This is a genomic window from Pantoea sp. RSPAM1 (assembly GCF_038816185.1).
Classification (GTDB): Bacteria; Pseudomonadota; Gammaproteobacteria; order Enterobacterales; family Enterobacteriaceae; genus Pantoea; species Pantoea ananatis.
Genome location: NZ_CP046137.1, coordinates 458,089 through 917,163, shown reverse-complemented (window position 1 = coordinate 917,163; position 459,075 = coordinate 458,089). Strand labels below are relative to the sequence as shown.

Here is a 459,075-nt window from a genome sequence, read left to right as displayed (position 1 = left end):
GCAAAACAGACCGTCATCAGTAATGACAGCCACAGTTTGCCATTGGCCAGCGCGCTGATTTCGCTCGCCAGATCGACCGGCTTCTCATTCTTATTACCCGGCAGGCTGGTGATTAAGGCAATAAAGGCCAGTACGCCGATAGCCGAAACGCCCCAGAATGTCGCACGCCAGCCAAACAGCTGACCAAACCAGGTTCCCAACGGCACACCTAATACATTGGCCAGCGTCAGGCCGGTAAACATCAACGCCACGGCAGAAGCCTGACGATCGGCGGAAACCAGACTGGCCGCGACCACCGATCCAATCCCAAAGAAAGCCCCGTGACAGAGGGCGGTAATCACCCGTGCCAGCATCAGCAAGTTATAGCTGTAGGCCAGAGCACACAGCAGATTGCCGATGATAAAAATGACCATCAACAGAATCAGCGTTTTTTTACGGGGCAACTTCGCCGTTAACAGCGCCATGATCGGTGCACCGATTGCTACGCCTAATGCATAGCCGCTAATTAACCAACCTGCGGACGGAATGGACACGCGCAAATCGTTTGCGACCTCCGGCAACAGGCCCATGATCACAAACTCAGTGGTTCCGATAGCGAACGCACTCAGCGCCAGTGCCAGCAATGCAACAGGCATAACACTCTCCCAAAAATGATAATTACAACGAGACGGATGACGCATGCATCCTTATAAACGAGCTATAATTCATGATCTATATCACACTACGTATTACAGCATAGCTACCTGTCATCTGATACTCACATAACAACAACAATCTATTGCGTGTATGGCAATAATCGACACACACATCAACCAGGCTTATTAAACATACAGTTAGCGAGGATGCCGCCGCGTAACGCACCGGACGATGATAAAGGTTGCCAGCGAAGTAGCCGTTTTTTTGCTAATACCGATTTTAGTTATCAATAAAGTATTAGCGTTGCCGATATAGCTCTTATGAATCGCCAGATGAAATGCAGTCCAACTGACGCGGAGAGAGAAAATGCAACGGCTTATCGTTTTAATGGTAATCGGTCTTACAGGCTGCTCAGTCGGCCACTATGAATACAGCAGAGAAGCAGAGAAGCGCGTGGATATGACCGTAACAGGCATTCCCACCGTGCTGGGGCTGGGCACGCTGGGCACAACTATTCCCCTTACCCCTGACTACAGCCTCACGGCCGCCCACGTCGCAAAATATTCGCTTTACCGCGTGAAAGCCTGGCATCCTGAGTGCGATCTTGCGGTCGTGTACCACAAGAACAGCGAAGCCAACCTGCCACCGCCCTTCCGTAACAGTCATATTGGCGACAAAGTGAATCTTTACGGCTACAGCTTCATCTCTGCAATGCCCGTGAGCTCTACCGGGACAAACCTGGTGAACACCACGCTGGCAAATGACTGGAACAAAGCGAACTGCGTTGTCGTGGCCGCCAATGCGGGCGTGGTTAAGGGCATGTCTGGGGGCGCGGTTTATAATGCATCTGACGACACGCTGGCAGGCGTGATTGTGGGTTACAGCCAGCGCATCAACGACAACCAGAGCGGAAAAACGCTGTATAAAGATGTGGCACTTTATGTGCCCTACTCACGCTTTCAGACCTGGCTGGATAATGCTGTGAAATCTTAAGACTTCTTGTCCGGCAGTCCGGGGTGTGTGCCCATCTGCTGTTGCGGTGGGTTAAGCCACTTGTCTTCGCGCGTGGCTTCGTAGTCGCGATTTAGCGGATAGGTAATGCGGTTCTCCGCTTTGCTGACCTCACCGATCACCAGAAAGCGCGCGTCGGCGTCGCTGTTATTGATAAAGGTGTGACAAATGCCGGTACCGGCCGGAAACGCCACGGCCTCGCCCGGTGACAGCGGATACAACTCGCCATTGATCCACGCATGTGGATAACCTTCCAGCACGTAGATAAACTCCTCTTCCGCACTTTCCGCATGGGGATAAGACATGCGGCGTCCGGGCGGCAACCTTTCATGATGAATGCCCAGCCGGGTTAATCCCGACAGTTTCGCCAGTGGTGTACCAATGGACATCCGTTCATTGCTGTCAGAATACTGTGCGTTATCATCGCCTTCCAGCGCTTGCCAGTGAAGAATACAATCAGGACGTGGCTTCATAATGGTGGCTCCAGGTTGAGATGTTCAGCCTGGCAGAGGGGACGGGATGATTCAAGCGGACATGCCCTGGCGGGTTGCGGAGCAGAAATAAAAAAGGCCGGAATCATCCGGCCTTTACCTGCATCAGCGCGTTACTTTGTGCCGGGACGCAATGCCGGGAACAGAATGACGTCGCGGATGGTGTGGCTGTTGGTAAACAGCATAACCATACGATCAATACCAATGCCTAAGCCTGCCGTTGGCGGTAAACCATGTTCCAGGGCGGTGACATAATCCTCGTCGTAGAACATCGCTTCATCATCGCCCGCATCTTTCGCATTCACCTGCTGCAGGAAACGCTCAGCCTGATCCTGCGCATCGTTAAGCTCAGAGAAACCGTTGCCGATTTCACGTCCGCCAATAAAGAACTCAAAGCGATCGGTGATCTCAGGATTCTCGTCGTTGCGACGGGCCAGCGGCGACACTTCAGCCGGATACTCAGTAATGAAGGTTGGCTGAATCAGATGTGCTTCAGCAGTTTCTTCAAAAATTTCGGTCACGACGCGCCCTAAGCCCCAGCTTTTCTCGACTTTGATGCCAATGGTCTGAGCAATCGCCACCGCTTTGTCGAAATCATCAAGATCGGCCAGATCGGTTTCCGGACGGTACTTCTTGATCGCCTCACGCATAGTGAGTTTTTCAAACGGCTTACCAAAATCGAATTCCTGCTCACCGTAAGGCACAACCGTGCTGCCCAGGATATCCTGCGCCAGCGTACGGAACAGGCTTTCGGTCAGTTCAATCAGGTCTTTGTAGTCCGCATAAGCCATGTAGAGTTCCATCATGGTGAACTCTGGGTTGTGACGAGGCGAAATCCCCTCGTTGCGGAAGTTACGGTTGATCTCGAACACGCGATCGAAACCGCCCACCACCAGACGTTTCAGATACAGCTCCGGCGCAATACGCAGATACATATCGATATCCAGCGCGTTGTGATGCGTGATAAACGGACGCGCTGAAGCGCCGCCCGGGATCACCTGCATCATTGGCGTTTCCACTTCCATAAAGTCGCGTCCAACCATGAACTGACGAATGCCGGCCATGATCTGTGAACGGATTTTGAAGGTGTTGCGTGATTCATCATTGGCGATCAGATCAAGATAGCGCTGACGATAGCGCGTTTCCTGATCGGCCAGACCGTGAAATTTGTCTGGTAGCGGGCGCAGGGCTTTCGTTAACAAGCGCAGCTCTGAGCAGTGAATCGACAATTCGCCGGTTTTGGTTTTGAACAGCTTACCGCGTGCGCCGAGGATATCGCCCAGGTCCCATTTTTTAAATTGCTCGTTGTAGATACCTTCAGCCAGGTCGTCACGTGCCACGTACAGCTGAATGCGGCCGCCCACGTCCTGCAGGGTAATGAAAGACGCCTTGCCCATGATACGGCGCGTCATCATGCGGCCCGCCACGCTGACCTCGATCCCTAAATCTTCCAGCTCTTCGTTGCTCTTGTCGTCATAGCGGGCATGCAGCCGATCGGAGGTGGTATCACGACGAAAATCGTTAGGAAACGCCACGCCGTTTTCACGCAGCACGCCTAGTTTCTCGCGACGCGTTTTCAGTTCGTTATTTAACTCAAGTGCGACGTCAGCGCTCTGCGGTTGTTGTTCAGACATGTCGGTTCCTTATAGCCCTGCTTTTAAACTTGCTTCAATGAAACGGTCCAGATCGCCATCCAGAACCGCCTGCGTGTTGCGCGTTTCCACGCCGGTACGCAGATCTTTAATACGTGAGTCGTCCAGAACATAAGAACGGATCTGGCTGCCCCAGCCAATGTCAGACTTATTGTCTTCCAGCGCCTGCTTCTCGGCATTTTTTTTCTGCATCTCAAGCTCGTACAGCTTCGCCTTCATCTGCTTCATCGCCTGATCTTTGTTTTTGTGCTGAGAGCGGTCGTTTTGACACTGGGTGACCGTACCGGTTGGAACGTGGGTAATACGCACCGCCGATTCCGTACGGTTAACGTGCTGACCGCCCGCGCCGGAGGCACGGTAAACGTCAATACGCAGGTCTGCCGGGTTGATGTCGATATCAATATCATCATCCACTTCCGGATAGATAAAGGCGGAGCTGAACGACGTATGGCGGCGACCACCGGAGTCAAACGGACTCTTACGTACCAGACGATGAACGCCTGTTTCAGTGCGTAACCAGCCAAACGCATAATCGCCCGATACGCGAATGGTGACAGATTTAATGCCCGCCACTTCGCCTTCTGACTCTTCAATGATCTCGGTTTTGAAGCCTTTGGCTTCGGCCCAACGCAGATACATGCGCATCAGCATGCTGGCCCAGTCCTGCGCTTCTGTTCCACCAGAACCGGCCTGCAGATCAATGTAACAGTCGGCGCTGTCGTACTCGCCAGAGAACATGCGGCGAAACTCTAGCTCGCCCAGTTTGCCTTCCAGCGCGTCCAGCTCGGCGACCGCTTCGTTGAAGGTTTCTTCGTCATCGGCTTCTACCGCCAGATCAAGCAGCCCCTGCACATCTTCCAGCCCCTGGCTCATCTGATCGAACGTATCCACGATGGCTTCCAGGGAGGAGCGTTCTTTGCCCAGTGCCTGAGCGCGTTCAGGCTCGTTCCAGACGTCGGGCTGTTCCAGCTCGGCGTTTACTTCCTCAAGGCGTTCTTTCTTAGCATCGTAGTCAAAGATACCCCCGAAGAACGTCGCTGCGTTCGCTGAGATCCTGAATACGGTATTTGACCGGGTTAATTTCAAACATGTGTTTAGCGTCTTTTTTACGTTCGATGGAATAAGAAATTTAACCTGCGAGTTTACCCGAAACCGACGGCGGTTTGTAGCGTTGAGAAAATGCGCAGAGGTTAATCTTTCGTTGAGCCAGCTGGACTGGCTCTGCCGACGCGGACGTGACAAGGTTAAACGGGCAACGGCGGGAATGTGAGGCTCCGCCGTCACCGCTGGCTAACTGAGCGGCCAGAGATGTTCAATGATCAGCTGGACGGAGCGATTGCCGCGATACTCATTGATATCAAGCCGATAGGCCAGTTCGACCTGGCGCACGCTGCTGTCAGGCCACAACGTGGTATCCACGTTGAACGCGATACCGTCGATCAGCGGTCCGCCTTCCAGAGGTTCAACCATGACCTTCAGGTGACGTTCACCAACGAGGCGCTGCTGCAGTAGCCTGAACCGGCCGTCGAACGCGGGCTCAGGAAAAGACTGGCCCCATGGGCCGGCATCACGCAGCACTTCCGCCGTCTGAAGAGAAAATTCAGCGGGCTGCAGGGCACCGTCCGACCAGATGACGCCCTGCAACGCTTCGCCGGCCAGCCATTCGCCCACCAGGTCCGCAAAACGCTGACGAAACTCGTCGTAGCGGGCCTCTTCCAGCGACAGTCCGGCGGCCATCGCGTGACCACCAAACTTCTGCATCAGGCCAGGATGCAACGTATCAAGACGCTCCAGCGCATCGCGCAGGTGCAGACCGGCAATCGATCGTCCCGATCCCTTCAGCATGCCATCCCCGGCCGGTGCGAAGGCGATAACCGGGCGATGAAAACGCTCTTTCAGGCGGGAAGCCAGAATCCCGACCACGCCCTGATGCCACTCAGGATGATAAAAGGCCAGCCCCAGCGGCAAATCGGTTTGCTCGCTCTCCAGCTTTTGGCATAACGCCAGTGCCTCACTCTGCATCCCCTGCTCAATCTCTTTGCGCATCTGGTTAAGCGCATCCAGTTCACTGGCTAACATGCGTGACTGGCTGAGATCGTCTGTCAGTAACAGCGCCACGCCGACAGACATATCGTCCAGACGACCGGCAGCGTTAAGCCGAGGGCCCAGGGCAAACCCCAGGTCGCTGGCGGCCAACTGTCGGGCATCGCGGTTGGCGATTTCCAGCAAAGCCTTGATGCCCGGACGGCACTTTCCGGCCCGAATACGACTCAGGCCCTGCCACACTAAAATGCGGTTGTTGGCATCCAGCGGCACCACATCAGCCACCGTGCCCAACGCCACCAGATCGAGCAGGTCGGCCAGATTGGGTTCCGACCGGGTGACGCCAAACCAGCCCTGAGTGCGTAAGTGGGCGCGCAGGGCCATCATCAGATAGAAAGCGACGCCCACGCCCGCCAGCGAACGAGAGGGGAAATGACAGTCAGGTAGGTTGGGATTAACGATAGCATCGGCGTCAGGCAGCGTTTCGCCCGGTAAGTGGTGGTCGGTTACCAACACCGCAACGCCGTGCTGATGCGCAAGCGCCACACCCGCATGGGACGAAATGCCGTTATCGACGGTCAGAATCATCTCTGCACCGCGCGCGCGGGCCTGCTCAACCACTTCCGGACTCAGGCCGTAGCCATCTTCGAAACGATTGGGCACCAGGTACTGCACGTTGCTGCATCCCATGTTGCGCAGCGCCAGCACCGTCAGAGCGGTACTGGTGGCACCGTCGGCATCAAAATCCCCGACGACCATAATGCAGCGGCCATCCAGCAGCGCCTGATGAAGCAGGTTAACGGCCTTGTCTATGCCGCTCAGTGCACTGAAAGGGAGCAGGTTTTTCGCGCCCCTTTCGAGCTCGGCGGCGTGGGTGACGCCACGTTGCAGATAAAGCCGACGCAGGAGCGGCGGTAAATCTGCCGGTAGCCCCGGCAAATCGGCTACCGCTTCACGGCGACGTAACTCGACTTCGTGCTTTACCACGCCTTAACCACCACGCTTTTGATTATCCAGTACCTGCTTAAGCTCCTGTGGACTTTGATAGCCGGGGATCATCATGCCACTATCGGTCAGAATTGCCGGCGTGCCCTGGATACCGAACAGTACGCCAAGCTGGTACTGATTGCCGATATCAATCGTGCAGGAGGCTGGCGCATCCATCTTCGGCACATCGCCTTTCATCGCCTCATCAAAGGCTTTATTGCGATCGGCGCTGCACCACACGGCCTTCATGGCGCTGGCAACTTTACCGTTCATGCCTTCACGTGGGAAAGCCAGATAGCGAACGGTGATGCCCAGCGCGTTGTAGTCAGCCATTTGTTCGTGCAGTTTGTGGCAGTAACCACAGGTGATATCCGTAAACACTGTCACCACATGCTGCTCTTTAGGCGCTTTGTACACGATCATTTCCGGAACCAGCGCCTCAACTTTTTTATCCAGTAGCGCGTTCGTCACGTTGACCGGCTGAGCACCGCTGACATCGTAAAGCGGTCCCTGGATCATGTGTTTACCATCATCGGTAACGTAGAGCACGCCGCTTTCGGTGAGCACGGTTTTAAAACCCGGCAGCGGTGCAGGCTGGATCTCAGCCTGGTGCAAACCCAGTTTCTTCAGGGAAAGCTGAATGGCGCTGTCATCAGCGTGGGTCAAACCGGAAAAAGCGCTGGCCAGCAGCGCCAGCATGGCAACATGTTTGTTCATTGTTTTCCTTATTCTCCGCCAGCTATGCGCGCGGATGATGCTGTTGATGTAACAGTCGCAGACGTTCCGTGGCGACATGCGTATAAATCTGCGTCGTTGAGAGGTCGCTGTGCCCCAGTAACATCTGTACGACACGTAGGTCAGCCCCATGGTTCAGCAAATGCGTGGCGAAAGCATGGCGCAACACGTGGGGAGAAAGCTTTTCGCTATCAATGCCCGCCAGCGTGGCGTAATGCTTGATACGATGCCAGAAGGTTTGCCGCGTCATCTGCTGGGCACGGTTACTGGGGAAAAACACGTCCAGCGTCTGCCCGTTGAGCAACCACGGCCGCCCGTGCTCCATATAGTATTCCAGCCAGTGAACCGCCTCTTCACCTAATGGCACCAGCCGCTCTTTATTGCCTTTACCGATCACGCGCACTACGCCCTGGCGCAGGCTGACGTCATTCAGGGTCAGTCCCACCAGTTCCGAAACCCGTAAGCCGGTGGCATATAACAATTCCAGCATGGCTTTATCGCGCAGTTCAAGCGGCACGTTGACATCAGGTGCCTGCAGCAGGCGATCCACCTGCGCCTCGCTCAGATCTTTTGGCAACCGCTGGGGCAGCTTGGGCGCGGCCAGTAGCGCGCTGGGATCGTCAGTGCGCATCTTTTCGCGGTACAAATACTGAAACAGACGGCGCATGGCGCTGAGCAGGCGTGCAGAGCTGGAGGCTTTATAGCCGCCTTCCAGTCTCTCCGCGAGAAACTGTTGCAGATCGGGCGCGCTCAGAGTTGTCAGCGTTAAGCCGTGATGCGCCAGCCAGCCGGTGAGAGTGTGCAGATCCTGCCGATAGGAGGACAGGGTATTTTGCGCCAGATTGCGCTCGATCCACAGCGCATCAAGAAACTGTTCTGTCAGTTCACTATCTTGCACGTTTTCCCCACCGTTCAGTATGAAATCGTGCTCATTATGCCTGATTCAACCCTGCTTCTGATACAATTACGCCAAAGTCAGGATTAACAGAGCACTATCTGCATGAAAATTGGTCTTTTTTACGGTTCCAGTACCTGTTACACCGAAATCGTAGCGGAGAAAATTCGGGATTTTATTGGCGACGAGCTGGTGACGTTGCACAACGTGAAAGATGACGATCCGCGTCTGATGGAAGACTATGATCTGTTGATTTTGGGGATTCCCACCTGGGACTTTGGCGAGCTGCAAGAGGACTGGGAGGCTATCTGGCCCCAGTTGCCGACGCTCAATTTGCGTAACAAGATCGTGGCGCTGTACGGCATGGGCGACCAGATTGGCTACGGTGAGTGGTTTCTGGATGCTTTAGGCATGCTGCATGAACTGCTCCAGCCAATGGGGGTGCAGTTTGTGGGTTACTGGCCGCTGGACGGCTATGACTTTACCAGCCCCAAACCGCTGAGTGCCGACGGCAAGCAATTTGTCGGACTGGCGCTGGATGACGTCAATCAGTTTGAAGCCACGGATGAGCGCGTTGAGCAGTGGTGCGAGCAGATTCTGACGGAAACCGCCGAGCGGCTTTAAGCCGCGCGCTAAAACGCAATCCTGTCATTCTGGCAGAGGACGCGCCGTCGATACGCCTGGATTTAGATAGTCTGACCTGGAGAAGCGTGTTCTGGAATCGGCACGCTTTCTCGTAACGCGCTGTTTCGGGCAGGCTATTTAGCGCCTTACGGCTTCGCTGAAACAGCATGACCGCAAGGCACGCCACGCCTCTGGCTGCATGTTGTCCTGCATCAGCCAGAGGCGTAAGGTCTTGCCCTTGCGGTTTCGTGCAACCAGCAACACCGCGCCGGGCAACCAGTACAACGGCTGCTGCGTTTGCCAGTCTTCTCCCTGCCAGTGCCAGTCACGATTGCTGTCGCGCCGTAACCATCCATGCCGTTGACGCAAGCGGCGATCCTGTTTCCATCCTTCCCACAGCACCACCACGACCAGCCCGGGCTTTATCATCCACTCTGCCGCAGGCAGTTCCATGATGCCAACGCCTGCTATCGTTACTGACAGCGTCAGTGCGAGAATCAGGCGTGCGCGCAAAGAGGGATGAAGTTTACATTGCCACCGGACCGCGTTCACGATTACGCTGCTGAATCAGCTTCACCATGCGTTTCAGCTCCGGATCGGCAGGCTCGCCGTGGTTCATCATCCAGTTGAAAAGATCGGGATCGTCACTTTTCAGCAGTGCGATAAACACCTGCTTATCGGTATCATTTAACGTGTCATATTCGTACTTAAAGAACGGCATAATAGCGACATCCAGTTCCAGCATGCCACGACGGCAGGCCCATTGAACGCGCGATTTATTATGAATATCCATGCATTCGTTTCCACATTTCACATCGTGGCAGCTAGTGTACCCTGGATTACTGCTGGCTGCAGGTTCACAAACCGGCCCTGTGCAACGCGCCGCAGACTCAGGCTTTTTTTTACACATCGGCACGCGTTTTGTGCGCCTCTTTAGTAAACAGGTTGCATTGCCAGTGTGCTCTTTTACCATTGAAGACATTGTTTCGGATGAACCTTCAGACTCAGGATTTATCGATGCCAACATTTACGCTTCCCCCACGCCAACCTGCGGCCTCATCACGTCTGCCGCTCACGTTAATGTCTCTGGATGCCTGGGCACTGGTTGCCGTGGTCGGCCCTGACAGCACGTCCTATTTACAAGGCCAGTTGACCCTGGATGTGGCGGCCCTGGATGCCTCTCATCACCTGCCTGCCGCCCACTGTGACGCCAAGGGCAAGATGTGGAGCAACCTGCGCCTGTTTCATCGCGCTGAGGGTTATGCCTATTTGGTGCGGCGTGAGTTGCGAGACACTCAGCTGCCGGAGTTAAAAAAATACGCCGTATTTTCCAAAGTCACCCTGACCGCGGATGACGATGTCGCACTGCTGGGCGTGGCGGGTTTCCAGGCCCGTGCGGCGCTGGCCAATGTTTTTGACACGCTGCCCGACAGCAGCACCCCGGTGGTACAGCAGGGCGACACCACGCTGCTGTGGTTTGCCCATCCAGCAGAACGCTTTCTGCTGGTCACGTCGCCCGCCCAGGCCGATGCCCTGAAGCAGACGCTGGCAGACGATGCGCAGTTTAATGACAGCACCCAATGGCTGGCTCTGGACATCGAAGCCGGAATGCCGGTTATTGACGCAGCCACCAGCGCGCAGTTTATTCCCCAGGCCGCAAACATGCAGGCGCTGGACGCGATTAGCTTTAAAAAGGGCTGCTATACCGGCCAGGAAATGGTGGCCAGAGCCAAATACCGGGGCGCGAATAAACGGGCGCTCTACTGGCTGTCAGGACAAGCCAGTCACCTGCCCGCCGCCAACGACTCCCTGGAGCTGCAGATGGGCGAGCGCTGGCGTCGCACGGGCACCGTTCTTGCTGCGGTGCAACTGGACGACGGTGTCGTCTGGGTGCAGGTGGTCATGAACAACGATCTGGAGCCGGATAGCGTATTACGGGTTGAAGGCGATGAAGGCGGTAAGCTGATGATTCAGCCCTTGCCTTACTCGCTGGAAGAAAGCTGAGTTCAGGGGCGGGACCCTGCCCCGCCCTGTGACGTTACATAACGTAGAAGTAGATGGCGCAGAAATGGCAAACACAACCGCCTAAAACAAACGCGTGCCAGATAGCATGGTTAAACGGCACCCGACGCGCGACGTAAAAAATCACGCCCAGGGAATAGACAATGCCCCCCAACGCCAGCAGCCAGATGCCACCCGCCGACAGTTTCATCGCCAGCTGAAAGACCACAATCAGCGACAGCCATCCCATGCAGAGATAGGTCACCAGCGACAGCACCTTAAAGCGTTCGGCAATCGTCAGCTTAAAAATAATGCCCAACAGTGCCAGGCCCCATATTACCGCCATCAGCCCATAGGCGAGAGGCGACTGCAGACCGACCATCAGAAACGGCGTGTAGGTGCCAGCAATTAACAGGTAGATTGCGCAGTGATCCACTTTTTTCAGCACGCGTTTCGCACGTGGGTGGCTGACGGCGTGGTAGAGCGTTGAAGCCAGAAACAGCAGAATCATACTGCCGCCATAGAGGCTGGAGCTGACAATGGCGGTCAGCCCGGCATTCATGACCGCTGCCTTATCGAGCAGCAGCACTAACCCAACAATGCCGAACAGACAACCCAGTCCATGACTAATACTGTTGGCAACTTCTTCGGCCAGTGGATAACCCTGCATCGGCAAACTTTTGTGACTCATAACATTCCTGCCTGAAAGTGATAGCAACTGCAGATTTACCGTCCAACAGATTACCCAGAAAAACTTTCAGTGTACAAGTGTAAGCTTAAAACAATTATTGCAGTCACCTCCCCTTCGAATTCTGTTAAAATACGGGCCAGTTAATTGCCGGGTGAGCTTTTCCATGTTCTCGCATCACGATCTTGCTACCCTGAACGATCTTGAAATGCAGGTTTATCAGTACATTATCAAACATCGTGACAGCGTCAGTTACATGACCATTCGCGAGCTGGCTGAACGGGCTGCGGTATCGACCACGACGGTATTACGCTTCTGTCGCAAGATGCAGTGTGAAGGATGGTCAGAATTCCGTATCCGACTGCGTCTGGCCAGGGAACAGACCGCGCCTGCGCTGCCAGTCTCCGGCATCGCAGATATGCTGAGTTTTTTTAAAAGCATCAATAATGATGAGTTTGAGCAGGTCATCCATCGGGCTGTGGGAATGATTAATCAGGCTGAGCGGGTGTTTTTTATTGGTGTCGGCACATCGGGCAGTCTGGGGAAATACGGGGCACGTTTTTTTTCAAACGTGGGCAAATTCAGCCACGCGATCGACGATCCTTATTATCCGGTCAGTCCGAGTTTGTATGAAAATGCCTTGGCCATTATTCTTTCTGTCTCCGGCGAAACGGAAGAGGTGCTGCGCATTGCCAGTCAGTTCAATCTGAATCAGTGTAAAATCATCGCCATTACGAATAGTGAAACCTGCTCGCTGGCAAAAATGAGCGACTTTACGGTGTCCTATCACGTCCCGGTGATACGCATGCCCGACCAGAGCGATATTACGACCCAGGTGCCTGTCATGTATATTATCGAGTCACTGGGTCGGCAACTGGGTAAATAAAACAAAGCGTTTTTTAGCTGTAACAAATCCCGTTTTCGCGGCGGTGTTATAGCGTGACATTATTAAGTGCTTTGCTACACTCACCCCAATTTAATCCTCAGGGGAGAGTGCATAATGAGCTTACCAAAAACATTTCTGTGGGGCGGCGCGGTCGCGGCTCATCAGGTAGAGGGCGGCTGGGATCAGGGCGGTAAGGGCATCAGTATTGCTGATGTACTGACCGGCGGCGCTCATGGCGTGGACCGCGTCATCACCGACGGCGTCCAGCCTGGAAAATTCTATCCGAATCATCAGGCTGTTGAATTTTATTCTCATTACAAACAGGATATCGCGCTGTTTGCTGAGATGGGATTTAAATGTTTCCGTACCTCAATTGCCTGGACCCGTATTTTCCCTAATGGCGATGAACCGCAACCCAATGAAGCCGGCCTGCAATTCTATGACGATCTGTTTGATGAATTGCTTAAATACGGTATTGAGCCGGTTATTACCCTCTCCCATTTTGAAATGCCCTATCACCTGGTAAAAGAATACGGTGGCTGGCACAATCGTAAGGTTGTCGATTTCTTTGTGCGCTTCAGTGAAGTTGTTCTGAAGCGTTATAAGAATAAAGTGAAATACTGGATGACCTTTAACGAAATTAACAATCAGCGTAACTGGCAATATCCGCTGTTTGGTTACTGCTGCTCAGGCGTCATTTTCACGGAACATGAAAAACCTGAACAGGCGATGTATCAGGTCATGCATCACCAGTTTGTTGCCAGCGCCAAAGTCGTGAAGCTGGGCCACGAGATTAACCCCGAGTTTAAGATTGGCTGCATGATCGCCATGGTGCCTGTCTATCCCTTCTCCTGCCATCCGGATGACGTCATGCTCGCTCAGGAAGCGATGCATCAACGTTATGTCTTTAGCGACGTGCAGATGCGTGGTTACTACCCGGCTTACGCCCTCAAAGAGTGGGCGCGCAAAGGCTATCATATCGACATGGAGCCTGAAGACGCTGAAACCCTGCGCAATGGCTGTGCCGATTATGTGGGCTTCAGTTATTACATGAGTACAGCCGTTCAGACCCGCGCCACTGGCGTTGATGATCCTATTACCGGCTTCGAAGGCACGGTGAAAAATCCGCACGTTAAAGCCTCAGACTGGGGCTGGCAGATCGATCCTGTTGGTCTGCGGTATGTTCTTAATGATGTGTATGAACGCTATCAGAAACCCCTGTTTATTGTTGAAAACGGTTTTGGCGCCATCGACCAACCGAATGCGCAGGGCGTGATAGAGGATGATTACCGCATTGATTATCTGGCCGCGCATATTGAAGAGATGAAAAAAGCCGTCATTCATGATGGGGTGGATCTCATGGGCTACACGCCCTGGGGCTGTATTGACTGCGTGTCTTTCACTACCGGTCAGTACAACAAGCGTTACGGTTTTATTCACGTGAATAAAAACGATGACGGCAGCGGAGACTTCTCGCGTTCCAGGAAAAAGAGTTTTGCCTGGTATCAACAGGTCATCGCCAGCAATGGTGAAAAGCTTTAAGTCGGTTGCCGCAGCGCCCTGCTGCGGCAGCATTCTAGCGCCCGCCGGCAGCATCGATAATGCTGCCAGTAATGTAAGAAGCGGCATCGCTGGCTAACCAGACAACGGCTTCTGCGATTTCTTCGGCATAGCCGCCGCGCCCCATTGGTATACCGCTGGCCAGCCGGTCGACTCTACCCGGCTCGCCTCCGTCTGCATGCATCTCGGTGTAGATCATCCCCGGACGCACGCCATTGACCCGAATTCCCTGCTGGCCGACTTCCAGCGACAGGCCTTTGGTCATCGTGTCCATTGCACCTTTTGATGCCGCATAGTCGACATACTCGTTTGGCGACCCCGTGCGCGCAGCTGCAGACGAGACATTGACGATGCTGCCGCCCTGACCGCCATGATGGGTGCCCATGCGCCGGACGGCTTCACGACAGCAAAGAAATGCGCCGAGCACATTCGTGGCAAAAACCTGCTGAATACGTGAGGCATCCAGTTGCTCAAGGCGACATTGTTGGAACAGAATGCCGGCGTTATTCACCAGCAGCGTGAGCGGCAGATCTTCCTGATCCAGCCGTTGAAACAGCGACATCACCTGTGTTTCATCGCTGATATCGGCCTGAACGCTAAAGGCCTCACCGCCGTTACGTACGATCTCATCTACAACCTGATGGGCTTCACTGGCACGTGAACGGAAATTGACCGCCACCCGGTAGCCTCGGGATGCCAGTAAGCGGGACGTCGCGCGACCAATGCCGCGACTGCCGCCGGTAACGAGTGCGAGCTGCATACAAACCTCCATAAAAAAGGGCCGAAAATCGGCCCTCATAACTAAACGCGTTAAGCTGACTTACGCATAATCGCTCATTGGGACACACGAACAGAACAGGTTACGATCGCCAAAGACATCGTCCAGGCGCTTCACCGTTGGCCAGTATTTATTGTGGCTGCCTGCAGGGAACACGGCCAGTTCACGGCTGTAGGAATGAGACCATTCTCCGATGACTTCCATTTGTGTATGAGGCGCGTTAACCAGCGGGTTATCCTCAAGTGACCACTCACCCGTTTCCACCCGGCCGATTTCCATGCGAATCGCCAGCATGGCATCAATAAAGCGGTCCAGTTCAATTTTGCCTTCTGATTCTGTCGGTTCGACCATGAGTGTTCCGGCGACCGGGAACGACATGGTGGGCGCATGGAAACCGTAGTCGATGAGGCGTTTCGCGATATCCAGTTCGCTGATACCGGTTTGCTCTTTTAACGGACGAATATCAAGAATACATTCGTGCGCTACGCGGCCGTCGCGCCCTGCATACAGGATGGGATAGGCCGATTTTAGCCGGCTGGCAATATAGTTAGCGTTAAGGATCGCGACCGAACTGGCCTGCTTCAGCCCTTCTGCCCCCATCATACGGATATACATCCAACTGATAGGCAAAATAGATGCGCTGCCAAATGGCGCAGCGGAGACAGCGCCCTGCTGCGTCAGCATGCCGTCAATTTGTACCACGCTGTGGCCCGGCACAAACGGGGCCAGATGGGCTTTCACGCCGATCGGTCCCATTCCCGGCCCACCCCCGCCGTGCGGGATGCAGAAGGTTTTATGCAGGTTAAGGTGCGAAACGTCTGCGCCGATGTAGCCCGGTGTGGTAATGCCTACCTGCGCGTTCATGTTGGCGCCGTCAAGATAAACCTGACCGCCGAACTGATGCACAATCTGGCACACCTCGCGAATAGTTTCCTCGTAAACGCCGTGGGTGGACGGATAGGTCACCATAATGCATGACAGCTTATCGCCAGCCTGAGCCGCTTTTTCACGCAGGTCGCCCAGATCGATATTGCCCTGCTTGTCACAGGCGACCACCACGACATCCATGCCCGCCATCTGAGCCGAAGCCGGATTGGTACCGTGCGCCGAGCTGGGGATCAGGCAGAGATGCCGTTCACCTTCGCCGCGGCTTTCGTGATAACGGCGAATCGCTAACAGACCGGCATATTCACCCTGCGCACCCGAGTTAGGCTGCATGCAGAGTGCATCGTAACCGGTCAGTTGAACCAGCCACTGTGAAAGCTGACCAATCATTTGCAGGTAACCGCCAGCCTGTTCAGCCGGGCAGAACGGGTGCAGTTCGGCAAATTCCGGCCAGGTGATGGGGATCATCTCGGCGGCGGCATTGAGTTTCATGGTGCAGGAACCCAACGGAATCATGGCCTGATTCAGCGCCAGATCTTTTTTCTCCAGGCTGTGCATATAGCGCATCATCTCAGTTTCGCTGTGATGACGGTTAAACACCGGATGCGTCAGAATCTCGCTTTCACGCAGCTGCGCGGCCGGAATGGACGGGTTGTCAGCCGTGACCAGGCTGTCGAGCCGATCGATATCCTGACCGTGCTCATCCCCCAGCAAAATAGCGAACAGCGTAGCGATGTCTTCTCGGCGCGTGGTTTCATCCAGCGTGATACCAACGGCATTGAGAATGTCGCTACGCAGGTTCACACCAAAGCTCAGCGCACGGTTGAGTACGCTCGCTTTATCCGCAACCTCTACCGTCAGTGTGTCAAACCAATGGCTATGACGCAGTTTAAGCCCGCCACGCTGCAGTCCGGCAGCCAGAATATCGGTAAAGCGGTGGATACGCGACGCAATACGTTTCAGCCCGACCGGCCCATGGAACACGGCATACAGCCCGGCGATATTGGCCAGCAGCACCTGAGAAGTACAGATATTGGAGTTCGCTTTTTCGCGACGAATATGCTGCTCACGGGTTTGCATCGCCATGCGCAAGGCGGTGTTGCCGGCGGCATCGCGGGAAACGCCGATAATGCGGCCAGGCATTGAACGCTTATGTTCGTCGCGGCTGGCGAAGAAGGCAGCATGCGGGCCACCATAACCCATTGGCACACCAAAGCGTTGGGCCGAACCGAACACGATATCCGCGCCTTGTTGGCCCGGAGATGCCAGCAGCACCAGCGCCATAAAGTCGGCAGCGACGCTGACAACCACCTTGCGCGCTTTCAGCTCGCTAATCAGGTGGGTGTGATCGTGTACTTCTCCCGTGGTGCCCACCTGCTGTAGCAGCACACCAAACAGGTTGTCGTGATCCCGTGCTTTGGCCGGGCTGTCGATAATCAGCTCAAAGCCAAAGGTTTCGGCGCGGGTACGCACGACGTCCAGCGTTTGCGGATGAATATCGTCAGCGATAAAGAACCGGGTCGCGTTTTTCAGTTTGCTGATGCGTTTTGACATCGCCATTGCTTCTGCGGCGGCGGTCGCTTCATCCAGCAGAGAAGCGGAGGCAATATCCATGCCGGTCAAATCGATCGTAACCTGCTGGAAGTTAAGCAGGGCTTCAAGCCGTCCCTGAGACACTTCTGGCTGATACGGCGTATACGCCGTGTACCAGCCGGGGTTTTCCAGCATATTTCGCAAAATCACCGGCGGCGTAATCACCGCGCTGTATCCCATGCCGATCCAGGATTTATAAATCAGGTTTTGCCCGGCAATGGCCTTCAACTCAGCCAGCGCCTGTTGTTCAGTCGCGGCATCGCCCACCGCTGGCGGGCCTGGCAACTGAATGTCGGCGGGAACGATAGAACCAATCAACGACGCCAGAGAGCTGGCACCGATCGCCTCCAGCATGACGGCCTGTTGTTCTGGCGACGGACCAATATGGCGCTCAATGAAAGCACCGTTGTGTTCAAGCTGGCTGAGAGTCTGAGTCATGAGCTGTAAATCCTGAATCGGGCTGGGGAACAGAGAATGCAAGTCTGATATCTGCGGCCTCAGTTTGAGGCCGCGCGACGATTACTCGTCAATGGAGGCTTTATAAGCATCCGCATCCAGCAGCGAGTCGATTTCTGACTCATCGCTGGCCTTAATCTGGAATAACCAGCCGCCGTCATAAGGCTCGCTGTTAACCTGTTCAGGGGAATCGTTAAGGGCGTCGTTGACGGCGACGATTTCACCGCTGACTGGCGCATAAATGTCTGAAGCGGCTTTGACCGATTCCGCAACCGCGCACTCTTCTCCGGCAGAGAAAGTGGCTCCGACCTCAGGCAGATCAACAAACACCATATCGCCCAGCAACTCCTGCGCATGTTCGGTGATACCAACGGTATAGGTACCGTCTGCGTTTTTGCGCAGCCATTCGTGACTGTCGCGGTACTTCAACTCCACTGGCACATTGCTCATCGCCCTTTCTCCTGTAATTATGTTTTACTGCGCAACCGGTTTTCCGGCGCGAACGAAAATTGGTTTAGTGACTTTCACAGGCATTTCACGGTTACGGATCTCAACAATCGCGTTTTCCCCAATCCCTGCCGGCACGCGGGCCAGTGCAATGCTGTAACCCAACGTCGGTGAGAATGAACCGCTGGTGATCACCCCCTGCTGCAACTGACCCTGCTGATCGGTAAAACGCACCGGCAACCCGTTACGCAGAACGCCTTTTTCCATGAGGATCAGCCCAACCAGTTTTTCAGTGCCCTTTTCTCGCTGGCTTTCCAGCGCTTCACGTCCGATAAAGTGGCGGTCGCCAGGTTCCCAGCTAATGGTCCAGCCCATATTGGCCGCCAGCGGCGATACGCTCTCGTCCATTTCCTGACCGTAAAGATTCATACCCGCTTCCAGACGCAAGGTGTCGCGTGCGCCCAGCCCGGCGGGTTTGACGCCCGCACTCAACAGACGCTGCCAGAATCCGACGGCATCGGCGGCAGGCAGCGCAATTTCATAGCCCGCTTCGCCGGTATAACCGGTTGTGGCAATGAACAGTTCACCGGCCTGCACGCCGAAGAACGGCTTCATGCCCTGTACAGCCTGACGCTGTGCGTCACTAAATAAGGTTTGGGCTTTTTGCTGTGCCTGCGGGCCCTGTACAGCAATGAGTGCGAGATCGTCACGTTCTGTTAACGCGACGCCGTAATCCTGTGCATGCTCGCCGATCCAGGCCAGATCCTTTTCACGCGTCGCGGAATTGACCACCAGACGAAAAAACGTCTCGTCCATAAAATAAACAATTAAATCGTCAATTACGCCAGCGGAAGCATTCAGCATGCCGGTATACAGGGCTTTGCCAGGCTGAGTCAGTTTGGCGACATCGTTTGCCAGCAGGAAGCGCAAAAACTCGCGCGTGCGCTCACCTTTTAAATCCACAATGGTCATGTGCGAAACATCGAACATGCCCGCGTCGCTGCGCACGGCATGATGCTCATCCATCTGAGAGCCATAGTGCAACGGCATCATCCAACCGTGGAAATCCACCATCCGCGCGCCATTTGCCAGGTGCTGTTCAAACAAAGGTGTGTGCTGAGTCATAACTATCCTGTGCAGAAACGAGTGAGTTTGAAACCACGCGCCATGTAGCCGACGCAAACGTTCTCTTTGCCTTGACGTTACCACTGAATCCGGCGATTAACCATAAGTAAAGCGAGGTCGAAAGACGTTGCACAGCCTAACCAGGCCGCAGGTTAATCAGGATAAAAAACTGTAATTTTGTGATTAACCACGCAATAAATACGCCATAGTAATTTATTCACAGCAAATTTATGCGCACAGCCCAGCAGGATGTTAAAAAAATAGCGGGCAGGAAATAGTCGTGGATAAAAAAAAGTAATGCGAAACTTCACGCAAAATTAGAATAAATCAAACGATGCGCAGTCAGAGTGCAGCCCTGCATTGTAACGGTGCAGCGGAGGGTGAGCATAAAAAAAGCCAGCAATTATGCTGGCTTTAGCGGGTAAGCGGCGTTACCGCAGCCATGCTGGCATATCATTCAGGCCCATGGCCTGACGCAGCATTAACGGCTTCACGCCCGGCAGGTTATCAGCCAGTTTCAGGCCAAGGTCGCGAAACAGTTTTTTGGCTGGATGATTGCCTGCAAACAGTTCTCGAAAACCCTGCATTCCGGCAAGCATCATAGCTGCGCTGTGTTTGCGACTGCGCTCATAGCGGCGCAGATAAAGGTGCTCACCGATATCTTTGCCCTGCTGGTGCAGGCGGCGGATTTCGCCAATCAGCTCAGCAGCATCCATGAAACCCAGGTTGACGCCCTGTCCTGCCAGCGGATGAATGGTATGTGCCGCATCGCCCACCAGCGCCAGCCGGTGAGCAGCAAAGTTACGTGCATAGCGTGCCGTCAGCGGGAAACACTTGCGCTCACCTTCCAGCTGGCACAGCCCCAGGCGCATATCGAACGCGACCGACAGTTGTTGATTAAACAGCGCCTCCGGCATGGTTTCGAGACGGCTGGCTTCCTGAGGAGAAAGAGACCAGACGATAGAACAAAGATGGGGATCCTGCATCGGCAGGAAAGCCAGAATGCCATCGCCGTGAAAAACTTGGCGCGCTACGCCGTCGTGTGGCAGCTCCGTGCGAATATTCCCGACCAGCGCATGATGGTCGTAATCCCAGAACGTCAGGGGAATATCGGCTTTGTTACGCAACCAGGAGTTGGCTCCGTCCGCCGCCACCATGAGCCGCGCACTCATCATGCTGCCATCCTGCAGCGTAATAAAGGCTTCATTATCGCCAAAGGCCACCTGCTGCAGTTGGGAAGCAGGCAGCAGCGTAACATCACTGCACTGGCTGGCGCGCTGCCATAAGGCGCTGTGGATCACAGGGTTTTCGATGATGTGCCCAAGATGCGTCAGGCCCTGCTGCTCGCCGTCAAATGCGATCGTCCCGAAGCTGTCGCGATCCCAGACTTCCATTGCCTGATAAGGGCTGGCACGGAGCGACAGAATCGTTGACCAGACGTCCAGCTTCTGCAAAAGACGTTCACTGGCCGCGTTAATTGCGGATACGCGTACGGACGGTGATGCGCCTGCATCAAATTGCGGCCCGGCGGACTGCTCCAGCACGGCAATGCGTAATCCGCTCCCTTGCAGACCGCAGGCGACTGCCAGCCCCACCATACCGCCACCGGCGACCACTACATCGTAAGTTTGCATCAGTGCCTCTCAGTTAACGCTTAACCCAGCCGAGCGTTCGCTCGGCCAGAAGATTTCTCAGCCATGGCAGGTGATCCATTGCCAGCAGGCCAAGGTTGCGCCCGACGACCAGCGGCACATGACGGTTGGCAAACATGCGCACCAGACCGTCAGTGATGCCCACGGTAATGGCCCGATCCTGCTGGCGACGTTGGCGGTAATGTTGCAGGACCGCATAGCTGCCCGGATCCTGCTGCTGTCGGTGCGCGGTTGCCAGGGTTTCTGCAAGCGACATCACATCACGCAGGCCAAGATTGAACCCCTGACCGGCAATAGGATGCAGCGTCTGTGCCGCGTTACCAACCGTCACAACGCGATGAGAAACCACCGGGTCGGCCTGCTGCAGCGCTAACGGATAAACGTCACGCTTACCGGTATGGATAAATTTGCCCAGTCGCCAGCCAAATGCGCGCTGAAGCTGGCTGAGAAACGCCTCGTCACTCCAGCTTTCAACCTGCGGGCGCTGATCCAGCGGATGGCACCACACCAGCGAGAGGCGATTATCTGACATTGGCAACAGCGCCAACGGGCCAAACTCGGTAAAGCGTTCAAAAGCCCGGCCCTGATGGGGAAGCTCACTGGTGACGTTGGCAATAAGCGCTAACTGCTGATAGGGCTCGGTGTGCCACTGCATGCCGCAGGCGGCCGCAACGGCTGAACGGGTACCATCAGCGGCTACCAGCACGTCGCCTTCCAGCTGTTCATCATTATCAAGCGTGACCCGCACGCTTTCCAGGGATCGGGCCACCTGAGTGACGCGCGCGGGACAGCGCAGTGTGACGCCGGGTGCCTGTTTTAACTGTGTGAACAGGCATTGCCCTACGTCGAATAATTCAACTACCTGCCCCAGCGCGGGAATCGCATAATCGCTGGCGGCGAGTGACACGAAACCGGCATGGCCGCGATCGGATACGTGAATAGTGGTAATCGGTGTGGCACAGGGGGAGATCCGCTGCCAGAGATTGATATCAGCAAGCTGCTGGCAGGTTCCGGCAGACAGAGCAATCGCCCGGCCGTCATAGCCCGGATGCGCACGGCTGCCAGGCTCGCTGCTTTCAATCAGCGTCACGGGCAGTTTACCCTGTGTCAGGTGCGCGATGGCCAGCGCCAGGGTGGCGCCGGTCATTCCTCCACCGGCGATAAGAATGGTCATAACGCGCGTGCCGCCGCCATCAGCGCTTCAATTGCATCAGGATCTTTCACCACGCTGTCGGTGAGGTTCTCAATACCGGTTTCGGTAATCACAATGTCATCCTCGATGCGGATGCCGATACCGCGGTATTCCACAGGTACGTCAGCATCGGGCGCGATATACAACCCCGGTTCGACGGTGATAACCATGCCCGGCTCCAGGATACGATCGCGGCTTGGTGTGCCGTAGTGCCCCACATCGTGGACATCCAGACCCAGCCAGTGGCCCAGACCATGCATAAAGAATTTACGGTGGGCATCTTCAGCGATCAGCGTCTCAACCTCGCCCTGCATTATCCCAAACTCAACCAGTCCTGTGACCATAATGCGCACGACGTCATCATTAACCTCGCGGATGCTAACGCCGGGACGGAATCGGGACAGTGCCGTTTCAAGTGATTTGAGTACGATGTTGTACACCGCCCGCTGCGGCTGAGTGAATTTACCGTTAACCGGGAACGTCCGGGTAATGTCACCCGCATAGCCCTGCCATTCACATCCGGCATCAATAAGCACCAGATCACCGTCCTGCATCTCACACTCGTTTTCGGTGTAGTGCAGAATGCAGCCGTTTTCGCCGGAACCCACAATCGTGTTGTAAGACGGGAATCGCGCACCGTGGCGGTTAAATTCGTGATGAATTTCCCCTTCCAGATGATATTCGTACAGGCCCGGACGACAGACCTGCATTGCGCGCGTATGCGCCAGCGCACTGATCTCACCCGCACGGCGCAGGATGGCGATTTCTTCCGGACTTTTGAACAGGCGCATCTCATGCACCCAGGGACGCCAGTCTGTCAGGCTGGCAGGCGCGCTCAGATTCTGGCGAAAACCCTGCCGCAGTTTATCCAGCGCACCGAACACCAGTTTATCAGCTTCAGCATACTGGCCCTGCGCGTGGTACACCTCATCCAGGCCGTTCAGCAGCAGGTGGAGTTGTTCACCAATATCGTTCCAGGGCAGGGCACGATCTACGCCGAGCTTAGCGGGCGCCGCATCCTGTCCCAGACGGCGGCCAAACCAGATTTCTGCAGTCAGGTCGCGAACACGATTAAACAGCACACTGTGATTGTGGTTCTCATCACTTTTTATCAGCACCAGTAACGCCTGAGGCTCGTTGAACCCCGTGAAGTACCAGAAGTCGCTGTTCTGACGAAACGGATATTCGCTATCGTTACTGCGCGTTACTTCAGGCGCGGCAAAAATTAACGCTGCGCTGCCCGGAACCATTTTCGCCAGCAGCGCCTGACGGCGCTGTTGAAAATTTTCCAGTGAAATCATGTCTGCACTCCCTGTTAAACTCAGATAGCTGGCTTAGTGTAGCGTTGGCTTTTGTACTTCTGGCGCAGTCGGTTGCGGACGCGTGAAAGTGTCGTGGCAAAGTAGTGCTGCAACACGAACGTACTCAATCACCTCTTCCAGCGACTGCTCTAATTCTTCCTGATCTTCGTCTTCGTCGTAGCCCAACTGAGCAATCGTGCGCAGATCGTCAATGGCCTCGCCCGTTTCACCGGTGACCTTATCCAGTTTAGGCTGGGTTACGCCCAGACCAAGTAAAAAATGGTTTACCCAGCCCGCCAGAGCATCCGCGCGATCAAACACCGTAATGTCATCATCGTCGGGCAGCATCAGTTGAAAAAGGAAGCCATCGTCCTCTAGCGTAGTCGCAATGCTTTCATGCAAAGACTGCAGTGGCAGGGACAGCGTCTGCGAAAAAGCCATGCCTTCGTTCGCAAGATCGTGGACCAGCGTTTTCCAGCTGTTATCCGCATTACCGCCACATAAGATGCCGCTGAGTAAGCCGTGCATTTCCGCAGGCGTCATGCCCACGCCATGCTGTGAGAGCGCCGCCGCCAGCGCGTTGTAATCGGGGGTTGCGTTCTGTGAAGACATCATTTTTCATCGTCGTTGGCTGTAAGAGTTCGTGGTATGCTACCACTAGCTGCCTCAAGGTTTCCAGAAAAGGGGTTGTATCTTATTTCTCAGGTCTATATAGTTGCCCGCCTCCCAGGCCATTGAAGGCTAAGGGGAATGGCGAGCCAGGTAATCAGTCAGGAAGGTGGCATGTCTGCACAACCGGTAGATTTACAAATTTTTGGTCGTTCTTTGAGAGTGAATTGTCCGCCTGAACAGCAAGATGCGCTGAACGCGGCAGCAGAAGATCTCAATCAACGGTTGCAAGATTTAAAAGTTCGCACTAGAGTCACCAATACAGAGCAACTGGTGTTCATTGCCGCGTTAAACATTTGCCATGAACTGGCACAAGAGAAAGGTAAGACGCGTGACTATGCTGCTAACATGGAACAACGAATCCGTATGTTACAGCAGACCATTGAGCAGGCTTTAGTTGAGCAAGGTCGCATAACCGATCGCCAGGATGCGAAGTTCGAATAACACTTCATGGTCAGTGTGCTACACTAACGGTGAAGTCAATTTTCTCTGAGATGTTTGCAAGTGGGCCAGTCCCCTGAGCCGATATTTCATACCAACAGAATGTGACGCTCCGCAACCTGTGAGCATGCTCGGTCCGTCCGAGAAGCCTGATGGTTGCGACGGCATGTTCACCTTGAACCAAGGGTTCAAGGGTTACAGCCTACGGCGGCATCTCGGAGATCTCCCTTCTGGTCGTACTGCATTACCTCCCACCAGGCATGATATACTGCGTCGCTCAAGCGACTTTGTCTGGGGGACACCATGTCAGCACCCTCTTTAGTACTGCGTCAGGACATCCGTCAGCACGTTCGCCACTTACGTCGCGCTCTGAGCGCTGAGCAGCAGCATGCGGCAGCCGAACAACTCGCCCAACATGCGATCAACTTTGCACCACTGGCCGATGCCAACAACGTGGCACTGTTTTTGTCTGTTGATGGCGAAATCAATACACGACCGCTTATCGCCAGGCTGTGGCAGCAAAACAAACGGGTTTACCTGCCGGTTCTGCACCCCTTCGCAGCGGGCCACTTGCTTTTTCTGCGCTATACGCCAGAAACACAGTTAATCCAAAATAAACTGCGCATTCCCGAACCTCCACTGGATATTCGTCATCTGATCACGCTGGATGAACTGGACGTAATGATGGTACCGCTGGTGGCGTTCGATCGCGCCGGACAGCGTTTAGGCATGGGGGGCGGCTTCTACGATCGCACCTTACAGAACTGGAAACAGCACGGGTTCTTACCGGTGGGCATTGCTCATGACTGTCAGCGGGTTGACGCGCTGCCTACAGCGGCGTGGGACATTCCTTTGCCGGCCGTGCTGACGCCATCAAAACTGTGGCTGTGGGATGAATAAACCCGGGCATGCTTGTGTGCCCGGGTGGGTGACAGCGTGGGATCAGTAAAGCAGGCGAGCGCGAATCGTTCCCGGAATCGCCTTCATCAGCTGCAGAGCTTTCTCTGCCAGTTCGTGCTCAGCATCAATGTCGATGACCACATAACCCATCATCGGAGAGGTTTGCAGGTACTGAGCGGCAATGTTGATGCCTTGTTCAGCGAAAATCTGGTTGATCGCGGTGAGTACGCCCGGACGGTTTTCGTGAATATGCAGCAGACGACTGGCGCTAATGCCGTGCATCGGCAACGAAACTTCCGGGAAATTGACGGCAGACAGCGTTGAACCGTTATCCGAATATTTCGCCAGCTTGCCCGCGACTTCAATCCCGATATTCTCCTGCGCTTCTTCCGTCGATCCCCCTATGTGCGGCGTCAGGATAACGTTGTCGAATTCGCTCAGTGGGGAAACAAACGGATCGCTGTTGGTCGCCGGCTCTACAGGGAACACATCAATCGCAGCGCCACCAACCTGCTTGCTGGCCAGCGCTTCGCACAGTGCAGGAATATCTACCACGGTGCCGCGTGAGGCGTTTATCAGCAGGCCGCCAGGCTTCATCTGTGCCAGCTCATTGGCAGAAATCATATTTTGCGTAGAGGCGGTTTCCGGAACATGCAGGCTGACAACGTCACTCATATTGAGCAACTGCGTCAGGCTACGAACCTGTGATGCGTTGCCCAACGGCAGCTTGTTTTCGATGTCATAGAAGTAAACGTGCATGCCCAGACTTTCGGCCAGCACGCCCAGTTGCATACCGATATGGCCATAGCCAATGATACCCAGCTTTTTACCGCGCGCTTCAAAAGAGCCTTTGGCGATTTTATTCCAGATACCACGGTGCGCTTTGGCGTTCGCTTCCGGAACGCCACGCAGCATCAGCAGCATCTCACCAATAACCAGCTCGGCCACAGAGCGCGTATTTGAGAACGGTGCGTTAAAAACCGGGATACCGCGTTTCGCTGCGGCATTTAAATCAACCTGATTCGTTCCGATACAGAAACAGCCCACCGCTACCAGTTTTTCTGCAGCGGCAAAAATCTCTTCGGTCAGTTGGGAACGGGAACGGATACCGATAAAATGCGCATCGCGAGCGGAAGCTTTTAACGCCTCGGCATCCAGTGCGCCTTTGTGGAATTCAATATTGGTGTAACCTGCAGCACGAAGATTTTCCAGCGCGCTCTGATGGACACCTTCCACCAGCAGGAACTTAATTTTGTCTTTTTCCAGTGATACCTTTGCCATTTCCCAACCCTATTCAGAATTCAACGAGGACTGAACGCAGTCAGCCGTCTGTCAAAATATCAAAAAATTCGCCTGCGGCAATACAAACGATTGCCTGACGGCCAGCATGGCAGGGCTCAGAGGGCGTACTTTGCCAGACAAAATCGTGGGTTGACCGTATCGAGAAGAACGAACCCGCTGCCGATGACGGTTATGTGACATAAGTCACCAAATTTCAGCCTGGTGAGAAAAGTTTTTTTAAATCAAAAAAAGCGGGCGCCCTGTTGTGCGCCCGGTGCTTTATTTTTTGAGGGTTTTGACACCGTCAGGTCCGCCAATCAAGGCGACATCTGCGCCACGCGTGGCGAACAGCCCCACGGTGACGACGCCAGGCAGAGCATTAATCGTTTTTTCCAGCTCAATGGGATTGAGAATACGCAGGTTGTGCACATCAAGAATGATATTACCGTTGTCGGTCACCACATTCTGACGATATTCCGGCAAACCGCCCAGCTTCACCAGTTCACGTGCAACATAGCTTCGCGCCATCGGGATAACTTCAACCGGCAACGGGAAGCGTCCAAGCACGTCCACTTCTTTTGATGCGTCGGCGATACAGATAAACTTTTTGGCGACCGCCGCGACGATTTTCTCACGAGTTAAGGCAGCACCGCCCCCTTTGATCATCTGCATTTGTGGGTTAATTTCATCGGCACCGTCGACATAAATGGCCAGGTCATCAATCTCGTTCAAATCAAACACCTGAATGCCCAGGCTTTTTAGCTTTTGCGTTGACGCTTCGGAACTGGATACGGCCCCCTCAATCTGATGTTTAATGCTGCCGAGCGCATCGATAAAGTGAGCGGCCGTAGAACCCGTACCGACGCCGACGACAGTACCGGGCTGCACATAATCCAGTGCGGCCCAACCAACAGCTTTTTTCAGTTCATCCTGGGTCATGATATGTTTAGAACCTGTGCGATAAGGAAATGCGCGTAGTATAAAGCAAGGCTTGCTGAAAATGCTCGGATGCATTGGGCGGATTTAATGCTTTGGAAGCCAGCCCACAAAAATATCGCTGACATTTCCGTTGGAATATTTGTGGCATCGTAACGTCCATCCTGAAGGAGAGAGAAAAATAATGAAACGCCCGGATTACAGAACGCTTCAGGCGCTGGACGCAGTGATACGTGAACGCGGATTTGAACGTGCCGCACAAAAACTTTGCATTACGCAGTCTGCCGTCTCGCAACGCATTAAACAGTTGGAAAATCTGTTTGGTCAGCCGTTATTGGTGCGTACGGTACCGCCTCGTCCCACTGAACAGGGGCAAAAGCTGCTCGCCCTTCTGCACCAGGTTGAGTTACTGGAGGAAGAGTGGCTGGGCGATGAGAACAGCGGCACAACGCCGCTACTGCTGTCGCTGGCGGTCAACGCCGACAGTCTGGCAACGTGGCTGTTACCGGCATTAAAAGACGTCCTGGCCGATTCGCCTGTGCGCCTGAACCTTCAGGTTGAGGATGAAACCCGCACTCAAGAGCGCCTGAGACGAGGCGAAGTGGTTGGCGCAGTCAGTATTCAACCGCAGCCGCTTCCCAGCTGCCTGGTGGATCAACTGGGTGCGCTGGATTATTTGTTTGTGGCGTCAAAGGATTTTGCAGCGCGCTTTTTCCCTAACGGCGTAACGCGTTCCGCCCTGCTTAAAGCGCCAGCCGTGGCATTTGATCACCTGGATGATATGCATCAGGCCTTTTTGCAGCAGAATTTTGATTTATCACCGGGTAGCGTTCCCTGCCACATCGTCAACTCGTCCGAAGCGTTTGTGCAGATGGCCCGGCAGGGCTCGACCTGCTGTATGATCCCTCACCTGCAGATTGAACGCGAACTGGCGAGTGGCGAGCTGATCGATCTCACGCCGGGGCTGTATCAACGTCGGATGCTGTACTGGCACCGTTTTGCACCTGAAAGCCGCCTGATGCGTCGGGTAACGGATGCGCTGATTGCGCATGGCCACCGGGTGCTACGTCAGGATGCGGCGGAATAATCGCCCTTTGCCGCAGCAAAATTTGGGCGTTGCGGTGAAAAGGTGTACTGGTCAAAGCGGCACGGCGTTAATGGCCGTCAGGGGCATTTTTCAGAAGGCGATACGCAGCGCTGAGCAGAGGGAATCAACCAGGATTTATCCGCAAAGATGCGAGTAAAAGGCGCAGCCGGCACAGGGATGTGCCGGCTGCGCCGGCCCGTCAGGTTGATGAGCGATGTAAAGGAACCGCGTCAGCGGCGCGAGGACCGCCTGGCAAAAATTGCCCCTGATGACTTAACCACAATACCAATAACGGCTTACTGTGCCGTATTTGGTTTCATCTCAAAAACCACATCCACCTGGTCATCAAAGTTAATGCTTTGCTGATCGTAGGTTTCCTGCGCTGAGGTATCTGCCGCCGCCGCCGGTGCTTTGAACATGCGGTTCATTGGCATCGGCTGATAGTTAGCCACCTGATAACGAATGCTGTAGATCGGCCCCAGTTTGGCATTAAAGCCTTCGGCCAGTTCTGAGGCCTGCTGGGTCGCATTTTTGATGGCGGCTTTAAGCGCCTGCTGCTTGTAGCGCTCAGGATTAGCGACGCCCAGTTCAACACTACGCACTTCATTCAGACCGGACTTCAGCGCACCATCGAGCAGATCGTTAAGCTTATCCAGCTGACGTACGGTGACCTGAACCTGACGCACCGCACGGTAGCCTTTGAGCTGTGATTTACCGTCTTTGGTGTAATCATATTCTGGCTGCGTCGTCAGGTTCGCGGCTTCGATATCCTTTTTCTCAATACCGTTTTTTTGCAGGAAATCAAAATATTGCGCTACGCGGCTATCGACCTGCTTTTTTGCCTCTGCGGCATCTTTCGATGAGACATTCACCACAATTGACAGCGTCGCGATATCCGGACGGGCATCTACAGTTGCCTTACCTGACGTAACAACATGGGGTCCGTTCGGCAATTCGTCAGCCTGCACGCTCAAAGGCAATGCCCCTGCACTCATCATCGCGACAAGCGCCAATGCTTTCAGTTTCATGAAAGTCCTCCTTGAAAAGGTCAGTTCGATGGCTCCCAGTACATGAAGCCCACAAGCGCATCACATTACGCGTTGTTTGGAGTGAAGATTATGGCAAAAGTTCGGCATACTGGCCTCAATAAACCGTTTTCGTATAGCTTTTACCTAAAATCCTGTGATGACCTGCCGGGCGAGCTGAAACGCAATAAACCACATGACCGCACCGACCAGCAGGTTAATGATGCGTTGTGCGCGCGCCGTTTGCAGTAAAGGCGCAAGCCAGGCCGCCAGCAGCGCCAGACCGAAAAACCACAGCACCGAGGCGCTGATGGTTCCTAACGCAAACCACTGTCGCGCAACCGTTCCGGGTAACTGTCCGCCCAGGCTTCCCAGCACAACAAAAGTATCAAGATAAACATGCGGATTCAGCCAGGTCACCGCCAACATCGTCGCGATAATTCGTCCTCTGCTCTGCGTTAAGTGGCTACCCGACGCCAGTTCAATGTTACGGCTAAATGCCGTGCGTAAGGCTCCCCACCCGAACCAGAGCAGAAAGGCAACCCCGGCACAAGTCATCAGCATCAGCAGTAAGGGAGACTGGTTCAGGAGCGCACTGCCGCCAAAAATGCCCGCACAGATTAATGCGACATCGCTTAACGCACAAAGCGCCGCAGTCATCAAATGATACTGGCGCTTCACCCCCTGGTTCAGCACGAAGGCGTTTTGCGGGCCTAACGGCAGGATAAGCGCCGCCCCAAGAGCAAGCCCTTGAAAGTAAATGGTTAACACTGGGTGATATTCCTTACATCGGTGAGATGCAGGGATTATAAAGAGCGAGTCAGATTAGCGGAAATTGAAAAAATTAATCTGCTATTAACAAAATTAATGGGCGACCGCTGCCGCCCACTAACATTACTGCGCTGCCGTCGTCTCGCTTTCTGGCTGTTGAACCTGGTGCAGGTGCACATCCATTTGTGGATAAGGGATGCCAATGCCTTTGCTGTCCAGCGCACGTTTAAAGTTTTTCAGTAAGTCCCAGTAAACGTCCTGCAGATCGCTGCTGTTACTCCAGCAACGCACCACGAAGTTAAGCGATGACGCCCCTAATTCATTCAGGCCAATCTGGATGCCACGTTCTTTAAGTACGCGCTGATCGGCCTCAACGACGCCGCGCAACAGGGCAATCACCTCATCCACATCGGCTTCGTAGGCAACCCCGATAATGAATTCATTTCGACGCACTGGCTCGCGCGAGAAGTTGATGATATTGCCACTGATAATCTTGCCATTTGGCACCACAACGATTTTGCCATCGGCAGATTTCAGGGTGGTCGAGAAAATTTGCACATTGAGCACGGTGCCCATTACGCCGCCCAAATCGACAAACTCACCGGTGCGGAAAGGACGGAAGGTAACCAGGAGGACGCCAGCCGCCAGATTGGAGAGCGAGCCTTGCAGGGCTAAACCTACTGCCAGACCGGCGGCACCCAGCACGGCGATCACTGATGCCGTCTGCACGCCGACACGGCCCAGCGCAGCAATGACCGTGAAGGCGATAACGCCATAGCGCACCAGGGCGGAAAGGAAATCGGCTACGGTGGCGTCAATATGACGCGCGAGCAACAGGCGATTAACCGTGTTAGAAATCACCCTGGCGATGATCATGCCGACAATGATAATGGCGATTGCCGCGACGATATTGACGGCATAACTCAGAATCAGCGCCTGGTTGTGTACCAGCCAGCCACCGGCACTGTTAATGCCATTAACAACATTCAAGTCTTCCATTTGTAAGCCCTGTCGATGAATCCCCTGTGGGGAAAAACAAAAACTGCCAGATGTAATCCGACACCCAGGGATTAAGGGTAATCAATTATTTAGCCAGACGCCAAACTGAGTGATGCGGGAAGGCGGTTTTGCACATTTACGCATCAGCACGCCAGGATCAGCGCAGGATGTTTGTTCAGGGCACATGGCTGAGTATATTAATCAGCCTGCCAAACGGATCACGGACATAAAAACGACGCACGCCCCATGCTTCTTTCACCAGGCCATACTCCACCTTAAGGCCCGCAGCGACGACGCGCTGGTACACCTCATCGAGATTATCAACCTCAATGGATAAATCCGGAACAGCTGTGCCGGCGCCGCCTTCCCGCGCAATACTGACCTGCGGCACCATCGTGTTATCCGCGGCCCAGGTCATGATCCATCCGTGATCCATCGCCAGTGTCAGATCAAGAATACCCCCGTAAAAGCGTTCTGCTTCTTCCGTATTTCCGGCCTGAATATTGGCCACAATGCGTTTGACGGCCATACGATTGCCCTCACCTGTTAAGCCACACACAGGATACAGCGCGCGCTGCAGTTAGGTTGTGACAGCACGTCAGAATGTGTCGCCCGACAAAAAGAAACGAAACTGAGCGTGAGCGGAAAGGATAAAAAAAAAAGTCCCGATCGGACGATCGGGACTGAGTTGTTCGTCTGGCGTTCTCTCGAACTCAGACGACAGCAGCGTGATGCTTACAGAACGTCAACGGCGTTGAGTTCTTTGAACGCCTGCTCCAGACGCACCACCATGGATGCCTGAGCAGAGCGCAGCCATACACGTGGGTCATAGTATTTCTTGTTAGGCTTGTCTGCGCCTTCCGGGTTACCCAGCTGCGCCTGAAGATAGCCTTCATTCTTTTTGTAGTACTGCAGGATGCCGTCCCAGGTTGCCCATTGGGTATCGGTATCGATATTCATCTTGATCACGCCGTAGCTGATAGATTCTTCGATTTCTGCAGCAGATGAACCTGAACCACCGTGGAAGACGAAATCCAGCGCGTTGTGCGGCAGACCGTGTTTTTCACAGACAAATTTCTGTGAATCACGCAGAATGGTTGGGGTCAGTTTAACGTTGCCTGGCTTGTAAACGCCGTGCACGTTACCGAAAGAGGCCGCAATGGTGAAGCGCGGACTGATCGCATTCAGTTTTTCGTACGCGTAGTTTACGTCTTCTGGCTGAGTGTAAAGCGCTGAAGCATCCATATGGCTGTTATCTACGCCATCTTCTTCACCACCGGTGCAGCCCAGCTCGATTTCCAGGGTCATGTCGATTTTCGCCATGCGCGCCAGGTATTTGCTGCTGATTTCAATGTTTTCTTCCAGTGACTCTTCAGACAGGTCGATCATGTGAGAAGAGAACAGAGGCTTACCGGTTTTCTTGAAGTGCTCTTCGCCCGCGTCCAGCAGACCGTCGATCCACGGCAGCAGTTTCTTGGCGCAGTGGTCGGTATGCAGGATAACCGGCACGCCGTACTGCTCAGCCATCAGATGCACGTGGTGCGCGCCAGAGATGGCACCGAAAATCGCTGCGCCCTGTGGCTTGTCTGTTTTAAAACCTTTACCGGCGATGAACGCAGCACCACCGTTGGAGAACTGTACGATAACCGGCGCTTTTACTTTTGCCGCGGCTTCCAGTACAGCGTTAATGGAGTCGGTGCCGACGCAGTTGACCGCAGGCAGAGCGAATTTGTTCTCTTTCGCTACTTTGAAGATCTTCTGAACGTCATCACCAGTGACAACGCCGGGTTTTACGAAATCAAAAATTTTAGACATGATTGTGTCCTGTTTCGTGACCGGTTATCCCCGATACGGGGACAGCGATTTAAACGCCCGGTTTCGGGCGAGTTTTCAGGCGATGCCGTAGGGCACCGCCCCCAAAGGATTACTGCTTCGCACGCTCTTCCAGCATAGCTACGGCTGGCAGTTTTTTGCCTTCCACGAACTCCAGGAAGGCACCGCCGCCGGTAGATATGTAGGAGATTTTGTCTTCGATACCGAACAGGTCGATAGCGGCCAGCGTATCACCGCCGCCCGCCACTGAGAAGGCTTCGCTGTCTGCAATGGCGTTAGCCACAATCTCGGTGCCTTTGCGGAAGTTCGGGAATTCAAACACGCCCACCGGGCCGTTCCACAGAATGGTTTTGGCGTTCTTCAGAATGGTCGCCATGGCCTGAGCGGTTTCATCACCGAAGTCCATAATCTCTTCGTTATCTGCGACTTCCGAAACCTTTTTCACGGTTGCCGGGGCAGTTTCAGAGAATTCCGTGCCAACACGTGAATCGGTTGGAACAGGAATGCCGTACTGATCGCGCAGGCCTTTGGCCGCGTCAACGAAGTCTGGCTCAAACAGCGATTTGCCCACGTTGTTGTCGATAGCGACAAAGGTGTTAGCAATGCCGCCGCCGACAATCACGGTATCGGCAATCTTCACCAGCGACTGCAGCACGTCAAATTTGGTTGAAACCTTAGAACCACCGACCACAGCCACCAGCGGGCGCTCAGGGTTCTTCATCACTTTACCCAGCGCTTCCAGCTCAGCCGACAGCAGCGGGCCAGCACAGGCGACAGGGGCAAATTTGCCAACGCCGTGCGTGGATGCCTGGGCGCGGTGCGCGGTTCCAAAAGCATCCATAACAAAGACGTCGCACAGCGCAGCGTATTTCTTAGACAGCGCTTCGTCGTCTTTCTTTTCGCCTTTATTAAAGCGAACGTTTTCCAGCACCACCAGTTCGCCTGCGCCGATATCGACGCCGTCGAGGTAGTCTTTCGCCAGGGTAACCTGAGTACCGTTCAGTTTCTCTTTCAGGTAGTTCACTACTGGCAGCAGTGAGAATTCTTCGTTGTATTCACCTTCGGTCGGACGACCCAGGTGAGAGGTAACCATCACTTTGGCACCCTGTTTCAACGCCGCTTCGATAGTTGGCAGTGAAGCACGAATACGTGCATCTGACGTCACTTTCCCTTCTTTCACTGGTACGTTGAGATCGGCGCGAATTAAAACGCGTTTGCCAGCAAGATCCAGATCGGTCATCTTAATTACGGACATGGTGAACCCTCTCGTTGATTCTCATAAGTTTTGCCAGACGCAAACCGCGTCTTACCTGAAACCGCTTGCGGCCATCGCTAACGTTGTGTCGAGCATTCGGTTAGCAAAGCCCCATTCGTTATCACACCAGACCAGGGTTTTGATCAGGTGCTGACCGCTGACCCGCGTTTGTGTACCGTCCACAATGGCACTGTGCGGATCATGGTTGAAATCTACTGAGACTAACGGCAATTCTGTGTAGTCAACTATACCACGAAATGCCCCTTCTGCCGCGCTTTGCAACAAGGCGTTAACCTCACAGGCCCGAACGGACTGGCGGACGGAAACGCTGAGATCAATGGCCGTCACGTTGATCGTCGGTACGCGAACCGCGATGGCTTCGAAGCGATCGTTAAATTTCGGAAAAATACGCGCAATGCCTGCCGCCAAACGGGTATCCACCGGGATAATAGACTGACTGGCCGCACGCGTACGGCGCAGATCGCTGTGATAGGCGTCAATCACCTGCTGATCGTGCATCGCCGAATGGATTGTCGTTACCGTACCCGACTCGATACCAAACGCATCATCCAGCAGCTTGATCACCGGAATAATGCAGTTGGTGGTACAGGATGCATTAGAGACAATACAGTCCGTTTGTTTCAGTTCCTGCTCGTTAACGCCGTACACCACGGTTGCATCAAGATCGTTACCCCCTGGATGGGAAAACAGCACTTTCTTTGCCCCAGCACGCAGGTGGGCTTCGCCGTCATGACGGGAACCGTAAACGCCAGTGCAGTCCAGCACCACATCCACGTTAAGCTCGCCCCAGGGCAGCGCTTCCAGTCCGGCACGATGCAGAATACGGATGATATCGTCTCCGACCCACAGCTGATCCCGCTCCTGACGGACATCCAGCGCGAAACGCCCATGACTGGTATCGTACTTTAGCAGGTGCGCCATGCCCGCAGCTTCAGCCAGTTCGTTAACTGCCACCACTGTGATTTCCGCGCGGCGCCCCGTTTCATACAGTGCACGCAACACGTTGCGCCCAATGCGACCAAAGCCGTTTATCGCTACCCGAATGGTCATCTTTCTCCTGCCAAACCAGACTGAAAAAAAGGTGCAGATAGCCTGAGCGTTTCACTGCATTTTGTACAGGAGATTCTTAGCCCGATCGCAGGCAAAGCGGCCTCACTGAAACGGTTCAGCTAGGATAATAGAAGGAAGGAATAACGGGAATGATTGCGATCAAGCGGACTGCGTATTTTTGGATCTACATCACAAAATTACGCAAAAAATCGCTATTACTACAGGAATAATTTTGTCGATAAGGGGGCAAACTGCGCCCCCTTTTATCTGGGTTTCGGCGAGCCTTCACTCGCCTGCGCCCTTCTGTCAGGCCAGCAACGCTTTTGCTTTCGCTACCACGTTGTCTACCGTGAAGCCGAAGACTTCAAACAGCTTCTCAGCAGGCGCTGACTCACCGAAGGTGGTCATGCCGACAATAGCGCCGTTCAGGCCGGTATATTTGAACCAATAGTCTGCAATACCCGCTTCAATAGCAACGCGAGCGGCAACGGCCTTCGGCAGCACAGATTCACGATACTCTGCAGACTGCTTGTCGAACGCATCCGTTGATGGCATAGAAACCACGCGAACCTTACGGCCTTCATCGGTCAGTTTCTGATACGCAGACACAGCCAGTTCAACTTCTGAACCGGTGGCGATCAGAATCAGCTCTGGCGTGCCCGCGCTGTCTTTCAGCACATAACCGCCGCGGGCCACGTTTGCCAGCTGCTCAGGCGTACGGTCCTGCTGCGCCAGATTCTGACGTGAGAAGATCAGGGCGCTTGGACCGTCTTTACGCTCAATGGCATATTTCCATGCCACGGCTGATTCCACCTGGTCACACGGACGCCACAGGCTCATGTTTGGTGTGGTACGCAGGCTCGCCATCTGCTCTACCGGCTGGTGCGTCGGGCCATCTTCACCCAGACCGATTGAATCGTGGGTATACACCATGATCTGACGGATCTTCATCAGCGCAGCCATACGCGCAGCGTTGCGCGCATATTCTACGAACATCAGGAAGGTCGCAGTGTAAGGCAGAAAACCGCCGTGCAGGGCCAGACCGTTAGCAATGGCGGTCATACCGAATTCACGCACGCCGTAATGAATATAGTTACCGGCAGCGTCTTCATTGATGGGCTTAGAGCCAGACCAGATGGTGAGGTTACTGGGTGCCAGATCAGCAGAACCGCCCAGATATTCCGGCAGGATTTTACCAAAGGCTTCGATCGCATTCTGCGAGGCTTTACGGCTGGCGATTTTCGCCGGGTTAGCCTGAAGCTGCTCGATAAACTTCTGCGATTCCTGCTGCCAGTTAGCCGGCAGTTCGTTGCTCATGCGACGTTTGAATTCGGCAGCCAGCTCAGGGAAGGCGCTGGCATAGGCCGCGAATTTCGTGTTCCACGCATCCTCTTTCGCCTTGCCTGCTTCTTTAGCATCCCACTCAGCATAAATGTCTGAAGGAATAACGAAAGGCGGATAGTCCCAGCCTAGCTGTTTGCGGGTGAGCGCAATCTCGTCATCGCCCAGCGGTGCGCCGTGTGAGTCGTGGGTACCCGCTTTATTCGGTGAACCAAAACCGATCACAGTTTTGCACATCAGCAGTGATGGCTTGTCGCTCACCGCTTTCGCTTCTTCAATGGCTTTCGCGATGGCGTCGGCATCGTGACCGTCAACGCCGCGCACCACATGCCAGCCGTAAGCTTCGAAACGCTTCGCGGTGTCATCGGTGAACCAGCCGTCAACATGACCATCGATGGAGATACCATTGTCATCATAGAATGCCACCAGCTTGCCCAGCTTCAGCGTACCCGCCAGCGAGCACACTTCGTGTGAGATGCCTTCCATCATGCAGCCGTCGCCCATAAAGACCCAGGTATTATGGTCTACGATCTCATGGCCCGGACGGTTGAACTGTGCTGCCAGCGTCCGCTCCGCAATGGCAAACCCTACGGCGTTAGCGATGCCCTGCCCCAGCGGACCGGTCGTGGTTTCCACGCCCGCGGTGTAGCCATATTCAGGGTGCCCCGGCGTTTTAGAATGCAACTGACGGAAGTTTTCCAGCTCGCGAATCGGTAAATCGTAGCCGGTAAGGTGCAGCAGGCTGTAAATCAGCATCGAACCGTGACCATTGGACAGAACAAAACGGTCGCGATCGGCCCAATGTGGGTTGGTTGGGTTATGATTGAGATAGCCGCGCCACAAGACTTCGGCGATATCCGCCATGCCCATAGGGGCACCCGGATGTCCCGATTTAGCTTTTTGCACTGCGTCCATACTTAACGCGCGAATGGCGTTGGCAAGATCTTTACGAGAGGGCATCTTCTACTCCAGTTCGGATTAATGATTTGCGCCTTAACCTGTTGTAATTAATCAGCTATCGGGCAAAGCACGGGGAAAAGTTTCACCACAATGTACATGAAAAACGGGGCAAAAGTAATGTCGTAAAACGCTAAATGTTCCCGCTTCGTCTGGCTTTTCCAGTAATGTCTGCTAGCAAAAAGGCTTATCGCGAACTATAACCTGTTGGTTCAACCACCTTGTACGGATTCAGGTGTTTGTTTTTTATCTTGTTACTTATGGGACGACACAATGAAAATTCATAAAACGGCACTGGCTCTGGGCCTGGTTGCGCTGCTTAGCGGCTGTGAGGGTGTAAATAGTAATGGTCTGCTGCAATCGGGCGCACAGGCATTTCAGGCTTACACGTTGAGCGATGCTCAGGTTAAGCAGCTTAGCGATCAGTCCTGCGCCCAAATGGACAAAGAAAACCAGGTCGCGCCAGCTGACAGCGCGTACCAGCAACGGCTGAATAAAATCGCTGCGGCGCTGGGCGACAACATCAATGGTATTCCGGCTAACTACAAGGTTTACCAGACCAAAGACGTTAACGCCTGGGCAATGGCCAACGGCTGCATCCGCGTTTACAGCGGACTGATGGATATGATGACCGACAATGAAGTCGAGGCGGTACTGGGTCATGAAATGGGCCACGTTGCGCTGGGTCATACGCGCAAAGCGATGCAGGTCGCCTTCACCACCACGGCAGCACGCACCGCGGCGGCATCGGCTGGCGGTATTATCGGTTCGCTGTCACAGTCGCAGTTGGGTGATATGGGTGAAAAATTAGTGAATGCCCAGTTCTCGCAGACGCAGGAGACTCAGGCTGATGACTACTCATACAATCTGCTGAAAAAGCGCGGTATTGATCCGGTCGGGCTGGCAACCAGCTTTGAAAAACTGGCAAAACTGGAACAGGGCCGTCAAAGCTCAATGTTTGACTCCCATCCGGACTCCGAAGCGCGTGCGCAGCATATTCGCGATCGCATCGCTGCAGACGGCAAGTAAGTCTGAATCAGAGGGATAACCCTGAGGTTATCCCTCTGTCGCATCAGCCTTTATTCGCGGCCTGTACGTGCAACATGTCCAGCGCCAGCGTAGCGGCGGCAAGTGCCGTCAGATCAGCGTGATCGTAACCCGGCGCGACTTCCACCAGATCCATCCCCACGATATTCATGCCCTGTAAACCACGAATCAGTTTGGTGGCTTTATCGGTGGTTAAACCGCCGATGACCGGCGTACCGGTGCCAGGCGCATGCGCAGGATCCAGACAGTCGATATCAAATGTCAGATAAACCGGCAGGTCGCCCACGGTGCGCTTAATTTCCACCAGAAGATCGTCCACGCTGCGGTCGTTAACCTGAGCAGCATCCAGCACGTTAAAGCCCAGGCTTTTGTCGAATTCGGTACGAATACCGATCTGCACCGAGTGCTGAGGATCGATGAGCCCCTCTTTCGGTGCGGTAAAGAACATGGTGCCATGGTCAAACGTTGGACCATTAGAGTAGGTATCGGTATGGGCATCAAAGTGCACCAGCGCCATTTTACCAAAGTGCTTCGCATGAGCGCGCAGCAGGGGAAGCGTGACGTAGTGATCGCCACCAAAGGTCATCATGCGTTTGCCGTTCGCCAGCAGTTTCTCTGCATGGGCCTGCAGCTTGTCAGAGAGATCCTGTGAATCACCAAAGGCGTAAACCAGATCGCCGCAGTCCACCACGTTCAGGCGCTGACGCAGGTCAAACTCCCACGGCCAGCGGCAGCCTTCCCAGGCGAGATTGGTCGAAATTTGACGGATAGCGCCAGGGCCAAGACGGCTGCCCGGACGGCCAGAGGTTGCCGCATCAAACGGAACGCCCGTGATCACCCACTCTGCGTCACTGTCATAAGGCTGGAAATTAACCGGGAAACGCATAAAACCAAAGGCGTTCGAAACCAGGGAATTGTCGTACTGATTACCGAGGGTGTTGTACATAGATCGTCCTCTGTCTGTGCCTTAAACGGGCCAGGCCCGCGCACCTTTCAGGTTGAGATAAAAAAAATCCCCTCCGCGTCGTTAGGCCCGACGAGGAAGGGATAGGTTGCTGCCGATTATCAACAATGTCCCGCTCGGCTGCAAGCGCTTCGCAGGGCGTTATTCGTCTTCTAAATACGTATAGCCGTACAGCCCACTTTCAAATTCTTGCAGGAATTGCTCACGCAGTTCGTCATCCAGTTCAGAGGTCTGAATCTGCTTACGGAACAGCGTCATCAGTTCGTTCGGATCGAGCTGAACATACTGCAGCATGTCGGCCACGGTATCGCCCTCATCCGACAGCTGAACCTCCACCTCGCCATCCTGGAAAGCAAACACGTCAACCGCTTCGGTGTCACCAAACAGGTTATGCATGTTGCCGAGGATTTCCTGATAGGCGCCGACCATAAAGAAGCCGAGCATCGGTGGGTTGTCCACGTCGTACTCCGGCATCGGCATGGTTGTGGCAATACCGTCACCATCAACATAGTGATCGATGGTACCGTCAGAGTCACAGGTGATGTCCAGCAGAACGGCACGACGTTCCGGCTTTTTATTCAGGCCTTCCAGCGGCAGTACAGGGAACAGCTGATCGATGCCCCATGCATCCGGCATGGACTGGAACAGCGAGAAGTTAACGTAGATCTTGTCCGCCATGCGCTCCTGCAACTCGTCGATGATCGGACGGTGCGCACGGTTGCTGGGATCAAGATGCTGCTGAATGTAGTGACAGATGCTCAGGTAAAGCTGTTCTGCCCAGGCGCGCTGCTTCAGGCTATAGGTGCCGGATGAGTAGCCTGTATGGATATCAAACAGGTCCATCTGGCTGTCGTGCAGCCATTCACGCAGCGAACGACGCGTGTCCGGCTCGTGCATCTCCTGCCAGGTTTCCCACATGCTCAGGATAGGACGCGGGGCATCCTCAATCTCTGGCGCTTCTGGCTTACTGAATTCGTTACGCTCAACACCGATGATGTTAGATACCAGCACCGTGTGGTGAGCCGTGACTGCGCGGCCGGATTCGGTAATCACCGTTGGGTGCTCAAGTCCATGCTCGTCACAAGCTGCGCCAATTCCCCAGATCACATTATTGGCATATTCATTCAGCCCGTAATTGACCGAACAGTCGGACTGCGAACGGGTACCTTCATAGTCCACGCCCAGGCCGCCGCCGACGTCAAAGCACTTAATGTTGACGCCGAGTTTTGCCAGTTCCACATAGAAGCGCGCAGACTCACGCACCCCGGTCGCGATATCGCGAATGTTAGACATCTGCGATCCCAAATGGAAATGCAGCAGCTGCAGGCTGTCGATCCGGCCCGCTTCACGCATGATTTCAACCAGCTTGAGCACCTGCGTTGCTGACAGGCCAAATTTAGATTTTTCGCCGCCGCTCGACTGCCACTTACCAGAACCCTGCGAAGCAAGTCGTGCACGAATGCCAAGACGCGGCACAACATTCAGACGCTCGGCTTCTTCCAGCACCATGCGCACTTCGGTCATCTTCTCCAGAACCAGGTAGACCTTGTGCCCCATTTTTTCGCCAATCAATGCCAGACGAATATATTCACGATCTTTATAACCGTTACAGACAATAACCGAACGGGTCTGACCGGCATGGGCCAGTACCGCCATCAGTTCGGCTTTTGAACCGGCTTCCAGACCCAGCGGTTCGCCAGAATTGATCAGGGATTCGATGACGCGCTTATGCTGGTTCACCTTGATGGGGTACACCAGGAAGTAATCACCGGTGTAACCGTAAGACTCACGTGCGCGTTTAAAAGCAGCGTTTATTGAGCGCAGGCGATGCTGAAGAATCTGAGGGAAACAGAACAACGCGGGCAGTCGTTGGCCCTGGGCCTCACGTTCCTTAACCAGCTTAGCCAGATCGACACGCACATCCGGACGGTCCGGATCGGGACAGACGCTAATATGACCCAGTTCATTGACGTCATAGTAGTTATTGCCCCACCAGGCAATGTTGTAGGTCCTCAGCATCAGGCTGGCGTCCTGATCGTTCATCGCCACCTCCTGCATTGAGCGGAGTGCACCTTGTTCGCCAGCTGACGAACCCTTGATATTCTTCATGCCGTCAGACATCGCGAACCTCAATTTTCCGTTGAAAGATAATAATGTAAACCGACTTGAAGGTCGGGAGTCTGGAAATTCGTTGCCACATATTACGTCATGCTCTGTCTGCGTTGCGAACCTGCACGATGCATCACGGTAGTGTTAAGTGTAAAACACTCAGCCGCGTCAGGTACAAAAGGGCCGCGAATAATTCACGACGCTCGCCGCCTGGACGATATAAACCGCTATCGCGTCAGAGGTTAACCAGCGCTTGTGTCGGGATAATTACCGAAGCCAATAAAATGTCGACAGAAGAGAAATAAGGACGGGAAACAGGATAACGCCAGCGCCGTGCCAGCACGCGAAAAGGCCGGGAGAGAGAAGATAAGGCTCATTACTCGTATCACCTCCGCACATGTCCTGGACATGTGGAAAACCACCAGGGTGAAAGCCAGACAGCTGTCTGACGGGCGCGACGCGGTAAGTGCGTCATCCTTTTTTCTGCTGGAACGCAGCGGCGTTTTATACATTTTGCGACTAAAAAAAGCAAAGAGATTATTTGCTTAATGCACGCGCTGTCGGCAGGATTTTCCACTGCTGCACGTAAAGTTAACAGTGCAACATCAAAAAGGGCTGGTAATTCGCTCACCGCGTAACCTAAAATAGACGTCCAGATGGTTTTCCATCTAAACAGGTTAATATCCAGGCGGAGTTGGCCTGCGTGCTGACACTACCTGACTGCTCACGGCTTTGCCTTAAGGGGCGTTAAGTCAGCTAATACTCACTTGCGCTATGCAGTCGAATTCAAACCATTGGTAAGGTAAAGAACATAATGGCTAAACATCTTTTTACATCCGAGTCCGTATCCGAAGGACATCCTGATAAAATCGCCGACCAGATTTCTGATGCCGTGCTTGATGCGATCCTGGAACAGGATCCCAAAGCGCGCGTGGCCTGCGAAACGTACGTTAAAACCGGTATGGTTCTGGTTGGCGGTGAGATCACCACCAGCGCCTGGGTTGATATCGAAGAAATCACTCGTAACACCGTACGTGAAATCGGCTATGTTCATTCCGATATGGGCTTTGATGCCAACTCCTGCGCAGTATTAAGCGCAATTGGCAAACAGTCTCAGGATATCAACCAGGGCGTTGACCGCAGCGATCCGCTGGAACAGGGTGCGGGCGATCAGGGTTTGATGTTTGGCTATGCGACAAACGAAACGGATGTTCTGATGCCAGCCCCGGTGACCTATGCCCACCGTCTGGTTCAGCGTCAGGCCGAAGTGCGTAAGAACGGCACGCTGCCATGGCTGCGTCCGGATGCCAAAAGCCAGGTGACCTTCCAGTACGACGACGGCAAAATCGTCGGTATTGATGCGGTCGTTCTGTCAACTCAGCACAGCGAAGCGATCTCACAAAAAGATCTGCAGGAAGCGGTGATGGAAGAGATCATCAAGCCCGTCCTGCCTGCCGAGTGGCTGAGCGCATCCACCAAATATCACATCAACCCAACGGGCCGTTTTGTTATCGGTGGCCCAATGGGTGACTGTGGCCTGACCGGCCGCAAAATCATTGTTGATACCTACGGCGGTATGGCACGTCACGGCGGTGGCGCTTTCTCAGGCAAAGACCCGTCAAAAGTTGACCGTTCAGCCGCCTATGCCGCCCGCTATGTTGCAAAAAACATCGTAGCAGCGGGTCTGGCCGATCGTTGTGAGATCCAGGTTTCCTACGCCATCGGTGTTGCCGAACCGACCTCCATCATGGTCGAGACCTTTGGCACTGAGAAAGTGTCAACTGAACAGCTGACCTTACTGGTGCGCGAGTTCTTCGATCTGCGTCCTTACGGTCTGATTCAGATGCTGGACCTGCTGCACCCAATCTATAAAGAAACGGCGGCTTACGGCCACTTTGGTCGCGAACATTTCCCTTGGGAAAAAACTGACAAAGCTGCACAGCTGCGTGAGGCTGCGGGCCTGTAAGCCCGAAAACGGCCTAAAAAGCCCTGCCTGGCGGCGGGGCTTTTTTTTACTTTTTATTTCTCTCGGGCCTTCAGTTTCCCCCGCCTGCACATTTTTTTAACTCAGCTACACTTTCTCTCAGCCTGTGCTCGACTAATGTGTTAACGCTTACAATTTGAAACGCTATAGATATCGGCTATTTAGGAATTTATCGCCGTAGTTATTCTTCCTAAAATGCGTTATTTTCAGCGTCATCTGATAGGCGTTAAACAGGGCATTGTCAGAAACTTCGAGGGTGCTATACCTCACTGGTTACTTGACCTTTCTGGGTTATAAATGCTGGATTTCAGGGTTTCAGCAAGTGTAAGCGATTACATCAATGTGATCAGGCTCACTTTTTGCCCAGATAAGGTTTTTTAACATCGATAACAACAATGATGGATAATTTGGAGGCAACCATGCCTGGCAATTCACATAAAAGCAGAACCTCAAATAAGGCTATGACCTTATTTGTCTGCTTTCTGGCAGCCCTTGCAGGCCTGCTGTTTGGGTTGGATATCGGCGTTATTGCCGGTGCCCTGCCCTTTATCGCAAAGGACTTTAACGTTACCGCACACCAGCAGGAGTGGATTGTCAGCTCCATGATGTTTGGTGCAGCCATTGGTGCTATTGGTAGCGGCTGGATGTCATCGCGTCTGGGGCGTAAAAAAAGCCTGATGGCCGGTGCGATTCTGTTTGTTATCGGCTCGCTCTGGTCAGCCATGGCACCGAACCCGGAGATGTTAATTTGCGCGCGTGTCCTGTTAGGACTTGCGGTCGGCGTCGCCTCCTATACGGCACCGCTCTACCTTTCTGAAATTGCCCCTGAAAAAATCCGCGGCAGCATGATCTCGCTTTATCAGTTGATGATTACCATCGGTATTTTGGGCGCGTATCTTTCCGATACGGCGTTCAGCTTCACGGGTAACTGGCGCTGGATGCTGGGCGTGATTACCATTCCTGCTCTGCTGCTGCTGATCGGCGTCTTCTTCCTGCCAAACAGTCCACGCTGGCTGGCGGCAAAAGGCAACTTCCGCGATGCGCAACGCGTACTGGATCGCCTGCGTGATACCAGTGAGCAGGCGAAGCGCGAGCTGGATGAGATCCGTGAAAGCCTGAAGATCAAACAGTCAGGCTGGGGATTGTTTACCAGCAACAGCCACTTCCGTCGCGCGGTGTTTTTGGGCATTCTGCTGCAGGTGATGCAGCAGTTTACCGGCATGAACGTCATCATGTATTACGCACCGAAAATTTTTGAGATTGCGGGTTTCGCGAACACCACCCAGCAGATGTGGGGAACGGTCATTGTCGGCCTGGTTAACGTGCTGGCGACCTTTATCGCTATCGGTCTGGTAGACCGCTGGGGCCGCAAGCCGACCCTGATTCTTGGCTTCCTGGTGATGGCTGCCGGTATGGGCGTTCTTGGCACCATGCTGCACCTGGGCATTCATTCACAAGGCGCCCAGTACTTTGCCATTGGCATGCTGCTGATGTTTATCGTGGGCTTTGCTATGTCAGCCGGTCCGTTGATTTGGGTTCTGTGTTCTGAAATTCAGCCACTGAAAGGGCGCGATTTCGGTATCACCGTTTCAACCACCACGAACTGGATCGCCAACATGATTGTCGGCGCAACCTTCCTGACTATGCTGAATACGTTGGGTAATGCCCCGACCTTCTGGGTTTACGGCCTGCTCAACGTCTTCTTCATCGTCCTGACGGTGATGTTGATTCCTGAAACCAAAAACGTTTCGCTGGAGCACATTGAACGTAACCTGATGGCAGGTAAAAAGCTGCGCGATATCGGTCAGTAAACCCGCCTCAACGTGTCTCGTAAAGCCAGTCAGTGAAAGCTGACTGGCTTTTTTCTTACTGCTTTATCCACAACTGACAGCCAAAAATATCCTGCCGTTTCAACGCCCACACCGTGCCGTTACTGGCCTGCACTTCCCCGCTATGCTTTTCTTTCGTTAAAGTCGAAAAAATATACGCCGATAGATTACCTGACGTTTTCATTTTAAAAATCTTTTTTCAGACTTCGCGTTGACCAGGAAATAGCATGAACAATACCAGCCCTAAAAAGACGATGAGCACCCGTGCTCAAATGCTGCTGGCCGGCGGAATGACGATCGTCGTGGGGTTTACTGCGACCATCGGATTACTCAGTTGGCAGTCCTCGAAAGAACAAAAGTCCCTTGCCGCTAACTACCTGCAGCAAATTGCTGCTGGTCACGCTGGGCAAATTCAGCAGGAACTGACGCACGCACTGGATGCCGCACAAAATCTGGGGCAAAGCCTTGCTGCCCTGCCTGCTGCAGGGGTAAACGACCGCAAAGTTGCCGACAAGTTGATGGAATATGCATTAATTAAAAACCCTGACTTTGTGTCAATGACCGTGGTATTTGAACCTGATGCCTTTGATGGACGTGACAGTGCCTTTGCCGGGCCGCAGGGAACGCCACCGGGTGGTCGCTATGCCTGGTATGTTGACCGGGACAAAGAGGGGCACTACAAAATGAATCCGGCGCTGGACTTTCTGCAACCGGGTGCCGGTAATTACTATTTGCTGCCGAAAGAAACGCTAAAGGACACGCTGATTGAGCCTTACAGCTTCGCTTATGATGGCGCAAAACCAGAGTGGTTAACCTCGGTCGCCACCCCTGTTAGGGTCAACGACAAACTGAAGCTGGTTGTCAGTTCCGATATCCTGCTTTCCGCCATCCAGAAAAAAGTAAACCAGATCAAACCCTGGCACGGAACCGGCTACGCGCTGCTGCTCTCGAACAGCGGTAACGTGATTTCCTCCCCCGATGCGAATGAAGCTGGCAAAAAATGGCAGGGGAACGCCAACAGCTACCGTACGGCAGTAACAGAACAGTACGATCCTGTTCTGAAAGAAAAAGCCATTTATACCTGGTATCCCGTAAGCGTGGGCAACAGCACTAAACCCTGGTATGTGGGAATTGTCGCGCCAGTCAGTCAGGTGATGGCGGCGGCTGACCAGCAGCTTTACTGGGCCATTGCGCTGATGATTATCAGCATCCTGTCCGTTGGGGCGGTACTGGGGCTGTTATTCAACCGTAAGGTAATGCGTCCGCTGGGCGGCGAACCCGCAGAGGCGGCGCGCATTGCGCTGGCCGTTGCCAAGGGGCAGTTAAACAACGGCATTAAGGTTGCTTCGGGCGACGGCAGCAGCCTGTTTTATGCACTGAATACCATGCAGTCACAGCTTCAGAGTATCGTGGGACAAATCAAAGACGCCAGCGCCTCGGTTCAACAAGGGGCAGGCGAGATTGCCGGTGCGAACCTGAACCTCGCCTCACGCACCGAGGAACAGGCCGCGGCACTGGAAGAGACGGCCGCCAGTATGGAGCAGATTAGCGCCGCCATCCGTATGAATGCAGATAATGCGCAACAGGCAACGGGCCTGACTGAAAATGCGACGCGCATCGCCAGCCGGGGAGAAAATTTGGTGGATCAGGTCGTTACGACCATGGCCCAGATTGATGAAAGCTCGAAGAAAATCGGTGATATTACCTCGCTGATTAACAGCATTGCGTTCCAGACCAACATTCTGGCACTCAACGCCGCCATCGAAGCTGCACGCGCCGGAGAACAGGGACGCGGCTTTGCGGTCGTAGCCGCCGAAGTCCGCAATCTGGCTCAGCGAACGACCAGCGCCGTGAAAGATATCTCCGCTCTGATTGAGGAATCAGCCGTTCGGGTCGAAAATGGCGTCGTGTTGGTCAACGATGCGGGCAAAACCATGCATGAAATGACCCATGCCGTTTCATCCGTCCAGCACATTATCGGTGAAATCGTTGCCGCATCAGACGAGCAGGCTCGCGGCATTGCGCAGGTAACCATTGCGGTCAATGAAATGGACGGGACCACTCAGCAAAATGCCGCGCTGGTTCAGCAAATGTCAGCCGCATCCACCTCGTTGGAGGATCAGGCCAGGCAGTTGGCACATACTGTCGAGCAGTTCCATTAAAAGCACGGTCATGCCGGTCAGTCAGGTGCGGCAGGCATGACCCTTTTTCAGAATGCGCATTGCTGTTGAGTTCCATGCCGCTGCCGCTTATGCTGAGCGCCATGAAAACATCCCGTCTTCCCATTGCCCTGCAACAAGCCGTTATGCGCGCCCTGCGTAGTGGGCTCGAACGGGCAAATGAAAAGCTCGAACAACATTATCCTGAACCCAGGCTGGTTTATCAGCAGCGGGGTACGGCTGCCGGAACGGCCTGGCTGGAAAAATGGGAAATTCGCCTGAATCCTGTCCTGCTGATGGAAAATCAGCAGGCCTTTATTGATGAGGTCGTTCCCCATGAGCTGGCCCATTTGCTGGTGTGGAAAACCTTCGGCCGCGTTGCACCGCATGGCAAAGAGTGGAAATGGATGATGGAGACTGTGCTGGGGGTGCCGGCGCGGCGCACCCATCAGTTTGAGGTTGAGTCGGTGCGCAGCCGCACCTTTGCTTATCGCTGCCAGTGTCAACAGCACCAGCTTACCGTGAGGCGCCATAATCGTGTTGTTCGCGGCGAAAGCGAGTACCGCTGCGTTCACTGCGGTAGCTTACTAAAAGCCGAGGTTTTTCCCCTTTCCTGAGTGGATTCTCATTCCGCCTGAGCAGGCATTCTGCTACCCTGCCGCCTTTTTAAGGACCAGGGGTAAAACTGGAACATGTCTCGCAAACTTCTCATCACGACTGCACTGCTACTCGTGTCTTTTAACAGCCAGGCCCTAAACCTCAACAACTATCATCAGAATAATTTTCAACAGGCAAAAGCCTACGCCGCAGAGATTAATGACGATGCGCCCGGCAGCTTTTACTGTGGCTGTAAAATTACCTGGCACGGCAAAAAGGGTGAGCCTGACCTGAACAGCTGTGGCTACCAGCCGCGCAAAAATGCCCATCGCGCCGCACGTATCGAGTGGGAACACGTGATGCCTGCCTGGGAGTTCGGCCATCAACGTCAGTGCTGGCAAAACGGCGGCCGCAAAAATTGCAGTAAAGATGCCGACTATCGCCGTATCGAAACCGACCTGCATAATCTGCAGCCGGCAATCGGTGAAGTGAATGGCGATCGCGGTAACTATGCCTACAGTCAGTGGAACGGTACGGATAAACAGTACGGTCAGTGCAGCATGCAGATTGATTTTAAAAACAAGCAGGCGCAGCCGCCCGAACGGGCCCGTGGCGCGATCGCCCGGACTTACTTCTACATGCGCGACCAGTATCATCTGCGTCTGTCACGTCAGCAAACGCAGTTATTTACGGCCTGGAATACGCGCTATCCGGTCAGCAAATGGGAATGCGAGCGCGACCAGCGCATCGCTCGCGTACAGGGGAATCATAATCCTTATGTGCTTGAGGCTTGCACGCGTTAAAATCCCTGCCCTAAACTAACTGTTTCACAGCCCCGCCGCGTCAACCTCGCGGCGTTTAGCTCTCAGGGACATTATGCGCATACCTCGCATTTATCACTCACAGCCTGTTCATGTTGGCAGTGAAATCACGCTTGATGAAGACGCGTCCGGCCATGTTGGTCGCGTGCTGCGTATGACCAGCGGACAGCATGTTGAACTCTTTGATGGCAGTAATCTGACTTTCGCTGCAGAAATCACGCATGTTGATAAAAAACGTGTAAAAGTATCCATCACGGCAAGTCAGGAAGACGATCGCGAGTCGCCCCTGCATCTGCATCTCGGTCAGGTCATGTCTCGCGGCGAAAAAATGGAATTTACCATCCAGAAATCAATCGAACTGGGCGTTAATGTTATTACGCCGCTGTTTTCTGAACGCTGTGGTGTCAAACTGGATGCCGAACGCCTGGCAAAAAAAATTCAGCAGTGGCAAAAGATTGCTGTTTCCGCCTGCGAGCAGTGTGGTCGTAACCGGGTACCCGAAATCCGTCCGGCCATGGTACTGGAAGCCTGGTGCAGTGAAGCGGAAAGTGGGTTAAAACTGAACCTGCACCCGCGCGCCAGCCACAGCATTAACACATTGCCTCAGCCGGTTGAGCGCGTTCGCCTGCTGATTGGTCCGGAAGGCGGGCTTTCAGCTGACGAAATTGCCATGACAGCGCAGCACGGTTTTACCGATATTCTGCTTGGCCCACGTGTTTTACGTACCGAAACAACGGCCCTGACGGCCATTACGGCACTTCAGGTGAGGTTTGGTGACCTGGGTTAAGCGATACTTTTAGCGCCACTGGAACGCCTGTAATCAACATCGCGTTCTGACTGCTCAGCCCCTTTTTGCCCGAACGGAACGAGACGGTAACCGCCGCCTCCTTCAGGAGATAATAATGATCAAGCTTGGCATCGTGATGGACCCAATCTCATCCATCAACATTAAAAAAGACTCCAGCTTTGCAATGCTGCTGGAAGCACAGCGCCGGGGTTACGAAATCCACTACATGGAGATGAAAGATCTCTCCCTGCGCGGTGGTGTGGCTTACGCCCGCACTCGCCTGCTTAGCGTGGAACAGAATGCCGAAAGTTGGTATCAGTTTGGCAGTGAGCAGCAGATTAAACTGGCCGATCTTAACGTCGTATTGATGCGTAAAGACCCGCCGTTTGACACCGAGTTTATCTACTGTACTTACATCCTGGAACGGGCTGAAGAGCAGGGCACGCTGATCGTCAACAAGCCGCAAAGCCTGCGCGACTGTAACGAAAAACTGTACACCGCCTGGTTTGCTGAATTCACGCCGGACACCCTGGTCACGCGTTCTAAGCAACAGCTACGGGCATTCTGGCAGGAGCATGGCGACGTCATCATGAAACCGCTGGACGGCATGGGCGGCGCCTCTATTTTCCGTGTGAAGCAGGACGATCCCAATTTCGGCGTTATCGCTGAAACCCTGACCGAACATGAGAGCCGTTACTGCATGGCGCAAAATTACCTGCCGGCGATCAAAGACGGTGATAAGCGCGTGCTGGTGGTGGATGGCGAACCGGTGCCTTATTGTCTGGCGCGTATTCCCCAGGGGGGAGAAACCCGCGGAAACCTGGCGGCTGGCGGACGCGGTGAAGCGCGCCCTCTGAGCGAAAGTGACTGGGAAATCGCCCGCCGCGTCGGTCCAACACTGAAGGCCAAAGGCCTGATTTTTGTGGGCCTCGACATTATTGGTGATAGACTGACTGAAGTTAACGTGACCAGCCCAACATGCATTCGTGAAATTGAGGCCGCCTTCCCTGTCTCCATCACCGGTATGCTGATGGACGCCATTGAGAAGCGCCTGAGCTGAGCATAACGCTGGAGCCATGCTCCGTGATCAACCCAACACCGGTGCAGCAATCACGCACCGGTTATCTTTGGTAAACCATGTGAGAATGAATTTACAGCATCACTTTTTAATTGCCATGCCATCGTTGCAAGATCCCTTTTTTAAACGTTCTGTCGTCTACGTTTGTGAGCATAACGAAGAAGGGGCAATGGGGCTGATTATCAATAAGCCGATGGAAAACCTGACGGTTGAAGGCATTCTGAAAAAGCTCAAGATCGCCGAAGATAACCGCGATCCGGCTATCAATCTTGATAAGCCGGTGTTCAGCGGTGGTCCGCTGGCGGAAGATCGGGGCTTTATCCTGCACTCGGCACAGCGCACCTTTACTTCCAGCATTCGGGTGTCAGACAACACCGTGATTACCACCTCACGTGACGTGCTGGAAGCGATCGGTACAGCCTCACAGCCCGATCATGTGCTGGTCGCGCTGGGTTATTGTGCCTGGGAAAAAGACCAGCTTGAAAATGAGCTGATGGAGAACGCCTGGCTGACCACACCGGCTAACAGCAATATTTTGTTCCAGACGCCCATCGCCGAGCGCTGGCGAGAAGCCGCGCGCAGTATGGGCATTGATATTCACAACATGGCCAGCGATGCAGGTCACGCCTGATGAATACACAAACGTTGTTAGGTTTTGACTTCGGCACCAAAAGCATCGGCGTTGCGGTTGGTCAGCAGCTGACGGGCAGCGCCCGTCCGTTAAGCGCGATTAAGGCGCAGGAGGGAACGCCAGACTGGCAGCAGATTGAAAAGCTGCTTAAAGAGTGGCAGCCCGACTTTGTTGTGGTGGGTTTGCCACTGAACATGGACGGCACCGAGCAGCCTTTAACAGCCCGCGCCCGTAAGTTTGCGAATCGCCTCCATGGCCGTTTTGGAATTCGCGTTGAGCTACAGGATGAGCGCCTCAGCACCGTTGAAGCGCGCGCCGGTTTGTTTGAACGGGGTGGCTATCGTGCCCTGAATAAAGGATCAGTCGATTCCCAGTCAGCGGCGATTATCCTGCAGGACTGGTTTGAAACCCATTAATGAATCACCCCTTCGGCCTGACGGGCTAACCGACTCTGCTCAAAGGTTTGCATTCCGGCCTGCGCGCCGGTTTGCAAAATAGCGGGAATCTGATGCATTTTGCCTTCCCGAATCAGATTGACCACCGCGCTGGTGGCAATCAGCACCTCAAACAGCCCCACGCGTGTCTCATCTGTGGCTGAAACCAGCTGCTGCGCAATAACGGCTTTCAGACTGCCTGCCAGCTGTGTGCGTATCAGCGCCTTTTCATCGGCAGGGAACACATCCACCAGCCGATCCACCGCCTGGACCGCGCCGCGCGTATGCAACGTCGCCAGCACCAGATGTCCGGTTTCTGCCGCGGTTAATGCCTGACGAATGGTATCGCTGTCGCGTAATTCTCCCAGCATAATCACATCGGGATCTTCGCGTAAGGCCGCTTTCAGGCCCAGACTAAACGAGCGGCAATGCAGCCCCACTTCGCGCTGTTGAATCAGGGACTGCTGGCTGTGATGAATAAACTCAATGGGATCTTCCAGCGTGAGAATATGACGGGCCTGCTGCCGGTTAATGGCATCGACCATGGCGGCGAGCGTGGTGGATTTACCGCTGCCGGTCGCACCGGTAATCAAAATCAGCCCGTCCTGTTTGTTCAGCAAGGTGGGCACGACCTGCGGAAGGCGTAAATCCGCAAGCGAAGGACAGCGGCTGGCTATAATACGCAGCGCCAGAGACAGCCCGTTGCGCTGCATAAACAGGTTCGCGCGCAGGCGCTGCCCGTTAACCAGTGTTAAGGCGAAATCCAACTGCCCTTCTCGCTTCAGCACCTGCTGCTGTTCGCTGTCCAGCCATGATGAGGTAAATTGCGCCATCCAGTCGGATGGCAGGATGGGCTGGCCGGGCAGCGTTTCAAGCCCGCCCTGACGGCGCCAGTACGGCGAATGTCCGTTACAAAGGTGCAGATCGGCGGCGTTATGCTTTACACTAAGCTCCACTAATTCATCCAAATCCATTTTGATCTCCAGACTATGACTTCAATCCAGCACAACTTACAGCAAGTCCGTCAGCGAATCGCTGCTGCTGCAACCCGTTGCGGCCGGTCGCCAGAAGAAATTACGCTACTTGCAGTGAGCAAAACAAAGCCTGCGAGCGCGGTCAAAGAAGCCGCAGCGGCGGGACAGATCGATTTTGGTGAGAATTACGTTCAGGAAGGGGTTGAAAAGATTCAGTCACTGACCTCACATCCTGCCTTGACCTGGCACTTCATTGGCCCGCTGCAGTCCAATAAAAGCCGTCTGGTCGCTGAACACTTTGCCTGGTGTCATACGGTCGATCGTCTGAAGATCGCACAGCGTCTTAACGATCAGCGGCCTGAACATCTGCCGCCGCTCAATGTCTTAATCCAGGTAAATATCAGTGATGAAAACAGCAAATCTGGCATCATGCTGGAGGCGGTTGCCGGACTGGCTCAGGACATCCTGACGATGCCGCGTTTGCGTTTGCGCGGGCTGATGGCGATTCCGGCACCCGAAGAAGATTATCAGCGACAGCTGGCGGTATGCCAGCAAATGGCTGATGCTTTTGACCAGCTTAAACAGCAGGTTAGCGGCGTTGATACGCTTTCCCTTGGGATGAGCGATGACATGGAGGCGGCTATTGCCGCTGGCAGTACGATGGTGCGCATTGGCACCGCCATTTTTGGCGCCCGAGATTACACACAACCTTCACAACAATAATTGAGGAACTTCATGTTAACAATGACGTTTTTAGTAAAAACGCTAATCGATCTCTACGTCATGGTGCTGCTGCTGCGCATCTGGATGCAGTGGTCACGTTGTGATTTTTATAACCCGCTTGCGCAGTTTGTCGTGAAGATTACTCAGCCGATTGTCAAACCCCTGCGTCGTATCCTTCCGGCTCTGGGTCCGATTGATACGGCCTCCCTGCTGTTGGCCTTTGTGCTGACAACGCTTAAATATCCCCTTCTGCTGCTGATTCAGGTCGGCGTATTCTCTGTCGATCCCACAAATTTGCTGGTTGGCCTGCTGTCGCTGTTGAAATCTGCGGGTTATCTGGTGTTCTGGGTCATTATCATTCGCTCCCTGATGAGCTGGATCAGTCAGGGCCGCGGCCCGATGGACTATGTGCTGATTCAGTTGACCGAGCCGTTAATGGCGCCGATTCGTCGTATTCTTCCAGCCATGGGCGGCATCGACTTCTCAGCCATGATCGTGATTCTGGTGCTGTATGCCCTGAATTTCCTTGGCATGGATCTGTTCCCGGGTCTCTGGTATTTGCTGTAAATGAATCAAACTGGAACTGTTATGCAAAAAGTTGTTCTTGCCACCGGCAATCCCGGCAAAGTCCGTGAGCTGGCGGATCTGCTCGCTGACTTTGGTCTGGATGTCGTGGCGCAAACCGAACTTGGCGTGGAATCCGCCGAGGAAACCGGCCTGACCTTTATTGAAAATGCCATCCTGAAAGCGCGCCATGCCGCGCAGGTTACCGGCCTGCCTGCTATCGCAGATGACTCTGGCCTGGCCGTGAATGCGCTGGGTGGCGCGCCCGGGATCTACTCAGCCCGCTATGCGGGTGAAGATGCCAGCGACCAGCAGAATCTGGAAAAGCTGCTTCAGGCTCTGGAAAACACGCCCGACGGACAACGTCAGGCGCAGTTTCACTGCGTGCTGGTCTATTTACGCCATGCTTCTGATCCCACGCCGCTGGTCTTCCACGGTGCCTGGGAAGGGGAAATTACCCGAACGGCATCCGGTGAAGGTGGCTTTGGTTACGATCCGGTGTTCTGGGTTCCGGCACTGGGTAAAACTGCCGCCGAACTGACTAAGGCAGAGAAAGGAAAAGTCTCCCATCGTGGTAAAGCATTGACGCTGTTACTGGAAGCGATGCGTAATGCCTGATTTACCGCCTCTGAGTTTGTACATCCACATTCCCTGGTGTGTACAGAAATGCCCCTACTGCGATTTTAATTCTCACGCATTAAAGGATGAGGTGCCGCACGTTGAGTATGTGCAGCACCTTCTGCGCGATCTTGAACACGACCTGCCGCTGATTCAGGGTCGTGAGGTTCGCACGATCTTTATCGGCGGCGGGACGCCAAGCCTGTTAAGCAGCAGCGCCATGCAGATGTTGATGGATGGCGTACGCGAGCGGCTGACGCTGACAGCCGATGCTGAAGTCACCATGGAAGCCAATCCTGGCACGGTGGAAGCGGATCGCTTCAGCGCCTATCAACGCGCCGGTATTAACCGAATCTCGATTGGTGTCCAGAGCTTCAGCCCGCAGAAACTGGAACGTCTCGGCCGTATCCACGGCCCGGAAGAAGCGAAGCGTGCCGCAGCACTGGCACAAGGTTTAGGGCTGCGCAGCTTCAACCTTGACCTGATGCACGGCCTGCCCGATCAGTCGCTGGCTGAGGCGCTGGATGATTTGCGCCAGGCGATTGCGCTCAACCCACCGCATCTCTCCTGGTATCAGCTAACGATTGAGCCCAATACGCTGTTTGGCTCTCGCCCGCCAACCCTGCCGGATGATGATGCGTTATGGGATATTTTTGAGCAGGGCCACCAGTTGCTGACTGCGGCAGGTTATGAGCAATACGAAACCTCGGCCTATGCTAAACCGGGCTACCGCTGTGAACACAACCTGAACTACTGGCGCTTTGGCGATTATCTGGGCATTGGTTGTGGTGCGCATGGCAAACTGACTCAGTCAGATGGCCGTATTGTCCGTACCGTAAAAGTGCGCCATCCGCGTGGCTTTATGAAGGGCAATTATCTCGATAAGCAGTACGACGTTGCAGACGAGGATAAGCCTTTTGAGTTCTTCATGAACCGTTTTCGTCTGCTGGAGGCCGCGCCGCGTGCAGACTTTAGCCGCTATACCGGGCTGCATGAAACGCTGATTCGCCCGCAGCTCGACGAGGCCATTGCCGCAGGTTACATCACTGAATCGCCGGAACACTGGCAGATAACAGAGAAAGGGAAACTGTTTCTGAACTCGTTGCTGGAGCTGTTTTTAGCGGAAGCCTAGTGCCTAACCGGCCCGGAAGCATCACTCAGGCAACCGGGCCGTTTACGCGAACATCAGCCGCGTTCGGTATTCTGTCTCAGTTGTAACAGCTTCGTATTAATAATGGCGATGTTGACCTCACAGGGCATGCCATCATCCAGATAGACGGTTTCATTGATCTCCAGCGCCGCCTCATTCGCATTAAAATTTAATAGCCTGAGCTGCTCACCATCGGTCACGTTGATGGCATTCAGTTGCTGATCGCGACGCTGAATTTTCTTGCCGGTGATCTGTTCAATGTACGAATATTTTGAGATCTCCAGTCGTGCAAACTCCATGCTGCTAAACAGGCTGACAGGCAGGTGGATATATTCCAGCGCAACGGGGATGTCATCAAAACACATCAGACGAACAATTTTGTAAATCGGGTCACTGTTCTTGATGCGCAAAGCCTGCGCCATATCCGGCCCGGGCACTTTAATGATGCTGGCAGTCAGCACCTTTCTGACCGCTTTATGCCCTTTTTTGTGTGCCTGATAATCAAACGGGGAAAGCGCATGAAACCGGCCTGAGTGATTACTCTTGCCGATGGACCCCACGAACAGCCCGGAGCCTTTCACCCGATAAATACGCTGTTGCTCAATAAGAATGCGGGTGGCTTCCCGCACCGTCGCCCGGGTAATACCAATGTTCTTAGCAATCGCGATTTCCGTGTCCAGCTTATCGCCCGGCAGCAGTCCATCCTGCATGATCTTTGTCAGGATATAGTCGACAACCTCTTTTTGCTTCTCTGTAATGCCATCGAACATCAGCATATTCCCGAATAATGTGCCCGTGCCTGCGGTGCCCTACAGTCAATCCTGCAGGCCTGGTTTTCGTCACGACGTGCCCGTGAGCAACGATCCAGATGTGATCCAGCTAACGATTTTGCACTCAAACCCCACGCGCCCCGCCAGAAATGATTCTTGCATATTGTATCTGTACAGGTCGAGGTGCATCATCAAGATGACTAGACAGCTTAAACATGTCTATACGTACAAGCCGGTTTTTGCAACAGCAAATTGTCAGAACTGACGAGTACGGCTTAAATTAATATCTTATTTTAGAGTAAGTTAATGTCACTTTCGTTTATCCCTCTGCCGTGAGTGGTTTTGTCAGATGAAATAAAAAAGGCAAGACCGCAGGGATAAACAGAGAAAGATGACTGTACAGCTTGATGAATTCTGGAAGCCAGCTGGCTGACTTTTTTGCCTAACCTTTTATCCAGGACATTGTATGCCGAATCTGACCCAATGGCTGAATGCTGAAAAAATTCAATACATTGAGCGCGTATCCGACTGGAAAGCCGCGATTCAGGTCGCGGGCGATCCTCTTCTTAGTGAGGGGGCGATTTCACAGGATTACATTGACACCATCATTCGCCTCAAACAGGAAACCGGTCCCTACTTCGTTATTGCGCCGCGCATTGCCATGCCACATGCCCGCCCTGAGCAGGGCGCAAAAAAGCTGGGATTATCTGTGGTCAAGCTGGCTAACCCGGTCACCTTTGATGCAGGTGAGAATGATCCTGTCGATATCCTTTTTATGTTCTCCGCCCCTGACAGCAACAGCCACATTGAGATGATCTCCCAGTTGGCTGAGGTGCTTACCGATGACGACGTGATGGAACGCGTTTATCAGGCACAAAGCCAACACGCACTCTGTGCCGTGTTGTTAGCAGACAGCATACCCCGTTAACTCGTTAAAATTAAAAGAGGTTTTTATGAAAATTATGGCAGTTTGTGGTTCAGGCCTGGGAAGCAGCTTCATGATGGAAATGAACATCAAAAAAGTGCTTAAAGCGATGGATATGACGGCAGACGTTGAACACGCCGATCTCGGTTCGGTCACGCCAGACGTGGCGGATGTGTTCGTGATGGCGAAAGACATCGCCTACAGCGCTAACCTGCCACCGGAAAAAGTCATCATTATCAATAACATTATCGACCTGAAGGAAGTTGAGCAGAAAATTCGCGACTACTTCAATAAATAACCCTGTCACCCACTTAAAAAAGAACACTTACCGCTGAGGTTATTATGTTTATACAAAACCTTTTACTGGTAGTTGTCGACGTGCTGAAAGTCCCCTCTATTCTGGTCGGGCTGGTCGCCATGTTCGGTCTGATAGCGCAACGTAAACCGCTGCCGGATGTGATAAAGGGTACGGTAAAAACCATCCTGGGTTTTTTAGTGCTGGCAGGCGGTGCCACGGTGTTAGTGGGATCGCTGACGCCGCTGGGGGATATTTTCAAACACGCGTTCAACGTTCAGGGCATTATTCCCAATAACGAGGCGATGGTTTCTATCGCCCTGGCGAAGTATGGTGCGCCCACGACGCTGATTATGGCCTTCGGCATGGTGGCCAATATTACCGTCGCTCGCTTTACGCGTCTGAAATATATCTACCTCTCTGGTCATGTCACTTTTTATATGGCCTGCATGATCGCGATTATTCTTTCGGTGGCGGGTTTCGAGGGCGTGCAGCTTATCTATACCGGCTCGCTGACGCTGGGCATGTTAATGGCCTTTTTCCCGGCGCTGGCGCAGCCCTACATGCGTAAAATTATTGGGCACGATCAGGTCGCGCTGGCGCACACCGGTACAGTTGGCTATGTCCTGTCGGGCTGGATAGGTTCTCTGGTGGGCAAAGGTTCTAAATCCACCGAAGAGATGAACATGCCAAAAAACCTGAGTTTTTTGCGTGACAGCACCATCTCGATTTCCCTGACGATGATGGTCATCTATTTTATTTTGTCCATTTCGGCAGGCAGAGAATACGTAGAGAGTCAGTTCAGCCACGGGCAAAACTATCTGGTGTACTCCTTTGTGCAGGCCATTACCTTCGCTGCCGGTGTTTTTATCATCCTTCAGGGCGTGCGTTTGATTTTGGCCGAAATTGTGCCGGCGTTTACCGGGTTTTCAGAGAAGTTGGTGCCAAGCGCGCGCCCTGCACTCGACTGCCCTATTGTATTCCCCTATGCGCCTAACGCCGTTCTGGTCGGTTTTATTTCCAGCTTTATCGGCGGCCTGGTCGGGCTGTTTATTCTGGGACAGCTGCACTGGATATTAATTCTGCCTGGCGTGGTACCGCACTTTTTCTGCGGCGCAACCGCAGGCGTTTTTGGTAATGCTACCGGCGGGAAACGCGGGGCCATGTTAGGTGCCTTTGCCCACGGTATTCTGATTACCTTCCTCCCGGTCGCCTTATTGCCTGTCCTGGGCGCCATCGGTCTGACGAATACCACCTTCTCTGACACCGATTTTGGCGTCACGGGGATTTTGTTGGGGAATATGGCCAGATTCCTTGATAAAGGGACGATTACCATGGTGATAACCGGAATTTTTGCCCTGCTGGTGATCTATAACTATGTCGCCCGTAACAAAACGGTCGTCACAGAGGCCAACAACGATTGACAGGCATCAGGGGCTGACGCCAGCCCCTTTTTTCAACCACGAGCTAAAGCAGAAAAAACGCCAGCAGCCCGCGGCGGCGTGACGTTCAGGATGAAAGGCAGACGACCAGGCGCCGCAGGCCGTCTCAAAAGCACTATTTCAGCGAACCAACCAGGGCTTTACGGTCATTCTCAAGCGTAATTACCCGGTTACAAACCGCTTTGCCAAACTGCTGGAAATCGGCTTCCTGATTGTTCCACTCGCTCTGAATGGCGTTTTGCAGGCCGCCAAGATTGCCCATCAAGCCCTGCAAACCGCTAGCGCCACCGTTGGACATCGCCTTACTGCCCATCTCATTGATGCTGTCCTGCAGAATACCGCCCATCGCCTGATTAACCAGCTGTTGACCATCGGCACGTACCTGATCGATCGCCTGATGATGGAAGGTTAAACCATCGCTGCGATGCTCGATAATTCGGTTCATCTGGGTTTTTAACTGCGTATTCAGCGTAGCCAGTCGGCTGTGTAACCGGCTGGATTCGCCAACCTGCTGAGTAATGATGTTATCCAGCGCGGCACGCCCTTTTTCCAGACGGGATGTTGCGCCGTTATCGATCCAGGGAAGATCGCGGCGTAAGGCATTTTGATAATCAATCGCCTTCTGACGGTTAGCAGCGTTCAGGGTCATCTTCTGACCGTTGAACTGCACATCCCCCAACGTCGATATCTGCAGATTGCCATTTGCGCCCACCACCTGCACGCTTTGTGGCGTAATCACAACATCATCCTGCGGTTTGACACTGCACTCCCAGGCGGCCTGGGCCTGCGTTGCCGCCAGTAAAAGGCCGGCGACCAGCGCGTTACGAATCATACAATCTCCCTGTCTGGGTGTGAAAGCGACACTGCTGGTAACTTAGTCCCACCAGACGTCAAAGAGTTCGGTAACTTTCACATCCTGCAGCTTGCGGTCTTCCAGCCACTTGCGCACGAGTTCACGATGCTCATCGGTGCATTTACCGGTTTGCTGTAGGCAAATCAGCCCTTCCCACGCCAGATAACCGCTGCCGTCGTAAGCCAGACCATTAGGATCGATCGCTTCGTTGATGAACTGGTTCAGGGTTTCATCGATGTCACTTTCAGACGTGCCTTCAGGAAAACGCCAGGCCACGGAAAAGCCCAGTTCCTGGAATTCATCGATATGTAATTTTTTACGTAAACGGCGGCTGCGTTGTGTGGCCATTATTTCACCCTCTCAAACATTAAGTCCCATACGCCGTGGCCTAAACGCTGCCCGCGCTGCTCAAATTTTGTCAATGGACGCGTTTCAGGACGCGGCACATAGGTACTGTCTTCAGACAGGTTGCGATAACCTGCGATGCTGCTCATGACCTCAAGCATATGTTCTGCATAAGCTTCCCAGTCAGTTGCCATATGGAATACGCCACCCAGCTTGAGCTTACGCATCACCAACTCGGCAAAAGGCACCTGCACGATACGGCGTTTATTGTGACGGGCTTTGTGCCACGGATCGGGAAAGAACAGCTGAACCATGCGCAGTGAGTTATCAGGGATCATTTTTTCCAGCACTTCAACCGCATCATGGCACATCACGCGCAGATTGCTGACGTCGGCTTCTTTCGCCGAGGCCAGGCAGGCGCCTACGCCTGGCGCGTGCACTTCAATTCCCAGGAAGTTTTGGTGGGGAGTGTTTTGCGCCATGGTCACCAGCGAGGCCCCCATGCCAAAGCCGATCTCCAGCGTTACCGGGGCTTCGCGGCCAAACAGCGCGGGCAAATCTACGGGATCAGGCTGATATTCAACACCCATCTCTGGCCAGTAGTTATCCAGCGCCAACTGCTGGCCTTTGGTTAAGCGGCCCTGGCGGCGCACAAAACTGCGAATCCGACGCAACGGGCGTCCATTCTCATCAAATTCCGGGGTGATGACATCATTAATCATGTTGAAGCCTGCTGGTTTGCCTGTTCTGGGAAACGGGCATTATGCAAAGTTCAAAAGCAGAAGCAAGCCTTTGCCACGTTCTGCTTTATTACTGCGAGCCCTGAAGCGCAATTTCCTGCCTGAGTGTAGAGTAAACCGCAAAAATTTCCTTGTTATGATGCCAGCCTGCAGGCAAAGACGGCCAACGCTATCGGAAACTTATAAAGACATTGTCTGCCGCCGCTGCTGGCTCAGCTTGCGGTACTGCTGAGGAGACATGCCAACATACCTGGCAAACGTGCTGTAAAAACGGCTGCTGGAGCGGAAACCGGCCGTCAGCGCCACATCCAGAACGGTGATATCGGTATCGCTCAGGAGCGCCCTGACATGATTGATCCGCATGGCCGTGATGTACTGTTTTAGCGTCAGCTGCATCACGCGCTGAAAAATGCCCATCGCATAATTCGCATTGAGTTTAACGTGTTCGGCCACATCATTGATGGTTAAAGCCTGATCGTAGTTATCTGCGATAAACTCCAACATCTGGCTGACATAAAACTGAGCATGGCGCGAAACGCTGTTCTTGTGCGTGCGCGACGTTTTGTTCACCAGCACCGGCTGCCATCCCGACAAACTAAAGCGCTTAAGCATCAGACCAATTTCATCAACGGCAAGCTGACGAATCTGTTCGTCGGGACTGTTCAGCTCCTGCTGCCAGCGCTGCACTTCAAACGCGCTGAGCTGCTGCTTCGCCACAGATTTAATCACCATGCCGTGGGTGACATGATTGATTAACTCCCTGTCGAGCGGCCAGGACAAAAACAGATGCATCGGCAGGTTCAGAATAGCCATGTTCTGGCAGCGTCCGGGACGGGTGAGTTGATGTGGCGTACAGGCCCAAAACAGGGTGATGTAACCCTGCCTGATCTGAACGACCTCGTTATTAATGAGGTATTCCACGTCACCGTCAAAGGGCACATTCACCTCAACCTGGCCGTGCCAGTGGCTGGTGGTCATGGCCAGCGGCGGACGCAGTTCGATATCCATGCGCTGATATTCAGAATAGAGCGACAGCGGGCTGCGGGTTTGCTGTTCATCGCTGCTGCACATATGCGGGTCGGGCGGAAGTGGTTCGACAGGCTGCATAGTCATCATTCCCTCTCCTGAATTATCAGAACCCTGCCATATCTGAACGGCTCAGGCCAGTCTCAGAGGCGAGAAATGCGCGGTCAGCATGACGTTTTCGCCTGTCATCACACCAGATACTCTTCTTTCCGTGCAAATTTGTCCCAAAAACTCAGATCTGCTCGCCGCCAGCATCAGATCTGAGTTTTCGGGAATGCTCGTTCCGTAAGGCGGAAGTTTCTCGATGAATGGCGTGACATTCTGGCGTTATCCAACCTTGCAATGGAGCGTCCTGATGTCTGCACCCAAAATTACCTTTATTGGCGCGGGTTCCACTATTTTCGTCAAAAATATCCTTGGCGATGTCTTTCACCGCGATACGCTGAAATCCGCCCATATCGCGTTGATGGATATTGATGCGACCCGGCTTGAAGAGTCCTTTACCGTGGTCAGTAAGCTGATGAGTTCGGCTGGTGCGGCCGGAAGAATCACCTGCCACACCGACCAGAAAGCGGCATTAGCGGATGCCGACTTTGTTGTGGTCGCGTTTCAGATAGGCGGCTATGAACCCTGTACCCTCACTGATTTTGCGGTGTGTAAGCGTTACGGTCTTGAGCAGACCATCGCCGACACGCTTGGCCCGGGCGGCATCATGCGCGCGCTGCGCACCATCCCGCACCTCTGGCAGATTTGTGAAGACATGACGGCGGTATGTCCTGATGCCACCATGCTTAATTACGTTAACCCCATGGCGATGAACACCTGGGCGATGTACGCGCGTTATCCGCATATCAAACAGGTCGGCCTGTGCCATTCCGTTCAGGGAACGGCGGAAGAGCTGGCTTACGATCTCAATCTTAACCCGGCCGATTTACGTTACCGCTCTGCCGGCATCAACCACATGGCCTTTTACCTGGAGCTGGAGCGAAAAACTGCAGACGGGGCTTATGTGAATCTCTACCCGGAACTGCTTGCCGCTTTTGACGCCGGGCAGGTACCGAAACCCAACATGCATGGCAATACGCGCTGTCCCAACATTGTGCGCTATGAGATGTTCAAAAAACTGGGCTATTTCGTTACCGAGTCTTCAGAACACTTTGCAGAATATACGCCCTGGTTTATCAAGCCGGGACGAGAGGATCTGATTGCCCGCTATCAGATCCCGCTGGATGAATATCCCAAACGCTGCGTCGAGCAGCTGGATAACTGGCGTACCGAGCTTGAACATTACAAGCGCGCTGAGCGTATTGAAAGCAAACCCTCGCGCGAGTATGCCAGCGCCATTATGAATGCTATCTGGACGGGTGAACCGGCCGTGATTTATGGCAACGTACGTAACGATGCATTAATCGACAATCTGCCGCAGGGATGCTGTGTTGAGGTCGCCTGCCTGGTGGACGCCAACGGGATTCAGCCTACGAAGGTGGGAACCCTGCCCTCACATCTGGCAGCCATGATGCAAACCAATATTAACGTGCAGACGCTGCTGACCGAAGCCATCCTGACCGAAAACCCTGACCGGGTTTATCACGCGGCCATGCTGGATCCCCATACGGCGGCGGTGCTGGGCATTGAGGAGATTTATGCGCTGGTGGATGAGCTGATCGCCGAACACGGTGACTGGCTGCCCGCCTGGCTGCACAAATAATGCCTGTGTCTCTGGACGTGCTGTCCGGCTTCGGCTCTATTCCTTAACAGAAGGCGGGCGCTGGCAACAGCGTCCCGGAACCCGATGAGCATTTCAATAACGACAAAACTCAGCTATGGATTCGGCGCATTTGGGAAAGATTTTGCTATTGGCATTGTTTATATGTACCTGATGTATTACTACACCGACGTGGTGGGTTTGTCGGTTGGCCTCGTCGGTACGCTGTTTTTAGTGGCCAGGATCTGGGATGCGATAAACGATCCGATCATGGGCTGGATCGTAAATGCCACGCGATCGCGCTGGGGGAAATTCAAACCCTGGATTTTTGCAGGCACGCTGGCAAACTCACTGGTGCTGTTTCTGTTGTTTAGCGCCCATCTGTTTGACGGCACCACGCAGGTTGTTTATGTCTGTGTAACCTATATCTTGTGGGGCATGACCTACACCATTATGGATATTCCGTTCTGGTCGCTGGTGCCTACCATCACGCTGGACAAGCGCGAACGTGAACAGCTGGTTCCCTGGCCACGCTTTTTCGCCAGCCTTGCCGGGTTTGTTACCGCAGGCCTGGCCCTGCCTTTTGTCAGTTATGTTGGCGGCGACAATCGTGGATTAGGCTTCCAGATGTTTACCCTGGTGTTAATCGCCTTTTTTATCGTCTCCATGTTAGTCACGCTGCGAAACGTGCATGAAGTCTATTCGTCTACCCGCGACGAAACCTCAGGCAGTGACCGCCTGGGGCTGAAAGCCATTGTTGCCCTCATTTACCGTAACGATCAGCTTTCCTGCCTGCTGGGAATGGCGCTGGCTTACAACATCGCGGCTAACATCATTACCGGCTTTGCCATTTACTATTTCACCTACGTCATCGGCGATGCCGGGCTGTTTCCCTACTACCTCTCTTATGCAGGCGCGGCAAACCTCGTCACGTTAATCCTGTTCCCGAAACTGGTAAACATCCTGTCGCGCCGCATTCTGTGGGCGGGCGCGTCCGCACTGCCGATACTGAGCTGTGGCGTGCTGTTGGCTATGGCACTGGCAGGCAATCACTCAACGCTGCTGATTGTGGTGGCCGGCATCCTGTTAAACACCGGTACCGCGCTTTTCTGGGTGCTCCAGGTCATCATGGTGGCGGACACCGTTGATTACGGCGAATACAAGCTGCACGTGCGCTGCGAGAGCATCGCCTATTCAGTGCAGACGATGGTGGTGAAAGGTGGCTCCGCCTTTGCCGCTTTCTTTATCGCCGTGGTGCTGGGCATGATTGGCTATCTGCCCAATATCGTGCAGTCGCAGGAAACCCTTGTCGGCATGCAATTTATTATGATTGCGCTGCCGGCTGTGTTTTTTATGCTGACGCTGCTGCTCTATTTCCGGTTCTATAAGCTGAACGGCGATATGCTGAGGAAAATACAGATCCATCTGCTGGATAAATACCGTAAGCCGCCAGAGCCAGAAATCCTCCCGATCAGGATGCAAGACAAGATCAACGTCTGAACAGTGAAAGCCCCTTGCGGGCTTCTGTGAAAGCTGTCGCGGGCCAGATCATCGTCTGGCCTGCTACTGTCTCCCCACCGCTCCTGATATTGTCAGGTCCGGCACGACGTTGCCGCACGGGACAGACAGGCCAGTATGAAACAGGCCTTTTCAATCTTCCGGTTTACTCTCACTGGCGCTTATGCTGGAATTCCTGCCCGAATATCGCGTAATCACGGAAATATCCTCTTTATGATGCAAGCCCCGCAGTTCGCGCAACAGGTGCTGGACTGGTATCAGCGCTTTGGCCGCAAAACCCTGCCGTGGCAGCTGGAAAAAACACCCTACAAGGTGTGGCTGTCAGAAGTCATGTTGCAGCAAACTCAGGTTGCCACGGTTATTCCCTATTTTGAGCGCTTCATGGCGCGGTTTCCTGACGTCAGCGATCTGGCCGCCGCGCCCCTGGATGAGGTGCTGCATCTCTGGACCGGTCTGGGCTATTACGCCCGTGCGCGCAACCTGCATAAAGCGGCAAAACAGGTGGTGGACCTTCATGGCGGTGAGTTTCCCCGCCACTATGATGAGGTCGCCGCTTTACCCGGCGTTGGCCGATCCACCGCTGGCGCGATTTTATCTCTGTCGCTGGGTCTGCATTTCCCTATTCTTGATGGCAACGTTAAACGGGTTTTAGCGCGTTGCTACGCGGTAGGCGGCTGGCCGGGTAAGAAGGATGTGGAAAAGCGGCTCTGGCAAATCAGCGAAGCGGTCACGCCTGCTCAAGGCGTTAGCCAGTTTAATCAGGCGATGATGGATCTGGGCGCCATGGTATGCACGCGATCCAAACCAAAATGCGACATCTGCCCGCTCAACAACGGATGCGAAGCAAGGGCTAACAACAGCTGGGCCAGCTATCCGGGTAAAAAGCCGAAGCAGACGTTGCCGGAACGCAGCGGCTGGTTTTTGATGATGCAACATGGCGACAAAGTGTGGCTGGAGCAGCGCCCGCCGGTGGGCCTGTGGGGCGGTTTATTCTGCTTCCCGCAGTTCACCAGTGAAGAGGCGATGAACGACTGGCTGCGTGCGCGCGGCATTCACGCTAAACCCCAGCAGCTTACGGCATTTCGTCATACCTTTAGCCACTTCCATCTGGATATTGTTCCAATGTGGCTGTCATGGCCTTCTGCCGGGGCATTAATGGATGAAGCTGGCGGTCTCTGGTATAACTTAACGCTGCCGCCGTCTGTGGGATTAGCCGCACCTGTAGAGCGTCTTTTGCACGAACTGCGCCATCCCCAGCAGTTGCCTTTAGGCAGCAGTGAGATTAACGAGGAAGAATAATGAGCCGCACTATTTTTTGTACTTTTTTACAACGTGATGCTGAAGGGCAAGATTTTCAACTCTACCCTGGCGATCTGGGAAAACGCATTTACAATGAAATCTCGAAAGAAGCCTGGCAGCAATGGATGGCTAAGCAGACGATGCTGATCAACGAGAAAAAACTCAACATGATGAACCCTGAAGATCGCAAAGTGCTGGAAAAGGAAATGATCAACTTCCTGTTCGAAGGCAAAGACGTTCACATTGAAGGCTATACGCCACCCGAAGCATAACTTTTTTTGGCCTCACTACTGGGGCCGTTTTCCAGGTCAGGCACGTATTTTAGATGAATAAAAAGCTGATAGCCCTGCTGGTGATTGCACCCCTTTTAGTTTCCTGTTCCGGCAAAAAGAATCCGACCTATTCAGAAGAGTGGGTGAAGGATACCAACGGATTTGACATCCTGATGGGGCAGTTCGCCCATAACATTGAGAACATCTGGGGTATCAATGAGGTTCTGATTGCCGGACCGAAAGACTACGTCAAATACACCGACAACTATTACACCCGCAGCCATATCAACTTTGAAAGCGGTAACATCACGATTGAGACCATTTCCGGTACCGATCCCGCTGCCAGCCTGCGTCAGGCGATCGTGACCACGTTACTGATCGGCGACGATCCGGGCAATGTCGATCTCTATTCTGACGCCAACGATATTCAAATCAGTAAAGAACCGCTGCTTTACGGACAGGTGCTGGATAACACCGGACAAGCTATCCGCTGGCAGGGACGTGCTCAGGCCTTTGCCGACTATTTAATTGCGAATAAATTGCAGCGTCGTAATTCCGGCCTGCATGTGATCTACTCCGTCACCATTCCAATGGTGCCGAACCATCTGGATAAACGTGCACACAAATATCTGCCGATGGTGCGCAAGGCTGCTGAGCAATATGGTGTTGATGCGTCTCTGATCCTCGCGATTATGCAGACCGAATCCAGTTTTAACCCCTACGCCGTCAGCCATGCTGATGCGCTGGGTTTAATGCAGGTGGTGCAGCACACCGCGGGAGTCGATGTATTCCGCATGAAGGGTAAATGGGGCAAACCAAGTCGCAGCTACCTGTTGGATCCCGAAAACAATATTGATGCCGGTACCGCTTATCTGTCACTGCTGCAGCGCAACTACCTTGCAGGCATTCAGGATCCGCTTTCACGTCGCTACGCGGTTATTACCGCCTATAACGGCGGTGCAGGCAGCGTGCTGCGCGTGTTCTCCAGCGATAAGGATCGTGCGGTCACGATTATCAACAGCATGTCACCTGCCCAGGTTTATCAGACGCTGTCTAAACAGCATCCGTCTGCGGAATCGCGGCGTTATTTGTATAAGGTGAGCTCGGCGCAGCGGAGTTACCATCGGTATTGAGGGGGAAGGGTTTCCCCTGATAGTGGATTGCTGGCGCGGAGAGGTTTTTGCGCACAGGGCGCAGGGGTTCTGTCCTCTGGCTCAGAGAAGGTTCCGTCAGTCAGGCGGTGGGGTTCTGTCCTCTGCTCTGAGAGGGTTCCGCCCGCCAGGCACTCGGCAGTTTCAGCCTGCCCGTGCAGGCGGACGTGTTAAGGGGCTTACGCCAGCCCCTTAACAATCCCGGCGCCCGGCAGCCGTCGCTGTTCCTTCGTCACTCACTGCGGCCTGACGGGCCGGCCGGATGCGCCTTCCCTGGCGCAGCCGTCCTCTGCGCGGCATCCCTGCCGCTCCACCCTGGCCTTCATTCTTTCCTCAGCGCTCCGGATGCCTCCTGCAAACCCTCGCCTGTATGATCTTTAATTTTCTTGTAAAACCTGTATCGCCTGTGATTTATGTTCAAAAGCGCAAAATAAAAATGTTATTTAATATCAATGATATAAATCATCCCTTTTCCCCTGTTTTCAAAGCGATGCAGGAAGTGGCTTTAACACAGATATCGAAGCGGGGGAGTTGGGCGGCCTTCCCACTCGCTGAGCGGATGAGAGATTTCCGGATGAGCCGACAGGACGTCGGCGAGAGCCGGGCCGCGCCAGGGATGGCGCGTCCTGGCGGTCCGGCAGAAATCCTGAAGCAGCGAAGGGGCCGCGGCGACTGGCGGCCCCTTGTCGGTCGCCCGCACGGGGCGGACTGAAACTCCCTGCCGCCTGGCGAGCGAAACCTTCCCGGAGCGTTATGACTGGAAGCCGCTCAGGCTGCAAAGCCGGGAGCCCGGGGTAAGGGGCCGCGGCGACTGGCGGCCCCTTGTCGGTCGCCCGCAGGGGCAAACTGAAACTCCCTGCCGCCTGGCGAGCGAAACCTTCTCAGCGCCTGATGACAGGCCATCCGCCGAAATCCTGGTGATAAGCCGCCGCCCAGGCATAACTCAAACTCATTGCAACATCATATTCGCCACCAGATACTTACGTCCGTCAGCGCCTTCCTCGGTGTAAACCCCTTGCAGCTCGGGTGAAAAACCCGGCAGTTGATTGATGCCTGCTTCCAGCGCCAGGAAATAGCGCTGTACCGCCCCGCCCCATGTTTCGCCCGGAACCACACAAAGGACGCCCGGTGGATAAGGCAGAGCGCCTTCCGCCGCGATGCGACCTTCTGCCGTTGCAATAGGTACCAGTTCGACTTCGCCACGAATGTAAGCCTGATGCGCATCCTGTGGGTTCACCTTAACCTGCGGCAGCCCCTGCTCGCGGAACATCATGCGCTGCAGGTCTTTTACGTTATAGCTTACGTACAGGTCGTGCATCTCCTGACACAGACGGCGCAAGGTATAACCCGCATAGCGTTTAGCGTTTTTGCGGTACAGCGTCGGCAACACTTCGGCCAGCAGCGTATCGTCTTTGACATGCTGCTCGAACTGCGCCAGCATCGCCACCAGCATCGCCATTTTTTCCGGGCTTTCGGCTGGGGTCAGCAGGAACAGAATGGAATTGAGATCGCATTTTTCCGGCACGATGCCGTTCTCACGCAGGTAATTCGCCAGAATGGTCGCCGGGATGCCAAACTCAGCATATTCACCGCTGGCTGCGTCAATACCTGGCGTGGTCAGCAACAGCTTGCAGGGATCGACACGGTACTGATCGCGATCGTATCCGGCGAAACCGTGCCATTTCGCGTTGGGTTCAAAGCTGAAATACTGCAGATCGCGAGCGATCGCTTCCGTTGGTGCATCCTGCCAGCGCTGGCCGTTTACCCTTTCCGGCACGAAAGGCAGGATCATGTCACAACGATCAAAGATCGCTTTACGTGCCTCGATCCCCAGCATCACGCACTCATCCCACATGCGGCGTCCCGCCTCGCCCTGATGCATTTTGGCGTTAATATCCAGCGCGGCAAACAGCGGATAGAACGGGCTGGTTGAAGCGTGCAGCATAAACGCGTTATTCAGGCGCTTATGTGGGCAGAAACGCTTTTGCCCACGAATATGGTTATCTTTCTTGTGGATCTGTGAGGTCTGCGAAAAGCCCGCCAGCTGCTTGTGCACTGACTGGGTAACAAAAATGCCGGGATCGTTTTCGTTCAACTCCAGCGTCAGCGGAGAACAGCCTTCCATCAGCGGAATAAACTGCTCATAGCCCAGCCAGGCCGAGTCAAACAGAATGTAGTCACACAGATGCCCAATGCGATCCACCACCTGCCGCGCGTTGTATACCGTGCCGTCGTAGGTGCCCAACTGGATAATCGCCAGCCGGAAGGGGCGCGCCTCGTTAGCCCTTTCAGGCGCCACTTTCTTGATCTGTTCGCGCAGGTAGCCATCATCGAAACAGTGCGCATCAATGCCGCCGATGAAGCCAAACGGATTACGGGCCGCTTCAAGGTAAACCGGCGTCGCGCCCGCCTGAATCAGCGCACCATGGTGGTTGGACTTGTGATTATTGCGGTCAAACAGCACTAAATCACCGCGCGTCAGCAACGCATTGGTGACCACTTTGTTCGCGCTTGACGTGCCATTTAACACAAAGTAGGTTTTATCCGCGTTAAACACTCTGGCGGCAAACTTTTGCGCATGCTTGGCCGACCCCTCGTGAATCAGCAGGTCGCCCAGCTTGACGTCAGCGTTACACATGTCCGAACGAAAAACGTTCTCGCCGTAGAAATCAAAAAATTGCTTACCTGCTGGATGCTTTTTGAAAAATGCGCCGCCCTGATGGCCCGGACAGGCAAAGGTGCTGTTCTGCATATCAACATAGCGGGTCAGCGTTTCAAAAAACGGGGGCAGCAGCGCGGCTTCATAAGCCTGAGCCGCCGCTTCCAGCGCTACCCAGTCCTGCGGCTCGCCATTCAGTTCGCCGGTCACGCCGGGCAGGTGCATCACCTCTTCTTCAAAGGCATTAGCAACGAACACCGGTAAATTAAAACCCGTGTGGCGTAACAACGCCAGCACGCCACTGCGCGTATCAGCCAGCGAGACGACAACAGCCGCCACATCGGTAAAATCAGTATTATCCAGCGTGACCACGTCGCGCGCAGTATTCAGGGTCAGGTTAGGCGCAACAGCAGCGCTGGCAGCAATTTTCAGTGGTGTCATAACACAAATCCCTAACAGTCAGGGAGTGGGTGCCTGAGGCACGGCAATGGGGAAATTTCCCCGGCGAATAATGTCTGACGCGATAAACCGATAGACATCAGTAAAGAGTAGTCCTTACTCATGTCCAACAGCAGCGGCCCGGTTGGCCTCACCGCATAGTGAACGATGTGTGTGTAACTGACATGACGAAGAACAGATCCCGCGCGAAATCAGGCGAGTGGGGACACGTGCAGTTGCACATTGAACCGGACATGGCAGCGTCCTCTGTTATCGGGCGGTGGCGAAAAAAAAGTGGCCGTCATAATGTCATTTTTTATCCGCAGGAACAACCCGACAACTTTAAATATCAGGTCAATAAATGCAAAATATAAAACCATTAAATATCAAAAACTTATAAAGAAAAACTTATAAATAACCGCTTAAGTTTCTGTTATTTATGCGCAATTATGCATTTTTAACACGCTGGCAGCCGCTCCATTAATGCCACTGAAATCGCCACTGAAATGCCTCAGGTTTGCGGCAAGCCTCTCACTTGTCGGGCCAGTGACCTACCCTAACCGGCGCATCGGGCGTAAACTTTCCTGATTATTATTACGCCTAACGGAGGATACATGTTTAAGGCAATGGTCATTGATAAGGACGAACAAGGTTACCGCTCTCAGCTAAAAGACCTCTCCGAAACACAATTACCCGATGAAGACGTCACTCTCGACGTGAGCTATTCCACCCTCAACTACAAAGACGCGCTGGCCATCTGCAATAAAGGGCCGATTGTGCGCCAGTTTCCAATGGTGCCGGGCATTGACTTCGTGGGACGGGTCACAGCAAGTCGCCATCCCGACTGGAAACAAGGCGATGCGGCGCTGCTCACCGGCTGGGGCGTTGGGGAAAAACACTGGGGCGGCCTGGCTCAGAAAGCCAGCGTGCCTGGCGACTGGCTGGTAGCCGTGCCTGAAACGCTAACCCCGTTGAATACCATGGCCATCGGAACGGCGGGCTTTACCGCCATGCTGTGCGTGCTGGCACTCGAAAAACAAGGTATTACGCCTGCCAGCGGCCCGGTTTTAGTGACCGGGGCAAGCGGAGGCGTTGGCAGCTTCAGCGTCTCTCTGCTGGCAAAACTGGGCTATAATGTCATCGCCTCCAGCGGGCGAGCCAGCGATGAAACCTATTTGAAAACAACCCTGGGTGCAGCCGAAGTGATAGATCGCGACGAGCTGGCTCAACCGGGCAAACCCCTCGGGAAAGAGCGCTGGGCCGCCGCCATCGACAGCGTCGGTAGCCATACGCTAAGCAACGTGCTGGCCGGCACCCAGCGTGACGGCGTGGTCGCGGCCTGTGGTATGGCACAAGGCCTGGATCTGCCCGGTAGCGTCGCGCCCTTCATTCTGCGCGGTGTAACACTGGCTGGCGTAGACAGCGTGATGTGCCCTAAACCACTGCGCCAGCAGGCCTGGCAGAGGCTGGGACAGCTTCTGGATGACGCGTTACTGAATCAGATAACAACGGTCATTCCATTGCGTGACGTGCACCAGGGCGCACAGGATCTGCTGGATGGCAACGTTCGGGGCCGTCTGGTGGTTGACTGCGCTTAACGTTCGCCTTCCACCTGGGGCGATGAAGGCGGGCGCATCAGTCATTCGCTTAGTGCCTGAACTGCCCCGCTCGCCCCTTCCCTTACCACTTCTGGTTTGCCGGGAAAGTGCTGCCAGCGGGCGATAACTTCACCTGCTGGCAATGCCCGGCTCATCCAGACTGAGCCTGCGGGCAGGCTATCTTTCCCGTCTGCAGGCCCGCATTACTGTTGACAGGCCTGGCTCACGGGCTTACCTGAGCGTCCTGAGGCATCTAAGAGAGGGCTTCCTGACCTGCCGCCATCTGTTTTTTCAGGGTTTCCCATTCACGTCTGGTAGCCTTACCCCGGCACGTTCGCTATCGGCTCCGGAGCCGCTAATTGGATGTTTTATCAGAATAAACGCAGGGGCACACCGGTACCGTTTCGGCCAGCAATGCGGTAAGGTTTGCGCTGCTGTCTGCCACGGGTGAGGATTCGCGTCAGGGTTAGCAACGTATAAAGAAAACAGAAAACCCATGCGAAAAGCCCGGCCGGCATGCTTGCGGCCCCTGCTGGCCTGAGCGTTGATTAATGATAAAGAGAGGGAAAGATGCAAAAACCCGTGGTCGTCATTCACTATTGTACCCAATGTAACTGGCTGCTGCGCTCCGCGTGGATGGCACAGGAACTGTTACAGACCTTCGCACAGGATCTGGCCAGCGTGACGTTACGTCCCGGCACCGGCGGCGTTTTTGAAATCACCCTGGATGAACACTTGCTTTGGGAGCGCAAGCGCGATGGCGGATTCCCGGATGCTCAGGCACTCAAGCAGCGGGTAAGGGATATTTGTTTTCCGGAGCGTTCGCTAGGGCATATCGATAAAAACCGATCGGACGACAGCTGATCGTTCACGTCAGTTTAACTGCGGCTGATATCCTCTGCCGCAGTCATCAGAGCAGCGACGATTTTTTGCCGGGTTTCATCGGTAATGTCCTGCTGCGCCAGACGCGTGTTCAGGGCAGTTTTGAAATGATCGATCGCCTGCTCAATTTCAGGAATGCTGCGGTTGTTGACCAGCACTGCCAAAGACGATAACCGGTCGATGAGAGCTGATAGCGGCTGTGCATCGTGCTTTAGCATGGCCTGCCCCGTTTCGGTGAGCACGTAAGCCTTACGTGCAGCCTGAGGGTCACTGATGTGAATAGCCCCCATCTCCTCGAGCCATGTCAGATTCGGGTAAATGATGCCTGGACTGGGCGAATACTCGCCCTTTGACAGGTCTTCAATGCATTTAATCAGCTCATAGCCATGTGTGGCGCGCTGCGAGATAAAATGCAGCATCAACAGACGGATCTCGCTGGCATCCAGCATTTTCTCACGGCGCTTGCGCCGTCCACTGCAGGGCGCATCGCGGTTATCTTGCCCTGAACGTGCCGAATCCATTTTCATTATCTGCCTGAGTCAGTGGAAAGAGCCTGATGGTAGTGGGCCATCAGGCGAAATTCAATCAACGGCAGGTCACTTAAATTCAGTTAACGAACGGCAGCGGGTTTTTGATGCCAGTAGGCCACGGCGCGCACCAGGTCAGCATCAACCCCGCGCTGTGTGGTGAAATAGTCACACAGCTGTTTTACGAACTGCCCTTCTCCGGTCAGCCAGATAAAAGCGTCGTGCTGCGGAATCGCGATCCTGTCCAGCGCGGCCGTTAAATGTGGTAAATCCGCCAGCGTCATCTTGCCGTTGCCAAGCCAGTTAACAGAGGCATTGCCGGTATCGCCCAGGTAGGCTTGCCCGGTCACCTCATCAGCACAGGCAAACAGATGCAGCGCCTGAGCCTCCACACTACTGCTACGCCGCCTGAAAGCAGGCAACCCGGTTTCGTCACAGACGTAAAGCTGAAAAGCATAATCCGTTGGCACCAGCAGAGAGCCACGCGGTCCACCAATGATCAATCTGTCACCCTGCTGTGCCTGGGATGCCCAGTCGCTGGCAACACCGCTGTCGTGGATATAAAAATCCAGCGTCAGCGATGACGCACCATCAAACGCCAGCGGCGTATAGTCGCGCGCGACAGGGCGCAATCCGCCTTGCCACTGGATACCGTCATCGTTGATCGTCGGCAGTGCCAGCGGCGCGCCGTCAGCAGGGGGAAAGAAGACCTTAATGTGATCGTCAAAACCGGGAGAATTAAACCCCTTCAGATCGTCGCCCGTGAAGACAATGCGCCAAAACGTCTCGGCAATTCGGGTTTTCTCGGCGACGTGGATAGCGCGGAAGCGCAGTTCGTTACGCACCCTTTCAGGTAAGCGGCGGGGATAAGATGTAGGCACGAGGACTCTCCGTAAACGCGGCTGCATGCAGAGAAGCTGTTTTCGCGCCGCTTAATTAAATAGAAATCATTCTCATATAAACCCGCCAAGAATAGCTATGATATATCTTAAGAACAATGACTAAAAATGCGATACGTTGTGAAAAAAAGGCGACAAAAAGGAAGGAAGCACAAAAAACGAAAAAGGCGCTCAGGCGCCTTTTAAGGGGATAGCGGTAATAACGTGGTTACCGCGCCGGGTTTTGTCCACTGCCTTGCGGCAGGGTGCTGTCACCGAGTATCTCGCTATGCGTCCCCTGCGATCCAGGATGTAACCCTGTGGGCACATTGGCGGGATCGGTCAGTTGCGCGGCAGCCAGGGTCGGGGCCGCACACAGCGCGATAGCCAGCAGCATCGCTGATATCTGAGAGATTTTAATCATGTGTTTTAGCCTGATAAGGCGTAGAAAGCAGGTGAATATTCCAGCCCCGAGAAATAAAAGCCGTGGTAATGGCTCCTCTTTGAGCTTCAGGAAGAATTTTACGCCTGTATAGCTAATCCGCTTATAAAATCGTGCGCTTTATCACATTATGGCGCACGTTATGTGCATTCAGCCCTGAGTCACCGGGATGAAAAATACACCTTCGATTGTGTCCTGCGTGCTTCGGGCCAGGTCCAGACACAGTAAATCCATTCCCGGCCGACAGGCTACGCCCAGCCTGGGCAAATGCAGATAATAAATGTCTGCGATGAAGCGCGTGAGCTGGTCCGGCGACCCGCTCCACGCGAGGCTGGCGTAGAGGCCAGGCGCAATGGTGCGAATCGGCAGGGCGGAATGTGCATCAGTCGTTTGCTGTGCCTCTACGCCGCGAAACAGGCTAATATGCTGCTGCTCGACAGAGCCGTTTCCCGGCCCGTACTGGAACCCCAGCCAGCCCTGCGCAGCCCTGTGACTGGCGCGAATAACCTGGCGCACCTGCTCAGCAACGCGATGATGGCGGTCGCTTATATAGTCGCCATAGCGGCACTCCCACTCCAGTGTCTCACCCTGCAGCTGAAGGGCTTCTTCACGCATGACCAGCACCGCCTCTTTAACTGGCGCGCGCTGCGCAATGCGGCCGTGAAAATGGCGCACAGGTAAGACTCTGTGGCGACGGAAGGCGCCCGGCGTCATCATAAAGTGGTTTTTAAAGACCCGGTTGAAGTTTTGCTGATTTTCGAAGCCGAAGCGCACCGCAATATCAATCAACGGCATCCGGGTCAGGCGAAGCGCCATCGCGGCGAGAGTCAGGCGTCGTTTTCGCGTATAGGCCGCCAGGGTTTGCCCGGTCATCTCTTTAAACAGACGCTGCATATGCCATTTGGAGTAGCCAGACTTGAGGGTAATCTGGTCGATATTGATGTCGTTGGTGAGATTGGCCTCAATCCAGTCGACTAAATCATTAATATGCTGTTTTTTTATGGTTTGACTTAGCATTGAAGTATGAGCAGAAAACAGAAGGGAAATCCGTCATAAAAGAGTAACAAAAAGCCTTAGGGATTGTAATAAATCACCGGGTAAACGAGAGGGTGGGAAGGCAAAAAGCGCATTAATTGCCTGGGTTACTATTTAAAAAGCCAGCCCGAAGGCTGGCTGAGTAGACTGGCAGAGTGCAGCCTGGCGTAAAACGCGCGTGCTGCGGTTAAGAAACGTACGGAGAAGACATCCTCAGTGGCTTCGCATTCCGGCGGCGGTCATCATCATTCTGAACAGCGTGGCCACCACACCGAGCGCCAGCACACTTGCCCCATAGATGACCACCAGCCACAGCACACGTTTCCACCACGGCGACCGGGTTTCATTTTGACGTTCTTTGCTGTCGACCTGGGTTTGCATATCAATGGTATCCTTCGTCCGCTTTGATTTTTCCGCGGAACACGTAGTAGCTCCAGAAGGTGTAGCCCAGGATCATTGGGATAATCAGCAGGCTACCCACCAGCATAAAGGCCTGGCTCTGAGGCGGTGACGCCGCCTGCCAGATCGATACCGATGGCGGAATAATATTCGGCCAGATACTGATACCCAGACCTGAGAAGCCCAGGAAAATCAGCGCTAACGTGAGAAGGAAAGGCGAATAATGCGCCTCACGCTTGATCGCCCTTCTCAGCCCCCAGGCACTCAGCACGACCAGGACTGGCACCGGCAGAAACAAGAACAGATTCGGCATGCTGAACCAGCGGTGCGAAATATTCTCATGCGTAAACGGCGTCCAGATGCTGATCACGCCAATAATCACCAGCAGGGCGATAAGCAACGGCGTTGCCAGAGCGGACATCTTGCGATGCAGCTCATGCTCAGTTTTCATAATGAGCCAGGTACAGCCCAGCAGTGCATAGGCCACCACCAGTCCCACGCCGCAGAACAGCGGGAACGGCGCCAGCCAGTCCAGTGTTGACCCGGCGAAGCTACGACCTGATACCGGAATGCCATCCAGCATGGCACCCACCGCAACCCCCTGGCTGAAGGTTGCCAGCAGCGAACCGGCGATAAACGACTTGTCCCAGAACGCCCGGTGATGCTCCACGGCCTTGAAGCGGAACTCAAATGCCACGCCGCGAAATATCAGCCCAATCAGCATCGCGGTAAGCGGAATGGAAAGCGCATCCGCTATCACCGCATAGGCCAGTGGGAAAGCGCCATACAGGCCCGCACCGCCGAGCACCAGCCAGGTCTCATTACCATCCCAGACCGGCGCAACGGTATTCACCATCATGTCGCGCTCGCCTGCATTCTTGTTAAAGGGAAACAGCAGGCCGATGCCCAGGTCGAAACCGTCCATCACGATATACATCAGAACAGCAAAAACAATAATCGCGAACCAGATAACAGAGTAATCAACCATCTCAACGCTCCTCATTCTTGTGAGTGGCAGCAGAGAGCGGACGTGCTGGCGTTTTAATCTGGCCGGGACCACCCGTTTCAACAATATCGCCTTCGCCCGTGACCGGACCTTGCTTAATCAACCGCATCATATAGTGATAACCCACACCGAATACGGAGGAGTAAACCAGGATAAAGGCGAGCAGGCTGATACTCATGTGCATTTCACCATGCGGTGACACCGCATCAATAGTGCGCTGCACGCCATAAACCACCCAAGGCTGACGGCCAATCTCGGTGGTGAACCACCCCGCCAAAATGGCAATCAGGCCGGAAGGGCCCATCAGCAAGGCAAACCACAGGAAGGGACGCGACTGATACAGGCGACCTTTATAGCGCAGCCACAAGCTGACCACGCCCAGCGTAATCATCAGCAGCCCCAGCGCCACCATCACACGGAATGACCAGAAGATGATGGTTGAGTTTGGACGATCTTCCTTCGGAAAAGATTTCAGCGCCGGCACCTGTTTATCCAGGCTGTGCGTCAGGATAATGCTGCCCAGGTAAGGAATCTCCAGCGCATATTTGGTGCGCTCCGCCTCCATATCCGGCAGCCCAAACAGAATGAGTGGTGTTGCCTCACCCGGCGGATTTTCCCAGTGGCCTTCAATCGCCGCAATTTTTGCCGGCTGGTGCTCCAGGGTATTAAGCCCGTGCGCATCCCCAATCATTGCCTGAACCGGTGCAACAATCAGGGCCATCCATAGCGCCATCGAAAACATCTTACGAATGGCAGGATTGTCGTTGCCTTTAAGTAAATGCCAGGCGGCGGAGGAGCCGACAAAGAAGGCGCTGGCCAGGAAGGCCGCTACAGACATATGCAGCAGGCGATAAGGGAAAGAGGGGTTAAAGACAATTTTAAACCAGTCTTCCGGTACAACAACGCCGTTCTGAATAAGGTAGCCCTGCGGGGTTTGCATCCAGCTGTTTGACGAGAGGATCCAGAATGTCGAAATCAACGTGCCGAGCGCCACCATGCAGGTCGCAAAATAGTGCAGGCCCGGACCGACGCGGTTCCAGCCAAATAACATGACGCCCAGAAAACCGGCTTCCAGGAAGAACGCCGTCAAGACTTCATAGGTCAGCAAGGGGCCGGTGATACTGCCCGCGAACTGGGAAAAGCCACTCCAGTTGGTGCCAAACTGATACGCCATCACCAGACCGGACACCACGCCCATGCCGAAGTTGACAGCAAAGATTTTTGACCAGAAATGATAGAGATCGCGATAGGTTTGATTACGCGTTTTGAGCCACATTCCCTCCAGCACAGCCAGAAAACTGGCCAGGCCGATCGTGATGGCTGGAAAGATAATATGAAAGGAAACAGTAAATGCGAACTGGATCCTGGCGAGATGAAAGGCATCTAATCCAAACATTGCTTACCTCTTTGCCACATAGAACACCGTATAGTTACTTATAATTAACAACTTATGTACAAAGAACGTCATTCCATTGCACAGAAAATTTCCATGGCGAATGTAAAACGCTTCGCCTTGATGAAACAGAGACAATTGGATAAGTTAAAACTATAACAGTATTTTTTGATTTAGATCATTTTTTTGTTGAAAGATCTTTTATTTAAAAAACAACGAGGAAAGGTTAATTACAGCGTAGCTTTGTGACATTATTGTTATTAAATTAGGGGATAAAAAAGTGAGTTCCTGTCCAGACAGGCTTAGTACGAAAAAAATCGCAACCCGCTGTTTTTAGCTGTTATTCAGTACAACTCCGCGCCCCGACCTCGGGCTAAAATGCACATCCCACACTGAAATTATGTGTTTTTTTATATCGTTAGCAGGTTATTTATCTTATCTACCCCTTCTGAGTTTATTTTTCAGATTGGGACATATTTAATGAACTGTAAAAAAGCCTTTATCCGCCGCAGGCGGCCTGGATTAGTTTGCTATTTATGTTAAAAAAATAACGAACATGTAAATGAGCCGGTGTTCATTAACTGGCAGTGCCATTATTTACGGGTGCAGCCTTGTCAAAATAACCGCAGTGGTAAAAATGATGTTAAAAGCGACGGGATATCCTCTCCAGGCTGCAGAGGAGGCCGACCGTTTATCTCCGCTAGCGTTGCGCATTCGCTAGCGGGCATCGTCGGGCCAGGGAACGTCGCTTCGCCGCGGCAGGGGCTCACCCGTCAGGATCAACAGGCTATTCTGCGGCAGTGTGCTTATCGCGGTGAGACAGGATGCGCTCAAGATTCTCTTCTAACCAGTCTGCCAGCCCTACGACCTGCTCTCCGACTTCACGCCCCAGCGGCGTCAGGCGGTATTCCACATGCGGCGGCACGACATCATAGGCTATACGTTGCACAAAGCCGTCCTCTTCCAGATAGCGCAGGCTCTGGGCCAGCATACGTTCACTTACGCCCCCCACCGCACGACGGAGTTCGCTAAATCGCAGCGTGTCATCTTTAAGCGCGAGCAGGATCAGCACGCTCCAGCGACTGGTGATACGCTTTAACAGGTCGCGTGATGGACAGTTAACATTGAGCAACTCGCCCCGGCTAAATTTTTCGCTCAGTTTTTCAGACATTTAACGCTTTCACTCCATGCTAACAATTCTGTAAGTACTTACTAAAAGTTAGTTTATCGCTTAGGCTGCCTTTTACCAACTGTCATCTTAAGGAGTAACCTCATGATCGCTGTTACGGGTGCCACTGGCCAACTGGGCCGTTTAGTCATTGATGCATTAAGCAAAAAAGTTGCGGCAGACAAGATTGTTGCCACCGTACGTACGCCTGCTAAAGCGGCGGATATCGCCGCATTGGGCGTTAACGTGCGTGAGGCGGATTACAATAAACCTGAGACGTTAGCGGACGCCTTTGCAGGGGTCGAAAAATTGCTGCTCATTTCAGGAAGCGAAGTCGGCCAGCGTGAACCTCAACACAGAGCCGTTATTGAGGCCGCCAGGTCCGCAGGCGTGACGTTTATTGCCTATACCAGCCTGCTGCATGCGGATACCTCTCCGCTTTCGCTCGGGATCGAGCACCGCGCAACCGAAGCCATGCTGGCGGCATCAGGTGTGCCTTATGCCTTGCTGCGCAACGGCTGGTACACGGAAAACTATGCAGCGAGCATCGCACCTGCTCTGGCACATCATGCGTTCATTGGTGCGGCGGGCGAAGGGCGAATTTCGTCTGCTGCACGTCAGGACTATGCCGATGCGGCGGCTGAAGTGATGGTGCGTGACGATCAGGCAGGGAAGGTCTACGAACTGGCAGGCGATCACAGCTACACCCTTGCCGAATTTGCCGCTGAGATTGCCGCGCAAAGCGGTGAGCAGGTTGATTACGTTAACCTGCCGCAGGCAGACTTTGCGGCGGCGCTGAAAGGCGCAGGCTTACCGGCACCGTTAGCGGACTTACTGGCGGACTCTGATGTCGGCGCGTCTCAGGGCGGTCTGTTCGATGATTCCCGTGCGCTGAGCCAGCTTATTGGTCGTCCAACCACGCCTTACCAGGACGTGATTCGGGCCACGCTGGCACAAGGATAAGATCAGCCGAATGGCAGGCGTTTTGCCCTGCGATCCCGCCGTTGTTTACCGGAGAAGAGTCGCCGGCAGGCAACGGCGGATTTCTCCCCCGTCGAATTGACTCTGCCAGGCGCAGGTCCTCTTCTCTCTTCTTTCTTCTCTCTTCTCGCCCTGCCCTTCTCCCCATTGCGCACGCCATTGTTCGGTACACGCCGAAGCGTCGCATTCTACCGCGCGTAAACTGCCCGCATGCTTACTCACGGAGATCTAAAATGATTGCTGTTCTTTTTGAAGCAGAAGCCGTACCCGCCGCGCAACAACGCTATCTTGCGCTGGCGGCTGAGTTGTCGTCCGGGCTGGCTGAATTACCGGGGTTTATCCAGATTGAAAGATTTCAGAGCCTGAGCACGCCCGGAAAGATCTTATCGCTCTCCTGGTGGGAAGATGAGAGTGCGGTAAAAAACTGGCGAGAAAACAGAGAACACCAGTCAGCGCAGGAAGAAGGTAAAAGCCATATTTTTTCACATTACCGGATACGCGTTGCTCAGGTAATGCGGGACTATTCAGGGCCAGAGGGACGCCATCATGTTTGATATTCATGTCGTATTCAGCAACACGCCAGGTGCGCTTGCCGCCTTTGGCACGCTTCTCAGCCAGCATGGCATTGGTCTGGAAGGTGGCAGTGTATTTTCTACGTCCCAGGAGAGCCACGCCCATTTCCTTGTTGAAGATGGCCCCAAAGCCCAACAGGTATTGTCGCAGGCCGGTTTTGACGTCAGGGAGATAAAAAAGCCACTCATCAGAAAGCTGGCACAGGCGCGGCCGGGGGAGCTGGGCGAAATTGCGCGGATTATTGCGCAAAACGGCATTAATATATACGTTCAGTACAGCGATCACAGTAACCGCCTCATCCTGCTCACAGATGACGACTTGCGGGCTGGCGACCTGACCCGTCAATGGACATGCGCGACAGAATGAAACGGATCCCTTCCCGCCATCATCAGGATAATCAGCCCTCGCTGGAGATCAGCATGTCTGTGGTCGCCTCGGCGATGGCAGATGCCTCCAGAATGCACATGCTTTGTGCATTGATGGATGGCCGGGCATGGACCGCCACCGAGTTGAGCGTGGTGGCCGATATCGCCCCGTCAACCGCCAGTGGCCATTTGAATAAGCTGCTTGAGACGGGCCTGCTCGTCTGTGTGGTGCAGGGAAGGCATCGTTATTACAGCCTGGCCGGTCGCGAGGTTGCCAGCCTGCTGGAAAATCTGATGGGCGTTTCGGTAGCGCCCGGCGCCCCGCTTAAAACCACGACGCCAAACCGTTTGAGGCGAGCCCGAACCTGCTACGATCATCTGGCCGGCGAGATTGCCGTAGCCATCTATGATTTTCTGCAACTGGAAGGCTGGATATGTGAAGACGGCACGGCGCTGACGCCACGTGGCACAGCTCATTTCGCAAATGCAGGGATTGCGCTTGCGCCTCGCTCCCGGCGAAAAGCCTGCTGTCCCTGCCTGGACTGGAGTGAAAGACGCTTCCATGCCGGAGGCGAAGTGGGTGCCGCCTTGTTACGCTTTCTGTTGCAAAAACACTGGCTGGTTCAGGCGCCAGGATACCGGGAACTGGTTGTGACAGACAGCGGCAAACAGGCCCTTCAGCGCCTGTTCAACATCAGCCTGAGCTGACGCACGCTTCACGTCGCCCGTCAGTGCTACGGGTGACGAAGCACGTAAGGCTTATTGCTCAGCGTTCGGGTTCTTTGTCCAGCCGCATCAGCAAGGTATCGTGATAAACGCCGTCGACATAAAGCGCGGCCACATCCGTGCCATAAATCTGAAATCCTGCCGAGCGGTAAAGCCGGACGGCCGCCGTATTGGTGGTACTCACGGCGAGCTTCATGCAGCGGCATTCACCGGCTTCGGCTATCGCGGCCGTGAGTAACGCTTTTGCCAGCCCGCTTCCGCGCCATTCCGGACACAGATACATCCCCCAGATCGTGGCGAAATGGCGCTGTTTTAGCGCGGCATTAAAGCGCACACCGACGATGCCGCCCAACCGGCCCCGATCGTCTGCTCCTGCCAGCACGCAGTTTTCACGTAGCCTTGCCGCAAAAAACGCGTCAGGCTGATGACGCTCAGTGTCATAGTCTGCGCCAAAGGCAGCGGGATGACGCTTAAGCCCGTCGAGCCTGATAGTCCGAAATGCCGCCACATCCCGGTCAGTGAGACGCTGTAAAGTATAAGGTTTCACGCTAAATTGTCCTGCGCGGTCTTGTTCACGCCATTGTGCTGTATCGTGACATTTTTGTGTATTATCCTCTTCACCTGCGTCATAAACATCGCCCTCCGGTCAGGTTAAAATTTATTTCGTTGTGACCTAAGAGATTCATCTGAAATGCATTTAAGGCTAAACCTGCCATATTTAGTTGAATTGACTGTGTTTTATTCAATCCATACGATTAATAGACAATTTTTATTACGTTCATAGACAATCTGCATTGTTGTTCCTGCCTGCGAGAGGTCTATAATTCCTTCTTTGTGCAACCCCGTTCGCTCAGGAGGCCGTTATTAATACTTATCGCCAGCAACTCAATGCATTCGAAGAGAATCGTGCCGGGGCGGAAGTTGAGTATCAATACGATCCCCATGAACTAAAGCTGGACCGCATGCAAGATTCTGAACCCGAGCCGGAGCTGATTGAAGGCTTACCGGCTCCGGATGCACTGACGCCTGCCGATCGCTACCTTGAGCTGTTCGAAGCCGTCCAGATGTCTGGTATTTTCGAGGACAGTAAAACTTTCCCCGACTGCTCGCCTAAGTACGATCCTCTGGATGTGCTGATGCGCTATCGTCGTCAAAAGCGCAGCAAGGAGTTCGACCTGTCGCGTTTTGTTGCTGAGCACTTTTATATGCCGGGCATCAATGAAAGCTTTTACGTCTCGAATCCCGACAAGACGCTCAACGAGCATATCGACGATCTGTGGCCGGTGCTGACCAAAATGCCGCAGCAGCATATGCCGCACTCATCGCTGCTGCCGTTGCCCAAACCCTATGTCGTACCGGGCGGTCGCTTCGGTGAAACCTACTACTGGGACTCTTACTTCACCATGCTTGGTTTGGCGGAGTCGGGCCGCGACGACCTGCTGCGCCATATGGCGGACAACTTCGCGTGGCTGATTGATAACTACGGCCATGTCCCAAACGGCAACCGTACCTATTACCTCAGCCGCTCACAGCCGCCGGTGTTCGCCCTGATGGTTGAGCTGTTCGAAGAAGATGGTGTGCAGGGCTCTCAGCGCTATCTGGAGCAACTGATGAAAGAATATCAGTTCTGGATGGATGGCGCGGGCTCGCTGATGCCAAACCAGGCTTACCGCCATGTGGTCAGAATGCCTGACGGCTCGCTGCTGAACCGCTACTGGGACGACCGCGATACGCCGCGCGACGAATCCTGGATTGAAGATGTGGAAACGGCGCGTCATTCAAAACGCCCGGCAAGCGAAGTTTACCGCGATCTGCGCGCAGGGGCGGCATCGGGCTGGGATTACTCGTCACGCTGGCTGCGTAACCCAAAACGCCTGGCCAGTATTCGCACGACACAATTTATCCCTATCGATCTCAATGCGCTGTTGTACAAGCTTGAGTTGATGATAGCCACGCTCTCGCATGCCAAAGGTGAAGAGCTGACTGCGCTGGCCTGGCAGAAAAAGGCCGAGGCGCGTAAGCGGGCGATTACCCGTTACCTGTGGGACAGCACGGCAGGGGTCTTTCGCGATTATGACTGGCGCCGTGCGCGTTTCGGTGCCTTTACCGCCGCCGCCGTCGTGCCGCTGTTTGTCGGGCTGGCAACGCCCTACCAGGCCCACCTGCAGGCTATTGCCCTGCGCCACCTGCTGCTCAGTAACGGCGGCCTGCTGACCTCAATGGTGGAAAGCGGTGAACAGTGGGATAAACCGAACGGTTGGGCGCCCATGCAGTGGATGGCCGTTGTGGGCTTAAACAACTACGGGGAAGAGTCGCTGGCGAACGAGATTGCCGTTAACTGGCTGACCACGGTAAACAATTTCTACCAGCTGCACCATAAGCTGGTAGAGAAGTACGATATCAGCGGCGATCGTGCCCGCCCGGGCGGCGGTGGCGAATATCCGTTACAGGACGGCTTTGGCTGGACAAACGGCGTTACGCGTCGCCTGATGGCGATGTACGGTCATTTGATGGCTGACTAACCGCCGCAGAAGCGCGTAAAAAAGCCGGGAACATTTCCCGGCTTTTTGCTGCCTGCGGCACTGCAAACGCATCATTTTTTCGCTTCAACGCCCGGCTGCGCGGAGCGCTGCAGGAACTGTTGCGTCACCTCAGGCAGATGCTGGAACAGCCATTCAGCCATCGCAATCTCCTGATTGCGAATTTCGCTCAGTACCCTCACACCTTCGCTGTCAGCGACCTGTTCTGCTGCCGCAATCAGGCTGGTATAGCTGGCGATCTCTGCATTCTCGAACACATAGCCGCTCATTGCCCCTTTCACGACTTCATCAGAGGTGAACATCCCGCCGATCGCCTGCCCCATGGCCGCCATTTTTCCCAACACGTCTTTCATGATGGAGTGGTCAATGCCGTGACGATCCAGCAGCTGCTCAAGCAGCTGAAGCTGATGTTGGGTTTCTTCCAGATGCTGTGCCAGGCGTTGTTCCAGTGCCGGATAGTGCTCAAGGCGGCCCGACATTTTGCTCAGCATGCTCTCGGCCTGCTTCTCCATGGCATGCGCATCGCGTAGCCAGTCATGATAGTTTTCAATCGCCGTGGTCATTTTGTTGCTCCTTCAACCGTACTGATTGCCTGAGCAAGCGTGGTGAGTTTGACATCGGTTTGTTTCTCTTCCTCAAGCGTCAGTGCCAGCAGCTTCGCCGCTTTGGTGTAACCTGGCTTAAGTGCCAGCGCCTGCAGAGTACCGTAAGTCGCGATTTCATAATGCTCAACTTTTTGTGCCGCTGCGATCAATCCCTGATCGCGTACCTCTCCCTTTTCTACCGACTCGATAATCTCCTGCGCTTCTTCCGCCAGTCCTTCCAGCGCGTGACATTTCATACGCTTGATTTTTACCTCGGGCGTAACCTCAACGAATTCATCCAGACGCTCAATTTGCCCGCGTGTCTCTTCAAGGTGCTGATTAAACGCAGCAACCAGGTGTTCATCACTGGCAGCGCGCGCCATTTTTGGCAGAGCCCGTGCAATCTGTTTTTCTGCACAGTAAATATCTGCCAGGTCGTGAATGAAAAGATCATTTAACGTTTTAACAGTCATGAAAAGCGCCTCATTAATTAAACAGCAGTACCGGAGTTTCAGCGCCGCTTCAGTCAATCGCCCGTCATATAACCTTAGTGGAGTTGGCGGGAATAATGTTTAACTTTTTAAAACCTGACAACATAAGTGGCATTAAAAATGCACTTTCTCTTTCATTACCAGTGAGTTATCTTTTTTAATTTAAATTCATTAAAAATGAGGTTCTGTTTAAATTCAGCTAAATCTATACAAATATTCCCATTCGCGTACAACTTAGCATCCCAAAAAATAATTTCCATTCCACCCATTGGATTGAGATTCCATTTTTTTTATTTTTTTCATGTCAGCGAAGCGTTGATAAAAAGACACCGGAAAGGGGGAACTTTCCGGCAAGATTCGTGCGACCTTACATCAGTGGTGGGTTTTCTCAACAGGTCAGACGGGAAGACAGAGGCGTACTGTAAGTATTTCCTTTTTTTAAACCGCCAAAGATATCAGCAAGCCATTATGAGTAGATGATTAACTACGACGACTTACTTTACCTCCTTTGCGGCCAGCTTCGATCGCTCGCTGCGGGTCATTCTTAAAGTTCCCACCGCTGTTCTGTCCGCCTTTACGCCCGGCCTCTGCTGCGCGCTCTTTATCTGCGGCGAAATTACCCGCGCCACCACGATATTGCGTCATTTTGTATTCTCCTCAAATTTCATAATTCAACTGGCACAGTTAAAGCTGCATTACCTTAAAGGCTTCAGAATTAAATGTAGCCATAAAAATCACCTTATCAAGCATAAACTTTGAGCGCTGGCGTGGGTTACCACACAAAACCTTTTTGCGGCTCATCCCTTAATTCTTTAGTAACGAAACTATCTAAACAAAAAACTTAATGATGATGCCGATCATGTCAGCCCTGTGACAGCCGCTCTTTCCGCCACCTATTAATCGATCAATCCATTAAAAAGTCCACCCCGTTTTTCTTTATAAGCGAAGCGGAAAATCGGATCAGCATCACGGTAAGTCGTCAATCTGATCAATAAATGATCTTTTTAACCATGCCTGATAAAGCAAATTTAACAACATCACACTTCCATCATCTGAAAATAAGCGAAGCGGTAAATTCGTTAATTATCGATGTGTTTGTTAAAAGCAGATCATTAAATAATCAAAAAAGCATCAATGAGTAAAATGGTCATGAAAAATAAAAGAGAAGAAGGTAAAAAAGGTGTTTTAAATAAGCGAAGCGTAGAGAAATAAAAAAAACGCCCTGACGGGCGTTGCTTTCAGATTATTCTGTTCCGTTACTGTTGTAAAAACGTCAGTAAATCCTGATTGAGTTGGTCCTGATGCGTGACGGTAAAACCATGTGGGCCATTGTCGTAGATCTTAAGTTCCGAACCCGGTATCAGCGCATGTGCCAGCTTGCCCGTGGCCTCAAAAGGCACTATCTGGTCATGACTGCCGTGAATAATTAAGGCTGGCACATCCACTTTCCCCAGATCTGCGCGGAAATCTGTTTCGGCAAACGCGGTAACACAGTCCAGCGTTGCTTTAAGCGATGCCAGTAAAGCGATGTTTAAGGTCTGCGTGAGCACGCCGTCTGAAACCTGCTGACCGGCATTGGTGCCATAAAACGGCGCAGCAAACTCGTTGATAAACTGCGCGCGATCTTTCAACAACCCCTGTTTAATGCCGTCAAAGACCGATTTCTCGACACCTTCGGGATGATCGTCAGTCTGGCCGAAAATCGGCGTTACCGCCCCCAGCAGCACCAGCTTTTTAACCTTATCTGTCCCGTATTTGCCGATGTAACGTGACACATCCCCGCCGCCCATTGAGAAGCCAATCAGGGTCACGTCTCTGAGTTGCAGATGTTCAATCAAGCAATGAATGTCGTCGGCAAAGGTGTCGTAATCGTAACCGTCCCAGGGCTGATCGGAACGCCCAAAGCCACGTCGGTCAAAGGCGATGGCGCGGTAGCCGCGTTCTGCAAGAAAATTGAGCTGACTGTCCCACATGTCCGCATCCAACGGCCAGCCATGACTAAACAATACTGGCTGACCTTTACCCCAGTCTTTGTAATAGAGATTATATCCATCTTTGCTTTTAAACAGACTCATGCGTGCCTCGCTCCAGGTGGAAGTCATTACGCCTCGGGCCTCCGCCGCTCATGTTGCCGCGACAGCGCTGGCAGAATGGCGATACCAGACAAGCCTGGCAGAGGGCGAAAAATATTCCAGTCGCGGGAAGCGTCCTTATTAGCCTTCCCCGTGTGACAGGGCGACGCCACATTTGCCATTTTTTTTGATGCTGTACATAGCCTCATCGGCCCGGGCGAGCGCGCTGTCAAAGTTCTCAAGGCTGTTAACCTGAACCACACCAATCGACGCGCCAATAGACGCCGTACCGTTGGCCAGTTCGAAAGGCTGGAGGGCAGCTTTAAGACAGGCTTGTGTGAGTTTATCTGTGAGCGGATGGGACAAGGCGAAAGGGATCAACAAAACAAATTCATCTCCGCCCAGTCGGCCAATAATGACATTAGACGGACAGGCGGCGATAAAGCGCTGGCTGAGCTGAATCAGAACCTCGTCGCCGCTGCGATGCCCTAGCGTATCGTTGACGTGTTTGAAATTATCTAAATCAATAAAGGCAATGCAAAACACAGCTTCCGTTTTCATATCGCGAAAATGGGTGAGTAATGCATGACGGTTAGTTAACTGCGTAAGCGGATCGTGCATCGCCAGCGTCGCCAGCTGCTCTTCGTACTGTTTCTCTTTGGTCATATCAATATGGGTGCCCGTTACTTTGATGGGCCTTCCCTGCTCGTCCCATTCGCTGACCCGACCGCGATCCAGTACCCAGGTGATCTTGCCCGTTTTGCCCACCATGCGGTGCAACGCCTCATAGAAAGGTGCCTTTCCGTTAATATGATCGTAGAAAGCCTTCAATACGTCGCTGGCATCGTCCGGATGCAGGCAGGATTTCCATACGTCGAAATGCGCACCGACTTCTTTGGGCTGAAAACCCAGCATCGATCCCCAGCGTCGGTTAAAAATGACCAGTTTGCCGCTGGGAATATCCAGCTGCCACAGGCACAGTCCTGTTCCGTCCAGTGCGGCGCTTAATTTATTACGGGCATCGTGCGCAATACGCTTTAATCGCGCATTGTGCTTTTTTAAATTCGCGATTTGCTGCCGCAGAGCTTCTTCAGACATAGCGATTACTGGAAAGGGAAATGACTATTTTGCCAGTGCCAGACGTTGTGTAAAGCAGCCTACTCAAAAGAAGACGAGACGCGGATAAAATCCGCACAAACAGGATTTCCCACGCTTAACGGCCACCGGGCCAGCACACGACAAAATCTAAAGGGGAAAAAGACAGTGTGTTTCCTCTGCTGTTACCCGCCTGAATTTCCTGTTAACAGGATGATGAAAATTCAACCTGATGTCAGCCTGTACGTTTTCTTCTATAGAAAACTCAGGTTTCTTAAAGAACGGAGGAGCTGTTACAAGTTCATTCATCTAACCCAATGAATTTTAATGAAAAATAAACATGACAAATGTAACGATGACATTTTTCTGCAAACTCACAATCACACTTAAATATCTTTCGGGTGTTAATTAAAGACGTCAGCACGACATCAAGGAGATAAATTATGGCCCGGTTAATGACCCTTTCTTTTCACGGCAGCCAGTGTGAAAACCCGTCACAGCAGGATGTACACCTTACCGAAGCATGCTTTTCTGGCGACATGTTTTTTACCCAACTGGGTGGCAGCCACTGCCCTGTAAAAGATTACGCCTCAGACAGCGCGGCTCCCGATCGTTTCTGTGTCAGTAATGCTGTTCTGGATAATCATTTCCACAGTAGCAAAACCCAGACTGCGATATTCATCTGACAATCACTGTCTATGACTTTTCCGGAAATATTTATTACCTGTAATAAGGCACGCTTTATGTAATTAAAGACGTTAGCACCTTTCGGATGCATACATACAGAGGATTAATATCATGAAAAAGATGATTGTTAGCTCAATGATTGTAGCCGTATTAGTGTTTACTGGCGGAGCCGCTGCCGCTGAATCTTTTAAAGACAGCCACACGTTAAATAACGAAGTCGTATCCGCGCAGGCGGCTCAGGCGATGAATGATATTCAGCTTTCTCGCAACGCGTTATTTAACGGTCAGACGCAACAGGCAAAAGCGCTGGCCACCCAGGCAGAAACCTACCTGAAAGATAATAGCGTGGACTGGACCAAATATATCCGCTACGACAAGAAAGCCCCCATGAATGGCGATAACTATATTCGTATCGGTTCCGACGTCTCCGTTTCAGAAGATTATCAGTTTTCGAAACAGAAAAATGATGCCATCGATCAGGCCAACCAGCATATCAAAGCGGGTGATAAACAGGGCGCGCTTGATGCACTGAAACTGGCAGGCGTTGCCGTTACCGAAACGCAGGAACTGATGCCGTTGCAGCAGACTGAAAACGATGTTTCCAGCGCACTCGCGATGATGAAACAGGACAAATACTATCAGGCAGGTATGTTGCTTAAATCCGCTGAAGAAGGGGTAATTTATGATACGCAAACCTATTCTGAGCTTCCTGTGAGCCCAACGATGCACCACACCCAAACGGGCGCTCATGCGCAGACAGATAATAAAGGCTAATCATCGCAGTTAATAAAAACGACGTTATTTAACTGCTCTGTCGCTTTCATTATTTCGAATGAAAGCGACACTTTTTATACCTATCCATCAGCAACTTTCTTTATATTTTTCTCAGCAGTAGCGTTTTGAATCCCTTCATCTCAGCAAAGCCAAATTGCTCTCTTTACTACGCTGTTTAGTCCAGTGTTTACGAAACGGGTAAATGTCACGTTACCGTTCATAACCTATGGTTATGTTATCTCCACGGCATTGTATCCTACCTATAGATAACTCAGGTAATTATCCACAGCTAATCTTAAGGACAGGTTCTATAAAAAAAGGATGGGCGGTTATAAACTGCCACTTTTCTTTGCCGATAAACGAAATGTAATGGCTTTCATCACAAAATAATAAGATCACTTATCGGGGAAAAACATGAAAATCACAACCGGCCGTAAAATCGCCTTCGCGTTCGGCATCATCGTTATTGTTTCGCTGATTGGCAGCAGCTTGTCGATCGCCAATTTTCTTAAACTGCGTCAGGCTAACACCTGGAACATCCACAGTTATCAGGTCATGAGCGTCAGCGACAGTATGCTGACCGATATGGTGAATATGGAGACGGGCGTGCGTGGGTTTGTTGTTTCAGGCAATGACAATTTCCTGGCACCGTTTAACGCCGGTAAAACCGCTTTCGATCAGAAGTACAATCAGCTGCGCAGTATGACGGCGGATAATGCCGAGCAGCAGCAAAGGCTAACCTCGCTGCTTGAACTGCATAACCGTGTTCAGGCTGTGGACGATCAACTTATCGCCTTGCGCCGGGATGTAAACAGCGGCAAACAACCGCTGGAAACGCTGACGCATTTCTTTCAGGAGGGCCGCGATAAGGCATTTATGGATCGCTATCGCGCCCTTGCCGCAGAATTCAACAACGTGGAAGCCACGCTGTTAGTTAAACGCTCTGAAGAGGTGAACAGCCTGGCCTTTGCGACCAAAATGACGCTGAGCCTGGCCGGTATCATTACGATTCTGCTTTCTGTTATTCTGGGAACGATTATTACGCGCAGTATTATCCGCGCACTGGGCGGCGAACCAAAAGCGGCGGCTGATATTGCCGGAATGATTGCGCAGGGCAACCTGACCGTGGACATTGCTGTTCCGCTTAAAGGCCAGGGCAGCCTGATGGCGTCGCTTGAAGCCATGCGTCAGCAGTTGGTCACCATCGTCAGCGGCATTCAGTCGTCTGCGGAGCTGATCAACAATTCAGCCAACGAAATAGCACAGGGCAATATCGATCTGGCTCAGCGCACAGAAGAGCAGGCAGCCGCGCTTGAACAAACGGCTGCCAGCATGGAAGAACTTACCGCCACCGTTCGTCAGAATACTGACAACGCACGTCACGCGAATACTCAGGCCGACACCACATCACATGTGGCGATCCAGGGCGGGGATGTCGTGAAACAGGTGGTGGAAACCATGCGCTCTATTTCAGAAAGCTCGGGCAAAGTTGCCGAAATCATTTCAGTTATTGAAGGCATTGCATTCCAGACCAATATCCTGGCACTTAACGCCGCCGTTGAAGCCGCAAGAGCGGGCGAAGGTGGACGCGGATTTGCGGTCGTCGCCGGTGAGGTGCGTTCGCTGGCCTTACGCAGTTCCACCGCTGCCAAAGAGATCAAAGATTTGATCACACAGTCGGTCGAGCATGTGGCGAAAGGCTCAGGACTGGCAAGAGAAGCCGGTAATACGATGGAGGAGATCGTGAAATCGGTGCAGGGCGTAACGACCATTATGGGCGAAATCACCATCGCGTCGGATGAGCAGAGCAATGGTATCGGTCAGGTCAGCATTGCCGTTAGCCAGATGGATCAGGTTACCCAGCAGAACGCCGCGCTCGTTCAGCAGGTTTCCTCCGCCGCGCAGGGCATGCTGGAACAAACTGTGATGCTGCGCAACGCAGTGTCTATTTTCCGCACCGAAAGAAGCGGCACTCTCGCGGCGCCGTCTTTCCAATAACCGACGCACTTTTCTTCCGATAACCACGTTTTATCGCCTCACCCGGGCCAGCGCCTCGCTGGCCCGGCCCTGTTACAGCATGATATATCACTGCACGCGGTCCACGCGCATTCCCAATAAAAAGCATTTCACAAAGCGCCGTTGATCACTAAAGTGAGCATAACCTCACTCACTACTGGCGCTATTATGTTTACGAAAACGTATCAGGTTGACGAAAAGCACATCGATTTTCAGGGCGTGGTGGACGGACTCTACTATCCGTTTTATATGGAATGGACACGTCACGCTTTTATGAAAGAGCACCTTGGTGTCGATCTTGAAGAAGAGTTTACCGCGGGTCGTATTCATATGCTGCTGGAGTACACCCTGCGCTTTAAAAAGAGCCTGAAGAAAGGCGATGAGATGCAGGTGACCTGTAAACTGGCGGCCAATGAAAAACGCAACCGCGTTAACTTCATTCAACAAATTCTGGTGGATAATGTCGTTTATGCCGAGGCGGTTTTCACCGGCACCTGTCTGGAAAACGGACGCCCTGCCATCCCTGAGTTTTTGCGCAGTGCAATACCGGATAACCCGTCATAACGCGGTTTCAGGCCGCTTCATTGCAGCACCATCCGCCCCCCGACTCCGGCGGTGCTGAGAGCGGAACCCTCGCTGAAGGGCACGTGCCTTGTTGACGCCACCGCATGCCCTTTGTGAATCGCGTGATGCACCTCTCCAGAGTTTAGTTGTGTCCGAAATGTGACCTAAATATGACACGCGCGATGCCGATAACGTTAGTGGACCCGAGCCGATCGACCTCCCTGTAAACAGGTCGCTGTCTCTCCACTACGTGGTCAACCCCTCTTTGACCTTTATACGGCTATAAATGGAGAGTGCTATGTTTTCCTCTATGCGTTTTAACGCGGGCAAAACCCCGCTGAATGTGTCCGACGATCGGAGTAACGTACAGGCGATTAAAGCCTGTAGCGGCTGGATTGAATTTACGCCCGAGGGCATCATTCTTACGGCCAACCCGGTCTTCCTGGCGGTTACGGGCTACCAGCTCAGTGAAATTACCGGCCAGCATCATCGTATGTTCTGTAAGCCAGACTTTGTGCGCTCTCGTGAGTATGCCGAATTCTGGGCAACCCTGGCATCGGGCCAGTCTTTCAGCGGCATCTTTGAACGCTACAGAAAAAATAAAAGTTTGCTCTACTTAAGCGCCAACTATTTCCCCGTGAAAGACAAACACGGCACCGTGAAGAAAATCATCAAAATCGCCAATGACATCACTGACCGGCACGAAGAGCTGACGCATAAAGAAGCGATTATTACTGCATTGAACAACACCATGGCGATGATCGAGTTTACTCCGCAGGGCGAGATCCTCAACGCCAATAAAAACTTTCTGACGCTAATGGAATACGATCTTGCGGCGATTCAGGGTAAACACCACCGCATGTTCTGTTTTGATACCTTTTACAAAGAACATCCTGATTTTTGGCAGAAAATACAACATGGACGCGCGTTTACCGGGCGTTTTGAAAGGGTAACGGCGTCAGGAAAACGTGTCTGGCTTGAGGCCAACTACAACCCGGTTAAGGATGCCGCGGGGCATATTTATAAAGTGATTAAGCTGGCTTCCGATATCACCCAACGTGTCGTCACGGCGCAGGAGGTTGCAGATATCGCCATGAATACCTCTGAAAAAACGTCGCATCTCATCGCGAATACCAATGAAGTTCTGAGCGAAACGGTGCGAAATGCGGAATCCATGGCCTCTCAGGTAACAGTCGCTGCGCAGATCAGTGACAAACTGAATTATTCGGCCAAAGACATCAAAGAGATTGTCTCCACGATTCACAACATTGCCGGACAAACCAATATTCTGGCGCTGAACGCCGCCATTGAGGCCGCTCGCGCGGGCGAAGCGGGACGTGGGTTTGCGGTAGTCGCGGAAGAAGTCAGACGTCTCGCCGCTTCCACCTCTCAGGCGACGCAGAAAATCAGCAAGGTGGTTGAAGAAAATGCCAGTCTTATCGGCGATATGCATCAGCAGCTTGATGGCATCAACAGTTTTCTCACGACGGAAAACGACAAGATGACTCATCTCTCAGACAGCATTCAGGAAATTTTTAGCGGTGTGAACGAATGCGTTACGGTGATCCATAGACTGAATGTGTGACGGCACAGGGGATGTTGCAGGCTGACATTGGCGACACCGCCTGGGATATCATCGTCACGGCAGCGCCCCACCCGCTGGCGCGTGATTGTTTGGCTCGTCAGCCCCTGCCTCACTCCGGCCTGTACGCGCCTTTGTTTTTAATTTCGCCGTCTGCACGTCAGCCCGGCAGAGGCCGGTACTGGCGATTGCGCTATCGCCGGTATCTTTTGCTGTCCGTCTGAGAAAGGGGTGCGGACGCCATTACCTTGCGCTTCGCCTCCTCAAGTATGCCTTTGTCTTACGCAGAGCGCCTTTGCTTAAGCCGATGATAAAAACGCAGTTGGATTGCCCGAAGTAAAATCAATCCAGCTGAACGAACACCTGTCAATCGAGTCATCCCCCGATTCATTTTGATAACAAAAACGTCCCCAATGTTTTTTGCCATCATTCAACAAGTTATGATTAACAATCCCGCCGGTATGCTGACAATGTTGAATGGCTTCCGTCCTGAAGCAGGCCGTCCGCTGCCCCTGTCGTTTTTTCAGTCGGAACAGCAAACATGGCGAGGGAACCCTCTAAATTACTGCTATCCGCGTATTTTACGCTACCTTATAACCTTCGAGCTGGACTCCCGGCAAGAAAGTCCGCGTGCTTGACCCGCACTGGATCGCTTTACCTGCCACTGTGATAAACATCACTTTTTTTAATCTATTTCTAAACATGAATTCATCAGTGCCGATAATCTAAGACGACCCGCGCCGGACGCTTTACTTTTCACAGGCAGAAAATTCCCCGACACAGGCCCAAATCGTTTGTCCCTTTTATCTGAAAAAGATGGAGAGCGTTATGTTTGCCCTGACACGTTTTATTCCTGGTAGAACTTCATTAGGGTTAGCGGATGACCAGACCAACACGCAGGCAATCAAAGCCAACATCGGCTGGATTGAATTTACGCCTGACGGCAGCATCATTACGGCAAACGCGCCCTTTCTTGAACTGACGGGTTACACGCTCAACGAGATTGCGGGTCAGCACCATAGATTGTTCTGCGATGATAACCTCGTGCGCTCCAGCGACTACGCGCATTTCTGGCAAACCCTGGGTGCCGGTCACTCCTTCAGCGGTATTTTTGAGCGCTTTCGCAAAAATCACAGCCGGCTGTATTTAAGCGCGTCCTATTTCCCCGTGAAGGATCGCCACGGCACGGTAAGAAAAGTCATCAAAATCGCCCACGACATTACGCATAAACATGAAGCGTTAAAGCATAAAGAAGCCATTATCACCGCTTTAAATAACTCTATGGCCATGATCGAGTTCACCCCGCAGGGTGAGGTTGTTGATGCCAATGACAACTTTCTGAAATTAATGGGCTACCCGCTTGATGGCCTTAAGGGCAAACATCATCGTGTATTTTGCTATGATGAATTTTATAAAGAGCACCCTGATTTTTGGCAAAAGATCCAGCAAGGCCGGGCTTTCACTGGACGTTTTGAGCGGGTCACCGCCTCAGGCAAACGCGTCTGGCTGGAAGCCAGCTACAACCCGATAAAAGATGATGCTGAGCACGTTTATAAGGTCATCAAACTGGCATCTGATATTACCGAACGTGTTGAGAATGCTAAACGGGTTGCTGACATTGCCGTCACGACGTCGGAAGAGACGTCTCAGATCACCTTTAATGCGAATGATGTACTGGGTGAAACCATCCGCAATGCAGAATCGATGTCGTCACAGGTCAGTGCGGCAGCAGAAATTGGCGATAAGCTCAATCATTCCTCGATGGATATTAAAGAAATCGTCTCGACGATCAACGCCATCGCCGGGCAAACCAATATTCTGGCGTTAAACGCTGCGATTGAGGCAGCGCGGGCAGGCGAAGCGGGACGTGGATTTGCCGTGGTGGCCGAAGAGGTCCGGCGACTGGCGGCCTCGACATCGCAGGCGACGCTTAAAATCACCAGAGTGGTGGAAGAAAATACGACTCTTATTGAAAACATGACCCGGCAGCTTGAAGAAATTAAACGCTTTCTTACCGCCGAGAATGACAAAATCAGCAACCTCTCGCGCAGTTTTCAGGAGATTAATCGTGGGGTGAATGAATTCGTGACGGTTATTCATCGGCTCAATGTATAGGTGTGGAAACGTCATGCCAGCGGTGAATACGCTGGCGACTTCTTACCCTGGCTAACAGGACAAATGCGATTCGCCCCGCCCCGCCGGGTTGGTTGCATCCCTCAGGCTGAATGCACCCAACCCAGCAGAGAACGCAGGCGCACGGTTCCTCTTCTGGACATTACAACTCTCCCTTCATCTTTTAGTCACAGACATTCGCCAGGATGGCCGATTGAGATGCGCGTCCCCTTGATTAACCAGCACGATGATGCCGGGATCAGTGCTCCCGCGCAGGTGTGTTATCGCCCCTTCATCATTACATCAGGATTTTGCTGGCCTGTGACATCCCGGCCAGACAGAGAAGACGTCCTCTCTCCATGCCCGTGCAAGATCGCACAGGCGAGGAACCCATTAATAATTTTGCCGCAATCTGCTCATTACTGAGGTGAGACGATGACAACACGGAGAATGCTGTTGAAAGGTACGATTGCCACGCTGGGCGGCATGGCCGCCTGCCGCGCTATCGGTGCGGAACACCGCCCTAACGATGTGGGCCGTAAGTTTGCCGCGGACGGCCGGGTTCTGCCGTTTAAGGGAAACACGATCATTTGCCATCTGCCGCAGCAAGGCGAAGGCTCGGAACCCTTCGATGCCCTGCTTGATGTCTATCGTGAGTTACCCGGTGAAAGCTGGTCAAGGAAGGTCACCGCATTGCCGCCCTCCAGCTATCACATGACCGTTTTCGGCGGTGCAAATGATAAGGCAAGACGCTATCCCCTGTGGCCCGCCGGTCTGCCGTTGGATATGCCGATGAACGAGTGCGATGAAATTCTGGCTGAACGTCTGCGGGCATTTAAGCTGGGCGAGGATGCCGCGCCTTACCGCATGCGCGTTAATCCGGACGCGCCCCCTGCGCGTGAAACCCCGTTAACGCTGCGCCTGCTAACGGCCGATGCAGATACGGAAAAGCGCCTGCGGCATTTACGCGATCGCCTGTCAGAGGTCACCGGCATTCACGAGCCAGACCACGATCGCTACCAGTTTCATATTACGCTGGGATATCAGGTTGCGCCGTTAACCGACGACGAAGATGCCGCCTGGCGACATTCACTGGCAAACTGGAAAACCATGATTGCCCAACGCGCGCCGGTTATCACGCTCGGCAATCCCGAGTACTGCCTGCTGAATGATATGTTTGCTTTTAAGCGCCAGTTTTATCTGTCGTGAATGTGTTCTGCGGGAAATGCGCGAGGCCCTTTCTTCGCGCTTCCCTTGTTAATCCTGGTTTACGAATAAATTTTCCCTTTTTCATCGTGGCTGAATCGTTTACAGATTTTTGACTACTGCCGATAAAAAGATGACTTAACACCATTAAAAAGCATTTTAAATGTGAGCAACATCCCACTTACACGCTTAATCCTTCCTCATTTTCCAGCAGGTGAGGAAAATCACGTTTCCGTTACATCCGAATCAGTAAATTCCTCTGATGATTGAAAAAACGATTCAGCTAAAGGGGTAAATGATGAAGACAAAACTCGCACTGACGGTAGTAGCCGTGATGATTTCTGGTTCTGCGGCTGCCAAAACCTGGGTGCTGACGAGTGCTGAACAAGGCACGGACAAAGGAAACTGGCAGGTTAACAGCAACGAGCTGAAATTCCCTGGTAAGCCGTTCAGCATTGAGCAGAAAGTGTTGCACGGCGGTAAGCAGGAAGGCAGTAAGATCCTGGAGATTCGCAGTCAGGACGGCCTGACCATCACGCTCGTTCCCATCCGGGGAATGAACCTGCTCCGCGTGGAAGGCTTTGGCACGCGACTGGGCTGGGACTCACCGGTTAAAGAGGTGGTGAATCCCGCTTTTATCAATCTTGAAAGTCGCAATGGCCTGGGCTGGCTGGAAGGGTTCAACGAGATGATGGTGCGCTGCGGCTATGAATGGACCGGCCATCCTGTTAACGACAAAGGCCGCATCTATACGCTGCACGGCAAAGCTGGAAACACGCCGGTCTCACAGCTTGAAGTCGAGGTGGCGGATGCGGCCCCGCACGAAATCCGCATCCGTGGTTTGATCAAAGAGAGCACCTTTAAGAAAGCCGATCTCCAGACGTGGACCGAATTACGCTATGTGCCGGGCAGCAATCAGTTCAGCCTGCATGACGTGCTGACCAACCATTCCGATTACCCACACGATTACGAGATTATCTATCACAGCAACTTCAGTACGCCAATTCTGGAAGAAGGCGCACGGTTTCTCGCCCCGATGTCGCAAATCAGTCCGTTTAATGACTATGCCAAAGCCGGTTTGAAAAACTGGCAAACTTATCAGGGCCCGACAAAAGACTTCGACGAAATGGTGTTTAACATCAAGCCGCTGTCTGACAAGGATCATCAGACCCTCGCCGCCGTGGTGAATAAAGCCGGAAACAAAGGTGCCGCTATCCAGTTTGATACCCAACAGCTGCCGCTGCTGACCCTGTGGAAAAATACCGATACGCTGAAACAAGGCTATGTCACCGGGATTGAGCCCGGCACCAACTATGCCTATCCGGTAACCATTGAACGTGAACAGAAGCGTGTGAAACAGCTGGCACCAGGCGCGAGCGCAACCTTCGATCTGACCTATACCTTGCTGCATAACAGCGAGCAGGTGAATGCGGTGGAAAAACGCATCCAGGCGATTCAGGGCGATACGAAGATAGAAGAAAATGCTACGCCGATAGCGACAGAGTAACGCTGCGTCATTGCCTCGGCAGCCCTTATAAGCTGGCCGCCGGGGCGCAGGTTTTACTGTGAAGGTCGACCGTGATACAGACCTGATAAGCCAAAGATCCGCACCTTAACACGTGAAAAAACGCTAGGCCGAAAACCGACAAGGACGATCAAGCTCGTCCAGTTTCTTTTCCACCAGCCACTGAAACGCTTTGCCATCCGGGCGGGAATAAAGTGCTTTTCTCACCGGCACCAGCGCCACCCACTTCTGAGCAATCGTCATTTTTTTGACGTCGGACAGCGGCAGCCCATGACTTTCGCTAATCGCCCGATTAACGGCCTGTTCGGCAGTGATGCCCGTCCAGTTACGGTTACGCTTCAGCGCCTCGCCAAACCACAGCAGGCGAAAACTCTGGTGACGTTCGATAAGCCCTTTCATCGCACTGACGCGCTGCCAGAACGTTTTACTGAGGGTATCAATGACATCCTCAGGAAAGAAAGAATCCATGGTGGTTCTCCTTTGCAGATGAATGTTCAGGTCAGTATGTGCCCCGCTCTCTGTTATATCGGCACACGACCGTCAGAGTGACAGTGACGGGTAGCAGGAATGATAAGCGTGTCACAGGTAAAAAACGCGCCTGTTTACAGCCTTTTACGTCCTTTACACTACCTAACGAGAGATGTCATGGTGTGACCACGGCGCGGTAAAGCCCCCTGGTCAGCGAGCTGTCAGCCATTGAAGGCAGCGCCATAACCCAGAGGCGGTTCGCATACTTTTACTGCGGGTGCTTCAGCAATTCACCCGGCGGTTTTATCGGAAACGACGCGCTTGCCTGGAGCGTCGCCAACATCATTATTAAAAAGGCAGGCACAAAACAGGTATTCGCCTTTCTGGTATGGTCGAGCGCATTTTCGCCGCTACCGCTTTTTGGCCTGGACTGGCTGATTAACGGCAGCAACGGCTTTACAGAGATTTTTAGCCACATGGACAACCGCGCGTTGCTGTCTGTTTTGTTCCAGGTCTATCCCAATACACTTTTCGGCTACTGGATATGGAATTCGTTACTCAGGCAGTATCCGGTTTCCACAGTCGCACCGCTTTCACTACTGGTGCCGGTCTTCGGGATTTTAGGCTCCATGATGATATTCGGCGAGCATATCTCACCGCAAAAATACTTGCTTTGCTGTTGATTATTATCGGGTTAACGGTGGGATTATATGGTCAGCGACTCGTCCAGCGCGTTCAGTCGCTGCCGCGCAAATGCTAAAAATACCTCCAGCGCGGCGCTACGGGGCCGGCCGGAAGGCACCTGCAGTTGCAGATTGCGCTGGCTTAGCTGATCGATGCTGACGGATCGCAAAACCAGTCCGTGCGCTTCGGCTTCCTGTATCACGCTGAACGCACTGCAAATGGTGACGGCTAATGGCGTATGCAGCAGGAACTGGAAAAGGGTTGAGAAATTGTCGCAGGTCACGACCGGTTCAATCAGATTGCCGCTCATATGGCTTGCCAGCTCGAACAGCTGTCGTACCGTGGTGTTTTGCTGCGGCAGTGCCAGCGGATAGTGGCTGATATCGCTGAGCGTTACCTGCGGCGCGCTGGCCAGTGGATGCCCCTGATGCATGACTAACAGCACCGGTGCAGGCCAGGAACCGAGGATCTCAACCCCGTGCTCAGCGTGCAGGCTGAACTGCAGCGCCAGGTCGCAGTCGCCATTACGTATCAGTTCTGATACGCCCTGTGGGCTGGCGACCTTGATCTCAAAAAGGATGCCGGGATTATTCTCCCGAAATGCGGCGATCATGCGGGGCAGCAAGGTGAAGGCCAGGCCATCGGTACAGACCAACCGAATCAGGGTGCGGCGTACTGCTTTTAGTCCTTTGATTTCCGCCAGCGCGTATTCCATATCCAGCATATTTTTGCGCACGTGATGGGCAAAAATTTCCCCGGCTTCATTCAGCACCATGCCACGCGCGTGGCGATCAAACAGCGGCACGCCCACCTGCGCCTCCAGCCGCTGAATTTGACGACTGATCGCCGATACCGCAATAAACAGCTGCTCGCTTGCCGCACTGAGCGAGCCGGCATTGGCGACGGCAAGAAAATAGCGGATTTCATTACTGATCATGCGCGCGCCTCATGCTGGTGCATGCCTCGAAAACGGGCAGGCAACTTTGCTTTAAAAGCAAATCTTACTCGATAAATTGATAATTGTGGCAAAGCAGCGTTTCGGAAATGATGGGAAAACCCTAATTCGAATAAAAGACGAGCAAACATGACAGCCCAGCAAGCGGTAGACCAGGCCACCGCCTGGTTCGACAGTGGGGAATTTCAGCGGGTTCTGGCGCGCCGTGTTTCGCAGCGAACCGAGAGCCAGCGCCAGGATCGCGACAGTGAATTACACCACTATTTACACGACGAAATCGGCCCACAGCTAAGTGCGTTGGGTTTCACCCTCCACTTCATTGAGAACGCCGAAGCGGCCCATCGTCCTTTTCTGGTGGCGGTGCGCATTGAAGATCCTGCGCTGCCTACGCTGCTGAGTTATGGCCATGGCGATGTGGTGTTTGGCGATGATGAAAACTGGCGTGAAGGATTAATACCCTGGCAGCTCGTTGAAGAGGGCGATCGCTGGTATGCCCGCGGCAGCGCAGATAACAAAGGTCAGCACTGCGTGAATCTGGCCGCGCTGGAACAGGTGTTTCAGGCGCGCGGCGGACGTCTGGGCTTTAACTGCAAGCTGCTGTTTGAGATGGGCGAAGAGATCAGCTCACCCGGCCTGGCGCAGCTGTGCCGGCAGCACGGCGAACTGCTGAAAGCCGATCTGTTTATCGCCTCGGATGGCCCGCGCCTGAATGCGGTGCAACCTACCCTGTTTCTGGGATCGCGCGGTGCCGTGAATTTCCGCCTGACGGTGACGGCCCGTGACAACGCCTATCATTCTGGCAACTGGGGGGGTTTGCTGAGCAATCCTGGCACACAACTGGCTAACGCCATCGCCGCGCTGGTTAACGCACAGGGTGTACTTCAGGTTGAAGCACTGAAGCCTGACTCACTGACGCCGCAGGTACGTGACATTCTCAGCCAGATCAACGTTGGCGGGATGCCGGGCGATCCGGCGATCGATCTGAACTGGGGCGAACCGGCATTGACCCCAACGGAACGTCTGTACGGCTGGAACACGCTGGAGGTGCTGTCCTTTCTCACCGGCAATCCTGCCCGCCCGATGAACGCCATTCCAGGTGAGGCAACGGCGGTCTGTCAGCTGCGCTTTGTGGTGGGCACCGACTGGGAAAAGCTGGCGCAGCACGTCAGCGAACATCTGACGCAGCACGGCTTTGGCTATGTGAAGGTCGAGTTCCTGCGCGGATCGCCCGCCACCCGGCTTGATCCCACCGATCCGCTGGTCGACTGGGTGCTGACCAGCATCGCCGAAAGCAGCGGTAAGAAACCAGCGCTGCTGCCCAACCTGGGCGGATCGCTGCCCAACGAGGTGTTTTCCGACATCCTCGGCCTGCCGACACTGTGGGTGCCGCACTCTTATCCTGCCTGCGGCCAACACGGCGTGAATGAACATATGCTGAAGTCGATTGCGCGTGAGGGCCTGCAGATCATGACCCGACTGTTATGGGAGTTAGGCGAGCAAGGCCGCGAACTGGTGGCGAAGCACCGTCATCATGCCGGAGGTGCCGCATGAGCACGCTCAACACGGCTGCACCGCTGCACGCGAATAAACCCAGCCTGCATAAAACCCTTTTCGCCACCTGCATCGGTAATGCGCTGGAGTGGTTTGATATTGCGGTTTACGGCTTTTTTGCCAGCTATATCGCCCATGCGTTCTTCCCGACCAGCGATCCGTCCGTTTCTATGCTGCTGACCTTCGGCAGTTTCGGTGTCTCCTTTCTGATCCGTCCGCTGGGCGCGATTGTGTTGGGTAACTATGCCGACCGCCACGGGCGTAAAAAAGCGCTACTGCTCTCCATCAATCTGATGATGCTGGGCGGTGCCATTATTACCTTTATGCCGGGCTACGACAGTATTGGGCTGATTGCACCTGTACTTATCCTGCTGGCGCGGCTGGTTCAGGGTTTTTCTGCCGGCGGCGAATTTGGTAGCTCGACGGCGTTTCTGGTGGAGCATTTTCCCGAGCGCAAAGCCTTTATCGCCAGCTGGCAATTCGCCACGCAAGGGGCAAGTACCCTGATGGCATCGGTCTTTGGCCTGGGATTAACGAAAATCCTGACGGAAAGCGAGATCCAGGACTGGGGCTGGCGTATTCCGTTCGCCTTTGGTCTGCTGATTGGCCCGCTGGGGATCTATATTCGTCGCCATGCGCATGAACCTGCCAGCTTTGCCAGCCATCAACCTGATGTCGCCCCGCTCAAACGCCTGTTTGGCCGCCAGAAAGAGCTGATGTTGCTGGCGATTGGCCTGATGGTGATCTCCACGGCGGTTAACTACATGCTCAACTATGTACCGACCTACGCCACCCGCAATCTCCACCTGCCCGGCTCCGTTGCCTTTACCGCCACCTTGCTGGCGGGGGTAATTCTGACCGTGGTGACGCCGATTATGGGCCTGTGGGCAGAGCGCGTGGGCCGGGTTCCGCTGATGTGGGGATCGCTGATTTTACTGATTGTCACCATCTACCCTGCCTTTAAGCTGGTGGTGAATCACACCACGCCCACCACGCTGATCGTGCTGGTCTGCTGGATGGCGTTGCTCAAGTCGATTTACTTCTCCACGGTACCCTCGGTCATGGCCGATCTGTTTCCTATGGGCACGCGCGCCAGCGGCATGGAGATCAGCTATAACATCGCGGTGACGGTATTTGGCGGATTTGCGCCGCTGATCTGCACGCTGTTGATCACCGCCACCGGTACCAGCCTGGCTCCCGGCTATTACCTGATGGCGATGTCGGTGCTGAGTGGGCTGGCGCTGCTGCGAAGCCAGAAGCGGGTGACGTGAGAGGACAGGTGCACGTGAACGGTGCATCTTTTGGTTTTATTGACCTGCTCCCAGAAGATTAGTACATCCTGAAGTCAGCAACGTCCGCTCATGGCGCAGAGCGGAGCATACAACTTAAGTTGCCTGATAAGCCGGGCAGGAATGCCCCGCTTATCATTTGTCGTCCTACCGGAACGACACGCCGAGACTGACCAGACCGAAGTAACCGCACGCCTCGCCGCCGTGCAGTGATTCAGACCAGCCGCCCTGCACGCCCAGCGTCACGTTCTGACGGATGCGTGCATTCACGCCTCCGTTCAGGCCCACGCTGGTGCCCGACAGGTTACTCCGGAATGATGCCTCTGAGCCCGCCACGCCCGGCGCGGATGCTTTAAATCCACTGTGTCCGGCGTACGACTGTGTCACCGACGGCGTCACCCACCAGGCCAGCGTGGCCTTCGCGTCCTGTGGCGTGCCCAGCTTCAGACCGGCGCGCACCGACTGCCGGCGGCTGTCAGACCAGCTCAGCGAGGCCGCCTCGTCCTGGCCGTCGTTAAGGCTCAGGCCCTGCACCTGGTACTGCAGCTGCGGCTCCAGTGCAAGAGCAGGACTGAGGGAGAAAGCCTGCCCCACTTCTGCCGACGCCAGCCAGCTCGTGCCACGGGTTGACAGGCGCGTGTCGTCATTTGAGGCTGCCTTCAGGTTGTGGCGGCTCGCCTGCAGCAGGCCGTCAATGTGCAGACCGGCATGGCTGCGGTCCGACACGTAAGCGCCGCCGGTGTAGACCGTGCCGTGGTCCGTGCCTGCGTCCACACTGCCGCCGTCGCGCCACTCGTCGCTGCGCATCATGCACATAATCGATGGACCCGCTCTGGTTTACCGCCTCTGGTGTTGCCAGCAGAGCCGGATTGCACACTGGCAGGCACCGTTTTCCCCTACGGCGAAAATTCAGTTTCAGCAGGCAGTAAATACGGTGAACCCTTTTATGGTTCCAGGCGTTGCCCTGCCTGCGAAGGACCTGAAAAAAGTTTTTAAATCCGTATCACAGATAGCGTTCAGCCGTCACGATAAGCGCCATAATAATCGGCTCATCACGTCGCGTATCCGGGTGATAACGAAATATCGTCCTGCTCAGCGACAATGTCCTTAATGCCTGACATGAGCTCATGGCAAATTGCACGGTCAGATGGCACAGTTTACGCTTTATCGCTGGTTTTAAAGTTTTTTTAATAAGGTCTTTCAGGGCGCGTCACTCGAGACTCAGGTCCACAAACATCTGTTTCGGATGACGGTTTCGTCCTCAGGATTCTTCATCTATAAGATATCAGAGGTTTCCATGCCGCCGAACTTCGCTTTCAAGTTGTTATAGCTGGCTTCGGAAATACCGGCTTCGCGGCAGACATCTTTAACGGTTCGTCCGGCTTCAACCGACTTAATCACGGCGATGATCTGATGTTCAGTAAAACGGGCTTTACGCATGACGATCTCCTTAATTGGTAGATTGATTATGCCGGATGATCTCTAATGTGAATGGCACGATTATGCGGGATATTTGCATTGGACTCAGGGTCCAATGCTTTAGCAAATAATGTAATCAACATTTTTATCCTTTAACTTAGAATACATTTCCATTATTCTGGAAATAAAGAAATGATGACTTATGGATTTAAATTCAGCTGCAAACGCGTTACGCGAACTGGGACACACGACACGCCTTGGCATTTATCGTGAGCTGGTTAAAGCTGGCGAGGATGGCTTGCCAGTCGGTGAAGTGCAAAAACGCCTAGACATTCCGGCTTCTACACTAAGCCATCATCTGTCCGGGCTAATATCTGCCGGACTCGTCAGCCAGGAGCGGTGTAGTCGTACTCTTTACTGCAGGCCTTGTTATGAGCAGTTGGAGAAATTGATGGCCTTTCTGACAGAAGAATGTTGTGCAGGGGGCAGTTGCAACCTTTCCGCCGTGACAACTCATCAAAAGGCTTAATTGTGATCAAATTGGATAATACTCTGAAAAACATTGATCCAGCATTACTGGAGGCACCGCTTACAGAAGAGAAGCTGAGAGCACCAAAAGTAGCGCATCCGCCCCGCATCCTGATGCTCTATGGTTCGCTGCGTGAACGCTCTTACAGTAGGCTTACAACTGAGGAAGCAGCAAGGTTATTAACTGTAATGGGGGCCGAGGTGAAAATTTTTAACCCATCCGGTCTGCCACTGCCTGACGATGCTCCGGAGACGCACCCAAAAGTTGCAGAGTTACGCGATATGGTTATGTGGTCAGAAGGCATGGTCTGGTGCTCACCTGAGCGTCATGGCGCCATGACCGGCATCATGAAGGCACAAATTGACTGGATCCCACTTACATCAGGGGCCGTCCGACCTTCTCAAGGCAAAACACTTGCCGTCATGCAGGTTTGTGGTGGTTCACAATCGTTTAATGCCGTCAACCAGATGCGCATCCTGGGTCGCTGGATGCGCATGTTTACCATCCCGAACCAGTCATCTGTAGCAAAAGCTTGGGCTGAATTTGATGAAGACGGCCGTATGAAGCCTTCGCCTTATTATGACCGCATCGTGGATGTAATGGAGGAAATGATGAAGTTTACACTGCTGACGCGCGGTCGTAGTGATTACCTGACGGATCGTTACAGCGAAAGAAAAGAGAGTGCCGTGCAGCTTTCTGAGCGGGTCAACCAGCGCAGCATTTAAAAAAGCCGGCACGTGCCGGCTTTGATTCCTGCATATCCCGCTTAAAGCTAGAGACAGAAGCGTTAACGACTTATTCGTTTTCCGTGCTCATCGATAACTTTTTCATTGTCTTCTTTGGAAAACGCTCCCTGTTGCGGCCCTGGCAGAATGTCCAGTTCCGCTTAAGACGGCCGACAAAGCTTTGTGCTGAGCGGCGTTACCACTATCGGGCGGTCGGCATTTAAACGGTGCTGCTGGAACCGTATAGAAATTAGAACTGATACCGTTACCGGACAACTTGTTAAAACAATCACAGATTAGGAACAGGTAAAATGACCAGAATCAGCATAAGAAAAATGAACGATGAAGACTGGAGTGCAGTCATGGAAATTTATGCGGAGGGTATTGCAACAGGCAATGCCACCTTCCAGATAGAAACCCCGGAGTGGCAGGAGTGGGACAGTGGTCATCTGAGAGAATGTCGTTATGTTGCCTGTATTGACAACAGCTTAGCTGGATGGGCAGCGTTATCCCCCTATTCCCGAAGGAATGCTTATCGCGGCGTTGCAGAGCTGAGCATTTATGTGGGTTCCAGCTATCAGGGTATCGGAGTGGGCAAAGCGCTGTTGACAGAGCTCGTGAGAGGGTCAGAAAAAGCGGGATTCTGGACGCTGCTGGCGGGCATATTTCCGGAAAACAAGGCAAGCATTGGATTGCATCTCAGTCAGGGATTCAGAAAGGTTGGATACCGGGAGAAAATGGGTGAAATGCAGGGTGTATGGCGTGATGTCCTAATAATGGAACGAAGAAGCCGTTCAATTAATTATTGAATATACCTCCGGCAAGCGGAGGCATTGAGTGTTTTACCTACTCCACGGACACTGATTTACTGTCCTGCATGATTAGCTGACTACAGAAGACTGCTGCCAGACCGCCTATAAGCGGACCGAACCAGTATAGCCACTGGTTATCCCAGTACCCCATGGCTAAGGCAGGGCCGAAGCTTCTGGCGGGATTCATGCTTGCACCGGTCAATGGGCCTCCAATGAAAGCATCGAGAAATACAGCGAGACTGATGATGGCGGCATTGCGGGTCGTCAAAATGCTCATGATTAAAAAGAACGTCATGACCCCTTCTATAAAAAATGCGTTATAAAGGGACACGTCGGAGTGTACTCGGGTTACACCTGCCAGCAATGCGTGGCCAAACACTGCTTTAAGACATATTGCTGCGGCACTTGCCCCTAACAATTGCGCAATGATGTAGTTCATTGCCGAACGCAAAGAACACGCTCTGATAAGATAAAAAATAAGGGTAACTACCGGATTCATATGTGCGCCGCTACTGGCCGAGAAAAGATTTATGCAAAAGTAAACGGCCAGACCAAAACTGAGCGCAATACCGAAATTGCCAATTACCGCACTGATTTCATTGACGGAAATAGAACCGACGCCAATCGTCACCAGCATGAATGTACCGAGAAATTCCGAAATCACATCACGGGTTTTACAATTGCATAAAGTCTTCATGATTTACTCCTGAAGGATGCGGTGAACTGGCGTAGGCATGCCGGGACTAAACGCGTTATGTTCCCGAATGATGACCTGCGAGCCTGTGAGTGAGGCTGTGTGTTTAACTGCTGCTTCCACGAGCGAGTAGATTTCAGATGGTTGCCCCTCAGCACGGGCATTGATGAGCGCAACACAAGATTCCGCAGGATCGCTGCAGAGCTCATCGAACTGAAATTCAGTATGTATGTCGACCAGACTTGCTTTGGTAAGTGTTGCGCCGTTACCCAGCGCTATTTTAATATGACCAACTACCCGGCCTTTGAGTAATGGGGCTGTTCTGAGGTACTCAAGGCAATTACTGATCCATTCATCGGGAGCAATAAGCTTTTTCTCGGCTGTGAGGTCAAGACTTATGTCCACCCAGGCCATATCGGCTTCAGCGGCGCCATAAGTTTCATAATCAATATCCAGCGAGGTCAGATTATCTGCGGACAAATGTGGTGAGATAATAAGCGCATCTGCTATTTCAGCGATGCCTTCGCCTGTCTGAGAGGAATAGATCAGAACCGGCTTATCGGGATACTGCTGATGTAACGACGAGATAAATGTAGCCCGATCGTTTTCTGGAATGCTGTCTGATTTTGAGAGGCCAATAATCTGTGCATCTTCTATCTGCTTTGTAAACAGATAGCTCAGACGCGTTCCAAACAGTCGTTGCATGTCAGCGTAACGACTGCCGTCCAGTATCACAGGGAATGGTAGTACTTCCAGTTGCTCCCCATAGAATTTTTTAAGAGGCCTGATGACGGTAGAAACTAAATCAGTGCAACTGCCCACAGCTTCGGCAATAATGACATCCGGTTGCTTTTCTGTGATCAAGCCTTGAACCGCTTCCATCAGATCTTCAAACCTACAGCAGAAACATCCGTTACCAACCTGCCGGGTCACAATTCCCTTACCTTCACCCATACCGGTATCAATCAGCAAACTGCCTTGATCATTAGCAATGTAAACTGCAGAAAGCCCCTTACTTTCAAGATGTGAAATTAGTCTAAGAGACGTTGTGGTTTTACCCGCCCCAAGAAAACCACTCAACAGCAGAATTTTTACTTTTTTCATTGTAGCCACCTTATTTCGTAATACTGCTCACAAGGTAATAACCCAGCTTATGTTCAATGAAAGATGAAGCCTCTGGCTCTTTTTCTTGCAGTTCAAAATACTGCATTCTGTATTCTTCACTGTTTTCGAGCATTTCCGCATAACGAAGATTTTTGTCTTCTGTATGGTTTTCCACGATGAAAGAGGTAAATCCATTCTGCTCAAGAGAAGACAGATTTTCACTCAGCAGCATACTTCCTGCACGGCATCCGCTCATGAGATTGATGTTTTCACGAATGTTTTGAGGAACAGCTTCGAACGCAATGAAATCTGTATAAATGAAAATACCGCCAGGTGACAGGACGCGATGAACCTCCTGCAGAACCTTATTTCTGTCCGGCACCAAATTAAGTACGCACTCGCTATAAATGAAATCAAACGCGTTATCCATGAATGGAAGATCCTGAGCATCCGCAACGAAAAATGCCATTTTCTCGGAGAAAGAAGCGTCCATTTCAGCTTTTCTCTTGCGGGCCAGCTTGATCATATTGTCACTAAAGTCGATACCGATAATTTTCTCCGGCTTACTTAGAACTTTTGCAGCGTCGAAAAGGGTCGTTCCCATCCCGCAGCCAATGTCCAGAAGTCTGGTCGGCTGACGTGCTGCAATGTAGCGGAGGATACTTTCTGTGGGTGCACCGGGGGAGAACTTGTCCGTTCCCTGAGAATATCCTGATCCCCCAAGAGCAGCCTGATTATAAAACTCTCTGATGGGATTAGGTGTCGGCGCTTTTGCCGGGGCACAGCAGTTACTGGTTGTCATATTGAGAGCCTCTGGTTACACAAACAAAAAATACGCCTGTGAGCAGCCACATTGCAGCGGTCACATAAAAAATGGATTCGTAGGACACACGTTCGACGAGGAATGCGTTTAGCATTGGGCCAATTACCATGCCAAAACTGCTGGCAGAACCAAGAAAACCCATGGTCCTGCCCATGCCATTTTTCTTACCGGTTTCTACCGAAAGAGCAGATACGCCAGCCATGCAAAGTGCCACACTGACAGCGGTCATGCAGACAAAGAAGCAGAGACCTGCCCAGGCTGCATATCCGCTAATAATTGGAGTGAGCACAAGACTAACGGACATGCTGATGAACGAGATAAAGATACAAATACGCCTGGAGTGTCTGTCGACAAGTCGTCCAAAAGGGATCTGTAATCCAGCCATGATAAGGTTGTTAATGGCAATAAGGGTTCCCAGAACAGATGGAGACAGACTCATTTTCAGCGCATAAAGTGGGAAGAAGGAAATGATGAAAATATCAAAGACTGCAATGACAACGTTGAATAGTGCCAAAACGATGACACCACGTGTCAGAGTAAAACTAGCTTCCTTTTTTGAGTCATCTTTCGCACTTCGCAGGGATGTATCGTCCGCATGATTTTCACGTGGCAAAATGATAACAACCAATAGGGAAATGAGGGAAAGGAAGAAAAGACACGAAAATGCTGCCCTGAAGCCCCAGTACTGAGCGATGAAACCGCCGGCAATCGGACCGAACGCACCTGCAGACAGAATAACTGTGTTTAGGATGCCAATATAATAGCCTTCCTTTCCCCGGAGGCTAATATTACCCATGTAGGCCATCGCCATAGGCAGCATCATAGCCGATGCAATACCGTGTAAAAGACGAGCTCCAAGAAGGGTAACGGCGTCACCAGCAAAAAAATATGACAGAGAGACAAATGGATAGACCACTAGAGAAACAATAAGTGTCGTTCTGGCACCGTATTTCTCTGAGAAAAAACCTACAGGCGTGCCAATTATCAGTCTGACTATGTAAAAGCCGCTAAAAAGGAATCCAATCGCATAGGTTGATATGCCCAAAGTGCCAGCATATGGAGCTAGCAAAGGGGCAATGATCCCAGTTCCGCTGACCAGAAGAAAAACAGCCGTACAGAGAAGCAGTTGCATCCTGCGGTTATCGCGCGTGGATTCATTTACAGCATTCAACGGAGAAGTATTCATCTGACTCGCTAATCCTTTTAAACGGATCTAAAGGGGATGCACTGGAGATAATGTACGACCCCAGTCGGGTATAATTACTGGCTGTGCGGTAAACGAAAGAACCTTCTTGGAAAGCGCGTTCTACTTTATAAGGGCTGGGTTTATAACGAACATAACCATCCTTAGGGGCAAACAAGAATATACTCATGGCCGAAGCGGAGCTTTCAGTGACGGAGCCTGAAGCTGTAAAAATGTCCTCCACTGAATACCCCAGAGACAAAAGCAGCGCAGCCTCAAACAAATCCAGCCCAGTAGTGAGTCGGACGAGATCAGCAATATTGTCTCCTCCGACCCGACCATTAATTTCAATCAGTCCAATAAGACCGTCATGAAGCTTGATTTCAGTGTGCGTAACGGCATGTCGGATGCCTAGTTTTTGGTGAAGGCCTGAAACGAAATTTATTATTGATTCCCGCTCTTCAGGGCTTATTCGCGCGGGTACAAGATGCGCTTTTTCGATGCTGCCCTGAGTAAACTTTTCAGTGACAGCAACAACGCAAGTAGATGACGCGTCAGATAAAGCTTCCACGCTGAATTCCCGACCCGAAATAAATTGCTCTATTAAGGTCCGTCCCTTCATAGCCTGTAAAACATGGTTCGTTTTCAGATTACCAATGATGTTTACCGCGTCCCAAAGTTCTTCTATGTTCTGGCAGATGTAGACGTGGTTACTGCCGGCATCGTTCTCAGGTTTGGCAACAACAGGAAAATTCATACCCTCAATGTCGTTTAATAATGTCCGGATGTTTTCATTAACAACGTAAGGTACGGTGTCAAGGAATGTCCCTTTGAGCATGTTTCTGACGTTTGATTTATTTCTGCAAATATCAGCGGCCTGTTCAGAGAGAAAACGGGTTCCAGCCATCGCTGCAATCTTTGCTGCTAAACCTGTACGGTACTCATTCTGAGTAAGTACCGAAACCAGACGAATGCCGCTATCCATGAGTGCTGATATCTGACTGGTAATGTTGTTATTGTCATTAAGATCGGTTTCAATTGCCCTGTCCACATAGCAGAGATCTTTGAATGAAATGCTGGTGTTGATCAGCAGCACATGGTGACCATGCTTTTTAATAATGCGGGTTTCATGCTCGAGATTTCTGCTTCCAATTAGAACAACATAACCATGTTCCATTCTCAGCCCCTTATGAGCAGCACGATGAAGAGCCATTTGGCTTCTCATTACTAACCGGTTCATTGTAGATATATGAAAGTTTTGAAGTGGCAATAATCGCTAAGACTGCGTCAATGTTGTCCTGCTCTCCTCCTGCATTTTTATATTCGAGCATAGGTACTTTCGCTTCTTCCGGCTTGTCCATCGCCAGCAATACCGCCATTTTGATGAGGCTAAGTGTACTAGTTTCAAGAGTGGATCTTTCCTGAGCAAATGCAGTCAGCTTCGATAATTCATTCATAAACATATTGGTCGTCCTTTTCAGCATTTAAGGCAACAGCGTTTGAAAACACCTTCTTCAGCCGGGGTGACGCTGGCTGCATAAAGCTCATCAACCCATGGATCACTGTGCGCCCAGTCATAGTAAAAATCGTGTTCAATCAGACTGACATTTTTTATGTCGTCAGAGAGAAGCAGAGGGGAGCCTTTATAAAGTGAGAGTCGGGTTTCAAACTGAATTGGATCAATATCTTCACGCAGGTTTACTCCGTCTATCCATTCCTGGAAATGCTCCATGTCACTGAGACCCGCCCATGGGTTATACATAATGAATGTCGGATTCAGCGTAATACCAGAGTTCTTCATTATCCGAATGGCCTGTTCCGTATCACTGACGGTGACCTGTTTATTGAATATTTTCAGTACATTCTCGCTTGGGAACTCCAGCGCGGAGGTAATAATCTTGACGTTAAGATCTCTTAAGAGATCCATACGGCTTTCATTTTCAATGATGTGATCTACGCGGGTCGTGATATCGAATGTCAGTTCAGGATGATTTCTGTGAAGCTCTGTGAGAACTTCAATTCCATAATTCCGTGTACTGAACCAGTCTGCATCAATGAAGGTAAGATGAGTCATGCCATCATCGACCATGTTTTTTACATCTTCGGTGATAATGTCTGTAGGAATTTTTATCACACGACCGTCGTAAGCCGCATAAACTGAGCAGTATAGGCATTTGTGTTTACATCCCCTTGCAAGCTCTGTAGAGCCGACAATAACCTCTTTTCCTAGCAGCTTGTTTAACTGCTTATTTGGATATTTTTCCAAAGATGGAAGGATTTTTCGGTTGGGAACACTGAACCCTTTTTTCGAAAAGAAAGGCATTGGTTCAGTCAAATCGCCCTGGTTCATAATCCCTGGCAAGGAGAAGCGTGCTTCGCTCGATAATGAATTGACTAGGGATTTCATGGGTAGTTCCCAATCGCCAAGGATACAAAAGTCAGCACCTTTCTCAATGAGCCGTGACGCATGAATTGTGGCGTGCTGCCCATAAAAGCAGACTTTCGTGGTCGGACTTAAATGTCTTATGGTTTCGAGCAATTCTACGCCCGGCATCACCGCATCAAACAAGGGCAATGAGATAAAAATTAGATCCCTTTCCCTGAGTTTTGCTTCGTCAGGTCCATGAACATATATATCCAGAACCTCAATGACAGTGACAACGTCCTCATCTGCAAGCGCCTGATAAGCCGTAGAGATAGTGATTGGCTGGTAGCCGCCTTCGAAGATAGAAACAAGAAGTAGATTCATCCGGTCACCCATGCATTTGTATAACATATGGCGAATGTTTTATGCGTTTGTGCATAAAAAAACGCCAGATAGTTTCAATTAACTTATATCACCGAATGTAAAACAGTGTCAACGAGGCAAATATTTAATATATATCATTGTTTTTATTATAATTTAATATATTATCAGGAGCATTCAACTATAAAATAACATAAATTACACTTATTGTTTTGATCAAGGAAAAAGAGATATCTGCTTATCTTTTCAAGGAGAAAAGGCATAAACTACTGAAGCACACAGCCACCGCTTAGTTTTTGTACTAATAAATACGTCAATTTTAGTAAGAGCAGGAGTTACTCATACATAAGTCGATGCTATAGACATGAGGTTTTCAGTAGTAATGGGCAGAGAATGATGATAAAAATGCGCGATTATAAATTGCGTGCTATTTTTAAACCCTGTTGAAGATTAACTCAGGCCATAAGAAATGATTTCCACCTCGAATTTTTACCGCCTCCTTTCTGATGAGTGTCGTCTCAATATCTTACTCTTACTGAAAGAGTCAGAAGAACTTTGCGTCTGTCACATTTGTGAGGCACTCGGCGTTTCACAGCCAGCGGTTTCACGTAATCTGTCAATGCTAAGAAATTCAGGCGTCCTGACCGATAGGCGTAATGGCAAATGGGTATACTACCGCCTGAGTGACGCGTTACCTACGTGGATAAATGATATTTTAGAAATAACCCAGAAGGTGGAAAAGAAAAGAGTGAATGATAAAAGTAGTTATATATTTTAATAAGGTCAAGGTTTTAATTTTATCCAACATCCTATTAGTGGCTGCCATTGCCAACTCTATAAACCAGCCAACTTAAAATAATCATAGCCCCTCCTAATCATCAAAAAATTCACTGGAGATTTTGATATTTTTTTATTTCTCATGGGCTACGAAATTTTTTAAAATAGCCATTTTAACATCAAATTATCAATAAGTTATGCGCGAGGATATTTCCGAAGATTATTCTTTCCATCGCGGTTCCTGTAGTTCAGGTGCTTTCTTCAGCAGCATGACCGTCCATTCGGTTCGTAGCGCGCAACCCCAGCGCCACTGCCGAAAGAGTATTTCAAGCTGCATCAGGGCGCGAGCAGAACCTCTGAAAGGGACGCACGTCAGCCTGCTGCGGTAATACCAGTGCCGCGCATGAAGGTAGGCTCAGAGTCTGAAGGTAGGCTCTGAGTCTGGCCGCCCGGACAGGCGTCAGAAGGTGCGAAGAAACCACGACCATTTTTCGCTCTGCTAATGCAGCCTCAGCAGACTCAAAGACCCCTGACCAGAACCAGCTCACGAGCTCAGGCGTGAGCTCGACGGTAGGCTCCCAGAGGGGACAGATGAAAGGCGATGCATTTTCTGCGGCTCAGCATGCAGAGCTTCTTGAGCCGCGGAGGCGTCCGTCAGTCGAATGATCTGAGCAGAAACAGCGTGGAGGCGGTAAACCGCCAATTAAGCGTGAATGAAGGTAATATGAGGGACATTTCGTAAGACTTTGACGAGCCAGTTTCAGCCCTGGCACAATTAAATTACTTTTGTGCTTTATCTTGTTTCCTAAGTAACAAGAGGCTTAGCTTCACTAATCGGTTTTTTCATCAATATAAGAAACAGGAAAAACAGGTATAGAACGCAAGCACCTCAATAAGCTAACCAAATCTTTCTAGATTAATATTATTATCATTTTTTATTGCTTTTGATTTTTCATCGAGTTCATTATTTCAGCTATATGATTAGCCCGTCCTTTGCACACATAGATAAACCCCTTACTAAATCAAACCACTCCTCACAACTAATATATAAGCTATAAAAAACAGTGTAATGATACTCAAATAGCTTAAATAAATATGTATTTTACATGGAGTAACAATTAAAAATTAACATATATTTAAATAAAGTAGTCAGCATAGCAATATGCCTGCTCATTTACTGTAAAATTTCTTATGATTTTTAAGCAATTTACACTATTTCTTCACGTCGTATGCCCGTCTTTTCTCGATTATTCTTATATAGAAATCATGAAACTCTTTATATTGCCTTTCTCTGATTTCTTTAGGAAGCATTTCACGAGATTTTGACCAGGCATCCAATTCCGGCTTGCATTTTATGTATGCGTCGTCGACAATTTTTTGGGCTGGAATTTTTGTGCTTATAAAAGGAATCGTATTGTCATTGAGGCATTCCACTTCGGGTGTCATAAAACCGGGAGTATCTGAAAATGCCAACGCAGGATATAAAATGCCTAAAAATAATGTACGTTTCATCATACAGCTTCCTGTTGCTGTTTAACCTGTTTGGTTATCCAGGGAATAATTCGCTTCTGCGATGTCTCATCAGCTCGCACACGGCGAAGCGGCGTGTCGTGCAAGGCAATGACGAAATGCGCCTCTGTGCCATCCCCCGCCCATAGGCTTTCAGCATCACATAGTGAAAATGCCGACCATTGAAACCGTAAACCAGAACATTACGATCGCGTAAATCAACCTTACCCCAACAACATCACAGCGTTAAAGCCCCCAAACGCAAAAACCCCCGCCGAAGCGAGGGTTTCAAATTTGTGGTGCCCGAACCCGGAATCGAACCAGGGACACGGGGATTTTCAATCCCCTGCTCTACCGACTGAGCTATTCGGGCAACGGGGCGCATTAAACCTCAAGCAGGCCCCAGCGTCAAACGCTTTTCACAAAAATGAAATCAACTGCCGGGTTTTCCATCAACCTGAAGGGGAACGGACGAAAATCTAGCAATCCGCCCCATCAACCGCCGGATTTTCGCGCTGCCGAACGCGCTCTGGCAGGCTATTTTTCGCTGCTATTTTGCTTTAACTGCGATTTATCGGCCCTCTTTTTCCCAACCGTTTTTTTGCCATAAATCCGTCATCTGCGCTCATTACTCTAAGATTATTCCTGGACAATCAAGAGCCGCATCATGCAGTTACCCGCCTCTGTGAATACTGTGGTTTCCGCCTCAAGTCGTTACGACGCGCGGGTGTTATGCATTGAGGTTCCTTTCGTCAGTCCGGAGACAGATAACCGTGCCGTCATGGCACTCTTTGCCGAACACAAAGATCTGATCGGGTTGCCCGTGGTGGAAAACGGCAAGCCGTTCGGCATGATCAACCGCCACATCTTTTTGTCGCAGATGGCGCGCCCGTTCTTTCCCGAACTCTATGACCGCAAGAGCTGCATTGCCTTTATGGATAAGTTCCCGCTGGTGATCGACGTGGAAAATACGCTGGAAAGCGTTGCGCAGCAGGTCGTGGCCAACGGGGATAAGTCCGTCGCCGATGGGTTTATCCTGACGGAGAATGGGCACTATATCGGCATTGGCTTGGGGATCGATCTGATTCGCCGCGTCTCCGATTTACAGGCGCGCCAGCATCAGCAAATTTTACAGAGCATCGATTACGCGCGGGTGATCCAGGACGCGATGCTGGATCGTTCCAACCAGCTGATTGCCTCCCTGCTCGACGACTGGTGTTTGTACTGGCAGCCCCGAGACGGCGTGGGCGGCGATTACTACGCTTTTCACCGCCATGACAATGGCTGGCTGGCGGTCATCGCCGACTGCACGGGACACGGGATTCCAGGTGCCTTTATGACGGTGATTTTGCAGTCGGCACTGGAAAACGCGCTGCGCGAGGCCGAACTGCAGGCACCTGCCAGCATCCTGCATGCCCTCAATCACCATATTAAACAAACCCTGGGCCAGCTAAACGCCTCCCAGCAAACCTCGCTCTCTAACGATGGCTGCGATGCCATCGTGATGTCAGTTGATACCGGGCTGCATCAGCTGCGCTGGGCCAGCGCCCGAACCCAGGCATTTATGCTCAGCAACATCAGCAATGAAATTATCTCACTCAGTCAGGATCGCGTCGGCGTCGGCTATACCGATACGCCGGAAGACTATCACTGGCCTGAACAGAGCCTGGCGTTTAATCCAGGCGACATGCTGTTTGTCCTCACGGATGGCGTCACCGATCAGCCTGGTGGCGAACGGAATATCATGTTTGGCAATAAGCGTATTCAGTCTCTGCTGATGCGCTATCAACATTTGCCTATGGCGGAGTTATCGCTGGCGTTTCAGCAAGAGTATTTAAGCTGGCAAGGTAATCAGGCGCGGCGCGACGACGTCACCTGGTTTGGCTTTCGCTATTGATTGCACCGGGAAGAAAATGAAAAACGAGTCACTACGGGGTCTGCCCTTTAATACCGAATCGCAGTCCGGCCTTATCGCGCTGCAGTACACCGGTTTCTTTTCGCCGCAGAACATTACGGCAATGGGGGAAGTGGTCAAACTGTTTCTGGAAAACCACGAGCAGTCGCTAAAAGTACGCCGGCGGCTGTTCTCCAGCTTTGTGGAGATCGCGCAAAACATCCTGCGGTATTCTCAGGACAGCCGGGCGCTGAGCCATAACGATCAGCTCTATCGTTTTGGATCGCTGAGCCTGCGCTATGATGGTGGGCGCTACTATCTGGAAAGTGCCAATCTGGTGGGCAGTGATGCCAGCGATCAACTGCGCGGCGATCTGGACTCGTTGCGGGTCATGAACGCAGACGAAATCAAACAAGCCTACCGCAGCCGCTTACGCGCTGAGAGTCCAGCCTGGAGCAAAGGCGCCAATATCGGCTTGCTTACCCTTGCCCGCGACGTCAGTGAACCGCTGGAATACTGCCTCCAGCCACTTGAAGCCAGCGAGCTCTCTGCCTTTTGGCTTAAGGCCACCATCTGCCATGACTGAAGAAGCCCCTATGCAAATCATTCAACTTACCGCCACTGAATGTACGCCCGCCGTAGAGTTCGACTTTGCGGCCCACCGTTTTTCCCTGCGGGGAGAATCCTGGCCAGAGAATGCCGCCGCCTTTTACCGTCCGCTGCAAAGCGCGCTGGAAGGCTGGCAGCCTCAGGCCAGCAAAGCGGCAGAGGTGAATATCGATCTGAGCTATTTCAACAGCTCCAGCACCAAAATGCTGTTCGGGCTGTTCGGGCAGTTCAACAGGCTGGCGCAGAGCGGCTGTGAGATTGTGCTGAACTGGTTCTACGACGCTGAAGATGACGTGTCAGAAGAGTTTGGCGAGGAGTTGTCTCTGGATTTCACCGCGTTAACCGTGAAGCTGCATGCGGAACAGCGCCAATGACGCACCTCAATGAGCTGTTTCTGGAAGAAACTCAGGCACTCAATCAGGCCAGCCATGTCGCGGCGCAGCACAGCCTGCAGGCCGAAGAGTATCGGCAGGCACTGCTACAGCTCAACGGACACTACCAGCGGCTGATGCGGGAAACCTATCGATTAATCTCACGCAGCGATCGGGCAGAGCGTGAGCTGAACCGGGTAAATGAGCAACTGAATGAGCTGGCAACCGAACTCGAGTACAAAGCCACGCACGATCCCCTGACGGATGTCTGGAACCGCAGCGCGATTATTCAACGCATCAGCGATACGCTGGACCAGGCGCCGGCGGCTTTAATCATTCTTGATATCGATTTCTTTAAACGTATCAATGATGAATACGGTCATCCCGTCGGGGATAAGGTGATTTGCGAACTGGTGCAGCGCATTCAGCGTAATACGCCTGCCATTGCCAGCATCGGCCGGATCGGCGGTGAAGAATTTACCATCATGCTGCCCAATACCTGGCTGGGCGATGCGGTTATCGTCGCCGGCGCCATTCTTGCCTCGCTGAACGCCTCGCCGTTAAATGCGCTGCCGGAGCGGCTGGTCACGGCCAGCCTCGGCGTCAGCTGGGGCGCAGCAGGCACCCGGTTCGAAACGCTTTACACCAATGCTGATGCCGCGCTGTACGATGCCAAAAAGCACGGGCGTAACCGGGTCTTTTTCCGCTAACCCGCCGAATGCTGCGCCATCTCAACCGGCGGCGGCGTGGTCGGCGGCAGGAAGATATGGTCAAGCAGCTTGCGCATCACCGGCGCGGCAACCACGCCTTCACTGCCGCCATTTTCCAGGATCAATGCCACGGCAACCTTGGGATCGTTAAAGGGCGCGAAGGCGGTATAAAACGTATGATCGCGCAGCCGCACCGGAATCATTTTGGCGTTGTAGGTCTGGTTTTCTTTCAGGCTGAACACCTGAGATGTCCCACTTTTGGCCGCAATGCCGTAGGGCGCGGTATGGAAATATTTATAGCCCGTCCCGTTCGGTGCGTTGGCCATGCCGAACATCGCGTGGCGCACTAATGACCAGTAGGGAGAATGCGGATCGCCAATCTGCGCCTGAGGCAGACTGGGCTGATAGAGCTGAACCCGGGTGCCGAGCTGGGATTTTTCCAGCAGGTGCGGCGTAATCACCCGGCCATTGTTAAGCAACGTCACCAATGCCTTCACCATCTGAATCGGCGTCGCAATCCAGTAGCCCTGACCGATCCCCACCGACACCGTGTCCCCCTGATACCAGGGCTTTTTATGGACTTTCATTTTCCAGTCGCGGCTGGGTAGCAGGCCGCTGTACTCTTCGTTCAGGTCGATGCCTGTGGAGCGGCCGTAACCAAATTTGCTGAGCATGGTGTGAATGCGATCGATGCCCATCATAAAGGCCACCTGATAGAAGAAGGTATCTGCAGACTCTTCGATCGCTTTGGTGACATCCAGCGTGCCGTGGCCGCTTTTTTTCCAGTCACGGTAGCGACGGTCAGTGCCCGGCAGCGTCCATGTTGGGCCGCCAAAAAAGGTGGTTTGTGGCGTAATCACATGGGTTAACAGGGCAGACATCGCCATATAGGGTTTGACGGTAGAGGCCGGAGGATACAGGCCCTGGGTGACACGGTTAATCAGCGGCAGGTTTTTATCCTGCAGCAGCGCCTTGTAGGCTTTATAGCTGATGCCCTTCACAAAAGGATTGGGATCGTAGCTGGGACTGGAAACCATCGCCAGCACGGATCCGTCATGGGGATCTTCCACCAGCAATGCGGCACGCTGTCCGGCCAGCAGGCTTTCCGCATACTGTTGCAGATGCAGGTCCAGCGTCAGGGTGATGTTCTTACCCGCTACCGGCGGCACTTCTTTCAGCACCCGGACAATGCGGCCGTGGTTGTCCACTTCCACTTCCTGATAGCCAGGCTTACCATGCAGCAGGGATTCGTAATAGCCTTCAATCCCCTGCTTACCGATGTTGTGGTCGGCCGCGTAGTTTTCAGCGATGCCTTCGGCATTCAGCCGCTTATAGTCGTTATCATTGATTTTAGAGACGTAGCCGATGACGTGCGCCAAATCGGCCCCATAGGGATATTCCCTGTCCTGATAGGTATCAATGCTGACACCGGTAAACCGGAACTGGTTAACCGAAAAGCGCGCCACCTCTTCGTCGGTCAGCTCCTCTTTAAGAATAACCGGCTTATAGCGGCTACTCTGCCGGAGATCGTGCTGAAAGCGCTGAATATCGTCCGGCGTCAGATCGACAAGCGGCGTAAGCTGGCGCAGCAGATCCTTCATATCTTCCACTTTATAGGGCGTGATAGTGATGTCGTACCAGGTTACGTTGCGCACCAGCGGAATGCCGTTACGGTCAAAAATCAGCCCGCGCGTGGGTGCAATGGGAATCATTTTGATATCGTTTTGGTTTGAGCGCGTCTGGTAATAGCTGTGATCGCGTACCTGCAGGCGATACAGGTTCAAACCCAGGATGGTGAAGCAGATGCAGACCAGCACAAATGCCATGGCGGCACGGCGTACAAACAACTTCTCTTCAGCGTCGAAATCTCGGAAATTCATCAGGCAGGTATTTTCAGTCTGGCATGTTGTTATTTATTGTTCGGCTTCATGATAGTGGCATCAGCTTGCCTTGCCAGTGCGAAGATGCACAAGCCTGATGAAAAGTGTGTCATTTAGTGAGAATGTTGCGAAATGAACGGGAAGCGTAAATCTTCTGGCGCGCTCACCCGGCAACGTCGCGCTGCCGGGTGAGCAAGAGCATCAGCGATGCGTGGAGATTAATCGCCCAGCAGCACAGATTCCAGCGCAATCTTAATCATGTCATTAAAGGTTGTCTGGCGCTCTGCGGCAGTCGTCTGCTCATGGGTACGGATATGATCGGACACGGTGCAGATGGTCAGTGCTTTAGCACCGAACTCGGCGGCCACGCCGTAAATGCCCGCAGCTTCCATTTCCACACCCAGAATGCCGTACTTCTCCATCACGTCGAACATCTGCGGGTCCGGCGTATAGAAGAGGTCGGCAGAGAAAATGTTACCCACGCGCGCTTCCACGCCCAGATTTTTGGCCGCATCGACCGCGTTGCGCACCATGTCGAAGTCCGCAATGGCGGCAAAGTCATGGTCTTTGAAGCGCATACGGTTAACTTTGGAATCGGTAGACGCGCCCATGCCGATCACGATATCACGCAGTTTCACATCGGCACGCACGGCGCCACAGGAACCCACACGGATAATTTTCTTCACGCCGAACTCGGTGATCAGCTCTTTAGCGTAGATGGAACAGGAGGGAATGCCCATGCCGTGGCCCATGACGGAGATTTTGCGGCCTTTGTAAGTGCCGGTATAGCCCAGCATGCCGCGCACGTTGTTCACCTCAACGGCATCTTCCAGAAAGGTTTCTGCAATGTGCTTCGCACGCAGCGGATCGCCCGGCATCAGGACGACGTCTGCGAAATCACCCATTTCTGCATTAATGTGAGGAGTTGCCATAATTCTCTATCCTTTTTAAAAATTTCGCTGTTTTTACAGCATGTTCTTGCCGTAGTCCATGGGGGACAGGTCAAAATAGTGCGCGATCGTCTGGCCGATATCGGCAAAGGTGTCGCGATAGCCCAGCGACCCCGGCTCAACCTTCGGTCCGTAAATCAGGATCGGAATATGCTCGCGTGTATGTTCCGTGCCTTGCCAGGTCGGGTCACAGCCGTGGTCGGCGGTGAGGATCAAAATATCATCCTCTTTGACCAGCTCCATGAGCTCTGGCAAACGGCGGTCAAACAGCTCCAGGCCGCCCGCATAACCCGCAACGTCGCGGCGATGGCCCCAGGTGGAATCAAAGTCTACAAAGTTGGTGAACACAATCGCCTGATCCGGCGCAGTTTTCATTTCCTGAATGGTCGCATCAAACAGCGCGTCCAGACCGGTGGCTTTCACTTTTTTGGTGATGCCCTGCTCGGCATAGATATCGGCAATTTTACCGACCGAAATCACATGACCGCCCTTCTCGTCCACCAGCTTCTTCAGCATAGTCGGCGATGGCGGCTCAACGGCCAGATCGTGACGGTTACCGGTGCGCTCAAAGCTGCCTGCTTTGTCGCCCACAAACGGACGAGCAATCACGCGGCCAATGTTGTAGCCGCCTTCGGTCAGCTCTTCGCGGGCGATTTCACAGAGTTCATACAGCCGCTCCAGCCCGAAGGTTTCTTCGTGGCAGGCGATCTGGAATACGGAGTCCGCCGAAGTGTAGAAAATCGGCTTGCCCGAGCGCATGTGCTCTTCGCCTAACTGGTCAAGGATCACCGTACCGGATGAGTGGCAGTTGCCGAGATAGCCGGGTAAACCGGCGCGTTCCACCAGTTTATCCAGCAGCGCCTGCGGGAAGCTGTTCTGCTTATCGCTGAAGTATCCCCAGTCAAACAGAACAGGGACGCCGGCGATTTCCCAGTGACCGGACGGCGTATCTTTACCCGATGAAAGCTCGCTGGCGTAAGCATAGGCGCCCGTGATCTTCGCCTCAGGATCCAGCCCCGCAGGAAAACGACCGGTAGACAGCTCAGCCGCTTTGCCCAGGCCCAGCGCGGTCAGATTGGGTAAGTGTAGCGGCCCCTTACGGCCCTTATCCGCCTGACCGTTAAAACAGGCTTCTGCGATATGACCTAACGTATCTGAACCTGCATCACCGAATTTATCGGCATCTTTGCTGGCGCCGATTCCAAACGAATCCAGCACCATAATAAAAGCACGTTTCATGCCAGTCTCCTGCGCCAAAAGCGCTCGACAAGTCAAAAAAAAGCGATCAGATCAGTATACCTGAATCCGGGAAGGTATAAAGGGGTTCCCTGCGTCAGCCTGCCTCAGTAACGCGGCGATACACGACAGGCGTGGCTGCCGGGGCGCGTTCACGTTCACCCAAAGTAATCGCGGCTTTTACGGCGGCAGCGGCCTGCTGCCAGTGCGCTTCGCTGCTGGCGTGGATAATGGCTAACGGACGTGAAGCATCCACCTGCTCACCCAGGGTGATCATGTCGCTCAACCCAACGCTGTAATCAATCGCATCGCTGGCACGCTGGCGTCCACCGCCCAACGCGACCACTGCCATGCCCAGCGCGCGGGTATCCATATGGGTAACACAGCCTTCCCGGTCGGCATAAACTGCTTTGCTCATCGTTGGCGCAGGTAAATAGCTGTCGTAGCGCTCAACAAAATCGCTCGGGCCCTTCTGCGCCGCCACCATGCGGGCAAACACCTCTGCGGCCTTGCCGTTATCCAGCACCGTCATGAGTTTTTCGCGTGCCTCAGCCTCATTTTCCGCCAGCTTGCCGGAGATCAGCATTTCGCTGCACAGCGCCAGCGTGACTTCCAGCAGGCGCGGATTACGCTGCGCGCCGGTTAAGAAACGCACCGCTTCACGCACTTCCAGCGCATTCCCGGCCGTGGAGGCCAGCACCTGGTTCATATCCGTTAACAGCGCCGTGGTGCGACAGCCCGCGCCGTTGGCGACGCCGACAATGGCCTGGGCCAGATGTTCAGAGGCTTCATACGTCGGCATAAAGGCCCCAGAGCCGACTTTAACGTCCATCACCAGCGCATCCAGTCCTTCGGCCAGTTTTTTCGCGAGGATCGAGGCGGTGATCAGCGGAATCGAATCCACGGTAGCCGTGATATCGCGCGTGGCGTAAAACCGTTTGTCCGCCGGGGCCAGAGAATTGGTCTGGCCGATGATCGCCACGCCAACCTGTTTGATGGTCTGGCGGAAGTGGTCATCACTGGGGAAAATGTCAAACCCGGGAATCGCTTCCAGCTTGTCCAGGGTGCCGCCGGTGTGCCCCAGCCCGCGACCTGAGATCATCGGAATATAGCCGCCACATGCGGCCACCATCGGCCCCAGCATCAGCGAGGTGACGTCGCCAACACCGCCGGTAGAATGCTTGTCCACCACCGGCCCGTTGAGGTTCAGGGATTTCCAGTTCAGCACGGTGCCAGAGTCACGCATCGCCATGGTCAGGGCAACCCGCTCCGGCAGCGACATATCGTGAAAATAAATGGTCATTGCCAGTGCAGCAATCTGCCCTTCAGAAACGCTGTTATCACGCACGCCGTTAATGAAGAAACGAATCTCGTCTTCACTCAGCGCGTGGCCGTCACGTTTCTTTCGAATGATTTCTTGTGCGAGGTACAAGGTCGCCCCCTTGCGTCAGGGAAACAGGATAAAAGGCGGCCAGATGCCGCCCGGTTGAATCAGTAGCCAGATTTACTGGTATCGCTGCTGTGTCCAAGCGTATTCAGCAGGTTTGCCAGCAGGCTGGAGGCACCGAAACGGAAATGGCGTGCGTCAGCCCAGTCGGCACCCAGCGTATCCTCAGCCAGTTGCAGATAAATGGCGGCATCTTCAGCCGTGCGCACCCCGCCAGCAGGCTTAAAGCCAACCTGGGCTTTCACGCCTTTGTCGCGAATGACGCTCATCATAATCTGTGCCACTTCTGGCGTGGCGTTTACCGGCACTTTACCGGTTGAGGTTTTGATAAAGTCCGCTCCGGCATCAATGGCAATTTCAGAGGCCTGACGAATCAGCGCTGCCTGCTTCAACTCGCCGGTTTCGATAATCACCTTCAGCAGTACATCCGCTTCCGCACAGGCTGTTTTGCAGGCTTTAACCAGATCAAAGCCCACCTGAGCATTACCGGCCATCAGCGCGCGATAAGGAAAAACCACGTCCACTTCGTCAGCGCCGTAGGCGATAGCGGCACGGGTTTCAGCCAGTGCGATCTCGATGTCGTCATTGCCGTGGGGGAAGTTGGTGACGGTGGCAATACGCACGTCCGGCGTGCCCTGCTCGCGCAGCGTTTTGCGGGCAATGGGAATAAAACGCGGATAAATGCAGATGGCGGCGGTATTGCCCACCGGGGATTTCGCCTGGTGACACAGTGCGATCACTTTCTCATCGGTGTCATCTTCATTCAGGGTGGTTAAATCCATCAGTTTCAGCGCGCGCAGAGCCTGCTGTTTGATATCTGTCATAACAATCTCCAGGACAAGGGGTGAGTTTTCATCCACCCGTATGTGATAATAATAACAATTCAGAGTCGGTAAATATGTGCCATTCGTCACATCGAAGTATGAAACAGCTGCAATATTTCATATAAAATTTGATTAACACTAGAAGTCAGGCGAAGCGAAGCCCGAATAAGCTCACGACGGGAATGTTATTATTATAACATTTTGTGAGGAGAAGGGTAAACGGGCGACATCAGGAAAGGTGAAAAAGTCTGTGGCTGTTGTGCCATAGCGCATCGGCAATGACCTCTGGCGCTTCTTCACGCAGCTCACACAGCACCTGCCACACCTGGAAAGCGCGCTCTGGTCGGTTGGGCTGGCCCTGAAAACCGTTCAGCGGCATATCGGGGGCATCCGTTTCCAGCAATAAGGAAGAAAGCGGTAACTGTGCGATGGTCTGTCGGGTTTTACTGGCGCGCGGATAGGTAATGGTGCCGCCAACGCCAATCGCATAGCCAAGTTTGATAAAAGCCTGGGCCTGCTGCAGGCTACCGGCAAAACCATGAACCACGCCACGGCGCGAGAGATCGTGACGGCGCAGATGCAGCGCCAGCTGATCGTGCGTTCGACGCGAGTGCAGGATCACCGGCAGATCGTAACGCCTGGCCAGTTTGAGCTGCGCATCCAGAAAGTGTTTTTGCTTGTCGAACTGGGGATCGTCCCGATAAAGATCCAGGCCGATCTCACCTAACGCTACCAGCTTTGCGGGCGGCTTGATCAACCAGGCTTCCAGCTCGTCAAGATGCGCTTCCTGATGATGTTCAATAACAATCGGGTGCAGCCCCAGCGCAGCATAAAGGGCGGGATGCGCGTGAGCCAGCTGGCAGACCGTTGCAAAGCGTCCCGCGTCCACCGAGGGCACGATAATTTTTTCAACGCCGGACTGGGCGGCCCGGGCAAGACTTTCCGCCGCCTGCCCGACGAAGGGCGGAAAATCAAAGTGGCAATGGGTATCCACAAACCTCATGCCAGCGAGCCTGCATTCCAGGCGTCGTCATTGCCCGCCAGCGGCGTAACGATCGTCCCACTGTCAGGTTCATTCGCCACCGGCGCGGCAGGCGTAACGATATCCAGCCCCGTTTGCGGCTCGGCATCGCTCAGCCACTGGCCCAGCGTGGCCATAAAATAGCGGCCACAGCGACGTCCCAGATGGTAATCCTGGTTCAGCGAGGCGATCCGGCTGCCTAACGCGTTACTGGCCAGCACGCGCGGTGGGAAAATTTCAATGATGCGCAAATCTCCCGGCGGTGACTCGATAAACTGCTGTGTTTCCCGATAGGTCTGCTCATGATGGTGCAGAATGTTGATCATCGGCTGCAGCGCCCCGCCGCTGAACCAGCGTTCCATACGGGTCACCCAACGGGGCACATCGAACATCTGCGACGGCACGGTACGGATGACCACAATGGTATCGGCCCCGCGTTTTGCTGCTTCCCGCACGGGAATCGCATCGCTGACGCCGCCATCCAGATAGCTTATGCCCTCCAGATCCACGCCCAGGCGGTAAAACCCCGGAATGGCACTGGAAGCCTTAATAATATCCAGCCAGTTACTGGCTGTGGGTGCAAAATAACTGGGGACATAATCATCACTGCGGCAGGCGCACATGTAAAACTGCCGCCCCGTGGCAAACAGGGTTTCGGCCCTATTCATCGCCAGCGGAAAGTCGCTGCGGGTCACATCAATCAGCCAGTCCAGGTCGATCAGATTACCGCCACGCAGGAAACGCAGTGGATCAAAGAACAGCTTGTTGGTGGTGTAGCGGGTAATCACCCGACGTGCGTAACCCGGCTGGCCACAGACATAGGCGGAAAGATTCTGTGCCCCCGCCGAGGAGCCCAACATCAGTTGAAAGGGATTAAACTTCGCGCGCTGAAACTCATCCAGCACGCCGGCGGTGAAGATGCCGCGTTGACCACCACCCTCGCACACTAAGGCGATTTTCCTGGCTTTAAAAGGTGTGAGAGCAAGGGGTTCAATAGCCCCGAGCGTCACGGGAATACGTATACCCAATGGACCGACCTCAGATTGGGTTCCCAATAGGCAAATGTAGGGAATGCAGGGATGAGAATTGTGAATCGATACTAGCACGGAGAACCAGTTAGGGTGTCCATTAATTGTGCTATTAGCGTTGCGCCGTTTAACACATCGTTGCGAATATGAAGCATCCTTTGCCTCACAATAACATTCGCCCCAACTAACTGGTCTCCGTTTGATGCTGATTACGCCAGCATCAAACAGTCTGGGTCATCGCTATAACCTTTTACGGCCAGTGAACAAGCTGATGAGGAACAGAATAATACCCACCACGAATACGACTTTCGCTGCCCAGGCTGCGGTACCGGCAAGGCCACCAAAACCTAATGCAGCAGCGATCAGTGCGATCACCAGAAAAATAATGCCCCAACGAAACATAAGCCTCTCCTTAACCGTTTTAATATTGAACTGCTTGTTTCATCCCAGGATGGGTATTCTTATTTGTGCGGCCCGGACAGAGGCCGCACGGGGTTGTGTCAGGACTTGACCTTCAGGTCATTTTTAACACTTTTTACGCCTTCGATAGCTTTCGCGATGCTTTCAGCGCGATCGGACTGCGCCTGATTCGCCACTTCGCCTGAGAGCTGAACCACACCGTCGGTGGTTTCCACTTTCACTTTACGTGACGGAACCGTGTCATCTGCTAATAGCTTAGCCTTAATTTCGCTGGTTGTGGCAGCGTCACCGGCATAACCTTTCATTGACTGTTTTTTCGCGTCTCTCACGTGCAGCTTGTCGCTGACCGATTTAACGCCTTCCACTTTTTTCACTACGGCCACGGCTTTCTCTGCCTGGTCTTGTGAGGTCACGAAACCGCTCAGGGTGACAACGCCCTGGTGGGTTTTGACAGAAATGTCGGTGCTTTTGATGGAGTCGTCATCCACCAGGGCCGCTTTCGCTTTAGCCGTCACGGCGCTGTCATCCATAAAGCCGCCCACTTTCTTCATTGAGCTGTCAATTTTTGCACCGGCGCTGTCAGCCGTTTGTGAGGCTTTCTGAGACGCGGATTCCTCAGCAAATGCGCTTCCGCTCAGCAGAGCAGTACCGATCATCGCAGCCATCAATGTTTTAGTAAGCTTAGTTGTGTGCATCGATATCATCCTTCTATCTGTTAACTCGCCCAAAACTGTGGGCGCAAGAGCAGCAAACAACGCTACTGCGGCACTGGACGCGGGGAGAATAAGTCTCTTAAACCGTCCGATGAAGTAAGGATAGTCGGGATTTGGCAATTTGCTCAGGTAACTGGTTGATCGTGCGTCAAAAGCGAGGAAAAAGCGTGTTTTAGGAGGGTTCTGTATGCGGAAAAACAGGGCCATTCCCGATGAGAATGGCCCGGAAAACGCGGATTAATGCTCGCGGGTTTTACGGAATGTCACATCAGGATAGCGTTCCTGAGTAATATTCAGATTCACCATGGTGGGAGCGATATAGGTCAGGTTATCACCACCATCCAGCGCGAGGTTCACCTCATTTTTACGCTGGAAATCTTCGAACTTTTTGGCATCGCTGCACTCAACCCAACGGGCCGTCGAAACGTTAATCGCCTCATAAATGGCTTCAACGTTGTACTCACTCTTCAGGCGCGCCACCACCACGTCAAACTGCAGCACACCGACCGCCCCCACAATCAGGTCGTTGTTATGGACCGGGCGGAACACCTGCACAGCTCCTTCTTCCGACAGCTGGACTAATCCTTTCAGCAGCTGTTTCTGCTTCAGCGGATCGCGCAGGCGGATACGGCGGAACAGTTCTGGCGCGAAGTTCGGGATACCGGTGAACTTCATGTTTTCACCCTGAGTAAAGGTGTCGCCGATCTGAATCGTGCCGTGGTTGTGCAGGCCAATGATATCGCCCGGATAGGCTTCTTCTACGTGCGAACGGTCGCCCGCCATAAAGGTTAACGCATCCGAAATCACCACGTCTTTGCCGGTACGCACCTGGCGCAGCTTCATGCCTTTTTCATAACGGCCTGATACCACGCGCATAAACGCCACGCGGTCACGGTGTTTCGGATCCATGTTGGCCTGAATCTTAAACACGAAGCCGGTGAACTTCTCTTCTTTCGCTTCAACGGTACGCGTATCAGTCTGGCGCGGCATGGGGCGCGGCGCCCACTCCACCAGGCCATCCAGCATATGATCCACGCCGAAGTTACCCAGCGCGGTTCCGAAGAATACGGGCGACAACTGACCATCCAGAAACGCGTCCAGTTCAAACTCGTGTGACGCACCCTGTACCAGCTCCAGCTCTTCACGCAGTTGCGAGGCCAGCTCTTCACCGACGGCCGCGTCGAGGTCAGGGTTGTTCAGGCCTTTAACGATGCGGACTTCCTGAATCGTGTGCCCTTTACCGGTCTGATACAGGTAGGTTTCGTCTTTATAAAGGTGATAAACCCCTTTAAACAACTTGCCGCAGCCGATCGGCCAGGTGATGGGAGCACAGGCAATCTTTAGCTCACTTTCCACTTCATCCAGCAATTCCATGGGATCGCGGATATCACGGTCAAGTTTGTTCATGAAAGTCAGGATCGGCGTATCACGCAGGCGCGTCACTTCCATCAGCTTGCGGGTACGATCCTCGACGCCTTTAGCGGCATCGATCACCATCAGGCAGCAGTCGACCGCCGTCAGCGTACGATAGGTATCCTCGGAGAAGTCTTCGTGTCCCGGTGTATCCAGCAGGTTTACCAGGCTGTCACGATAGGGGAACTGCATCACAGAGGTAGTAATCGAAATACCACGCTGCTTTTCCATCTCCATCCAGTCGGACTTTGCGTGCTGGTTGGAGCCACGGCCTTTTACCGTTCCGGCGGTCTGGATAGCCTGTCCGAACAGCAGGACTTTTTCGGTGATGGTGGTTTTACCGGCATCCGGGTGCGAGATAATCGCGAAGGTGCGGCGGCGTGCCACCTCTTCTAAAAAGGGATTAGACATGAGTGAATTCTTCTCAACGTAGCCACGCACTCTCAGGCGCAGCAGATAAATCACGGTGGCCGGCAGGATTTTACCGGCAAGTAAACGGTGCCAGATGCGACTTTTCGTCGTCGCGGGGTAAGCGCAAAGTTACATCGGCGTGATTCCGGTTACCTGGTCAACTTTAAGGCGGCATAGCATACAATATTTTGCGCTATTGGCCTACAGCAGACCGAAGAGAATGTCGGTCGCAAGGAAATATGGCATCGCCATGCGCCGTAACGTCTCTGGCGAAGGAAAATAAAGGGCACTGCCCCCGGCTTTCACCCGGTCTGATGGCGTCCACCTCGCTGCCATCCCGGTCAGTCTACTCCACCAGTTCGATACCCAGGCTTTCCAGCAGGCAAACCGCCTCCTGCCGGGAAAAACGGGCTTTTTCAACGCTGTTGTTAAAAATATTGATAGCGTAGTGCCAGGATTCAGTCAGATCGGCTCCGCGCAGCACGGTGTGATGGAAGTGGCTGCCCGTCATCTCGCATTCAGTCAACGTGGCGCCCGTTAAATCGCACTCTCTGAAATCTACCTCGATCAGTTTGCATCCCACCATTTTCACGCCATGCAGTCGCAGACCAAAAAACGATCCGCTGTTCAGGATGCTCGTCGAAAAATGCACTTCATGGTCCAGATAAAAGTCGGGCCACCAGGCTCTCGTCCAGTCAATGCCGGTCAGCTTACAGTCGTGAAAGTGAACACCGAAGAAGCGGGTGCCAGACGGGTCAACCAGACTGAGATTGCAATGCGTAAAGACACAGTTAATGAACTTGCAGGCTGAAAATACTGCTGAGGTAAAGTTAACATGCGTGAATTCGCAGTCTTCAAAATGCGCCTGCGTGAGCGCCATTTCGCTGAGATCGGCGGCCGTGAAACAGGCATCATAATGTTCGACATGACTTTCGATACGTTGCATCTTCGCGCTGTCCTCCTGGGTACGGTGAGATGAGCCGCTCGACATGGTAAGCCCTGACCGCGGCGCAAAACCTGTGCCGCTTTTTCACCGGAAAGAACCGACAGTGTAAACCTGTTGAGGCGTCTGGATGTGACCTTTGCATCACTTTTTCATCGGGTTGGCCCACAATGGTGACAAGACAGCAATTATTCGCCGCAGGAGCCGATCGGCTACAGGAACCGAACGGGCTGGACATGCCGCCTTTGCGCCGCGCCCTGGCCGCAGGTGTACGAGGAAAAGCAGACCACAATGATAATCGCTCGCATTCAACAGTTGAAATAATTCTTTTTAAATCAACCAGATAAAATGCATTTTTTTTAACAAAACACTTCCCATCCCTTGCCTGCCTGATGCATAATTCACCACTTATCACCTGTCAATTTACAATGAAAAAAGGACGCGGCCATGCTGACTGCTGAAATGACTGGACGTTTAAACGACCAGCTGAACCTGGAATTTTTCTCCGCGAATCTCTATTTACAGATGAGTGCGTGGTGCAGCGATAAAGGCTATGAGGGCGCAGCGTCCTTCCTGAAAATGCACTCACGTGAAGAAATGGAACACATGCAGCGCCTGTTCAACTATCTGAGCGATACCGGCGCGATGCCCGTGTTGGGTACCATCGCGGCGCCGCCCGTTGCGTACAACTCACTGAATGAAGTTCTGGTTCAGGCGCTGGACCACGAAAAGCTGATTACCAGCAAAATTAACGAACTGGCCCATGCAGCGATGACCACTCAGGACTATTCGACCTTCAACTTCCTGCAATGGTATGTGGCTGAGCAGCACGAAGAAGAGAAGCTGTTCAAAACCGTACTGGATAAACTGGCAATGGTCGGTGAAGGCGGCAATGGTCTGTTCCTGGTGGACAAAGACCTGGGACGCATGAGCACTGAGACACACTCAGCCTGAATACAAACCGGCCCACTCAGGTGGGCCGGTTTGTAGCGTCACGAACGCATTCGGCTTTAGGCGTTGGCGCTTAAGCCAGCCGATAGCATGTTGTCATTTCGCCGTTAATCCACAGTGCACGTTTCTCCCCCGGCGGTAACTGAATCGCCATCTCGCGCCAGGCCGGCAGATAGTCCCCTCGCTTCTCGATTGTCAGATCCAGCCTTGTCGCACTACTGGTCAATGTCCAGTTCAGCCACAGCGCATTGCCTTTGCGCCAGCCGTGCGTTTCGCCATCGTCATCAAACAGCTCGCCGTGGGTCGTGACATTACCTGGCGCAGGCCAAAGCTGGAGTTCACGTACGTTATCGCGCTGCGCATCGGTGGTGCTTTCACACTGTCCCAGTGGAATTGCGGCACCGGCGCGGACCAGTAACGGCAGACGATCCAGCGGCGCATCCAGCGTGACGGTTTGTCCGCCAGCCAGCCAGTTGCCCTTATGCCAGTCATACCAGCCGTGAAGATTGTCGGGCAGATAAACGGAACGGGTACGTGCCCCCTGCTCGACCACGCTGGCCACCAGCAGATCGCGCCCCAGCATGAAATCATCGCACTCGTCATAGGTGCGCGTGTCATGCTCATGATCCAGGAACGTCGGCCGCAGCATCGGTTCGTCGTGTTCACTGGCCTGCCACGCCAGGGTGTACAGATACGGCATCAACCGGTAACGCAGCCGAATGGCATCACGGATCATCGGTGTGGCTTCCGGGTACATCCACGGCTCGTTGACGGTATGGTCGTCGTTCCATGAATGGATGGTAAAACGCGGATGCATCACGCCGTTTTGCACCCAGCGCACAAACAATTCGGGATCCGGCTTATCGCCAGCAAACCCGCCCACATCGTGCCCAACGTTAAATAACCCGGACAGGCTCATGCCCAGGCCCATACGAATGTTATAGCGCAGGGTTTGCCAGTTGGTTCGGTTGTCCCCGCTCCACGTCTGCACATAGCGCTGCATACCGGCACAGCCCGAACGGGAAATCAGATACGGCCTTTTTTCCGGCGCAAATTGCTGCTGAGCTTCCAGCGAGGCGCGCATCATCAGCAACGGCATGACCGGGCGAATATGCTTTATCGCGATCGGCTCACCGAAACCATGACAGCGCGCTTCACTGTCCCAGACTTCATATTCGTTGTTATCGTTCCAGGTCGCGTCGATGCCTTTTTTCAGTAGCTGCTCTGTGACGTTTTCCTGCCACCACGTCACCGTTTCAGGATGGGTGAAATCCAGATGGGAACCTTCGTCGTCCCAGAACACGGAACGTTCTGGCCGATCCTGTTCCGAATCGCGGATAAACAGTCCTTTCGCCGCGACCTCGTCATAGCGTGGATGATCCTGTAACAAACAGGGTTTGATATTGGCTGCCAGCTTCATGCCCGCATCATGGAACGCGGCGCTCATCGCTTCCGGGTTTGGCACCTTGTCATAGTTCCAGTTGAACACGTAGCGCTTGTTCTTTATGGAGGTGTAACCGGACGACAGCTGAAACGAATCACAAGGAATCTCATGCTCGCGGCACAGCTGGATGAAGGAAAGCAGCTGATGTTGTGCATCCGGCGCATCGGTGTAGTGCATCGTGGATCCGCTGTAACCCAGGCTCCACTTCGGCTGAAAGAGGGTGCGGCCCGTCAGGCGAACAAATGCCTTGGTCACCTCCAGCAGCGTCGGCCCCAACATCATGTAGTAATCCAGATCGCCCGCCTCTGCGCGATAACGGCGATACGGCAGATGGTAGTTATCTAACTCATTGCCCAGATCCAGCCAGCTGCTGGAAAGGTTATCGTAGAACAGTCCGAAGCTGACGCCGTCGCGCTGGGTCAGCGTGAAAGGAATATGCTTGTAGAGCGGATCGGTGCTGGCCGCGTTATAGCCCATCGCATCCAGATTACGCATCTCATAACGGCGATTGACCCGGTTGAGATCGCCGCTCTTTTCACCCAGGCCGTAAACCCGATCCTGCGGCTGACGGCGCTGGTAATGTTCCACGCCATCGCCATGCATGTTCAGCAGGTAAGCCCCGGTGTGGCGATCGGCTGCCAGCGGCTGCCACTCGGTGCCGTCAAAATGTTCCCAACTGAGGCAAAGGGGATAATGCACGGTAACCCGCAGCCGGTCCGTCGCCAGACGGATTTGTTGCGCCTCCTGTTGCAGGGTAAAGGCGGGCAGCGTAAAGCCGTCCAGCGCTTCACGATCGCGCCCCTGCCAGGGCACATCCTCCTGAGGGGCAATGCTCCAGGTGCGGTTCAGCGCCAGTTCCCCGTCGCGTTTCAGCAGCACGCGCATCAGGCCGTTTTCTAATACGTAAATCCGTAAAAAGTGGCGCTGCTCGACGTTCAGTTCGACAAAATGCGGCGTTTGTTGATGTAGCGTCCATGTCTTAAGCGTTTTCATGAGATTACCCTCAATTTTTAGCAATATTCTTGCGGCGTTCGGCGATAAACATCACCAGGAAAACCGCGCCAATCAGGTCAAAGAAACCCATGGCAATAAACAGGGGATTAAAGCCGATCGTGTCGGCAGTCACGCCGATAATCAGCGAAAAGATAAAGCTGGCGATCCAGGCGCAGGAGCCGCGCATCCCGTTGACCGTGGCCATCTGACGGCGATCAAAGCGCTCCACCACCAGTGCACTCAACATGCAGGAGATCACCTGGTGACCGAAGCCGCCGATTGAAATCAACGCGATAGCCAGATAGGGATCTTTGACCAGCGTCATTAACGCCAGCGAGATCATCAGGGCCGCACCGGTGACGGAACTGGCTACAATTGAGTTCACCCGCGTGCAGCCAAACCAGCGCACGTAGAGCTTTGTCAGGTAACCGCTGGCGACGCTGCCGAAGTCAGCGGCCAGGAACGGCAGCCAGGCGAACATCACAATCTGTTTCAGATCCATGCCACGTTCATTGGCCAGGTAGAGCGGTACCCAGAAGCTCAATACCGCCCAGGCCGGTTCAGCTAAAAAGGCCGGGATGGCAATGCCATAGAATTTCTTTTCTTTGCCGATGACTTTCAGCGCGGTAAAAAACGGCAGCTTTTCGCCGATGACTTCGTTGTCCTGGGTTATAAACGCCCGCTCCTCATCCGAGAGGCGCGGATGGCGTTCAGGCGAGTGATAGCCCCACCACCAGAGCGCCACCCAGATCAAACCCAGCCCGCCAGTGAGCAGGAATGCGCCCTGCCAGCCAAACGAGACATGTGCGACATAAATAATGGGCGGAGCCAGCATCGCCCCGATGGAAAAGCCAACCCCCGCCCAGCCTGCCGCTACCGGCCGCTCCTTTTTCGGAAACCACTCGCCGATGGCCTTGGCATTCGCGGGCGTGGCCGCCGCCTCGGAAGCGCCCATCACAAAGCGCAGCAGCGCCAGATGCAGCCAGCTGCCTGCACCGGCATGCAGCAGACAGGTGATTGACCAGATCACGGCACAAATCAGAAAGCCCATCTTCAGACCGATGACATCGATTAACCAACCGCAAACGGGCTGAAACAGCGTATAGGCCAGCTGGAAGGCGGCAACGACCCAGGAATATTGCTCCGTGGTCATATTTAGCGTGTTTTTCAGTTCCGGGGCCAGAATCCCCAAGGAGTTACGGGTGATGTAGTTCACCGTTACGCCCAGCAGGAACATGCCCAGCATCCACCAGCGCAAATTTTTAATCATCCGCAGCGGACGCGACGACGCGTGAGTGCGGGTGGTCGAGTCGAGACTCATGATGAAACTCCTGTAGCAAGTAATTGACGTGTTGCCGCGCAGCGAGCCTGTTTATCTGATCCGACCTTAAAAAAGCCTAAAACGTGGGTACAGCCCATTTTTTGCAACTCTTTTCATGGCACTCTTATCGCACAACAAAAATGCCCTTGCAGACCAGCAGGGACACGATTCAGCACCTTATGAAAATTTTTTCATTTGCAGATTTGAGGGCGATCACAGAATGAAGCAAAGCTTAAAAGTGAGCGAAATTGCCGCCCTGAGCGGCGTGTCAGTCAGTACGGTTTCGCGCGTCCTTGCCGGGAAAGCCAATATCCGCGCCGCCACGCGCGAAAAAGTGTTACGCATCGCCCAACAGCAAGGCGTACTGGATAATCTTCAGCATGGTCGGCTGTTGCTTAATGACCTGATGGTATTTGCGCCACCGCGTGCCTTCGATATCCGCACGGATATCTTTTATTACAAGGTGATCCAGGGGATTAGCGAAGCCGTTAAACCGCACGATGTGCGGTTGCGCTACTGTCCGCTGGAAGAAGTGGAAAGCGATGCCGCGCTGTTTATCGACAAGATGCAGCAGACGGAAGCCGCGCTGTTGATCGGTATCGACGATGAACACATTCATCAACTGGCGGCTGAAATGAACAAACCCTGTGTGCTGATCAACGCCCGCGACCGCCGAATGCGCCTGCCCTCGGTGTCGCCGGATCATCAGCTTATTGGCGAGTTTTCCGCGCGCTATCTGTTTGAACAGGGCCATCGGCAAATTCTGTCGTTGCACTGCCTACGGCGTTACACCATGGAGCAGCGGCTTCAGGGCGTACGCGATGCCTGGCATGCCATGAATCTGCGCTTCGACAGCCGCCAGCACCTGATTACGCTCAACAGTTTTAGCAGCAGCGAAGCCAGCGCCTGTCTGGGCGACTATTTGCGTCGCTGCCCGCAGGCACAGCGCCCTACCGCGATTCTGGCGAGTGGCGATTATATTGCCGCCGGAACGGTGCAGGCGTTACAGCAAGCGGGCCTGAGGGTGCCGGAAGATGTGTCCGTGATGAGCATGGATGGTTTCAACCTGGCCACCGTGCAGGAGATCCCGCTAACCTCGGTTCAGGTTCCGCGAGACGAGCTGGGCGAGGCCGCCGTCAAAATGCTTCAGGCGCTGCGTTTAGATCCAAACCTGCCGCCCGGTAATCTGCTGCTGAACGGCAAGCTGGTGGTACGCGACTCGGTACGCCGCATCCGGGATAATCCGGGTCATGCGCCGGTGCAGCAGCACGGGCTTTACAGCTAAGGCTATCAGGCAAAGCTTTCCCAACGGGATGACAGCGTAAAGCGACGCTGCCAGCTTAGCGTGGCAGACGCTCGGGCAATCAACTGCTGGCACGATGCCGGCTCGACAAAAGCGGGAATGACCTGTTCCGCTCCGCTGTGTTTGATCAACGCCAGTTGATCGTCCAGCGGGGGATGAACATTCCAGGGCAACCACTGCGCTGAGCCGTTTTGTAGCATCGCGAAGGCCCGCGTGCCGCGAGCGACATGACTGCTAAAAATCAGGTTGAATTCGGGTCGCTGGCTCAGCAAGGCGGCCAGGCCGCTGTCTGCCACCGCATCGGCCGCGACGATAACGCTGTCAGGTCGCCATTGCGCAGGCGTCGGCTCACGCAGCAACGGCAGCAACGCCAGCGCCGTGGCAGCCGGCAGCGTATTTTGCGCCAGCAGCTGTGAAACATCTTCGCGCACCTGCGGGCACAGCACCACCGGCAGCCCCTTTGCGCGTAGCCGCAGTGCCATCTCCGGGCCTCTACCGTGCAACGGCGCCGTGACCACCGCCCCGTGGCGGGCAGCCTGTACCAGCGCCTCAACCTGCTGATTAAGTCGCTGATGACGGTCGCCGTAAGAGGCATCGGTAATCAACCAGCGCGCCCGAGGTGGCCGGTCAAAAGGCAGCAGCAGCGATTCGCGACTCCAGTCGCCCATATAGGTGATGCCACCCGCGATCGGCAGGTGAAACCAGACGGATCCCGGTGAGTGACCGCTCCGGCCAGTAAACAGATTAAGCGGGCCAACCGCGCACTGCCCGCGTAAGGGCAATGCGTGCCGCGCTCGCGCAGGTACCGGGCACTCTTCTCCCAACTGCTGCCAGGTCAGCTCCGTGGCGTAAACCGGCGGCGATCCCAACCGCTGCCAGCTGTCGAGCGCGCCTGTATGGTCGCCATGAGAATGGGTCAGACAGATGGCATCGACGTGCCCCATGGCCGTCAAATCCGGCTTTACGCCGGGTTCCGGCCCCGCGCCCAGATCCCACAACAGGCGGTATCCCTGAATCTCAAGCAGGAAAGCGGCGGGCAACTTTCCCCCCACGCCGCTCACCACGGTCAGGCTTGCCATGGCAATACTCCCTGCGGCAGCGCGCGCGTCAGGCGCGTCGCCAGCAACATCAAGGTCAGAACAACCAGAATCATCAGGCATCCTACGGCGGCTGCCAGCGGTGCAGAGCCGCCCTCATCAAGAAAGATAATGGTTGGCCCAAGGGTTTGCGTATCGGAGGTCACCAGCAGCACCGAGACCTGAATTTCGTTCAGCGCGGTCAGAAAGACCAACAGGCTTCCCGCCAGCGCAGACGGCGCCGCCAGCGGCAGTAAAATATCGCCCATGCGGCGCAGAAACCCCGCCCCACACAGACGCGCGGCCTCATCCAGCGAGGGGTCAATTTGCGCGAAGCCCGCCAGCGTGGGGCGCAAGACTAAGGCCAGGAAGTTGGACAGATAGGCGGCGAGAATGATCCAGACCGTGCCGTAAATCGAGACCGCCAGCAGAGGAAGCGGCGGCAGAAAAAACAGGATTGCCGCCACGCCTGTCACGATACCGGGCAGCGCATAAGTCAGCTCGCTGGCAAACCACAGCCCGCGCACCAGTCGCGTGCGTCGCCAGCTCAGAAAGAAAGCCAGAAACAGCGCCATGACCGTGAGCATCAGCGTCGCCAGCGAGGTGAGCCACAGGCTGGTCGCGAAAGCATGGCGTATTGCGGGATAACCCCACAGCGCCTGGTAAAAGTTTTCCAGCGTCAGGGTCTGCCACGTCAAGGCCTGACCAAAGCCGCGCGTCAGCGCACTGGTCAGCAGCGCGCTGACCGGCATAATGAGCGTAGCCGCCATCCACAGCCAAGCCATCACCTCCGTGGGCAGCCGCGCGCCGTTAAGCGGTTGCTGAAACGGGCGCGGCGAGCCGCTCACGCGGACATCACGCCGTCCGCCCAGCCAGCCGCTCAGCATCATGCCGGTTAAGGTGATCAGCGCAATCAGCAAGGAATAGACGGCCGTATCCGGCAGCGCACCGGGGCCAATGGCGTTAAGTTGCTGATAGACCAGCGTAATTAACGTCGGCAGGCGTGCCGGAATGCCCAGCATCGCCTGAATACCAAAATTCCCGACCGACGCCACAAAAGCCAGCGCCGCGCCTGCAAAAATGGCCGGACGCGCCAGGGGTAAAATAATAGTGCGCAGGATTTGCCCGTGCGAAGCGCCGCTAATCTGCGCGGCTTCCACCAGTTCTGCCGGTAAACGTCGCAGACCGGCTCGCACCGTCAGGAACACCAGCGGGGCATTGTGCAGGCCCAGCAGCAGCACGATTCCGCCCCACGAGTAGAGCGGCTGCTCACCTGGTGCAAACCAGGGTAAACCCAGCAGCTGAAACAGCGATGCCAGCAGGCTGCCCGGTGCCAGCGCCTGCAGCCAGGCAAGTGCCGTCACCTGTGGCGGAATCATCAGGGGTAAGATAAAGGCGAAGACCCAGGCTGCTTTGGCGCGCATATCGCTCAGCGCAACCAGCCAGGCGGCGAGCGTGCCAAGCAACAGCGACAACAGAGTGGCGCTCAGCCCGATGCTCAAGGTCGTTAACGTGGCGCTGAGTACCCGGCGGCTGATCAACAACTGCGTCATCCGTGTCAAATCCGGTACGCCCTGCGGGGCTATCGCTGTCCAGATCAGCCGGGTAAAAGGCGCCACGGACAGCAGCCCGATCGTCAGCACCAGCAGCCCTAACACCCAGGGTTCAGCGCGAAAACGCCAGCGCGTGCGATGCACCCGGCGAGGCTGACAGTCGTTACTCAGCACGCTCATTCTCAGCCACCAAACAGCGCGGTAAACTGTTCCCGCACCTGCGCATCATCGGCCACCGCCTTCTCCACGTCCGGGGTCAGCAGTTTGATCTGGTCTACCGGAACAAAGCCTTCAGGCGCGGCAATGCGGTCATCGACCGGCCGGTTACCCTGCTGAACCACCAGTTTCTGTCCCGGCTCCGACAGCAGAAAATCCACAAAGGCTTTAGCGGCAGGCAGGTTATGCACCGATTTCATAATGGCGACAGGTTCCGTGACGTAAGACACGCCCTCTTCTGGATAGACCAGGTCGATGGGCGATCCCTGCTTTTTGGCCCGGATAATGTCGGCATCGGTAATCACACCGTATTTATCCAGTCCACTCGCTACGGCTTTTAACGCAGGTCCGTTACCGCCCTGCGGCGCGATGCCCAGCGCCGCCAGCTGTTTATAGAAGTTCCAGCCGATGTCGGGCGTGGTGATATCCGTGTGCAGCTTATACAAGGCAGCCCCGGAGTAAAGCGGACTGGGCATGGCAATCTGCCCTTTGTTGTCCGGGTTGAGCAGGGCTTTCCAGCTGTTAACGGGTTTAGCGCGCTGCGTGTTATAGGCAATTACAGTGGCGATAATTTTGGTGCCAAAAAAGGTTTTATCCCGGTCATAAAAGGCAGGTTTCAGGTGATCGACGGGCGCATCCTGATACGCATAGAGCTGCTTCTCATTCTTCAGTGCGCCAAGGTTGATGGCGTCAGCAACCAGCAGCACGTCGGGCTTCACCTTGCCGCTCATCATTTCTGTGTGCAGCACGTTCATTAACTGCGTGGTACCGTTGCGCGTCCATTCCACCTGAATACCGGGATAGGCCGCTTTGAACGCGTCCATGGTTTGCTGCGCAATTTCCGGTGCCTGCGAGGTGTAGACCACCAGCGTGCCGGCAGGCTTGTCTGCCGCCTGCGCCAGCGTCAGGCCTGCCAGCGCAGCCGTGAAGAGCAGAGATGTAACCGAGGTAAGCATGCGTTTTTTCATACTGTCTGAAGTCCTTTATGCGGGAAGAATCCAGCCGTCAGTCACGGCAATATTTACGGTGTCGTTAACTCTGAGAGCAGACACATCGTCAAGGGCCAGCGTGATGGAAACCTCAGGATCTGCCTGCGGAGACAGATGGATGTCGTAATGGCCGCCGCGGTAAATCAGGCGTTCAACCCTGGCGGTGAAATGGCCGCTTTCGTCAGCCGTCAGGCGGAAACTGGCTCGATGAAAGCTGGCTTTACCCTGCGGCAAGGCTGTCTGATGCGCGGCACAGCGCAACCGCATCCGTGTACCGAACAGCCTCACCGATGCCAGCCCCTGGCCTGTCGGTTCAATCTCTTTTACCGGCAGCACGCGCCCCTCATCAATAAAGGTGGCGACCATCTCATTGGCGGGCTCACGCCACAGGGTTTGTGGTGAGGCAAACTGCATGACCTGCCCCGCATTCAGCACCACAACGCGATCGGCCAGCGCCATCGCTTCGCGCTGATCGTGGGTGATATAAATTAAGGTGGCCCCGCTGTGACGGTGAAAACGGCGAAACTCCTCTTCCATGGCGGCACGCAAATGCACATCAAGGTTAGCCAGAGGTTCGTCAAGCAGGACCAGCCGGGGCTTTGCCACCAGACAGCGGGCAAGGGCTACGCGTTGACGCTGGCCGCCGGACAGATCGGCCGGGCGGCGATCGGCAAAGTCCAGCAGGCCGACCAGCGCCAGGGCCTGCCGGATACGTTCTTCCCGATCGGCACGGTTTACGCCGCTGACTTTCAGGCTATAGCCTACGTTTTCAGCCACCGTCATATGCGGCCACAGCGCGTAGTTTTGAAACACCACGCCAAGATCGCGGTTTTCGGGAGGCAGATGAAAATTCGGGGAGGCAAACAACGTGTCGTCCACCCAGATCTCGCCGCGATCCAGCGTTTCAAATCCGGCGATTAACCTGAGCAAGGTCGTTTTGCCGCAGCCGGAGGGGCCCAGCACGGCGATAAACTCGCCCTGCTGGATCTCCAGCGATACCGCCTCAAGGACCGGCTGCGCCGCGAAGGCTTTATCCAGCCCGGAGAGTGAAATTGCGGCCATGTTGATGTCGCCTTTGCCGTATACGTTTTTGCAAGACGTTACGACAGTTTGATGACAGGACCGTGACACCGGGCTACTTCGGCAGATGGACCGCCACGTAGCGCTCGTAGCGCGATGGCTTGATTTTGGTTAAATCCGCCAAAACCAGCCCATCAATACAGTTGTTAAAGTCCGGGTCGCTGCCGAAATCAATAAACTGCACTCCGCCTGGCTCATAGACTTCGCAATATTGTTTGTAGAGCGTGGGGATAGCGACGCCGAGGTTACTGAGCAGCTGCTTCAGCCGCTGAAGATCCTCTTTGTAATCATTTCCGCTAAACTGAGCCAGTACGGCAGGCAGAGAGGCCGGATAAGGACAGCGCGAGGTCGCCAGCGGGAAGTCCGTTGGGAAATAGAGCCGATAGAACGCGACCAGCAAATCGCGCGCCGCCAGCGGCATAGTGCCAGAGATGGAAACCGGTCCGAACAGATAGCGCACCTCAGGATATCTGGCCACGTAAGCCCCGATGCCAAGCCAGAGATAGTCCAGCCCGCGTTTACCCCAGTAGGCGGGCTGAATAAAGCTGCGGCCCAGTTCAATGCCCTGACGCAGAATAGGGATCATGCGTTCGTCGTAATGGAACAGGCTGTGGCTGTAGAGGCCTTCCATGCCGCGTCGTTCCAGCTGTTCGCCACCGGGGATAAACCGGTAAGCCCCCACGATTTCCAGCTCTGCGTCGTCCCACAGAATCAGGTGATAGTAGTCATCATCGTAGCTGTCGAGATCCCGTCGACGACCGCTGCCCTCACCGACGGCACGAAAGGCAATCTCACGCAGCCGTCCCAGTTCACGCAGTATCGGCACCCAGGTCGCCCCGTTACGCCGCCACAGATAGATCTTCTTGCCGTCAGGCGTATTGCCCAGCAACTCGCTTTGCAGCAGAGCCTTTTTCAGTTCGGCCCGATCTTCCGCCAGGGCGATGGCGGATTCTGTCTGGAAGAGCCCTTTTTTGCCCTGCCCCAGGCGGTAAACATGTTTTCGCACGCGCTTTGCCAGCTCTTTGCCGGGCGTATGGCCATCGTGCCAGTGTGCGAAGGGGATCTGCGCGCCGATGCGCAGTTTGATGCGCATCCCGCGTTGTTTAAACATTTCACGCACCAGCATCAGCATCGCCACGGACGGTGCGACTTTCGCGGTGGCATAGAACAGTGAGCTGTTTCGACCTTCGACATGCACCGGAACCAGCGGCGCGCGCGCTTTCGCGGCCAGGCGCAGAAAGCTGTGATGCCATTCGCGATCGCGCACGCCTGCGCTGGTCAGGCGGGACACTTCGCCCGCCGGGAAGATAATCAGGACGCCCTGATTGCTCAGGTGCTGTTGCATGTGCTGCAGCTGCTGGCGGTTGGTGCGATTACCGATATTGTCGACGGGTAACATCAGGCTGTTGAGCGGTTCCAGCAGCATAATTAGCCGGTTCGCCACGATTTTCACGTCGCGGCGAACCTGAGATATCGCATGCAGTAACGCCATGCCGTCGATGGTACCCAGGGGATGGTTCGACACGATCACCACCGGTCCGTGCGATGGGATCTGCTCCAGATCGCGCTCGCTAAGTTCGCACCGGACGTCAAGATGTTCCAGTACCTGCTCGACCATATCCAGCCCTTTCAGGTGGGGATAGCGCGCGGCAAAGCGCTGGAATTCATCTTCGCGTAAGATCCACTTCAACATCCGTTTCTGCCAGTTGGCAGGACGCTGGTTCGGCCAGAAACGTTCAATGACCTGATCGACTGAAAACATAGTTAACCTTTCGTGCCTGTCCCGGAGATACAGCGAAAGTAAGTCGCATTGTTTGCACTTTTATGAATGACGGCAGGTCGGCAGGCAAATTTGTTGGCGCGGTCAGCGGCACATAAGCGCATTAACAGGTTTTTATCAGGAGAAACAGAAAGATAAGACAGGATATTTCGCCAACCCGGCGCGACGCCGGGAGATGAAAAATCTTAATAGTGGTTGCTATAAAGGCGCTAACGTCTCCTGGCAGCCTCTCAGCAGGAGGCAGCGGGGCCGGTTGCGGCTGCCAAACCTCTGCAGCCACGTCTTCATCCCTTCCGGGCAGTCGGTTCCTGCGCGCGCTACGGGTTGTGCATCATGGCGGCAACCGGGGTCCAGATCTCGGTCATCGCACCCGCTTTACCCGTAAAAGGATCCCGCTTTGGCAACGGGACTTTTTTCACTTTTTCCTGGGACAGTTTGAGCTGGCCGATTTCATCGCGCAGAATTTCTGGCTTCAGCCCTTCAGGATAGGCACCTACCGCCAGGAAATCTTCGCTGGCGGAAACCTGCCGATGCCCCACACCCGCAGGGATCAGCACGGCATCCCCTGCCCGCAGGGTAATCATGCGGCCACTGTCGCCCCCAAACAGCACTTCCGCCCAGCCTTCAGCGACACCAAGAAGCTCATGCGTATTGGGATGGTAGTGCATATAGGGAAACAACTGATCGCGCCAGTCAGGCGGCCAGCCATTTTTTTCAAAGGTTTCCTCGAACCAGGTGGCGATATTCTCTTCGTCCTCCGGCACCACGCGTGGCCAGATAATCAGCGGCAGCGGATTGTTTGGTACGCCGGCTGACGGGCTGGCGAACATCAAATGTTGTGGGTTATTTGATGCCCCAGCTGAAAATGTGCCTGCTGCGAAAGACATCAGCAACATCAGACTGGAAGTTTGGGCAGTCATACAATGTCTCCTTTTTTCTTTAGTGTGACAAAGGTCGCAGGGTTGGAATGTGCGCTATACATCACAATTTACATAACAACTCTAACTCGCTAACCAAAGCCAAATTAGTTGTTAACAATATCTCTTTAACCCGCTAAGTCTTTTTTATCTGGTAGGATTAATCTGCAAAAGGTGCGGTGGCCATCGTTGCCCGCTGAGCCGCCCGCTTTTTTTAGCCGCCGTCAGCGCGAAGATGAAGACCAATACCGCCAGAAAATGACGGGCCGATGACACTGCCCCGACCTGTTGTCCGGACTGTTGCGTGGAAATAAAAAAACCCGCCAGCGCTGACGGGTGGGTGCACGTTTATGGGCTCTAATGGAAGCGCCTGGCAGGCTCGTTTTACTCAGTAGACGATCCCGGGTGGATTAACCATCGAATGGGTAACCGCCTCATCCTGCTCGCCCCAGCGTTGTAACACCTGGCGATATTGCCCGCCGGCAATGGTGCCATCCAGCGCGGTTTGCAGCGCCGCGGCCAGGCCATTGCCTTTTTTTGTGGTCACCGCTACCCAGGCGCGGTAGGGGCCCTCGCCGACTAATTTCGTCTGGCCGCGTGACGCCACCTTCCAGGCCGCCACGGCGTGCGGACCAAACATCGCATCTGCCCGCCCTGAAAGCAGATACAGCGTGGCCGAGGCATCGTCGGTCAGGTAAATCGGCGTAACCGGCGGTAATCCCTTCGCCCGGTTCTGTGCGTCCCAACTGAGTAAAATACGTTCCTGATTGGTGCCGGAGGCCACGATAATGCGTTTGCCCGCCACGTCTGGCGGAGAGGTTATCGCGCTGACCGGACTGTCCGCCTTGACGGCAAAGGCGTGGTTATCGGCCCGATAGGTCGCAAAATCAAACTTCTTTTTCCGCTCTTCGGTCACCGCGATATTAAACATGGCCACGTCATAGCGTCCGGCATTGATCCCCAGCGGCCAGTCCTCCCAGGAAGCCGGTACCAGTTTAAGCTTCAGCCCGAGGCTGTCCGCCAGCAGGCGGGCAATATCCGGATCGCTGCCAATGCGGGTCACGTTATCCGCCGCCAGTAGCGCCAGCGGCGGTGAGTGAGTGGCTGACGTCGCTACCGTTAACGTGCCGGGCTCAACAAAATGAAAATCCGCCGGAATTTTTTTAACCGCCTCAGGGTTCACCGGCGCGTGAATCGGCTGTTCATTTCGGGCGACATCCGGTTTTTCCTCGGCAAAAACCGCGCCGCTCACCAGCAGTGCGCACAGCGTCACACAGGCATATCTCATTTTGCCCCCTTACAGTACGCGCGCCAGAAAGCGGCGCGTTCTCTCATGTCGTGGGTGGTTTAACACCTGGCTACTGCTGCCCTGCTCGACAATTTTTCCGTCCACCATAAACACCACGTTGTCGGCTACCTCGCGGGCAAATCCCACTTCGTGTGTCACGATGACCAGCGTGGTGCCCGATCGGGCCAGCTTTTTAATCACGTCCAGCACTTCGCCGACCAGTTCCGGATCCAACGCCGAGGTCGGCTCATCAAACAGCATCACCCGGGGTTGCAGCATCAAAGCCCGGGCAATGGCAATGCGCTGCTGCTGCCCGCCAGAGAGATGCCGGGGCCACGCATCGGCCTTATGACGCAGGCCGACGATATCCAGTAGCTCACCGGCACGGATTATCGCTTCACGCTTCGAGAGCTGACGGTGCGCGATGGGCGCTTCGATTAAATTTTGCAGCACCCTAAGATGGGGAAACAGATTGAAGTTCTGAAAGACATAGCCCACGTTAATGCGCTGACGCAGAATCGCCCGCTCCTTCAGCTCATATAGCCTGTCACCCCGACGCTGATAACCAATGTAATCGCCGTCAATCTGGATAAACCCTTCATCCACGCGTTCCAGGTGGTTAATGGTGCGCAGCAGCGTCGATTTTCCCGATCCTGATGGCCCCAGAATCACCGTAACGGAACCGGGTGCCAGATCCAGCGAGACGTTGTCCAGCGCCTTGAGCCTGCCGAAACGTTTGCTGACGCCGGTAATGCTGATGGCACCGGTGGTGGGGGATAAACGGTAATCAATGGCTTCGGACATGGCCGATCTCCTCAACAGGATTAAGCGGTACGACGCGAGTGCGCCATTGTCGCCAGCGCGACGGTTGGGCTTCACGGCTGACGCTGCGAGCCAGCCAGCGTTCAACGCTGTGCTGAATCACTGACAGGACGGTGGTAATAATCAGATACCAGGCCGCGCCGACCATCAGTAGCGGGATCACTTCCTGGTTGCGGTTGTAGATCATCTGGATGGTGTAAAACAGTTCCGGCATCGCCAGCACATAGACCATCGCCGTGCCCTTCGCGAGGCTGATAATCTCGTTAAATGCAGTCGGAATAATGGCGCGTAACGCCTGAGGCAGAATGATGCGAAAGGTGCGACGCGACGCGGACAGCCCGAGGGCGGAAGCCGCCTCCACCTGACCGTGATCGACACCCAGAAAGCCGCCACGAATGATCTCTGCACTGTAGGCTGCCTGTACCAGCGTCAGACCAATCACTGCCGCGGGAAACTGGCCCAGCACGTTGATGGTCTGAAAATGGCCCCACGACAGCGAGGTAAAAGGCACGCCAAGAGAGAGCGTGTCGTAGAGATAGGAGAAGTTATAGAGAATGATCAGCACCACGATCAGCGGCAGCGATCGAAACAGCCAGATGTATCCCCATGCCAGGCTGCTTAACAGCCAGGACGACGAGAGCCGCGCCAGCGCCAGTACGCCTCCGAACAGCAGGCTGAACACCGTGCCCAGCAGGGTCAACAGCAGCGTTTGCCCCAGGCCATGTAAAATTACCGGATCAAAGAACCAGCGGGCAAACACGCCCCATTCCCAGCGTGGATTAAACGCTACTGACTGCACCACGCCCGCCAGGATAAACAGCGCTACCACGGCGCCCAGGGTGCGGGCGGGATAACGGGCAGGCACCACATGAAGTTGTTGTTGATGACGCATGCTCGCTCCTTAACTTGCCTGCGCAACGCTGTGCACGTCGATAACTTTGATGAAGCGTAAGCGTCCATCGTGCGGTGGCTGTCCGAAACGCTCCAGATCGCCACTCAGATCGAACTGCGGCTCATAGCCGTGGCCGGTATATAAGCGCACCGCCTCGGGCTGGCGGAAACCGGTGGTCAGAAACAGGCGCTGATAACCGGCGCGCAGCGCCCGTCGCTCCAGCTCTTTTAGCACCACCAGCGCCAGCCCCTGACGACGCAGGTCGCCACGCGTCCAGATGCGCTTTAGCTCTGCCGTGTGCGCGTCGTAAGGTTTATACGCGCCCATGGCGATAATCTCGCCGTCGCGCTCCAGCACAATAAATAAGCCGTGCGGCGGCAGATACCATTCGGCCTGCTCCTGTTCCTGATGGCGGCTAAAATAATCGCCATAGCGGGCCGCATATTCACCGAATAAACCGGTCAGGATGGGCACCAGCTCCGGGGCATCCGGTGACAGCTCGCGGAATTGCAGTTCACTCATCATGCGCTCCTTAGTCACCCAGACCTGGTGGATTAATCTCGGAGTGGTCGATGCGTTCAACGCCCTCGCCCCAGCGATCCAGCACCTTCTGATAGTCACCATTTTGAATGACGCCGTTCAGGGCGGTGCTGATGGGTTCAGCTAACCCACTGCCTTTTTTTACCGTGACGGCAATGTGCGCGGCTTTCGGCCAGCCCCCATCAACGCTGCCGACCAGTCGGGTTTTGCCGTTGAGCGCGGCTTTCCAGGCACCGATCACGTTAGGGCCAAAGTACGCATCTGCTCGTCCGGCCTGCAGCGCCAGCGTCTGGGCGGCGTCATCTTTGGTGTAAATCGGCGTGAAAGGCTTAAGGCCTCTGGCCTGATTTTCTTTATCCCAGGCGAGTAAAATCGCCTCCTGATTGGTGCCGGACCCCACAATGATGCGCAGTCCGGCAATATCATCGGCTTTAGTCAGCGACTGGATTGGGCTGCTGGTTTTGACGTAAAACCCCAGCGAGTCTTTTCGGTAGGTCGCAAAATCAAACTTCTCTTTACGCGCCTTCGTCACGGTGATGTTGGTAATGGCGGCATCATATTTTCCCGAGGCCACGCCGAGCGGCCAGTCTTCCCAGGAGGCGGGCACCACGTTGAGCTTCAGCCCCAGGCTGTCGGCCACCAGCCTGGCAATATCGACTTCGCTACCCAGTAGCGTTTTATTGTCATCCGAAAAAACAGTGAGCGGCGGGGAATTCAGCGCCGCCACAGCCACGGTCAACGCGCCCGGTACGGCAAAAGGATAGTTGGCGGGCAGCTGCGCCACCGCGCTGGCATTTTTCGGCGTGTGGATCGGGGCTTTGTTGGCCTCAAGACTGACGCGCTGGCCATTTACGGCGACGCTGGTGCTTTCCGCCAGGCTGCCACCGCTGACGCTAAGCATCAGCAAGGCGATAAAACTCGTTTTATGCATAGCAAAGGCTCTTATTGTGAGGTGAATTGATTAACCGGCTGTGGCATGGCAAAGCTGTCACGCAGCGTTCGGCCCGGGTAGTCGCGTCGCGCTAACCCGCGCGCCTGCAATACGGGCACCACCTGGTCAACAAAACGCTCAAATGTGTCTGGCGTTCCGCCGTTGATGATGAAACCGTCTGCAGCCTCGCTTTCAAACCACAGTTGCAGGCCGTCGGCGACCTGCTCTGGCGTGCCATGAAACAGCGGGCGTGGCGTGGCGGCTTCCAGTGCCGCCTGACGCAGCGTGTGCCCCTGCTCGCGGGCTTTGCGTTTAATCTCGTCGGTGGTACTGCGGAAACTGTTCTGGCCGATATCATCGAGATCGGGGAAAGGCGCATCGAGTGGATACTGTGAAAAATCGTGATGGTCGAAGAAGCGACCAAGATAGTTGAGCGCATCCTGGATGGAAACCAGCGCGGCGGTGGTTTGATATTGCTGCTCCACCGCGTCTGCATCTCTGCCGACAATCACGCTTACGCCCTGAAAAATATGCAGATCCTGTGGCTGACGGCCGTTTTTCACCAATTGCGCTTTAACATCCCGGTAAAAAGCCTGGGCTTCTTCACGCGTTGGCTGATGCGTAAAAATGGCATCGGCATGACGCGCCGCCAGCCTTTTGCCATCCTCAGAGGCACCTGCCTGAAAAATGACCGGTCGGCCCTGCGGCGTACGGGAAATATTGAGCGGTCCCTGCACCTGAAAGAAGTCGCCGTGATGGTTAAGCGTGTGTAGCTTCGCGGGATCGAAAAACTGACCGCTCTCTTTATTGCGAACAAAGGCATCCTGTTCCCATGAATCCCACAGCCCTTTCACCACCTGCAGATATTCGTCGGCAATGCGGTAACGCAAGGCATGTTCCGGGTGCTGCTGGCGAGAAAAGTTCTTCGCCGACCCTTCCAGCGGTGAAGTGACCACGTTCCAGCCCGCACGTCCGCCGCTCAGGTGATCCAGGCTGGCGAACTGGCGCGCCACGGTAAAGGGCTCGCTATATGAGGTGGAGACGGTGCCTACCAGCCCCAGATGTTCGGTGACGCCAGCCAGAGCCGACAGCAGCGTCAAGGGTTCGAACCGGTTGAGAAAGTGGGGAATCGATTTTTCGTTGATAAATAAGCCGTCAGCAACAAACAGAAAATCCAGTTTGCCCTGCTCCGCTTTACGCGCGATTTTTTTCGCGTAGTCAAGGTTAATACTGGCATCTGCCTGGGCTGCCGGGTGGCGCCAGGCCGACATGTTTCCAGAGGCACCATGCAGAATGGTACCCAGTCGAAGCTGTCTTGTGGTCATGATGTGCTCTCTTTTGTGCATCAGGATGCCAGGCGGCTGTCCGGGACAGCCACACGGGCACTCAGGCGGTTGAAATCAATTCAGGGCGGGTTCACGACATCGGTCGTGAAGATGGTGCAATGCCTGCCGGGCGAGTTGCGCAAAATAGTGAGCGGCAGGCGCTATCGAAGATTCGTCGGGGGTGAAACCGGCATGATGCAGGCCAAAGTCGCTGGCGCTGCCAATGCTGACAAACGCGCCCGGCACCTGCTGGAGGTAGAAGGCAAAATCTTCCCCACCCAGGTGTAGATCGGCAGTCTGAACCCGATAGCCCACCTGGCGAGCCACCTCACTGCTGAACTGCGCCCAGTTCGCGTCGTTAACCAGTACGGGCGGTCCGGCATGCCAGCGCAGACTGGCCTGAGCGCCATTCGCCAGGGCGATATTCTCCACCAACGTGCGAATACGTTTTTCCAGTTCCGCCCGCAGTTGCAGATCGTGGGTGCGGGCCGTACCGCCAAACTCCACCGTTTCCGGCAGCACGTTCCAGGTCCTGCCGCCGTCAACGCGGGTAATACTGAGCACCAGGCTGTCGAGCGCATTAAAGCTGCGACTGGTCAGCGCCTGCAGTGCCTGAATGATCTGGCTGGCGACCACGATGGCATCCACGCCCTGCTCGGGATGCGCAGCGTGCGCGCCCTTGCCTGTCACGTGGATAACAAACTTGTCGGCATTGGCATAAAACGCCCCGCCACGTGTGGCGAAGGTCCCGCTCGGCAAGCCGGGCTCGTTATGCATGCCAAAAATGGCCTGTACCTGATCCAGCACGCCAGCCTGAATAAACTGCCTGGCGCCGCGCGCAATCTCTTCGGCTGGCTGAAATAAAATACGCACCCGTCCACGAAGCTGATGTTGCTGTGCCTGCAGTTCGAGCGCCGCACCCAACATCACGGCGCTGTGCAAATCGTGGCCGCAGGCATGCATGACTCCCGGCTGGCGAGAGTGAAAACTGACGCCGCTGGCCTCGTGGATGGGCAGCGCATCAATATCGGCACGCAGTGCAATCAGGTTTTCACCGCTGCCGATTTCCGCGACCACGCCGGTTTCCAGTGGGTAATCCAGCAAGCGAATGCCGGCATTCTGAAGCCACTGGCGTAACCGCGCGGTCGTTGCAAACTCCTGGCCGGAGAGTTCAGGCCAGGTATGCAGCTCACGTCGCCATTCAATTAACTGTGCTTCGTTCAGACTCATGGTTTACCTCGGCTAACACATCGTGCTCAGGCGGCGACCCACTGATGGGTGGCCAGTAGCTCCAGCGATCGGTAACGCGCGCGGGGATCGGCAATCGGCGTGTCGATAACAAACTCGTCAATGCTGAAGTTGCGCTGCAGGGCCTCCAGTTGGGCGTGGACCTGTGAAGCGGTGCCTTTCAACAGGGACGGCGTACGTGGCTCAATCAGGTAGTCCGTAAAACCGCCCTGACGAACATAACGCTCCGCCTGTTCCAGGCTGGCGACGTTCACGCCCGGCCCGTTTTTGACCTGCACGTGAAAATGCCTGAGATCGGCCACCAGCAGCTCGGCCTCTGCGGGCGAGTCAGCGACGACCACCTGCACCGCCACCAGCGCCCGTTTGCCCTGTGCCTGTTGTGAATAGGCTCGTAGAGATCGCGCCAGAAGCTGACGATCGCCGTTGATATGCGCGGCAAACACGAACTGCCAGCCCAGCCGGGCCGCCAGCCGTGCACTCTCTTCGCTCCCGCCTAACAGAAAACGCTGTGCCGGACGGGCCGGTAACGGCGTCGCTCGCACGGCTTCGTCCTCGACCCGTGGTCCTGCCTCAGGCTTCAGCCAGCTGTCCAGTTGCGTAAGCTGTTCGTCAAAACTGCCCTTTTCGTCCTGATGGACCCCAAGCTGCAGTGCCCGAGTGGAAAGCGGCAGGCCGCCCGGTGCTTTACCGATGCCCAGATCGATCCTTCCCGGCGCCAGCGACGCCAGTAAATTAAAGTTTTCTGCCACTTTGTAGGGGCTGTAATGCTGCAGCATCACCCCGCCAGAGCCGATACGGATATGTTGAGTTTGCGCCACGAGCCAGGCGATCAACACTTCAGGTGACGGGCTCGCCAGCTGCTCAATATTGTGGTGTTCAGCCAGCCAAAAGCGGTGATAGCCCCATTTTTCAGCCTGTTTCGCCAGCTGCAACGTGCGCTGAAGCGACGCCGCCGGTGTTTCACCTTCCGCTACGGGGGCTTTGTCTAACAGACTTAACTGATATGCCATTCACCTGTCCTCACTCATTTCCGTTATGGGCCAGTGTGGCGATGAGGATATATTTCGTAAAACAATAAATATGAGAATATGAAGTTAAAAAACGGCAATAGAATTTAAATAATAAAATAATTAACCGGGGAAATTATTATTTCCGCGCGTATAACATGATCGCGGAGAAGAGTAAAAAATCGCTCAACCACCATTTGCGTATTTTAACTAAGCTTTGATGAATTCCTTATTTTATCCGCGAAAGATCTCGCCCGATGATGATTCATCAATTTCACGATCTCAGGGCAGGAAAAGTATGGCAAAAATCAGCATGTTATTTCATCGTCTCTTTTCAGGTAAACAGGGTTCAGACTGCCAGCACAGCGCAGTAAAAGCGCGGGCGGGCTCAGCCTCTGACTGCGCGTTATCCCCCCGCTATCATGTGCCGCGAGATAATAATCAACCTGCCGGTGTGCCGGTTTTATTTACCCATGAAAACGCCCCGACGTTATTACGCGATTACCCCTGGCAACCGAATCATCTTTAATCACCTGCTGGCAGTATCGGATAAGGCGCTGACCTGTTTAAATAAGGAAACTCATGACGTCATTATTAACGGAACAGCTGGTGCAGTGGCGTCGCGAATTGCACCAGCATCCCGAACTCTCTCATCAGGAGTTTGCCACCACGGAACGTATTACACGCTGGTTAAAGCAGGGTGACATTCGTTTGCTGCCCCTGCCGTTGAAGACCGGCGTGGTGGCGGAAATCGGCCTGGGAGAACCATTGATCGCCTTTCGCGCCGACATTGACGCCCTTCCCATCGATGAAGGGGTGAACGTCCCCTGGCAATCCCAGCGGTCAGGCGTCATGCACGCCTGCGGGCACGACATTCATACCTCGGTGATGCTCGGCGTGGCACATCAGCTTAAGCAACGCGAAGCCACGCTGCCGGGCCGCGTGCGGCTTCTTTTTCAGCCCGCAGAAGAAACGTTTGAAGGGGCCAACCAGCTGCTTGCCGCAGGCGCGCTGAACGGCGTAAAGGCCATCTTCGGCATGCATAACGCGCCCGATTTGCCGCTGGGCACGCTGCGAACCCGGCCAGGCGCGTTTTATGCCAACGTTGACCGCTTTACGATTCGGGTGCACGGCAAGGGCGCCCATGCCGCACGGCCTCAGGAGGGAATTGACGCTATCGTCATTGCCAGCCACATCGTCACCGCCCTACAGACGTTGCCTGCGCGGGTGTTTAGCGCTCTGGACACAGTCGTTTTGAGCGTCACGCGTTTTACGGCGGGGAACAGCTGGAATGTCCTCCCGCAGCAGGTGGAGCTGGAAGGCACGGTCCGCACCCACAATGCGGCGCTACGTCTGCAGATACCTGAACGTATGACCACCCTGATTCAGGGCCTCGCAGCAGGCTTCGGCGCGCGGGCGGAACTGGAGTGGATAGCAGGGCCGCCCGCCCTGATCAATACGCCAGAATGGGCAGAGGTTGCGCTGGACCAGGCCGCCCAAAGCGGCTATTGCGCGGAACAGGCTGCAACGCCGCTGATGGGCGGGGAAGATTTTGCCTTTTATCTACAGCAAGTGCCGGGCGCCTTTGTGAATATCGGCAGTGCCAGCGCGTTTGGCCTGCATCATCCAGCCTTTAATCCCGATGAGGCGCTGTTGCGGCCTGCTGTCGACTATTTCACCCAGCTGGCACCGCGCGCCCTGAACAGAGTGGCGGCACAGTCTCTGCGTGAAAGCGAAACTGTTATATAAAAAATGGCGTCATCTGTGTCTGAACGGCTTGACTGTTATCTGTTCTAATGGCTATCAGTTGAAAGTGAGGGGAACGATGGACGCCATTAAACAGATCTTGATCGACGAAATTAATACGCTCAACCGTGAAGAACGCCGCGATAATCTGCCGCGTTTCAGCTTCTCTTTTTTGAAAAAGCATCCCGGGCTGTGGGCGGTGATGTATCTGTGCTACGGCTTGTGCGTAGCTCTGATTTTTTCCACTGAGATGCTGGGCTGGCCGGCGTTTTGGTTTGCCACCGCTTTTGTGCTGGTGATGAGCTTTCTGATGTTGCTGGACATCAATCCCAAATACCGCTTCGAAGATATCGATGCGCTGGACCTGCGGGTTTGCTACAACGGCGAATGGTATTACGTGCAGCCGGTGCCTGCTCAGGCGGTCTCGCGCATTATGTCTTTACCAGATGCGCCAGAGCGCGTGAAAACAGGGATTGATCGTTTGCTGAAACAGAAAGGCGAAGTGGACTTTTACGACGTTTACTACCTGACGTGGGGACATCGCCAGGCCGCGCAGGTTTAACCGCCTGCCATTTCCGCCATGATTTCACCCAGCGTAACGACTGCCGCCTCGGCCCGTGAATCCCAGGGCCAGGCGGTATTGAGCCGGAAACAGTGGCTGAACTGTTCACCTGCAGCAAACATCTGCCCCGGCGCAATACTGATGCCTTTCGCCAGCGCCCGCTGGTAAAGCTGCGTGGTGTTGATGCTGTCCGGCAGCGTGACCCACAAAAAATATCCCCCCGCCGCGTCACTTACCGTTGACTGCGCAGGCAGAACCTTTATCAGTGCCTGGCGGGCCAGCTGCTGGCGCTTTACCAGGCTTTGCCGCAGCCGTTTCAGATGGTTATCGTAGCGGCGGGTTGCCAGAAAATCGGCCAGCGCCAGCTGCATCGGTGCGCTGGTAGAAAGCGTGCTCATCAGCTGCAGACGTTGAATACGCTGAGCATGCTGACCTGCCGCCACCCAACCCACCCGGAATCCCGCCACCAGTGATTTTGAAAATGATCCACAGTGCAGCACGTTGCCCTCGCGGTCCCAGGCTTTGGCCGGCAGGGGCGGTGCGCGTTCGTCCCACAGCTCCGCGTACACATCGTCTTCAATAAGCGGCACCTGATAACGGGCCAGTAACGCCACCAGCTGCTGTTTACGCGCGGGCGTCAGTGTAACGCCTAACGGATTTTGCAGGGTCGTCATCAGCCAGCAGGCCTTCACCGGCCAGCGCTGAAGCGCATCCTCAAGCTGCTGTAAATCAATGCCGTTCTGGGCATCGCTCGGAATAGCCAGCGCCTTGAGCTTAAGCCGTTCAATCGCCTGGAGTGCGCCATAAAAGCTGGGCTGCTCAATCACGACATAGTCGCCGGGTTCGGTCAGGGACTGCAGGCTCAGGTTCAGCGCCTCGAGCGCACCGCTGGTGATGACGATTTCATCGGGCGATAAGGTCATGCCCTGGCGGGCGTAGCGCTGGGCCAGCAGCTGGCGCAGCGTCGCATTGCCAGGCGGCAGGTTATGTAACGCATCGGTAGGCGTCAGCTGGTGGGAAACGTTCGCCAGCGAGCGCATGAGCTGGCGCTGTGGAAACAAAGCCGGATCGGGAAACGCTGAACCAAACGGCACGATGGCCGGATCGCGCGTGGCCTGCAGGATATCGAAGACAAAGTCGTTGATATCTACCCGCTCGCTAATAGCCACGCTGAGCGGCGCGGCCGCCAGCGCTCGCGGCGCCACGTAATAGCCGGACTGCGGACGCGAGACGATCCATCCCTGACTTTCCAGCAATTCATAGGCATGCAGCACGGTCATCAGGCTCACCCCCTGCCGGGCGACCTGCTGGCGCAGCGAAGGCAGTCGGGTGCCCGGGGGCCAGATACCGGCTTCTATTTGCTGCTGAATGTCGTCCATTAATCGCTGATATTTCGCCACGGCATGTTGCTCCTGATGCTGAGGCGTCACTTTAGCATGTTGAACATCTGTAACAAAAAAAGCCGAGGCGCTAACACTCCAGTTCAGCGGGTTTGTCTGTTACTGCATGGGCAAACACGTCCATCTCTTCGATCCGCTCTGGTGGAAGAGGACGACCGAGCAGATATCCCTGCAGCGTGTTGCAGCCAAGATCGGTAAGAAACGCCTGCTGTTCAGGTGTTTCAACGCCTTCGGCTACCACTTTTAAATGCAGTGACTGCGCCAGCGCGACGATCGCCGACACAATGGTGGCATCTTCTGACTGATGCTGAAGTTCGTTCACGAAGGCCCGATCGATTTTCAGCTCGCTGGCCGGCAGACGTTTGAGATACAGCAGGCTGGAATAGCCAGTACCAAAGTCATCGATCGACGCTTTGACGCCCAGTTCGGTGAGTTCGGTCAGAATGCGCACACTATCGTCAGGATTGCGCATGGCCGTGGTTTCGGTCACCTCCAGCGTTAACTGCGTGGCCGGAATATGGTGCAGCGCCAGCGCCTGCTTAACGGTATCGACCAGGTTACTCTGCTCAAACTGCATCGCCGACAGGTTTACCGCCACCGACCACTCAGGATGGCCCTGTAGATGCCACTGGTGTAGTTGGCGGCAGGCCTCATTAATGACCCAGTTACCAATATTGACTATCATGCCGGTTTTTTCTGCCATGGGCAGAAAGCAGTCAGGCGACAGTAAGCCGTGCCTTGGATGCTGCCAGCGCAGCAGCGCCTCAAAGCCCAGAATTGGGCCATGCGGCGCACAGAATTTTGGCTGGTAATAGAGGCGCAGCTCATCATTATCCAGGGCATGCCACAGGTCGTTATTAAGCTGTAACTGGCTCTGCGCCAGGATATTCATGGAAGGCTGGAAGAAGGTGTAACCGTTTCGGCCGTTGTTTTTGGTGTGGTACATCGCAGCATCGGCATTAAACATTAGCTCGCGTTCATCCTCGCCATCCCCGGGATACACCACGATACCAATGCTTAACGACACCACCAGATCGTAACGGGAGATGGAGAACGGGCGATCGACGGCTTTCACCAGTTGATCGGCCACCGCTGCCGCATCGTTCGGTTCGGTAATTTCAATCAGCAGAACAAACTCATCGCCACCCAGCCGCGCCAGGGTGTAGTAGCCTTTCATCTGCTCACTCATCCTTTCCGTCACGCTGATCAGCAGACTGTCGCCAATATGGTGACCAAAAGCATCGTTTACCGCCTTAAAACCATCGAGATCCATGAACATCAGGGCAAACTGACTGCACTCGCGGTTGGCTTTGTTCATGGCCTGTTCAAGACGATCCTCCAACAGGATACGGTTGGGCAGTCGGGTCAGGTTATCGTGCAGCGCCAGCTGGGCCAGCTCACGATTGGCTTCCGCCAGCGAACTGGCCAGGATTGACGTTCGGGCCTGCATACGCGCATCCAGCATGGAAACCAGTAGCGTAATGCCGAGAATGGCAAGGGTCACCACGGTCACAACCATGGCTAACCAGTTGCTGTTAACGCCAGCGTCCATGCTATGGCTGCCCGCAGGGAACTCAGCTGCCATCATGCCGGTGTAGTGCATGCCGGCAATCGCGGCGCCCATCACCACCGAGGCGCACACTCGCAGGGTCGTGACGCGTCCCTCATGCCCTTCCCGTAGTTTAAATGCCAGCCACAAAGCGGCAACGGAGGCAGCCAGCGCAATGATCACCGATATCAGCACCCAGCCCCAGTTCCAGACGATCCCCTGCGACAGCATCAGCGCGGCCATGCCGGTGTAGTGCATGGCAACAATGCCAGAGCCCAGCACGATGGCTCCGCCGGCTAAGCGCGGCAGGGGCAACGCCCCGTGACAGACCAGCCACAGCGCAAATATTGAGGCGCACACCGCAATACCGGCAGACAGTGCCGTCAGCCGGGCGTCGTAGCTCATCATCATGTCCAGATCCATAGACAGCATGCCGATGAAGTGCATTGCCCAGATGCCGATGCCCATGGCAAAGCCGCCGCCAAGCAGCCATACGAGCGCCACCTTACCGGTTGAGGTCGCTACGCGTCCCGCCATATCCAGCGCAGTAAATGAAGCCAGCATCGCCACCAATACCGAAATGACGACAATAAATGCGTTATAAGAGGCTACTAACATAGGGTTTTCCGAACGGCGCCGAATGCGCAGCTGTAATAATTGAGTTGAAAAAGATGTTTTGCCTTGTTTACTGGTTATCGGCGCAGAAAAATACTAACTTAGGCTTTTTTAATAGAAGATATCGATGCTTCCGAACATCAGGATCAATCAATCCCTTTTGCAGGCAAAACAGATGATAGTCATGCAGCGCGGTTTTGCCCGGCCGGCTGGGGTGCCGCTCTCCTCTCTCCACCCATGCGTCTCAGTGACATATGACCACCTAAAAACGAAATTTTCAAAAGCTTAACAGGCGAAAACACCCCGATATTATCCTTGTGCTTGCCCGTAACCGAAGCGTTTCGGTGAGCATTTCAGACCGGTGCGAAAACATATCATCGAAATCGCAAGTGGGATAGAGGGCCAGCAGTTTCGCCTTTTTTATTCTCATGCATTAACGGGCGAGGCAGATGAAAGTGGCTGATGTAACAAAATAATAAAAATTTTTACGCGGAGTTTCGCCACAGCGCATAAGCTGATGTATAGTAAAAAAAACTAATATAAAACGCTTGGCACGATTACGGGGTAATCGTCGCAAACGCCGGCGGGATGCTGACAATCTACAACAAGTCTCTAATTTTTCCGGTTTTTCTGTTTTACGCCATCAGGTGAAAAAGCACTGACCCTCAATAATCAGTAAGGAATGATTATGAAAATCAAGCTTTTTCTGTTCGTTGTCGGATTGACTACGGCGCTGCCTTCCGCGACGTTTGCTGCCACCACCACCGGTGCGATTAACGCGACGCTTACATTAACGACAGGTTGTCTGGTGAACGGGCAGTCCGCCACCACTGGCGTAAATTTCGGTTCGTTAAACTTTGGCAGCAGTGCCGCGACCTTCGACACCCTGAATGCCACCTTAGTGGGCGCGGCGGGTAACGGTATCTACGTGCGCTGCACGACCGGTCAAACCTTTAACGTCCAGGTGACCAGCAGTAATGCGGCACCGGGTACCGTCTACGGCACTGTGTCATCCGCTCCACGCTACCTGGTGTTGGGGGCGGATAATACTCAGGGCATCGCTTATACCCTCTATAGCGACGCCTCCTTTAGCACCGCCATCGCAAATAACACCAATATTGCGCCCAGCGGCACCACCGATCCGACGTTGGGTACCAATTACGCCATCTACGGACGTGTGGTAGGGGGCGGCTTTAACCCTGTGATACCGGCCGGGACCTACACCGATACGATTAACGTCGCCGTGAACTATTGAGTGCGCGTGTTTGAGTAGCGACAGATGACGGCAAAGTGGTCACCTGTTTCGGTCACCGTTGGCGGGCTGCTACTGTGGGTGAGCGCTAATGGATGGGGCATCACAACCAGCTCCACCACATTCCAGGTGTCAGCGTCAATCGTGGCGGGTTGTGTGGTCTCGGGCACGAATACGGGGATCTTCGGCACGCTTAATTTTGGTACCCAGTCGGGGCTGGCCACGAGCAGCGTCAGCGCCAGCTATGTACAAAGTTCCACGATTAACCTTGCCTGCACACCGGGCACCACGCTGAGCATGACCATCAATGGCGGCAGTAACTATACCTCGACCCGTAATCTGAAGCTGGCTAACAACAGCAACACGGTTCCCTATTACCTCTACAGCAATGCTGCACGTACCACGCCGATTCCGGTGAACACGGCCGTGCCGTTGAGCTACAGCAATGCAAATAACATCACGTTACCGATTTATGGCTCGCTGCAGTTACCCGGCCCGACGCGCGCCGGGGTTTATTCGGACACCCTCAGCGTCACGCTGACCTGGTGATAAAAGGACAAAGGAGCTTTACCATGCTATCCCTGCGCGCCCTGTTTTTTCTGTTCACATTCCTGCTGTTGCCTCAGGCTCAGGGCGCTAACTCTGTCATGATTTGGCCGATCGATCCGGCGATTAACCCGGAGGAAAAAGCCAGCGAGCTGTGGCTGGAAAACCGTGGCAGCACCACCACCCTGATGCAGGTGCGCATCTTCGCCTGGCAGCAGACCCATAATCAGGAGCAGTATCAGACCCAGCAGCAGGTGGTCGCCAGCCCGCCGCTGATCCGCATCGAACCCGGGCAAAAGCAGCTCGTTCGCCTGATTAAACAAGTTCCGCCCGTGGCAGGTAAAGAGATGGCCTACCGCGTCGTGCTGGATGAGATCCCCACCCCACGGCCGGTCGGCGATAATCAGGCCGGACTGAATTTTCAGATGCGCTATTCGGTTCCCTTGTTTGTCTACGGCAACGGACTGGTTCGCGATGACGCCAGGTCTGTACTGAGCTGGCGCCAGGTCAACACGGGCGGTCAGCGTTATCTGGAGCTGACTAATCGCGGTAACGGCCACGCACGTCTCAGTAATGTCACCGTGGGCGGTCAGCGACTCGGAAACGGACTTTATGGTTATGTGCTGGCTAACAGCACCCAGCGTTTTCCTCTGAGAGCCGCGGTCAGCGGTGAACTGCGCGCAGAAACCAATCACGGGCAGTGGCGCAGCGCTGCGGCTCAGTAAAGTGTCATGATGCCGTTTTTGCCGCATCCCGTTACGCTGGCTATCGCGGGGCTGTGCTGCCTGACAACCGGTTCTGTCTGGGCTGAAACCTTTACGTCGCTCCCGCCGCCGCCTGCCGTGGACAACAGCGCCGCCGGTCAGCGCTACATGTTAGAGCTGGTGGTGAATCAACAGGCACGGGGCGATATCGTGCCGGTAGAGCAACAAAACGGCCACTTTCTGGTGCGGGCAGGCGATCTGCAGCGTGCGGGGATCCCACCGGAAAAGTATCAGGGACAACAACAGGTTGATGTCAATCAGCTCGCAGAGGTGAAAGTGGACTATGACGATCGTCGCCAGCGCCTGCTGCTGACGGTACCGCCCGGCTGGCTGCCCGAACAGACGATTGGTGAGAACAACACTGGGCCGCGCTTTCCCGGACGCGTCAGCCCTGGGGCGCTCATCAATTACGATCTCTACGCCACGCGCACCGACGTTGCGGGTACACGTCTGGCGGCCTGGAACGAACTGCGCCTGTTTGGTGATGCCGGACACGTCTCCAGCAACGGCGTCTGGCAACAGCAGCTGGAAGGGCAAAATCGCTACCAGGATGATGGCTATATCCGTTACGACACCTGGTGGAGCAATGAAAACGAAAACGCCATCCTGAGCTGGCGGGTCGGCGATCTCACGACCGATGCGCTGGCATGGACCAGCAGCGTCCGGCTTGGCGGCATCCAGGTTGCGCGGGACTTCAGCGTACGTCCGGATCTGGTGACCTATCCCCTGCCCGCGTTTTCCGGTCAGGCGGCGGTGCCCTCAACGGTCGATCTGTTTGTTAACGGCTACCGCTCCACTCAGGCTAACGTTCAGCCCGGCCCCTGGTCGCTGACAAACGTGCCCTTTGTAAACGGCGCGGGCAACGCGGTGATTACCACCACGGATGCCGTGGGGCGTCAGGTGGTCACCACGCTGCCGTTTTATGTTTCCAGTAATCTGCTCAAGCCTGGCCTGTCCGATTACGCCTTTTCCGCCGGTGCGATGCGGCAAAACTACGGCATTAAAAACGCCGATTACGGTGCGGCAGCGATGAGCGGCTCATGGCGCTATGGCATGACAGACTGGCTGACCCTGGAAACCCATGGGGAGGGGAGTAACCACCTGGGCATGGGCGGAGCCGGCGCGCAGTTTAAAGTGGGCAGTTGGGGCGTGATCAATGGCGCAGCCGCGCAGAGTCAAATGGACGGGCAGTCTGGCGCGCAGTACAGCTGGGGCTATCAGTACAACAACAGTCGCTTTAGCCTGGGTACGCAGCACCAGGTGCGCAATGCCGGCTTTGGTAATCTGGCCCTGCTGAGCAACCAGCGCAACGGCGGTTCGGATTACCGTTACAGCCTGGCACGGCGAACGGCGCAGTACAGCGCCAGCCTGTCGCTCAACCGTTATGGCAGCCTGGGCGCAGCCTATATTGATATTTCCGGCGGCGATAACCAGCGCACCAGCCTGTGGAACCTCTCCTGGAGTAAAAACCTGTGGGGCAATGCCAGCCTGTACGTTTCCGCCAGCCGTGACAGGCAACAGGGCGAATGGAGCGGCGCCATCTCGCTGGTCATTCCGTTTGGTGAAAACAGCAATGCCTCACTGAGCATTGAGCGCGATCAGCAAGGTCGACACAATCAACGGGCTTATCTGTCCCGCGCCATGCCCAGCGACGGCGGTTTTGCCTGGGACGCCTCCTGGGCGAACCAGGGCGGGAATAGTGGTGACTACCGGCAGGGCAGCCTGCGCTACCGTAATAATAAAATCGATACGTCTGGCGGATTCTATGGGGATGATGACAACACCACGCAGTGGGCAGATTTGTCCGGCGCGCTGGTGTTAATGGATAACCAGGTTTTTGCTGCAAACACGATCAATGATGCCTTTGTGGTGGTGAAAACCAACTACCCGGACGTCAATGTCCGCTATGAAAACCAGTCGATGGGACGTACTGACAGCAAGGGCTATCTGCTGGTGCCCTCCATCAGCAGCTATTACGCAGCCAAATACGATATCGATACGCTCGACCTGCCCGCCGACATGACCACGCCCAAAGTCGAGCAGCGTTTTGCTGTGAAGCGCCAGAGTGGATTTTTGCTGAATTTTCCGGTCGAGCGTTTGCGCGCCGCCAGCGTGATTCTGTATGACAGCTATAACCAGCCGTTGCCGGTATCCAGCCAGGTGATCCGTCCAGGCAAGGCTACGGGCTACGTTGGCTGGGACGGTATCGCCTGGCTGGACGATCTCAGCGAACACAACCCAATTCAGGTCATCGCGCCTGACGGCCGAACCTGCGAAACCGAACTAACCCTGGCGGGTGGCCAGCCGCAGGCATTGAAAACCTACGGTCCGCTGACCTGTCCCCTGCCGCCGCTGCCCGACGGCGCACCGGTACCTAACCCTGAAAACGCGACAGCCGGAATAACACCATGAAAAACCTGATGCTGCTTTGCCTGCTGCTACCCTCGCTGGGCTATGCCGCCTGTACCCTTCCCGCGTCCAGCGCCAGCTTTGGCACACAAACCACCTTTGTTGCCAATACCAGCGTCAGCACGACCTCCACTAACGCTAACGTTAACTGCGGATCAGGCACGGCCCTGACTCTGCTGAGTAATAATCAGATTACCTTTCAGCTGACCAGCGCCAGCAACACCAACGACACGCGCGGCACGCTCAAACGAAGCGGCGATACTGGTAGCGACAATATTCCTGTGAGGCTGTGTACCGACAGCGCCTGCGCCAATGAGCTGACCATTGGCGGATCGGCTTTTGTGTATAACTCGGCCACCCTGATCAACCTGGCGGGATTGCTCGGCAGCCTGAACTTCGCGATTCCGGTATATTTACGCACGGTCGCCGGGCAAACCGTGGCGGCGGGCAGCTATACGCTCACCCTGAACATGACCGTCACCTATAACATCTGCACCTCTGTTTCCGCCCTGGGCGCTTGTCTGACCCCGCAAACCGGCAGCGGCGTGATCCCCATTACCGTGACCGTCGTTCTGAGCAATGACTGTACAGCGATTACCGCCCCCAACATTAGCTTTGGCAGCGCGCCACTGGTCGCCAGTTTTGGGGCAATTTCGCAAACCATCAGTGTGTTATGCAGCAAAGGCAGTACCTATACTGTGGGCTTAAGCAATGGCAACAACGCATCAGGCAGCGTGAGGAATATGGCGAGCGGAACCAACCGATTAAGTTATGAAATCTATAAAGGAACCAGTAGCGATCGCTGGGGGCCGAGTGGCACTGAGCGGGTGGGAAGTGCGGCGGCCAATACCGTCAGCACCGATGGACTGACGCGCAGCTTTAACTACACTGCGCGCGTCCTGACCACACAAAACACGCCGCCTGCGGGAAACTACAGCGACAGCGTGGTGGTAGATATTGCGTTTTAAAGGGATGTGCTGACCGGCGTGCTGCCGTGACGAGCGCGATATTGCTTAACCATGCGACCAATGAGCAGCGTACCAAGCAGGCCACAGATGGCCGCAAAGGTCAGCCACACGCCCGGCATCGCCTTGTCACCTGTGGCGTGAATCAGATAGCTGGATACGGCTGGCGTAAAGCCGCCAAACAGCGCCGTTGCCAGGCTGTAAGCCATAGAGAAGCCCGCAGCGCGCACTTCCGCTGGCATAATTTCCGCCAGATAAACCACCATAGCGCCGTTATAGCTTGCGTAGAGGAAAGAGAGCCATAATTCCGCCTCTACCAGATGCGCGAAGCTGGGCGAGCCCACCATCCAGTGCAGCACCGGCCAGGCGGTAGCAATCATCAATACGGTAAACGCCAGCAGCAGCGGGCGACGACCTATGCGATCGGAGAGCGCGCCCATCACCGGCAACCAGAACAGGTTCGAAATCCCGACAAACAGCGTCACCATAAACGCCTGCGTGTCGCTCATCATCAACACCGTTTTGCCGAAAGTGGGCGTAAAGGCGGTAATCATATAGAACATCACGGTGGTGGTGACGACCATCAGCATACCTGCCAGCACCAGCGCCCAGTTGCTGGCCACCGAACGCATAATTTCGGTCATGGCCGGGTGGTGTTTACGCTGACTGAAGGCTTCCGTTTCTTCCAGCATACGGCGGATATAGAACAGGAAAGGCACGATCAGGCAGCCCACCACGAAGGGAATGCGCCAGCCCCACTCAGTGACGTCATCATGAGAAAGCAGATGGTTCAGCCCCAGTCCCAGCAGCGCAGCGAATATCACCGCAATCTGCTGACTTCCGGATTGCCAGCTGACAAAGAAGCCTTTGCGGCCTTTCGGTGCGACCTCAGCCAGATAGACTGACACGCCACCCAGTTCCACACCGGCTGAAAAGCCCTGCAGCAAACGCCCCAGCAGAATCAGAACCGGTGCCGCCGCGCCCAGCGTGGCATAACCCGGGACCAGTGCAATCGTGAGCGTGCCCAGCGCCATCAGGCCAAGCGTTAACAGTAGCCCTTTGCGACGACCATGGTGGTCGATGTAAGCCCCCAGAATAATGGCCCCCAGCGGACGCATCAGGAAGCCCGCACCGAAGGTCATCAACGTCAGCATCAGGGAAGAGAACGGATCGTCACCGGGAAAGAAGGTTTTGGCGATGGCCGTGGCGTAGTAGCCAAACACCATGAAATCGTACATCTCAAGGAAGTTACCACTGGTAACGTTGAAAATGGTTCTGGCCGCGCTGGCAGGCGGCTTTTGTAAAGTTTCACTCGGGTTCATCACGGCTTCCTTGGTTTTTTATCCGTTTTAGCCTGCGACAAACCAGATTAATGTGACACCGATCACCATTGCAGTTTACAAGTCTATAAGTTTCCGTAACAAGAAATTAACAGGAGAGTTACAGCAGCATCTTTGCCTGTTATCAGGCGGAATGCGCTGAAGAAGATTCTGTGAGAACAGACATAAAAAAAGCGCGGCGGAATGCGCGCTTTTTAGCCGTGATACGGCCTTTACGAGGCGCGTTTACGAGGCGCGTTTACCGCGCCTGAAGGCCCCGAATGTTGGCTGAATGCGCTGAGCGGGAAAGCCCGACCGGCTCCCGTCGCTATTTCCTGACCGTTTCCATTCCCATCAAGCCAATTTTTAAATACCCGGCCGTGCGCAGTTCGTCCATCACGCTCATCAGGGTTTCATAATCGACAGACTTGTCCGCCTGGAAGAAGATCGTGGTGTCCTTGTTGCCTTCCGTCTGCTGGGTCAGCACGTTGATCAACGACGCTTTATCCACGACCTCGTTGCCCACGTACAACTGCTTGTCGGCTTTGATCGAAAGGTAAACGGGTTTTTCGGGACGCGGTTGGGGCGCACTGGTGGAAGCCGGAAGGTTGACACGAACATCAACGGTCGCCAGCGGCGCCGCAACCATAAAGATGATCAGCAACACCAGCATCACGTCGATAAACGGCGTGACGTTGATTTCGTGCATTTCGCCATCTGTTTCGGCGTGGTCGTTTAATCGCATCGCCATAACACTTACCCCAAACGCAGTTTTTGTGCGGCTGCCGGGCGGTTGACGTCAGGCTGGGCCAGGTCTCCCAGGTCGATATCGCGGCTTTGCAGCAGCATGATTTGCGCGGCCACATCGCCCAGCGAGGCTTTGTAGTTGGCGATCATGCGGGCAAACACGTTGTAGATCACCACGGCCGGGATGGCGGCGACCAGGCCAATCGCGGTAGCCAGCAAGGCTTCGGCAATGCCGGGGGCAACCACGGCAAGATTCGTGGTTTGCGTTTTGGCGATACCAATGAAGCTGTTCATGATGCCCCAGACGGTGCCGAACAGGCCGACAAACGGCGCGACCGAACCAATCGTGGCCAGGAAACCGTTGCCGCGGCCCGCGTGACGGCAGAAGGCAGCCACCCGACGTTCAAGACGGAAAGCGGTTCGCTCTTTGATCCCGGCGGTATCTTCAACGCCAGCAGAAAGTTCCAGCTCATTTTGCGCATCGTTAAGGAGTACCGCGCTGTGGCTGGCGGTTTTGAACTGCTGAGCAGCGCGCGCGGCATCTTTCAGATTGCGGGCTTCACCTAACGCCAGCTGCTCGCGCTTGAGGCGACGTTTGGCTGCACTCAGCTCAGCATATTTACCGAAGAAAATTGCCCAGGTCACAACCGAGGCCAATAACAGACCGATCATGACCACCTTTACCACGATATCGGCATGCTGGTACATGCCCCATACGGAAAGGTCTGCTTGCATTAAGTCACTGGCTACCACGCTGCTTCTCCAACTTCATCTACATGGGTGCGGAATTAAGTGCCGATGATAGCAAAAAACAATCGAATTGATAGTGGTTCTCATTAGTATTTACAATCTTGCAGCCCTTGATGACGGTGAGCCAGCACCTGAATAAGCCGCTTCTGCCCTGCCGTTTCTTCAGCCCAATCCTGTCGGGATTCCCGGTGGTGATCGTTTCGCCTCTGTTCGCGGCATCCCGCCACAAGACGCTTAATTAGCGATCACTCTCATAAAATAACTTTTTCGTTTCGATGAATGTGAAAATTATGTTGCAGCTAAAAACCGCCTACAGCAGGATAAGTAGAACGTTCTACTAAAACGTTCTACTTACAAAAAAAACGCCAATAGGGGCGCAACATCGGGAAAACTCGGTATGACACTGCTATCAGGGTTGGTTAAATCGTTATCGAAGTTATCAATGATTGGTCGGGCGCTCATGCTGCCTGTTTCGTTGCTGCCTGCCGCTGGCTTACTGCTGGCATTTGGTAATAAGTTCGAGTTACCGCTGATGATGAACGCCGGTGGGGTGATTTTTGATAACCTGCCGATGCTGTTTGCGATTGGCTCGGCTGTGGGACTGGCCGCCGAATCCGGTATAGCCGCGCTTTCTGCCGCAGTTTCCGTCTTTGTCACCAACATCACCATTGGCACCCTGCTGCATATCACTCCGGAAATGGCGTCCCAGGGGGGAAAATATGCCATGGTCGTCGGCATTCCAACGCTACAGATGGGCGTATTTGGCGGCATTATCTGCGGCATTCTCGCCGCCTGGTGCTACAACCGCTTCCATACCCTGCAGCTCCCTGAGTTCCTGGGTTTCTTCTCTGGTAAACGTTTTGTTGCCATTGCGACGGCATTTTTATCCTTTCTGCTCGGCCTGCTGATGCCCTATGTCTGGCAACATATTCAGGCGGGCATCGATGCGCTTTCGGTGATCGTTAACGGCGATAATCAGGCGGCCTCCACCTTTATTTTTGGGCTGGTTGAGCGCGCCCTGATCCCGCTTGGCCTGCACCACATCTGGTATCCCTCGTTCTGGTACTCCTTCGGTGATTACGTCACCAAAACCGGCCAGGTGATTCATGGCGATCAAACCATCTGGTTCAAAATGCTGGAGGAAGGCGTGAAATCCTTTAGCAGCAACGGCTACCAAAATGCGGGCAAGTTTATGCAAGGTGAGTATCCGCTTATGCTTTTCGCCCTGCCTGCCGCCTGTCTGGCGATGTACCACGAAGCCCATACCAGGAATAAAAAGATCGCGTTCGGTATCCTGTTTTCAGCGGCGTTGACCTGTTTTTTGACCGGCATCACCGAGCCAGTGGAGTTTACCTTTATCTTTGTCGCGCCCCTGCTGTATGTCTTTAATGCCATCATGGCGGGCCTGGCCTATATGACCATGTATTTACTGCATGCCCATATCGCTAAATCTTTTTCCGCCGGATTGATTGACTACATTAGCTTTGGCATTGTGCCGTCGCTCAACGGTTACCAGACTCACTATCTCAGCGCGGTTATCGTGGGCGTACCGATGGCATTGATTTACTATTTCACCTTCCGCTTCGTTATTCGTCGGTTTAATGTAAAAACACCGGGACGAACGGACGTCACGGCGACGACCGATGACAAAACCGATGCTGAGCTGGCTAGCGAAATCATCGTCCTGCTGGGAGGTGAGAAAAACATTCGCTCGGTGGGCGCCTGTATCACGCGCTTACGGCTTGAAGTCGTCAACAGCAATGACGTTGACCGTGAAGGGCTGAATAATCTTGGCGCACGCGGCGTGGTTTTTGTCGGCGATAACGGTATACAAATTATTTTTGGCGCCAGAGCGCAATTTATTGCCCAGACGCTGTCCGGGATGACAGGCTGATGCAGGCCTGGCTTTCTGACGATGGCGGGCAAGGCGATAGCAGGCTGAGCAGGTGAATTTCAGGGAGCAGGTTTGAAGAGAGTCAGCATTACTGATGTGGCTAAACACGCCGGCGTGTCGGTTTCGACCGTCTCGCTGGTGCTGCGTCAAAAAGGAAAAATATCCGATGCCACCATCAGGAAAGTTCACGCCGCCATTAATGCGCTCGACTATGTTCAGAATGTGGCAGCCGCCAACCTGCGCGCCAGCACCTCTAACCTTATCGGTCTGATTCTGCGTGATTTCAGCGACAGTTTCTCCGTGAAGGTCATGGCAAGCCTTGTGCAGCAGTTGGAAAAGCAGGGCTATATGGTGTTTCTGGGGCAGCCCACTGACGACGGTGAATCGCTGACGCGCTGCCTGCTCTCCTTTAAACAGCAGGGCGTCGCTGGCGTTGTCTGTCTGGCGTCAGACAGGCGAAATGCCAGCCTGCCGTCGCAGCTTCTCCACTGCCCTTTACCCCTGGTGGTGGTGTCCCAGTCGCTGCTGGCGGAGAAGTGTAATCTGGTCATGCGTGACAACCACCAGGCCGCCCACCTGGCGACCCGTTATCTGATTGAACGTGGTCACCGCAATATTGCCTATATTGGAGGAATTGAAGGGGACCTGATCCGTCAGCAGCGCTTACTGGGGTTTCGCAGCGCCCTGACGCAACACGGGCTGGCCGTAAGAGAAGGATTTGCGCCATCCTGCCGTGACGATACCCACTCAGCCGCCTTTGCCACACGTCAGTTACTGGAGCAAAACAACACCATTACCGCGCTGCTCTGTCACTCTCCGGATGCGATAATCGGGGCAATGACCGGTATTCATCATACCGGTCGCACCGTGGGCAAAGACGTGTTTCTGACCCAACAGGTCGCGCTGATGGGTTTTGAGGACATGCTGCACGTGAACCTCACCTCGCCCTCTTTTACCTATGTTTCCTCCGCCAGTGAAGAAACCGGCCGCCAGGCGGCTGAGCTTATCCTGCGTCAGTTACAAGACCCTGAGCGCCCAAGGCAGCGTATTTTATTATCGGGCCAATTAATTACACGAGAGTCAGCATAAATCGGCATTTTGATTGTCAGAGAAGCGAGTATGTGAAAAATCGCTTTCGGGCGCAGCGGTGAGTCCCTGCGAACGGTAGGTGTGCAAACATAATGACAAACAGCCTATGAGCAAGACAATCATAACCAGCCTGACGTCACTTTTACGTCGTAAACGACAGCTGCGCTTATTACGGGATCGCCCTACTGGCTTTAACCGTACACGCGCGCAAGATCACGCCTCACGCGCAGCGCACGCTTCGATATTGCCCGGACCTGACGGCCATCGCGCTGATGCCCCAGGGCCGCTTACTGCGTCCGCCCGTTCTGTAGACGGCTCGTCACCGCTCCCTATCACGACGCCGGACCGGACGATGCTGTTGTGGCTATCCCGCTGCTTGTTATTTGCGTCGCTGCTGCTACCAGGTTCAAACATCAACTCATCCTGCTCTGGTGCCTGCTATGCGGCGACCAACACGTTAATCACCCTGCACTTTTTCAGGCGCTGTTATGAGTCAGATAAACCCTCATCCGGCATCGTGAAGTGTTTCAGCCGCCAGCTGCGCAGCGTGGCCCTGATCCGTTTTATCCACGCCTCACGCAATGCGGCACCGCCGGGTAGATTAAAGCGTTTTCACTACGGTCATCAGTCGGATAAAACGAGAAGGCGCAACGTGCGCCCGCCGTTCCGTGCGGCTCCCGAACCCGACTCAGCCATCCATGTCAGCCCGGCAGAGCCCTCTCTGTTTTCACCGGATGCCTTGCTCAGGCCGCCGCAGACGCAATCGTTACCGCCCTGTACCCTTCCGCGCTACAACGCCGATCCTGCATTGAACACGCCGTCGCACCCGCTGGCGGCATCCCCGGGTTGTCAGCCCTGAGCAGGCGACACGTCTTAAAAGCCTGGCCCGGTGGCGGATGATTAGCGGATATCGCCAGAGCTTATCCCCCAGCGTGAAGGCGTGCTTCTGTCGCCCGTCCGGCGCTGCTGGCTGCGCCCCTTGGCCGTTATCATCGCCACCGTTAACAGGGCCGGGATGGCCAGCACGGCGAAAATCGTGGCGAACCCCCAGCCCAGCGCCAGCATCTCTGCCCCCACCAGCGCGCTGAGAATGGCCCCGATGCGCCCTACGCCGTGCATCCAGCTGGAGCCCGTAGCACGCGCCTCGGTGGGATAAAAGCTGGCCGAAAGCGCATTCATTCCCGTGTTAGCGCCACCGATGCAGAAGCCGATCATCATAGCGCAACCGCCCAGCAGCACCGGGTGCGCCAGCGAAAATCCCATTCCCACCGTGAACAGCGCCCCCGCGCCGTAAATCATCGACAGCGCCCGGTGTGATTCAATTCTGTCCATCAGCCAGCCCGAAAACAGCGAACCGCAGGTTCCGCCCGCCTGGAACAGAGCCGTGATAATGGCGGCCTGCACCACGTCAAAACCGTTGTCCTTGATCAGCATAGGGAGCCAGCTGCCCAGGGTATAGAATAAAAACAGTGCGGTAAAATAGGCGCCCCACAGCATCAGGCTGCCAAACCGGTACTGGTCGTTGAGTACGACTTTTACAGGCTGCGCCCTGGCCTTGCTGACCGGCGGCAGTTCGACGCTGCACTGCTGCAGATCCAGATCCGGTGCCAGCTTAGCCAGAATACGGTGAATTTTTTTGCTGGCGGCACGCCTTACCACTAAAAAGCACACCGATTCCGGCAGCGCCCAGAGCAGTAACGGCACGAACAGCATGGGCAGGATCCCGCCCAGCATCAGGACAGAATGCCAGCCGAAGTGCGGCATCAGCCAGGAGGCGGCAAAGCCACCCAGCGCTGCGCCAAACGTGAAGCCACAAAATACCACGGTGATAAGGAATGCCCGTCGTCTGGCAGGAGCAAACTCGGCCACCAGCGTGCCCACATTGGGCATCGCTGCGCCTAATCCCAGACCGGTCAGAAAACGAAACAGGATCATTTGTTCCATATTTTGCGAAAAAGCGGTTATCAGCGTCCAGGCGCCAAAAAAGAATACGCTGTTAATAATCACGACTTTGCGACCCAGCCTGTCTGACAGCGGGCCTGAGAGCATTGCGCCCAGCGCCAGCCCTACCAGTGCAGCGCTGATGATCAGCCCCAGTTCGCGATTGGTGATGCCCCAGTCCGCTTTCAGTTCAGGTGCAATAAACCCCATGATGGCAATATCAAACCCATCGAGGGCGATAATGCAGAAGCCAAACAGCACCACCATTTTTTGCCACATCCCCAGCGGGCGGCTGTCGATTAACGCCCGAACATCAATTGCTTTGCTTTCCGCCACGGTGACTCTCCGGTGAAATACGTAATGTGGGGTTACTATATGCAGGCGCTGTAATGCGTTAAACGGCGATAATCGAAATTTTGTGCGTTTATCGCACGATTATGCGCGAATTAAACGCCAAATCTGCGTTAATGGATTGTTAAAAAAGACAATTTTTCTGGCAGCATGGGTTGCGTTATCGGCAAAGGATTGTGAGCGGGATCGGGCGGATTTGAGCGGGCGAGAACAGGCAGAGAAGCGGTCTGAGCAGAATAACGGGCCAGCGAAACTGGCCCATCAACGTCTTACCGCATCGCGGTCAGCCGCACGGGAGCATTGGCCGCGCCAAAGCCACGATAGCCGCCACGTTGTTCCAGCAGCTCAAAGAAGAAGCGGCCCTTTTCATAGGGAAGCGTATAGACGTGCAGCAACTCCCCGCCCTGTTCGTCCCTGTCATACAGCACATCGTAACGCTGCAACTGCGCCAGAAAATCGGCGTCGAGATCGAAACGCGCCATCAGGTCCTGATAATAGTTATCGGGAATGTGCAGGGTTTTGAGTCCACGTTCGCGCGCGGCCTTTACCGTACTGAACAGATCGTCACAGCCAAAGGCGACGTGCTGCAACCCTGCGCCCTGATAGGTTGTTAATGCGCGGGCTATCTGGGTTTCCCGACTGACCGACATGTTGAGCGGCAGGCGAATTGCATCGTTGGGGCTTCGCAGCACGCGGCTACGCACCAGCCCCAGCGGATCGGGCAGTTCCCACTCTGTATCCTGCACAAAACCCGGCACGCTACGCAGGAACATAATCCAGTTATCGCGCGTATCATCCGGCAGGGCAATCGCCAGATGGTCGAGGGTCTGCATCGCAGGCTGGGGCGCGGCGCGGTGCGTTAAGTGGAAGTCGCTGTGGTAGCCATCCTGACCAGCAGGCTCATCTTCCACCAGATAAATCAGGCTGCCGTCAGGCGCACATAACGCCGGGATCTGGCGTTCGTTGGGGCCGGTTTCCCCCTGCCAGATGGCGTAACCGTAATCCTGAGCGCGTGTGATCAGCTTATCGACGCCGCGAACCCGCCAGGCCACCGCACAGAGCGAAATACCGTGCTGATGATAATACCCGCTGGCCTGGCTCTCCGGCTGCGCATTCAGAATCACATGCACCTTGCCGTTACGATACAGCGACACCTGCTTGGAGCGATGATCGCCCGCATGAACAAGGCCAAGCTGCGTCAGCCACTGTCCGAGTGCCAAAGCGTCATTGTGGCTGACGGCAAACTCAATGAACTCCAGCGACAACAGCGGCGGCTGGGGCGCAGAGTGGAACAGCCCTTCCCCGGCCAGGGAGGCCAGCGCGCTCGGCAGCAGCGGCTGTCCTACCAGCCAGTCACGAGTTTGCTCCTCCAGCCACAGCAGCGATCGGTAACCATCCTGAGCGGTAGGCACCACCGGCGAGGCGCGGAATCCATCGTTAAAAATTTCCAGCGACCAGGCATCCCGGTAGCCATGCGCCGACAGTTGGGTCATAAACTGCGTCAGATTAAATTCGCCCTGGCCGGGAAAACAGCGGAAGTGGCGACTCCACGACAGCACATCCATTTTTAGCAGCGGTGCATCCGCCAGCTGTACGAACACAATTTTCTCCGTCGGGACCGCTTCCAGCCCGTCCAGGCTGTCACCGCGCGACAAAATATGAAAACTGTCGAGCACGATCCCCAGCGCGGGATGGTTGACGGCCTTGACGCGGGCCCACGCGTCACGCCACAGGCTGACGTATCGTCCCCAGGCCAGCGCCTCATAACCGAGAGTAATACCGTACTCAGCCGCCAGCTCTGCCAGCGCGGTGAGATCGCTGACCTGTGTGGCGAAGTCGTCACTGCAGTCGGGTGAGACATTGCTGCAGACCAGCATCCGCTGACAGCCCAACTGTTGCATGACCTCAAACTTGCGCGCCGCGCGCGCCAGGTTTTGCGCCAGCCTGTCACGGGGGCCGCCTTCAAAGTCGCGGAAAGGTTGAAACAGCAAGATTTCCAGCCCAAGCGCGTCACACAGCTGGCGGATTTCCACGGGTGAGCCGGGATAATAGACCAGATCGTTATCGAAAATTTCAACGCCATCGAAGCCTGCGGCGGCAATTGCCCGCAGTTTTTCCGGCAGCGTGCCCGATACCGAGACCGTTGCGACAGAACGTTTCATTGTTGCCTCCTGATAAACGGTCATTGGGTGACCTTAAAGCAGCCGGTCAGCAGCGAGGCATTCTGCTAACGGAGATTGGCAATTGTTATGAACCAGTTGGAACATTTCGTCAATGTGTGACTGGTCATGATTTTTGGTTATGACTAAGCCGACTATTTTTCACTTTTCTTTTACAAGTTGCGCTTCCTACACTTCCCGCTCTGTACCGAAAATAATAAGGATGCCTGGATGAAAAATGACTGGCCCGCCCGCGAACTGGTTCATCGTGACTATCGTGATCACCCACCGGCGCTTGCGCCTTTATATAAAACGAGCCTGCTGCGATCGCCACGCAATGCGCTGATTTCTTTGCAGAATTCGCTATCCGAAATCACGGCTCCGGTCTTCACCCGGCAGGAACTCGGGCCACAAGACAGTGACCTTATCCTCAATTACGCCAAAGAGGGTTTACCCATCGGCGAACGCATTATTGTGCATGGCTACGTGCGGGATGCATTTGGTCAGCCGGTGCGCAACGCGCTGGTTGAGGTATGGCAGGCCAATGCCGGGGGACGCTATCGTCATAAAAAAGATCAGTATCTTGCGCCCATCGATCCAAATTTTGGCGGGTGCGGTCGCATGCTGACCGACGATAACGGCTACTACTGCTTCCGCACCATTAAGCCCGGTCCTTACCCGTGGCGGAATCAGGTGAGTGACTGGCGTCCGGCGCATATTCATTTCTCACTCTCTGGCGAAGCCTTTGCCCAGCGCCTGATTACCCAGATGTATTTCGAGGGCGATCCGCTGATCGGCCGCTGTCCCATTGTTCAGTCAGTCGGCAGCGAAGCGGCCGTGCGCACGCTGATTGCCGAGCTGGATACCCACTCTGCCGTGCCACTGGACTGCCTGGCCTACCGCTTTGACCTGGTCCTGCGCGGGCACCGCGCAACCTGGTTCGAAAACCGCACTCAGGGGGCGGCATCATGAAACGCTATCTTGCCGAAACGGCGTCACAAACCGCCGGACCTTATGTGCACATTGGTCTGGCGCCCCATGCGGCGGGCTTCGACATTTTTGAAAACAACTTCAGTGAGGTGCTGACCCAACCGGAAACGCGCGGCGAGCGCATTGTGGTAGAAGGCTGCGTTTACGACGGTTCCGGCACGCCGGTGCGCGACGTGCTGATTGAAGTGTGGCAGGCGAATGCCGAAGGGCGTTACAACCATCCCGCCGATCGGCAGCACGATAAGCCGCTGGACCCGGCGTTTCGTGGCTGGGGACGGACCTGCTCCGACTTCGACAGCGGGATCTGGCGTATCAAAACGATCAAACCCGGTAGCGTGACCGGGCGCGACGGTCGACCCATGGCGCCGCATCTTAACCTGTGGATTGTGGCGCGCGGCATTAACATCGGACTGAACACCCGGCTCTACTTCGCCGATGAACAGGCGGCAAATGACGCCGATCCGGTGCTGAATGTGATCGAATGGGAGAAGCGACGTCGCACCTTGCTGGCGCGGCGTGAACAGCGCGGCGACGAGACGGTCTACCGGTTCGATATCTGGCTGCAGGGTGAAAACGAAACCGTGTTCTTTGATGTCTGAACCTTAATCTGCCCACGACAATGTCCTTGCCGCTTCGGCGGCAAATTCATAACATGAGTCATGGATAGGGTTTCCCGGTTTAGTCAGCGCGTGCGCGTGCGCCATCTTCACGCTTTTGTGGCCACTGCACAGCAGGGGACGCTGGGGCGCGCCGCGCTTCATCTGGGGATCACCCAGCCCGCCCTGTCCAAAACCCTCAACGAACTCGAATACCTTGCCGGTGAGCCACTGTTGCTGCGCAGCAGCCAGGGAACGGAACTCACCGCCAGCGGCACGCGCTTCCTGCACGATGCCATCCGTATTCTCGATGCGCTAAATATTGTGGACCAGGTGATGCGTCCCGGCAGTGCGCCGCAGCCCGGACCGATGCACATTGGCGCACTGCCTACCGCTATCGTCAGCGTGGTGGCGCCGGTATTAGCCGGCCTGCAGCAGCACTATCCGGGCTGGCGCATTCAGGTCAGCACGCTGGCAAATGATGCGTTGCTGATGGCGATAAAATCAGGGCAGATGGCGCTGGGGATTGGGCGCATGGCCGAACCCGTATTGATGGATGGCCTGAACTTCGAGCTGCTGTATCTGGAAACCCTGCGTCTGGTTGTGGCCCCACATCATCCTCTGCTGCATGCGGGCGTAACGCTGGCTGAAGCCCTGAGCTGGCCGCTGATCCTGTCTCCGCGCGGCACGGTGCCGCGCCAGAATGCCGAATCGCTGATGACCAGCCATGGCCTGAGATTACCGGATGGCGCAGTGGAAACCCTGTCAACCACGCTGGCGCGCCGTCTGACGCTGAGCCACGGCTACGTCTGGCTGGTGCCCTACGGCGCGGTGCGCGACGACCTGACCAGCAACCAGCTACGCACGTTGCCGCTTCCCAGCCAGGGGATGGCTGAGGCGGTCGGCATCCTGACCCGCCAGCAGCACGCGCCATCACCCGAGCAGCTGCAGCTGGTGGCGGCCTTGCGGCAACGGGTGCTGGACGTGCCTGTCTGACAGCGCAGTTTACTGGGCGCTGTCCTGCTCATCGAAAACGCTCTGTGCCAGATGGAACGCGGCGTTGGATGCTGGCAGGCCGCAGTAAAGCGCAGCATGCATCAGCAGCTCTTTGATTTCATCCCGGCTAACCCCGTTATTGAATGCGGCCCGCAGGTGCATCTTCAGCTCCGCTTCGCGGTTGAGCGCAATCAGCATGCCGATGGTGATCAGGCTGCGCGTGTGGCGAGTCAGGCCGGGCCGGGTCCAGATTTCACCCCATGCGTAGCGGCTGATAAAGTTCTGGAACTCGTCATTCAGCGGCGACAGATTTTCGAGTGTGCGCTCAACGTGAGCGTCGCCGAGCACCGCCCGGCGCACAGTCATGCCCTGCTGGTAGCGCTGATGCTGGGTCAGCTGTGCGTCAATAAAAGGCTGCAGCGCGCGGTTAAACGCCAGCCAGACCTCGACGCTGGACAAGTGCGAGGCGGGCAGCACGACACGCTGCGCGCCCGGGATCTGTTCAGCCATGCTGTCTGCATCGGCCAGGGTCGTTACCCTGTCGTCACGCCCGGCAATCACCAGCACGGGTAACGAAATCGCCGCCAGTTCGTGGCGCAAATCGGCTGTCGCCAGGGCTTCACAACAGTCAGCGTAGCTGTCGGCGTCACAGGCGCTGAGCTGGGATACCAGATGGTTTACCGTCGCAGGCGCACGTTCACAGAAGGCCGGGGTAAACCAGCGTGCCGCCGCGCCCTCTGCAATGGCAGCCATGCCGTACTGACGAGCCTGCGCGGCCCGCTCTCGCCAGGCGGCCGACTCGCCGATCTTTGCCGCACTGTTGGCGATCGTGAGCGTGACCAGGCGTTGCGGATGAAAACGCGCCAGCCAGAGCCCGGTCAGCCCGCCCATTGAAATGCCGCAGAAGTGCACCCTGTCGATGCCCAGGTGGTCCAGCAGCGACAGGACCGCCATCCCCAACTGTTCCAGCGAGCGGGTTTGTCCGTTCGGTGCCGAAGCGCCGTGGCCGGGAACGTCGTAACGCAAAAGGCGATAACTCCCTTTCAGCGCATCACGCTGCGGCTGCCACATCTCGGACGTTGTGCCTAAGGAGTTACTGAATAAAATCACCGGGGCATCGTCTGGCCCCTCAAGTTCGTAATGCAGCATCATGTGGCCCTCGCAGCCGCTAAAACCTGGTGAATAAAGCGTGCCGCGCTGCCCGTGGCGTTCGCCGGATCGAGCAGCCTCTCCAGTTCGGGCCGACGCAGGTGCGAGGCAACGGTTTCATCCGCGCACAGGACGGTCAGCAAACGCTGCTGCGTCGCCAGCGCCCGACGGCAGCACTGTTCAATATGATGATGGGCCTGCTGCCGTCCCAGCGCGTCGGCCAGCGCCAGCGTGACCGCTTCCGCCATGATGAGCCCCTGCGTCAGGCCGAGATTGCGTTGCATGGCTTCTTCATGGACTTCCAGTCCGTCGATCAGTTCTGTGCTGTGCACCAGTGCCGCGCCGCTGAGCATAATCAGCTGCGGCAGGCTCTGCCACTCAGCCTGCCAGCCGCCCAGCGCACGCTCGTGCTCCTGAACCTGACCGGCATACAGACCTGACATCAGGGCCGGCACCCGGTTGGCCGCGCTGAGAATCGCCGCGCAGAGCACCGGGTTCCTTTTGTGCGGCATGGTAGAGGAGCCCCCGCGCCCCGGCGCCAGGGGTTCACTGACTTCGCAGACTTCGCTCTGCATCAGAAGCGACATGTCCCGGGCCAGCTTGCCCAGCGCACCGGTAAGACCGGCATACCAGCCCGCCAGCTCGGTGATTCTGTCGCGCTGCGCATGCCAAGGCACAGCGCTTCGCGGCAGGGCCAGCACATCAGACAACGCCTGCTCTACGCGTTCGCCCTTTTCCCCCAGGGACGCCAGCGTGCCCGCCGCCCCGCCAAACTGCAGCGCCAGCACCCGCGGCCGCATGGCCGCCAGTCGCGCACGAAAACGCACCAGCGCATCCAGCGTGCCCGCCAGCTTCAGGCCTAACGTCACCGGCAGCGCGTGCTGCAGCCAGGTCCGGCCGACCATCAGCGTCGTGCTGTGCCGCTCGCACTGAATCGTCAGGGCGGCAATCAGCCGATCCAGCAGCGAAGCCGTGTCGTTGAGCGCGGTGCGCAGTTGCAGCATCAGTCCGCTGTCGATGGCATCCTGACTGGTTGCGCCCCAGTGGACATAGCGCGCGGCCTCGGGCGACGTCGCCGCCACCACGGCAGTGAGCTGTTTAACCAGCGGAATCGCCAGGTTGCCCGCCAGGCCCGCCGCCTGCGTCAGCGCCGCCGTATCGATCGCCTGCGCCTGGCAACAGGCCTGAATACAGCGAGCGGAGGCGTGATCGATCACGCCTGCCGTGGCCAGCGCCTGTGCCAGCCCGGCTTCGAAATCCAGCATTCCCTGTAACAACGCGGTATCGCTAAAGCAGTCATTAAGGGGAGAGGCCATAAACATGGCGCGGTAAAGAGACATTGGTTATACCCGTTCCAGAATGAGTGCGATGCCCTGCCCCACGCCCACACACATGGTGCACAGCGCGTAACGGCCGCCCGTGCGCCGCAGCTGATACGCTGCGGTCATGGCCAGCCTGCCGCCTGATGCGCCCAGCGGATGTCCCAGCGCAATCGCGCCGCCGTTGGGATTCACATGGGCAGCATCGTCGGCCAGTCCCAGTGCGCGCGTCACCGCCAGCGCCTGAGCAGCGAAAGCCTCATTTAATTCGATCACGTCCATTTGCGCCAGCGTCAGGCCACTTTGAGCCAACACTTTACGCACGGCAGGCACCGGACCATAGCCCATGATGCGCGGCTCCACGCCACAGGCCGCCATCGCCACAATCCGCACCAATGGCGTGAGTCCGTGTTCTGCCGCCGCGTTCTCGCTCGCCAGCAGCAAGGCGCAGGCCCCATCGTTAATGCCCGATGCGTTACCCGCCGTGACGCTGCCTTCCGGGCTCACCACGCCTTTCAGACCCGCCAGCGCGGCCAGGGAGGTGCTGCGCGGATGCTCGTCACAGGTGATGTTCAGGGCTTCGCCTTTGCGCTGTGGGATGCTCACCGCCATCAGTTCGTCACTAAACAGCCCCATTTCCTGCGCCCGGGCGGTACGCAACTGACTACGCAGGGCAAAAGCATCCTGATCGGCGCGGCTGATAGCGAACTCGCGGGCAACGTTTTCTGCCGTTTCCGGCATGGTTTCGACACCAAAGCGGGCGCGCATTTGTGGGTTGATGAAGCGCCATCCCATCGTCGTGTCTTCCATTTTCAGGGAACGGCTAAATGCGCTGTCGGCTTTGCCGGTCACAAAGGGGGCGCGCGACATGCTCTCCACGCCACCCGCTATCATTATTTCGGCCTCACCGCATTTGATCGCCCGGGCCGCCGTGCCGATGGCATCCAGCCCCGAGCCGCACAAACGGTTGAGCGTGGTGCCCGGCACGCTGGAGGGCAGCCCGGCCAGTAGCAGCGCCATGCGCGCCACGTTACGGTTGTCTTCTCCCGCCTGATTTGCGCAGCCGTAAATCACATCGTCAATAGCCTGCGCCACCGACGCCGGCTGGCGGGCTAACAGCGCCGCTAAGGGTAAAGCAGCCAGATCGTCAGCACGCAGGCTGGCAAGCGCGCCCGCGTAACGGCCAAACGGCGTGCGGAGTGCATCGCAGATAAACGCCTGTTGCATCAGCTTCTCCTCAGGCGGTCGCCAGTTCAGGTTGCAATAAACGCACCGGCGTTAACGCCTGCAGCGCATCAAAACTCAGCCCGGGGCAGCACTCCACCACCAGCGGGCCCTGCGGGGTAATATCGATCACGGCCATATCGGTATAGAGACGACTGACGCAGCCCAGACCGGTAAGCGGATAGCTGCACTGTTTGACCAGCTTGCACTCCCCTTTTTTGGTCAGGTAATCCATCATCACATAGACTTTGCGCGCGCCGATGGCGAGATCCATTGCCCCGCCCACGGCAGGAATTGCGTCTTGCGCCCCGGTGCTCCAGTTAGCCAGATCGCCGCCGACAGACACCTGATAAGCCCCCATCACGCAGATATCCAGATGCCCGCCGCGCATCATGGCAAACGAGTCGCCGTGGTGGAAAAAACAGCCGCCAGGCAGCAGCGTTACCTGCTCTTTCCCGGCGTTGATCAGCTCCGGATCCTCCTCTCCGGCGACGGGCGCGGGCCCCATGCCGAGGAGCCCATTCTCGCTGTGCAGGAAGATCTCTTTATCTGCGGGCAGATAGTTGGCAATGCGGGTGGGCAGGCCGATGCCCAGATTGACGTAGGCGCCCTCAGGAATATCGCGCGCCACGCGCTGTGCCAGTTGGTCTCGGGTGAGTTTTTGCATAGCCTACTCCTCAGGCGGAAAGGGTCAGGGTCACGGGATTAGCCACGGCCACCAGCCGCTGCACAAAAATGCCCGGCGTGACGACGTTTTCAGGATCGAGATCGCCGAGCGGCACCAGTTCTGCCACCTGCGCAATCGTGGTCGCCGCGGCCATGGCCATCACCGGACCGAAATTTCGTGCCGCTTTGCGGTAAACAAGGTTGCCCCAGCGGTCGCCCTGATGCGCTTTGATGAGGGCAAAATCAGCCTTAAGCGGCTTTTCAAATACGTAATGACGACCGTCGATTTCACGGGTTTCTTTGCCCTCCGCCAGCGGTGTGCCAAAGGCGGTTGGCGTGAAAATGCCCCCCAGCCCGCTCCCTGCCGCCTGCATTCTGGCGGCAAGGTTGCCCTGCGGCACCAGCTCCAGTGCAATTTCTCCCCGGCGATAGCGTTCGTCGAACACCCAGGAATCGACCTGGCGGGGAAAAGAGCAAATCATCTTCTCAACACAGCCTGCCTTCAGCAGCGCGGCCAGGCCACTTTCGCCGTTGCCCGCGTTGTTGCTGATCACCGTCAGCCCGCGTACGCCATGGTCAATCAGCGCATCAATCAGTTCCAGGGGCTGGCCTGCGGGTCCGAATCCGCCAATCATGATGCTGGCCCCGTCTGGTATCACCGCAACGGCCTCTGCCAGCGTTGCCACACTTTTATCGATCATTTGCTCTTCCTTTCGCCCGGCACAGGCCGGCTTGTCGTGAATAGCCAAAAAGTAGATCGCTCTGTGACAGCAAACAATACCGATAATCGAAATAGTGTGCGATTATCGGTCGCTGATGAGATAAAACAGAACATTGTGATCGCGCACACAGGCGTGCGCGCATCCAGCCACTAACCGGAGAAAACCATGACGGATGAACAACAACCACTGCGCGGTAACAGCGATCCCTGGAAAGGCGATCCCAATTTTATGGCCTCCCTGGCGCGTGGACTGGAGGTGCTGCAGGCCTTTACCCCACAGCGTCGCCTGATGTCCGTGTCGCAAATCAGCCAGCGTACAGGCATTCCTCGTGCGGCCGTGCGGCGCTGTCTGTATACGCTGAGCAAGCTGGGGTTTGTGTATGCGGAGGATGGCAAAAACTTTGAACTGCGTCCGCGCGTGCTCTCTCTCGGCCACAACTGGTTAGGCGCAACGCCGCTTGCCAGCGCCTCGCAGCCGGTTTTGCGTCAGCTCAGCCAGACGCTGAACGAGTCCTGTTCGATGGCGGTGCTGGACGGAGACGACATTCTCTACATCGCCCGTGCGTCGGCATCGCGCATTATGACGATTGACCTGCACATCGGCAGCCGCCTGCCTGCCAGCACCACCTCCATGGGAAGAGTGCTGTTAAGCGGCCTGGCCAGTGAACCGCTTAACGATTACCTGGCGCGCCTGACCCAGCTGCGTTATACCAGTCATACGCTGGTCAGCAGCAGCGCGCTGCGTGAGGAACTGGCGCGCGTCAGGCAGCAGGGCTACGCCATTAACGATCAGGAACTGGAAATCGGGCTGCGATCTCTCGCCGTGCCGCTCAGCGCGCCGGGGGGCAGAATAGTGGCCGCGCTCAACGTGGGCGTGCATGCCGGGCAGGTTTCCGCCGATACGCTGCGCCAGCGCCATTTGCCGCTGCTGCAGGAGGCGGCCCGGGAAATCTCCCTGCTGCTGCGTCAATAATCTGTTTTGCCCCTCAACGTCGCTGCAAAATTCGTGGTAACGTGAAGGTTAAGTTGCAAGCGGCAAAGTAGAGAGTCATGACCACGAAAAAAATTGATACCACCCTCGTCAGCGCTGGACGCAACAAGCGTTATACCCAAGGCTCGGTGAATGCGGTCATTCAGCGAGCCTCTTCACTGGTTTTCGATAGCGTTGCAGAAAAAAAACGGGCCACCGCAGGGCGCGCGAAAGGCGAACTGTTTTACGGCCGTCGCGGCACCCTGACGCATTTCGCCTTGCAGGATGCCATGACGGAGCTGGAGGGCGGTGCGGGCTGTGTTCTCTATCCTTGCGGCGCGGCAGCCGTCTCCAACGCCATCCTCGCGTTTGTCGAAGCGGGCGATCACATTTTAATGAGCGGTGCCGTTTATGAACCGACTCAGGACTTCTGCACAAAAATCCTCAGCAAGCTCCAGGTCTCGACCACCTGGTTTGATCACTGTATTGGTCACGACATCGCCGCGCTGGTTCAGCCCAATACCCGCGTGGTTTTCCTGGAATCTCCCGCCTCCATCACCATGGAAGTGCAGGACGTGCCGGCTATCGTTGCGGCGGTACGCGCTAAAGCGCCAGACGCCATCATTATGATCGACAACACCTGGGCGGCAGGCGTGCTGTTCAGCCCGCTGGCCCTGGGCGTGGATATTTCTATTCAGGCTGGAACGAAATACCTGATCGGCCACAGTGACGCCATGATTGGCACCGCTGTCGCCAACGCCCGCTGCTGGGATCAACTGCGCGAAAACAGCTACCTGATGGGCCAGATGGTGGATGCCGACACGGCTTACATGGCAAGCCGTGGCCTACGTACGCTGGGCGTGCGTCTGCGCCAGCATGAAGAGAGTGCGCTGCAGGTCGCAGAGTGGCTTTCTGCGCGGCCAGAAGTGGCGCGGGTTAACCATCCGGCGCTGCCCTCGTGCCGCGGACATGCATTCTGGCAGCGTGACTTCACCGGCAGCAGCGGTTTATTTTCATTCGTGCTGCGGCAAAAACTGAGCCGTGAACAGCTGGCGAATTATCTCGACCATTTTCATCACTTCAGCATGGCTTATTCCTGGGGCGGATATGAGTCACTGATTTTAGCCAACCAGCCCGATGAGTTAGCGGCCATTCGCCCGGCCGGTGGCGTTGACTTTGAGGGGACGCTGATACGGCTCCACATTGGTCTTGAGCATGTCGATGACCTGCTGGTCGATCTTGAGGCGGGCTTTGATCGCCTCACGCGCTAAAATAGTAAACATGACATAAACCAGGCGCCGACCGTCGTGATATTACACCCGGTCATGGCTGGTTAGCTGTTAACATTCGATCTATAAAAAGTGTTCAGTCAGCAGAAGAACCGCAACATTTTACCCCTTCACCGCGCAATGCTGTGGTGGGAAGTAAGAGGTCAGCCAGGTCTGAACAGAACAATTGAATTTCATTTTGACGTAATGGGATAGCTAATGGGTGTTTTACACGAGATTGTGCACGCGCTTTGGCATCAGGACTTTGCCGCGCTGGCCAATCCAGAAGTCGTCTGGATCGTCTACAGCGTAATGTTTATGACGCTATTCCTGGAAAATGGATTGTTACCTGCCTCTTTTTTGCCTGGCGACAGCCTCTTGCTACTGGCCGGTGCCATGGTAGCTAAAGGCGTGATGGACTTTTTCCCGACGCTGGTGATACTCACGGCCGCCGCCAGTCTGGGCTGCTGGCTGAGTTATCTGCAGGGGCGCTGGCTGGGCAACACGAAGCTGGTGAAGAGCTGGCTGATGCAGCTGCCGGCGCAATATCATCAACGCGCCTGGAATATGTTCAACCGTCATGGTCTGATGGCGCTTTTGGTTGGCCGCTTCCTGGCGTTTATTCGTACCCTGTTGCCTACCATGGCGGGCATTTCCGGGCTGTCTAATGCCCGTTTCCAGCTGTTTAACTGGCTCAGCGGCCTGCTCTGGGTCGGCATCGTGGTCACGCTGGGATACGGTATCAGCCAGGTGCCCTTTATCAAACGTCACGAAGATCAGGTGATGGCGATCCTGATGATACTGCCGATGGTGCTACTGGTGGTCGGCCTGGTGGGCAGCGTCTTCGTGATCTGGAAAAAACGTCGTCAGAAACACGCCTGACAGCGGGTAGCGTCAGGCGGGCGGTTCGGCCACCGTCTGGCGCACCCGATTCACTTCCTCTCCCGGCGTCACGCCAAAATAGCGTTTAAACTCTCGCGAAAATTGCGACGGACTTTCATAGCCAACCCGCACGGCCGCCACGCTGGCTTTCAGGCCATCGTGCAACATCAGCAACCGCGCCTGATGCAGACGATAACGTTTGAGGTACTGTAACGGCGACGTCTGCGTGACGGCCTTAAAATTATGGTGAAACGCCGACACGCTCATGTTCACTTCCGCCGCCAGCGCATCCACGCTGAGGTTATCGGCATAGTGATTCTCAATGCGGCGCAGCGCGCGGGCGATCTGGCTGAACTGCGTTTGCCGACTCACCAGCGAGAGCAGCGCACCGCCTATCGGCCCGGTCAGCACGTAATAAATAATCTCCCGCACAATATGCGGCCCCAGCACGCGCGCATCGCGCGGCTGCGTCATCACATCCAGCAGGCGTTCTGCGGCACACAACATGGGCTCGGTTAACCAGCCGGAGTGAATACCGGAGGTGAGCGGCTGTGGCTGAAACCCTTCGTCGTCACCTATATCCATCAGCAGATCCTGCAGACTGGCCGTATCCACACGTAAACACATCCCGGCCAACGGCTGCTCTGGTGAGGCCCAGGTTTCGCATTCGACCGGCAAAGGCACGGTCAGCATTAAATATTTTGTGGCGTCGTACTGAAAAACCGTACTGCCGAGATAGCCAGTTTTACCGCCCTGAAAGAGAATGACGATGCCCGGCTGATACATGATGGGCGTGCGCGGACGGTACTGATCGGCATAGATCAGAGAAACGTTTTCTACCGGACAGCGCTGGTGACGGCTATGTGTCATCAGCGTGACCACCTGCTGAGCCAGACGTTGGCACAATGCGTCGTGAGGCATAATCACTCCAGAAAATAAAACAGCAGTTTGCCGCGCGCCAGGTTAATTCGCCAGCAAAATGGAGAATCAGGCAAGAAGTTTACAGGATCAGGCAGGGTTATCCTGTGCGGTTCACAGGCAGCCTGAAAATTGTTAGCTAGACTTAAGCACAGCGAGGATTCACTGGTTTACTGCAAATGTAAGGAGCATGTTATGGCAGACCAACCCATTATCAAACTGCACGATGGTAACATGATGCCGCAACTGGGACTTGGCGTGTGGCAAGCCAGCGTCGAAGATGCCCGTCATGCCGTGCTGAAAGCGCTGGAGGTCGGCTATCGCTCAATTGATACCGCCGCCGCGTATAAAAATGAAGAAGCCATAGGTCAGGCGCTACAGGAAACGGAGGTCGCGCGTGACGATATCTTTGTTACCACCAAGCTGTGGAACAGCGACCAGCAAAACGTTCAGCAGGCACTGGAAACCAGCCTGGAAAAACTCAAGCTGGATCAGGTTGATCTCTACCTGATACACTGGCCGTGTCCTGAGAATGATCACTACGTTGAAGCCTGGAAACACATGATCGCACTGCAGCAGCAGGGCCTGGTGAAGAGCATCGGCGTGTGTAACTTTAATCAGCCGCACCTGAAGCGACTGCTGGAAGAGACGGGCGTGACGCCGGTCATCAACCAGATTGAGCTCCATCCCATGCTGCAACAGCGCACGCTTCACGCCTGGAACGCCATGCACCAGATTCAGACTGAATCCTGGAGTCCGCTGGCTCAGGGCGGTGAAGGCGTGTTCGATCAGGACATCATCAAATCGCTGGCGAAAAAATACGGTAAAACCCCGGCGCAAATCGTCATCCGCTGGCACCTGGACAGCGGCCTGGTGGTGATCCCTAAATCCGTTACGCCTGCGCGCATCGAAGAAAATTTCAACGTGTTTGATTTCCGTCTGGATAAGACAGAAATGAGCGAGATTGCGAAGCTGGACAGCGGTAATCGCCTGGGGCCTGACCCGGATACGTTCAACGGCTGACCGTCGCCTGACCCGACTTAACAAGAGAGTGGGTACGCATCGCCTCTCCCGGCTGGGGGAGGCTTTTTTTTATAGCTGAGCAGGAACGGGGAGTTTTACGATTTTTTAAAATCTGTGTCAAAGGACATCATTGATGATCAGCCTGCGTCAGGCGCATTCGTCTTCTGCGGCACAAGATAAGCGGCTCGCCTGCACATCGCCACATCCTGCGCCTCGATAAGTCAAATCCCCCCTTTAAAACCTTGCCTTATTCGGCAGCAATACGGTTATCTGTGCCGTTTAAAAACGGGCTTAGCCTGCTGATGGCGCCCTTTCCTGTTAGCGCGACACGCTTTGCAACACACCGCCGGGGTGACTGGCTTTGCCCGTCTCATAACCGGGGTGATAATGATTAACGTTATGATCTTTTAGCCTGGCTCTGCTGCCTGCCCGCGCCCGTTCAAGGGATCGCGGCATTAGCGCGCAGTGGAGTAAAGCGTAACGTTAGCAACCCAGGAGCCTGTCATGTCGGTTATCAATACCAATATCCTGTCATTGATCGTTCAGAATGACCTTTTCCTTTCGCAAAACGCGATGTCGACGGCCATTGAACGCCTCTCTTCTGGACTCCGCATTAACAGCGCTAAAGATGATGCTGCCGGGATGGCGATAGCCAACCGTCTGACCTCAAGGATCAACGGAATGACGGTTGCCACCCGAAACGCCGGTGAGGGTATTTCGCTGTCACAAACCGCGGAGGGCGCGCTCGATGAAATCAATAACAACCTGCAACGTATACGCGTCCTGACGGTACAGGCACAAAATGGAAGCAACTCCGCTGCGGATATCGACTCGATTCAGACCGAAGTGAACCAGCGAATGGAGGAAATTAACCGCATTACGGCGCAAACGGATTTCAATGGCATTAAGGTGCTGAATACCGGATCGGGTGCGTCCGAGTATCGCTTTCAGGTCGGTGCGGAAGACGGTGAAACCCTCAGCATCGATATTGACTCGAGTGACCGGTACAACCTGCTAAAAGCGGGAACAACCGGCACCACGCTCAACGTCCGGCAGATGACATCAGGTGACACCGTTAACGGGGCCGCACGTACGGTTGCCGTAGAGGGTTTTGACGTTCTGAAAGGCGCCGTGACTGGCGGAGCGAACGGGACAGCGACGGGGAACTCGCCTCTGACTGACATTGACCGGGCGATTCAGTTCGTTGACACGCAACGCAGCAGGATGGGGGCAGACCAGAACCGCTTTCAGTCCGCTATCGCCAACCTTGGGAGCATGGTGACCAATCTCACTGCCGCACGGAGCCGGATAGAGGATGTTGATTACGCGACAGAAGTATCGGCGCTGTCACAGGCACAGATTTTACAGCAGGCCGGCGTAGCGATGCTGGCTCAGGCCAACCAGATGCCCCAGCTGATGCTGCAGCTTCTTCGGTTTTAATCTCCGAAGGGCACGGACAGGAGAGGCTCTCCTGCCCTGTTGAAGCACGTGTGCCGCTAAGACAGCGTGGGTTGCGTCAGCAGCTGACCTGCCGTGCCGCGATCCGCCAGTTCCAGCGTCTGGCTGTGATAGACAAACGGAAAATGCTCAGAAGAACTTTGCGTAAAGCTCACCAGCAGCTCTACGTCTCCGTCCACCCAGACCGTGTCCTTCCAGCCGCGATCTTCGCCCATCGGCTGAGCGCCGTTTACGCTCTTAATCAGGAACATAACGCCCTGGATGTGGAAAGATTGCGGACGATCGGCGCGAATAATCCAGCGTTCGAACGTGCCCTGCTGTGCGGTAGAATCAATGCGGTTCATATCCCAGACGGCACCATTGATGCCCGGCAGGCTGTCGCCAATGCGGAACTCACGCGTGCGTACCGAGGCGCCATCCAGAATCTGATCGGCCAGCAAACGCATCGGCAGGTTATCCGTCACCAGCGGCAGCAGGCCGGTAGGCCGCAGCGTAAGCACCAGCGTTGAGGTCAGGATCGTGGAAGGCTCAAAGAAACCGCGCAAACGATCCATAATGCCCGCCGCCGTGCCTGCCGTGATGGAGACTTCATCCCCTTGCGACATATCCACTAAGACTTCACGCCGTTCGCCCGGCGCCAGAGTTAAGCGCTGTACGGCGACGGGTGACGGCAGAAAGCCCTGATCGCTGGCAATCACCGTGAAGGGCCGGTTGTCACTGATGCTCAGTTCATAACGCCGCGCATTGGAGGCGTTCAGTAACCGCAGACGGACCCAGCCACGTGATACCTCGACAAAAGGGTTACGCACGCCGTTGACCAGCAGCGTATCGCCGAGAAAACCGCCGTCGCCCGGTGGGTCATAAACCGGGGTGGCAAAGTTATCCAGCCTTTTATCCTGAATAATCAGAGGGAAATCATCCACGCCATAGTGTTTCGGCAAAGGTAACTGCTTGCTGATGTCATCTTCAATCAGCCACATGCCCGCCAGGCCGTTGTACACGTGCGGGGCCATGCGATTTGGCGTGTTGGCGTGATACCAGCAGGTCGCGGCACTCTGGCGAATCGGTAAAACCGGCGCCCAGTCGACCCCGGCTGACATCATGCGCGGCGCGCCGCCCATCAGGGCGCCCGGCACCTGCAGGCCGCTGACCGTCATTGAAACGGGTTCATTGAGGCGGTTGCTGTAAATCAGTTTGACATCATCACCGCTGTACACGCGCACCGTGGGGCCGAGGTACATGCCGTTGATGCCCCAGACCGGGACTTTATTGTTATCACCGTTAAACGACCAGTGGCTGCGCTGCAGGGTCAGAAACAGTGGCTGACCGCGGCGAGATTCCAGTAGCGGCGGGACAGGCAGGGGCGTGTCACCGCCCGCAGAAGCGGCACGCGCCGCATGAGGCACAAGCGCGGCACTGAGCGCCGCACCGGCAGAAAGCTGGATAAACTGACGTCTGCTGAAAGACATTGAATTTCAGACCTTTTACGCGTGGCGCTGAACCGCCAACTCTGTTTTTATTGCTGTCATTGCTGTGCTGCGTGCACGGCGAGCAACGTCATGCTGGCTCGCCGTGGGGCATCCATGCAGAATAGTCCGATAAAGGGCTTACCGGTTAGATTTTACCGTTTTTTTCGCGTTCTTCGACTTCGGCGTTCAGCTCTTCCAGCCTGGCCGCCATCAATTCCCGGCAGTGAGTCGCCAGCTTGCGCACCGAAGAGGATTCGAATTGTTTCACGTCCACCGGCGGCAGCATTTCCACAATCACCAGTCCGTTTTTCAGGCGGTTGAGGTTAATCTTGCCGTGAGTATTGGATACCACAATCGGAATGATCGGCACGCCTGCGGCAACAGCAGCATGAAATGCCCCGGTTTTAAAGGGTAACAACCCACGACCACGGCTGCGCGTGCCTTCCGGGAACATCCAGAAGGAGATGCGTTTTTTATTAAACTGCTCCACCAGCTCACCGATTGTCCCGTGTGCTTTGGCGCGGTTGTCACGATCGATCAGCAGGTTGCCGGTCAGCCAGTAAAGCTGACCAAAAAAAGGTATCCACAACAGGCTTTTTTTACCGACGGTGACCGTTGTTGGCTGCACAATCTTGGCTGCGGTGACCATATCGTAGTTGTTCTGGTGGTTAGCGATGTAAATCGCGTTGCCGTAGTTATCTGCGCCTTCGGGACGACGCAGCTCAACTTTAAGCCCAAACAGCGTCGATAATTTGCCAAACAGGTGACCAAAGGTCGCAACGTGGCGGGGATTACGTGGCGAGAACAGGCACCAGATACAGCCAAAAAAACTCAGTAATATTGAATAAATCACGACGATAATAGTGCGTAATATCAGTAACATATTTTCCTCAATGTGACACGGCTGGCCGCGGCCAGCCGGGTGAATTACGCGTCGCTGTCCGCGCTGCCGGGACGTGCCGGCGCATCCAGTTCGACCCGATCAATTTTTTGCAGGCCGCGCGGCAGCAATGTGCCACGACGGCCCCGATCGGCACGGAACTTCTGCAACTCTTCACTGCGTAACTGCAGCTTGCGTTTGCCAACGTGCAGCGTAATCGCACTGCCCGGTGGCAGGATCATCAGCCAGGCCAGTTTATCCGCTCCCGACGCGGCATCCGCAGACGGAATCGAGATAATCTTGTTGCCCTTGCCCTTCGACATCTGTGGCAGTTCGCCGACCGGGAACATTAACATCCTGCCCGCCTGCGTAATGGCCAGCAGCATGTCATCTTCGTGATGTACAGCCATGGGCGTCATCACGCGGGCATTTTCAGGCAGCGTCAGCAGCGCTTTACCCGCACGGTTGCGCGAAATCAGATCGTTGAAAGTACAGATGAAACCGTATCCGGCATCAGACGCCATCAGCAAACGCTGTTCTTCCGGCTCCATCAGCACCTGCTCCATTACGGCACCCGGCGGTGGCGTCAGCTTACCGGTCAGCGGCTCGCCCTGCCCGCGTGCCGACGGCAGCGAAGTGGGGTCCAGCGTATAGCTGCGTCCGGTGGAATCGATAAAGGCCACAGGTTGGTTACTTTTGCCGCGCGCCGCCGCCAGATAGCTGTCGCCCGCTTTGTAGCTCAGCCCTGCCGGGTCGATGTCATGTCCTTTAGCACTGCGCACCCAGCCCATCTGCGACAGCACAATGGTGACAGGCTCGGACGGCACCAGCTCGGTTTCACTCAGCGCTTTCGCTTCTTCACGCTCACGCAGCGGTGAACGGCGGTCGTCGCCGAAACTGTTGCTGTCTGCCTGCAGCTCTTTTTTCAGCAGCGTATTCATTTTGCGTTCAGAGGCCAGCGTTGCCTGCAGCTGATCGCGCTCTTTTTCCAGCTCGCTCTGCTCGCCGCGAATTTTCATCTCTTCCAGCTTCGCCAAATGACGCAGCTTGAGTTCAAGGATCGCTTCGGCCTGGGTTTCGCTAATGTCAAAGCGCGACATCAGTACCGGTTTCGGCTCGTCCTCGGTACGGATGATATGAATCACTTCATCAATATTGAGGAACGCCACCAGCAAACCGTCGAGGATATGCAAACGGCGCAGTACGCGTTCTAAACGGTGGTTGAGACGGCGGCGCACGGTGTCGCGACGGAACACTAACCATTCAGACAGGATCTCCAGCAGGTTTTTCACCGCCGGACGATTATCCAGGCCGATCATATTGAGGTTGATGCGGTAGCTTTTTTCCAGATCGGTGGTGGCGAACAGGTGGTTCATCACCTGCTCAAGATCGACGCGATTAGATCGCGGCACGATCACCAGCCGGGTGGGGTTTTCGTGATCGGATTCGTCACGAAGATCCTCTACCATCGGCAGCTTTTTGTTGCGCATCTGGTTGGCGATCTGCTCCAGCACGCGCGCGCCGGATACCTGATGCGGCAGCGCGGTAATCACCACTTCGCCGTCTTCTTTTTTCCATACCGCGCGCTGACGCACCGACCCGCGTCCGTTCTGATAGATTTTACGAATCTCGTCACGCGGCGTGATGATCTCGGCTTCAGTCGGGAAATCCGGGCCCTGCACGATTTCCAGCAGCGCATCCAGGCTGGTTTTCGGATCGTCAATCAGGGCGATAGCGGCCTGCGCCACTTCACGCAGGTTGTGCGGCGGAATATCCGTTGCCATGCCCACCGCAATGCCGGTGGTGCCGTTTAACAGGATGTTCGGCAGCCGCGCCGGCAGCATCTTCGGCTCCTGCATCGTGCCGTCAAAGTTCGGCACCCAGTCAGCGGTGCCCTGCCCCAGCTCGCCCAGCAGCACTTCGGCATACTTCGACAGACGCGACTCGGTATAACGCATGGCGGCAAACGATTTAGGATCGTCAGGCGCACCCCAGTTTCCCTGACCATCGACCAGCGGATAGCGGTAGGAAAACGGCTGCGCCATCAGCACCATGGCTTCATAGCAGGCGCTGTCGCCATGAGGATGGTATTTACCCAGTACGTCACCGACGGTACGGGCGGATTTTTTAAATTTGGCTGTGGCGTTCAGTCCCAGCTCTGACATGGCATAGACAATACGGCGCTGCACGGGCTTTAAACCGTCGCCAATGTAAGGCAGCGCGCGGTCCATGATGACGTACATGGAGTAATTTAAGTACGCATTCTCAGTAAACGTATGCAGGGCAAGACGCTCTGCACCATCCTGCGTCAATTCGCTCATTAAGTCCTCATCCTCACATCGTGACCCGCGACGGCGGATCACCCGGCGGTTGTTTGGCGAGGATAGTACCTTATTCGTGGGTGTTAGTCACAGTCCAGGCGCAGTCAGCCAGGGGTTTTTTCCCTGTTTATCCGACGCCAAAAATTACGCTAAGGATAAAATACGTGTTGTCTTATTTATAATAGTTTGTGACCGCGCTCGCAATTAATTACGGGCGACGTTATAGCCTGTTAATCCTGTCCCGTTTCGGGGACAACATTTAGTATTGTTGATTCGCCTTCCACGCCCTACATTCAATTTTAACGCTGTTACACGCTTTTATTTTTTTTCCAGGTTGGATTTAACGAATTGCCACTTAAGCACCGCTAACGAAATAATAGACAGGTGACTGAATGCAGAATCTGACTTCACGACAACACCGGTTACTAAAATTACTGCTGCAGGCGGGTACGCCCCTGGCTTTAACGCAATTAGCCCAGCAGTTAACCGTTTCCGAAAAAAGTATTTATCGCGATTTGCAAAGCCTGGAACTCTGGCTGGGCGCCTGGCAGGCGCAGTTGATCAAGCTGCCCGGTCGCAGCGTGATACTGCAAACCGAGGATATCGCGCAACGCCTGCGATTACAGCAGCATCTGGCCAGTGACGAGAACTGGTCTGAAGGTTTAAGCAACAATGCACGCCGGGTGAAAATTCTGTCACAGCTGCTGAGGGACGCGCCGCGTGAAACCTCAATCAGTAAGTTATCTGAACGCTATTTCATTAGTCATGCTTCTATCGTCAACGATTTAAAGGTCATTGAAGAGTGGCTACAACCGCTGGCGCTGGCGCTGGTCAGAAGTCAGAGCGGTACGCATGTCGAAGGCAGTGAGCAGGCATTACGCCAGGCGATGGTATCGCTGATTAATGATGTTATGCAGCACAGCGGTGGCAGTAACACGGCGCTACCGCGGCTGGACCCGGGCAGTTATCAGGCGCTGATCCACTATTTTGGCGAGGAGGATGTGGCGTTTGTGCAGACCTTGCTGCAGCAGATGGAGCAGCAGCTTGGCTATCCGCTGAGCGATGCGTACTACATCAATCTGTCCACCCACATCCTGATTATGATCCACCGCATGTCGCAGGGTAAGGCTTTATCGCTGCCGTTAGCGCTGAGCGCTCAGGAAATGGATAATCGCATTCTGAAGATTGCCCGCCAAATGGTGCGACAGGTTGAACAACGTTTAGGCCAGTCAGTGCCGGCGGATGAAGTCGGATTTATTTATCAGTACATTATTTCGTCGGGCATTGTGGTTGAAGAACGTGGCAGCGATATGTTGCCGCAATATCAATTATCGAATGAAGCCTCGCGTAATATTACGATTGAATTAATTCGCTGCTTCTCAGAACTGATTCAACAGGACCTCACTGCCGATCCTTTATTATTTGAAGGTTTACTTTTCCATATTAAGCCATTACTAAACCGGCTGAAATATCATATTAGCATTCGTAATCCATTGCTCGATGATATTAAAACGGAGCTGAGTGAAATTTTTACGCTGACTCAGCGGGCCATGCAGCTTACCGCCGCGCGATTTCATTACGGGTCGATTGCTGACGACGAAGTGGGCTATTTATGTGTCCATTTTCAGGCCGCGCTGGAACGGCAAATCGCCCATAAACGCATTTTGCTGGTCTGTTCCAGCGGCGTGGGCACCTCGCATCTCCTGAAGAGCCGTATTCTGCGCGCGTTCCCGGACTGGATTATTGCGGGCGTCATTTCGGCCAGTAACCTCGGCGATTTTTGCCAACAGGAGCCGGTGGATCTGGTGATCTCGACTATTCACCTCGACACCTCGCTGTTTCCTGTCGTGTATGTAACCGCGTTTTTCAATGACGACGATATTCGCCGTGTGACTGACGCCATGATTGGTAGCCGACTGCCGAAGGCCGTTAACAGCGCCCTGGCAGAACATTAACTGAATGAGGTCTGACTGATGGATATTTCTCGCATTCTTACGCCACGCCGCGTCAATCTCAACCTGCAAGCCAGCAGTAAAGAGGAGGCCATCATTGAACTGACCGATTTGCTGTTCAGTGACGGTGCGATTAACGATAAACAGGCCTTTATCAAGGATGTCTGGCTACGCGAGGCAGAGGGATCGACAGGGTTTGAAAATCACATTGCCATTCCTCACGGGAAATCGTCAGCCGTGAAACAGACCACGCTAGCCATTGGGCGCAGCCAGCAGGATATTCCCTGGGAAACGCTGGATGGCAGCCAGGTGCGCTGCATCATCCTGTTTGCCGTGCGCCTTGAAGATCAAAATACCCCCCATATTCGCCTGCTGTCCCAGGTGGCCAGTGCGCTGGCCGATGATGAGGTGATCGCGCAGTTGCTGGTGGAAAACGACCCCAGCGAAATCATTCGGCTGTTCAGCCAGTACGCCGAAACCGACCTCTGTTAATCCTACACGTCCGAGGTAGACCATGAACATTGTCTGTGTTGCCGCCTGCACGGCGGGTATCGCGCATACCTACATTGCGCGCGAAAAACTGATCAAGGGTGCCCATGCCCTTGGTCACACCATCCACGTGGAAACGCAGGGCACCATTGGTACTGAAAATGCCCTCGATACGGAAACCATCGCCGCCGCCGATGTCGTCATTCTGGCGGTGGATGTCAAGATCAACGGTGAGGAACGCTTTCGCGGTAAACCGATCGTCAGGTTGAAAACTGAAGTAGTGATCAAGTCGCCGATCAAGTTCCTGGAAAAAGTGGCGGATTCACTGGCGCGTGCCTGAGGAGATCCACAATGAACGATAACAAAAGACAGTACGGACAGGAGATCAAAGGTCATCTGTTGACGGGGATCTCCTGGATGATCCCGCTGATTGTCGCCGCCGGGATCTGTATCGCGCTGGGCCAGGTCATCGGTGGCCCGGACGTAGGCAAACATCCCGGCACGATTGCCTGGATGCTGAACCAGATGGGCGGCTGGGGCATGGGATTGATCGTGCCGTTGATAAGCGCCGCCATCGCCTACTCGATTGCCGACAGGCCGGGCTTTGCGCCTGGCTTAATCGTGGGCTTTATCTGCGGCCAGATCGGCACGGGTTTTATCGGCGGCATCCTTGGCGGCTTCCTGGTGGGTTATACGGTGATTCTGCTGCGGCGCAGCATTCGACTGCCGCAGTCGATGCAGGGCCTGATGCCGATCATGGTGTTACCGGTGCTGAGCACCATTATCGCCGGGCTTTTGATGATGACCTTCATCGGCCAGCCCATTGTCTGGTTGCAGAAGGCGCTGATTGCGCTGTTGGAATCCATGCAGGGCGGTTCGAAGTTCGTTATGGGCGCTATTCTGGGGGCGATGGCCACCTTCGACTTTGGCGGGCCGGTCAATAAAACCATGTCGCTGTTCGCGGATGGCATGCTGGTCGACGGTATTTACGGACCAGAAGCGGTCAAATTTGTCGGTTCGATGATCCCGCCCTTTGGTATCACCCTTTCCTGGCTGTTAACCCGCCATAAGTACACCCGGGCGGAAAAAGAGGCGCTGAAGGCGGCCTTTCCCATGGGGATCTGCATGATCACTGAGGGTGTGATCCCGATTGCCGCGCGCGATCTGCTTCGTGTCGTCGGCAGCTGTGTGGTGGCTTCCGCCGTCGCTGGCGGGCTGATTATGGTCTGGGGCGTCGAAGCGCCCGTGCCTCACGGCGGCATGTTCGTGGTACCTCTCTTCACCAAACCCTGGCTGTTCTGCCTTGCGCTCGGTATCGGCACCACGATCTGTGGCGTGATGCTGTCGCTGCTGAAAAAGCCGGTAACCGAAGCCGACGAAGAGTTTGACGACGTGGAAGACCACAGCGTTCGTGAAGACGACATTAAATTCACACTGGAATAAGGAGTGCGTATGTACGCGGCAATGAACGACCTGATCGCACGGGCTGCCCGTAACCAGTATGCGGTACTGGCCATCAACTGTTTCAATCTGGAGAGCGCACGTGCGGCAGTGAAGGCGGCGGAGGAGCAACGCGCCCCCCTGATCCTGAATGTTTATCAGGGGCACAGCCGCCATTTCCCGCCCGCTGTCGCCGTGCCGTTGGTTCAGGCGCTGGCAGCGAATGCCAGCGTGCCGATCGCGCTGGCGCTTGACCACGGAAAAGCCTTTCCGCTGATTGGACAGGCCTTTCGCGCCGGGTTTACCGGACTGATGATCGATGCCTCCTCCGAGCCGCTGGCAGAAAATATTCGCCAGACGGCAAAAGTGGTCGAGATGGCGCATACCGCCGAAGTTTGCGTGGAGGGCGAGCTGGGGCATATCGCCGATGCACCAACCTATGCCCTTGCCGATGCGGCGGTAAAAATGACTCAGGTGGCGGATGTTCTGCCGTTTATTGAACAGACGGGCATCGATCTGTTAGCGGTGTCGGTTGGCACCGCACACGGGCTTTATCCCGCGGGCGTCAAACCGCAAATCGACTTTCAGCGTCTGGCTGCGCTGCATGGGGTTTCGCCGGTTCCCCTGGCGCTGCACGGCGGCAGCGGCACGCCAGCCGACGATATTCGTCGCGTCAGTCAGCACGGCGTCGCCAAGATTAACGTTGGCGCGGCGGTCTTTGATGCAGGCAAGCAGGCGCTCCATCAGGCGCTTAAGCAGCATCCCGCTGCTGAGCTGCCTGATCTGCTGGCGCTGATGGAGGCCGCCTGCTGCGAAGTCGTACATGACTATCTGAGCTGTTCCGGCTCCGCTAATCAGATCTGAATTTTTTCTGCTGTACCCCGGTGCGCGTCTCTGAACGTCAGCGCAGGGCATCCCTTTGTCGTAAAACAAGCTGAGGAAGATTTAACATGTTGATTTCAATGAAAGAGATGTTAAGCCCCACCCGCCAACACCGCTTTGCTATAGGCGCATTTAACGTGGCCGACAGCTGTTTTATCCGCGCGGTGGTGGAAGAAGCCGAAGCCACACAAACTCCGGCGATTATCTCTATTCACCCCAGCGAACTGGCGTTCGTAACGGATGCGTTTTTTGGCTACGTGCGGGAGCGTACGCTGAAGAGCAAGGTGCCTTTTACGCTGCATCTGGACCACGGCGCGTCGGTAGCCGATGTGTTACGCGCTATCCAGTGTGGTTTCACGTCGGTCATGATTGACGGTTCGCTGCTGCCCTATGAAGAAAACGTGGCACTGACCAAAGAGGTGGTGAATCTGGCGCACGCGGTGGGCGTATCTGTCGAGGGCGAACTGGGCACGATTGGCGATACCGGGACATCAGTAGAAGGCGGCGTGAGCAAAGTCATTTACACCGATCCTGCGCAGGCCGAAGATTTTGTGCAGCGCACCGGCGTGGATACCTTAGCCGTCGCCATCGGCACCGCGCACGGTATTTACCCCAAAGATATGAAACCGGAGTTGCAAATGCATATTCTGCGCGATATCTCTCAGCGCGTTTCCATTCCGCTGGTCTTGCACGGTGGTTCGGCGAATCCCGATGCCGAAGTGGCGGAGGCGGTTACGCTGGGCGTCGGTAAAATCAATATTTCCAGCGATATGAAATATGCCTATTTCCAGAAGGTGCGCGAAGTCTTAACCCGCGAAACCTGGTGGGATCCAAACGTGATTTATCCTGAGGCGATTGAGGCGGCCAAAGCGGTCATTCGCTACAAAATGAACTTGTTTGGTGGACTGGGGAAAGCGTCGCTGTATTGAGTACTGAAGGGTAAAAATGTGTGGTTGGTGTTCCGTGCGGTTCCCACCGCCGCAGTATCGGGTCTGACGTCCTCGCGCCACTAACGCGGTACCTTCGCGTCGTTCGTCAGCCTGACGAACCAGCGGAGACGGTACTTCCTGTACCGGCTCCGCTTTTTGCTCGCGTCCTGCGGGCAAATTCTGGCTTCCTCGCTCTGCTCAGCGCGGCGAATTGTCTGTTCCGCTCCCGTGGCGGGGGGCAGTGACGCATGTGCGCCGTCTCGGACGGCTATCGCCAGTTTTGAAGCCCGGCGTTAACACATCAGGTAAACGCCCTGCTTTCTCCTTACTTCATCACACCCATCCACTGCTGGGCGATCTGCGCATATTCTCCGGTGGCGGTGCTCAGGTGCAGCCACTGATCGACATACAGCTTCCAGCTCATATCATCGCGCGGAATCATGTAAGCCTTTTCACCGTACTGCAGTGGTTTATCGGGATTGAGCGCACACAGGGAAGGAAAGCGTTTTTGCTGGTACAGCGCCTCGGAGGCATCAGTGATCATGACGTCGGCTTTGTTGTCCACCAGCTGCTGGAAGATAGTCACATTATCGTGATATAGCGATAACGCTGCATGAGGTAAGTGGCTGTGTACGAAGGCTTCGTTAGTGCCTCCCGCTGGCTCAACAAGACGCACGCTGGGCTGGTTCATCTGTTCGACCGTCTGGTACTTCGCTTTATCTGCGCAGCGCACCAAGGGAATTTTACCGTCCACGCCCAGCGGCTGCGCAAACCAGGCGGTTTGCTGGCGCTTCAGCGTGACCGATACGCCACCCAGTGCGATATCGCACTGCTTCGCGATAAAGTCCTGCATCAGGGTTTTCCAGGTGGTGGGCACCCATTGCACTTTTGCCCCAAGAGACGCGGCCAGGGATTCAGCCATGCTGATATCCAGCCCTTCATAACTGCCATCCGGTTTCAGGAAGCTGTAAGGTTTGTAGTCCCCGGTAGTACAGACTTTCAGGGTTTTGGTGTTGAGCACGCTGTCCAGACGCGACTGGGCCTGCGCGCCGCCAGCCACCAGCAGTAACGTGATTACGAGTGTTTTTTTCATCATTGTATTTTTTCGGCAGTGAGTTTGCGCTGGTATGGTGACATAACCTCGGGGGTTATTGCGCTATTCGCAAAAGTGTTGTGATCATTCTCGCATTTTTCTCCCGCCCGCCACGGCCTAAGCTACCCCCATTGACGCATACGGGAGACAAGCTTAATGAGTAACATTTTAATTATTGATGGCGGTAAAACCTTCGCCCATTCGAAAGGCGAGCTGAATCATACGCTGACCGAGGTGGCCGCCAGCCAGCTGCGCGATCTGGGCCATGAGGTCACCGTCACCGTTGCCGACCATGCGTATGTCGTGGCTGATGAGGTGCAAAAATATCTCGACAGCGACGTGGTGATTTATCAAATGCCGGGCTGGTGGATGGGTGAACCCTGGACCGTGAAACGTTACATCGATGAGGTATTCACCGACGGCCACGGTAAGCTGTATGCCAGCGATGGCCGCACCCGTGCCGACGGCGCAAAAAAATATGGCTCAGGCGGACTGATTCAGGGCAAAAAATATATGCTGTCACTGACCTGGAACGCACCACTGGAGGCCTTTACCGACCCTGAGCAGTTCTTTGAAGGCGTGGGCGTTGACGGACTGTATCTGCATTTCCATAAGGCGAATCAGTTCCTGGGCATGGAAGCATTGCCGACCTTTATCTGCAACGACGTGATGAAACAGCCCGATGTTCCACGCGATATTGCACGTTATCGCACGCACCTCCGCGAGATTTTTGCTTAAATAGACGTTCACCCAGAAAGAGGAAACGTAAATGTTAACCGTCGTTGCTGAAATTTGTGTTAAGCCGGGCTGCCGTCAGAAAGTGCTGGATGCGTTTCACCAGGTGATTCCTACCGTGCTGGAAGAAGAAGGCTGCCATCAGTACAGCCCACTGGTCGATCACCAGGCGCAGGTACCGTGGAAGCACAACTCACCCGATTCCATTTTTATGCTGGAGCAGTGGGAAACCCTGCGCCATCTTGATCAGCATCAGCAGATGCCGCATATGGAAGCCCATCGTACGGCGATTAAAGACTATGTGACTGACGTGAAAATTCTGGTGCTGGAGCCGGGTAAATAATCCTGGCGGAACACGCACAAAAAAAGCCCCGTTCAGGGGCTTTTTCCATCAGGCTGCGGATTACACTTCGATATCCGCTTTATCGCCTTTTTCCTGCAGCCAGTTACGACGATCTTCGGATCGCTTTTTCGCCAGCAGCATATCCATTACCCGCAAAGTCTGTTCAATGTCATCGTCACTGACGGTGAGCTGCACCAGACGGCGCGTGTTGGGATCGAGCGTGGTTTCGCGCAGCTGCAGCGGGTTCATTTCACCCAGCCCTTTAAAGCGCTGCACATTTGGCTTGCCCTTCTTGCGCTTCAGCTGCTCCAGTACGCCCTCTTTCTCGTCTTCATCCAGCGCGTAATACACTTCTTTGCCCAGATCGATGCGATACAGCGGCGGCATGGCAACATAGACGTGGCCATTTTTTACCAGGGTGCGGAAGTGCTTCACAAACAGGGCACACAGCAATGTGGCGATGTGCAGCCCATCCGAGTCCGCATCAGCAAGGATACAGATTTTGCCGTAGCGCAGCTGTGAGAGATCTTCGCTATCGGGATCGATACCGATCGCCACCGAAATATCGTGCACCTCCTGCGAGGCCAGCACTTCATCGGACGAGACTTCCCACGTATTGAGGATCTTACCTTTAAGCGGCATGATCGCCTGATATTCGCGATCGCGCGCCTGCTTCGCCGATCCGCCCGCCGAATCCCCTTCCACCAGGAAAAGTTCGGTTTTATTCAGATCCTGCGCGGTGCAGTCCGCCAGCTTACCCGGTAGTGCCGGGCCGCTGGTCAGTTTTTTACGCACCACTTTTTTGGCTGCGCGCATACGGCGCTGGGCGCTGGAGATCGCCAGCTCCGCCAGCTGTTCTGCCGCCTGCACGTTCTGATTCAGCCACAGACTAAAGGCATCTTTTACTACCGCGGACACAAAGGCGGCGCACTGGCGCGAGGATAAACGCTCTTTTGTCTGGCCTGCAAACTGCGGATCCTGCATTTTCACTGACAACACGTAGGCGCAGCGATCCCAGATATCCTCTGCGGACAGTTTGACGCCGCGCGGCAGAATATTGCGGTATTCACAAAACTCACGCATGGCATCCAGCAATCCCTGACGCAGACCGTTGACATGGGTACCGCCCTGCATGGTGGGAATCAGGTTCACATAGCTTTCGGTCAGCAGCTCACCCCCTTCCGGCAGCCACAGTAATGCCCAGTCCACCGCTTCGATATCACCGGCAAAGGTTCCGACGAAGGGCCTCTCTGGCAGGGTTGGCAGGCCATTGACGGCTTCGCACAGGTAATCCGTCAGACCATCTTCGTAGCACCAGCGCTGTTCGGTATTGTTCAGCTTGTCTTTAAAGACAATTTCCACCCCTGGACACAGCACGGCTTTCGCCTTAAGCAGGTGTGATAAGCGGGACACCGAGAAGCGCGGGCTGTCAAAGAAGTGCTCATCTGGCCAGAAATGGACGCTGGTGCCGGTGTTGCGCTTCGCAACCGTGCCCGTGACGGTCAGATCCTGCACTTTTTCACCGTTTTCGAAGGCGATACTGTAGATCTCACCATTACGCCGCACGTTGACTTCGACACGTTTAGAGAGGGCATTGACCACCGAAATGCCGACGCCGTGCAGGCCACCGGAAAACTGGTAGTTTTTATTAGAGAATTTCCCCCCCGCGTGCAGCCGGCACAGGATGAGCTCAACGGCCGGGACGCCTTCTTCCGGATGGATATCCACCGGCATGCCGCGTCCGTCGTCAGTCACTTCTAACGACTGATCGGCATGTAAAATCACTTCTACGCGCCTGGCATGCCCCGCCAGTGCCTCATCGACACTGTTATCAATCACTTCCTGACCCAAGTGGTTAGGGCGCGTCGTATCGGTATACATTCCCGGGCGACGGCGAACCGGCTCAAGGCCAGTCAGGACCTCAATGTCACCCGCATTATAGCTTGATTGACTCATGGTAACTGTCTGATTAGAAGAAGAAAATGGTTGCGATTTCCGCGTTACTCAAGCGTGATTCAGGCCCAGAAAGTCCAGAATTTGCGGGAAATGGCGTTCGAATCCAGTAAATGCATGATTTCCGCCCTCTTCCACCGTATGACGGCACGCGCTGTAGTAGTGGAGCGCCTGGCGGTAATCGAGCACTTCATCGCCGGTTTGTTGTAGCAACCACAGTAAATCAGGTGCTTCCAGCGGTTCAATCTGCATCACTTTCAGATCGTAAATGTGGCGAGACTCTAACACATATTGCTGACCGGTGTAGGGATTCTGATTCTCCCCTAAAAAATCCACCAGCAACTCGAACGGCCGCACGGCAGGGTTAACGACCACTGCAGGCAACATAAAGCACTGGGACAGCCACGTCGCGTAGTAACCGCCCAGCGAGGAGCCCACCAGGCCCATTTCACGCCCGCTGTGACTTAACACGATGTCTTCCAGCATCGCCGCGGCCTCGGCCGGAAAAGTGGGAAGCTGCGGCACAATCATCTCTATATCGGGATGATTGTGACTCAGCCACTGTTTGAACAGCGTCGCTTTCGCTGAGCGCGGGGAGCTGTTAAAGCCGTGCAGGTAAAGCAGCGCCTTCATCCGTCAGTATCCTTCGGCATCTAGATCGGGGCAGAACGCCTGGGTGGTGAGCCGGTTCACTTCTGTATCAAGCTGACCGTCATTGTGCAGCGTAAACCAGCGCCAGCCTGGCGCAAGGGTATCAATGGTAAAGCTGGTGCAGTGCGGTTTGAACTGCACGCAGGTGGAAGGCGTGGCCAGCACGCGGCGACCGTGCCACGCCATATCCATTTCCTGATGGATATGGCCGCACACCAGCGTTTTTGCCAGCGGATAGTGCTGTAACACGGCATCAAGCTGATGGGGATTGCGCAAACTGTGTTGATCAAGCCAGGTGCAGCCTGAAGCAAGCGGATGGTGGTGTAGCAGCACCAGCGTATGACGCAGGGGAAAGCGCGCGAGAGCGTTATCAAGCCAGTCGAGCTGATAGTCGCTTAACATGCCATGAGGCACGCCGAAGACCTGACTGTCCAGCAGCACGACCTGCCAGTGTTCGCCCACCAGCACATGCTTGTGTGCGTTGATGCCGGCCCTGGCCAGCGTATCCACCATTGCCGGCTGGAAATCATGATTACCCGGCAGCCAGACGCAGGGTTTTGGCAGGCGCGAAATGCCCTCAACAAAATGCTGATAGGCTTCGACCGAGTGATCCTGAGAGAGATCGCCGGTGGCCACAATGAGATCATAGTCGCGCTGTTGTGCGATGATCGCGTCCAGCACGGCGTCATAACTCGACCAGGTATTCACTCCCAGCAGCGATTCGTGTTTTCCTGCGAACAAATGCGTGTCCGTCACTTGCAGAATCCGCACCCCAGATTCTGTTGCCGCAGGAAGAGTTAGCAGGCTATCCAAAGCGTTTCCTTCGTCTCTACGCCATTCAATGCATTATACGTATCAGCAAGCCGGTACTGCCATCGCGCCATGCGTCAGACAGTAGCGTAACCAGTCAGCGAGGAACTGATTGATTTGATGCTTTTCATCACGCTGATTCATCTTTTTATTCGGGTAATCATAACGCGCTTTAAACCGATAGATCTGCTGTGTTGAACACACTTCAGCGACCATGGCGTCATGATACAGCCTGACAGACATGGAAGGCAGGCTCCAGTAACTCACCGCCGGTGCCGTCTGGCGAATTTCAACAAGAGTAGTGTAACGTGTTGATTCTTCAATTGTTAACTGATAGCGGGCGCCGCTCACCTGATAGCTAACCGATGCGCCTGCCTCGTCATCGCGCGGGAGCAGACGGCGTAACTGGGCGAAATTGGTTTCGCACAGTCGCATCATCTCGGGGAAATCAGGGATATAGCGCTGTTTCATTTTTACGTCCACTCTTCTCGAAGTTCTTTATGGTGCAGTGCCAGCCATTGCAAGGCGATGACAGATGCCGCGTTATCAATAATCCCCTGTTCCACCCAGTGGTAAGCCTGTTCACGGCTTACGACATGCACAAGAATATCCTCATTCTCTTCCTCCAGGCCATGGCATCCTGTTGCCAGGCCGGCATCCACTTCTCCCACCATAACCGATAAACGTTCGCTGGTGCCGCCCGGGCTGGCCAGATAGTTCAACACGGGCTTCACCCGGCCAACGGTCAGACCGGCTTCTTCTGATGCTTCACGGCGCCCCACCTGTTCCGGGGTTTCACCGGGTTCAATAATGCCCGCAATCATTTCCAGCAGCCAGGGCGTGGGGCTGCAGTCGAAGGCCGGAATGCGGATCTGCTCAATCAGCACCACTTCATCACGGATGGGATCATAAGGTAGCAGTACGGCAGCATGGCCGCGCTCAAAAACTTCACGCGTCACTTCTCCGCTCATGCCGCCTTTAAACAGACGATGGCGAAAACGGTAGCGAACGATGGAAAAAAAACCGTCGTAGGCCGTTTCACGTGCAATAATTTCTACATCATTTTTTGTGAAAGTCACAGGTGATGTTTTATTGTCCTTCATCGTTTGGTTCCTTTTGCAGATTGGGATGACACAGATAAAACACAAGCCCGGGCACTATCTTAATAGTCATTACAGAGTTATTTACCTGAAACACGCAAATATGGCACGTTCAGCCACCTTATCTCACAGTTGCCCTCTGCTAGAATCTGCGATAATTTTTGGCTTACCGGCGGCACTATCATTGCGATTTGCTGCAACAAAAGGAATGCAAATGAAAAAACTGCTCCCATTATTTATTGGGCTGAGCCTGGGCGGTTTCAGCGTCGCCAGTCAGGCAGAAAACCTGCTTCAGGTTTACCAACAAGCGCGTTTAAGCAACCCGGACCTGCGGAGCTCCGCTGCCACTCGCGATGCAGCGTTTGAGAAAATCAACGAAGCGCGCAGCCCTTTATTACCACAACTGGGTTTGGGTGCAGATTACAGCTATGCAAATGGCTATCGTGATAGTAGCGGTATTCATTCCAACACGACCAGTGGCACACTGCAATTGACGCAAACCATTTTCGACATGTCAAAATGGCGCGCGCTGACGCTGCAGGAAAAAACCGCAGGTATTCAGGACGTCACCTATCAGGTTGCCCAGCAGGATTTGATTCTGAATACCGCGACGGCCTATTTCAACGTGCTGAAAGCCATTGATACGCTTTCTTACGTCGAAGCACAGAAGATGTCCATCTACCGCGAGCTGGATCAAACCACTCAGCGCTTTAACGTGGGCCTGGTGGCCATTACCGACGTGCAGAACGCCCGTGCCCAGTATGACAGCGTGCTGGCCAATGAAGTTACTGCGCGTAACAATCTGGATAACTCGGTGGAGTCTCTGCGTCAGATCACCGGCATGGACTATCTGGCACTGGCCTCACTGAACATCGATCGCTTTAAAACCACCAAACCTGATGACGTGAACGCGCTGCTCAAGCAGGCAGAAAGCCGTAACCTTAATCTGCTTTCTGCTCGCCTGAATCAGGATTTAGCCCGTGAACAGATTCGTTCTGCGGAATCAGGCCACCTGCCAACGCTCGATCTGACCGCGTCTACCGGTCTGTCTAACAGCAAATACGGCGGAAGCCGCGCTGAGCAGAGTGCAAACTCAACAGACTCGATTACCGGCAACAGTAAAGTCGGCCTGAGCTTCACGCTTCCGCTTTACAGCGGTGGCAGCGTGACCTCACAGGTGAAGCAGGCGCAGTATAACTTTGTCAGCGCCAGCGAACAGCTGGAGGCGGCTCACCGTTCTGCGGTTCAGACGGTTCGTTCTTCTTATAACAACGTGAATGCGTCCGCGAGCAGCATTGCGGCGTACAAGCAAGCCGTGGTTTCTGCGCAGAGTTCATTAGACGCCATGGAAGCCGGTTATCAGGTCGGTACGCGTACCATCGTTGACGTGTTGAACGCCACCTCAACCCTGTATAACGCCAAGCAGCAGCTGTCTGATGCGCGTTACAGCTATCTGATTAACCAGCTGAATATCAGCTATGCGCTGGGCACGCTGAACGAGCAGAGTCTGGGCATTCTCAACAGCCAGTTGGGCAAAGAGATCTCTACCTCACCGGAAACCGTTCAGCCCCAGAACGTTCAGCAGGTACTGGGTGAAGATCACATCGCGAGTTCTTCCGAAACCGCGACGGCACCAGTGCGCCCGGCCGCCCATAAAAGCAGCCGTAACCCTTTCGCTAACTGATCGCCCTGCGGGCCGCTTTGCGGCCCGCTTCTCTTAAAAACGTATAACTAAGTAAAGATCCCCGTCCTGCCTGGCCGTTAGCTTCATTTCTCGCCACTCATCCCCTATTCTATGCGCTACCTTTGGGCACAGGATATTTATAATGAAACGGACTAAAACGATTCGCTATGCCGCCTTTCGTAAGAGCTGGCAAGCAAGACACTTAACGCCTGTTGCTATCGCTGTATCAGCGGTATTTATGCTGGCAGGCTGTGAACAAAACGACGAAACCGTCTCGCTCTATCAGAACGCCGATGACTGTACGAAAGCCAATCCCGGCCAGAGTGCGCAATGCACCACCGCGTTTAACAACGCCAAAAAGGAAGCGGAACGCACCGCACCGAAATACGCCACACGTGAAGACTGCGTGGCGGAATTTGGTGAAAACCAGTGTCAGCAGGCACCTGCGCAGGCTGGCGTGGGCAGCACCAATGCCGAGTCGCAGCAAAGCGGCAGCTTCTGGATGCCGCTGATGGCGGGCTATATGATGGGCCGCATGATGGGCGGCGGCGCGGGTTTTGCGCAGCAGCCGCTGTTCTCACCTAAAACGCCAAACAGCCCGGCTAACGGTCAGTTCGTTGATGCGTCCGGCCGTAACTATGGTAACGCCACCTCCGGTAAAACCATGACGGTTCCTAAAACCGCCATGGCGCCTAAGCCGACCACCACCTCAACGATTACGCGCGGTGGATTTGGTGAAACGGTCGCGAAGCAAAACAGCATGCAGCGTAGCAGCAGCGCGTCCGGCACCTCCAGCCGTTCGCTGGGAGGCTAACCCCGCTTATGCAACGCATCGCGATTTCAGAGCGCCCGGGCTGGCGGGAAAAAGCCACGGAGTTTGGTTTTCGTTTTCACACCATGCACGGTGAGCCCTACTGGTGTGAAGATGCTTACTATCAGTTCACGCTGGCGCAGATTGATTATCTTGAGGACGTCACCGCCGAGCTTCATCAGATGTGTCTGCAGGTCGTGGAAAAGGTGGTGAACAGCGAAGCGCTGCTCACCAAATTTCGCATTCCTAAGCACACCTGGGACTTTGTGCGTGATTCATGGATGCAGCGTCAGCCCTCGCTTTATTCGCGCCTCGACCTCGCATGGGACGGCAAAAGCGATGCCAAACTGCTGGAGAACAACGCCGACACGCCGACGTCGCTGTATGAGGCGGCGTTTTTCCAGTGGCTGTGGCTCGAAGACCAGCTGAATGCCGGTCAGCTGCCGCAGGGCAGCGATCAGTTCAACAGTCTGCAAGAGAAACTCATTGAACGTTTTACGGTGCTTCATCAGCAACAGGGGTTTAACTGGCTGCATTTCGCCTGCTGTCGTGATACCGATGAAGATCGTGGGACAGTGCAATACCTGCAGGACTGCGCCACGGAAGCCGGACTGCCGAGCGAATTTCTCTATATTGATGAGATAGGGCTGGGGGAAAAGGGCCAGTTTACTGACGCCCAGGATCAGGTCATCAGTAATTTGTTTAAGCTTTATCCGTGGGAATTCATGCTGCGCGAGATGTTTTCGACCAAGCTGGCCGATGCGGGCGTACGCTGGCTGGAGCCGGCCTGGAAGAGCATCCTGTCCAATAAAGCGCTGCTGCCGCTGCTGTGGGAGATGTTCCCGAATCATCCTAACCTGTTGCCCGCCTGGTTTGCCGAAGACGATGTGCCACCGATGGAGAAATATGTGGTTAAGCCGCTGTTCTCGCGCGAAGGGGCCAACATTCGTATTGTGGAAAACGGCAAAGAGATCGCCCGTGTGGACGGTCCTTACGGCGAAGAAGGCATGATCGTTCAGCAGTTCCACCCGCTGCCGAAATTTGGCGACAGCTATACCCTGATTGGTAGCTGGTTGATTGACGATCAGCCTGCGGGCATCGGCCTGCGCGAAGATCGCGACCTGATCACCCAGGATCTTTCGCGCTTCTATCCGCACGCGTTCATCGAGTAGCGCTTTCTTCCAGGCCAGCACGCTGGCCTGATTTTCCTCTAGCCGACCTGTACCGAAAGCATACTGATTGCGCCCATTTCCATACCTTCAACAGGCACGGTTACGGACTCGCCTGGCTGACGGGACCCCAGCACGTACAGCAACGGCAGGAAGTGCTCCGGCGTGGGGTTGGATAATACCGCATCCGGATGCTGCATAAAATTCACCAGCGGATGGGAATCTGCTCCGGCGTCAACCGCCAGATTATCGCGCACGTAGTCGTTAAATCCGGTCGCCCAGGGGTAAGCATCGCCGCCGCCCCAGAGAACTTTTCGCAGGTTGTGCACGACATTACCACTGGCGACGATCATCACGCCCCGATCGCGCAATGCAGACAGTTTTTGCCCCATTTCAAAATGCCAGGCCGCAGGCTTGCCGCTGTCGATGCTGAGCTGGACTACCGGAATATCCGCCTCAGGATACATTTTAATCAGTACGCCCCACGAGCCGTGATCGAATCCCCATGCATGATCCTGATGAACCGGCACGGGCGATAAAATCTCAGCAATTTCATTTGCCACTTCAGGCGAACCCGGCGCGGGATAGCGGGTATCAAAAAGCGCCTGCGGAAAACCGCCAAAGTCATGAATGGTGCGCGGGTTTTCCATCGCTGTGACCGCCGTTCCCTGGGTGTACCAGTGAGCCGAAATGGCCAGGATGGCCCGCGGTCGTGGCAGCGTGGCGCCGGCTTTACGCCAGGCTTCGGTGTAGCGGTTTTCTTCTAACGCATTCATCGGGCTGCCGTGTCCCAAAAACAGTGCTGGCATACGTAACTGGTTCATAGCGATCCTTAATGTGTTCACTCTATGAGCACTACGATACGCTGTTTGCTGGGGTTATCACGCGGATAAGCATGATGTTCTCTGTCAGGAAATTTGAACGAAAGAGATGAGTCAGATAAGCAGGAAGGATGGGAGAAGAGGTGAGGCAATCAGGCCAGTATTTCTGGCCTGACAGTAAGCCGGTTAGCTGGCCTGACGCGTTTCGTGCTCGCGACGATAGGCAACCAGATCTTCAATCGTCACGACCGGCATCGCATGCTGTTTAGCGAACAGGATCACTTCAGGCGCATGCGCCATAGAGCCGTCGTCGTTGGTCAGTTCACACAGTACGCCCGCAGGTTTAAAGCCCGCCAGCGTGACCAGATCGATGGTGGCTTCAGTGTGACCGCCGCGGGTCAGCACACCACCATCGTGGGCACGCAGGGGAAAAACGTGGCCCGGACGGTTCAGATCTTCGGGTTTCGCGTCGTCAGCAATCGCGGTACGGATGGTGGTAATACGATCCTGCGCGGATACGCCGGTGGTGACGCCCTTTGCCGCTTCGATGGTCACGGTAAACCCTGTGCCATAGGCGCTGGTGTTGTTGTCTACCATCATCGGTAATGCCAGCTGCTGGCGGCGTTCTTCGGTCAGGCAGAGACACACGATACCGCTGCCGTGGCGAATGGTCAGAGCCATCTGCTCAACGGTCATGGTTTCGGCTGCGAAAATCATATCGCCTTCGTTTTCACGATCTTCATCGTCGAGCACCATCACACCGCGTCCTTCACGGAGTGCGGCGATAGCACGTTCTACACGCTGTTTCGGCGTGCCAAATTCAGAAAGTAGAGTCTGATTCATGGTAATAAAACCTTATAGATGTATTGGGTTACCAGAATCAGGGCAAGCTTAGGAGTGACGCCGTATAGACGTAGCAATGACGCAAAACAGACATAATGCCTGACAGATGTCGTTACCCTCTCCCATCCGGACTTTAACCGTCGGCCCCGGAATTTCACCGGATCTGCTGACCTTCACCATCACAGTGAAGCGCTCGCGGGCTGTCAGCCTGGGCTGATTTACCGCCGGTGGGGAATTTCGCCCCGCCCTGAGAATAAGCGTTTTAACTATAACGCTTCCTGTTCGGGGCGGCAATGTACAAAGCCATTATTGCTTTAGCATTTTTTGCGCTAAGGATTTCAGGTTTAACCTTTTCAATTCAGGCATTACACTTAAGTGACTCTAGCGTTGGTACAATGCTGCCATAGCAACCCGTAACCAGGAAACCATCATGATCGACACGAAAAAAATTGAACAAATGGCCCGTCAGGTTCATGACGCGCTACCGAAGGGCATTCGTGAATTTGGCGATGATGTCGAGAAGAAAATCCGGCAGACGCTGCAGGCACAAATGACCCGCATGGATCTGGTCAACCGTGAAGAGTTTGATGTCCAGACTCAGGTTTTACTGCGTACGCGTGAAAAACTGGCGGCGCTGGAACAGCGTCTCGCTCAGCTGGAAAGCAAGAGTTCAGCGTCTGCTGCGCCCGCTGCCACCAGCACACCCGGCCCGGCGCCTGCCATCGTGCCAGCCGCGCATCCTGCGGACAAACCGGCTAAATAAAGGGCGGGCGGGAGGCCAGGCTCCCGCCGCCATGACTCAGTCGCCGCGAATGGTTTTGATGATATTGGTGGTCGAGATGCCATCTTCAAAGTTCAGCACCCGTACGTCACCGCCATTGGCCCAGACTTCCCGGCTGCCCGCGATATCTTCTGGTTTGTAATCCCCGCCTTTTACCAACAGATCGGGCAATACGCTGGCGATTAAGCGCTGTGGCGTGTCTTCTTCAAACAGCACGACCCAGTCCACCGCTTCCAGCGCACCCAGCACGATCATACGGTTTTCCTGCGGGTTCACCGGCCGGCTGTCGCCTTTGAGGCGTCTGGTGGACGCATCGCTGTTTACCGCGACAATCAGGCGATCGCCCAGCTTGCGGGCGTTAGCGAGGTAGGAAACATGCCCGGCATGCAGAATGTCGAAAACGCCGTTGGTCATCACCACTTTTTCACCGCGCTGACGCGCCATGACGACGGCCTCTTTCAGTTCGGCTTCGGTCATGATGCCAAAACCGCGCTCTGGACGCGCATGAATGGCGTTTTCCAGCTCCACGATGCTGACGGTTGATGTCCCCAACTTCCCAACAACCACGCCTGCAGCGGCATTTGCCAGGAAACAGGCTTCTTCCAGTGAATCGCCTGCGGCTAAGGCTGCGGCCAGCACGCCAATGACGGTATCCCCGGCGCCGGTCACGTCAAACACTTCCTGCGCCTGGGTCGGCAAATGCAGGGGCGCTTTACCCGGCTGCAGCAGCGACATGCCGTTTTCAGACCGCGTAACCAGCAGGGCGGAAAGGTCGCAGTCGGCGATTAGCTTCATGCCGCGTTCCACAATCTCATTCTCTGTCTTGCATTTGCCAACCACGGCTTCGAACTCAGACAGGTTGGGCGTCAGCAGCGTCGCCCCGCGGTAGCGCGCAAAATCCGTGCCTTTAGGATCGATCAGCACCGGTACATTCGCCTCGCGTGCCAGCGCGATCATCTGCTGAACGCTGTCCAGCGCGCCTTTGCCGTAGTCCGACAGCACCACCGCACCGCTGCGAGACAGTGACTGACGCATTTTTTCGTGCATCGGGGCGGCGTCTACCTGCTCAAATCCCTCTTCGAAATCCAGACGGATGAGCTGTTGGTTGCGAGAGAGGACGCGCAGTTTGGTAATGGTGGGATGGCTTTTTAAGGTGACAAAATCGCAGTCAACACGAACATCCTTCAGCGTTTTACTCAGTACCTGAGCCGCATCGTCTTCCCCGGTCAGTCCGATCAGACGGGAACCCGCCCCCAGCGCAGCAATGTTCATTGCCACGTTAGCGGCGCCGCCTGGGCGTTCTTCAACGGTTTCCACCTTGACCACCGGCACCGGCGCTTCAGGCGAAATACGGCTGGTGGGGCCGTACCAGTAACGATCCAACATGACATCGCCAACGACCAGCACCGAGGCCTGGCCGAACGCGGGCAGAGTAACTTTCATTCCAGACACTCCAGACTGCATTCAAAATAGTGCGCGGATGATAACACAGTTGCGACAGGTGCTATCAGCATCACGCCGTGAGAGATTTCGCTGACTGTAACCACCGCTGCCAGCTGGCGTTGACCGACGCTTTCTCCTGGGCAAAGGCCTCCGGTTCAACGTGCCCTGGCTGCGCCTGAAGCGCCAGATGATGCAGCGCATCGCGCAGCGTGACATAAGCATGCGTGAGCGCTGCCGCTTCCTCGTCAGACATTTTGTGGTGGATGGCCATCAGTTCAAAAATCCGCACATTGTCTGACCAGCGCGTCAGGTCGGGCTGCTCCGCCGCATAGCGCAGGACCAGGTACTGGGCGATGAATTCAATATCCGTAATGCCGCCTTCGTCGGTTTTGATCTCCCAGCGCCCTTTATGTTTGTTGCTCAGATGCGCGCGCATTTTATCACGCATCTCTCTGACTTCCGTTTGCAACGCTGCCGGTTCACGCGGCAGGCAGAGAATGGCCCTACGGATGGCGGTGAAACGTTCGTTTAGCGCCGGCTCACCATAGACGACACGGGCGCGGACCAGCGCCTGATGCTCCCATGTCCAGGCTTCGTTGCGTTGATAGTCCTCAAAGGCTTCAAAAGTACTGACCAGCATGCCAGCCGCGCCCGAAGGCCGCAGACGCGCATCCACTTCGTACAAAATCCCGGACGACGTACGGGTGCTGAACAGATGCATGATGCGCTGCGCCAGCCGCAGGTAAAACTGCCGTCCGTCTATACTGCGCTCGCCCTGCGTGACGGCTTCCATCGGGCAGTCGTGCAGGAAAACCAGATCGAGATCGGAGCTGTATCCCAGTTCCCATCCGCCCAGCTTGCCATAGCCCAATACCGTAAAGCCCCGTTCATGTTCATGCTCAAGGTGCGACGGTCGGCCATATCGCTGCACCATCATATTCCACGCCTGCTGCACCACCGATTCGATAATGGCCTCGGCCAGCCAGGTTAAGTGATCGCTCACTTTCATCACCGGCAACGTGCCCGCAATATCCGCCGCCGCGATGCGTAACAACTGTGCCTGTTTAAACTGGCGTAATGCTTCAAGCTGCTGCTCTTCATCATCCGCAGGAATGCGCATCAGGTACTGACGCAGCTCATCCCGGTAGGCATCTGTGGCGGTTGGCTGATAGAGCGTGGCGGGATCAAGCAACTCATCCAGTAACAGCGGATAGCGTGCCAGCTGGCTGGCCACCATCGGTGAAGCTGCACAGAGACGAATCAGGTGACGCAACGCGCCGTGATACTCGGTGAGCAGCTCAAGGTAGGTACTGCGGGTCAGAACACTCAGCAGCAACGGCGCCAGGCGGCTGAAGGTCACCGCGGCATCGCTGCGTAAACAGACTTCACTCAGCAGTTGAGGCATCAGCTGATCCAGCGCCTGACGGCCGCGCGGGCCGATAGTGCGGTGACTGATATCCTGGCGAAACGCTTCCAGCGCCTGATTGAGAGCATGACACTGCGTGGTATCCAGTTGTGGCACCAGCGGGGCCAGCTCAGTGTCCTCCAGGCTGTCGTGCCACAGCATGTTAAAATCAGCCAGTTCGGGACGATCGCCCACATCCGGCGTATCCTCACCAATTAACTCATCGAAGATGGCACGCACGGCGGCCATATGCGTTTCCAGCCGGGCGCTCAGCGCAGCCCAGTCATCACAGCCCATCGCCCATGCCAGCCGGGCGCGGGGTAACGCCTCTTCCGGCAGCGTTTGCGTTTGTTCGTCCGCCAGACTTTGTAACAGGTTTTCCAGCCGACGCAGAAACAGATAAGCCGCGCGCAATGCCGCAACCTGCTCGGATGGCAGCAACGCCAGAGATTCAATAGCAGACAGCGTAGGTATCAAGGCCCGGAGCTGAAGCGAGCGCTCACGTCCGCCACGAATCAACTGAAAGACCTGCACGATGAATTCTGTTTCGCGGATCCCGCCCGCGCCCAGCTTGATGTTGTTTTTCAGCCCGCGGCGACGCACTTCACGCGCGATCATCGCTTTCATATTGCGTAATGACTGAATGACGCTGAAATCGATGTAGCGGCGATAAACAAAGGGCCGCAGCATCTGCTGCAGTTCCTGGCTCCAGCGATCCTGCTCATCGCCCATCAGCCGCGCCTTCACCATGGCGTAGCGCTCCCAGTCGCGGCCCTGCTCCTGGTAATAATCTTCCAGGGCGGCAAAACTCATGACCAACGGCCCGCTGTCGCCAAACGGGCGCAGGCGCATATCGACCCGGTAAACAAAGCCGTCGGCGGTGGGCTGATCGAGTACTTTGATCAGGCGCTGGCCCATGCGGGTAAAAAACTGCGCATTGTCGAGTTCACGGCGACCGCCGCGCGTGGTGCCGTTTTCCGGCCAGGCAAAAATCAGATCGATATCAGAGGAGAAATTCAGCTCGCCGCCGCCCAGCTTGCCCATTCCGAGGATCAGCAGCGGCTGTGGTTCACCCGCGGCATTGCAGGGCGTGCCGAATTCGCGACAGCAGTCCTGATAAACCCAGTGGCGCGCGGCGTCGATCAGCACCTCGGCTAGTACGCTCAGCTGCTGCAGCGTCTGCTCTGTCGTGGCTAGCTGTAAGCACTGCATCCAGGCAATGCGAACCAGCATGCGACGGCGAAACAGGCGCAGCACGCGCATCAGGCTGGCTTCACTGTCCACCGCCGCCATGTCGTTGCGCAGCCACTGCGCGTAGTGCTGCCACTCGTCGGCCCCGGGCGACTGTGCGGCAATCTCCTGCCACCAGTGCGGATTCTGTTGCAGGTTATCCAGCACAAAATCGCTGAAGGCCAGACCGGCAAGCTGCGCCTCGCTGAGAGCGGTATCCGCAAGAGCGAGCTGTTCAACTGCCCGCGCGGCCTGCGTGCGCAATACGGTGGGTAAGGATGGCAACATGTTCTCTCCCTGATAGCGTGCTGTAGGACTTAGCGTGGCGAACCGCTGGTTAACCAAAAGGGTGACTGTTTCATCGCCTGCGCCGTTAACCAGTCCAGGCTGGCGTGCTGCTGTTCCCTGATTGCGCGCTGCAGCTGCTGCCACGGCGCCAGCCAGTCGTGAACGGCATCCGGCGAGTAAGCGCCCGCCAGCAAATGCACCGCCAGCAGCTGTCGATCCAGACGGGTGGCCTTGTCCTGATACTCATTCACCTGATGGACGGTACTGAAGGTTTCTTTCAGATCGGCATTGATGCGGCCCAGCATGATGTCGCCAAAGCGTTTAAACGAACCGTTAAGCTTGGTTTGCCCCTTTTCATCAATCCACTGCCGCCAGTGGGCCTCAGCTAACCAGTGAGTAAGTGCTAACTGGGTTTCTACCGAGAGAGCCGAAAAACAGAAGCTGTCGGCATCGACGTCTTCATTCAGCAGCGTTTCTTCCAGTGTGGTCAGCTTCTGACGCAGCTCGCTACTGGCCTTGCGCGGGACTACCGCCCCAAACAGCGCAAACGCCTGACGCAGAACATCCAGCGCCTCACGAACCGCTTCTCTGGCGCGCTTATTGCCACGCAGCCACACTTCTTCATGATATTGCCAGTGGTGAAGGCCTGCCGCCATGGCCGCCGCCATGCCCTCTTCCACCGTGGCTTTCGCCCCGGCTTTTAACAGCGGAAAGGCGGTTACCTCACGCGGAGGATTACCTTTGGCTAACTGATAGCCGCGCGCCGCCTTGCTCAGGCTGCCCATCCGCAGGTCGCCCACGGCCGCTAACTGCTGAGCAAACGTCAGCAACTCGCTGCGCTGGCCACCTTTTAGCTCAAGCTCAACCTCTGACAGAGGTTCGCTCAACTCCCCCGCCGTCACGTCGCCCCGATCGCAGGCAATTTCTATTTCACTACTGCCCGCCGTGACTACCCAGATCTCTCGTTCAAAATGGGTACTGAACAGCGGCTGCAGGCGCTGCTGTAGCGCTGCCACGTCCGTTCCTTCCGGCCAGATTTCTGCGGGCAGACGGCGGATGTCCAGCGTTGGCTCAGTGAGGTCAACGTTGTATTCGCCGCGCTGATGTAGCCCACCCAGCGTTTTGCCGGCGGTTTTCAGCGTCATTTCGTAGCGTTGATCAACGCCCCGAATGCGCAATCCCATATTCCAACGACGTAACTGATTATCGTCGGTTTCAAAATAGATATTGGTCAGCTGACGGGCAGCCTGGTGCTGATGCGGAAATGCCGCCAGCCGTTCTGCCAGTTTCCCGGCAGCATTGGGTTTAGCAATGAACTTAAGTTCGATCTCGATGGTCATATTTTTTTATTCACTAACGCCACTGGCACTTAAGGATATATTCCCTGCCTGTTTAAGGTTATCTTCTGCTGCATCCACTGAGCTGAAGGTTAGGGTTTTCAGGCGAAGAGTAATGCACAGAAGCCGGACTGTCTCTGCTTTCTTTGTGCTTTCGCTACCCTTTTCGCACTGTCATGAGACCAGGATAGTTCTCATTCAGATTTACGCGAAGCCTCTACAGACTGTGCCGGTAAATTATCTTTAATTTTTAAGCAAAACGAAATCTAATGAAAAAAATCACACTCGCTGGAATCACTTTGCTGGCCCTCAGCACCCTTGCACCTGCTCACGCCGATGAAAAACGTTACGTTTCTGACGAATTATCCACCTGGGTTCGTAGCGGTCCCGGCGACCAGTTTCGCCTGCTGGGCAAGCTGAATGCGGGTGAAGAGGTACAGCTGCTGCAGACCAATGATGCCACCAAATACGGCCAGGTACGCGATGCCGAAGGCCGCACCGTCTGGATCCCCCTGTCGCAGCTGAGTGAAAATCCCAGCCTGCGCACCCGGGTACCGCAGCTGGAACAACAGGTTAAAGACCTGACCGCCAAGTTAGCCAATATTGATAACAGCTGGAATCAGCGCACCGCCGAAATGCAGAACAAAGTGGCCAGCAGCGACAGCGTGATTAACGGCTTAAAAGAGCAAAATCAGAAGCTGAAAAACGAACTGATCGTGGCGCAGAAGAAAGTCAGCGCCGCTAACGTTCAGCTGGATGACAAACAGCGCACGATCATCATGCAGTGGTTTATGTATGGCGGCGGCGTGCTAGGCGTCGGTTTGCTGCTGGGGCTACTGTTGCCGCACATGGTGCCGCGCCGTAAGAAAAACGATCGCTGGATGAACTAACCTTTTCCACCGCTCGCTAAAAAGGGGGATCGAAAGATGCCCCTTTTGGCCTGTCTGCAATATGTCGAATTTGTGCAACAATAGAGTTTGTGCCCGTCTGGTTTCAGGTGCCGGAAGCCCACAGACGCGCAGATCACTTATTTATCTCTGGAGTTGTGCGTGAAGACGTTTCTTGTTGGCGGTGCAGTACGCGATGCGCTGTTGAAGTTGCCGGTTAAAGACAAAGACTGGGTGGTGGTAGGCGCGACCCCGGAAGCCATGCTGCAACAAGGCTACCAGCAGGTCGGCCGCGACTTTCCCGTGTTTCTGCATCCCGAGAGCCGGGAAGAGTATGCGCTGGCGCGTACTGAACGGAAGAACGGGAAAGGCTACACCGGGTTCACGACCTGGTCGGCGCCAGACGTCACGCTGGAGCAGGATTTACAGCGCCGCGATTTGACGATTAACGCTATTGCCCGCGACGAGCAAGGCGAGCTTTACGATCCCTACCACGGACAGCAGGATATTGCCGACCGGCAGCTGCGCCACGTTTCCGATGCCTTTAGTGAAGATCCCCTGCGCGTGCTGCGCGTCGCGCGTTTTGCCGCGCGCTTCGCCCACCTTAATTTTCGTATTGCAGACGAAACGCAGGCGTTGATGCGACAAATGGCAGAGAGCGGCGAGCTGGCCGATCTCACGGCCGAACGCGTCTGGAAAGAGACGGAAAAAGCCCTGTCCTCCCATAATCCCCAGGTTTACTTCCAGGTGCTGCGCGACTGCGGCGCCTTGCAGGGACTGTTTCCGGAAATCGATAACCTGTTCGGCGTGCCGGCGCCCGCCCGATGGCACCCGGAAATTGATACCGGGGTTCACACGCTGATGGCGTTAACCCTGTCTGCTGGCCTGTCGGAAGCGATTGACGTGCGTTTTGCGACGCTGTTTCACGATGTCGGTAAAGCCTTAACGCCGGTTGAAAAATGGCCCAGCCATCACGGACATGGCCCGGCAGGCGTTCCACTGGTCGCTGCGCTGTGTCAACGGCTACGCGTGCCGAATGCGATCCGTGATCTGGCGCTGCTGGTCACGGAGTTTCACGACATGATGCATACCATTGAGCAGCGCCCTGCCGACGCGTTGATTGGCTTATTTGACCGTCTTGACGCCTGGCGCAAACCCGAGCGGGTTAACCAACTGGCGCTGTGCAGTGAATCGGATGCCCGCGGACGCGGTGGCCTTGCCAACATGCCTTATCCTCAGGGCAACTACCTGCGATGTGCGTTTGCCCTGGCTCAGGCCGTGTCATCTAAGGCGGTCGTGGAGGCGGGATTTAAAGGGATAGAGGTACGGGAAGAGCTCACGCGACGTCGTATTCAGGCTGTCGAACAGGGCTTAGCGTAACGCGGCCAGTTGCCCGACCGCGTTACCCTGTGGCTTACATAAAAATCATGTACACCGCGCCCGCCACGATAAAGCGGTAGATGGCAAATGACACGAAAGAGATGCGTTTGATCAGCTCAAGGAACACTTTGATGGCCAGCAACGCGACAACGAATGCGGTGATAAAGCCCACCGCAAACATCGGGAAGTCGGCCATCGTCAGGAAACCGAGGCTTTTATAGAGATCCAGCCCTGTCGCCCCGATCATCATCGGTACGGCCAGGATAAACGAGAACTCGGATGCGGCATAGCGGCTCACGCCCATCAGCATCCCACCTGAAATGGTGGCACCGGAACGTGAGAAGCCCGGCCACAGCGCCAGACACTGGAAGCAGCCAATCATAAACGCCTGACGATAGGTGATATCATCGATACCTGGTGATTTTGGCTGTTTCGGTTTCAGGAATTCCGCTGCCAGCAGTAGTAAGCCCCCGACCACCAGCGCATACATCACGTTAATCGGATTAAACAACGTTTTAATCTGATCGTGCAATGCCAGACCCACCACCACCGCAGGGATCATGCCCAACAGGATATGGATCAGGGTTAACCGACCTGTGCCGACACCTTCATGTTTAACTTCACCAAAGTGAATGCCGATCAATCCAAACAAACGCCGCCAGAACATCACGACGACGGCTAGAATGGAACCTAACTGAATGACCACTTCAAAGGTTTCTGCTTTGTCGCCCTCAAAGCCCAGCAGGTGCCCCACTATAATCATGTGCCCGGTAGAAGAGACCGGTAAGAACTCGGTTAACCCTTCGACCACGCCCAGGATTGCAGCTACCCACAGCTGATGAAGATCTGCCATCAATGAATTTCCTCTGTCCGTTTTAAAACCATGAAAAAGGCGCTAGCTGTTGCGCTATCGCCCTAAATATTATCTGCTTAAATCTGAATCAAACCTTAAGCTCAACTGCCGTTTAGTCTGTCATATCGAAGCGGCACGTGCTGAGACAAACAGTAATTTGGTTTGGTTTCATTGTGATGGCAATCACATCGTAATTATTTAGGAATAGTCCCGCGCTCAATTCGCACGCCAACCTGCGCTGCCTGAGCCACCGCGCCCGGTTTGGCTACCCTGATGCGCACGCCAGGTGAATTGAAACGGTTCATCAACAGATCCGCAATTTCTTCCGCTACCCGCTCCACCAACGCAAAACGCTGTCCCGTCAGGTGCGACAGAATCGCTTCTGAAACATCGGCATAACTCAGGCAGTCTTTCACATCGTCGCTGGCGGCGGCCTGACGGTTATCCCACGCCATTTCTACGTCAATCACCAGCTTCTGCTGAATTCCCTGCTCCCAGTCGTAAACCCCTATCGTGGTGAAGACGGTGAGTTGTTCTATAAAGACGATATCCATGATGATGCTCTCTGTTTTTGGTCGCGCCGGATACCACTTCCGGCAGATTGTGCGTATTATCCATGGTAGACGTGATCAAAACGACCCCAAAGGAAACGGGACGGTGTTATGAGTGCTTTCGCGCTTGGAATGATTATTTTCGCGTATCTGTGCGGTTCAATTTCCAGTGCGATTCTGGTTTGCAAACTCGCCGGTTTACCCGATCCCCGCACCCACGGTTCAGGCAACCCGGGCGCAACCAACGTACTGCGTATCGGCGGCAAACTGGCGGCTGCGTCTGTACTGGTATTCGATATTGTGAAAGGGATGCTGCCCGTGTGGCTGGCGTACCTGTTTCATGTGCCTCCGCTTTATCTGGGCCTGACCGCCATTGCCGCCTGCCTGGGCCATATTTATCCGGTGTTTTTCCGCTTTAAAGGCGGCAAAGGCGTGGCGACCGCCTTTGGTGCGATTGCCCCCATCGGCTGGGATTTGACCGGACTGATGACCGGCACCTGGCTGCTGACCGTGCTGCTAAGCGGCTACTCCTCGCTGGGGGCGATTGTCAGCGCGCTTATCGCGCCGTTTTATGTCTGGTGGTTTAAGCCACAGTTTACGTTTCCGGTTTCCATGCTCTCCTGCCTGATTTTACTGCGTCACCATGACAACATTCAGCGCCTGTGGCGCGGTCAGGAAAGCAAAATCTGGAAGCGAAAAAAGAAAAACTAAGCGTAAAAAAAGCCGGTTAACCGGCTTTTTTGATCTCAGATGGCAGGCAGTTCCGACAAGGGCCAGCGCGGCCTGACGCTCACGCCCAGTTCTCCCCGCGTGCCGCCTTTCAGGCGCACCATACCCGCGTAGGCAATCATCGCCCCGTTATCGGTACAAAATTCAGGACGGGCATAGAACACCTCACCGCCCCGCTTTTGCATCATCACGGCCATCTGTTCACGCAGAGTGCGGTTAGCGCTGACGCCGCCCGCAATGACCAGACGTTTAAAACCCGTATGATCCAGCGCGCGTTTGCATTTAATCGCCAGCGTATCGACCACCGCATCTTCAAACGCCCGGGCGATATCGGCGCGGGTTTGCGCGTCATCGTCATTGCCACGAATGGTATTCGCGGCAAACGTTTTCAGGCCTGAGAAACTAAAATCCAGCCCCGGACGATCGGTCATCGGACGTGGAAAGGTGAACCGCCCGGCGGTGCCCTGCTGCGCCATTTTCGACAGCATCGGGCCGCCAGGGTAATCCAGCCCCAGCAGTTTGGCGGTTTTATCGAAGGCTTCGCCAGCGGCATCGTCAATCGACTCGCCCAGCAGTGTGTATTCGCCAATACCGGTGACGCTGATTAACTGCGTGTGACCGCCTGAAACCAGCAATGCGACAAACGGGAACGCGGGCGGATTCTCTTCCAGCATCGGTGCCAGCAGATGACCTTCCATATGGTGCACCGGCACCGCAGGGACCTTCCACGCAAAGGCCAGCGCGCGTCCAACCGTTGCGCCCACCAGCAACGCGCCCACCAGGCCCGGTCCGGCGGTATAGGCGACCGCATCAATTTGCTGTGGTGCCAGGTTGGCCTGCTTCAGGGCCGCCTGGATCAGCGGCACCGTTTTGCGCACGTGATCGCGTGATGCCAGTTCCGGCACCACGCCGCCGTAATCGGCATGCAGTTTTACCTGGCTGTACAACTGGTTAGCCACCAGGCCAGCCTCATCATCATAGATTGCGATGCCGGTTTCATCGCACGATGTTTCAATACCCAGAATTCGCATTGCTTCACCTCATTCTTGCGGCGCGCAGTTTAGCATAGCCCTTGCACGAAAAGAGGATGCAATCCACGCAAAAAGTCATTTTCTGCTGCCTAAAGAGTGCGCTATACTCCCGCCCCTGGAAAAAACCGGCAGCCGCACAGGCAAACGCTCCTGTTGGTTCTAAATTATCCATGGTGCTTTACAAGCCGACGCGAGTTGGAGTAAAATGCTGCACCATTTTGAAATGTGCTGGCGCCGCAGTCAGCAGCAAAACCGAATTTTATTGAGGTGAGAGTTACATGCCGGTAATTAAAGTACGTGAAAACGAGCCGTTCGACGTAGCACTGCGTCGCTTTAAGCGTTCCTGCGAGAAAGCAGGCGTTCTGGCTGAAGTTCGTCGTCGTGAGTTCTATGAAAAACCAACGACCGAACGTAAGCGCGCTAAAGCATCTGCAGTTAAGCGTCATGCCAAAAAACTGGCTCGCGAAAACGCACGCCGCACTCGTCTGTACTAATTTCCCGGAGGTTCGCCTCCACAGCGTGATAAACGCAGACCGAGTCAAGTAAAAGGCCGTGCTTTCCGAAAGGAAGCGCGGCTTGTTGTCGTTTATGAGCTGAAAAAACGGGGCTTATGGCAGGACGTATCCCACGCGTATTTATCAATGACTTACTTGCCCGCACGGACATCGTGGAGTTAATCGATGCCCGCGTTAAGCTGAAGAAGCAGGGAAAGAATTATCATGCGTGTTGTCCATTCCATAATGAGAAAACCCCCTCTTTTACCGTAAATGGTGAAAAGCAGTTCTATCACTGTTTTGGTTGTGGTGCTCACGGTAATGCCATCGACTTTCTGATGAACTATGATCGTCTTGAGTTTGTTGAAAGTATCGAAGAGTTAGCCACTTCCCATGGTTTAGACGTACCTTACGAAGCGGGCAATGGGCCAAGCCAGATGGAGCGCCATCAGCGCCAGAGCCTGTACCAGCTGATGGAGAACCTGAACGGTTTTTATCAGCAGAGTTTGCAGCAGTCCAGCGCCCAGTCAGCACGCGATTATCTTGAACATCGTGGTCTGAGCGCCGACATCATCAACCATTTTTCGATTGGCTATGCGCCCGCCGGTTGGGACAACGTCCTGAAACGCTTCGGCAAGCAGCCTGAAGATCGAGAATCGTTGATGGAAGCGGGCATGCTGGTCAGTAATGACAAAGGCCGGGTTTACGACCGCTTTCGCGAGCGCGTGATGTTCCCGATTCGCGATAAGCGAGGCCGCGTCATCGGCTTTGGTGGCCGCGTGCTGGGTAACGATACGCCGAAGTATCTGAACTCGCCGGAAACACCCGTTTTTCACAAAGGTCGTCAACTGTACGGCCTGTATGAAGCGTTAAAAAATCATCCTGAACCCAAGCGCCTGTTAGTGGTGGAAGGCTATATGGATGTGGTAGCCCTGGCGCAATATGGCGTGGACTACGCGGTTGCGTCACTGGGGACATCAACCACGGCTGAACATATTCAGCTGCTGTTTCGCAGTACCGACAACGTAATTTGCTGTTACGACGGCGATCGGGCCGGACGCGAAGCTGCCTGGCGGGCACTTGAAACCGCATTGCCTTACATGAATGACGGTCGTCAACTACGCTTTATGTTTTTACCCGACGGCGAAGACCCGGATACGTTGGTTCGCAAAGAAGGTAAAGCCGCATTCGAGGCGAGGATGGAGCAGGCAATGCCGCTCTCTTCGTTTCTGTTCGACAGCCTGCTACCGCAGGTCGATTTGAGCTCTCGCGACGGCAAGGCGCGTTTGAGTACGCTGGCGTTGCCGTTGATCACACAGATTCCCGGTGAAACCTTACGCATTTATCTGCGTCAGGAACTGGGTAATAAATTAGGCATTCTGGACGATGCACAGCTTGAAAAGCTGATGCCAAAGCAGGGACCGGGTGGAAGTACACCGGTTGCCCCGCCATTGAAACGCACCACAATGCGCGTTTTAGTGGCACTGCTGATTCAAAATCCGCAGCTGGCAACCCTGGTGCCATCCCTGGACGGTCTGGCCGAGTCGAAAATTGCTGGTTTACCGTTATTTATTGAATTAGTGACGCGCTGTAACGAGAATCCTGGATTGACTACCGGTCAGCTACTAGAGTTATATCGCGGAACAAATTTTAGCCAGACGCTTGAAACACTGGCCGTCTGGAACCACATGATAGTGGATGAGGAAAGCGAGGCAGTATTTCAGGACTCCCTTGCCAGCGTTTATGACTCGGCGTTGGAAGAGCGACTGGAGTTCCTGATTGCGCGTGAACGTACGCACGGGCTCAGTACCGACGAGCGACGCGAGCTCTGGGCGCTGAGTCAGGCCTTCGCGAAAAAGTAACAGGTTACCCGACCTGCTGCTGTCCGAAACCGGAGCGGCAGGTTTAATTATTCAGGGCGAAGCAGGTTTTGTCGCTGAAAGCGCGCAGTCACCGGAGCGTACTGATGTACGTGAGGATGACGAGCACTTAGCAGCGGCAAAAATGGCGAGTAAGCCAGCTTTCGCCGTCGGCGTCGAAGCAAGTTTTGTCGCTGAAAGCGCGCAGTCACCGGAGCGTACTGATGTACGTGAGGAAGACGAGCACCTGGCAGCGGCAAAAATGGCGAGTAAGCCAGGCCCGACATAAAATTTGCGGCTTAAGTGCCGATTACTGATGGGCAAAGCCCAGGCCGCGACGAAGGCAGCGGCGAGAATAAATGCCTTCACTGTTATTGTTGGCACGCTGCCGACCGACACCAATCTAATTAACAGAAGTGTGGATACCGTCTTATGGAGCAAAACCCGCAGTCACAGCTCAAGCTTCTTGTCACCCGTGGTAAGGAGCAAGGCTATCTGACCTATGCTGAGGTCAATGACCATCTGCCGGAAGATATCGTCGACTCCGATCAGATCGAAGACATCATCCAGATGATTAACGACATGGGCATTCAGGTGGTTGAAGAAGCCCCGGACGCCGACGATCTGATGCTGAATGAAAACAGCTCCGATACTGACGAAGATGCCGCGGAAGCTGCCGCTCAGGTATTATCCAGCGTTGAATCTGAAATTGGCCGCACCACTGACCCGGTTCGCATGTACATGCGTGAGATGGGTACCGTTGAACTGCTGACCCGCGAAGGCGAAATCGACATCGCGAAGCGTATCGAAGACGGTATCAACCAGGTTCAGTGTTCCGTTGCTGAATATCCGGAAGCCATTACCTACCTGCTGGATCAGTACGATCGTGTTGAAGCCGGTGAATCGCGTCTGTCAGATCTTATCACTGGCTTTGTCGATCCTAACGCTGAAGAAGACCTGGCACCGACCGCCACTCACGTCGGTTCTGAGTTGTCTGAAGAAGATCGTAACGACGACGACGATGACGACGAAGAGAGCGACGACGACAGCTCTGACGACGATAACTCTATCGATCCGGAACTGGCGCGTGAGAAGTTCTCTGACCTGCGTACGCAGTATGAAACGACGCGTGACGTGATCAAAAGCAAAGGACGCAGCCATGCTGCCTCGGTTGCCGAGATCCAGAACCTGTCTGACGTCTTTAAGCAGTTCCGCCTGGTACCGAAGCAGTTCGACTACCTCGTGAACAACATGCGTGAAATGATGGAGCGCGTCCGTACTCAGGAACGTTTAATCATGAAGCTGTGTATTGAAGTGTGCAAAATGCCGAAGAAAAACTTCATTACGCTGTTCACCGGTAACGAGACTAACGAGAGCTGGTTCAAAGCCGCACTGGCCATGAACAAGCCGTGGTCTGAAAAACTGCTGGACGTGCAGGATGACGTGATGCGTTCTCTGCAGAAACTGGCCCAGATTGAAGAAGAAACCGGCCTGACCATCGAGCAGGTTAAAGACATCAACCGTCGTATGTCGATCGGTGAAGCTAAAGCCCGCCGCGCGAAGAAAGAGATGGTTGAAGCTAACCTGCGTCTGGTGATTTCAATCGCGAAGAAATACACCAACCGTGGTCTGCAGTTCCTGGATCTGATTCAGGAAGGTAACATCGGCCTGATGAAAGCGGTTGATAAGTTCGAATACCGTCGCGGCTATAAGTTCTCTACTTATGCCACATGGTGGATTCGTCAGGCGATTACCCGTTCTATCGCTGACCAGGCGCGTACCATCCGTATTCCGGTGCATATGATTGAGACCATCAACAAACTCAACCGTATCTCGCGCCAGATGCTGCAGGAGATGGGCCGCGAGCCGACGCCAGAAGAACTGGCTGAGCGCATGCTGATGCCAGAAGATAAGATCCGCAAGGTGCTGAAGATTGCCAAAGAGCCTATCTCAATGGAAACGCCGATTGGTGATGATGAAGATTCACATCTGGGTGATTTTATCGAAGACACCACGCTGGAGCTGCCGCTGGACTCTGCCACCTCTGAGAGCCTGCGTTCTGCCACCCACGACGTGCTGGCTGGCCTGACCGCGCGTGAAGCCAAAGTACTGCGCATGCGTTTCGGCATCGATATGAACACCGACCACACGTTAGAAGAAGTTGGCAAACAGTTTGACGTCACCCGTGAGCGTATCCGTCAGATTGAAGCCAAAGCCCTGCGCAAACTGCGCCATCCGAGCCGCTCGGAAGTGCTGCGCAGCTTCCTCGACGACTAAGTCAGCAAAACCCCGGTTCGCCGGGGTTTTTTATGTCTGCCGCCCTGCTCTTTTCCCGCAAACCGCCAGCATCAAGGCCGCAGCTGTAGCGCCTCGTACATCTGACGATACATCGCCACCATCTCTTCCAGTGATGCCCGATTCAGTCCGCTGGGATTCGGCAACACCCATACCTGAGTTTTCCCCATGTAAATCGGCTGCTCGCCCCACTCCACCTTGCTCTGCCGAAACGCGCGTTTAAAGGCATCTTTGCCCAGGATAGCCAGCGCGGCAGGCTGATACCGCAGCACCTTGTCCATCAGCCGCTGACCGCCATCGCGTAGCTCATCACCACCCAGTTCATTCGCCTGGATAGTCGGACGCTCGACCAGCATCGTAATACCGCATCCGGTCTCCAGTAAGCGCTGCTCCTCTTCCGGCTTCAGCTGTTGCATCGTAAACCCTGCCAGATGAATCACCTTCCAGAAGCGGTTACCCGGATGCGCAAAGTGATAGCCGGTGTGCGCCGTCGACTGGCCGGGATTGATGCCGCAGAACAGCACGTTCAGGTACGGTGCAATAATATCAGTGATGTTGTGTTCGCTCATGGGGCTCCTGGCTTTGCGCTGCGCCTTACAGCCGCTCACGCATCCTTGTTCGTCATAATCTTGCCACTGATTAAAGCGCATTTGCCCGTTAACGTCCTGGCCTGAGTGGGCTTTTTTTATTGTTAAGCGGGGAAAGACATTTAAGGATAACAGCGCCAGTTGCACCGCCACCCATCAGCCAGAGATTTTCGTCTGTTTTATCATAGTTATCAGCAAGTAAAACATTGCTGCTTATTTCAGCAACCAGCCGAACAACGCTGGATTGCCCCGGACAGATACTTTATAATCCCCGCTCCATTGGCCCCTTAGCTCAGTGGTTAGAGCAGGCGACTCATAATCGCTTGGTCGCTGGTTCAAACCCAGCAGGGGCCACCAGATTTATTGATGAAAATCATTCAGTTAAGCCACCTCGCAAGGGTGGCTTTTTTGTTTTTGCTTTTTGAGTGGCAATAAAATGGCGTTTTATTTTAATGGCATCAGCACATAGTAAAAGAAAAACCGCTTAACTTGATAACACTGTTGCAGTGCATTGTTTACTTAAAACTTAATCTTTAAAAGGACCTGTTTGTATCAATCAGATCATACCTACATATGGATGCGCACTGTCCGGAAAGTTCTGTTTTTGATGGAGTAGGTCAGAATTTTGACTAATTTATTTAAAACATTGAGTTAACAGCATCTCTTGTGACAAGGTGTCAGAAGTGGTGATTTGAGCGTAAGGCGTATAACTCAGGCAAGCTTTTCTATCGGGCGACCGAGTAAAGCTGTTACCAACTCAGTATTCTGAATAGGCCATAATGGTAGTTGCCTGCGAAGAGGTTCAGAAAAGAACCTTATTACTACACACAGAAGTTCAATTGCGTTATGCTTCTGCGAAAGCAGTAGGAGCGCTAATGAATGGATGTTGCTCAGATAGCAAAAGCCGTAGGTGATGGTGTTATATCAATCCCTAAAGACTTTTATTTAGGACTGGAAAGAACATTCCAGGACCTGAATCTCTCGGATGGTGGCTACTGGACACAGCGGCGAAACTTTAATGATGACAAGCGGGTTTTTCATGCAATAGAGCAACTTATCAAAGACCGGAACACAATCGCCAAAGTCGCTAAAATCATCATTGATGATGTTTTAAACCGCTTGCCCGATCCTGTACTAAAAAAAGTTCATGAAGCCGTTATTGGCAGTGCTACTCAATTCGCATCACGCACTGCATTACAGGTGAGTATTTCCACCTTCCTTGGCACAAAAGTCATGGGTGGAATGATAACCGGTCTGATAACCCGCCTCGCACTCAGAGGTGTGACAGGCGTGATGTTGGGCGGTATTGTAACTCAGGGTGTAATAGCGCGCGCATGTGATGCCTCTCGGCGATTAAGGATGGAAAACCCGGCGCTTTGGCAGAAGCTGCGTATCCATAATTACGATATGCTCTACTTCCTTTTTGAAGAGCCTCTTAAGCACCTGATTGAAATGGGAAAAATTTTGCGTAAAGAGCCCAACAGGACTGAGGAGTTATTACGTGCTATCGAGAATCTTTAAACTGTCATTAAAATTTATTTCCGAGATATTGGGAACTTTGGTTTTAACAGCAACTGTATTTGGGATGTTCTATACAGGTTTCACCAATGAAGGCAGAATGCGGATTGTAGGGCCTCTCGTTGTATTAATCTGCGGAATCGGGGCTTATGTGTTGGTAATGTATGCCACCACGAAAATCAGCGAAAATGATAAAAAAGGCCAGACAGGCTAATGCTCTTTTCTTGAGCATTCCAAAAATTGAATTTAGAAACCATCGGTATGAAATATCGCCCACTGTGATTTGGGCTTTAAGCTAAAGGTAAAATCTAAAATAACAGTGACTTTAAGGCCGTAATTCTCTACCTGGAAAAAAATTAAAATGGATAAACAGGAAGATAACTCGATCCAGCAGAGTGAAGATGATTACACCTCGCACAGTAAATTTAGAGCTGGCATATTTCAGGGCGATGTTTAACGAGTTGCGTCGATTGGATGAATGGACCGCACCGAACCCGTTAGAGAACGTGCGGGAGTTTAAAATCAGTGAATCGGAGATGGCGTATCTCACTATTGAGGAAATTAGAACCCTCCTCGCCGAATGTGAGAACAGCCGATCTAAAGATCTGACTACCATTATGAAAATCTGCCTGGCAACTGGTGCACGATGGAGTGAGGCCGAAGGCTTGAAGGGAAACCAAATCCGCGCCGGTCAGATCATCTACGTTAAAACTAAAGGCAAGAAAAACCGAGCGGTGCCGATAACTGAAAAATTACAGGCTGAACTGCCATTGAGCAGGAAAGCGCAGTTGCTCTTTAAACCATGCTATTCAGCCTTTAGAAAGGCTATGCAACGCGCCGGAATCGAGACACCTGCTGGGCAGCTGACGCATGTTTTACGTCACACATTTGCTTCTCACTTCATGATGAATGGTGACAATATCCTTGTGCTTAAGCGAAAATTGGGACACACGGATATTAAGGTTACGATGCGGTATGCGCACTTTGCACCGGGTCACTTGTCTGAGGCTTTGAGACTTAATCTACTAAGTATAATGGACTGAAGAAGATGTTAATGGACAACAAAAAGTACAAATACAGTTTACATGAAATTCTTTGTCTAAGGACTTATGCCGAAGCATTTGAAGCTTATCGAGTTGATGACTATGACAAAGAGATTACAGAATGGGCTGAGAGAGAAATAATAGAGGGGAATGCTTCAGAAACCATTTTGATTCTCGCCTCTCTTAATTTAGACAAAAAACCTAATCCTTATGAGGTAAAACATTACCTTTCAGCTTACATGCGCCAAGAGGGTATTTTCATGCCCAATCTTAGTGAAAGTTCTGTTGTGTGGTTACGGATTAAAACTTGGTTCTTATTACATATAGAATCTGCCAAAGAAATCGAACTCAGATTGCACCAGATCCCTGCGTACCCGCTGGGCCCAGATTCTCTTTTATTAAGTAAAATCACTTGGCGATACTACCATTTATACGAAGAATTATTTGACGATTGGGGGCCGGATTATCCCTCTAAAGCATCTAAAATGAGTGAGTTGGAAATAGTTAATTTTGTCAGAGATAGATTAAAACCGTTTTATCGAATACTTACCAATAAAGATTGGGTTGACTTATTATCTGGCAACTATCGCAATTTTCCTAAGATACGTAAACAGGAAATAAATTGATAGGCGTTGAATTTCATATAACAAGAGCAGAGTTTTGGGCTGAAAACGATGATAATCAAATCGCTTCAGATAGCGCAGAAGCGGAATGCCAAGGTGATAGATGATGAAGGCAGGCTTTATGAAAAAACCGATGCGTGACAATACGCGCGTAAAGAGATGGCTTCCTCTGATACTGTTAGTTTTTAGAATGCAAATAGAGTAGGACGCAATAATTTTCAGCGTTTCCTGTCTCTTTTAACCTCAGAAAAAAAATTAACAATCATCAGGTTAAAATAGTAAGGCTCAAAGAGTCATTTCAAACCGGCTTCACTTTTTTCCATGGATTAACTATCACTTTTGGGTGATAAATCCCCCCTGTGCACGGAGCTTTCAGAGCGTCCTCCTCATACTAAAACGTTCATAATTTTTATGTTTTTTGGCGCTACTGAGCCATTTCTAGTTCACAAAAAGGCCCGTTAAGATTATTCTCACCCCTTCTTTTTTGTAATGGAATTCAAAATGAAAATACTTATTGGGGCTGCTGTACTTTTCTCATCTTTGGCTGCGAATGCAGGTTTCGTCCATCCCATGGACTTTGATGGTTCAGAGGCGCAAAAACAGGAAGTTATCCAGTACATTCAGGGTAAGGTTAAAGCCGCTTACTGTGAAGGTCAGTTGGACATGTGCCAGCCCACCACTTTACGTATGATGGAGCAGCAAAACCTCAAAGCATTTAAAAAACTCATTGAGGCTACCGACAGGAAAGTCATGGATCGCGTCATCAAAGATTACTGTAAAGGCAGTATCGATATGTGTAACTACTCAACGATCCAGATGATGTACAACAAGAACGTTAAAGCTGACACACAAAAACTGACCTGGTAATTCCCTGCTAACTCACTGATACTTTGTGTTTTATGAATGCCAGGTAATCGTTGCCACGACGGGAACCGTTTGTCTCTGCAGGTTCCCGTACAGTTATTGCCATTGTCCCCAAGGGCCCGCGCGCCCTACCCGCCGTACAGTTATTAACAGCACGCCCAGAGGGCGCTGTCGCGCCCTTGAACATCAACGGCGCGCTGGCCTTCAGCCTCATCTCCCGGCGATCCCATCCAGGCCGCAGCCAAAAAAAACCCGCTTTCGCGGGTTGGGCTTACAGCAGCTGCGGTGAGGGGTTATTGCTGCCTTTTGCCATCATCGGCACCGTATTGATCTGCGCCGGTTCGACGATAATTCCGGACACGCTCTCCAGGGTTTTAAAGGTACAACTGCAGTTAATGTTCTGGCACTGGTGATAACGTTCTTTCGTCTCTTTCGAAACGTAGCGACTGCTTTTCGTATGGGCGGCGGTCTGACATTTTGGGCAATGCATCATGGTGGTTCTCCTCTCTGACATACGACAAAATTAGTCAAAGACTAAACAAAAAGCAATTTAAATTAGACTTAATCTAACCAGCCTGTTTTTCCACTAAGACGTAGTCCACGTTTTCAACCATCAGCTCCAGGTTCAACAAGGTGGTAAATCCACTTTTATCGAGGGTATGCACGATATTGGTAATCAGCCATTTTTGATTATCGATGACCGATTTAAAACCCTGGGCTTTGACCGGCGTTTCAGGAATCAGCTTTGCAGCGCCCAGTGCCAGTAGGATCTTCAACGTAGCCCGGTTACGTTGCAGATCCTGCCACTTCGCTTTAGCCGCCTCCTCTGCTTCCTCCTGGCTACTGAAATGCGTATTCAGTACGAACAGCTTCTTATTGCTGCCAAAAACATAGGTTTTTCCCGGGTCTTGTTGCCCGATTGTGGGGATATTTTTGGCCGCCGGATGGACAGGATTCACCGCCGGTGTTGCTGGCGGTATCGTGTTGACGGTTATCCCTTTCTGCTGCGCCTTTTTCTGATCGTACCATTTTGCTTCAACGCCACTGTAATCGTCGCGCTTAAACAATTTGTACTCATACTTGTCGCCATCCTGTCGGTTCAGATTCAGGAGTGGAATCGGCTTTCCGCTCACGGTCACGCCCTGCCCGGGGGGAAAGAACAGTAGCGTCTTATCTTTTATTGCCGCCACCGCGCCAACCAGCATTGCCAGCCGGGTAATGAACGTGCCGTCCGTTTCCTGTGTCTGATCGATATGCTTAATCTTTTTTCTGGCTATCTCCGGCCGCACGTCGGAGGTAAGTCCGTTACGTTTCGCGATTTTGTCCACAACATCGCCAACCGTCATGTCTGGATACGAATCAGTGATTTTAACATCGAGCGAACCGCTAAAATCGGCGCTTCGGGCGACCACCGTTATCGTGTCCGGCGCGCCCTGGTAGGTGACCTGATCAATGATGTAGGAGCCTTTATCTGCAAGCGGTTGCCCCTTCCAGCCTATCTCTAAGACTATTTTCGCGCCAAAGGGCGGCATGACCAACTGGCCGTCACTGTCGTCGAGCACCAGGTCCAGCTGATCGACCTCCAGGCCGCGGTTGTCCGTCAACTTCAGGGAAACCAGCCGTGGGCGAATATCTTCCGTTTTATCCTTCGTCTCAATTTTGATAGTAAAGTCCGGCGTAGGCGCAACGCGCAGGGGCACCGGAATCGGGACGATATCGCTCATCTCAGCGCCCTCCATTCAGCGCAGAAGTGGCGCTGTTGATAACAGAGCCGACCCGTTGCGCTGCCTCGCTGGCCCGGTTTTGCAGTTCTTCCGCCTGCCTTTTTAAATCCCCGAACATACTGGTTAGTGAATCGTCTACCCGCATCAGGTTGAGGGTAAAGCCTATCTTGCGCGCGCTGCCGTCGCTGTAGAACTCCGTATGCGTGGCCGAGAAATCCGTCACAACAAACATGCCGTAAATAATGCCATTGCCGCCAATCAGCGGCCACGCCAGCCCTTCATCGGCCATAGTCTTCAGCGCCAGCAGCGTGACATTGCCGCCGGTGATTTCAGGCCGGAGTTCGCCAGACAGTTTGATTTTATCGTCGCCGCCGCCTAAAAACTGGGTCGACTCACGGCGCCCCACGCGGCTGTTTTTCGCCCAGCGATAGGTAATGTCATGCTGCAAATTGTCGAAGGGAAGGGTTTGCCGTACAAACGGCATCATGCCTAATATCATCATCATGGTTAATTAATCCAGACTAAACATGGAGTTATAGCTATGGTCAGACGAGGACCACGGCGATACCGTGGAATACTGCGCAACGGCCTGTCCAATCGCCTGTGGGTCGCCCGTCACATTGATGTTGTTGGTGACCGTGTGCTGCCGGTTATCCACGTTTGAATTGTTAACCGAGGGCAAAGGCTGATTGAGCGTGCTGTTCAGGCTGGCGCGCGATGCGGCCGGACGCGCATCCGCGTTATCCTCATCCTCGTCATCCTGCTCACGCATTTTGGGCGGAGGCAGCTTATCTTTCACCTTGTCAGATTTCTCATCGATGATGCCAAGCTTGCCCAGCACCCAGTCAATGCCGCCTCGCAGCTGATTCAGAGCTTCACCGGGTAATTTGAGTGCCGTCGCCAGCATATTGCCGAAGCGCTGTCCCATCTCCCCTGCCGAGGCCAGTTCCTGCTGAGAAAACTTCACGGGTTCCAGCAGCTTTGAGAACCAGGCCCCCAGTTCGGACACTTTATTGCTGAACCAGTCAAATACCGGCTTCAGCGGCGCGAACGCGTCACTTATCGGCCCCATCGCCGCACTGAAGCCCTGAGCGATGCCGCTGATAAAGGCACTGATCGGTTCCCAGTACTGATAAACCAGCATCGCCCCCGCCGCGATAGCCGCACCAAGCAGCACCACCGGCAGCGTGATCGCCCCCAGCGTGGCCGTAATCGCACCGCCGATGATGGCAAATGCACCGCCCAGCAGCTCCACGCCCGCCATGATGGTGCTCAGCCCGCTAATGACCGGCCAGGCAATGTTCCCGACACTGGCCAGGGAATCCACCAAGGTCAGCCCACCCGCCGCCAGCGTCAGCAGGCTGTCAGAAAGTTGAGGATTGATATTCATGACGCCGGTCAGAACGGACTGAACGGATAAGCCGTCCTGACTGATAGCTTGCAGGTGAGTATCCACAGAGGCATCTACTGCAGGCGGCTGGGCAGCGGGTGCCTGAGACAGCTGATCCAGCCGGCCACTGGCTGCGCCCTTCATCAATACTGCGGCAGGTGCGGCGCCCTGTTCACCAAAGATGGCCTGCAGATAAGTGGCCTGCTGGGCAGCGTCGAGCTTGTTTTTCTCAAACGCCGCCTGCACCTGGCTGAGCACCGCGAAAATGGGCTGACTGTTGCCCTGGTCGTCAGCGGTTTGCACATTCAACGCTTTCAGCGCGCTGTCTGCGCTGGCATCAGGTGCCTGAACGTGCGTTAACATCGCACTGGCGCCAGCGCCTGCCTGGCTGCCTGTCATACCGTTTTCGGCCAGCACGCTCATCATGGCCGCGGTCTGGCCAACGCTGAGCCCCGCCTGTTTTGCCACCGGGCCGACACTGGCCATCGCCTTATTGAGTTCGGCGATATCACCCGCGCCCTGCCCGTCAACGTGTCCCTTGCCGTCTTTCGCGTCGCCAGGTGACAGGTAATCAATGACTTTGCGGCCCTTCTCGACAAAGTCTTTGGCTTTCGAACTGGCGCTTTGTACGTTATCTGCCAGCGCCATGCCCGCACGATAACGTTCACGGGTGCGGTTGAGCTTGTCCTGACGCTGATTTAGCAGATTCATGGACTCACCCTGCGCATTGAGGGTGGATGTCGTGCGCTCTGTTTGCTGATTAAGCTTCTGGCGCTCGCTGTTCAAGCGGCGCGTGGAAATTCCCGCCTCGTTCAGGGACTGGCGCTGATCCTGCACTGACTGACGCAGTTGAAGGTTTTTTTGCTGCAGCGCGTTAGCCGACTGACGCAGCTTATCCAGCGCCTGGGTTTGTTCCGCGGTAGGGTTTTGAGTGTTTTTAAGTTGAATGGCAAGTGCCGCTGCTTCTGCCCGGGTATTTTTAAGATTTTGTTGGGTCAGCGTCAGTTCTTTGCGGGTTTCACGGAACCCTTCAATCTGCGCGGATTTGGCATTGAGCTCGTCCAGGCGATCCTGCGTTTCCTGGATATCCGCAGACAGCTTTTCGGTTTCTTTACGTACGGCATTGAACGGGCGCGTAGCCCGATCAACCGCTTCCAGCAGCACTTGCAGGTTGAGCGTGTTACTCATCTGAGGTTACTCCACTGCGGATCATCACTCTATGCCGCCAGTCGAGTAACTCTTCCAGCGACATGGGATACATTTCTGAGGGTGGCCAGTGAAAAACGCTGGCAATATCGGCCATCAGGTCATTGACCGTCAGATCGCGGGGCCAGCTTACGCGGCCGATTTCGCTGACAAAAAACCAATCACCTTGCCGCCCAGGGCAATCAGGTCAACCGGGTCCAGTGCGTTGCACTCTGCTTTGGTCAGCGATGGCATGGTGATGCGGGGCAGCACCATCAACAGGGCATCCACATCGGACGAGGCCAGATCAGCCAGCCGCACACCGCGCAGCGCGCCGGCGGTCGGTTTCACCAGCTCAACCTGAGCGATCACCACATCGCCACGTGAAATCGGGCTTTCCAGCACCACCAGGTTTTCTTTCAGTTCTGGCTTATCAAGCTGTTCCATTTTTTCTCCATCCCAATCAAGAGGGGCCAGCGCAGGACGCGCCGGCCGTTGTTATTACACCAGGCCGAGGTTTTTACGGCGCTGTTCCAGACGATCGACGCCGTTGACCTTCTCCACCATGTTGACGGTGTCGATTTCGATCAGCTCTTTGCCATTCCAGGTGAGTTTGAAATAGGTGTTTTTACTGGTGATTTTGGTTTCGGTGTTTTCGCCCTGTTTGGCTTCACCGAAGTCAAAGGACTGGTGCTTACCGCGTACTTCGATTTCCACGGCGATTTCTTCGCCGGTGTCATCACGCTGATAAGAACCGGTGAAACGCAACGGTACGTTCGCCATCGCGCCCCACTGGCTTAATACCAGCTCATCCATCCCGCCCAGCGTCCACTCCATATCGAGTGCCGCATCGTCCAGGCCGTTATCAATGAATGCCGCACCGTTCATACCGCCAGCGCGGTAGGTATCCAGCTTGCGTGACAGCTTCGGCAGCGTAACTGCGGTGACGATGCCCTGATAGCTGTTTGAATCGTTGAAGAGGTTCAACCCCTTGAGTTTACGTGGCAGTGCCATTTATCCGGCTCCTTAGCTGTTTACGGATGCGGCGAAGTTCGCCAGATAGGTATCGGTGATGCGCTGACGCAGGGTCAGATCTTCCAGCGGCGGCACCGGCGTGTAGTCGTAATCGATAAACAGTTTGCCCGCCTTCAGGCTCTCTTTATCGTTGGCGCTTTCGTCGTACCAGCAGTTGGCGCCCAGCAGATAACCGGCGCTGACCAGCTCACGGAACTTGGCATTGATACCGGCGATGATTTCGCGTACCAGTACTGGCGTCAGCGGTTTGTCGTTGGCCCACATGTGCGCTTCCGCCATGGTATCGGCCAGCACCTGCGCTGAACGGGTGTAGTTTTCAAAGGCAAAAAGTGGATCATCGCTGCAGGTGCGGTTGCCCCAGAAACGGAAACCGTCCTTGCGAATCAGCGTGGTCACACATTTTTCGTTCAGCAGATCGGCATCGGTGCCGGTCTGTTGCAGATCCCAGAAAACATCTGCAGAGATACCCGTCACGCCATTGACGCCCACGTTAGACAGGGTTTTATGCCAGCCGGTGTCGTTGTCAATTTTGGCGCGCAGGCCCAGCGCACGTGCGGTGGCATAAGCCATTTCAGATTTATTGGTTGCCGTGTTCCAGGCAATAAAATCTGGCCAGATCACCATCAGCTCGCGCTGGCTGAAGTTTTCGCGGTACTTCATGGCGTCAGAAATGGTTTTGCTGTTCCAGGCAGAGACGTAGGCAAAGCCACGCAGCTGCTGGGCAATGCTGGCCAGCGCTGTCGCCACTTCCAGCGAATCCAGACCCGGCACGCCAAGAATGCGCGGTTTAACACCCAGCTGCGTTTGCGCGCTGAGCAGCGCCTTCATGCCGGTGTATTTACCGTTCGCATCCGTCGAGCCAATCAGGTTAGAGGTGGTTTCAGCCTGGCTCGCGCCTTCTGCTACGCGAACCACGACGGTTACCGGCTTCGCCTGGTCAGCAATCGCCTGCAGCGCGGCCGCTAAGGTGCCTTTGGTACCGGCTTTACCGATAGCTGCCTGCACGTTGGTCAGCAGAACAGGTGTGTTAAGAGGAAATGCCGTTGCATCAGCATCTTCTGCGGTGCAGATCATGCCAACAATGGCGGTTGAAACTGTTGAAATGGTGCGTGTACCGTCATTGACTTCGACGACGCGGACACCGTGATGAAAATCAGACATCTGTAGCACTCCGTGTTGTGGGTGTGCTCAGAGTGTCAGGTCAGTGAAAAGGATGCATTCGATTGCGGTTTGCTGATCGTTCAGTAAGAAGAACCGCGTAAATGGTGCTGTTTTGGCGCTGGAATATAACGATAAATGGTTTTGGTTGAAACATCTAATACGAGTGCAACCTGATGAAGCGTGGCGCCATTCGCCATCATGCGTTCCGCTCTGGCAACGACTTCCGGTGTCATAATGCGCCGGCGGCCACCAATGCGTCCTTTCTCACGCGCAGCGGTCAGGCCGGCACGCGTTCGCTCGACAATCAATTCGCGCTCCATCTCCGCCAGTGCGCCCATCACATGAAAGAAAAAACGGCCCATCGGTGTGCTGGTATCGATGCTGTCCGTGAGGCTACGAAAGTTTACCCCGCGTTCGCGCAGCTCTTCGGTGAGCATGACCAGGTGACGCATGCTGCGGCCCAGTCGATCGAGCTTCCATACCACCAAAGTATCGCCCTCTTTTAACGTCCGCAGCGCCCGCTTTAAACCAGGCCGTTCACTGGTCTTACCGCTGATTTTATCCTCAAAAATCTGTTCACAATTTGCGCTCTGCAGCGCATTCCGTTGCAAATCGGTGTTTTGGTCATTTGTTGACACCCTGACATAGCCAATCAGCATCGTTTTTTCTCCGGTAAAAGGTGAGGAGTTTGCCATTGTGCAGGTGAGGCGGGCCAGGGGTTTGTTTCATCAAAACCTCGGTTTTGTAGAAGCGGTCCAAAATGAAATTTCGCGCTCTCGAGGCGTTAAACAATTCATCAGTAGCGGTAAGTTCCAGGTGCCTGATGGTGTAACGACTATTTATCTATCCGGATGTGCTGGCGGCGGCGGCGGCGGTGGCGGCGGTTGCCGAACCAACACCAGTGAATTTGGCGGTGGTGCTGGAGGTGGTGGTGCTGGGCAGTCAGTTATCAAGCGCGCTATAACCGTTAAATCTGGAGAGATAGTTGATGTGATTATCGGGGCTGGTGGTGTCGGTGGAACCACGTCAGTAAACTCAGATGGTAAGTCTGGAGGTAGTGGTGGCAATACTGTTTTTGGCAGTTATTTGACCCTTATCGCTGGTCAGGGCGGAGACCCTGGTGGTGGTGGTTCAGCACAGTATGGTGGGGCTGGCGGAGGAGGATACCCTCGGGGAAGCTCCGGCGGAGATGGTGCGGGTGATAGTGGCAAAACTCTCTTAGTCATTGGAACGGGAAATAGCGGTGCAGGCGCATCTTGCCCATTCGGTGGCGGCGGGGGTGCAGTGCGATCTTCAAGCAATGGCAGTGCTGGCGGCCAAAATGGTTACATTGGAGACGGTTTTGGTGCTGGCGGCGCAGGTGGATCTACTGGCATTAATGGTAAAGGTGCTGTAGGTCAGCCCGGTATCCTCATAGTGGAGTGGTAGCAGATGACTAATTTCGCACTTATTCAAACAGGTAGTAATTATGTCGAAAATATCATTATCAGTGACAATGAATTTGACATATCCGGCTTCACCATGGTGAAAATAGAAAGTGGTGTTTTTTGCCAGCCAGGTATGTTTTTAAATAAAGCTGATGATTTATTTTATCAAGACAAAGAGTTCAGCATGATCTATCCATTAGCGAAGGAAAAAATAATTTATTAGTTAAAATTATTTCTTAACAATGAGTTAGATTTCTCGACCTGTTTCTCTTAAGCTGATTTACTGTAAATATTGAGTTTACCTACGTATTTAAGATTTTTTGTTAATGCATTTTTAAAGCGATCAATAGTGCTTGGCTTTCAAAAAAACCCGCGCATGCGGGTTTTTAATTATATGATATTAATTTTTTCCCAGAATGTATGTATTGCTTATATAACTCCAGCCTTTAGATATTTTCACCCCGCTTGCTGTAATATCCACCCAATGCATATCGGGATGAAAAAGCTTTATGATTTTTTCCTCAGTGGAAAATAGTTCTTTAACTCTATTTTTTCAATTCTTGCATACGTTTTCATGCATATTCCTCAATGATAATCAATCCATCGCCTCCATTCCCACCAGTCTGAGCAGACGAATTACTTACGAAAAATCCTCCGCCTCCTCCTGAACCTAATGCACCTGGAACACAGGAAAAAGCTGAGCCGGCAGCGATGGGATTATCTCCCGCACAAAAATACGATACACCCTTAGATAAAAAAGATGGCGTGGTTGTTTGTAGAACTAAAAACCTTCTCGCTTGGGAGCATATTTTCGATCATCGAGGCGAGATTTGTTATAATAAGTAAACAGGTAACCCGTTTACCATAGAAGAGTTAGGTGAATATCCAAAAAATGTAACTCCCAAAAAGCCAACTTCTCAATATGATAAATGGAATGGTGATAGTTGGACCGAAGATCTGGCGACTAAGCATGAAGCCGATATTGCTAATGCTCAGAAGCATCGGCAAAGTATTTTAGACGATATTGAAGAGACGACATCCGACTGGCGGATTGAAATGTTGCTTGGGGATATAAGCGATAATGATAAATCACAATTATCAGCATGGATGTCATACAAATCAGCAGTAAAAGCCGTCGATGTTTCGACGGCTCCTGACGTCAGTTGGCCGGTGCCTCCGGTGGCACCGGCCATATGATATCTGGGGCGTCAGTAATTTTAACTTCTTTTAATTTCCTGATATAGGTCAGCCAGTCGATCAGGCTGGCCTTATCTTTGTCTGATAGCATGCCTAACTGCAGTTCAGACTGCCAGAGGTCAATCTGTGTTTTTGCGTTAGTCAACATTACTTTTCGTTTCTGTTCGCTGGCGTCCAATTCGGCTTCATACTGAGCGCGCTTATCGGTTATCCATGCATTACCGTCCCATACATCAAATTTTGTATTGGGTTTCAAATTCGTAGTGTTCTTAGGATATGATCCCAGTTCATTTATTGTTATTTCATCATGAGTATAAACGCCATATATAACTTCGCCACGATGGTCATCAACCAAGCACCATTCATTATCATTATATATGCAAGTTTTTCCTGTTTTTTTTGGGGGTGGAGGCTTTACTGTAGAAAATGCAGGAACACTCAATCCTTTTGCAATATATTCCTTTGACGTATTTGTGTATTCTCTAGAAATAGCGTCATAATTAAATACTTCTAATGTGGTTTCTGAGGTGGCTAATTCGTTTTCGTCAAAAATTTTTTGTGTATCATTCATTATGCCGCTCTCACAATATAATTAAATGCTAGGTTCCTTGGGCGACTTATGCCATAAACAGCCACAGGCCAAGTGTTAGATTGATAATCATTCGTAGCTGGTGTCATTGCCACATACATACCCGTGATGCTTGGCAACGGTGTATCATCGTAGCCCCAGCGGGCTTTATCAGTTAAATTATTTATTGCAACCAGTGTATTTGCGCTTACACCATCGTCACCAACTACTACTGAACCCTGTTGATAAGAGAGAATATGCCTTCCACTATCAACGCCTCGCCCGTCATCCCATCCACGTATAAACTCCCCACGCAAATCCGGTAATCTAAGCGATGGATAAGCTTTCGCCAGGAGCGGGAAATCAGTTGCACTAAAAGCGTCACCATTACAGGTTAACCAGCCTGATGGTGGTATTTCAGACGGCCATGGAACAGGCACCCCAACCGGCAAAGCAGAGCCTTCTCCCAAACCGAGGTTTTTAAGAACCTCCGCCACCAGCCCCGCGTCTTTAATTTCTGCCAGTGCTTTAGCCGTTTGCAGATACTGACTATGGGGATTGGCCGCATCGATATGCTTCTTCATCACATCGTCGGTGTAGGCTTTCACCTCGATGACTTTGTCATCCACATACTGGCGCGTGGCGAGCACAACTGAAGGGTCAATTTTCAACGTGACGGCACTGGTGCTGTTCACGATCAGGATCATGCGCACGGTCTGGGTACGACCGCTGCCCTCCTGCAGTTGCGGCTTGTAGGTTTCCGCGCAGTTCGCGACGGCAATCAGCACGCCGTCGGCGTCATACAGGCCAATCTCACGGATCCAGAAGCCGCCTTCGCCTTCAGGGATAATCTGTTCAGCGATAATCTGGCTGCTGTTCGCGGCATCCACCTTCAGCGAATTCAGCGCGGCACGGCGCTTTTCGCCCACCAGTTTGGTCTGCGCAGGATCGGGCGTAGGCAAAACACCGCCGCCGTCACCCACCGCCATCTGGGTAATCTGCAGTTGGGTTCCCAGGGCCGCGGCATTGGCCAGCTTTGCCGCGCCCTGATTGGTCAGTAGGGCAAAATATTTCGTTGTCATGCTCTCACTTCCGTCAGGTCAATAAGATGGACCGCTGCGCCGGTGTAACCGGAACCGCCTGCGGTGATAACTTCAGGTGTATAGGGATAAACAGTAAGCTCATCGCCACTGTAACTGGCGGCCGCAACAGGAACGGTGCCGGTGCTGTCCAGGTTGATGGATAACCCAGTCAGGTGGCGACTCACCGGCTTGGCATCGGCAATCAGCCGCTCCAGCTCGTTGTACATCGCTTCGGTAATACCGGTTTCCAGTACGCCGACATCAAGGCGAAAGGTGCCGGGCGCTTCATTGGTTTGCCACCATTCCTTAATTCGAATCAGGTAGCCCAGTGGCTCCACCACACGACGCAGCGACCCAATCGTCCCTTTGTGTTTATGGATATATTCCGATGCAGCAACCACGCTGCGTTTCGTGCTTTCGCTCCAGCCCGAATCCCAACGATCCACCGACCAGGCCCAGGCCAGGTAAGGCAGTAGCTCTACCGGACAGGTCTGCGAATTCCATAACTGGCGCAAAGGAACAGGAATGGATTCCAGCGCTGCGCAGGCTTCAGCCGCGGCAACTTCCAGGGCTGATGAACCCGTTGGCAGCAGGCGTTTACTCATCGGAACCTCCTACCGTGATCTGGTAGCCGGTGCAGAACGCGGCTTGGGTTTTATCCAGCACCACATCGGCCACCGGCTGGGCCAGTTCGACGCGCTGTACACCTTCTACATGCAGCGCGGCATACAGCGCAGACTTGCGAATATCGCGGCCTAAACGTGCCTGGGTGTTTACAAATGCCTTGAGCTTCGCCTCGGATGCGGCACGGATGGGCTCCGCCTCGGGACCGGGATACAAATACAGCGTGGCGTCAACGCGATAATCCACAATCTGAGCCGACTGGACGGTGACCCGATCGGCAACCGGACGAACATCTTCGTCATTTAGCGCGGCATTCACGATCGCCAGCAGGTCGCTGCCCGCCGCACCGTTGCCTTCGCGGGACAGCACGGTAATCGTGACGCTGGCGGGAGAGGGACTGATAGCCGAAGCATCGGCTACGCGGCCATCGGCGCTGCGTGCATGAAATTCGTAAGCACCGGACGGCCCCGCAACACTCAGCCCCTCAAACGCGGCTGCAATGCGGGCGCGGAAGTCTTCATCCCGCTCCATTACCGCCTCAACCGGCGGCGTAACGGTATTATCCGCGGGCGTCAGCACCAGCCGCGTCACGCCGTTGTTGGCGCCCAGTTGATCCAGATCGCTGCCGTTGGCCCAGGCCACCATCACCGCCTTGGCCGCCTCGTTGATGCGTTGACGCAGAATGACTTCCCGGTAGGCGTTCTCCTGCAGGAGTTTCACCAGCGGGTCGGACTCCAGCGCCAGAACCCGGGCAACCGATGCCTGCTCGTCTGCAGGATAGAGCGAAATCAAGGTGGCTTTGCGTTCGGCAAGCAGCGTTTCATAGTCCAGCGTTTCCACCACGTTTGGCGCAGGCAGCTGGCTCAGGTCGATAGTAGGCATGATTCAACTCACAGGGACGGTTAACGAAAAATCCTGCGCGGTATCCGCACGGTTGCCGGTGATTTCCACCACCATCCCGCCGTCAAACGCAGATTCAAAATTAATGGCAGTCAGGCTGATGCGCGGCTCCCACTGCAGAATCGCCATATAACAGGCCGACATGATTTGCAGGCGCAACCGGTCGTTCTGCGGCTGGTCGATTAGCGCCGACAGCAGTGAACCGTAGTTACGGCGCATCACCCGCGATCCCAGCGGCGTCGTCAGAATGTCACGGACGGACTGGCGGATATGCTCCAGCTCAACGAGGGTTACGCCTGTTTCGCGGCTCATGCCGGTGTAGCGTGCTGTTGTCATAATGGTGCTCCTGTGGTGCCACCGCTGTCGCCCGGATGCTGGTGCGTATGCAGCACTTTGCCGTTGGAGGCGAAGCTGCCGCCGCTGTGCGACACATCGCCCTTCATGGTGCCGCCCTGGGTCACTTCCAGCGTGGCGGTTTTCAGTAACGTGGTGCACTCCACCTCTGGCGTATCCAGCAGGATTTTGACAGCCGCCTTGATCGTCGCCGTCTGAATCCCTTCGGCTTTCAGCGCGCCGGTTGCAGGCTCGTATTCAATGACCGCACCATCGGGAAAAGAGTAGTGCAGCGCATCGGCAGAGGCCGAGGGCGCCGGGCTGGCGTCAGAGAACACGCCGGGTAACACGAAGCCGCTGTTCAGCTCACCGCCCAGGCTTATGATCAGCACCTGCTCGCCTGGCGACGGCGCATTCCATGAACGGGTTCTTCCCGCCCGGGCACTTAGCCAGTGCAGCCAGTCAGTGGTGTTATCGCCGGTTTTTACCCGGCAGGTTCCCGCCTCCAGATTGATGGCGGCAACGGTGCCAATGCGGACCATGTTGCGCAGCAAGCGCTTGATTTCTAATATTTGCTCGTTCATGGCAGTAGTTTCTCGTTGCAGGAGAAAAGCGGCAATCGAATGCCGTTTACCCAGGGATGGCTAAACAGCGCGTCAGCGGATAAGGGTTATCGCTATGTTTTCCATTCGCTGACCAGCTTGCCTTTGATGTACAACTGCCAGGGGCGATCAACATTTTCCGGCATAGCCGGTTCTGGCAGATGCGTGATGTGTAATGCGCCGTTCTGCTGCTCAACCCAGACGCGTTCGGTCAGTTGTAGAGTGATATTCACCTTACTGCGCCCATCGCCGGTTGCCTCAAGGGTAAAGGTAAAGCCGGTGCGACGTTTCTCATCCGAAACCATGATGTCGGGCTGGTTTTCCCGAAGCCATGTCAGCAGGGGAACCATGATCAGATCGATATCCTCTGCGTAGTCAGTAATCGTGACGGCCAGCTGGAAGTGGTATTCAAACGACAGCGAGCTGGCCAGTGTGGAAACCAGGTTTCCGGACTGAATCGCTATCGTCAGGTTGTCAGGATTTTGCTGAAGCAGCGGAACGCTGTTTATCAGCACCTGGCGTAGTTGGGTCACTTTCAACATCATGCTGCTCCTGGCACGCTTTAATCATCTCAATCTGCAACCCGCACGATGCGAGCGCAGCCTCTAACTGGCGGTTATCCGCCGCCAAATCACCCTGCGTCTGCAGGTTGTTTTCCGGAATGGGGCAACTTGTCACGCGTGGACAACCAGTCCAGATAATCTCGGGCATTGCTGAAGGCCGGACGGCTGTGCAGCCGGATAACGTCAGCAGGCAAAGCAGCAGCGCTCCAGGCACGTAAAGCGGGATTGGCATCGGTTTCTCTTCTGATAATGGTTTCACGATGGAGCGCCTGCGCGCTGGCCTGGTTCTGAAGAAGCCGCAGCGCCGCCTCGCGTTTTCGGCTAGCCTGGATATCCGCATCGAGTTGGGCCAGCGCCTTGTCCCGGCTGCTGATGTCAGCCGTCAGCGTACTCACCCTGCGCTGTGCCTCATCCCGTTGATGAGTCATCACGCTAAGGCGCCAGCCGGTTAAGCCCAGGGCAATAAGCAAAATGGCGATCGCCAGTGCAACCAGTCGCATCATGCCGCTCCTTTTAAACACCACGCCATTTCGCGCTGGCGACGGTTATCCAGGCCCGGGTTGTAGGTGCCTTTGACATATACCCAGCGCTTAAGCTGCAGGCAGGCATCGTGCCAGCGGCCGCTGTTGATCAATCCCGCCAGCGTTGAGTGACAGGCGGCGTGCACGCCAACGTTAAAACCGAATGACACCACCGCGTCATAAACCTGGAACGGCATTTCACGTGGCATGCACTGGTCGATCCCGCGTTCAACGCGCATCACGTCGTAAACCAGGTTTACTGCGGCCTGGCGCTCGTTCACCACGCTGGTCGGGGTAACACCTTGCGTGTGACCAATGCCGTTGGTCCAGACGCCGGCGCTGCACTGATAGGGCGAGGTGCGGCAGCCTTCTGCATCGGCAATCAGCTTCAGGCCGGCTTCAGAGGTTTTCAGCATGTTGATTTGCGGTAGCAACGCGGCCAGGGCCAGTACGGCCGCCACGGCGCAACGTTTAGCGGTCTGGCTCAAAGTTAAGCCCCTGTAAGTTGCGCTGCTGTAGCTCGTAAGTTTTGCGACGGTAGTGCCAGTTGATAAAAAACGTCGCAACGTTGGTGCACATGGTCAAAACGGCGACGCCAGAGCCAACCATAAAGGCGATATCCTGCGGTGTGTGACGTCCAAACCACATCAGGATGATCCCGATGAGGTAATTAATCAGAGAACTGATTTTTTCCATTGGCGCTAATCCCACAGATTGAGGGTTTCACCCGTGGCCGCCTGAGGCAGCTCCGGTAACACCACTCTGCATCCGTGCGGTAATGTTGGGCCTTGTTCTGCCAGGCCAGGATTGGCGGCATAAACCTGTTCAACCGCCTGCTGCGTGCGTCCGTAGTAACGCCAGCAGATCTCATCAACGGTTTCTTCCTGTTGTGCGTAAATCAGCATTGATTGGCCCCTTATGAGCGTAAAAGCCATGGTCGAGTAGGCGATAAGTTGAGAACATCCGCTGTCGTGGTGACAGGCAATAAAGGCCCCGTTGGCCAACAGAAACCTGTTCAGAGAATTGCACCGTCGGGCCACCAAACCGCCCTGAAGCCGAATCCGGATAACCCGGAAACGCGATGTGCATTGGCCTTCGCGCAGAGCGATCCAGAGATTGCTGTGCCTGCCGCTTGTCAGAAGTAGTGTGTGCCTCAGCAGGCGCTTGCTCAACGCAAGGCCGTCCGCTCAAGGCTGGGCGGGCAGAGGGTTACACCCTGAATGCGGGCGTCGATGGAAGGGTCGCGAAAGCGCTGGGATGACGTGAGCGTATTTGCTTTCACAGCGACGACCGGGAGCGGTCGTAAGCCAGCAACAGGAAGGGAGCAGTAACCCTAAGATTGCCGCAAACGCTGACAGGAAAGCGACCGGGATAACGTTATTCAGTAAAGGTGGAGGAAGACTACGCCTGGCGAACAGGGGGCTGCAAATGCCTGCAGGCAGCAAATGCCCGGCGTTTTCGGTCGTTCACGACGCGATGTCAGCGATAATACGTACCGGCCCGGTTTTGCTGTTGCCCGCGCCTGAACCCTCTCATCCGTTAAGATGGCTCAGGCAACGGACAACCGTCCTGATGTCACTGTGAACGCGTCGCCATCATGATTTTTTTAAAGGCGTCGCCGCAAAGACAACAGAAAAGTGGTTATCGGAAAGGGTGTAGTTCGCAGCGAGTTCGGCGATCAAATTTAACGCGATTTCCCTGTCACGCTCCCGGCAGGCTCCTTCACTGGTAAGCCTGGCGATAAGTTCGACGCGTTCAAGCATGACTCGCTCATGTAATTCATTTCCCACAATTCCCTCCCCAAAATAAATACTGTACATACATACAGTAGCATAGCATTCATTAACTGTGGAAGCGTTTTAAGATAGTTCGTAAAAAATTATATCATGTTGATAGGCATCAACTTTTATTGTGCAGCCTGCCAGACAGGTGAAGGCACACTCACGCCAGAAGCGTAAGAAAAATCAATAGATTTTCTTCATTTACCCATCCAAAACTACAGGTTTTCACTCCGCCTCTTCGTCACGTCAGGGCGAAAAAGAAATCCTCATCGTTGGCTGGGTCGCAGGGAGAAGCTTTGCCTCTGTCGTCGCCTGAAACAGGGCCAGGAATGCGTAAAGGCGAAGCCCGGCAGATAATTCTGGAAGCCCTTTCGCCTTTGTGACCTCTGCGCCACGGATCTGTGCGCAGATTGTCAGATACCTCACTTCCGGCATAAAAACGGCTTACGGGGTCCGTACAGTTATTAACAGAACTCCAAGACAACGAAGCGGACTGGCTTTTTTCGTCACCCGCATCTTCAGCACGTTTGGGCACCAGCTTCCACATCTTTAATCGTGTCAGGACTGGCGTATCAGCGCCAACGGCAGTGGCGTAAACGCCCTTAATTGACTGGATTTCCTCACCAAACGCATTACAGCTTTCGGCGGGCTGATACCAGGTACGCACCGCAAGCGCATCGCGTTTAACGAACGGGCCGCCCTGGGCATTGATGTAGTCGGCCCATTGACCGGCATCGGCCGCATCGTGCACCGCGGCGAATTCCACGCTCAGCTCATGCGCGGTTTCAGTGTCCGCCATGCGGCGAAGTTCGCGATAAACTGTTACGGGCGCGCCTCCAATAAACTGAAACTGGCGGATGTGCCAGCGTGCTGCCCATGCCGACACCGCCATCGCCGTCTCCCTTAGCGGTTTGCCGCTCTCGTTATCCCGCTCGCCCTCCAGCGCATAGCCGTCAATGTTTTTAGAAACATATTTGGCAACATAGCCTGTCGCGCTGCCTTTCGCCGGATCGATCGCTTCGACGTGAAAACGTGCTTTGCGTGCCTTTGCGCTGTCCAGTTCCTCACTGTCCTGCTGGCAGGCGTAATGGCGCACGATCTCGTCAATGCGGTTAACGTCTTCAGGGCGCATAAACATCAGCAGATGCCAGTGGGGCGTGCCATCATGATGCGGCTCCGCAACCCGTAAACCAAAAATACTGATCTTTTCACGGTGCAGTTTGGCCCGCACTTTTTGCCAGAGTGAGCAAAGATAGCGCTGTGTTTCGGCCGGGCTGGCTCCCGTCCATTTTGCGTTACGATGACCACTCTGTAAGGTCGCGTGATAGCGTGACGGCGCGGTTAACGTGTAGAAGCAGGCCCGGAAGCCCATATCCTGACAGATGGTCTCGAAGCCACGGATCCGCGTCATCAGTTCAGCCCGGCGAATAGCCGGATTGGCTACGCTGCCGTCGTATTTTTCAATCAGGCTGATGCGGTTGCCCTCTTCATCCTCCAGATCCATGCCCTGGAGGAAATCACGGGTACGTCGGCGTTGCTCACGCCATTCCGCTACGGCCATAAGGCTGGCATATGGGGAATGCGTTTTACTGACGTTCGCCAGGGCGATATGCAGATGTTCACGCCAGAAGGCACTGATACGACGCAGCTGACCTTTCCACCATTTTTCCGCCTGCATACGCAGAATGGCCGAGGTCACCGCTTCAGGGCAGAATATGCGGGCGCTGACGGTTTCCCATAGAGGCGGCGTCTGACCCAGCTCACGGGTGATCACCGCCGCGGTCATATACAGTCTGTGGGTATAACGGTAGTCCGTATCGGTTTGGGCGTGAGTGTGCAGTTGCACCAGCTCCGCGTGAATGAAATGCGCGATATCCTCTGCCAGCACATCTGTGTCAGCACGGGACATATCCGGAAGGCGGTTAAAGCGTTTCATCAATTCCCACAGCGTGCCGGCGGCTCTGGCTGCGCCCTGCGGGCAGGACATGCTGCGGGTCAGCTGTGCGACAACGCCCGTGCGCATATCATGCAGTTGATAACGTCGGTTAACAGCGTCAACACGTGGCAATGTGCGCTCAACAAAGGTTTTTGCTAAGTAGGCATTGGCCCGGGCTGTTCCCTGCTGCTGTTCCAGGCTGGCAAGACGACGCTTCACGTCCATCTGGACAATGCTGGGCTGGGCATGAAGAATTCTCTGTCCGTGCAACCACGCCGCAATCTGTCGATGACGGTGCTGCTGCTGGTCATGGGTCAGATACGGGCTGGCTATCGCCAGCCGCGGGGCATTCCACGGGTAAGCGAACGACATCATCGCGTATTCCCGTAGTGAAGACGCGCTCTCAGCTCGCTCAACTCCTGACAGGAAAGGCAGCGGGTCACGCCCTGCAGCGCACGACGGCGCGCTTCAGGAATCGGTGCGTCGCACTCTTCACAGAGCGAAGCGCCGATCGCCACAGGACGTTGCGTAACCTGTGCGATATTTTGCGCCAGGATTTCCTCACTGCGCGCCTGCGCAATATCGATTGCATCTGCCATTAGCGCATCTCACCTGATTCGTTTTCATAACGCTCAGCTTCTGATCGCAACAGCTCTGCTGCTTCGATGCCGTTTAGCGTCTGCCGCGTTATGTGCGCTGCTATCGCACTCAGCCGCTTCGCCACGGCCAGCGCGCAGGCTTTACGCTCATTATCGAGCAGTTTATTGAGGGTAAAGGCCATGGTGTCGTTCATTGGATGTGTCTCGGTATTCATCATTTCTCTCCAGATTTTGGGCAAAGGCATGCCCGACGGGTTTACGTCATCACGTCAGGGGTGATTTATTTATTCAGGCAGAAAGCAGTCAGCCGTTGAGAACTGACGCGGCAACATGTTTCCCCAGCGGGCCAGCTTATTCATTGCCATAATGATGTGCTCACGGCGAACCTGGTCAAAAAACTGGAAAGGCCTGCCAATGTCTTCCAGCCTGAACATGCCCGGGCAGTCGCGGTTAGCCAGGGTTAATACGCAAAATTTAAAGTCATCATTTTGACGATTAAAATAGCGAAGCGACGGGTTTCGGTTGTGATCGCGCAGTAAGCGCCAGTGCTGTCGAAACGCATCAAACGTCATTTTTTCGCTGTGGCAGTCTTGCTCTGCGGTGAAACGTGGCCCGGCAGATGACTGACTGATGACCTGGACGGTGCGGTTCATAGGCTCCTCCGATAAACGTTGCAGCGGGTTTTGACGAATCAATACCCTCATCGTTGTTACAGTGACGTTTTACTGGCAGCGGATTCGCGCCTGTCTCATCCATGACGCTCGTTAAGCATTAAGCGAAACGGCAGATGCGCAGACGGTCCTCCCTCAGATTGCCCCAGACAGGGCGCGTTGCTGCGCCAGCCGCGGCCTGAGAGCGCTTTCGGCCATGAAAGCGCGCTTCTACGCGCCTCCCCACGTGCGCTGACTGCATTAGCCCTGCATCTCATTGCGACAATAAGGTTCTGGCTTGATGATTGTAAAAATGAGCCTCATCAGGCAAAATCCTGAGTTATCAGATAAAGCCGCACCCTGTTGCATCATTCAAAGGCTAACTTAAACTGGAGGATACTTAGACTAAATCTAAGTGTCAATAAAAATGAGCGTTTATACTAATTTCAAATTTCCGAACTCGAGCGCAGAAGCTCTGGATCGCGTTGTCGATGCCTACGGCTTTACCATGAAAATGCAGCTTGCAGATCACCTTGGAATTGCAGCAAGTAGCCTGTCTGCACGCTATAAACGTGATGTTTTTCCTTCAGATATCGTTTTACAGTGCGTGATGGAAACGGGCGCAGACCTGCAATGGTTGATCACAGGCAAAGGCTCAAAATTCTCTGAAAGCAAACCCGATACGCCCACGCTGGTTAGAAAAAAGCTAATCAGCGGCAAAATCGAGGAAGCGGGTTATGTGATGCTGGATAAAGCGTTATACGCGCCTTTGAAACAGGAACCGCGCAGTGCTTTCTTACTGTTGGCGGAAACCACCCAGTACATCATCGATACCGATTTTGAAGATATGCATGACGGCGTCTGGTTGGTCGAAATTGAAGGAACCGCCAGCGTCAGGACGCTAACGCGCATTCCGGTCAGGAAGGTGCACGTCAGCGGCATCGGCGTAGCGTTTGATTGCGGGATTGATGATATCAGGCTGATAGGCCGCGTGGTTCTGACGATTCAATAAACCGGCGTCGTGCGCACGGCAACGCCTTATCACGGCCTCAGCTTTACTCACAGAATGCGGTACAACGTGGGCCGCCTGCCTCAGGCCGCCCGCTCCTCTTTTAGCGGCAAGGTTGTCCCACCAAAGCGGCTTGCTGATCGCTGAAGTTGGCTCCCCGGTCAATACAGGTTTAACCGCGGCTCGCCCGTTACCGCCAGCGTTAACGCTTAATACAGTCCGGCCTTCCCCGCTGAAGAAAAAAGCCGCATCTTGTGCTCGACAACGGCTTTCGCCGCCGCCATCGGGCGCACGTAGAGTGCGCTGGGTTCATGCCCGTTTGACTGCAATTCTTCCTGCAGCGCGACATAAAACGCCTTCTTCATATCGCTGGAGATATTAATTTTCCCTACGCCATACTTAATCGACTCTGCGACCTCGCTGTCTTTGTTGCCCGAGCCGCCGTGCAGAACCAGCGGAATCGTCAGCCGCTGTCTGATGGCTTTGAGACGGTCAATATCCAGTACAGGCTGTTTACCGGCAGGATACAAACCATGCGACGTGCCGATGGCCACGGCAAGCGTATCTACCCCGGTTTCTCTGGCAAACCGCTCCGCCTGGTCGGGATCGGTATAGAGAATTTCACTGTGCCCCCCTTCCGCGCTCCCCTCTGCCACGCCAATCGTGCCCAGTTCGGCTTCTACCGAGACGTTAACCTGGTGGGCAATAGCGGTGATTTCACGCGTCAGCGCAATATTCTCTTCAAATGGCAAGCCAGAGGCATCGATCATGACCGAGGTATAGCCGGTGCGGATGGCGGTTAAAATATGTGCCAGCGTCTGGCCGTGATCCTGATGAATCACCACCGGCACGGAAGCGTTAACCGCCAGCTCCCTGAGATAGGCGATGAAGCTGTCGCCGACGAAAGCGTGCTCGTCGGGATGCACTTCCAGGATGACGGGAGATTGCAGGGATTCCGCCACCTCAATGACCAGCCGGGCAAACTCAGCTGAGGCGATGTTGAAGGCACCGACGCCGAACTGATTATCCTGTGCTACCTTCAGTAACGCCTTCATATTTATCAACATAATTCACTCCTGCGGTAAATGTTGCGGATGATCTTTTTTAATCACTCTGAGGATCAGTGCGGTAAACAGCGCACCGGCGAGAATGGCAAACAGGTAGGCTGAGACATGGGTAATGACGTTCGGTATGAACATAACGAAGATCCCGCCATGCGGTGCGCGGGAAGCACAGCCGAGCATCATTGACAGTGCGCCAGCCAGTCCCGAGCCCGCCACAATGGCGGGAATGACGCGAAGCGGGTCCGCCACGGCATACGGAATGGCCCCCTCGGTGATAAAAGAGAGGCCGAGCACGTAGGTGACTTTGCCGGTTTCGCGCTCCTGAACGCTGAATTTCTTTTTAAAAAGGGTGGTGGCAAGGGCAATGCCCAAGGGAGGAACCATTCCCGCAGCCATGCATGCTGCAATGGGTTCGTAGATTCCGGTCGACATCAATCCAATCGCGAACATACAGACGGTTTTGTTAAGCGGCCCGCCCATATCGAAAGCCACCATCATTCCGATAAGCAATCCGAAGATAGCCGCGTTGGCATTTCCCATATCTGTCAGAAAGGTAGTCAGGCTCTGTAACAGCAGCTTGATGGGTTGGCCGACGACCAGAATCATCAGCGCACCAGTCAGGAACACGCTTAACAGTGGCACAATCAGAATGGGTTTAAGTCCGGCAATGGCCTTGGGTAAGTTGATGTACTTCACCACGAGCAGCGTGATGTAGCCCGCCATAAAGCCCGCCAGCAAGGCACCAAGAAAACCCGATCCGGTATGAATGGCTAACATGCCGCCCACCGCGCCCGAGACAATCCCCATATTGCCGCTAATCGACTTGCTGATGCCCAGTGAAAGAATCGGCAGCATTAACGCAAAAGCGGCCCCGCCACCAATATCGGACAACATCTTTGCAATGGGGCTATAGAGGGGATCGCCGGGCGTGGCGGCAGTGATCCCAAAAGAAAAACTGAGGGCAATTAATATCCCGCCCGCCACGACAAAGGGGATCATCAGGTTGACGCCGGTAATCAGATGCACATAGATGCTCGACAGCGCTGCTTTTTTGTCTTTGTCTCTGCCCTGCAAGGCTACGTCTTCTGGAGAGGCGGAACAGATTTCGCGGGTTAAGGCACCGGACAAAATGTCGTCCAGTAACCCTGCGGCATCTCTCGCGGCGCGGGTAACGGACACGGTAATCATGCTTTTGCCGATAAATCGGGAGCAATCAATCTTTTTATCCGCGGCAATAAGCACGATATCAGCACGATTAATATCCTCTTCAGTGAAAATATAGTCACTTTCAACGGCACCCTGTGTTTCAACAAGGATCGTGATGCCTTTTTTCTCTGCGCTCTTTTTTAAATTGGCTTCCGCCAGATAAGTGTGTGCTACGCCTGTGGGGCAGGCGGTAATCGCAATAATATTCATTTTTCCTCCCGGTGAAAGGCTTACTCCTGCGTGTTATTGACTAATAAATTAAATAGGGCCTCTTTTGTCTCTGCGTTCAGTAATGCCTCAACGACGTCATCATCGCCGAGGGCAATTGAAATTTTTGCCAGCAGTTTTATATGTCCCGCGCCGCTGTCGGCTTCCTTAACAGCAAACAGAATCACGAGGCTGACCGGCGAATCGTCCATGGTTTCCCATTCCACGGGGGACGCCAGTTTGGCTACCGCGATCCGGGTTTCGTTCACCCACTGCGATTTTCCATGCGGGATCGCTATCTGATTTTCGAAGCCGGTAGAACCTAATGCTTCGCGCAACATGACGTCATGAATAAAACCGTCTTTATTGCTGATAATATTTATTTCACACAGGCTTTGCGTTAATTTCTCAATGACCTCATCTTTATTTTTTGCATTAAGATTCATAAAAACACAGGTCTGACTTAACAGATCGGCCACAACAATTTTATTATGCATCCGTTACTCCGTTAGCATTATTTTCTTTATTAAGGCACTCCATCACCCGCAAAATATCTCTGTTTGAAAACAAGGCAGAAACATAGGCCACAGGATGTTCAGTCTCCTCCAGTCTGATTGTGGAGATAATTAAATCGCACCTGACTTTCTTAATGGCTTCGTTCAGGCGGGCACCCGGCACAATATCCACGATCTCCCATTCGGGAAAGGCACGGCTGATTCGGCTGGAAAGCAGCTGAGATGTACCAATGCCGCTGGAGCACACCAGCATGACGCGTTTAGTTGCATGACACTTTTCTAACGCGTTCTGGATGTAAATAGTCAGATAGGCAATCTCATCATCCGACGCTGTCGGAAGCCCCCACTGCTGATTGAGGTGCAACACGGCCTGTTTGACGACGTTAAATACCGCAGCAAATTCTTTACGTATCTCGTCCAGCAAAGGATTGTGAATAACAATGCGGTAGGCCAGCCGATTAAGCATGGGCTTCACATGTGACACCAATGCGTTAAGCAGCACGCTGTCGCTGCCAATATTTTGTCTTAATAACGAAGAAAGCCGGGTGATTAAGGTCGTGGCGTAGTTCACGGCGTCTTCGTCGTAATGCGATGGAGGGTGAACCCCAGCGCTAAACGGATGCCGACCCGACGAGATGAGGTATTGATAAATATAGTGGACCTCTACGGGCGCAAAGGAGACCGCGTAATGTTCCTCCAGCCATCTGACCGCTTGCCGGGCGACTGACCATTCGTGATTGTTGTAACCTGCCCTGTCCGAGTCCGCTGGCGCGGGTGGCGTGCCGTTAAGCGCTCTTTTAATCGTCACCAGTAGATGGGAAAACAGGTTGGTATAATAGGGCTCGCTAATGGCGCAGTGCAGCGCCTCTTCAATGTAGGTGATCAGATTAATGCAGCAGGCCACATTGTCGCTGCCAAACTCCGCCACCAGCTGAACGCGCGAAAAACGGTCGATGCGGCTGTCGGCGACAGGGTAACCCCTCATCACGCTGAAGGTAATAATCTCTTTCAGCGCCAGACGAATATCCTGGTCGCTGCCGGTAATACAGGTTCCGCTATGGCTACGCGCAATGCGCAGTGAAAAAGACGTTAACCAGACCTCAATTTTTCGTAAATCTGCCACGATGGAAGAGCGGCTGATAAAATATTTTTCCGCCAATGCGCTCAGCGTGAGCGGTGATGGAGAACATGTAAGCAAGTCTGTTGTGATGGCGACCAGCCTTTTATTTTTCAACAAACCTGTTACCTCTTCCCCATGCAGATCCACGGGTAAGGCGACGCCATTTTCCAGCAACAATCCCAGCCCGGGTTTGCTGAGGATTCGGCTCTCCTTGTCGGCGAAATAGTGATTAACGGAATCCACATCGCGGCGCAGCGTACTGGCTGAAACCTTCAGCGTCCGGGCAATATCTGTTGCCGAGCGCCATTCGCCCTCTGAAGCTAAAAGATGAATTAATGCCTTTTGTCTTTGGGTCAGCACGTTGACTCCCGGCTTCGCTAGGTGATCCAGATGCTCGGTCATTACCGTTATATCTGCCTTGTTCCGGTAGAGAAATACCAAACCATGGCGTCGATATGACCATAATAGTGAACAGTGCATCTGCAATGCTGCTAACCCGGTTCCATTCGTGCAAACGCCAGTTTGTCGCGTCGTGACAGAAAGAGCGGGCCTGAACATCAGGCCCAATGCGGTTAATGCCCGCCAAAGACCTTTTCAACTTCTTCGGGTTTGTCATGTACGCCAAAACGATCGACAACGGTTTTTGTCGCCTCGTTCATGCCACGAATCTCGACATCCGCCCCTGTCCGACGGAATTTAACTACCACCCGATCAAGCGCGTTGACAGACGTGATGTCCCAGAAATGGGCATGGGTTACGTCAATCACCACCTTTTCGAGATCTTCCTGAACGTCAAAGCTGCGGACAAAGCGATCGGCGGAGGCGAAGATTTCAGACAGAAAGCGTCACATCCACAGACGGGATGTCAATGAAGTGCGTCCGAATGGGATCGGGACGACAGGGAAGGGATAAAACTCAGGGTGGCGTGATACGCATGGCGGTTAAAAACGCCTTATCAGCATGAGCTGGCTGCAGCAAGGCACTGCAGTAACATTGCCGGGTCATCTCAGGCAACGCCCTGTTCAGCTGACTACGCTACACAAACAATCACCCGCACTGGAAGCCTGAATTTGCCTTACAGCCCAGACAATCCCGGCCAGCGGCGGGAGGAATCCTCAATAAGCGCTTGTAAAACTGCTGTTTATTGATTTTATAACATTGCGTGCCGCAGGTGCATATAGCCTGACTGACCGCATAAATGATCGATCAGCCAGGCGTGAAGCATCGCTTCGGCGCGTCGCTACACTCTGAATGCCTCAACCATACCGCGTAATGAATGTGCCTGTTCAGACAGGGACTGCGAAGCAGACGAAGACTCTTCGACGAGTGCCGCGTTATTCTGGGTGACCCCGTCCATCTGGCTGACCGCAATGCTAACCTGAGAAATGCCCTGCATCTGCTCCGAGGACGCCATCGAAATTTCATCCATTGCGCCCGCCAGTTCGTTCACCATGCCCACGACTTTTAAGATGCTTTCACCCGTACCGGCCGCGACGTGGACGCCGCTGTCCACCTGCTCTACGGCACGTTCGATAAGTTCCTTAATTTCTTTCGCTGCGGTGGCGCTTCGCTGCGCCAGGTTTCTGACCTCACCGGCAACGACGGCAAATCCGCGTCCGTCTTCACCCGCCCGCGCCGCTTCAACAGCGGCGTTCAACGCCAGGATGTTTGTCTGAAACGCGATACTTTCAATCACGCCGGTGATGTCGCGTACCTTAGTGGCACTTGATGCGATTTCATTCATGGTGTGAGACATTAACTGCACCTCTGACTCACCAGTACGTGCCAGGGTTGCAGCCTCTCTGGCAACGGTGGCGGTATGCTGAGCACTGGCAGTGTTACTTTTCACCGTCGCGGTCAACTCTTCCATACTGGCCGCCGTTTCCTGCAGGGCTGCGGCCTGCTGTTCAGTGCGTGATGACAGCTCGGTATTGCCCTGGGCAATCTCGTCTGAGGCGGAGGCGACCGAACCTGCCGATTCTTTGATTTGCGTAACCAGACTTCGCAGGCTGGATTGCATATTAGCCAGCGAGGCAAGCAGGCTGCTGGAATCGTTGTGGCGGAGTATGACCGGGGCTGTGAGGTCGCCACTGGCGATGGCCGCAGACAGCGCCTGGGCCTGGGCCGGTTCCCCGCCCAGCTGGCGCATCAATACTCGGGTAATGATGAAGCCCGCCGCAATTGAAATCGCCACGGAAAGCGAGGCCAGAATCATTAAGATTATGGTTGCTCTGTGAACGTTTTGACTGGTGGTTTCAACCGACCGCTCACTGTCTTCCATTTGAATATTCGTCATATCCTTGAGGGCGTCCAGCAACTGGCCCTGCAGCGGCCTGACCGTTTTTATCAGGTAGGTTATCGCTTCTTGCTGCTTATTTTGCAGGCCTAACTGCCCTGCGTGATCCAGCACGGCCAGAACGGGGCCTTCGCTGCTGACGATCTTGTCGAAGGCTGCCCGGGCCTGCGGGGTTGAATCTTCGGCGACCATGGCAGCAAGCCGCTCGCGGTTTTCAATATAACGGGCTTTTTGCGTGACAATACGCTGCCATTCCTTCTGCATCTGGTCGGCTTCGTTCAGCAGGGCAAGGTTACGAACGATGACGGCCATATCACGTAACCCGCCGTACATTTCCATCCCCAGACGGTATTTCTTCATTTTGACATTGACGGCGTTGTCCATGCCATTACGGGCATTATTCAGGCCGATATAAGCCACCGAGGTACAGATAATGAATAACGTAATTAACAGGCCAAAGCTGATAGTGAGACGCGTAGAGATTTTCATGGGGACTCCCTGTTTAAGTTAGGAAACAGGTATCGGTTGAAATAATAAAAACCCCAGTAAAAAAGCATAAAAAATAGTTATAATAATACAATGCATTGATAATATTATTTTTTTAATAATTTTTATAATAATTTGACGAATGCGATTTTATATTCTAATAGACTTAAAAAAAATAAACCCCACCCACTAAAATTTAATTAAAAAAATATTACATTTTTCCTTTTCGATTAAGAGAAATAATATAAAACGTCATTACTGCGGCATACTCTGCTGATTGATGGGCTTAACGCTATGGATTTTTGCTGTCAGCCGCGATTGTCCGGTCAGAGAGACTCGCAGACTGTCCAGGGAATGGGTTTGTGTAACGGAAAAGATAAGCCACTGGCTGTGCATGGCGATCACCGCTGCGATCATGGCAACGAAACCGGTAGCGATGACGGTTTGGATTTGGATTTGGATTTAGGTTTGGATTCGGATTGAGGTTTGGATTTGGGTTTAGGTTTGGATTTGGATTTGGATTTGGATTTGGATTTGGATTTAGGTTTGGATTCGGATTGAGGTTTGGGTTTGGGTTTGGGTTTGGGTTTGGGTTTGGGTTTGGGTTTGGGTTTGGGTTTGGGTTTGGGTTTGGGTTTGCGGGCGAGATAACAGGAGCCAGACTGCCGCCATTCATAATTAGCGCTGTGCGAGAGAAACTGAGTAGCGTTAAGCGTTATCAGTTTAATTTTTATGCATGCGCATGCCGGCATCCCGAAAAGGGCGCTTTTTTAAAACACACAGAATAATTAAAAGGGGACATTATCGGCACATTTTTTTAAAACTTTACTATTTTTATATTTTTTTATAAATGAAAAGGTTTTCATTAATCACAACCCCGGACATACCTATTTATGATTAGCCTGAGGTTATCGAAAAAATATTAATTTGGCTTAACCGCATCCAAAAGAAAATATTGTGCATTTCTAACGTGGAAAATAACACACCACATTCTATAATCTCCTCTACTATGGAAAGTAGAATTTCTCCTGCGCATGTCAACAGACACATAGTGACCAAGAGTCACGCGCAAGGCTTTGATAAATAGAAATTTAACAAATATTATTATTAATAAATTACACGAATAATATTTGATGGCATTCATCAAAAAGCACCATTTCACCTGGAATTCAATAAATGAAAAACATTCTCAATAACATTAGTCTGCCGACTAAATTCCTGATCCTGGGGATTTTCGCGTTGGTATTATTTGTCTTTCCCACCTATTTATTTATCCAGACGGGTAATCAGGCTATTGATGCAAAGAAACAAGAGCTGCAGGGCGTACCGGTCGAAAAAGATATCCTGGCGTTGCTTAACCTGATTCAGCGTCATCGGGCTGAAAGTGCAATCGCCATTTCATTGAATAAACCTGATAATGCGCCGCGCCTGGCACTCGCCTCTCAGATAGATACGCTGACAGAGACTATTGCCGCACAATTACGCCAGTATGATGCCAGTGCGCAGCCGATCCAGCGCTTCAACGGCGTCAAAGCCGCCTGGTCACAGCTTCAGCAAGATGTTGCATCGGGTAAACTGACGCTGGCTACCAGCCTTTCGCATCACGCGCTGCTGATTCAGAACTTACTGGACACCAACCAGGATATTCTTGATTTGTATGGTCTTTCTTTGGATGCGGACCTCAATACGTATCAACTTATCATGAGTATCTATGGTCGGTTACCTGAACTGACCGAGACGCTCGGACGCATCAGAGCCAGCGGTACCTCTGTGATTGCTGCGGGTGCCAACGCATCCGATTCTTCACGCGGCACAATGGAGTACCAGATTGAAGGGGGCAACGCGGCGCTGGAAAAATTCAGTAATGTGTTAAATAAAGCATTTGCCGTAGAGCCGGATCTCAAATCTGAATTTACCGCGCTGGCGAATGATGCCTTCCAACGCTCCGCCAGCGTCCTTAAAATGGCTGAAGATGTCTTTATTACGAAACGTGTTCAAATTACCCCTGTCGAATATGTAAAAGACTTCACCCAGGCTATTAACACTTATAACGATCTTGGCATGAAACTCAGCCTGCAGCTGGGAAAAACACTGAACGACCAAATCGATCAACGTCGTCATTCACAATATATACTGCTGGCTTCACTGATCGCCGTAGCCTTGCTGGCCGTATGTGTGGCGGTGATGATCAGCCGGTCCGTTACCCGTCCGGTAAAAGAAGCGGTTTTACTCGCCAGTAAAGTGGCCGCCGGTGATTTAACGACGGCGATCACCGTGTCAGGTAAAAATGAAATTGCTGAGTTGCTCAAGGCGCTATCGCAAATGCAGCAACGTCTTGCACTTTTGGTATCGAATATCAAAAACAATGCGTCAACCATCGCAAACTCCTCTGAAGAAATTGCCATGGGGAATAACGATCTCTCTTCCCGTACTGAAGAACAAGCGGCTTCGCTGGCGGAAACCGCGGCCAGCATGGAGCAGCTCTCTTCAATCATTAAGCAGAATGCTGATAACACGCGCTATGCATCCGATATGGCGGTTTCAGCCACTAACGCAGCGCTGGAGAGCGGTGAAGCGATGACCTCTGTTATGGCTACTATGCAAAAAATTCGCAGCAGTTCGGGGCAAATCGAAGAAATCACCTCCGTTATTGACAGCATCGCCTTCCAGACCAATATTCTGGCGCTGAATGCGGCCGTGGAGGCTGCGCGTGCGGGCGAGACGGGCAAAGGTTTTGCCGTGGTTGCCGCAGAAGTCCGGGCGCTTGCCCAGCGTTCGGCCAGCGCAGCGAAAGAAATTAAGGGCCTGATTGAGCAGTCTGTTGGGCATTCGAATGAGGGCTTAATGCTGGCGCAGGATGCCGGCAGCAAAGTAAAACAGAGCGTCGAAGCGATTGAACAGACATCTCAGTTGATTCGCGATATCTCCTCATCCTCTGAAGAGCAAAGCAGCGGCGTGAGCCAGATAAATATTGCGGTTAATCAGATGGACCAGGTCACGCAGCAAAACGCCGTGCTGGTTGAACAGTCGGCGTCTTCTGCCGACGAGCTGGCAAAACGTGCGAGCGATCTGCGCGACATGATCTCTGTGTTCCGCACCGCTTAATCTTCTCCTTTTGCCACTGCCGTCAGCGTTTGGCTGGCGCAGTGGCCGTTATAATCTCTCATGCCCGATGTTAGCCAGGCAAATTTCAACCAGAAAACAGCGAAATCACGCGGATGATCAATTGAATGATTACCGAAAGAAACTTATTCTGTTCGCCGTAAAAAAATAGTAAGCGGTCAACGGCACTCTGCTGATGTCCGAAGGCTGGCTTTGTTGTGGTCCATCGGTGCATTCTCATTTTGACATAGCGCATCTACCCTTTGGGCTAAGCTGTGCTAACCTTCCGGTCTCAGAATCGCCATTCGGGGAGAATATGAACAACGTTTTTGACGAAAAAATGACGGACATCATCATCGGTGAGATGGTGACGCAGCTACTGAATGAGGATGCGTCTATTTCGTGGAGCATTCTCCTTGAGAGGCTGCAACAGTTTCTGGACATGGAGCGGGATGAAACCCGGCTCAGAGCGGCTTTGCGGGCGATGGAGGAAATACGCGCCGAAATGCTGTTACATCCGGCCGAGACTACCGGGGTTGAACCTCATCCGGCAAACCTTCATCAGCTTCACTAAGTATTGATCAACACAGCTGGACATTCCGTTTACACATCGTGAGTGGTCTACCGGCTGAACGACAATTTATAATATCGAAACAATGACAGTGATAATCCAGAAGCCACTACTCTGGCAGATAACAGCCCCATGAGCGACGAGACCGCCACTGAAGATATCTATACCCTGATTGGCAGGATAGTCGCCCACCTGCTCAGACCGGACAGGGAAATACACCTGCAGGACATACTCAGTTCATTACACCATTTCAGCCAGCAAAGTACCGATAAAGGTGAAAAGCGAACCTGCGAGGAAGCCATCCGTTTGCTCTCCAGACAACTCCACTGAGATACCGTCATTCAGCTCGCTGCAGGGTGTTACCTTATATCGCCAGACCCGCTAACGCCCAGGACTCGGTTTTATGCCCTTATGCCTGTTCTTCCTGAGAGCACGTGCGGCCGACCACAATCTCAAGGCAACTTCGCAATACATCCAGCTGTACAACATCTTCTGTACTCTCCAGCTCGGCAATCAGATTAATAATAATGGCCTTGCTGGTCACTTTTTGTCCCTGAATGACAATATTACGGATCACTTCATCCAGCACTGCACTTTCAGCCTCAAATTTATCGCCCGCAACGCGAAAGAGGCGCATAATTTCCGCTTCGGTCGTGCTTTGCTGAGTGTCGATGGTGTTCTGCATGATGCTCTTCTTAATCAATGTCAATTTAGTGGACACGTACTAATGCCGCGAAGCGGGCAGAAACACAGATGTGTCTGTCCTGAGTAGCGATGATTACACTACGCAAAAAAAAGTTTTTGAGAAGGTGTGAGACGAGCCTTAATGCTTGCGACTGTTGTCTGGGACGCTTTGACCGAATGCAAGCGCCGCAGAATCAACGGGATCACGTGCGGAGGCAAACTCGCTCTGCACTTCGGCAAGCACCTTTTCAATGGCCTCTTGCCGCCCGGCATTTGTTTCATCTCTGAGCATAGACTTTAGCTTGTTAGCCAGGGTTGCACCGCTGATTCTGTCATTGCTGTCCAGAAGCGCAATTACCGCCTCGCCCATGATGTTCTCGGTCAGTTTCTCAAGTTTGTCTTTCAGCATACCCGCACCTCTGATGACATTGTGCCCATACAACCGGGCAAACCAGCCTCAAACGCTCAGGCTTCTAATGACCTGCTAATTTGGCCGATCAGATTGATGCTGCGAGACGTTATTACCCTTTAACGCAACGCGGCACGAATCTCAGCGGTCAAAAAGCATGCCGATAAGTTTCTGATAATGCTGCTCTTCCTGAGGTCCGGTCGACTGGCTAAGGCGACGGATCAGCGCGCTGCAAATGGCCTTACGGTTGAGGCTTTTACCTGCATGCAGGATCTCAAGAATGACCTGACCCAGCGTCTCTTTCTCAGAAGGCTGCGTGTCATTACCGAAGTAGCGCGCAATATCGCGGACGGTGTTTGTCGTGGTTTCGTTCTGATGCATGCTAAACCCCCAGATGTGAAATTGAGTGAACTATAACCAAGCCTTGCCCACTAAACTTATACAACATCCGTAAAATTGTACAGGAATTCCGTTTATTCCCTGCGCTGGGGATTGTGCATAAAGTGCTATGCCCTGTATAACAATTACTTGCGTGAGTATCAGATTCAAAACCTTTAGAGGGTTACCCACTCTTTAACAGGCAAAGACTGTTTTTGACATGCCTGTTTCGTGTCGCAAGATGAACCTTGTACAGATTTCTGGCAGCGAAGCTATCTGTCATCGTCCTCATCCGAAAGGAATCGGATGGCATCATTATTGCGCTTCGCGTTCTCATCCTGGTTCGCCGACATAAGCCACCTCAGACCCACATTGGGGCGGGCATGCGACTGCCTGAACTGTTTCAGCCAGCTACGGGCAGCAAAAATCTCTGCCAGTCTGTTGTCACAGGTTTCCTCTTCGGCCATCTGGTTGAGCTCTGTGATGATCGTATCGAAACTTATTTCTTTCTCACCGAGAGCCAGGCTGACCACGGCTTCACCAAGAATGACGTGCTCTTTCTCATCGTCATTAAATAACACTGTTTCCTCCTGCTTTATAAATTACACCGTTACTACCTAAGCTATCTTAGTGACCCGAGGCCGGATGACAAAAATATTTCCTGGCCATCAGAACAATATTCTACAGGTGTGAATATCTTATCTTTTGAATGCTTTTTTTAACCTGATGAAAAACAATAATTTTGTGGGTTAATTTAGTTACTAAAATCTTAAAAAAGACTATTCTCAAACTGCAGCCGGGCTGAAAAGGGTCGAACCAGGCCTGACGGCGCGCGGCTTGCGGGTCGGTGGTCATTAACATCTTTAATGAGGCAATCTGCGCAGCATTTAACCTAAAACCTACATTATTTTATTATTTTCATCTGAAAATTTCACTTGTCACTTATAAGCGCCCGCTTATCGCAACTTATAAAACCACACTCAATGCAGTGTTATTTTTTTTACCGATGCAGAAGACAGGATTTATTGCGGATAACATTTCCCGACGAGGTGACCAGCCCAATTTCCCCCTCCTGCAATGTTCAAAAAATCAGGCAAATTTCGCGGTGAGTTTGAAAAATGAATATGAGCGGATGTGCCGGTATTCGTGTTTCTCAGCGTCGTGCAGGCATTGTCACACCGGGTCCCAAAAAGTAAGCCAAACGGCACAAATTTTTGTTAGGGCTCGATCGCTAATACTGCTGTACAGCAGCCCCCAGGATCGGTTAAGTTGCGCACAACTCTTCCTACTTCACTCAAGGGAACACTATGCGCCAGAACGGTTTACCACCTTCGGGGAAAACCAGCAGTCTGGCCCACTATTTCAGCCAGATTGATCATCCCCACCAGCTCGAAACGCTGGGCAGGATAGCGGTTGAAATACTTCGCGAGAATAAGCCCGTCAGTCGACGGATCATCTGTCTTAAGCTCATCGGTTGTCTTGAAAAAGCCACCTGTGAGGAAGACGCTTTGCATTATCGTGAACTACTGGCCATGCTGTTCAGTCAATAACACCTGACACCGTGCTTCCATCAATGAGCACGTCAAACCCAACATCGCCCTCTACGTCATATCACGTCGAAATCCGTCTCTCTCGCTGCGCTCTGCTGTAAAGCATAGTGCGAGTAGCGGTTTTCAGATGCGTTACGGAGGGTGAGTTCCACCCTTACGCTTTTCGACAAAATGCCCCCCCTGACGCCGACAAAAAAATGCCCGCACCTCGTTAAAGGGTCGGGCCGGAGTTCTCAGGGAAATCCTAAATGACTTCCAAACAGCGTTTTTAAACTAGTTCACCATCTGAATTGTCGCCAGTCGAAACCAGAAAATTTTTCTCATACCTGAAATATGTCTCTAATTTTTTGCTGATAAGTGCCGTCTGAGACTCAGAATTAAACTTCATATCACATTTTTGCAAATGTCTTATCGGGCCGGTTCCACGTTCTGCCGGGCAAGCCGATAAGCGTAATGTGAGTTGATTATCACAATGATTGTCCTGACCACATGTTGCCTGCTTCGGCACCCTTGCGGTGCCGGTTTTGGGTCATGCGTGGGGTCAACAGGTGCCTGGCGGGGTTTGCCAGGCACAGTGAAACGCTATCCGTGGCGGGAACACGGCGAAGGCTTAATTCAACGGGGTGAGATAGAGTTGTTCAAACCGTGGTGCGCTGACCGGAGAGCCCGTCTGATTCCCCTGCAAAATGTCGCATTCAGCCGCGCAAATCAACGCGTGCTGTGCATCGTTCTCAATGCCCTCGGCGGCCACCGTAATCCCCATATTTTTAGCCAGTGACGCGATAGCATTGATTAACAGCCGGGTCTTGTTGCTCTTCTCCAGTTGCAGAGTCAGTGATTTATCAATTTTAAGCCCCGCGACGCAGCGATGTTGTAACAGGCTCATTGAGGCAAGGCTTCGGCCAAAGTGATCGACGATCAATAATGCTCCTGTGGCCTGAATGGCTTCTAAAACCTGCGATTTGATGTCTACCGTATTGGTCAGCAAGGATTCGTCCACTTCCAGATCGATAAAACCTGCTTCATCGCCGGCACACTGTCGGATCACCTCGTCAAGGCCAGCCTCCAATAGCTGGCGCGGAAACAGGTTAATACTGACCCGCAGGGACAGATTCTGCGCACGCCACTGCTTAACCTGACTGACGGCAGACTGAACAATCCACGTCCCCAGAGTAATGGACAAAGGGCTTTTAATCAGCATATTGATGAAATCAGCGGGAAACAGCAGGCCTCGCGCCGGATGCATCCAGCGTACCAGGGCTTCGCAGCCGATTAACTCGCCATTATGCGCATCAAACCGCGGTTGATAATGCAGAACAAACTGCTGCTGGCGAACGGCGGCTTCCAGCTCACGTTCAAACCGACGCCGCCCCAGTTCCGCCTCACGAAACTCAGGCTGAAACAGCACTGACTGGCCTTTGCCGCTTGCCTTAGCCCGGTACAACGCCAGATCTGCTGCTGACATTACCGATGAGGTATCTGTCGCATGATGGGGAAAACTGGCCACCCCGGTGCTGGCACCGACTGCAATTGCAGAATCCATGTAATGAAAAGGTGTTTGAATCGCGGCGGTGAGTTGCTGGGCAATCTTCATCGCCTCATCGCTACCGCAGGGCAGTAAAACGATAAACTCATCGCCCCCCAGGCGAGCGGCGGTGATAGCCTGAGTGCAGACAGCGCGGATTTGCTCAGCCACATGGCAAAGCAATGCATCACCCGCCGCATGACCGCGGGTATCGTTGACATCTTTGAAACTGTCTAAATCTGTCATCAGCAGCGTATAAGGTACGCCTGATTCAGTTAGCTTGCTGAGCTGCGCCATGAAGGCGCTTCGGCTGGCAAGCCGAGTTAGCATGTCCAGTGAGGCCAACTCGCACAGACGGGCTTCGCTCTCGTAACGAAGCGTCACATCCCGAATGATCATACCAATGTAACGCTCAACGCCCTCCCGCCAGCCGGAAAAAGAGACTTCCGCCGGAAACTCTTCCCCATTGCACCGCTTGCCCCAGATCTGCAAGGTACGCGGCGCTGAGATAGCCGCCTCTTCATGTGTAAGGCGCTCAAGCTCATTGCGGTAATCCGTCTGGCAGCGCTCCGGAATGAGTCCGGCAACGTATTTACCCGCCATCTCTTCGGCATCATAGCCAAACATGTTGGTCGCGGCAGGGTTCCAGAAGGTAATCCCCCGGTTCAAATCCGTACAGATAATGGCATCGGGCGAGGTTATCGAGATGGCTTCGAGGCGCTGCTGACTGGCATGACGCAGCACCTCCATACGATGAACTTCCATGCGATCCATGACCAGTGCGGCAAGATCGGTCAGATTCTGACGGTCGGTCGTACTCATCGCGGGGCGTGGATGATTATCGGTCAGACAGAGCGTACCAATGCGATGCCCGTCCGGCGTAATCAGCGGCACACCCGCATAGAACCGGATAAAAGGATAACCCTGCACCAGCGGGCTGTTTGCGAAACGGGGATCGTCGAGCGCATTGGGAACGCAAAGGATATCGTCACTTTCGAGCGTGTGATGGCAGAACGCGACGCTACGCGAGGTTTCTGTAATTTGCAAACCATAACGCGACTTAAAAAACTGCCGTTTTTCATCAATCAGCGACACAAACGCGACTGGCACGCTGAACAGTCTGGCCGCCAGGATGGTCAGTCGATCAAAGGCTTCATTGGGCGGCGTATCCATCAGATGGTACTGGGCCAGCGCACGCAAGCGTGCGACTTCACAGCCGCTTTCAGTTGAGTGCTTCAGAGTTTGTCCTCCTGAGGTCATATACTGTGGCCGGGCATCTCACAGTAAAAAGAGGACGCCTGCAATCAGACAGAACCAGGTAACGCACTACACATCAACCTGAAGCCGCAACATAGGTCCGCCTGTACAGCATAATGTCAGAAATCAGAAACCAGTACTGATAACGACATCTACTCTTACATAGTGCCCGATATTGCCATTATCGTCCTTACAGGAGCGAACTTCATAGCTAAAACCGTGTTTAGGCTTTCAAAGGGTAAAAATCGTCATTTTTTCTGCTGCGGCACCAGTTCGTAATAGGGATGGCGCCCGGCAAGCAGCAACAAAAGCTCATACTCCCCCTGACTCAGCAGGGCGACCTTGGCAGTGGCCTCTTTGGTTTGCCATGCCCGCAGACTCAGGTCGAAGCGTTCGGCAGCCCCTTCCTGCGACAGGCCAGCAGCAATTCGCAGTTCACGCACATTATTCTGGACGGTAACGGGCCGTCGGACGATTGAATTTCCCAAACCAGGCTCCCTGTGGATAAAGTAGGGTAACAGGTCGTCAGCCGATCCCTTTGGTGTCCGCTGACACAGCTTTCTGCAACCGTTGCAGCACACATTTCATAAGGATTTTTAATCTTATCTGTTGAAATGTCAAACAGTGGGCAGTTCGTCTGCAAGGATTATTTATCTCTAAAAGGAGGGGCAGTTCAGCCCGGCTTATTTAGCTTAAGCCAAATGCCTCAATATTTAACTGGCTAAAAATTCTGGTTTTTATTCTGCGTTGTTATTATGTAAGTAAATATTTGTCACGGAACGTGCTATTTAATGCAAACATGAAACCCCGCATCCGATACGGGGTTTTAAAAAGCATCGCGGCAGGTTAGCGCGTTTATAAGGTATCAGGCTGTTCGCCGTCCCTTAATAACTTATGAGACAGGCATGAATTAACGGCCAAACGCGACCCACGCATCATCATCTTTGGTCGGTGCAGAGACAATGTGACGCTTAGCGGGTGCGGGTGTAACGGGGGAAAACTGAGCCGGGGACGTCGCGGGTAGCGTAAACCGCGTGATCACGCTGGTCAGCGTTTCCGTCTGATTATTCATGCTCTCTGCTGAAGCCGATATCTTATGAACCAGCGAACTGTTTTGCTGCGTCACACGGTCAATCTCGGCAACGGCAATCGTCACCTGAGAAAGGCCCTTGCTTTGCTCTTCGGATGCCAGCGCTATCTGGCTAATCAGCTCGTTAACGCTGCTCACGCTCTGCAGGACCTCTTCCATCGTGCTGCCGGCGCTGTCGGCTGCTCCGCGCCCTTCACCAATGCGCGCGACCGTGTCCGCAATCAGTCCTTCTATCTCTTTCGCCGCGTCGGCACTGCGCTGGGCCAGCGAGCGAACTTCGCTGGCAACAACCGCAAAGCCACGCCCCTGTTCCCCTGCACGTGCGGCCTCAACCGCGGCGTTGAGGGCCAAAATGTTGGTCTGGAACGCGATGCCATTAATGGTGGCAGTGAACTGGCGGATTTTTTCAGCTCCCACGGCAAGTCCCGTCATCGCGGTTACTACCGTTTTAACCAGCTGCTCGCCTTTCTGCGTTGTCTGGGCTGTGATACCTGCCAGCTCACGCGCTTCACGACTGTTTTCAGCATTGTGCCGAACGGTGGCCGTCAGTTGCTCCATGCTGGCAGCCGTCTCCTCCAGCGCCGCTGCCTGGGTGGCCGTTCGGTTCGACAGGTCAGCATTCCCTTTTGCAATATCCCCCGCTTCAAAGTTCAAAACAGAGGCGTTATCGCGAATAGCCAGAACGGTGTTTAACAAACTTTGTTGCATTTCTTTTAATAAAGGAACCATTTGCCCGACACAATTCCTGCCAAGATCTTCGGGTTCACGGGTCAGATCACCTTCGGCAATCACGCGGAAGTGAGCGCGCAGTTTCGCGACCGGTCGCACCAGATGCACCACCAGATAACGGTCACAAAAGAGCAGCAGTGCGGTGACGGCGGCCAGCGTCACCAGAAAGAGATCGACCAGCTTCTGATGCTCATTACGCAGCGGTGCCTGATTAGCGGAAAGCTGCTGTTCAAGTGCCGTGAGCCGTTCCTGAGTAGCTGCGGGATAATCCTGAGGCGCGCTGGTGAGTGCGGTACGATAGCGCTGCCAGTCAACCTCTGCCGGTGCCTGGGCGGCGATGTCTGCATGTGTAGCCGTTGCATTAGCCTGCACTTGCAAGCTGGCGCGATTAAGAAAAACCAGCTGCTGAGTCAGGTCGTTACTGCGGCTGGCCTGATGGTCGATTTCATTGATGATGAACGATCCATATGCGCCGGCTAATGCGATAATCATGACAGCAGCGATAAGGATCCAGAGAACAACGCGTCTGATTGTAAAATTTTTTAGAATATTCATGGTATTTCCCCGGTGTGACGGCGTAAAAAAAAGCTCAAATAAAGTACTCATGGCTAATAGTTGCGAGCAAAACAATAGCGCGCTACTCTTATCTGAGTATTGTGGCAGCGTTATTGAAAAAATTGAAATCAAAAATTGATTAAATGTATGCATCGTTGATAACTAATAAATTCATTAAAGAAAATAAAAAGAGACATAAAACCAGAACGCGCCTATTCTTTACTAAGAAAAAATTATTTTTATTTTCCTTTCGCCGAGTCAGGCCTCATTCCGGTGTTTTTATTCGACATTTTTTCTTTTTAATTTCGCGCCGTGAGCAATCCGGAGCGGAGGACACACATGCTTATGAATCTCGACGGCGATCATGAACGCCGCACGCGTGCCCTTGAGGCCCTTCGCTACCCCGATGAAAGTCGGGATGATGTGCTGAGAAAATTCGTCAGGCTTGCCAGTCAGGCGCTGAATATTCCCGGAAGCTTTATTTCGGTCGTTGATGACGAATTCCAGTACATTCGTGCCTCACACAACTTCAAGCTGGAGCGATCCTCCCGCGAGGATTCCCTTTGCCGCTACGCCGTTGACAGCGATGCTGCGGTAGTGGTGCCAGACACGTTTCTGGACAGCCGGTTCGCGGCCCATCCGCTGATCATTGGTGCCCCCTTTATTCGTTTTTATGCGGGCGTACCGCTTAAAAACCGCGATGGCATTAATCTGGGCACGCTGTGTGTGACCGATATTCAGCCGCATCCTTTCACGCCGGCACAGATCACGACGCTGACACTGCTGTCATCACTGGTGATGTCATTTCTGGAAGCGTGGCATTCTGCAGGATTTATCGATCCGGTGACGAATCTGCCAAATCGTCAGCGCCTGATCCGCGACATGCATTATCTGGCTGCTGCCGGTGACACCACGCTGCGTCGCCTGGTCCTGATTGACTGTATAGATATGCCGCGTGCCTATGAACTGGCCCGTTCGATGGGCATGGCCCCGGTGGAAAGCCTGCTTAAAGATGTTGCGACACTGCTGCCTTTACGCCTGCGTCCTGCACCCAGCGATATTCTTTACACCGTAGCAACGGGACGTTTTGCCGTGCTGACCCGGGCGGACAGCCGCATCAGTGCTAACTGGGTGGCCTGCCAGATGGCGGGCATCAGTGCGGACCTGGGTGAAGGCCTCTCGGTGGCGCTGAGTACGCATACGGGTGAAGTCGATTTTGTCTCCGGCATTTTCCCGCCTCACGAAACGCTGCGTCAGGCTGTCAGTGCCTTGCATGAAGCCATCGATCGGGGATTGCCCTCTTTACGCTTTAGCGAGGCGACCGACAACAAACGTACTCAGGACTTCAACCTGGTGAACGATCTGGCGAGGGCGTTGCGGGAAAATAGCGGCCTGTATCTGGTTTACCAGCCCAAAATTTGCTTACAAAGCGGCAAGCCTATTGGGCTAGAGGCGCTGATTCGCTGGCGCCATCCCGTACACGGTGAACTCTCCCCTGCCTCATTTATTCCGCTGGCCGAACAGACAGAGATACTCACGAGCCTGACCACCTGGGTCATTGACAACGTGATTACACGCATGAAACGTCTGCGCAATAGCTGTATCCAGTTGCCGATCACGATTAACGTCAGTGAGCGTGATTTCTCGATTGATGGCTTCGCAGACGTGCTGGAAGAGAGAATGTTAAAGGCGAAGCTTCCCACGTCGCTGCTGGGGATTGAGTGCCTGGAAACAGAGCGCATTGTGGAAAGCCCTTCCGCCATGCGCGGACTTGAAATGCTAAAACTGCGCGGCTTCGGTATTTCTCTTGATGATTTTGGCACCGGCTACAGCAATATCAGCTATCTTCGCCGTATGCCTCTGGACGTGATTAAACTGGACAGGTCGTTGATCAGTGAGCTGTCGTCAGATACGGCGTCACGCATCATCGCCCGCAACATCATCGCCATGCTGAAAGAGCTGGATTATGTCGTGCTGGCTGAAGGCGTAGAATGCGTCGATACCGTCGAGGCATTAACAGAATATGGTTGTGACCAGGCGCAGGGCTTTTTCTACTCCCGGCCGCTGGCAGACAGTGAACTGGATCACTGGCTGCACTGGAAACTGCGTGAGATGTGCTGATACACGGCGCGCAGGCTTATCCGGCAGGATAGCGAGAGATCTCGCCCTCGTGGCTTATCATCACCCGGTTACGGCCATCGCCTTTAGCCGCATACAACGCTTCGTCAGCCCGTCTTAACAGGGCGTCTTTTTCCTCCGTTTCACTTAGCGTCGCAACGCCAAGAGAGACAGTCATCGCACTGATAAACGGAAATGACGTTTTGCTGACGGCTTCACGGATGCGTTCCGCCATCGCGGCCGCGTCGTTCAGTGCCGTACCGGGAAGCAGCAAAATAAACTCCTCCCCCCCAAAACGGCTTATCACGTCCAGCGTGCGGCATCGCTTCCGCAACAACCCTGCCAGGCTCACCAGAACCTCGTCTCCCGCATCATGTCCGTAGCGATCGTTGATCTTTTTGAAGTGATCGATATCGATAGCGATGGCGCTTTGCACACGCTCTTCGCTGTGCTGCGCCGCCTGAACATAAAAGCCGCGCCGGTTATTCAGTCCGGTCAGCGGATCGGTCATGGCTTTATCATTCAGGTCGGCAACGTGTCCGGCGACCGCCCGACGATGCTGCTGAACCGCCTCCCTCAGCCTGTCCGCTTCGTTATACCAGGTGTTAACCGATGAGAGCAGCTCCGGGCTGGCATCGCTACCACCCTCGCGTACCATTCCGGCCAGTTTTTCCAGCGGATAAGAGATGCGCGTCGCCAGAAAGGCCATACAGGTTGCGGTGAGCACGATAACACCGAGAATAAGCCAGAACGCGCTCCTGGCCGTGTGCGCCATCAGGCTACCCACGGTTTCTGATGTGCCTGACATAAAAATATTCCAGTCGGTTTTTTGCAGGCTGGCATAGCCGATGAGGTATTTTTTGCCCTCCTCCTGAATCATTAACTGACCACTCGTGGTTGAGGCCAGCCGTTTTTGCAACTGTGGGCTTAGCGCCATGCGTTTGCCAACCTGAGCTGGATCGTGACTAAAAATAACGGAGCCGTCATCACTGACAATACTCACCGAGGTGCCATCCCCGTAATAATGCTGGCTCAGCACATCACTCAACATGCTCTGTTTCTTCAGGTAGATGGTTCCACAAACAAAACCAAGATAGCGTCCATCCGCTGCAAACAGGGGCTGTGACAGCAGCACGACGTAATTGCCTGAAGGGGAGTTAAAAGGCGAGGAAATAAAGGGCTTACGGAACGTAATCGCCTGCTCTGTCTGCGGCGTGTCTACTTTCACGCCCACGAGGCTGAGGCTTTCAGGCGAAACGGAAGCGATAACGGCATGACGATCAACAACAGCGACCGAATTGAAAAAGCCGGACTGCTGCAGTAAACGCATGGTTTCGTGATGCAGCCTGTTCAGATCGTTGAGATCGGTGATCTGATTAGCACTCCAGGCCAGTTCGCGCTGAGCAATGGTCAGGTAATGATCGGTCGTATCCGCCAGTTTGCGCGCGTAGGCAATGTTACTTTCTAACAGCGACTCTTCAATATTGCGCTTTTGAAAAATAAACAGCGCGCCCAACAGCAGACCTGAAGTCAGTATGACGCCTCCAATGGATAACGCGGTAAGGAGCGTTCTTAGATGTATTTTTCTGCGATACATATCGGGTTGCGCTGAGGATGAGTTAGTCAAATTTTAACCGCCGCAGCGCCAGACAAACGCGAGAATAAACGCCTGTTTACTTGTCTTTCATACTGAATGACGTTACGTATTGCTGTAAAAGCAGCCTGATGCTCTTTTTTTTGCGTTGTGAAGCATTCAGGCGCCGTGAGGGTGTAATCTGGGCCAGGAGTTACCCGGGCGTTTTCGGGTTTACCTTTGCCAGGCATTCCAGCCGTATAACGCCTCTCGCGGCAGCGTGAAGCCTTTGGTGACATATGGAATCATCCGATCACCGCAGGGTTGCCTGTGGTTTTCTCTGCGCGAATAATGTTCAACACCTACACAGACTCTGAGGAGGACCATGATGAAAAGCGCTGTGCTTAGCATGCTGGCCAAAATTTCAAAAATGGATGCTGAAACGAAAGAACTGGTCGCTCAGACAGAAGCGCAGTCGCTGTTGCTCAGCGCGTTGACGCTGACCGTGGGCAAAAGCGGCGGTGTCGAAGAGCTGATTTCAGCGATCAGTCAGGCAATCAATACGGTTCTCGAGTCCTCTGACGGCCTGATTAAATCCGATGCGGAGCTTCTGCTAACCAAATTTCAGGAGCAGTTAACGCTGACCCAGCTGGTGGATGAGGAGTCAAAAGAGTTTCTCAAAAGCGTTCCTCAAAAATCGCTTCCCTCCGTCTCCGGTAATGAAAAAAATACCGACCGCTAGCCACCGTGGCTGAGGGCGATGCGTCAAGCGCGTCTGTCTTTTATCGTCACGCCTGTGGTAGGGTATTTATTTGCCTGTGCGTGGATAAGGTTCGATGAAAAAACAGCGAGTTGGCATTGTGTTCGGTGGCAAATCCTCTGAGCATGAAGTGTCATTGCAGTCGGCTAAGAATATTGTTGATGCTATCGATAAAACCCGGTTTGAGGTTGTGCTACTGGGAATTGATAAGCAAGGCCAGTGGCATCTTAATGATGCCTCAAACTTTCTGCACAATGCGGAAAATCCGTCGCTGATTGCCTTGAACCGCACGGCAAAACAGGTTGCACTCATCCCCGGCGAACCCCAAAACCAGGTCATTGACCGAAAGGACGCCCATCCGCTGTCGCAGCTCGACGTGATTTTTCCCGTGGTTCACGGCACGCAAGGCGAAGACGGTTCCCTGCAGGGTTTGCTGCGTATGGCTTCGCTCCCCTTCGTTGGCTCGGACGTGCTGGGCTCTGCCGTCAGCATGGATAAAGACGTCACAAAACGCCTGCTGCGGGATGCCGGTTTGAAGGTTGCCCCCTGGCTGAGCGTGACGCAGGCACAGATGAACAATCTGGACATCGAAGCCGTTATCGCACGCTTTGGACTCCCGCTTTTTATCAAGCCAGCGAATCAGGGATCGTCCGTTGGCGTCAGTAAGGTCACCACTGCTGCAGCGTTTCGTGCGGCGCTGGAGCTGGCGTTTAGGTTTGACAATAAAGTTCTGATTGAAAAAGGGATTAAAGGTCGCGAGATCGAGTGCGCCGTGCTGGGCAACGATTACCCAGAGGCCAGCCCCTGCGGCGAAGTCGTGGTGAGCGATGCCTTTTATTCCTATGACACTAAGTACATTAGCGAAACCGGCGCACACACGGTGATTCCGGCGGATATTCCTGCGGCTGTCGATGAGGCGATTCGTGAGGTGGCGCTCACCGCCTTCACCGCGCTCTCCTGTTTTGGTCTGGCCCGTGTTGACGTGTTTTATACCGAAGACGGTGAGATTATCGTGAATGAGGTGAATACGTTACCCGGCTTCACCAACATCAGCATGTATCCAAAGCTGTGGCAGGCGGCAGGTCTGAGCTATCAGGATCTGATCACCCGCCTGATTGAGCTGGCACTGGAACGTCATCAACAGAACGCGTCGCTCAAAACCAGCGTTAATTAATCGCTGCCAGCGGCCTGCTCAGGCAACGTCGCTGGTCATCTCACTGCGCGCATTGCCGGGTGAGGTCTGATTGCGGCCATTTCGCTTAGAGATATAAAGGTTTTTATCCGCGGCAGAGATCAAACGATTTACCGTTTCGGCCCACGCCACACCGGGTTGCGCCTGGCCGTATGCCAGCCCCAGGCTGACGGTGACGGTGACCGCGTTGCCATGCAGTAAGAATTTCTCTTTAACGATGCTCTGACGAATGCCTTCAGCCAGTGAATAAATCATTTCCGGCGAGAGGTCGAACTGCACAATCACAAACTCCTCTCCGCCAAAGCGGCAGATATGGCCGTGGTTGCCCACCAGCGGCGAAATGCGCCGCGCGATCTCTTCCAGTACCCTGTCGCCCGCATCATGGCCAAAATTGTCATTGACCGATTTAAAATAGTCCACATCCAGCAGGATCACCCCAACCTGACGTTGCTCAGAACAGGCTTCATTGCGGAGATGTTCATACAGCCCCGAACGCGACAGGAGCTGGGTCAGAAAATCGTAGTCCGCACGCAGCGCCAGACGTTCATTGAGCTGGCGAATCGCATCCATGCTGACTGCCACAATTAACGGACTCAGGGCGATCGTGGCTACGCCGAGGCGCGCTGAGGTCAGATGGCTGATGGGCAGCAGACTGTTATCGCCCTGAATATTCATCACACCGTGAGATACCAAAATAATTTGGCTAATCCCGGTTATCAGGGTGATCAGGCTGGTCAGCGGCACAGGCAACACAATGGCACACCAGATCAGGGCTGGCACCGGTAAGGTAAGGCTGCCCGCCCCGCCCATTAACGCCCCGGCGACCACTGACAGCACGACGGCAATTAACGGGACAATTTTGCCCATTTTCAGCCGCCGGGCTGAAATCCTCACGCGCCAGCTTGAGGTTAACAGAAACGGCAGCAGCATGAGTCCGGTCGAAAACTGCTCGCTGAACCAGTTCATCCACGCATCGGCAAATTCGGCATTTATGCTGCCGACCTGTGCCAGGCCGCCCCAGGTGGCGCAACCGAACGCCGCCAGCAGGCAAGCCGGAAAAATGCGCATGGCGTTAGCGATACGCTCGCTGCTGGAGTCGTGCTGATACTGCCGCCCCATCACCACGACGCAAATCAGGATAAACAGAATATTGGCAACGTTCAGAGTGAACGCCGGTAAGGTCCAGCCTGAAAACACCGCGTCGTTAAACACCATGGCGCTGAAACAAACAAGATAAAAACGGGTGCGATGAAGAAAGGGATAGCGCAGCATCATACCGGCAATAAAGGCGTTAACCGGCCAGAACAGGGATAAGTCATCGGGAATACGCAGATGTCCGCCGACAAAACAGAACATCAGAGTAATCATAAACAGCCAGAGGGCACTTTTTTTTGCATTGTGCTCTTCAAACAGCTTAACGCGCATACGTCTGGACCTTGTCACAAAGAGGCTTACCATCACGCCGCTTACGGGGTATATGGCGTTATGATTATTTAACCCTGAATCTTGTCTGCGCCATTCAAAGAAAAGCACCCTTAAATGAACGAACGTTAGCGATTTGAAGCCCGTTACTGGGTATAAGCATGCAGGCAGAGATCCCCGTTCATTATGTCTTAAAAATAAAAAAATCGGATATCCGAGATATCCGATTTTTCACGTTTTGTCAGACTGTTTTGGTCTGAACGGCTATTTCACCGCCACCGGCCATTGACTCAGACGGATTCCCCGCTTATCCGCATTCTCACCAAAATCCTTCAGGACGGCTTTCACGTCCGGATCGATGTATTCTGCATTATCGTTATCGACGATTACCACGCTATTTTCGGGTATTTTATCAAGCAGTCCCTGTAGTTTAGGATTGTGCATAAATGTCAGATTTTGCTGGAAACGTAAAACGTAGTGGTCGTCATAACGTGTAAGCTGCAATGCGTTACGGTGGCTCTTGTAGATGCTGTAAAGGATCTGGGTGGCAATACCGATACCGATACCGACGAGCATCCCCAGCGTAATAATCCCGATAATCGTGGCCAGGAAGGGGACGTACTGTTGCGCGCCCATGCGGAACTGCTCAATAAACAGACGGGGTGCGGCCAGCTTGTAGCCGGTGTAAAGTAGCACCGCCGCGAGGCTGGCGAGCGGGATAGCATTCAGCATTTCACTAAACCACATTCCGCAAATCAGCAGCATGACGCCATGCAGCAAAATGGACAGTTTAGTTTGTGCGCCAGCGTTGACGTTAGCCGAACTCCGGACGATCACCGCCGTAATAGGCATGGCGCCCAGGAAGCCGGCCGTCAGGTTACCTATGCCCTGGGCAAACATTTCTTTGTTGGGTGACGGCGCTGGGGTTTGCGGCCGCAGCTTTTTCAGGGCTTCCTGGCTTAACAACGTTTCCAGACTCGCCACCAGCGCCAGCGTCAGGGCCACGACCCAGACCTGTGGATTTTTCCATGCCATCCAGTCCGGGCTTTCCAGCTCCGCCATCATCGCGGAAACGCTGTCAAAAGCGGGCAGTGAAATGCGCGGTAAGGCACCGGTGAGCTCAGGGAACAGTCGCGCGCCTGCAACGGTCACCACACAGCCAAACAGCACGGCGAACAAGGGGCCAGGTATCCATGCCAGTGCCTTGATTCGTTTAATGGGTCCGGTTGTCCATACAAACAGAATGAGCAAGCCCACTAAAGAAACCAGCAGCGCGGACAGCGAGAATGTCATTTCCCCGTTGACCAGCGACAGTAACTTCACGCTGCCGCCCGCGCCCAGCGCGACCGGTATCTGCTGCATAATCAGCAACAACCCAATCGCGGCCAGCATGCCCTTGATGACGCTGCCGGGCACCAGGGCGATGAAACGCCCGGCGCGTAACAGGCCAAACAGACATTGCAGCACCCCGGCGATAATCAGGGCGGTCAGAAACGCGGAGAAGCTGCCCAGCGTCGCCATAGAGGCCACGACGATGGTCACCAGGCCCGCGGCCGGTCCGCTGACCGCAAAACGTGAAGGGCTCAGGGAGGTCACGAGTATCCCGCCAATCACCCCCGTCAATAAACCGGCAAACGGCGGCAGTCCGCTGGCCTGTGCGATGCCCAGGCAGAGCGGCAGTGCGACCAGAAACACAACCAGCCCTGCCGGCACATCGCGGCGTAATGTATCCAGATTCATGGTGAAGACTCCTCTGCAGATTGCTGAATCAACTCTTTAAGATGACCCGATTGCAGGTCGTAAACACAGCCAAACACGTCCAGTTCCTGACCAGACTGCCAGGCCTGCCGAACCGGTTCGGCCGCCACCAGATTGGCAAACTGCACCAAAACATTGGCCTCAACCAGACGATTCAGTTTCTCGCTTTCCGTCTCCTGCGTGGCTTCGCGGTGAAGATGACTCGCTAACCCTCGCCGCAGAAAAGTAATACGCCGTGCTAGTGCCGAATCCTCAGTGGCCAGCGGGCTGTCGGGCAGGGATAAGGCTGCCTGAACGCCTCCGCAGCCGTAGTGACCGCTCAACACGATTCGCTTTACCCCAAGGTAAAAAACGGCATATTGCAGCACGCTTAGGAGGTTATCGTCCTCTGCCACGACCATATTGGCGATATTACGGTGAACAAACAGTTCACCGGGATGCGATCCCGTTAATACCTCCGCCGGTACCCGACTGTCTGAACAGCCAATCCATAATGAGTGCGGTTTTTGCTGATATAAGGATTTTTCGAAATAGGCGGGGTTACGCTGGCGGCGCTGAAGTGCCCAACTGCGATTTTTCGCTAATAAAGGTTTAAGTGTCGTCACAATCATCTTCTCTCTACGACCGGGAACAGGACGTTCTGGCTGACCACGGAGTGAACCCGCTCACTTAATATCCGCGAATGGGTTACGAAACCTGAAGCTCATCACATTAAAAGGTTATAGCTGCTTATCATTATCAATGCACACGGAATATTTCAGCCCAGAAAAACAGGGCGTTTTATGTAAGCACTTATTCAACAAACGTCATTTTTACGTAAATAAAATTAAGTGGTCACACCAATACAATGTCGAATTACTTTAATTATTTATTATTAAAATCATTAATTTAAATATTCATCGCAAAAAGCAAAACTGACAAATAAATACAAAACGCTTTCCGGGCGAGAATGAAAAAAAACAGAAGTCGCGCATCAGGCCAGGATTACTCTTAAATGCGGAATTTATGAATAGCACAATCCACCGCCTTTATTTGAATAAGGCAGTTAATTGAACTTTGTTAAAGGAGATATTAAAGCAAGAGATGGTTAATTTAATTTGCGTGAGAATAGTGACGACAGTAAGTAAATGCCCGCTGCGATGTAAAAAGAGCCCACTCATTGCGGGCTCTCTGTATTGACACTTTATTTACCGTTCCAGGCCCTCAGGCGCGCTTCACGGACTGAGAGCTGCTGTTCAGGCGTCAGTTTATTGTAATTCTCGGCCATCCCGCTCTCCCAGTCGCCGTAGAGCGGGTTCGGCAACACAATGAACTGTGTACCAAACTGTGCATGGTTACGCTCAACAAACGCCTGCCGCTGTGCATTCCCCTGATGCCAGGTTGCCCCACCAAAATCGTTCAGGTTGTCACCGATATACAACACCACGTTGTAGCCCGCGTTTTTGATTGCATCGAAACGTGCCTGTTTGTTTGATGAGTCCGTTTTCAGGCTTACCGTTTTTTCGCTCACGCCGCTAAAACCAAGCTGTTCAAGATTAGCCACCGTCGCAGCGTAATCTTTCTGATCGCGGTTGGAGACATAGAATACGGTGCCGCCATGGCTGTTGACATAACGGGCAAATTCCACCGCGCCGGGAACGGCTCTGGCCTGACGCGCCTGGGTCCAGGCTGACCAGGTTTTATCGCTAAAAGGCTGTCCGTTCTTTGCCTGCCAGGCACTGTAGGCGCTGTTATCGAGCATGGTTTCATCTAAATCGACGATGACCGCTTTAGGCTTGCCGGTCAGCGAAGCCGATTGATCAAAGGCCAGACGGGCGCTGTTAAATGCCTGCCAGCTGAGCGCCTGATATTCGCCGGACTGCTGGAACCAGTCTAACGCCAGCACTGATTGCTGCCCAAGTTGCTGCTGTGCCTGCTGCCGGGCAGGTTGCACACAGCCCGCCAGCGCCAGCACAACCATGGCTGACAGCGCGACATTCACTGAATTTTTCATCGTTTCATCCTAAGGTGTGAAAGATTTGAGTGGGTAACGCTTCAAAAATGTAGCAGTTAACGTAAGCTGAGGGCAGCAGATTGCACGCTGACCTGACAGGAGAAGAGGATGTCCGCCATGCCGCGTTCGCCATTACTTGATGCACTCGACTGGGTCGATTACGCTTTTCAGCCCGCAGGTGAGCCGCCGCCCGAGGATGCAGCCTATGGTCATCAGCGCCACAGCGCCGTGGTCGTCACCGATATCCATAATTTCCCCCCTAAAAGCTGTGACGCAGATGGCGTGATTGCCACCGGTCATCGCCCCGTCGCCGTGTACACGGCCGACTGTTTACCCGTATTGTTTGCCGACCGGCAAGAGAAACAGGTTGCCGCCGTGCATGCCGGCCTGCAGGGCACGCTCGCCGGGGTGCTGTACCGCGCCGTGGAGCAACTCTGTGAACGCGGCGCAACGCCCCAAAGCCTGACCGTGGCGATTGGCCCGGCGCTGGCGCCCTGCTGTTTTGAGCTGGATCGGCAACGCCTGGCAGATATTGAGCGGTTGCCTGGTATCCCCCTGCCGCTGCGCTATCACGAGCAGCAGCCTCGTAATCCGTACGCACTCCGCCCTCAGGCCGTTGCCACCCAGGCAGGCATCTGGTTCGATTTACCGCAGCTGGCTAAGCAGATGCTGGTCAGTACAGGCATACCGGCAGCACAAATCGACCTGATTCCTCTGTGTACTTACTGCGCCACCGAGTCTGGCTCCAGCTACCGTTTCAATACCCATCACGGCAGCGGCTATCGTTCGCGCTATTCCTGGATTCGCCGCCGCTGAATTCCACTGAGTCTGCTCTTATGCGGCGTGTTTAAGTGGCTGAATGCCGCGCCGGGTAGTAACGCTTTTATGATGTTTCTCACACCCTGACGCCATTTCACTTTTTTTTAACATAGAAATGGTTGAAGCTGACTCATCCGACCACTTTATTTGTGAGTGATTATGACAGCGCTGTCCTCCCACTATCCTGCTTTATTCACCCCGCTCGATCTGGGCTTTACTCAGCTCAGAAACCGTTTTCTGATGGGGTCAATGCACACCGGCCTTGAGGAGCGTGAGGAGGGTGCGGCCAGGCTTGCGGCATTCTATGGCGAGCGGGCGCGGGAAGGCGTGGCCCTGATCGTCACAGGCGGCGTGTCACCGAATCCCCAGGGCGTGACCGCCGAACACGGCGCGATGCTGAACGAGGAATCACAGTGCGACTGGCACCGACAAATTACTGCCGCGGTGCATCAGCATGACGGGAAAATCGCCCTGCAGATATTGCACACCGGTCGCTACAGCTTTCAGCGCGATCTGGTTGCCCCCTCTGCAATACAGGCCCCCATCAATCGCTTTACTCCGCGTGAACTGAGCGATGCCGAGATTGAACAGACCATTGCCGATTTCGCCCACTGTGCCCGGCTCGCCCAGAAGGCGGGCTACGATGGTGTGGAAATCATGGGTTCCGAAGGCTATCTGATTAACCAGTTTCTGGTAAAGCATACCAACCAGCGCCATGACCGCTGGGGCGGTGATTTTAGCGGGCGCATGCAATTTGCTCTGGCAATTACTCGTGCGGTTCGCGCGGCCACTGGCGAGCGCTTTATTATTATCTTCCGGCTGTCGATGCTGGATTTAATTCACCACGGCAGCACGTTAGAAGAGACGCTGCAGCTGGCCAGCGAGCTGGAACGCTGCGGCGTGACGCTGTTTAATACCGGCATCGGCTGGCATGAGGCGCGAATTCCCACCATTGCCACCTGCGTACCCCGCGCCGCCTTTGCCTGGGTTACGCGCCGTTTGCGTCAGCACGTCGCGGTGCCGGTGGTGGCGACTAACCGAATCAACCACCCACAGGTGGCCGAACAGCTATTACAGGATGGCTGTGCAGACATGGTTTCGATGGCCCGACCTTTTCTGGCCGATGCTGCCTTTGTCAGCAAGGCGCAGCGGGGGGATGACAACAGCATCAACACCTGTATCGCCTGTAATCAGGCCTGTCTGGACCAGATTTTTGCCGGTCATGTGACCTCCTGCCTGGTTAACCCCCGCGCCTGCCATGAATCCCTGATGCCCGTGACGCCGACGCGCGCAGCTAAACGGCTGGCCGTGGTCGGCGCCGGACCGGCGGGCATGGCGTTTGCGTTGCAGGCGGCAGAACGGGGGCATCAGGTAACACTTTATGATGCCGCGCCAGACATCGGCGGGCAGTTCAATATCGCCCGTCAGATCCCTGGCAAAGAAGAGTTCAGCGAAACCCTGCGCTATTTTCGTCATCGTTTACCTGCGGCAGGCGTGGTCATTAAAACAGGCTGCCGGGTCAGCGCCGCTATGCTGGCTGACGTCGATGAGGTTATCCTGGCAACCGGCATTAAACCCCGCACGCCAGAGATCCCCGGTATCAATCATCCCAGCGTGCTGAGCTATCTGGCGGTGCTGGCGGATAAACGTCCGGTTGGGCCACGCGTGGCGATCATTGGCGCAGGCGGGATCGGGTTTGATACGGCAGAATACCTTTCTCAACCGCACCAGACTGAAACGGTGGACGACTTTTATCGTGAATGGGGCATCGATCACAGCCTGACGCAGCGCGGCGGTCTGATCGCCCCCACGCCGCTGCGATCCCCGCGCCAAATCTGGCTGCTTCAACGTAAGGCGGGCAAGCCCGGCGCAACGCTGGCGAAAACCACTGGCTGGATCCACCGCAGCAGCCTGCAGTCTCGCGGCGTTGAAATGTGGGGCGGGATTACGTATCTGGCGATTGATGATGAAGGGCTACATATCAAACGCGACGGCGAACCGCTTGTGCTGCCGGTTGATAATGTGATTATCTGCGCCGGTCAGGAGCCGCAACGCGAACTGGAAGCGGCGTTGCGGGCAAACGGCAAACCGGTACAGATAATTGGCGGAGCCGATGTGGCGCAAGAGCTGGATGCCCGTCGGGCGATCGCCCAGGCCACCGCACTGGCGTTAACGATGTAGTTAACGCATTTTTACGGCGCGCAGCACCACAAATTTTTTGTTGGAGGCCACCAGCGTGCAGTTACCAAACAGCTTTTTCAGCTTGTGGTGATAATCAAGGTGGCGGTTGCCAACGATACGCAGTTCTCCACCATATTGCAGGCAGCGTTTCGCATCGCGGAACATCTGCCAGGCCAGGTGGTCGGTGACCGCGTGCTGCTGGTGGAAGGGTGGATTACAGAGCACAGCATGCAAGGTATCGGATGGATAGCCACTGAGCACGTTGTTGACCCGGAACTGGCAGCGCGACAGATCGTCTGGGCGGTTGACCTCAACGTTTAACCGGCTGGAGGCCACTGCCATATAAGACTCATCAAGGAAATGCACCTCTGCCTCAGGATTCTGCGCCAGCGTCATCAGCCCGATAACGCCATTGCCACAGCCCAGATCGACGATTTCGCCCTCAATATTTTCCGGCAGATGCTGCATAAACAAGCGCGCCCCGATATCCAGAGAAGATCGGGAAAACACGTTGGCATGGTTGTGAATCTCGTAAGGCGTTCCGTCCAGCGGCCAGACCTGCGTTGGTGCTTTTTCACGCAGCGCAGGTTGGGTGAACTGACTGTATATCACCCGTGCTTTTTTTACGGCCAGCGAGGTTTTGGTTTCACCAATGATCTGTTCAAACAGTTGCAGCGTGGAAGTATGAATCTCTTTCGCACGCCCCGCCGCCAGCACCACGGTTTCCGGGGTAATCACCTGACGCACCGCACGCAGTTGCTGCTCCAGCAGGGCCAGCGTTTTAGGAACTTTAATCAACACCAGTGCGGGCGCCGCCGGTAAGTCAGAGAGGCTGTCGAGGAAATGGACGTCGCTGTCATCCAGCGCATTCAGACGCAGGTTCTGCCGCGTTGCCTGCTGGCTCAGCCAGGAATCACTAATATGCCACACCGGACGCGAATGCAGCGCGCAGGTTAACGCCCCGAAACTGTCGTTAAAAATCAACGCCGGACCCGATGGCAGGCTTTGCTGCAACAGATATTCATCAGCGGCATCCCAGGCTTGTAACGGACTCTCGTCACGCATCTGCGGGAAACGATGCAGGGTTAGTGCGCGATCGTTCAGTTCAAGTTGGCTCATGAATTCTCCGGCGTGGTACACTTTGGTTGATTTTCGCCTCAAAAAGGGGGCGCAGTATACTGTCTTTCGCCGGGAATCTCTAATGTCCTCACTTATCTATCTTCAGGGTTATCCTGAGTCTATCCTTGAGCAGGTGCAGACCCTTATCGATCGCCAGCGTTTAGGCCCGGTGCTGCAACAGCGCTATCCTGAAATGCACGACAAGATGAGTGATAAGGCGCTGTATGACTTCACGCTGACGCTGAAAAACCGCTATATGCGTAATGCGCCACCGATCAATAAGGTGATATGGGACAACAAGATTAAGGTGATGAAGCATGCGCTGGGTTTGCACACCGCCATCTCCCGCGTGCAGGGCGGCAACCTGAAGGCCAAAGCCGAGATCCGTATTTCGACGTTTTTCCGCCAGGCGCCTGAACCCTTTTTACGCATGATCGTGGTGCATGAGCTGGCACACCTGAAAGAGAAAAACCACGACAAGGCGTTCTATCAACTGTGCTGCCATATGGAGCCGGACTACCACCAGCTCGAATTCGATGCGCGCCTGTGGATGACGGAACAGGCGATGCGGGGCAACGTAGCTTAGAGAAACTGCTGCGCTTGCTGAATCAGGCTGGTTTTGGTGAGCGCCCCCAGGAAACGGCGCTCCTGAGGGTTATTCAGCACCGGCAGGCGCTCCAGCGTCACGGCCGCAAAGGCTTCCCACCCTTCCCGTAGGCTTTGATTCTGATAGGCGACAGGGAAGTCCTTATCCATCACGCACTGCACCGGCGAGTCCAGATTAATCTCCTGTGCCAGCACCCTGCGCGATATCTCATGAATCGAGACCACGCCCAAAAATGCACCTTCCGCGTTGATCACATAAACATAGCGTTCGCGCTTAAGCGAACTCACCGCCAGCGCTTCGCCCACCGACGCTTCAGGCTGGAGCGCCGCGCCCGGAATAATCAGCTCGCTGATGCGCATATTATCGAAGTCATATTTGGCTTCAGAGCGGTTGAAGTGGTGAGTCACGACCGGATAGGTACTTGCCATTTGCAGGCGATAAACCACCATGGTTGCCAGCACAGAGGCAATCATGACCGGGAACAGCAAGCTACTGTTGAGCGTCATTTCCAGCACCATCAGCATTGCCATCAGGGGAGCCTGACTCACGGCAGCCAGCACCGCAGCCATGCCTACGGCGGCGAACAGCAAAACGTTATCTAGCGGAAGATGCAGCGCCACGCCGCCGAGCGCAATGACCATGCCCAGCAGCGCGCCAATGAGCAGGGACGGCGTAAACAGCCCGCCCACCGCATTGGACCCCACGGAAAGCGTGGTCGCCAGGGTTTTTAACACCAGTAGCAGCAGTAACCCGGACAGCAGATAATGCCCCGCCATTACCTTCACAATCACCTCGTAGCCATTCCCGAGGATATCGGTTGAAATCAGCGCCAGCAGGCCCACGGCAAATCCCCCTGTCCCAAGGCGCAACGGTAAGGATTTGACCCGACTGAACAGCGTTTTAGCGCGCGCAATCAGTCGAATAAGGAGTAAGCCGGCCAGGCCAGACAGTAACCCGATCAGGATGGTAATCAGCAGGCTGTAACTATTCATCGTGAAGCTGACATCAGCCAGCGGATACAGCGCATTACGAAAACCTAACGTCCACATGGTCATAACCGCCACAGAGGACGATACCACCAGCGGAATCAGCCGTTGTAAAGCCGACATGCCAAACGCAATTTCCGCTACGAAGATAGCCGACGCCAGCGGCGCATGATAAACCGACGAAAGACCCGCGGCGGCGGCCATGGCGACGACGTCACTGTTTTTTAACTGCAACGCGCCGGGCAACACCCGCCCAATGATGCTGCCGCACAGGGCGGCAAGCTGAACCATTGGGCCTTCTTTACCGATTGACGCGCCGCTGCCGATACTGGCTATCGACGACAGTGCCCGGAAAAGCGAGGTTTTGGTGGGGACAGCATCAAGGCGCGCGTTAATAACTTCAAGGTAGTCCGTTTTGACGGTTTGCTGCTGCTCGATCGCGACGGCGTAGCGCAGAAAGAAACCGGCCAGCAGGCCGCCCACACCGACCAGAACCGGCCAGAAAATCATGGGCCAGAGGTGGATAGATTCAGTGATGTCGCTGCTGCGGCTAAACAGCAACTGATTGATAAACGCGATCGTTTCACGGAATAACAAGGTAACTAACGACGCCGCACAGCCAACCGGGATGGCAATAAGCAATGTGGTCCAGTTTAGTGCATGTTTACTTCCTTTCACCTGCGCTCCCCGTCTTGTACTTAACGTGCGTTATCGAGACATATTATTGGAATGGAGATCTCAGGATCAATGTCTGGCGTTGCCTGCCCGGTTTCAGATGCTACTCTGCGTTTTTATCTGTGCAGGAGGCTAACTGTGATTCGCTTTGCCATTGTGGGAACCAACTGGATTACGCGTCAGTTTATTGAAGCGGCACATGAAACCGGCAAGATGACGCTCTGTGCCGTCTATTCACGCACTCTGCAGCAGGCAGAGGCATTCCGTCATGATTATCCCTGCGACCAGCTTTTTACGTCGCTGGAGGCCATGGCCACCCATCCTGACATCGATGCCGTGTATATCGCCAGCCCCAACGCCCTGCACTGTCAGCAGGCCATGCTGTTTATGTCGCAGGGTAAACACGTGATTTGCGAAAAGCCGCTGGCCTCGAATCTGCAGGAAGCAGAAGCGATGATCGCCTGCGCCTTGCGGCATCAGGTCGTGCTGTTTGAAGCCTTTAAAACCGCCAGCTTACCGAACTTTATTCAACTGCAACAGGGGCTGGCAAAGACAGGCACACTGCGCAAAGCGCTGCTGAACTATTGCCAGTATTCCTCTCGTTATCCGCGTTACCTGAATGGCGAGCGGCCCAATACTTTCAATCCCCGCTGGTCCAACGGCTCCATCATGGATATCGGTTACTATTGCCTGGCGCTGGCCGTCACGCTATGGGGCGAGCCGCAGCAGGTTAACGCCTCCGCCACCCTGCTGGAAAGCGGCGTCGATGCCCACGGCACGGTGATCCTCAATTATGGTGAGTTTGATGTCACGATTGTGCACTCCAAGGTCAGTGACTCCATGCTGGCCAGTGAAATTCAGGGTGAAGCGGGATCGCTGGTGATAAACCGCATCGCTGAGTGCCAGTCAGTGACCTTTATCCCGCGTGAAGGGGATAAACAAGAGTTAACCCAGCCGCAGCATATCAACAGCATGTTGTATGAAGCAGAGACCTTTGTGCGGCTGGTTGAACAGCGCCACGTCAGCCATCCGGCGCTGGCGGTTTCCCGTTGCGTGGCCGGATTACTCACCGAGATCCGACGTCAGACGGGTGTCGTTTTTCCGGCCGATGCATCCTGAATGTAAATATTTCAAAATATGACTGGCAATGATTGATTCCTGAGCGCCAGCCACGTAACTTACCCGCTTGCAAAGGGGAGTAACTTGTAAGCTGATTGATCGTCACTACGTTGCGCACGCATCCGGTCATCAGGCAACCCAGAATCAATTCCTGAGTTGTAAGTGAGACCTTGCCGGAAGGCGAGGTTTGCTTACACTGAATAAGCGGCTGACGTCTTCTGACTTCAGCCGTTTTTTTATTTTCAGACAGGATACGATTATGCAAACTGTAGGTACGCCACTCCTCTGGGGCAGTTTTGCGGTTGTAGTAGTTATCATGCTGGCGATTGACCTGTTCTTACAGGGTCGTCGTGGTTCGCAAACCATGTCCTTTAAACAGGCTGCGGTCTGGTCGCTGATTTGGGTTTCCGTCTCGCTCCTCTTCAGTGCCGCATTTTGGTGGTATCTGGAAGGCACCGCCGGACGTGAAGTCGCCACCAGTCAGACGCTGGCTTTCCTGACCGGCTACGTGCTGGAAAAATCCCTCGCGGTCGATAACGTTTTCGTCTGGCTGATGCTGTTCAGCTACTTCTCTGTTCCTGCCAACCTGCAACGTCGAGTGCTGATCTACGGTGTGCTGGGCGCTATCGTGCTGCGCACCATCATGATCTTCGCGGGTAGCTGGCTGGTCACGCAGTTTAGCTGGATCCTGTATATCTTCGGTGCCTTCCTGCTGTTTACCGGTATCAAAATGGCGATGGCGAAAGAGGATGATGCGGCGGTGGGTGACAAACCGGTGGTGCGTTGGTTGCGTAAACACCTGCGCATGACCGACACGCTGGAAGGGGAGAAATTCTTTACCCGTAAAAACGGCGTACTGTTTGCGACACCGCTGCTGCTGGTACTGATCATGGTCGAATTAAGTGATGTGATCTTTGCCGTCGACAGTATCCCGGCCATCTTTGCCGTCACCACCGATCCCTTTATCGTTCTGACCTCCAACCTGTTTGCGATTCTGGGCCTGCGCGCCATGTACTTCCTGCTGTCTAACGTCGCGGAACGCTTCTCAATGCTGAAATACGGCCTGGCTGTCGTGTTGGTGTTTATCGGTATCAAGATGCTGATTGTCGATATTTACCATATCCCGGTGGCGATATCGCTGGGCATCGTGGGTGCGATTCTTGCCTCAACCCTGATGATTAACGCCTGGGTGAATCACAAGAACGATAAGAAGAAGCTGACTAAGCCTTAACGGCAGGGTAAGGAAACACAGTGAAAGAGGGCGGCAGACATGCCGCCCTTGCGTTTACAGCGTCACGCCGCTTTTAAAAATAGCCAGTTCGCGAAAATCATTCTTTTCATTGTTGGTTAACTGCCCATTGGCAATCGCCACAATGGTATCAACAAAGTCAGCTAACAGCGCGTCCATGCTCATGCCTTCGACCAGCCTTCCGGCGTTGAAATCAATCCAGTGCGGTTTCTTTTCGGCCAGCGGCGTGTTGGTGGCCAGCTTGACCGTAGGGACAAATCCGCCGTACGGCGTGCCGCGCCCGGTGCTGAACAGCACCATATGGCAGCCCGCACCGGCCAGCGCACTGGTCGCCACCGCATCGTTCCCCGGCGCGCTGAGCAGGTTAAGGCCCGGCGTTGTCAGACGTTCGCCATACCTGAGTACGTCCACCACCTGACTTTGCCCCGCCTTTTGTGTACAGCCGAGTGACTTCTCTTCCAGCGTGGTGATACCGCCTGCTTTATTACCCGGTGACGGGTTTTCATAGATGGGCTGATGATGATCGATAAAGTACTGTTTGAAGTCGTTAATCATCGACACGGTTTTGTCGAAGGTGGCCCGATCCCGGCAACGGCCCATTAGAATACGTTCGGCCCCAAACATTTCCGGTACTTCCGTCAGCACCGTTGTCCCACCGTTGGCGATCATCTGATCGGAGAAGCGCCCCAGCAGCGGATTGGCCGTAATGCCCGAAAATCCATCAGACCCGCCACATTCCAGACCAAACTTAAGCTCGCTGAGTGTGCCCGGTGAACGGCGGTCGTGACGCATTTTTTCATAGAGTGCGTGTAGCCGTTCCAGTCCGGCTTCCACTTCATCGTCGTGCTGCTGGCACACCATAAACTCAACGCGATCGCTTTCAAACGCGCCCAGGGTTTCACGAAACACATCCACCTGGTTGTTCTCACAGCCCAGGCCTATCACTAATACCGCCCCGGCATTGGGATGACGCACCATGTTTTGTAGCATGGTGCGGGTGTTGTCATGATCCTGCCCTAACTGCGAACAGCCAAAGGTGTGACTAAACAGAAAAGCGCCGTCTGTACCGGCAGCATCCTGCGTCTCCTTAAGAAAACGCTGCAAAATCTGTCGCGCAATGCCATTCACGCAGCCGACGGTGGGTAAGATCCACAGCTCGTTGCGAATGCCGACATCGCCATTGGCACGACGGTAAAGTTGTACCTCACGGTCGCCTGGCTGAGTGGCTGACGCAATCTGTTCGGGCTGATATTCGTAGTGATCCAGGTCGCTGAGATTGGTGCGGGCATTGTGGGAATGAATCAGTTCCCCTGCCCCAACGGCCTGAGTCGCATGCGCAATCGGCAACCCATATTTTATGATCAACTCGTCCTTGCCGATGGCGCGCAAGGCAAACTTGTGCCCCCGTCCCACGTCCTGAAGCAGCGTGACGGGCTGGGCGGCGAGTTCAATCGTGGTGTCGGCTTTCATATCATGCAACGCCACGGCAACATTGTCCTGCGGATGAATTTTTATGGCGTCTTGCATTGTTATCTCCGTTGGCTCAGCGCGTCACGCATACCGTGCGCGAGGATGCGTTGCAGGTGCTGGCTGACCGTTTCGACCAGGCCCGGTTGCTGCGTTAAATCTTGTCCCCAGTGCTGAGCATCGCTTAACACGCGACCGACCAGCGCGAAAAGAGAAAGCTGCTCCGTCGACACGGCGGCCCAGTCCTTTGAGTAGCGTTCCAGCCAGTGCGGCTCATCCTGCAGAGGCCAACTTTTATCCGCCGATTCCCCGCGATAAAACGCAATCAAGGCTGCCAGCGCAAACGTCAGGTGCTGTGGCCACTGTCCCGTTTTTTCATGCGACATCAGCAAAGGTTGTAGCAAGCGCGTACGGAACTTGGTCATGCCGTTCAGGGCGATGGAGAGCAGTGCATGGCGAATAAACGGATTGCGGAAGCGGCGCAACACCGCGTCGGCAAAAGCGTTAAGCTCATCGGCTGGCAGATCCAGCGTGGGAATTATCTCTTTGCGCAGCAGCGCATCCACGTACGCGGCGATTTGCTTATCGTTCATCGCCTCACCCACGGTTTCCAGCCCCGCCAGATACGCAACAGGCACCATGGCCGTGTGAGCGCCGTTCAGAATCGCGACTTTTTGCGCTTTGTACGGGGCGATATCGTCAACGTGGCGGACATGCGGCGCCAGTGCGGCAAACTTTAGTTCGTCAAACAGCGCAGCTGGCCCCTGAAGAACAAATTGATAATAAACTTCACCGGCTACCAGAAAGCGATCCTGATAGCCCAGTTGGGTTTCAAGCGTGGCGCTCTCTGACGGGAAGCCGGTTACAATGCGATCCACCAGCGTGTTATAGAACGCACAACACGTATCAACCCAGCGTTTAAACGCCTGGGGCAGTTGCCAGAGATCGGCATAGCGCAGCACCAGAGTGCGCAGCATATCGCCATTGTGATCGACCAGCTCACAGGGCACGATGAGCCAGCCTTTCTCTTTATCTCCGTCGAAATGCTGGTAACGCGCCCACAGCAGTTGCGTCAGCTTGCCCGGAAAGCTGGATGCAGGCCGATCGCTTAACCGATCCGTTTCGGTAAACGCGATGCCGGCTTCAGTGGTATTGGAGAACACAAAACGCATCTCGGGCTGACGTGCCAGCGCCATAAAATCGTCAAACTGCTGGTAGGGCTGAATCTCACGGTTCAGGCTGCGGATCAGGCGGCTTTCGCTCACCGGTTCGCCTTGCGCATTCAGTCCGCGAATCAGGGTGGTATACAGCCCCTCCTGCTGATTCAGATTGTCGCTGACGTCGCGATTACGCGGCCTGACCACCACTACACCGGCGTCTGTGCCCTGATGTTCATTGAGCCAGTCGAGTTGCCAGTCGATAAAGGCACGCAGAAAGTTACCTTCACCGAACTGAATCACGCGATCGTGGTAGACCGCGCCGGGAAAGTCGTGGCGGTTCAGCCGCTTCATGGTCAGGCTCCCAGCTCAATGCCAAAATAGTCACGGGCATTGTTGAAGCAAATGTTTTGTACCATCTGGCCCAACAGCGCTTCATCTGCAGGCGCTTCGCCCTGTTCGACCCAGCGGCCAATCATCTGGCACAGCAGCCGACGGAAATATTCATGACGGGTATAAGAAAGGAAGCTGCGGCTGTCGGTTAACATCCCGACGAAGCGGCTCAGCAGGCCAATTTGCGCCAGCTGCGTCATCTGGCGCTGCATGCCATCCAGTTGATCGTTAAACCACCAGGCGGACCCAAACTGCATTTTTCCGGCCTGCCCTTCGCCCTGGAAATTCCCGGCCATGGTCGCCAGAACCTCATTGTCACGCGGGTTCAGGCAATAAAGGACGGTTTTAGGCAAGGCGTTATTGAGGTTTTGCGCGCCGAGTAAGCGTGCCAGCGGCTCGGCGACGGGCTGATCGTTGATGGAGTCAAAGCCTACATCTGCACCCAGCAGTTGGAACTGGCGTTGGTTGGTATTGCGCAGCGCGCCAATATGGTACTGCTGCACCCACCCGCGACGAGCATATTCCGCCCCGAGCCATACCAGCACCGCGGTTTTAAACTGGGCAATCGCCTGGGCATCCGGCTTTGCGCCACCGCGACGATGCGCCAGAATGCTGTCCAGCGTGGTTTCATCAGCATCGGCATAACATACGACGTCCAGCGCATGGTCAGAAATCTTGCAGCCGTGGGCGGCGAAGTGATCCAGACGTTTACCCAGCGCCTGACGTAAGTCATCGAAGCGCTGCACGCTGATATCGGTCAGGCTTTCCAGTTTTTCAATCCACGGCAGGAAGGTGTCGGCTTCAATATTGAAGGCTTTATCCGGACGCCAGCTTGGCAACACCTTCACCTTGAAGCTGCTGTCTTCTGCCAGTACGCGGTGATGTGTCAGATCGTCCAGCGGATCGTCGGTGGTCCCGACCATCTTAACGTTCATCTGCTGCATGATGCCGCGCGCAGTGAAATCGTCCTGCGCCAGTAAATCGTTGCAACGCTGCCAGATCTCATCAGCCGTTTTTTCGGACAGCAGCACGCCGGTAATGCCGAAGGGACGGCGCAGCTCCAGATGCGTCCAGTGGTAAAGCGGATTGCCAATGGTCTGCGGTACGGTACGCGCCCAGGCATTAAATTTATCCCGATCGCTGGCGTCACCGGTACACAGCGCTTCAGCCACGCCGTTTGCCCGCATCGCACGCCATTTGTAGTGATCGCCTTTTAGCCAGATATCGTAAAGATTGGCGAAACGGTAGTTTTCAGCGATCTGCTGTGGCGGTAAATGGCAGTGGTAATCGTAGACGGGCTGGTCTTTGGCGTAGTCGTGGTAAAGACGACGCGCAAACTCGGTGTCCAGCAAAAAATCCTCAGTCATGAAACGCGACATAAAAAGCTTCCTTATGGGATAGACCCTGAATGGCTCAAAGTTATCATACCAATTTTGACCGGCCGCAGTTTTTTTTACGACTCAGGTCACATTTAAGCAAGATGATCACATCCCATATGGACCTTATTGTCGCCCGCAGCACGCTAACTGGCTGTGTTCTCGTCTGTTTGCAGTATCCCACAAGCTATTGCGGGTTTTTGTGATGGCTTTCAACTTTTAAAGTTGTATAACAAGTTAGGCTCTCGCTTTACCGCAAGGTAACAACTTTCTTACACAAGGCAAGGCAGATAACGGTCGCTGGTGCAGGGCCGGCGGGCGTGAGTAGAGCTGTATCACGAGATGTCCCGCTCCAGATAACAACAGCGGTAAGACCGCGCAAACAACTGGAAGAGGTACAGAATGCGTAAGATCAAAGGATTACGCTGGTATATGATTGGCCTGGTTACCCTGGGTACGGTACTCGGCTATCTGACGCGTAACACGATTGCCGTGGCGGCCCCAACGCTACAAACCGAACTGCATATCACCACGCAGCAGTACTCCTATATTGTGGCGGCTTACTCTGCCTGCTACACCGTCATGCAGCCTGTCGCAGGTTACGTTCTTGACCTACTGGGCACCAAAGTGGGCTACGCGGTATTTGCTGTGCTGTGGGCTATCTTTTGCGCCGCGACGGCGCTGGCGGGAAGCTGGGGCGGTCTGGCCCTGGCGCGCGGCGCCGTGGGCGCCGCAGAAGCCGCGATGATCCCTGCCGGGCTAAAAGCCAGTAGCGAATGGTTTCCGGCGAAAGAGCGTTCTGTGGCAGTGGGCTACTTCAACGTCGGCTCATCGATTGGTGCGATGATCGCACCACCGCTGGTGGTATGGGCGATTGTGGCACATAGCTGGCAAATGGCGTTTATCATCGCTGGCGTGCTGAGCATGATTTGGGCGCTGTGCTGGCTGGTGTTCTATAAGCATCCTAAGCAGCAAAAAAAGCTGAGCGATGAAGAACGTCACTACATCATTTCAGGACAGGAACTTCAGCACCAGACGGGCAACACGACAAAAATGTCAGCGCTGCAAATTCTGCGTAACCGCCAGTTTTGGGGCATTGCGCTGCCACGCTTCCTGGCTGAACCGGCCTGGGGCACGTTCAACGCCTGGATTCCGCTGTTCATGTTTAAGGTTTATGGCTTCAACCTGAAAGAGATTGCGCTGTTTGCCTGGATGCCCATGCTGTTTGCTGACTTTGGTTGTATTCTGGGCGGCTACCTGTCCCCGCTGTTTCAGCGCTGGTTCGGTGTCAGTCTGATTGTCTCGCGCAAAATGGTTGTGACCATGGGCGCCATCCTGATGATAGGCCCGGGTACGATTGGTCTGTTCACCAGTCCGTATGTCGCCATCGCCCTGTTATGTGTCGGCGGCTTTGCCCATCAGGCTCTGTCTGGCGCATTGATTACGCTCTCTTCAGACGTCTTTGGTCGTAACGAAGTGGCGACCGCTAATGGTTTAACCGGCATGGCAGCCTGGACAGCCAGCACCCTGTTTGCGCTGGTGGTCGGCGCGCTGGCCGATACCTTAGGTTTTAGCCCACTGTTTGCCGCTCTGGCCGTGTTCGACTTGCTCGGTGCCGTGGTGATCTGGACAGTGTTAAAAAATAAACCCATTTCTGAACTGCAGACCGCCCCTTCCCCTTCTCAGGCTGCGCCAATACGTAGCTAATCCTGCGGGCTGGCCCGTGCCAGCCCTTTTCTTCTCTTGCCGCAAAGTGGTATAACAACTTATCTGCTCGTTACTTTGGATTGCCTCATGGACCTCACTGAATCTCGTCGACTTTATCAACAGCTGGCCAGCGAGTTAAAACGCCGCATTGAAAACGGGGTTTACCAGGTGGGAGAGAAACTCCCCGCAGAGCGCCTGATCGCTGAAGAAATGGAAGTCAGCCGCACGGTGGTGCGCGAAGCCATCATTATGCTGGAGGTTGAAGGCTACGTTGAGGTGCGCAAAGGCTCGGGCATTCACGTGATTGCCAGCCAGCAGCAAAACCGCGTCGCCGAAAGCAGCAGTCAGCTAGAGTTTGCCGCCTTTGGCCCGTTCGAACTGTTGCAAGCGCGCCAGCTTATTGAAAGTAACGTCGCCGAGTTCGCAGCAACCCAGGTAACACGTCAGGATATTGTTGATTTAATGGCGATTCAGGAGAAAGCGCGTCAGGAGGACCATTTCAGGGACTCTGAATGGGATATGAGGTTTCACGTTCGTATTGCCCAGTCGACGCAAAACAGCGCCCTGGCCGCGATTGTCGAAAAGATGTGGCTGCACCGTTTACACAACCCTTACTGGCTTAAGCTGCATGAGCATATCGATCAGCGCAGTATCGTAAGCTGGTGCGACGATCACGATCAGATTCTTAAAGCATTAATCCGCAAAGATCCCGCCGCCAGTAAGCTGGCAATGTGGCAACATCTCGAAAATACTAAGCAGATGTTATTTAACGCCACCGCCGACGATTTTGAGTTCAATGTAGACCGCTACATGTTCAGTGAAAATCCGGTTATCCTTCCGGATGCAGATACGATTCAGCGTTAATTCGGCTGAAAAACAGTCAGTTAATCTGGAATAGTGTCAGGACATGTAAAACTCCTTTTTACATCGAGATACAGAGGGTAAAACTCCTGTTCGTTTAGGAGTAGTTCTGTCTCCGAAGCTTGATTTTTGTTACAGTTATCATCCTTTTCTTACCTTTTGCGATAAGGGCTTATCAAATCGCTGATTTAACAATCAGTTCTGGAAGGATCCAGAAACGCTTGCTCAGACTACGCTCTCAGAATCTATAAAAAATGTCAGTCTGCGCTGAGGTCCCTGTGGGACATGTTCAACGATGATGTTCGGGAATGATTGATGGAAATTTTGCAAGCGCTGCTGCATGCCTTGTGGCAACAGGATTATGAAACGCTTTCCGATCCAACACTGGTGTGGGCAATTTACGGCGTCTTATTCATGATCCTTTTTCTGGAAAACGGCTTATTGCCTGCCGCTTTCCTGCCCGGTGACAGCCTGCTGATTCTGGTGGGCGTGCTGATTGCCAAAGGAACCATGAGTTTTCCGCTGACCATTCTGGTCCTCACCACCGGCGCCAGCCTGGGTTGCTGGGTGAGCTATATTCAGGGCCGCTGGTTGGGGAACACGCCGACAGTGCAAAACTGGCTGTCACACCTTCCTGCCCGCTATCATCAGCGTGCACATAATCTGTTTCACCGTCACGGCTTATCGGCACTGCTCATTGGCCGTTTCATTGCTTTCGTGCGTACCCTGCTGCCCACGATTGCGGGCCTTTCCGGTTTAAGTAACGCCCGTTTCCAGTTTTTTAACTGGATGAGTGGCTTTCTGTGGGTCGTCATCCTCACGGTTCTGGGCTTTGCCTTAGGCAAAACGCCGATCTTCCGCCGCTACGAAGATGAACTGATGTTTTTTCTGATGATGCTGCCGCTGGTGTTGCTGGTGATTGGGCTGGTGGGCTCGCTGATCGTGCTGTGGCGTAAACGCCGCGCGAACCAGCGTGGTGAGGGCTCATGAAACCTTTTCACGCTTTTCCTAAACGCTGGCTTCCCTGGTTAATTGGCGGGGCATTTGCACTGGTAGCGATCAGCATGATGCCCAGCCTGATGCGCCATGAAAACGTGGTGCAGATTCGCGTTTCGCACGCGGGTGCGCCGATGCCCGATGGCTTCTATCTCTATCAGCAACTGAGCGCTCAGGGTATTCGAATCAAAAGCATCACGCCCTCAGGGGATGCGTTGATTATTCATTTTGACAACGAAGAGCAGAGCCTCGCCGCGCAGAAAGTTCTCCGTCGCCTGCTGCCAGACGGGTTTATCGTCGCGCAACACGACCAGGCGGCTCACCTTTCACTTGCTTAATTCATCGCCCTTCTCAAACGCTTAGCGCACTTTCAGGCTGTGCTAAGCGTTTCTCTGTATACCGGTGATCTTTGGACTTTTTCCACCTGATGTCTATGCTTAAACTAAGGCGGGTTATCAGCGCATGACTCTTGCAGTGCGCTGAATTAAGTCAGGCAACAATGGAAGGTACAAAGCCGAATGAAACATACATTACTACTGGGAATCACGCTGTTTTCTCTTTCAGGCTCCCTGATGGCGGCACAGTCGCTGTGTCAGCAAAAAGAGCAGGACATTCAGCGTGAAATTGAGATGGCTCAGAAGCACAACAATCAGCGCCGTGTGAACGGTCTGGAGCGCGCCCTGACCGAGGTCCGCGCAGGATGTACTGATAAAAAGCTTAAAGCCTCGCATCTGGAAAAAATCAACGCTCAGAAAGAGAAAGTGGCTGAGCGTGAGCGCGAACTCAAGGAAGAGCGCGACGAAGGTCATGACAAGGACAAGATTGCAAAACGCGAACGCAAGCTGGAAGAAGCACGCCAGGAGCTTAAGAAGTTACAGGCGGAGCCCTATTAATCGGATTCAACCCACTGATGTTAAAGGAGTATTTCATGTCTAAAGACACATCATCGGAACATTTGCGTGCTGAATTGAAAAACCTGGCGGATACGCTGGAAGAAGTCCTGAGCAGCGGGGCTGAAAAGTCCAAAGGTGAACTGGATAAGCTCCGTCATAAAGCGCGCGCTGCGCTGGACAGCTCTCGTGAGCGTTTAGGTGAATCGGGTGAGCGGCTGGCAGCCACGACACGCGAAGCGGCGCAGAAAGCAGATGGCTATGTGCGTGATAATCCATGGCATGGCGTAGGTATCGGTGCCGCCATCGGCGTTGCCATCGGTATGCTGATTTCGCGTCGTTAATCATGACGGATTCACAGCAGAACCACGGACCGGCCAAAGGGGTCATCAACATCGGTCAGCGTATCGTCACCACGCTGGTCGGTATGGTCGAAACACGCGTTCGTCTTGCGGTGGTGGAGCTGGAAGAAGAGAAGGCCAACATCATCCAGATGCTGTTGATGCTTGGCCTGACCATGCTCTTTACGGCTTTTGGCCTGATGAGCCTGATGGTGCTGATTATCTGGGCAGTTGATGCGCAGTACCGGTTAATGGCTATCGCTATCACCACAGGCGTGCTGTTCTTGCTGGCGTTGATCTTTGGGCTATGGACACTGCGTAAATCACGTCAGTCAACCCTGCTGCGCCATACGCGCAAGGAACTGGCGAACGATCGTGATCTGCTTGAGGATAACCGGTAATGAGCCGCCGCGAGCGTGAAGCGCGTATCGATGAACTGCTAAAACAGGTTCAGCAGCAACGTCTGGATCTGAGTGCCGCGCGGCGTAGCTGGCTGGAGATCACCGCGCCCTACGATCGTGGCTGGTTTACGTTTTTAAGTCTGAAACGCTATCTGGCCATTGGCAGCAGTGCGTTAGCTATCTATTCCATTCGCAGTCCTAACCGCCTGTTACGCTGGGCGAAACGGGGGTTTGGCCTGTGGAGTACCTGGCGCATGGTTAAATCAGCCCTTCCCCCGCGTTGAATCCCCAAAGCCAGTCCAGTGCGACTGGCTTTTTCTATTTTCAGTTTTACTGAACAACATCGACAGTTTATATCGCTTACAACCGTCACTTCCCGCGACTATCATCTCCAGCTATCAGCCCAATGGATTGCAGTCATGCGTTCAAAGGGAATATTCACCGCGGGCGTTGCTGCCTTGCAAACTTATAGCGTTGGAGTAAATGATGAAAAAATTCGAAGACAGTGGTTTGTTGGCCGCCCGTATCCTGATGACTATTCTGTTTATTACTGCAGGCTGGGGCAAAATCACCGGTTACGCGGGTACACAGCAGTACATGGAAGCGATGGGCGTGCCCGGCTTCATGCTGCCACTGGTTATCCTGCTGGAGTTTGGCGGCGGTCTGGCCATCATGTTTGGTTTCCTGACCCGCTTCACTGCGCTGTTCACCGCTGGCTTTACGATTCTGACTGCGTTCCTGTTTCACAGTAACTTTGCGGAAGGCGTGAACCAGCTGATGTTTATGAAAAACCTGTCTATCGCAGGCGGTTTCCTGATTTTAGGTCTGGTAGGTCCGGGTGCGTACAGTATCGATCGCCTGATCAGCAAAAAACCTCAGGGCGCTCTGGCGCACTAACGGACGCCTGACTACACCGCATTTTCTAACGCACCGGTTGCTTCTTGCCGGTGCGTTTTGGTTTTGTGATAAAAATCCTTTGCCAGGCGGTTTGAAGCGATCATCTCCTCCTATCCCGCAGAGTTACTGACCCACAGGGTGCTTAAGGTCGGCTTAATCTAATCATGGAAATATAGCGTTTCGACCCTCTTTTTTTGGCAACGCTATGAAAATATCTTATGGTCAGTGGCTTCCCCATCACGATGCACCCTTTTTTCGACGGCTTCACATTTTGGTCGCCGTGCTGATCCTTTCGCAGATCATCAATTCCAATTTCACCGCACGTGAAGCGCTCGGCGAGCACAGCCTGGAGACGCTGATAACCTGGCTACATATTCTTTCAGGACTGTTGCTGATCGCTGCGGGCGTTATCATGCTCATCTGGATGCTGGTTCAGCGAGGTTTTCGCTGGTACTTCGCCTGGCTCACGCTGGATTTTCGGGGTATTCGAAACGATGTCGTCCAGCTGACCGGCCTGAAACTCCCACAGGCACAGGGCGGTGGCATAGCCGCGACGGTGCAGGGCCTGGGGGTTATCGCGTTGATCGCCGTCGCCTGTTCTGGTGGGCTATGGTTTTTATTTAACAGTACGTCACTCGCCACGCCTGATTTGACGCGTAGGGTATTGCACTGGCATAAATTTCTGACCACCTTTGTAGAGATTTATTTTTACAGCCATGGTGCGATGGGCGTGCTTCATATCCTGCTATCCCGCTATGAAAAATAGCAAAGGGCACGCAGGCAGGCTGTCGCCCGCCTTGTTAAACGAATCGCTTATCACTGGAAGACCCAATGCTACATAGTGAATCGCATAAAATTGAACACGCCGGATGGCTACGGGCTGCCGTATTGGGCGCGAATGATGGCATCGTTTCGACCGCCAGCCTGCTGGCCGGTGTCGTTTCTGCCAGCAGCAGTCATCACACTGTTTTGCTCGCCGGGCTGGCAGGTATTGTCGGAGGCGCAATGTCGATGGCGACGGGAGAATACGTCTCGGTGTCCTCGCAGTCAGATACTGAAAAAGCGTCTCTGCAGCAGGAGAAAGCCGAACTCGAGGCCGATTTTGCGGCTGAAACGGTGGAGCTGGCAGCAATATACAGGGCGCGTGGCCTGTCGCCCGAGCTGGCTCGTCAGGTGGCAGAACAGTTGATGGCTCATGATGCGTTAGCCGCTCATGCCAGAGATGAGCTGGGCATTACCGATTTCAGCAGTGCCAAACCCCTTCAGGCCGCTCTGTTTTCTGCAGTCAGTTTTGCCGCAGGCAGTATTTTACCCTTCGCCGTTGCCATGCTGATCACCGGCTCCTTCGCCTTGCCCGCGATTGCGATCTCGGCGCTCATGGCATTGACGCTTCTGGGCGCGACGGCGGCCAAAGCCGGTGATGCGCCGGTCAGAAAAAGCGTCACGCGCATTTGCTTCTGGAGCCTGCTGGCGATGACGCTGTCTGCATCAGTCGGCTATCTTTCAGGCATGGCGCTTGGCTGACGCGCTTAGGGGATAAGGAGGCGACTGCCCCCCTCAGCGCGCCAGATGCTGCCCGACAATCAGCCCGAGCTGCCCTGCCAGCGTCGTGCCCGTGACAGATTCGCCGCCTGCAGACTGCCCCTGCAGAATTTCAAGTTGCCCCTGCCCACAGCCAATGACCAGCGGTGAAACTGAAACAACTTCACCTGGCTGGCTGGCTTTACGGGCATCAATAACGCGGGTTTGCCAGACGGTAAATCGCTGTGAGTCTGCCAATGTAAAAGCGCCGGGCCAGGGAAACGCCAGCGCCCGAACAAGATTATGGATATCGCTGGCGGACGCCTGCCAGTGAATTTGGCCATCTTCCGGCTTGCGGCTGCCAAAACAGCTTGCCGCACGCTCGTCCTGAGGGGTTTCGGTAAGCTCACCTGCCACCAGCGCATCAAGCCACGTCGGTAGCATTTGCGCGGTGGTCGCAACCAGTCGGGTATGCAGCGCCAGGGCATTGTCCTGTGGATGAATTTCAACGGCCTTCTGCGCCAGAATCGGGCCGGCATCAGGACGTTTAATCATGCGGTGCAGGGTCACACCGGTTTGCGTCTCGCCTTTAATAATCACCCAATTGAGATGGGCACGGCCCCGATAAGCCGGCAGCAAAGCGGCATGCACGTTATAGGCCCCTTTTTTAACAGAGGACAGGATGGCTTCGCTGAGAACCTGACGGTAAGAGAAGCAGAACAGATAATCTGCCTCAAGGCTGGCTATCCGGGTTTGCCATTCGGCGGTATTGACATCCTCGGTGATAAAAACCGGGATGTTGTAGCGCTCAGCCAGGCGGGCGACGGAGCCGTAAAACTGCGCGCCGGACGCGGGATCGGCATGGGTAAACAGGGCACTAACCGTGAATCCGGCATCCATTAACGCCTTCAGGCCGGTACAGGCCATTTCGTGATAACCAAAGAGTACCGCTTTCATTCCGCTTTCCTTCATCTTTTTTTCGCCGGATCCTGCGGGACGGGCGTGATGGGCGGCTTGTTCGTTACAGGCCGTAGACAGCCCTATGATAAGGCATTCTTAGCCCGATTACGCCTCTGGCCCGTTCGCCGTACAGCGCGCATTTATGCGAATGGGCAAAATGTTTGGCAACGCACGTGGTGCGCTGTCGAAGTTATCCATAACCGCCTATGGTTAAAGTCGGAAATATTCTTTTTATCGTTTGTACGGGAGACAAGATGGGTCAGCTAATTGATGGTGTCTGGCATGACACCTGGTATGACACGAAATCAACCGGTGGGCGCTTTAAGCGCTCGGAATCCGCATGGCGTAACTGGGTTACGCCCGACGGTAGCGCAGGACTGAGCGGCAAAGCCGGATTTACGGCGGAACGCGACCGCTATCACCTCTATGTGTCGCTTGCCTGCCCATGGGCGCACCGCACCCTGCTGATGCGTCAGCTTAAAGGTCTGGACAGCATGATTGATGTCTCGGTGGTGCATCCGCTGATGCTGGAAAACGGCTGGACCTTTGATGAGGACTTCCCGGACGCAACCGGAGACAAGCTGCATCAGAATGCGTTTCTTTATCAGCTTTACCTGCATGCGGATGCCGACTACAGCGGGCGTGTGACCGTGCCGGTGTTATGGGACAAACAGCAAAACACCATCGTCAGTAATGAGTCTGCCGACATTATCCGCATGTTTAACAGCGCGTTCGATGCAGTCGGGGCGCGGGCGGGAGATTACTATCCGGCTGACCTGCGTGAGAAAATTGATGCGCTCAACGGCTGGATTTACGACACCATTAACAACGGCGTGTACAAAGCCGGTTTTGCCACCTCTCAGTCCGCTTACGATGAAGCCGTTACCGCCCTGTTCCACTCACTGTCGCGGGTAGAGCAGATCTTAGGTCAGCACCGCTATCTGACTGGCGACAGGTTAACCGAGGCCGATTTACGCTTATGGACCACGCTGGTGCGCTTTGATCCGGTTTACGTCACCCATTTTAAATGCGATCGCCACCGTATCAGCGACTATCTGAACCTGAGCGGTTTCCTGCGGGATATATATCAGATGCCCGGCATTGCCGAGACCGTGAATCTGGCACATATTCGTCATCACTACTACTGCAGTCATAAAACCATTAACCCGCACGGGGTGATCTCTGTCGGCCCCGCATTCGACTGGGACGAACCGCACGGTCGTGGTTAATTTTGCCCTCACTCTGATTCAGAGTGAGGAACTGTTTACACCTGTTTGTTCATGATGATCTCAATGAGCTGACGATCTGTATGTTGCATCGCGCCACAGGCCAGAGCACCAAGATTTGCAATGGAGTGCTCTACATCATGAGCGACCAGCCCTTCATTACCGGTGACGGCTGTCTCCTCCAGCGCCATTAATACCGCTTTCCAGGCGCTGCTGACGCTGGTGGAAACCTTCATGGCGCAACTGTTTGCTGCCCCATCACATAGCAGACCGCTGAGATCGCCAATCATGTTGTTTATTGCGCCTGCTATGGTCTTATAGTTTCCGTCGAGCAGCCATGCCATTCCTGCCGCCGCGCCCATCGCCGCGGTGGTTGCCGCACAGAGTGCGGAAAGGCGAGGAAACTGATGATGAATGTAAATGGCGGTAAGATGCGACAGCATCAGCGCCCGCGCCAGCTTCTCGCTATCCCGGTGCAACGCTTCTGCCACGACAACGACCGGCAGGGTCGCTGTAATGCCCTGATTACCGGAACCAGAATTGCTCATCGCCGGTAACGTTGCACCGCCCATGCGGGCATCAGATGCGGCACTGGTGCGAATAACAATATCCGATGCTATACCTTGTGCCAGCAAGCCACGTGCGCGCTGCCGAGCGAGCGTTGCTCCGATATGTAATCCCCACTCCCGCTTTAGCCCTTCCTGAGACAACGCATCATTAAGGGTGGCGGCCTCCAGTATAAAGCTGATTTGATCAGTGGGAATCGACTCAATAGCGGTGAAGATCTGAGCCAGCGTGATCCTGTCGAGCACTCGCCGGGGATCCGCCTGAAGGGTTTCAGGCTTCTCGTTATGAACCTGACAGACCTTACCCTGCCTGACTATCTCAACCACGCGCGTGTGATCGCCTGCAATTGTCACCCTCGCCCACTGCTCTCCCGCATAAAGGCAAGCCCGGGCATAGAGAATGTCGTCACATGGCTGCTGGAGCATCACCTTGACTTTACCTGAAGCCAGCAGCGCTTTTGCCTGCTTTACTGCCAGGGGCGTTATCGCTTCCAGCACTTTCAACCCTGCCAGCGGGTTACCCCCCAGTGCACCTGCTGCTGCCGCTATCGGCAGGCCCACCATACCGGTTCCCGGCACCGACACGCCGGCGCCATTTTTCATCAGATTAGGGGAAACCCAGGCATCAATATGCGTGATCTCTCCAGTCAGCTCACTTGCTGCAAGCGCACTGGCTAGCGCCAAAGAAACCGGTTCAGTACAGCCAAGCGCGGGTTTCACCTCCTGGCGTACAACATCAATTAAAGGTTGCCATAATGAACGGCTTACTGATCCAGACATCACTATTACCTCCTTCATTTTTAAGAAAATGCCAGAAAAGGTGACAGGCAAAGTAGCAACCCGGTAATGATAATTAGCACCAGAGATGCACCTTTGTATTTGTGAAGTGTGGGAACGTTGTAGACCAGCCAGGCTGGAATTAAACAGCCGATCATGCCAAATATTGGACTACAGATTGAGGTAAAACTCAGTACCGGCGCATTTAACACAATGGCCCCCCAGGCCAGCATAATGGCCAACAGCATGATGCCGCGCTGCACAAGACTGTCATTAATTTTTTCAGCCGGCAGTTTGCGTCGAAGCAGGTTCATCACCAGGCCTTGAGCGGCTTCACGAAAGCCCAGATAAACGCCAAAGAACGCAGTAACCACGGCAAAAATATTGAGTACCACGCTGACAATTTTGACCCAGTTTGCACCGTCGCCACTGATAAACTGGGCGGCAATCGCCAGTGCTGAAATATTTTGATCATAAGCTTTGACAGCTTCTTCGTGCCCCATCGCCAGCGTAAATGACACGGCATAGAAAAACACCGTGACAAACAGAATGGTGAAAGCAATATTCATCGCCCGCAGGGCTTTATAGCGGGCAACCTCAACGGAGACTGAGCGGGAGCGATACGAGATAACCATAGGACTTAACGTCTGGATAAACAGAATTGACGTAAGGGTAAAGGGCAAGGTGATGATGGCATTTTTTATTAACAGTCCCAGTGGCGGCAGCGCGCCAATATTATGCAATTGCCACATACCGGTGATAGACAGCCCCAACAAGGCAACCACCAGCAGCTTGGTAAGCACCATCAGGCTGGAAACCTTAAACAACAACTGCTCGCCCCGTGACGAAATCGCGACCAACACGCAAATCAGCAGCAGTCCATAGAGCGGGTTATCAGACAGTAATCCTTCGGTAACGCCAAAGGTTTGCAGATAAGAGGCGCTGTCGTTGGTTATGGCGGTGGAGTAGACAAACATCCAGATAACCAGCATGACAAAATAGAGCAATCCAAGCACTATGCCCCAGTTTTTTCCCAAATAGCCCGCGATCACGCCCGGATAATCTTTGCACTCTGGCGATTCTGCAAGGGTATTAATAAACAGACGTTGAAACAGATACATCGCCGGATAACCAACCACCGATGACAGCAGGAAAACCCATAATCCCATCAGGCCAACCTGAACCGGTAGAAACACAATGCCGGCACCAATTGCCATACCTATACTCATAATAATCCAACCGGTGTCGTTACCATCAAACTTAATGGCTTCCCGCCACTCGCCCTCACTCATGCCAGCTCGCTGTGCAGCAGGCGAGACAGTTAATTCAGCACTGTTCTTTTTTATAGTATTCATAATATGCTCGCTAAAATTGTAAGATTCAGAGGTGATTTTTAATCATTACCTGCCCATTAATGGGAATGGACGTGGATCGCGGCAGATTAATTTTATTAAGACAGGAATGATCTTAGCGAATGACGGGGAGAAAATAATTGCTATATTTTAACGGCATGAAGATAAAAAAAGAAAAGCAGCACCACGTGACTAAAAAAAAGAAATTATTTTCTCAATGTGTGTCGCATCACCTTATTAAAAAAATGTTAATCAAAACCAAGGATTTTAAAAAAAACAACAAGAATCATTAACACAAAGAAAAAACGGACACTTTTTAATTAAAGTGTCCGCTTATATCACCGTTTGATTGCAAAAAAATCAGAAAAACTTATACGCAATATTTAAAATCGTCAGCAAGCCAATCGCGCTCACAAATACATTCTCAGCTCGGCCTTTATATTTCGCCAGTGCCGCGACCTTACGGATGGCAAACATCGGTAACAGACACAGCAGTGAGGCAATGATGGGCGCGCCCATCGCCTCAATCAGGTCAAGGATATTGGGATTAAGGTAAGCCACCAGCCAGGTGGAGCCCATAATAAAGACCATACTCCAGGTATTCAGCTTGCGGCTGGAGATCGCGTCTTTATCACCTTTGTAGCGGAACTTGATGATTAAACCATTTAACCCTTCCAGGGTCCCAAGATAGTGCCCAAAGAAGGATTTGAAAATAGCAACCAGAGCAATTATCGAGGCGCTGTATTCCAGTACCGTAGAGAAAGTGGACTTTTCACCTGCCATGCTTGAGAAGTGGTTTGCGAGGTAGGAGAGCACGGGGATATTTTGTGCCTTGGCATCCGCCATATCCTGCGGGGATAGTGTAAACAGACAGCTAAAGGCAAAGAACATGACTACCGCCACCATCAGTATGCTGGCGCGGGAGATGATCTGGCTGCACTTGTTTTCGGTATAGGTTCGGCCCATTTCCGGCTCGTATTCTTCCCGCTTTGACACCACAAAAGAAGAAACAATCGGCGAAAAATTAAACGAGAACACCATAATAGAAATGCCTAGCCACACGGTAACCAGAATGCCATCGTGCCCGGTCAGGGCGATGTCGCTCAGGTTAACCTGCTCGATCACGGCGGAATTCCAGTAGGGGATTAACGACAGTGAAATCAGCACCAGACTGGCGATAAACGGAAACACCAGCCAGCTCATCACCTTTACCATCAGATCTTTACCAAACCAAATCACCAGGGCCATCAACATGAGCAGCAACAGAGCCACCACGCCGCGATTGAGGGCCGGCAGCAGAAGCTGATATTGCCAGAACGCCATAAAGGTATTGGTGATGGTGACGCCATAAATCCAGAGCAGCGGGCAAATCGCGAAAAAGTAGAGAAAAGTAATGACCACCCCACCCGTTTTTCCGAAATGCTCCTCTACCGTTTCGGTAATATTGCCCGATACGTTACTGCCTGACAGGCACAGTCGGGCCAGCGCCCGATGACAGTAAAACGCGATGGGCCAGGCCAGCACCAGCATGATCAAGATAGGGATCAGCCCACCGTAACCGGCCCGAATGGGAAAGAAAAGCACGCCGGCGCCAATCGCCGTGCCAAAAAGTCCGAGTGTCCATGTGGTATCGGACTTACGCCAGGTTGAGGTTTTTTCCTGGTCGAGAATATTTTCAGAATTACTCATAACTTATCCTTTATGCGTCAGCAAAACCCGTAATCTGGGAAACCCGGGACAAATCGATATTGCCACCTGAGATAATGCACACCGTTTTCCGCCCCTGAATGTAGTGGTCGACTTTGCCGCTTAGTAACGCGGCGCATGCGAGCGCGCCGGCACCTTCTGTGACCACTTTGTTTCGCTGAATCAATGCAATCATACTTTTACGAATGTCGTCTTCACTCACTAACACCATCTCATCGACCAATTCTCTCACAATCGCGAAGGTGAGATCGCCCGGACGGGCAACATCGCAGCCGTCCGCAAGGGTGCCGGTAAGACGATGGCGCGTAATGGTATCAGCAAAAAAGGAGGCTGCCATACCGTGAACGTTTTCAGACTGCACGCCGATAATGGTAATCGTGGGATTAATGGACTTGATCGCCGTGGCAATGCCGCCAATGAGCCCACCGCCGCCTACGGGAACGATGACGTTATCGACGTCAAAGAGATCCTCAAGAATTTCCAGACCGATGGTGCCCTGTCCGGCAATGATTTTCACATCATCATAAGGCGGGATAAATATACGGCCTTCACTGGCGATAATTTCATCAACTTTAGTCCGTGTATCATTAAAGTTTTCACCGTAAATCACTACCTCTGCAGAGTAATCCCGCGTTGCGGCTTCTTTTGATTTTGGCGCGCCCTTAGGCATCACCACTTTTCCATCAATATTTAGCATGGCGCACGACAGTGAAACGCCTTGCGCATGGTTACCCGCAGAACAGGCGACAACGCCTTTACGTCTTTCTTTCTCTGTTAGCGAACTCATTTTATTAAAGGCGCCACGGATTTTAAATGAACCCGTTCGCTGCATATTTTCAAATTTAAGGTAGATTTCTCCACCGCAGCGCTCACTGAGGTAATTTGAACGTGGCATACCGGTTTTATAAACTTTCCCTGTGAGTCTTTCTCTGGCAGCATAAATTTCATCAATGCTAACGGGAAGGTTTTTATGGATATTCATATCGACTCCTTTTTCAGGCAGGGTTTATTCAGCAAAATTCCCCGAAGAGAAATGCGATCGTATAAAAGCTGAAAAAAAGTAATAAACTTACCGTTTTCGCTTCGCAGCATGCTGTAACAGCATGAGCTTACGCAGTTGATTTAAAAAGAAACGGGCAGCGAGAGAATAGGAAAAGGATGGCGATAAAACAGCGTATTGTGTGGAAGAAACTGTATTACTGACAGAAGGGATAAAACATATTCTTGCAGAAGAGACGGGGTTAAAGCAAATCGTTAATAGGGGGCGAACAGTGCTCTGATACAGTGTTAGCCGGGGCGTTCGTCGTTGCGTATACCTGTGCATGATGTCATTCCTTTACGTCGCCTTTATCCGCTACGAATCTTAATCATCATAAAAAAATGGGATTGTGCTGTTTCTCACACTTCACTCTTTTCTTATGAGAACCAATGCTTTTATTTATGCTGACTTTGTGCAGATCAATAAAATATCTTTTTTTCACTTAAAAACATTTCGACAAAAAAACAGAGCGATGAAAAAAGTCGTTAACAGAACAAGGATAAGGGAAGACAATCACGCTATTTAAGACGGGCTTAGCCGGGAAAGGGGGAAGGTCATTATTATTCCTGAAACGCTGAAGATAACGCATCCAATAACATTTCAATGCGCGACGTTTGCCGATGAGTCACGTTAAAAGATTAACGCCCATCTGTTCAATGGGCGTTATTTAAAAGTTACTTCGTTTCGCACGCAACGGGCCAGGGCTTCGCCGGAGAGTTAAACGGATGGTACTGGTAGCACCAGGTTTCCGACACCACCTTGTCTTGTGCTTTCAAATAGAGCTTAAGTTCTACCGGATCGCCATCGCCTGCGACCAAATCAAACTGCGCCAGCCAGTTGCCTGAATCGTCCGGCAATTTAGACACGAGCACGTTCTCAAAAGTACCACGCGATGCAGAAAGCACGGCTTCAGGGGAAACGCCTGACGGCAGATGATTAAGCACATCGCCACGGAACTCGACCGCAAACTTACGGCTGTCATGCGGACGATCGGAACCCGGCACACCGCCCCGACCCAGTCGGGTCGCCCCACAACGCGCCAGAGGAGAGGGATAGGGCTCATCAGCCAGCCAGTGCAGACGATAATGGAAATGATGCTGATCGCCCGCTTTCGCTGGTGCATCCGGTACCCACATGGCGACGATATTGTCGTAGATTTCATCGTCAGTCGGGATTTCCATCAGTTGAACTGAGCCTTTGCCCCATTCGCCTCGCGGTTCCACCCACAGATCGGGACGTTTCTCGTAGTGCGCAGCGTCCAGATAGCTGTCGAAATCCCGATCTTTCTGCAGTAAACCAAAGCCGCGCGGGTTCTCATCATGAAAACTGGACGTGACCACGCGTAATGGGTTGTTCAACGGCCGCCAGATATGTTCGCCGCTGCCGGTCAACATCGCCAGACCATCGGAGTCATGCACTTCCGGGCGCCAGTCTGTCGCCGCCCCTTTTACCGTTTTTGAGAACCAGTACATGGAGGTCAGAGGCGCGATACCAAAACGCTGAATGTCCTTACGCAGGAAAAGCGTACATTCGACATCCTGTATAACTCCTTTGCCGCGCTGCAGGATAAATTTGTAGGCGCCCGTGATACTCGGCCCGTTGAGTAGCGCATAGACCGTGAGATGTTTGCTGTCGTCTTTCGGCGCTTCAAACCAGAAATCCGTAAAGTCAGGAAACTCTTCATCGACACCCGGTTGAACGGTATTCAGCGCAATACCGCGCGCGGATAAACCAAACTGACCCAGCTCGCCAATGGCGCGGAAATAAGACGCGCCCATAAAAGACATCCAGTCATTTTGTGGATTGGTTTTTAGCGTGTCCTGGCTGGCCAGCACTCTGAAACCTGAGAATACGTTACCTTTCAGGGCCGGTAACGTCACGTTTTTATCCGTCGTGGTGAAGTAGTCAATATTTTGAATAATTTCACGCGCGGCGTTATTTTCCACGACGTGCATTTTCACCGGCATACGGTGTAAACCGTTTACCATGAAAAAGGTAACAGGAAACCGTCCGACATTTTTAAACAGCGCATAGTCCGGCTTATAGACGGTTTTCATGTAAGCGTCATAGGTTATGTTGGATAACAATGACGGGTCGAATGAGGTGGGTTTTTCATAGGGTTTGGCTGCCAGGGCCTTGGCCTGGGCAATCAAGGTTTCAAAGTTAAATGCTTCGCTGTTACCTAACTTGAGAACGCCTGCTGCGATAGCGCCGGGAGAAATGCCTAATGCAGATAAGGCAGCAAACGCCCCGGAATAAGTCAGTAAAGTCCTTCTTGTAACCATGATCCACCTGTTTTTTTATCTTCATTCAATGAATTCGCGCCCAATGGGGCAAAACGTAAAATAATGACGTGTGGCAAGCTGCCTTCAACTATAGACGAGAGAAATCGATGCCTCCCAAACAGATGGCAAGCCATCATCTGACACATCGGATGAGCCTATAGTGCATTGGAAAGAAAATGGATGGGATTTGCCTGAGAAACAAAGCCTCTGGTAAAGCGGCCCATTTTTCTTTCCAGATCAGGAGAGTGAATCGCGTTTCCTCTCAGGGTCGCCAGCGCGGAAGCGCCCTGAGCGGCTAGCGCCACATTCTTTTACGACGGTATCGGGCATCGCCCTTCATCGCGCTGGCCAGCCCGCGTCAGCGAAGAGCCGTGGCCTGTCTGCCGATATCCCCCGCGTCTGGCGGCGGCAGCAACGCCTGTTTTGCCGCGCCATAAAGCAAAAACCCCGCTTGCGCGGGGTTTGCATTAAGAAGTCGAAACTGACCGATAAGCCGGGTTCTGTCGTGGACAGTCATTCATCTAGGCCAGCAATCGCTCACTGGCTCAAGCAGCCTACCCGGGTTCAGTACGGGCCGTACCATGTGAACCCCTATTTGGCCTTGCTCCGGGTGGAGTTTACCGTGCCACGGACTGTTACCAGCCGCGCGGTGCGCTCTTACCGCACCCTTTCACCCTTACCTGATCCCATTACTGGGCCATCGGCGGTTTGCTCTCTGTTGCACTGGTCGTGGGTTTCCCCCCCAGGCGTTACCTGGCACCCTGCCCTATGGAGCCCGGACTTTCCTCCCCTCCGCCCGTCTCCTTCAGAGAAGGACGACGACGAAGCGGCGACTGTCTGGTCAGCTTCGGCGCGCATTATAGAGGGTTTAGCCCGCGCTGTCACGCCCGGCGCGCAGGCCACTCAACAGGCTCAGGCCTGCTGCTCAAGCGCATGTTTATAGAGCGCATTCTTTTTCACACCGTGTATCTCAGCCGTGAGCGCCGCCGCCTTTTTCAACGGCAGCTCCTGCTGCAACAACGCCAGCGTGCGCAGTGCATCTGCGGGTAACGCCTCTTCGTCAGGATGATGGCCTTCGACAATGAGCACCATCTCACCTTTACGGCGATTTTCATCCTCTTTCACCCAGGCCAGGAGTTCCCCCACCGGTGCGCCATTCAGATTTTCCCAGGTTTTGGTTAATTCGCGCGCCAGCACGACGTAACGGCCAGCTCCCAGCTCCGTGACCATATCCTGCAGGCTGTCCAGCAAACGGTGCGTGGATTCATAAAAGATTAAGGTACGCGGCTCTTCGGCCAGCGCCCGTAGCGCATCACACCGCGCCTTTGTTTTGGCCGGTAGAAATCCTTCGTAACAGAAACGATCAGACGGCAATCCCGCTGCGCTTAATGCTGTTATCGCTGCGCAGGCACCCGGTAAAGGAACGATGCGAATACCGGCCTCACGGCAGCGGCGAACCAGGTGATAACCCGGATCGTTGATCAATGGCGTGCCAGCATCAGAAACCAGAGCTATGCTTTCTCCCTGTTGCAGCCTGGTTAGCAGGATTTCTGCTTTCTGCTGTTCGTTGTGGTCATGAAGTGCGAAGAGTCGCGCATTGATGGCGAAATGTTGTAGCAACAGTCCGGTATGACGTGTATCTTCCGCTGCGACCAGATCGACGCTGGAAAGTACCGCTAGCGCCCGCTGGGTAATGTCAGCCAAATTACCTATTGGGGTTGGCACGATGTAGAGCGTGCTGGCGGAAATGTCTGCCCGATCGAGTTGTTTCATTGTTTCATCCGAATTGCCGATTTAATATTGAGCATCTTGAAAAAAACATCACTGGATACAGTATGCTTCCTTCAAAAATCGTTCGTCATAAAGCAGGACGCTTTGTGCCTGTCCTTCTTGCTGGTCTGATTTTAGCCGCGTGTAGTGGCCAGGGCCCGAAAAGCCAGTCCGTAGACATCCAGGCACCCGTTACTAATAATTCCGCCTACTATCTGCAGCAGGTGCAGCAAAGCAGCGATGATAGCAAGACCGACTGGCAATTACTCGCAATCCGCGCCCTGTTGAAAGAAGGAAAATATCCGCAGGCTGCTCAGGCGATCGGCGAACTGCCTAATCAGCTTTCTGATAAACAGCAGCAAGAATTACTGCTGCTGAAAGCCCAGTCTCTGGTTGCTCAGCAAAAGATTGCCGATGCCCAACCGATATTGAGTCAGGTGAAAACCAGCGAGCTGTCTCAGGATCAGCTGGCGCGCTACTACGGTTTACAGATTGCCAGCGCACAGGGTAAAACCTCGCTGGCCCTGCTCCGCGCCTATATTGCTCAGGAGCCGTTGCTGAAAGGCGATGAACGCCAGCAGAATATCGATGCCACCTGGCAGGCGCTGACCCAGCTGTCACAGCAGGATATGAATTCGCTGGTGATCAATGCCGATGAAAACATTCTGCAGGGCTGGCTGGATCTGCTCACGGCGTGGCATGCCAACGCGCAGGATGCCAACATGCTGAAGTCGGCGATTAAAGACTGGCAGACGCGCTATCCCGATAACCCTGCTGCAAAAACTTTACCGACCCAGCTGAGCCAGGTGCAGAACTTTACCAAAGCGTCCACCAGCACTATCGCGCTGCTGCTGCCGCTGAACGGTCAGGCTCAGATGTTCGCCAGCGCTATCCAGAAAGGCTTTAACGATGCGAAGAACGGCACCCTCGCTACCGCGCCTCAGGCGACACCAGGCAGTGCCCAGGATCCTATCGCGATAAATCAGCAGCAGGCTGCGGATGCGAATGCGGTCGTCAGCCCGTCAGCTAACCCAGCGGCTGCGCAGCAGAGCGGCACGGCGCAGCAACCGGCAACGACGCAACAGCAGCCTCAGCAACAGCCGGCTGCCGAACCCGCCAGCAATGCGCAGGTGAAGGTTTACGACACCAGCAGTCAGCCCATCGCGCAGGTGATGCAGCAGGCCCAACAGGATGGTGCCACGCTCGTTGTTGGACCGTTGTTGAAAAACAACGTTGAAACGGTCGCGAACAGCCAGACACCGCTGAATGTCCTGGCGCTGAACGAGCCAGAGCAAATCCAGAACCATCCGAATATGTGCTATTTTGCGCTGTCGCCTGAAGATGAAGCGCGCGATGCGGCGCATCATATCTGGGACCAGGGCAAACGCCAGCCGCTGCTGTTAGTACCTCGCAACGGCCTGGGCGATCGCGTAACGGCGGCCTTTACGAAAGAGTGGCAGTCTCTGGGCGGCGGCACCGTGCTCCAGCAGCGCTTTGGTTCTGTATCTGAACTCAAGCAGGGCATTAACAGCGGTGCAGGCATCAGTATGAGTGGTACACCCGTGGTTATGCCCTCGTCTTCTCAGCCGCAAAGCGTTTCTGTTGCGGGCCTGAACATTCCGGCACCGCAAACCAGCGCCCCGGCCGCCAGCAGTGGCGGAGCCATTGATGCCGCTTATATCGTCTCGACTCAGGATGAACTGCAACTGATCAAACCGATGATCAGCATGCGCACCGGTAGCCGCAGCAACGTTGCGCTCTATGCCAGTTCGCGCAGCGCGCAGGCGGGCGCAGGGCCGGATTTTCGCCTGGAAATGGAAGGGCTGCAGTTTAGCGATATCCCCCTGCTTTCCGGCGCTAACCCGGCGTTGATGCAGCAGGCCGCGAAGTCGTTCAATAACGATTACTCGCTGGTGCGTCTGTACGCAATGGGGATTGATGCGTGGACGCTGGCTAACCACTTTAACCAGATGCGTCAGGTGCCGGGCTTTTCGCTCGACGGCAATACCGGCAAGCTGAGCGCTACCGCTGATTGTGTGATCAACAGGAAGTTGACATGGAACCAGTATCGCCAGGGCAACATCGTACCGGCCAGCTAAACCGTCGCCGTACGGGTGCCGATCACGAACAACTCGCCCGCCGCTATCTTGAGCGGGCGGGGTTAACATGGGTCGCCAGCAATGTTTACTATCGCGCAGGGGAACTTGACCTGATAATGCGAGACAACCAGTGTTGGGTGTTCGTCGAGGTGCGTTACCGGCGTAACGCACGCTTCGGCGGCAGTCTGGCCAGTATTACCCGACAGAAACAACACAAGCTGCTGCGTGCCGCCTCTCTGTGGCTGGCGCAACGCGGCGGCAGTTTTGAAACAGTGAATTGCCGTTTCGACATCATTGCCATTACCGGCACGGCGCTTGAATGGTTGCCGAATGCCTTTAATGCAGACGTTTAGAACCAGGTGGTCGTGTGCAGGAAAGAATTAAAGCGTGTTTTACCGAAAGTATTCAAACTCAAATCGCTGCGGCAGAGGCGTTACCCGATGCCATTTCGCGTGCCGCAATGACAATGGTGCAGTCCCTTCTAAACGGTAACAAAATACTGAGCTGTGGTAATGGTGCGTCATCCGCCAATGCTCAGCACTTTGCCGCCAGCATGATCAACCGCTTTGAAACCGAACGCCCCAGCCTGCCCGCGCTGGCCTTAAGTGCGGACAACGTCATGCTGACGGCGATCAGTAACGATCGTCTGCATGACGAGATTTACGCTAAGCAGGTGCGTGCGCTGGGACAAACCGGTGACGTTCTGCTGGCAATCTCTACACGCGGCAATACACGGGACATCGTGAAGGCCGTCGAAGCCGCCGTCACGCGCGATATGACTATCGTTGCGCTTACCGGTTATGATGGGGGCGAATTAGCCGGATTGCTGGGACCGCAGGATGTGGAAATTCGTATTCCTTCACATCGTAGTGCTCGCATTCAGGAGATGCATATGTTAACACTCAACTGTTTGTGCGATCTGATTGATAACACCTTGTTTCCCCACCAGGAATGACGGAAGGAGCACCAATGAAAGCATTGAACGCTATAGCTATTGTTTTAACCGCCATGCTGCTGCAGGGCTGCGTCGCGGTGGTTGCCGGTAGCGCCGCTGTGGCGACCAAAACCGCCACCGATCCTCGCTCTGTCGGAACGCAGGTTGATGACGGCACGCTGGAATTACGCGTCAGCAACGCGCTGGCAAAAGATCAGCAAATCAAAACCGATGCCCGCGTCATTGCTACCGCCTATCAGGGTAAAGTCCTGCTAACCGGTCAGGCCCCGAGTCAGGAGATTGCCAACCGCGCGAAACAGATCACCATGGGCGTTGATGGCGCAACCGAAGTCTATAACGAGATTCGGATTGGGCCGAAAGTCAGCCTTGGCACCTCGTCGTCTGATACCTGGATTACCACCAAGATTCGCTCGCAGCTGTTGGGCAGCGATCAGGTGAAATCATCAAGCGTCAAAGTCACCACGGAAAACGGTGAAGTGTTCCTGCTGGGCCTGGTGACGCCAGAAGAAGCCAAAGCCGCCGCGGACATTGCCAGCCGGGTCAGCGGCGTGAAACACGTCACCACCGCATTTACCATGGTGAAGTAACGCTGAGTTAACCCCAGGACCGCTGTCCGGGTTGTTACTGGCGCAGACAGAAAAGCCGCACCCTGTTGGGTTGCGGCTTTTTTATTGCGGATTTAGCCGTGACCGGGTCAGAGCCAACAAACGTTATCCGGCTTGCCGCCCGGCATTATCAAGCCGCCCGAGGTTGTCTCCGCTGGCGGCGGCGTAACGAGAGAAGGCCTCAGACCGGAATATCGATCACCAGTGCGCGGGTCGGGGTTTTCGCTGACAGCCACAGCTGTTGCTCTTCCTGCAAAAATGCGCCATCGCCACAGCCCAGCTGTTCCTGATGATCGCCCCCGGCCGAGGCCTCAAACGCGCCATGGATAGATTGCAGATAGGCGCGCGCGCCCTGCAGCGGCACCAGATGCTGCTCGCCTGCCGCCAGCTCAAGCTGATGAATCCAGACCTGCTGACGCAACTGCAGGCTGCTGTCACCGCCATCCGGTGAGGCCAGCAGTTGCGAACGCATGCCGCCCGACAAGGTTATTTTCTGCATACGGGGATTTTCACGTTCCGGGCAGGCCGCCAGCCAGAGCTGCATACGGGTTAACGGGCGATCTTTACTCGGGTTAAGTTCGCTGTAGCTCACGCCAGGCTGAGCGGAGAGCAGCAATGCCTCACCTTCACGCACGGTGATGTGATTGCCTTCGCTGTCCCGGTATTCCGCCTCACCCTGTAAAACGATATTCAGCACATCCACCTGAGGATAGGTGCGCGGCTGAAAGGCCGCGCCGGGTGCCAGAACTTCCTGATTCAAAACGCGTAAGGAGGCATAACCCATTAATTTGGGATCGAAATAGTGGCCAAAAGAGAAGCTGTAGCGCGCCTGTAACCAACCGTAATCGGCCTGACCACAAGCGGATGCACTGCGTGTCGTAATCATTATGTACCTCCAGCATCCGTCGGCAAGAATCGACGACGGGAAATATGCCTTTATGGTAAAAGTCTGGACGCCGGATTGTTAGCCAGTTAATCTGCCGTGCATATTCAAATTTCCTGACAGAGAACCGGGATGGCCAAAGATCGTGCGTTAACCCTTGAAGCTTTACGTGTGATGGATGCAATCGATCGCCGCGGCAGCTATGCCGCCGCCGCCGATGAACTGGGCCGCGTGCCCTCAGCGCTTAGCTACACCATGCAGAAACTGGAAGAAGAGCTGGATGTCGTGCTGTTTGACCGTTCGGGCCATCGCACGAAGTTCACTAATGTCGGGAGGATGTTACTGGAGCGCGGTCGGGTGTTGCTGGAGGCCGCCGACAAGCTTACGACCGATGCCGAGGCGCTGGCACGCGGCTGGGAAACTCAGCTGACTATCGTGACGGAAGCGTTAGTGCCCACTGATGCGCTGTTTCCGTTGGTCACGAAGCTGGCTGACAAAGCCAATACTCAGATCGCCATCATCACGGAAGTACTGGCTGGCGCCTGGGAGAGACTGGAACAGGGGCGGGCTGATATTGTCATTGCACCGGATATGCATTTTCGCGCCTCGACCGAAATAAACACCCGCAAACTTTACAGCATCATCAGCGTTTACGTTGCCAGCCCTGACCATCCAATACACAACGAACCCGAGCCGCTTTCAGAAGTCACCCGGGTAAAATATCGCGGCATTGCCGTAGCAGATACCGCCCGCGAACGTCCCGTTCTGACCGTGCAACTGCTGGACAAGCAACAGCGCCTGACCGTTAGTACGATGGATGACAAACGTCGTGCGCTCCTGGCCGGTTTAGGGGTCGCCACCATGCCCTATAACATGGTGGAGCAGGACATAGCAGAGGGCCGCTTGCGGGTGGTCAGCCCGGAGTATTCGCGTGAGGTCGATATCATCATGGCCTGGCGGCGTGACAGCATGGGTGAGGCAAAAGCCTGGTGCCTGCGCGAAATTCCTCGCCTGCTGGCCCGGAAAAACTCACCGACGCCGGGCGCCCATCCCTGAGACTTACAGCCGGCTCAGACAGTCCAGCGCGACGCTTTTAAAGCAGGCAAAGTCACTGCTGTCGCGCAATCGCGTCATCGCCCGCTCGCGCATGAAGGTCACGAACAGATCATAGATAGCCATCGCTTCCTCATACTCGTTTTTGCTGATTGCCAGCAGGAAAATCACGTAAGCCGTATCCTCGCCCCAGGGGATCCCCTGGGGGGCCAGCACGGTGTATACCACCGTTTTTTTCGCCATCAGCCCCAGCGAATGCGGAAGCGCAATCCCTTCGCCCAGCATGGTGCTGACAATCGCTTCACGCTCCTCAACGGAAGCATAAAACGCGTTGTCCACCACGCCTTCTGCCTCCAGCCGATCGCATAACAGCCGAAACAGCGCAGACTGACTCATCGGCCGATCAATGATGCAGAAATGGCGGGCATCAAAAAATTTCTCCAACATATAGGGCCGGGTGCGGTCCACCAGCACCAGCTTGCCTATCTGCTCGAGTTGAAATTCCGTCGGGAAAGGCGCGACCACGACAACCGGTTTTTCTTTTTCACTCAGCCGCGTGGTGGAAATCACAAAATCTTCTTCGATGCGCTGGCGGGCCTCATATTCACGCTGCGACAGGCACTGCGTCACCTGCAACTGGGGATAGTTACGCATTAACATGGCTTCGATCATGCGGAGCGTCGACGTACCGCTGTCGCACACCAGCAGTACCTGAGGGCGACGCTGGTAACCCACGTCATAATGGCGCTCCAGCCCGACGCCGATATGAAGCACCAGAAAGCCAATTTCATTTTCGCTAATTGTATAGGGCGAATATTTTCCCCAACTGGACACCGCCGCCAGCGTCACATCGTAGGCCATGGGATAGTGCTGCTTGATATTGCTTAATAACGGGTTAGGAATATGGATCTGATAACGCACCCGCGTGATCATCGTTTTAATATGGGTAAGCAGATCGGCACGGAGTTGAGGATCGTTCTGCAGATCGTAATAGTAGTGCGTGTTAATAAAGCTGAGCAGGTAGTTAACCAGCGCCTCCGCATCATCAGCATTAATGGCGCTGGGGGCAACGTCCTGAATGCGTCGGGCGGCGATATTCACCCGCAACCAGCTCTCTTCCGCCGGAGAAACCGGTTTAACGGTGAGCGGCCGCAGCGCATGGATCAGCGTCTGCGCAGACTCACGCACGTCATCCCCGATCTCTTCCACCTGCGGATCGCTCAGCGGATAGCCTTCATTGATGCGACGTAGCGCCACCGCGCAGTAAAAGCGCAAATAGCGTTCGCCTTCATCACTAAGGCGGATATTGTGCTGAGCAAGGCCGTTTTGCAGCAGCGGCTGAAGGGTTTCAAGCAGGCCGCTTTCCAGCGATTCGGGCACGATCAGCGGGCTGTCGGGCTGCTCCTGGTCTATCTCAAACAGCAGATCGGTTAAGCAGGTGCGGATCGCCACTTCACTGCCAAACAGCTTCATGCCGTGATGGGGTTTGCTTTCAATACTCAACTGATAACGCCCGAGCCATTCGCGCACGTCGGCCATGTCATTCTGCAGCGTGGCGCGGCTGACAAACCACTCCTCAGCCAGGGTTTCCAGCTTCAGGGAATAGGCGGCGGTGAGAAAGCGCACCAGCAGGTAGCGGATTCGGTCGTGTGAGGTGCGCGGCACTCGCAGAGGCGCACGCGTCTGCTGCTGCAGCACGTTAAAGCGCAGTGCATCAATAATTTTAAGCTGGTAGCCCGCACCGCGATTCAGGACAAACTGCGCGCCGTGCTGCTGAAGCATGGCGTTGAGCGCGGTAATATCCGTGCGTACGGTGCGCGTGGACACCGCAAACCGCCGTGCCAGTTCGTCCTGGGGGAGCGTTTCGTTTTTCAATGCGTCGAACAGTTGCGCAAGGCGCTGATTCGGGAATCTCACGTCGGGTTACCTGCTTCAGCGGTTAACAACAAAGTAAACGTCAGACTGCCGGAAAACAGGCGGCAGGTCCATTATGCCCTGCGCGCCTGTAATCTGTCCTTGAAGTGGCGCACAGGCCTGGTCTCACTCCAGCAGACTTTTACAGATGGCCAGCAGTTGGCGCACGTCTTCCACGCGGGTTTCGCCACTGGCTTTGTCGATGATCGAACTGTAAATGTGGGGAATGATCTTGCTCACGCCCGCGTCCAGGGCAATACGCAGGATCGGCCCAACGTTTTGCAGATCGATCCCGCCGGTCGGCTCCAGCCAGAAATCCTGCTTCGCACAGGCTTCGGCCACCGCGCGGTACTCGTCCACCGTATCCAGACCGCCCATTGGAAAATACTTCACGGAACTGCCGCCCATGTCCTTGAGTAACGCAATTGCGGTATCAATGGGCACAATTCCGTCGCTGCTCTGTGAACTGAGGGGACCGGTGGAAATTTTCACCTTACCCGGCGTGCCGGTTGGTGAAATCAGCCCATTGACGACCGTTTGTGACTGACCGAGCAGCGCACGGCTGGTGCCGACGCCGGTAAACACCTGATTAACATGTTGCGGTTGCAGTACGGCGGCCAGCTCGCTGACCATTCGCGACTGCCGGGGATCGCCCGCACCCAGGCCGATGGACAGCGCGTTATCAATCAGCGCGGCGTACTCGCGCATATCCGCAATAGCGGCCTCGTTGCTGGAGTAGTTTTTTGATAACACGCCGACCAGCACGTGACCTTCTGCGGCCTGCCAGATGGCTCGCGCGTTTTCTTTTGAACCCGCCAGCACGTTAAGACACAGGCGATCCTGATAAAAATTGGGGGTTAGCGTCATGCTACTTTTCTCCTGTTAACAGCGCCCGAATGCGGGTGAAAATAATCTGCAGCTGCTCAGCGCTGACGCTGCGTACGTCGGCTTCAATAATGCCCTCATTGGCTTTGTAGCCACGGAAGTAAATGGCGATGTCACCGTTTTTTAGCGCCTGCACCAGATCGCCGGTTCGACGCGCGATGTTAGCTTCATCAAACTTAATTTCGGCACGGGCAATGTCGCGTCCGGCGGCATCCCATACAACGCGCGCACTGACGCCGTCCAGACCGTTGAGGTCATTGATGAAAGGCGTCATTTTTTCCACCATCTGGGTGCCGGTGGTTTTCGGTAGGGTAAGGTAGGATTCAATCGCCTGGGTCAGGCCCAGAATGCCCTCTTTGCCCACTTTCATGGTGCGGCCAATGCCGTTGCTCTGGCGCTTCACCCACTCGACAAGCTGATGCTTCCCGATAACCAGGCCGCTGGTGGGGCCTTCAATGGCTTTGGCCCCGCTGTAGATCACCAGATCGGCACCGGCCTGGTAATAACACTGCAGATCTTCTTCAGCGGCGGCATCCACGATAAGCGGCACGCCATGCTTACGTGCCACCTCGGCGGCCTGCGCGACGCTCAGGTGGCTCTTTTGTACGCAGTGATGGGACTTCACATAGAGAATGGCCGCCGTCCGGGCGGTGACTGCGGCGGAAAGCTGCTGTGGCGAGCACTCATTACTGTAACCCGCTTCAACCGTCCGACCGCCGCCCAGCGCAATCATGCTGCCAACGGGCGCGCCGTAATTCACGTTATGCCCTTTGGGCACCACGATGTCGTGCGGCACGGTCAGCGGTGCGCTATGTAGATTATCCAGCAGCCAGTCGTCATCTTTCACAATGACGGCAGCCACGCTTTGGGCGATGCCCGCAGAAGCACAGGACACCACCAGCGCATTTTCAACCTGCAGCAAATTAGCAATGTAAGCCCCGGTCTTATCGACCAGCTCCTTCACTTCAAAATAGTGCTCCAGGCCGTATTTAACCGTATCAACCACGTCGCTGGCCGGTGTAGACACGCCAAGAATGGTCATGCGGCCAGAGGCATTAATGACCTGCTTGAGGCCATATTTCTCATACAGTGAAGACATTGTGTTTTTTCCCTTCTTCAGTCATCCAGCACTCACCGGCGACGATAGCCGCCAGTGGAATCAATTGGCGATCGCCCTGTTCCGCCAGCCCTTCCGCATCCACAAACGACACGGATTCCTGCGCCACGGTAAACAGGGTAAAGTCGGCATCAAGTCCGGGCTCAATAGCACCTTTGCTGCGTAATCTCAGGCCGCTGGCCGCCTGATGCGTTACGCAGGCAATAATCTGCGGCAGCGTCATGCCCACATTGAAAAATTTCGACATCACGTGCGCCAGGGTATAAACCGGTCCGTTCAGACGATTGCGGCAGTAGATGTCTGAACTGATGGTGTCAGGCAGAATGCCTTGGGCAATAGCCGCGCGCGCCACCTCAAAACTGAAGCTGGCACTGCCGTGGCCAACATCAAGCCGCACGTCCCTTGCCAGGGCCTGTTTTACCGCTGTACGCAGTTGCCCTTCGGGCGTCAGGATGCGGTTGGGCTTGCCGTTGTAGCAGTGGGTGATGATGTCGCCGGAGGTCAGCAAATCGGCGATTTCATCGAGGTTGGGAGGATTGTTACCAATGTGCACCATCAGGGGCAGGTTGCCATTTTCCTGCTGAATCGCCTTCGCCAGCACCAGCGGCTGAATGCCGTTTTCGCCCACTACGCTGCTGCTCATCCGGGCTTTAAGCCCAACGATAAAATCGGGATGACGTCTTACCGCCTCGGCAATGGCCGGGCGATCAATCTGCGTCATGTCCGCCAGTTCATTTTGGGTAACGATGCCGGTGCGGGCGATATTCAGCAGCGCAAAAACCTGGGTGGTGGCCACTTGCGTGCGCTGTCTGAAATCATCAATGTCGTCTGCACCTGTACTGCCTGCATCGACAACACAGGTGACGCCGCTTTCCACGCCAATCCGGTCGGGATGATCGTGGTAGATGGGCGATTTTTCATAGCAGTGTACGTGAGAGTCGATCCAGCCCGCACTGAGATAGCAGTCCGCCGCCAGTGTTTGTTCCACTTTTGCCCTGCCGGTTATCTCACCCACGGCGGCAATTTTTCCGTCGAGTATGGCGATATCGATCAGACGTTCATCCGGCAGTCGCGCCCGACGCAGAATCAGATCGTACATAGGAATCTCCTTTGACTGCCCCGATCGGCCTTCACCGATCGGGCATTAACGCGATCAGATCGCGACCGGAAAAATCGCGCCGAGGATCATGGCACCGAGGATCGCCCCGCCGGTGATCGGTTTGTTCCACAGATAGAACACCAGCGCACCCAACAGCGAACCGAGACCGATAGGAATGGAGGCGCCCATGGCGGCCAGGATAATCAATGGCCCCAGGAAGCGGCCTGATGCATTGCCCGCGCCCATCATCACGTCCGCACCATAGGTACTGTTGCTTTGATTAATGGTGAACTTACGCGCCAGAATAATGACGTAGCCTATCGCCACACCGATAACCAGACCGGTGACCAGCGAAGCCGCAAAATTCGCCACCGGGAAGACAAAACCGGCGCCCAGCAGCAGTGCGGGCACGCCCAGCCCGACGCCGGTCTGGATGGCACCACCGATATCCAGAATCCCTACCAGCGATCCTTCAATGATGCGGGCAAACAGAAAGCTGGCACCGAAAGCGGCCACCGCGCCGTAAACGCCGGTATCGATGCCCGCCCGTAACATCGAGACGAAGGCCACCTCGTTAAACGCGCCGATACCGTACAGGTAGTACATATGGGTTCCGGCAAACACGCCGGAGGAAAGCAAACCGACAAAAATCGGGAATGACCAGTCGGCATACCAGAAACCTTTGTTTGAGTTTTCCATTGCAGACGCTCCGTTATTTGCCGCTCAGGCTGTTATGAATACTGTCGAGCCAGCCAGGAATGCCGAGCTGGAAGGATTGCAGCATCTTCATATCGAAACCGCGGAAGAAGGCGCTGAGAACAAACAGGGCGACGATGGCGGTCATCATGATTTTGGTCACTTTGTTCCAGCCGCTCTCTTCAACCCCTTTACCAATCAAAATACCCAGCACCAGGCCCGGTACGGCATTGCCCATAATCAGCTGTGCCAGGCCGCCGAAGATGGTGGCCCAGAAGCCCGATTTCTTACCGGCGTCAATCGCTGCCAGCCAGAAGATCACCGGCATGACCGTGTTCACCAGCAAATTAGCAGCCGGTACCAGCACCTTTACCGCCGTGACCTGCAGGGCCGCCGGAACGGCAGAGGCTGTCGAGTTGAGAAAAGCCACCACCACCATGCCGATGATGCCGCAGGCGATAGCCATCTTTTTCGGGTCGTGTAGCGTCTCTGCCACATTGCGGTTTTTGATCATGAGCGCCGCCGCGCCCCAGTTTGGGATGATGCGATGATCCACGTCCTGCGTGAATGCACCCGCCGCCACGGAGGAGGCCCAGGCGTTAAAGAAGAATCCCAACCCAAAAGAGAAGTGAGAGGCAGGATCGCCTTCACAGGAGTTGAGTTCACCCAGTGTGCGAAAGGCACCCATGCCTTGTGTCGTCGGGGCATGGAACATGCGGGCGGCACCGGCGCCCACACCGACGCCCACAAGGCCGCCGATAATTAACGACTTGAGCAAAATGATGAGAAACATCCTCTTTCCTTATATATGTTGTTTGAGGCTGACTTACACGCGGGTGAACTCGACCTTATCGCCGTCCAGACAGGTCACGTTAATGGTGACCTCCAGGTCGACGCTGAAGAGCCTGCGCTCGCGTGCCAGGAAAAAGAAAAGGAATTTTTCGGTTGTAACGCGTTCCCGCGCGCGCACCACCTTTACGTCCTGCGGTTCAATGCGCAGCAGAATCTTATTGGCGTTGCGCAGGACTTCGTGCTGTACACGACTCAGCGCATCTGCGAAGGCTTTCGCCTTGGTGTCGCCCTTACCGCTTACGGCAACCGAGGTTGTAAAGGTCTCTTTCATTCCTTATCCACCGTATTTTTTATTCCAGGCCTGAACCAGACGTTCACCCAGCTCTTCTTTGTCCATAAAGCCGAAGCCCAGCACGCTGGCGCCTTCATTGATGGCGGTCACGCCTTCATCCACAGAGCGCATACCGTGTTTGGCCTTATAGCCGTATTTGTTTTGCGCCGTAATCGCGCCAGCCCCTCCGCTGCCGCAAAAGGAGATACCGAAATCGGCATTCTCTGCTTTCATGACGTCGCCCAGCTTCATGTCTGCCGCAACGCCCGGCACCACAACGGCACGGCCACCGGCTTTTTCTACGCCAGCCGCCACTTTTTGTCCTTTACCTAAACGATCGCCGATCACTACGGTTACCATATGTCTGTTCCTCTCATCTCAGGGTTGGAAAATTAGTCGTTCTTCGCCACTTCAAAGTGGACAGAAAGCAGCCATGCTTCCTCTGGTGGCAAATTGCCAAACAGGTCCACCACCTGTTGTGCCAGCGCCATCGACTCTTTGGAAATTTCGTCAAACAGCTCAGCCTCAACCTCTGGCAGACTCTCGCCGGTGACAGATCGCAAGGCCATTGCCCGCACGTGCGAAGCCAGCATTTGTATCTGCACGGCATTCGGCTGGATGGCCCGCTCGGCAAAAAGCGCCTCAATCTGCACCATCACGCGATCCGCCAGGGCCTGAATCCTTTGCTGTTCGTCTTGTGACGCAATCATCGCTACCGCTCCCTTACCCGTACTCATCGTCAGCTTCTCATTTCGCGCTTAGCGTGATCTCAAACTAACCAGAGGCGGCAGCGCTGTGGAGAACGACTTTTTCCGTTTCGAAGTGGAAATCCGGCCCTTGTGAGTGATCCGGAACGCAAACTTGCGCCTTCGCTTAGCGCACGAATTATTTTTACTAACGTAAACAGTGAGTTAAAAAAGGGATGTCACACAGGAAAGGCGGCCGGTGAGGAATAATCAAAAAACCGGGTTGCTGGTCATCCGTCACAAAACCGGCAAACAGCAACCCTGAGGGCAAGGTAACAGAGAAACTTATGACTCAGCGTCAGTGGGCTGAGGTAATGGCGTAGCGCGGATGTTGTCGTCAACGGGCTGGAGGCGATGCGTCTTACGTCGGCTAATGGCGGCCACGATCAGGGCAAAACGCGCTTCATTCAGCTTGTAGCAGAACCCCATGATCAACGCCGCCGCAATCGCCAGCGAACAGGGCCAGATAAAGATCAGTTGCCTTAAACCCGCCAGCGTGTCATCGCTTTGTATGGCATTGGGCACGTAGCCTATTTGCGTCAGCATCAGACCGGGCAGAAATCCCGCCAGCGCGGCGGATATCTTGCGAAAGAAGGTGTATCCCGTGTAGCAGGCACCTTCTGCCCGAATGCCGGTTTTCCACTCCCCGTACTCTACGGTATCCGGCACCAGCGCCCAGTTAAGACTGTTAACAAATGCCGTACCGAAAAACGCCACGCAGGAGAACATAACGAACAGCAGAGAGCTGCTTCCCCACAGAAAGTTACCCAGATCGCCCAGGGCCCAGAGGATGAGTCCTCCCAGATAAACCTGTTTCTTACCAAACTGTTTTACCGCTGTGGGCACCAGCAGTACGCCCACCAGAATACAGCCCATGCTGAAGAAGCCCATCCAGGAGAGCAAATGAATATCGTTCAGCACGTACTGCGTGTAGTAGACCTGAATGGCCAGCTTGATATTAAACGCCGCCAGGGTACAGAGGTTCGCGAGGCACAGAACCAGCAACGGCGGATTGTGAAAGATGGCGCGGAAGGCCGTTGCCACACCGGGTTTATGATGCGTCGGGGTAAGCTCAACATAGCGCTCTTTAACCCCGCTGTAGCAGAACCCCATGCACAGCAGCCCGGCGACCACAAAGACGGCGGCGGTAACCTGATAGCCCAGCGCACTTTTACCCACAAACTGCGACTGAATGGGCATAAAACACACGGTACAAACCAGTAATCCCACCGTTGCCCCGCCCTGCCGCCAGGCGGCCAGGTGGGCGCGTTCGTGGGGGTTTTTGGTAATGGCTGGCACCATTGCGCCATAGGAACAGTTCATCAGGCTGTAAAACAGACCAAACGTCATAAACAGGGCGGTCGCGATCGTTGTCTTTATCGTCAGGCTAAAGTCGTTGGCCACAAACTGTGCCGCAGCCACCAGCGCTACCGGCAGCGAGAAATAGAGAATAAAAGGTCTGAATTTTCCTCTCGTGCCAATATGGCGGCGTGAATCCAGCACAATGCCGGTGAACATATCGGTTATGGCGGTAAAGAATTTCGCCACCAGGAAAATCACCCCGCCGTACCAGGCTGGCATGCCCAGCTCATCGGTGTAGAACTTGAGTAAATAAAGCGTCCCGATAGTCAGCATCAGGTTGGAACCAAAATCACCAGCGCCGTAAGCCACCTTCTCACGCAGCGGGAGTTTCAGCGTTAATGGATCGGAGCCTGTCTTCATAAGTGATCCTTTTAGCGCCGCGACCGGCGCAGTCACAAAGCCAAATTAGCGCTGACACTTACGTGCATCGATCTCCTCAATGATACGGACATACATCTTCTCATTGAGATTGTAGAAGCACCCCATGGCCACGATAGTGATCACGGCCAGCGCACCGGGATAGATGAACATCAGCTGCTTCAACCCTTCTACCGTTCCGGACGACTGAATCACGTTGGGCACGTAGCCAATTTGTGTCAGCATCCAGCCGGGGAAAAAGCCGGCCAGCGCCTGTGAGACCTTGCGGAAAAAGGTGAAACCGGTATAAACCGTACCTTCAGAACGAACGCCCGTCCGCCATTCCCCGTACTCCACCGTATCGGAGACCAGCGCCCAGTTAAGGCTGTTAACAAAGGCTGAGCCAAAAAAAGCCAGGCAGGAATACGCGACAAAACTGATCGAACCGCCGCCGAAGAAATAGTTGAGCAGATCGCCCGCGACCCAAATCAGCAAACCGCCGATATACACTTTTTTCTTACCAAAACGCCTGACCGCGCCGGGCATCATAAATACGCCAATAAAGATGCACCCCATGCTAAAGAATCCCATCCATGACAGCAGAATGGGATCGTTCAGCACGTACTGGGTGTAATACACCTGGATCGCCAGTTTGACGTTAAAGGCGCCCAGGGTGCATAAGTTGGCAATGCACAGGATGAAGAGTGGACGGTTGCCCGCGATGGCACGGAACGACGCTAACAGTCCCGGTTTCTGCGTGGGGCTGCTGGCGGGCTGCTCGACATAACGCTCTTTTACGCCGGCATAACACCACCACATAAAAAATAAGCCAAACGCCGAGAACAGCGTGGCCGCAACGACATAACTCAGCTGCGGATTGCCTTCAATCAGGTTCATGACCGGAACAAAACCCACGGTACAGATCAGCAAGCCCAGCGTTGCGCCGCCCTGACGCCAGGCGGCCAGTGCGGCACGCTCGTCGGGGTTTTTCGTCATCGCGGGCACCATCGCACCGTAGGAACAGTTCATCATGCTGAAGAACAGGCCATACATCATAAACAGCACGGTGGCGACGATCGTTTTTCCGGTGACGTCAAACGGCGTCCCCACAAAATTGGCGATAGCTAACAGGGTTACCGGAAAAGCCGCGTACAGCACGAAGGGACGGAACTTGCCTTTCGGGCCAATCCGACGCCGCGAATCCAGCATGATGCCGGTGCCCATATCGGTAAAGGCGGTAAAAAACTTGGCAACCAGAAAAATGATGCCGCCGTAAGTTCCAGGCAGCTCCAGCACGTCGGTATAGAACTTCAGGAGGTAGAGCGTACCAATATCTAATAAAATATTTGACCCCAGATCGCCGATGCCATAGGCGACTTTCTCTTTAAGGGGCAACCTTAACGTCGCCGGCTCACTGCCGGAAGCAAGATGGTGTTGGCTCATGATTTCTCTCCGCGGCCCCACTGAACATGTGAGCAGGGCCGCTTTTTCAGGATGGTTTTGAAGCGTTTTGTTGCTCGATTTCAGCGCGAATAGCGGCCACTTTTTTACCAAACAGCAGTTGCATGACGGCCAGCAGGCCAAATGAGGGCACCAGTGCCTGCCAGGCCGGGATAGCCAGGGCGCCTTTGATCAGCATGGAGCCCGAAGCAATCAGCAGGAGAAACACCATGAGCCGGAAAGCCCGCACGGAGATGCGCTTGTGCACATACTGGCCCACTAACGATCCCAGGATCATGGTAGGAATGCAGAACATCACCAGCTTGACCGTTGAGACCGTTAAAATGCCGCTGGTGGTCAGGCCGCCAATAATGGCGATGTTATTCGCGGTAAAAAACGCATTGAGCGTGCCGCGAAAAGCAGCGGGTGCCAGATTCCTTAACATGCCGTAGATCACGACGGGCGGACCATTGGTGGCAAACGCCGAGCCGAGCGCCCCGGCGATAATACCGGTAGGCATCACTATCCAGTTTTTGTCATAGACAGGCAGACGAGGAATAAACAGGCTGTAGAACGAATAAAGGATCAGGAAAACGCCCAGCCCGGTTTTCATCATCTCGTCCGGAAAATTGGACAGCGCGTAAATGCCCAAAGGGATACCGGCAAAGGAGAACAGGATCAGCACCAGGGCTGACTTCCAGTTGGTTTCCTTGCGAGACAGCCAGGTGGCATACAGCGCCGTTGCCGTCCCCACAATCACCGACATCGGTGCAGCCATTTTGACCGGCAGCAGCAACGTTATCAGCGGCATCGTAACCAGCGCGCCACCAAATCCCGCACAGATGCCAATAAAGGTGTACAGAAACATAATGGCAATAATGATGCAGACGACCTCAGTGGTGATTTCCAGACCTTCAGGTGTAAGTAGCGTAAAGAAATCCATAATCCTTTCTCCCGCTACTGTGGCAAGATCTGGCTGCCAGCAAGCCGCAATGAAGCAAACAGTGACCGCCATTCGCTGTCTGCCCGATAAAATACCGGCGGCTGCCCTATCGGTGCGGCGACAGTGATATCCCCGCCGTTTAGCGTTTCCCCGGTCCACATGTTGACCCAGCTGTCTTCAGGCAAATAGAGCGACCCGTCGCGGCGGCCCTCTTCATAAACCGGTGCCACCAGCAGGTCACGCCCCAGCAGATATTGGTATTTGAGCGTGTAGGTGCGGGCATCCGCTTCATAGTGCAAAAACAGAGGGCGCATAACGGGTAAGCCCGAGTGGGCATTCTGCGCGACAGCCTGCTTGATATAAGGTTTTAAGGTGGTGAAGATCGTGGACATGCGGGCAAAGTGAGCAATGGTCTCTTCATCGCTGTCAAACTGCCAGTTATCGCCAGGACGGTTTCCTTCATGAGTGCGCATCATCGGGGTAAAGGCATTGAAGTCACACCAGCGAAGCAGCAGTTCTTTACTGCGTTTCATGCCGTACAGCGTGGTGTAGCCACCGATGTCGCTGTGATGCAAACCGTGGCCGCTCATCGCCAGTGACAGCGCGGCGGGCACCACCGAGGCCAGGCCATCGTCCAGGCTCCAGTCAACATTTTGATCCCCGGCCCACATCATCACGGAGTATTTCTGACTGCCGGTGTAACCCGCACGCATAAAGAACAGCACGTCACCGAGTTTGCCGGTTTCTGCCAGCGCCTCGTAGTTACACTTCGCCCAAAGCGCGGGCCAGGCATTGTGCATGATTTCGGCGCTGACGCCGTTGTGCAGATACGTGTCCGTTGGCAGATACTCGCCAAAATCCGCCATCCAGCCGCGACAGCCCAGGGCAATCAGATTGTCTTTGATGACGCCTTTGAACCAGTGGTAAGCCTCCGGATTCGTGAGATCGACGACGCCCGCATAAAACTCGCCAAATTCGACGTGGTAATCGTCCCCAGCCGCATTTTTGGTCAGATACCCTTTCCGGGCGGCCTCTTCGCACAGGTTACGGTCGCTGGCGACGTAAGGGTTGATATAAGACAGGAACTGTACGCCTTCCGCTTTCCACTGCTGAATGCGCGCATCCAGTTGGGGATAAAGCTCACTGTCCCACTGCCAGTTCCACATCACGCGTTTGCCGAAGGAGGTCATCCGGATGCCGGACCAGTCCTGCGCCCAGATGCCATTCACTTTCACGCCCGCCTGACGCATTCTGTCCAGCTTCTGCTGGCAGACATCGGTGCCGCCCTGGATCCCCAGCGTGACGCCATCGTAAACCCAGTCTGGTAATTCCGGCTGACGCCCCAACAGGGCACTCATTTTTTCCAGCAGGGCGATGTAGGTGTCGGCACATTCAAAACGTAACGTGGCGTTATTTTCCCAGAAAGCCAGTTCATGATAATCCGCTGCGCTGAAGTCAAAATTCATGTAGCCGCTGTTATCCACATGGCAGTAATACTTCTGGCTGCTGACAAAGGTCGGCTGTGGGAAGAAGGTCCAGTAGTAATCTCCGCCGGCATTTTCTGCACAGTCAGCCTGCCAGGTGACCACGCTTTTCTTATTGCGCCCGACGCCCTGTTCGCTGGTCCAGAGCGGAAAAGGTTTCCCGCGCAAATCAAAACAGGAAAACTGCTCGCCACAGCCGTAGATATGATCGTCTGGCTGCGCTGGCAGCCTCAGCCAGATACGGTTAAGCCTGTCGCTGTCGTTTGTCAGCGTAAGCAACAGGCGACCGTATTCATCTGTGCCGATGTTAAGCGTGGCGCTAAACACCTCTCCGCGTGAGAAGCGCACCGTCCAGCCGGTGTCCTGCGCGGTCACAACGGCCGAGGTTAACGCCAGCTTTTCACTCAACCGGTCTTTGATACTGAAATTGCCGCGAAACATGTCGATATCGGCGTTGCCATTACCTATCCACAGACAGGGTTTTTCCTCGCTGTGGCTAAGAATCTGTCGGTTTTGATAAGTAAGTGAAAAGCCGTTACCGGCGGCAGTCAGCTTTACGCCTGCCGTCTCAGGATGTTGTAAATGCATTCTGACCTCTGCGTTGTAGGATAAAAAAATAAGGTTTAGCGTGATGCGTGCTGGTCACAGCCAATCGTGAACGTCATGAGATGGCGTGCCTGTGGCGCAAGAAAAATCACATCAATGCCAGAATTGAACGCGTCAGGTGGACAACTCATCGGCTCGGCTGCTAATCCCGTGCGGCCAAGTTTTTCGCCGCTGTAAATTTGCAACCAGGGTTGATCGCTGCGTAAGAGAACCGAAAGTGCCTGCTGTGGACAGGTTAATCTCACCTCCCATGCGCGTCCGGCTGTGCGAGTATTGACACTGCAGTCGATCTGCGTCGACGCCAACCGACGCGGGGTAAGAAAATCCCCTTCTGCAATCGCGGCCGGTAACGTAAGCAGGCAGTGATCCACCAGGGTCATGTTGCAGGTCAGATAAGGATGCGAACCGACACCGTAGGGCGCGGGTTGATCGCCTACGTTCTGGCTGCTGATACTGACCTCCAGGCCCTGTGCGGCATCAAGCCGGTAAGTCACTGTCGATAGCAACGCAAACGGATAGCCGTAACTGGGCGGCAGGAAAACCGTTAAGGTCGCCTCGCTGTCGGTGTGTTTGGTTACCTGCCAGTCACGCCAGGCCAATAAGCCGTGAATGGCGGTAACGCCTTCGTGGTCATTGATGGGTAGCTGAAGTCGCTTGCCGTTATGTTTCCAGGTTCCTTTAGCGACGCGATTCGGCCAGGGAATCAGGACTTTACCCATATGCGCCAGCGGCATTGCCTCCGGGGGATGTGGGAGCACCAGATGGCGGCCCGCGTGCGTCAGCTCAGCCAGGCCAGCGCCTACGGTGACGATTTTTGCCTGATATTCTCCCGCGTGAAGAACAAGGGTTTGTCCGCTGCTGTGCATAGCTGGTACTCCCGTTATTATGTTTTTTCAGGGGTTATTTCGCATTACAGTCCAGTAATCCTGCCGCTACGGCGGGTGCCAGACCCGGTGCCAGAGGAAGGCGCGGGATCACCAGGCAATGCAACAGGTGATAGATATCCTGTTTGCCGTCCCATACTTTGGTGGTCACCTTGTTTTCGCAATCCAGCTCTTGCCACCATGAGCCATTCTCGAAATCCATCATGTAAGTGATGCAGTAATCCCACCATTTCTGGTACCAGGCTTCGTATTGCGCCTCGCCAGTGACGGTATACAGGGCGTAAGCCGTGCCCATTGCCTCAACCACGGGCCAGCGCACTCTTTCACTCACGACGGGCTTGCCATCCCAGTCCACGGTGTAAACAAACCCGTCCGCGCCATCGGGCGCCCAGGCATCGCGGATAGTGGCGTGGAATAAGCCTTTCGCATCTTCAATAAGCCAGGCCGGCGGCGTTTCGAAGCGCGCTTCCAGCGCAGCATGCAGATGCAGCATCAGACGTCCCCACTCAATCCAGTGTCCGGGCGTGCCGCCATAAGCCCGGAAGCGGTGAGCAGGATTCTCTTTGTTGTAATCGCGTAATGGGTTCCAGTCAGTGTCGAAGTGCTCATTGACGCGGTACTCACCGTTGCGCGCGACGTCGTGAATGATCACCGAGGTGACACGCAGCGCGCGATCCAGCCATTTCTTGTCGTGCGTGACGTCATAGACAATCAGGAAGGCTTCAACGGCGTGCATATTGGCATTGCCGCCGCGGTAGTCTTCTGTCTTGCTAAAGGCTTCATCCCAGGACTCCAGACACATCTGTTCGTCTTCACTCCAGAAGTAGCGATCAATCACGTCGATCGCGTCATCCAGCAGCTGGCGGGCGGCAGGATGCCCCGTAGTGACCGCACTGGCCGCGCCCAGTAAGACGAAAAAGTGCTGATAACCCTGTTTTGACGCATCAACGACGCCCTCATCGTTTACGCAGGCATACCAGCCGCCGTACTGTTTATCGCGCAGCGCACCGTTCAGGGCCCTAATGCCGTGATCGACCAGTTGATAAGCTCCCGGCCGTCCCATCGAGGCCGCAACGGCATAGACATGCAGCATGCGTGCGGTAATCCACAGGTGCGTGCCCATCTCGGGTTTTACCTGCCCGGTATTCCCCAGCCAGCCAAATCCGGTGGCGACCGCTGCGTTTTTACCAAAGTCGAGAATCCTGTCCGTTTCCTGTTCGAGCCAGCGGTTATGACTCAGCGTGTTAAACCATTTCATTTGCGTTGCCCTCTTAGCGTTTAGCCATCATTTCATCTACGATTTCGCCCAGCCGTTGCAGCCTGGGGACGGAGACATCCCGCAACATCAGGTCGGTATCGGGTAAGCCAATCACGGAGGACCAGACGGCCCGGCCAGCCAGGAAGCCCGATGCGCCCGCCTGCATCGCCACCCGCACGGCGCGCGGGAATAATTTTTCATCAATGCCGGACGAGAGAATGACCCACGGCATCGCGATCCGATCGTTGAGCTTTTGCGCGGCCGCCAGCAGATCCGACTGTGTACCTTTGCCGTACAGGGGCATTTCCACCTTGTAGAGATCCGCGCCGCTGTTGCCCAATTCTGTGGCCGCGTCCAGGATCGCCTGCTCGCGATCAAAGCGATCGCCCCGGCGCGGTGGCCTGACTACCGGTTCGATAATGCTGAGCAGGCCATGGCGGTGGCAGCGCGTGTTGAAGGCCTTAACCATGTCGAGACGCTGCTGCGGATCTTCATCGCTGCGCCACAGCACCAGCAGCTTCAGCGCCTTCGCGCCGTCACGCTTCACCACCGCCGGATCGACGTTGTTATCGATCGTCACGCTGTCCACCGGAATCCCATTGCCCGGAATAAATTCATCCGCCGCGACGATAAGGCCGCAGCCGGGGGCAATCGCCTGCCGTTCGACGATGTGCGGGAAACAAAACTGTTGATCAACCAGGATCGCCGAGGCATAGGGCGATAACACGCTGGCGGCATTGACTTTAAACTCGGTCAGCACGCGATCGCTGACCGGGATTGACGCGCCAGCAGCCGCGAACATCAAACGCATGGCCTCACGCTGATCGACTGCGAGCATGGCGAAACCACCTGAAGATCGGGTGATGTCTTTAAGGGTGTAATGAGTCATGCTTCTTTCCTCTGAATTAAGCGTCACACTGTGTGGGGAGAAATGAGGCCCGCGCTGGCGCGAACATGTTCAAGGATGGCGGTCCAGTCCTCGCGTCCGCGTCCGGCAGCGCGGGCCTGGTTGTAAACTTCACGTGAGGCAGCCCCGAGCGGCATCGGTACATGCAGCTGGTTGGCAACATCCAGCGCAATCCCCAGGTCCTTATGCGCCAGATCGATCATGAAGGCCGGTGAGCGATCCCCTTTCAGTACCTTGTCAGGCCAGGTCGTGGTGAAATGCCCTTTGCCCGCAGGCGTGCCGTTCATCACCTGCAACGCCACGTCAAACGACAGCCCCAGACCTTCACACAGCACCGCCGTTTCCGCCGAGAGGGCATTCAGGGCGATGCTCATGTAGTTGTTGATCAGCTTGACGCGAATCCCCATACCGGGGCCGCCTGCCACGACCAGCTCATTGCCCATCGCCATCAGCACGGGTTTTGCTCGCGCGACCTGTTGCGGCGTGCCGCCTGCCAGTAGCAGCAGTGAACCGGCTATCGCATGGTCAGATGTACGGCCGACGGGCACGTCCATCATGCTGAAACCGCGAGCAGCCATCTCACCGATCAGCCGATCGGTTTGGAGTGGATGGATCGTAGACATATCAATTACCAGCGCAGTGGATGCCAGCGTGGTACACACACCTTTGTCGCCAAGCAGCACGGAACGCACTAACTCGCCGTTAGGCAGCATGGTGATAACAAACTCGGCCCCGGTTGCCGCCTCTGCAGCAGAAACGCTCGCCCGGGCGCCCTTATCAACCAGACGCGCGACGGCCTGAGGATCCACATCAAAGACGTTGAGCTGATGGCCCTGATTCAGCAGATTGCTCGCCATCGGCGCGCCCATTTGTCCCAATCCAATAAACGCAATTACCGACATACCGCTCTCCCAACTCCGTTATTGTCATATTTTGTCATTAAAGACGACTTTTACTGTCTGTTTTCGATCATATTTGTAATTTATGGTCAAAAAATTGACAGATGTCACTTTTAAAACATTTGATGAAATTAAAATGACAACACCAATAAAATGAGAGGAAGCGTTATGACGCGTATTGCTTGTGTAGGGATCACCGTATTAGATCGCATTTGGTATCTGGATACCTTGCCGTCTCAGAGCGGAAAATATGTGGCAAACAACTATCGGGAAGTCGGCGGTGGTCCGGCTGCTACAGCGGCCGTTGCCGCAGCTAAACTGGGTGCAGAGGTGGATTTTATTGGTCGGGTCGGTGACGATGACACAGGGAAGAGACTGCTGTCTGAGTTAAATGAATACGGCGTAAAGACCCGATATACCAAGGTTTTCGAGGCCGCCCGCTCTTCACAATCCGCGATTCTGGTGGATGCCGAGGGGGAACGGATGATTGCCAACTACCCTAGCCCGGACTTAGCAGAATGCGCAGACTGGTTAACAGAGATCGACTTCTCACAGTGGGATGCGGTGCTGGCCGACGTCCGCTGGCATCAGGGGGCAAAGCGTGCGTTTAGCCTGGCCCGCCAACAAGGCGTTCCCACCATTCTGGATGGGGATGTGACCCCGCAGGACATTGGTGAGCTGGTGGCGTTAAGCGATCATGCGGCATTTTCAGCGCCGGGTTTACAGCGCTTAACCGGGCTGGAGGGAGAAACGGCGGCGTTAAAAAAAGCACAGATGCTCACAAAGGGTCATGTCTATGTGACACAGGGTGCTCAGGGCTGCGTCTGGCTGGACGCCGGCACGCTACAGCATCAGCCCGCCTTTGAGGTGCAGGTCGTCGATACCACCGGCGCGGGCGATGTCTTCCATGGGGCGCTGGCCGTGAGGCTGGCGCAGAAGGGCTCGGTTACAGAGGCCGTGCGCTTTGCCAGTGCGGTTGCGGCGCTGAAATGTACGCGACCGGGCGGGCGGGACGGGATACCTGATTATGATCAAACCTGTTCTTTTATGTCGGTAAATGTATAAACTGTGTGCCATGGTGGTATTCAGAGAACAATCCATGATCCTCACGGACGTTACCGGTAATCCTCGCCACGATCGTTTGCTCAGGCTGATCGCTGAACGTGGCTACATGAATATTGATGAACTCGCCTTGCTGCTCGACGTTTCCACACAAACGGTCAGGCGCGATATTCGTAAACTCAGCGATCAGGGATTAATCACGCGTCATCACGGTGGTGCGGGCCGTGCATCCAGCGTAGTGAATACCGCTTTTGAACAGCGCGAAGTCTCACAGACCGAAGAAAAAAAGGCGATAGCGGAAGCCATTGCGGACTATATTCCCGATGGATCAACGGTATTTATCACGATTGGCACTACGGTTGAACACGTCGCACGGGCGCTGGTAAACCATAAACATTTGCGCGTTATCACCAACAGCCTTCGTGTCGCTCACATTCTGTACAAATGCCCACAGTTTGAAGTGATGATGCCCGGCGGCACGCTGCGTCCCCATAACGGTGGCATTATTGGCCCGGTCACTTCCACGTTTGTGGCCGGTTTTCGGGCAGATTATTTGGTTACCAGCATGGGCGCCATTGAGAGTGATGGTGCGTTACTGGAGTTTGATGTTAACGAGGCCGCCGTGGCGCAAACCATGATGGCGCATGCACGTCATATTTTGTTAGCGGCAGACCACACCAAGTTTCAGGCATCGGCAGCGGTAGAAATGGGCAGCGTTACGCAGGCGACCGCCCTGTTCACCGATCGCTTGCCGGCAGCGGCGTTGCAGAACGTACTTAAAGCGCATCAGGTGGAAATGATTCAGGCGACGCCAGGCGGCGATGAAGAGCGCTAAGGAATTAACCCCGGCAGGCCGGGGTTATCGGTAAAATTAGCGGAACTTCTTATGGTTTTCGTTACGGATAGCCGCCAGCTTTTGCGCTTCTGCTTTGGCTTCATCCAGTTTACCCTGCTTCGCCAGCGCATCCGCTTTATCGATCTGGGCGATCAGGTCATCCATACCTTTGTGAAAGTCTTTCATTTCCGGGCTGTCCGGGGCTTTGCCTTCCAGCTTGTCCGGCGTGCCTTTTTTTGCATCTTCGGCTTTAGCACGCAAATCACCTAACATCTTGTGCAACTGGTCGGCACTTTTCGCCCCGTCCAGTGACTTATAGATACCCGCCATATCTTTCATATCGTGCTCAAGAGAGGCAGCACCGGCGGTTACGCTCACAGATAACACAGCTACAGCTAACAACGACATAAGCTCTTTACGCATGCTCAGCTTCCTTTTTATTGTGGGAATGCTTTTTATAAAAAAACGGAGGGTCGATGCCCTCCGCTTGCTATCGCATAAATAACTTAAAAGAGATTTTACTGTCCGGCAATATACATTTCGGGGAGTAAGACCGAACCGCACTGAATATTGCTCCGGGTTTCAATGTCATCGCCCACGGTGACAATGTTCCGCCACATGTCGCCCAGGTTACCGGCGATAGTAATTTCGCTTACCGGATACTGGATTTCACCGTTTTCTACCCAGAAACCGGCTGCGCCACGTGAATAGTCGCCCGTGATCGCACTGACGCCCTGTCCCATAAGTTCTGTTACCACCAGGCCGGTGCCCATCTGCTTCAGCATGTCGTTGAAACTGTGTCCCTGACCGGCGATGCGCCAGTTATGGATGCCGCCCGCGTGGCCGGTGCTGGTCAGGCCCAGCTTGCGCGCCGAATAGCTGGTCATCAACCAGGTTTGCAGCACGCCATCTTTAATAATGTCGCGAGCCTGGGTGCGAACGCCTTCGCTGTCAAACGGCGTTGAGGCTAAACCTTTCAACAGGTGTGGCTGCTCCTGAATGGTCAGCCACTCAGGCAGAATCTGTTTGCCCATGGCATCCAGCAAGAAGGTGGATTTCCGATACACGCTGCTGCCGCTGATGGCGCCCACCAGGTGACCGAACAGACCCGTTGCCACTTCAGGGGCAAAGATCACGGGCGCTTTCATGGTGTCGAGCTTGCGTGGCGCAAGGCGCGACAGCGTGCGGCGCGCGCATTCTGCGCCGACCCAGTCAGGGCTTTTTAAATCGTCGATTGCCCGGCCGATGGTGTAAGCATAGTCACGCTCCATGTTGCCGTCCTGCTCAGCAATCACGCAGCTGGAAAGCGAATGGCGGCTGGAGCAGTAGCTCTGTAACATGCCGTGGCTGTTACCGAAAACTTTAATCCCGATGTGGCTGTTAAAGCTGCCGCCTTCGGTGTTGGTGATGCGTTTGTCCGCCTGCAGCGCCGCCTGTTCTGCCTGGGCTGCCAGTTTGATGGCGTGATCGGCATCGATCTCCCACGGATGGTAAAGATCGAGATCCGGAGCCTCATAAGCCAGTAATTCGGCATCCGCCGGTCCGGCAAAAGGATCGGGTGACGTATAGCGTGCAATATCGATCGCCGCCTGCACAGTCCGTTTGATCGCGTCCGGGCTGAGATCGGTCGATGAAGCACTGCCTTTCCGGTTTTGATGATAAACAGTAATACCCAGTGCACCGTCGCTGTTAAACTCAACGTTTTCTACCTCGCCGTAGCGGGTACTCACACCAATACCGGTCGTCTTACTCACCGCGACTTCCGCGCCATCCGTACTTGCTTTTGCCAGTTCAAGCGCCTGTGCAATTGCCTGTTCCAGTGCTTTTCGCTGTTCTGCAACTTGAGTTGATACGTTCATCGACCTGCCGTCTAATCTTATGGTTGAATAATTTGAGTCTATCAGAGTCAGAGAACAATTTCGCAGTCACCCGATAAACTGGTAGGATTAGCCTCTTTTTTTTGGAGCCCGATATGACTAAGCAGCCTGAAGAGTGGCTCGACGATGTGCCCGATAATCACGAAGAAGAAGATGAAGAGATTATTTGGGTTAGTAAGAGCGAAATAAAACGCGATGCTGAAGAGCTGAAACGCCTGGGTGCCGAGCTGGTCGATCTGGGTAAAAACTCGCTGGATAAAATCCCGCTGGACGAGCGTTTACGTACCGAGATTGAACTGGCACAGCGCATCAAGAAAGAAGGTCGCCGCCGTCAGTTACAGCTTATCGGTAAGCTGTTGCGCAGTATGGATGTTGAGCCGATCCGCATCGCACTCGACAAACTCAAGAACCGTCATAACCAGCAGGTCGCCCTGTTCCACAAACTGGAAATGCTGCGCGATCGTCTGATTGATGAGGGCGATGAGGCGATGGCGGACGTGATCGCCCTTTATCCGCAGGCGGATCGCCAGCAGCTGCGTAGCATGATCCGTAATGCGCAGAAGGAAAAAGCCGGTAATAAACCGCCGAAATCTGCCCGTCAGATTTTTCAGTATCTGCGTGAGTTAGCCGAAACCGCCTGACCTTTCCGCTGATTTGCGGCTGAGCAGCGCCCAGCCGCAGAGTTTTCTTCTCCCGTCGGAGAGAGGAACGGGTCCGCGAGTGATTAGCGCGCCAGACGATCCAGCAGCTTCTGATGAATCCCACCAAAGCCCCCGTTACTCATGACCAGGATGGAATCGCCCGGCTGGGCCGTTTTCACGATCGTCGCGACCAGCGTATCAATATCCGCGCTGCAGTGAGCGGGCTGCATGCAGGCTTCTGCGACGTCCGCAACCTGCCAGGGAATATGGCTCGGCTGGAACAGAAACACTTCGTCGGCACGCGCCAGTGACGGGGCGAGCTCATTTTTATTCACGCCCATTTTCATGGTGTTTGAGCGCGGTTCGAGCACGGCCAGGATACGCGCCGTCCCGCCCACTTTGCTGCGCAGCGCGCTCAGCGTGGCAAGAATCGCGGTCGGATGATGGGCAAAATCATCATAGATCTTGATGCCGTTGACCTCGCCACGCAGTTCCAGACGGCGACGGGCATTGATAAAGCTGTCCAGTGCCTGGCTGGCATCCTCAGGTTTCACGCCGACATGACGGGCTGCCGCAATGGCCATTAAACCATTGTGCATGTTGTGTTCGCCCACTAGCGCCCAGTTCACCTCGCCGACTTTTTCGCCGTCGAGCAGGACCTCCCAACGTGACGCATCTGGCGTCAGTTTTTTCGCCTGCCAGTGACCGCCGTCGCCCACATGCTCCTGTTCGCTCCAGCAGCCCATTGCCATCACCTGCTTCAGGTTATGATCGTGCTCGGGCAGTATGATCTTGCCCTGACCCGGCACAATGCGTACCAGATGATGGAACTGTTTCTGGATGGCCCGCAGATCGTCAAAAATATCGGCATGATCGAATTCAAGATTATTCAGAATCAGCGTACGTGGGCAGTAATGGACGAATTTCGAGCGCTTGTCGAAAAACGCGCAGTCGTATTCATCAGCCTCAATGACAAAGAATGGGCTTTTTCCTAATTTTGCAGAAACATCGAAGTTACCGGGTACACCGCCAATAATAAAGCCGGGTTCCAGCCCACAGGCTTCCAGAATCCACGCTGCCATGCCTGCCGTCGTGGTTTTACCGTGCGTGCCGGCCACGGCCAGCACCCAGCGATCGCGCAGCACGAAATCATGCAGCCATTGTGGGCCTGAGAGGTAGGGAATGTTGCGTTCCAGTACCGCTTCCACACAAGGGTTTCCGCGCGTCATGGCGTTACCGATGATAACCAGGTCTGGTGCAGGGTCAAGCTGACTTGCGTCATAACCCTCTGTTAATTCAATGCCTTGCTGCTCAAGCAACGTGCTCATCGGTGGATAGACATTGGCGTCAGAGCCTGTCACCTGATGACCAAGGGAGCGGGCCAGCATAGCCAGTCCGCCCATAAACGTGCCACATATCCCGAGGATGTGAATGCGCATAAAAACGTCCATAACTCAAAAGTTCGGCGCACAGTGTAACCTCGCTTGCGAGCGGAAGAAACGGATTAGGACTATGGTTTTTGAAGTTCAATCGGCTAAACTGCGTACGCATCCGTCGGCAGTTAAGTATGCCGCTGCCACTCCATCGATGATTCAGGGAATGTGTTATGAAAACGTTGGGCGAATTTATCGTCGAGAAGCAACACGACTTTCCGCACGCTACAGGTGAACTGACAGCGCTTATCTCAGCGATTAAGCTGGGCGCTAAAATTATCCACCGCGATATTAACAAAGCCGGTTTAGTGGATATCCTGGGGGCCAGCGGCGTCGAGAATGTTCAGGGTGAACAGCAGATGAAACTGGATCTGTTCGCCAACGAAAAACTCAAAGCCGCACTGAAAGCGCGCGGTATCGTTGCCGGTATTGCCTCTGAAGAAGAAGACGAGTTTGTCATCTTTGAAGGCGAGGAAAACGGCAAATACGTGGTATTGATGGACCCGCTGGATGGATCATCGAACATCGACGTTAACGTCTCTGTCGGCACCATTTTCTCCATCTATCGTCGTGTCAGCGAGCCGGGTACGCCGGTCGTTGAAGCGGACTTCATGCAGCCTGGCAACAAACAGGTTGCCGCCGGTTATGTTGTTTATGGCTCTTCGACCATGATGGTTTATACCACCGGTTGTGGTGTTCACGCCTTTACCTACGATCCGTCTCTGGGCGTGTTCTGCCTCAGCCATGAACGCATGACCTATCCGGACGTGGGTTACACCTATTCCATCAACGAAGGTAACTACATTCGTTTCCCACAGGGCGTGAAAAAATACCTGAAATTCTGTCAGGAAGAGGATGTGGCGACGCACCGTCCTTATACCTCACGCTACATCGGTTCACTGGTTGCGGACTTCCATCGTAACCTGCTGAAGGGCGGCATCTATCTTTACCCTAGCACCGCCAGCCATCCGAAAGGCAAACTGCGCCTGCTGTATGAGTGCAACCCGATGGCCTTCCTGGCCGAGCAGGCGGGCGGTAAAGCCAGCGACGGGCAAAACCGTATCCTGGATATTCCACCGGTGACCCTGCATCAGCGTTGCCCGTTCTATTGCGGCAATACCGCGATGGTGGATGACGTGGAACGCTTCCTGGCTGAGTTCCCCGAGTGCCGTCAGGGCTAACAATCAGGGCGCGATAATCGCGCCCTTTTTTATAACTTACGCCTGCTGAAGCCGGAACAGTGCCATGGCAGCCTGCAACTGCTCTGACTGCGCCTCCAGCGAATGCGTGGCGGCGGTGGCCTGCTCCACCAGCGCTGCGTTCTGCTGTGCCGCTTCATCCATCTGCGTCACCGCGTGATTAACCTGATCGATGCCACGACTTTGCTCTTCTGACGCCATCGAAATCTCTTTCATCAGCGCCGTCACACGCATCACCTCACCTGCAATGTCATCCATGGTTTCGCCTGCGCGCGTCGCCATTTCACTGCCCTCTTTGACCCGCGTTTGTGAATCGCTAATCAGCGTGCGAATCTCTTTCGCCGCGCTGGCACTGCGCTGCGCAAGGGTACGCACCTCATTGGCGACAACAGCAAAACCGCGTCCCTGCTCACCCGCACGTGCCGCTTCGACCGCGGCGTTTAGCGCCAGGATGTTGGTCTGGAAGGCGATGCCATCAATCACGCTCAGAATATCGCCGATGCGATTGGCGCTGTCGGTGATCTCACGCATTTTTTCCATCACATAGTTCACCACTTCCGCGCCGCGATCGGCGCTGTCGGATACGGCATTTGCCAACTGGTGAGCCTGTTGCGCATTACTGGCGTTCAGACGAACGGTCGCGGTTAGCTGCTCCATACTGGCCGCCGTTTGTTCCAGCGATGCCGCGGACTCTTCGGTACGTTGAGACAGGTGAGCGTTGCCCGCCGCCAATTCGCGGCTGCCATTGTCAATCTTCAGTCCTGCTTCACGTACTTTGTTCACTGAGTCACGCAAAGCCTGCTGCATGCCTGCCAGCGCATTATTGAGACGGCCCAGTTCGTTGTTACCCGCCAGCGGCAACGGTTGAGACAAATCGCCAGCCGCCACCTGCTCAAGGTGGATGATTGCGGTGTTCAACGGTGTCAGTAACATGCGGCGCAACAGCACCCAGGCCAGTACCAGCAGCAGCAAGGAGAGCCCGACAGCTACGGCAATCAGGACTTTCATCATGATTTCATTGCGCTGAGCTTCCACTAATTGTGCCTGGGTAATTTCGTCGGCTTTAGTCCCGAAGGTTTCCACCGCTTTGGTGTACTTCGCCGATAAAGGCTCCAGTTTACCTTCCAGCAGTTGGTAGTATTCGTCGTTATACTGCTTGTCGAGCGCCTTCATCATCGGCAGGATGCCCTGATCAAGGTAATCCTTGTAGCTTGATGCAATGGCATCAGCCATGATTTTGCCTTCCGCCGTCACGGTACCCGCATCCACAAAACGTTTTAAATTCCGCTGTGATGACTCGACATCGGCCTGCGCCGTTTTCGTGACCTGTGCGCCCTCATCCAGTAAACCAATCTCAATCTTACGAACGGCAAGCGCAGCACTGGCGCGTGCACGCATTAAATCGGCATTACTGCGATAAAGACTGTTTAACTCAATCCCCTGAATGCGGTTAATCACATCCAACGAGCGGTTGCCCTTATTAATTGCCACAATGCCCATCACACTCACCGCCAGCAACAGCAGTGTCATGAATGCCAGCAACGCCAGCAACCCCGTGCGTAGTGATAACTGTTTCATCTTGATCGTTTCCGTATGAGTAGTAAGGCGAAAAAATTTCGACAACCCTTAAACGGAGAAAGTATCGGCACTGCGATTCGTAAACTTTAACGCCCGTGGATGATTAACCTGTTCGTTCCCGCTAACCTGTTAAAGAAACTGAAGGTATTTTGTTAAAGAAATTAAGGAGAAAATCCATGAAAAAAGGGTTAGTGCTGTTCGTACTCTTGAGCTGTAAGGCCGCAGTGGCGGATCAGTCCAATATTGATATCACTTTAAATCAATGTCTTAATCAAGCGGATACCACGCTGGCCCTGATGCAATGCCAGGATGCGGCGACCCAGAAATGGGATAAAGAAATGAATACGCAGTACAGTGCATTGATGAAAAAATTAAGCGGACAGCCCAGAGAAAAACTGCGTGCCGCACAGCGCGCATGGATGAAATACCGTGAGGCCTGGTTAGCGGCGAGCCGCAGCCAACTGAATACGCAGGGCACCCTGGGTCCCGTTGCGCTGGCGGCGCAGAGCACCGCTCTGGTACGCAATCAAACGTTACAGCTGCAATCTTTGGCCAATGGCAGTTGCGCTAACCCCGACGATTGTTGATTAATGTCAGTCCGTTGTTGGCTTTTTGCCAATGTTGTCTTTTACCTGCAGGGAAAAAAACATGGCTGCTTATGCTTCTACGCTGATATTAATCGGCCTTGCCATACTGAGCTATTTTGTCCACAACACCGCCGTAACCCTTTCTATATTGATTCTGCTGGCCATCAAACTGACGCCGTTGGCGCAGTTCTTCCCTTACGTGGAAAAACAGGGCATTACGTTGGGCATCATTATCCTGACGGTGGCGGTCATGGCCCCGCTCGCCAGCGGTTCGTTGCCCGCCTCCTCCCTAACCAAGTCCTTTGCCAGTTGGCAGTCGATCGTCGCGATTCTGGTGGGGATTTTTGTGGCCTGGCTGGGCGGCCGCGGCGTGAGTTTTATGAGCGTTCAGCCTTCTGTCATTGGCGGATTGTTAATAGGGACAGTGATCGGCGTGGCGTTTTTTCGCGGCGTCCCGGTAGGGCCATTGATTGCTGCGGGCATTGTTTCCTTGTTTATCACGGCCAAATAGCGTTGAGGAGCATTCTGAAACGCCAAAAAGGGGGCGTACTTTCACAGTCAGTTGGCTATAATAGCCAACACTCAACATACGACTACTGAAGGAATACCCGATGAGTTTGAACCAGGTGCCAGCAGGTAAAGACCTGCCAGAAGATATCTACGTCATTATTGAGATCCCGGCCAATGCCGATCCGATCAAATATGAAGTTGATAAAGATTCTGGAGCCCTGTTTGTGGATCGCTTCATGTCCACTGCGATGTTCTATCCGTGCAACTATGGTTACATCAACCATACCCTGTCACTGGATGGTGATCCGGTAGACGTGCTGGTCCCTACCCAGTACCCACTGGAGCCAGGCTCAGTGATCCGTTGCCGCCCGGTTGGCGTATTAAAAATGACCGACGAGTCAGGTGAAGATGCCAAGCTGGTTGCCGTTCCGCACACCAAGCTCACCAAAGAATACGATCACATTAAAGATGTGAACGACCTGCCAGAGCTGCTGCGTGCGCAGATCACCCATTTCTTTGAGCATTACAAAGATCTGGAAAAAGGCAAATGGGTTAAGGTTGACGGCTGGGATAACGCCGAAGCAGCGAAAGCTGAGATCCTCTCTTCTTTCGAGCGTGCGGCGAAGAAGTAATATGATCTACTGCTGGGGAATACCTTCCCCAGCGTTCTTTCCGCCATATTCATTATTAACAGCCCTCCTGTTTCGACACGTCACTTCCTTTGCTTCTTCCCTGGATTCATTGCTGGCGCACTGTGGTAACGTCCCTGCCAGAGCCTGCATCCCTTACCGGGGAGTAGATGAAAAACATCTTGTAGCGAGCGATGTTACGTCTTCATGCTGCCCGGCCAGGCAGTGGTATGTCTGTTTTCGTTATCTTTTAGGAACGTCGTCTTAAGAAAATAAGCCGGTCAACTTACGGCTATCTTTTAACGATTGAAGGCGGACAGGCTGAATAAGGCCCATAAAAAACCGGAAATGTTTTTCATTTCCGGTTTTTTAATTCGCTGATAAATCGCCCAACGGACGCACTCGCGACAGGTTCCATTGGGCAATGTTTTATTCGCTTTCCTGCTCCTCTTCACGTTTCAGCCAGTCGCCGCTCATAATACGCTGACGTCCTGAAACTGAACGTTGATAAACATAAAGCCACGCGCTCCCAAACGGTGTCTGGATCAGAAAACGTTTGTATTCTCCGCCTTTGGTGCGAAGCGCATCTAACTCGGCGAGGATGGAGGCATCAATACGGTAGACTTCGCAATATACCGTTCCTTCGCCAGTAATCACGCCGGGATAGTGACCCAGACTGTAAAGCTCATAGCCCTCAATCTGATGGTCACCCAACCATTGCGCGTGTGTCATCCAGTGACTGTTTCCCTGTTTGCGCCGTAAACTGCCATAGACAATTATTCGCATTGCTAAAACTCAAACTGATAAAGCAAATCAAGAGCCTGATCCACACCGGATACGGCTTCCAAATAGAGTTTGGGCATCAGGCGGTAACGCAAGGTTAACGTTGCCAGTGAATCAAAAATGCCCACTCCGTATTTTACTTGTAGACCCGGCAGTACATAGCCGCTGACCTGCACCTGTTGACTGTCGCCAACGCCGGTGGTGTCGAGAGCAAGGTTACTTACACCGAACGTCTCGCCGATTTTACCCACAACCTGCCCACTTTGTGCAACCCCTAAGCCGACTAACGCCGAAGTTAGTGCGTTACCGTCACCGTCGCTTTTCAGCCCCTGCCCCCGTAACAGGTATGAAAGGGCTTCCTGCTGTGACATCGCCGGATCGGAGAACACTTCTACTTTTGGCTCGTCTGCCAGCCCCGTGACGCGCAATCCTGCCGTTACGCCATCCTCTGTTGCATCCGGATTACGAATCGCCTCCAGGTTGAGATAAGGCTGGTCTGGCGGGCCTGCAAACTGCAGCTCACCTTTACGTACGATCAAGTCCTGACCATAGGCATGGAAACGGCCGGATGGGATGTTGATCTGTCCGTTCAGCCCCAGTCCGGATTTATCCTGCACCATTTTCAGATCGCCATTCAGCCGGGCTTTTAGCCCAAAGGCCGAGAGACGTACGTCGTTTCCGACGTGAATGGTCAGGTTACTGTTAATCGGTATTGAGGCAGTTTTAGGCTCAATCGGTTTAAGGTTCTTATCCAGCATCACCTCGTCAGAGGAGACGCCCACGGCGCTCTCTGGTACCTCTTGTACCGTAATGCGCGCCCATGGGATATCAACCCGGCCGTCAAGGTTAAAGGCGGCTGGCGTAGCCTCAAAGACCACATCCGGGGAAACGTCCATGCGCACCATGGGCGGCACGGTGACGCGAACCCGACTGCCTTTGGCGGCAACGCGCGCACGCCAGTTATCCAACTGACTCCAGTCCGCATCACCACTCAGGTTAATGTTGCCCTGTGCGGTCTGGAGCAGGCCATTCAGCGTCGAACTCATGCCGTTAAACACCATATTCAGGCTGGCACTGGTCAGATCCACCGGCATGAAGTTGCCTTTTACGTTCACATCTTTGAGGCCGAGTTGACCAAAAATCTGCGGCTGCTGTGCCGTTCCTCCCAAACGCAGATTACTGTTCAGATTGCCTTTAATACTTTCGCCCTGCATCAACGCCGGGTTGATCATCGCCAGGGAGATATTGCGGATATTCACGTTGCCGCCCAGCGCACGGCGCTGCTGCGGATCGGTAATCTGCACATTGCCGTCCAGCTGACCGTTATTCACGATGCGAATCAGCCAGTCGAGCTGAGCCCGTCCGTCCCGCAGTGCCGCATTAACGTTAATCGTGTTAAAGGCGATGGGCAGCGTATTGCCCTGCACGTCCTGCGCGACTTTCACGTTGTTACTCTTCAGCGCCAGCGTGCCGACAGGCAGTTTACCGTCCGCCGTCCAGTTGACGCGGGCATCGCCGCTGAACACACCGCTCAGCTGTGTTTGATCGGTCAGAAAGGGTTTCAACATTGCCAGATCGAAGCGGTTTAACACCACGTGAGCATGACCACTGGGGCCGGCTTCAATGGGCTCTGGGACACAAAGCTGTGCATTGGGGTTTTGCCAGCAGTGGGGGCCGATCGTCGCGCTCTGTTTCTGGTTAAAATAGTCAATGGTCATCGCACGCGTCAGTCGCCATTCTCCCACCGGCGTGTCAAAACGCGTGTTATTAAGACTGCCTTTCCACGTCTCAGTCTGACGGTCAAAGCTGCCGTTGAGCGCAAGCTGTCCTGATACCGGCTCGCCCTGTACGTTGAGTTTGAGCTGGTGCTGCTTTTCATCACCCTCGGCATTGAGCGTCAGCAGGCTGATGTTGAGTGCATCCTGTTTTAGCTGTTCAACCCGCAATTGAAGTTTACCGGCGATTTGGTCGCTGGAGCGCACGTCGCTTTTCAGGGTGACGCGGCGGACAAGCAGTTGCTGCCAGCGTAACCCCGTGGCGGTAAGATCGGCCAGCAACTGTGGCGCTTTTAGCGTACCGCGTGCTTTGATATCCCCTTTCACCACGCCGCCCAGGCCCGGCAGTGCATTATCAAGATGGGGCGCATCCACGTTGGCATCCAGGTTCAGCGTGTCGCCCAGACTGCCTTTTACATCCAGATGATTTCGACCCAGGGCAATCCTGATGCCCGGGATATCCCACTGGTTATAGCTGTTTCCCCGTAATGTGCCACCGGCACTGACTGCATTCTGTTTGACGTTGCCCTTCAGCATCAGCTGCGGCACGCTGACCTGCCAGCTGCCGCCATACAGGCTGCCGCGCGTGGTAATTTTCCCGTCAAGTTTGGCGGGCCAGTCGGGATACTGACGGGCGGTATTAATGCCCGCCAGCGTCAGTTCACTGCGCCAGCTAATGGCTTTACTCCAGTCCACCAGCGCCGTCAGGTCAATATTGCCCTGCAGCGCCGCCACACGCAGCTTGTCCAGGCTGAACTGCTCAATATTGCCCTTGCCGTCCAGCGCAATCGTGGCAGGCGGCACCGATTCGCCTTTCACAGCCGTCCGCAACGACATGACATAGTCGGTCGCTTTACCTTTGAACTGATAGTCGAGATTGTCAGCCTGATACTGAACCGCACCGGTCAGCGGCCAGCGCAGTTGCGGGCTGGTGAGCGTCAAGGCCAGCGGGAGCCCGGCGACGGCGGGCTGGGCGCTGGCATCGAACTGCGCGCGCACCGGGCCTGAAAGCGTTAGCGCCAGTTTCAACGCGTCGCGCATCGCGCCTTTAAGCGTCAGATTTAGCTTTTCGCCTTTCACCGGATCAACGTTCACGTCACCGTTTAGCGTCAAATCAACGGGCCAGTTGTCGGCCAGCGTCGCCTGACCGCTGCCGTTCAGCTTGCCCAGATTTGAATCCACCGCCAGCGTTTGCAACTGCATATGCCTGTCGAGGGTTTTTGCCTTCACCTGCAAACGGCTTACCGTAATATCGGTATCCCCAGTGATCCGCAACTGCTCGCCCACAATGTCCTGTACATCAATGTCCAGCGGAAGCTGGAAGTCGGGCAGTTCAGGTAACAGCGGTTTGGCAAACATCGCTTGTAAGGTTTCGCCCAGCGGCTTCTCGTCGGGCTTCGGCTGCTGTATTTTGGGCTGCACCACCTGCTCTTTTGCCACCTGCGCCGCTTTCGGCAGCGCAATCAGCAGGCTTTGAATATGGGTGGGATTGAGCGTCAGCGCACGATCCTGCCACTGCAGACCGGTGGTAAAGTCCACCAGCGAAATCGCGGTATCATCCACTTTCACGTTTATATTATGCAGGCCCACGTGGCGCAGGGCGATCGGATAGGGCGTGCTGAGGTTTGTCTTGCCGCTTTCTTCTTCCGGCGGCGCGGTGGAGGGCGTCATCTTTTTGCTGTCAACCACCACGCTGATATCTTTCAGCGTCAGATCGTTCACGCAGACCGACGAGTGCACCAGGCAGTTAAGATCAACGGCCAGATGGATATTGCCCGCATTCACGCTGACGCCAGGCATCTCATAGCGCAATCCACTGAGGGTAAGGTTACGCCAGCCACCGTCCACTTTGTTGATGGATAGCCCCGGCACCCAGCGCGAAGCGCCCTTCAGCACCAGATGTAATCCCGGCGTTGTGCCAATCAAAAATGCCAGACTGGCAAACAGCAGCACTAAAAAAATCAAAAAGCCAATCAGGACCTTTTTCCAGCGCGTCATAATTCAGGCCCCAGTCCTACGTAAAATTGCACACCATGCTCCTCGCTGTCGCCAATAGGGCGGGCAATATCAAACTTAATGGGCCCCACGGGCGATGCCCAGCGCACGCCGATACCGGCACCGGTTTTGATATTGCTTTGACTGATGTCATTAACGGCCTCACCGGAGTCAATAAACACCGCACCCCACCATTTGCCGCTGACGTTGTATTGATATTCCAGCGAACCGGTGGCCATTTTTGAGGCCCCGGTCAGTTTGCCGTCACTGTCACGGGGCGAAACGTTTTTGTATTTATAACCGCGAATGCTGCGATCTCCGCCAGCAAAGAAACGCAGGTCCGGCGGCACCCTGTCAAAGTCGTTGGTTTCAATCCATCCCACCGTGCCGCGTGCGATAAAGCGGTTCTTTTCGCCCAGCGTGCGGATCCAGACGTTTTGCGCCTGCAGGATCAAGAAATCGACATCCGATCCCCAGGTGGTATCGGATACATCGGCGGAATAACGCTGCGAGTCGCCCCACGTGGGCATTAAGCCACCGCGGGAACGGGTGCGGTTGAGACTGATGCCGGGATAGAGCAGCATCGTGGTGTTGGTGACGTTACCCTGTGTAAAGTGGTCAAGGCTCCAGCGCAGATTCAGGGCTCTTTGCCAGCCGCTGCTGCTGTCCCAGTTACGCGATGCCGCCAGCGTACTGGTGTCCGCCTTGGTATCGTTGAGGTCGGTGCGCTTCAGGCCGCCCGAGAACGTGTAATACTGCTCAAGGGGGCTTTTCAGCAAGGGGACTTTATAACTGAGATCGACCTGCTGCTCGGGGGCAGAAACATAGGCACTGACGACCATGCTGTGACCGCGATCGTTAACCCAGGGCTTTCTCCACGTTCCTTTCAGGCGCGGTCCGACATCGGTTGAATAACCGACGCCAGCTTCGATGGTGTTTTTAGCACGAGGCGAGACTACCGCATTTAAAGGCAGGACTTTAGTTTTGCGTCCCTGCTTAAACTCAGGCGCAACCACGACTGACTGGAACCAGCCGGTCGCAGAAAGACGGCGGTTAAGCTCTGCCAGATCGCGCGAGCTGTAGTAATCGCCCTCTTTAAAAGGCACTAAATTTTGCAAATAGGCTTCGCGAATCTGCGAACCTTCAAAGCTGACATTGCCAAAACGATAGCGCGGGCCGCTGTTGTAATCGAGATCCCAAAAGGCTTCGTGGCGCGCAACGGAAACGCCCAGCTCGCTTTTCTCAAACTCACCGTCGAAATAGCCGTTACGGAGGGCAAGGTTAGTGAAGCCGCTTTTGAATTTGTCGTACTGCCCGTGATTTAGCACCGTTCCGACTTTGGGGCGCCCCTGCGCGATCCAGTTTTTATAGTCTGCATCGTTTTTAGCCTGGCCGGTGACGATAATCGTACTGCCCGCAATTTTTACCGGCTGACCGGGCGTGACGCGGGCGATTAACACCGGACGGCCGCCCTGAGGTGGCGCGGGCCGCGATACGAAGTCGATATCCGGCTCATAATAGCCGAGCGCACGCAGCCCCTCTTTTATTGCCGCGGATACGCGTGAGCGAAAGCGGCCATCGTTGGTGACTTCATCGCTGCTAATGGTCGACAGGCGTGCCCTGACGTTTTTTTGCAGTTCTCCGGTTAGCCCTTCCAGCTGTAGTCGAACCGGCGCTGCCCCGAAGGCGGGCGCGACGAGTAGCAAACCCGCCATGCAATAAACATAAAATCGTGGCACCTGTACTCCTGTCTGTCATGCCTGCCCCATTCCACAGGGCGCGTGTTAATCCTCGTTACCGATACGATCGCGACGGCAACTCACTCATCATAGCCGCACTTTTTGCCAACTGGCAGTGTACAACGAGTTATAAGTCAAATTGAGTATTATTGTCGGCAAAACCCACTTACGTTACAACGAAGTTGTTACGTCGCAGGTGCCATTGCCCTTTGCCTGCCTGAGCGGGCGGTTGATGGCAGGTTGCCCGATGGCCTTACAGGACGCTACCGATTGCCCTCTGGCGGCGGCATCGTCGCTGCTGCTATAATCACCCACCACAGGCATCCCGCCTGTCTTCATTTCTGCCCCGACGCTCACGCATTGTGTTAAATGGGCGCAGACATTTTTGGCACGGATAGCTCCCCTTGCGTCACCAGCACAGGGAATGACCGCCTGAACCGCACGCTGCCCAGGCCAAAAATGACAAGTGAATAACTCTTTGGATCGCATATGCTTGATAGCTTACTTGTCATTCTGCTACTGATCGTAATCAGTGCTTTTTTCTCTCTTTCGGAAATCTCGCTGGCCGCCGCCCGCAAGATTAAGCTGAAACTTCTGGCCGACGAAGGCAACATCAACGCTCAGCGCGTTTTGAAAATGCAGGAAACACCCGGCATGTTCTTTACCGTGGTGCAAATCGGCCTGAATGCCGTGGCGATCCTCGGTGGTATTGTCGGTGATGCGGCGTTTTCGCCCGCGTTTTCCAGCCTGTTTAACCGCTTTATGTCGCATGAACTTGCCGAACAGCTTAGCTTTATCTGCTCGTTTACCATCGTGACCAGCCTGTTTATTCTGTTTGCCGACCTGACCCCGAAACGCGTCGGTATGATCGCGCCCGAAACCATTGCCCTGCGCATTATCAATCCCATGCGCTTCTGCTTGCTGGTGATGCGCCCGCTGGTGTGGCTGTTCAACGGTCTGGCCAACGTCTTTTTTCGCATTTTTAAACTGCCGATGGTGCGTAAAGACGATATCACCTCTGACGATATTTATGCGGTTGTCGAAGCCGGTGCGCTGGCTGGCGTGCTGCGTAAGCAGGAGCATGAACTCATTGAGAACGTGTTTGAACTGGAGTCGCGCACCGTCCCTTCCTCCATGACCTCACGCGAAAACATTGTCTGGTTCGATCTGCACGAAGATGAAGTCAGCCTGAAAACCAAAATCGCTCAACATCCACACTCTAAATTCCTGGTCTGTAATGGTGATATTGACCACATTGTGGGCTATGTCGACTCTAAAGAGCTCCTGCTGCGCGTGCTGGGAAATCAGAGCATGGCGCTGAACAGCGGGGTCCAGATCCGCTCGGCGCTTATTGTGCCCGATACGCTGACGTTATCCGAGGCGCTGGAAAGCTTTAAGACGGCGGGTGACGATTTTGCGGTCATCATGAACGAGTACGCGCTGGTGGTGGGCATCATTACGCTTAACGACGTCATGACCACGCTGATGGGCGATCTGGTGGGCCAGGGCATGGAAGAGCAAATCGTCGCTCGTGACGAAAACTCCTGGCTGGTGGAAGGCGGTACGCCGATTGATGATGTCATGCGCGTGCTGGATATCGATGATTTTCCGCAGTCAGGTAACTACGAAACCATCGGCGGTTTTATGATGTATATGCTGCGTAAGATCCCGAAGCGCACGGACTTTGTGAAGTTTGCCGGTTACAAGTTCGAAGTGGTGGATATCGACAGCTACCGAATTGACCAGCTACTGGTGACGCGGATTGATGAACGTCCGCCGATGCTGAATGTGGCAAAAACCGAAGAGTAGAAACACTAAGGGCGCCAACGGCGCCCTGTTATTTAGTTGAACTCTAACTTGAGACGAACGACCTGGCGGTTAATTTCTGACATCACGCTCAGGTGCTGTTTGTCTTTGACCCGGGGGATCAGGACTTTACCTTTATCAAACTCGAATGCGCCAACATCCTTGATATACAACCTTCCTTTGAACAGCGTCTTAACATATTTTGCTATCTGTAGTGGATTATAGCGCTGGAAGATTTTCATAGTGATTAACTCCTTAATTTTTAAGCACGCTTCACCGTGGCCAAATTCGGTACGGATCCTTGAAGCGCGAATTCGAGATAAACTATAGAACACTCTGTTTGTTTCGCACGATAAGAAATAAATTTTTTTACCGTTCTGACACAACATTACAGAATACTCTGTTATTTACTTTTCACTATTCAGTGTAAACCTTCATTGGTTAAAGAATTGTGTTGTCGATAGCAAAGCTGACAGCTTTTTGAGACAGCCGCATCATCCCTGCTTAATATGACAGTGGAATGACTAACTGGTCTGATCACTGGAGAGAATGATGATGCGTGCAACACTGGCAGCACTGGCTTTATCGTTGTTGATTCCCGTTAGCGCGCTGGCGCATGACATTGAACTGGGCAAACGTGTGCCGGCAGTGGGCGTCAACGACAAAGGCGAGCTGATTTTACAGCAGGAAAAATTCAGTTATAAAAACTGGAACAGCGCTCAGCTGAGCGGAAAAGTCCGCGTGGTACAGCACATTGCCGGGCGCTCATCCGCGAAAGAGATGAACGCGGCGCTGGTTGAAGCCATCAAGGCAGCGAAATTGCCTCACGACCGCTATCAGACCACCACCATTGTTAATACCGATGATGCCATTCCCGGCACCAGCATGTTCGTACGCAGCAGTATTCACAGTAATAAGCAGCAGTATCCCTGGTCGCAGTTTATCGTCGACAGCAATGGCAATGTGCAGCACGCCTGGCAATTAAAGCAGGGCGGCTCGGCTATTATGGTACTGGATAAAACAGGTCAGGTTAAATACGTCAAAGACGGGGCGCTCTCTCAGCAGGAGGTTCAGCAGGTGATAAGCTTAGTAAAATCGCTGTTGCAGGACTGAAGGCGGAAAGCGGGAGGGCTGCGCCTCCCGCACTGGGTTAAAACAGCGAGACGCGAAAGCCCGGATTAAGAAAAGATTCACGCGGCGCATAGTCCAGTGTTCTTCCCTGCCAGTCGTGAACGTGCGCCCCCGCGGCCGCGGCAACGGCATGACCCGCTCCGGTATCCCAAATATTGGTTGGCCCAAAGCGCGGATAGAGCTGCGCTTTCCCTTCTGCCACCAGGCAAAATTTCAGTGATGACCCGGTTGCCACCGTCTGATGTTCCCCCAGTTGCTTGAGGTACTCTTTCATCTCGTTGTCGTCGTTGTGCGAACGGCTCACCACCACTAACGGTGGACGCGCATCAAGCACATGAATCTGTTGTCGCTCGCCGTTCTCTTCTTTCCAGGCTTTGCCCTCTGCGGCGGAATACATCACGCCCAGCGCGGGGGCATAGACCACGCCCATAACCGGTTTGCCCTGCTCAATCAGCGCAATGTTGACGGTAAATTCGCCGTTACGTTTGATAAATTCTTTGGTGCCATCCAGCGGGTCAACCAGCCAGTAACGTTGCCAGTGCTGGCGAACCTCCCAGCCGGGCGGATCTTCCTCTGACAGCACCGGAATATCCGGTGTCAGCTGTTTTAAACCCGACACAATCACATCATGGGCGGCCAGGTCTGCCGCCGTGACAGGTGAATCATCCGCTTTATGAGAAACGTCTGTCGGAACGGAACCGTTGTAGACCTGCATAATCGCGTCGCCTGCTTCACGCGCCAGTTGGCTTATTTGCTCTAACATTTTCCACCTCATGTATGCGAATGCTACGCGTTAACTGTCATACCCGATGGAATACAGTCTAGCAGCTTCACGTTCATCTCTGAATTCAGGCAAACATTCTGAATCATTTTTCAGCTATATCAACATAATAGAAAAAAATGGCCACGATATCCTTTTGCAAAACCTGCAATGCGTTTCGCCCGTGCCCAGCGTGCGGCTGGCTCAAAACGTTATCTTCATCACGATTTAATCTGCCCTTTCATCAGAGTTTTACATTATTTTTGTAGCCTTGATCTATTAGCTTTGGGAGCGAGCATGTTTAAGGCGGGAATGATGTTACTGGCGTTGAGCGTTTCAGTTGCAGCACAGGGAGCCACCGTGGATTTACGCGTGCTGGAAACGACCGATCTGCACAGCAATATAATGGACTTCGACTACTACAAAGATACGCCCACGGAAAAATATGGTCTGGTGCGCACCGCCTCGTTAATCCATGCGGCGCGTCAGGAAGTCACCAACAGCGTCCTGGTAGACAATGGCGATCTTATTCAGGGCAGCCCGCTGGGCGACTATATGGCCGCAAAAGGGCTCAGGCAGGGCGACATCCACCCTGTCTATAAAGCCATGAATACGCTTGATTACAGCGTCGGTACGTTGGGCAACCATGAATTTAACTACGGCCTGCCGTACCTGCAAAAAGCGCTGGCCGGCGCGCGCTTCCCCTATGTGAATGCGAACGTTATCGATCTGAAAAGCGGCAAGCCTCTGTTTACGCCCTACCTGATTAAACCGACCCGCGTGACCGATCGTGAGGGTAAAACACATACCCTGCAGGTGGGCTATATCGGCTTTGTCCCGCCGCAGATTATGGTGTGGGATAAAGCCAACCTGCACGACAAGGTGCGGGTGGATGACATCACCGAAACCGCACGTCGCTATGTCCCAGAGATGCGCGCTAAAGGCGCAGATGTCGTTATCGCCCTTGCCCACTCCGGTCTGAGTAGCGAACCTTATCAGGCCATGGCTGAGAATTCGGTTTATTACCTCAGCGAGGTCGCAGGCATTGATGCCATTATGTTTGGCCATGCGCACGCCGTTTTCCCAGGCAAGGAGTTTGCGCGGATAAAAGGTGCGGATATTGAGAAAGGAACCCTGAACGGTATTCCTGCGGTGATGCCGGGCATGTGGGGCGATCATCTGGGCGTGGTTGATCTGGCGCTGAGCAACGCAGGTGGTCGCTGGCACGTCACTCACGGCACCGCACAGGCGCGCCCTGTCTATGACACCGCAAACAAGACATCGCTGGCCGCAGAAGATCCGGCACTGGTTAACGTCCTGAAAGATGATCACCATGCCACCCGCGAGTTTGTCGCTCAGCCCATCGGAAAATCCGCCGATGTGATGTACAGCTACCTGTCGCTGGTTCAGGACGATCCCACCGTACAGATTGTGAATAACGCTCAGCGCGCCTACGTGGAGCATTTTATTCAGGGCGATCCCGATCTGGCGGCGCTGCCGGTGCTGTCGGCCGCTGCGCCGTTTAAAGCCGGTGGACGTAAGAACGATCCTGCCAGCTACGTGGAAGTGGAGAAAGGTGACCTGACGTTCCGTAATGCGGCGGATTTGTATCTTTATCCCAATACGCTGGTGGTGATGAAAGTGAGCGGCGAGCAGGTAAAAGAGTGGCTGGAATGTTCCGCAGGCCAGTTTAACCAGATCGATCCGACCAGCACACGCACGCAATCGTTAATCAACTGGAATTTCCGCACCTATAACTTCGACGTGATCGACGGTGTGAGTTACCAGATTGATGTGACACAGCCGGCCCGTTATGACGAAGAGTGTCAACTGATTCATCCTGATGCCTCACGTGTTAAGGACCTTCGCTGGCAGGGGCAACCCATCGATCCTAAAGCGACCTTCCTGGTGGCGACCAATAACTACCGGGCCTACAGCGGTAAATTTGCGGGCACGGGCGACAAGTACATTGCATTTGCCTCACCAGATGAAAACCGCGCTATCCTGGCGGCCTATATCAGCGCAGAAACCAAAAAGCAGGGTGAAGTGCGCCCTCAGGCTGACAATAACTGGCGGCTGGCGAAGATTAAGGCTGCACAGCCTCTTGATATTCGCTTTGAAACCGCGCCCGGTGATAAAGCCACGCACTTTATTCAACAGCATGCACAGTATCCCATGAAGGCAACGGGGAATGACGAGACGGGATTTGCTGTCTGGCAGGTCAATTTACAGCAGTAAGAGGGCGAAGGGCGGCATCGCGCCGCCCTTTTATCCTTACAGGATTTCCAGCAGCTCAACTTCAAAAATCAGAGTGCTGAATGGCGGGATGGACGCACCCGCACCGCGCTCGCCGTAAGCGAGGTTGTGTGGAATAACCAGTTCCCATTTGGAACCCACCGGCATCAGCGTCAGCGCTTCGATCCAGCCCGCAATCACGCCGGTAACCGGGAATTCAGCCGGTTCGCCTCGAGCGACTGAGCTGTCAAAGACGGTGCCGTCGATCAGTTTACCGGTGTAATGCACGCGTACGCGATCCTGACGCGATGGAATCGGGCCTTCGCCCTGTGTAATCACACTGAACTGCAAGCCTGACTCGGTGCTGCTGACGCCTTCACGCTGAGCGTGATCCTGCAGGAAAGCCTGACCTTCTGCGGCCATGGCTTCTACGCGCTCGCGACGCACGCTTTCCGCACGCTCATGAACTTCACGAAGTGCGCGATGAACCACATCCACAGGCACCGCGGGTGAGTTCCCTTCCAGCGCGTCGCGCAGGCCCGCGAGCAGAGCTTCTGGCTGCAGCCCCTGCAGACCAGATTCCAGCAGCTGCTGGCCAACCTGTAAACCAATACCGTAACTTGCTTGTGCTTCGACGCTGTCGAAAGAAGGGGTAGTCATCTTCGTTCCTTTCACTCTCGGATATAGTAAGACGGGCAGCATAGCAGCGCAGGCCGCTGGCGTAAAATCCACAGCGCCGCAGATGACTTTTGCTGGCGAAAGAGAAACAATACGCAGGTCAAATTTATCAATGCTGGCAGGCACTTCGCGTCCACATTGCCCATACTGTATAAGTGACACGTTTTTCCTTGTCATTGGCACTATAAGAAAGAGAGAAAATATGGGCCAGATTGCCCCTCGTCGCCGCAGGACGCACGCACTGCGTATTTTAACCCGGTTACAGGCCTGGCTGCCGCAACGAACGCGGCCGCATGGTGCCGGAGCGGAGGAACCTGATATGCCTTCAAACGTCTCGTCTCGCCTGCCTCACTGGCTTTATCGAATCTGGCATTTCACAGACGATATCCGCTGGATGGACCCGCTGCCGGCTTTCCACCGTCGTGGGATCGTGCTCGCTTTACTCATCCTGCTGCTGGCCTTTCTCTGGCCGTCCGGCACGCCACAGTATCCGGTAGAACGGCCTGTGACGCCTTCGGCAGAAAAAGAGGTGCCGATGCAGGCGGACATTTACGATAACAAACCGGCGCAATCCGCGTCTCAGCCAGAGACAAAGGCCGATTCTCAGGGTGACTGGCATAGCTACCAGATTGCGTCCGGGCAGACGCTGGCACAACTGTTCCGTGACAATAATCTTCCGGTGAATGACGTTTTTGCGATGGCGCGCGTCGAAGGTAACGATCAGCCGCTCAGCACATTAAAAGAGGGCCAACAGGTAAAAATCCGTCGGGATGCAAAAGGCATCGTGACAGGTTTAACGCTGGATGGCGCGAACGGCCCGGTGCTGTTTACCCGCCAGCCGGACGGCAGTTTTTTACGGGTAGAATAAGCCTGCTCCGGTGGCTGAAGGCCGCCGGATGCACGCCGCCCTGCCCCATTCATTTTACCCCATCACTCCCCGTGCTGACCGATCGCCTCGTAAACCGCCTGGTCCTGGACAACATGCCTTTGTGAAGCAAAAAGCGCGACGTGCCGCCAGGCGTTCACAGGCATGGCGATGCTAATCCGCGTGACACGTCAGAAACCGTGGCCACGCACGTTAAAAACCCACCGTCCCGTTCATCAGGCAGACCGTGCGTTGATTGCATTCAGACCTTTGTCTGATAAGGCTTATTGGGATGTTAATGATGCGCTTGAGGCGTGGGGTTGCGGGGCAAAAGAAAGGGCATTAAGGGCTGAAAACAAAAACGCCGACACAAGTGTCGGCGTTCAGGTGCGGCAGGATAATAAAATTAACCTGCAACCACGTTCACGATCAGTTTCGCGAAGACTTCGCTGTGAACCTGGAAGTCCACTTCGTGCTCACCGGTAGTGCGCAGAACGCCGTTCGGTAAACGAACTTCGCTCTTAGCGACGTCAACGCCAGCTGCAGTGACTGCATCAGCGATGTCGCGGGTACCGATGGAACCGAACAGTTTACCTTCGTCGCCTGCTTTAGACGTGATGGTAACGGTGCCCAGTGCGTTGATTTTCTCTGCGCGAGCATTAGATGCTGCCAGAACGTCAGCCAGTTTGGCTTCCAGTTCTGCACGGCGTGCTTCGAAGAATTCAACGTTTTTCTTGGTAGCAGGAACAGCTTTACCCTGTGGAACCAGGAAGTTACGAGCGTAGCCCGCTTTAACGTTAACCTGATCACCCAGGCTGCCCAGGTTTGCTACTTTATCAAGCAGAATAACTTGCATTACCTTATCCTCTTAAAGTCGTTAATGGACAACAGCCGTTACTGATGACGATCAGTGTACGGCAGCAGAGACAGGTAACGCGCGCGCTTGATAGCACGAGCCAGCTGACGCTGGTATTTTGCGCGAGTACCAGTGATACGGCTTGGTACAATCTTGCCGCTTTCAGTGATGTAGTTTTTCAGCGTTGCGATATCTTTATAATCGATCTCTTGAACGCCTTCCGCGGTGAAACGGCAGAACTTGCGACGACGGAAATAACGTGCCATTTGGCTAGTCTCCAGAATCTATCAATTCAATCTGCTCGGCATGTAACACCATTTTACTCTGACCATTTCGCGCCTGATGGCAGCTGATAAAGCCTTCGAGAATGAGTTGCGTGCCGACCGTTATATGTTGAGTAATCACCTGATGGGCGCTGCCGCTAATAATCACAGGCATTCGACACCAGGCTTGCCGGTGAAATCCGGCTTCCATCTGCACCGAGTTGTGCTCAAGCACGAACTGACAGTGCGGAATTCCTGACGGACTAATTTTACGGACTGGCGTCTTGCACACCGTGCCAGACAAGCGCAGCCGATTAACCGTCACGATGGATTACTCTTCAGAATCCCCAGCATCTGAGTCATCAGCGGATTCGTTAGCAAAATCTTCGCGGCGCTCACGACGCTCGTCTTTCGCTTTAACCATCGGTGATGCTTCAGTTACCGCGTTTTTAACGCGCATAACCATGCTGCGGATAACGGCGTCGTTGAAGCGGAAGTTCGTTTCCAGCTCGTCGATCACTTCCTGCGGTGCTTCTACGTTCAGCAGAACATAGTGTGCTTTGTGCAGTTTGTTGATCGGGTAAGCCAGCTGACGGCGGCCCCAGTCTTCCAGACGGTGGATCGTGCCTTCTGCACCAGTGATAGCACCAGTGTAACGCTCGATCATGCCCGGAACCTGTTCGCTCTGGTCAGGATGAACCATAAATACGATTTCGTAATGACGCATCGAAATTGCTCCTTACGGATTATTCAGCCTCCTGTCAGGGTCAGCTGCGGCCCACGGAAGCAAGGAACGTTATAGGTTGTGAATCACCGTAATGATACACACCTCTGAATGCAGCTGAAAAATTGACGCGTAATCATACTGGCGGCACCGCACAAACTCAAGCGGGGATTTCATTTAAATTGTCGGGAGACGCCCGCTTTCCGCCCTGGTGTGCGGAAAGCGCGAATGATGAGGCAAACTGGGGCTGAAACGGAAGGCGCTGTCGTTGACGGGCTAAAGTTGGCGCTTAAAAAAGCTGACCAGCGCCGTCAGGCCCGACGGCGTAATTTTGTGTCCGATATGCTTTTCGGACAGCGAAACAAGATGGGCATCCAGCCTCTGCTCGCGCAGAGCCCTTTCCAGCCGCTGGGTTTCTGCGAAAGGGACGATCTCATAGGCCTCACCGTGCCATAGCAGGAGGGGTCGGTCCGCGAGATTGTGCAGCCGGGCAGCAGGATCGTAATCCGTAAGCGGCGCCATGCGTTGCGTGAACTGTGCCTTCTGCTCCGGGCCCGTTACCGTGACAGGCGGGAACAGCGTGTGGCTGAGTTGCATAAAATAGCCGGACCCCATCATGCAGGCGACGCTGTGAATATGTGGATAGCAGGCCATCGCCCCTAACGCCGTCATTCCTCCCATTGAGGCCCCGGCAACGGCAAGACGGTCGCCGGCAATCAGGTCATCAGCGCGTAACGCGGCCTCAATCAACGGGAATTCATCAATGTTTTGTTTGAGGATGTCCCAAAAATGGCTAAATCGCGTGTCGGCATCGCCGTTATAGCGTGCGCCATGCATATCGGCGTCGGGCATCAGGGTACGAAACCCCGCCTGGGCCAGGGCCACCGCAAAGTAGGCATAAACCTCTTTCGACGAGGTAAAGCCATGATAAAACACGACCGTTGGCAGCCGCTGCTGGCGCTGACCTGCGGGTGCTGCATGCAGACATTCAATACCTGCCAACCTTTCCGTGGTGAGTTCAATCATATTTTCTCCTTAAGCTGGTGCGGCCTTTAGCGCCTCGCCAACGACGATAACCCGGGAAAGGATTTACAACATTACAATAGTAATAATTTCTAAACTAAATATTTCCCCTGCGCTGCCGTTGTTAATGCATATTTGACAAAAAAACAAAGGTAATCTATGAAACGTTTCTCTCTTAGCAGAACGAGCCTTGGAGTGAAGCTATGCGTCATCACTTCCTTCAGCGTAGGCGTTTTGTTGTTGGCGTTAACCCTTATCCAAAGCCAGAATGCTTCACGCCAGCTGGAAAGTCTTGCCGTCGATGACATGGTTAATCAGGTGCAGGGCATCACCGAGATGGCATCCATGTTTAATGCGACGCTGACGCAGGAAGTCGGCAACTATACTCAGCTCTTCGTCAGCTTTTTACCTAAGCGATTCAGCCGCGATGAAACCGCACGTGTTCAGGTCGGCGAATTTTCCACACCGACCCTGCGTGCCGGCCTTAAAACCCTTAACCTCGATCAGATCGCCGTCGATGATTTTACGGATCGCACCTCGGCTGTCGCGACGATTTTTGTCCGCGATGGTGATAATTTTATCCGTATTTCCACGTCCCTGAAGAAACAGGATGGCAGCCGGGCGATCGGTACCCAACTTGATCCTGCCAGCGCCGCCTGGAAAAGCGTCATGAAGGGGGAAACCTTCCGGGGCCTGGCCACCTTGTTCGATCACCGTTACATCACGCAGTATCAACCCGTTAAAGACGACAGCGGTGCCGTCATCGCGATTCTGTTTGTCGGCGTCCAGATCGATAAGCAGTACGGCCTGATGCGCGAAAAAGTGCTGGCTCGCCGCCTGGGCGACAGCGGGCATTTCTATGTGCTCAACGGCACGCCGGGCGCGGCGCAGGGACAATATCTGTTTGATAAACAAAATGAAGGCAAACGTCCGGACTGGCAGGATAGCGTAATGAAGCAAATGCTGGCGCAGCCCGAGGGTATTCAGCAAGCCGAAATCGACGGTGAAACGAAGATGCTGGCCTGGCAACAACTGCCCGGCTGGAACTGGGTTGTGGTCGGTGAAGTTAATCGTGACAGTCTGCTGGCTCCGGTTATTCACAGCCGAAATATCTTTCTTATCACCGGCCTGATTCTGGTGTTGCTGTTTGCGCCCTGCTTTGTCTGGTACAGCCGCCGCGCCATCACGCGTCCGTTACAACAGGTTATTCACTTAGCTGAGCAGTATGCCGCCGGTAATCTGCTGGAGCATCTGGACACCACCCGTCATGACGAAGTGGGTCAGTTGATTAACGCCATTAACGGCATCGGCGAGGGGCTGGAGAAGATTGTTGCCCAGGTTCGCCGTGCCGCACAGGAGATCAGTGACGGCACGGATACCATTGCAGCCAGCAGCCACAACATCAGTGAGCAGATTGGTCGCCAGGCCAGCAGCGTTGAAGAAACCTCTGCCAGCATGGAGCAGTTTGGTGCGACCGTTGAGCACACCGCCGATAGCCTGCGTCAGGCCATGTCGCTGGTCGCCGAGGCCAGCGGTATCGTGAGTAATGGCAACCAGACGGTGACCCGCTCGGTCAGCACGATGTCGGCCATTAACGTGTCTTCGCAGAGCATTGCCGAAATTACCCACGTTATTGAGTCCATTGCGTTCCAGACCAATATTTTGGCCCTGAATGCTGCTGTCGAAGCCGCGCGTGCAGGTGAGCACGGTCGTGGATTTGCCGTAGTGGCAGCCGAAGTGCGTGCGCTGGCACAGCGTTCGGCACAGGCGGCAAAAGAGATCGATACGCTGATCGCGACCTCGATACATCACGTTGCGGAAGGACATACACTGTCGGAGCAAACCCGGGATGCGATGGGTGATATCGTGACGCACATTGAGCAGGTTCAGGCATTAATGGGTGAGATTAACGTGGCCGCACAACAGCAGACGGCGGGCATTGGTCAGGTCAATCTGGCGATGAACCAGATAAGCCAGGCGACCCATCAAAACAGTGAGCTGGTTGCACAGGCAGAAAGCACGGCCCAGAGCCTGAGCGACAAGGGGCATCATTTGACTCAACTGGTCAGTGTTTTCTCGATCAAATCGTGAAGATAACGGGCGGGTAGCTTACACTTATCCACTTAACCTGACGGCGAGAAATCTGCTATGCGTTACGCTCTGTTACTGACGTTAAGTTTGTTGTTAAGTGGCTGCTCGCTGTTCCAGGTGACGCCAAAGGCTCCGCCCGCGCCAACAGGTAAAGCGCAGTCCATTACGCGTGCCCAGAGTGGCGGTTTGCCGAAGCTGGGCACCATTAGCGCCAGCGTAAGAGGCTCGCCTGACGACGCGCAGCGTGCCATTGCTGCGCGCGCGAATCAGGCCGGCGCCGTTTATTATCAGATTTTGATGATCGACGAAACGGTTACCCCCGGAATCTGGTACACGACGGCCATCTTATATGGCGCCTCACCTGCCGCTGGCGCGCGCCAGTAAGCGGTCGGTCAGTGGCCCCTCGATTTTGCGCGTGCCGCGCGGGTCGAGCCACTGACTGCACCATGCATCCGCCACTAACGGCTCGGCGTGCTTCAACAACACTGCCGCCGTCGCCAGCTGCAGCAGCCTGTCGGTAAGTTCACGGGCCTGCGACTCATCCATTTTGCTCAGGTGCAGAGCCAGCTGTCGCCAGCTGCGATCGAAATGGCGGTTACAGCCTTTAACGGCGTCAAACGCCTGCCTGAGCATGTCCAGCGTGCCGCTCTGGCGGCCCACCACTCTTAATACGTCAAGACACATCACGTTGCCCGATCCTTCCCAGATACTGTTGACCGGAATATCACGATAGAGGCGAGGCAGCTCGCTGTCTTCGCAATAGCCCACGCCGCCCAGTACCTCCATGGCCTCAGCGATAAAGGGAGCGCCTGCTTTACAGATCACATATTTCGCCGCCGGGGTAAATAACCGGGCGAAGGCGGCTTCATGGACGTTGGCGGGAGAAGACCAGGCACGCGCCAGGCGAAGCAGCAGTGCGGTTTGCCCTTCTAACTGCAAGGCCTGACGCGCCAACACCTGACGCATGATCGGTTGATCCACCAGCGTTTTGCCCATGACCTGACGCTGATGTGCGTGGTACAGCGCAACGGAAAACGCCCGGCGCATTTGGCCGTGGCTGCCCAACGCACAGTCAAAACGCGTCATGCCCGCCATTTTCAGGATCAGACGAATGCCTTCACCCTCTTCGCCCAGCAGCCAGCCGGTCGCATCCCTGAACTCCACTTCACTGCTGGCGTTGGAACGGTTACCGAGCTTGTCTTTTAACCGCTCAATGAAGATGGCATTTCTGGAACCGTCCGGCAGCAGCCGTGGCAGAAAGAAGCAGCTGAGCCCCTGCTGCGTTTGCGCAAGAATCACATGCGCATCGCTTTGCGGCACAGAGAAAAACCATTTATGCCCGACGATACGATAGGCTTCACCGCTTCCGCGCCTGTCCAGGGGCTCTGCGCGCGTCGTGTTGGTCAGCACATCGCTGCCGCCCTGCTTTTCAGTCATGCCCATGCCAATCAGCAGACCGCGCTTCTGATCGCCCGGAACCGCATGCGTGTCGTAACGATCGCTGAGTAAGGGTTCGAGCCAGGACTCAAACCGGGCAGGCAAATAACGCTGTAGTAAAGGGATTGCCGCGTGGGTCATGGTCACCGGACAGAGCGTTCCGGCCTCAACCTGAGCATGCAGGATAAAGCGTGCCGCACGGGCTACGCTGGCATTTGGCTGGACGTCAGGCTGCCAGCTGAGGTTATGCAGACGGCTGGCGCAAAGGCCCTGCATCAGCACATGCCAGGCTGGATGAAAGCGGACGTCATCCAGCCTGACGCCGCGTGCGTCATAACGGTGGAGTTCAGGCGGGCTGGCATTGGCGAGCCTGCCCAGCTCCAGCGATTCTGCACTGCCCAGTTGCCTGCCGACTGACGCCAGCCACTCGCTGTCCCAGCCGCCGCCTTCGCGCTGCAGTGCGTCACACAAGGGAACATCAGACAGAAACAGATTGCTGTGGCTGAGGGGAAAAGGTTGGTTGAAAACGGTGTGAGTTGTCCAGGTCATAACGGCTCCTCGCGGATATCACTCACTTAGTATGTAAGGTGAATGACCATTATGACCGGACAGAGAGACTAAATTGCGGCAGCGATCACGCGTTGCGCTGACGAACCGCTTCAAACAGGCAGACGCCAGTGGCGACTGACACATTGAGGGACGAAACGCTGCCAGCCATAGGAATACTGATGAGCTCATCGCAGTGCTCACGCGTCAGGCGACGCATCCCTTCACCTTCGGCGCCCATAACCAGCGCCATCGGCCCGGTCATTTTGCTTTGATAAACGGTATGGTCGGCTTCGCCAGCGGTGCCGACGACCCAGATATTATATTCCTGCAGCAGGCGCAAGGTGCGTGCCAGATTGGTTACCCTGATGAGGGGAACGTTTTCTGCCGCACCACTGGCAACTTTTTTCGCCGTCGCGTTCAGAGGGGCGGAGCGATCTTTGGGGACGATGACGGCATGGGCGCCTGCGGCATCGGCGCTACGTAAGCAGGCACCAAGGTTGTGAGGATCGGTGACGCCGTCGAGCACCAGCAGGAACGGCTTTTCCAGGCTCTGCAGCAGATCCGGTAGATCGCCTTCCTGATACTGGCGGCCCGGCTTAACACGCGCCACAATCCCCTGATGCACGCCGCCTTCCACCTGGCTGTCCAGCCATTTACGATCGGCCAGTTGAATCACGATCCCTTGAGCTTCTAACGCGGTCACCAGCGGTTGCAGGCGACGATCGTCGCGGCCTTTGAGAATAAAGACTTGCTGGAAACGCTGAGGATCACGTTCCAGCAGCGCCTGCACGGCATGGATACCAAAAATAATTTCGCTCATCAATCTGCTCAGTGGTTGGAAATGAATGGATAACAGCCCCTGCATGCACGCAGGGGCTGATGTGCGCATCAGGCCGGCTTCGCCTTCTTCGCGGCACGCTTAGCCTTGGTGGCGGCGGCGATTTTACGGGTTTTCTCGGAAACTTTTTTACTTTTTTTCTCGGTCTTTGCCGCAGCAGGCTGACTGCTGCTGTTGCGGAAGGCTGAATCCGGCTCGAAATTCGTTTTACGACCGGTCTGACGGCGATGCTTCGTCGGTGCCTTAGCGTTCCGCTTCGCCTTTTCCCGTTCCGTTTTACCTTCGCCACGTACCTGGCGCTTACTGGAAACCAGCGCAAAGTCGATTTTACGCTCGTCCATATGGACCGCGTCGACCCGCACTTCAACGGTATCGCCCAGGCGATAGGTACGACCGCCAGATTCGCCAATCAGTCGCTGACCTACCGGATCGAAACGATAGTAGTCGTTATCCAGCGTAGAGACATGAACCAGCCCGTCGATAAAGAGATCGCTCAGGCGCACAAAGAAGCCGAATCCGGTTACGCTGGAGATCACGCCGTTAAAGACGTTACCTACCTGATCCTGCATAAAGTCACACTTCAGCCAGTCTGCCACATCGCGAGTGGCCTCATCGGCACGGCGCTCTGTCATGGAGCAGTGCTGGCCCAGCTGCAGCATCTGTTGCATATCGTAATGGTAGCCGCCGGTAGCCGTGGTCAGGCCTTTTACTTCGCCCTGCTCTTTTGCCAGCAAATACTTGATGGCGCGATGCAGTAACAAATCCGGATAGCGGCGAATTGGCGAAGTGAAATGCGCATAAGAGGCCAGCGCCAGGCCAAAGTGGCCCCGGTTTTCCGGATCGTACACCGCCTGTTTCATGGAACGCAGCAGCATGGTTTGCAGCATTTCCGCGTCGGGGCGATCGGCAACCTGATCCAGTAGCGCGGCGTAATCGATCGGCTGCGGTTTGTTTCCGCCCGGTAAGCTCAGGCCCAGCTCGTTCAATACTGTGCGGAAGCTTTTGATACTGTCGTCGCTGGGACGATCGTGATCGCGGAACAGTGCCGGTTCCTGATGCTTCTCGACGAAACGCGCTGAGGCGATGTTTGCCAGAATCATGCACTCTTCAATCAGCTTGTGGGCATCATTACGTGAGGTGCGCTCGACCCGTTCGATTCGACGTTCCGCGTTGAAGATAAATTTCGCTTCTTCGGTTTCAAATGAGATGCCGCCGCGCTCTTCACGGGCCGTTTCCAGCACCTGATACATGTTGTGCAGTTCCTGCAGGTCTTTCACCAGCGGCGCATATTGCTCAAGCAGTTCCGGATTGCCCTGCAGAATATTCCAGACTTTGTTATAGGTCAGACGTGCATGGGAGTTCATCACGGCTTCATAATGCTTAAAGCCGGTGAGCTTACCTTTTGACGACACGGTCATTTCGCACACCATACACAGGCGATCGACCTGTGGATTCAGCGAACACAAGCCGTTCGACAGCACTTCCGGCAGCATCGGCACCACCTGCGAAGGGAAATAGACCGAGGTACCGCGCTGCTGCGCTTCGTTGTCCAGCGGTGTGCCGGGACGAACATAGTAACTGACGTCCGCAATCGCGACCCACAGCCGCCAGCCGCCGCCGCGTTTTTTCTCGCAGTAAACCGCATCATCGAAGTCGCGCGCATCTTCACCATCAATAGTGACCAATGGCAGATCGCGAAGGTCAACACGGCCTTTTTTTGCCGACTCCGGTACCTCTTCATTCAGTTTGCCCACCTGAGCCTCAACTTCTGGCGGCCAGCTGTGCGGAATTTCATGGGTGCGCAGCGCCATATCGACTGCCAGGCTGGTGCCCATGTCATCGCCCAGAATCTCGGCGATTTTGCCGATCGCCTTCGAACGACGCGTCGGGCGCTGCAACAGTTCAACCACCACCACGGAGCCCATACGGGCATTCATGGTTTCCTCAGGGCCAATCAGGATGTCGAAGCTCAGACGGCTGTCGTCAGGCACCACAAAGCCCACGCCTGCGTCAGTGAAATAGCGGCCGACGATTTGGTTGTTACGCGGCTCCTGAACCCGCACCACACGTGCTTCGCGGCGGCCTTTGCGATCCGCGCCCAGCGGTTGGGCCAGAATCACATCGCCATGCATACAAAATTTCATCTGCTCGGCGGACAGATACAGGTCATCTTTTTGTCCTTCAACGCGCAGAAAGCCATAGCCATCACGGTGGCCAATGACTTTTCCACGGAGCAAATCGAGACGTTCTGGCAAGGCATAACATTGGCGGCGGGTAAAAACTAGCTGACCATCACGCTCCATCGCACGTAAACGACGGCGCAAGGCTTCGAGGTGTTCTTCTTCCTGCAGGTTCATCTCTTGTGCCAGCTCTTCACGGCTGGCCGGTTTTTCTCGTTTTTCTAATAACGCCAGAATAAATTCACGGCTTGGAATAGGGTTTTCGTACTTTTCAGCTTCTCTGTCCAGAAAAGGATCTTTTGACATTAGGGTTCCTCCGATGTCATTTAGTATTCATTGCCACCGGCGGTTCGGACAATATAATTTCATATAGAGGTGTATTACCTTCTACTAAGTCTGCCAGCGTGTAGCCATCCAGCGCCTGTAAAAACAGCTGCACGGCGTCATGTAAGGCCTTTTTAAGTCGGCAGGCGGGCGCGATAGAGCAGTTCGAACAATCCACTAACTGTAGTGGCTCCATTTTGCGTACCACTTCACCTATTACGATGTCCCTGGCGCTCATGCCCAGGCGGATGCCCCCATTTTTGCCACGAATTGCGGAGACAAATCCTGCACGACTAAGCTGATTGATAATTTTGACCATATGATTACGCGATACGCCATAGGTATCGGTGACTTCAGTGATATTGGTCAGCCTGCCTTCCGGCAAGGTGGCCATGTAAATCAGCGCCCGCAGGCCGTAATCGGTAAAACTTGTTAGCTGCACAGTGACCTCAGTCAATCATCCGGTGGCACGTCTATGCTCACCCGTCCTGCTCTTTATTTCAATGTTGAACTGGCTCTTTCGTATTGCGCTACGATGATAAACCAGACTGTTGACGACTGTGTATTTTTTTCAGCCAGTGAAGGGTTTGACAAGCGAAGGGGCGTTTAGTGGCATCAAATGACATAAAAAACAAAGGCCGGACAATGTCCGGCCACAGGATGATTATGCGTTGAAGGGATCGCGCAGAATCATCGTCTCGCTACGGTCTGGACCCGTTGAAATAATATCAATGGGCACACCGGTCACTTCTTCTACACGTTTAATGTAGTCACGCGCGGCCTGTGGCAGGCCTTCCAGCGTTTTCACGCCAAAGGTTGTCTCGCTCCAGCCCGGCAGGGTTTCATAGATTGGCTCAATGCCTTCCCAGTTTTCCGCTGCCAGCGGCGTGGTGGTGACTTCGCTGCCATCAGGCATGCGGTAAGCCACGCAAATTTTCACTTCTTTCAGACCATCCAGCACGTCCAGCTTGGTCATGCAGAAACCGGAGAGCGAGTTAATCTGCACGGCACGACGTACAGCGACCGCATCCAGCCAGCCAGTACGGCGGCGGCGGCCCGTTGTGGCGCCAAACTCGTTGCCCTGCTTGCACAGGAATTCACCGGTTTCGTCGAATAACTCGGTCGGGAACGGGCCTGCACCGACACGCGTGGAGTAAGCTTTAACGATACCCAGGACGTAATCCACAAAGCGTGGACCAATACCTGACCCCGTCGCCACGCCACCGGCAGTGGTATTTGAAGAGGTGACATAGGGATAAGTACCGTGGTCAATATCCAGCAGCGTGCCCTGGGCACCTTCGAACATGATCAGATCGCCACGCTTACGTGCCACGTCTAACAGTTCAGAAACGTCAACAACCATGCTGGTGAGGATGTCGGCAACCGCCATCACATCGCTCAGCACTTTGTCGTAGTCAACAGCTTCTTCTTTGTAGTAATGCACCAGCTGGAAGTTATACAGGTCGATCACTTCTTTCAGCTTGGCCGCAAAGGTTTCTTTGTTAAACAGGTCGCTGACGCGCAGTGCACGGCGGGCCACTTTGTCTTCATAAGCAGGACCGATACCGCGACCTGTGGTGCCAATGGCTTTTGCACCACGCGCTTTCTCGCGCGCCATATCCATTGCCACATGATATTGCAGGATCAACGGGCAGGCTTCAGAAATCAGCAGACGCTCGCGTACGGGAATCCCACGCTCTTCCAGGCCTTTCATCTCTTTCATTAATGCTTCAGGAGAGAGAACAACGCCATTACCAATGATGCTGGTAACGTTGTCACGCAGAATGCCAGAAGGGATTAAGTGGAGGACGGTTTTTTCACCGTTGATGACAAGTGTATGGCCCGCATTGTGGCCGCCTTGATAACGCACAACGTAATTAGCGCGCTCAGTCAGAAGGTCTACAATCTTACCTTTACCTTCGTCACCCCATTGGGTGCCCAGTACGACGACGTTCTTACCCATTTCTCAAAATCACCGATTGCTTAAAAAAGGATTCTACCATCTGATTTTTCGGTTTTCAGCACTTTTAGCATACGATTGCGCGCTTTTTTGCCTGAGTTTTGATCGCGACAACATCCAGGGGTAAAATCGCGGCTAAGATACCATTCAGACGGCGAGGCTGAAGGCATCAAAGTTCGCCATGCAGCCGCAACATACAGTAAATCACCACGCCGGCCACCACCAATCCCCCGCCAAATCGATGTAACAGGCGATCGGGCAACTGTGTCATGCTCAAAATCACACGTCGCCACAGGCGTGGCATAAACATCGGCCCCAGGCCTTCCAGCACCAGAACCAACGCCAGTGCCATCCAGATATTCACGTTCATACTGCATCCAAAAAAAAGGCCGACAACATTGTCGGCCTGTTAGTTATATCAGTTCTTAACGCGTGGCGTTAGAAGGCGCCTTCATATAGCGGAAGAAGTCGCTATCCGGACTCAGTACCATGACGTCCTGATTTTCATTGAAGCTGTTTTCATACGCGCGCAGGCTGCGGATAAAGGCGTAGAAATCCGGATCCTGGCTGAATGCGTTGGCAAACAGTTTCGCCGCTTCTGCATCACCATCACCGCGGGTGATCAATGCCTCACGCTGTGCTTCTGCAAGCGTACGGGTGACCTGGTAATCGGCCTGGGCGCGCAGTTTTTCGGCCTCTTCCTGACCCTGCGAACGCTGACTACGTGCAACGGCTTCACGTTCTGCGCGCATACGGTTGAAGATCGCATCCGACACTTCCGTCGGCAGGTTGATCTGTTTGATACGCACATCTACAACCTGAATCCCTAACGCCGCCATACTGTTAGGATTAGGCGCCGGTTCGCTGCTGTTGGTTTCACGCTCAACCCGCGCGGCTGCACTGGCGATAGCATCATCCGCAGCAGGCGTGGCAACTTCGTCGTCACCGCCCGCCGTACCGGTGTTCAATGCATCGCGCACGTCGGTGGTTAAACGGCCTCGTGAATCGGTCACGATATCTTTAACGTCAAGACGGCCCATTTCTGAACGTAAGCGGTCACTGAATTTACGCTTCAGCAGGACTTCGGCCTGAGAAACATCCCCGCCACCGGTTGCCAGGTAGTAACGACTGAAATCACTGATGCGCCACTTGATGTAAGAGTCGACAATCAGATCTTTCTTTTCTTTAGTCACGAAGCGATCGGCCTGGTTATCCATAGTCTGGATACGGGCATCCAGCATTTTAACCGTTTCAATAAAGGGGATCTTGAAATGAAGACCCGGCGCAAACACCTGCGGTTTGTTTTCGCTATCGCGTAACACTTTACCAAAGCGCAGAACGATACCGCGCTCGCCTTCCTGAACCACGAACAGCGACGCATAAAAGGCCACCAACGCGATAATGATTAGTACAATTACTGGCTTACGCATTGATTACTCTCTCCCTTCGCGCTGGGTATCGTTGCGCAGAGCGTTGGCTCGACGCTGATCCATGATGCTGTCTGGACTGTATGACGACGTGTCATTGCGGCTGGCACTGCGATCGGAAAGCGAGGGCAACGCTGAGCTGCTCTTTTGGCCACTCTTAGCAGAGGAAGACTCGCCGCCACGCATCAGTTGATCGAGAGGCAGGACCATCAGATTGTTACCGCGATCGTTGACCAGCACTTTACGTGTATGGCTCAGCACACGCTCCATGGTCTCGATATACAGACGCTCTTTGGTGATTTCCGGCGCGGCTTTATACTCAGGCAACAGCTTAGCAAAACGCGCCACTTCACCCTGTGCTTCCAGAACAGTACGCTCTTTATAGGCACGCGCTTCTTCCAGCACACGCTGTGCACGACCGTTAGCGCGCGGCTGCACTTCGTTGGCATAGGCTTCGGCTTCACGTACGTACTGCTCACGGTTTTCACGCGCGGCAATCGCATCGTCAAACGCCGACTTCACTTCTTCTGGTGGACGTGCCGCCTGGAAGTTCACGTCGAGAACTGTAATGCCCATATTGTAAGGACGAATGGTTTCGTCGATTTCGCGCTGGGTTTCGCTACGTACAACCGTACGACCTTCTGTCAGAATGCGGTCCATGGTCGATCGGCCAATCACGCCGCGAAGCGCACTGTCCGTTGCCTGGCGCAGGCTGTCGTCCGGACTGGTAACGGAGAACAAATAGCGTTCAGGATCGGTCACACGGTACTGGACGTTCATTTCAACGCGCACGACGTTTTCGTCGGAGGTCAGCATCACCCCTGATGCCGCCAGTTCACGCACGGCTTCGACGTTGACGGCACGGACCTGATCGATAAAGGTCGGTTTCCAGTTCAGGCCGGGCTCAACGATGTGGCTGAACTTACCAAAGCGAGTGACTACGCCCCGTTCGGCTTCTTTAATCGTGTAAAATCCGCTTGCTGCCCAGATAACGACCGCCGCAACGGCAACAATCCCAAAGATTTTGCCGCTACCGCCGGAACTGCGCTGACCATTGTCACCTTTGTTGCCGCCGCCGAATCCGCCAAGCTTTTTACTTAGCTTGCGGAAGATATCATCCAGATCAGGAGGCCCAGATTCCTTACCTCCCTTATTTCCCCCAGAGTTGCCGCCTTGGTTATTGCTGCTTCCCCACGGGTCGCGGTCCTGTCCGTTATTTCCGGGCTGATTCCACGCCATGTCATTACTCCATTTATAGTTTTAGCGGCTTACCCGTTGTATTCCGTATTGTCGCAACGCTGGCTACGCTCATTGCCCTGACCCTTTGCAAAGTCACTGTCAGAGAACCCCCCAACGCCACATGACAACATAAAATCCTCAGAGTAAGTTCGATTTGGCAATATCAAACAATATAACTGGTCAGCGACGGCTCCTGCTTGCATAAGCGGCGCCAGTCAATCACGGGCATACGCACATGCAACCCTACACAGCCGTCTTCTTCGTTCCACTCTTTTTCAATCGCCTGCAACTGATAGAAGCGGCTGCGTAAGCGACCCGCCTCCGGCGGCAGACGTAAATCATACTGCGCAATTTCACCGGACAACCGCTCGGAAAGCGCCTGCCACAATAAAGGAATGCCGACGCCGGACTGTGCAGAAAGCCACACGCGGACCGGCATATTTTCTTCATCACGGTCAATGCGCGGCTCAAAGCCGTCCAGCACGTCGATCTTATTCATGATCAGTAACGTGGGGATTTCGTCAGCGTCGATTTCCTCCAACACCTCATTAACCGCGCCGATATTTTCATTAACCCGGACATCGGCGGCATCGATCACGTGCATCAGCAGCGTGGCCTGACGCGTCTCTTGCAGGGTAGCTTTGAAGGCGGCAACCAGATCGTGCGGCAGGTGGCGAATGAAGCCAACGGTATCGGCCAATACCACTTCGCCTACATCAGCGACGTTTAGCCGGCGCAGCGTGGGGTCCAGCGTCGCAAACAGCTGGTCCGCGGCATAGACATTGGCAGACGTAATGGCGTTAAAGAGGGTAGATTTACCGGCGTTGGTGTAGCCTACCAGTGAAACGGTCGGGACATCCGCTTTGGCACGCGCCTGGCGGCCCTGCTCGCGCTGTTTTTCAACACGTTCAAGACGCGACAAAATCTGGCTAATGCGCCCGCGAAGTAAACGGCGGTCAGTTTCTAACTGGGTTTCACCCGGACCACGCAGGCCAATCCCGCCCTTCTGGCGTTCAAGGTGCGTCCAGCCACGTACCAGACGTGTTGCAAGGTGACGCAACTGCGCCAGCTCAACCTGCAATTTACCTTCGTGGGTACGCGCGCGTTGGGCAAAAATATCAAGAATCAGGCCAGTGCGGTCGATAACACGGCACTCGCACAGGCGCTCAAGATTACGTTCCTGAGCGGGCGTTAAAGCATGATCGAAAAGAACGACCGATGCTCCACTTGTTTTTACCGCATCGGCAATTTCAACGGCCTTTCCTTCACCGACAAAATACTTTGGGTGTGGCGCTTTACGACTGCCGGTGACAACCTGCAGTGCTTCAACGCCAGCAGAAGACACCAGGGTTTCGAATTCCTGTAAATCTTCCAGCTCTTTGTCTTGGGAGAACCAGATGTGTACCAGTACGGCCTGCTCACCGGCATCATAACGGTCAAACAAGCTATAACCTCGCTTATATAAAAAGACCAGGATGGAAAACCTGACGCTTTCCTATCCTGGTTAAACGGTGCCGCCTTACTCTGCGTTATCACCGTCTTGTTGTGGCTGCGACTGCGCAGAAGTGCTGCTGCCGCCATGATGGTAATTGTTGCTGCTGCCACCGCCGGTATTGTTGCTATGGTGAGAAACCGGGCGTGAAGGCACGACGGTAGAAATGGCGTGCTTATAAACCATCTGACTTACCGTGTTTTTCAACAAGATCACGAATTGATCAAAGGATTCGATCTGACCTTGCAGCTTAATACCGTTAACCAAATAAATCGAAACCGGAACACGTTCACGACGCAGTGCGTTCAGAAACGGGTCTTGTAATGATTGCCCCTTAGCCATTCTATCTTTTCCTTATATGCTTGTTGTTTGTTGCTTGTAGAACACAGTGGTTCTGAAAAAAACTGCGTAAAAATTTGCGCACGTAACTTGCCAATTGTACACAATCACCCATGCTTCGCACTAACAACCTTCAGTACTGTATCACGCGCTGAGTGAGGTTCATCACTGTCTAGCCAGTGAATATTTTCCCAACCACGTAACCAGGTCATCTGGCGTTTAGCGAGTTGCCGGGTTGCGCAAACTCCCCGATAAACCATTTCGTCGTAATCGATCTCGCCAGCCAAATAAGACCACATCTGGCGATAGCCAACACAACGAATGGAAGGCATATCCGTATGCAAATCACCTCGTGCAAACAGGGCCCGAGACTCCGCTTCAAATCCTGACGCCAACATCTGATCAAAACGCAGTGCGATGCGTTGATGCAACAGCTCGCGGTTCGCGGGGGCGATAGCAAACTGATGGACATCGTAGGGTAACGCTTCACCAGAAATTTTTGTCAGTTCCGTTAAAGTTTTACCCGAAATAAAAAAAACTTCCAGTGCTCGCGAAAGTCTCTGCGGATCATTCGGATGAATACGACTGCCTGCGACCGGATCAATTTCGCAAAGTTGACGATGTAAAGCTTCCCAGCCTCTTTCATTCGCCATTTGCTCTATTTTTTGACGAACCTCCGGATCGGCCGAGGGCAGCGGCGACAATCCTTCAAGTAACGCCTTGAAGTAGAGCATAGTTCCACCAACAAGCAACGGAATTCGTCCATGCTGAACGATATCCGCCATTTCTGCTAACGCATCCCGCCGGAACTCTGCCGCCGAATAGGCTTCGGCAGGATCGCGAATGTCCAGCAAGCGATGAGGCGCCTGCGCCTGCTCTTCTGCAGAGGGTTTTGCCGTACCGACATCCATCTGACGATAAATCAGCGCCGAATCTACACTGATAAGCTCTACAGGTAAGTGCTTGCGCAATTCGATCGCTAATGCGGTTTTGCCTGACGCTGTAGGCCCCATCAAAAATATTGCCTTTGGCCGGCCCGCCTGGTTCAGTTCACTCATGCTTCAACGCGTTGACCGCGCTCTCAATCTCAATGGCTTGTACTAAGCCAGAAGGTGGCGATTTCAGCAACTGCGGGCAAAGCCTTTCGAGCTCAGCCAGCAAGGTAATCGCCTGGGAGTGATTCCAGTGTGGAGGCTCTGCATCTTCACGCCGCGCCAGCCACTGGGCCAGTTGCGTAGCAGAGTTCTCCTGCTGTCGGGCGAGATAGCCTAACAGTTCAGGAATCAAGATTTGTAAATTTTGTGTTCGTAACGGTAAAGGCACCGCACGCAGAATAATGTGGTCACCCTCCGGGTGTAAATCAATGCCCATTAGGTTGAGCAGACTGAGGTTTTCCTCGGCCGCCTTGCGCTCCGCCGACGCGATTTTTAACCGCACCGGAATCAAAAGCGGCTGTGATTTCAGCCCGCCTTCGGCAGGTTCTAACTGTGCCTGCTTTAACCAGCGGGTTGCCACAGGCAGCGCCATTAGCAGTAACCGCTGGCCCTGCTCAAGCAGAGCATACTGGCCTTCAAGCACGGTTAACACGCGACCAAAACTGTGGGCGTGAGCCGCCAGAGGTGGCACGGCACTGACCGGCTCTCGTGCCGCAGGCTCGGCACTTTTGGTTGCCGGCGAACTTGCCGGCGTTTTAAGAAGCTGCTGGTAAACCCGGCCTTCGCGTTGGCTGTATCCGGCGTCTTTATTTTGCCAGGCGGGTACAACCGATGGACTGCCCGCGTGACCCGTAACAGCCGGCTGGCTGAAATGATTGCCGCCTGCCGCCTGGCGGTTCTCCTGCTGCCAGCGCGGAGTGGGTTCTTCAGCCTCTAACGTTGGCAGAACCGGGGAAGTGCTTTCCTGCAACACGCTCATGACGCCCTGATAGATGAAGTCATGCACCAGACGTGACTGATGAAAACGCACTTCGTGTTTTGCCGGATGCACGTTTACATCGACCTGATGCGGATCTATCTCTAAATACAAGACGTAAGCGGGGTGCTGATCATCCTGTAGCTGGCTCTGAAACGCCTGACGGATAGCATGATTGATCAGCTTGTCACGCATCATGCGGCCATTAACATAGCAATACTGAATATCACTCACCTGACGGGAGCCAGACGGATCGGTAACCCAGCCGCGCAATACAAGGTCATCATGTTGCCAGTCAATGCGTAGCGCATGCTGCATGAAGGTCGTCCCGCATATGGCACCCAGCCGACGCTCACGTTGCCCTTCATCATTGACGGCCCGGTACTGACGCATCAGTTTGCCGTTATGGCTTAATGAGATAGCCACGTCAAAGCGCGCCAGCGCGATGCGCCGGATCACTTCATCAATATGCCCGAACTCGGTTTTTTCAGTGCGCATGAATTTGCGCCGGGCTGGCGTGTTGTAAAACAGGTCAAGCACTTCCAGCGTTGAACCACAAGGATGGGCGGCGGGCTTAACAGTAACGTCCATATCGCGCCCTTCAGCATACGCCTGCCAGGCTTCGTTTTGCTCGGCCGTGCGCGATGTCAGGGTCAGACGAGACACTGAGCTGATACTGGCTAAGGCTTCACCGCGAAAGCCCAGGCTCATAATGGCCTCAAGATCGTCCAGCGACGCAATTTTACTCGTGGCATGGCGAGCCAGCGCCATTGCCAGCTCATTTTTCGCTATACCGCAGCCGTTATCCCGGATGCGAATCAGTTTTGCGCCACCCTTTTCAATTTCCACATCAATGCGCGTCGCCCCGGCATCAAGGCTGTTTTCCACCAGCTCTTTGACGACCGATGCAGGACGCTCAACCACTTCTCCCGCTGCAATTTGGTTTGCGAGTTGCGGCGGCAAAATTTGTATTGGCATGCTGGATATCCTTGTGGCTGGCAACCCGGCACGGCGGCCGGGCTAACAATCAGGATGCAGGGATTTTCAGGTTCTGACCCAACATCACGTTGGTGGATTTCAGGTTATTCGCCTGGAGAATCGATTTAGGGCTGACACCATAATGCGCGGCGATACTGCTCAGCGAGTCTCCCCGCACCACTTTATGCCGCACCGGGCGGTGCGCCCCTGAGGAAGCAGGTGCGGTGCGGCTAGCCACCGCACTGGCCGGAACTTTCAGCCGCTGCCCCACCCAGACAACATCACGCTTCAGGGTGTTCATCTGCCGCAGTGTTGCCATGCTCACGCCATATTTTGCCGCGATTCCTGAGAGCGTTTCGCCGCGCGTGACGGTATGCCGCTGAATGGCGCCCGTATACTGCGTCGCTCCGGTCGCCGGGTTACTGACTACGCTGACCGCTGGCGACGTAGCCAGTGGCCGGTTTTCCTCCTTTGGGACCGATTGTAGCGGGTGCGCCAGGAAATAAGCGCGCAGTCCTTTATATATCGACTGGGCAATCTTATCCTGGTGTGCGCTACTGCCGAGCAGTCGCTCCTCCGAGGCATTACTGATAAAACCGGTTTCCACCAACAGGGAAGGAATATCCGGCGAACGTAGCACGCCAAGACTGGCATGCTCAGGTAAACGTTTGTGTAAAGACGTGACGCCACGCAGCTGTTGAATCACCTTCGTCGCGATGTCATAGCCGACGCGCTGCGAGTGACCAAACTGCAAATCCAGCACGGCCTGACTCAGATAGGGATCGGCCTGACTGTTCGCCAGCAGATCGCCTGCTCCGCCTAACAGTTCTGACTGTTTCTCTTTCTGCTCCAGCCAGTTTGCCATCTCACTGTTCGCGCGGCGGTTAGACAATACCCAAACAGATGCCCCGGTTGCCGCATGGCTGGGTGCCGCATCGGCGTGAATTGACACCAGCACGTTAGCATTCGCTTTACGCGCAACGTCTGAACGCCCCATCACAGAGATAAAATAGTCGCCGTCACGCGTCAGGACCCCTTTAAACATGGGATCGTCGTTTAACAACACTTTCAGTTTACGCGCAATGGCGATGGTGACGTTTTTCTCTTTAAGTCCGTGCTGGCCTATCGCCCCGGGATCCTGGCCTCCGTGTCCGGCATCGATGGCTACAATAACCGTGTCGTTTCGGCTGGCAACCCCACCGGGACGGACCGTGCTGTTGGTGTTGGTGACCGTCGTCACCGGGTTGGCATTGAACGGATTACCGGCTGCGGTTTCCAGGGCTCGTGTCGGCGCAGACTCGGCCGCAACCACGGGCGCGCTGCGCGTAACAGTCGGATGTTTACCCTGTATGGTAAAGACCACGCTGTACTGACTGCCGTTGCGTTGCGTGACGGCGCGGGTTTTTCCAGACTGCGTCAGCTCAAAGACCAGACGTATGCTTTGTTTATCTTTTGGGGTACTGGTACGAATGCGTTTAACGATGTTATCGCCGCTAAACGTCAGGGGTAGGCCTTTGATGACGCCGCTTTGACGAATATCCAGCACCACACGGTCGGGATTGTGTAGCGAAAAGTAGGCATAAACAGGCTGGCCAGAAAAGCTCAGCGTGACCGTGGCCTGATTTCCGCCATTCGATACCTGAATATCAGACAGATTAGCGGCAAACAGGGGGCCGGTAATCAGTAGCAATCCTGCCACGACGAGCATTTTCATCCATGTCATCATGCCCGAGCCCTGCCGTGTTCGATCTGATCAACCCAGCGTTGCCCCTGGGCGGAGTGCGCAACCAGCTCGGCTTGCCGCGCTTCACCGACATAACGGAGCGTCAACGCCACATCCGGCGGGGGCAAAATACCTGCGCCCTGCTGGGGCCACTCAACCAGACAAACCGCATCGTTCGTGAAGTAGTCACGAATACCCATAAACTCCAGCTCTTCCGGGTCGGCAAGACGGTAGAGATCGAAATGATAAACGGAACGCCCTTCCAGAACATAAGGCTCGACGAGCGTGTAGGTAGGGCTTTTCACATTGCCCGGATGACCGGATGCCTGCAAAAAACCGCGGCTGAAGGTGGTCTTTCCTGCGCCGAGATCGCCATAAAGATAGATCACCGCCGCATTGCCACAGGCCTGCGCCAGTTGAGCACCCAGTTCGAGTGTTGCCGCCTCATCGGGCAAAGATATAACACAGCTCTTCATGCTTCTTGATTCATCTCTGGATTAACAAACTGCCACAGCAGATCAAATAAGTCTGATGCCAGCATGCCGCGCGTGCCCCGCTGCTCAGCCAACGTATCAGCGGCAGCACCGTGAGCAACACAACCTGCACAGGCAGCATCAAACAGCGCCAATTTTTGTCCCATTAACGAGGCAATAATACCGGTGAGCACATCACCCATACCGCCCGATGCCATCCCGGCATTACCCACATCGGCAAACGCCATTTGCCCGTTTTCACTGGCAATTATCGTGCCCGCACCTTTTAATACGGCAACACCACCATAACGTTTCGCCAGCTCTCGTGCGGCTTGTAAGCGGTCACTCTCAATTTCGCTGGTCTTAACACCCAGTAAACGAGCAGCTTCACCCGGATGCGGCGTTATAATGCGATTCTGACGTTTCTCAGCGCTTATTGCCAGCAAGTTAAGCGCATCTGCATCCCAAAGCATGGGCTTTTCAGTACTTTTAACCTTTTCGAGTGCTTTTTTGCCCCATTCCCGCTGTCCCAGCCCCGGACCGATGGCGATGACGTCCGCCCATTCCAGCGCATCAGCCAGTCCCGCGTCCGTGAGCACATCCACCATAATTTCCGGGCGCGCGGTGAGGACAGGAATAATATTGTCTTTGTGAGTAAGCACTCGCACCAAACCACTTCCCGTTCGTAGCGCGGCTTCGGCCGACATCCGCACAGCACCGGCGGTGCCGCTGTCACCGCCTATCACCAACAAACGCCCCTGTTCGCCTTTGTGGGACGTTGCTTTACGCGGTTTCAGCCAGTGGGATAAAAAACGGGCATCGTAGCGAGCCATAGGCGGCGACTGCGCTGACAGAAAGCTCTGCAGCCCCAGGTCGGCAAAGTAAAGCGACCCAATACAGTCCCGCGCCTTGCCGGTAAGCTGTCCGGGCTTCAGCGCAATAACGCTCAACGTATGCGTGGCATTGATAACCTCTCCCGGTGTGTTCCCTGTCGCTGCAGACAGACCAGAGGGGAGGTCAATCGCCATGACCGGCGCGTCATGTGCGTTTACCTGAGTTATCAGGGTGGAAACAGGTTCGGCGGGCGCCCGGCTGATGCCTGTTCCCAGTAAAGCATCGACGATAATATCAACCTTTTCAGGCCAGGCCACGTCGGGCGCATGGATCACCCCACCCGCTTCAAGCCAGCTGTTTCTGGCGGCCTCTGCTTCGTCGGGCAGCGGCTTATCGCTATCACAGGCCAGAAGTGTTACCTGTTTGCCTGCAGCCTGCGCCAGACGGGCAACAACATAACCATCGCCTCCGTTATTGCCATGACCGCAGAGCACCAGCCAGTGCTCTGCATCCGGCCAGTGGACAGTCATATGCTCATAGGCCGCCTGTCCTGCCCTTAACATCAGCTCGTAGCGCGAGATACCCAGTGCATCGGCACCCTCACGCTCAAGTTGTGCCAGTGCCTGCGCAGGCCAGACAGAGTGTGGTAAACTGCTGCCGTTTCCCTTCGAATTCTGGTTAGTCATGTCATACCCTCTCGATCTTGATCAACTTGCTCAACTCATTAAACAGTGGGGACGCGATCTCGGCTTTCAGCAGGTCGGTATTACCGACACCGATCTCAGCGCTGAAGAACCGCGTCTGCAGGCATGGCTGGAAAAACAGTACCATGGCGAGATGGAATGGATGGCCCGCCATGGAATGATGCGTGCGCGTCCCCATGAGCTGTTACCCGGTACGCTGCGGGTGATCAGCGTGCGCATGAATTATCTTCCTGCCAAAGCCGCTTTCGCCAGTACGCTGAAAAACCCACAGTTAGGCTATGTCAGCCGCTATGCGCTGGGCCGTGATTACCACAAAGTATTGCGCAATCGCCTGAAAAAGCTTGGAGAAATGATTCAGGCCCACTGTGGCGAAAGCCAGTTTCGTCCGTTTGTCGATTCTGCCCCACTGCTTGAACGCCCTCTGGCAGAGAAAGCCGGATTAGGCTGGACCGGCAAACACTCGTTGATCCTGAACCGGGAAGCGGGCTCATGGTTTTTCCTGGGGGAATTGCTGATCGACCTGCCTCTGCCGATAGACTCCCCACAGGAAGAGCAGTGTGGACGCTGCGTGGCCTGCATGACGATTTGCCCGACAGGCGCTATCGTGGCCCCCTACACGGTGGATGCCCGCCGCTGCATTTCCTACCTGACGATAGAGCTCGAAGGCGCCATCCCAGAAGCGCTGCGGCCCCTGATGGGGAACCGCATTTATGGCTGTGACGACTGCCAGCTCATCTGCCCCTGGAACCGCTATGGGCAACTGACTGACGAAGCGGATTTTTCCCCCCGCGCAGCGCTGCATGCGCCAGCGTTAACCGCCCTGTTTCAGTGGGATGAAGCGAAATTCCTGCGTATTACCGAAGGCTCTCCCATCCGCCGAATTGGTTATCAGCGCTGGTCACGCAATATTGCGGTGGCGCTGGGGAATGCCCCGTGGAGCGCAGAGATCCTCCCCATACTCGAACAGCGGCTGGGGGAAAGTGATTTACTGGATGAACATATTCAGTGGGCCATTGCCCAGCAACAGGATAAGCGAAAGCACGTAGAGATTGATGTACAGCCAGCACAGCAAAAAAGGCTCGTCAGGGTGATAGAGAAGGGGTTGCCGCGTGATGCCTGATTGCGCAACGATGGACAGGTAGCAGATTTCCACATCCTGTGAATAAAAATAAAAACACCTTGTCATTCAATCGTAATAACACAAGTGACAGAACCAAATAACATAATGAAATATTATTATTTCCTTACATATCATTAAGTTAAATAAAATTTGTGTTATTTTGCAAATGCGACTAGCGCTTGGCTTAATCCCAATATCTGTGGATAACTCTGTTTAAAAGAGTTTTACAGAACGGCAAAAAAGGGCTGGACAGTCGTCTGCCTGCTGTGGATAACTCTGACTGTAGTACAAAAGATCATTATCCAGCCTGACGGGCTGCGACAAAGAAAGTGACAAAACTGGAGCGGGAAACGAGACTCGAACTCGCGACCCCGACCTTGGCAAGGTCGTGCTCTACCAACTGAGCTATTCCCGCATAGAAGGGCACTGCTAAACATATTTTGGAGCGGGAAACGAGACTCGAACTCGCGACCCCGACCTTGGCAAGGTCGTGCTCTACCAACTGAGCTATTCCCGCATAGAGGGTACTGCTAAACATAATTTGGAGCGGGAAACGAGACTCGAACTCGCGACCCCGACCTTGGCAAGGTCGTGCTCTACCAACTGAGCTATTCCCGCGCCTTGTACCGTCATAAATTCTTCACCGGTACGGGGTGCGCATTATACGAGAAATCGCTGCTGCTGCAAGATGCTTACAGCAAAAATTTGCGCTTTTGATGCGTTTGCTGCTTATTGCATCAACCTGGCGATTTCCTGCGCACCCTTTGCGGTTTAAAGCTGCAAAAAGTGTTGGCGGTAGTACGCCAGCTCGGCAACAGACTCACGAATATCGTCTAACGCCTGATGCGAGCCGCTCTTTTTGAAGCCGGGAAGAATGTCTGGCTTCCAACGACGCGCCAGTTCCTTAAGCGTGCTGACATCTAAATAGCGGTAGTGGAAATAGGCTTCCAGCTCTGGCATGTACTTGAACAGGAAACGGCGATCCTGCCCGATGCTGTTGCCGCAGATGGGCGAGGTATTTGCGGGCACCCACTGCTGTAGGAACTCGATAGTCGCTTTTTCCGCAGCGCGGTCGTCAATCTTACTGGCCTTTACCCGTTCCACCAAACCGCTATTCGTATGTGTACGAACGTTCCATTCGTCCATTAAGGCTAGCTGTGCATCTGACTGGTGAACCGCCATCACCGGCCCTTCAGCCAGGATATTGAGATCGGCATCGGTCACGATAGTGGCGATCTCAATAATGCGATCGCGTTCCGGATCGAGTCCGGTCATTTCAAGGTCGATCCAAATCAGATTATTTTCGTTTCCAGTGGCCATGCTGTTACCTGTGGGTTGCTGAGTCGTCATTCATCATGAATAAGGTGTATCATAGACGTTTTGCCCCTCAGGGCGAAATCCAGCTAAACGGTGAGGGTGAGTGAGTAAAAATAAACTGTCTAAAGGTCAACAACGTCGCGTAAGCGCTAACCACGATCGTCGTTTGAACCAGCGCAAAGCGCGCCCGGAAGCGGACGATAATATGTTTGGTCAGGACGCAGAGGGCGTGGTGGTCAGCCGATTTGGCATGCATGCCGATGTCGAGGACAGTGCTGGCCTTACCCACCGTTGCAATATACGTCGCACGATTCGTTCGCTGGTGACCGGCGATCGGGTGGTATGGCGTCCCGCCCTAAACGGCGGTAAAGGTATTGTTGAAGCGGTGCACGAACGCACCAGCGTGCTGACGCGCCCCGATTTCTACGATGGCGTCAAACCTATAGCCGCAAACATCGATCAAATTATAATCGTGTCCGCGATTCTGCCTGAGCTGTCACTGAATATTATCGACCGTTATCTGGTCGCCAGCGAGACACTGGATATTGAGCCCCTGCTGGTGCTGAACAAAATCGATCTGCTGGATGACAACGCACGTGCGTTTGTTGACGAGCAGATGGAGATTTACCGCAAGATTGGTTATCAGGTATTGATGGTTTCCAGCCATGTGAAAGAGGGTTTGACTGCACTGCAGGCAGCCTTAACTGACCGGGTAAGTATCTTTGCCGGGCAGTCCGGCGTAGGTAAGTCCAGCCTTCTGAACGCCCTGCTTGGCTTCGATCAACAGCAGGACACCGCCATTCTGACCAATGATGTTTCCGATGTTTCCGGGCTGGGCCAACATACCACGACCGCATCCCGGCTTTATCATTTCCCCGAGGGCGGGGATGTGATTGATTCTCCGGGTGTCCGTGAGTTTGGTTTGTGGCATCTTGAGCCGGAACAAATCACGCGTGGATTTGTCGAATTCCGTGCGTTCTTAGGCGATTGTAAGTTTCGTGACTGTAAGCATGACGCCGATCCGGGCTGTGCGATTCGTGAAGCCGTTGAAAACGGAAAAATCGATCAATCACGCTTCTATAACTACCACCGTATTCTTGAAAGCATGGCGCAAATGAAAACCCGGAAAAACGTCGCAGAGAGTGAAGATTAAGGCCCGTAACGACGTATTCGCCATCTGACTGGGGCGCTGTTACAATCCGCTCCCTTTTTGTCAATGTTATGAAAGATAGCCAGGAGGCTAGGGTGTTTGATCGTTTTAAACTCGGCTTGAATCACATTCTTCCAAAAAAATGGCTGACTGAACTTGCGGGTTGGGGAGCCAGTCGTCGCGGCGGTTGGCTGACGAAGCTGGTCATTGATATTTTTGTCTGGTTTTACAAAGTCGATATGGCTGAAGCACGGAAACCGGATACCGCCAGCTACCGCACCTTTAACGATTTCTTTGTTCGTCCGTTAAAGGACGATGCACGCCCAATCGATCCCGATGCCAGCCTGATCGTTCTGCCTGCCGACGGCGCAATCAGCCAGCTTGGCCATATTGAAGGCGATCAGATTTTCCAGGCGAAAGGCCATTACTACACGATTGACGCCCTGCTCGCCGGTAATGAGCATATGGCTGCACAGTTTCGTGAAGGGGAATTTGCGACCACTTACCTGGCACCGCGTGATTATCACCGCGTCCACATGCCTTGTAACGGCATCCTGCGTGAGATGATCTATGTACCGGGTGATCTTTACTCCGTCAATCCGCTGACCGCACGAAATATCCCTAACCTCTTTGCCCGTAACGAGCGCGTAATTTGTTACTTTGAAACCGATATGGGCCCGATGGTGCAGATCCTGGTGGGCGCAACGATTGTCGGCAGCATCGAAACCGTTTGGGCAGGCACCGTCACACCGCCGCGCGAAGGCATTATTAAACGCTGGCATTACCCGGCCGCCGATCATGACGGCGCCGTCGTATTACTCAAAGGTCAGGAAATGGGCCGCTTTAAACTGGGTTCTACGGTGATCAACCTGTTCGCCCCTGGCCGAATCAAGCTGGCGGAAAGCCTTGAGGCGGAAAGTAAAGTTCGACTGGGCCAACCTTTAGCGCTCGCCCTTCCACTGGCCCCCATTCCATCTGACGCTACTGAGTAAAACCTATGTTGGCGCGTTCGATTCTTTGTCTGCTGCTGAGCCTCTGGCTCAGCTCTTCCACGCTAGCCGCCAGCCTGCCTGACGCCAGCCAGCTCAAACAGCAGTTGGAAGAGGTCAAAGCCACTAAAAATGCCCCCTCGCAAACTGAACAAATTCAGTCACTGGAAGCCGCACTGTCCTCGCTCTCTGAACGCGATGATGCCCTCGAACGCGCACAACAGTATCAACAGGTTATTGACGATTTTCCGCGCCTTGCCCGCGAATTAAGGCAGCAAATCGCCACGCTTAACGACAACGCCAAAACCGTGCGCAGCACGATGAGCAGCGCAGAGCTGGAACAAGAGATTCTGCAAATCAGCAGTCAGCTGATTGAAGAAGGACGCCAGGCTCAGCAGGAGCAGGACCGTGCCAGAGAGATCAGTGATTCCCTGTCGCAATTGCCACAGCAGCAAACGGAAGCGCGCAGGGCACTAACGGAGAGCGAACGGCGCTTACAGAGTGCCGGCAGCGCTGCCACGCCATTAGGTCAGGCCCAACTGGCGGCTCGCCAGGCAGAAAATGCCGCCAATAAAGCCAAAGTCGATGAGTATGAGCTGGCGCAGTTGTCGGCCAACAATCGCCAGGAGCTGGCTCGCATGCGCGCCGAAGTGCATCAGCGCAAAGTGACCCAGCTTGATAATTATCTGCAGACTTTACGTAATCAATTAAATGAACAACGCCAGCGCGAGGCTGAAACGGCGCTGGCGCGTACTGAACAGCTGGCGGAAAACAGTGGTGATTTACCGCCTGAGATCAGTGAGCAGTTTCGGGTTAACCGCGATTTGTCCGGTGCGCTGAATCAGCAGGCACAGCGCATGGATCTGGTTGCATCGCAGCAGCGCCTCGCCACCAATCAAATTATTCAGGTCCGTCAGGCGCTGGCAACGTTGCGGGAACAATCCCAGTGGCTGGGTGCCTCTAACCTGCTCGGCGATGCGCTTCGGGCACAGGTGGCGCGTTTACCCGATATGCCGAAATCTCAGCAAATCGATAATGAAATGGCACAGCTGCGCGTTCAGCGCCTGCATTATGAAGATCTTCTGGAACGACAGAATGCGCTCCGCAAAGCACATCAGGCAGACGGGCAGCCTTTCACCAGCGACCAAAAGCGCATTCTGGATGCACAGTTAAAAACGCAGCGAGAATTGCTGAACTCCCTGATATCCGGCTGCGATACGCTGATTCTGGAAATCACTAAACTCAAGGTCGCGAATACGCAGCTCCAGGATGCGTTAACCGAAGTCAAAGACGCCACGCACCGCTATCTGTTCTGGACAGCGGATGTCAGCCCCATTTCATTGAGCTATCCTCTGGACGTGGCTAAAGGCCTGTCGCACCTGCTTACGCTGGATACGCTAGGACAGCTTGGCAAAGCTCTGGCAATGATGTTTACCAGCCGCAGCACCGTCCTGCCCATTTTGGGTGCCGTGTTGCTGGTCGGTTTTAGCCTGAGTACGCGTCGTCACTTCAACGCTTTTTTGGAACGCTCAGCCAGTAAAGTTGGTAAGGTCACCCAGGATCGCTTCCGCCTGACCATCCGCACTGTTTTCTGGTCAATTCTGGTCGCGCTTCCGCTTCCTGTACTTTGGGCAACCCTGGGATACGGGCTGCAAAACGCCTGGCCGTATCCGGTAGCCGTTGCTATCGGCGATGGCATTACGGCGACGCTGCCTCTGCTGTGGATATTTATGGTTAGCGCCCAGTTTGCCCGCGCCAACGGTTTGTTCATTGTGCATTTCCGCTGGCCGCAGGTACGCGTTGCGCGTGCCATGCGTTACTACTCGTTGAGTATTGGCCTGATCGTGCCGCTGATTATGCTGCTGATCACCTTTGATAACCTCGACGATCGTCTGTTCTCTGCCACCCTGGGTCGGCTGTGTTTTATTTTGATCTGTGGCGCCCTGAGTCTTGTTACGGTGAGTCTAAAACGTGCAGGGATCCCGCTTTATCTTGATAAAGAGGGCAACGGCGAAAACATGATTAACCGCCTGCTGTGGAATATTATGATCGCCATTCCATTGCTGGCCGCGCTGGCTTCCATGATTGGTTACCTTGAAACCGCTCAGGCGCTGCTGGCACGTCTGGAAACCTCGGTGGCAATCTGGTTTTTCCTGCTGGTTATTTACCATATCATTCGCCGCTGGATGCTGATTCAACGACGCAGGCTGGGTTTCGATCGCGCACGCCAGCGCCGGGCCGATATGCTGGCCAATCGCGCGCGCAACGAAGAAGAAAAAGATCAGGCGCAAAATACTGACGTTATTGAAATAGAAGAACCCGTGATTGATTTGGACGCCATCAGTGCTCAGTCACTGCGACTGGTCAGGTCAATCCTGACGCTGATTGCGCTGGTGTCAGTCATTGTCCTGTGGTCGGAAATCCACTCTGCGTTTGGTTTCCTTGAGAATATTCGTCTATGGGATGTCAACACCTCCGTTCAGGGCGTGGAGAGTATTCAACCCATTACGCTGGGCGCCGTTCTTATAGCCATCCTGGTGTTCGTGATTACGACGCAGCTGGTGCGCAATATGCCGGCCCTGCTTGAGCTGGCACTGCTACAGCATCTTGATTTGTCTCCAGGCACCGGCTATGCCATTACCACGCTGACCAAGTATTTGCTGCTGCTAATTGGTGGCTTGCTCGGCTTCTCGTTGATTGGGATTGAATGGTCCAAGCTGCAATGGCTGGTGACCGGCCTGGGTGTTGGGTTGGGATTTGGCCTGCAGGAGATTTTTGCCAACTTTATCTCTGGCCTGATTATTTTGTTTGAAAAACCCATTCGTATTGGCGATACCGTTACTATTCGCGATCTGACCGGCAGCATTACGCGCATCAACACCCGCGCCACGACAATTACAGACTGGGACCGCAAAGAGATTATCGTGCCCAATAAGGCGTTTATTACAGAACAGTTTGTTAACTGGTCGCTGTCGGACTCCGTCACGCGCGTCGTGCTGACCATACCCGCTCCCGCACAGGTAAGCAGCGAGGAGGTCACCACGTTGCTGAAGCTGGCTGCAGAACGTTGCAGCTACGTTCTGGATACACCGCCGCCGGAAGTATTTCTGGTTGACCTGCAGCAGGGAATACAGTTGTTTGAGCTACGCGTTCACGCCGCTGAAATGGGCCATCGCATGCCGCTTCGCCATGAACTGCATCAGCTTATTCTGCACGGCTTTGCAGAACATGGTATCGAAATGCCTTTCCCACCCTTCCAGATGCGGGTAGAAACCTTAAGCAGAAAAACGCCTGCCGGAAATGGTGCGTCGACGACGCGAACGTTTAAATCAGGCGGGTTATAAGAAAAACGCCCGGTTTAACCGGGCGTTTTTCTGTTCGGACTGCGGGGATTATTGCTTCACAAAAGCTTCGCCCTGCGCGATATCTTTTTTCAGTGTTTCCAGCATGCCATCCAGCGCCTGCTGTTCAAACGGGCTAAGGGCACCAACAGGCTTACGCTCCGCCACGCCGTTTTTACCTAACAGCAGGGGCTGAGAGAAGAAGCGGGCATGCTCGCCATCGCCTTCCACGTAGGCACACTCTACAACATTCGCTTCGCCGTTTAAGGCACGTACCAGCGATAAACCGAAACGGGCGGCGGCCTGCCCCATGGATAACGTTGCTGACCCCCCACCAGCCTTCGCTTCCACCACTTCTGTACCGGCGTTTTGAATACGTTTGGTGAGGTCAGCCACTTCCTGCTCGCTAAAGCTGACGCCCGCAACCTGGGACAGTAATGGCAGAATAGTGACGCCTGAGTGTCCCCCCACCACGGGCACCTCCACCTCGCCAGGCTGTTTGCCTTTCAGCTCAGCGACAAAGGTATTGGCACGAATAATGTCCAGCGTTGTCACGCCAAACAGTCGATTCTTGTCATAAACACCGTGTTTCTTCAGGACCTCGGCCGCAATCGCCACCGTCGTGTTAACCGGATTGGTGATCACCCCAATTAAGGCTTTCGGCGCTGTCGTAGCAACCTGCTCAATCAAATTACGCACGATGCCGGCATTGACGTTAAACAAATCGGCCCGATCCATACCAGGCTTACGCGCTACCCCAGCAGAGATGAGCACGACATCCGCGCCTTTTAAAGCCGGGGTGGCATCTTCCCCACTAAAGCCCTTAACGTGAACTGCGGTAGGAATGTGGCTGAGATCGACCGCGACGCCAGGCGTGACGGGCGCGATGTCGTAGAGAGAAAGTTCTGAACCTGCGGGAAGCTGGGTTTTGAGTAGAAGTGCTAGCGCCTGGCCTATGCCACCAGCGGCACCGAGTACGGCAACTTTCATTCATAACTCCTTATTAAGGTGGGGCAGAGAAGAGCCGAAATTCCATCTGTGTCAGACCTTAATCAACTGCTCAGGTGATGACGGGTATCCGAGACTATTTTACGCGCTAAAGCCCGTAATCTACGGATTTAAAAACTTACTTATCATCGCTATATCGCCCTCATCCTGCGTTGCAGACAACGAGCTAACCCGTTTGCCGTGTCAGGGCTACCTCAGGTAAGCGCCGACGACGGTGACAGGCTTTCTCTCCAACTGCGGGAGTTGGCCGGTATCACCTGAAACCGACAACATTGACGTCGGCAGACAGAGAACGGCAGTGTAAATTTTTATTTTCTTACCTCATCAATAATATAACAGCTTTGCAACCTTTGCCTTTTCAGGCTGTGAGCTGGGTTTTGGTCTGAGTAAATTCTTTGCTATTATCGCCGCCCGCCATGGATACTGCCCCGTTCAATTAACAATCAATTGCATAAAAATTCATTTATATGCATAATAATGACTTTACTGCGGTCTGCTCCGCGGTTTTTCTTACATTTACTGGTAAATTATGCGAAACCCATCGAAACAAGACGATCTGATCAAAGCCTTCAAGGCTTTATTAAAAGAAGAAAAATTCAGTTCTCAGGGCGAAATCGTTCAGGCGCTTCAGGAAGACGGCTTTGAGAACATCAACCAGTCTAAAGTTTCCCGGATGCTGACAAAGTTTGGCGCGGTGCGGACCCGCAATGCCAAAATGGAGATGGTGTACTGTTTGCCTGCCGAGCTGGGCGTGCCGACAACAACCAGTCCATTGAAAAATCTGGTTCTGGATATTGACTACAACGATGCGCTGGTCGTGATCCATACCAGCCCTGGCGCAGCGCAGCTGATCGCTCGCCTGTTGGATTCTCTGGGTAAATCTGAGGGGATTCTGGGGACAATTGCGGGTGATGACACCATTTTTATCACACCGGCACGCGCCTTTACCGTCAAACAACTTCACGATGCTATCCTTGTCCTGTTTGAACAAGAGCTGTAGTCGTTCCCGCTAACCGGCAGCACATCGCCGGTTTATTCTTCCCATTATCCCCCTCTTTCTTCTGTCAGCTCTCTTTCAGCCTATATGTTACTTTTCAAGACATTACTCTTAAGCCGCATCATTTTCAGCGTATCAAATATTGGTCATACCCTTTACCACCTTTAACATTACGCGCTATTTTACACTGCTTTACATTCAAATACCGGCGTCATCGCCCAGACCAAAACAGATAAGCAGCCAGATCAACCATGATTTTTCGCACTAAAAGTTAAAGTAACGTATCTTACTGTTTTTAAGCGTAATTACCCGCCCATGGTGGCATTTTAGCCACTTTTAATAACTTTTAGTTATTAAAAAATCCCAAATGGTTAAATTGCATCAACAAAACATTATTAGGCAGATATTAATTTCTGACGTTATTAGTCCTATACTTGTTTCCGTGATGTGAATCACACTAATAAAAAAGAAGAACAACCAGGACGAGGACATCTTTTATGAAAACTAAATCTACCATCGCTGCCTTGAGCATTTTATCTGCCCTGTCATTCGGCGCTTCTGCAGCAGATTATATTTCTGCTTCACAAGCACAAAATCTGCAGCCTGTTGGCACGGTAAGCGTGAGCGGTGTGGCTGGCGCGCCATCCGATATCAGACAGCAACTGAGCGATAAAGCCGATCAACAAGGCGCGAAAGCTTTCCGTGTTATTGAGGCCTATAACGACGGCAACTACCACGCGACGGCTGAGCTGTACAAATAAACTCGCAGCACCTGACAGGTAACCCGCTGTCCCTATGCGACCGCTGGTTAAACATCCTTACCGGAGAATGAATGATGAAAATTCAATTAACGATTGCCGCGCTGGGCGTGGCCTCACTGCTCTCTTTTGGTGCCAATGCCGCTAGCATGGTCACAAATCAGCAGGCGCAAGACATGAATCTGCAGCCGCTAAACCAAACAATTAGCGTAAGCGGTATCAATGGCGACCAGACCAACGTCCGCCAGGTACTGTCTGAGAAAGCGGATGCACAAGGTGCGGGCCATTACCGCGTAATTGAGAACAGCCGTGACGATACCTTCCACGTCACCGCCGAACTGTATAAATAATTCATCTGCGGCAATGTTGCCGCCCTGACAAAATCGATGACCCGCTCTATGTATGCCATTCCGCAGGTTGTTGATTGCTATGAGGAATAAATCATGAACATCAAATCAACCATCGCAACAGTTAGTCTGCTCTCCGTGATCGCTTTTGGCGCTTCAGCAGCGCAGCTCGTCACGGCCGATCAAACGCAGAATCTGCAACCTGCGGGAACCGTAAGCATCAGTGGCGTTGCGGGTTCACCCATTGACTATCGCGCCCAGCTGTCCCAGAAAGCGGATGAACAAGGCGCAAGTGCCTATAAAATCATTGAGGCTAATACCGGTGACAGCTACCACATCACCGCGCAGCTGTACAAATAGTTCCTCGTCTGACGTATGACGAACCCTTTAGCCCCGCTCGCCGGGGCTTTTTTTTGCCTGAAATGCGCGGTTAGTGAACTGTGACAGGGGGTAAGCAAAGGCAGCCTTCATCCGCCAATGTTAATCGACAGGATTCAGCGACATAAAACGACTGAGCAGAAGAAGTCGGGCTTACGCGGGGGATTAAGACTCTGCCAGCAGTACCGTAAATCACCGACCTAAGGCGCAGCATATCAATGGGCAATCTGCGCCAAATCATCGTCTGACAGTCCGGTCATCTCTGCGACGAGGCTGGGAGGCAAACCGTTTTGCAGCATTGTTCGCGCGATTTTTAGTGCAGCCGACCGTTCTCCCTCACTGCGGCCTTTCGCCAGGCCACGTTGTTCACCTAGCTGAAGGCCCTTTTCAATGCCTTTCTGCTCAAGCTGCTGTGCGATGGTCATCAATGCATCCTCATGTTGCGGCACCCGCTGCGCCAGCGTTCTGACGAAAAGGTCAGCGTCCGCGGTTTCGCCCGCCTGTAAAAGATAGTTTACCAACGATATAACCTGTGATGAAGAGAGATAACCCGCCAGTATGACAGGGGCCAGCTTATCGATGAGTTCTGCCAAATCTCTTTGATGAATATGCTTTTGCAGCAGTGTTAATGCAGCCATGCTGCGGTGACCGACAATGTCCTCATCTGGAATCACCGTCACGTCCACTAGCGGAAAAGCGTTGCTGTAGAGCCGACTGGCGTAGGCGGGAACCGAAAATTCGTCCAGCCAGCGAGTACTATAGGGATAGGGACTGCGTTTGCCACTGTAGAATAAAACCGGAATGACTAACGGGAGTTTTTTGTGCCCGGCATCCAGATGCCGCAGCATTGCCGCAATGGCATAACGCATCAGTCTGAATGCCATATGCCTGTCAGGTGATGACTGATGTTCAATCAACACATGGATATAGCCATCATCGCGGCTTGTGGTTTTTAGACTGTACAGTATATCGCTAAAATATTGCCGTAAGTCCTCTTCAACAAAAGCGCCAGACTCCAGTTTCAACGTATCCAGATCGCACAGCGCGAGAAACTCTGCCGGAAGATGCAATGCCATAAAATCACGGGCAATGGTGGGCTGAGACAAAAATTGACGGAATGTTGCATCATGGGGCGTGGGCGTGCCATTTTTACTTTTCATGTAACCTGTCCTGATGATGAGGTGGCAGGTTAGCACGACCTGAAAATGCTCAGCGTCAGCAAACGGTGACGTTGAGAGAGCTCTCGAGGAATTTCTCGCACGTGAGCGGCCAGATAAAACACGCTAGTCGGCATTGAACGCTGTTAACGCTCTATTACGTTAAACTGCAGCTGTCCTTCCAGCTCCTCTTCCGCCTCGTCGAACAGCAGAATTAAGGCGCCATAACGCCTCTTCTGCCCTTGCCCTAAATTCACAAACTCTATTTTCAGGGGGAGAGGTAAACCTTTGCAGGCAATGATGTCCCACAATCCATCCAAATCACAGATGGCGTACGCCTTTAAAGCAAAGCGTTCGCAAAATTGCCGTAAGAAATGGGCCTGATCGACAATCTCATTAAAATCAAAACGCTCGACTCTCATAATGGCGACTCCCGTTATCCGGTTCCGGGCGGCCCTGCGCCGCCCGGATGTTCATCTAACTTAACCCGCCGAGGTGCAGCGCTTTGACCTCCAGGTACTCATCCATCCCCAGTACCGATCCTTCACGTCCCAGACCAGACTCTTTCACGCCGCCAAAGGGGGCCAACTCTGTCGAAACCGCACACTCATTGATGCCAATCATTCCACTTTCGAGCGCGGCAGAGACCCGGAATACCCGCTGCAGGTTTTGCGTATAAAAATACGCCGCCAGCCCGTATTCCGTCTGGTTGGCACGACGGATAACCTCTTCTTCGTCATCAAAGCGGAAACAGGCTGCCACCGGGCCAAACGTTTCTTCCTGAGCCAGTTTCATGCCTTCATGTGCCTCAACAATGACCGTTGGTTGCCAAAAATTGCCGCCCAGCGCGTGCCGCCGACCACCCGTCAGCACTTTTCCGCCCTGAGCAATGGCATCTTTGACATGCTCTTCGACTTTTTCTAATGCTGATGATTCGATTAACGGGCCCACGACCACGCCATTATCCATGCCGTTTCCGACGCTAAGTTTATCCACCTCAGCGGCCAGTTGGGTTGTAAAACGTTCGTAAACTGCACTGTGAATGAAAAAGCGGTTAACGCTGACACAAACCTGACCTGCATTGCGGAATTTATTGGCGATGGCTCCCTGCACGGCTGCATTGATATCCGCATCTTCAAAAACGATATAGGGCGCATTACCGCCCAGTTCCATCGAAACCTTTTTCATGGTTTCAGCGGCGTTACGCATCAGCGTTTTCCCCACTGCCGTGGAACCGGTAAAGGAAATTTTACGCACGGCTTTGCTGGCCATAATGGCATCACTAATGGCATGCGTGTCGCCTGCTACACCGTTAAGCACGCCATCAGGGATGCCGGCTTTTTGGGCCAGCGCCAGTAAGGCAAATGCGGAAAGCGGCGTGTTATTCGCGGGTTTAATAATGCCTGTACATCCCGCTGCCAGCGCCGGACCTAACTTACGTGTCAGCATCGCCATAGGGAAATTCCAGGGCGTGATAGCGGCGACGACGCCGACCGGCTCACGGGTTGCCAGAATGCGCGAGCCCGCTTTGGCAGGAGGGATGATTTCACCGTTAGCCCGTTTAGCCTGCTCGGCGAACCATTGAATAAAGCTGGCGGCATATTCCACTTCGCCTTCTGCTTCCTTAAGCGGCTTACCTTGCTCCGTTGTCATGAGCTCAGCCAGCCAGCGTTTGTGTTCAATGATTAACCTATACCAGCGGTACAACAGTTCTGAACGCCCCTTGGCGGTCTGTGCTCGCCACGCTGGGAAAGCATCCTGGGCAGCCTTTATTGCAGCTTCCGTTTCCGTTTTTCCTGCTTTTGCTACCTGAGCGACGACCTCGCCCGTGGCAGGATTCGTCACGTCAAAGGTAGACGTGGTACGCAGCCATTGACCCTTTACCAGATAGCCTGTCTGGAACAGTTCGCTGTCGCGCAGTGAAGAATGCATTAGGTGCTCCTGTCGGTTTGTCATCTGTCAGGAAAGTATAGATGGCAAAAATGACAGGTCGGGTAACACGGGGGAACATCATGGCCGCCAGCGCTTGCCGCGGCCATAATTCAGATTTGGACGAGCGTATTTTGATATTTTTTCAACATCTCAGCCAGTCGCGTCACCGGCTCGGTCACGCTGGTTGGGGCGTCATAGTGCGCCAGCTTGTGCTGATAGACATCCAGCTCTTTGAGTAATCGTTCGAAATAGTAACGGCGCTTTTCGTCACTGCTTACCGAGATGATCCGATCCGCCGTGTGGCGCAGCTGGCGATGATACGCAGACAGATCGGCATTAACCGGCACATCGGCAGCACGCAATCGCTGATGGCCGATGATTAAGGTCAGAGCAATGCGATATTTGTCGATGTCACCCGGGAACAGGTTAAGCAGTAAAAAGAGCTGCTGATAGAGTGCCGGAAGATGGTTTTCACGGCGGCGAGCCTGGTTAGTGGTCATCGCCGAGACTGCCGCATACATGAAGCGGTTGAGTAATTTACGGCCCGTGCGCGCTTTGGATTTATCCCGAATCAACAGGATGACCATCAACGCAACGAAGCTGCCGATCCACTGTCCCAGCGCATTGTCGATAAACTGCGTAAAGTTGAACTGCATCGGATTATCCAGCACCAGCACGTTGATTGTGCCGACCATGGCGCCCAGCGTACCAATCTGCCTGCGCTGAATTAAAATGCCGGAAATAAACCCTAACAGGCCGATGGCAATGCACAGCAGTACGGCACTTTGTTGGGTGTTGGGCAAAATATACATGAAATAGAGTGCGCCCAGCGGGATCGCCACCGTCATACCGTAAACAAAGTCTTTAGCCATCATGAGCGGATTAGGCATGCGCATCGCCAGTGCCGTAATCACGCCCAACATGACCATACAGCCGCTACCTGATGTCCAGCCGGTATAGAGCCAGAACAGTGAACCGAGCGCAGTCGCGACAAAGGTGCGAACACCGTTAATCATCGCATGGTGGGTTTCAGCAGAACGAGCCTGAATTACGACCTCGCGTTGAAGAATCCCCTCCTCCAGCGCTGTGATACGGCCGTTGCTTTTAATGCCATGCGTCAGCAGCTGATATTCCGTTGCTGCTTCAACCCAGCTTTCCAGCGTCTCGGGGAACGTTTTACTGCTGACGGCAATTAACCGTCGCAGCGCTTTCATACGCTTGTGTACGTCTTCTGCCGTCGCTGCCTCTTTCTCCATTAACACACGATATTGCGTTGCAATGTAGTCAGGCCGTGAGTTTTGAATTAAAAAGGTTTCGGCCGCCTGAGTAATCATCGTCAGTGACAGCGTGTTCAGCATTTGCAGCCGTCGACTCGTATTCTGCCAGCGCGAAGACTCCATCATCAACTGGCTACGCATACTGCTGAGCGCCGTGGTACGCCGTACCAAAGCCCCCCAGGCCTTATCGACTTCCTCTTTGTCCTCATGCGCCACGCACAGCTGCAGCAACCTGTAATGCGCCACCAGCAGCGAGTCAACTTCAGCATCAATCACTTTTTTAATCGAACGTGGCGAGAAAATCATATCGGCCAGAATGGCGCAAAGAATCCCTAAAATGATCTCGCTACAGCGTTCCACGGCATATTGCGGAACCAGCGTCAGCCCACCACTGGCATTCGCCGTTACGACAATAATTAACGCGGTGTAACCAGCCAGTCCGAGCGCGTAGGAGTTTTCAACCTTGATCAATGAGGACAGCCATACGCAGAACCCCGCCCAAATACAACACAACAGCAGCATGACTACCGGTGCGCGCACGGTCGCAATCATGATGACCAGCGCGGCGACACAGCCAATAAATGTTCCGATGATTCGAAGAATACCGCGATAGCGTAATGCACCCGAATAGGGATCGCCGCCTGCCGCAAACGCCGTCCCGCCTGCCACAATGCCCGCCGTCATGACGGCCCAGCGGGGAGTTTCAAGGTTGAGATGAAAGCCGATCATCAGCGCCGCAACCAGCGCAAAAGTCAGCTTTATCGGGAAGCGCAGGAACTCAGTCATAGCGTCCTCTTAACCAAACTCACGCAGGCGGTTAAAGAAGGACATGACAGGCGATGTATCGGTGTGCTGACGATCCTCTGCACCCGTGATGACCACGGTCGCTGTCGTTCCGGCCGGATAGTGATTGCCGGGTTGCTGGTCAAGACGGATGCGAACCGGTACGCGCTGCGCCAGGCGTACCCACTCCAGGTTAGACTGAACCGTTGCCATTCCTTTACTGTCAATACTGCTGCTGCTATTCGTCACCCCTGCCGCGATGCTGTCAACCGCACCGCGCAGCGTCACATTGCTACCCAATGGTGTGATCTCGGCCCGAAAGCCAGGGCGCACACCATGCAGTTTGGTCTCTTCGAGATAAGCCAGCACGTAAAATGAGCGCTGCTGAACCAGCGCCACGGCAACCGCTCCCCGCGTGATGAATTCGCCCTGGTAGACGTTCAGGTTCGTCACCCATCCATCTGACGGCGCGGTGATCGTGGTTCGTTCCAGGTCGATCTTAGCCAGATCGCGGGTAGCGACAGATTTAGCCAGTTGATGTTCACTGGTTTGCAGATCGTTGTTGGACTGCTCAATGGCTTCGCGTGACATCGCGGAGGTCCCGAGTCGGTTTCGACGTCCGGCCTCACGACGTTTTTCATTGACCAGTGCCTGGTAATATTCCACATCAGCCTGCGCTTCATCTAACGCTTTTTGGTAACGTGGACGATCGACCACAAACAGCGTGTCACCTTTTTTAACCAGTTGGTTATCGTGAACGGGAACCTCGGTAATTAACCCGGTGACATCAGGTGAAATCGCGACCACATCGGCCGCAAACCTTGCATCGCGTGTCCAGGGGGATTCGGTATAGAACACCCAGGCACGGAATATGATGATGGCGGCGATGATGACCAGCAGGATGGTGATCGCGTAACGCGCGATTTTTCTTATAAGCGTGTTCACGTAAACCTCAAACAAATAAACGGGATACCAGATAAAATACACAGCAGTAAAGGGCTGTATTGAAGAGTGCCGGATGCCAGACAAGATCGTAGATACCGCTGGGCGTCAGCACGCGTTTCACTATCCAGAACAGCATGAGCGAAACGATGAGTTCGATGAAAATGGGCGGAAAAGAGAGCCCAAACATGACAAATACCGGAAGTACACTCATTAAAAATCCTTAGTTCGATACGGCCGGGATAATTCACCGCCTGAAGGACGCAAACGCCTGCGCGCCATAAGCCACATCTGAACTACGGCTGACTTAATAATAGCGTATCATCGGGTGTTTTCAGGTAATGAAGCGTCGCCAGGTCATACCCCGGTCGACATATAGTAACGCGCTTAACTATACGTTTTCTACTGAATGTGATCTAAATCACTTTTTAGCCAGAGTAAACAATGGAACGACTCAAAGGTATGTCGATTTTTGCCAAAGTAGTTGAACTGGGTTCTTTTACTGCGGCCGCACGACAGCTTCACCTTAGCGTGTCATCAATCAGCCAGATAGTCGCCAAACTGGAAGATGCGCTGCAGGTAAAGTTACTCAACCGCAGTACGCGCAGCATTGGACTCACTGAAGCCGGTAAAATCTACTATCAGGGCTGTCGCCGTATGCTGGCAGAAGCTAACCAGGTTCACGAACAGCTTTATGCGTTTAACAACACGCCGATCGGCGTACTACGCATTGGCAGCTCTTCCACGATGGCACAGAACGTGCTGGCCGGTATGACGAGCGACATGCTGCGTGATTACCCGGGGCTGAGCGTAAACCTGGTCACCGGTATTCCTGCGCCAGATTTAATCGCGGACGGACTGGACGTGGTGATCCGGGTGGGCGCTTTAAAGGATTCGAGCCTGTTCTCGCGCCGACTCGGGGCGATGCCAATGGTAGTCTGTGCCGCTAAAAACTATCTGACGCAGCATGGGACGCCGGAGAAACCAGGTGATATCACTAAATTTGCCTGGCTGGAATACAGCGTAAGGCCAGATAACAATTTTGAGCTGATTGCCCCCGAAGGCATCGTCACGCGTTTATCACCGCAGGGGCGTTTTGTCACCAATGACTCTCAGACGCTCATCCGCTGGCTTAAGGCCGGTAATGGCATCGCCTATGTACCGATGATGTGGGTGGCGGATGAAATCAAGAAAGGTGAGATTGATATTTTGTTCCCGCAGTACCAATCTGACCCACGACCGGTGTATGCGCTTTATACTGAAAGAGACAAGTTGCCGCTGAAAGTGCAGGTTTGTATCGACTATCTGACGCAGTATTTCGAGCAGGTTGCCGAGCAGTACAAACAGCACCGCAAAAGCTAAAAACCCGCCAGTTGGCGGGTTTTGCGTCTCGGTCAGGCGGTGCCGCCGATAGTCAGCTTATCCAGCTTGAGTGTGGGTTGCCCCACGCCTACCGGCAGGCTCTGTCCTTCCTTACCACAGACGCCTACGCCTTTATCCAGCGCCAGGTCGTTGCCAACCATCGAAATTTGCTGCATTGCCTCGATACCGGAGCCGATCAGTGTCGCGCCTTTAACCGGTTTGGTCACTTTGCCCTTCTCAATCAGATAGGCTTCCGAGGTGGAGAACACAAACTTTCCGGAAGTGATATCGACCTGACCGCCGCCAAAGTTAGGGGCATATAATCCGTACTCCACGCTTTCAATGATGTCCTGCGGCGTGGATTTACCGGCCAGCATATAGGTATTTGTCATACGCGGCATCGGCAGGTGCGCATAGGATTCGCGACGACCATTACCGGTGGGATTCACCCCCATCAGTCGTGCATTCAGCTTATCCTGCATATAGCCTTTCAATACGCCATTTTCGATCAGCACATTGTATTGCCCCGGCACGCCTTCATCGTCGATAGCTAACGAACCCCGCAATCCATCAATCGTGCCGTCATCGACAACGGTGCACAGATCAGAAGCGACCAGTTGACCCATCTTGCCGCTAAAGACCGATGTGCCACGGCGATTAAAATCGCCTTCAAGGCCGTGACCAACGGCTTCGTGCAGCAGTACGCCCGGCCAGCCAGCGCCCAACACCACGGGTAAGGTTCCTGCAGGCGCAGCCACCGCTGACAGATTGACCAGCGCCATGCGCACAGCCTCACGAGCCCAGGCATCGGCCCGCACCTCGCCGTTCTCATCGGCCAGGAAAAAGGCATAGCCGGTACGCGCACCGCCGCCGCTTGAACCGCGCTCACGCTTGCCCTGATCCTCAACCTGGACGCTAATGGACAGACGAACCAGTGGGCGGACGTCGGCGGCTAAGGTGCCGTCAGTGGCGGCAACCAGCACCTGCTCATAGACGCCAGTCAGGCTGGCATTGACTTCCTGAACGCGGGGATCGGCAGCACGTGCGACCTGGTCTACACGATGCAGAAGGGCTATTTTATCTTCACGGCTCAGGCTACCGAGCGGATCAACCGGCGCGTACAGCGAGCGGTTAACTACGGCCGACAGCGTCTGTGCCTTGCCGTTGCCTTGTTCACGCACAATGCTGCGTGCCGCTTCAGAAGATAAACGCAACGCATTCAGGGTAATTTGGTCAGCATAGGCAAAGCCGGTTTTTTCACCGCTTACGGCGCGTACGCCCACGCCCTGATCGATATGGTAGGACCCGTCTTTAATGATTTTATCTTCCAGAACCCAGGATTCATGGAAGCTGGACTGAAAATAGAGATCGGCATAGTCCAGACGACGTTCTGAAAGCTGCCCTAACAGGGAAAAAAGGTCCTGCTGATTAATGTTGTTAGCAGTTAGCAACTGCTCACTTACCAGATTCAGAGTCATCGTTTCTCACTTAATATGTGCTCGGATAATCATAGCCTGCGGCAATTATGTTACGCCGTCAAATATCACTTGTTATAGGTTTCGCGTGGTTTACGCATTACTTCATCAATTTCAGGCTTATCCAGCGGCCCACTGATGTGATAACGCAGCACGGAAATCTTACTCCAGAGCGGCCCCAGCACCTTGCTGGCAGCAAATACCGCGGCGCCTACCACCGGATTGATGGCAAACGCAGTCGCTACGCCGACGGAGGCTGAGATTTCTGGCGTGACTATCGCTTCCATATCGATGCGGCGCTTCACCAGGTCCATATTCCCCTGCATGGCGATATCCGCTTCCAGCCCATCGACAAGCAGGTTATCCGTGCGTACAACGCCATTTTCAATCCAGGCGGTGCCATTGATGGCGTCGAAGTAGAATCCTTTGTTAAAGGTATCGCTGAAGTCAAAACGCAGTTTGCGTAACAGCGCATCAAAGCTCAGCAGACGCAGGATCTGTCCCGCAGCGCCGGTATCCACATCACTGATTTGCCCTTTGCCAAAGTGCGTTTTTAATGTGCCGCTCAGCGTTTCCGCTGCAGGCTGCCACGGTGCAGATCGCCAGTGAAGATCGTAATCAATCTTGAAAGGCGCATCCCGCAGCGGTGTATTTACGCCAAACCAGTTGGTGGCGTTATTGATGTTGCTGCCCTGTAATGTGCCTTTCAATGACGTTCGCTGGTCGTCTGGACGATTAACCCATTCGCCCTGAATATTCAGGCGCGAGGTGCCGGTGTCAACCAATCCATTAGTGAGTGCTAACGTACTTCCATTGGGCTGCAGTCTGGCATTCACCCGGCCATACTTCTGCCCCATCAGCCAGCATTCCACACACTGCAGCTGTAAGGCAGGCCACTGACTAAAATCGATCCGCTCGCTCTTTTGTCCCAGCGGTGAAGTCGATGCGCCTTTTTGATTGGCCGTCGCCTTCCATTCTGGATTGTAATACAGGTAATCCAGTGCCATCTGCCACGGGGCCGAAGGTGAGGTCGTTAACTGGCCTCTAAGCTCATCGGCGTTGACCTTCACCCGGGTCTTGCCACTCATTTCCTGAGTGAGAGAGGTGTCAACGTTATGCCACTGTTGCCCGGCCAGAGTCACAGAAGGACTGCGCAGGATAATATTGCCCGGCAGCGTTGCGCCGCCCACCTGATGCTCGCCCGTGGTCGAACGTGTCGATCCGCCGTCGCCGGTCGCCATCAATGCCGCCCAGGCTTCGCCATCCAGCGCCGGCAGGTTCAGCACCATTCCCGACCGATCTGGCAACGTCGGTAGGGCTTTTGTATCGTTAAGCCAGATGCCCCGATCAACGCGCAGAGTGGGTTCCAGCAGCCAGCGGCTGTTGAACTTATGTCGTTCATCCACGCTACCGCTGAGATCAAAATGCGTTAAATCGCCTTTAGCATTGACGGCGATCGGCAGGCTTTCGCCCGCTTTTTTATCAAGCGGCGAAGGTAAGCGACTACTTACTTCTTTTCCGTCACCTTTCAAGGCCACGTCATAACGCGCGCCGCCCTTGTGCGGTAAGGAAACGTTCACCTCACCCTGCCAGGGAAGATGCCCGGCCAGTTGGGTGCCAATCTGAGGCGGCATTCCGGTGATTTTTGCCAGCTGCCAGTCAGCAAGCAACTTTACGTTAACGCCAAAATCATCGGGGTTTTCTTTCGTACTAAAACTGACATTGAGTGGCTGACCAAACCAGTTAGCCTGCATCTGATCGCTTTCGAGATTGCCGTTGTCATAACGAAATTGTCCTGTCAGATGCGTCATGGTGGTGTTCAGTGGCTTGATATGCAGGCTGTTATTGTTCATCACCACATCACCGCTGGCGTGAACATCCTTGCCATCGAGCGGAATATCAAGTTTGAGATGGCCCCTGGTCAGGCCTTTAATCTGTAGCTGCTCCAGCGCCGCACCCAGTGAGGTCTTAAGTGGCGTGTGCTGGAAGTATTCGCCAATTTCCTGCCCATCACCGCTGATATCGCCATTAATAATCAACTTTTCCTTCATGTAATCAGGAATGACGGCGCTGACGTTGCGGGCATTGACCTCCCCCAGTTTTGCCAGAGGAGCCTGCATCCACAGACCGTCATTGAGAAAGTTGAGATCGATATCGAGATTGCTGATATCCGGCCAGCCCGGCTGGAAGCCATAGGTAGCCTTGCGTAACGGCACCCAGACCTGAAACATGCCGTCGTTGTGCTGGAAGGGGAAAAGCGCCGGATTGCCGTTGAACAGCAGCGTGGCATTGTCGACCCTGCCCCCTTTTACGGCACCGCTCAGATAGCGCGTAAGTGAATGTCCCATTAACGGCGTTGGGAAATAGCGCCAGGCATCGCCCGCGTCAGTAACGTTGATCCCGGCCAGGATATCCAGCTGAGGATGCGTATCGGTATTTTGCTGATAACGGAAATCGCCATGCGCCCAGAGTGAACGCGCCTGTACATCAAGATCCTGACCTGCCAGAGTCAGTCCGTGCTGGTCACGCAGCCAGTTCATGCTGCCGGTCACCTTCTTGATCTCTAACGGAGCCTGGAACATATCGCCATAAGGCACCGTAGCCTGACCCATCGCAATCCTGGCCTGGCCGTTGTTCAGGCTGCCTGCTGCCTCGCCACTTAAATGACTTATTCCCGGAACCAGTTTCCAGTACTGCCAGCTAAAATCTCGCCATTTGACCTGAAAGCGTGTCTGCTCAGGCTGTTCAACAGGCATATCCAGGGCCAGCCCGTCAATGGTGCCGCGAGGTCGCAGTGCTCGCCAGTTATCAAACAGCGCCGGTGATAAGGGCGCAAACAGCGGCACCAGGGGGGCAATATGGTCCAGCGCCAGTTGTGTCGCGCGAACCCGTACCTCAGCCTCGCCGTTGCTGCCCATCATCTGCGTGTCCTGAGGTTGCCAGAGCAGCGAAAAATGACCAGTGGGCCAGGCGTTACCGTCTGTGCTGAGTTTGGTTTGCGGCACATTAACCACCCAGCCATTTTTGTAACGCGACAGATGAGCAGTAAGGTTATCAACGCTCAGCGTATGTGGGCCGCTTTCGCCCTGCCAGCTTGCCCCGCCCCGGCTTAACAGCAGATCGCCGGAATAGACGTCGCCATCGCGCAAATTAACCCAGGCCGCCAGACTGAATTGGGCACTGTCAAGACGCGTATTATCCCTCACCCAGCGGCCCAGCCAGGGGCGCATATCAACGTCATCAGCCTGCATCCAGATACGACCATCGTTGAGCAAGCCATCGCTGTCTTTCAGGTCGAGACGGACCTGCACCACGCCGTGCTGGCCGGTAAAGCTCGACAAGCTGACTTCACCTTCAGCCCGATGGCGGGTGTTTTCATTCAGCCATGTCAGTTTCGGTATCGCCAGTTCAGCATGTTGGCCGGATGGCGTGATAAAACGAATGGTGCTGTCACGCAGGTCAAAGTGATCGAACTGGCGCAAAAACAGATCGTTAACCTGGGTGAGTTTGAAACTGTGCTTGTCATTGTCACTGGTTAACAGAGGCTGAGTGCTGTCGAGATGTAACTGCCAAAAGGTAAGATCGCGGAACTGCCAGCGCCAGTGAAGCAGTGACTGCCAGACGTCCAGTGCCACGGTGATACGCGCGATAGAGAGCGAACCCGTCTCTTTCATATCGACGTCTAAATTGCGGATTTGTAGCGTGGGCCCAAAATTTTCCCACTTGCCACGTAGCTCACTGGCTTTCACGTTGACGCCGCTGGCGTCAGAAACCCACTGAAGGACCTGACTGCGATAGGTATCGAGATGCGGCATCGCCAGACGCAGCGCGCTGACGAGCAGCGCCACAATCACAACGACTGTCGCGAGCAGCAGTAACAGAATTCTTGGCAACTGCCTCACTCACACCTCTCCTTGTCTACCGTTAACGACGGATGGTTGCTGCTCATACCCGGCGTCCTATGACATAGCGGTATGGGTTCACATTTTACCCTAAAATGTGCAGTCAGGCATCGTCAGCCCGACCAGCCAGTATTACATCATCACCACGTCAAATTGTTCCTGGGTGTAAAGCGCTTCGACATGCACCTTTACCTGCTTGCCCACGAAAAGCTCCACTTCGGCCAGCGCATGGGACTCATCCGTTTTCAACGCTTCACCCACGGTTGGCGAAACATACACCAGAAAACGATCCGAATCATAAGCATGGTGCACGCGAACAATTTCGCGCATGATTTCATAGCACACGGTTTCAACCGTTTTCAGCGTGCCGCGCCCTTTGCACACAGGACAGTCTTCGCACAGCACGTGCTCAATGCTTTCGCGGGTGCGCTTGCGGGTCATTTCCACCAGCCCTAATGCGGAAAAACCGCTGATACCGGTCTTGACCCGATCTTTATTCAGCGCCGTTTCCAGCGAATGCAGTACGCGACGACGATGATCTTCATTACTCATATCAATGAAGTCGATGATAATAATGCCACCAAGGTTGCGAAGCCTCAGCTGACGTGCAATGGCCTGAGTGGCTTCCACGTTGGTATTGAAGATCGTCTCATCAAGATTTCGGTGTCCGACAAAGGCACCCGTGTTGATGTCTATCGTCGTCATCGCTTCAGTTTGATCGATGATGAGGTATCCGCCAGATTTGAGTTCAACTTTACGCTCCAGCGAGCGTTGAATCTCATTTTCAACGTCGAACAGATCGAAGATGGGTTGCTTGCCGTTGTAAAGTTCGAGCTTGCTGGCCATCTCGGGAATGTATTCGCTGGTAAACTCGTTAAGTAAATCACAGGTCAGGCGCGAGTCTACGCGAATGCGGTCAAGGGCTGCGCCTGCAAAGTCTCGCAGAATACGCTGCGCCAGCGCCAGTTCACCATAAAGCAGGCAACGTGTCTGGTTACGTTTTTTCCGCTCGCTGACTTTGGTCCACAGACGTTTCAGAAAGGCTGCATCTTGTGCCAGCTCTTCTTCGCCAATGCCTTCGGCTGCCGTGCGAATAATAAAGCCACCCAGATCGTCGCAGTAGTCAGCGACCACCGCTTTGAGACGCTCGCGTTCTTTTTCACTGGCAATGCGCTGAGAAACCCCGACGTGCGCAGCACCAGGCATGAACACCAAATAACGGGAAGGCAATGTGATATCCGTGGTCAGGCGCGCGCCTTTTGTGCCAAGCGGGTCTTTCACTACCTGCACGACCAAATCCTGCCCCTGACGAACCAGTTCTGCGATATCGCGTACGACAAAATTTTTCTTTTCATCACCTGCGACACATTCCGTGTGCGGCATGATGTCAGAAGCATGCAGGAAAGCGGCCTTGTCCAGTCCGATATCCACAAAGGCCGCCTGCATGCCAGGCAGCACGCGACTGACGCGTCCCTTATAGATATTGCCAACGATGCCGCGTCGGGCTTCACGCTCAATGTGGATTTCCTGCAGAATGCCGCCGTCGATATAGGCGACACGCGTTTCAGCAGGCGTAACGTTAACCAGTAGTTCAGCCGTCATGTTACCCCCTCACGGCACGCAGTGACTGAAAATGGTCGATCAGCTCCGCTGTCTCAACCAAGGGCAATCCGACCACCGCGTGATAACTTCCATTGATTTTACGAACAAAGTTTCCGCCCTTCCCCTGAATGCCGTATGCGCCGGCTTTATCCATGGGTTCACCTGTCGCGATGTAATCGGTAATGTCGCGCGCGGTTAAGTTACGAAATGTCACCTCAGTTACCACCAGACAGTCCAGTACCTGCTGGCGATCGGCGAGGGCAATTGCGGTCATGACCTGATGGGTCTTTCCAGAGAGTTTACTGAGCATGGCGCTGGCATGGTCGGCATCGTAGGGTTTTTCCAGCACTTCTCCATTGAGCACGACAATGGTATCCGCCCCCAGCACTGGCAGATCGTGTTGGGCAATCAGCGTACCGGCTTTCGCTTTGTCATGCGCCAGGCGGCGGACATAAACGTCTGCCGCTTCATGGGGCTGGCGCTGTTCTTCAACGTCAGTGACGATGCGCTCAAAGGTCAGACCCAGTTGGGTCAGTAGCTCACGTCGACGGGGAGACGCGGAGGCCAGATAAAGGGTTACCATAAATTTCCTTATTGAACAGCAAACTGACGGCGGATCTTTCTCATTAATAAGAATAGCCACGGCCAGAGAATCCCGTCGACAACACTGCTCCAGAAAATTTCAGGGCGGAATGAGACGTTGATCACCAGAAACTCCGCCCAGAAGACGATCACATCCATTGCTAATGACAGCACCATAACCATTAACGCCTGCTGCCACAACGCTAAGTTACGGAATAACTGGAATTTAAATGCGACCAGATAGGCGATGATGCTCAGCGCCAACGCCCGAACGCCGAGCGTCGAACCCGCGATTAAATCCATAATCGCGCCCAGAAGAAAGCCACTTCCGACGTTGACACGGTGCGGTAGCGCCAGAACCCAATAGACGAGAATCAGCAATAGCCATGATGGCCGAAACATATAGATCTGTTCCGGCCACGGCATGATTTGCAGAATAAAGGCCATAAGGAAGGACAGCCAGATAACCCATCGACCCTGGCTGCGATATCGACTCAATTCTGGCCTCCGCGTGAGCGCGAAGCGGAACCCTGTGCGGCGCTTTCGCTACTGCCCGAAGCCGGGGTGGTGGTCTGCGCTGAAGGCGCAGGAGGGCCCATTTCACCGGCGGGCGGCAGAACCTGCGGCATCATTTGCATCAGACGTTCATTAGCGACCCGATGAACATCGTCTGGTGCCATCGGCATCTCGCCTTTGCGATCCGCGCCCCACAGCAGCAGCAGGTAACGCAGACGTTGCAGACCCGCAGTGGGATGCGCCTGAATGACCGTGTAGGCGCGCTGTGTGTCAACCTTGACCGACGACACAACACCCACCGGATAGCCTTCAGGGAAACGCCCACCTAAGCCAGAGGTGACCAGCACGTCACCAACGCGAATGTCCGTATTGCCCGGCAGATGCTCCAGCTGCAGATCTTCCGTACAACCATTGCCCGCGGCGATGACACGGATGTCATTACGCAGCACCTGAATAGGCAACGCATGTGATGCATCACAAATCAACAGAACACGGCTGGTAAACTGGCCTACGGCAATCACCTGACCGACCACACCTTTATCACTGATAACCGGCTGGCCTTCGTATACGCCATTCGCACTGCCCTTATCGATCACGACCTGATCGGTGTAAGGATCGGTGCCGGTAGAGATCACCTGGGTCACCATCTTGTGCTCGTCCTGACGCAGTGGGGAGCCCAGCAGCTCGCGCAGGCGCGCGTTCTCCTGCTTATATTGCCCCAGCATGAGAAGGTCGCTGTTCTTCAGAAAAAGCTCTCGACGTAACGCTTTATTTTCCAGTTCGAGCTGCTGGCGAGAAGCCAGCGTGTCTGACACGCCATCAAGTAGCTGGCGCGGCCCGTTGGCCAGGAAGTAAAACGGACTGACCGACGTGTCCAGATAGTTGCGTATTTGAGTAAATGAACTCACGCGACTATCAGCGATGATAATGGCAATCGCCACAATCACCGCCAGAAATAGACGCAATTGCAGAGAAGGCCCTCTGCTAAAAATCGGCTTCATATAATCTGCGTGTTCCTCGACAACAAGGTAAGAAAGTACGGGCGGGCCGCACTTTCCTGGGCTGGTCACATCATACCGATGCACGCAGCGCCGGTTTACACGCTACTCCCTGCGCACTGTTACAACGATTCCAGCCGGTTGAGGCAATTATTCTTCGCTGAATAAATCGCCGCCATGCATGTCGATCATTTCCAACGCTTTACCGCCACCGCGAGCCACGCAGGTCAGGGGATCTTCCGCAACGACCACAGGAATACCGGTTTCTTCCATCAGCAGGCGATCCAGGTTACGCAGCAGCGCGCCACCACCGGTCAGTACCATACCGCGCTCGGAGATATCAGATGCCAGCTCTGGTGGGCACTGTTCCAGCGCAACCATGACTGCACTGACGATACCGGTCAGAGGCTCTTGCAGGGCTTCAAGAATCTCGTTGGAATTAAGTGTAAAGCCGCGTGGCACACCTTCCGCCAGGTTACGTCCACGCACTTCAATTTCGCGCACTTCATCGCCCGGATAGGCCGAGCCGATCTCATGCTTGATGCGTTCTGCCGTGGCTTCACCTATCAGTGAACCATAGTTACGGCGCACATAATTAATAATGGCTTCGTCGAAACGATCACCGCCGATGCGCACGGATGACGAGTACACGACACCGTTCAGGGAAATAACGGCGACTTCAGTGGTACCACCACCGATATCGACTACCATAGAACCCGTTGCTTCGGAAACCGGTAGGCCAGCACCAATCGCGGCCGCCATCGGCTCTTCAATCAGGAAAACTTCACGGGCACCAGCGCCCTGGGCCGATTCACGAATCGCACGGCGCTCTACCTGGGTAGCGCCAACTGGCACACAGACCAGCACGCGCGGGCTTGGACGCATAAAGCTGTTGCTGTGAACCTGCTTAATGAAGTGCTGCAGCATTTTTTCTGTCACAAAGAAATCGGCGATAACGCCATCTTTCATTGGACGAATAGCTGCGATATTGCCTGGCGTACGGCCAAGCATTTGTTTAGCGTCATGACCTACTGCCGCCACGCTTTTTGGTGAACCGGCACGATCCTGGCGAATAGCAACCACGGAAGGCTCGTTCAGCACGATGCCTTGTCCTTTTACATAAATCAGGGTGTTCGCGGTACCCAGGTCAATGGACAAGTCATTTGAAAACATGCCACGAAATTTTTTAAACATACTAAAGGATAATCCTGCAAGCTGGAGGCGGAAAATAAAATCCGCTTACTTTACCAACCACACGAAGCTGCCACAAGGCGCAAAAACGTTCTGCTTCGGTGAAAAATTAGACTGCATTCGCTTTACATCATTTATGCCTGTTACGCACACGAGCGGAACAGCGATATCACGGCATCAGAGCGGCATGTTAAAGAATTTTCTTAACTTTACTCCGACATAAAATCTAACATTTCAGGCGCGTTATTTTGCCTGTTTATTGTCACATACTCACTAAAAGCGCAGGCGATCACCCAGAAACCGGTCAAACGATTAAAAACGGTAACGTTGGGAGTACTTTTTTACGTTACTGTTAACAGGTTGTGAAGGTGAAAAAAAGTCACCCTGACCACCTTCTACCCCTAACCCGATCAAAGTCTGCCACTCTGCGTGCGTGCGCACGCCAGTCGCATACAGCTGCGTCCCGGTAGGTTTGCAAACATCCAGTAAGCTTCGCACGAACAGCTGGTTTTCTGTACGGCGCTCAATATTACGTACTAAACCCGCATCCAGCTTAATCAACTCAACCGGTAATTGCCGGATATAGGCACTGCTGACCACCGTCAAACCGGCCTGAATAACGGCGATGCGACAACCGAACGCCTGAAATGCGTGAAATACAGGAATCAAATCGCTGATGTGTTGACAGACATCCCCTTCTGCAAGTTCAAATAAAAATCGCTTTCTTTGACTTTTTGGGCACTGCAGCAACATCGTGTACAACCAGGCAATAAAGGGACGTCTCAGCAACGACTCAATGTTAACGGGGATCGCCAGCGTCTCTTCCGGCCACAGTTCAGAGAGTGCGGCAACGCGTAATACCATCTGTCGGTCCCAGTTTTCAGCCATACCGAGCTGCTGTACCAGGGGCATATATTCTGCCGACAGGACCTCTTTATCCCCGTCAAAAATGCGCGTGAGCAGAACGCGATGCCGCACCTTACCCTCTCTGTCCACGGCGGGCTTTTGATATAACCGAGGGCCGCCGCGACTTAAGGTATTTTCCAGCAGAGTACGCCAGCGAACGCTGCCGCGCCCGGCATCCAGGGGATTTCCTGCGCCATTGGACCAGTTGTTTCCACCCGACAGGGTTGCCCGACGCGTGGCCATTTCAACGTTTTCCATGACCTGAGGCACCGTCTGTCCGCTGTGCCAGGCGCTGATGCCAATGTGGATAAAATCGTCCCGGTTGACCATGCGCATAGGCGGCAGGGCATCGACCGCATTGATGAGGTGATCGGCGATGCTGTTAGCCTCTTTCAGGCTGCGGTGCGGCAGTAAGACCGCAAAATCGCTGCGAAAATAGCGGGCCAGAAGTGCGCCGGGGTAACGCATGACAAAGGTCGACAACATATTAACGACATTGAAGAGATACTCTTCGACCAGCACGGGCCCCAGTGAATCATCATGTGTATCAAGTTCAGGAAAACGGATCATCATGACCACGCCATGCGTGCCAACATCTTCCTGATCTTCAAGCAGCGTTGCCAGCTGACTGTCGAAGAAAAGGCGATTATTCAGCCCCGTCCGCCCGTCCTGTGCGGCGAAGGTTCGAATTAAGGTATCAATGCGCACACGCTGCTCACCGGCTTCCTGTAAATCGGAGAGCAGCACGTCAATTGCCCGGCTGGCTTTAGGCGGCCACTCATCAACATGCTTCTGGCGAAAAAGCTGGCGCGCGCCGCTGAGTATTGATGCCGATCGGCTCTCCAGCTGTTCCATTCCGCGCCATTGTCTTACCAGCCAGCGATGGGTGATGAACAGCGTCACCGCCATAATCAGCACCACCAGCATCAGGGCGGCAAGCGTATAGGTGGTGGGAATAGATCGTAGCCAGGTTTGTGCCGGATCAAGTATCGTCAATTGCAAACGCATACCCGGCTGATGCATCAGCGCAATGTCAAAGTGGATATAGCGGTTTTTTTGATGTTGCAGCATCTGGTTTTCGTGGCGGGAAAGCGTAAAAACATTTTGCCGGCCATTGTATAAAGATAACTGCTGAGCGTTGATGACGGGTAAGACCGGCGCAAGCCAGGCTTCTAACGCATCGGGCGGCTGTTTTAGCAAGACTTTATCCACTTCCGTTGCCAAAACCTGTACGCGATTTTCAACGCGTTGATGCGTGAGCCAGAAAACGCTAAAAGCACAGCCCACCAGCATTAAAATCATTGCCAGTACGCTAATGAATGTAATAAATGCAGAAAGTTTGGTAGTTAATCGCATCCCTGTGCCTGTTTCACTACGGTTGTAGCCGAATCACGCCGCCCCTCTGCCCGTCCGCCGGGAGAAATTTTGAGAAAAATAACACAAATTGTTCCCGGCGGCAGCGAGGTCGTGCATGAAGCCGAAGTATACCGTTGAGAAAGGCGCAGAGTGCTTAATTATCCTTTTTTCAGCGCATTCTCATTGGAAGGTCTTACCAGGAAATTTCACATTTTTGCGGCAAAGTTCGCCAGCTTGAGTAATAGTCATCATGCTGATGATGAAAATCGAGCCGGAGAAAAGACGATGAAGCTGAAAAACCGCCTGACTGAAGCTGATGTAACGCCAGAAAACATCTTTAATATGAATCGTCGTCGCGTGCTGCAGACCCTGGGTTTGGGCGCAGCCGCCATCAGCATTCCCGGCATGGCCAACGCCGATATTCTGAGTTGGTTTAAAGGCAATGACCGCCCACCCGCGCCCGCAGGCCGTCCACTGGAGTTTACCAAACCTGCACAATACCAGGCTAACCTGCCGTTGACGCCTGCAGATAAGGTTTCGGGCTATAACAATTTCTATGAGTTTGGCCTTGATAAAGCCGATCCGGCCGCCAATGCGGGGACGCTAAAGACCGACCCCTGGAAGCTGACGATTGAAGGCGAAGTGGCAAAGCCCATCACATTAGATATGGATGATATCTTTAAACGCTTTGCCATGGAGCAACGTATCTATCGGATGCGATGCGTTGAAGCCTGGTCGATGGTGGTGCCCTGGATAGGTTTCGAACTCAATAAACTCCTGAAGCTGGCAGAACCCACCAGCAAAGCGCGCTTTGTCGCTTTCCAGACGCTTTATGCTCCCGATCAGATGCCTGGTCAAAAAGATCGCTTTATCGGCGGCGGGCTGAATTACCCTTATGTGGAAGGTTTGCGTCTGGATGAAGCCATGCATCCCCTCACGATTCTGACGACAGGCGTTTACGGTAAAGCGCTGCCCCCGCAGAATGGTGCCCCGATTCGCCTGACGGTCCCGTGGAAATATGGCTTCAAGGGCATCAAGTCCATTGTGAAAATCACGCTGACGCATGATCAGCCACCGACGACCTGGAACCAGATTGCCGATAACGAGTACGGCTTCTATGCCAACGTTAATCCGCATGTTAATCATCCACGCTGGTCGCAGGCGACCGAGCGTTTTATTGGTCCGGGCAGTAGCTTTAATGTGGATCGTCAGCCGACATTACTCTTCAACGGTTATGCCGATCAGGTCGCGTCGCTGTATCGCGGTATGAATTTGCGGGAGAATTATTGAGTGCGCCTGACAATAAAGCAGATCGGCTGGATTAAAGTCCTGCTACATCTGGCGGCTTTCTTACCGCTGATTTACTTGATTATGGCCGCTATGCAGGGCGGTCTTAGCGCCGATCCCGCCAAAGATATTCAGCATTTTACCGGCCGTATGGCGCTGAAACTGCTACTGGCGACGCTGCTTGTCTCGCCGTTGACGCGCATCGCCAAACAGCCTTTACTCATTCGCACCCGACGGCTGCTGGGGATCTGGACTTTTTTCTGGGCCAGCCTGCATTTAACCAGCTACTACCTGCTGGAGCTGGGCATTAACAACCTTGGTCTGCTTGGTAGCGAACTGATTTCGCGCCCCTACCTCACGCTGGGAATTATTTGCTGGTTTATTCTGCTCGCGCTGGCGGTGACCTCTTTTCAACGCCTGCAGCGAAAACTGGGCAGACGCTGGCAAACCTTGCACAACGCGATTTATCTGGTCGCGATTTTGGCCCCAATTCATTACATATGGTCGGTAAAAATCCTTTCTCCGCAGCCTGTCATCTACGCGCTTCTCGCCCTGATCCTGTTAGCCTGGCGCTATAAAAAGTTCATCAAATGGTGGCCGCGTTAGCCCCTGCGCTTCTCCGATCATCTGCGAAAAATGCGGCCCACAGACCGCACCCGATCAACTTCGCAGATAAGACCAGTATTTTGCTGCGAAATGCCACGAAACGGATATAATGCCCGGCTTTATTGCGATGTGACGCTTCTTTTTTACTGTGACGGGTGACAAATGGAAAGCGGCAAGGTATTTTACGCGATGCCTCAATGATTGCGGGAGATGGCAGCAAGATGGCCGACAAATTACATATTCTGCTTTTGAACGGTCCCAACCTTAATCTGTTGGGGACGCGCGAGCCTGAAAAATACGGGAATGTCACGCTGGATCAGATTGTTTCCGATTTGAGCCATCAGGCAGACCAGCTGAATGTAAGATTAAGCCATCTGCAATCCAATGCTGAATTTCAGCTTATTGATCGCATTCATGAGGCAAAAGGCAATGTGGATTATATCCTTATCAATCCTGCTGCGTTTACGCATACCAGCGTCGCATTACGTGATGCGCTGCTAGCGGTGAATATTCCCTTTATCGAAGTTCACCTGTCAAATGTGCACGGTCGCGAGCCTTTTCGCCATCACTCCTATTTTTCTGATGTCTCTGCTGGCGTCATTTGTGGGCTTGGCGCTGACGGTTATTCGTGGGCATTGCAAACGGCAGTAAAACGCCTGTCTCATACTAATTAATCAAACTGAGTACGGAACCCCATTCATGGATATTCGTAAAATTAAAAAACTGATCGAACTGGTTGAAGAATCTGGCATTTCTGAGCTGGAAATCTCCGAAGGCGAAGAGTCTGTTCGCATCAGTCGCGCTCCTGCAAATACCGGTTATCCGATGATGCAACAGGCTTATGCCGCGCCGGTTGCTCAACAGCCTGCTCTGGCGACAGCCGTTGCACCTGTTGCCGCCGTTGCAGAAGCCGCGCCTGCTGAGATCAGCGGCCACATCGTACGTTCACCAATGGTAGGGACCTTCTATCGTACACCAAGCCCGGATGCAAAAGCGTTCGTGGAAGTGGGTCAGAAAGTCAATGCCGGTGACACGCTGTGCATTGTTGAAGCCATGAAAATGATGAACCAGATTGAAGCGGATAAGTCTGGCGTTGTTAAAGCCATTCTGGTGGAAAGTGGTCAGCCGGTAGAATTTGACGAGCCACTTGTTGTCATCGAATAACGGGGCGAACCATGCTGGATAAAATTGTTATTGCTAACCGCGGTGAGATTGCGCTGCGCATTCTGCGTGCCTGTAAAGAACTGGGCATTAAGACTGTCGCGGTCCATTCAAGCGCGGATCGTGACCTGAAGCACGTGCTGCTGGCAGACGAAACGGTTTGCATCGGCCCGGCGCAGTCGGTCAAAAGTTACCTCAACATCCCGGCGCTGATTTCTGCCGCTGAGATCACCGGCGCGGTGGCGATTCACCCCGGCTACGGCTTCCTTTCTGAGAACGCCGATTTTGCTGAGCAGGTTGAGCGTTCTGGCTTTATCTTCGTCGGTCCGAAAGCCGATACCATTCGCCTGATGGGCGATAAAGTGTCCGCAATTACCGCGATGAAGAAAGCGGGCGTGCCTACCGTTCCCGGCTCCGATGGCTCACTGACCGATGACATGGATAAAAACCGTGCCTTCGCCAAGCGCATCGGCTATCCGGTCATTATTAAAGCCTCCGGCGGCGGCGGCGGTCGCGGCATGCGCGTTGTGCGCAGTGACAAAGATCTGGAACAATCCATTAACATGACGAAAGCGGAAGCCAAAGCGGCTTTCAACAACGACATGGTTTACATGGAGAAGTATCTGGAAAACCCACGTCATATCGAAATCCAGGTACTGGCTGATGGCCAGGGCAATGCCATCTATCTGGGCGAACGCGACTGTTCTATGCAGCGTCGCCACCAGAAAGTCGTGGAAGAAGCGCCAGCACCTGGCATCACGCCAGAACTGCGTTCGTTCATCGGCGAGCGTTGTACTAAAGCCTGTATTGATATCGGCTATCGCGGCGCAGGGACGTTCGAGTTCCTGTACGAAAACGGCGAGTTCTATTTCATTGAAATGAACACCCGTATTCAGGTTGAGCATCCGGTTACCGAGATGATCACCGGCGTGGACCTGATCAAAGAGCAGCTGCGTATTGCTGCCGGTCAGCCACTGTCGATTAAGCAGGAAGACGTGATTATTCGTGGTCATGCGGTCGAGTGCCGTATCAACGCCGAAGATCCGGTCACCTTCCTGCCAAGCCCGGGCAAAATCACCCGCTTCCATGCGCCGGGTGGTTTTGGCGTGCGTTGGGAATCTCATATTTATGCCGGTTACAGCGTACCGCCTTATTATGACTCCATGATTGGCAAGTTAATCACCTATGGTGAAACCCGTGATATCGCCATTGCACGTATGAAAAATGCCCTGGCGGAGCTGATTATCGACGGTATCAAAACCAACATCGAACTGCAGATGAAAATCATGTCCGATGAGAACTTCCAGCAGGGTGGAACCAACATCCACTATCTGGAGAAAAAGCTTGGCCTGCACGAGAAGTAATCGCCACGCTGAGTCAGTCTGAGGCCGGATATTCCGGCCTTTTTCTTTTCCCGCTGGCGTTGAGGTCACACTATGGACGCGCGTTATTTACAGGCGCATAAAGAAGCTCGCTGGTCACTCTATCTGACGCTGGCTTGGTTAGCCGTCTGGGGCGGTTCTGCCTGGTTAGGGGGAAATGCCGCTGGCCTTACCGGCTTACCTCGCTGGTTTGAGCTCTCCTGCCTTTTTGCCCCCCTGCTGTTCATTTTTTTATGCTGGATGATGGTGCGTAAGATCTTCCGGAATATGTCGCTGGAGGATGAAAATGAATACTGAAATCATTTTTCCATTGCTGGCTTATCTGGCTGTTATCGCTGGTCTTTCCGTCTTTGCGATGCGAAAACAACGCCAGGGAAATTTCCTGACTGAGTATTTCCTGGGCAGCCGTTCAATGGGCGGATTTGTACTGGCAATGACCATTACGACCACCTATATCAGTGCGAGCTCGTTTATCGGCGGGCCGGGTGCAGCTTATAAGTATGGCCTGGGCTGGGTGCTGCTGGCTATGGTACAGGTGCCTGCTGTCTGGCTGTCGTTAGGCGTGCTGGGTAAAAAGTTTGCCATTCTGGCGCGCAAGCACAACGCCGTGACCCTTAACGATATGCTCTATGCACGCTATGGCAGTACGCTGCTGGTCTGGTTAGCCAGCCTGAGCCTGCTGGTTGCCTTCGTGGGCGCGATGGCCGTGCAGTTTATTGGTGGCGCGCGTCTGCTGGAAACCGCTGCCGGGATCCCTTACGACACCGGCCTGCTGATCTTTGGCGGCACAATAGCGCTTTATACGGCCTTCGGCGGCTTCCGCGCCAGTGTGCTGAATGATGCGATGCAGGGCGTGGTGATGCTGATAGGCACGTTTTTACTGCTGTTTGCCGTCATTCACCACGCTGGCGGTATTCACTCTGCCGTCGATAAACTGCACGCCATCGATCCCAGGCTGCTGTCGCCGGAGGGGCCGGGCGATATTATTACGCCCACGTTCCTGAGCTCGTTTATCGTGCTGGTTTGCTTTGGCGTCATCGGCCTGCCGCACACCGCCGTTCGCTGTATCTCTTACAAGGACAGTAAAGCGGTACACCGGGCTATTGTGCTTGGCACCATTGTTGTTGTGCTCCTGATGCTGGGAATGCATCTGGCTGGGGCGCTCGGACGCGCGGTATTACCCGACCTGACCGTGCCGGACAGCGTTATCCCTACGCTGATGATCACGGTGCTACCACCACTGGCTGCCGGGCTGTTTTTAGCCGCGCCGATGGCAGCGATCATGTCCACTATCAATGCCCAGTTGCTGCAGGCCTCTGCTACGCTGGTGAAAGACCTCTACCTGCGCCTTGCACCGCAGCAAATCGATAATGAGCCGCGGTTGCGAATATTATCGGGAACGGTGACCTTTTTGCTGGGTGTCATACTGCTGTTTGTCGCCTGGCATCCGCCAGACATGATTATCTGGCTCAACCTGCTGGCTTTTGGTGGTCTGGAAGCCGTGTTCTTATGGCCGCTGGTGCTGGGTTTATATTGGGAGCGCGCTAACGCCGCCGGCGCTGTCAGCGGGATGGTGGTGGGCGGAGGATGTTATGCCGTTCTGGCAACCTTTGGTCTGCAACTATGGGGTTTTCATCCCATTGTGCCGTCATTAATGTTAAGTCTGCTGGCATTCCTGGTCGGCAACCTGTTTGGGCGCTTACCGCATGCGGTTGATGCACCACAACACTGAATTAAGAGAGACGTTATGCCTTGGATTCAAATCAAAATTAACAGTTCTGGCGCAAACGCGGAAGGACTGAGCGACGCGCTAATGGAAGTCGGTGCCGTGTCTGTGACCTTTCAGGATACAAACGATACGCCGGTATATGAACCTATGCCGGGTGAAACGCGTTTATGGGGTGATACCGACGTTATCGGATTGTTCGACGCTGAAAGCGACATGGATGGCGTGATTGCGGAACTGTCTCAACATCCGCTGCTCGGCGAGAATTTCCGTCACAAGATCGAGCAGATCGAAGACAAAGACTGGGAACGTGAATGGATGGAAAACTTCCACCCTATGCGGTTCGGTGAGCGTTTATGGATCTGTCCAAGCTGGCGCGATGTACCCGATCCCGATGCCGTCAATGTAATGCTCGATCCCGGCCTGGCGTTCGGAACCGGCACGCACCCTACCACTTCACTGTGCCTGACGTGGCTCGACGGCCTGGATCTCGCGGGTAAAACCGTGATCGATTTTGGCTGCGGTTCAGGGATCCTGGCCATTGCGGCGCTTAAACTTGGGGCGGCGCAGGCTATTGGTATTGATATCGATCCCCAGGCGATCCAGGCCAGCCGCGACAACGCCGAGCGCAATGGAGTGGCCGATCGTTTATCCCTGTATCTGCCGCATCAGCAGCCGGAAAACCTACAGGCTGATGTCGTGGTCGCGAATATCCTGGCCGGGCCGCTCCGCGAGCTGGCACCGCTTATTGGTGTCCTGCCTAAATCTGGCGGGCATCTCGGTTTGTCAGGCGTACTGGAGAGCCAGGCTGAAAGCGTCTGTGAAGCTTACAGGACGCATTTTGCGCTCGATCCCGTTGCAGTCAAGGAAGAGTGGTGTCGTATTACAGGCGTCAAAACCGCTTAGCCTTTCAGGCATTGCAGGCATCAACAGCAGCCCTGGCGCATTGGCAGGGCTGTTAAACATTCGTTACTGCCCGTTCAGTGTTTCACTCAGAGCTGCTGTTGCAATCGGCTGAGGCCAAACCCTCCTGTGGCGCAGTCTTGGTGGTTGAGAAAACCGCTGCTTGTATCGTTAATCACGGTATGTGACGTTTTTTATCTGGTGAATACCGGATCTTCTTCGGAAAAACCTTTGTTCACAAAATAAACACAAAGCACTAAACTACTAATTTATCTTGTTATTTATCCTTATTAACAGGGTCCGTGCACAATAAAAGCGTTTTTCTTGTGAATTGTTCAAAGTTTGGCCTTTCATCTTCATAAAAAAATGCGTAATATACGCCGCCTTGCAGACACAGTATGGCATTACGACTTCATGCGCATTGGAAACCTCCAGCTGAGAAATCGACTGATTGCAGCGCCGATGGCCGGCATTACCGACAGGCCTTTCAGAACGCTTTGTCACGAGATGGGTGCAGGAATGGCGGTTTCTGAGATGTTGTCATCGAATCCCGAAGTCTGGGCCAGTGACAAATCTCGTCTACGCATGGTGCACAGTGATGAACCCGGCATTCGTGCCGTCCAGATTGCAGGGTGCGATCCCAGTGAGATGGCCCAGGCTGCACGTATTAATGTCGATGCTGGTGCACAGGTTATTGATATTAATATGGGTTGCCCGGCGAAAAAGGTGAACCGCAAAATGGCGGGCTCCGCCTTACTGCAGTATCCCTCAGTAGTAGAGTCCATTCTCTCTGCCGTGGTAAATGCTGTTGATGTCCCGGTAACGCTGAAAATCCGTACCGGATGGGATCCTGAAAACAGAAACTGTGTCGCGATTGCCCAATTGGCTGAACGCTGTGGCATTCAGGCTTTGACGATACATGGCCGCACTCGTGCCTGCCTGTTCAACGGAGACGCTGAATACGACAGTATTCGGACAGTTAAGCAGAGTGTTTCTATTCCGATTATCGCGAATGGAGACATAACTGACCCGCATAAAGCCAGAGCAGTGCTCGACTACACCGGAGCCGATGCTCTGATGATAGGACGTGCTGCTCAGGGAAGACCGTGGATCTTCCGGGAAATCCAGCATTATCTGGACACTGGGGAGCTGCTTGCCCCGCTGCCACTGGCAGAGGTCAAGCGTTTGCTTGTTTCGCATATACGTGAGCTGCACGACTTTTACGGTCCAGGCAAGGGATACCGTATAGCGCGAAAGCACGTCTCCTGGTATCTCCAGGAACATGCCCCAAATGACCAGTTTCGGCGCACATTCAACGCCATTGAGGATGCCAGCGAACAGCTGGAGGCGTTGGAGGCATACTTCGAAAATCTTGCGTAACGAAATAAAGAGCTGAAAGAACTATGTTCGAACAACGCGTAAATTCTGACGTACTGACCGTTTCTACCGTTAACTCACAGGATCAGGTAACTCAAAAACCTTTGCGTGATTCGGTTAAACAGGCACTGAAGAACTATTTTGCTCAACTGAATGGTCAGGATGTTAGTGACCTGTATGAGCTGGTTTTGGCTGAAGTCGAGCAGCCTCTGTTGGACATGGTGATGCAGTATACCCGTGGCAACCAGACCCGTGCTGCCCTGATGATGGGTATCAACCGCGGTACGCTGCGTAAGAAACTGAAAAAATACGGCATGAACTGATTCAGGTTCAGACCGTTAATCTCGCCAGCCTCAGGGCTGGCGTTTTTATTTGTGCCCTGACACACAAATTGTTTTAAAACTTGTGAAACAGTTGCGTCAAATATGGTAACTGTAGTTGCAGTCGCCGGCGTGATTTTTAACGGGCTGCCTTTTTCACATCGCCCTTATTTCCCTCCCTGTTTTTTGCCGTTTCCTGCCTCTCAGCCCCGCTATAGCGGCCTTATGTGAGCCTGCTTTACTTTTTTCGCAACGAGCGCCCTGCTTGCAGTCAGCACATGCAACGCTGCTCACAATGTTGCTAAATAGTGAAACATTTTGCACTAAATGTGATCCCTACGACTCGAAATGCTTCCTTTTGGTGCGTCATATTAACGCAGCCTTCCAGATAATTCAGATTATTACCCGATCTTTCAGGTGACTTCAGGATTCTGCAAACCTGGCACTGGCTTTGCAAAGTCGTGGAGGGCCGTTCGCCACAGACAGGACGCACAATAAAGTGCGCAACACATAACAACACAACATGACATGCCACACAGGATGCTTTATGAAAAAGATGATGCTCTCTACTCTGGTTGCTGCGGCTTCTCTGCTTGCCGTTGCTCAGCAGGCCTATGCAGGCCCCACACTTGATGCGGTTAAAAAGAAAGGCTTCATTCAGTGTGGGATCAGCGATGGCCTGCCGGGGTTCTCTTATGCGGATGCCAGCGGCAAATTTACCGGCCTTGATGTGGATATCTGTCGTGCTGCCGCGGCTGCCGTATTTGGCGACGCCACAAAAGTGAAGTACACCCCGCTGACGGCAAAAGAGCGTTTTACCGCACTGCAATCTGGCGAAGTCGACGTGCTTTCTCGCAACACCACCTGGACCTCATCACGTGACGGCGGCATGGGCTTCATGTTTACCGGCGTCAACTACTACGACGGCATTGGCTTCCTGACCCACAAGAAAGCGGGCCTGAAGAGCGCGAAAGAACTTGATGGTGCGACCGTCTGTATCCAGGCGGGCACCGATACCGAACTGAACGTCGCTGACTTCTTTAAAGCCAATAAAATGCAGTACACGCCGGTCACCTTCGATCGCTCAGACGAATCCGCTAAGGCACTGGACAGCGGTCGTTGCGATACGTTGGCATCTGACCAGTCACAGCTGTATGCCCTGCGAATCAAATTAGGTAAACCAGACGACTTTATCGTCTTGCCTGAAGTCATTTCTAAAGAACCACTGGGGCCGCTTGTACGTCGCGGTGATGATGACTGGTTCACCATTGTTAAGTGGTCGCTTTTCGCCATGCTGAACGCCGAAGAGATGGGCATCAACTCCAAAAACGTTGATGAAATGACGGCTAAACCGGCAACACCTGATATGGCTCACCTGTTGGGCGCTGAAGGTGATTTCGGCAAAGATTTGAAGCTGGATAACAAATGGGCTTACAACATCATTAAACAGGTAGGTAACTATCAGGAAAGTTTTGATCGCAACGTCGGTAAAGACAGCCCGTTAAAAATCGCTCGTGGCCAGAATGCACTCTGGAATCAGGGCGGTATTCAGTACGCGCCACCGGTACGTTAATCGCGCCTCAACCCGTCGGGCACCGTTTTCTACGGTGCCCCAGCAAAGCTTTTGTTATTGAGGTTTAAACATGTCACAACGCCCAACCGTGAAAAGGGATTTTTCATTCGGTAATCCCACGGTTCGCGCCTGGCTTTACCAGATCGTGGCGATCGTTATCGTACTGTCTGTGGTCGGCTATCTCGTCCACAACACCGTCATCAATCTCGCTAATCGCGGTATCACTTCCGGGTTTGGTTTTTTAGAACGCAATGCGGGTTTTGGCATCGTTCAGCATCTTATTGATTATTCAGAAGGGGACACCTACGCACGGGTATTTCTGGTCGGTCTGACAAATACCTTGCTGGTATCCGCGCTGTGTATTGTTTTTGCCTCCATACTGGGCTTCTTTGTTGGACTGGCACGCCTGTCAGATAACTGGTTACTGCGTAAAATCGCCAATATCTATATTGAAACTTTCCGCAATATTCCTCCGTTACTCCAGATCTTCTTTTGGTATTTTGCGGTATTACGTAACCTGCCCGGCCCCCGTCAGGCGCTCAATGCTTTCGATCTGGCCTTCGTCAGCAACCGTGGCCTGTATGTGCCCTGGCCGACCTATGCACAGGGAAGCTGGCCATTTGTTATTGCTCTCGTTTTGTCTGTTGTCGCGAGTTACGCCCTGTTCCGCTTTAACCGTCAGCATCAGCTTAAAACCGGTCAATTCCGTCGCACCTGGCCTGTCGCCATTTTGATGTTGTTACTCTTTCCCGTCATTGCACATCTGGGCTTTGGCGCAGCCATGCATTGGGACATTCCTGAGTTACGCGGCTTTAACTTCAGAGGCGGCTTTGTCATGATTCCTGAGCTGGCCGCACTGACGCTGGCGCTGTCGATTTATACCTCCTCTTTTATAGCGGAAGTCATTCGATCAGGCATTCAGGCTGTGCCTTATGGGCAACATGAGGCGGCCCGCTCGCTGGGATTACCTAATCCTGTCACCTTGCGTCAGGTTATTATCCCTCAGGCGATGCGCGTCATCATTCCCCCTCTTACCAGTCAGTATCTGAATATTGTGAAGAACTCTTCTCTGGCTGCGGCAATTGGCTATCCCGATATGGTGTCCTTGTTTGCCGGAACGGTCCTGAATCAGACCGGCCAGGCCATCGAAACCATTGCTATCACCATGAGCGTCTATCTGATTATCAGCCTGCTGATTTCAATGTTGATGAACTTCTACAACCGCAAAATCGCGCTGGTTGAGCGTTAAGAGAACGGGATAACTATGTCTGTCACTACACACGAAACACCGCAGATAGCCTCATCACCGCTGAGCCGGGCCTGGTTGTGGGCGCGCAAAAATCTGTTTTCAGGGTGGTTTAATACCTTTCTGACGCTGCTTTGCATCTGGCTTATCTGGCAGGTGATTCCACCTGCTCTGAACTGGCTGATCTTCGATGCAAACTGGTTTGGCACAACACGCGCAGACTGTACGAAAGAGGGGGCATGTTGGGTCTTTATTCATGCCCGCTTTGGCCAGTTTATGTATGGGCTTTATCCACATGAACTCCGCTGGCGCATCAACCTGGCGCTGGTCATTGGGATGGCATCCATTGTGCCGATGTTTATTAAACGGCTGCCTTATCGTGGACGCTACATTGCCGCATGGGCAGTATGCTATCCCCTTGTTGTCTGGTTTCTGTTGTATGGCGGTTTCTTAGGGCTGGACCGGGTAGAAACCCGTCAATGGGGTGGGCTTACGCTGACGTTGATCATTGCATCCGTCGGTATCGCTGGCGCCTTACCGCTGGGGATTTTACTGGCGCTGGGACGACGCTCCCGGATGCCGGTGGTGCGAACGCTGTCAGTGATTTTTATTGAGTTCTGGCGCGGCGTGCCGCTGATCACGGTGCTGTTTATGTCGTCGGTGATGTTGCCGTTGTTTATGGCTGAAGGAACGACCATCGACAAACTGGTGCGTGCACTGGTTGGCGTGATCTTGTTCCAGTCGGCTTATGTGGCAGAGGTGGTACGTGGTGGACTGCAAGCCTTGCCTAAGGGGCAGTATGAAGCTGCTGAATCGCTGGCTCTGGGATACTGGAAGACGCAAATGCTGGTCATCCTCCCGCAGGCCTTGAAGCTGACTATTCCAGGGCTGGTGAATACCATTATCGCGTTATTCAAAGATACCAGCCTGGTCATCATTATTGGTTTATTCGATCTGTTTAGTAGCGTGCAGCAGGCTACCGTCGATCCCGCCTGGCTAGGCATGTCTACTGAAGGCTATGTCTTTGCCGCGCTGGTCTACTGGATTTTCTGTTTTAGCATGTCACGTTACAGCCAGTATCTGGAAAAACGTTTTCACACCGGGCGCAAATCGCACTGAGGTTTCTATGACACAAATAATAACTGATTCAACCAATGCGATGATTTCGCTGGAAAATGTGAACAAGTGGTACGGGCAATTCCATGTGCTGAAAGATATTAATCTTCAGGTTAAACCCCAGGAACGTATCGTCTTGTGTGGGCCATCAGGTTCAGGAAAATCCACCACAATTCGCTGCATCAACCATCTTGAAGAACACCAGAAGGGCCGTATTGTGGTTGATGGTATTCATTTGAATGATGATGTGCGCAACATTGAGCGGGTCCGTACCGAGGTCGGTATGGTGTTTCAACATTTTAACCTTTTCCCTCATCTCACCGTTTTGCAGAACTGCACGCTGGCACCCATGTGGGTGCGTAAAATTGCCAAAAAGGAAGCCGAAGAACTTGCTATGCACTACCTCAAGCGTGTTCGTATTGAGGAACATGCGCATAAGTTTCCCGGCCAGCTTTCTGGGGGACAGCAGCAGCGCGTAGCTATCGCACGTTCGCTATGCATGAAGCCAAAAATCATGCTGTTTGATGAGCCGACCTCTGCTCTGGATCCAGAGATGGTGAAGGAAGTGCTGGATACGATGATTGGACTGGCCGAAGATGGTATGACAATGCTGTGTGTGACGCACGAAATGGGCTTTGCCCGTACGGTAGCCGACAGAGTGATCTTTATGGATCGCGGTGAGATCGTGGAAGTCGCTCCTCCGCAGGAGTTTTTTGCTAATCCTCGGTCAGAGCGTACACGCGCGTTCCTGTCCCAGGTTATCCACTAACCGCTCTTATCTCTCCCCGCATCTTCGTCCAGGACGGAGGTGCGGTTTCCCCCTCGCGACGCTCAGCATAATATTCTTCTGTTACGCGAATAATCGCACTGCGTTAACTGTGGTTGCACAACGCCTCAGCTGCCAGCATTGTTTATCATCGCGTTTCAAATTCGCTAACAACCCTGTCTGAGCTCAGCTGCCCGGTTTTTAGCCGGCGTTTTATTCATATGGAAAGGAGCATTCGAAAGTTTTCAGTGCCTGAGGGGGCCTTCCGCACGCCATAATCGGCTCGGTATTGGCTTTTTACCGCATCGCAGACGTAAAAAAGCCCCGTACTTTCGTACGGGGCTTTTCTGTTTGATGCCTGGCAGTTCCCTACTCTCGCATGGGGAGACCCCACACTACCATCGGCGCTACGGCGTTTCACTTCTGAGTTCGGCATGGGGTCAGGTGGGACCACCGCGCTACAGCCGCCAGGCAAATTCTTTATTTGCCGAACTCTAGCCATATATAACTGGTGCTGATACCCAGAGTCGAACTGGGGACCTCACCCTTACCAAGGGTGCGCTCTACCAACTGAGCCATATCAGCACGCAACAGGTACTCCCGGCACTGCTGTGCTGATGCTCGGGTCGTTCAATTTGATGCCTGGCAGTTTATGAATCACGCTGTGATTCACCCTTCGGGCCGCTGCCTCGCAGCGTTCAAAAGCGTTCGCTTTTGTCCTACTCTGTTGAGTAGTGAACTGCCCGAAGTCACGTGCAGGTCGTTCAATTTGATGCCTGGCAGTTCCCTACTCTCGCATGGGGAGACCCCACACTACCATCGGCGCTACGGCGTTTCACTTCTGAGTTCGGCATGGGGTCAGGTGGGACCACCGCGCTACAGCCGCCAGGCAAATTCTTTGTGCCGAAACGCCTCTTTTACACCGTGACCGCGTTGCCATCGCTCAGCCACACCGGTCACATACTTCTGTATGCTCCCGCTGATGTCTTCGCTCTGCGCCTTGTCACGCCGCAAAATCGTGCGTTTCCGCAGATTCTTTATCCGGGAAACAATGCTGAAAATTCTCTGTCTCTCAACCAAAACGCCTCTGGCGTTGTAAGGTTAAGCCTCACGGGTCATTAGTACCGGTAAGCTCAACGCATCGCTGCGCTTACACACCCGGCCTATCAACGTCGTCGTCTTCAACGTCCCTTCAGGAGCCTTAAAGGCTCAGGGAGAACTCATCTCGGGGCAAGTTTCGTGCTTAGATGCTTTCAGCACTTATCTTTTCCGCACTTAGCTACCGGGCAGTGCCACTGGCGTGACAACCCGGACACCAGCGGTGCGTTCACTCCGGTCCTCTCGTACTAGGAGCAACCCCCCTCAATTCTCCAGCGCCCACGGCAGATAGGGACCGAACTGTCTCACGACGTTCTAAACCCAGCTCGCGTACCACTTTAAACGGCGAACAGCCGTACCCTTGGGACCTACTTCAGCCCCAGGATGTGATGAGCCGACATCGAGGTGCCAAACACCGCCGTCGATATGAACTCTTGGGCGGTATCAGCCTGTTATCCCCGGAGTACCTTTTATCCGTTGAGCGATGGCCCTTCCATTCAGAACCACCGGATCACTATGACCTGCTTTCGCACCTGCTCGAGCCGTCACTCTCGCAGTCAAGCTGGCTTATGCCATTGCACTAACCTCCTGATGTCCGACCAGGATTAGCCAACCTTCGTGCTCCTCCGTTACGCTTTGGGAGGAGACCGCCCCAGTCAAACTACCCACCAGACACTGTCCGCAGCCCGGATTACGGGCCTACGTTAGAACACCAAACATTAAAGGGTGGTATTTCAAGGTTGGCTCCACGCAGACTGGCGTCCACGCTTCAAAGCCTCCCACCTATCCTACACATCAAGGCTCAGTGTTCAGTGTCAAGCTGTAGTAAAGGTTCACGGGGTCTTTCCGTCTTGCCGCGGGTACACTGCATCTTCACAGCGATTTCAATTTCACTGAGTCTCGGGTGGAGACAGCCTGGCCATCATTACGCCATTCGTGCAGGTCGGAACTTACCCGACAAGGAATTTCGCTACCTTAGGACCGTTATAGTTACGGCCGCCGTTTACCGGGGCTTCGATCAAGAGCTTCTCCTTGCGGATAACCCCATCAATTAACCTTCCGGCACCGGGCAGGCGTCACACCGTATACGTCCACTTTCGTGTTTGCACAGTGCTGTGTTTTTAATAAACAGTTGCAGCCAGCTGGTATCTTCGACTGCCTTCAGCTCCACCCGCGAGGGGTTTCACCTACCGACAGCGTGCCTTCTCCCGAAGTTACGGCACCATTTTGCCTAGTTCCTTCACCCGAGTTCTCTCAAGCGCCTGGGTATTCTCTACCTGACCACCTGTGTCGGTTTGGGGTACGATTTTGTGTTACCTGATGCTTAGAGGCTTTTCCTGGAAGCAGGGCATTTATCACTTCAGCACCGTAGTGCCTCGTCGTCACGCCTCAGTGTAAAGTGAACCGGATTTGCCTGGAACACACACCTACACGCTTAAACCGGGACAACCGTCGCCCGGCCGATATAGCCTTCTCCGTCCCCCCTTCGCAGTAACACCAAGTACAGGAATATTAACCTGTTTCCCATCGACTACGCCTTTCGGCCTCGCCTTAGGGGTCGACTCACCCTGCTCCGATTAACGTTGAACAGGAACCCTTGGTCTTCCGGCGACAAGGTTTTTCACCTTGTTTATCGTTACTTATGTCAGCATTCGCACTTCTGATACCTCCAGCATGCCTCACAGCACACCTTCGACGGCTTACAGAACGCTCCCCTACCCAACAACGCATAAGCGTCGCTGCCGCAGCTTCGGTGCATGGTTTAGCCCCGTTACATCTTCCGCGCAGGCCGACTCGACCAGTGAGCTATTACGCTTTCTTTAAATGATGGCTGCTTCTAAGCCAACATCCTGGCTGTCTGGGCCTTCCCACATCGTTTCCCACTTAACCATGACTTTGGGACCTTAGCTGGCGGTCTGGGTTGTTTCCCTCTTCACGACGGACGTTAGCACCCGCCGTGTGTCTCCCGTGATAACATTCTCCGGTATTCGCAGTTTGCATCGGGTTGGTAAGCCGGGATGGCCCCCTAGCCGAAACAGTGCTCTACCCCCGGAGATGAGTTCACGAGGCGCTACCTAAATAGCTTTCGGGGAGAACCAGCTATCTCCCGGTTTGATTGGCCTTTCACCCCCAGCCACAGGTCATCCGCTAATTTTTCAACATTAGTCGGTTCGGTCCTCCAGTTAGTGTTACCCAACCTTCAACCTGCCCATGGCTAGATCACCGGGTTTCGGGTCTATACCCTGCAACTTAACGCCCAGTTAAGACTCGGTTTCCCTGCGGCTCCCCTATACGGTTAACCTTGCTACAGAATATAAGTCGCTGACCCATTATACAAAAGGTACGCAGTCACCCCATAAAGAGGCTCCCACTGCTTGTACGTACACGGTTTCAGGTTCTGTTTCACTCCCCTCGCCGGGGTTCTTTTCGCCTTTCCCTCACGGTACTGGTTCACTATCGGTCAGTCAGGAGTATTTAGCCTTGGAGGATGGTCCCCCCATATTCAGACAGGATACCACGTGTCCCGCCTTACTCATCGAACTCACAACCTGTGCACCTTTGTGTACGGGAGTATCACCCTGTACCCTGCGACTTTCCAGACGCTTCCACTGATGCACAAGCTGATGATGGTTCTGGGCTCCTCCCCGTTCGCTCGCCGCTACTGGGGGAATCTCGGTTGATTTCTTTTCCTCGGGGTACTTAGATGTTTCAGTTCCCCCGGTTCGCCTCATACAGCTATGTATTCACTGCATGATAGTGTGACGAGTCACACTGGGTTTCCCCATTCGGGTATCGCCGGTTGTAGCGGTTCATATCACCTTACCGGCGCTTATCGCAGATTAGCACGCCCTTCATCGCCTCTGACTGCCAGGGCATCCACCGTGTACGCTTAGTCGCTTAACCTCACAACCCACAGGCGTTTATCTGTTTTACCGTAACGGCACCACAGTTAGCTTGTAAGCTGTAAGCTTTTGAGAGACTCGAACACATTGCCATCATTCTTTATTACGGAAGAATGCGACCCTGTGTCGTTTCAAATTTTCAGCTTGTTCCGGATTGTTAAAGAGCAATATCTTAAACATGACTCGCAAGTCATCTTTAAGATATGTGGGCAACACCTTTCACCTGTCACCAAGCAAGTGGCGTCCCCTAGGGGATTCGAACCCCTGTTACCGCCGTGAAAGGGCGGTGTCCTGGGCCTCTAGACGAAGGGGACGTGAAATACTTGTGCAACAGACACGGGTAATTTCACGTGAAGGTGAGATTGTATAATCAGGCGACAATTAATATTGTTACCGCACCCCAACGCGTAGACGCTTTGCTCATTACTTTTCTATCAGACAATCTGTGTGAGCACTGCGCGGGAAGGTATCTTCAGGTAAGGAGGTGATCCAACCGCAGGTTCCCCTACGGTTACCTTGTTACGACTTCACCCCAGTCATGAATCACAAAGTGGTAAGCGCCCTCCCGGAGGTTAAGCTACCTACTTCTTTTGCAACCCACTCCCATGGTGTGACGGGCGGTGTGTACAAGGCCCGGGAACGTATTCACCGTGGCATTCTGATCCACGATTACTAGCGATTCCGACTTCACGGAGTCGAGTTGCAGACTCCGATCCGGACTACGACGCACTTTATGAGGTCCGCTTGCTCTCGCGAGGTCGCTTCTCTTTGTATGCGCCATTGTAGCACGTGTGTAGCCCTACTCGTAAGGGCCATGATGACTTGACGTCATCCCCACCTTCCTCCGGTTTATCACCGGCAGTCTCCTTTGAGTTCCCGACCGAATCGCTGGCAACAAAGGATAAGGGTTGCGCTCGTTGCGGGACTTAACCCAACATTTCACAACACGAGCTGACGACAGCCATGCAGCACCTGTCTCACGGTTCCCGAAGGCACTAAGGCATCTCTGCCGAATTCCGTGGATGTCAAGAGTAGGTAAGGTTCTTCGCGTTGCATCGAATTAAACCACATGCTCCACCGCTTGTGCGGGCCCCCGTCAATTCATTTGAGTTTTAACCTTGCGGCCGTACTCCCCAGGCGGTCGACTTAACGCGTTAGCTCCGGAAGCCACTCCTCAAGGGAACAACCTCCAAGTCGACATCGTTTACGGCGTGGACTACCAGGGTATCTAATCCTGTTTGCTCCCCACGCTTTCGCACCTGAGCGTCAGTCTTCGTCCAGGGGGCCGCCTTCGCCACCGGTATTCCTCCAGATCTCTACGCATTTCACCGCTACACCTGGAATTCTACCCCCCTCTACGAGACTCAAGCCTGCCAGTTTCAAATGCAGTTCCCAGGTTAAGCCCGGGGATTTCACATCTGACTTAACAGACCGCCTGCGTGCGCTTTACGCCCAGTAATTCCGATTAACGCTTGCACCCTCCGTATTACCGCGGCTGCTGGCACGGAGTTAGCCGGTGCTTCTTCTGCGGGTAACGTCAATCAGTAAGGTTATTAACCTCACTGCCTTCCTCCCCGCTGAAAGTACTTTACAACCCGAAGGCCTTCTTCATACACGCGGCATGGCTGCATCAGGCTTGCGCCCATTGTGCAATATTCCCCACTGCTGCCTCCCGTAGGAGTCTGGACCGTGTCTCAGTTCCAGTGTGGCTGGTCATCCTCTCAGACCAGCTAGGGATCGTCGCCTAGGTGGGCCGTTACCCCGCCTACTAGCTAATCCCATCTGGGTTCATCCGATAGTGAGAGGCCCGAAGGTCCCCCTCTTTGGTCTTGCGACGTTATGCGGTATTAGCCACCGTTTCCAGTGGTTATCCCCCTCTATCGGGCAGATCCCCAGACATTACTCACCCGTCCGCCACTCGTCACCCGAGGAGCAAGCTCCTCTGTGCTACCGTCCGACTTGCATGTGTTAGGCCTGCCGCCAGCGTTCAATCTGAGCCATGATCAAACTCTTCAATTTAAAGTTTGATTTGCTGAAACCAGTTCAGCGGTGCTCAAGGAAAACGTCGTAATGAATTTATTACGTGTTCACTCTTAAGACTTGATATTTTTTACGTCCGGAGACGCTGATATCAATCCTGCGAGTGCCCACACAGATTGTCTGATAAATTGTTAAAGAGCAGTGCGAACAGCGGGTTAACCGTCTGTCGCGAGGTGGCGTATATTACGCTCTCCTCCTTCAGAGTCAACCTCTTTTTTTCAGAAGTTTTTCTCCGGCGGTTCAGTCTCCTGAACCCTCTCAACACCGCATTCCGTAAGCCGTTGTGCCGTGTCGATGGAGGCGCATTATAGGGATCCGATTTAATTGCACAACCCTTTTTTTGGATCTTTTTACTGACTGTCGAGAAAACATTCACATTGATTAGATCACCAACGATCCGGCGCAAAATCCCCTTGCCAGTTGGTCACAATCGCATCAGGCTGCCGGTAAACACAGTAAAGGAGAGCACAATGACTGTAGCGTTACGTCCTTATAAACATCTCTTTCCGCAGTTGGGTCTGCGCGTCATGGTTGATCCCACCAGCGTGGTGGCGGGTGACGTAATCATGGAAGACGATGTCGGTATCTGGCCTCTGGTGGCTATTCGTGGTGATGTGAACCAGGTTCGCATCGGCGCCCGCACCAATATTCAGGATGGTAGCGTGCTACATGTTACCCATAAGTCTGATGCTAATCCTGCAGGTTTCCCACTGGTGATTGGTGAGGATGTTACTGTCGGACATAAAGCCATGCTGCACGGCTGTACTATTGGCAATCGAGTACTGGTTGGAATGGGGTCAATTGTGCTGGATGGCGTGATTGTTGAGGATGACGTTCTGATTGGTGCCGGGAGCCTGGTTCCTCCCGGTAAGCGGCTGGAAAGTGGTTATCTTTATGTAGGCAGTCCGGTTAAACAGATCCGACCGCTGAATGAGAAAGAGATAGCAGGATTGCTCTACTCTGCCAGCAACTATGTCAGTTGGAAGAACGACTACCTGGCCGGCGACAGCCAGATCCATCCTTCATTATCGACCTGATCGTTTCGGATACAGTCTTCAGCCTGATCTTCCAAATCCCAGCGATGGTCACGAAACAGTGCCATCGCATCCCCTTCCCCGAATTGCTGGTGTAAAGCCGTCACACTGATGGCACAGGTTAGCCCCATGCCATTGACCAAAACAGGGAAACAGACAGCCATTAATGTCGTATCCAGCGTTTCACGATCTGGAAACTGGATAGCCTGATTCACGACGACAGCTCCGCTTTCAATGACGCGATCACCGGCGCAATTTCCGGCATGATGCCATGCCATAAATGAAATGCATGCGCGGCTTGCCCCACCAGCATGCCTAATCCATCCGCAAGATGCGATGAACCCTGTTGCTGGCACCAGCGCAGAAACGCGGTTAATCCGTTTTGATAAAACATGTCATAGCAGTGTAAATCAGCATGGATTAATGATGAGGGTAACGGCGGCACATCGCCACTAATGCCACTCGATGTCGCGTTAATCAGTAAATCAAATGGTTTACCACTCAGCGCATCAAATGAACATGCACTCACCGCCCCATACTGTCCGAACGCCTTTGCCATGCTCTGGGCACTCGCAGCCGTGCGGTTGACTAGCGTAATCGTTGTTCCCAGAGAAAGCAGAGGCAGGATAACGCCACGCGCTGCCCCACCAGCCCCCATCAGTAAGACACGATCGCCTGGTTTGACCATCGACAGACGCTGAAGATCGCTGACTAAACCAATGCCGTCCGTATTGTCGCCAAGAATCTGTCCGTCCGGGCACTTTTTCAACGTGTTAACCGCCCCCGAGGTAGAAGCCCGCTCGGTCAGTTGATCGGCATATTCCCAGGCCTGCTGCTTGAAAGGTAACGTGATATTTGCGCCCGCTCCGCCTTGGGCAAAAAACGTCGTAATCGCCTGGGGGAAACTATCCACAGGCGCTTCAATACGATCATATTGAAGGGTGATCCCCGTTTGTCTGGCAAAAGCCTGATGGATTTGCGGCGACTTGCTGTGGCTTATTGGGTGACCAAAAACGGCAAAATGTGTCATCTGCTAACCCTGCCGTATCTGGTTGCCGCTGATGACGTCGCGGATCTCGGAAGGATTTAACCTGCCTCCCGTGTTCCCGTTAAGGACGGGGAACGACGGACCAAACTGCCGTTTGACTTCATCTACTGTGCGACAGGGCGGCTGCCCTGAAAGATTCGCACTGGTTGACACCAGAGGCTTGCCAAACGCCCGGCACAACGCCTGAACGTCAGGATGATCGCTGACGCGAATAGCCAGAGAATCAAATTGTCCGGTTAACCAACGCGGCGTGTGCAGTGCAGCAGGCACGACAAAGGTGACCGGACCGGGCCAGCAGGCAAACATGCGTTCGCGCTGCATCGCCGTCAACACGTGATCGGAAACGTAGGGCATGAGCTGATCATAATCGGCCGCTATCAGAATCAATCCTTTTTCCACTGGTCGCCGTTTCAACGCCAACAGCGCCATGACGGCCGATTCATTATCAGGATCGCAGCCCAGGCCGAATACCGCTTCTGTAGGGTAAGCAATGACTGCATGTTGCTTCAGATGGTTCACACAATCCTGGAGTGAGCCGGAAACTGGTTGATTTTGCATGATGATGTCTTACGTCTCTTCAATGATAGCTTTGCCACAACGTTTACTGGCGCAAAAAAGCCGGGTGCCTTGCGCGGTCTTTTTTTCAACTAAAAGTGGAAATTCACAATGCGGACAACGCCCGGCCACGGGTGTCAGGTTGACGGCAAACTGGCAGGCTGGATAGCGATCACAGGAATGAAAGGTTTTACCAAAACGCGATCGCCGCTGTACCAGTTTACCCTGCTGACACTGCGGGCAATCGAGAGTCGTCTCATCAGGTTTATCGATCGTTTCTGTGTAATCACATTCTGGATAATGGCTACAGCCAATAAACATACCAAAACGGCCCTGGCGTAATACTTTATCTGCGCCACATTGCGGGCAGGAATGACCTTCCAGAACTTTCACAACGTGCCCGTCGGCCTGGTTGCCCAGGGGCCGAATGTAATCGCAGGCAGGGTAGTTTGCACAGCCCAAAAAAGGGCCGTGTTTTCCTGAACGTATAACAAGTTCTGCCCCGCAAGCGGGGCAGGGATCCTGTTTACGCACAGTGAAGAGTGCGGTTTTACTCATAACGATAATGCATCAGTGAAATTTAATGCAGCATACCTTCGTTGACGTCGAATAACAGTTCTTCCATTTGTTGGTAGGCATTTTCACATCCGGGGATGTTAAAAAGCACCATCAACACCACCCATTTAAGATCCTCAAGATCGAAATCAAGAGTATCAAGCGCCATGACACGTTCAATGACCATTTCTCGTGTTTCAAGGCTCAATACCTGGATTTGTTCCAGGAAGAGCAGGAAACCGCGGCTTTCGGCATCTAAACGCTTGCTCTCTTCATCGGTATAGATGCGCATGGAGAGCGGATCATTTGCCAGTAAAATTGGTGCGACCAGACCTTCCTGATAGTCTGCCAATTTTTCTAACCAGTTCAACGCGTTATAAATATCTTCACGATGAAAACCGGCATCCGTCAAGTCATCTGTCAATCTGTCCTGATCAACACCCATTTCTGCTTCGTTGTGGATATAGGTCTCAAACAAGTACATGAGTACGTCGAACATGGCATGCCCTCCTTAATCGGACATAGCCGCCGGGTACAGCTGCGATCCATCCTGCTAACTCCAGTTCCAGCAACTGAGCTGTAATAACTGGCACAGGTTGGCCGGCACGTTCAGCGACAACGTCAACAGGTGTAACCTCATCACCTACGTTAGCCAACAGCTCGGCAAATGGCAATGGAGCATCATCACTGGCATCAGAATAAATTTCGTCTGATTGTGTAACAGGTAACCAGTTAAGCATAGCGCGTAAATCTTCAATGATGTTATTAGGATGTGCCACCAGCATTGCTCCCTGCTGAATCAACCAGTTTGTTCCCTCACTGCCGCTGTTGCCCAATGCTCCAGGCAGGGCATAAACAGCGCGATTTTGCTCTAACGCATAACGGGCTGTGACTAATGAACCACTCTTTAATGACGCTTCAATGACTAACACACCCTGACTTAATCCGCTGATAATGCGGTTTCTGCGTGGAAACCGGTGTGCCAGAGGAGGTGCATCAAGCGGAAACTCGGATATCACCGCGCCCCCCTGCTCGACAATTTCCTGAGCCAGCGCAACATGCCTCTTGGGATAGAGGTGAGCCAGTCCGCTGCCAAGTACCGCAACGGTTTTCCCCCTGACGTTCAGCGCAGCACGATGTGCAACACCATCAATACCGAGAGCCAGGCCGCTGGTGATGGTGAAGCCACTGAGCGACAGCGCCTGTGTGAATCCCTCACACCAGTAACGACCGGAGTGAGAGCACTGGCGGCTCCCCACCACCGCCAACTGCGATGTACCCAGAACGGAAGGATCGCCCTTTACATACAGCAAAGGAGGAAAACAACTGATTTGAGTGAGCTGAGCGGGATAAAGCGGATCAAGGGCGGTAATCAAATGATGTAACGGGCTTTGCGACAGCCACTTGTTTACCGTTTTCAGCCAACCCTGGGAGAGATGATGGTAATGGTCGCGCTGTGAAACTTCTAATCCATTTTGGGCCAACACATCGTCAACATCTTTGCCTTCAGACAGTTGCTGTGCCGCCTTTAACCAACGCCTGCCGGTTAAGCCCGGTATTGTGCTCAGCCGCAGTAATTGCTCCCGTTTCCTCATCTTCAAAGCCCTCTGATAAGCATCGCGTCCCTCCGCAGAATGCTGTCAATCGGGTATTAAAAAGTCTACAATATGAGGAAGTAATCTTTCCCTTTTAGAATTTATATCTGGATATTTATGTCAGTTTTACAGGTATTACATTTCCCTGACGAGCGCCTGCGCAAAATTGCCGCGCCTGTTAAAGAAGTTAACGCGGACGTTCAGCGTATCGTCGATGATATGTTCGAAACCATGTATTCCGAAGAAGGTATCGGCCTTGCCGCGACGCAGGTGGATATTCATCAGCGCATCATTGTGATTGATGTCTCTGAAAACCGCGACGAACGCCTGGTCTTAATCAATCCTGAGCTGCTGGAAAAGAGCGGTGAAACGGGTATCGAAGAAGGCTGCCTGTCTATTCCTGAGCAACGTGCCTTTGTTCCTCGTGCAGAGCGGGTAAAAGTCCGTGCACTGGACCGCGAGGGTAAAAGCTTCGAACTTGAAACCGGTGATCTTCTGGCTATCTGTATCCAGCACGAGATCGACCATCTCGATGGTAAGCTGTTCATCGATTATCTTTCGCCTTTAAAGCGTCAGCGCATTAAAACAAAGTTAGAAAAGCTGGCGCGTCAAAATGCTCAGGCTTCCTGAGATCGGAATAAGGGATAAACGTGTCTGCTCCGCTTAAAATTATCTTTGCTGGCACGCCAGACTTTGCAGCGCGTCATCTTGACGCGCTGCTTGCTTCTGAGCATCAGGTTGTCGGCGTCTTCACCCAGCCGGATCGTCCTGCAGGTCGCGGCAATAAGTTGACCCCCAGCCCGGTCAAGTCATTGGCCCTGGCTCATAACATTCCGGTATTTCAACCCAAATCCCTGCGCCCGGCCGAAAACCAACAGTTGGTTGCAGACTTACAGGCTGACGTCATGGTTGTCGTCGCTTATGGGCTCATCCTGCCCAAAACCGTGCTTGAGATGCCCCGTTTGGGTTGTATCAACGTGCACGGTTCCCTGTTGCCACGCTGGCGTGGTGCCGCGCCTATTCAGCGTGCACTCTGGGCGGGTGACAGCGAAACCGGCGTGACCATTATGCAGATGGATGTCGGGCTGGATACGGGTGACATGTTGTTAAAACTTGCCTGTCCGATAAGCGCTGAAGACACTAGCGCAACGCTTTACGATAAGCTGGCAGATCTGGGTCCGGCAGGGTTGCTGACCACATTATCTCAGTTACGTGACGGTAACGCGCAGGCCATTCAGCAGGATGAAAGTCTGGCTAACTACGCAGAAAAACTGAGCAAAGAAGAAGCGCGCCTTAACTGGACGTTACCGGCTGAACAGCTGGAACGCTGCATTCGTGCTTTTAATCCCTGGCCGATAAGCTTCTTTGTGGTGAATGACCAGCCGGTGAAAGTCTGGCAAGCCAGCGTCTTACCTCATGTCAACAAGCAGCCGGGAGAGATTATCCAGGCTGACAAACACGGCATTCACATTGCCACTGCCGACGGCGTGCTGAATTTACTTCAGCTTCAACCCGCCGGTAAAAAAACGATGTCAGCACAGGACCTGCTTAACTCGCGCCGTGAATGGTTTGAAGCCGGCACGCTTCTGGACTGACCCTCAGGCCCGGCAAAACCGGGCCTTTTGCTTGATGGCACTATCTTATGACTAAATCAACCAATCTTCGTAGCCTGTCTGCTCAACTCATCGAGCGCGTTGTCGATAAAGGCGAATCACTCAATACCGCCTTGCCCGCGGCACAGAAAAAACTCTCAGATAAAGATGCTGCCCTCGTACAAGAGATCTGCTTTGGTGTACTGCGCACGTTACCGCAGCTGGAAGCGCTGATCGGCAAACTGATGGAACGTCCCTTAACGGGTAAGCAGCGTACGCTGCATTTCCTGATTATGGTGGGCATATATCAGCTACTTTATACACGCGTGCCCGCTCATGCAGCATTAGCGGAGACAGTGGCCGGGGCGGAGGTGCTGAAACGCGCAAACCTGAAAGGATTAATCAATGGCGTCTTGCGTCAGTTCCAGCGTCAGCAGGAAGCACTTCTTGCCAGTATTCAGGATGGCCCTCAGCGTCATCTTCATCCGGGCTGGTTACTGAACCGGCTTCAGCAGGCATGGCCAGAGCAATGGCAGCAAATTGTTGAGGCAAACAACCAGCGACCACCGATGTGGTTGCGTGTTAATCGCCAACATCATTCACGGGACAGCTGGCTGGCGCGCCTCACCGCAGAGGAGAAGAGTGCTGCTGTCGCACAAGATGTGCCAGAAGCGCTACGTCTTACGGTGCCTGCACCGGTTACTCTGCTGCCTGGCTTTGAGCAAGGCTGGTTCACGGTACAGGATCTCTCCGCTCAACGCTGTGCGCTTCTGCTTGAGCCAAAAAACGGTGAGCAAATTCTGGATCTCTGCGCGGCGCCGGGAGGGAAAACGACCCACATTCTGGAGATTGCTCCCGAGGCACAGGTGCTTGCTGTCGATGTTGATGCCCAACGACTGAAACGCGTGAATGAAAATTTAACTCGTCTGGGAATGACCGCCGAAGTAAAACAGGGAGATGGGCGCACGCCGCAGCAGTGGTGCGACCAACGTCAGTTTGACCGCATTTTGCTGGATGCGCCCTGCTCAGCGACCGGCGTCATCCGCCGCCATCCCGACATTAAATGGTTACGTCGCGATCGCGACATCGCCGAGCTGGCCGCATTACAACGTGAAATTCTGGATGCGACCTGGCCGCTGCTCAAACCCGGCGGTACGATGATCTATGCAACCTGCTCTGTCTTACCGGACGAGAACCAGCGGCAAATCAGCGAGTTCATCGAGCGTCACGCTGATGCGCAAGCGGTCTCATTATCCGGCGCGCCCCTGAACGGTTGGCAGGTCTTTCCCGAGACAGAAGGCGGAGATGGTTTTTTCTACGCTAAGCTGGTGAAACGCGCGGGTACACTCTGAAAAGGCATTGATAAGCGATGAAAATCATAATTCTTGGTGCTGGTCAGGTTGGCGGCACACTGGCAGAAAACCTGGTTGGTGAAAATAACGATATTACCGTTGTGGATACAGATTCAACGCGGTTACGCCAACTGCAGGACAAATTTGATTTACGTGTCGTGCAGGGTCATGGTTCTCACCCACGTATTCTCCGTGAGGCCGGTGCGGAGGATGCCGATATGCTGGTGGCCGTGACCAGCTCGGATGAAACCAATATGATTGCCTGCCAAATCGCTTATTCGCTTTTCAACACGCCAAATCGCATCGCCCGTATCCGTGCGGCGGACTATCTGCGCGACGCCGATAAACTGTTTATTCCTGAAGCCGTGCCCATCGATCATTTGATTTCGCCTGAGCAACTGGTCATCGACAACATATATCGTCTGATTCAGTATCCTGGCGCACTGCAGGTCGTGAACTTTGCCGAAGGTAAGGTCAGCCTTGCCGTTGTCAAAGCCTATTATGGCGGTCCGCTCGTCGGCAATCCGCTGTCGATCCTGCGGGACCATATGCCACATATCGATACGCGCGTGGCGGCAATCTTCCGTCAGGATCGCCCTATCCGTCCACAGGGATCCACCATTATTGAAGCGGGGGATGAGGTCTTTTTCATTGCCGCAAGCCAGCATATTCGTGCAGTCATGAGTGAAATGCAGCGGCTGGAAAAACCCTATAAACGCATCATGTTAGTGGGCGGCGGAAATATTGGTTTTGGCCTGGCGCAGCGGCTTGAGAAACATTACAGCGTCAAACTCATTGAGCGTAACCCTCAGCGTGCTGCCGAGCTGGCAGAACAGTTACATGATACGGTGGTGTTCTATGGTGATGCGTCCGATCAGGAGCTGCTGGCGGAAGAGCACATCGAGCAGGTCGACTTGTTCATTGCCGTCACCAACGATGACGAAGCGAATATCATGTCGGCCATGCTGGCTAAAAAAATGGGTGCCAAAAAAGTCATGGTGCTGATACAACGACGGGCTTACGTCGATTTGGTCCAGGGCAGCGTAATTGATATTGCCATATCGCCACAGCAGGCCACGATTTCAGCCCTGTTAGGGCACGTGCGCAAAGCGGACATTGTAGGCGTTTCGTCTTTACGCCGCGGTATTGCCGAAGCTATTGAAGCCATTGCGCACGGTGATGAAACCACCTCACGCGTGGTGGGACGGTCAATTGATGATATCAAGCTTCCACCAGGCACATTGATTGGTGCGGTGGTTCGCGGCGATGATGTGATGATAGCGAATGACAACCTGCGTATTGAACAGGGCGACCACGTCGTCATGTTTTTAACCGATAAGAAATTTGTACCTGACGTCGAACGCCTGTTTCAGCCAAGTCCGTTCTTCCTGTGAAAAATTCAGGGCTGTGTCTGACATCATTTAGCAAATTGTTCTCAGCAATGGCAAATATGGCAAGCTTTGTTAAACTTTATGGCATTGGCTAAGGCAAGGAGAGAAGTATGAGTTTATTCAAAGAGTTTCGTGATTTTGCGATGCGCGGCAATGTGGTTGATCTGGCCGTTGGTGTCATCATTGGTGCGGCATTTGGTAAAATTGTTTCATCATTGGTGGCGAACATCATTATGCCACCTTTGGGTTTGCTGATTGGCGGCGTTGATTTCAAATCGTTTAGTTGGGTGCTTAAACCCGCCGTAGGTAATGCGCCCGCTGTCGTCATGGAATATGGTGTTTTCCTGCAAACCGTTTTTGATTTCATCATTGTTGCTTTTGCCATCTTCATGGCAATCAAGTTGATGAACAAACTGTATAAAAAGAAAGAAGTGGAAAAACCGGCCCCCAAACCTACAAACGAAGAATTGCTTCTGACCGAAATTCGCGACTTACTTAAACAACAAAACACGAAAATTTAAACGACAAAGCCGCTTTAACGCGGCTTTTTTGTGCCCGAAAAGCAGAAGTCCAGTGATAAACGGCTTGCTTATCACTGGCCTCCCAGTCTTTTCCTTTTCCATGTTTTGCTTTACGTTTGAAACTGCCCTTCCCTTTTTGTTTCTGTTCGACCCGCTGTCTGAAGAGAGGATCGTGTAACAATGCCTGTAAGGCGTTATCCTGTATTTGCCCTTTCGTATGGCGATAACTGGACATAATTTCTCCGTCTTGTTGATAGAAATAAGGCTGTTAAAGATGCAGCAGCCACTATTATACGCGGATACTGGCGACATAAAACATGCTAATCTGGCGAAATTTTGCTCTTTATTGCGCGGCCATATTCGCCATCCAGAAAATCTGTGCTCATACCGGCCTGATGAAGTTTAACCCTTAACAGCTGCAGCCGTTGTGTCTGAATCAGTTTCTCAGGATCGTCAGGATCTAAATGGTGTAACAGATCGCTGACCTGCAGCGCTTCGCGCCGGAGTTCGAGTTCCGGGGGCAGAAAGCCTGCATTTTTTAACAGTCGAAATCCTGCGCGCAGCTCAGGAGGAACCTGACTATCGTCTTCAAGTTGCAGCGGCGCACCTTCACCCGGCAGGTTACTCAGCTCGCCTTTCTCCTGTGCCGCTTTGATATGCTGTTCAACAAGCTCGTCAATTATCCACATTGTTCGCCTCCTTCATAACATGAGAAGCGTAGCAGACGCGGAACTCCAGACAATAAAAAACCCGCCGAAGCGGGTTTTTCACGTTGCAACAGATTACTCTGCCGCAGCTTCTGCTTGAGCTTCTGGACGATCAACCAGCTCGATGTATGCCATCGGAGCGTTGTCACCAGCGCGGAAGCCACACTTCAGAATGCGAGTGTAACCACCTGCACGGCTCGCGAAACGCGGGCCTAACTCATTAAACAGTTTTGCCACGATCTCGTTATCACGAGTGCGGGCGAATGCCAGACGACGATTAGCTACGCTGTCGGTCTTGGCAAGAGTAATCAGCGGCTCAACTACGCGGCGCAACTCTTTGGCTTTCGGCAGAGTCGTCTTGATGATCTCATGACGAACCAGAGAGCCAGCCATGTTGCGGAACATAGCCTGACGATGGCTGCTGTTGCGGTTCAGTTGACGACCACTCTTACGATGGCGCATGACCTTATCCTTCTCAGTGAAACCTTAACCTGTGATCGGGTTATTCATCAGCAATGCTTGCCGGTGGCCAGTTTTCCAGGCGCATGCCCAGAGACAGACCACGTGAGGCCAGCACATCTTTAATCTCGGTAAGAGATTTTTTACCAAGGTTAGGCGTTTTAAGCAGCTCAACCTCAGTACGCTGTACCAGATCACCGATGTAGTGGATAGCTTCTGCCTTAAGGCAGTTAGCAGAGCGGACAGTCAATTCCAGATCGTCAACAGGGCGCAGCAGGATCGGATCGAATTCTGGTTTCTCTTCTTTCACTTCCGGCTGACGTACATCACGTAAGTCAACGAAAGCTTCCAGTTGTTCTGCCAGGATGGTCGCCGCACGACGAATCGCCTCTTCAGGATCGATTGTGCCGTTGGTTTCCATTTCGATGACCAGCTTGTCCAGGTCGGTGCGCTGCTCTACACGCGCTGCTTCAACATTGTAGGCGATACGGTCTACAGGGCTGTAGCAAGCGTCAACTAACAGACGGCCGATTGGGCGCTCATCTTCTTCCGAATGAATTCGGGCAGAAGCCGGCACATAACCACGACCACGCTGAACTTTGATACGCATGCTAATAGATGCATTTTCATCGGTCAGATGGCAGATCACATGCTGCGGCTTGACGATTTCGACATCACCATCATGGGTAATGTCGGCTGCAGTCACAGGGCCAATGCCAGATTTATTCAAGGTAAGAATAACTTCATCTTTGCCCTGAACTCTTACCGCCAAACCTTTAAGGTTGAGCAGGATTTCCAGGATATCTTCCTGTACACCCTCTTTGGTGCTGTACTCATGCAGTACACCATCAATTTCAACCTCGGTCACCGCGCAACCCGGCATTGATGAAAGCAGAATACGGCGCAGCGCGTTACCAAGAGTATGGCCAAAGCCACGCTCTAAAGGCTCAAGGGTCACCTTGGCGTGCGTCGAACTCACTTGCTCGATATCTACCAGGCGCGGTTTTAGAAACTCTGTCACAGAACCCTGCATTGTGTCCTCTCTTTGGTACTAAGCTTTACTTGGAGTAAAGCTCGACGATCAGGTGTTCGTTAATGTCCGCAGACAGATCGGTACGTTCAGGAATACGTTTGAACACACCTTCCATCTTAGCTGCATCAACTTCCAGCCAGGTTGGCTTTTCACGCTGCTCAGCCAGCTCCAGAGCGGCCTTCACGCGAGATTGCTTTTTGGCTTTCTCACGGATGCTAACGACATCATTCGGAGATACCTGATAAGAAGCGATGTTAACAACGCGACCATTTACCAGAACAGACTTGTGGCTGACCAGCTGACGTGCTTCCGCACGCGTGGCACCAAAGCCCATACGATAAACAACGTTGTCCAGACGACCTTCCAGCAGAGCCAACAGGTTTGCACCGGTGTTGCCTTTCAGACGTGCTGCTTCTTTGTAATAGTTACGGAACTGACGCTCAAGTACACCGTAGATACGACGAACTTTTTGCTTTTCACGTAACTGACCGCCGTAGTCAGACAGACGTGGCTTGCGCGCACCGTGCTGACCAGGGGCTTGTTCAATCTTACACTTGGAATCAATCGCGCGAACGCCAGACTTAAGGAATAAGTCAGTGCCCTCACGACGGCTCAGCTTGAGCTTAGGACCCAAATATCTTGCCATTTTCTTTCTCCAACTAACCTAAAAAACGAACGTTATACGCGACGTTTTTTCGGCGGACGACAACCGTTGTGAGGGATCGGAGTCACATCAGTAATGTTCGTGATGCGGAAACCAGCGGCGTTCAGAGCACGAATCGTTGATTCGCGGCCTGGACCCGGACCCTTAACCATAACTTCCAGGTTCTTAATACCGTAATCTTTTACAGCTTCTGCACAGCGCTCTGCAGCGACCTGAGCAGCGAACGGCGTAGATTTACGTGAACCGCGGAAACCGGAACCACCGGCGGTTGCCCAACCCAGCGCGTTACCCTGACGATCAGTAATGGTAACGATGGTGTTGTTAAAAGACGCATGGACATGAGCCACGCCATCTGAGACTTGTTTTCTTACACGCTTACGTGCACGAACTGGTGCCTTTGCCATTATTTACTCACCCCGATTATTTCTTGATCGGTTTACGCGGACCCTTACGGGTACGTGCGTTGGTCTTGGTGCGCTGACCGCGAACCGGAAGACCACGACGATGGCGCAAACCACGGTAGCAACCAAGGTCCATCAGACGCTTGATGCTCAGGGTGATTTCACGGCGCAGATCACCTTCAACAACGAATTTAGCAACTGCATCACGCAGCTGATCAATTTGTTCTTCAGACAGCTCACTGATCTTAACATTTTCAGCAATACCCGTTGAAGCGCAGATGGCTTTTGAACGAGTCTTACCAATACCGAAGATCGAGGTTAATGCGATAACGGTATGTTTCTGATCAGGAATGTTAATGCCTGCTATACGGGCCACTATGCACTCCTACTATTTAATATGTACGCACCATGCTGAAAAGCCCGTTTTCAGGATACTCAAATGGAAACGTACAGACATACAAAAGATTGGCTGGCTAATCTAGCCAGCTCAACCCGACTTTGCAAGAAAAATATGTGAAAATCAGCCTTGGCGCTGTTTATGCTTTGGCTCGGCGCTGCAGATCACACGAACGACACCGTCGCGGCGAATGATTTTGCAGTTACGACATAATTTCTTGACGGAAGCACGAACTTTCATTTTTACTCTCCGTAACTTCTCAACCACCTGAATTAACGGCCGTAGCCCTTCAGGTTAGCTTTCTTCAATGCAGACTCGTACTGACTTGACATCATCAGAGTTTGCACTTGAGCCATAAAGTCCATGATGACGACCACTACGATGAGCAGTGATGTACCGCCAAAGTAGAAAGGAACTTTCATCGCATCACGCATGAACTCCGGGATAAGGCAGATAAAGGTAATGTAGAGGGCACCGATTAAGGTTAACCGCGTCATTACTTTATCGATATACTTCGCCGTTTGCTCTCCCGGACGAATTCCCGGTACGAATGCACCAGACTTCTTCAGGTTATCTGCTGTTTCACGCGGGTTGAAAACCAACGCCGTGTAGAAGAAACAGAAGAAGATGATAGCAGTCGCATAGAGTAGCACATAAAGCGGCTGTCCTGGCTGCAAATACATCGAAATTGTTGTCAGCCAGTTCCAACCGGTACCGCCCCCGAACCACGATGCAATCGTTGCCGGGAACAGAATAATGCTGGAAGCGAAGATTGCCGGGATAACCCCTGCCATGTTCACTTTCAACGGTAAATGTGTGCTCTGTGCAGCGTAAACACGGCGACCTTGTTGACGTTTCGCATAGTTCACCACGATGCGGCGTTGACCACGCTCAACAAAAATAACAAAGAAGGTCACTGCAAATACGAGAACTGCAACCAACAGCAACAGAAGGAAGTGCAGGTCACCTTGCCGCGCTTGCTCGATGGTATGGCCAATGGCCGGCGGAAGACCCGCAACAATACCGGCGAAGATAATGATCGAAATACCGTTACCGATACCACGTTCAGTAATCTGTTCGCCCAGCCACATCAGGAACATTGTCCCGGTAACCAGACTCACAACAGCGGTAAAATAGAATGCAAAGCCTGGATTCATCACCAGGCCTTGCATACCAGGCATATTCGGTAAACCGGTAGCGATACCGATTGACTGGAATATGGCCAATACCAACGTACCGTAACGGGTGTACTGGCTAATCTTACGACGGCCAGCCTCCCCTTCTTTCTTGATTTCTGCTAAGGCAGGATGAACCACCGTTAACAGCTGGATAATAATCGATGCCGAAATATACGGCATGATACCCAGGGCAAAAATAGAAGCACGGCTGAGAGCACCACCAGAGAACATGTTGAACATTTCAATGATGGTGCCACGCTGTTGCTCAAGCAGTTTGGCAAGTACAGTGGCATCAATACCAGGGATCGGAATGAAAGAGCCAATACGGAAGACAATCAGTGCACCGATAACAAACAGCAGTCTGCGTTTCAGTTCACCAAAGCCACCTTTGGCACTTTGAAAATCTAATCCCGGTTGTTTAGCCATCTGCTACTTATTCCTCGATTTTACCGCCAGCAGCTTCGATTGCAGCACGAGCACCTTTGGTGACACGCAGGCCGCGAACCGTTACCGGTGCAGAAACTTCACCAGACAGAATGACTTTAACGAATTCAATCTGGACACCGACAATGTTGGCTGCTTTCAGCGCGTTCAGGTCGACAATACCGCCTTCAACTTTCGCCAGATCAGACAGACGAATCTCTGTGGTGATCATTGCTTTGCGAGAGGTGAAACCGAACTTCGGCAGACGACGGTACAGAGGCATCTGACCACCTTCGAAACCGCGACGTACGCCACCGCCAGAACGTGAGTTCTGACCTTTGTGACCACGACCACCGGTTTTTCCGAGGCCAGAACCGATACCACGACCCAGACGCTTGGTAGCGTGCTTAGACCCTTCGGCCGGAGACAGAGTATTTAAACGCATCTCTTACTCCTCCACTTTAACCATGTAGGAAACCGCGTTGACCATACCGCGTACTGCTGGCGTGTCTTCACGCTCTACGGTATGACCAATACGACGCAGACCCAGGCCAACCAGAGTGGCTTTATGCTTAGGCAAGCGGCCGATTGAACTACGGGTTTGAGTGATTTTAATAGTCTTAGCCATCGTGATTACCCCAGAATTTCTTCAACGGATTTACCACGCTTAGCAGCGACCATTTCCGGAGACTTCATATTGCCCAGGCCGTCGATAGTTGCACGAACCACGTTAATCGGGTTAGTAGAACCATAGGCTTTTGCCAGAACGTTATGTACTCCAGCGACTTCCAGAACGGCGCGCATTGCACCACCGGCGATGATACCGGTACCTTCGGAAGCCGGCTGCATGAACACACGGGACCCAGTGTGCGCACCTTTAACAGGGTGCTGCAGGGTGCCGTTGATCAGCGCGACATTAACCATGTTGCGACGGGCTTTCTCCATCGCTTTCTGGATCGCTGCTGGAACTTCACGCGCTTTACCGTAACCAAAACCAACGCGACCGTTACCATCACCCACTACAGTCAGTGCGGTGAAGGAGAAAATACGACCACCTTTTACAGTTTTAGATACACGGTTTACCGCGATCAGTTTTTCCTGCAGTTCGCCAGCTTGTTTCTCGATGTGTGCCATCTTAGACCTCTACCTTAGAACTGAAGGCCAGCTTCACGGGCAGCATCTGCCAGTGCCTGGACGCGACCATGATATTGGAAACCGGAACGGTCGAAAGAAACACCAGTGATGCCTTTTTCGATTGCGCGTTCTGCAATAGCTTTACCTACAGCAGCAGCGGCTTCTTTATTACCGGTATACTTCAGTTGTTCAGTGATAGCTTTTTCTACAGTAGAAGCAGCAACCAGAACTTCGGAACCGTTCGGGGCGATTACCTGTGCGTAAATGTGACGCGGGGTACGATGTACCACCAGGCGAGTAGCACCCAGCTCTTTGAGCTTGCGACGTGCACGGGTCGCACGACGGATACGAGCAGATTTCTTATCCATAGTGTTACCTTACTTCTTCTTAGCCTCTTTGGTACGCACGACTTCGTCGGCGTAACGGACACCCTTGCCTTTATAAGGCTCAGGACGACGGTAGGCGCGCAAGTCAGCTGCAACCTGGCCGATCACCTGCTTATCAGCGCCTTTCAGCACGATTTCAGTCTGAGTCGGACACTCTGCAGTGATACCCGCGGGCAGCTGGTGATCAACTGGATGAGAAAAGCCCAGAGACAGGTTAACTACGTTGCCTTTAACGGCAGCACGATAACCAACACCAACCAGCTGCAGCTTCTTAGTGAAGCCTTCGGTAACACCGATAACCATTGCGTTCAGCAGCGCGCGAGAAGTACCCGCCTGCGCCCAGCCGTCAACGAAGCCTTCGCGCGGAGCGAAAGTCAGAGCGTTGTCAGCATGCTTAACTTCAACAGCATCATTGATAGTACGAGTCAGCTCGCCGTTTTTACCTTTAATCGAAATTACCTGACCGTTGAGTTTTACCTCTACGCCGGCAGGAATAACGACAGGTGCTTTAGCAACACGAGACATTTTATTCCTCCGATTACGCTACGTAGCAGATAATTTCGCCACCAAGACCAGCCTGGCGCGCTGCACGATCAGTCATAACACCTTTCGATGTAGAAATGACAGCGATACCCATACCAGCCATTACCTTTGGCAGCTCATCTTTTTTCTTATAGATGCGCAGGCCGGGACGGCTTACTCGCTGAATGCTTTCCACAACCGCTTTACCCTGGAAATACTTAAGAGTCAGTTCCAGTTCCAGCTTGGTGTCGCCTTCGATTTTAAAATCTTCAATAAAGCCTTCTTCCTTCAGCACGTTGGCAATTGCCAATTTCAGCTTGGAGGAGGGCATGGTGACCGCAACTTTGTTCGCGGCCTGACCGTTACGGATACGGGTCAGCATATCCGCGATCGGATCTTGCATGCTCATCTGTGTTACTCCCGTGATTCAATTGGTGACAATTACCAGCTAGCCTTTTTCAGACCCGGGATTTCACCGCGCATGGCGGCTTCACGGACCTTGATACGGCTCAACCCAAACTTCCGCAGGAAACCGTGCGGACGACCTGTTTGACGGCAGCGGTTACGCTGACGTGAAGGGCTGGAATCACGCGGCAGACTCTGCAGCTTGAGAACGGCATCCCAACGGTCTTCGTCGGAAGCGTTCACATCAGAAATGATCGCTTTCAGTTCAGCGCGTTTTGCGAAGAATTTGTCTGCTAATTTCACACGCTTAACTTCGCGTGCTTTCATAGATTGCTTAGCCATTAAGTAACCCTACCTTACTTACGGAACGGGAAGTCAAAGGCAGCCAGCAGAGCACGGCCTTCATCATCAGATTTCGCAGTAGTGGTAATGGTAATATCCAAACCACGAACGCGATCGACTTTGTCGTAGTCGATTTCTGGGAAGATGATCTGCTCACGTACACCCATGCTGTAGTTGCCACGACCATCGAATGACTTAGCGGACAAGCCACGGAAGTCACGGATACGCGGTACAGCAATGGTGATCAGACGCTCAAAGAACTCCCACATGCGTTCGCCACGCAGAGTTACTTTACAGCCGATCGGATAGCCCTGACGGATTTTGAAGCCTGCAACTGATTTGCGTGCTTTGGTGATCAACGGTTTTTGACCGGAGATTGCTGCCAGGTCAGCTGCTGCGTTATCCAGCAGTTTCTTGTCAGCGATCGCTTCACCAACACCCATGTTCAGGGTGATCTTCTCGACCCGAGGGACTTGCATGACAGAATTGTAGCCGAACTCAGACATGAGTTTCTGGACTACCTCGTCTTTGTAGTAATCATGCAGTTTCGCCATCGTACTACTCCAAATTACTTGATAGTTTCGCTATTAGACTTGAAGAAACGGACTTTTTTGCCGTCTTCGAATCTAAAGCCTACACGGTCAGCCTTACCGGTTGCCGCATTGAAGAGAGCAACGTTAGAAACCTGAATAGCAGCTTCTTTTTCAACGATGCCACCTGGTTGGTTCAGAGCCGGAACAGGCTTCTGATGTTTCTTAACCAGGTTGATACCTTCAACGATGACCTTGCCAGAAGACAGGACGTTCTTAACTTTACCGCGCTTACCTTTATCTTTACCGGTTAACACGATAACTTCGTCGTTACGACGGATTTTAGCTGCCATTGTTCGCTCCTTAGAGTACTTCTGGTGCCAGAGAGATAATTTTCATGAACTTTTCAGTACGAAGTTCACGAGTTACCGGCCCAAAAATACGCGTACCGATAGGCTGCTCACTGTTATTGTTTAAAATAACGCATGCATTACCATCGAAGCGAATGACAGAACCGTCCGGGCGACGAACACCCTTCCTGGTGCGCACCACTACCGCCTTCAGGACATCACCTTTTTTAACTTTACCACGTGGAATTGCTTCCTTGATGGTAACTTTAATGATGTCGCCGACGCCTGCGTAGCGACGGTGCGAGCCACCCAGAACCTTGATACACATTACGCGACGTGCACCGGAGTTGTCGGCGACGTTCAGCATAGTCTGTTCTTGGATCATTTCAGTGCTCCGCTAATGTCAACTACTACTTCGGGACCTAGACCTCAGGTCGATTGAAAGCCCCATAATTGAGGGCGCGGCATTATAACACCGGTTCTCGCAGATGGGTAGAAAAAATGAACGGCTCTTGCGAGCCGTTCATTCGATTTTTAAAGAGGGCAGATTCTATTACAGAATTGC

Annotated in this window: 439 protein-coding genes, 7 tRNA genes, 4 rRNA genes, 2 other RNA genes, 6 pseudogenes and 1 riboswitch (2 of these 459 cut by a window edge); of the genes and pseudogenes, 177 read left to right on the top strand and 281 right to left on the bottom strand. The window is 53.9% G+C overall.

Annotated features, from left to right (window positions below; translation table 11 throughout):
- Positions 1–635, bottom strand: partial view of an MFS transporter gene (locus GKC68_RS04955; protein WP_342656638.1) — the 5' portion only. It extends 529 nt beyond the left edge of the window; only the first 635 of its 1,164 coding nucleotides appear in the window; it begins with the start codon at positions 633–635; its stop codon lies off the left edge, out of view.
- 367 nt (positions 636–1,002) lie between these two features.
- Here GKC68_RS04955 and GKC68_RS04950 point away from each other — a divergent pair, with 367 nt between their 5' ends.
- Positions 1,003–1,629: a hypothetical protein gene (locus GKC68_RS04950; RefSeq protein ID WP_028723286.1), complete on the top strand. Its 627-nt coding sequence runs from the start codon at positions 1,003–1,005 to the stop codon at positions 1,627–1,629.
- On the opposite strand, the gene GKC68_RS04945 is transcribed toward GKC68_RS04950, so the two are convergent.
- From GKC68_RS04945 to xerD, 6 genes are all read right to left on the bottom strand, one after another.
- The gene (locus tag GKC68_RS04945) at positions 1,626–2,120 is read right to left on the bottom strand and encodes a cupin domain-containing protein (RefSeq protein ID WP_058705503.1); all 495 of its coding nucleotides are present in this window, start codon (positions 2,118–2,120) and stop codon (positions 1,626–1,628) included. The two genes, GKC68_RS04950 and GKC68_RS04945, sit on opposite strands and share 4 nt — an antisense overlap.
- A gap of 131 nt (positions 2,121–2,251) precedes the next feature.
- Positions 2,252–3,772, bottom strand: coding sequence for a lysine--tRNA ligase (lysS, locus tag GKC68_RS04940; protein ID WP_028723288.1), 1,521 nt, complete (start codon positions 3,770–3,772; stop codon positions 2,252–2,254).
- Positions 3,773–3,781: 9 nt separating this feature from the next.
- A protein-coding gene (gene prfB / locus GKC68_RS04935) for a peptide chain release factor 2 (RefSeq protein WP_110145214.1) occupies positions 3,782–4,880 on the bottom strand; the annotation gives its coding sequence in 2 pieces (ribosomal slippage) (positions 3,782–4,804 and positions 4,806–4,880; 1,098 coding nt in all).
- A gap of 200 nt (positions 4,881–5,080) precedes the next feature.
- Positions 5,081–6,820 carry a single-stranded-DNA-specific exonuclease RecJ gene (gene recJ / locus GKC68_RS04930; protein ID WP_342656637.1) on the bottom strand — a complete coding sequence of 580 codons (1,740 nt, stop codon included), beginning with the start codon at positions 6,818–6,820 and terminating at the stop codon, positions 5,081–5,083.
- A gap of 3 nt (positions 6,821–6,823) precedes the next feature.
- Positions 6,824–7,537, bottom strand: coding sequence for a bifunctional protein-disulfide isomerase/oxidoreductase DsbC (gene dsbC / locus GKC68_RS04925; RefSeq protein WP_264252934.1), 714 nt, complete (start codon positions 7,535–7,537; stop codon positions 6,824–6,826).
- A 22-nt stretch (positions 7,538–7,559) separates the two neighbouring features.
- Positions 7,560–8,453 (bottom strand): site-specific tyrosine recombinase XerD, encoded by an 894-nt coding sequence (gene xerD, locus GKC68_RS04920; protein ID WP_047715639.1) that lies wholly within the window; start codon positions 8,451–8,453, stop codon positions 7,560–7,562.
- Positions 8,454–8,555: 102 nt separating this feature from the next.
- Between xerD and fldB the strand changes: the two genes are divergently transcribed.
- Entirely contained in the window at positions 8,556–9,074 is a 519-nt protein-coding gene (fldB, locus tag GKC68_RS04915) for a flavodoxin FldB (protein WP_013027050.1), read from the top strand.
- A gap of 138 nt (positions 9,075–9,212) precedes the next feature.
- On the opposite strand, the gene GKC68_RS04910 is transcribed toward fldB, so the two are convergent.
- Together GKC68_RS04910 and sdhE are read right to left on the bottom strand one after the other, a co-directional pair.
- Positions 9,213–9,626 carry a protein YgfX gene (locus GKC68_RS04910; protein WP_028723292.1) on the bottom strand — a complete coding sequence of 138 codons (414 nt, stop codon included), beginning with the start codon at positions 9,624–9,626 and terminating at the stop codon, positions 9,213–9,215.
- Positions 9,601–9,867, bottom strand: a complete 267-nt coding sequence (gene sdhE / locus GKC68_RS04905; RefSeq protein ID WP_014605131.1) for an FAD assembly factor SdhE — start codon at positions 9,865–9,867, stop codon at positions 9,601–9,603. The genes GKC68_RS04910 and sdhE overlap by 26 nt, the downstream gene beginning before the upstream one ends.
- A 224-nt stretch (positions 9,868–10,091) precedes the next feature.
- Between sdhE and ygfZ the strand changes: the two genes are divergently transcribed.
- Positions 10,092–11,078 (top strand): tRNA-modifying protein YgfZ, encoded by a 987-nt coding sequence (ygfZ, locus tag GKC68_RS04900; RefSeq protein WP_028723293.1) that lies wholly within the window; start codon positions 10,092–10,094, stop codon positions 11,076–11,078.
- Between the two features lie 34 nt (positions 11,079–11,112).
- Here the strand turns inward: ygfZ and GKC68_RS04895 are convergent, their stop codons facing one another.
- Positions 11,113–11,766 carry a hemolysin III family protein gene (locus GKC68_RS04895; protein WP_058705505.1) on the bottom strand — a complete coding sequence of 218 codons (654 nt, stop codon included), beginning with the start codon at positions 11,764–11,766 and terminating at the stop codon, positions 11,113–11,115.
- A gap of 163 nt (positions 11,767–11,929) precedes the next feature.
- Between GKC68_RS04895 and GKC68_RS04890 the strand changes: the two genes are divergently transcribed.
- Together GKC68_RS04890 and GKC68_RS04885 are read left to right on the top strand one after the other, a co-directional pair.
- Complete coding sequence (locus GKC68_RS04890; RefSeq protein ID WP_028723295.1) at positions 11,930–12,649, top strand: MurR/RpiR family transcriptional regulator; 720 nt, start codon at positions 11,930–11,932, stop codon at positions 12,647–12,649.
- Positions 12,650–12,763: 114 nt separating this feature from the next.
- Positions 12,764–14,191, top strand: a complete 1,428-nt coding sequence (locus tag GKC68_RS04885) for a 6-phospho-beta-glucosidase (protein ID WP_028723296.1) — start codon at positions 12,764–12,766, stop codon at positions 14,189–14,191.
- A gap of 34 nt (positions 14,192–14,225) precedes the next feature.
- Here the strand turns inward: GKC68_RS04885 and GKC68_RS04880 are convergent, their stop codons facing one another.
- The 8 genes from GKC68_RS04880 to GKC68_RS04845 all read right to left on the bottom strand — a co-directional run bounded on the left by GKC68_RS04880 (position 14,226) and on the right by GKC68_RS04845 (position 24,250).
- Positions 14,226–14,969: an SDR family oxidoreductase gene (locus GKC68_RS04880; RefSeq protein WP_064366848.1), complete on the bottom strand. Its 744-nt coding sequence runs from the start codon at positions 14,967–14,969 to the stop codon at positions 14,226–14,228.
- 60 nt (positions 14,970–15,029) lie between these two features.
- Positions 15,030–17,903 (bottom strand): aminomethyl-transferring glycine dehydrogenase, encoded by a 2,874-nt coding sequence (gcvP, locus tag GKC68_RS04875; protein WP_342656636.1) that lies wholly within the window; start codon positions 17,901–17,903, stop codon positions 15,030–15,032.
- 81 nt (positions 17,904–17,984) lie between these two features.
- Positions 17,985–18,371 carry a glycine cleavage system protein GcvH gene (gcvH, locus tag GKC68_RS04870; protein WP_028723299.1) on the bottom strand — a complete coding sequence of 129 codons (387 nt, stop codon included), beginning with the start codon at positions 18,369–18,371 and terminating at the stop codon, positions 17,985–17,987.
- 24 nt (positions 18,372–18,395) lie between these two features.
- A complete protein-coding gene (gcvT, locus tag GKC68_RS04865) occupies positions 18,396–19,493 on the bottom strand; it encodes a glycine cleavage system aminomethyltransferase GcvT (RefSeq protein WP_342656635.1) in 1,098 nt (365 codons plus the stop codon).
- A 431-nt stretch (positions 19,494–19,924) separates the two neighbouring features.
- Positions 19,925–21,127 (bottom strand): FAD-dependent 2-octaprenylphenol hydroxylase, encoded by a 1,203-nt coding sequence (gene ubiI / locus GKC68_RS04860; RefSeq protein WP_342656634.1) that lies wholly within the window; start codon positions 21,125–21,127, stop codon positions 19,925–19,927.
- Positions 21,128–21,140: 13 nt separating this feature from the next.
- On the bottom strand, positions 21,141–22,319 hold the full coding sequence (ubiH, locus tag GKC68_RS04855) for a 2-octaprenyl-6-methoxyphenyl hydroxylase (RefSeq protein ID WP_110956759.1): 1,179 nt from the start codon (positions 22,317–22,319) through the stop codon (positions 21,141–21,143).
- Positions 22,316–23,638 (bottom strand): Xaa-Pro aminopeptidase, encoded by a 1,323-nt coding sequence (gene pepP, locus GKC68_RS04850; RefSeq protein WP_342656633.1) that lies wholly within the window; start codon positions 23,636–23,638, stop codon positions 22,316–22,318. Before pepP ends, ubiH begins: the two co-directional genes overlap by 4 nt.
- A gap of 33 nt (positions 23,639–23,671) precedes the next feature.
- Positions 23,672–24,250, bottom strand: a complete 579-nt coding sequence (locus GKC68_RS04845) for a YecA family protein (RefSeq protein ID WP_047715611.1) — start codon at positions 24,248–24,250, stop codon at positions 23,672–23,674.
- A 171-nt stretch (positions 24,251–24,421) separates the two neighbouring features.
- On the opposite strand from GKC68_RS04845, the gene zapA reads away from it, so the two are divergent.
- From zapA to GKC68_RS04830, 3 genes are all read left to right on the top strand, one after another.
- Entirely contained in the window at positions 24,422–24,751 is a 330-nt protein-coding gene (gene zapA, locus GKC68_RS04840; protein WP_015699590.1) for a cell division protein ZapA, read from the top strand.
- Positions 24,752–24,790: 39 nt separating this feature from the next.
- Positions 24,791–24,974, top strand: a non-coding RNA gene (gene ssrS / locus GKC68_RS04835) — 6S RNA.
- Positions 24,975–25,051: 77 nt separating this feature from the next.
- The gene (locus tag GKC68_RS04830; RefSeq protein WP_013027066.1) at positions 25,052–25,648 is read left to right on the top strand and encodes a 5-formyltetrahydrofolate cyclo-ligase; all 597 of its coding nucleotides are present in this window, start codon (positions 25,052–25,054) and stop codon (positions 25,646–25,648) included.
- Between the two features lie 42 nt (positions 25,649–25,690).
- On the opposite strand, the gene serA is transcribed toward GKC68_RS04830, so the two are convergent.
- Together serA and rpiA are read right to left on the bottom strand one after the other, a co-directional pair.
- Complete coding sequence (gene serA, locus GKC68_RS04825; protein WP_013027067.1) at positions 25,691–26,929, bottom strand: phosphoglycerate dehydrogenase; 1,239 nt, start codon at positions 26,927–26,929, stop codon at positions 25,691–25,693.
- 279 nt (positions 26,930–27,208) lie between these two features.
- Positions 27,209–27,868, bottom strand: a complete 660-nt coding sequence (gene rpiA, locus GKC68_RS04820; RefSeq protein WP_028723306.1) for a ribose-5-phosphate isomerase RpiA — start codon at positions 27,866–27,868, stop codon at positions 27,209–27,211.
- 181 nt (positions 27,869–28,049) lie between these two features.
- Here rpiA and GKC68_RS04815 point away from each other — a divergent pair, with 181 nt between their 5' ends.
- Positions 28,050–28,952 (top strand): LysR family transcriptional regulator ArgP, encoded by a 903-nt coding sequence (locus GKC68_RS04815; protein ID WP_058705510.1) that lies wholly within the window; start codon positions 28,050–28,052, stop codon positions 28,950–28,952.
- 296 nt (positions 28,953–29,248) lie between these two features.
- On the opposite strand, the gene GKC68_RS04810 is transcribed toward GKC68_RS04815, so the two are convergent.
- From GKC68_RS04810 to tkt, 8 genes are all read right to left on the bottom strand, one after another.
- The gene (locus GKC68_RS04810) at positions 29,249–29,980 is read right to left on the bottom strand and encodes an oxidative stress defense protein (protein WP_206115956.1); all 732 of its coding nucleotides are present in this window, start codon (positions 29,978–29,980) and stop codon (positions 29,249–29,251) included.
- Positions 29,981–30,124: 144 nt separating this feature from the next.
- Entirely contained in the window at positions 30,125–30,748 is a 624-nt protein-coding gene (gene argO, locus GKC68_RS04805; protein ID WP_028723309.1) for an arginine exporter ArgO, read from the bottom strand.
- Positions 30,749–30,871: 123 nt separating this feature from the next.
- On the bottom strand, positions 30,872–31,747 hold the full coding sequence (gene mscS / locus GKC68_RS04800; protein ID WP_028723310.1) for a small-conductance mechanosensitive channel MscS: 876 nt from the start codon (positions 31,745–31,747) through the stop codon (positions 30,872–30,874).
- A 175-nt stretch (positions 31,748–31,922) separates the two neighbouring features.
- A complete protein-coding gene (locus tag GKC68_RS04795) occupies positions 31,923–32,276 on the bottom strand; it encodes a VOC family protein (RefSeq protein WP_028723311.1) in 354 nt (117 codons plus the stop codon).
- Between the two features lie 206 nt (positions 32,277–32,482).
- Complete coding sequence (fbaA, locus tag GKC68_RS04790; protein WP_028723312.1) at positions 32,483–33,562, bottom strand: class II fructose-bisphosphate aldolase; 1,080 nt, start codon at positions 33,560–33,562, stop codon at positions 32,483–32,485.
- 109 nt (positions 33,563–33,671) lie between these two features.
- Positions 33,672–34,835 carry a phosphoglycerate kinase gene (gene pgk, locus GKC68_RS04785; RefSeq protein ID WP_028723313.1) on the bottom strand — a complete coding sequence of 388 codons (1,164 nt, stop codon included), beginning with the start codon at positions 34,833–34,835 and terminating at the stop codon, positions 33,672–33,674.
- A 51-nt stretch (positions 34,836–34,886) separates the two neighbouring features.
- Positions 34,887–35,906: an erythrose-4-phosphate dehydrogenase gene (gene epd, locus GKC68_RS04780; protein WP_089527792.1), complete on the bottom strand. Its 1,020-nt coding sequence runs from the start codon at positions 35,904–35,906 to the stop codon at positions 34,887–34,889.
- 306 nt (positions 35,907–36,212) lie between these two features.
- On the bottom strand, positions 36,213–38,207 hold the full coding sequence (gene tkt, locus GKC68_RS04775; RefSeq protein ID WP_047715617.1) for a transketolase: 1,995 nt from the start codon (positions 38,205–38,207) through the stop codon (positions 36,213–36,215).
- A 270-nt stretch (positions 38,208–38,477) separates the two neighbouring features.
- Between tkt and GKC68_RS04770 the strand changes: the two genes are divergently transcribed.
- A complete protein-coding gene (locus tag GKC68_RS04770) occupies positions 38,478–39,233 on the top strand; it encodes a M48 family metallopeptidase (protein ID WP_028723316.1) in 756 nt (251 codons plus the stop codon).
- Positions 39,234–39,276: 43 nt separating this feature from the next.
- Here GKC68_RS04770 and speB read toward each other — a convergent pair whose 3' ends face one another.
- Both speB and speA read right to left on the bottom strand, forming a co-directional pair.
- Entirely contained in the window at positions 39,277–40,197 is a 921-nt protein-coding gene (speB, locus tag GKC68_RS04765) for an agmatinase (protein WP_342656632.1), read from the bottom strand.
- A 159-nt stretch (positions 40,198–40,356) separates the two neighbouring features.
- Positions 40,357–42,336 carry a biosynthetic arginine decarboxylase gene (gene speA / locus GKC68_RS04760; protein ID WP_028723318.1) on the bottom strand — a complete coding sequence of 660 codons (1,980 nt, stop codon included), beginning with the start codon at positions 42,334–42,336 and terminating at the stop codon, positions 40,357–40,359.
- A gap of 802 nt (positions 42,337–43,138) precedes the next feature.
- On the opposite strand from speA, the gene metK reads away from it, so the two are divergent.
- From metK to ruvX, 9 genes are all read left to right on the top strand, one after another.
- Positions 43,139–44,290, top strand: a complete 1,152-nt coding sequence (metK, locus tag GKC68_RS04755; protein ID WP_028723319.1) for a methionine adenosyltransferase — start codon at positions 43,139–43,141, stop codon at positions 44,288–44,290.
- Positions 44,291–44,727: 437 nt separating this feature from the next.
- Entirely contained in the window at positions 44,728–46,119 is a 1,392-nt protein-coding gene (locus GKC68_RS04750; RefSeq protein ID WP_028723320.1) for a sugar porter family MFS transporter, read from the top strand.
- A 245-nt stretch (positions 46,120–46,364) separates the two neighbouring features.
- Entirely contained in the window at positions 46,365–48,299 is a 1,935-nt protein-coding gene (locus tag GKC68_RS04745) for a methyl-accepting chemotaxis protein (RefSeq protein WP_342656631.1), read from the top strand.
- A gap of 101 nt (positions 48,300–48,400) precedes the next feature.
- Positions 48,401–48,913, top strand: coding sequence for a SprT family zinc-dependent metalloprotease (locus tag GKC68_RS04740; RefSeq protein ID WP_042677525.1), 513 nt, complete (start codon positions 48,401–48,403; stop codon positions 48,911–48,913).
- A 75-nt stretch (positions 48,914–48,988) separates the two neighbouring features.
- Entirely contained in the window at positions 48,989–49,696 is a 708-nt protein-coding gene (gene endA / locus GKC68_RS04735; protein WP_028723323.1) for a deoxyribonuclease I, read from the top strand.
- Between the two features lie 73 nt (positions 49,697–49,769).
- A complete protein-coding gene (rsmE, locus tag GKC68_RS04730) occupies positions 49,770–50,501 on the top strand; it encodes a 16S rRNA (uracil(1498)-N(3))-methyltransferase (RefSeq protein WP_058705516.1) in 732 nt (243 codons plus the stop codon).
- A gap of 115 nt (positions 50,502–50,616) precedes the next feature.
- On the top strand, positions 50,617–51,561 hold the full coding sequence (gshB, locus tag GKC68_RS04725; RefSeq protein ID WP_342656630.1) for a glutathione synthase: 945 nt from the start codon (positions 50,617–50,619) through the stop codon (positions 51,559–51,561).
- 85 nt (positions 51,562–51,646) lie between these two features.
- A complete protein-coding gene (locus GKC68_RS04720) occupies positions 51,647–52,210 on the top strand; it encodes a YqgE/AlgH family protein (RefSeq protein ID WP_019104764.1) in 564 nt (187 codons plus the stop codon).
- Positions 52,210–52,626, top strand: a complete 417-nt coding sequence (gene ruvX, locus GKC68_RS04715; protein WP_342656629.1) for a Holliday junction resolvase RuvX — start codon at positions 52,210–52,212, stop codon at positions 52,624–52,626. Before GKC68_RS04720 ends, ruvX begins: the two co-directional genes overlap by 1 nt.
- On the opposite strand, the gene GKC68_RS04710 is transcribed toward ruvX, so the two are convergent.
- On the bottom strand, positions 52,623–53,618 hold the full coding sequence (locus GKC68_RS04710) for a type IV pilus twitching motility protein PilT (protein ID WP_264238634.1): 996 nt from the start codon (positions 53,616–53,618) through the stop codon (positions 52,623–52,625). The genes ruvX and GKC68_RS04710 overlap by 4 nt on opposite strands.
- A 15-nt stretch (positions 53,619–53,633) precedes the next feature.
- Between GKC68_RS04710 and GKC68_RS04705 the strand changes: the two genes are divergently transcribed.
- The 4 genes from GKC68_RS04705 to hemW are packed head-to-tail and all read left to right on the top strand — an operon-like array spanning position 53,634 to position 56,655.
- On the top strand, positions 53,634–54,341 hold the full coding sequence (locus GKC68_RS04705) for a YggS family pyridoxal phosphate-dependent enzyme (protein ID WP_252294323.1): 708 nt from the start codon (positions 53,634–53,636) through the stop codon (positions 54,339–54,341).
- Between the two features lie 12 nt (positions 54,342–54,353).
- Positions 54,354–54,908 (top strand): YggT family protein, encoded by a 555-nt coding sequence (locus tag GKC68_RS04700; protein ID WP_014594515.1) that lies wholly within the window; start codon positions 54,354–54,356, stop codon positions 54,906–54,908.
- 21 nt (positions 54,909–54,929) lie between these two features.
- Complete coding sequence (locus GKC68_RS04695; protein ID WP_028723328.1) at positions 54,930–55,523, top strand: XTP/dITP diphosphatase; 594 nt, start codon at positions 54,930–54,932, stop codon at positions 55,521–55,523.
- Entirely contained in the window at positions 55,516–56,655 is a 1,140-nt protein-coding gene (hemW, locus tag GKC68_RS04690) for a radical SAM family heme chaperone HemW (protein WP_028723329.1), read from the top strand. Before GKC68_RS04695 ends, hemW begins: the two co-directional genes overlap by 8 nt.
- A 53-nt stretch (positions 56,656–56,708) precedes the next feature.
- Here hemW and GKC68_RS04685 read toward each other — a convergent pair whose 3' ends face one another.
- Positions 56,709–57,443, bottom strand: coding sequence for a GntR family transcriptional regulator (locus GKC68_RS04685; protein ID WP_064366892.1), 735 nt, complete (start codon positions 57,441–57,443; stop codon positions 56,709–56,711).
- A 466-nt stretch (positions 57,444–57,909) separates the two neighbouring features.
- Here GKC68_RS04685 and GKC68_RS04680 point away from each other — a divergent pair, with 466 nt between their 5' ends.
- The 3 genes from GKC68_RS04680 to GKC68_RS04670 are packed head-to-tail and all read left to right on the top strand — an operon-like array spanning position 57,910 to position 60,087.
- The gene (locus tag GKC68_RS04680; protein WP_342656628.1) at positions 57,910–58,371 is read left to right on the top strand and encodes a PTS sugar transporter subunit IIA; all 462 of its coding nucleotides are present in this window, start codon (positions 57,910–57,912) and stop codon (positions 58,369–58,371) included.
- Positions 58,372–58,396: 25 nt separating this feature from the next.
- Positions 58,397–58,666, top strand: coding sequence for a PTS sugar transporter subunit IIB (locus GKC68_RS04675; RefSeq protein WP_013027097.1), 270 nt, complete (start codon positions 58,397–58,399; stop codon positions 58,664–58,666).
- A gap of 44 nt (positions 58,667–58,710) precedes the next feature.
- Positions 58,711–60,087 (top strand): PTS ascorbate transporter subunit IIC, encoded by a 1,377-nt coding sequence (locus GKC68_RS04670; protein ID WP_110983690.1) that lies wholly within the window; start codon positions 58,711–58,713, stop codon positions 60,085–60,087.
- A gap of 133 nt (positions 60,088–60,220) precedes the next feature.
- On the opposite strand, the gene GKC68_RS04665 is transcribed toward GKC68_RS04670, so the two are convergent.
- The 4 genes from GKC68_RS04665 to melR form a co-directional block, all read right to left on the bottom strand.
- Positions 60,221–60,937 (bottom strand): DUF2884 domain-containing protein, encoded by a 717-nt coding sequence (locus GKC68_RS04665; protein WP_028723333.1) that lies wholly within the window; start codon positions 60,935–60,937, stop codon positions 60,221–60,223.
- A gap of 42 nt (positions 60,938–60,979) precedes the next feature.
- Entirely contained in the window at positions 60,980–61,306 is a 327-nt protein-coding gene (locus GKC68_RS04660) for a YggL family protein (protein ID WP_013027101.1), read from the bottom strand.
- Positions 61,306–62,025, bottom strand: a complete 720-nt coding sequence (gene trmB, locus GKC68_RS04655) for a tRNA (guanosine(46)-N7)-methyltransferase TrmB (protein ID WP_013027102.1) — start codon at positions 62,023–62,025, stop codon at positions 61,306–61,308. The genes GKC68_RS04660 and trmB overlap by 1 nt, the downstream gene beginning before the upstream one ends.
- A gap of 198 nt (positions 62,026–62,223) precedes the next feature.
- Positions 62,224–63,156, bottom strand: coding sequence for a transcriptional regulator MelR (gene melR / locus GKC68_RS04650; RefSeq protein ID WP_342656875.1), 933 nt, complete (start codon positions 63,154–63,156; stop codon positions 62,224–62,226).
- Between the two features lie 265 nt (positions 63,157–63,421).
- Between melR and GKC68_RS04645 the strand changes: the two genes are divergently transcribed.
- From GKC68_RS04645 to mltC, 5 genes are all read left to right on the top strand, one after another.
- Positions 63,422–64,777 carry an alpha-glucosidase/alpha-galactosidase gene (locus GKC68_RS04645; protein WP_342656874.1) on the top strand — a complete coding sequence of 452 codons (1,356 nt, stop codon included), beginning with the start codon at positions 63,422–63,424 and terminating at the stop codon, positions 64,775–64,777.
- An 84-nt stretch (positions 64,778–64,861) separates the two neighbouring features.
- Positions 64,862–66,274: a melibiose:sodium transporter MelB gene (gene melB, locus GKC68_RS04640; protein WP_342656627.1), complete on the top strand. Its 1,413-nt coding sequence runs from the start codon at positions 64,862–64,864 to the stop codon at positions 66,272–66,274.
- A gap of 231 nt (positions 66,275–66,505) precedes the next feature.
- Positions 66,506–67,591 (top strand): A/G-specific adenine glycosylase, encoded by a 1,086-nt coding sequence (gene mutY, locus GKC68_RS04635; RefSeq protein WP_058705522.1) that lies wholly within the window; start codon positions 66,506–66,508, stop codon positions 67,589–67,591.
- A complete protein-coding gene (locus GKC68_RS04630; protein WP_013027107.1) occupies positions 67,591–67,863 on the top strand; it encodes an oxidative damage protection protein in 273 nt (90 codons plus the stop codon). Before mutY ends, GKC68_RS04630 begins: the two co-directional genes overlap by 1 nt.
- Positions 67,864–67,916: 53 nt before the next feature.
- Positions 67,917–68,996 (top strand): membrane-bound lytic murein transglycosylase MltC, encoded by a 1,080-nt coding sequence (gene mltC / locus GKC68_RS04625; RefSeq protein ID WP_028723339.1) that lies wholly within the window; start codon positions 67,917–67,919, stop codon positions 68,994–68,996.
- A gap of 967 nt (positions 68,997–69,963) precedes the next feature.
- Here the strand turns inward: mltC and GKC68_RS04620 are convergent.
- Positions 69,964–72,114, bottom strand: a complete 2,151-nt coding sequence (locus tag GKC68_RS04620; RefSeq protein WP_110956766.1) for an ornithine decarboxylase — start codon at positions 72,112–72,114, stop codon at positions 69,964–69,966.
- Between the two features lie 611 nt (positions 72,115–72,725).
- Here GKC68_RS04620 and GKC68_RS04615 point away from each other — a divergent pair.
- Entirely contained in the window at positions 72,726–73,709 is a 984-nt protein-coding gene (locus tag GKC68_RS04615) for an MDR family oxidoreductase (protein WP_028723342.1), read from the top strand.
- 570 nt (positions 73,710–74,279) lie between these two features.
- Positions 74,280–74,573 carry a SelT/SelW/SelH family protein gene (locus tag GKC68_RS04610; RefSeq protein WP_013027111.1) on the top strand — a complete coding sequence of 98 codons (294 nt, stop codon included), beginning with the start codon at positions 74,280–74,282 and terminating at the stop codon, positions 74,571–74,573.
- A 14-nt stretch (positions 74,574–74,587) separates the two neighbouring features.
- On the opposite strand, the gene GKC68_RS04605 is transcribed toward GKC68_RS04610, so the two are convergent.
- From GKC68_RS04605 to GKC68_RS04570, 8 genes are all read right to left on the bottom strand, one after another.
- Positions 74,588–75,118 (bottom strand): PadR family transcriptional regulator, encoded by a 531-nt coding sequence (locus tag GKC68_RS04605; RefSeq protein ID WP_028723343.1) that lies wholly within the window; start codon positions 75,116–75,118, stop codon positions 74,588–74,590.
- Between the two features lie 83 nt (positions 75,119–75,201).
- Positions 75,202–76,026 (bottom strand): siderophore-interacting protein, encoded by an 825-nt coding sequence (locus GKC68_RS04600; RefSeq protein ID WP_342656626.1) that lies wholly within the window; start codon positions 76,024–76,026, stop codon positions 75,202–75,204.
- Positions 76,027–76,225: 199 nt separating this feature from the next.
- Positions 76,226–76,420, bottom strand: a complete 195-nt coding sequence (locus GKC68_RS04595; RefSeq protein WP_028723345.1) for a hypothetical protein — start codon at positions 76,418–76,420, stop codon at positions 76,226–76,228.
- 168 nt (positions 76,421–76,588) lie between these two features.
- On the bottom strand, positions 76,589–77,455 hold the full coding sequence (locus tag GKC68_RS04590; RefSeq protein WP_058705526.1) for a helix-turn-helix domain-containing protein: 867 nt from the start codon (positions 77,453–77,455) through the stop codon (positions 76,589–76,591).
- 231 nt (positions 77,456–77,686) lie between these two features.
- The gene (locus GKC68_RS04585) at positions 77,687–77,854 is read right to left on the bottom strand and encodes a DUF2474 domain-containing protein (protein ID WP_013027115.1); all 168 of its coding nucleotides are present in this window, start codon (positions 77,852–77,854) and stop codon (positions 77,687–77,689) included.
- Position 77,855: 1 nt separating this feature from the next.
- Positions 77,856–78,860 (bottom strand): cytochrome d ubiquinol oxidase subunit II, encoded by a 1,005-nt coding sequence (gene cydB, locus GKC68_RS04580; protein WP_342656625.1) that lies wholly within the window; start codon positions 78,858–78,860, stop codon positions 77,856–77,858.
- A 1-nt stretch (position 78,861) separates the two neighbouring features.
- Entirely contained in the window at positions 78,862–80,274 is a 1,413-nt protein-coding gene (locus GKC68_RS04575) for a cytochrome ubiquinol oxidase subunit I (protein WP_264228366.1), read from the bottom strand.
- Between the two features lie 784 nt (positions 80,275–81,058).
- Positions 81,059–81,442 (bottom strand): helix-turn-helix domain-containing protein, encoded by a 384-nt coding sequence (locus tag GKC68_RS04570; protein ID WP_028723349.1) that lies wholly within the window; start codon positions 81,440–81,442, stop codon positions 81,059–81,061.
- A gap of 102 nt (positions 81,443–81,544) precedes the next feature.
- Between GKC68_RS04570 and GKC68_RS04565 the strand changes: the two genes are divergently transcribed.
- The 4 genes from GKC68_RS04565 (at position 81,545) to GKC68_RS04550 (ending at position 84,066) form a co-directional block, all read left to right on the top strand.
- Positions 81,545–82,402, top strand: coding sequence for an SDR family oxidoreductase (locus GKC68_RS04565; RefSeq protein ID WP_028723350.1), 858 nt, complete (start codon positions 81,545–81,547; stop codon positions 82,400–82,402).
- Positions 82,403–82,653: 251 nt separating this feature from the next.
- Entirely contained in the window at positions 82,654–82,974 is a 321-nt protein-coding gene (locus GKC68_RS04560) for an antibiotic biosynthesis monooxygenase (RefSeq protein WP_028723351.1), read from the top strand.
- Entirely contained in the window at positions 82,967–83,359 is a 393-nt protein-coding gene (locus GKC68_RS04555) for an amino acid-binding protein (protein ID WP_264238642.1), read from the top strand. Before GKC68_RS04560 ends, GKC68_RS04555 begins: the two co-directional genes overlap by 8 nt.
- Positions 83,338–84,066, top strand: coding sequence for a winged helix-turn-helix domain-containing protein (locus GKC68_RS04550; RefSeq protein ID WP_089527812.1), 729 nt, complete (start codon positions 83,338–83,340; stop codon positions 84,064–84,066). Before GKC68_RS04555 ends, GKC68_RS04550 begins: the two co-directional genes overlap by 22 nt.
- A 58-nt stretch (positions 84,067–84,124) precedes the next feature.
- Here the strand turns inward: GKC68_RS04550 and GKC68_RS04545 are convergent, their stop codons facing one another.
- On the bottom strand, positions 84,125–84,631 hold the full coding sequence (locus tag GKC68_RS04545; protein WP_028723354.1) for a GNAT family N-acetyltransferase: 507 nt from the start codon (positions 84,629–84,631) through the stop codon (positions 84,125–84,127).
- Between the two features lie 316 nt (positions 84,632–84,947).
- Between GKC68_RS04545 and GKC68_RS04540 the strand changes: the two genes are divergently transcribed.
- A complete protein-coding gene (locus tag GKC68_RS04540; protein ID WP_071785178.1) occupies positions 84,948–86,606 on the top strand; it encodes an alpha,alpha-trehalase in 1,659 nt (552 codons plus the stop codon).
- Positions 86,607–86,677: 71 nt separating this feature from the next.
- Here the strand turns inward: GKC68_RS04540 and GKC68_RS04535 are convergent, their stop codons facing one another.
- From GKC68_RS04535 to GKC68_RS04515, 5 genes are all read right to left on the bottom strand, one after another.
- Positions 86,678–87,187 carry a DUF892 family protein gene (locus tag GKC68_RS04535; RefSeq protein ID WP_028722891.1) on the bottom strand — a complete coding sequence of 170 codons (510 nt, stop codon included), beginning with the start codon at positions 87,185–87,187 and terminating at the stop codon, positions 86,678–86,680.
- Positions 87,184–87,681, bottom strand: a complete 498-nt coding sequence (locus GKC68_RS04530; RefSeq protein ID WP_028722892.1) for a DUF892 family protein — start codon at positions 87,679–87,681, stop codon at positions 87,184–87,186. The genes GKC68_RS04535 and GKC68_RS04530 overlap by 4 nt, the downstream gene beginning before the upstream one ends.
- A 498-nt stretch (positions 87,682–88,179) precedes the next feature.
- The gene (locus GKC68_RS04525; RefSeq protein WP_006118264.1) at positions 88,180–88,344 is read right to left on the bottom strand and encodes a general stress protein; all 165 of its coding nucleotides are present in this window, start codon (positions 88,342–88,344) and stop codon (positions 88,180–88,182) included.
- 611 nt (positions 88,345–88,955) lie between these two features.
- A complete protein-coding gene (locus GKC68_RS04520; RefSeq protein ID WP_028722893.1) occupies positions 88,956–89,774 on the bottom strand; it encodes an alpha/beta hydrolase in 819 nt (272 codons plus the stop codon).
- Between the two features lie 138 nt (positions 89,775–89,912).
- Complete coding sequence (locus GKC68_RS04515; RefSeq protein ID WP_342656624.1) at positions 89,913–90,869, bottom strand: sensor domain-containing diguanylate cyclase; 957 nt, start codon at positions 90,867–90,869, stop codon at positions 89,913–89,915.
- Between the two features lie 440 nt (positions 90,870–91,309).
- Here GKC68_RS04515 and GKC68_RS04510 point away from each other — a divergent pair, with 440 nt between their 5' ends.
- From GKC68_RS04510 to GKC68_RS04475, 8 genes are all read left to right on the top strand, one after another.
- A complete protein-coding gene (locus GKC68_RS04510) occupies positions 91,310–91,552 on the top strand; it encodes a hypothetical protein (RefSeq protein ID WP_028722895.1) in 243 nt (80 codons plus the stop codon).
- A 112-nt stretch (positions 91,553–91,664) separates the two neighbouring features.
- Positions 91,665–92,327, top strand: a complete 663-nt coding sequence (locus tag GKC68_RS04505; protein WP_089527818.1) for a YfdX family protein — start codon at positions 91,665–91,667, stop codon at positions 92,325–92,327.
- 414 nt (positions 92,328–92,741) lie between these two features.
- Positions 92,742–94,325, top strand: a complete 1,584-nt coding sequence (locus GKC68_RS04500; RefSeq protein ID WP_342656623.1) for a methyl-accepting chemotaxis protein — start codon at positions 92,742–92,744, stop codon at positions 94,323–94,325.
- A gap of 186 nt (positions 94,326–94,511) precedes the next feature.
- Positions 94,512–94,907 carry an acyl-CoA thioesterase gene (locus GKC68_RS04495; RefSeq protein WP_028722898.1) on the top strand — a complete coding sequence of 132 codons (396 nt, stop codon included), beginning with the start codon at positions 94,512–94,514 and terminating at the stop codon, positions 94,905–94,907.
- 298 nt (positions 94,908–95,205) lie between these two features.
- Positions 95,206–96,492 carry a PAS domain-containing methyl-accepting chemotaxis protein gene (locus GKC68_RS04490; protein ID WP_342656622.1) on the top strand — a complete coding sequence of 429 codons (1,287 nt, stop codon included), beginning with the start codon at positions 95,206–95,208 and terminating at the stop codon, positions 96,490–96,492.
- A gap of 825 nt (positions 96,493–97,317) precedes the next feature.
- The gene (locus GKC68_RS04485) at positions 97,318–98,604 is read left to right on the top strand and encodes a PAS domain-containing methyl-accepting chemotaxis protein (protein WP_028722901.1); all 1,287 of its coding nucleotides are present in this window, start codon (positions 97,318–97,320) and stop codon (positions 98,602–98,604) included.
- Positions 98,605–99,036: 432 nt separating this feature from the next.
- Entirely contained in the window at positions 99,037–99,810 is a 774-nt protein-coding gene (locus GKC68_RS04480) for a DUF1868 domain-containing protein (RefSeq protein ID WP_028722902.1), read from the top strand.
- A 295-nt stretch (positions 99,811–100,105) separates the two neighbouring features.
- Positions 100,106–101,314, top strand: a complete 1,209-nt coding sequence (locus GKC68_RS04475) for an aldose 1-epimerase family protein (protein WP_342656873.1) — start codon at positions 100,106–100,108, stop codon at positions 101,312–101,314.
- Positions 101,315–101,437: 123 nt separating this feature from the next.
- Here the strand turns inward: GKC68_RS04475 and GKC68_RS04470 are convergent, their stop codons facing one another.
- Positions 101,438–101,800 carry a hypothetical protein gene (locus tag GKC68_RS04470; protein WP_089527821.1) on the bottom strand — a complete coding sequence of 121 codons (363 nt, stop codon included), beginning with the start codon at positions 101,798–101,800 and terminating at the stop codon, positions 101,438–101,440.
- 317 nt (positions 101,801–102,117) lie between these two features.
- Between GKC68_RS04470 and GKC68_RS04465 the strand changes: the two are divergent.
- Positions 102,118–102,560: pseudogene (locus GKC68_RS04465) on the top strand (EamA family transporter); the annotation flags it as partial.
- Here the strand turns inward: GKC68_RS04465 and GKC68_RS04460 are convergent.
- Positions 102,507–103,421, bottom strand: a complete 915-nt coding sequence (locus GKC68_RS04460) for a LysR family transcriptional regulator (RefSeq protein ID WP_089527822.1) — start codon at positions 103,419–103,421, stop codon at positions 102,507–102,509. The pseudogene GKC68_RS04465 and the gene GKC68_RS04460 overlap by 54 nt on opposite strands.
- Positions 103,422–103,568: 147 nt before the next feature.
- Here GKC68_RS04460 and GKC68_RS04455 point away from each other — a divergent pair, with 147 nt between their 5' ends.
- Together GKC68_RS04455 and GKC68_RS04450 are read left to right on the top strand one after the other, a co-directional pair.
- Entirely contained in the window at positions 103,569–104,990 is a 1,422-nt protein-coding gene (locus tag GKC68_RS04455; protein ID WP_047713941.1) for a M20 family metallopeptidase, read from the top strand.
- Complete coding sequence (locus GKC68_RS04450; protein WP_342656621.1) at positions 104,987–106,261, top strand: MFS transporter; 1,275 nt, start codon at positions 104,987–104,989, stop codon at positions 106,259–106,261. The genes GKC68_RS04455 and GKC68_RS04450 overlap by 4 nt, the downstream gene beginning before the upstream one ends.
- Before the next feature lie 165 nt (positions 106,262–106,426).
- On the opposite strand, the gene GKC68_RS04445 is transcribed toward GKC68_RS04450, so the two are convergent.
- Together GKC68_RS04445 and GKC68_RS04440 are read right to left on the bottom strand one after the other, a co-directional pair.
- Complete coding sequence (locus GKC68_RS04445; RefSeq protein ID WP_263793728.1) at positions 106,427–107,053, bottom strand: autotransporter outer membrane beta-barrel domain-containing protein; 627 nt, start codon at positions 107,051–107,053, stop codon at positions 106,427–106,429.
- Between the two features lie 28 nt (positions 107,054–107,081).
- Positions 107,082–107,719, bottom strand: a pseudogene (locus GKC68_RS04440) (transposase); the annotation flags it as partial.
- Positions 107,720–107,900: 181 nt separating this feature from the next.
- Here GKC68_RS04440 and GKC68_RS04435 point away from each other — a divergent pair.
- Both GKC68_RS04435 and arsH read left to right on the top strand, forming a co-directional pair.
- On the top strand, positions 107,901–108,227 hold the full coding sequence (locus tag GKC68_RS04435) for a metalloregulator ArsR/SmtB family transcription factor (protein ID WP_110983062.1): 327 nt from the start codon (positions 107,901–107,903) through the stop codon (positions 108,225–108,227).
- A gap of 11 nt (positions 108,228–108,238) precedes the next feature.
- Positions 108,239–108,952: an arsenical resistance protein ArsH gene (gene arsH, locus GKC68_RS04430; RefSeq protein ID WP_181427614.1), complete on the top strand. Its 714-nt coding sequence runs from the start codon at positions 108,239–108,241 to the stop codon at positions 108,950–108,952.
- A 62-nt stretch (positions 108,953–109,014) separates the two neighbouring features.
- Here the strand turns inward: arsH and GKC68_RS04425 are convergent.
- Positions 109,015–109,185, bottom strand: a pseudogene (locus GKC68_RS04425) (arsenate reductase); the annotation flags it as partial.
- A 78-nt stretch (positions 109,186–109,263) separates the two neighbouring features.
- Here GKC68_RS04425 and GKC68_RS04420 point away from each other — a divergent pair.
- A complete protein-coding gene (locus GKC68_RS04420) occupies positions 109,264–109,761 on the top strand; it encodes an N-acetyltransferase family protein (protein ID WP_342656620.1) in 498 nt (165 codons plus the stop codon).
- 37 nt (positions 109,762–109,798) lie between these two features.
- On the opposite strand, the gene GKC68_RS04415 is transcribed toward GKC68_RS04420, so the two are convergent.
- The 7 genes from GKC68_RS04415 to GKC68_RS04385 all read right to left on the bottom strand — a co-directional run bounded on the left by GKC68_RS04415 (position 109,799) and on the right by GKC68_RS04385 (position 116,317).
- The gene (locus GKC68_RS04415; protein WP_342656872.1) at positions 109,799–110,401 is read right to left on the bottom strand and encodes an aquaporin; all 603 of its coding nucleotides are present in this window, start codon (positions 110,399–110,401) and stop codon (positions 109,799–109,801) included.
- 63 nt (positions 110,402–110,464) lie between these two features.
- On the bottom strand, positions 110,465–111,562 hold the full coding sequence (locus tag GKC68_RS04410; protein WP_342656619.1) for a GTP-binding protein: 1,098 nt from the start codon (positions 111,560–111,562) through the stop codon (positions 110,465–110,467).
- Positions 111,563–111,572: 10 nt separating this feature from the next.
- A complete protein-coding gene (gene arsM / locus GKC68_RS04405) occupies positions 111,573–112,364 on the bottom strand; it encodes a putative arsinothricin biosynthesis methyltransferase ArsM (RefSeq protein WP_342656618.1) in 792 nt (263 codons plus the stop codon).
- The gene (locus GKC68_RS04400; RefSeq protein ID WP_342656617.1) at positions 112,351–113,571 is read right to left on the bottom strand and encodes an MFS transporter; all 1,221 of its coding nucleotides are present in this window, start codon (positions 113,569–113,571) and stop codon (positions 112,351–112,353) included. Before GKC68_RS04400 ends, arsM begins: the two co-directional genes overlap by 14 nt.
- Positions 113,540–114,745, bottom strand: coding sequence for an ATP-grasp domain-containing protein (locus tag GKC68_RS04395; protein WP_342656616.1), 1,206 nt, complete (start codon positions 114,743–114,745; stop codon positions 113,540–113,542). Before GKC68_RS04395 ends, GKC68_RS04400 begins: the two co-directional genes overlap by 32 nt.
- A gap of 10 nt (positions 114,746–114,755) precedes the next feature.
- A complete protein-coding gene (locus tag GKC68_RS04390) occupies positions 114,756–115,031 on the bottom strand; it encodes a hypothetical protein (RefSeq protein WP_342656615.1) in 276 nt (91 codons plus the stop codon).
- A 14-nt stretch (positions 115,032–115,045) separates the two neighbouring features.
- A complete protein-coding gene (locus GKC68_RS04385; RefSeq protein WP_342656614.1) occupies positions 115,046–116,317 on the bottom strand; it encodes an RCCLKC-tail radical SAM protein in 1,272 nt (423 codons plus the stop codon).
- Positions 116,318–116,783: 466 nt separating this feature from the next.
- Between GKC68_RS04385 and GKC68_RS04380 the strand changes: the two genes are divergently transcribed.
- Positions 116,784–117,092, top strand: a complete 309-nt coding sequence (locus GKC68_RS04380; RefSeq protein ID WP_110983071.1) for a metalloregulator ArsR/SmtB family transcription factor — start codon at positions 116,784–116,786, stop codon at positions 117,090–117,092.
- Positions 117,093–118,303: 1,211 nt separating this feature from the next.
- Here GKC68_RS04380 and GKC68_RS04375 read toward each other — a convergent pair.
- Entirely contained in the window at positions 118,304–118,606 is a 303-nt protein-coding gene (locus GKC68_RS04375; protein WP_342656613.1) for a hypothetical protein, read from the bottom strand.
- 291 nt (positions 118,607–118,897) lie between these two features.
- Positions 118,898–118,973, bottom strand: a tRNA-Phe gene (locus tag GKC68_RS04370).
- A gap of 294 nt (positions 118,974–119,267) precedes the next feature.
- On the opposite strand from GKC68_RS04370, the gene GKC68_RS04365 reads away from it, so the two are divergent.
- The 4 genes from GKC68_RS04365 to GKC68_RS04350 are packed head-to-tail and all read left to right on the top strand — an operon-like array spanning position 119,268 to position 122,184.
- Positions 119,268–120,497 (top strand): SpoIIE family protein phosphatase, encoded by a 1,230-nt coding sequence (locus GKC68_RS04365; protein WP_028723504.1) that lies wholly within the window; start codon positions 119,268–119,270, stop codon positions 120,495–120,497.
- Positions 120,498–120,513: 16 nt separating this feature from the next.
- The gene (locus GKC68_RS04360; RefSeq protein ID WP_264228304.1) at positions 120,514–121,080 is read left to right on the top strand and encodes a SiaB family protein kinase; all 567 of its coding nucleotides are present in this window, start codon (positions 120,514–120,516) and stop codon (positions 121,078–121,080) included.
- 10 nt (positions 121,081–121,090) lie between these two features.
- Positions 121,091–121,477 carry a DUF1987 domain-containing protein gene (locus GKC68_RS04355; RefSeq protein ID WP_201785421.1) on the top strand — a complete coding sequence of 129 codons (387 nt, stop codon included), beginning with the start codon at positions 121,091–121,093 and terminating at the stop codon, positions 121,475–121,477.
- The gene (locus GKC68_RS04350) at positions 121,474–122,184 is read left to right on the top strand and encodes a GGDEF domain-containing protein (protein ID WP_028723507.1); all 711 of its coding nucleotides are present in this window, start codon (positions 121,474–121,476) and stop codon (positions 122,182–122,184) included. Before GKC68_RS04355 ends, GKC68_RS04350 begins: the two co-directional genes overlap by 4 nt.
- Here GKC68_RS04350 and mrdA read toward each other — a convergent pair.
- The 11 genes from mrdA to GKC68_RS04295 form a co-directional block, all read right to left on the bottom strand.
- The gene (gene mrdA, locus GKC68_RS04345; protein ID WP_058706368.1) at positions 122,181–124,064 is read right to left on the bottom strand and encodes a penicillin-binding protein 2; all 1,884 of its coding nucleotides are present in this window, start codon (positions 124,062–124,064) and stop codon (positions 122,181–122,183) included. The genes GKC68_RS04350 and mrdA overlap by 4 nt on opposite strands.
- A gap of 218 nt (positions 124,065–124,282) precedes the next feature.
- Positions 124,283–124,996, bottom strand: coding sequence for a purine-nucleoside phosphorylase (gene deoD / locus GKC68_RS04340; protein ID WP_028723509.1), 714 nt, complete (start codon positions 124,994–124,996; stop codon positions 124,283–124,285).
- Positions 124,997–125,029: 33 nt separating this feature from the next.
- Positions 125,030–126,253: a phosphopentomutase gene (deoB, locus tag GKC68_RS04335; RefSeq protein ID WP_221611516.1), complete on the bottom strand. Its 1,224-nt coding sequence runs from the start codon at positions 126,251–126,253 to the stop codon at positions 125,030–125,032.
- Positions 126,254–126,347: 94 nt separating this feature from the next.
- Positions 126,348–127,682 carry a thymidine phosphorylase gene (gene deoA / locus GKC68_RS04330; protein WP_110145187.1) on the bottom strand — a complete coding sequence of 445 codons (1,335 nt, stop codon included), beginning with the start codon at positions 127,680–127,682 and terminating at the stop codon, positions 126,348–126,350.
- A 59-nt stretch (positions 127,683–127,741) separates the two neighbouring features.
- A complete protein-coding gene (gene deoC, locus GKC68_RS04325) occupies positions 127,742–128,521 on the bottom strand; it encodes a deoxyribose-phosphate aldolase (protein ID WP_064366680.1) in 780 nt (259 codons plus the stop codon).
- 229 nt (positions 128,522–128,750) lie between these two features.
- Positions 128,751–129,524 carry a TatD family hydrolase gene (locus tag GKC68_RS04320; RefSeq protein ID WP_342656612.1) on the bottom strand — a complete coding sequence of 258 codons (774 nt, stop codon included), beginning with the start codon at positions 129,522–129,524 and terminating at the stop codon, positions 128,751–128,753.
- Positions 129,521–130,570, bottom strand: coding sequence for a DUF6363 domain-containing protein (locus tag GKC68_RS04315; protein WP_047714512.1), 1,050 nt, complete (start codon positions 130,568–130,570; stop codon positions 129,521–129,523). The genes GKC68_RS04320 and GKC68_RS04315 overlap by 4 nt, the downstream gene beginning before the upstream one ends.
- A gap of 240 nt (positions 130,571–130,810) precedes the next feature.
- A complete protein-coding gene (locus GKC68_RS04310; RefSeq protein ID WP_004389381.1) occupies positions 130,811–130,972 on the bottom strand; it encodes a DUF1328 domain-containing protein in 162 nt (53 codons plus the stop codon).
- Between the two features lie 98 nt (positions 130,973–131,070).
- A complete protein-coding gene (gene osmY, locus GKC68_RS04305; RefSeq protein ID WP_028723515.1) occupies positions 131,071–131,685 on the bottom strand; it encodes a molecular chaperone OsmY in 615 nt (204 codons plus the stop codon).
- A 255-nt stretch (positions 131,686–131,940) separates the two neighbouring features.
- A complete protein-coding gene (prfC, locus tag GKC68_RS04300; RefSeq protein ID WP_028723516.1) occupies positions 131,941–133,527 on the bottom strand; it encodes a peptide chain release factor 3 in 1,587 nt (528 codons plus the stop codon).
- A gap of 346 nt (positions 133,528–133,873) precedes the next feature.
- A complete protein-coding gene (locus GKC68_RS04295) occupies positions 133,874–134,473 on the bottom strand; it encodes a pentapeptide repeat-containing protein (RefSeq protein WP_319019425.1) in 600 nt (199 codons plus the stop codon).
- A gap of 444 nt (positions 134,474–134,917) precedes the next feature.
- On the opposite strand from GKC68_RS04295, the gene ftnA reads away from it, so the two are divergent.
- On the top strand, positions 134,918–135,424 hold the full coding sequence (gene ftnA, locus GKC68_RS04290; RefSeq protein ID WP_028723518.1) for a non-heme ferritin: 507 nt from the start codon (positions 134,918–134,920) through the stop codon (positions 135,422–135,424).
- Positions 135,425–135,494: 70 nt separating this feature from the next.
- Here ftnA and GKC68_RS04285 read toward each other — a convergent pair whose 3' ends face one another.
- Both GKC68_RS04285 and GKC68_RS04280 read right to left on the bottom strand, forming a co-directional pair.
- Entirely contained in the window at positions 135,495–137,858 is a 2,364-nt protein-coding gene (locus GKC68_RS04285; RefSeq protein ID WP_047714514.1) for a glycoside hydrolase family 31 protein, read from the bottom strand.
- A 10-nt stretch (positions 137,859–137,868) separates the two neighbouring features.
- Positions 137,869–139,179 carry an MFS transporter gene (locus GKC68_RS04280; RefSeq protein ID WP_110956741.1) on the bottom strand — a complete coding sequence of 437 codons (1,311 nt, stop codon included), beginning with the start codon at positions 139,177–139,179 and terminating at the stop codon, positions 137,869–137,871.
- 220 nt (positions 139,180–139,399) lie between these two features.
- On the opposite strand from GKC68_RS04280, the gene GKC68_RS04275 reads away from it, so the two are divergent.
- Positions 139,400–140,464, top strand: a complete 1,065-nt coding sequence (locus GKC68_RS04275) for a LacI family DNA-binding transcriptional regulator (protein WP_033778046.1) — start codon at positions 139,400–139,402, stop codon at positions 140,462–140,464.
- Between the two features lie 5 nt (positions 140,465–140,469).
- Here GKC68_RS04275 and GKC68_RS04270 read toward each other — a convergent pair whose 3' ends face one another.
- From GKC68_RS04270 to GKC68_RS04205, 14 genes are all read right to left on the bottom strand, one after another.
- Positions 140,470–141,561 carry an MBL fold metallo-hydrolase gene (locus GKC68_RS04270; RefSeq protein WP_047714516.1) on the bottom strand — a complete coding sequence of 364 codons (1,092 nt, stop codon included), beginning with the start codon at positions 141,559–141,561 and terminating at the stop codon, positions 140,470–140,472.
- Complete coding sequence (locus GKC68_RS04265) at positions 141,549–143,291, bottom strand: iron ABC transporter permease (protein ID WP_252294269.1); 1,743 nt, start codon at positions 143,289–143,291, stop codon at positions 141,549–141,551. The genes GKC68_RS04270 and GKC68_RS04265 overlap by 13 nt, the downstream gene beginning before the upstream one ends.
- Positions 143,292–143,293: 2 nt before the next feature.
- Positions 143,294–144,295, bottom strand: coding sequence for an ABC transporter substrate-binding protein (locus tag GKC68_RS04260; RefSeq protein ID WP_155276914.1), 1,002 nt, complete (start codon positions 144,293–144,295; stop codon positions 143,294–143,296).
- Positions 144,296–144,310: 15 nt separating this feature from the next.
- The gene (locus tag GKC68_RS04255; protein WP_028723525.1) at positions 144,311–145,378 is read right to left on the bottom strand and encodes an ABC transporter ATP-binding protein; all 1,068 of its coding nucleotides are present in this window, start codon (positions 145,376–145,378) and stop codon (positions 144,311–144,313) included.
- Positions 145,379–145,451: 73 nt separating this feature from the next.
- The gene (locus GKC68_RS04250) at positions 145,452–147,158 is read right to left on the bottom strand and encodes a lysophospholipid acyltransferase family protein (protein WP_089527838.1); all 1,707 of its coding nucleotides are present in this window, start codon (positions 147,156–147,158) and stop codon (positions 145,452–145,454) included.
- Between the two features lie 335 nt (positions 147,159–147,493).
- Complete coding sequence (locus tag GKC68_RS04245; RefSeq protein ID WP_013027187.1) at positions 147,494–148,096, bottom strand: cupin domain-containing protein; 603 nt, start codon at positions 148,094–148,096, stop codon at positions 147,494–147,496.
- A 385-nt stretch (positions 148,097–148,481) separates the two neighbouring features.
- Positions 148,482–149,381: an ABC transporter substrate-binding protein gene (locus GKC68_RS04240; protein ID WP_342656611.1), complete on the bottom strand. Its 900-nt coding sequence runs from the start codon at positions 149,379–149,381 to the stop codon at positions 148,482–148,484.
- Positions 149,382–149,390: 9 nt separating this feature from the next.
- Positions 149,391–150,185 (bottom strand): amino acid ABC transporter ATP-binding protein, encoded by a 795-nt coding sequence (locus GKC68_RS04235; protein ID WP_047714520.1) that lies wholly within the window; start codon positions 150,183–150,185, stop codon positions 149,391–149,393.
- Positions 150,169–151,095 (bottom strand): amino acid ABC transporter permease, encoded by a 927-nt coding sequence (locus GKC68_RS04230; RefSeq protein ID WP_047714521.1) that lies wholly within the window; start codon positions 151,093–151,095, stop codon positions 150,169–150,171. The genes GKC68_RS04235 and GKC68_RS04230 overlap by 17 nt, the downstream gene beginning before the upstream one ends.
- A 9-nt stretch (positions 151,096–151,104) precedes the next feature.
- Positions 151,105–151,617, bottom strand: a complete 513-nt coding sequence (locus GKC68_RS04225) for a GNAT family N-acetyltransferase (RefSeq protein ID WP_014605056.1) — start codon at positions 151,615–151,617, stop codon at positions 151,105–151,107.
- Positions 151,618–151,627: 10 nt separating this feature from the next.
- Positions 151,628–152,566 carry an ABC transporter substrate-binding protein gene (locus GKC68_RS04220; protein WP_028723531.1) on the bottom strand — a complete coding sequence of 313 codons (939 nt, stop codon included), beginning with the start codon at positions 152,564–152,566 and terminating at the stop codon, positions 151,628–151,630.
- Between the two features lie 11 nt (positions 152,567–152,577).
- Entirely contained in the window at positions 152,578–153,891 is a 1,314-nt protein-coding gene (locus GKC68_RS04215; protein WP_342656610.1) for an LLM class flavin-dependent oxidoreductase, read from the bottom strand.
- A gap of 75 nt (positions 153,892–153,966) precedes the next feature.
- Complete coding sequence (locus tag GKC68_RS04210; RefSeq protein ID WP_342656609.1) at positions 153,967–155,121, bottom strand: amidohydrolase; 1,155 nt, start codon at positions 155,119–155,121, stop codon at positions 153,967–153,969.
- Between the two features lie 26 nt (positions 155,122–155,147).
- Entirely contained in the window at positions 155,148–156,149 is a 1,002-nt protein-coding gene (locus tag GKC68_RS04205) for an LLM class flavin-dependent oxidoreductase (protein WP_028723534.1), read from the bottom strand.
- 295 nt (positions 156,150–156,444) lie between these two features.
- On the opposite strand from GKC68_RS04205, the gene GKC68_RS04200 reads away from it, so the two are divergent.
- From GKC68_RS04200 to GKC68_RS04190, 3 genes are all read left to right on the top strand, one after another.
- Positions 156,445–156,675, top strand: a complete 231-nt coding sequence (locus tag GKC68_RS04200) for a hypothetical protein (protein ID WP_342656608.1) — start codon at positions 156,445–156,447, stop codon at positions 156,673–156,675.
- Between the two features lie 53 nt (positions 156,676–156,728).
- Positions 156,729–157,895 (top strand): amidohydrolase, encoded by a 1,167-nt coding sequence (locus GKC68_RS04195; RefSeq protein WP_342656607.1) that lies wholly within the window; start codon positions 156,729–156,731, stop codon positions 157,893–157,895.
- Positions 157,896–157,971: 76 nt separating this feature from the next.
- Positions 157,972–158,454, top strand: a complete 483-nt coding sequence (locus GKC68_RS04190) for a YlaC family protein (protein ID WP_047714527.1) — start codon at positions 157,972–157,974, stop codon at positions 158,452–158,454.
- Here GKC68_RS04190 and GKC68_RS04185 read toward each other — a convergent pair.
- Together GKC68_RS04185 and GKC68_RS04180 are read right to left on the bottom strand one after the other, a co-directional pair.
- Positions 158,451–159,854 carry a PLP-dependent aminotransferase family protein gene (locus GKC68_RS04185; RefSeq protein ID WP_288430457.1) on the bottom strand — a complete coding sequence of 468 codons (1,404 nt, stop codon included), beginning with the start codon at positions 159,852–159,854 and terminating at the stop codon, positions 158,451–158,453. The two genes, GKC68_RS04190 and GKC68_RS04185, sit on opposite strands and share 4 nt — an antisense overlap.
- Before the next feature lie 70 nt (positions 159,855–159,924).
- Entirely contained in the window at positions 159,925–162,021 is a 2,097-nt protein-coding gene (locus GKC68_RS04180) for a bifunctional diguanylate cyclase/phosphodiesterase (protein ID WP_272844468.1), read from the bottom strand.
- A 685-nt stretch (positions 162,022–162,706) separates the two neighbouring features.
- Here GKC68_RS04180 and GKC68_RS04175 point away from each other — a divergent pair.
- Genes GKC68_RS04175 through GKC68_RS04155 form a run of 5 tightly spaced genes read left to right on the top strand, consistent with a single transcriptional unit; the run spans position 162,707 to position 167,957 of the window.
- Positions 162,707–163,273: a spore coat protein U domain-containing protein gene (locus GKC68_RS04175; RefSeq protein ID WP_028723540.1), complete on the top strand. Its 567-nt coding sequence runs from the start codon at positions 162,707–162,709 to the stop codon at positions 163,271–163,273.
- A 24-nt stretch (positions 163,274–163,297) separates the two neighbouring features.
- The gene (locus tag GKC68_RS04170; RefSeq protein ID WP_047714529.1) at positions 163,298–163,819 is read left to right on the top strand and encodes a spore coat U domain-containing protein; all 522 of its coding nucleotides are present in this window, start codon (positions 163,298–163,300) and stop codon (positions 163,817–163,819) included.
- A gap of 23 nt (positions 163,820–163,842) precedes the next feature.
- A complete protein-coding gene (locus GKC68_RS04165) occupies positions 163,843–164,541 on the top strand; it encodes a molecular chaperone (protein WP_089527845.1) in 699 nt (232 codons plus the stop codon).
- 6 nt (positions 164,542–164,547) lie between these two features.
- The gene (locus GKC68_RS04160) at positions 164,548–166,992 is read left to right on the top strand and encodes a fimbria/pilus outer membrane usher protein (RefSeq protein ID WP_342656606.1); all 2,445 of its coding nucleotides are present in this window, start codon (positions 164,548–164,550) and stop codon (positions 166,990–166,992) included.
- Entirely contained in the window at positions 166,989–167,957 is a 969-nt protein-coding gene (locus GKC68_RS04155; protein ID WP_064366665.1) for a spore coat U domain-containing protein, read from the top strand. Before GKC68_RS04160 ends, GKC68_RS04155 begins: the two co-directional genes overlap by 4 nt.
- On the opposite strand, the gene GKC68_RS04150 is transcribed toward GKC68_RS04155, so the two are convergent.
- The 3 genes from GKC68_RS04150 to exbB form a co-directional block, all read right to left on the bottom strand.
- On the bottom strand, positions 167,954–169,276 hold the full coding sequence (locus GKC68_RS04150) for an MFS transporter (protein ID WP_089527847.1): 1,323 nt from the start codon (positions 169,274–169,276) through the stop codon (positions 167,954–167,956). The two genes, GKC68_RS04155 and GKC68_RS04150, sit on opposite strands and share 4 nt — an antisense overlap.
- Before the next feature lie 325 nt (positions 169,277–169,601).
- Complete coding sequence (exbD, locus tag GKC68_RS04145) at positions 169,602–170,024, bottom strand: TonB system transport protein ExbD (protein WP_028723546.1); 423 nt, start codon at positions 170,022–170,024, stop codon at positions 169,602–169,604.
- A 5-nt stretch (positions 170,025–170,029) separates the two neighbouring features.
- A complete protein-coding gene (gene exbB / locus GKC68_RS04140) occupies positions 170,030–170,755 on the bottom strand; it encodes a tol-pal system-associated acyl-CoA thioesterase (protein WP_173647297.1) in 726 nt (241 codons plus the stop codon).
- A 412-nt stretch (positions 170,756–171,167) separates the two neighbouring features.
- Here exbB and GKC68_RS04135 point away from each other — a divergent pair, with 412 nt between their 5' ends.
- From GKC68_RS04135 to GKC68_RS04125, 3 genes are all read left to right on the top strand, one after another.
- Positions 171,168–172,664 carry a PTS transporter subunit EIIC gene (locus GKC68_RS04135; protein WP_028723548.1) on the top strand — a complete coding sequence of 499 codons (1,497 nt, stop codon included), beginning with the start codon at positions 171,168–171,170 and terminating at the stop codon, positions 172,662–172,664.
- A gap of 72 nt (positions 172,665–172,736) precedes the next feature.
- The gene (gene malI, locus GKC68_RS04130) at positions 172,737–173,753 is read left to right on the top strand and encodes a Mal regulon transcriptional regulator MalI (RefSeq protein WP_028723549.1); all 1,017 of its coding nucleotides are present in this window, start codon (positions 172,737–172,739) and stop codon (positions 173,751–173,753) included.
- A gap of 106 nt (positions 173,754–173,859) precedes the next feature.
- Positions 173,860–174,612: a hypothetical protein gene (locus tag GKC68_RS04125; protein ID WP_342656605.1), complete on the top strand. Its 753-nt coding sequence runs from the start codon at positions 173,860–173,862 to the stop codon at positions 174,610–174,612.
- A 41-nt stretch (positions 174,613–174,653) separates the two neighbouring features.
- On the opposite strand, the gene GKC68_RS04120 is transcribed toward GKC68_RS04125, so the two are convergent.
- On the bottom strand, positions 174,654–176,030 hold the full coding sequence (locus GKC68_RS04120; RefSeq protein WP_028723551.1) for an aromatic acid/H+ symport family MFS transporter: 1,377 nt from the start codon (positions 176,028–176,030) through the stop codon (positions 174,654–174,656).
- Between the two features lie 284 nt (positions 176,031–176,314).
- The gene (locus tag GKC68_RS04115) at positions 176,315–178,207 is read right to left on the bottom strand and encodes a TIM barrel protein (protein ID WP_342656604.1); all 1,893 of its coding nucleotides are present in this window, start codon (positions 178,205–178,207) and stop codon (positions 176,315–176,317) included.
- A 228-nt stretch (positions 178,208–178,435) separates the two neighbouring features.
- Here GKC68_RS04115 and pcaH point away from each other — a divergent pair, with 228 nt between their 5' ends.
- From pcaH to GKC68_RS04100, 3 genes are read left to right on the top strand one after another with little or no spacing between them, the layout of a single operon-like run.
- On the top strand, positions 178,436–179,176 hold the full coding sequence (gene pcaH, locus GKC68_RS04110) for a protocatechuate 3,4-dioxygenase subunit beta (protein ID WP_028723553.1): 741 nt from the start codon (positions 178,436–178,438) through the stop codon (positions 179,174–179,176).
- The gene (gene pcaG / locus GKC68_RS04105; RefSeq protein ID WP_013027214.1) at positions 179,173–179,793 is read left to right on the top strand and encodes a protocatechuate 3,4-dioxygenase subunit alpha; all 621 of its coding nucleotides are present in this window, start codon (positions 179,173–179,175) and stop codon (positions 179,791–179,793) included. Before pcaH ends, pcaG begins: the two co-directional genes overlap by 4 nt.
- A 60-nt stretch (positions 179,794–179,853) precedes the next feature.
- Complete coding sequence (locus GKC68_RS04100) at positions 179,854–180,786, top strand: LysR substrate-binding domain-containing protein (RefSeq protein ID WP_028723554.1); 933 nt, start codon at positions 179,854–179,856, stop codon at positions 180,784–180,786.
- 9 nt (positions 180,787–180,795) lie between these two features.
- Here GKC68_RS04100 and pcaC read toward each other — a convergent pair whose 3' ends face one another.
- The 6 genes and pseudogenes from pcaC to GKC68_RS04070 form a co-directional block, all read right to left on the bottom strand.
- Positions 180,796–181,182 carry a 4-carboxymuconolactone decarboxylase gene (gene pcaC / locus GKC68_RS04095; protein ID WP_230624288.1) on the bottom strand — a complete coding sequence of 129 codons (387 nt, stop codon included), beginning with the start codon at positions 181,180–181,182 and terminating at the stop codon, positions 180,796–180,798.
- Between the two features lie 9 nt (positions 181,183–181,191).
- A pseudogene (gene pcaD / locus GKC68_RS04090) lies at positions 181,192–181,938 on the bottom strand (3-oxoadipate enol-lactonase); the annotation flags it as partial.
- Positions 181,935–183,275 carry a 3-carboxy-cis,cis-muconate cycloisomerase gene (locus GKC68_RS04085; RefSeq protein ID WP_028723556.1) on the bottom strand — a complete coding sequence of 447 codons (1,341 nt, stop codon included), beginning with the start codon at positions 183,273–183,275 and terminating at the stop codon, positions 181,935–181,937. The gene GKC68_RS04085 and the pseudogene pcaD, both read right to left, overlap by 4 nt.
- A gap of 3 nt (positions 183,276–183,278) precedes the next feature.
- The gene (pcaF, locus tag GKC68_RS04080) at positions 183,279–184,481 is read right to left on the bottom strand and encodes a 3-oxoadipyl-CoA thiolase (RefSeq protein ID WP_028723557.1); all 1,203 of its coding nucleotides are present in this window, start codon (positions 184,479–184,481) and stop codon (positions 183,279–183,281) included.
- Positions 184,482–184,491: 10 nt separating this feature from the next.
- Entirely contained in the window at positions 184,492–185,145 is a 654-nt protein-coding gene (locus GKC68_RS04075) for a 3-oxoacid CoA-transferase subunit B (protein WP_013027219.1), read from the bottom strand.
- A gap of 10 nt (positions 185,146–185,155) precedes the next feature.
- Positions 185,156–185,845, bottom strand: coding sequence for a 3-oxoacid CoA-transferase subunit A (locus GKC68_RS04070; RefSeq protein WP_028723558.1), 690 nt, complete (start codon positions 185,843–185,845; stop codon positions 185,156–185,158).
- 186 nt (positions 185,846–186,031) lie between these two features.
- Between GKC68_RS04070 and GKC68_RS04065 the strand changes: the two genes are divergently transcribed.
- The 3 genes from GKC68_RS04065 to GKC68_RS04055 all read left to right on the top strand — a co-directional run bounded on the left by GKC68_RS04065 (position 186,032) and on the right by GKC68_RS04055 (position 188,985).
- The gene (locus tag GKC68_RS04065) at positions 186,032–186,838 is read left to right on the top strand and encodes an IclR family transcriptional regulator C-terminal domain-containing protein (protein WP_028723559.1); all 807 of its coding nucleotides are present in this window, start codon (positions 186,032–186,034) and stop codon (positions 186,836–186,838) included.
- Positions 186,839–186,915: 77 nt separating this feature from the next.
- Complete coding sequence (gene metC, locus GKC68_RS04060) at positions 186,916–188,106, top strand: cystathionine beta-lyase (protein ID WP_028723560.1); 1,191 nt, start codon at positions 186,916–186,918, stop codon at positions 188,104–188,106.
- A 216-nt stretch (positions 188,107–188,322) separates the two neighbouring features.
- The gene (locus GKC68_RS04055; protein WP_028723561.1) at positions 188,323–188,985 is read left to right on the top strand and encodes a DedA family protein; all 663 of its coding nucleotides are present in this window, start codon (positions 188,323–188,325) and stop codon (positions 188,983–188,985) included.
- 12 nt (positions 188,986–188,997) lie between these two features.
- Here the strand turns inward: GKC68_RS04055 and GKC68_RS04050 are convergent, their stop codons facing one another.
- A complete protein-coding gene (locus GKC68_RS04050) occupies positions 188,998–189,906 on the bottom strand; it encodes an AraC family transcriptional regulator (protein WP_028723562.1) in 909 nt (302 codons plus the stop codon).
- A 192-nt stretch (positions 189,907–190,098) separates the two neighbouring features.
- On the opposite strand from GKC68_RS04050, the gene dkgA reads away from it, so the two are divergent.
- A complete protein-coding gene (gene dkgA, locus GKC68_RS04045; protein WP_028723563.1) occupies positions 190,099–190,926 on the top strand; it encodes a 2,5-didehydrogluconate reductase DkgA in 828 nt (275 codons plus the stop codon).
- Between the two features lie 504 nt (positions 190,927–191,430).
- A complete protein-coding gene (locus tag GKC68_RS04040) occupies positions 191,431–192,366 on the top strand; it encodes a flagellin (protein ID WP_342656603.1) in 936 nt (311 codons plus the stop codon).
- A gap of 56 nt (positions 192,367–192,422) precedes the next feature.
- Here GKC68_RS04040 and ftsP read toward each other — a convergent pair whose 3' ends face one another.
- The 3 genes from ftsP to parC all read right to left on the bottom strand — a co-directional run bounded on the left by ftsP (position 192,423) and on the right by parC (position 197,054).
- Positions 192,423–193,853, bottom strand: a complete 1,431-nt coding sequence (ftsP, locus tag GKC68_RS04035) for a cell division protein FtsP (RefSeq protein WP_028723565.1) — start codon at positions 193,851–193,853, stop codon at positions 192,423–192,425.
- Between the two features lie 145 nt (positions 193,854–193,998).
- Positions 193,999–194,736, bottom strand: coding sequence for a 1-acylglycerol-3-phosphate O-acyltransferase (locus GKC68_RS04030; protein WP_028723566.1), 738 nt, complete (start codon positions 194,734–194,736; stop codon positions 193,999–194,001).
- Positions 194,737–194,780: 44 nt separating this feature from the next.
- Positions 194,781–197,054, bottom strand: coding sequence for a DNA topoisomerase IV subunit A (gene parC, locus GKC68_RS04025; RefSeq protein WP_028723567.1), 2,274 nt, complete (start codon positions 197,052–197,054; stop codon positions 194,781–194,783).
- Between the two features lie 392 nt (positions 197,055–197,446).
- On the opposite strand from parC, the gene GKC68_RS04020 reads away from it, so the two are divergent.
- The 6 genes from GKC68_RS04020 to GKC68_RS03995 all read left to right on the top strand — a co-directional run bounded on the left by GKC68_RS04020 (position 197,447) and on the right by GKC68_RS03995 (position 202,746).
- The gene (locus GKC68_RS04020) at positions 197,447–199,009 is read left to right on the top strand and encodes a transcription antiterminator (RefSeq protein WP_028723568.1); all 1,563 of its coding nucleotides are present in this window, start codon (positions 197,447–197,449) and stop codon (positions 199,007–199,009) included.
- Positions 199,010–199,027: 18 nt separating this feature from the next.
- Complete coding sequence (locus GKC68_RS04015) at positions 199,028–199,498, top strand: fructose PTS transporter subunit IIA (protein ID WP_028723569.1); 471 nt, start codon at positions 199,028–199,030, stop codon at positions 199,496–199,498.
- A gap of 22 nt (positions 199,499–199,520) precedes the next feature.
- A complete protein-coding gene (locus GKC68_RS04010) occupies positions 199,521–199,835 on the top strand; it encodes a fructose PTS transporter subunit IIB (RefSeq protein WP_342656602.1) in 315 nt (104 codons plus the stop codon).
- 11 nt (positions 199,836–199,846) lie between these two features.
- Positions 199,847–200,938 carry a PTS fructose transporter subunit IIC gene (locus GKC68_RS04005; protein WP_028723570.1) on the top strand — a complete coding sequence of 364 codons (1,092 nt, stop codon included), beginning with the start codon at positions 199,847–199,849 and terminating at the stop codon, positions 200,936–200,938.
- 9 nt (positions 200,939–200,947) lie between these two features.
- Positions 200,948–201,799, top strand: a complete 852-nt coding sequence (locus GKC68_RS04000) for a class II fructose-bisphosphate aldolase (RefSeq protein WP_028723571.1) — start codon at positions 200,948–200,950, stop codon at positions 201,797–201,799.
- A gap of 86 nt (positions 201,800–201,885) precedes the next feature.
- On the top strand, positions 201,886–202,746 hold the full coding sequence (locus GKC68_RS03995) for a ketose-bisphosphate aldolase (protein WP_028723572.1): 861 nt from the start codon (positions 201,886–201,888) through the stop codon (positions 202,744–202,746).
- Between the two features lie 325 nt (positions 202,747–203,071).
- Here GKC68_RS03995 and GKC68_RS03990 read toward each other — a convergent pair whose 3' ends face one another.
- Positions 203,072–203,839 (bottom strand): transporter substrate-binding domain-containing protein, encoded by a 768-nt coding sequence (locus tag GKC68_RS03990; protein WP_028723573.1) that lies wholly within the window; start codon positions 203,837–203,839, stop codon positions 203,072–203,074.
- Positions 203,840–203,995: 156 nt separating this feature from the next.
- On the opposite strand from GKC68_RS03990, the gene GKC68_RS03985 reads away from it, so the two are divergent.
- Together GKC68_RS03985 and GKC68_RS03980 are read left to right on the top strand one after the other, a co-directional pair.
- Positions 203,996–204,577, top strand: a complete 582-nt coding sequence (locus tag GKC68_RS03985) for an NAD(P)H-dependent oxidoreductase (protein WP_028723574.1) — start codon at positions 203,996–203,998, stop codon at positions 204,575–204,577.
- Between the two features lie 31 nt (positions 204,578–204,608).
- A complete protein-coding gene (locus tag GKC68_RS03980; protein WP_013027237.1) occupies positions 204,609–204,917 on the top strand; it encodes a putative quinol monooxygenase in 309 nt (102 codons plus the stop codon).
- A 60-nt stretch (positions 204,918–204,977) separates the two neighbouring features.
- Here the strand turns inward: GKC68_RS03980 and parE are convergent, their stop codons facing one another.
- The 5 genes from parE to nudF are packed head-to-tail and all read right to left on the bottom strand — an operon-like array spanning position 204,978 to position 209,434.
- Positions 204,978–206,873, bottom strand: coding sequence for a DNA topoisomerase IV subunit B (parE, locus tag GKC68_RS03975; protein ID WP_058706398.1), 1,896 nt, complete (start codon positions 206,871–206,873; stop codon positions 204,978–204,980).
- Between the two features lie 48 nt (positions 206,874–206,921).
- Positions 206,922–207,503 (bottom strand): esterase YqiA, encoded by a 582-nt coding sequence (yqiA, locus tag GKC68_RS03970; RefSeq protein ID WP_028723575.1) that lies wholly within the window; start codon positions 207,501–207,503, stop codon positions 206,922–206,924.
- Between the two features lie 3 nt (positions 207,504–207,506).
- Positions 207,507–208,334: a 3',5'-cyclic-AMP phosphodiesterase gene (gene cpdA / locus GKC68_RS03965; protein ID WP_028723576.1), complete on the bottom strand. Its 828-nt coding sequence runs from the start codon at positions 208,332–208,334 to the stop codon at positions 207,507–207,509.
- 42 nt (positions 208,335–208,376) lie between these two features.
- The gene (locus GKC68_RS03960; RefSeq protein WP_014605031.1) at positions 208,377–208,802 is read right to left on the bottom strand and encodes a DUF1249 family protein; all 426 of its coding nucleotides are present in this window, start codon (positions 208,800–208,802) and stop codon (positions 208,377–208,379) included.
- A gap of 2 nt (positions 208,803–208,804) precedes the next feature.
- A complete protein-coding gene (gene nudF, locus GKC68_RS03955; RefSeq protein ID WP_064366646.1) occupies positions 208,805–209,434 on the bottom strand; it encodes an ADP-ribose diphosphatase in 630 nt (209 codons plus the stop codon).
- Between the two features lie 211 nt (positions 209,435–209,645).
- Between nudF and tolC the strand changes: the two genes are divergently transcribed.
- The 3 genes from tolC (at position 209,646) to GKC68_RS03940 (ending at position 213,098) form a co-directional block, all read left to right on the top strand.
- Positions 209,646–211,115, top strand: a complete 1,470-nt coding sequence (gene tolC / locus GKC68_RS03950; protein ID WP_014605030.1) for an outer membrane channel protein TolC — start codon at positions 209,646–209,648, stop codon at positions 211,113–211,115.
- A 142-nt stretch (positions 211,116–211,257) separates the two neighbouring features.
- The gene (locus GKC68_RS03945; protein WP_013027244.1) at positions 211,258–211,929 is read left to right on the top strand and encodes a DUF1190 family protein; all 672 of its coding nucleotides are present in this window, start codon (positions 211,258–211,260) and stop codon (positions 211,927–211,929) included.
- 8 nt (positions 211,930–211,937) lie between these two features.
- A complete protein-coding gene (locus GKC68_RS03940; protein WP_047714548.1) occupies positions 211,938–213,098 on the top strand; it encodes a glutathionylspermidine synthase family protein in 1,161 nt (386 codons plus the stop codon).
- Positions 213,099–213,136: 38 nt separating this feature from the next.
- Here the strand turns inward: GKC68_RS03940 and ygiD are convergent, their stop codons facing one another.
- Positions 213,137–213,919 (bottom strand): 4,5-DOPA dioxygenase extradiol, encoded by a 783-nt coding sequence (gene ygiD, locus GKC68_RS03935; protein WP_058706402.1) that lies wholly within the window; start codon positions 213,917–213,919, stop codon positions 213,137–213,139.
- A 183-nt stretch (positions 213,920–214,102) separates the two neighbouring features.
- Entirely contained in the window at positions 214,103–214,759 is a 657-nt protein-coding gene (gene ribB, locus GKC68_RS03930) for a 3,4-dihydroxy-2-butanone-4-phosphate synthase (protein WP_028723580.1), read from the bottom strand.
- A 110-nt stretch (positions 214,760–214,869) separates the two neighbouring features.
- Positions 214,870–215,018: riboswitch (FMN riboswitch) on the bottom strand.
- A gap of 171 nt (positions 215,019–215,189) precedes the next feature.
- Between ribB and GKC68_RS03925 the strand changes: the two genes are divergently transcribed.
- Entirely contained in the window at positions 215,190–215,522 is a 333-nt protein-coding gene (locus tag GKC68_RS03925; RefSeq protein ID WP_342656601.1) for an accessory factor UbiK family protein, read from the top strand.
- 36 nt (positions 215,523–215,558) lie between these two features.
- Here the strand turns inward: GKC68_RS03925 and hldE are convergent, their stop codons facing one another.
- The 3 genes from hldE to GKC68_RS03910 all read right to left on the bottom strand — a co-directional run bounded on the left by hldE (position 215,559) and on the right by GKC68_RS03910 (position 221,246).
- On the bottom strand, positions 215,559–216,983 hold the full coding sequence (gene hldE, locus GKC68_RS03920; protein WP_264228280.1) for a bifunctional D-glycero-beta-D-manno-heptose-7-phosphate kinase/D-glycero-beta-D-manno-heptose 1-phosphate adenylyltransferase HldE: 1,425 nt from the start codon (positions 216,981–216,983) through the stop codon (positions 215,559–215,561).
- 70 nt (positions 216,984–217,053) lie between these two features.
- Positions 217,054–219,906: a bifunctional [glutamate--ammonia ligase]-adenylyl-L-tyrosine phosphorylase/[glutamate--ammonia-ligase] adenylyltransferase gene (glnE, locus tag GKC68_RS03915; RefSeq protein ID WP_264215251.1), complete on the bottom strand. Its 2,853-nt coding sequence runs from the start codon at positions 219,904–219,906 to the stop codon at positions 217,054–217,056.
- 29 nt (positions 219,907–219,935) lie between these two features.
- Positions 219,936–221,246 carry an inorganic triphosphatase gene (locus tag GKC68_RS03910; RefSeq protein ID WP_206115240.1) on the bottom strand — a complete coding sequence of 437 codons (1,311 nt, stop codon included), beginning with the start codon at positions 221,244–221,246 and terminating at the stop codon, positions 219,936–219,938.
- Positions 221,247–221,512: 266 nt separating this feature from the next.
- Here GKC68_RS03910 and GKC68_RS03905 point away from each other — a divergent pair, with 266 nt between their 5' ends.
- Positions 221,513–222,133, top strand: a complete 621-nt coding sequence (locus GKC68_RS03905; RefSeq protein WP_047714553.1) for a TIGR04211 family SH3 domain-containing protein — start codon at positions 221,513–221,515, stop codon at positions 222,131–222,133.
- A gap of 159 nt (positions 222,134–222,292) precedes the next feature.
- Entirely contained in the window at positions 222,293–223,510 is a 1,218-nt protein-coding gene (locus GKC68_RS03900) for a multifunctional CCA addition/repair protein (RefSeq protein ID WP_342656600.1), read from the top strand.
- Positions 223,511–223,544: 34 nt separating this feature from the next.
- On the opposite strand, the gene bacA is transcribed toward GKC68_RS03900, so the two are convergent.
- Positions 223,545–224,363 carry an undecaprenyl-diphosphate phosphatase gene (gene bacA / locus GKC68_RS03895; RefSeq protein ID WP_028723586.1) on the bottom strand — a complete coding sequence of 273 codons (819 nt, stop codon included), beginning with the start codon at positions 224,361–224,363 and terminating at the stop codon, positions 223,545–223,547.
- Between the two features lie 194 nt (positions 224,364–224,557).
- Complete coding sequence (gene folB, locus GKC68_RS03890) at positions 224,558–224,917, bottom strand: bifunctional dihydroneopterin aldolase/7,8-dihydroneopterin epimerase (protein WP_013027255.1); 360 nt, start codon at positions 224,915–224,917, stop codon at positions 224,558–224,560.
- Positions 224,918–225,025: 108 nt separating this feature from the next.
- Between folB and plsY the strand changes: the two genes are divergently transcribed.
- Positions 225,026–225,625, top strand: coding sequence for a glycerol-3-phosphate 1-O-acyltransferase PlsY (plsY, locus tag GKC68_RS03885; RefSeq protein WP_028723587.1), 600 nt, complete (start codon positions 225,026–225,028; stop codon positions 225,623–225,625).
- Positions 225,626–225,660: 35 nt separating this feature from the next.
- Here plsY and tsaD read toward each other — a convergent pair whose 3' ends face one another.
- A complete protein-coding gene (gene tsaD, locus GKC68_RS03880; protein ID WP_013027257.1) occupies positions 225,661–226,674 on the bottom strand; it encodes a tRNA (adenosine(37)-N6)-threonylcarbamoyltransferase complex transferase subunit TsaD in 1,014 nt (337 codons plus the stop codon).
- A 278-nt stretch (positions 226,675–226,952) separates the two neighbouring features.
- Between tsaD and rpsU the strand changes: the two genes are divergently transcribed.
- From rpsU to rpoD, 4 genes are all read left to right on the top strand, one after another.
- Complete coding sequence (gene rpsU / locus GKC68_RS03875) at positions 226,953–227,168, top strand: 30S ribosomal protein S21 (RefSeq protein ID WP_001144069.1); 216 nt, start codon at positions 226,953–226,955, stop codon at positions 227,166–227,168.
- Between the two features lie 116 nt (positions 227,169–227,284).
- A complete protein-coding gene (gene dnaG, locus GKC68_RS03870; RefSeq protein WP_089527865.1) occupies positions 227,285–229,030 on the top strand; it encodes a DNA primase in 1,746 nt (581 codons plus the stop codon).
- A 142-nt stretch (positions 229,031–229,172) separates the two neighbouring features.
- The gene (locus GKC68_RS03865; protein ID WP_342656599.1) at positions 229,173–229,316 is read left to right on the top strand and encodes a hypothetical protein; all 144 of its coding nucleotides are present in this window, start codon (positions 229,173–229,175) and stop codon (positions 229,314–229,316) included.
- A 143-nt stretch (positions 229,317–229,459) separates the two neighbouring features.
- Entirely contained in the window at positions 229,460–231,304 is a 1,845-nt protein-coding gene (gene rpoD / locus GKC68_RS03860; RefSeq protein WP_028723590.1) for an RNA polymerase sigma factor RpoD, read from the top strand.
- A 71-nt stretch (positions 231,305–231,375) separates the two neighbouring features.
- On the opposite strand, the gene mug is transcribed toward rpoD, so the two are convergent.
- Positions 231,376–231,891 carry a G/U mismatch-specific DNA glycosylase gene (gene mug, locus GKC68_RS03855; RefSeq protein WP_110957736.1) on the bottom strand — a complete coding sequence of 172 codons (516 nt, stop codon included), beginning with the start codon at positions 231,889–231,891 and terminating at the stop codon, positions 231,376–231,378.
- A gap of 299 nt (positions 231,892–232,190) precedes the next feature.
- On the opposite strand from mug, the gene GKC68_RS03850 reads away from it, so the two are divergent.
- The 5 genes and pseudogenes from GKC68_RS03850 to GKC68_RS03830 all read left to right on the top strand — a co-directional run bounded on the left by GKC68_RS03850 (position 232,191) and on the right by GKC68_RS03830 (position 235,960).
- A tRNA-Ile gene (locus GKC68_RS03850) sits at positions 232,191–232,266 on the top strand.
- Positions 232,267–232,788: 522 nt separating this feature from the next.
- Positions 232,789–233,430, top strand: coding sequence for a hypothetical protein (locus tag GKC68_RS03845; protein ID WP_110983962.1), 642 nt, complete (start codon positions 232,789–232,791; stop codon positions 233,428–233,430).
- A gap of 362 nt (positions 233,431–233,792) precedes the next feature.
- Positions 233,793–234,470: pseudogene (locus GKC68_RS03840) on the top strand (tyrosine-type recombinase/integrase); the annotation flags it as partial.
- Between the two features lie 11 nt (positions 234,471–234,481).
- The gene (locus GKC68_RS03835; protein WP_342656598.1) at positions 234,482–235,096 is read left to right on the top strand and encodes a hypothetical protein; all 615 of its coding nucleotides are present in this window, start codon (positions 234,482–234,484) and stop codon (positions 235,094–235,096) included.
- A 498-nt stretch (positions 235,097–235,594) separates the two neighbouring features.
- Positions 235,595–235,960, top strand: coding sequence for a hypothetical protein (locus tag GKC68_RS03830; protein WP_342656597.1), 366 nt, complete (start codon positions 235,595–235,597; stop codon positions 235,958–235,960).
- 268 nt (positions 235,961–236,228) lie between these two features.
- Here GKC68_RS03830 and GKC68_RS03825 read toward each other — a convergent pair whose 3' ends face one another.
- The 9 genes from GKC68_RS03825 to GKC68_RS03785 all read right to left on the bottom strand — a co-directional run bounded on the left by GKC68_RS03825 (position 236,229) and on the right by GKC68_RS03785 (position 243,111).
- Positions 236,229–236,450: an ogr/Delta-like zinc finger family protein gene (locus GKC68_RS03825; protein WP_014604972.1), complete on the bottom strand. Its 222-nt coding sequence runs from the start codon at positions 236,448–236,450 to the stop codon at positions 236,229–236,231.
- Positions 236,451–236,523: 73 nt separating this feature from the next.
- Positions 236,524–237,681: a contractile injection system protein, VgrG/Pvc8 family gene (locus tag GKC68_RS03820; RefSeq protein ID WP_264228275.1), complete on the bottom strand. Its 1,158-nt coding sequence runs from the start codon at positions 237,679–237,681 to the stop codon at positions 236,524–236,526.
- Between the two features lies 1 nt (position 237,682).
- Positions 237,683–238,186 (bottom strand): phage tail protein, encoded by a 504-nt coding sequence (locus GKC68_RS03815; protein ID WP_047713362.1) that lies wholly within the window; start codon positions 238,184–238,186, stop codon positions 237,683–237,685.
- A gap of 6 nt (positions 238,187–238,192) precedes the next feature.
- On the bottom strand, positions 238,193–240,259 hold the full coding sequence (locus GKC68_RS03810; RefSeq protein WP_342656596.1) for a phage tail tape measure protein: 2,067 nt from the start codon (positions 240,257–240,259) through the stop codon (positions 238,193–238,195).
- Positions 240,252–240,374 carry a GpE family phage tail protein gene (locus GKC68_RS03805; protein ID WP_013027268.1) on the bottom strand — a complete coding sequence of 41 codons (123 nt, stop codon included), beginning with the start codon at positions 240,372–240,374 and terminating at the stop codon, positions 240,252–240,254. Before GKC68_RS03805 ends, GKC68_RS03810 begins: the two co-directional genes overlap by 8 nt.
- Before the next feature lie 32 nt (positions 240,375–240,406).
- The gene (locus GKC68_RS03800) at positions 240,407–240,703 is read right to left on the bottom strand and encodes a phage tail assembly protein (RefSeq protein WP_013027270.1); all 297 of its coding nucleotides are present in this window, start codon (positions 240,701–240,703) and stop codon (positions 240,407–240,409) included.
- A gap of 54 nt (positions 240,704–240,757) precedes the next feature.
- Positions 240,758–241,270, bottom strand: coding sequence for a phage major tail tube protein (locus GKC68_RS03795; protein WP_013027271.1), 513 nt, complete (start codon positions 241,268–241,270; stop codon positions 240,758–240,760).
- A gap of 12 nt (positions 241,271–241,282) precedes the next feature.
- Positions 241,283–242,452 carry a phage tail sheath protein gene (locus GKC68_RS03790; protein ID WP_014594650.1) on the bottom strand — a complete coding sequence of 390 codons (1,170 nt, stop codon included), beginning with the start codon at positions 242,450–242,452 and terminating at the stop codon, positions 241,283–241,285.
- A gap of 80 nt (positions 242,453–242,532) precedes the next feature.
- A complete protein-coding gene (locus GKC68_RS03785; protein ID WP_022623189.1) occupies positions 242,533–243,111 on the bottom strand; it encodes a recombinase family protein in 579 nt (192 codons plus the stop codon).
- Between the two features lie 61 nt (positions 243,112–243,172).
- On the opposite strand from GKC68_RS03785, the gene GKC68_RS03780 reads away from it, so the two are divergent.
- Both GKC68_RS03780 and GKC68_RS03775 read left to right on the top strand, forming a co-directional pair.
- A complete protein-coding gene (locus tag GKC68_RS03780) occupies positions 243,173–243,880 on the top strand; it encodes a hypothetical protein (RefSeq protein WP_342656595.1) in 708 nt (235 codons plus the stop codon).
- A 3-nt stretch (positions 243,881–243,883) separates the two neighbouring features.
- On the top strand, positions 243,884–244,102 hold the full coding sequence (locus GKC68_RS03775) for a hypothetical protein (protein WP_342656594.1): 219 nt from the start codon (positions 243,884–243,886) through the stop codon (positions 244,100–244,102).
- Between the two features lie 936 nt (positions 244,103–245,038).
- Here GKC68_RS03775 and GKC68_RS03770 read toward each other — a convergent pair.
- The 17 genes from GKC68_RS03770 to GKC68_RS03690 form a co-directional block, all read right to left on the bottom strand.
- Positions 245,039–245,647, bottom strand: coding sequence for a tail assembly chaperone (locus GKC68_RS03770; protein WP_047713348.1), 609 nt, complete (start codon positions 245,645–245,647; stop codon positions 245,039–245,041).
- Positions 245,647–246,726, bottom strand: coding sequence for a phage tail protein (locus GKC68_RS03765; protein WP_342656593.1), 1,080 nt, complete (start codon positions 246,724–246,726; stop codon positions 245,647–245,649). The genes GKC68_RS03770 and GKC68_RS03765 overlap by 1 nt, the downstream gene beginning before the upstream one ends.
- Positions 246,723–247,331, bottom strand: a complete 609-nt coding sequence (locus tag GKC68_RS03760; protein ID WP_014594654.1) for a phage tail protein I — start codon at positions 247,329–247,331, stop codon at positions 246,723–246,725. The genes GKC68_RS03765 and GKC68_RS03760 overlap by 4 nt, the downstream gene beginning before the upstream one ends.
- Complete coding sequence (locus GKC68_RS03755; RefSeq protein WP_013027277.1) at positions 247,324–248,232, bottom strand: baseplate assembly protein; 909 nt, start codon at positions 248,230–248,232, stop codon at positions 247,324–247,326. The genes GKC68_RS03760 and GKC68_RS03755 overlap by 8 nt, the downstream gene beginning before the upstream one ends.
- 3 nt (positions 248,233–248,235) lie before the next feature.
- Positions 248,236–248,586 (bottom strand): GPW/gp25 family protein, encoded by a 351-nt coding sequence (locus GKC68_RS03750; protein WP_013027278.1) that lies wholly within the window; start codon positions 248,584–248,586, stop codon positions 248,236–248,238.
- Positions 248,583–249,167, bottom strand: coding sequence for a phage baseplate assembly protein V (locus tag GKC68_RS03745; protein ID WP_013027279.1), 585 nt, complete (start codon positions 249,165–249,167; stop codon positions 248,583–248,585). The genes GKC68_RS03750 and GKC68_RS03745 overlap by 4 nt, the downstream gene beginning before the upstream one ends.
- Before the next feature lie 92 nt (positions 249,168–249,259).
- Positions 249,260–249,730, bottom strand: coding sequence for a phage tail protein (locus tag GKC68_RS03740; protein WP_342656592.1), 471 nt, complete (start codon positions 249,728–249,730; stop codon positions 249,260–249,262).
- Positions 249,660–249,935 carry an Rz1-like lysis system protein LysC gene (gene lysC / locus GKC68_RS03735; protein ID WP_227008744.1) on the bottom strand — a complete coding sequence of 92 codons (276 nt, stop codon included), beginning with the start codon at positions 249,933–249,935 and terminating at the stop codon, positions 249,660–249,662. Before lysC ends, GKC68_RS03740 begins: the two co-directional genes overlap by 71 nt.
- Positions 249,817–250,251: an Rz-like lysis system protein LysB gene (gene lysB, locus GKC68_RS03730; RefSeq protein WP_028722007.1), complete on the bottom strand. Its 435-nt coding sequence runs from the start codon at positions 250,249–250,251 to the stop codon at positions 249,817–249,819. The genes lysC and lysB overlap by 119 nt, the downstream gene beginning before the upstream one ends.
- The gene (locus GKC68_RS03725) at positions 250,248–250,757 is read right to left on the bottom strand and encodes a lysozyme (RefSeq protein ID WP_014604963.1); all 510 of its coding nucleotides are present in this window, start codon (positions 250,755–250,757) and stop codon (positions 250,248–250,250) included. The genes lysB and GKC68_RS03725 overlap by 4 nt, the downstream gene beginning before the upstream one ends.
- Positions 250,741–250,965 (bottom strand): HP1 family phage holin, encoded by a 225-nt coding sequence (locus GKC68_RS03720; RefSeq protein WP_028722006.1) that lies wholly within the window; start codon positions 250,963–250,965, stop codon positions 250,741–250,743. Before GKC68_RS03720 ends, GKC68_RS03725 begins: the two co-directional genes overlap by 17 nt.
- Positions 250,966–250,970: 5 nt before the next feature.
- On the bottom strand, positions 250,971–251,174 hold the full coding sequence (locus GKC68_RS03715) for a tail protein X (RefSeq protein ID WP_014604961.1): 204 nt from the start codon (positions 251,172–251,174) through the stop codon (positions 250,971–250,973).
- A 690-nt stretch (positions 251,175–251,864) separates the two neighbouring features.
- Complete coding sequence (locus GKC68_RS03710) at positions 251,865–252,032, bottom strand: hypothetical protein (RefSeq protein ID WP_236709009.1); 168 nt, start codon at positions 252,030–252,032, stop codon at positions 251,865–251,867.
- Between the two features lie 259 nt (positions 252,033–252,291).
- On the bottom strand, positions 252,292–254,361 hold the full coding sequence (locus GKC68_RS03705) for a replication endonuclease (protein WP_342656591.1): 2,070 nt from the start codon (positions 254,359–254,361) through the stop codon (positions 252,292–252,294).
- Positions 254,358–254,585, bottom strand: a complete 228-nt coding sequence (locus tag GKC68_RS03700) for a TraR/DksA C4-type zinc finger protein (RefSeq protein WP_028722004.1) — start codon at positions 254,583–254,585, stop codon at positions 254,358–254,360. The genes GKC68_RS03705 and GKC68_RS03700 overlap by 4 nt, the downstream gene beginning before the upstream one ends.
- The gene (locus GKC68_RS03695) at positions 254,585–254,779 is read right to left on the bottom strand and encodes a DUF2732 family protein (protein ID WP_230624259.1); all 195 of its coding nucleotides are present in this window, start codon (positions 254,777–254,779) and stop codon (positions 254,585–254,587) included. The genes GKC68_RS03700 and GKC68_RS03695 overlap by 1 nt, the downstream gene beginning before the upstream one ends.
- A gap of 90 nt (positions 254,780–254,869) precedes the next feature.
- A complete protein-coding gene (locus tag GKC68_RS03690) occupies positions 254,870–255,238 on the bottom strand; it encodes a hypothetical protein (protein ID WP_028722002.1) in 369 nt (122 codons plus the stop codon).
- Positions 255,239–255,662: 424 nt separating this feature from the next.
- On the opposite strand from GKC68_RS03690, the gene GKC68_RS03685 reads away from it, so the two are divergent.
- Positions 255,663–256,247, top strand: coding sequence for a phage repressor protein (locus tag GKC68_RS03685; protein WP_015699474.1), 585 nt, complete (start codon positions 255,663–255,665; stop codon positions 256,245–256,247).
- A gap of 206 nt (positions 256,248–256,453) precedes the next feature.
- Here the strand turns inward: GKC68_RS03685 and GKC68_RS03680 are convergent, their stop codons facing one another.
- The 7 genes and pseudogenes from GKC68_RS03680 to GKC68_RS03650 all read right to left on the bottom strand — a co-directional run bounded on the left by GKC68_RS03680 (position 256,454) and on the right by GKC68_RS03650 (position 263,555).
- Positions 256,454–257,311, bottom strand: coding sequence for a ketose-bisphosphate aldolase (locus GKC68_RS03680; protein ID WP_028722001.1), 858 nt, complete (start codon positions 257,309–257,311; stop codon positions 256,454–256,456).
- A 3-nt stretch (positions 257,312–257,314) separates the two neighbouring features.
- On the bottom strand, positions 257,315–258,724 hold the full coding sequence (locus GKC68_RS03675; RefSeq protein WP_028722000.1) for a fructose-specific PTS transporter subunit EIIC: 1,410 nt from the start codon (positions 258,722–258,724) through the stop codon (positions 257,315–257,317).
- A gap of 20 nt (positions 258,725–258,744) precedes the next feature.
- Positions 258,745–259,218: a PTS sugar transporter subunit IIA gene (locus tag GKC68_RS03670; RefSeq protein ID WP_028721999.1), complete on the bottom strand. Its 474-nt coding sequence runs from the start codon at positions 259,216–259,218 to the stop codon at positions 258,745–258,747.
- Complete coding sequence (locus GKC68_RS03665; protein ID WP_239642639.1) at positions 259,211–260,716, bottom strand: PRD domain-containing protein; 1,506 nt, start codon at positions 260,714–260,716, stop codon at positions 259,211–259,213. The genes GKC68_RS03670 and GKC68_RS03665 overlap by 8 nt, the downstream gene beginning before the upstream one ends.
- A 212-nt stretch (positions 260,717–260,928) precedes the next feature.
- Positions 260,929–261,183, bottom strand: a pseudogene (locus GKC68_RS03660) (STAS domain-containing protein); the annotation flags it as partial.
- Positions 261,184–261,596: 413 nt separating this feature from the next.
- Positions 261,597–263,141, bottom strand: a complete 1,545-nt coding sequence (locus GKC68_RS03655) for a methyl-accepting chemotaxis protein (RefSeq protein ID WP_028721996.1) — start codon at positions 263,139–263,141, stop codon at positions 261,597–261,599.
- A 252-nt stretch (positions 263,142–263,393) separates the two neighbouring features.
- The gene (locus GKC68_RS03650) at positions 263,394–263,555 is read right to left on the bottom strand and encodes a hypothetical protein (RefSeq protein WP_155301420.1); all 162 of its coding nucleotides are present in this window, start codon (positions 263,553–263,555) and stop codon (positions 263,394–263,396) included.
- Between the two features lie 759 nt (positions 263,556–264,314).
- Here GKC68_RS03650 and GKC68_RS03645 point away from each other — a divergent pair.
- The 3 genes from GKC68_RS03645 (at position 264,315) to GKC68_RS03635 (ending at position 267,141) form a co-directional block, all read left to right on the top strand.
- Positions 264,315–266,243: a methyl-accepting chemotaxis protein gene (locus GKC68_RS03645; protein WP_028721995.1), complete on the top strand. Its 1,929-nt coding sequence runs from the start codon at positions 264,315–264,317 to the stop codon at positions 266,241–266,243.
- Positions 266,244–266,556: 313 nt separating this feature from the next.
- Entirely contained in the window at positions 266,557–266,814 is a 258-nt protein-coding gene (locus GKC68_RS03640; protein ID WP_028721994.1) for a hypothetical protein, read from the top strand.
- A 129-nt stretch (positions 266,815–266,943) separates the two neighbouring features.
- On the top strand, positions 266,944–267,141 hold the full coding sequence (locus tag GKC68_RS03635; RefSeq protein ID WP_028721993.1) for a hypothetical protein: 198 nt from the start codon (positions 266,944–266,946) through the stop codon (positions 267,139–267,141).
- A 79-nt stretch (positions 267,142–267,220) separates the two neighbouring features.
- On the opposite strand, the gene GKC68_RS03630 is transcribed toward GKC68_RS03635, so the two are convergent.
- The 4 genes from GKC68_RS03630 to GKC68_RS03615 form a co-directional block, all read right to left on the bottom strand.
- A complete protein-coding gene (locus tag GKC68_RS03630; RefSeq protein ID WP_028721992.1) occupies positions 267,221–267,496 on the bottom strand; it encodes a biofilm development regulator YmgB/AriR family protein in 276 nt (91 codons plus the stop codon).
- Between the two features lie 138 nt (positions 267,497–267,634).
- On the bottom strand, positions 267,635–267,904 hold the full coding sequence (locus GKC68_RS03625; RefSeq protein ID WP_028721991.1) for a hypothetical protein: 270 nt from the start codon (positions 267,902–267,904) through the stop codon (positions 267,635–267,637).
- A 141-nt stretch (positions 267,905–268,045) separates the two neighbouring features.
- Positions 268,046–268,285 carry a regulatory protein YcgZ gene (ycgZ, locus tag GKC68_RS03620; protein ID WP_014604948.1) on the bottom strand — a complete coding sequence of 80 codons (240 nt, stop codon included), beginning with the start codon at positions 268,283–268,285 and terminating at the stop codon, positions 268,046–268,048.
- A 269-nt stretch (positions 268,286–268,554) separates the two neighbouring features.
- Entirely contained in the window at positions 268,555–268,863 is a 309-nt protein-coding gene (locus GKC68_RS03615; RefSeq protein WP_028721990.1) for a hypothetical protein, read from the bottom strand.
- A 726-nt stretch (positions 268,864–269,589) separates the two neighbouring features.
- Here GKC68_RS03615 and GKC68_RS03610 point away from each other — a divergent pair.
- Positions 269,590–269,832 carry a hypothetical protein gene (locus GKC68_RS03610; protein ID WP_028721989.1) on the top strand — a complete coding sequence of 81 codons (243 nt, stop codon included), beginning with the start codon at positions 269,590–269,592 and terminating at the stop codon, positions 269,830–269,832.
- A gap of 610 nt (positions 269,833–270,442) precedes the next feature.
- On the opposite strand, the gene GKC68_RS03605 is transcribed toward GKC68_RS03610, so the two are convergent.
- From GKC68_RS03605 to GKC68_RS03595, 3 genes are all read right to left on the bottom strand, one after another.
- Complete coding sequence (locus GKC68_RS03605; RefSeq protein WP_028721988.1) at positions 270,443–272,617, bottom strand: EAL domain-containing protein; 2,175 nt, start codon at positions 272,615–272,617, stop codon at positions 270,443–270,445.
- 245 nt (positions 272,618–272,862) lie between these two features.
- The gene (locus GKC68_RS03600; protein ID WP_028721987.1) at positions 272,863–273,102 is read right to left on the bottom strand and encodes a hypothetical protein; all 240 of its coding nucleotides are present in this window, start codon (positions 273,100–273,102) and stop codon (positions 272,863–272,865) included.
- 422 nt (positions 273,103–273,524) lie between these two features.
- Positions 273,525–274,988: a methyl-accepting chemotaxis protein gene (locus GKC68_RS03595; RefSeq protein WP_028721986.1), complete on the bottom strand. Its 1,464-nt coding sequence runs from the start codon at positions 274,986–274,988 to the stop codon at positions 273,525–273,527.
- Positions 274,989–275,327: 339 nt separating this feature from the next.
- Between GKC68_RS03595 and GKC68_RS03590 the strand changes: the two genes are divergently transcribed.
- Positions 275,328–277,109, top strand: a complete 1,782-nt coding sequence (locus GKC68_RS03590) for an EAL domain-containing protein (protein WP_028721985.1) — start codon at positions 275,328–275,330, stop codon at positions 277,107–277,109.
- A gap of 16 nt (positions 277,110–277,125) precedes the next feature.
- Here GKC68_RS03590 and GKC68_RS03585 read toward each other — a convergent pair whose 3' ends face one another.
- Positions 277,126–278,703 (bottom strand): sensor domain-containing diguanylate cyclase, encoded by a 1,578-nt coding sequence (locus tag GKC68_RS03585; protein ID WP_342656590.1) that lies wholly within the window; start codon positions 278,701–278,703, stop codon positions 277,126–277,128.
- Positions 278,704–279,067: 364 nt separating this feature from the next.
- Between GKC68_RS03585 and iraP the strand changes: the two genes are divergently transcribed.
- Together iraP and ddlA are read left to right on the top strand one after the other, a co-directional pair.
- Positions 279,068–279,421 (top strand): anti-adapter protein IraP, encoded by a 354-nt coding sequence (gene iraP, locus GKC68_RS03580; RefSeq protein ID WP_072197993.1) that lies wholly within the window; start codon positions 279,068–279,070, stop codon positions 279,419–279,421.
- 94 nt (positions 279,422–279,515) lie between these two features.
- Positions 279,516–280,613, top strand: a complete 1,098-nt coding sequence (gene ddlA, locus GKC68_RS03575; RefSeq protein ID WP_089528940.1) for a D-alanine--D-alanine ligase — start codon at positions 279,516–279,518, stop codon at positions 280,611–280,613.
- Positions 280,614–280,631: 18 nt separating this feature from the next.
- Here ddlA and GKC68_RS03570 read toward each other — a convergent pair whose 3' ends face one another.
- From GKC68_RS03570 to GKC68_RS03555, 4 genes are all read right to left on the bottom strand, one after another.
- Positions 280,632–282,056 (bottom strand): GGDEF domain-containing protein, encoded by a 1,425-nt coding sequence (locus GKC68_RS03570; RefSeq protein ID WP_028721981.1) that lies wholly within the window; start codon positions 282,054–282,056, stop codon positions 280,632–280,634.
- 261 nt (positions 282,057–282,317) lie between these two features.
- Entirely contained in the window at positions 282,318–283,793 is a 1,476-nt protein-coding gene (locus tag GKC68_RS03565) for a SulP family inorganic anion transporter (protein WP_342656589.1), read from the bottom strand.
- On the bottom strand, positions 283,790–284,422 hold the full coding sequence (locus tag GKC68_RS03560) for a carbonic anhydrase (RefSeq protein ID WP_028721979.1): 633 nt from the start codon (positions 284,420–284,422) through the stop codon (positions 283,790–283,792). Before GKC68_RS03560 ends, GKC68_RS03565 begins: the two co-directional genes overlap by 4 nt.
- A gap of 572 nt (positions 284,423–284,994) precedes the next feature.
- Entirely contained in the window at positions 284,995–285,804 is an 810-nt protein-coding gene (locus GKC68_RS03555) for a 5'-nucleotidase, lipoprotein e(P4) family (protein WP_028721978.1), read from the bottom strand.
- Positions 285,805–285,912: 108 nt separating this feature from the next.
- Here GKC68_RS03555 and GKC68_RS03550 point away from each other — a divergent pair, with 108 nt between their 5' ends.
- The gene (locus GKC68_RS03550) at positions 285,913–286,620 is read left to right on the top strand and encodes a polyphenol oxidase family protein (protein WP_028721977.1); all 708 of its coding nucleotides are present in this window, start codon (positions 285,913–285,915) and stop codon (positions 286,618–286,620) included.
- Between the two features lie 162 nt (positions 286,621–286,782).
- Positions 286,783–288,804, top strand: coding sequence for an NADPH-dependent 2,4-dienoyl-CoA reductase (locus GKC68_RS03545; protein WP_342656588.1), 2,022 nt, complete (start codon positions 286,783–286,785; stop codon positions 288,802–288,804).
- Here GKC68_RS03545 and rlmG read toward each other — a convergent pair whose 3' ends face one another.
- Positions 288,805–289,923 carry a 23S rRNA (guanine(1835)-N(2))-methyltransferase RlmG gene (gene rlmG / locus GKC68_RS03540; protein WP_342656587.1) on the bottom strand — a complete coding sequence of 373 codons (1,119 nt, stop codon included), beginning with the start codon at positions 289,921–289,923 and terminating at the stop codon, positions 288,805–288,807.
- Between the two features lie 82 nt (positions 289,924–290,005).
- Here rlmG and GKC68_RS03535 point away from each other — a divergent pair, with 82 nt between their 5' ends.
- Positions 290,006–290,509: a M48 family metallopeptidase gene (locus GKC68_RS03535; protein WP_028721974.1), complete on the top strand. Its 504-nt coding sequence runs from the start codon at positions 290,006–290,008 to the stop codon at positions 290,507–290,509.
- Here the strand turns inward: GKC68_RS03535 and GKC68_RS03530 are convergent.
- Positions 290,506–292,194 carry a chloride channel protein gene (locus tag GKC68_RS03530; protein ID WP_028721973.1) on the bottom strand — a complete coding sequence of 563 codons (1,689 nt, stop codon included), beginning with the start codon at positions 292,192–292,194 and terminating at the stop codon, positions 290,506–290,508. The genes GKC68_RS03535 and GKC68_RS03530 overlap by 4 nt on opposite strands.
- 135 nt (positions 292,195–292,329) lie before the next feature.
- Here GKC68_RS03530 and GKC68_RS03525 point away from each other — a divergent pair, with 135 nt between their 5' ends.
- Together GKC68_RS03525 and GKC68_RS03520 are read left to right on the top strand one after the other, a co-directional pair.
- A complete protein-coding gene (locus tag GKC68_RS03525) occupies positions 292,330–293,310 on the top strand; it encodes a Gfo/Idh/MocA family oxidoreductase (protein WP_342656586.1) in 981 nt (326 codons plus the stop codon).
- A 259-nt stretch (positions 293,311–293,569) separates the two neighbouring features.
- Complete coding sequence (locus tag GKC68_RS03520) at positions 293,570–294,541, top strand: TerC family protein (protein WP_058706823.1); 972 nt, start codon at positions 293,570–293,572, stop codon at positions 294,539–294,541.
- A 54-nt stretch (positions 294,542–294,595) separates the two neighbouring features.
- On the opposite strand, the gene GKC68_RS03515 is transcribed toward GKC68_RS03520, so the two are convergent.
- Genes GKC68_RS03515 through uxaC form a run of 3 tightly spaced genes read right to left on the bottom strand, consistent with a single transcriptional unit; the run spans position 294,596 to position 298,955 of the window.
- Entirely contained in the window at positions 294,596–296,086 is a 1,491-nt protein-coding gene (locus GKC68_RS03515) for an altronate dehydratase family protein (protein WP_272844423.1), read from the bottom strand.
- 2 nt (positions 296,087–296,088) lie between these two features.
- Positions 296,089–297,537 (bottom strand): tagaturonate reductase, encoded by a 1,449-nt coding sequence (locus GKC68_RS03510; protein WP_028721969.1) that lies wholly within the window; start codon positions 297,535–297,537, stop codon positions 296,089–296,091.
- A 2-nt stretch (positions 297,538–297,539) separates the two neighbouring features.
- Positions 297,540–298,955 (bottom strand): glucuronate isomerase, encoded by a 1,416-nt coding sequence (uxaC, locus tag GKC68_RS03505; RefSeq protein ID WP_064366614.1) that lies wholly within the window; start codon positions 298,953–298,955, stop codon positions 297,540–297,542.
- A 399-nt stretch (positions 298,956–299,354) separates the two neighbouring features.
- Here uxaC and GKC68_RS03500 point away from each other — a divergent pair, with 399 nt between their 5' ends.
- The 11 genes from GKC68_RS03500 (at position 299,355) to GKC68_RS03450 (ending at position 306,569) form a co-directional block, all read left to right on the top strand.
- Positions 299,355–300,659, top strand: a complete 1,305-nt coding sequence (locus GKC68_RS03500) for an MFS transporter (RefSeq protein ID WP_028721967.1) — start codon at positions 299,355–299,357, stop codon at positions 300,657–300,659.
- 87 nt (positions 300,660–300,746) lie between these two features.
- Positions 300,747–301,523: a transcriptional regulator ExuR gene (gene exuR / locus GKC68_RS03495; protein WP_342656585.1), complete on the top strand. Its 777-nt coding sequence runs from the start codon at positions 300,747–300,749 to the stop codon at positions 301,521–301,523.
- A gap of 312 nt (positions 301,524–301,835) precedes the next feature.
- The gene (locus GKC68_RS03490) at positions 301,836–302,510 is read left to right on the top strand and encodes a DedA family protein (RefSeq protein WP_014594688.1); all 675 of its coding nucleotides are present in this window, start codon (positions 301,836–301,838) and stop codon (positions 302,508–302,510) included.
- On the top strand, positions 302,507–302,854 hold the full coding sequence (mzrA, locus tag GKC68_RS03485; protein ID WP_342656584.1) for an EnvZ/OmpR regulon moderator MzrA: 348 nt from the start codon (positions 302,507–302,509) through the stop codon (positions 302,852–302,854). Before GKC68_RS03490 ends, mzrA begins: the two co-directional genes overlap by 4 nt.
- Positions 302,855–303,034: 180 nt before the next feature.
- Complete coding sequence (locus GKC68_RS03480; protein ID WP_013027330.1) at positions 303,035–303,409, top strand: DUF1090 domain-containing protein; 375 nt, start codon at positions 303,035–303,037, stop codon at positions 303,407–303,409.
- A 35-nt stretch (positions 303,410–303,444) separates the two neighbouring features.
- Positions 303,445–303,750 (top strand): YqjD family protein, encoded by a 306-nt coding sequence (locus GKC68_RS03475; RefSeq protein ID WP_064366611.1) that lies wholly within the window; start codon positions 303,445–303,447, stop codon positions 303,748–303,750.
- A gap of 2 nt (positions 303,751–303,752) precedes the next feature.
- Positions 303,753–304,148 (top strand): phage holin family protein, encoded by a 396-nt coding sequence (locus GKC68_RS03470; protein ID WP_013027332.1) that lies wholly within the window; start codon positions 303,753–303,755, stop codon positions 304,146–304,148.
- Positions 304,148–304,432, top strand: coding sequence for a YqjK-like family protein (locus GKC68_RS03465; protein WP_013027333.1), 285 nt, complete (start codon positions 304,148–304,150; stop codon positions 304,430–304,432). Before GKC68_RS03470 ends, GKC68_RS03465 begins: the two co-directional genes overlap by 1 nt.
- 202 nt (positions 304,433–304,634) lie before the next feature.
- Positions 304,635–305,045 (top strand): DoxX family protein, encoded by a 411-nt coding sequence (locus GKC68_RS03460; protein ID WP_028721964.1) that lies wholly within the window; start codon positions 304,635–304,637, stop codon positions 305,043–305,045.
- A 205-nt stretch (positions 305,046–305,250) separates the two neighbouring features.
- Positions 305,251–305,811: a cytochrome b/b6 domain-containing protein gene (locus GKC68_RS03455; RefSeq protein WP_028721963.1), complete on the top strand. Its 561-nt coding sequence runs from the start codon at positions 305,251–305,253 to the stop codon at positions 305,809–305,811.
- A 65-nt stretch (positions 305,812–305,876) separates the two neighbouring features.
- Positions 305,877–306,569 (top strand): VIT family protein, encoded by a 693-nt coding sequence (locus GKC68_RS03450; RefSeq protein WP_028721962.1) that lies wholly within the window; start codon positions 305,877–305,879, stop codon positions 306,567–306,569.
- Between the two features lie 33 nt (positions 306,570–306,602).
- Here the strand turns inward: GKC68_RS03450 and GKC68_RS03445 are convergent, their stop codons facing one another.
- Positions 306,603–307,523 carry a formyltransferase family protein gene (locus GKC68_RS03445; RefSeq protein ID WP_050598361.1) on the bottom strand — a complete coding sequence of 307 codons (921 nt, stop codon included), beginning with the start codon at positions 307,521–307,523 and terminating at the stop codon, positions 306,603–306,605.
- Between the two features lie 257 nt (positions 307,524–307,780).
- On the opposite strand from GKC68_RS03445, the gene GKC68_RS03440 reads away from it, so the two are divergent.
- Positions 307,781–308,755, top strand: coding sequence for a glutathione S-transferase family protein (locus tag GKC68_RS03440; RefSeq protein ID WP_028721961.1), 975 nt, complete (start codon positions 307,781–307,783; stop codon positions 308,753–308,755).
- Positions 308,756–308,790: 35 nt separating this feature from the next.
- Here the strand turns inward: GKC68_RS03440 and GKC68_RS03435 are convergent, their stop codons facing one another.
- The 7 genes from GKC68_RS03435 to rsmI all read right to left on the bottom strand — a co-directional run bounded on the left by GKC68_RS03435 (position 308,791) and on the right by rsmI (position 318,251).
- Entirely contained in the window at positions 308,791–310,098 is a 1,308-nt protein-coding gene (locus GKC68_RS03435; RefSeq protein ID WP_028721960.1) for an L-serine ammonia-lyase, iron-sulfur-dependent, subunit alpha, read from the bottom strand.
- A 20-nt stretch (positions 310,099–310,118) separates the two neighbouring features.
- A complete protein-coding gene (locus GKC68_RS03430; protein ID WP_033777858.1) occupies positions 310,119–311,450 on the bottom strand; it encodes an amino acid permease in 1,332 nt (443 codons plus the stop codon).
- Positions 311,451–311,807: 357 nt separating this feature from the next.
- A complete protein-coding gene (gene tdcC / locus GKC68_RS03425) occupies positions 311,808–313,136 on the bottom strand; it encodes a threonine/serine transporter TdcC (RefSeq protein WP_028721958.1) in 1,329 nt (442 codons plus the stop codon).
- A 10-nt stretch (positions 313,137–313,146) separates the two neighbouring features.
- Complete coding sequence (gene tdcB / locus GKC68_RS03420) at positions 313,147–314,136, bottom strand: bifunctional threonine ammonia-lyase/L-serine ammonia-lyase TdcB (RefSeq protein ID WP_028721957.1); 990 nt, start codon at positions 314,134–314,136, stop codon at positions 313,147–313,149.
- 731 nt (positions 314,137–314,867) lie between these two features.
- Positions 314,868–316,478, bottom strand: a complete 1,611-nt coding sequence (locus tag GKC68_RS03415; protein ID WP_342656583.1) for a glucan biosynthesis protein D — start codon at positions 316,476–316,478, stop codon at positions 314,868–314,870.
- A gap of 473 nt (positions 316,479–316,951) precedes the next feature.
- An RNA gene (rnpB, locus tag GKC68_RS03410) (RNase P RNA component class A) lies at positions 316,952–317,327 on the bottom strand.
- Between the two features lie 63 nt (positions 317,328–317,390).
- Positions 317,391–318,251, bottom strand: a complete 861-nt coding sequence (gene rsmI / locus GKC68_RS03405; RefSeq protein ID WP_014594693.1) for a 16S rRNA (cytidine(1402)-2'-O)-methyltransferase — start codon at positions 318,249–318,251, stop codon at positions 317,391–317,393.
- A 62-nt stretch (positions 318,252–318,313) separates the two neighbouring features.
- Here rsmI and GKC68_RS03400 point away from each other — a divergent pair, with 62 nt between their 5' ends.
- Genes GKC68_RS03400 through dolP form a run of 4 tightly spaced genes read left to right on the top strand, consistent with a single transcriptional unit; the run spans position 318,314 to position 321,889 of the window.
- Positions 318,314–320,347: a penicillin-binding protein activator gene (locus tag GKC68_RS03400; RefSeq protein ID WP_047715094.1), complete on the top strand. Its 2,034-nt coding sequence runs from the start codon at positions 318,314–318,316 to the stop codon at positions 320,345–320,347.
- Entirely contained in the window at positions 320,305–320,700 is a 396-nt protein-coding gene (locus GKC68_RS03395) for a YraN family protein (RefSeq protein ID WP_028721955.1), read from the top strand. Before GKC68_RS03400 ends, GKC68_RS03395 begins: the two co-directional genes overlap by 43 nt.
- 14 nt (positions 320,701–320,714) lie before the next feature.
- Positions 320,715–321,302, top strand: a complete 588-nt coding sequence (gene diaA, locus GKC68_RS03390) for a DnaA initiator-associating protein DiaA (protein ID WP_013027345.1) — start codon at positions 320,715–320,717, stop codon at positions 321,300–321,302.
- Positions 321,303–321,316: 14 nt separating this feature from the next.
- Positions 321,317–321,889 (top strand): division/outer membrane stress-associated lipid-binding lipoprotein, encoded by a 573-nt coding sequence (gene dolP / locus GKC68_RS03385; protein WP_014604927.1) that lies wholly within the window; start codon positions 321,317–321,319, stop codon positions 321,887–321,889.
- Between the two features lie 199 nt (positions 321,890–322,088).
- Here dolP and GKC68_RS03380 read toward each other — a convergent pair whose 3' ends face one another.
- Entirely contained in the window at positions 322,089–322,793 is a 705-nt protein-coding gene (locus GKC68_RS03380) for a pirin family protein (protein ID WP_028721954.1), read from the bottom strand.
- Positions 322,794–322,922: 129 nt separating this feature from the next.
- On the opposite strand from GKC68_RS03380, the gene GKC68_RS03375 reads away from it, so the two are divergent.
- Positions 322,923–323,846, top strand: coding sequence for a LysR family transcriptional regulator (locus GKC68_RS03375; RefSeq protein ID WP_342656582.1), 924 nt, complete (start codon positions 322,923–322,925; stop codon positions 323,844–323,846).
- Between the two features lie 3 nt (positions 323,847–323,849).
- Here GKC68_RS03375 and GKC68_RS03370 read toward each other — a convergent pair whose 3' ends face one another.
- The 17 genes from GKC68_RS03370 to yihU form a co-directional block, all read right to left on the bottom strand.
- Positions 323,850–325,760 carry a PRD domain-containing protein gene (locus GKC68_RS03370; protein ID WP_058707158.1) on the bottom strand — a complete coding sequence of 637 codons (1,911 nt, stop codon included), beginning with the start codon at positions 325,758–325,760 and terminating at the stop codon, positions 323,850–323,852.
- Positions 325,761–325,883: 123 nt separating this feature from the next.
- Positions 325,884–326,624, bottom strand: coding sequence for a KDGP aldolase family protein (locus tag GKC68_RS03365; RefSeq protein ID WP_064366593.1), 741 nt, complete (start codon positions 326,622–326,624; stop codon positions 325,884–325,886).
- 1 nt (position 326,625) lies between these two features.
- Entirely contained in the window at positions 326,626–327,741 is a 1,116-nt protein-coding gene (locus GKC68_RS03360) for a DgaE family pyridoxal phosphate-dependent ammonia lyase (protein ID WP_342656581.1), read from the bottom strand.
- Entirely contained in the window at positions 327,725–328,858 is a 1,134-nt protein-coding gene (locus tag GKC68_RS03355) for an amidohydrolase/deacetylase family metallohydrolase (RefSeq protein ID WP_342656580.1), read from the bottom strand. Before GKC68_RS03355 ends, GKC68_RS03360 begins: the two co-directional genes overlap by 17 nt.
- A gap of 54 nt (positions 328,859–328,912) precedes the next feature.
- Entirely contained in the window at positions 328,913–329,557 is a 645-nt protein-coding gene (locus GKC68_RS03350; RefSeq protein WP_028721949.1) for a DUF4310 family protein, read from the bottom strand.
- 13 nt (positions 329,558–329,570) lie between these two features.
- Positions 329,571–330,347 (bottom strand): DUF4311 domain-containing protein, encoded by a 777-nt coding sequence (locus GKC68_RS03345; protein WP_024471128.1) that lies wholly within the window; start codon positions 330,345–330,347, stop codon positions 329,571–329,573.
- Between the two features lie 33 nt (positions 330,348–330,380).
- Entirely contained in the window at positions 330,381–330,677 is a 297-nt protein-coding gene (locus GKC68_RS03340; protein ID WP_013027355.1) for a DUF4312 family protein, read from the bottom strand.
- Positions 330,678–330,680: 3 nt separating this feature from the next.
- Positions 330,681–331,037 (bottom strand): SFCGS family glycine-rich protein, encoded by a 357-nt coding sequence (locus GKC68_RS03335; protein WP_028721948.1) that lies wholly within the window; start codon positions 331,035–331,037, stop codon positions 330,681–330,683.
- A 32-nt stretch (positions 331,038–331,069) separates the two neighbouring features.
- On the bottom strand, positions 331,070–331,414 hold the full coding sequence (locus GKC68_RS03330; RefSeq protein ID WP_052177149.1) for a glycine dehydrogenase: 345 nt from the start codon (positions 331,412–331,414) through the stop codon (positions 331,070–331,072).
- 294 nt (positions 331,415–331,708) lie between these two features.
- Positions 331,709–333,145 carry an MFS transporter gene (locus GKC68_RS03325; RefSeq protein ID WP_342656579.1) on the bottom strand — a complete coding sequence of 479 codons (1,437 nt, stop codon included), beginning with the start codon at positions 333,143–333,145 and terminating at the stop codon, positions 331,709–331,711.
- A 45-nt stretch (positions 333,146–333,190) separates the two neighbouring features.
- Positions 333,191–334,585 (bottom strand): MFS transporter, encoded by a 1,395-nt coding sequence (locus GKC68_RS03320; protein ID WP_264253401.1) that lies wholly within the window; start codon positions 334,583–334,585, stop codon positions 333,191–333,193.
- A gap of 46 nt (positions 334,586–334,631) precedes the next feature.
- Positions 334,632–335,525 (bottom strand): sulfite exporter TauE/SafE family protein, encoded by an 894-nt coding sequence (locus GKC68_RS03315; protein ID WP_342656578.1) that lies wholly within the window; start codon positions 335,523–335,525, stop codon positions 334,632–334,634.
- Positions 335,526–335,539: 14 nt separating this feature from the next.
- Complete coding sequence (locus GKC68_RS03310; RefSeq protein WP_089528960.1) at positions 335,540–337,597, bottom strand: alpha-glucosidase; 2,058 nt, start codon at positions 337,595–337,597, stop codon at positions 335,540–335,542.
- Positions 337,598–337,632: 35 nt separating this feature from the next.
- The gene (locus GKC68_RS03305; protein ID WP_342656577.1) at positions 337,633–338,481 is read right to left on the bottom strand and encodes an aldose-1-epimerase; all 849 of its coding nucleotides are present in this window, start codon (positions 338,479–338,481) and stop codon (positions 337,633–337,635) included.
- A 34-nt stretch (positions 338,482–338,515) separates the two neighbouring features.
- The gene (gene yihS / locus GKC68_RS03300) at positions 338,516–339,757 is read right to left on the bottom strand and encodes a sulfoquinovose isomerase (protein ID WP_342656576.1); all 1,242 of its coding nucleotides are present in this window, start codon (positions 339,755–339,757) and stop codon (positions 338,516–338,518) included.
- Positions 339,758–339,770: 13 nt separating this feature from the next.
- Positions 339,771–340,646: a sulfofructosephosphate aldolase gene (gene yihT / locus GKC68_RS03295; RefSeq protein WP_342656575.1), complete on the bottom strand. Its 876-nt coding sequence runs from the start codon at positions 340,644–340,646 to the stop codon at positions 339,771–339,773.
- 23 nt (positions 340,647–340,669) lie between these two features.
- Positions 340,670–341,566, bottom strand: a complete 897-nt coding sequence (yihU, locus tag GKC68_RS03290) for a sulfolactaldehyde 3-reductase (protein ID WP_342656574.1) — start codon at positions 341,564–341,566, stop codon at positions 340,670–340,672.
- A 165-nt stretch (positions 341,567–341,731) separates the two neighbouring features.
- Here yihU and GKC68_RS03285 point away from each other — a divergent pair, with 165 nt between their 5' ends.
- Positions 341,732–342,628 (top strand): sugar kinase, encoded by an 897-nt coding sequence (locus tag GKC68_RS03285; RefSeq protein WP_028721938.1) that lies wholly within the window; start codon positions 341,732–341,734, stop codon positions 342,626–342,628.
- Between the two features lie 34 nt (positions 342,629–342,662).
- Positions 342,663–343,460 (top strand): DeoR/GlpR family DNA-binding transcription regulator, encoded by a 798-nt coding sequence (locus tag GKC68_RS03280; RefSeq protein ID WP_110996761.1) that lies wholly within the window; start codon positions 342,663–342,665, stop codon positions 343,458–343,460.
- A gap of 36 nt (positions 343,461–343,496) precedes the next feature.
- On the opposite strand, the gene cybC is transcribed toward GKC68_RS03280, so the two are convergent.
- On the bottom strand, positions 343,497–343,883 hold the full coding sequence (gene cybC, locus GKC68_RS03275) for a cytochrome b562 (RefSeq protein ID WP_028721936.1): 387 nt from the start codon (positions 343,881–343,883) through the stop codon (positions 343,497–343,499).
- A 95-nt stretch (positions 343,884–343,978) separates the two neighbouring features.
- Positions 343,979–345,319, bottom strand: coding sequence for a metalloprotease PmbA (gene pmbA / locus GKC68_RS03270; RefSeq protein ID WP_028721935.1), 1,341 nt, complete (start codon positions 345,317–345,319; stop codon positions 343,979–343,981).
- Positions 345,320–345,432: 113 nt separating this feature from the next.
- Here pmbA and yjgA point away from each other — a divergent pair, with 113 nt between their 5' ends.
- Entirely contained in the window at positions 345,433–345,978 is a 546-nt protein-coding gene (gene yjgA / locus GKC68_RS03265; protein ID WP_028721934.1) for a ribosome biogenesis factor YjgA, read from the top strand.
- A gap of 83 nt (positions 345,979–346,061) precedes the next feature.
- On the opposite strand, the gene mpl is transcribed toward yjgA, so the two are convergent.
- Positions 346,062–347,417 carry a UDP-N-acetylmuramate:L-alanyl-gamma-D-glutamyl-meso-diaminopimelate ligase gene (gene mpl, locus GKC68_RS03260; protein ID WP_028721933.1) on the bottom strand — a complete coding sequence of 452 codons (1,356 nt, stop codon included), beginning with the start codon at positions 347,415–347,417 and terminating at the stop codon, positions 346,062–346,064.
- Between the two features lie 167 nt (positions 347,418–347,584).
- Between mpl and fbp the strand changes: the two genes are divergently transcribed.
- Entirely contained in the window at positions 347,585–348,592 is a 1,008-nt protein-coding gene (gene fbp, locus GKC68_RS03255) for a class 1 fructose-bisphosphatase (protein WP_028721932.1), read from the top strand.
- 36 nt (positions 348,593–348,628) lie between these two features.
- On the opposite strand, the gene GKC68_RS03250 is transcribed toward fbp, so the two are convergent.
- The gene (locus GKC68_RS03250) at positions 348,629–350,188 is read right to left on the bottom strand and encodes a methyl-accepting chemotaxis protein (RefSeq protein WP_028721931.1); all 1,560 of its coding nucleotides are present in this window, start codon (positions 350,186–350,188) and stop codon (positions 348,629–348,631) included.
- 176 nt (positions 350,189–350,364) lie between these two features.
- Here GKC68_RS03250 and GKC68_RS03245 point away from each other — a divergent pair, with 176 nt between their 5' ends.
- From GKC68_RS03245 to ppa, 3 genes are all read left to right on the top strand, one after another.
- Positions 350,365–350,775, top strand: a complete 411-nt coding sequence (locus GKC68_RS03245) for a lysozyme inhibitor LprI family protein (protein WP_058706249.1) — start codon at positions 350,365–350,367, stop codon at positions 350,773–350,775.
- Between the two features lie 61 nt (positions 350,776–350,836).
- Positions 350,837–351,286, top strand: coding sequence for a DUF441 domain-containing protein (locus GKC68_RS03240; RefSeq protein WP_064366578.1), 450 nt, complete (start codon positions 350,837–350,839; stop codon positions 351,284–351,286).
- A gap of 100 nt (positions 351,287–351,386) precedes the next feature.
- Entirely contained in the window at positions 351,387–351,917 is a 531-nt protein-coding gene (ppa, locus tag GKC68_RS03235) for an inorganic diphosphatase (RefSeq protein WP_028721928.1), read from the top strand.
- Positions 351,918–352,343: 426 nt separating this feature from the next.
- On the opposite strand, the gene GKC68_RS03230 is transcribed toward ppa, so the two are convergent.
- Genes GKC68_RS03230 through GKC68_RS03220 form a run of 3 tightly spaced genes read right to left on the bottom strand, consistent with a single transcriptional unit; the run spans position 352,344 to position 358,182 of the window.
- Positions 352,344–352,700: a gamma-glutamylcyclotransferase gene (locus GKC68_RS03230; protein ID WP_028721927.1), complete on the bottom strand. Its 357-nt coding sequence runs from the start codon at positions 352,698–352,700 to the stop codon at positions 352,344–352,346.
- Between the two features lie 2 nt (positions 352,701–352,702).
- On the bottom strand, positions 352,703–356,470 hold the full coding sequence (locus GKC68_RS03225) for a translocation/assembly module TamB domain-containing protein (RefSeq protein ID WP_342656573.1): 3,768 nt from the start codon (positions 356,468–356,470) through the stop codon (positions 352,703–352,705).
- The gene (locus GKC68_RS03220) at positions 356,467–358,182 is read right to left on the bottom strand and encodes an autotransporter assembly complex family protein (protein WP_342656871.1); all 1,716 of its coding nucleotides are present in this window, start codon (positions 358,180–358,182) and stop codon (positions 356,467–356,469) included. The genes GKC68_RS03225 and GKC68_RS03220 overlap by 4 nt, the downstream gene beginning before the upstream one ends.
- A gap of 163 nt (positions 358,183–358,345) precedes the next feature.
- Here GKC68_RS03220 and GKC68_RS03215 point away from each other — a divergent pair, with 163 nt between their 5' ends.
- Complete coding sequence (locus GKC68_RS03215) at positions 358,346–358,513, top strand: hypothetical protein (protein ID WP_176438602.1); 168 nt, start codon at positions 358,346–358,348, stop codon at positions 358,511–358,513.
- Positions 358,514–358,695: 182 nt separating this feature from the next.
- The gene (locus GKC68_RS03210; protein ID WP_013027381.1) at positions 358,696–360,015 is read left to right on the top strand and encodes a hemolysin family protein; all 1,320 of its coding nucleotides are present in this window, start codon (positions 358,696–358,698) and stop codon (positions 360,013–360,015) included.
- A gap of 32 nt (positions 360,016–360,047) precedes the next feature.
- On the opposite strand, the gene GKC68_RS03205 is transcribed toward GKC68_RS03210, so the two are convergent.
- Complete coding sequence (locus tag GKC68_RS03205) at positions 360,048–360,254, bottom strand: DUF1107 domain-containing protein (RefSeq protein ID WP_003855513.1); 207 nt, start codon at positions 360,252–360,254, stop codon at positions 360,048–360,050.
- Positions 360,255–360,564: 310 nt separating this feature from the next.
- Between GKC68_RS03205 and GKC68_RS03200 the strand changes: the two genes are divergently transcribed.
- A complete protein-coding gene (locus GKC68_RS03200) occupies positions 360,565–361,125 on the top strand; it encodes a YtfJ family protein (RefSeq protein ID WP_080687709.1) in 561 nt (186 codons plus the stop codon).
- 37 nt (positions 361,126–361,162) lie between these two features.
- Here the strand turns inward: GKC68_RS03200 and cysQ are convergent, their stop codons facing one another.
- On the bottom strand, positions 361,163–361,906 hold the full coding sequence (gene cysQ / locus GKC68_RS03195; protein WP_058706252.1) for a 3'(2'),5'-bisphosphate nucleotidase CysQ: 744 nt from the start codon (positions 361,904–361,906) through the stop codon (positions 361,163–361,165).
- Between the two features lie 294 nt (positions 361,907–362,200).
- Here cysQ and GKC68_RS03190 point away from each other — a divergent pair, with 294 nt between their 5' ends.
- Positions 362,201–364,141: a bifunctional 2',3'-cyclic-nucleotide 2'-phosphodiesterase/3'-nucleotidase gene (locus GKC68_RS03190; RefSeq protein WP_342656572.1), complete on the top strand. Its 1,941-nt coding sequence runs from the start codon at positions 362,201–362,203 to the stop codon at positions 364,139–364,141.
- A 36-nt stretch (positions 364,142–364,177) separates the two neighbouring features.
- Here the strand turns inward: GKC68_RS03190 and fklB are convergent, their stop codons facing one another.
- The gene (gene fklB, locus GKC68_RS03185) at positions 364,178–364,798 is read right to left on the bottom strand and encodes an FKBP-type peptidyl-prolyl cis-trans isomerase (RefSeq protein WP_006118358.1); all 621 of its coding nucleotides are present in this window, start codon (positions 364,796–364,798) and stop codon (positions 364,178–364,180) included.
- A 220-nt stretch (positions 364,799–365,018) separates the two neighbouring features.
- Between fklB and GKC68_RS03180 the strand changes: the two genes are divergently transcribed.
- Positions 365,019–365,684, top strand: coding sequence for a LysM-like peptidoglycan-binding domain-containing protein (locus GKC68_RS03180; protein ID WP_158541465.1), 666 nt, complete (start codon positions 365,019–365,021; stop codon positions 365,682–365,684).
- A gap of 403 nt (positions 365,685–366,087) precedes the next feature.
- Here GKC68_RS03180 and rplI read toward each other — a convergent pair whose 3' ends face one another.
- The 5 genes from rplI to yjfP all read right to left on the bottom strand — a co-directional run bounded on the left by rplI (position 366,088) and on the right by yjfP (position 368,550).
- Complete coding sequence (gene rplI / locus GKC68_RS03175) at positions 366,088–366,537, bottom strand: 50S ribosomal protein L9 (protein ID WP_006120926.1); 450 nt, start codon at positions 366,535–366,537, stop codon at positions 366,088–366,090.
- A 38-nt stretch (positions 366,538–366,575) separates the two neighbouring features.
- Positions 366,576–366,803: a 30S ribosomal protein S18 gene (gene rpsR, locus GKC68_RS03170; RefSeq protein WP_000135199.1), complete on the bottom strand. Its 228-nt coding sequence runs from the start codon at positions 366,801–366,803 to the stop codon at positions 366,576–366,578.
- Positions 366,804–366,807: 4 nt separating this feature from the next.
- Positions 366,808–367,125 (bottom strand): primosomal replication protein N, encoded by a 318-nt coding sequence (priB, locus tag GKC68_RS03165; protein WP_028721919.1) that lies wholly within the window; start codon positions 367,123–367,125, stop codon positions 366,808–366,810.
- A 6-nt stretch (positions 367,126–367,131) separates the two neighbouring features.
- Complete coding sequence (gene rpsF, locus GKC68_RS03160) at positions 367,132–367,527, bottom strand: 30S ribosomal protein S6 (RefSeq protein WP_013027391.1); 396 nt, start codon at positions 367,525–367,527, stop codon at positions 367,132–367,134.
- 273 nt (positions 367,528–367,800) lie between these two features.
- Positions 367,801–368,550 (bottom strand): esterase, encoded by a 750-nt coding sequence (gene yjfP, locus GKC68_RS03155; RefSeq protein ID WP_342656571.1) that lies wholly within the window; start codon positions 368,548–368,550, stop codon positions 367,801–367,803.
- Positions 368,551–368,706: 156 nt separating this feature from the next.
- On the opposite strand from yjfP, the gene GKC68_RS03150 reads away from it, so the two are divergent.
- Positions 368,707–370,638: a methyl-accepting chemotaxis protein gene (locus GKC68_RS03150; RefSeq protein ID WP_047715077.1), complete on the top strand. Its 1,932-nt coding sequence runs from the start codon at positions 368,707–368,709 to the stop codon at positions 370,636–370,638.
- Positions 370,639–370,695: 57 nt separating this feature from the next.
- Entirely contained in the window at positions 370,696–371,022 is a 327-nt protein-coding gene (gene bsmA, locus GKC68_RS03145; protein ID WP_047715076.1) for a biofilm peroxide resistance protein BsmA, read from the top strand.
- Here the strand turns inward: bsmA and GKC68_RS03140 are convergent.
- The 15 genes from GKC68_RS03140 to nnr form a co-directional block, all read right to left on the bottom strand.
- Positions 370,996–372,624: an isovaleryl-CoA dehydrogenase gene (locus GKC68_RS03140; protein WP_252294128.1), complete on the bottom strand. Its 1,629-nt coding sequence runs from the start codon at positions 372,622–372,624 to the stop codon at positions 370,996–370,998. The genes bsmA and GKC68_RS03140 overlap by 27 nt on opposite strands.
- 85 nt (positions 372,625–372,709) lie before the next feature.
- Positions 372,710–373,444, bottom strand: a complete 735-nt coding sequence (rlmB, locus tag GKC68_RS03135) for a 23S rRNA (guanosine(2251)-2'-O)-methyltransferase RlmB (RefSeq protein ID WP_028721914.1) — start codon at positions 373,442–373,444, stop codon at positions 372,710–372,712.
- Between the two features lie 68 nt (positions 373,445–373,512).
- Positions 373,513–375,948 (bottom strand): ribonuclease R, encoded by a 2,436-nt coding sequence (gene rnr / locus GKC68_RS03130; protein ID WP_342656570.1) that lies wholly within the window; start codon positions 375,946–375,948, stop codon positions 373,513–373,515.
- Positions 375,949–375,964: 16 nt separating this feature from the next.
- A complete protein-coding gene (gene nsrR, locus GKC68_RS03125) occupies positions 375,965–376,408 on the bottom strand; it encodes a nitric oxide-sensing transcriptional repressor NsrR (RefSeq protein WP_028721912.1) in 444 nt (147 codons plus the stop codon).
- A 222-nt stretch (positions 376,409–376,630) separates the two neighbouring features.
- Positions 376,631–377,929, bottom strand: coding sequence for an adenylosuccinate synthase (locus GKC68_RS03120; RefSeq protein WP_013027399.1), 1,299 nt, complete (start codon positions 377,927–377,929; stop codon positions 376,631–376,633).
- Between the two features lie 166 nt (positions 377,930–378,095).
- A complete protein-coding gene (locus GKC68_RS03115; RefSeq protein WP_028721911.1) occupies positions 378,096–378,296 on the bottom strand; it encodes a DUF2065 family protein in 201 nt (66 codons plus the stop codon).
- A 55-nt stretch (positions 378,297–378,351) separates the two neighbouring features.
- On the bottom strand, positions 378,352–379,356 hold the full coding sequence (hflC, locus tag GKC68_RS03110; protein ID WP_013027401.1) for a protease modulator HflC: 1,005 nt from the start codon (positions 379,354–379,356) through the stop codon (positions 378,352–378,354).
- A 3-nt stretch (positions 379,357–379,359) separates the two neighbouring features.
- Positions 379,360–380,592, bottom strand: a complete 1,233-nt coding sequence (gene hflK, locus GKC68_RS03105; RefSeq protein WP_058706256.1) for an FtsH protease activity modulator HflK — start codon at positions 380,590–380,592, stop codon at positions 379,360–379,362.
- A 163-nt stretch (positions 380,593–380,755) separates the two neighbouring features.
- On the bottom strand, positions 380,756–382,036 hold the full coding sequence (gene hflX, locus GKC68_RS03100) for a ribosome rescue GTPase HflX (protein WP_028721909.1): 1,281 nt from the start codon (positions 382,034–382,036) through the stop codon (positions 380,756–380,758).
- A gap of 75 nt (positions 382,037–382,111) precedes the next feature.
- Positions 382,112–382,426: an RNA chaperone Hfq gene (hfq, locus tag GKC68_RS03095; RefSeq protein WP_013027404.1), complete on the bottom strand. Its 315-nt coding sequence runs from the start codon at positions 382,424–382,426 to the stop codon at positions 382,112–382,114.
- 104 nt (positions 382,427–382,530) lie between these two features.
- A complete protein-coding gene (gene miaA, locus GKC68_RS03090; RefSeq protein ID WP_047715072.1) occupies positions 382,531–383,481 on the bottom strand; it encodes a tRNA (adenosine(37)-N6)-dimethylallyltransferase MiaA in 951 nt (316 codons plus the stop codon).
- Positions 383,474–385,312 (bottom strand): DNA mismatch repair endonuclease MutL, encoded by a 1,839-nt coding sequence (gene mutL, locus GKC68_RS03085; protein ID WP_342656569.1) that lies wholly within the window; start codon positions 385,310–385,312, stop codon positions 383,474–383,476. The genes miaA and mutL overlap by 8 nt, the downstream gene beginning before the upstream one ends.
- A gap of 49 nt (positions 385,313–385,361) precedes the next feature.
- Positions 385,362–387,038 (bottom strand): N-acetylmuramoyl-L-alanine amidase AmiB, encoded by a 1,677-nt coding sequence (gene amiB, locus GKC68_RS03080; RefSeq protein ID WP_221611460.1) that lies wholly within the window; start codon positions 387,036–387,038, stop codon positions 385,362–385,364.
- Positions 387,035–387,511, bottom strand: a complete 477-nt coding sequence (gene tsaE, locus GKC68_RS03075) for a tRNA (adenosine(37)-N6)-threonylcarbamoyltransferase complex ATPase subunit type 1 TsaE (RefSeq protein ID WP_028721905.1) — start codon at positions 387,509–387,511, stop codon at positions 387,035–387,037. The genes amiB and tsaE overlap by 4 nt, the downstream gene beginning before the upstream one ends.
- The gene (gene nnr / locus GKC68_RS03070; protein ID WP_311092461.1) at positions 387,508–389,028 is read right to left on the bottom strand and encodes a bifunctional ADP-dependent NAD(P)H-hydrate dehydratase/NAD(P)H-hydrate epimerase; all 1,521 of its coding nucleotides are present in this window, start codon (positions 389,026–389,028) and stop codon (positions 387,508–387,510) included. The genes tsaE and nnr overlap by 4 nt, the downstream gene beginning before the upstream one ends.
- On the opposite strand from nnr, the gene queG reads away from it, so the two are divergent.
- Complete coding sequence (gene queG / locus GKC68_RS03065; protein ID WP_047715068.1) at positions 389,027–390,166, top strand: tRNA epoxyqueuosine(34) reductase QueG; 1,140 nt, start codon at positions 389,027–389,029, stop codon at positions 390,164–390,166. The two genes, nnr and queG, sit on opposite strands and share 2 nt — an antisense overlap.
- A gap of 339 nt (positions 390,167–390,505) precedes the next feature.
- On the opposite strand, the gene GKC68_RS03060 is transcribed toward queG, so the two are convergent.
- From GKC68_RS03060 to orn, 4 genes are all read right to left on the bottom strand, one after another.
- A tRNA-Gly gene (locus GKC68_RS03060) sits at positions 390,506–390,581 on the bottom strand.
- 26 nt (positions 390,582–390,607) lie between these two features.
- Positions 390,608–390,683 (bottom strand) — tRNA-Gly (locus tag GKC68_RS03055).
- A gap of 25 nt (positions 390,684–390,708) precedes the next feature.
- Positions 390,709–390,784 (bottom strand) — tRNA-Gly (locus tag GKC68_RS03050).
- Between the two features lie 153 nt (positions 390,785–390,937).
- The gene (gene orn, locus GKC68_RS03045) at positions 390,938–391,486 is read right to left on the bottom strand and encodes an oligoribonuclease (RefSeq protein WP_014604895.1); all 549 of its coding nucleotides are present in this window, start codon (positions 391,484–391,486) and stop codon (positions 390,938–390,940) included.
- A gap of 100 nt (positions 391,487–391,586) precedes the next feature.
- Here orn and rsgA point away from each other — a divergent pair, with 100 nt between their 5' ends.
- From rsgA to mscM, 3 genes are all read left to right on the top strand, one after another.
- Positions 391,587–392,636 carry a small ribosomal subunit biogenesis GTPase RsgA gene (gene rsgA / locus GKC68_RS03040; RefSeq protein ID WP_058706260.1) on the top strand — a complete coding sequence of 350 codons (1,050 nt, stop codon included), beginning with the start codon at positions 391,587–391,589 and terminating at the stop codon, positions 392,634–392,636.
- 92 nt (positions 392,637–392,728) lie between these two features.
- Positions 392,729–393,625 carry an archaetidylserine decarboxylase gene (gene asd, locus GKC68_RS03035; protein ID WP_028721901.1) on the top strand — a complete coding sequence of 299 codons (897 nt, stop codon included), beginning with the start codon at positions 392,729–392,731 and terminating at the stop codon, positions 393,623–393,625.
- Between the two features lie 5 nt (positions 393,626–393,630).
- Positions 393,631–396,966, top strand: coding sequence for a miniconductance mechanosensitive channel MscM (gene mscM, locus GKC68_RS03030; protein ID WP_342656568.1), 3,336 nt, complete (start codon positions 393,631–393,633; stop codon positions 396,964–396,966).
- 48 nt (positions 396,967–397,014) lie between these two features.
- Here the strand turns inward: mscM and mdh are convergent, their stop codons facing one another.
- A complete protein-coding gene (gene mdh, locus GKC68_RS03025; RefSeq protein WP_058706262.1) occupies positions 397,015–397,953 on the bottom strand; it encodes a malate dehydrogenase in 939 nt (312 codons plus the stop codon).
- Positions 397,954–398,500: 547 nt separating this feature from the next.
- Here mdh and argR point away from each other — a divergent pair.
- The 4 genes from argR to yhcN (GKC68_RS03005) all read left to right on the top strand — a co-directional run bounded on the left by argR (position 398,501) and on the right by yhcN (GKC68_RS03005) (position 400,433).
- Positions 398,501–398,971 carry a transcriptional regulator ArgR gene (gene argR, locus GKC68_RS03020; RefSeq protein WP_013027416.1) on the top strand — a complete coding sequence of 157 codons (471 nt, stop codon included), beginning with the start codon at positions 398,501–398,503 and terminating at the stop codon, positions 398,969–398,971.
- A gap of 494 nt (positions 398,972–399,465) precedes the next feature.
- On the top strand, positions 399,466–399,729 hold the full coding sequence (gene yhcN, locus GKC68_RS03015; protein ID WP_013027417.1) for a peroxide/acid stress response protein YhcN: 264 nt from the start codon (positions 399,466–399,468) through the stop codon (positions 399,727–399,729).
- Between the two features lie 74 nt (positions 399,730–399,803).
- Positions 399,804–400,076 carry a YdgH/BhsA/McbA-like domain containing protein gene (locus GKC68_RS03010; RefSeq protein WP_342656870.1) on the top strand — a complete coding sequence of 91 codons (273 nt, stop codon included), beginning with the start codon at positions 399,804–399,806 and terminating at the stop codon, positions 400,074–400,076.
- A 93-nt stretch (positions 400,077–400,169) separates the two neighbouring features.
- Entirely contained in the window at positions 400,170–400,433 is a 264-nt protein-coding gene (yhcN, locus tag GKC68_RS03005; protein WP_028721897.1) for a peroxide/acid stress response protein YhcN, read from the top strand.
- A 233-nt stretch (positions 400,434–400,666) separates the two neighbouring features.
- Here the strand turns inward: yhcN (GKC68_RS03005) and GKC68_RS03000 are convergent, their stop codons facing one another.
- The 6 genes from GKC68_RS03000 to aaeX form a co-directional block, all read right to left on the bottom strand.
- The gene (locus GKC68_RS03000; RefSeq protein ID WP_342656567.1) at positions 400,667–401,611 is read right to left on the bottom strand and encodes an Rpn family recombination-promoting nuclease/putative transposase; all 945 of its coding nucleotides are present in this window, start codon (positions 401,609–401,611) and stop codon (positions 400,667–400,669) included.
- Between the two features lie 143 nt (positions 401,612–401,754).
- Positions 401,755–402,030 (bottom strand): hypothetical protein, encoded by a 276-nt coding sequence (locus GKC68_RS02995; protein ID WP_028721895.1) that lies wholly within the window; start codon positions 402,028–402,030, stop codon positions 401,755–401,757.
- 55 nt (positions 402,031–402,085) lie between these two features.
- Complete coding sequence (locus GKC68_RS02990) at positions 402,086–403,540, bottom strand: NAD-dependent succinate-semialdehyde dehydrogenase (protein ID WP_028721894.1); 1,455 nt, start codon at positions 403,538–403,540, stop codon at positions 402,086–402,088.
- 110 nt (positions 403,541–403,650) lie between these two features.
- On the bottom strand, positions 403,651–405,603 hold the full coding sequence (aaeB, locus tag GKC68_RS02985) for a p-hydroxybenzoic acid efflux pump subunit AaeB (RefSeq protein WP_342656566.1): 1,953 nt from the start codon (positions 405,601–405,603) through the stop codon (positions 403,651–403,653).
- A 9-nt stretch (positions 405,604–405,612) separates the two neighbouring features.
- Positions 405,613–406,545, bottom strand: a complete 933-nt coding sequence (aaeA, locus tag GKC68_RS02980) for a p-hydroxybenzoic acid efflux pump subunit AaeA (RefSeq protein WP_342656565.1) — start codon at positions 406,543–406,545, stop codon at positions 405,613–405,615.
- A gap of 7 nt (positions 406,546–406,552) precedes the next feature.
- Positions 406,553–406,756, bottom strand: coding sequence for a p-hydroxybenzoic acid efflux pump operon protein AaeX (gene aaeX / locus GKC68_RS02975; RefSeq protein WP_013027425.1), 204 nt, complete (start codon positions 406,754–406,756; stop codon positions 406,553–406,555).
- A 230-nt stretch (positions 406,757–406,986) separates the two neighbouring features.
- Here aaeX and aaeR point away from each other — a divergent pair, with 230 nt between their 5' ends.
- Entirely contained in the window at positions 406,987–407,904 is a 918-nt protein-coding gene (gene aaeR, locus GKC68_RS02970; RefSeq protein WP_342656564.1) for an HTH-type transcriptional activator AaeR, read from the top strand.
- A 32-nt stretch (positions 407,905–407,936) separates the two neighbouring features.
- Here aaeR and tldD read toward each other — a convergent pair whose 3' ends face one another.
- The 8 genes from tldD to csrD form a co-directional block, all read right to left on the bottom strand.
- Positions 407,937–409,382, bottom strand: a complete 1,446-nt coding sequence (gene tldD / locus GKC68_RS02965) for a metalloprotease TldD (RefSeq protein ID WP_013027427.1) — start codon at positions 409,380–409,382, stop codon at positions 407,937–407,939.
- A 65-nt stretch (positions 409,383–409,447) separates the two neighbouring features.
- Positions 409,448–413,281 carry an AsmA2 domain-containing protein YhdP gene (yhdP, locus tag GKC68_RS02960; protein WP_342656563.1) on the bottom strand — a complete coding sequence of 1,278 codons (3,834 nt, stop codon included), beginning with the start codon at positions 413,279–413,281 and terminating at the stop codon, positions 409,448–409,450.
- A 132-nt stretch (positions 413,282–413,413) separates the two neighbouring features.
- Positions 413,414–414,883: a ribonuclease G gene (gene rng / locus GKC68_RS02955; RefSeq protein ID WP_013027429.1), complete on the bottom strand. Its 1,470-nt coding sequence runs from the start codon at positions 414,881–414,883 to the stop codon at positions 413,414–413,416.
- Position 414,884: 1 nt separating this feature from the next.
- A complete protein-coding gene (locus GKC68_RS02950) occupies positions 414,885–415,466 on the bottom strand; it encodes a Maf family protein (protein ID WP_028721890.1) in 582 nt (193 codons plus the stop codon).
- A gap of 8 nt (positions 415,467–415,474) precedes the next feature.
- Positions 415,475–415,963, bottom strand: coding sequence for a rod shape-determining protein MreD (mreD, locus tag GKC68_RS02945; protein ID WP_006120976.1), 489 nt, complete (start codon positions 415,961–415,963; stop codon positions 415,475–415,477).
- Positions 415,960–416,982 carry a rod shape-determining protein MreC gene (gene mreC, locus GKC68_RS02940; protein WP_028721889.1) on the bottom strand — a complete coding sequence of 341 codons (1,023 nt, stop codon included), beginning with the start codon at positions 416,980–416,982 and terminating at the stop codon, positions 415,960–415,962. Before mreC ends, mreD begins: the two co-directional genes overlap by 4 nt.
- Positions 416,983–417,129: 147 nt before the next feature.
- Positions 417,130–418,173, bottom strand: a complete 1,044-nt coding sequence (mreB, locus tag GKC68_RS02935; RefSeq protein ID WP_003855260.1) for a rod shape-determining protein MreB — start codon at positions 418,171–418,173, stop codon at positions 417,130–417,132.
- 309 nt (positions 418,174–418,482) lie between these two features.
- Positions 418,483–420,432: an RNase E specificity factor CsrD gene (gene csrD, locus GKC68_RS02930; protein WP_342656562.1), complete on the bottom strand. Its 1,950-nt coding sequence runs from the start codon at positions 420,430–420,432 to the stop codon at positions 418,483–418,485.
- Between the two features lie 285 nt (positions 420,433–420,717).
- Here csrD and msrP point away from each other — a divergent pair, with 285 nt between their 5' ends.
- From msrP to GKC68_RS02860, 14 genes are all read left to right on the top strand, one after another.
- A complete protein-coding gene (gene msrP / locus GKC68_RS02925; RefSeq protein WP_028721887.1) occupies positions 420,718–421,722 on the top strand; it encodes a protein-methionine-sulfoxide reductase catalytic subunit MsrP in 1,005 nt (334 codons plus the stop codon).
- Positions 421,723–422,325: a protein-methionine-sulfoxide reductase heme-binding subunit MsrQ gene (gene msrQ, locus GKC68_RS02920; protein WP_028721886.1), complete on the top strand. Its 603-nt coding sequence runs from the start codon at positions 421,723–421,725 to the stop codon at positions 422,323–422,325. It abuts the gene before it with no gap.
- Positions 422,326–422,546: 221 nt separating this feature from the next.
- Positions 422,547–422,999, top strand: a complete 453-nt coding sequence (aroQ, locus tag GKC68_RS02915; protein ID WP_028721885.1) for a type II 3-dehydroquinate dehydratase — start codon at positions 422,547–422,549, stop codon at positions 422,997–422,999.
- 25 nt (positions 423,000–423,024) lie between these two features.
- On the top strand, positions 423,025–423,489 hold the full coding sequence (accB, locus tag GKC68_RS02910) for an acetyl-CoA carboxylase biotin carboxyl carrier protein (protein ID WP_013027436.1): 465 nt from the start codon (positions 423,025–423,027) through the stop codon (positions 423,487–423,489).
- A gap of 11 nt (positions 423,490–423,500) precedes the next feature.
- Positions 423,501–424,850: an acetyl-CoA carboxylase biotin carboxylase subunit gene (accC, locus tag GKC68_RS02905; RefSeq protein WP_028721884.1), complete on the top strand. Its 1,350-nt coding sequence runs from the start codon at positions 423,501–423,503 to the stop codon at positions 424,848–424,850.
- 72 nt (positions 424,851–424,922) lie between these two features.
- Complete coding sequence (locus tag GKC68_RS02900) at positions 424,923–425,165, top strand: YhdT family protein (RefSeq protein WP_028721883.1); 243 nt, start codon at positions 424,923–424,925, stop codon at positions 425,163–425,165.
- Positions 425,155–426,600: a sodium/pantothenate symporter gene (gene panF, locus GKC68_RS02895; protein WP_047713874.1), complete on the top strand. Its 1,446-nt coding sequence runs from the start codon at positions 425,155–425,157 to the stop codon at positions 426,598–426,600. The genes GKC68_RS02900 and panF overlap by 11 nt, the downstream gene beginning before the upstream one ends.
- A gap of 15 nt (positions 426,601–426,615) precedes the next feature.
- Positions 426,616–427,500, top strand: coding sequence for a 50S ribosomal protein L11 methyltransferase (prmA, locus tag GKC68_RS02890; RefSeq protein WP_014604882.1), 885 nt, complete (start codon positions 426,616–426,618; stop codon positions 427,498–427,500).
- Positions 427,501–427,911: 411 nt separating this feature from the next.
- Positions 427,912–428,877 (top strand): tRNA dihydrouridine synthase DusB, encoded by a 966-nt coding sequence (gene dusB / locus GKC68_RS02885; protein ID WP_028721881.1) that lies wholly within the window; start codon positions 427,912–427,914, stop codon positions 428,875–428,877.
- A gap of 23 nt (positions 428,878–428,900) precedes the next feature.
- Positions 428,901–429,197: a DNA-binding transcriptional regulator Fis gene (gene fis, locus GKC68_RS02880; protein WP_003855228.1), complete on the top strand. Its 297-nt coding sequence runs from the start codon at positions 428,901–428,903 to the stop codon at positions 429,195–429,197.
- 544 nt (positions 429,198–429,741) lie between these two features.
- A complete protein-coding gene (locus GKC68_RS02875) occupies positions 429,742–430,767 on the top strand; it encodes an amino acid ABC transporter substrate-binding protein (RefSeq protein ID WP_047713873.1) in 1,026 nt (341 codons plus the stop codon).
- Between the two features lie 70 nt (positions 430,768–430,837).
- Complete coding sequence (locus GKC68_RS02870) at positions 430,838–432,016, top strand: amino acid ABC transporter permease (protein ID WP_342656561.1); 1,179 nt, start codon at positions 430,838–430,840, stop codon at positions 432,014–432,016.
- Positions 432,017–432,025: 9 nt separating this feature from the next.
- Entirely contained in the window at positions 432,026–433,132 is a 1,107-nt protein-coding gene (locus GKC68_RS02865) for an amino acid ABC transporter permease (protein ID WP_342656869.1), read from the top strand.
- A gap of 7 nt (positions 433,133–433,139) precedes the next feature.
- Entirely contained in the window at positions 433,140–433,898 is a 759-nt protein-coding gene (locus GKC68_RS02860) for an amino acid ABC transporter ATP-binding protein (RefSeq protein ID WP_013027445.1), read from the top strand.
- Between the two features lie 353 nt (positions 433,899–434,251).
- Here GKC68_RS02860 and rrf (GKC68_RS02855) read toward each other — a convergent pair.
- The 6 genes from rrf (GKC68_RS02855) to GKC68_RS02830 form a co-directional block, all read right to left on the bottom strand.
- Positions 434,252–434,367, bottom strand: a 5S ribosomal RNA gene (gene rrf, locus GKC68_RS02855).
- Positions 434,368–434,404: 37 nt separating this feature from the next.
- A tRNA-Thr gene (locus GKC68_RS02850) sits at positions 434,405–434,480 on the bottom strand.
- 189 nt (positions 434,481–434,669) lie between these two features.
- Positions 434,670–434,785: ribosomal RNA gene (gene rrf / locus GKC68_RS02845) — 5S ribosomal RNA — on the bottom strand.
- A 207-nt stretch (positions 434,786–434,992) separates the two neighbouring features.
- A 23S ribosomal RNA gene (locus tag GKC68_RS02840) occupies positions 434,993–437,897 on the bottom strand.
- A 237-nt stretch (positions 437,898–438,134) separates the two neighbouring features.
- Positions 438,135–438,210, bottom strand: a tRNA-Glu gene (locus GKC68_RS02835).
- A 163-nt stretch (positions 438,211–438,373) separates the two neighbouring features.
- Positions 438,374–439,915: ribosomal RNA gene (locus GKC68_RS02830) — 16S ribosomal RNA — on the bottom strand.
- The 16S, 23S and 5S rRNA genes sit together here with 2 tRNA genes alongside, the layout of an rRNA operon.
- A gap of 491 nt (positions 439,916–440,406) precedes the next feature.
- On the opposite strand from GKC68_RS02830, the gene GKC68_RS02825 reads away from it, so the two are divergent.
- Positions 440,407–440,973: a gamma carbonic anhydrase family protein gene (locus GKC68_RS02825; RefSeq protein ID WP_014604879.1), complete on the top strand. Its 567-nt coding sequence runs from the start codon at positions 440,407–440,409 to the stop codon at positions 440,971–440,973.
- Here the strand turns inward: GKC68_RS02825 and GKC68_RS02820 are convergent.
- The 6 genes from GKC68_RS02820 to dprA are packed head-to-tail and all read right to left on the bottom strand — an operon-like array spanning position 440,928 to position 444,723.
- Positions 440,928–441,185 carry a DUF1488 domain-containing protein gene (locus GKC68_RS02820; RefSeq protein WP_014604878.1) on the bottom strand — a complete coding sequence of 86 codons (258 nt, stop codon included), beginning with the start codon at positions 441,183–441,185 and terminating at the stop codon, positions 440,928–440,930. The two genes, GKC68_RS02825 and GKC68_RS02820, sit on opposite strands and share 46 nt — an antisense overlap.
- Positions 441,182–442,000 carry a shikimate dehydrogenase gene (gene aroE / locus GKC68_RS02815; RefSeq protein ID WP_110996751.1) on the bottom strand — a complete coding sequence of 273 codons (819 nt, stop codon included), beginning with the start codon at positions 441,998–442,000 and terminating at the stop codon, positions 441,182–441,184. The genes GKC68_RS02820 and aroE overlap by 4 nt, the downstream gene beginning before the upstream one ends.
- A 3-nt stretch (positions 442,001–442,003) precedes the next feature.
- Positions 442,004–442,576, bottom strand: a complete 573-nt coding sequence (gene tsaC, locus GKC68_RS02810) for an L-threonylcarbamoyladenylate synthase type 1 TsaC (RefSeq protein ID WP_028722802.1) — start codon at positions 442,574–442,576, stop codon at positions 442,004–442,006.
- 9 nt (positions 442,577–442,585) lie between these two features.
- Entirely contained in the window at positions 442,586–443,131 is a 546-nt protein-coding gene (locus tag GKC68_RS02805; RefSeq protein WP_028722803.1) for a type I DNA topoisomerase, read from the bottom strand.
- Between the two features lie 22 nt (positions 443,132–443,153).
- A complete protein-coding gene (gene smg / locus GKC68_RS02800; RefSeq protein ID WP_013027451.1) occupies positions 443,154–443,627 on the bottom strand; it encodes a DUF494 family protein Smg in 474 nt (157 codons plus the stop codon).
- Positions 443,599–444,723, bottom strand: a complete 1,125-nt coding sequence (dprA, locus tag GKC68_RS02795) for a DNA-protecting protein DprA (RefSeq protein ID WP_028722804.1) — start codon at positions 444,721–444,723, stop codon at positions 443,599–443,601. Before dprA ends, smg begins: the two co-directional genes overlap by 29 nt.
- 117 nt (positions 444,724–444,840) lie before the next feature.
- Here dprA and def point away from each other — a divergent pair, with 117 nt between their 5' ends.
- The 5 genes from def to mscL all read left to right on the top strand — a co-directional run bounded on the left by def (position 444,841) and on the right by mscL (position 449,579).
- A complete protein-coding gene (gene def / locus GKC68_RS02790; protein ID WP_013027453.1) occupies positions 444,841–445,353 on the top strand; it encodes a peptide deformylase in 513 nt (170 codons plus the stop codon).
- A gap of 20 nt (positions 445,354–445,373) precedes the next feature.
- On the top strand, positions 445,374–446,318 hold the full coding sequence (gene fmt / locus GKC68_RS02785; RefSeq protein WP_342656560.1) for a methionyl-tRNA formyltransferase: 945 nt from the start codon (positions 445,374–445,376) through the stop codon (positions 446,316–446,318).
- Positions 446,319–446,365: 47 nt separating this feature from the next.
- Positions 446,366–447,667 (top strand): 16S rRNA (cytosine(967)-C(5))-methyltransferase RsmB, encoded by a 1,302-nt coding sequence (gene rsmB / locus GKC68_RS02780; protein WP_028722806.1) that lies wholly within the window; start codon positions 446,366–446,368, stop codon positions 447,665–447,667.
- A 17-nt stretch (positions 447,668–447,684) separates the two neighbouring features.
- Positions 447,685–449,061, top strand: coding sequence for a Trk system potassium transporter TrkA (gene trkA, locus GKC68_RS02775; RefSeq protein ID WP_028722807.1), 1,377 nt, complete (start codon positions 447,685–447,687; stop codon positions 449,059–449,061).
- A 107-nt stretch (positions 449,062–449,168) separates the two neighbouring features.
- Positions 449,169–449,579, top strand: coding sequence for a large-conductance mechanosensitive channel protein MscL (gene mscL, locus GKC68_RS02770; RefSeq protein WP_028715862.1), 411 nt, complete (start codon positions 449,169–449,171; stop codon positions 449,577–449,579).
- On the opposite strand, the gene GKC68_RS02765 is transcribed toward mscL, so the two are convergent.
- The 20 genes from GKC68_RS02765 to rpsQ all read right to left on the bottom strand — a co-directional run.
- Positions 449,554–449,814 (bottom strand): ribosome alternative rescue factor ArfA, encoded by a 261-nt coding sequence (locus GKC68_RS02765; RefSeq protein ID WP_342656559.1) that lies wholly within the window; start codon positions 449,812–449,814, stop codon positions 449,554–449,556. The genes mscL and GKC68_RS02765 overlap by 26 nt on opposite strands.
- A gap of 85 nt (positions 449,815–449,899) precedes the next feature.
- Positions 449,900–450,268, bottom strand: a complete 369-nt coding sequence (locus GKC68_RS02760) for a DUF1992 domain-containing protein (protein WP_264239213.1) — start codon at positions 450,266–450,268, stop codon at positions 449,900–449,902.
- Between the two features lie 93 nt (positions 450,269–450,361).
- The gene (rplQ, locus tag GKC68_RS02755; protein ID WP_003850180.1) at positions 450,362–450,748 is read right to left on the bottom strand and encodes a 50S ribosomal protein L17; all 387 of its coding nucleotides are present in this window, start codon (positions 450,746–450,748) and stop codon (positions 450,362–450,364) included.
- Between the two features lie 40 nt (positions 450,749–450,788).
- Complete coding sequence (gene rpoA, locus GKC68_RS02750; RefSeq protein ID WP_007891688.1) at positions 450,789–451,778, bottom strand: DNA-directed RNA polymerase subunit alpha; 990 nt, start codon at positions 451,776–451,778, stop codon at positions 450,789–450,791.
- A 25-nt stretch (positions 451,779–451,803) separates the two neighbouring features.
- Entirely contained in the window at positions 451,804–452,424 is a 621-nt protein-coding gene (gene rpsD, locus GKC68_RS02745; RefSeq protein ID WP_006120599.1) for a 30S ribosomal protein S4, read from the bottom strand.
- 32 nt (positions 452,425–452,456) lie between these two features.
- On the bottom strand, positions 452,457–452,846 hold the full coding sequence (rpsK, locus tag GKC68_RS02740) for a 30S ribosomal protein S11 (RefSeq protein ID WP_004160563.1): 390 nt from the start codon (positions 452,844–452,846) through the stop codon (positions 452,457–452,459).
- A 16-nt stretch (positions 452,847–452,862) separates the two neighbouring features.
- Positions 452,863–453,219: a 30S ribosomal protein S13 gene (gene rpsM, locus GKC68_RS02735; RefSeq protein WP_003850176.1), complete on the bottom strand. Its 357-nt coding sequence runs from the start codon at positions 453,217–453,219 to the stop codon at positions 452,863–452,865.
- A 144-nt stretch (positions 453,220–453,363) separates the two neighbouring features.
- A complete protein-coding gene (gene rpmJ, locus GKC68_RS02730; RefSeq protein WP_004160566.1) occupies positions 453,364–453,480 on the bottom strand; it encodes a 50S ribosomal protein L36 in 117 nt (38 codons plus the stop codon).
- A 32-nt stretch (positions 453,481–453,512) separates the two neighbouring features.
- Positions 453,513–454,844, bottom strand: coding sequence for a preprotein translocase subunit SecY (gene secY, locus GKC68_RS02725; RefSeq protein ID WP_013027461.1), 1,332 nt, complete (start codon positions 454,842–454,844; stop codon positions 453,513–453,515).
- A 7-nt stretch (positions 454,845–454,851) separates the two neighbouring features.
- Positions 454,852–455,286: a 50S ribosomal protein L15 gene (gene rplO, locus GKC68_RS02720; protein WP_009087579.1), complete on the bottom strand. Its 435-nt coding sequence runs from the start codon at positions 455,284–455,286 to the stop codon at positions 454,852–454,854.
- Positions 455,287–455,289: 3 nt separating this feature from the next.
- Positions 455,290–455,469 (bottom strand): 50S ribosomal protein L30, encoded by a 180-nt coding sequence (rpmD, locus tag GKC68_RS02715; RefSeq protein ID WP_003850166.1) that lies wholly within the window; start codon positions 455,467–455,469, stop codon positions 455,290–455,292.
- A 5-nt stretch (positions 455,470–455,474) separates the two neighbouring features.
- Positions 455,475–455,975: a 30S ribosomal protein S5 gene (gene rpsE, locus GKC68_RS02710; RefSeq protein WP_006120595.1), complete on the bottom strand. Its 501-nt coding sequence runs from the start codon at positions 455,973–455,975 to the stop codon at positions 455,475–455,477.
- Between the two features lie 14 nt (positions 455,976–455,989).
- On the bottom strand, positions 455,990–456,343 hold the full coding sequence (gene rplR, locus GKC68_RS02705) for a 50S ribosomal protein L18 (protein WP_003850163.1): 354 nt from the start codon (positions 456,341–456,343) through the stop codon (positions 455,990–455,992).
- Between the two features lie 9 nt (positions 456,344–456,352).
- Positions 456,353–456,886 (bottom strand): 50S ribosomal protein L6, encoded by a 534-nt coding sequence (gene rplF, locus GKC68_RS02700; RefSeq protein ID WP_013027464.1) that lies wholly within the window; start codon positions 456,884–456,886, stop codon positions 456,353–456,355.
- A gap of 13 nt (positions 456,887–456,899) precedes the next feature.
- Entirely contained in the window at positions 456,900–457,292 is a 393-nt protein-coding gene (gene rpsH / locus GKC68_RS02695; protein ID WP_006120593.1) for a 30S ribosomal protein S8, read from the bottom strand.
- 32 nt (positions 457,293–457,324) lie between these two features.
- Positions 457,325–457,630, bottom strand: coding sequence for a 30S ribosomal protein S14 (rpsN, locus tag GKC68_RS02690; RefSeq protein ID WP_006120592.1), 306 nt, complete (start codon positions 457,628–457,630; stop codon positions 457,325–457,327).
- A 14-nt stretch (positions 457,631–457,644) separates the two neighbouring features.
- Positions 457,645–458,184 carry a 50S ribosomal protein L5 gene (gene rplE, locus GKC68_RS02685; RefSeq protein ID WP_006120591.1) on the bottom strand — a complete coding sequence of 180 codons (540 nt, stop codon included), beginning with the start codon at positions 458,182–458,184 and terminating at the stop codon, positions 457,645–457,647.
- 14 nt (positions 458,185–458,198) lie between these two features.
- A complete protein-coding gene (gene rplX, locus GKC68_RS02680; protein WP_003850150.1) occupies positions 458,199–458,513 on the bottom strand; it encodes a 50S ribosomal protein L24 in 315 nt (104 codons plus the stop codon).
- A 10-nt stretch (positions 458,514–458,523) separates the two neighbouring features.
- Positions 458,524–458,895: a 50S ribosomal protein L14 gene (gene rplN, locus GKC68_RS02675; protein ID WP_006120590.1), complete on the bottom strand. Its 372-nt coding sequence runs from the start codon at positions 458,893–458,895 to the stop codon at positions 458,524–458,526.
- 168 nt (positions 458,896–459,063) lie between these two features.
- Positions 459,064–459,075 carry the end of a 30S ribosomal protein S17 gene (gene rpsQ / locus GKC68_RS02670; RefSeq protein ID WP_006120589.1) on the bottom strand. It continues 243 nt past the right edge of the window, so 12 of the gene's 255 nt are visible here — the last part of the coding sequence; its start codon lies beyond the right edge, outside the window; its stop codon occupies positions 459,064–459,066.

What these genes read in the sequence shown, in the direction of transcription:
- GKC68_RS04950 (WP_028723286.1), top strand. Translation starts at nt 1,003, where the DNA reads ATGCAACGGCTTATCGTTTTAATGGTAATCGGTCTTACAGGCTGCTCA.
- GKC68_RS04945 (WP_058705503.1), bottom strand. Translation starts at nt 2,120, where the DNA reads ATGAAGCCACGTCCTGATTGTATTCTTCACTGGCAAGCGCTGGAAGGC.
- lysS (WP_028723288.1), bottom strand. Translation starts at nt 3,772, where the DNA reads ATGTCTGAACAACAACCGCAGAGCGCTGACGTCGCACTTGAGTTAAAT.
- dsbC (WP_264252934.1), bottom strand. Translation starts at nt 7,537, where the DNA reads ATGAACAAACATGTTGCCATGCTGGCGCTGCTGGCCAGCGCTTTTTCC.
- fldB (WP_013027050.1), top strand. Translation starts at nt 8,556, where the DNA reads ATGAAAATTGGTCTTTTTTACGGTTCCAGTACCTGTTACACCGAAATC.
- sdhE (WP_014605131.1), bottom strand. Translation starts at nt 9,867, where the DNA reads ATGGATATTCATAATAAATCGCGCGTTCAATGGGCCTGCCGTCGTGGC.
- ygfZ (WP_028723293.1), top strand. Translation starts at nt 10,092, where the DNA reads ATGCCAACATTTACGCTTCCCCCACGCCAACCTGCGGCCTCATCACGT.
- GKC68_RS04895 (WP_058705505.1), bottom strand. Translation starts at nt 11,766, where the DNA reads ATGAGTCACAAAAGTTTGCCGATGCAGGGTTATCCACTGGCCGAAGAA.
- GKC68_RS04890 (WP_028723295.1), top strand. Translation starts at nt 11,930, where the DNA reads ATGTTCTCGCATCACGATCTTGCTACCCTGAACGATCTTGAAATGCAG.
- GKC68_RS04885 (WP_028723296.1), top strand. Translation starts at nt 12,764, where the DNA reads ATGAGCTTACCAAAAACATTTCTGTGGGGCGGCGCGGTCGCGGCTCAT.
- GKC68_RS04880 (WP_064366848.1), bottom strand. Translation starts at nt 14,969, where the DNA reads ATGCAGCTCGCACTCGTTACCGGCGGCAGTCGCGGCATTGGTCGCGCG.
- gcvP (WP_342656636.1), bottom strand. Translation starts at nt 17,903, where the DNA reads ATGACTCAGACTCTCAGCCAGCTTGAACACAACGGTGCTTTCATTGAG.
- gcvH (WP_028723299.1), bottom strand. Translation starts at nt 18,371, where the DNA reads ATGAGCAATGTGCCAGTGGAGTTGAAGTACCGCGACAGTCACGAATGG.
- gcvT (WP_342656635.1), bottom strand. Translation starts at nt 19,493, where the DNA reads ATGACTCAGCACACACCTTTGTTTGAACAGCACCTGGCAAATGGCGCG.
- ubiI (WP_342656634.1), bottom strand. Translation starts at nt 21,127, where the DNA reads ATGCAAACTTACGATGTAGTGGTCGCCGGTGGCGGTATGGTGGGGCTG.
- ubiH (WP_110956759.1), bottom strand. Translation starts at nt 22,319, where the DNA reads ATGACCATTCTTATCGCCGGTGGAGGAATGACCGGCGCCACCCTGGCG.
- pepP (WP_342656633.1), bottom strand. Translation starts at nt 23,638, where the DNA reads ATGATTTCACTGGAAAATTTTCAACAGCGCCGTCAGGCGCTGCTGGCG.
- GKC68_RS04845 (WP_047715611.1), bottom strand. Translation starts at nt 24,250, where the DNA reads ATGTCTTCACAGAACGCAACCCCCGATTACAACGCGCTGGCGGCGGCG.
- zapA (WP_015699590.1), top strand. Translation starts at nt 24,422, where the DNA reads ATGTCTGCACAACCGGTAGATTTACAAATTTTTGGTCGTTCTTTGAGA.
- GKC68_RS04830 (WP_013027066.1), top strand. Translation starts at nt 25,052, where the DNA reads ATGTCAGCACCCTCTTTAGTACTGCGTCAGGACATCCGTCAGCACGTT.
- serA (WP_013027067.1), bottom strand. Translation starts at nt 26,929, where the DNA reads ATGGCAAAGGTATCACTGGAAAAAGACAAAATTAAGTTCCTGCTGGTG.
- rpiA (WP_028723306.1), bottom strand. Translation starts at nt 27,868, where the DNA reads ATGACCCAGGATGAACTGAAAAAAGCTGTTGGTTGGGCCGCACTGGAT.
- GKC68_RS04815 (WP_058705510.1), top strand. Translation starts at nt 28,050, where the DNA reads ATGAAACGCCCGGATTACAGAACGCTTCAGGCGCTGGACGCAGTGATA.
- GKC68_RS04810 (WP_206115956.1), bottom strand. Translation starts at nt 29,980, where the DNA reads ATGAAACTGAAAGCATTGGCGCTTGTCGCGATGATGAGTGCAGGGGCA.
- mscS (WP_028723310.1), bottom strand. Translation starts at nt 31,747, where the DNA reads ATGGAAGACTTGAATGTTGTTAATGGCATTAACAGTGCCGGTGGCTGG.
- GKC68_RS04795 (WP_028723311.1), bottom strand. Translation starts at nt 32,276, where the DNA reads ATGGCCGTCAAACGCATTGTGGCCAATATTCAGGCCGGAAATACGGAA.
- fbaA (WP_028723312.1), bottom strand. Translation starts at nt 33,562, where the DNA reads ATGTCTAAAATTTTTGATTTCGTAAAACCCGGCGTTGTCACTGGTGAT.
- pgk (WP_028723313.1), bottom strand. Translation starts at nt 34,835, where the DNA reads ATGTCCGTAATTAAGATGACCGATCTGGATCTTGCTGGCAAACGCGTT.
- epd (WP_089527792.1), bottom strand. Translation starts at nt 35,906, where the DNA reads ATGACCATTCGGGTAGCGATAAACGGCTTTGGTCGCATTGGGCGCAAC.
- tkt (WP_047715617.1), bottom strand. Translation starts at nt 38,207, where the DNA reads ATGCCCTCTCGTAAAGATCTTGCCAACGCCATTCGCGCGTTAAGTATG.
- GKC68_RS04770 (WP_028723316.1), top strand. Translation starts at nt 38,478, where the DNA reads ATGAAAATTCATAAAACGGCACTGGCTCTGGGCCTGGTTGCGCTGCTT.
- speB (WP_342656632.1), bottom strand. Translation starts at nt 40,197, where the DNA reads ATGTACAACACCCTCGGTAATCAGTACGACAATTCCCTGGTTTCGAAC.
- speA (WP_028723318.1), bottom strand. Translation starts at nt 42,336, where the DNA reads ATGTCTGACGGCATGAAGAATATCAAGGGTTCGTCAGCTGGCGAACAA.
- metK (WP_028723319.1), top strand. Translation starts at nt 43,139, where the DNA reads ATGGCTAAACATCTTTTTACATCCGAGTCCGTATCCGAAGGACATCCT.
- GKC68_RS04750 (WP_028723320.1), top strand. Translation starts at nt 44,728, where the DNA reads ATGCCTGGCAATTCACATAAAAGCAGAACCTCAAATAAGGCTATGACC.
- GKC68_RS04745 (WP_342656631.1), top strand. Translation starts at nt 46,365, where the DNA reads ATGAACAATACCAGCCCTAAAAAGACGATGAGCACCCGTGCTCAAATG.
- GKC68_RS04740 (WP_042677525.1), top strand. Translation starts at nt 48,401, where the DNA reads ATGAAAACATCCCGTCTTCCCATTGCCCTGCAACAAGCCGTTATGCGC.
- endA (WP_028723323.1), top strand. Translation starts at nt 48,989, where the DNA reads ATGTCTCGCAAACTTCTCATCACGACTGCACTGCTACTCGTGTCTTTT.
- rsmE (WP_058705516.1), top strand. Translation starts at nt 49,770, where the DNA reads ATGCGCATACCTCGCATTTATCACTCACAGCCTGTTCATGTTGGCAGT.
- gshB (WP_342656630.1), top strand. Translation starts at nt 50,617, where the DNA reads ATGATCAAGCTTGGCATCGTGATGGACCCAATCTCATCCATCAACATT.
- GKC68_RS04720 (WP_019104764.1), top strand. Translation starts at nt 51,647, where the DNA reads ATGAATTTACAGCATCACTTTTTAATTGCCATGCCATCGTTGCAAGAT.
- ruvX (WP_342656629.1), top strand. Translation starts at nt 52,210, where the DNA reads ATGAATACACAAACGTTGTTAGGTTTTGACTTCGGCACCAAAAGCATC.
- GKC68_RS04710 (WP_264238634.1), bottom strand. Translation starts at nt 53,618, where the DNA reads ATGGATTTGGATGAATTAGTGGAGCTTAGTGTAAAGCATAACGCCGCC.
- GKC68_RS04705 (WP_252294323.1), top strand. Translation starts at nt 53,634, where the DNA reads ATGACTTCAATCCAGCACAACTTACAGCAAGTCCGTCAGCGAATCGCT.
- GKC68_RS04700 (WP_014594515.1), top strand. Translation starts at nt 54,354, where the DNA reads ATGTTAACAATGACGTTTTTAGTAAAAACGCTAATCGATCTCTACGTC.
- GKC68_RS04695 (WP_028723328.1), top strand. Translation starts at nt 54,930, where the DNA reads ATGCAAAAAGTTGTTCTTGCCACCGGCAATCCCGGCAAAGTCCGTGAG.
- hemW (WP_028723329.1), top strand. Translation starts at nt 55,516, where the DNA reads ATGCCTGATTTACCGCCTCTGAGTTTGTACATCCACATTCCCTGGTGT.
- GKC68_RS04685 (WP_064366892.1), bottom strand. Translation starts at nt 57,443, where the DNA reads ATGTTCGATGGCATTACAGAGAAGCAAAAAGAGGTTGTCGACTATATC.
- GKC68_RS04680 (WP_342656628.1), top strand. Translation starts at nt 57,910, where the DNA reads ATGCCGAATCTGACCCAATGGCTGAATGCTGAAAAAATTCAATACATT.
- GKC68_RS04675 (WP_013027097.1), top strand. Translation starts at nt 58,397, where the DNA reads ATGAAAATTATGGCAGTTTGTGGTTCAGGCCTGGGAAGCAGCTTCATG.
- GKC68_RS04670 (WP_110983690.1), top strand. Translation starts at nt 58,711, where the DNA reads ATGTTTATACAAAACCTTTTACTGGTAGTTGTCGACGTGCTGAAAGTC.
- GKC68_RS04665 (WP_028723333.1), bottom strand. Translation starts at nt 60,937, where the DNA reads ATGATTCGTAACGCGCTGGTCGCCGGCCTTTTACTGGCGGCAACGCAG.
- GKC68_RS04660 (WP_013027101.1), bottom strand. Translation starts at nt 61,306, where the DNA reads ATGGCCACACAACGCAGCCGCCGTTTACGTAAAAAATTACATATCGAT.
- trmB (WP_013027102.1), bottom strand. Translation starts at nt 62,025, where the DNA reads ATGATTAATGATGTCATCACCCCGGAATTTGATGAGAATGGACGCCCG.
- melR (WP_342656875.1), bottom strand. Translation starts at nt 63,156, where the DNA reads ATGACTATGCAGCCTGTCGAACCACTTCCGCCCGACCCGCATATGTGC.
- melB (WP_342656627.1), top strand. Translation starts at nt 64,862, where the DNA reads ATGAGCATTTCAATAACGACAAAACTCAGCTATGGATTCGGCGCATTT.
- mutY (WP_058705522.1), top strand. Translation starts at nt 66,506, where the DNA reads ATGATGCAAGCCCCGCAGTTCGCGCAACAGGTGCTGGACTGGTATCAG.
- GKC68_RS04630 (WP_013027107.1), top strand. Translation starts at nt 67,591, where the DNA reads ATGAGCCGCACTATTTTTTGTACTTTTTTACAACGTGATGCTGAAGGG.
- mltC (WP_028723339.1), top strand. Translation starts at nt 67,917, where the DNA reads ATGAATAAAAAGCTGATAGCCCTGCTGGTGATTGCACCCCTTTTAGTT.
- GKC68_RS04620 (WP_110956766.1), bottom strand. Translation starts at nt 72,114, where the DNA reads ATGACACCACTGAAAATTGCTGCCAGCGCTGCTGTTGCGCCTAACCTG.
- GKC68_RS04615 (WP_028723342.1), top strand. Translation starts at nt 72,726, where the DNA reads ATGTTTAAGGCAATGGTCATTGATAAGGACGAACAAGGTTACCGCTCT.
- GKC68_RS04610 (WP_013027111.1), top strand. Translation starts at nt 74,280, where the DNA reads ATGCAAAAACCCGTGGTCGTCATTCACTATTGTACCCAATGTAACTGG.
- GKC68_RS04605 (WP_028723343.1), bottom strand. Translation starts at nt 75,118, where the DNA reads ATGAAAATGGATTCGGCACGTTCAGGGCAAGATAACCGCGATGCGCCC.
- GKC68_RS04600 (WP_342656626.1), bottom strand. Translation starts at nt 76,026, where the DNA reads ATGCAGCCGCGTTTACGGAGAGTCCTCGTGCCTACATCTTATCCCCGC.
- GKC68_RS04595 (WP_028723345.1), bottom strand. Translation starts at nt 76,420, where the DNA reads ATGATTAAAATCTCTCAGATATCAGCGATGCTGCTGGCTATCGCGCTG.
- GKC68_RS04590 (WP_058705526.1), bottom strand. Translation starts at nt 77,455, where the DNA reads ATGCTAAGTCAAACCATAAAAAAACAGCATATTAATGATTTAGTCGAC.
- GKC68_RS04585 (WP_013027115.1), bottom strand. Translation starts at nt 77,854, where the DNA reads ATGCAAACCCAGGTCGACAGCAAAGAACGTCAAAATGAAACCCGGTCG.
- cydB (WP_342656625.1), bottom strand. Translation starts at nt 78,860, where the DNA reads ATGGTTGATTACTCTGTTATCTGGTTCGCGATTATTGTTTTTGCTGTT.
- GKC68_RS04575 (WP_264228366.1), bottom strand. Translation starts at nt 80,274, where the DNA reads ATGTTTGGATTAGATGCCTTTCATCTCGCCAGGATCCAGTTCGCATTT.
- GKC68_RS04570 (WP_028723349.1), bottom strand. Translation starts at nt 81,442, where the DNA reads ATGTCTGAAAAACTGAGCGAAAAATTTAGCCGGGGCGAGTTGCTCAAT.
- GKC68_RS04565 (WP_028723350.1), top strand. Translation starts at nt 81,545, where the DNA reads ATGATCGCTGTTACGGGTGCCACTGGCCAACTGGGCCGTTTAGTCATT.
- GKC68_RS04560 (WP_028723351.1), top strand. Translation starts at nt 82,654, where the DNA reads ATGATTGCTGTTCTTTTTGAAGCAGAAGCCGTACCCGCCGCGCAACAA.
- GKC68_RS04555 (WP_264238642.1), top strand. Translation starts at nt 82,967, where the DNA reads ATGTTTGATATTCATGTCGTATTCAGCAACACGCCAGGTGCGCTTGCC.
- GKC68_RS04550 (WP_089527812.1), top strand. Translation starts at nt 83,338, where the DNA reads ATGGACATGCGCGACAGAATGAAACGGATCCCTTCCCGCCATCATCAG.
- GKC68_RS04535 (WP_028722891.1), bottom strand. Translation starts at nt 87,187, where the DNA reads ATGACCACGGCGATTGAAAACTATCATGACTGGCTACGCGATGCGCAT.
- GKC68_RS04530 (WP_028722892.1), bottom strand. Translation starts at nt 87,681, where the DNA reads ATGACTGTTAAAACGTTAAATGATCTTTTCATTCACGACCTGGCAGAT.
- GKC68_RS04525 (WP_006118264.1), bottom strand. Translation starts at nt 88,344, where the DNA reads ATGACGCAATATCGTGGTGGCGCGGGTAATTTCGCCGCAGATAAAGAG.
- GKC68_RS04520 (WP_028722893.1), bottom strand. Translation starts at nt 89,774, where the DNA reads ATGAGTCTGTTTAAAAGCAAAGATGGATATAATCTCTATTACAAAGAC.
- GKC68_RS04515 (WP_342656624.1), bottom strand. Translation starts at nt 90,869, where the DNA reads ATGTCTGAAGAAGCTCTGCGGCAGCAAATCGCGAATTTAAAAAAGCAC.
- GKC68_RS04510 (WP_028722895.1), top strand. Translation starts at nt 91,310, where the DNA reads ATGGCCCGGTTAATGACCCTTTCTTTTCACGGCAGCCAGTGTGAAAAC.
- GKC68_RS04505 (WP_089527818.1), top strand. Translation starts at nt 91,665, where the DNA reads ATGAAAAAGATGATTGTTAGCTCAATGATTGTAGCCGTATTAGTGTTT.
- GKC68_RS04500 (WP_342656623.1), top strand. Translation starts at nt 92,742, where the DNA reads ATGAAAATCACAACCGGCCGTAAAATCGCCTTCGCGTTCGGCATCATC.
- GKC68_RS04495 (WP_028722898.1), top strand. Translation starts at nt 94,512, where the DNA reads ATGTTTACGAAAACGTATCAGGTTGACGAAAAGCACATCGATTTTCAG.
- GKC68_RS04490 (WP_342656622.1), top strand. Translation starts at nt 95,206, where the DNA reads ATGTTTTCCTCTATGCGTTTTAACGCGGGCAAAACCCCGCTGAATGTG.
- GKC68_RS04485 (WP_028722901.1), top strand. Translation starts at nt 97,318, where the DNA reads ATGTTTGCCCTGACACGTTTTATTCCTGGTAGAACTTCATTAGGGTTA.
- GKC68_RS04480 (WP_028722902.1), top strand. Translation starts at nt 99,037, where the DNA reads ATGACAACACGGAGAATGCTGTTGAAAGGTACGATTGCCACGCTGGGC.
- GKC68_RS04475 (WP_342656873.1), top strand. Translation starts at nt 100,106, where the DNA reads ATGAAGACAAAACTCGCACTGACGGTAGTAGCCGTGATGATTTCTGGT.
- GKC68_RS04470 (WP_089527821.1), bottom strand. Translation starts at nt 101,800, where the DNA reads ATGGATTCTTTCTTTCCTGAGGATGTCATTGATACCCTCAGTAAAACG.
- GKC68_RS04460 (WP_089527822.1), bottom strand. Translation starts at nt 103,421, where the DNA reads ATGATCAGTAATGAAATCCGCTATTTTCTTGCCGTCGCCAATGCCGGC.
- GKC68_RS04455 (WP_047713941.1), top strand. Translation starts at nt 103,569, where the DNA reads ATGACAGCCCAGCAAGCGGTAGACCAGGCCACCGCCTGGTTCGACAGT.
- GKC68_RS04450 (WP_342656621.1), top strand. Translation starts at nt 104,987, where the DNA reads ATGAGCACGCTCAACACGGCTGCACCGCTGCACGCGAATAAACCCAGC.
- GKC68_RS04435 (WP_110983062.1), top strand. Translation starts at nt 107,901, where the DNA reads ATGGATTTAAATTCAGCTGCAAACGCGTTACGCGAACTGGGACACACG.
- GKC68_RS04420 (WP_342656620.1), top strand. Translation starts at nt 109,264, where the DNA reads ATGACCAGAATCAGCATAAGAAAAATGAACGATGAAGACTGGAGTGCA.
- GKC68_RS04415 (WP_342656872.1), bottom strand. Translation starts at nt 110,401, where the DNA reads ATGCTGGTGACGATTGGCGTCGGTTCTATTTCCGTCAATGAAATCAGT.
- GKC68_RS04410 (WP_342656619.1), bottom strand. Translation starts at nt 111,562, where the DNA reads ATGAAAAAAGTAAAAATTCTGCTGTTGAGTGGTTTTCTTGGGGCGGGT.
- arsM (WP_342656618.1), bottom strand. Translation starts at nt 112,364, where the DNA reads ATGACAACCAGTAACTGCTGTGCCCCGGCAAAAGCGCCGACACCTAAT.
- GKC68_RS04400 (WP_342656617.1), bottom strand. Translation starts at nt 113,571, where the DNA reads ATGAATACTTCTCCGTTGAATGCTGTAAATGAATCCACGCGCGATAAC.
- GKC68_RS04395 (WP_342656616.1), bottom strand. Translation starts at nt 114,745, where the DNA reads ATGGAACATGGTTATGTTGTTCTAATTGGAAGCAGAAATCTCGAGCAT.
- GKC68_RS04390 (WP_342656615.1), bottom strand. Translation starts at nt 115,031, where the DNA reads ATGTTTATGAATGAATTATCGAAGCTGACTGCATTTGCTCAGGAAAGA.
- GKC68_RS04385 (WP_342656614.1), bottom strand. Translation starts at nt 116,317, where the DNA reads ATGAATCTACTTCTTGTTTCTATCTTCGAAGGCGGCTACCAGCCAATC.
- GKC68_RS04380 (WP_110983071.1), top strand. Translation starts at nt 116,784, where the DNA reads ATGATTTCCACCTCGAATTTTTACCGCCTCCTTTCTGATGAGTGTCGT.
- GKC68_RS04375 (WP_342656613.1), bottom strand. Translation starts at nt 118,606, where the DNA reads ATGATGAAACGTACATTATTTTTAGGCATTTTATATCCTGCGTTGGCA.
- GKC68_RS04365 (WP_028723504.1), top strand. Translation starts at nt 119,268, where the DNA reads ATGCAGTTACCCGCCTCTGTGAATACTGTGGTTTCCGCCTCAAGTCGT.
- GKC68_RS04360 (WP_264228304.1), top strand. Translation starts at nt 120,514, where the DNA reads ATGAAAAACGAGTCACTACGGGGTCTGCCCTTTAATACCGAATCGCAG.
- GKC68_RS04355 (WP_201785421.1), top strand. Translation starts at nt 121,091, where the DNA reads ATGCAAATCATTCAACTTACCGCCACTGAATGTACGCCCGCCGTAGAG.
- GKC68_RS04350 (WP_028723507.1), top strand. Translation starts at nt 121,474, where the DNA reads ATGACGCACCTCAATGAGCTGTTTCTGGAAGAAACTCAGGCACTCAAT.
- mrdA (WP_058706368.1), bottom strand. Translation starts at nt 124,064, where the DNA reads ATGAATTTCCGAGATTTCGACGCTGAAGAGAAGTTGTTTGTACGCCGT.
- deoD (WP_028723509.1), bottom strand. Translation starts at nt 124,996, where the DNA reads ATGGCAACTCCTCACATTAATGCAGAAATGGGTGATTTCGCAGACGTC.
- deoB (WP_221611516.1), bottom strand. Translation starts at nt 126,253, where the DNA reads ATGAAACGTGCTTTTATTATGGTGCTGGATTCGTTTGGAATCGGCGCC.
- deoC (WP_064366680.1), bottom strand. Translation starts at nt 128,521, where the DNA reads ATGACAGATATCAAACAGCAGGCTCTGCGCGCGCTGAAACTGATGGAT.
- GKC68_RS04320 (WP_342656612.1), bottom strand. Translation starts at nt 129,524, where the DNA reads ATGAGGTTTGTGGATACCCATTGCCACTTTGATTTTCCGCCCTTCGTC.
- GKC68_RS04310 (WP_004389381.1), bottom strand. Translation starts at nt 130,972, where the DNA reads ATGTTTCGTTGGGGCATTATTTTTCTGGTGATCGCACTGATCGCTGCT.
- osmY (WP_028723515.1), bottom strand. Translation starts at nt 131,685, where the DNA reads ATGCACACAACTAAGCTTACTAAAACATTGATGGCTGCGATGATCGGT.
- prfC (WP_028723516.1), bottom strand. Translation starts at nt 133,527, where the DNA reads ATGTCTAATCCCTTTTTAGAAGAGGTGGCACGCCGCCGCACCTTCGCG.
- GKC68_RS04295 (WP_319019425.1), bottom strand. Translation starts at nt 134,473, where the DNA reads ATGCAACGTATCGAAAGTCATGTCGAACATTATGATGCCTGTTTCACG.
- ftnA (WP_028723518.1), top strand. Translation starts at nt 134,918, where the DNA reads ATGCTGACTGCTGAAATGACTGGACGTTTAAACGACCAGCTGAACCTG.
- GKC68_RS04285 (WP_047714514.1), bottom strand. Translation starts at nt 137,858, where the DNA reads ATGAAAACGCTTAAGACATGGACGCTACATCAACAAACGCCGCATTTT.
- GKC68_RS04280 (WP_110956741.1), bottom strand. Translation starts at nt 139,179, where the DNA reads ATGAGTCTCGACTCGACCACCCGCACTCACGCGTCGTCGCGTCCGCTG.
- GKC68_RS04275 (WP_033778046.1), top strand. Translation starts at nt 139,400, where the DNA reads ATGAAGCAAAGCTTAAAAGTGAGCGAAATTGCCGCCCTGAGCGGCGTG.
- GKC68_RS04270 (WP_047714516.1), bottom strand. Translation starts at nt 141,561, where the DNA reads ATGGCAAGCCTGACCGTGGTGAGCGGCGTGGGGGGAAAGTTGCCCGCC.
- GKC68_RS04265 (WP_252294269.1), bottom strand. Translation starts at nt 143,291, where the DNA reads ATGAGCGTGCTGAGTAACGACTGTCAGCCTCGCCGGGTGCATCGCACG.
- GKC68_RS04260 (WP_155276914.1), bottom strand. Translation starts at nt 144,295, where the DNA reads ATGAAAAAACGCATGCTTACCTCGGTTACATCTCTGCTCTTCACGGCT.
- GKC68_RS04255 (WP_028723525.1), bottom strand. Translation starts at nt 145,378, where the DNA reads ATGGCCGCAATTTCACTCTCCGGGCTGGATAAAGCCTTCGCGGCGCAG.
- GKC68_RS04250 (WP_089527838.1), bottom strand. Translation starts at nt 147,158, where the DNA reads ATGTTTTCAGTCGATCAGGTCATTGAACGTTTCTGGCCGAACCAGCGT.
- GKC68_RS04245 (WP_013027187.1), bottom strand. Translation starts at nt 148,096, where the DNA reads ATGACTGCCCAAACTTCCAGTCTGATGTTGCTGATGTCTTTCGCAGCA.
- GKC68_RS04240 (WP_342656611.1), bottom strand. Translation starts at nt 149,381, where the DNA reads ATGAGATATGCCTGTGTGACGCTGTGCGCACTGCTGGTGAGCGGCGCG.
- GKC68_RS04235 (WP_047714520.1), bottom strand. Translation starts at nt 150,185, where the DNA reads ATGTCCGAAGCCATTGATTACCGTTTATCCCCCACCACCGGTGCCATC.
- GKC68_RS04230 (WP_047714521.1), bottom strand. Translation starts at nt 151,095, where the DNA reads ATGCGTCATCAACAACAACTTCATGTGGTGCCTGCCCGTTATCCCGCC.
- GKC68_RS04225 (WP_014605056.1), bottom strand. Translation starts at nt 151,617, where the DNA reads ATGAGTGAACTGCAATTCCGCGAGCTGTCACCGGATGCCCCGGAGCTG.
- GKC68_RS04220 (WP_028723531.1), bottom strand. Translation starts at nt 152,566, where the DNA reads ATGCATAAAACGAGTTTTATCGCCTTGCTGATGCTTAGCGTCAGCGGT.
- GKC68_RS04215 (WP_342656610.1), bottom strand. Translation starts at nt 153,891, where the DNA reads ATGACCACAAGACAGCTTCGACTGGGTACCATTCTGCATGGTGCCTCT.
- GKC68_RS04210 (WP_342656609.1), bottom strand. Translation starts at nt 155,121, where the DNA reads ATGAGTCTGAACGAAGCACAGTTAATTGAATGGCGACGTGAGCTGCAT.
- GKC68_RS04205 (WP_028723534.1), bottom strand. Translation starts at nt 156,149, where the DNA reads ATGGCATATCAGTTAAGTCTGTTAGACAAAGCCCCCGTAGCGGAAGGT.
- GKC68_RS04200 (WP_342656608.1), top strand. Translation starts at nt 156,445, where the DNA reads ATGGCAAAAATCAGCATGTTATTTCATCGTCTCTTTTCAGGTAAACAG.
- GKC68_RS04195 (WP_342656607.1), top strand. Translation starts at nt 156,729, where the DNA reads ATGACGTCATTATTAACGGAACAGCTGGTGCAGTGGCGTCGCGAATTG.
- GKC68_RS04190 (WP_047714527.1), top strand. Translation starts at nt 157,972, where the DNA reads ATGGACGCCATTAAACAGATCTTGATCGACGAAATTAATACGCTCAAC.
- GKC68_RS04180 (WP_272844468.1), bottom strand. Translation starts at nt 162,021, where the DNA reads ATGTTAGTAGCCTCTTATAACGCATTTATTGTCGTCATTTCGGTATTG.
- GKC68_RS04175 (WP_028723540.1), top strand. Translation starts at nt 162,707, where the DNA reads ATGAAAATCAAGCTTTTTCTGTTCGTTGTCGGATTGACTACGGCGCTG.
- GKC68_RS04170 (WP_047714529.1), top strand. Translation starts at nt 163,298, where the DNA reads ATGACGGCAAAGTGGTCACCTGTTTCGGTCACCGTTGGCGGGCTGCTA.
- GKC68_RS04165 (WP_089527845.1), top strand. Translation starts at nt 163,843, where the DNA reads ATGCTATCCCTGCGCGCCCTGTTTTTTCTGTTCACATTCCTGCTGTTG.
- GKC68_RS04160 (WP_342656606.1), top strand. Translation starts at nt 164,548, where the DNA reads ATGATGCCGTTTTTGCCGCATCCCGTTACGCTGGCTATCGCGGGGCTG.
- GKC68_RS04155 (WP_064366665.1), top strand. Translation starts at nt 166,989, where the DNA reads ATGAAAAACCTGATGCTGCTTTGCCTGCTGCTACCCTCGCTGGGCTAT.
- GKC68_RS04150 (WP_089527847.1), bottom strand. Translation starts at nt 169,276, where the DNA reads ATGAACCCGAGTGAAACTTTACAAAAGCCGCCTGCCAGCGCGGCCAGA.
- exbD (WP_028723546.1), bottom strand. Translation starts at nt 170,024, where the DNA reads ATGGCGATGCGATTAAACGACCACGCCGAAACAGATGGCGAAATGCAC.
- exbB (WP_173647297.1), bottom strand. Translation starts at nt 170,755, where the DNA reads ATGCAAGCAGACCTTTCCGTATGGGGCATGTACCAGCATGCCGATATC.
- GKC68_RS04135 (WP_028723548.1), top strand. Translation starts at nt 171,168, where the DNA reads ATGACACTGCTATCAGGGTTGGTTAAATCGTTATCGAAGTTATCAATG.
- GKC68_RS04125 (WP_342656605.1), top strand. Translation starts at nt 173,860, where the DNA reads ATGAGCAAGACAATCATAACCAGCCTGACGTCACTTTTACGTCGTAAA.
- GKC68_RS04115 (WP_342656604.1), bottom strand. Translation starts at nt 178,207, where the DNA reads ATGAAACGTTCTGTCGCAACGGTCTCGGTATCGGGCACGCTGCCGGAA.
- pcaH (WP_028723553.1), top strand. Translation starts at nt 178,436, where the DNA reads ATGAAAAATGACTGGCCCGCCCGCGAACTGGTTCATCGTGACTATCGT.
- pcaG (WP_013027214.1), top strand. Translation starts at nt 179,173, where the DNA reads ATGAAACGCTATCTTGCCGAAACGGCGTCACAAACCGCCGGACCTTAT.
- GKC68_RS04100 (WP_028723554.1), top strand. Translation starts at nt 179,854, where the DNA reads ATGGATAGGGTTTCCCGGTTTAGTCAGCGCGTGCGCGTGCGCCATCTT.
- GKC68_RS04085 (WP_028723556.1), bottom strand. Translation starts at nt 183,275, where the DNA reads ATGTCTCTTTACCGCGCCATGTTTATGGCCTCTCCCCTTAATGACTGC.
- pcaF (WP_028723557.1), bottom strand. Translation starts at nt 184,481, where the DNA reads ATGCAACAGGCGTTTATCTGCGATGCACTCCGCACGCCGTTTGGCCGT.
- GKC68_RS04075 (WP_013027219.1), bottom strand. Translation starts at nt 185,145, where the DNA reads ATGCAAAAACTCACCCGAGACCAACTGGCACAGCGCGTGGCGCGCGAT.
- GKC68_RS04070 (WP_028723558.1), bottom strand. Translation starts at nt 185,845, where the DNA reads ATGATCGATAAAAGTGTGGCAACGCTGGCAGAGGCCGTTGCGGTGATA.
- GKC68_RS04065 (WP_028723559.1), top strand. Translation starts at nt 186,032, where the DNA reads ATGACGGATGAACAACAACCACTGCGCGGTAACAGCGATCCCTGGAAA.
- metC (WP_028723560.1), top strand. Translation starts at nt 186,916, where the DNA reads ATGACCACGAAAAAAATTGATACCACCCTCGTCAGCGCTGGACGCAAC.
- GKC68_RS04055 (WP_028723561.1), top strand. Translation starts at nt 188,323, where the DNA reads ATGGGTGTTTTACACGAGATTGTGCACGCGCTTTGGCATCAGGACTTT.
- GKC68_RS04050 (WP_028723562.1), bottom strand. Translation starts at nt 189,906, where the DNA reads ATGCCTCACGACGCATTGTGCCAACGTCTGGCTCAGCAGGTGGTCACG.
- dkgA (WP_028723563.1), top strand. Translation starts at nt 190,099, where the DNA reads ATGGCAGACCAACCCATTATCAAACTGCACGATGGTAACATGATGCCG.
- GKC68_RS04040 (WP_342656603.1), top strand. Translation starts at nt 191,431, where the DNA reads ATGTCGGTTATCAATACCAATATCCTGTCATTGATCGTTCAGAATGAC.
- ftsP (WP_028723565.1), bottom strand. Translation starts at nt 193,853, where the DNA reads ATGTCTTTCAGCAGACGTCAGTTTATCCAGCTTTCTGCCGGTGCGGCG.
- GKC68_RS04030 (WP_028723566.1), bottom strand. Translation starts at nt 194,736, where the DNA reads ATGTTACTGATATTACGCACTATTATCGTCGTGATTTATTCAATATTA.
- parC (WP_028723567.1), bottom strand. Translation starts at nt 197,054, where the DNA reads ATGAGCGAATTGACGCAGGATGGTGCAGAGCGTCTTGCCCTGCATACG.
- GKC68_RS04020 (WP_028723568.1), top strand. Translation starts at nt 197,447, where the DNA reads ATGCAGAATCTGACTTCACGACAACACCGGTTACTAAAATTACTGCTG.
- GKC68_RS04015 (WP_028723569.1), top strand. Translation starts at nt 199,028, where the DNA reads ATGGATATTTCTCGCATTCTTACGCCACGCCGCGTCAATCTCAACCTG.
- GKC68_RS04010 (WP_342656602.1), top strand. Translation starts at nt 199,521, where the DNA reads ATGAACATTGTCTGTGTTGCCGCCTGCACGGCGGGTATCGCGCATACC.
- GKC68_RS04005 (WP_028723570.1), top strand. Translation starts at nt 199,847, where the DNA reads ATGAACGATAACAAAAGACAGTACGGACAGGAGATCAAAGGTCATCTG.
- GKC68_RS04000 (WP_028723571.1), top strand. Translation starts at nt 200,948, where the DNA reads ATGTACGCGGCAATGAACGACCTGATCGCACGGGCTGCCCGTAACCAG.
- GKC68_RS03995 (WP_028723572.1), top strand. Translation starts at nt 201,886, where the DNA reads ATGTTGATTTCAATGAAAGAGATGTTAAGCCCCACCCGCCAACACCGC.
- GKC68_RS03990 (WP_028723573.1), bottom strand. Translation starts at nt 203,839, where the DNA reads ATGAAAAAAACACTCGTAATCACGTTACTGCTGGTGGCTGGCGGCGCG.
- GKC68_RS03985 (WP_028723574.1), top strand. Translation starts at nt 203,996, where the DNA reads ATGAGTAACATTTTAATTATTGATGGCGGTAAAACCTTCGCCCATTCG.
- GKC68_RS03980 (WP_013027237.1), top strand. Translation starts at nt 204,609, where the DNA reads ATGTTAACCGTCGTTGCTGAAATTTGTGTTAAGCCGGGCTGCCGTCAG.
- parE (WP_058706398.1), bottom strand. Translation starts at nt 206,873, where the DNA reads ATGAGTCAATCAAGCTATAATGCGGGTGACATTGAGGTCCTGACTGGC.
- yqiA (WP_028723575.1), bottom strand. Translation starts at nt 207,503, where the DNA reads ATGAAGGCGCTGCTTTACCTGCACGGCTTTAACAGCTCCCCGCGCTCA.
- GKC68_RS03960 (WP_014605031.1), bottom strand. Translation starts at nt 208,802, where the DNA reads ATGAAACAGCGCTATATCCCTGATTTCCCCGAGATGATGCGACTGTGC.
- nudF (WP_064366646.1), bottom strand. Translation starts at nt 209,434, where the DNA reads ATGAAGGACAATAAAACATCACCTGTGACTTTCACAAAAAATGATGTA.
- tolC (WP_014605030.1), top strand. Translation starts at nt 209,646, where the DNA reads ATGAAAAAACTGCTCCCATTATTTATTGGGCTGAGCCTGGGCGGTTTC.
- GKC68_RS03945 (WP_013027244.1), top strand. Translation starts at nt 211,258, where the DNA reads ATGAAACGGACTAAAACGATTCGCTATGCCGCCTTTCGTAAGAGCTGG.
- GKC68_RS03940 (WP_047714548.1), top strand. Translation starts at nt 211,938, where the DNA reads ATGCAACGCATCGCGATTTCAGAGCGCCCGGGCTGGCGGGAAAAAGCC.
- ygiD (WP_058706402.1), bottom strand. Translation starts at nt 213,919, where the DNA reads ATGAACCAGTTACGTATGCCAGCACTGTTTTTGGGACACGGCAGCCCG.
- ribB (WP_028723580.1), bottom strand. Translation starts at nt 214,759, where the DNA reads ATGAATCAGACTCTACTTTCTGAATTTGGCACGCCGAAACAGCGTGTA.
- GKC68_RS03925 (WP_342656601.1), top strand. Translation starts at nt 215,190, where the DNA reads ATGATCGACACGAAAAAAATTGAACAAATGGCCCGTCAGGTTCATGAC.
- hldE (WP_264228280.1), bottom strand. Translation starts at nt 216,983, where the DNA reads ATGAAAGTTACTCTGCCCGCGTTCGGCCAGGCCTCGGTGCTGGTCGTT.
- glnE (WP_264215251.1), bottom strand. Translation starts at nt 219,906, where the DNA reads ATGTTGCCATCCTTACCCACCGTATTGCGCACGCAGGCCGCGCGGGCA.
- GKC68_RS03910 (WP_206115240.1), bottom strand. Translation starts at nt 221,246, where the DNA reads ATGACCATCGAGATCGAACTTAAGTTCATTGCTAAACCCAATGCTGCC.
- GKC68_RS03905 (WP_047714553.1), top strand. Translation starts at nt 221,513, where the DNA reads ATGAAAAAAATCACACTCGCTGGAATCACTTTGCTGGCCCTCAGCACC.
- bacA (WP_028723586.1), bottom strand. Translation starts at nt 224,363, where the DNA reads ATGGCAGATCTTCATCAGCTGTGGGTAGCTGCAATCCTGGGCGTGGTC.
- folB (WP_013027255.1), bottom strand. Translation starts at nt 224,917, where the DNA reads ATGGATATCGTCTTTATAGAACAACTCACCGTCTTCACCACGATAGGG.
- plsY (WP_028723587.1), top strand. Translation starts at nt 225,026, where the DNA reads ATGAGTGCTTTCGCGCTTGGAATGATTATTTTCGCGTATCTGTGCGGT.
- tsaD (WP_013027257.1), bottom strand. Translation starts at nt 226,674, where the DNA reads ATGCGAATTCTGGGTATTGAAACATCGTGCGATGAAACCGGCATCGCA.
- rpsU (WP_001144069.1), top strand. Translation starts at nt 226,953, where the DNA reads ATGCCGGTAATTAAAGTACGTGAAAACGAGCCGTTCGACGTAGCACTG.
- dnaG (WP_089527865.1), top strand. Translation starts at nt 227,285, where the DNA reads ATGGCAGGACGTATCCCACGCGTATTTATCAATGACTTACTTGCCCGC.
- GKC68_RS03865 (WP_342656599.1), top strand. Translation starts at nt 229,173, where the DNA reads ATGGCGAGTAAGCCAGCTTTCGCCGTCGGCGTCGAAGCAAGTTTTGTC.
- rpoD (WP_028723590.1), top strand. Translation starts at nt 229,460, where the DNA reads ATGGAGCAAAACCCGCAGTCACAGCTCAAGCTTCTTGTCACCCGTGGT.
- mug (WP_110957736.1), bottom strand. Translation starts at nt 231,891, where the DNA reads ATGAGCGAACACAACATCACTGATATTATTGCACCGTACCTGAACGTG.
- GKC68_RS03845 (WP_110983962.1), top strand. Translation starts at nt 232,789, where the DNA reads ATGGATGTTGCTCAGATAGCAAAAGCCGTAGGTGATGGTGTTATATCA.
- GKC68_RS03835 (WP_342656598.1), top strand. Translation starts at nt 234,482, where the DNA reads ATGGACAACAAAAAGTACAAATACAGTTTACATGAAATTCTTTGTCTA.
- GKC68_RS03830 (WP_342656597.1), top strand. Translation starts at nt 235,595, where the DNA reads ATGAAAATACTTATTGGGGCTGCTGTACTTTTCTCATCTTTGGCTGCG.
- GKC68_RS03825 (WP_014604972.1), bottom strand. Translation starts at nt 236,450, where the DNA reads ATGATGCATTGCCCAAAATGTCAGACCGCCGCCCATACGAAAAGCAGT.
- GKC68_RS03820 (WP_264228275.1), bottom strand. Translation starts at nt 237,681, where the DNA reads ATGAGCGATATCGTCCCGATTCCGGTGCCCCTGCGCGTTGCGCCTACG.
- GKC68_RS03815 (WP_047713362.1), bottom strand. Translation starts at nt 238,186, where the DNA reads ATGATGATGATATTAGGCATGATGCCGTTTGTACGGCAAACCCTTCCC.
- GKC68_RS03810 (WP_342656596.1), bottom strand. Translation starts at nt 240,259, where the DNA reads ATGAGTAACACGCTCAACCTGCAAGTGCTGCTGGAAGCGGTTGATCGG.
- GKC68_RS03805 (WP_013027268.1), bottom strand. Translation starts at nt 240,374, where the DNA reads ATGGCCGATATTGCCAGCGTTTTTCACTGGCCACCCTCAGAAATGTAT.
- GKC68_RS03800 (WP_013027270.1), bottom strand. Translation starts at nt 240,703, where the DNA reads ATGGAACAGCTTGATAAGCCAGAACTGAAAGAAAACCTGGTGGTGCTG.
- GKC68_RS03795 (WP_013027271.1), bottom strand. Translation starts at nt 241,270, where the DNA reads ATGGCACTGCCACGTAAACTCAAGGGGTTGAACCTCTTCAACGATTCA.
- GKC68_RS03790 (WP_014594650.1), bottom strand. Translation starts at nt 242,452, where the DNA reads ATGTCTGATTTTCATCACGGTGTCCGCGTCGTCGAAGTCAATGACGGT.
- GKC68_RS03785 (WP_022623189.1), bottom strand. Translation starts at nt 243,111, where the DNA reads ATGCTGATTGGCTATGTCAGGGTGTCAACAAATGACCAAAACACCGAT.
- GKC68_RS03775 (WP_342656594.1), top strand. Translation starts at nt 243,884, where the DNA reads ATGACTAATTTCGCACTTATTCAAACAGGTAGTAATTATGTCGAAAAT.
- GKC68_RS03770 (WP_047713348.1), bottom strand. Translation starts at nt 245,647, where the DNA reads ATGAATGATACACAAAAAATTTTTGACGAAAACGAATTAGCCACCTCA.
- GKC68_RS03765 (WP_342656593.1), bottom strand. Translation starts at nt 246,726, where the DNA reads ATGACAACGAAATATTTTGCCCTACTGACCAATCAGGGCGCGGCAAAG.
- GKC68_RS03760 (WP_014594654.1), bottom strand. Translation starts at nt 247,331, where the DNA reads ATGAGTAAACGCCTGCTGCCAACGGGTTCATCAGCCCTGGAAGTTGCC.
- GKC68_RS03755 (WP_013027277.1), bottom strand. Translation starts at nt 248,232, where the DNA reads ATGCCTACTATCGACCTGAGCCAGCTGCCTGCGCCAAACGTGGTGGAA.
- GKC68_RS03750 (WP_013027278.1), bottom strand. Translation starts at nt 248,586, where the DNA reads ATGACAACAGCACGCTACACCGGCATGAGCCGCGAAACAGGCGTAACC.
- GKC68_RS03745 (WP_013027279.1), bottom strand. Translation starts at nt 249,167, where the DNA reads ATGAACGAGCAAATATTAGAAATCAAGCGCTTGCTGCGCAACATGGTC.
- GKC68_RS03740 (WP_342656592.1), bottom strand. Translation starts at nt 249,730, where the DNA reads ATGATGTTGAAAGTGACCCAACTACGCCAGGTGCTGATAAACAGCGTT.
- lysB (WP_028722007.1), bottom strand. Translation starts at nt 250,251, where the DNA reads ATGATGCGACTGGTTGCACTGGCGATCGCCATTTTGCTTATTGCCCTG.
- GKC68_RS03720 (WP_028722006.1), bottom strand. Translation starts at nt 250,965, where the DNA reads ATGGAAAAAATCAGTTCTCTGATTAATTACCTCATCGGGATCATCCTG.
- GKC68_RS03715 (WP_014604961.1), bottom strand. Translation starts at nt 251,174, where the DNA reads ATGCTGATTTACGCACAACAGGAAGAAACCGTTGATGAGATCTGCTGG.
- GKC68_RS03710 (WP_236709009.1), bottom strand. Translation starts at nt 252,032, where the DNA reads ATGCTTGAACGCGTCGAACTTATCGCCAGGCTTACCAGTGAAGGAGCC.
- GKC68_RS03705 (WP_342656591.1), bottom strand. Translation starts at nt 254,361, where the DNA reads ATGATGTCGTTCGCTTACCCGTGGAATGCCCCGCGGCTGGCGATAGCC.
- GKC68_RS03700 (WP_028722004.1), bottom strand. Translation starts at nt 254,585, where the DNA reads ATGGCAGATGCAATCGATATTGCGCAGGCGCGCAGTGAGGAAATCCTG.
- GKC68_RS03695 (WP_230624259.1), bottom strand. Translation starts at nt 254,779, where the DNA reads ATGAACGACACCATGGCCTTTACCCTCAATAAACTGCTCGATAATGAG.
- GKC68_RS03690 (WP_028722002.1), bottom strand. Translation starts at nt 255,238, where the DNA reads ATGAACCGCACCGTCCAGGTCATCAGTCAGTCATCTGCCGGGCCACGT.
- GKC68_RS03685 (WP_015699474.1), top strand. Translation starts at nt 255,663, where the DNA reads ATGAGCGTTTATACTAATTTCAAATTTCCGAACTCGAGCGCAGAAGCT.
- GKC68_RS03680 (WP_028722001.1), bottom strand. Translation starts at nt 257,311, where the DNA reads ATGTTGATAAATATGAAGGCGTTACTGAAGGTAGCACAGGATAATCAG.
- GKC68_RS03675 (WP_028722000.1), bottom strand. Translation starts at nt 258,724, where the DNA reads ATGAATATTATTGCGATTACCGCCTGCCCCACAGGCGTAGCACACACT.
- GKC68_RS03670 (WP_028721999.1), bottom strand. Translation starts at nt 259,218, where the DNA reads ATGCATAATAAAATTGTTGTGGCCGATCTGTTAAGTCAGACCTGTGTT.
- GKC68_RS03655 (WP_028721996.1), bottom strand. Translation starts at nt 263,141, where the DNA reads ATGAAAATCTCTACGCGTCTCACTATCAGCTTTGGCCTGTTAATTACG.
- GKC68_RS03650 (WP_155301420.1), bottom strand. Translation starts at nt 263,555, where the DNA reads ATGATCGCAGCGGTGATCGCCATGCACAGCCAGTGGCTTATCTTTTCC.
- GKC68_RS03645 (WP_028721995.1), top strand. Translation starts at nt 264,315, where the DNA reads ATGAAAAACATTCTCAATAACATTAGTCTGCCGACTAAATTCCTGATC.
- GKC68_RS03640 (WP_028721994.1), top strand. Translation starts at nt 266,557, where the DNA reads ATGAACAACGTTTTTGACGAAAAAATGACGGACATCATCATCGGTGAG.
- GKC68_RS03635 (WP_028721993.1), top strand. Translation starts at nt 266,944, where the DNA reads ATGAGCGACGAGACCGCCACTGAAGATATCTATACCCTGATTGGCAGG.
- GKC68_RS03630 (WP_028721992.1), bottom strand. Translation starts at nt 267,496, where the DNA reads ATGCAGAACACCATCGACACTCAGCAAAGCACGACCGAAGCGGAAATT.
- GKC68_RS03625 (WP_028721991.1), bottom strand. Translation starts at nt 267,904, where the DNA reads ATGCTGAAAGACAAACTTGAGAAACTGACCGAGAACATCATGGGCGAG.
- ycgZ (WP_014604948.1), bottom strand. Translation starts at nt 268,285, where the DNA reads ATGCATCAGAACGAAACCACGACAAACACCGTCCGCGATATTGCGCGC.
- GKC68_RS03610 (WP_028721989.1), top strand. Translation starts at nt 269,590, where the DNA reads ATGCGCCAGAACGGTTTACCACCTTCGGGGAAAACCAGCAGTCTGGCC.
- GKC68_RS03605 (WP_028721988.1), bottom strand. Translation starts at nt 272,617, where the DNA reads ATGACCTCAGGAGGACAAACTCTGAAGCACTCAACTGAAAGCGGCTGT.
- GKC68_RS03595 (WP_028721986.1), bottom strand. Translation starts at nt 274,988, where the DNA reads ATGAATATTCTAAAAAATTTTACAATCAGACGCGTTGTTCTCTGGATC.
- GKC68_RS03590 (WP_028721985.1), top strand. Translation starts at nt 275,328, where the DNA reads ATGCTTATGAATCTCGACGGCGATCATGAACGCCGCACGCGTGCCCTT.
- GKC68_RS03585 (WP_342656590.1), bottom strand. Translation starts at nt 278,703, where the DNA reads ATGTATCGCAGAAAAATACATCTAAGAACGCTCCTTACCGCGTTATCC.
- iraP (WP_072197993.1), top strand. Translation starts at nt 279,068, where the DNA reads ATGAAAAGCGCTGTGCTTAGCATGCTGGCCAAAATTTCAAAAATGGAT.
- ddlA (WP_089528940.1), top strand. Translation starts at nt 279,516, where the DNA reads ATGAAAAAACAGCGAGTTGGCATTGTGTTCGGTGGCAAATCCTCTGAG.
- GKC68_RS03570 (WP_028721981.1), bottom strand. Translation starts at nt 282,056, where the DNA reads ATGCGCGTTAAGCTGTTTGAAGAGCACAATGCAAAAAAAAGTGCCCTC.
- GKC68_RS03565 (WP_342656589.1), bottom strand. Translation starts at nt 283,793, where the DNA reads ATGAATCTGGATACATTACGCCGCGATGTGCCGGCAGGGCTGGTTGTG.
- GKC68_RS03560 (WP_028721979.1), bottom strand. Translation starts at nt 284,422, where the DNA reads ATGATTGTGACGACACTTAAACCTTTATTAGCGAAAAATCGCAGTTGG.
- GKC68_RS03555 (WP_028721978.1), bottom strand. Translation starts at nt 285,804, where the DNA reads ATGAAAAATTCAGTGAATGTCGCGCTGTCAGCCATGGTTGTGCTGGCG.
- GKC68_RS03550 (WP_028721977.1), top strand. Translation starts at nt 285,913, where the DNA reads ATGTCCGCCATGCCGCGTTCGCCATTACTTGATGCACTCGACTGGGTC.
- GKC68_RS03545 (WP_342656588.1), top strand. Translation starts at nt 286,783, where the DNA reads ATGACAGCGCTGTCCTCCCACTATCCTGCTTTATTCACCCCGCTCGAT.
- rlmG (WP_342656587.1), bottom strand. Translation starts at nt 289,923, where the DNA reads ATGAGCCAACTTGAACTGAACGATCGCGCACTAACCCTGCATCGTTTC.
- GKC68_RS03535 (WP_028721974.1), top strand. Translation starts at nt 290,006, where the DNA reads ATGTCCTCACTTATCTATCTTCAGGGTTATCCTGAGTCTATCCTTGAG.
- GKC68_RS03520 (WP_058706823.1), top strand. Translation starts at nt 293,570, where the DNA reads ATGCAAACTGTAGGTACGCCACTCCTCTGGGGCAGTTTTGCGGTTGTA.
- GKC68_RS03515 (WP_272844423.1), bottom strand. Translation starts at nt 296,086, where the DNA reads ATGCAAGACGCCATAAAAATTCATCCGCAGGACAATGTTGCCGTGGCG.
- GKC68_RS03510 (WP_028721969.1), bottom strand. Translation starts at nt 297,537, where the DNA reads ATGAAGCGGCTGAACCGCCACGACTTTCCCGGCGCGGTCTACCACGAT.
- uxaC (WP_064366614.1), bottom strand. Translation starts at nt 298,955, where the DNA reads ATGTCGCGTTTCATGACTGAGGATTTTTTGCTGGACACCGAGTTTGCG.
- GKC68_RS03500 (WP_028721967.1), top strand. Translation starts at nt 299,355, where the DNA reads ATGCGTAAGATCAAAGGATTACGCTGGTATATGATTGGCCTGGTTACC.
- exuR (WP_342656585.1), top strand. Translation starts at nt 300,747, where the DNA reads ATGGACCTCACTGAATCTCGTCGACTTTATCAACAGCTGGCCAGCGAG.
- GKC68_RS03490 (WP_014594688.1), top strand. Translation starts at nt 301,836, where the DNA reads ATGGAAATTTTGCAAGCGCTGCTGCATGCCTTGTGGCAACAGGATTAT.
- mzrA (WP_342656584.1), top strand. Translation starts at nt 302,507, where the DNA reads ATGAAACCTTTTCACGCTTTTCCTAAACGCTGGCTTCCCTGGTTAATT.
- GKC68_RS03480 (WP_013027330.1), top strand. Translation starts at nt 303,035, where the DNA reads ATGAAACATACATTACTACTGGGAATCACGCTGTTTTCTCTTTCAGGC.
- GKC68_RS03475 (WP_064366611.1), top strand. Translation starts at nt 303,445, where the DNA reads ATGTCTAAAGACACATCATCGGAACATTTGCGTGCTGAATTGAAAAAC.
- GKC68_RS03470 (WP_013027332.1), top strand. Translation starts at nt 303,753, where the DNA reads ATGACGGATTCACAGCAGAACCACGGACCGGCCAAAGGGGTCATCAAC.
- GKC68_RS03465 (WP_013027333.1), top strand. Translation starts at nt 304,148, where the DNA reads ATGAGCCGCCGCGAGCGTGAAGCGCGTATCGATGAACTGCTAAAACAG.
- GKC68_RS03460 (WP_028721964.1), top strand. Translation starts at nt 304,635, where the DNA reads ATGAAAAAATTCGAAGACAGTGGTTTGTTGGCCGCCCGTATCCTGATG.
- GKC68_RS03455 (WP_028721963.1), top strand. Translation starts at nt 305,251, where the DNA reads ATGAAAATATCTTATGGTCAGTGGCTTCCCCATCACGATGCACCCTTT.
- GKC68_RS03450 (WP_028721962.1), top strand. Translation starts at nt 305,877, where the DNA reads ATGCTACATAGTGAATCGCATAAAATTGAACACGCCGGATGGCTACGG.
- GKC68_RS03445 (WP_050598361.1), bottom strand. Translation starts at nt 307,523, where the DNA reads ATGAAAGCGGTACTCTTTGGTTATCACGAAATGGCCTGTACCGGCCTG.
- GKC68_RS03440 (WP_028721961.1), top strand. Translation starts at nt 307,781, where the DNA reads ATGGGTCAGCTAATTGATGGTGTCTGGCATGACACCTGGTATGACACG.
- GKC68_RS03435 (WP_028721960.1), bottom strand. Translation starts at nt 310,098, where the DNA reads ATGTCTGGATCAGTAAGCCGTTCATTATGGCAACCTTTAATTGATGTT.
- GKC68_RS03430 (WP_033777858.1), bottom strand. Translation starts at nt 311,450, where the DNA reads ATGAATACTATAAAAAAGAACAGTGCTGAATTAACTGTCTCGCCTGCT.
- tdcC (WP_028721958.1), bottom strand. Translation starts at nt 313,136, where the DNA reads ATGAGTAATTCTGAAAATATTCTCGACCAGGAAAAAACCTCAACCTGG.
- tdcB (WP_028721957.1), bottom strand. Translation starts at nt 314,136, where the DNA reads ATGAATATCCATAAAAACCTTCCCGTTAGCATTGATGAAATTTATGCT.
- GKC68_RS03415 (WP_342656583.1), bottom strand. Translation starts at nt 316,478, where the DNA reads ATGGTTACAAGAAGGACTTTACTGACTTATTCCGGGGCGTTTGCTGCC.
- rsmI (WP_014594693.1), bottom strand. Translation starts at nt 318,251, where the DNA reads ATGAAACAACTCGATCGGGCAGACATTTCCGCCAGCACGCTCTACATC.
- GKC68_RS03400 (WP_047715094.1), top strand. Translation starts at nt 318,314, where the DNA reads ATGCTTCCTTCAAAAATCGTTCGTCATAAAGCAGGACGCTTTGTGCCT.
- GKC68_RS03395 (WP_028721955.1), top strand. Translation starts at nt 320,305, where the DNA reads ATGGAACCAGTATCGCCAGGGCAACATCGTACCGGCCAGCTAAACCGT.
- dolP (WP_014604927.1), top strand. Translation starts at nt 321,317, where the DNA reads ATGAAAGCATTGAACGCTATAGCTATTGTTTTAACCGCCATGCTGCTG.
- GKC68_RS03380 (WP_028721954.1), bottom strand. Translation starts at nt 322,793, where the DNA reads ATGATTACGACACGCAGTGCATCCGCTTGTGGTCAGGCCGATTACGGT.
- GKC68_RS03375 (WP_342656582.1), top strand. Translation starts at nt 322,923, where the DNA reads ATGGCCAAAGATCGTGCGTTAACCCTTGAAGCTTTACGTGTGATGGAT.
- GKC68_RS03365 (WP_064366593.1), bottom strand. Translation starts at nt 326,624, where the DNA reads ATGACGCTAACCCCCAATTTTTATCAGGATCGCCTGTGTCTTAACGTG.
- GKC68_RS03360 (WP_342656581.1), bottom strand. Translation starts at nt 327,741, where the DNA reads ATGTCTTCACTGTATGAGAAATATGGCCTCAAGCAGGTCATTAATGCC.
- GKC68_RS03355 (WP_342656580.1), bottom strand. Translation starts at nt 328,858, where the DNA reads ATGTACGATCTGATTCTGCGTCGGGCGCGACTGCCGGATGAACGTCTG.
- GKC68_RS03350 (WP_028721949.1), bottom strand. Translation starts at nt 329,557, where the DNA reads ATGGAAAACTCAAACAAAGGTTTCTGGTATGCCGACTGGTCATTCCCG.
- GKC68_RS03345 (WP_024471128.1), bottom strand. Translation starts at nt 330,347, where the DNA reads ATGTTTCTCATCATTTTGCTCAAGTCGTTAATTATCGGCGGCCTTGTG.
- GKC68_RS03340 (WP_013027355.1), bottom strand. Translation starts at nt 330,677, where the DNA reads ATGAAAGAGACCTTTACAACCTCGGTTGCCGTAAGCGGTAAGGGCGAC.
- GKC68_RS03335 (WP_028721948.1), bottom strand. Translation starts at nt 331,037, where the DNA reads ATGGTAACCGTAGTGATCGGCGATCGTTTAGGTAAAGGACAAAAAGTG.
- GKC68_RS03330 (WP_052177149.1), bottom strand. Translation starts at nt 331,414, where the DNA reads ATGAGTACGGGTAAGGGAGCGGTAGCGATGATTGCGTCACAAGACGAA.
- GKC68_RS03325 (WP_342656579.1), bottom strand. Translation starts at nt 333,145, where the DNA reads ATGAAGACAGGCTCCGATCCATTAACGCTGAAACTCCCGCTGCGTGAG.
- GKC68_RS03320 (WP_264253401.1), bottom strand. Translation starts at nt 334,585, where the DNA reads ATGAGCCAACACCATCTTGCTTCCGGCAGTGAGCCGGCGACGTTAAGG.
- GKC68_RS03315 (WP_342656578.1), bottom strand. Translation starts at nt 335,525, where the DNA reads ATGGATTTCTTTACGCTACTTACACCTGAAGGTCTGGAAATCACCACT.
- GKC68_RS03310 (WP_089528960.1), bottom strand. Translation starts at nt 337,597, where the DNA reads ATGCATTTACAACATCCTGAGACGGCAGGCGTAAAGCTGACTGCCGCC.
- GKC68_RS03305 (WP_342656577.1), bottom strand. Translation starts at nt 338,481, where the DNA reads ATGCACAGCAGCGGACAAACCCTTGTTCTTCACGCGGGAGAATATCAG.
- yihS (WP_342656576.1), bottom strand. Translation starts at nt 339,757, where the DNA reads ATGAAATGGTTTAACACGCTGAGTCATAACCGCTGGCTCGAACAGGAA.
- yihT (WP_342656575.1), bottom strand. Translation starts at nt 340,646, where the DNA reads ATGACTCATTACACCCTTAAAGACATCACCCGATCTTCAGGTGGTTTC.
- yihU (WP_342656574.1), bottom strand. Translation starts at nt 341,566, where the DNA reads ATGTCGGTAATTGCGTTTATTGGATTGGGACAAATGGGCGCGCCGATG.
- GKC68_RS03285 (WP_028721938.1), top strand. Translation starts at nt 341,732, where the DNA reads ATGACGCGTATTGCTTGTGTAGGGATCACCGTATTAGATCGCATTTGG.
- GKC68_RS03280 (WP_110996761.1), top strand. Translation starts at nt 342,663, where the DNA reads ATGATCCTCACGGACGTTACCGGTAATCCTCGCCACGATCGTTTGCTC.
- cybC (WP_028721936.1), bottom strand. Translation starts at nt 343,883, where the DNA reads ATGCGTAAAGAGCTTATGTCGTTGTTAGCTGTAGCTGTGTTATCTGTG.
- pmbA (WP_028721935.1), bottom strand. Translation starts at nt 345,319, where the DNA reads ATGAACGTATCAACTCAAGTTGCAGAACAGCGAAAAGCACTGGAACAG.
- yjgA (WP_028721934.1), top strand. Translation starts at nt 345,433, where the DNA reads ATGACTAAGCAGCCTGAAGAGTGGCTCGACGATGTGCCCGATAATCAC.
- mpl (WP_028721933.1), bottom strand. Translation starts at nt 347,417, where the DNA reads ATGCGCATTCACATCCTCGGGATATGTGGCACGTTTATGGGCGGACTG.
- fbp (WP_028721932.1), top strand. Translation starts at nt 347,585, where the DNA reads ATGAAAACGTTGGGCGAATTTATCGTCGAGAAGCAACACGACTTTCCG.
- GKC68_RS03250 (WP_028721931.1), bottom strand. Translation starts at nt 350,188, where the DNA reads ATGAAACAGTTATCACTACGCACGGGGTTGCTGGCGTTGCTGGCATTC.
- GKC68_RS03245 (WP_058706249.1), top strand. Translation starts at nt 350,365, where the DNA reads ATGAAAAAAGGGTTAGTGCTGTTCGTACTCTTGAGCTGTAAGGCCGCA.
- GKC68_RS03240 (WP_064366578.1), top strand. Translation starts at nt 350,837, where the DNA reads ATGGCTGCTTATGCTTCTACGCTGATATTAATCGGCCTTGCCATACTG.
- ppa (WP_028721928.1), top strand. Translation starts at nt 351,387, where the DNA reads ATGAGTTTGAACCAGGTGCCAGCAGGTAAAGACCTGCCAGAAGATATC.
- GKC68_RS03230 (WP_028721927.1), bottom strand. Translation starts at nt 352,700, where the DNA reads ATGCGAATAATTGTCTATGGCAGTTTACGGCGCAAACAGGGAAACAGT.
- GKC68_RS03225 (WP_342656573.1), bottom strand. Translation starts at nt 356,470, where the DNA reads ATGACGCGCTGGAAAAAGGTCCTGATTGGCTTTTTGATTTTTTTAGTG.
- GKC68_RS03220 (WP_342656871.1), bottom strand. Translation starts at nt 358,182, where the DNA reads ATGGCGGGTTTGCTACTCGTCGCGCCCGCCTTCGGGGCAGCGCCGGTT.
- GKC68_RS03210 (WP_013027381.1), top strand. Translation starts at nt 358,696, where the DNA reads ATGCTTGATAGCTTACTTGTCATTCTGCTACTGATCGTAATCAGTGCT.
- GKC68_RS03205 (WP_003855513.1), bottom strand. Translation starts at nt 360,254, where the DNA reads ATGAAAATCTTCCAGCGCTATAATCCACTACAGATAGCAAAATATGTT.
- GKC68_RS03200 (WP_080687709.1), top strand. Translation starts at nt 360,565, where the DNA reads ATGATGCGTGCAACACTGGCAGCACTGGCTTTATCGTTGTTGATTCCC.
- cysQ (WP_058706252.1), bottom strand. Translation starts at nt 361,906, where the DNA reads ATGTTAGAGCAAATAAGCCAACTGGCGCGTGAAGCAGGCGACGCGATT.
- GKC68_RS03190 (WP_342656572.1), top strand. Translation starts at nt 362,201, where the DNA reads ATGTTTAAGGCGGGAATGATGTTACTGGCGTTGAGCGTTTCAGTTGCA.
- fklB (WP_006118358.1), bottom strand. Translation starts at nt 364,798, where the DNA reads ATGACTACCCCTTCTTTCGACAGCGTCGAAGCACAAGCAAGTTACGGT.
- GKC68_RS03180 (WP_158541465.1), top strand. Translation starts at nt 365,019, where the DNA reads ATGGGCCAGATTGCCCCTCGTCGCCGCAGGACGCACGCACTGCGTATT.
- rplI (WP_006120926.1), bottom strand. Translation starts at nt 366,537, where the DNA reads ATGCAAGTTATTCTGCTTGATAAAGTAGCAAACCTGGGCAGCCTGGGT.
- rpsR (WP_000135199.1), bottom strand. Translation starts at nt 366,803, where the DNA reads ATGGCACGTTATTTCCGTCGTCGCAAGTTCTGCCGTTTCACCGCGGAA.
- rpsF (WP_013027391.1), bottom strand. Translation starts at nt 367,527, where the DNA reads ATGCGTCATTACGAAATCGTATTTATGGTTCATCCTGACCAGAGCGAA.
- yjfP (WP_342656571.1), bottom strand. Translation starts at nt 368,550, where the DNA reads ATGATTGAACTCACCACGGAAAGGTTGGCAGGTATTGAATGTCTGCAT.
- GKC68_RS03150 (WP_047715077.1), top strand. Translation starts at nt 368,707, where the DNA reads ATGAAACGTTTCTCTCTTAGCAGAACGAGCCTTGGAGTGAAGCTATGC.
- bsmA (WP_047715076.1), top strand. Translation starts at nt 370,696, where the DNA reads ATGCGTTACGCTCTGTTACTGACGTTAAGTTTGTTGTTAAGTGGCTGC.
- GKC68_RS03140 (WP_252294128.1), bottom strand. Translation starts at nt 372,624, where the DNA reads ATGACCTGGACAACTCACACCGTTTTCAACCAACCTTTTCCCCTCAGC.
- rlmB (WP_028721914.1), bottom strand. Translation starts at nt 373,444, where the DNA reads ATGAGCGAAATTATTTTTGGTATCCATGCCGTGCAGGCGCTGCTGGAA.
- rnr (WP_342656570.1), bottom strand. Translation starts at nt 375,948, where the DNA reads ATGTCAAAAGATCCTTTTCTGGACAGAGAAGCTGAAAAGTACGAAAAC.
- GKC68_RS03120 (WP_013027399.1), bottom strand. Translation starts at nt 377,929, where the DNA reads ATGGGTAAGAACGTCGTCGTACTGGGCACCCAATGGGGTGACGAAGGT.
- GKC68_RS03115 (WP_028721911.1), bottom strand. Translation starts at nt 378,296, where the DNA reads ATGAACGTGAATATCTGGATGGCACTGGCGTTGGTTCTGGTGCTGGAA.
- hflC (WP_013027401.1), bottom strand. Translation starts at nt 379,356, where the DNA reads ATGCGTAAGCCAGTAATTGTACTAATCATTATCGCGTTGGTGGCCTTT.
- hflK (WP_058706256.1), bottom strand. Translation starts at nt 380,592, where the DNA reads ATGGCGTGGAATCAGCCCGGAAATAACGGACAGGACCGCGACCCGTGG.
- hfq (WP_013027404.1), bottom strand. Translation starts at nt 382,426, where the DNA reads ATGGCTAAGGGGCAATCATTACAAGACCCGTTTCTGAACGCACTGCGT.
- miaA (WP_047715072.1), bottom strand. Translation starts at nt 383,481, where the DNA reads ATGAGTGAACTGAACCAGGCGGGCCGGCCAAAGGCAATATTTTTGATG.
- mutL (WP_342656569.1), bottom strand. Translation starts at nt 385,312, where the DNA reads ATGCCAATACAAATTTTGCCGCCGCAACTCGCAAACCAAATTGCAGCG.
- amiB (WP_221611460.1), bottom strand. Translation starts at nt 387,038, where the DNA reads ATGATGACATGGATGAAAATGCTCGTCGTGGCAGGATTGCTACTGATT.
- tsaE (WP_028721905.1), bottom strand. Translation starts at nt 387,511, where the DNA reads ATGAAGAGCTGTGTTATATCTTTGCCCGATGAGGCGGCAACACTCGAA.
- queG (WP_047715068.1), top strand. Translation starts at nt 389,027, where the DNA reads ATGTCATACCCTCTCGATCTTGATCAACTTGCTCAACTCATTAAACAG.
- nnr (WP_311092461.1), bottom strand. Translation starts at nt 389,028, where the DNA reads ATGACTAACCAGAATTCGAAGGGAAACGGCAGCAGTTTACCACACTCT.
- orn (WP_014604895.1), bottom strand. Translation starts at nt 391,486, where the DNA reads ATGGCCACTGGAAACGAAAATAATCTGATTTGGATCGACCTTGAAATG.
- mscM (WP_342656568.1), top strand. Translation starts at nt 393,631, where the DNA reads ATGTTGGCGCGTTCGATTCTTTGTCTGCTGCTGAGCCTCTGGCTCAGC.
- mdh (WP_058706262.1), bottom strand. Translation starts at nt 397,953, where the DNA reads ATGAAAGTTGCCGTACTCGGTGCCGCTGGTGGCATAGGCCAGGCGCTA.
- argR (WP_013027416.1), top strand. Translation starts at nt 398,501, where the DNA reads ATGCGAAACCCATCGAAACAAGACGATCTGATCAAAGCCTTCAAGGCT.
- yhcN (WP_013027417.1), top strand. Translation starts at nt 399,466, where the DNA reads ATGAAAACTAAATCTACCATCGCTGCCTTGAGCATTTTATCTGCCCTG.
- GKC68_RS03010 (WP_342656870.1), top strand. Translation starts at nt 399,804, where the DNA reads ATGAAAATTCAATTAACGATTGCCGCGCTGGGCGTGGCCTCACTGCTC.
- yhcN (WP_028721897.1), top strand. Translation starts at nt 400,170, where the DNA reads ATGAACATCAAATCAACCATCGCAACAGTTAGTCTGCTCTCCGTGATC.
- GKC68_RS03000 (WP_342656567.1), bottom strand. Translation starts at nt 401,611, where the DNA reads ATGAAAAGTAAAAATGGCACGCCCACGCCCCATGATGCAACATTCCGT.
- GKC68_RS02995 (WP_028721895.1), bottom strand. Translation starts at nt 402,030, where the DNA reads ATGAGAGTCGAGCGTTTTGATTTTAATGAGATTGTCGATCAGGCCCAT.
- GKC68_RS02990 (WP_028721894.1), bottom strand. Translation starts at nt 403,540, where the DNA reads ATGCATTCTTCACTGCGCGACAGCGAACTGTTCCAGACAGGCTATCTG.
- aaeB (WP_342656566.1), bottom strand. Translation starts at nt 405,603, where the DNA reads ATGACTGAGTTCCTGCGCTTCCCGATAAAGCTGACTTTTGCGCTGGTT.
- aaeX (WP_013027425.1), bottom strand. Translation starts at nt 406,756, where the DNA reads ATGAGTGTACTTCCGGTATTTGTCATGTTTGGGCTCTCTTTTCCGCCC.
- aaeR (WP_342656564.1), top strand. Translation starts at nt 406,987, where the DNA reads ATGGAACGACTCAAAGGTATGTCGATTTTTGCCAAAGTAGTTGAACTG.
- tldD (WP_013027427.1), bottom strand. Translation starts at nt 409,382, where the DNA reads ATGACTCTGAATCTGGTAAGTGAGCAGTTGCTAACTGCTAACAACATT.
- rng (WP_013027429.1), bottom strand. Translation starts at nt 414,883, where the DNA reads ATGACGGCTGAACTACTGGTTAACGTTACGCCTGCTGAAACGCGTGTC.
- GKC68_RS02950 (WP_028721890.1), bottom strand. Translation starts at nt 415,466, where the DNA reads ATGGTAACCCTTTATCTGGCCTCCGCGTCTCCCCGTCGACGTGAGCTA.
- mreC (WP_028721889.1), bottom strand. Translation starts at nt 416,982, where the DNA reads ATGAAGCCGATTTTTAGCAGAGGGCCTTCTCTGCAATTGCGTCTATTT.
- mreB (WP_003855260.1), bottom strand. Translation starts at nt 418,173, where the DNA reads ATGTTTAAAAAATTTCGTGGCATGTTTTCAAATGACTTGTCCATTGAC.
- csrD (WP_342656562.1), bottom strand. Translation starts at nt 420,432, where the DNA reads ATGCGATTAACTACCAAACTTTCTGCATTTATTACATTCATTAGCGTA.
- msrP (WP_028721887.1), top strand. Translation starts at nt 420,718, where the DNA reads ATGAAGCTGAAAAACCGCCTGACTGAAGCTGATGTAACGCCAGAAAAC.
- aroQ (WP_028721885.1), top strand. Translation starts at nt 422,547, where the DNA reads ATGGCCGACAAATTACATATTCTGCTTTTGAACGGTCCCAACCTTAAT.
- accB (WP_013027436.1), top strand. Translation starts at nt 423,025, where the DNA reads ATGGATATTCGTAAAATTAAAAAACTGATCGAACTGGTTGAAGAATCT.
- accC (WP_028721884.1), top strand. Translation starts at nt 423,501, where the DNA reads ATGCTGGATAAAATTGTTATTGCTAACCGCGGTGAGATTGCGCTGCGC.
- GKC68_RS02900 (WP_028721883.1), top strand. Translation starts at nt 424,923, where the DNA reads ATGGACGCGCGTTATTTACAGGCGCATAAAGAAGCTCGCTGGTCACTC.
- panF (WP_047713874.1), top strand. Translation starts at nt 425,155, where the DNA reads ATGAATACTGAAATCATTTTTCCATTGCTGGCTTATCTGGCTGTTATC.
- prmA (WP_014604882.1), top strand. Translation starts at nt 426,616, where the DNA reads ATGCCTTGGATTCAAATCAAAATTAACAGTTCTGGCGCAAACGCGGAA.
- dusB (WP_028721881.1), top strand. Translation starts at nt 427,912, where the DNA reads ATGCGCATTGGAAACCTCCAGCTGAGAAATCGACTGATTGCAGCGCCG.
- fis (WP_003855228.1), top strand. Translation starts at nt 428,901, where the DNA reads ATGTTCGAACAACGCGTAAATTCTGACGTACTGACCGTTTCTACCGTT.
- GKC68_RS02875 (WP_047713873.1), top strand. Translation starts at nt 429,742, where the DNA reads ATGAAAAAGATGATGCTCTCTACTCTGGTTGCTGCGGCTTCTCTGCTT.
- GKC68_RS02870 (WP_342656561.1), top strand. Translation starts at nt 430,838, where the DNA reads ATGTCACAACGCCCAACCGTGAAAAGGGATTTTTCATTCGGTAATCCC.
- GKC68_RS02860 (WP_013027445.1), top strand. Translation starts at nt 433,140, where the DNA reads ATGACACAAATAATAACTGATTCAACCAATGCGATGATTTCGCTGGAA.
- GKC68_RS02825 (WP_014604879.1), top strand. Translation starts at nt 440,407, where the DNA reads ATGACTGTAGCGTTACGTCCTTATAAACATCTCTTTCCGCAGTTGGGT.
- aroE (WP_110996751.1), bottom strand. Translation starts at nt 442,000, where the DNA reads ATGACACATTTTGCCGTTTTTGGTCACCCAATAAGCCACAGCAAGTCG.
- tsaC (WP_028722802.1), bottom strand. Translation starts at nt 442,576, where the DNA reads ATGCAAAATCAACCAGTTTCCGGCTCACTCCAGGATTGTGTGAACCAT.
- GKC68_RS02805 (WP_028722803.1), bottom strand. Translation starts at nt 443,131, where the DNA reads ATGAGTAAAACCGCACTCTTCACTGTGCGTAAACAGGATCCCTGCCCC.
- smg (WP_013027451.1), bottom strand. Translation starts at nt 443,627, where the DNA reads ATGTTCGACGTACTCATGTACTTGTTTGAGACCTATATCCACAACGAA.
- dprA (WP_028722804.1), bottom strand. Translation starts at nt 444,723, where the DNA reads ATGAGGAAACGGGAGCAATTACTGCGGCTGAGCACAATACCGGGCTTA.
- def (WP_013027453.1), top strand. Translation starts at nt 444,841, where the DNA reads ATGTCAGTTTTACAGGTATTACATTTCCCTGACGAGCGCCTGCGCAAA.
- rsmB (WP_028722806.1), top strand. Translation starts at nt 446,366, where the DNA reads ATGACTAAATCAACCAATCTTCGTAGCCTGTCTGCTCAACTCATCGAG.
- trkA (WP_028722807.1), top strand. Translation starts at nt 447,685, where the DNA reads ATGAAAATCATAATTCTTGGTGCTGGTCAGGTTGGCGGCACACTGGCA.
- mscL (WP_028715862.1), top strand. Translation starts at nt 449,169, where the DNA reads ATGAGTTTATTCAAAGAGTTTCGTGATTTTGCGATGCGCGGCAATGTG.
- GKC68_RS02765 (WP_342656559.1), bottom strand. Translation starts at nt 449,814, where the DNA reads ATGTCCAGTTATCGCCATACGAAAGGGCAAATACAGGATAACGCCTTA.
- GKC68_RS02760 (WP_264239213.1), bottom strand. Translation starts at nt 450,268, where the DNA reads ATGTGGATAATTGACGAGCTTGTTGAACAGCATATCAAAGCGGCACAG.
- rplQ (WP_003850180.1), bottom strand. Translation starts at nt 450,748, where the DNA reads ATGCGCCATCGTAAGAGTGGTCGTCAACTGAACCGCAACAGCAGCCAT.
- rpoA (WP_007891688.1), bottom strand. Translation starts at nt 451,778, where the DNA reads ATGCAGGGTTCTGTGACAGAGTTTCTAAAACCGCGCCTGGTAGATATC.
- rpsD (WP_006120599.1), bottom strand. Translation starts at nt 452,424, where the DNA reads ATGGCAAGATATTTGGGTCCTAAGCTCAAGCTGAGCCGTCGTGAGGGC.
- rpsK (WP_004160563.1), bottom strand. Translation starts at nt 452,846, where the DNA reads ATGGCAAAGGCACCAGTTCGTGCACGTAAGCGTGTAAGAAAACAAGTC.
- rpmJ (WP_004160566.1), bottom strand. Translation starts at nt 453,480, where the DNA reads ATGAAAGTTCGTGCTTCCGTCAAGAAATTATGTCGTAACTGCAAAATC.
- secY (WP_013027461.1), bottom strand. Translation starts at nt 454,844, where the DNA reads ATGGCTAAACAACCGGGATTAGATTTTCAAAGTGCCAAAGGTGGCTTT.
- rplO (WP_009087579.1), bottom strand. Translation starts at nt 455,286, where the DNA reads ATGCGTTTAAATACTCTGTCTCCGGCCGAAGGGTCTAAGCACGCTACC.
- rpmD (WP_003850166.1), bottom strand. Translation starts at nt 455,469, where the DNA reads ATGGCTAAGACTATTAAAATCACTCAAACCCGTAGTTCAATCGGCCGC.
- rpsE (WP_006120595.1), bottom strand. Translation starts at nt 455,975, where the DNA reads ATGGCACACATCGAGAAACAAGCTGGCGAACTGCAGGAAAAACTGATC.
- rplR (WP_003850163.1), bottom strand. Translation starts at nt 456,343, where the DNA reads ATGGATAAGAAATCTGCTCGTATCCGTCGTGCGACCCGTGCACGTCGC.
- rplF (WP_013027464.1), bottom strand. Translation starts at nt 456,886, where the DNA reads ATGTCTCGTGTTGCTAAAGCACCTGTCGTTATTCCTGCCGGCGTAGAG.
- rpsH (WP_006120593.1), bottom strand. Translation starts at nt 457,292, where the DNA reads ATGAGCATGCAAGATCCGATCGCGGATATGCTGACCCGTATCCGTAAC.
- rpsN (WP_006120592.1), bottom strand. Translation starts at nt 457,630, where the DNA reads ATGGCTAAGCAATCTATGAAAGCACGCGAAGTTAAGCGTGTGAAATTA.
- rplE (WP_006120591.1), bottom strand. Translation starts at nt 458,184, where the DNA reads ATGGCGAAACTGCATGATTACTACAAAGACGAGGTAGTCCAGAAACTC.
- rplX (WP_003850150.1), bottom strand. Translation starts at nt 458,513, where the DNA reads ATGGCAGCTAAAATCCGTCGTAACGACGAAGTTATCGTGTTAACCGGT.
- rplN (WP_006120590.1), bottom strand. Translation starts at nt 458,895, where the DNA reads ATGATCCAAGAACAGACTATGCTGAACGTCGCCGACAACTCCGGTGCA.